Genomic DNA, 461,373 nt, shown 5'->3' with positions numbered 1-461,373 from the left:
TCGGTTGGACAAACTGTTGTACACAGGCCGCAGAAGCAGCATTTGGCCATGTCGATGTTGAACTTCTCGGCATAAATTCTTCTGGGCGTTCCATCGCTAGTTTTCCCTATTTCTTCAACCGCTCTAAGAGGAATAATATCTATACAGTCTACAGGGCAAACTTTTGCGCATTTATCACAGACAATACAATCGTCAATTTCGTTGTGCAACTTGTAGCGGCCATGGTCCGGAACTGGTAGTTTTTCTTTAGGATATTGAACCGTAAAAATGGCGTTCTGCTTTTCAAAGTAATTATCAGCTTCAGGCACAATAGCTGTTCTTTGAGTACGCGCATCTTTCATGTGCTTGGCAGTTACCTTCAAGCCCGTTTTTAGCGTATCTACAGCAGTCCGTATGTTTCTCCAATAGCCCTTCATATCATCAGCAGCCTCCATACTGCGCTCAACAAAACTAAAAGAATTGAAGCAGGAGTAAGGTACTTCCAACTCAAGTTCATCAGTTGGTCTAGCCTTAGCCTTGGGTATGTCCATCTCACCCACATTTGCACTGCCACCAAAAACAAGGCTTTAGAAATCATCCAGAAAGCTCCCCAAAGGTGACCTGCCAAAGTCCCAGGCTCACCGCTGGTCCATTCTGCCAGTTTTACTGAACCGATATTTGGCAAAAAAGAATTCCAGCCACCTAAGAACAAGATTACGGCTAAGAAAGAAACCAGCAGCATCATACCATATTCCGAAAGCATGATTAACGCCCACCTAAAGCCCGAATATTCTGTATGAAAACCACCTACAAGCTCCGATTCGGCCTCTGGTATGTCGAAAGGAGCTCTGTTACTTTCAGCCAAAGAAGAGATAAAGAAGATGACAAAACCGATAAGCATCAGTGGCGACCTCAGTATGTTCCAAGTAAGAATGCCGCCTACATTTGTGGTTTCAATGCCAAGTGCTTTAATGCCAAAAAGATAATTCTCAGCTTCGGGATTAATCTGATTCCACCAAATACTCTGTTGATAAGTAATTTCTTGAAGATTGAGCGTTTGCGAAATCATAACCACACAAACCACCATTAAGCCAAGCGGTATTTCGTATGAAATAATTTGAGCCACAGAACGCATGGCACCCCAAAGGGCATACTTGCTATTACTCCCCCAACCGGCCATAAGAATACCCACCACATCTAACGACACGATGGCTAACAAGTAGAAAATTCCAATTTGTGCTGATGAACCCGCGAAGTCTGAAGTGAGCGGCAACACAGCAAAACCAGCAAAGACAGCCAAAAAGATAATTACAGGCGCTGGCTTAAAGAGTTTTTTATCAGCCTTAAAAGGAACAATATCTTCTTTCTGGATGAGTTTGAGTAAGTCGGCTACAGTCTGAAGCAGACCGTAATAACCAGTTTCCATCGGACCGTATCTATCCTGAATGAAAGCAGAGATTTTACGTTCGGCATAAACGGCAAAAACCGTGTAGATCAGTAGAAAATTAAGGAAAAATAGGAATGCGTACACGCTATAATTCTGCCCTTGGTTAATGCAAATAAAACACTTAATTCTCGGATGTGATAATCTATATCCTACCGAATTACTAGGTTATTAATTATCTCACCCCAAATTTAGTTCAGACACGCTAATTGAACCTACTCCCAGAGAATATGTTTTTCCAACGGCACTTTTCTTCCAAAGAAGAGCTCAGCTGCTTTTTCAAAGGAAGGCGTAATATCGGAAACTAAGAATTCATGGTCTTTAGAAAGCTTTTCAGCTGCAAGGCCTTCTGTCTCTAAATAGGCTTCTAGAGCTTTAGCAACAATTACCGAAGAATCTATTACTTCTATTGCTCCTCCGTAAAACTTATCAATTGCATCTTTTATGAGCGGATAATGAGTACACCCCAAAATAAGGGTATCAATACCTTCTAAAACAGAATCACTGAGATATTGCTCAATGATGGCTTCAGAGATGTTATTGTTATGAAAGCCTTCTTCAATCATTGGAACCAATAATGGAGTAGCCAAGGCAGAAAACTTGATAGAGGGATCTTTAAGCTTAAGTTGATATTCATAAACGCCAGAGCCCACCGTTTGCTTAGTACCAATTAGCCCTACATGTTTTCCTGCATATTTTTCAGCCACATAATTCACTACAGGATCTATTACGTTTAGCACTTTAGCCTTTGATCCTACATAGGCCTTTACTAACTCATAGGCTGCCGCAGAAGCAGAATTACATGCTATCAGTATAAGCTTGGCATTCTTCTGAAGTAGAACATCACAGATTTTAACCGAATAGGCCTGAATGGTTGCAGCAGACTTATCTCCGTACGGCAAATGAGCGGAGTCTCCAAAATACACTAACTGCTCATTCTTTAGCAAACGATAAACAGCATTAGCTACGGTCAATCCACCTAAACCACTATCGAAAATACCTATAGGATTATCATTCTTCATTGGTTGCTAAGATAACGCGAGTTTATCAGAACAGTATTTAAGGATTACAAAAAAGGGCAAACAAAACCCACCGCCAGATTGCACAATGACGGTGGGCTGTAAACTTAATTGATTGCTTAATCTATAATCAGTTCATGTCTTTTCTTTCGTTCAAAATTTATTCAATCAAGTAGCTTGATGGGAATCTTGGGCATTGACTCCACATCAATTGCTACCTGTTAAAACCCGAATACAGATTACTAGCAAAAAATGGAAGCGAACAAACACCTCTGCTAGGGTGGTTTAACTTTTGGTAAACACAATTCCTATCCATTCAAAGGCAGAGCCCATGAACTTCATTTAAAAAATATGTATTCAGGATTAAATGACTGCCTTGGTAATAGTGCCCAGCAGCCTGCCATTACTCACAAAGTATAGCTGAGTATTAAAAAATCTGAACCCGATAAAAAATAGATCAAGGGAGGCAAAATGCCTTTTTTAGCTCTTATAAATCCTCTGGAATAATGACCAAGAGCATCATCAAATGCTCTCAATAGTAGGAATGATTACACCTCGCGCGGAGGTTCAGTAGGAACATCTAGCTTTAGAGTAGAGTAAAAATGATTGCTTTCGATTGCTTTAGTGGCCTCTACCAAGCCAGAAAAGGGTCTTTCACCCAAGATTGATTTATTGAAATTGAATTCTTTAGAAATAACTTTTGCTTGCAGCTTACCCACAGCATCTAAGGGTGAGTCTGCTTCTGTGGTTGAGATCCATTCATTAATTACCGACTCTAAAAATATCTTGTAGTTATCGGCAACTACTTTCATCTCCAAAGTATCGTTTCTGTAGCGCTGCTCTAATACCCTATAGAACTTACCTCCTTCTTCATAAGAAGTATTTACCACTTTGAACTCTTGATCATCTGGCATGTAAGGCACAGAGATAGGCACCTTAATCAGTTCAATATTACTTTCATCGAATGATTCGGCATAGATTTTCTCAGACCACTTGTTATCAATATGCTTGCCCACCCAATAGTCTGCCGCAAAGTATCCGAACTGATACATTGCCAAACAAAGAAGGAGCAATATGGCCGAGAGTTTCTTCAAGAGAAATGTTAATAATCACTAAATCTAAAGAAAACTGTTTAACTAAAAAACATTATCCCGGCTAATGATTCGTAGATTTCGAATATGCTATTATCACCAGTTTTCTCGGAGAAATTGAAAAGCCCTCAACAGAAAAGCACTTTACTTATCTGGAAAATTGTTTTAGATAGCGAACGGTTTCTGAACCAAGAGGCAATAAAAAAAGCCTCTGAAAATTCAGAGGCTTTTAGGAGATGTGATCTGGCTGGGGCTCGAACCCAGGACCCTCTCCTTAAAAGGGAGATGCTCTACCAACTGAGCTACCAGATCAAGAATTTTTTTTGTGTGATTAAGGTCGTTTTCCTTAATTGCGAGTGCAAAGGTAAGACCTTAGAAACAAAATGCAAAACAGAGCTTTCAAATTTCTACATTTAATATTCATCGGAATCATTTTTATTTCTCAAACCGCTGTTTCACAGTCGGTTACAAATGAAATAAAAGAAGCAGATTCTTTATTCTCCGCGAGAAGATATACTCAATCGCTCAGAATTTACGAGAAAATCTACACCGAATCACAAGAAGCAACGCCCGCAATGCTGCTAAAAATGGCTTACAGCAATGAGGCAATGGGCAATCTTGGAAAAACTTTTCTCTATCTGAACGACTATTATCGCTTAACTGCAGATGAAGACGTGCTAAAAAAAATGGAGCAACTCGCCACGGTAAATGGTTTAGAGGGCTACAACATGTCTCAGTTTGAGCAGGCTAAAAAGATTGTAGAAGACTATAAGCTTCAGATTTTAGGAGTGCTATTCGCGCTATGTATTCTGATACTCGGAATGATGTTCAGGAAAATCAGGAAGCACAACATCAAATCACCTAGCCTGGCCATTAGCCTTGTGATTGTACTAGCCTTAGTATTCTATGTCACCAACCTGAACGCTAATAAGACAAGGGCTTTGGTTATGCAGAGTAACGCCTACCTAATGACTGGCCCTTCGGCTGCCGCAGAACTCATTGAAGTGGTTGGACAAGGCCATAAAGTAGAGGTAATAGGGAAGAAAGACATTTGGTACGAAATCAAATGGAGAGGTCAGAGAGCTTATATCAGGGAGAATAACCTGAGGGAACTACTCTAGCGATCTACTTCGCCCAGCACTATATCAATTGAGCCAATTACCGCTATAAGGTCTGCTATTTGACCACCTTTAGCGAGCTCATTGATGATGGAAAGGTTGACAAAGCTGGCTCCTCGAGCTTTGCAGCGGAAAGGAATATCCGATCTTCCGTCTGCTCTAAAGTAGAATCCAGTTTCACCCTTAGGGTTTTCTGCCCTTACATATAAATCTTGAGCTTTAGGACGAATCTTTTTCGGCACCATAGCATGAGGGTCAAAATCACGATCTCGTTTATGCTCTTTAGTCAGCTTTTCTAGTGACTGCTCAATGATTCTGATGGATTCATAGCACTCTTGTACGCGAACCCAAGTCCTGTCCCAACAATCACCTAACTGTCCCATCTGACCCTTCCCTACAGGGATTTCGAAGTCTATTTCTGGGTAAACCGAATAGGCATCAACTTTTCTCAAGTCATATTTTAGGCCAGAGCCTCTGAGCATCGGGCCAGTAATGCCATAATTAATGGCCAAATCTACTGGCAACACACCCACATTGGCCGTTCTATTGACGAATATGGCATTATCGATAACTACATTTTCTAGCTCTTTAAGCTTAGGTTTTAAGTACTGAACAAATTCCAAGCACCTTTCTTCAAAGCCTACAGGCAGATCGTAAAACAGACCTCCTACCCAAATGTAATTGTAAAGCATTCTGGCACCAGAAACCCATTCAAGCAGCCTGAGAATGTGCTCACGATCGCGCATCATCCAGAAGAAGGCAGTTACCGCCCCAATATCCATTCCGTAGCTACCAAGTGCAACAAAGTGAGAGGCCAACCTATTCAACTCAGCCACAACCACACGAATGTACTCTACGCGCTTCGGAATATCTTTATCAATACCCAGCATGCGCTCTACTCCCATAGCGAAGGAGTGTTCGTTATTCATGGCAGCCAGATAGTCCATTCTATCCGTAAATGGTAAAGTTTGATTGTAAGGCAGGTTCTCCGCATGCTTTTCAAAGCATCTATGCAAATAGCCAAGGTGAGGCACAACCTCTACAATCTGCTCTCCAGAAGTAACTACCTCCAAGCGTAGCACTCCGTGGGTAGAAGGGTGCTGCGGACCAATATTCACAATCATCTCATCATGCTTCAGGTCTTCCTGACGGAATTTCTGAGGCGCTGATCTATTCAGATTCTCGTTATCGAATATGTATTGAACTTGATTGGCCACTAATATTTTACTTTCATTCCACGGTAATAGATCTGCTCCTCGTAGTCTTTTCGCAAAGGGAAGCCTTCCCAATCTGCAGGCATTAGAATTCTTCTTAAATCTGGGTGATTGTTGAAATGAATGCCGTACATATCATACACCTCGCGCTCTTGCCACTCGGCAGTTTTCCAGAGCTCTACCAGTGAACCTACCACAGGCTTCTCTCTATCTAGCATTACTTTGATCATTAAATGTAGATCATTCGGAATGGAATAGAGGTTATAAATCACCTCCATGGTTCCAGCCTCTGGACCATTATCTAGGCCAGTAATGCAAGAAAGCATATCGAAATAAAGTTGGTCGTTCGCATGAAGAAAGCCCATTACTTCTACCAAGCTCTCTGCAGGAACTACAATTCCTTGAGGAGTAGCATTTTCAACCACTTCAAATGCTTTCTCCGGGAAGTTTTCTTCCAGCAATATTTTAATTTCTTCAGCTTTCACTTTCTGCCAATAGTTTTTCAACCGCTTTGGGGGCTACAATAGACTCACTTCGAATTTTGTCTTGAAGCTTAATAAGACCACCAATTAAAGCCTCAGGCCTCGGAGGGCAGCCTGGTACGTAAACATCTACTGGAATGATTCGGTCTACTCCTTTTACCACATGGTAACCATGCTCCCAGTAAGGGCCTCCACAATTGGAGCAAGAACCCATTGAAATAACATATCGCGGTTCGGCCATTTGCTCATAAAGCCTGCGAACACGATCGGCCATTTTAAAGGTAACCGTTCCTGCCACAATCATTACATCAGACTGTCTAGGACTTGCCCTAGGAATAACTCCGAATCTATCTAGGTCGTAGGGTGTAGATTGGGCACTCATAAACTCAATAGCACAGCATGCCGTCCCGAAACCCATCGGCCACATTGAAGAAAGCCTAGCCCAATTAATTAGGTCTTCTAACTTGGAGATGATTATTCCTCCTTGTCCGAGTTGCTGATCGAGTAACCCCATTAATCCATGTATTTTTTGTATGCCTCTGTAGGTATTTTAGACACAAAGTCTGAAGGTTTTTGCTGAGGCTTTACCCAGTCCAAATAACCTTTTCTCCAAGCATAAACCAACCCTAAGGCCAGTATAAAAATGAAGATGAACATTTCTGCCAAGGCAAACCATGCCCATTGCCAATCGGTTCCTTCAATCATTTGCTTATCGCCAAATATTATGGCCCACGGAAAAAGGTATATTATCTCCACTTCGAACAAGAGGAAAATTAGGGCTACTATATAAAACCGCAAGTTAAACTGACCCCAGGCTGAGCCAACTGTATCTTCTCCAGATTCATAAGTAGTTAACTTCTCATAGTTCGGTCGGTTTGGCCGAACAAGTTTTGCTACGAATAACATAACCGTTCCGAAGACCAAGGCCCCTAAAATAAAAATGAGAATGGTACCGAATTCGGAAAGATTGCTTTCGATCATACTTAAAAGTTCAGCGGATCATGATGCTGAAAATGGCCGTTCATCTTAATCTTCTCCTTGGCTCTTTCCATTTCACTAACCAACGGCAAAGCCCTTTTGAGATGATTGATCATATAGGACTGTCTTTGAGACTCCCTAACCATCTGAAGCATGTCATACTCCTGCTCCAAAGATAAGCCTAATTTATGTGCTAACTCAAACGAATTCTCAACGAGATTTACATCAAAAGCACTTTCCATCTTTAAAACCTCAATCAATCGCTTAGCTAGCGCGCGTAGTTCCTGCCATTGTTCGGGGTTCTGATCATGAATATTCTCAATTGGCTCAACCTCTCCCCCAGCATAAAGCTTGGACTCTAACTTCTCTTGGAAGGAGAAAATTTGCACAGCATTGGTACATCTGGTAATAACATCCATCTCACCAGTAGGGTAGCGCTTCACCAACTTCTCAACCTTCATTTCGCTACCGAAATCTCTAATCATTTCATTGAACAGAGGGATAACAAAAGTTTGGTCTGACTCTAGACACTCGTTGATAAGCTGCTTATACCTTGGCTCGAAAATATGCAAGTTGACTTGCTCTCCGGGAAAGGCAACCAGCTTTAGCGGAAAAAAAGGAACAACTCTTTTAGCCATGAAAAAACACTTTATTAAAAAAGCCCCTGAACGGGGCTTTTGTTTACATGTTTTTCACAATTTCTTCTCCGAATTCGGAGCACTTGAGGAGCGTTGCTCCATCCATCAGTCGTTCAAAATCGTAAGTAACTCTTTTAGAGGCGATAGCCTTTTCCAGTCCTGAATAAATAAGGTCTGCAGCTTCCTGCCAGCCGAAATATTCTAGCATCATAGCACCAGAAAGAATTACTGAACCAGGGTTCACCTTGTCTTGACCAGCATACTTTGGTGCAGTACCGTGAGTTGCTTCAAAAATTGCAGTACCTGTTTTGTAGTTGATGTTTGCACCAGGAGCAATTCCGATACCTCCAACCATAGCGGCTAAAGCATCAGAAACATAGTCTCCATTAAGGTTCAAGGTAGCAATTACTGAATACTCAGCAGGTCTAAGTAGAATTTGCTGAAGGAAAGCATCGGCAATTACATCTTTGATAATCACTCTGTGACCATCCTTTTCGATCACTTGCCAAGGTCCTCCCTCATAATCTTGAGCACCATATTGGTCTTTAGCCAATTCATAACCCCAAGATTTAAAGGCACCTTCAGTGAACTTCATGATGTTACCTTTATGAACAAGGGTAACTGAATCTCTTTTTTGGTCGAAAGCGTAATCAATAGCTCCTTTAACCAATCTATGAGTTCCTTCTTCAGATACCGGCTTAATTCCGTAGCCAGCTGAATCTGGGAATCTTACTTTTTTGAATCTAGTTGGGAAGTTCTCTTTCAACAAGTTCGCAAACTTAGCAGCATCTTCTGTTCCTTTTTCGAACTCAATACCTGCGTAGATATCTTCAGTATTCTCTCTGAAAATAACCATATCACAAAGACCTGGCTCTTTTACCGGAGAAGGAGTTCCTTGGAACCATCTAACAGGGCGCACACAAGCATAAAGATCTAGCTCTTGACGAAGTGCTACGTTGAGTGATCTGATTCCGCCTCCAACTGGAGTTGTAAGAGGCCCCTTAATTCCCACCAAGTACTCTCTAAAAGCTTCTAATGTAGCAGCAGGCATCCACTCACCTGTTTCATTAAAAGCTTTCTCGCCTGCTAAAACTTCTTTCCACTGAATGGATTTAGCTCCATTATAAGCCTTAGCTACGGCACTATCCAATACGTTTTTTGCAGCAGGCCAAATGTCTACACCCGTACCATCTCCTTCAATGAAAGGAACCGTAGGGTTATCAGGAACATTCAGCACACCGTTATTGATGGTTATCTTTTGTTCACTCATGATTAAGCTTTAGAATTTTTTTAATTAAAAATTTAGGATGCGCAATGTAATAAAATATGTCTTTTTTAAGATTACTAGTAGCTTTCCTTTTCGTTAGGAAAGTCGCCAGATTTAACATCTTTTACGTAATTGGCAACGGCTTCATTTACAATATCTCCCACTTGAGCATATTGCCTCAAAAACCTTGGTTTGAATTCTGCGGTGATTCCCAACATATCGTGCATTACTAACACCTGACCATCTGTATGCGGCCCTGCACCAATACCTATAGTTGGAATTTTGATTTGTTCTGAAACTCGTTTGGCTAACTCTGCTGGTATTTTTTCTAACACAATACCAAAACAGCCACACTCTTCTAGCAACTTAGCGTCAGAAATGAGCTTTTCTGCCTCTTCTTCTTCTTTAGCACGCACCGCATACGTACCAAATTTATAGATAGACTGTGGCGTAAGTCCCAAATGCCCCATTACAGGCACACCAGCACTGAGCACTCTGGTAATAGACTCTTTTATTTCAGCACCACCTTCCATCTTTACCGCGTGCGCACCAGACTCTTTCATTATTCTAATGGCAGAGCGCAATGCTTCTGAAGAATTACCTTGATAGGAACCGAAAGGAATATCTACCACCACAAAAGATCTGTCGACAGCTCTAATCACCGAGCTGGCATGGTAAATCATTTGGTCTAAAGTGATGGGGAGGGTAGTCTCATGGCCAGCCATTACATTTGAAGCCGAGTCTCCCACCAAAATAATATCCACTCCAGCACCATCTATCAATTTGGCCATAGAATAATCATAAGCAGTAAGCATAGAGATTTTCTCTCCTCGCTCTTTCATGCCTTGAATTTGGTGTGTGGTTATCTTCTTTATTTCTGATTTATGAATGGACATGCCTATAAAATTAAAGGGGTAAATATAATCATTTACCCCTTTGTGATATGTTTTGAATCGATGTTCTACTTTTCGTTATAAACGTGGACATCTCTTTGCGGAAAAGGGAAAGAGATACCTTCTTTATCGAACTCCAATTTCACTTTTTCTATCATATCGAAGTTCACATTCCAGAGTTCAGAAGTGTCTGTCCAGGCTCTTACCTGAATATCTACACTACTATCTCCAAGGTTAGTAACACGAACAAATGGAGCAGGATCTTTGTGAATACGCTCATCTGCAGCTAGCAAGTCTTGAATAATCTTTTTTGCCTTTTCAAAGTCATCAGCGTAGTCAATTCCGAACACCTTATCCCATCTCCTTTTTTCTTCATGAGAGAAGTTGGTGATATTAGAATTTGCAACAGAACCATTTGGAAGGTAGATAATCTTATTATCTGTGGTTCTAAGTATTGTATTGATGATAGTAACTGAATGAACAGTACCAGACTCTCCATTTACCTCAACAAAATCGCCTGCTTTAAATGGCTTAAGCGTAAGAATAAGCATTCCTCCTGCAAAATTGGATAAAGAACCCTGTAGCGCTAAACCAAGTGCTAAAGACAAACCACCTAGCACAGCAACCAAACCTGTTGTATCAGCACCGAATCGTTCAATTACGGCAATAAGTAAAACAGTAATTAGTCCAATTCTAGCAACACCAACCAAGGTTGGGATTAGAGTAGGATCTACATTTCTTTTGGTTAAAATCTTTCTGAGAGTAGAAACCAATCTTTTGATAACCCATAGACCAACTATGAGTATAACGAAGGTTAAAAGTAGGTTTAAGGCGAAAGCAATTATTGCTGCGCTATGCTCATTCCAGAGTTCTTGTAAATCAAAGTCCATCTTATATGTTTTAGTTTAAGAAAAATTAGTACAAATAGGCGCCAAACTCCTCCTCTGTCAACTTCACATGGATATGTTCTTCTATAGTTGTTCCCAACTCGAACCCTTTATAGTCTACAGCTACAGGAAAACGCTTATGAGTTCTGTTAACTAGCACGGCCGTCTGAATGTTCCGAACTGGCATTTTCAAGAAAGGATCGAAAGCATAAATCATGGTTCTACCCGAGTTCAACACATCATCTACCACAATTAGGGTGAAGTCTTGAACATCGGGTTCTGCAGAATAGCTTACAATGGGCTGACGTTTAGCATCTTTATCGATGTCTATTCGAATAAGCTCAACTGGTATCTCAGAAATGGCATTCATTTCTTTTTGAATCAGCTGCGCAATTTTCTCTCCATTGTTGGCTATACCTGCTAAATAGATTTTTTCTGCATCGTGGTTATTCTCATAAACCTCGTAGGCCATTCTTCGAATGATCTGCTCGATCTGAGACTTCTCCAAGATGCGCTTCTGATTTGTAGACATAAATGCTATTCTGGAATTGGCATTACCTTGCTATCCTTAAAGGTAGAGAGGATGACCATTGACTGCAAGTTGTCTACCACAGAAATATCACTCACTTTTTCTAGCATTAACTGCTGATAAGAGGCAATATCTTTGGCTATTACTTTCAATACAAAGTCGCCAGAACCTGTAACGTGATGACACTCAATAACCTCTTCGATTTTATTGATAGCCTCCATGAAAATCTCAATATTGGACTTGTTATGTCCTTTTAAAGTGGCATATACAAAAGTGCTCACCCCCATACCAATTTTGTCGGTATCTAGCTTGGCATGGTAGCTTTTAATTATTCCTGAATTTTCTAGCTTCTTCACCCTTTCTAAGGTAGGAGCTGGCGAAAGGCCAATTTCTTTCGAAAGCTGAGCATTCGTGATTTTAGCATTCGACTGTAAAATGTCGAGTATCTTTCGGTCGATTTTATCTAGTTTCAGATTCACGATTTATATAATTAGATGCAAAATATAATTCGGTACAAATGTATAAATATCGAAGAATATTTTATACACTTCAAGAGATATTCGTCTCGCAGAATTATGTCCGTTTTTTTATTTCCTTCTTTAAGTCTCTGGCTTTCTCGTTGAGACTCTCCCTTCGCTTGGTGTTGTCGCGAATGATATCTATGCGGTCCATCGCGCTCTCATATTGACCAGATTCAACCTCATATTCGGCCAAATAATACTGAGAATACAAATAGTACCCAGAGTCTTCCTCATCTACCAGACTCTCTGTAAAGTTGATGACATTTTGAAAATGAGTAGCGGCAACATCATCGTGCTTTTTCATTTTGTTGAGATGCCCCAAGTAAAAACTTGCGTATCGTCCACTAATTTCTTCATACCCCGTTTGTCCTTGCTCTATTCTGTTTAGAATTTCGGTAGACTCAGCTGCGGCTTTGTCGTACTGACCAACGGTATAAAGCATTCTGGCATAAAACCGATGAAAGTAGGCGTTGTCCGGATATTTTTGATGAACGTATTCACCAAGTCTTAGCGCATCAAAGGTTTCATTAGTTTCAAAGGCCTTTATGCGCATTAGAAAATAAGTAGCCTCAATTCTCGTATAGAAGGCACTTTTAGCCACTTCATTGAGTTGCTTTAGGCCAAGTTCCTTATCTCCTTTAGGAAAAAATAACAGCACAGGCCTTAACATAGGATAGGTTTCTCTGATCCAAATGGAGTAGTAATTAAAGAGGGCATCTCCAAAAAGAATCTCTGGGCTAAAGCTCTTATTACCCTGGGTTATTTCAAGGTACTTCAAGGCATTTTTGCCGGCACTAGCTGCCCTCATCCAGTTTTTCTTTTCTGAGTGATAGCGACCAACAAAACCGTGTGCTCCTGCCAAAAAGAAAGCTGCCTCTATGTTAGATTCATCTGCATCGTAAATAGCCTCTGCCTTGGTAATGGTAGTATCCATGTAGGCCAGAAATTCATCGCCTAAAGGTGACTCTTTATCCAAATTGGGCATCATTTGCCACCAGGTACTTATCCCGAACAGGAAGTATGGTAGCGGATGATCTGGGTAGTTGTACTTCATCCAATTAAACTCTACCTCTGCTTTGTGAAACTTGAAGTTGTACATATTGTCTACAGCATCTGTAATCTGAAGCTGCAGAGCCATATTCAACAACAAATATTGTGTAGAATCAGAAGATTGTTGAACAGTAGATGCCCGAGACACGCCTCCGCTCAGCAAACACAAAATCAGAAAAGACCTTAACGCTAAATTCTTCATACTCAATATTCAGGCAATATTACTGCCGCTTATTCCAATAGCCATACACTGACACAAATTTCTTATTGGCTTCGTCCTTAAATCGTACTTTTACTGCAAATAGTTTCGAATGCCAAGAGAATACAGCAAACTAGAATTACAGGTTAGAGAATTAACCAACTTCAACAGAGTCCTGTTTTTCATTGTGGTTTGTGCCATTTACTTTGTGCTGGTATACGTGCAGCAGACCTTTATAGTAAACGAGATTGCTGCATTTAAATTTTTAGAAGGGCCACAAGCGCTCATCTTTCGAATTATAGCAGGCTTTAAGTTACTATCAATCCCTATTGTATATGGCCTGAAGTTTACTATTGTAGGTTTTATTCTTTGGGTGGGCTGTTTTATGTGGGGCTACAATGTGCCTTATAAAAAGTGCTGGACAATAGCTATGATTGCTGAAGTGGTGTTCTTTGTGCCTACATTAATCAAGATTTTCTGGTTTATGTTTGTACAAACCGACCCTAATTATTGGGAGTACACGGCCTTTTACCCTCTCTCTTACATGAATTTCTTCGATTATAATGAAGTGCGAGAAAAGTACTGGTATGTGAACCAACAACTCAATGTTTTTGAAATCGTCTATTGGGTAGTACTGACTTATGGGGTAGATTTTGCCGCTCGTAAGAAAAAGTCTGTAGCCAATGCCATAGTGGCCACCTCTTATATTCCTCTGTTTTTACTATGGCTATGGTTCTACATTGGTGTTTACGAATAGTACTCTAGGGTTTTGGATTAATAATTTTTAACCGTTGCCCTATCATATTTTTACTATTTTCACGCCTCAAATAGCTTTTAAATGACAGATTTTAAGAAGACTAATAACCTTGTGGGTTGGGGTGTATTTTTGGTTTCCCTAATTACCTACGTGCTCACCGTTGAGCGAACCGCTAGTTTCTGGGACTGTGGAGAATTTATTGCCATAGCTTACAAACTAGAGGTGTCTCACCCTCCGGGAGCTCCCCTCTTTATGCTCATAGGTAGACTTTTCTCTTTTCTGTCTTTTGGTGATGTAACTAGAGTGGCTTACTGGGTTAATATGGCCAGTGTGCTTTCTTCCGCCTTCACTATTCTGTTCTTGTATTGGACCATAGTGATGCTAGGTAGAAAGATAATTTCTGCAAAAATAGGTAAAGAGACTCCAACTCAGAAGTTGCTTTTATTGGGCTCTGGTGCTATTGGAGCCTTAGCTTTTTCATTCACAGACTCATTCTGGTTCTCTGCTGTAGAGGGCGAAGTCTATGCCATGTCTTCTTTCTTTACCGCAGTGGTATTCTGGGCTATTCTAAAGTGGGAATTGGTAGACGATGAAAGTAGAGCTAATAAATGGCTGCTTTTCATTGCTTATATGATCGGACTTTCAACCGGAGTTCACCTGCAAGTTTTAGTTACGCTTCCGGCCTTAGGTCTAGTATATTACTTTAAGAAATACAAGAAGCCTACTTGGACTGGCGGTATTTTGGCTTTAGCGTTTAGCTTATTTCTTGTACTCTTCATCAACTCTTTTATTATTCCAGGGCTACCGAGTATTGCTGGTAAATTTGAGATCACCTTTGTAAATGCGTTTGGACTTCCTTTTGGTTCTGGTGCATTGTTCTTAACCATCATTGTTATTGCGCTCATCATATTTGGGCTCAGATATACTGTTAAGAAGGAAATGGTGAACCTGAACACACTGATTCTCTCTATGGCGTTTGTGCTCATTGGCTATACTTGTTACGCTGTAATTTTAGTTCGTTCGAGAGCAGATCCGCCAATTGACCAAAACAACCCTGAAGACGTAATGACCTTTGTGTCTTACCTAAAGCGGGAGCAATATGGAAGCCGTCCGTTAGTTCATGGTCAGTATTTTAATGCGCCAATCACAGACTACGTTGAAGGTGCTCCTGTATACTACAAGGCAGAAGACGGATACAAGATCTCTGACTACAAAATGGATTATGAATATGACCCAGCTTACACCACTCTCTTACCTAGAATGTGGAGTTCTGCCCCTGGTCATGACAGAAAATATATGGAGGTAACTGGAGTTACTCCAGGTGAAATTCCAAGCTTTGGAGACAATCTGAGGTTTATGTTTAGACATCAGATTGGACATATGTACTTGAGGTACTTCATGTTCAATTTTGCTGGAAGAGAGAGTGATATTCAAGATGCAGATTGGCTCAGCCCTGTTTCTAGTAATAAAGGCGTTCCTGAAACTATCATCAATAACAAGGGTAGAAATCAATATTATATGATTCCGCTCATCCTTGGCCTAGTGGGCTTCTTCTTCCAATTCAACAGAGACCCTAAAGGTTTTTCGGCAACACTAATGCTTTTTATATTAACTGGTGTAGCCTTAGTAGTTTACCTGAACTCTCCACCAATTGAACCAAGAGAACGAGACTATATTTACGCAGGCTCATATTACGCTTTTGCCATTTGGATTGGGCTATCTATGCTGGCCATAGGTGGCGCACTAGCCAAGCGAGGAAAAGCACTGGCAATAGGCACTTTAGCCCTCGGGGCTATTGCACCAATAATTTTAGCTGCTGAAAACTGGGACGATCACGATAGATCTAACAGATACTTCTCAGTAGACTCAGCGAGAAACTTCTTAGCCTCAGTGGCACCAAATGCCATTCTGTTCACTGGTGGAGATAATGACACCTTCCCGCTTTGGTACATTCAGGAGGTTGAAGGATTCCGAACCGATGTTCGTGTAGTAGTATTGAGCTACTATGCCACTGACTGGTACATTGAGCAGACAGCAACCAAGATGAATGAATCGGAGGCATTCCCTTACTCTTTGACTATAGATAACTATAGACAGGGAACCAACGATGTACTTTATGTAAACGAACTACCGCAGTTTGCTGGCCAAGCCATAGACCTAAAAGAATACATAGATGTGGTTAGAAGAGATGTTCCTCAATTCAAGAGAACTTTTGCTTCTGGAGCCGAAGTGATGCTAATACCTGCAGAAACTTTGACTATGCCTATAGATACAGCTGCGGTTTTAGAAAAAGGACTCGTTCCTGAAAGCCTAGAACCTTATCTGGTAGATAGAATGTACTTCGACTTTAAAAGAAATTCTCAAGGAGAAGTTGCCTCTAGAACTGTAGATAAAGGCCAAATGATGTTGTTCGACCTGATTGCTCAAAACAACTGGGAGAGACCTATTTACTTCAACTATACTTCTGTGAACGCATTGAATTGGGAAGCAGAGCCTTATTTGGTACAAGAAGGTATGGCTTATAGACTTTTACCAGTTCAAAAGCCTCAAAACATGAGAGACTTGGTAAACACGGACCTCATGTACGATAACTTGATGAACAAAATGCAGTTCAGAGGTTTGGACGATCCTAGTGCCAACCTCAATGAAGACTACAGAGGTTTTGTTCAGAATCATAGATCAATGATTACCACTTTAGCTGAGGGCTTGATCATAGAAGGCGATTCTGCCAGAGCTAAAGAAGTCCTTGACTTTGGTATGGAGAAAATGCCTGTTGAAGCTGTACCATACGATGTATCTACTGTAGGTTTTGTAGAAGGATACTTCAAAATTGGTGAAGACGAAACAGCTCTGAAAATGGCTATGGAAATGGCCGAACAGTTCAATTCAGAGCTTACCTACTTGCAAAATAAAATGAGATACAACGACTTTAGTTTTAGGTCTAAATCTCAAGGTTTGAGATACATCCAATTACTATTAGAAGAGTTTGGTAAAACCGATGAAGCCACAAAAGTTGGAGACATGCTACAAGAGCAACAAGTACGTATGCAAATTGACAGAAGTACATTTTAATAGATAAGAATCAAAAAAAGGGTCTCTAGCTTGGCTGGAGACCCTTTTTTTATGTCTTTCAAACAACCCACCCTATTCGGAAGGTTCAGAAATACCATCTAGCTCGGTTTTCCAATATATAGCTGCATAACACTCAGAATGTAGCTGCTTATCGAAATTGAAGTTTTCAAAAATCATTGTGGCAGCATTCAGTGGTTCTACTCCATTTTCTAGCATTACCTGCTCAATTCTGAACCAAGCTTTGTGCAACACCTCTTCGGCTTTAGCCACTCCCAAATCTTGAACTAGCTTTTCGTAACAATCCTTCATAAGGTGAAAGGTTATTCTCGACTCAAAAGAGCTATATCCTTGGCCTTCACTTGGCTCCATTACTAAAAAACTCATGTGTGTATGATTTCTTTAACTAGTCTTTATTTAGCCCCATGGCCTCTAAACCTTTTTGAAAGATTAACCTTGCATAGTCTGATGAGGTTTTAGGCATAAGGCCTTCATTAACCAATCGCCTATTTTCACTCTTAACAAACTCTTCCATTGATTCTCGCTGGCTTTCATAAAGCTTAAGAACGAGCGGTTTACCGAGTTTTGTCTTCTCGCTTACTTCTTGATTTGCCATACCTGGGTGTTATCATAGAAATGTCTGTGGTGCTCATTTACCAGATGACAAGTTTTCTATGCCAATTTTGTATCATTGTATTCGTGTATTCAAACGATAAAGTTATAGATAATTATCTATGTTTTCAACCGTATTATAGATTTTTTTCTAAGTAAATTTCAATGTCAATCATAGTCAGAAGACTCAACGATTTCATAAAGTTTAAGAATCTATCGATCAGGAAATTTGAAATGGAAGTCGGTATGTCTAATGGCTCGTTGAGCAAAGCCATCAAAAATGACACTGATATTCAAACTAAGTTTCTAGAAAATATATTCGAGAAATATCCAGAAATAAACCCCAGTTGGCTCTTAACTGGTTCTGGACACATGACCGTTACATTAGATACTTTGAATGAACCAGAGGAAGTCTATTTCAAACCCGATAAAAATGAACGGCTATCAGAGATACTGTCCCTTCCGAGTAAAACCGAAGAAGAGCACATTCTGAAAACAGAGGTATTAAAACTCAGAGAAAATCTAGAACGAGCGCGGAATGCAAACGATGAAAAGTTGCTCAAAGCTTTGAAAAAACTCTTAGCGAAACAAAACTTGCAATAGGCTATTTCTCAAGAATTAGGAATAAATCTAGGGCAGCATCTCCATCTTCCATCATAACATAGTCGTTATGTGTAATCTCAGCCACTAGACCCGAATCCGAAGTATTGAGCTTGTTCCTATTAACTCTATTCAAGATGTCATACGGTATTCTAAGCAAAGGTGCTGGCAGTCTATATTGAAGGTTGAAAATATCGAAACGCGTAATTCTTCTCACCGACTCTTTATTCTGCTCGTAATACTTCATCACCTTCTCATTTCCTCCTACACCCTTCATGGTAACCTTCGGAAAAATCTGAGAAGCCAGCTGAGTAAGTTGTTCTGCTGTATATTCTCTTACATGCCAAGGGTTTCGAGTAAGAGTTTTTTTAATGTTCGGAGTAGTTAGCACCGCTATACCTCCGGGCTTCAGCACGCGATAAATTTCTTTTAAGAACGATTTGTCATCTTTTATATGCTCAATTACCTGAAAGCTCACTACAGAATCGAAGCTATTATCCTCAAGTGTTTGGAAAGGAGGAAATACTGCCTGTTGAAAATCTACCTTAGGGTGTTTCTCCTTTAACCTATCTATGACTTCCTGAATTTTATCTAGCGCTAAATAGCTTTGGGCCAGAGGACTCAAAAGCTCAACCCCTCTACCTTCTCCACAACCGAGCTCTAGCAAATCGCCCTTAACATAAGGTTTAGCCAAATAATAGGCCTGTAATAATCGTTGATGAATGGGATTATCTGAAGGAATACTGTCTGATGCTATTTCGGTAGTATAGGTAGCCATGTTGAAACTTTGGCCAAAATTAGGGGAATCTCTCGAATTCACTCAAATTTGTTCCTCAGAAGCTCATTTCTCTTAAATTTGAATAAGCTTAATTATGAAATTTTTCATCTCTTGTCTTTTATGTATTTGTAGCCTAGGTGCCTTTGCTCAGCAGCGCATGAGCTCTGGAGAGTTGAGCTATCTATATAATCAAGAGCATGAATTTTTAGTTAGACACCAAATAGCAGCCAAAGACAATCAGTATAAAGTATATTTTAATTTCATGCTGAATAATGGCAATGTTAGAATATCTGACTACCAATTAAGCTATGATTTACGCAGCAGCTACATAGATGAAAAAAGCCCTGGTAGCAGCGTAAGAATAGACACCTCTCAGGTAGTAGATGTAGATTTTAGACAATACACCTACGAGCTAGACTTCGAAAAAGGGGAGAATGACAATCTATTGGTGATAGATATTTATAATGGTGTTAAAGATGAACACTACTACTATGATATCCCGTTGGTAAATGGCGAACTTAAACCAACTCCTTTTCTAATATTCGAAAAAGAGAAAAACATACCCTTCTTCGCTAAATATATAAATAGAAACCACCCAATTCGCTTAATGAATCCTTTTGGCGATTCATTGAACTACGAAATCACTGGAGTTGAGAACAACAGAGCAGTGGCATTCCCACCGTTTTATGAAAACGAAACAAATGAGCCTAGCATTAATCCACTAGACACTCTATACGGAACTAATGAATGCGAAGTCTTTGAGTTCTACAACGAAGGGTACTATACAATAAAAGCCTCCAGCCATCCCGAGTTGCATTATAAAATTCTGGTTACCGATGAATACTTCCCATATTTTGGAGATTACTCAGCGCTCGTTCAGCCATTGATTTATGTAAGCACAACAGATGAATACAAAGAATTGAGAAGACCTGATGACACCAGGAAAGCATTCGAAGAATTCGTTAGCAACACACTCTCTAGCAATGAAAGGGTAGCCAAAGACTTTGTAAAGTACTACTATAGAAGAATCCGAAAGTCTGCCCGACTTTTTACTGAAGATAGAGCTGGCTGGAAAACCGATAGAGGCATGGTTTATCAGATTTTTGGTAACCCAATTCAGGTATTCAGAAATGAGAATACCGAGCTTTGGGTTTTCCCTTCAGAAGAAGGCGGAAGAATTCGTTTTATCTTTGACATCATCCAAGAGGATGGTATAACTAAATACAAACTCATTAGAGGAAAGCGCTACAAAGAGACATGGATGTATGCCGTATCTCAATGGCGAACTGGGAGAATTATTGAATGAAGCCAAATCAATCAGCTGATTTTATCTATGGCACAAGAGCCGTAATTGAGTCTATTGAAGCAGGAAAGGAAGTAGATAAAATTTTACTTCAGAAAGATCTTAAAAACGAACTCATCCTAGAGTTAATGAGTTTAGCCAAAGCTCATTCTGTTCCGGTACAAAAAGTACCTGTAGAAAAACTGAATCGGTTAACTAAAAAGAATCATCAAGGTGTGGTTGCCTACCTTTCATCGGTAGTGTATGCCTCACTAGACAATGTTATATCCGAAGCGTACAGCAAAGGTGAAACACCCCTTTTAATTATTCTAGATAGAGTAACAGATGTGAGAAACATTGGCGCAATTGCTAGAACAGCTGAGTGTGCTGGTGCTCATGCTATAGTTGTGCCAAGTAGAGGCACTGCTCAACTGGGGGCTGATGCTATGAAGACCTCAGCCGGAGCACTCAACCATATTGCTGTTTGTCGGGTTGAAAATCTGAAAACAACTATTAAAGAGATTCAGGCCAACGGTATTTCAGTCATTGCGTGTTCAGAAAAAGCCGATAAACTAGTATATGAGGCTGACCTAACAGCACCTACCGCAATAATGATGGGTTCAGAAGAAGATGGAATATCTCCTGAATATATGAAACTAGCTGATGGTCATGTAAAACTACCCATCAATGGGCAAATTGAGTCACTAAATGTATCGGTTGCCAGTGGAGTTATAATCTATGAAGTTCTAAGACAAAGAGGTTAGGAGCTTAGCCAAACTGAGCTCCCTTTTCTTTGGCATCACTTAAGAATTCTCTGAACTTTTTCTCAGCGTCCTTCTTACAAATAAGGATTACGTTATCTGATTGAGTGATTAAGTAGCCGTCTAAGTCTTGAGCTACAATTAATGTTTCTTTAGGCCCTTTTACATAGCAATTCTTAGAATCGTAAAGCAAGGCAGTCGCATCAACTACATTATTGTTTTTATCCTTGTCTTTTGTCTCGTGAAGCGAATCCCAGCTACCGAGGTCCGACCAGTCAAACTCTCCCTTGACCATGTAAACATCTTCGGCTTTTTCCATTAAGCCATAGTCTATCGATATACTTTTACACTGAGCATATGCCTCATCTATGAAAGATTGCTCATCAGAAGTATAATACTTGTCATTACCTTCTTCAAAAATGACAGCAACATCTTTCAGGTATCTATGAAAGGCTTTGGTGATGGTGTCTATAGACCATATAAAAATGCCTGCATTCCATACAAAGTCGCCACTCTCTATAAATTTCTGGGCCAGTTCAAGCTCAGGCTTTTCTGTAAAGGTCTTTACCTTTTTCACTTTTTCCTGAGGACTAGAATGGTACTGAATGTATCCATAGCCAGTCTCAGGTCTGCTTGGCACAATACCTAAGGTAATCAACTTCTGACTTCCCTTTGCAGCATCTATTGCAGTAGTCAGATTTTGCTCGAAAATGTTATCCTTGAAAACTACATGGTCAGATGGTGCAACAATCATTACACCCTCAGGATCTCTTTGTTTTATCTTAAAAGCAGGGTATGCGACTGCTGCTGCAGTATTTCTTCCTATAGGCTCAAGTAGAATCTGGTCATCACTCAGCTCCGGAAGTTGCTCTTTTACCAAGTCATAATAGCTCTTATTGGTAATAACATAAATATTTGAGCTAGGGCAAATATTTAAAAACCTATCATAGGTCATTTGGATTAAAGACCTTCCGGTTCCTAAAACATCTAAAAACTGCTTAGGTTTATTTGCACGACTATAAGGCCAGAACCTGCTTCCGATTCCGCCTGCCATGATTACTACATAGTTTTGTGTCATTTCTATACTATTCCCTCATTTAGAAGATCACTGATATGCAGAAAACCAACTACCTTATTTTGCTGGTCTACTACAATTAACTGGTTGATGTCATATTGACGCATCATGTTGAGCGCTCTTAAGGCATACTCTCCTGTATTAATAGTTTTAGGGTTGCTGGTCATCACTTCTCCTATGGTTAACGAAGAAAAGTCATCATGATTTTCCAGCATTCTGCGAAGGTCGCCATCCGTAAAAATTCCGACCAATTCATTTTGAGCATTTACCACTGCGGCTGCTCCCAATCTCTTCTTTGAAATTACTAAAATACTGGCTTTAACCAAGTCTGTTTCTTGAACAACGGGCAATTCATTCTTTGGATAGATATCATCTACCTTTAAGTATAGTTGCTTGCCAAGCGATCCTCCAGGATGATATTTGGCGAAATCCTCAGAAGTAAACCCTCTAGCCAATAGTAAACTCACCGCCAGAGCATCTCCAACGGCCATGTGAACCGTGGTACTTGTGGTTGGTGCCAAGTTGTTTGGATCTGCCTCTTCCGATATTATTGCTCTTATGCAACGGTCGGAGTGTTTCGCTACAAAACAATCTTCATTGCTTACTAAGCCAATAACTTTTGCTCCCGTTCTCTTTAATAAAGGAATAAGCACCTTTATTTCTTCAGTGTTGCCACTTTTAGAGATACACATAACCATGTCTTCTTCTCTAATCATGCCCATATCGCCATGAATGGCATCGGCAGCATGCATAAACATGGCGGGAGTACCTGTAGAATTTAGGGTAGCTACAATTTTATTGGCAATGATGGCGCTCTTCCCCACTCCTGTAATAACTAACCTACCTTTCATGGAAAGAATGTCATTGACAACCGCCTCAAATTCATCGTCAATGTAGTCTGCAACTTTTTTAATGGCCTCTGCCTCTTTGTAAAGAGTTTCTTTGGCTATTGTTTGAATATTTTTGCTTAAATTCAATTGAAACGCAGGTTAAATTTGTGCGACAAATATAAGTAATGGTCTCATTCCAAATGGGTTTAGACAGATTAATATGGTAAGTGTCGAAGTCTTAAGGTCGAAACTCAAAGAAGTTTTCGGCTACGATCAGTTCAGGGGAAATCAGGAAAAAATAATTCTAAACTTATTAGCAAGGAAAAACACCTTTGTGATTATGCCCACAGGTGCGGGTAAATCTATGTGTTACCAGATGCCAGCTATTGTGCAAGAGGGAACGGCCATTGTCATCTCTCCGCTGATAGCTCTGATGAAAAATCAGGTGGATCAGATGAATGCTGTAGGTGTAAATGCTAGATTCCTAAATTCCACCCTTTCAAAATCAGAAATTAATAGAATTAAAAAAGCCACCTTAGCGGGTGAGCTCAAGCTACTTTACATAGCTCCAGAATCATTGACCAAAGAAGAAAACGTTGACTTTCTAAGGCAAGCCAACATCTCTTTTGCAGCCATCGATGAAGCGCATTGTATTTCGGAATGGGGTCATGATTTCAGGCCAGAATACCGAAGAATCAAGTCTATCATCAATCATTTAGGTGATATTCCAATTATTGCGCTTACTGCAACAGCTACTCCAAAAGTTCAGCTAGATATTCAGAGAAACCTTCAGATGGAAGACGCAGACTTATTCAAGTCTTCTTTCAACAGAGAAAACCTCTATTATGAGGTTCGACCTAAAAAGGGAATCAAGAAACAGCTCATTAAGTTTATTCGAGAGAATCAAGGCAAATCGGGCGTTATCTACTGCTTGAGCAGAAAAAAGGTAGAAGAAATTGCCCAGTTCCTTCAAGTGAATGGCTTTAAAGCAGCACCTTATCACGCAGGATTCGATCCTGCCGTGAGAATGAAAAATCAAGACGATTTCTTGAATGAAGAAGTAGATGTGATTGTGGCAACCATCGCATTCGGAATGGGAATTGACAAACCAGATGTTCGATTCGTAATCCATTACGATGTGCCAAAGTCTTTAGAAGGCTACTATCAAGAAACTGGTAGAGCAGGTCGAGATGGGCTTGAAGGTCAGTGCGTCATGTTCTACAGCTACAATGATATTCTGAAGCTAGAAAAGTTCAATAAAGACAAGCCTGTAACCGAAAAGGAGAATGCAAAAATTCTTCTGGAGGAAATGAGTTCTTATGCCGAATCGGCTGTATGCAGAAGAAAGCAGCTGCTCCACTATTTTGGAGAGGAGTATGACGACACTGCCTGCAAGAAATCTGGCATGTGCGACAATTGTCGATATGAACGAGAAAAGTACGATGGACAGGAGTATGTAAAAACCGTTGTTCAGGCAGTAGAACAAACCGGTCAAAGGTTTGGCATTGGTCACTTGGTCAGTGTAATTCGAGGCTCTAGCAATCAATATGTAAAAAGTTATGGGCACGATAAGTTGCCTGTGTATGGTGTGGGAAAATCTGAGGATGAAAGTCTTTGGAAGTCTATAGTTCGTCAAACCTTACTTAACGAATTTGTTGAAAAAGACATTGAGAACATTGGCACACTGAAACTCAGTAAAAAAGGCCTCAACTTCTTAGAGAAACCTTATTACGTAGAATTTACCAAAGATTTAGACTATAGCGATGTAGACCAAACCGAAGAAGAAAGCAACGAAACACCGGCATCTCCAAATGCAGGCAATTCATTCGATAAAGTGCTTTTCGACTTACTAAAAGCCGAAAGAAAGAAAATAGCAAAGGAGAAAGACCTCCCTCCCTATGTAATTATTCAGGATCCATCTCTACAAGAAATGGCAACCACCTACCCTACCACCGATGAAGCATTGGCCAATGTCAATGGTATTGGAATGGGTAAGGTTCAAAAGTTTGGTCAGTCCTTCCTTAAGATCATCAAGCAATATGTTAAGGATAATGAGATTGACATTGAAGACGTAGTAGTTATCAAATCTTCTGGAAATAAATCCAAGAACAAGATTTACATTATCCAACAGGTGGATAGAAAGATCGACTTAGAAGAGGTTGCCGAACAGAAAGGATGGAGTATGTCTACTCTTATTGATGAAATGGAGATAATCTGTTTCGCAGGCACTAGGCTGAATCTAGACTATTACTTAGAGTCATTTATAGACGAAGATCTACAGGCAGACATTATAGACTACTTCTTAGATGCAGAATCGGACAGTATTGCGGACGCTTTAGATGAATTTGATGGTGAAGACATCACTGAAGACGATATGCGACTTATGCGTATTAAATTCCTTTCGGAGCATGCAAATTAATGTAAATAGCAAACTGCATTCTCTCTGATTAATTACCTTTGTTGCCTTTACAAAAAGCTGTATTCATGAGAATTCTTGTTTTAGGAAGTGGCGGTAGAGAACACGCCTTCAGTTGGAAAATTGCTCAAAGCCCTAAGTGTGAAGCCCTTTTCGTTGCTCCCGGTAATGCCGGAACAGCAGAGGTTGGTACAAACATCGATTTGAACGTAAATGACTTTGATGGCATTGGCAACTTTGTAAAACAAGAGAATATAGACTTAGTAGTTGTTGGCCCAGAAGACCCATTGGTAAAAGGCATTGCCGATTACTTTAAAAATGACTCTGAGCTTGCTAATGTTGGCTTAGTGGGTCCCTCTAAAGAAGGCGCTCAACTAGAGGGTAGTAAAGATTTCTCTAAGCAGTTTATGGAAAGGCATAATGTGCCAACTGCTCGTTCCAAAACCTTCACCAAAGAGAATTTGGAAGAAGGCTTAAATTACGTTTCTAGCCATCCGCTCCCTGTAGTACTTAAAGCCGATGGCCTTGCTGCAGGTAAAGGAGTAATTATAGCCGAAACACATGAGCACGCTAGAGAAACGCTCAAAGAAATGTTAGTTGACGCTAAGTTTGGTGATGCTTCTAGCAGAGTGGTGATTGAGCAATATCTTGATGGAATTGAGCTTTCAGTCTTCGTCTTGACTGATGGAGAAAATTACAAGATTCTACCTGAAGCCAAAGATTACAAAAGAATTGGCGAGCAAGACACTGGTCTTAACACTGGTGGTATGGGAGCTGTAACTCCTATTCCTTTTGCTAATGAAGAGTTTCTCTCTAAGGTGGAAGAAAGAGTGGTAAAACCAACCGTAAATGGACTAAAATCTGAAAACATAGACTACAAAGGCTTCATTTTCATTGGGCTGATGAATGTTGGTGGCGATCCATATGTGATTGAATATAATGTGAGAATGGGCGACCCTGAAACTCAGGTAGTGCTCCCAAAAATCAAGTCGGACTTGGTAGATTTACTTGAGGCGACTGCTAAAGGAACCCTTGGCGATATCGATTACACTACTCACCCTGAAGCTTTCACTACTGTGGTGATGGTTTCTGGTGGTTACCCAGGAAGCTACCCGAAAGGACTAGCCATTTCGGGAATTGATACTGTAGATACCGCTACCGTTTTTCATGCCGGCACCAAGTTAGACGATAGCAATACCGTACTCACCAACGGTGGTAGAGTGTTGGCCATTACTGGAAAAGCTGATTCGGTGGAAAAAGCACTGGAAAATGCTTATAATGGTGTCAACAAAATTTCTTGGCAAGACGAATATCACAGAAAGGATATTGGCCAAGACATTCTAAGATTAATCAATAATTAAGGTCTAAAGCCGTTAGGCAATACATATATGAGTTGTAGTTGTGGAACAAGTGTGGAAGGAAAAACAGCAGGTTGTAATAACAATGGTGGCTGTTCCACTGGCGGCTGCAATAAACTCAACACCTTCGATTGGCTCTCTAACATGCACGAGCCAGCTCAGGAAAAATTCAACATTGTTGAAGTTCGTTTCAAGAATGGCCGCAAAGAGTTTTTCAAAAATGAAAACCACCTAGAACTAGTTACAGGTGAAGCTGTAATTGTAGACGTTCCTGGCGGACACCATTTAGGGCATGTTTCTCTTCAAGGCGAATTGGTTCGCTTACAGATGAAGAAAAAGGGTGTTGAAAATAATGACGATATCAAGCAAATCTATAGAAAGGCTACTCTTAAAGATCTAGAGAAATTCGATCAGGTAAGGAAGAGAGAAATGCCTGCTCTATATAGAACTCGAAATATTATTCTTGAACAGAAGCTCAACATGAAACTCACCGATATTGAGTTTCAAGCGGATAATACCAAGGCTACTTTCTACTACTCGGCCGATGACCGTGTAGACTTTAGAGAACTAATCAAGGTATTGGCTTCCGAGTTTAAGATTCGAGTAGAAATGAGGCAGATCAGCCTTAGGCAAGAAGCCAGTCGTTTAGGTGGAATAGGCTCTTGTGGAAGAGAACTTTGCTGCTCTACTTGGTTGACTGATTTCAAAAGTGTTTCTACCTCTGCTGCCAGATATCAGAATCTTAGTCTTAATCCCAGCAAGCTTTCCGGCCAATGTGGAAGGCTGAAATGCTGCTTGAACTACGAGCTAGACACATACATGGAAGCTCTGGAAGATATTCCGGAGGTAACCAAGATTAAGACTAGCAACGGAGAAGCCAGACTTCAAAAGACTGATATCTTCCGAAAAATCATGTGGTTTAACTATGGTGATGAAAACACATGGCATCCAATCCCTGCTAACCGAGTAAAAGAAATTATTGAGCTGAATAAGAAAGGAGAAACTCCTGATACACTTACTGAAGACAAATTAGAGTTAGCTCCTGCGGAGACCTCAATTAATAGCGACTTAGAGCGAATGGATGAGCGCTTTAAGAAGAAAGACGCTAGAAAGAAAGGCAATAAACGCAGAAAAGGAAAAGGTACTGGACAAGGACAAGATGCTCAGCAAAAGCAGCAGGGTCAACCCCAACAACGTAAAAGGAAACCTAACCCACAGCAAAAACAGGGACAAGCCAAAGGAGCACAACCTAAAGCTGAAAATAAAGGACAAGGGCCAAATCAGGGGCAAGCCAAAAGCCAAAACAAGCGAAGAAAGAATCGCAACTTCAAAAAGAAGAACAATCCGAATAATGACAAAAGCGCATAAGATTCTATTCCTCTTTTTATTGGCCGTTGTTTGGTCTTGTGACTCGGAGCGAGTTTTTGAAGACGATCAGAGTTTAGAGAATCACTCTTGGCATATGGATAATATGCCTCAATTCACTTTTGAGATTGACGACACAAATGGGAAAAACATCTATTTCAAAATGAGGAATGATCTGGAGTACCCTTTTCAGAACATCTATCTCACCTACTACTTGTTAGATGAAGCAGGCGAAGAAATAGCCAGCGAATTAGTCAATATTGAGCTCTTCGATGAAATAACCGGAAAGCCACAAGGTAAGGGAAACAGTATCTATCAAAGTTCAGAAGCTATTCTCACCAACTACTCATTCCCTAAAGCAGGAGAATACACCTTGAAGTTCGCTCAATATATGCGAAGTGAATCCCTAGCCGGAGTTCATTCTGTGGGGGTAAGAATAGAAGAAGGCCTTTAGCCCATGGTTTAAAAGACGGGCTTAGCCATCGTTGGTGTTGTCACCAACGAGTTGAAAATGCGATCACCCCTCCACCAACTCAATAAATCGACTGATTTTGTCTTTAACATTCGCACCGTTTTGCCAGTAATCTCGGGAATGCATTAAGCGATACGGCCATGATTTAGCACTGAGTTGGGCAGGCCTATAAACAAATGTCTCCTTCACCGAAGTACTGATGTAGAATGAGTTATCATCCGTGAAAATCAGACCCAAATATTTATTCCTTCGCATTAGAGCAATATCCGCATAAACAGAATCTGACTTCATTTTTACTGGTAACTCAGACTCTAACGCCATCAACTTATTCTTTAAATACCACTCTTGTTCAAAGCCTTTGTCAATCATTAGGGTGATATCCATTTCTTTATCAGAAACTTGCTTGGCATATTTCAAATAAGCTTTAAGTAGCTTCGGCCCCTCATTTTTAGTATCCTCCACTTTCAGCTGACTTGGAGAAATAGAAGTAATTACAATTACTTTCTGCCTAGCTCTACTAATCGCTACGTTCAACCTATTCTCTCCACCAGCCTGATTCAGACTACCAAACTGCACATTGAATTTGCCTTTGGCATCGGGTGCATAAGCCGTAGTGAAAATGATTACATCGCGTTCATCGCCCTGAACATTTTCAATATTCTTGACGAAGAGATTGGCTTCGCCCATAATCCCTTCCTCTTCCAGCAAATCAATAACCAAGCCTTGTTGAACTGCATTAAACGTGACTACACCCAAGCTGTACTCCGTTCGCTTTCTCAGATATGATTTAACTACTTCAACTACTTGCTGCGCTTCCACCAAATTGCTTTGCTTCTCCCACTCGCCCTTCACCTTAATGTACTCAATAGAAGGTTCCGTGCCATTTGCTACTTCAAAATGAGGTAGCATGCTCAGTTTATTCTGGTAGAAATGTTGATTCGAAAACTGAATCAACTCCTGAGATTGGCTTCTATAATGTCCTCTTAAATGGACTTGCATCAAGAAGTTTCTACTCAACTCTAGAAGCGATTCCACCTCCATGGCCATATCTTCAGATTCATCTTCCCAACGCACCCGATATAGATCATTAGGTCTTAACTGCTGATCGTCACCGGCAATTACCACTTGCTTTCCACGGTAGATTGCAGGCAATCCTTTTTCTGCAAAACACTGGCTGGCTTCATCGAAAATTACCAGATCGAAAACTGGCTCCATTGGGAATATAGCCGAAACGGATTCAGGAGATGCCAACCAACAAGGCACAATGTTGAAGAGCTCTTGATAGAAGTGGTTAATGACTCTGCGAATAGGCCAAATTCTCCTCTTCTTGGTTACCTGATGAAGTAAATCGCGATAAGTAACCATGTTATTAAGTCGATTGAACTCAACTCCTTCGTAGGTTCGTTCCTTTGCCTTTTGTAAGAGAATCTGATTACTGGCCTCGGCCTTTAGCTCTACCGCCTCTTGCAACTCAGAAATTAGCTTGTCGAATTTCAAGGTCGAAACAGCTCTGAGAATTGGGTTCTTACTCTCAATATGATCGATCCAAGCAAGTCTTAAGCTATTATCGAAAATCCTTAGGACTTCCTTCTTATTCTCTAAATGAAGATCTACTAACCGATCTACAATAGCTAGTTCATGTTCAGAGAATGATTCTCTAAGTTTATCCAACTCACAAAGCGTTTCAAAATCTCGTTTAATGGATTTCCGAAGCGATTTTAAAAAGTCTTCATCCTGTAAGAGCCTGTCAATCTGTGGCGGCTCAATATATTTATTCCATTTCTTGCGCTTGCCAGGCAAAGACTCAAGTGCTTCTCTAAGCTCCTTAATTTTCGACCTAAACTCTTTAGCAGAAAGCTTATTCAGTTTGAAATATTCATTGAAGTTGGCGAATGAATTGAACCTCAACTTTCCATTGATCGCCATTTCCAAGTTATCAATCCACTGATTGATTTCTTCTTGAGAAAGCGTTTTCGGAACCGAATCAATCCAGCCCACACTTTTCAGCTTGGTGAGTTGGTGTTGAAGATTTAATCGGTTATCAATTCGTTCGGTAAGCACCTGCAACGCGGCCTTATCATCGCGCAAACCATTGGCCACTAAGATTCTCGCAAGCCTTAACTTTTCCTTAGAAAACCTCCATTTGAAAGACTTCCAAGCCGATGCCTTAGCATCAGACCTTTGTTTTAATATTTGCTGAACTTCACCAATCTCATCTGCCGGAATAGTCTGTTCTACTCCATTTCCCTCGAAGCACTTATTCAACAGGTTTCGTGTATTCTTCAACCAAAGCAATTCCGTTTGAGCATTCGGAAAAGCAGTCATTGGCTTAAACAGCTTATAGATCTCTTCGTTCTTCAGGTAAGAATTGATCTCCTTGAGTCTTTCCAAACTCTCACTAATGGTTCGGCAAGCATCATAATCAACTTCCTCTCCTATGATGGTAGAAACCTCCTTCGCCAGGGCCTTCGCTTCCTTAGGAATCTCTTCAAGGTAAACCAGAATCTGTTGAAGATCACTCGCTTTAAAGCCAGCAAAACTCACCCTATCCGACCATGGATGTTCGTCAGAATCGAGCTCATTGGCATAATCAAAGTACAAGTCGAGCTTATTCAGAAACTTGTCGAGCTGTTTAAAATGGAAGTTCGAATACTCCTGAACCATGGAGATGCTGGCTTCCTCTGGACTGGAAGTCAGGTAAAGCTCCTTCACCGAAAGACCACACTCAGACTCATCGAACAATGCCGACTTATATTCTTCCAGCTGATCAGCATTTTCCTCGATTGTCAGACTAGCCTGCCTAAATTGCCTATCGAGTTGAAGCGCATCCAGGTTATTATTACTCCGTTTGTACTCTTGCAGCCTGTCAATCTGCCGAGCAATTTTGTCGTAAATCTCCTTTCGATCTGACTTAAAATCATGAACTAATGCAGCAAATTCATGAATATCATTCTGCTTTAGCCGATTATAGACTACGTCCAATGCCGCTCGTTTTTGACTGACCACCAACACCTTCTTGCCTCTAGCGATAAAGTCAGCAGCCAGATTACAAATAAGCTGAGATTTTCCTGTTCCTGGAGGTCCCTGAACCACAATTGAATTACCCTTCTTAACGGCCTTCAGGGCATTTTCTTGATAAGCATCCAAGGGGAAAGGCGTGTAGGTTTCGTCTTCCTTAACAGAATGCAGAAAAAAGGATTCCGGATCGAAGTCATTGGAATCAGCAACCTGAGTACTTAGAATTCTGTCTTCAAAAAAACTATCTAAAGAATCATATTGACTCTCTTCTAGCATAAAATCATAGTCAGGAACTAAATAAGAATCGGCCTGAGGGAAAAGCCCGAGAACAGCCTGCATTTTAAGCCCTAACTCACCGACATCGTAATTCTGAAGTAACTGATCTTTCACCAAATTGGCGAAAGGTTCTAGCTGTTCAGCATAAAACTCTCGGCTAAATGGAATATCTATACTGCTGCCTGAAATCTGTTCGTAAAGCTGATTTTTGAAAGTAGTAGCATGCCTGTCGTAGTCATCAAAACTATGTTCTACCAACTCTTCTTCTAGCTTAATTTCATTGTAATGACTGAAAGCCAACAACAAACTTTTGTTGAAACTGATATTAACATCCTTCTTTAGGCTCAATGTCCAATGCTCCTTTTCAAGCTGAAGCTCTACCGGAAAGAAGCAAAGTGGGGCACGAAGGATTGTTCCATCATTGAATTTACCTTCTACAAATGGCCAGCCTACATACATATCTCTTGCACCAGATTCCTCAAAGAGAAATTTCTCTCTACGATTGAGCTTCTTCAGTCGGCCAGCTATTTTGTTGGAAAGCTCATCTCTGGCGTCAGACTGAGGCACCAGCTTCACCTGATTCTTCTTGGTGATCAGCTGCTCCATAATTTGCCAGGAAGGCGCTCCATTGACATGGTCGAGATCGTGCAGGTCGATAAACTGCTCTACATTCAGCTTCAGCAATAACAACGACCTGTTGTTCCCAGAAAGGTTAGTGAGTCTTTTAAGGTACGATTGGAGGATTTCCTTCATTGGTGCTGTTAATGGAGTTACAGACTTATCCGAAAATAGGGAATTATCGGTGATTAGTTAATCAGTTAATCAGTTAATCAGTTAATCAGTTAATCGGAAAACGGAAAGAGGTTGGTCTATCCTAATTTCTTACTATTTAAATAATAGGAATAATATCCCCCTATGATCTGAGCTGTCTTGTGAATATCTGGCCCAACCCCTGTTAAAAACACCTGTTTCTTTTCACCATACTTATCAATTGCAGTTAACCTGTAATCCATGCTGTGTTTAGTTGGAACCTCTTCGATATACATATTGACAACATATTTGAAAGATATATAAGTATTCTTAGATTCAATACCCATATGATTGATAATGACCTTAGGTCTTTTGTCTAGTAAGGGAAGTGCAATGAATCCGCAAATACCCAGCATAATTAGCCCTAGCCAGACCAAATCAATTAAAACCACATTATGCCCCAGAATAAATTTCGCCAAAAAGAAAACCACGGCAAATAAATACATTGCACCTATGACCTTTACTCCATTAAGTATGTACTTCTTTGAATTATACAGTCTTATCTGTTTAGGTTTAGAATCTACTGAAAGGTCTACTGGGATTTCTATATACTTAACTCCGTTAATTTTATCCCAAAAATTTCTATCTCTTCCCTCTAGCATTGATTCATTGCTACACCAATTGACTCTTGACAGAGATCCAGCTTTCTAATTGAGGCTCATTCAACTCTAAAGAGGCCAATCTATCCTTTAAAACCTCCTTTTCCTCATAAGTGAGATGTACCGAATGACTTCCTTTGAGAATAGTGTGAACTATTTGCAGCGTGCTTTGATCTGCATCTTCCAATAACAGCTTAATTTTTTCCTGAATTTCTGCTCTAGACATATTGTGGTACTTTCTACTAAGATAGTGATTAGTCTTCGGTGAATCAGTTAAACGGAAAACAGAAATCAGTGATCAATGTCTTACTGATTTCTGATCAACTGTTCAACTGTTTACTTCTCACCAAAAGGCGAATCCGGTTCTTTGGCGAAGACGTTAAAAACAATCTTATCCATTCTGCCCGGCATCCACTTATTGAGGAAAACAGCGAGCTTTCCTTGAGAGGTAAAGACGATGTCTCTTTTTCTTTTCTGAATGGCTCTGATGATACCATTTGCTACTTCTTCAGCAGTCATCATTTTGCCTTCATCTCGGGGAGATTCACCCTGAGAGGTGCCGTCTGCCGTAAGGGCTGCATTGCGGATATTGGTTCCAGTAAAGCCTGGGCAAGCGACTAAAACATGAACCCCTCTGTGCATTACTTCGGTGCGAAGCGATTCAAAGAAGCCGTTCATAGCATATTTAGAAGCCGTGTAGGCAGTTCTGGCCGGAGTACCGCGATAACCATTGATAGACGAAATACCGACTATCGAACCTTTAGATTTGAGAATATGAGGTAAGGCATATTTGGTGGCGTAAAGTGTTCCGTAGAAGTTAATATCCATCACCTTTTTGAAGACATCGAGTTCAATTTCTTCTAGCAATGCCCTCATACTGATTCCCGCATTGTTGATGAGGATATCCAAACCTCCGAATTCTTTGACAGTTTCATCGATTAAGAACTTGTTGTCAGCCTCGCTGGCAACATCCAGTTTCAGGCAAAGATTAGGTGCATTCAGCTGATCAAGTTCCTCAGCTACTTCATTCAACCTAGCTTCATTGCGCCCCGTGATTACGACCTTACTTCCCATTTTTGCAAACGAAACTGCTAAGGCCTTTCCAATTCCCGATGATCCACCTGTGATGATGACTACTTTGTCTTTCATGATTTGTAGTTGAATTACAAAGATATTGTCAATCTTTAGACTCGGGCAATTTATGCCGCAGTTGTTATTCTATTATGAGGTTGAAATATCTGACTTGCTTCCTTTTTATTCTTCTTGCTCAGGAGGCATTTGGGCAAATCATTATTAGAGGAAGGGTCATAGCATCCGATGATGGATTGCCACTACCCCATGTTGCCGTATTTAGTGATTCCATAAAAAATGGCACCTTAACTAACATACATGGTGAGTTTGATATACAAATGGAATTAGGTGACATTCTGATATTTGACTTTATTGGATTTGAAAGGCAAAAAATCCAAATAAAGGAGAATAAGTTCTACGAAGTAATTCTAGTACCCGATTGCATTATAGATCATTTTGACAATAAACTACTCCATTTCGGCAGTGGACTTGATCTGGCCAATGATCAGTTCGGTCTCTCAATGGACTATACGAGCCGATTTCAATTACCTATTGATCTCAAAGCATCAGCGTCATATTACTGGAATAGTCAAAGCAGTAACCTTAATACAAATCTTTCCATTCTAGACATAGTCCATAGCTGTGAGTTTGAATTAGAGGCGAATTTCAGATACCAGGCGGTAGACATAGACAATTATAAATTTCAAAATTCGACTGCTTCAATTGAACCGAGGTTTGATCTTTGGGCTCCAAGTATTGGCTTTGGAATTAATCAGTTTCAAAATGAGGGTTCACTTTCAAGCAACGCAGGCATACTAGTTGGTCTGAAGAGAGAAATTTTCATAGGAAGAAAATATATTCCAATAAGCCTATCTACAACCTTCTGGCAGAATAAGCCTGAAGTCAATATTTCGGCCGAGTACTATTTCTTCAGAAATATCAGATTTAAAGTCGGTTATCAAGGGTATGGCGACTTCAATTCAATAATAGGATCGCTTGGTATTAATATAAGAACTTGGACAAAAGCCTTTTAACCCTCAGCAGCTTTATACTTATTGAAGTTGTCTATGGCAACGAAGTAATCTGGATCTTCAACTACATTGACATCGCAAATGCTTTCGGCTTTCTTGATCATTCGGATACAGTCTTGGCTCAAATGCCTTAGGTGAAGGTTCTTACCCTCTTTCTGATACTTTTCAGCTAGTTTATTGATGGCTTCAATAGCCGACTGATCCATAATTCTGGATTCCTTAAAGTCTATGATAACCTCATTTGGATCTTCCTTCACCTCGAACTTTGAGTTGAAGAGACTTACCGAGCCGAAGAATAGTGGCCCATAGATTTCGTAATGCTTAATACCGTGCTCATCGATAGATTTTCTAGCTCTAATTCTAAGTGCATTTTCCCACGCGAAAACCAATGCAGAAACAATCACTCCAGCAAAAACAGCGATAGCTAAATCGAAGAGAACTGTCAAGCCTGTTACCAAAACAATCACAATGACATCCGACTTCGGTACTTTATTGACAATCTTGAAGGTACTCCAAGCGAAAGTGCCAATAACCACCATAAACATCACCCCTACCAAAGCAGCGATTGGAACCATCTCTATATATTCGGACCCGAAAAGGATAAACGCCAAAAGCGCAACAGCAGCCACCACTCCAGAAAGTCGGCCTCTACCTCCAGATTTCACATTAATGATACTCTGACCGATCATGGCGCAGCCTCCCATTCCACCAAAGAATCCGTTGGTTAGGTTAGCCAAACCCTGAGCAATACATTCTCTGTTACCGTTTCCGCGAGTTTCGGTCAGCTCGTCCAATAGGTTTAAGGTCATTAGAGACTCAATCAAACCAATAGCCGCTAGAATTAGTGCATATGGAAATATGAACTGAAGTGTTTCCCAGTTCAAGGAAATTAAAGGAACATTAAAAGTTGGTAATCCTGCTTTGATACCATCTCCCCCACCATCTTGAATAAAGCTTTTTACGGTTGCGGTTTCAACACCACCAAAAATTACAATGGCAGAAACCACCAAAATAGCCACTAGAGCAGCCGGAATACCTTTATTGATTCTCGGTAGCACAACCATGATGGCCATGGTGAGCAAGACCAAACCTAGCATAATCAATAGAGAGCTACCTGTAAGCCATTCGCCACCAGATTTGAACATGCCCAACTGAGACATGAAAATGACAATGGCCAAACCGTTCACAAAGCCCATCATTACTGGGTGAGGCACCATTCTGATAAATTTTCCGAGCTTAAAGACACCAGCCGACATTTGAATGATACCCGTAAGAATTAGCGTAGCGAAAAGGAATTGCAATCCTTGCCCTTCTCCCATGGCTTCTCCTTCGGCCACCAGGCTCACCATTACTACAGCCAAAGCTCCTGTAGCTCCAGAAATCATTCCTGGGCGACCACCGAAAACTGCTGTGATTAAGCCCATCATAAAGGCTCCGTAAAGACCGATGATTGGAGAAATACCTGCCACAAAGGCGAAAGCAACTGCCTCAGGCACAAGCGCTAACGCAACAGTAAGTCCTGAGAAAATATCGCTCTTCGCACTTACTCTATTCTTATCAATGATTGAAAATGCCTCTCTGAATGTCATGCCTCTGAATTTGAACCTGCAAAGGTATGGCTTCTTGTGGGAATCACAGCCCTGAGTGTAAAGACTTTGTGAAAACGATGTCACGTCTAGGTCGTGAGCAGGAAGAAGAAAGTCTGGAGCTGACTTGAAACCAAGCAATTACTTCTTTCCTTTTTAAGCGGAGATGAATACGGCTTGTTATCTTTGCACACATGAGTAAAGGGAGAGGAAATAACAAGTTTGTTAAACGTGGAGAAATACTTGAAATTTTGATCAAGGATTATGCTTTTGGTGGAAAAGGCATAGGTAAAATTCAAAACGAACATGGTGAATTTGTGATTTTCGTACCTAATACTCTGCCGAGCCAAAAAGTAAAAGCTCAAGTTCAAAAGGCGAGCAAAACATTTGCTGAGTGTAAGTTACTAGAGGTTCTGGAATCATCTCCCGATGAAACTGAAGTGCCATACCAAGAAATACCAGGCGCACCATATATAAAATTACCGGTAGATCTTCAACACAAATACAAGAAACAAAGTACGCTTGAACTCTTTAGGAGAATTGGTAAGGTTGAAAGCATAGAATCTTACTTCGATGAATTCGTAAGCTCACCAAGCAACTTTCATTATCGTAACAAAATGGAGTATGCATTCTCCGCCATTGGATATGATCATGAGAAAAAAACCGATGTAGACGAGTTTACATTGGGGTTCAAAAAAAGAGGAACTTGGTGGTGTGGAGATGACCTCAAGAAAGACTCTGGTTTGTTCGATGAAGCTTTAGAGAACAACCTGAAGTTCATAAAAGAGTATTGTCAAAAAACTGGCCTGAGCCCGTGGCACGGCCCAAAAAAGGAAGGGTTTTTCCGTTTCCTTGTGGTTAGGAAATCATTCAAGACCAATCAACTGCTATTCAACCTGGTTACTACTTCAACTGAATTAGAGCGTTTCGACTTAAAGCAATTTGCCGAATTCTTGGTTTCCCTTTTTGGCGATAGAGTTGCAGGCCTTTTACACACTACAAACGATGAGGTTGCTGACAGAACCATAGCCACAACGGGTGAAATAAAGTTGGTTTATGGAGAAGATAAAATTGTGGAAGAACTGCTCGGGCTAAACTTCGAGATTAGTATGAAGAGCTTTTTCCAGACAAATCCTCAGTCGGCCGAAAAGCTCTACTCAAAGGTTCTAGAATACGCTCTTGAACGCAAGGACACTATCGATGGCCATATTGTACTCGATCTTTTTTGCGGCACAGGCACCATTGGCCAAATTCTCGCCTCCAAAAGCGATAATGCGCAAATAGTTGGAGTCGACATTGTTGAGTCTGCTATTAAGGATGCCCGAGAAAATGCCAGCAGAAATAACATAAGCGGTCTTAAATTCCATGCTTCTGATGTTGGGAAATTCCTAAAAGAGCATCCAGAATATCAGAATAAGATTGGCACTGTAATCCTAGACCCTGCAAGGGCTGGAGTTGCTCCAAAAACCTTGAAGAAGATTATTGATCTTGGTGCCAAAAGAATGGTTTATGTTTCGTGTAACCCAGCTACTCAAGCCAGAGATATTGAGCAATTAGCAATTGCTGGCTACGCACTACAAAAATTCAGCTTAGTAGATCAATTTCCTCACACCAGCCATGTGGAGAGTGTGATGTTGTTGGAGAAACAAGCCTAAAACAATACCGTTAAATGCTTTTTTGCACCACAGGGTAATTACTTGATTCACATTTCACCGAACTCATCATCACTCAGCTTAGTTAATAGACAAACCATTATTAATTATGAATCAACTTACTTTTAGAAACGGAGATAAAATAGATGCAATTGGTCTTGGCACATGGAAATCTGAGCCAGGAGATGTTTATAAAGCTGTTAGGGAAGCCATTAAAATAGGTTATAGACACATTGATTGCGCATGGATATATCAAAATGAAGCTGAAATTGGACAAGCATTTAAGGATGCCTTTGCCGATGGTGATGTAAAAAGAGAGGAGCTCTTTATTACTTCTAAGCTGTGGAATACCTTCCATCACCCAGACGATGTGGAGAGCAATATTCAAGAAACCCTAAAGAATCTTCAGCTAGACTATTTAGACTTATACTTGATGCACTGGCCAGTGGCTATGAAAAAAGGAGTTGGATTTCCTGAAAGTGCCGATGACTTTGTAAGCTTGGAGGAAATTCCTCTCATTGACACTTGGCAGGCCATGGAACAGCTAAAAGCCAAAGGGCTAACCAAACACATTGGTGTGTCTAACTTCAACATACCCAAAATTCAAGGGCTAATAGATGCAGGTGGCTCTGTTCCAGAAATGAATCAAGTAGAATCTCACCCTTTACTCGCTCAAAAAGAGCTCTTGGAGTTCTGTAAAAAGCATGAGATTCTGTATACCGCCTACTCGCCACTTGGCTCACGAGATAGACAAGGCCAGTCTGGCAATGAACCAGATATGTTTGAACTTGCTGTGGTAAAGGCTATTGCTGAAAATCACGATGTACACCCAGCACAGATCTTAATTAAATGGGCCGAGGGAAGAGGCACTATTGTAATTCCTAAATCAGTTAATCCAAAAAGACTTAAGGCCAATCTAGAATCTGCGAATATTCCGTTGAGCGAGCTAGAAATGATGGAATTGAATAAACTGGACAAAGGCTACCGCTTCATTGACGGATCTTTCTGGGAAAAAGAAGGTGGCCCGTACACTGTTGATAGTCTATGGAATGATTAATTGACACTTCATGGCACGAGGTTTGGCTTTCATTAAGCATTAAAAAAACCTTTTTAGTCATGAAAACATTTAGCAAAAAGCTTTTTTCCGCTTTAATAGCTTGCTTGATAGTATTTTCAAGCTGCTCTGAAGATAATGGGGAGTCTAATCCAACAGCTCCCCAACTTCCTCCCCAACAATCTATGTCTGCCAATATGGGAGGTTTTCCGTCAAATGGAGAAGGTTCTATGGCCAACAGTGGTGAAGCAAGAACTCACTTCAATTTTGCCGCAGGTAATGTATTATTCTGGCAAACGCTTCTTAATGTACAGCTAGCCATACCAGTTGCTGCATTTCAAGAGGCATTCAATCATTCATTTGAATATCTTAACTCTGATGGTATATGGAAATCAGAATATGATGTTTCTGTAGCTAATAAGAGCATAACAGCCACACTTTATGCTGACAGATCTGGAAACCAGATAGAGTGGGAAATGTACCTTTCCTTACCTGGAGAGTTCGACAACTTCCTTTGGTTTAGCGGAGAATCAAACCTAGATAATTCTGGAGGAACTTGGGTGTTGTACAGAAGCCCTTCTGAACCTAGAGCCGCCTTACAAATAGATTGGCAGAAGGAAAACGATGCTGTTATCAGGTCAACTTATACATTGATAGATACTCAGGCTGATAAGTCGGGAAGCTTCATAGAATATGGATTGAGTTCTGAAGCAGCCTTTACTCATTATTATGAGGTATCAGTAAAGAGCGAGAGCTCGGAAGACTATGAAGCATTAATTTACTATAACCAAGAAACTAGAATCGGTAGCGTTACTTCGGTTTCTTACTTTGGAGACAATGGCAAAAGGTGCTGGAATAGCAGCTTTGAAAATACCGATTGCCAAAACTAACCTTCCCTTACTACCTTAAAACAAGAACCCCTGACTAGACAAGTCTAGTCAGGGGTTGGTAATCAAAAATCTATAATTCTTTTAACTATATTTTCTTGACATTCACGGCATTAACGCCTCTTCTGCCTTCTTCAGTTTCGAACTCAACTTTGTCGTTCTTGTCGATGGCATCTACTGTACCAGACACGTGAACGAAGACATCTTTTCCAGTTTCATCGTCAACGATAAAGCCAAAGCCTTTGTCTTCGTTGAAGAATTTTACGGTACCTGTTTTCATTGTAACTTGTAATAAATAAATTAATTAATGGGTCAAAGCTAGTAATTAGTTTGACTCTGCCTACAAAATGTTGATGAAAAGACTGTTAATTGTTCGTCATGCCAAGTCAAGCTGGGACTTTCCGCATCTGTCTGATTTTGAGCGCCCTTTGAATAACAGAGGCAAAAGAGATGTGCCAGACATGGCCAGAAGGTTCTGGGAAACAGCCATAGAACCGCAACAGCTCATTTCTTCTCCTGCCACTAGGGCTTTAACCACGGCTCATGGTTTTGCCGATCAACTAGGTATAAAGCAGGAAAATGTAATTGAAGATGAAAGGTATTATCATGCTTCTAGTAGAGAGCTACAGTCATTAATTCATCAGGTAAATGATGATTTAGATTGCATCATGATTTTTGGGCACAACCCAGGATTAACCGATTTAATTAATGATTTAAGTGGTTTTGAACTAGATAATTTACCCACGTGTGCTATTTGCGGAATAGATTTCCCTGTAGACTCTTGGAGTAAAGCAAGCCCTAGAACTGGGAAGAAATTTTATTATGATTTTCCTAAATCTAAAAAGAAATAAAGAGGAAAGATGAAAGTACAGCAAACGCACAACCCTTTAAAATCAGTTAACCTTACTTTTCCAATCTTAGCATTCGGTTTAATAGCTGGTTTTTGTGCATTTAAAATTATTACTGGACATCAACACATGGAAAGTTGGAGGTTGATTTGTTTCGCAATCGGAGGATCGATCTTATTTGCCTCTTCAGTCTTTCTAATTTTCTTTCAGATAAAACATCTAAGAAAAAAGACCGCCAACTCTTATAAGAACTGGCGGCCTTAAACTTACTGTGTCTTCGGTCTTCAGACTTCAGTTACAAAATAAACTCGCTCAAGTCCTTATTCTGCACTAGACCATTCAACCTTTCCTGAACCATTTCTTTGGTCACTACTACCTTAGCATTAGGTGGAATTTGTTCTGGAATATCAAAGAGGATGTCATTCAACAGCCTACTCATTACCGTGTGAAGTCTTCTGGCACCAATATTTTCAACCTCCTCATTAATATGGAAGGCAATTCTAGCAATCTCTTGTAGGGCTTCATCTGTATATTCTAAGCTCACGTCTTCCGAGCCAATCAAAGCCATGTACTGCTTGGTAAGTGCATTCTTAGGCTCCTTCAAAATCTGATAAAAATGCTCTTGAGTTAAACTATTCAATTCAACTCTGATCGGGAATCTACCTTGAAGTTCAGGTATAAGGTCAGAAGGCTTTGCTACATGAAAAGCCCCAGCAGCAATAAAGAGAATGTGATCTGTATTGATTACCCCATACTTGGTATTCACTGCACTGCCCTCAACAATTGGAAGTAAATCTCTCTGCACACCTTCTCGGCTTACGTCAGGCCCACTGCCTCCACCTTTTTTGGAAGATCCAGCGATTTTATCAACCTCATCGATAAATATCATTCCAGTGTTTTCAGCCTTCTTAATGGCTTCATCCTTCACCTCATCCATATCGATAAGCTTGGAGCTCTCTTCCTCTAAGAGAAGCTTCTTGGCCTCTTCAATGGTCACCTTACGCTTCTTGCTGCGCTTTGGCAACATATTCTGAAGCATGTCTTGTAGGTTAATCATGGAAGCTTCGTCCATGCCTCCACCAACCATACCCAGACCATTGGCCTGCGGTGCCTGAATTGAAATTTCTATTTTTCGATCATCAATTTCACCAGAACGAATCTTTTCTCTGAACCGCTCTCTAGTTCTTTCATTCAGTTCAGCATCGGTCATTTTCTCTGCCTCTTCAATCTCACCATTAGGCTGAGTCACTGAAGGACGAGAATTTCTTACTGGCGGAATAAGTGCATCGAGAATAATGTCTTCAACAGCTTGTTCAGCCTTTACCTTAACCTCTGCCTTTTTGGTTTGCTTAACCAGTTTCACCGACTGCTCAACCAGGTCACGAACCATGCTTTCCACATCTCTACCCACGTAGCCTACTTCGGTAAACTTAGAGGCTTCCACTTTGGTAAAAGGAGCATCCGCAATTTTGGCTAATCGTCTGGCAATTTCTGTTTTACCAACCCCAGTAGCACCAATCATCAGTATGTTATTCGGAACAATTTCGCGCTGCATATCGCTTTTCACGTGCATTCTTCTCCACCTATTCCTTAGCGCAATGGCCACATTTTTTTTAGCCTCATTTTGGCCAATAATATATTTATCAAGCTCCGCCACAATTTGACGAGGCGTTAGAAATTTCTGATCAATCATTTGTTTTCTTTTTAATTAATCCGTTCAAATCCATATTGATTTGAAGTGTATTGCTGCCACCTGCAGCATGATAAAGTGCCCTACTAAAGGCGAATTCGAACCTTTTGGTTCGGAACATAAAGCCAAAGGAAAAACCAGCCCCTCCATTAACTCCATTTTGATTCTTTAGCTCTTGCCTTATTAAATGGTTGTAGCCAAAGCGCGCCTGAAAATTGGGTGAAAGCAACAACTCTGCCCCAAACACCAGCCTTCTGAATAACTCTTCGGAAAAGCCCGGTTCGTTGTCTTCATCGCCCAGTATAGTATTACTGGAAGCATCATAATAAACTACGCCTGCGCGGTTTAAGTTGCGCGCTGCCAAAGAAAACCTAAACGGCATAAACTCTGGTTTATAGCTTAGCCCCAATTGAACATCTAGCGGCAATTGACTATTGTTCCCATCTAGATAATCAGACATCAAAAAGCCCAAATTTCTTACCAAGAACCCAACCGTAAAGTCTCTTTCAGGGTGCTTGAAGGTTCCACCCAAATCTAATAGCAACGCACTAGCTTGATAAGAAGCGAGATCAGAGGCGGCTACTTTTAAATTAACCCCTACAGAAAAGGGGCCGAATTGCTGTGAGTTCCCAATTGAAACCACATATTCATGGACTTTAAAATCACCATTTAAAAAGCCGTCTTCATCGTAGCTTTCTACTTCTCCATAATTGAGGTAGCCAACGTTTAAAGACCAAGTTCCATAATTTTCGAAGGTTCTAACATAACTCACAGAAGTGTTGGCTATATCAGAAAAGTATCCCAAACGGGAAACCACCAACCTATTATGCATCTCCTTATCTAGAAAGGCAGGGTTATAAATGGCTTGGGCGGCATCTTCCCATCCAGAAGTAAGGTTAACACCCCCCAAAGCAGACAATCTAGCATTAGAAGGTAAATTGAGATATTCAAAGGCACGTGTTCCTCCCAACTGAGCCATTGCCCATTGAGGAGCAATAGAAAGTAAAGCTAAAAGAAGGAACAGGCGTTTATTCATATCGATTGATTAACGCAAAATACGCCTTTCTCAGTCTTCTAATACAAATTGCATTGGTTTAGTAACTTTCTGATCTAGCAAAGCTATTTCTAGCACCTCTTCGGCTTTTTCTACAAAATGAAAGCTAAGCCCTGCAATGTACTGCTCACCAATTTCATCAATGTCTTTTTGATTTCTCTCAGAAAGAATGATTTCCTTGACTCCAGCCCTTTTTGCTGCCAAAATCTTTTCTTTTACTCCACCAACCGGAAGCACATTTCCTTTCAGAGTAATCTCACCGGTCATAGCAATTTTATTTTTCACCTTTCTTTGGGTGAACAAAGAAGCCAATGCAGTAAGCATGGTAATACCCGCACTTGGACCATCTTTAGGCACTGCTCCGGCAGGAATGTGAACGTGTAAGTCGTACTTCTCAAAAACGCGGTAATCAATACCCAAATCTTCAGCATTAGATTTAAGGTAAGAAATGGCCGCCATGGCCGACTCCTTCATCACATCTCCCAATTGCCCTGAAAGAATAAGTTTGCCTTTTCCTCTGCTCAAGCTAGATTCAATAAATAAAATCTCACCCCCAACAGCAGTCCAAGCTAAGCCCGTAACCACTCCGGCAGACTTATTATCTTGATAAATTTCCTTATCAAAACGCTTCCCTCCGAGTACCTTTTCTATAAACTCAGGGGTAGCCTTCTTAGGATATTCTTCTTCCATTGCCACAGATTTGGCCACGGAGCGAACTACTGAGCCAACCACTCGTTCCAAACTTCTCACACCACTTTCGCGCGTGTAGCCTTCAATAAGGAACTGAAGGGATTTTTTATCGAAGTTGAAATCTTTGGCCTTTAAGCCGTGTTCCTTCTTCTGCTTAGGAATTAAGTGCCTTTTGGCAATTTCCATCTTCTCTTCAATGGTATAACCACTCACTTCAATAATCTCCATCCTATCTCTCAAAGCAGGCTGAATGGTATCTAATGAATTAGCAGTAGCAATGAAAAGCACCTTTGATAGGTCGTATTCTACCTCGAGGTAGTTATCTACAAACTCTGCATTCTGCTCAGGATCCAATACTTCTAGCAATGCAGAAGAAGGATCTCCTCTAAAGTTTGAATTGACCTTATCTATTTCGTCTAATACAAAAACAGGGTTGCTGTATTTTGATTTCTTGATGTTCTGGATCACCTTACCCGGCATTGCACCTACGTAAGTTTTTCTGTGACCACGAATCTCAGCTTCATCATGAACGCCACCAAGTGACATCCTGACATATTGTCTACCTAGTGCTTTGGCAATTGATCTACCCAAGGAGGTTTTTCCAACACCTGGAGGGCCATACAAACAAAGAATTGGCCCTTTCAAATCGTTCTTCAATTTAAGAACTGCTAGGTATTCCAAAATACGATCTTTCACCTTCTCCAGACCGAAGTGATCGTTATCCAACACCTTCTTAGCCTTCTTCAGGTCAAGGTCATCTTCAGAATATTCTTGCCATGGCAAATCAACCATCATCTCAGCATAATTCATGGCAATTGGGTACTCCGCTGCCATGTGATTCATGCGTAGAATTTTGTCTAATTCTTTGTTAAAGTGCTTACCTATTTTTTCTGGCCAAACCTTCTTTTTACCTCTTTCTCTTAGGGCTTCAACTTCACGCTCAGGACCATCTTCGCCCAACTCGTTTTGAAGCACTTTCATTTGCTGGCGCAAGAAGTAATCGCGCTGTTGCTGATCTATATCGGAATGTACCTTATTCTGAATTTCACTCTTTAATTCCAGCATTTGCATTTCCTTCATCAGGTATTGCAAAAGCTTAGTAGCACGTTCTATTCCGTCATTAATTTCCAGTAAAACCTGCTTCTCCTTAGCCTCAGCATTGATATTTGAAGAAAGAAAGTGCACCAAGAAACTTGGCTTCTCTATGTTTTCTAGGGCTACCTGAGCCTCTTTCGGAATTTCAGGGTTAAGCGCCATTATCCTATTGGCCGAATCTCTTATGGACTGAATGATAGCCTTTACCTCCTTACTCTGGCGCTTAGGAAAGTTCTCATTAAGATACTCTACCTTTGCTTTGAGAACTGGGCTTTCAGATACTAACTCTTTTACCTCAAAACGTTGCTTACCCTGCACGATGATGGTTGTATTACCATCGGGCAGAACCAACATTTTCACCACTTTGGCAACCGTCCCTACGCTAAAGAGGTCAGTACTTTTTGGGTCATCTACCTTAGGATTCTTTTGAGTAAGAATACCTATTATTTTATCGCCCTTATAGGCTTGTTTAACTACTCTTATAGATTTTTGACGACCAACAGTAATTGGTATCAAAACACCTGGAAACAGTACAGTATTTCTAACGGCAAGAATTGGTAATTCATCAGGCAAGTTCATGCCTTCTGTAGATTCATCCTCATCTGGGGCTATCATTTGAATTAGCTCCTCTCCGTCTTCCGTCATTTCAGCAGCAAGAATGTTTCCTATCATTTGTCGGTCTATCTTCATAATCAGATGTCAACATGACACGTTGTGTCATAGAATTAAAGGGCATACCCAAATTGCAAGCGCTATGCCAAAGCAGCTTTTGGCAGTATACAGCCTTTTGATTGTTCTAAAATGCTACGTATCTTACATATAAATACTTTCGCCAACACTCGACTAAGGTTCCATTATGATTAAACGAGGTTCTATTCTTGTACTCGTTTTATTCTGCTTTACCCCTTTAGCAGTTAATGGGCAATTCTTCGGTAAAAAAAAGAAGCGCAAAACAGAAAAGGTTGAGCTTAGCTCAGACTCCGTAAGCATTGACATCACCAATCTAGTTTTCAAAAACATCAATGGCGACCCAGTATACTATGATAAAAAGCTTCAATCGAAAATTGAAGAGTTAGATAAAGCCCAGAAATGGGAAGAACTCTACCCACTACTCACTGAATACGTGTCTAACTTCGGCACACAGAATTTTGCCCATCAAACTTATTATCTCTGGCGGCTGGCCAAACTCACAGAAATTTTCGGGTCTCCAGCACAAGCTAAACCGCTCTATGCTCTTGTACTAAAGCACCACAGAAAAGGCTTGAACATTTCTGAAGTACTCGCTAGATACGACTCGCTAGACGGAAACAAAAAACAATATTTTGTGCCACTAGACTATTATTACGACTTAGTTGAATTTAGAAGGCAAGTTGACACGTTGATTCCACCAAGGGGAGTTTTAACTACCATGGGACCTATGGTCAATTCAGACCATGAAGATTATGCTCCTATGGTGTCTAAAGGAGACTCTTTGCTAATTTTCACTTCAAAGCGGAACAGTGTTAATACGGGCATTAACAAATACATTAACGAAGACATTTTCATTACCAGCCTACAGAATAACAATTGGGGAAAGGCCGAAATGTTCGAGCGTATTAACTCCAGATACAATGAAGGATCTGGCTATCTAACCAGAAGTGGAACTGAGTTATTCTTCTCTAGATGCGAATCTCCCGAAGGCTTTGGCAATTGCGATCTTTACTATTCGCAGCTTCAAGGAGATACTCTTTGGACCGAACCTGAAAACCTCGGAGAAACAGTAAACTCTGATGGCTGGGATTCTCACCCTACGCTGAATGTTACTGAAGACACACTCTATTTCTCTTCAGACAGGAGAGGTGGTTTTGGGCTAGCAGACATTTACTACTCGGTAAAAAGAGGAAAGGGAAAATGGAGCAAAGCCATGAATTTAGGCCCAATTGTAAATACAAGACTTAATGAGGTAAGTCCGTTTTTCCATCCACAGCACAATGTGCTCTATTTTAGCTCGAATGGTCACTTATTAAACTTCGGTGATTACGACATATATAAAAGCTACAAAATTGAAGGCGCTTGGTCCGAGCCTGTCAATATTGGACCGCTTGTGAATGGAAAGGGCACTGAGTTTTACTTCTCCATAGATAACAAATCTGAATACATTTATTATGCTCGGTCTGAAGAGGAGAGCATGAAAAATCTAGATCTATATTCTTTTCCACTGCCAATGGAAGGACAGCCCTTGGCCACCACTCGGTTTACTGGAAAAATACAGACCCTAACGGGTAAAATTCCTCAAAATGCGGTGGTATCCATTATAGATTTAGATGAAGGAGTGGAAGTAGCACCCAAGTTTGCCAGAGAAGACGGCACCTTCGAATTCGACCTTATCAATAATAGAAATTACCTACTCATTGTTCAGGGTGATGATATTTTCAGACTGGAAAAGCTATTCTTTCTAGATGGAGATATGGAATATACCGGAATTGTTGAAAGAGTGGCCAGCACCATTGAGTTTGCCTCATTAGAATTTAAAAACGGAAGTGCTGAAATTCTTCCAGAAATGCACACTGACCTTCAGAAGGTGATTGACTTTCTAATAGATCACCCAACTTTTAATCTAAACATTTCTGGCCATACAGATTCTAGCGGTAATGCACTGCTCAACCTGAAGCTTTCTCAGCAGCGAGCAGATGCTATCAAGCGCTACATTTCAAATACTGGAAATATTGAAGAAAGCAGAATCTTTGCGATTGGTTACGGAAGTGAAAAACCGATTGTGAAGGAAGAAAAAACCGATGAAGACCGTAAACTAAATAGGCGAGTCGAGTTTGAAATATACCGCGACCCGCCTAAAAAAGAAGATTTGAGTTCTACTGGGAATTATTGATTTATATTCCGAATAGCTTTAAAATATCGTTTCCGAAAACAAAGACCATTAAGCCTAAGAGTATTACCATACCTACTTTCTGAGCACCTTCTAAGAATTTATCAGACGGAGCATTACCAGAAATCATTTCATATAGTAAGAACACTACGTGGCCACCATCTAGCGCTGGAATTGGCAGCAAGTTCATAAAGGCCAGAATCATTGAAATAAAACCTGTTGTATACCAGAACTGGTTCCAGTCCCAGGTTTTAGGGAACATGTTTACAATACCGATTGGCCCGCTCAATGAACGCGGATTTACATCTCCACCAAACATTCTACCTAAGGCTTTCGCGTTCAAAATCACCGCGTTAAATGCTTTGCTAGTTCCTCTAGGTATGGCTTCACCTATAGTGTAATCATCTCTTTGATAAGGGTTGGTCAAAACAAAACCAATCTGACCTCTCTCATCTACAGGCAAATCATATTCAAATGATTGTCCATTTCTCAAAATTTCAAAAGTAGCTGTCTCCCCAACAAGTGCTTCTAACTTCACTCTTAGGTCACTCAAGAAAAGAACTTCTTCTCCATTCACACCCACAATCCTATCTCCTTTTTCTAAAGGAATATCAAACCCATCTTGTAAGCCTTCCACTTCAATAGCCCTTCTAGGCTCAATGAAGTTCAGCTCAAATGTTTCATCATTCAGCTTGTTGATAAAACCATCTGGCACAGGAAGATCAAATACTTCTCCATTTCTTTCTACAGTCCAGTAAGCATTGGATGCCAAAAGCGTTTCACCACTCCAGATATCAGAAACTCTGTCGTAATCTTCGCCATTAACTTTCAAGATTTTGTCTCCCGTTTCAAAGCCAGCTTCTTGAGCTATCTCTCCTGCAATAATGCCCTCTTGCTTGGTTAGATCTGCTGGCAAGTAGGTTTCGCCCAAATTATAGGTAAGAATAATAAAGGCAATTACACCTGCAATTACATTCACTATAATTCCGCCTAGCATTACAATAAGTCTTTGCCAAGCTGGCTTAGAGCGAAACTCCCACGGCTGTGGTGGCTGAGCCATTTGCTCTTTATCCATAGACTCATCAATCATTCCTGAGATTTTCACAAAACCTCCTAAAGGAATGGCACCAAGTCCGTATTCTGTTTCACCTTTCTTAAATGAGAAGAGGGTTGGCGGGAAACCAATGAAAAACTTCTCCACCTTCATTCCAAACATTTTGGCTGTGAGCATATGCCCGCCTTCATGTATCCCTACTAATATTGATAGTGCCAGCAATAGCTGAGCTACTTGAACTATGGTTTCCATTAAATATTAAATGCTTTTGCTAATTCTCTAGTTTGTTTGTCCGAGAGGACGTAATCATCATACGAAGGCTTTTCAATAAAAGATACCTTTTGCATGCATTCTGCAATCAAGTCAGACATTTCCAAAAAGCCAATTTCGTCATTTAAAAACTTCTCAACTGCTACCTCATTGGCGGCATTGAGAATACAAGGCATATTACCACCTTTATTCATGGCATCGAATGCCAACTGTAAATTTCTGAAGGTTTTAGTATCTGACTGCTCAAAGGTTAACTCAGGATAATCTAAAAAGTTGAACCTTGGAAAATCAGACTTCAACCTCTCAGGATAACCCAAGGCGTATTGAATTGGCAGCTTCATATCTGGCAAACCCATCTGAGCCTTCATGCTTCCATCTTCAAACTGCACCAATGAGTGAATTATAGATTGTGGATGCACAATCACCTCAATCTGATCATGCCTCAGGCCGAAAAGCCACTTGGCTTCAATCACCTCAAGACCTTTGTTCATTAAGCTTGCTGAATCGATAGTGATCTTAGCTCCCATTTCCCAGTTAGGGTGTTTGAGTGCTTGAGCCTTAGTAACATTAGCCAATTCCTCTCTGGTCTTCCCTCTAAAAGGGCCACCAGATGCAGTAAGGATAATTTTTTCAATCGGGTTATGAAATTCGCCCACTAGGCACTGAAATATTGCCGAGTGCTCAGAGTCTACTGGGTAAATATTCACCGCTTTCTGTTGTGCTAAGCGAGTAATTAAATCACCCGCCACCACCAAAGTCTCTTTGTTGGCTAAGGCAATGTGCTTACCAGCTTCAATAGCAGCAATAGTAGGCTTTAGCCCAGCATAACCCACCAAGGCAGTTAGTACCATGTGTACCGACTCCATCTGAACTACAGAACAGAGTGCTTTGGCACCAGCATATACCTTTATATCTAAAGAGTCGAGGGCATTGAAAACTTTATCATAAAGGTCATCATTACCAATAACAACCACATTAGGCTTAAAAGCCTGCGCTTGTTGAATCAGTAAATCCGCATTATTTCCAGCCGTCAGTACTTCAACTTCAAACTTATCTCTATGAGCGCTAATTACCTCTAGGGCTTGTGTACCAATGGAGCCAGTTGAACCCAATATGGCGATGTGTTTTTTCTCTGAAGTCAAGGAGAAGAATTTTATCTTATAGTTTTATGCTGCCTTCATTTGGTCTAAAGACTTTAGCAGCCCTGCAAATTTAGACCTTTTTCAAAGTGTACCAAACCTGATTGAAAACCAGCAAACACCAACCCTTATCTGATGGTTATTCCTTTAACCTTAATTAACAGCAACCTGAAATCCTTACAGTGACGGGTGCGTATTTTTGATTGTTATGGCATAAAAAACTTACAAAATGTCAGCTTCATTGGCCTTGTATGTTTTTTGTGAATTGAAGCGAGAGAAAGGAAAAAACATTATGAAAAATAACTTCAAAATTATTCTGATTGCCTTCCTAAGTGGTTTAGGAGGAGCATTTCTGTATCAACAGATTATACAGACCAATGAAGTAACAGAAGTAATTCGTGAGGTTCCCACTTACCAACAGGTAAGTAATAACACTATGGATTACGAGCCCAGATACTCAGATAGGGCTGCACTTCCGGTAGACTTCAGAAGCGCGGCAGAAAAGAGTGTACACAGTGTGGTATATATTAAAAATCTTCAGCGCGGAAGAAGAAGCACTTCATTCATGGACTTCTTCTACGGAAGAGAGTCTACATCTAGTGAGGTAGCAGTAGGTAGTGGCTCGGGAGTCATCTATTCCGAAGACGGATACATAATTACCAACAACCATGTTATTAAAGGAGCTGATGAAATTGAGGTTCAGCATGAAAAAAGAACCTACAGAGCCGTTTTAGTTGGAACCGACCCTGATATGGACATTGCTGTTCTAAAAATTGACGCTAAAAATCTTCCTGCTGTAGACATTGCTAGAAGTAGTTCAGTAAAAGTGGGTGATTGGGTTTTAGCAGTGGGTAATCCATTCAACCTAACCTCTACTGTCACCGCAGGTATTGTAAGTGCACTAGGTGGCGATGCTAATGCAGTGCGAGAAAACTTCCCAATTGAGCAATACATTCAAACTGATGCTGCCATTAACCCAGGTAACTCTGGTGGTGCTTTAGTAGATATTAATGGAGACTTGATTGGCATCAACACTTCTATTATTTCTAGAACTGGGTCTTACGCTGGTTATGGGTTTGCAGTACCATCAGACATTGTGGTAAAGATTGTTGAGGACCTAAAAAAGTATAAGGTGGTTCAGAAAGCCTTTACTGGTGCCGAAGTGCTAGATATTGATGAAGACTTAGCAGACAGAGTAGGCACAAGAAACTTAAAAGGTGTGCTGATCGAAAATATTAGAAGAGACGGTGCTGCCGATGATGCAGGCTTAAGATCTGGAGATATTATTAGAAAAGTGGACAACAAGACTGTTGGCAGCAAATCTAGCTTTGAAGAGGTTATCTCTGCTAAGTCACCTGGAGATAAAGTTGCTGTTCAGTACGAAAGAAGCGGAAAGCTGTATGAGACTGACATGGTGCTTGAAAATGTATATGGCGACACTGAAATTCTTGGTGCAGACGCTCTATCTAAAGAAGATTTCTACTTCTCTAATTATTTGGGAGCAGAATTAAGAAGGCTTACCACCTCAGAGAAAGAAAGTTTACGAGCCAGAACGGGGGTTGTAGTTTCAAAGATTGATAAAGAAAAAGGCTTTATGAGAAGATTAGACCTTAATGAGGGGGATGTAATTCTTGCCATCAATAGAAGAGGCGCACAAGACCCTGAAGCCGTAGCCAAGTATATTCAAAACTACTATGGCAGAATCTACTTCGAGATAATCGACAACAGTGGAAATCAGAGAACATTGACTTATAGGTTTCAATAAGTCATAGCAATCAAAAAAACCCTGATCATAAATTATGGTCAGGCTTTTTTATATGGTTAAGAATCTACCCTTCGACAATTATATTCTTAAACTCCTTTCTATAGGCCGAGGGGCTTTTGCCAGTAAACTCCTTAAAGGATTTATTAAAGTGAGAGAAGTTATTAAAACCACTCTCAAAACTAACTTCAGTGATTTGTAGAGAGGTTTCGGCTAGGAGTTTTGAGGCATGAACCACCCTATATTCATTCACGAATTTGGTAAAGGTCTTTCTAGAAATCTTCTTGAAGTATCTACAGAAGGCAGGAACCGTCATGTTTACTTCTTCAGCAATTTCATCGAGTGAAATATGTTCTTTATAGTGCTTTCTCACATAACCATAAACTTCATTCATTCTGTCATTATCCTTTGCATCTACCGTCATGGCCACACCATCTGCATTGAGCACCGTATATTCTTTCGAAAGATAAAGCTCCTGAAGGATGTTAATAAGTCCCATTAGTCTACCAAACTGATCTTTATGAGCAAGATCCTCAATCTTTTTCCCTACCTCTTCTTTGGTGCCACCATGAAAAGCCAATCCCTTTTTAGAAAGCTCCAAGAGCTTTTTTATGCCATTCATTTCAGGTATTTCAAAGAATGTATCTCCTAAAAAGTCTTGCCTGAATTGAACAACCGTTTCAGAGCTATTCCCTGTAAGTCTATCAGTAAAACCGTAGTGAGGTAGGTTCGCACCCATTAACACCAAGTCACCATCATTGAAGTAAGACATGTGCCTACCAATATGACGCTTTCCTGTTCCTCCCTTCACATAGATAAGTTCAACCTCTGGATGAAAATGCCAGTTGGCCAAAGTATTCTCACAAGACTGATTATACTGCCGAACCAAAAAGCTACTCCCAAAAGCTGGGTTAATCTGTTCTAAAGATGGTTTGTTTGGCATAGACGTACTCGTTTCCTAAATAACTATACAAAATTACTCAATAGCCCTTCAAGCAATATATGCTAATTTAACTCTTTTATGTGCTAAAATCACAATACCCTGATTTCAAAACATTCATTAGGTTAATTTAGAACATAAACACACCAATCTGGCAGTAGTCTAGCCCAGCTCAGCGCTATACCTTTGTAATCGTAATTGGTTTAAAACTGAAAACAATTAGCAAAATGAAGACAATAAATAAAGTAATGTTGACAATTGTAATGGTTATGATTTCAACAATTGCCATAGCTAATGAGAGACCAACTGTTAAGGTAAAGAGTGTAGAAGCGAAAACCATAGCAGTATTGGCTACTGGTTATGGAGAGGTAAAAACAGATATCACGCTTAAAAGCGGAAACGGTAGAGTTTTCTATAGAGAAACTGTAAAAGGTGGTGAAAACTATGCTAAAAGACTAGATATGTCGGAAATGCCGAACGGTGAATACACCTTAGAAATAGAGAACAAAAATTCTTTCACGGCCATTCCAGTAAAGCTAGAGCTAAACACTGCAGTAGTTAATTCTAAAGATGAAGTCACTATTGTAAAACCAACCCTTAATGTTGTAGGAGATAAGCTCAACGTAGCTTTTGCTGACCAAAACACTGAAGAAGTTTGGGTTTCAATCTTTGACAACAACTCAAACAGGTTGGCATATGAAAAAGTATCTACCGAAAACAGGAAAAGATTCGACCTTTCTAGATTAGAAAAGGGCGACTATACAGTTCTCATGTTTACAAAAGGGAAGAAATTCATACAATCAGTATCTCTAGAGAAATAATCGAAGAGATTTTTAAAACGAAGAAGGGGCTCAAGAGCCCCTTTTTTTGTCTTAAACCATTTTCATTTTCATCTTCTTCTTGAGTTCCTCAATGGCCTGGCCAAACTTCTGGTCTATGTCCATCATGTCACTCACCGATTGCACAGCATGAATGACTGTACTGTGGTCCCTGCCTCCAAAGTGGTAACCAATAGATTTTAATGAATGATTGGTGTATTCTTTACAAAGATACATGGCCACCTGACGGGCAATTACAATTTCCTTCTTACGGGTCTTATCCTTTAGGTCTTCAACACTAATCTGGAAGTACTCTCCTACCGTTTTCTGAATGTAATCTACGCCAACTTCAGACTCAATATCATGAACAATATTCTTAAGCGTCTGCTTGGCCAACTCTAAATTAATGTCTGTCTTATTCAGTGTGGCATGTGCAATTAAGGAAATTAACACACCTTCTAGCTCACGAACATTGGTATCTACGGAATAAGCCAAATACTCAACTACATCATCCGGAATATAGATTCCGTCCGACTGCATTTTACGCATGATGATAGCCATTCTTGTTTCGAAGTCTGGCATCTGAAGATCGGCCGTCAGTCCCCACTTAAATCTAGAAAGCAATCTGTCTTGCAGTCCTTTCAAATCTCTAGGAGCTCTGTCGGAAGACATGATGATTTGCTTGCCGTTCTGGTGTAAGTGATTGAAGATATGGAAGAACATCTCCTGTGTTTTTTCCTTTCCAGAAAAGAACTGCACATCATCAATAATCAAAGTATCTACCTGAAGGTAATAATTGGTAAAACTTTGAATGCTGTTATTCTTAATAGCATCAGTGAATTGCGTGGTGAACTTCTCTGAAGAAACATATAAAACGAAGTTTCCAGAAGTAGCCTCACTTACCTTATTTCCTATGGCTTGCACCAAGTGGGTTTTTCCCAAACCAACACCACCGTATATCATCAATGGGTTAAAGGAAGTTATACCCGGCTTTTCTGCCACAGCAATACCAGCCGATCGAGCTAGCCTGTTGCAGTCTCCTTCTATATAATTGTCAAAACTGTAGTTTGGGTTAAGATTGGAATATCTTGAGTTTTTATCCAAAGAAGGCATTTCGAATGGATTTACCACCTCTTGCTTACCATTGGCATTATCCCAACTATTGTTTTTATGCTGTCTCTGGTTTGGTAGAGTCACTGAGTATGCCTGATTCTGCATACTTCCACTATCCACAATAACCGAATACTCTAGTTTACCCCCAGGTCCTAATTGATTTTGTATACACTGCCTCAACAAGTGCACATAATGCTCTTCTAAGTATTCATAGAAAAACTGACTTGGAACCTGAATAGTGAGGGTTTCTTGGTTTAAACTCAATGGTCTTATAGGCTCAAACCATGTCCTAAAGCTCTGATCGCCAACCTGTCCTCGAATAAAATCGAGGCAATCATCCCATACCGAAGTTTCGCTTTTTACCATCAACAATTCAAACTTATGACCCTCATTTTCTTTTGAAGGGGAACAAAATTGAAAAAAAACAGACAGAATGGAAAGCTGATTAGAGCTTTGGGCGGAAAATAGTTTTCCCCACTAATCCACATGTTATCCACATTCCGTTTTGTTAATAACTGACACTGAGATAGTCATCGTACAATTCCTATCCACAAAATCACCCATCAGAAAATTTTAGTCCGCTAGCTTAAAAAACGTATTTTCGCACAAGTAAAGTGTGATATATGAGTAGTGGATTATTTCAAGAATTTGAAAAACAAACTGCTGAAGATTGGACGGAAAAACTTCGAGGCGACCTACGCGGGCAACCAGTAGAGTCGTTATTGTGGAAAACCCAAGGAATCTCTGGCAGGCCTTTTTATACGGCAGAAAACCTTGACTTCGAACCATTTAATTACAGCCGCTTCAGTGATGAGCCCACCCTTTTTGGCGATCGCTATTGGGTCAATTATCAACCAATTGTGGTTGAAGATGACAAAGCAGCGAACCAAAAGGCTTTGGGTGCATTAGAAAATGGCGCAACCGGAATAGTCTTTCAGCTTTCTGCAGCACCAGACTGGAGCTTACTGCTAAAAGATATCCAGCCTGCTTACTGCAGTCTGTCTTTTGTTTTGTCAGAAGCAATTCAAACAGCAGATTTCATAACCTCTTACGATCAATATTTAAGTAAGGCAGATGTAGATATAGAGAAGGTATCAGGCTTCATTTCAACAGCTCATTCTACGTTGGCCTCCATAGGGAAGCTCAAGTCTTTAGAGGTTGCCGTTGTTAAAGAAGAAAACGCAGCCCTGTCACTAGCGCTAACTTTAGCTGAACTTATTGAAAAGGTAGATCAGCTAACCAGCAATGGGGCTCAGGTAGAAGATTGTGTCAGCAACACTTTTTTTAGACAGACAATTTCAAACGATTTCTTTATAGAAATTGCCAAACACAGAGCTCTGAGAAAGCTTGCCGAATCGATTATTTCAGCCTACGGAATTAATGAACCATCGGTACAAATCATTAGCCAAGCTGGCCCTTGGACCGCAGAAATTGACGACCCACATAGTTTTATGCTACATGCTACTACCCAAGCCATGTCGGCCATAATAGGAGGAACAGACGGGTTGATCGTTCAGCCATTCTATAACATCTTCCCAGAAAAGCATTCTCTGGCAGAAAGAATAGCCAGAAATATCTCTTCCATTCTGAGCGAAGAGTCTTACCTCAATAAAATGGTAGATCCTGCCGCTGGCTCTTATTATATAGAAGAGCTAACTCACACTTTATATAATGATGCACTGACTCTTCTACAAAAAATTGAAGACAATGGCGGATTGAGCAAAACGGATGTAGAACAGTTGAAAAGTGAAGCCCAATGAGACCGGATTTAAATAACATTAAGCCAACCCAACAATCTGCTAAATCTACTGAAGTGTGGAAGTCTGCCGAAGGAATTGACATTCCTTCGAGCTTAGAAGGCATTGAACTCAAGTCCATTGAACACCTTGGCTTTGGAGCAGGGGTTCCGCCCTATTTGAGAGGGCCATATAGCTCCATGTATACCGTTAGACCTTGGACAATCCGCCAGTATGCTGGTTTTTCTACAGCTGAAGAATCAAACGCATTCTACCGAAGAAACCTCGCTGCTGGACAGAAAGGACTTTCTGTAGCCTTCGATTTAGCCACTCACCGTGGTTACGATTCAGACCATCAAAGGGTAGTGGGCGATGTAGGAAAAGCCGGTGTAGCCATCGACTCCATTTTAGATATGGAAGTCCTTTTCGACCAAATTCCACTAGATAAGATGTCTGTTTCCATGACCATGAATGGTGCGGTAATTCCGATTATGGCATTCTACATTGTGGCTGCCGAAGAACAAGGCGTGAGTAAAGACAAACTTTCAGGCACCATTCAGAATGATATTTTGAAGGAGTTTATGGTGAGGAATACCTACATCTACCCTCCCCTGCCTTCTATGAGAATTATTGGAGATATTTTCGAATACACCTCCAAGAACATGCCTAAATTCAACTCTATCAGCATTTCTGGCTATCACATGCAAGAAGCTGGAGCAACTGCAGATTTAGAGTTGGCTTATACTTTGGCTGATGGTCTTGAGTATTTGAGAACAGGTATTGAAGCAGGCTTAGATGTAGACGACTTCGCTCCAAGACTTTCATTTTTCTGGGCTGTTGGCATGAATCACTTCATGGAAATAGCCAAAATGAGAGCAGGCCGATTGCTTTGGGCAAAAATTGTGAAGCAATTCAACCCAAAAAATTCTAAGTCTATGGCTTTGAGAACGCATAGCCAAACTTCTGGCTGGTCGCTAACGGAGCAAGACCCTTTCAATAACGTAGCCAGAACTTGTGTGGAAGCCTTAGCCGCAGCCATGGGCCATACGCAATCGCTACACACCAATGCGTTAGATGAAGCCATTGCTTTACCAACAGATTTCTCCGCAAGAATTGCTAGAAACACCCAAATCTACTTGCAGAAGGAAACTGGAATTACAAGAGTAATTGACCCTTGGGGCGGCTCTTACCATGTTGAATATTTGACAGATCAGCTAGTGAAGAAAGCTTGGGCACTGATTGAAGAAGTAGAAGAAATGGGCGGAATGGCCAAAGCCATTGAGCAAGGTCTTCCAAAGATGAGAATTGAAGAGGCTGCCGCTAGAAAGCAAGCTAGAATTGATTCGGGAAAAGACACCATTGTGGGCGTAAACAAATATGCGGTAGATGAGAAAACCGATATTGAACTACTTGAAGTAGACAATACTGCTGTTCTAAAATCTCAAATTGCTCGCCTTGAGAAATTGAGAAAAGAACGCAACTCTGATGAGGTAGAAGCCGCACTTTCAGCCATTACCCAATGTGCGGAGACAGGTGAAGGCAACTTATTAGAGTTAGCAGTAGAAGCCGCCAGAAAAAGAGCTTCGCTTGGAGAAATCTCTATGGCCATGGAAAAAGTATTCGGCCGACATAAAGCTGTAACACAAACCATTTCGGGCGTATATTCGAGTGAAGTGAAAGAAAACGAAGACTTTATTAAGGCCAGAGACTTGGCAGATAAGTTTGCTGAATTAGACGGCAGAAGACCAAGAATCATGGTGGCCAAAATGGGGCAGGACGGGCACGATAGAGGTGCCAAAGTAATTGCTACCAGCTTTGCCGACATGGGCTTTGATGTAGACATAGGGCCACTTTTTCAAACTCCTGCCGAAGCAGCCATGCAAGCTGCTGAGAACGATGTGCATATTATAGGCGCCTCTAGTTTGGCCGCAGGCCATAAGACTTTAGTTCCTCAGCTAATTGAAGAACTCAAGAAAATAGGCAGAGAAGATATTATGGTAATTGCTGGTGGAGTAATTCCTCCGAATGACTATGACTTCCTTTTTGAATCTGGTGTTTCGTTTGTTTTCGGTCCGGGAACTGTCATTGCTAAAGCGGCTCAGGAAATTCTTGAGAAACTAATTGAGGAATGAGCCGAATAATTGATAAGCTAGCCTGGATAGAAATAGTTGACGGAAAGATTTTGGTAGCTCGCTCCATTGGCAAGAATGTATTTTACATTCCTGGAGGTAAGCGAGAACCAGGAGAGAATGATGATGAAGCGCTGTTGAGGGAGATAGATGAGGAACTTTCTGTAGCGCTTCTTCCAGCTTCTTTAGAGCACTTCGGAACTTTCGAAGCGCAAGCTCACGGTCAACCTCTTGGCGTTCAAGTGCAAATGACTTGCTATTGGGCCAAATACACAGGAACTATAAAGCCTGCGGCCGAAATTGAAGAAGTAAGATGGCTCAATTATAAAGACAAACCATTGGTCTCTTTTGTAGACAGAATTATCTTTGATGAGCTTCAGAAGAAGGGGCTCTTGAGCTAAATATTGACGCTTCCATTTTCAAGTATCACAAATAAAGGATTTCTTTGTTGCTAGCATCGGAATTTGGGTTTTATGCAGATATCAGAAGTCAAAAAAAAGGATCAGGAAAAAGCATTTCTAGACGTAGCTAGGGCGCTATACAAAAACGATCCAGAGTGGGTTTGTCCACTGGATTCCGATATTGACGCAGTTTTCGATCCTTCCAAAAACACTTTCTACCAACACGGTGAAGCCACTCGCTGGATTCTTAAAAACGATCAAGGCTCAGTTATTGGCAGAATAGCCGCCTTCATCAATGAAAAGAAGGCCAATTATGGCGACAAGAGAATTGGAGGTATAGGCTTTTTTGAGTGCATTGATGATTCAGCAGCAGCCAACTTAATGTTCGATACGGCCGTTGAGTGGCTAAAAGAAAGAAAAGTAACTACCGTTGATGGCCCTATTAACTTTGGCGAGAACGATCAGTACTGGGGACTTTTGGTAGAAGGTTTTACTCAACCATCTTACGGAATGGCTTATAACCATCCTTATTACCAAAAGATGTTTGAAGACTATGGCTTTTACGTAAAGATGGAGCAAATAACCAATGAGTTTAACCTTGAAAAAGGTTTAAGCCCTAGGTTTGTAAAAATTGCAGAATACGTAATCAAACGTAGACCAAACCTGACCACAAAGCCATTCGATCCGTCTAAAATCGATCAGTTTGCTGAAGATTTTATGGACATCTATAATTCGGCTTGGGCAGAGTTCGAAAACTTCACGCCTATCAAGAAGGATTACGTGATAGAGACATTCAGAAAAATTAAGCCAATTGTTGACCCTGGTGTTATTCAATTCGCTTATGTGAACGATGAACCTGCCGCCTTCGTGATGTGTCTTCCTGATGTGAATCAAATCTTCAAGAAATTCAATGGCAAACTTAACCTTTGGAATAAGCTTCGTTTCCTGTACCTGAAAAAAACGAATTTCATTACTCGCGTTAGAGTGGTAGTAATGGGCAGTAAGCCAAAATTCCAGAATATGGGGCTGGAGTCTGTGTTGACCTATCGTGCTTTTCAGCATACCATTAACAACACCAACGTAAAAGACATTGAACTTTCATGGGTGGGAGATTTTAACGATAAAATGCTGGCCATTCACAAAGGCTTAGGTGCCGAACCATCTAAGAAGCATATTACCTATAGGTTGGAATTGAACTAACTACTAGCGATTCCTTAGTCCCTTTAGGGACAGAATATTGGTAAAATCTCCTAGCAAACTCTTTCGTTTGTGCCTTTAGGTACAAAACATCCTTTTCTTCTGTACCTAAAGGCTCAGCTATGAACTGATGTAAAGACTAACTACCTACCTACATTTAGTCCCTAACGGGACGAAAATACCTGAACTAAGACTCTCGAGAAGGCAAACTAAACAACCATTTGTTGAGCCTTACCCCAAAGATTTCGAGTAAAACAAATACAGCGAGAATACCATATTCAATCATTACTACATCAATCCGATCTTGATATTCTCCGCCAGAGTAGTTGATATATGTTAGGAAGATAAGGTAAGACCAGAGAAACGGAAAACGCACGTTTGAAAATACACTGACTGCCAATAAAGGAATAGCATACCACGGGTGCACTGTGGTAGCAAACAGCAAGTACAGCAGCCAAACCCACACCATTTGCCTTGGCCAATCACCACTCTTTTTAGCGGCCAAAGAGTAGATCATGATGCTTACGAAGGTAGCTGCCATCATCCATTTTCCTGACTGTTCAATGATGTTATGGCCGAAGGCTTCGAACCCATACCACCTAGCCAAATAATAGAAGCTGCCATTAAACTCAAACTTCTGGAAGTAAAGCGACATGCTTTCCCAAATGGCCCAAGCATGAGCAGTGTTAATCATCGGCAGAAAAGTAACAGCCAACGTAGCAACTACAATCAGGCCGTAAATCAGTGTTTGCTTGAAACCAATCTTTCTAATCAGCAAAGGCAGAGCAATTAATGGAATGAACTTAGTGGCTACGGAAAGCCCGAAAAACACAGCCGACCAATTCAGTTTCTTTTGTTCAAAATACCACACAGCCTGTAGTAAGAAGAAAATGACAATAGCTTCGAAGTGCAGATTTCCAGTCAACTCTAAAATCACCAGCGGATTCAAAGCATAGATTAATCCGTACTTCTGCGGAAGTCCATAATGAGTCAGGAGCTTTTGAATCAGGCGAATATTACCTAGTTCAAACAGCAGCAAGATGATGCGAATCACAACAGTCGACCAAATAATTGAATTGGGCGAAAACAGAGCTCCGATAAAGAAAATCACCTGATTAAGCGGTGGGTAAACGCTGAAGTACTCCTTAGAGTTGAGTTTAGCAAAAAGCGCTTGGTCAACCCCTTCTATGTTTTGGTCTAAAAAGTAAGCAGGTAAGTGTTTATAAGGATCTTCCAGCGAAGTAAGCAACCTGCCATCCCACACAAAGCGGAAAATATCATCAGAAAGCTTAGGCACAGAGGCAATCAGCAATACCCGAAGCAGCATGCCCCAGTAATAGGCTAGCTCTTCCTCACCATTATCTAGTTTTTTGCAGATGACAACAATAGCTGCGAAGAAAAGTGTGTAGGCCGAAATGAGTTGAACCGTGGATTCCCTTGGAACAAAGTAGCCAATGTAAATGGTAAGTGCTGCGCTGAGAATGAAGGCCGTATTCAGCCAATAGTTTTGCTTAGGCATGGCGAGTGTGTTGTACCGAATAGTAGAACACAAGCAAGAAACCTAAACTCAACAAAATATGAAAGGGCAGCAGAGCAAAATCATTGAAGTAAAATGCAAGCCCTAAACCAGCAAAGAAATAGAGACTCAACAAGCCTTCAATTACTGTTAAAGGATTGATTTTTTTGCTGAAGTAAATATTCCCTTTCCAGCTATCTTTCTTGTCTTTGATGTTGAACTTCGGGGTTCTGACAAAGGGGCTCTTTTTACCCATTAGCCCTTCAAAAACCGCTAGCGCATTATGGACAGATAAGCCCAAGAAAACTGAAAGTAGCATAAACATTTGCGGAGCAAACGTCTTTAAATTCTGCCAAAAACTGAGTTCATCATCTTTGAAACCATTCCAATAAAAGATGACTAAGAAGACATAGCCCATCAAAAACATCATGGAAATGTTCATGAGCCATTCCCAGCTATCAGACTGATTTCTAATAAATAAAACGGGGACGCTTAACAGAGCGGTGATAACTATACAGATGAAAACTGCCGAATTGAGCAAGTGGAAAGTAGCATGAAATTTAGTACCCAAAGGCAGCGGTGCCTTCAACACTTTTGGCAAGAGCTTTCTACTGGTTTCGGCAGCTCCTTTTGTCCAGCGATATTGTTGTGATTTGATAGCCCCCATAGCCGCAGGCAATTCTGCAGGTGCCACAATTTCTGGGGTGTAGAAGATTTTCCAGCCATTAAGCTGAGCGCGGTAACTTAAGTCAAGGTCTTCAGTAAGTGTATCGGCCTTCCAACCGCCAGCATCTGCAATACAGGTTTTTCTCCAAATGCCTGCGGTACCATTAAAGTTGAGAAAGTGCCCCCCTTGCGCTCTACCATTTTGCTCCACTCTGAAATGCGTATTCAAACCAAAAGCTTGGAGCTTAGTGAGCATTGAATACTTTTCGTTAATGTGCCCCCAACGGGTCTGAACCACCCCAATTTTTTCATCACTATCAAAGTGTGGAACGCTCCCTTTCAAGAAATCTGGCTGAGGCACAAAGTCAGCATCAAAAATAGCTAAGAACTCCCCTTTAGCAATGCTTGTTCCGTACTGAAGCGCACCTGCCTTAAAGCCTTTTCTATCTTCCCTTCTTACATGTTGAATGTCTAGTCCCTTCTGTTTCCACTCATTTACTTTAGCCGCAACGAGCTCAACAGTTTCATCATTAGAGTCATCAAGTACCTGAATTTCGAGTTTATCTTCTGGCCACTCGAGTTTGGCCACCGCATCGATTAATCGTTCAACTACATACAGTTCGTTATAAATGGGCAACTGAACCGTAACAATAGGATATCTATAATCTTCTGTAACCTTGGCAGGTTGTTTAATTAAGCCCTTTCTAGATGCTTTTCGGTACTGATACACCAAAGAAAGTTGCGAAATACTGTAAAGAAAAATGAACAGTAGCGCACCTGTGTAGCAAGTAAGAATTAGTAGTTCTAGCCAGTACATTATAGATACTTAAAAATGGTGTATAAAATTTTATATCCGGCCATAACCGTGCCCTTCACTGTTCCAGACACTTTGCTAACCCCAATTCTTCGCTTATAGTTTACAGCTACTTCGGTACACTTGAGTTTATGCTTGGCAGCCTTAAGCTGCATCTCTACAGTCCAGCCGTAATCTCGATCTACCATCCCGATCTCCATCAGCTTGTCATACTTGATAGCTCGAAAAGGCCCTAAGTCTGTAAACTTGACACCGTAAAACCATTTAAGCAAAGTAGTAGCCAGCCAGTTACCGAATACTTGGGGAACAGTCATGGAGCCTGATTCTCTCCTGCCTAAAGCTCTGGAACCAATTACTAAGTCGAAATCTCTTTCAATAATGGGACTCACCACTTCTGGCAACTGTTGTGGATAGTCAGAATAATCGCCATCTAAAAACACCACTATATCTGTAGTAGGAAGCTCTTTGGTTATGTATTCTATCCCTTTGAGACAAGCATTACCATAACCAGGAGTCATTTCGGTAAGCACCGTTGCCCCTGCTTGTTGAGCAACCTCCACTGTATTATCTGTTGAAGCATTGTTCACCACAATCACCTCTTCCACCCATTCTGAAGGAATATCCTTCACAACATGAGCTACCGACCTTTCTTCATTAAAAGCGGGGATAATTACTCTGATTTCTGGTTTCTCTCTCTTCAAAACAAAGCGCAAAGCTAAAAAATATAGTCTTGTAGAAAGCTAAAGAGTTGAAGCTAAGTTCCATCTTTAAATGATTGCTTGATTTGATGTCGGCTGAAGAACATTTCGTCAAATCGGATTGTAGTGAGTTCTACCCTTTTCCGCTCCCCTCCCAAAACCTCGGTAAAGAGGGGCAACAATTGCTGTAAGAATCAGACAAAATTGTTCTTTCCTGCACTTAGAACCGTGCTCCTCCTACGGGGGAAGAGACGAGATGGGGGCTTTCAAGTAGATTTCAGACATTTAGATGATTTACAAAAGAACAGTCTTAAGCCCCCTATAAGAGCCAATTCTCCCAACCTCTTCCGGTGCCCCGAGACTTCGGGGCGGAACGCCAAGGAGGAGTATCCGTGCAAACATCGTTTGGCAGAGTTTCATAGATGTGCCACTTGCTAGGAAGTTACTCTTTAAAGGGGATGTGACCGGAGTCCGGAGGATTCAAAAACCCAAGGCGTCATTCCGGAATTTTTCTTCTCAACTTGATTTGTGAGAAGAAAAATATCCGGAATCTTATTAATTGAAGAATTTAGATACCGGATAAAATTGTCCCTGTCTTAAATTAGGGACAATTTTTCCGGCATGACGTTACTGATTCTATTCTACCAATTGAACCGAATTTCAAACTAATGAGTTTAATACATGTACATACATAGAAATAAAAGAAAGGATTCAAAATGAAAACTGTAGTACATAAATCTGATAGTCGCGGTTATGCCAACCACGGATGGTTGAAAAGCCGTCACACCTTTAGTTTTGCTAACTATCATAACCCTGAGCGCGTTCACTTTGGCGCATTAAGGGTATTAAATGATGATGAGGTGGCCGAAGGAATGGGCTTTGGCACTCACCCACATGAGAACATGGAAATTGTGTCTATTCCGCTACAAGGAGATTTAGAGCACAAAGACAGCACGGGAAGACATAAAGTGATTCGTCAAGGCGATGTACAAATCATGTCGGCAGGTTCTGGAATTAGCCACTCGGAGTACAATCATAACAAAGACGAAGAGGTGCACTTTCTCCAAATTTGGGTTTTCCCGAAAGAGAAGAATATTGAGCCGAGATATGAGCAAAAAACTTACGAAGTAGAAGACCGAATGAACAAGTTTCAGACGGTAGTATCTCCAGAAGGGGGCGATGCTTTGTGGATCAATCAAGATGCTTTTTTCAGTCTGGCCAATCTAGATGCTGGAACCAAACTGAACTATGATGTTAAAAAGCCAGGGAACGGAGTCTATTTCTTTGTACTCAATGGCGATATGGAAGTAGCTGGTGAAGCCCTAACCACTCGCGATGCGGTAGGTGTTTCTGAAACAGAGAGCTTTGAAGTGAAAGCCAAGTCTTATGCTGAAGTACTAGCTATTGAGGTACCAATGGAGTTCTAAGCCTCTGTCTTTTTAATAGTAAGGCCCTCAGTCCTTTATGGGCTAAGGGCCTTTTATTGCCCCAATCTTTGACAAACTTTTATTAAGAGTGTTTGAATAAGCTTTGGTCTTTGTTGCTGTCTCGAACTTAAGTTTGTCAAAGGTAATCTGTGAAATGGTATGGAGACTTGAGTTTACATGGACATTTTTTAGGTTACAAGTCTACTTTTCCGTTTGACCTTCGGTACTGACGGAAAGCCACATCAGTACCGCAGGTCAGATGGAAGGCCTAGCAACATACCGTGAAATTAAAACAAGCCCCAACCGCCTCCTTGGAGTTAGTAAATCTTGCTTTGAAATCACCCTTTTTTAAGAGGAAATGACCGCAGAACAGAGGGGTATTTTAACTATCATTGCAGCATGAGAACTGACTATAACCTTCGTGAAATTACTCTTCAAGCTTTTGAGGAATTTTTAATGGTCGATGACAAAGATGCTGCGGTGAAACCAGCTCCGAATAAATGGTCGGCAAAGGAGATTTTAGGTCACCTGATTGACTCTGCCTCAAACAATCATGGCCGCTTTGTCCGTGCTCAGTTCTCAGACGACTTAATCGTAACTCCATACGCTCAAAATGACTGGGTTGAAGCTGCTGATTATCAGAATATGGATTGGCAAGACCTACTCATTACCTGGAGGCAAATGAACATTCTGGTTTCTAACATCATGTACAATACTACTCCTGAAGTTAGGGATAAGCAACGTACGGAGCATAACCTCCACAAAACCGCTATGGAACCTATTGCCGAGGGAGAGCCTACCACTTTAGGCCATTTTATGGAAGATTATGTGTTTCACCTGAAACATCATTTGGGGCAGATTAGAACTTTGATAAGTATTGAGTATTGAGTATTGAGTATTGAGTATTAAGTATAAAATGAAAAAACCACTCATTTCAATCATCCTTCTCATTTTTCTTACTGCTTGTTGCACCGAAAAAGAAAAAACAGAACTTTCAGAACTAGCAATCTCAGCTGGTATTGAAGAATTTTTCATCAAAGACTCCAAGAACGTTGAATTTGCAATCGTTGATGAAGGAAAACACAATATCATAATTGCAAAAGACAATCTTGGTTGGGATAATATTTCTGTTGATGTCAGAGAAGGAATCGAGCATCTAATATCATCTCCACAATGGCTATCAATACAGGAAAATAAAATGACACAAGGGGTTCTGTTGACTAATGAAGTCAGTGATCAGACAATTGGCTTAATTAGCATTACTAAGTCTTATGAATTACCAAATGGAGATGGTCTGATCTATTTCGATTTGCTGTGTGGCAATGACTGTGGAGGAGGAAGTTTTTATCTATTCAAAAAGGAGTCCAATAAATGGATACTTAAAAACTCATATCCTGTTTGGGGTGGTTTTTGGTTTGAATAAAACCCTATCTCAAGACTCAAGACACAATACTTTTTACTATTTAGCTATTTCAATACTTTCGTTGCCCACTATAATAGCTGGAGCTTCAGTTCTGTTTTCATCAGGGCCATTTTCCAGCTTCAATACGCCTCTTGGACATACGGCCGAGCAAATGCCACAACCCACACAAGAAGCACGAACTATATTCTGACCTCTCTGGGCATACCAACGCACATCAATACCTTGCTCGCAATAGGTTGAACAGTTTCCGCAAGAGATGCATTGCCCTCCATTGGTAGTAATTCGAAATTTCGACTTGAATCGTTGAATAATACCCATGTAGCCAGCCATTGGGCAACCAAACCTACACCATACTCTAGAACCTAACATTGGGTAGAAGCCAACACCAATTACTCCCGAAAAAGTAGCACCAATGAGAAATCCGTATGGCTTCTGAAAATTGTTATAAATGTTTAATCCAAAGACTTCACCTGTATTCAAGAAATAGCCATAAATAGTAGCGGCTGTCATCACAAAAACAAAAATCATAACACTGTGAATTAACCACCTTTCCAATTTCCAGGCACTGAGCTTTTTAGAGGACAAATGTCGGAAAGGATCACCCGCAGTTTCGGCCAAACCTCCGCAACCGCAAACCCAAGAACAGTACCAACGCTTACCCAAATAGTAGGTAAGAATTGGCGTAAAGACCAAAAACATAGCAATGCCTATAATCAGATATAAAATACCTACAGGTTGATAGGCCTCTTCTTGCATGGCATCTAAGTGCCAGTCATAAAAGTAGTCATAGTCTAAGGGCCACGTGTTTTTGATGTCTGTATCGTAATAGCCAAGGTATTCACCTTGGGCATTAGTAGCATCATTGTAATTAAGTCCGGCCAGTATTTCTGGAATTAGGTAGGCCAAAAACAGTTGTGCGGCAATAACCACTAAGGTTCTCTTGATCTGATAACTATTGCCTCTGTATTTAAGTAAAAATTTTATTCCCAGAGACAGAATAGCTAATGTGTACAGGGTTCCATACATAAACCATTGCGAAGCTGGTTTGCCTTTGAAAAATTGACTCAGTGGATCGAATAGAGCAACAAACCCTTCATTAGCGCCACTCTCTTTATATCCCAAATATTCAGGAAACCAATATAAGAGCACATAGAAAGCTGTAAGAATTACACCTACTGTCCAGCCAATTACTCCTCTGCTGGTCAAGCTTTTAAACATCACCCCATTGTTCTTGATACCTTCCGGCTCGTTCTTATAGAGCCTCCACGAGTAAATAGTAGTTCCTATAATAATTCCGCCTAGCGCCACGGCTAAACCAAGCGCTTTTGGAATAGGCACATTGCCCCATGCTAGAAAAAAGGTGAGTAATCCTAGCCCTGCTAAAGCTAATCCTGCCTTCTGAATGGCATCTGTTTTATCAGGGTGCGGATTGGATATTGATAAACTTGGGTCTGCTTGAGACATATTGTTTGCTTTATGAGACAAAATCTAAAATTCGTTGCCAGCTCTTTTTCTTCAGCTTTAGCTGTGTTCCGTTTTCGGAATTAAACTGATTGATAATTTCTTGCTCGTGCTGTTTATAAAACTCTGGGTTGAAGTTGGCATCACGCAGGTGTTCTAGCACATACTCAACTGACCTCTCTTCTTTGAACCACTTATCGAAGGCATGGTGTCTGAGTCGGAAGCCAAAGTTATTCACCCCAGTAAGCTTGCCTGAGTCTGACTTCCAGCGAAGCCTAAGACAAATTTTACCAGACTCATGTTCCCAATAAAAATCAGATTCATCGTCTTTCTTTTCAGGCCAAACCCAACCGTATGTTTGATATTCAATATCAAAGAACTTAGCAGAGTTAAACCAATTCCCGGGCTTGTATGCGGTTTGTTTGCCAGCCAATGTTCGGCCTAAAACTTCTCCCATCATTCGTCCTGTATACCAGACCTGCTCTATTGGTTTTCGTTCACCATTCGGTTCACGGAACTCAGCACAATCTCCAGCGGCATATACATTTTCTATATTGGTTCGAAGAAATTCATCGACCAAAACTCCTCGGTTCACCTCTATTTCTGAGTTCTTGATAAAACCTACATTCGGAGAAACGCCAGCGGTTAAGCCTACAAACTGACAGACTATAGTCTCACCACTTTTTGTTTTCACCGCCTTAACTCTACCTTGTTCATCGGCTACAATTTCATCTAGCTCTGTGCTTAACCTTAAATCTACATGGTGCTCCAATGCATGCCGGTTAATCATTTCTGATTCTTCCTTAGGCAACACATTACTCCAGAAGCTTTTTTCACGAACCAAAAACGTAACCGGAATATTTCGCGACAGCAGCATTTCAGCCATTTCAATGCCTATAAGTCCACCACCAACTATCACTGCCCGCTGAATATCTTTGGTATTGGCTTCCATCAGCTCCAAATCCTGATAGCTATATAGCCCCTGAACACCTTTAGAGTCTTGACCAGGCCAGCCAAACTTATTGGGCTTAGAACCTGTAGCAATCACTAGCTTATCGTAGTTCAAAGATGAACCATCCTGAAATTGTAGCTCATTTTTAGCGGTATCAACTGCAGAAACATAGGCTCTTTTCAGTTCGATTCTGTTTTTCTCCCAAAACCAGTCTTCATAAGGCTTGGTATGCTCATATTTCATGTGCCCCATGTAAATGTACATTAGGGCTGTTCTGGAGAAGAAATGGTCGGTTTCGGCAGAAATCACGGTTATCCGATCGTCACTCAGTTTTCTGAGGTGCCGGGCAGTGGTTATTCCTGCAATTCCATTTCCGATTATCACTACGTGTTGCATACAGAGGTTATTACACTAAATAAATCGAAACAGGTTTTGTTTCATTGTCACTTCAATGACCTGTTCTTTAAAATGATTCCAATTGCGTTAACTCTTGAAGAATTTATCGGCTACGATGCAACCTTCGGGAGCAACTCCTATCTTTAGTTCAGAATTTAAGTTTAAAATGATGAAAAAATTAATGGAAAGACGTTTGATGGGCATATTAATGATTGCAGGTCTATTGACCTTCGGTCAGCTTGCTTTCGGCCAAAGTAGAGAGAAACGTGATGTAAGCAACTTCAGCGCACTTTCTGTAAGCAGTGCCTTTAAGGTAGAAATTAGTGTTGGAAGTACTGAGTCTTTAGAAATAGAGGCTGAAGACAGATATATGGACGACATTATTACTGAAGTAAGAGGTGGCACTTTGGTGATCAGAATTAGAGACTCTCGCGATACCAAAAGAATGAGAGACAGCCCAAAGGCCTACTTAACCGTTAAATCTTTAGACAGAATAAATGCTAGTGGCGCTGTTGTTCTAAATACCAGAGACGCCCTTAAGGGAAAAAAGTTAGATCTAGAAATATCTGGCGCTACGGTAATAAACTTAGAAATGGAAGTTGAAGAACTTTATCTCGAATCTTCCGGTGCGTGCGTAATCAGCTTAGAAGGTATTGCCAAAGAGCAGGTAGTAAAAACATCTGGTGCTACTACATACCGAGCTTACGATTTAGAGTCTGTTAATGCAGACATTAGAGTAAGTGGTGCAGGATCTGCTAACGTATATGTAACCGGAAAACTAGATGTACACGCCAGTGGCGCTTCAAGCATCAGGTATAGAGGTGGAGCTTCAGTAAATGCAGACACATCTGGAGCTTCTAGTGTTAGAAAAGGAGAATAAAGGTTTTGGGGCAAGACCCAAACTTTAAATATCGATTAAACCCCGGCCGAATTGGTTGGGGTTTATTTTTGTGCCTTAGTGCGGATATCCAGACCAATGTCAGGCTTAAATTTAGGCGAACATATGACCTTCCCACCTGACTTTCGATACTGATGGATTTCCGTCAGTACTGAAGATCAGACGGAAATCAAGGCTGAAAAGCCAAGAGACAATCAAAAAGCATTTATCACATCATGTGCAGCATTCAAAGCTGGGGTTTTACCAGACTGAACTTCTTGAAGCTTTTCTTGATAGCGCTGTTGAACTTCAGGCTTTTTGAAGAAAGATATTTTCAACAACTCGTTCAAGTTTTCTTTGAACCAACTCACTTGCTGATTAGCTCTATTTTTATCGAAAAAGCCATTCCCTACCACTTGAGTCTGAAACTTCGTGAGCATTTCAAAAACTTCTTCCAAACCAGATTTATCTAATGCCGAACAAGTTTTCACTTGAGGAATCCAACCGCTAGGATTTGCAGGAAAAAGATGCAGTGCGTTCTGATATTCAACTTTAGCCCGTTTCGCTTGCTTCAGATTATCTCCATCGGCTTTATTGATAACTACAGAATCGGCCATTTCCATAATGCCCTTTTTTATGCCCTGAAGCTCATCTCCTGCACCTGCCAACATCAGCAGCAAGAAGAAATCTACCATGCCATGCACATGGGTTTCCGATTGCCCTACTCCCACCGTTTCAATAATAATAAAGTCGAAACCCGCAGCTTCGCAAAGCAGCATCACTTCTCTAGTTTTTCCGCTTACACCTCCCAAAGTAGAACCAGATGCAGAAGGCCGAATAAAGGCATTCGGATTTCGCGCCAGCTCTTCCATTCGCGTCTTATCACCCAAAATACTTCCCTTGGTTCGCTGAGAACTAGGATCTATAGTAAGCACAGCCAATTTCTTTCCCTTTTCCGTCAAAAGCGTTCCGAAAGACTCTATAAAGGTACTCTTTCCAACGCCTGGTACACCTGTAATTCCTAGACGGAATGACTTACCTGTATCTGATAAAATGGCCTGAAGTAAGTCTTCGGCCTGCTTCTGGTCTTCTTCTCTATTACTTTCAATCAGGGTAATTGCACGACTCAAAATCACTCTATTTCCTGAGCGGATACCTTCTACCAATTCTTCTGTGCTGAGCTTCCTTCTTTTCATATTGCTGTTGCTCGAAAATAGTGATTTATTCACCAGCTATCGAAATTTCACCGCTCTTGTCTATTATGTTCTAATCCGCACTTTGGCTAATTTGCGTATGTGTCTAAAAAAAGAGTGTTTTTGATAGCTACTGGTCTCACCCTTCTGTTTATAGCCTTTGGAGTATATGTCTTCCGTAATGGAGTTTATAGCTTTTGGGATTCAGATGTAAAACGCATCGACACCCAAGAAGCACAGCAAATGCTTCAGAAAAAAAGCTATGTGTTAATTGATGCTAGGGCTCAAGATGAGTTTGCTGTTAGTCACCTGAAAGGCTCAATACTTTATGAAGAAAGCTTGGTTGATAAGCTCAATAAAAATGAACCTATTTTAATTTACTGCACTATTGGTGTAAGAAGTAATAGGATAGCCAAGCAACTGAGCGATATGGGATTTGAGGTCTATGATATGCAAGAAGGCATTCTAGGATGGGCCAACAATGAGCTGCCCGTAATAGACTCTGCAGGCAATACTACTAAGAACATTCACACCTATAACAAAAGCTTTGCCCCCTTGTTGAAAAAGGGCACTGCTGTTTACTAAATGAAAAAGAAGTTACTCATCATATTCGTAAAAAATCCGAAGCTAGGAAGAGCCAAAACACGATTGGCTGCAACTGTTGGAGAAGAGTCTGCTTTAGCGATATACAAGCGTTTATTAGAAAAGACTAGAGATGCCACGGAACCGCTGCCTTTCGACAAAGTAGTTTGTTACGATCAGTTTGTAGATAGGGAAGACTTATGGCCCAATAAGGGCTTCGAGAAGAATGTTCAGGTGGAAGGTCATCTGGGTGAAAAAATGGAAGATGCTTTTAACCGTGCTTTTGAAGAAGGCTATCAGCAAGTCTGCATCATTGGTAGCGATTGCTACGATCTGACCACGGAAATTATCATGACAGCCTTCCATACTCTAGATAAAACAGATGCTGTTATTGGACCATCTGAAGATGGTGGTTATTACTTGCTCGGGCTTTCCCAACCATGTAAAGAACCTTTTCATAACAAAGAATGGAGTACCGAATCTGTTTGTTCAGAAACTGAGAAGGATTTTGAGAGACTCGGCATGAGTCATGAAAAAATAGTTACACTCAACGACATAGACACCGAAGCAGACCTTGGTGAGTGGGCCGATGATTTAATATTATCTTAGCGCATGGTTACAATAAAAAGCTTACACATATACCCCATTAAGTCATTAGGGGGTATTGAACTTGTTCAGTCGAAAGTTGAAAGAAGAGGCCTTCAGTATGACAGAAGGTGGATGCTTGTTGACGAGAATGGTCGATTTGTAAGCCAAAGAGAAAACCCGAAACTCGCTCTACTACAACCTTCTATGAAGGACAATCTAATTTTTGTTGAAGACAGAAGCGGCACCTTAAGTACCTTGGGTTTTGAGGTGTCTGAACCCAGTTCCTCTCCCATGAAAGTAACCATTTGGGACGATGAGTGCGAAGCAAAACCTTTGGATATGAAAGTGAACCAATGGTTTTCGGAGTTTCTTGGCAAAACCGTTCAACTGGTTTACATGCATGACGATAGCCAGCGCATTGCAGATCAGCGATACGCTCCAGCTAAGGATGATGTAGTCAGTTTTGCAGACGGATATCCAATTTTGGCTATTAGTCAAGAGTCTCTAGACTTATTGAATAGTAAGCTAGAAACGGAGATTCCTATGGATCGTTTTCGGCCAAATCTAGTACTGCAAGGTCTTGAAGCGCATGAAGAAGATGCTTTAGCTCAAATTGAGATTGGTGCGCTAAAGTTATTCGGTGTAAAACCATGCGCCCGCTGCGTAATGACAACCATAAACCAGCAAACAGCAGAAAAAGGAACTGAACCGCTTAAAACTCTAGCCAGCTATAGAAAAACTGGAAACAAGATACTTTTCGGTGAGAACTTTATACCAGAAACTGATGGCTGGCTAAAAGTGGGAGACGACATTAATATTAGAAAACGGAAAAAGGCGCTAGTTTAGCCCCATGAATCCATCGGTTTCTAAAAACACCCAGTTGCTAAAGCAAATGGCCAAAAACCATGGCTTCGATTTTTGTGGTATTTCCAAAGCAGAATTCCTGGAAGAGGAAGCTCCTCGCCTAGAAAGCTGGCTTAAAAAGGGTGCTCATGGAAAAATGAGCTATATGGAAAACCACTTCGACAAACGCCTAGACCCTACCAAACTAGTACCAGGAGCAAAATCTGTGGTTTCACTTCTGTACAATTACTATCCTGAAATCGACCTAGCCGAAACGCACCCAAATCAGAGCAAAATAGCCAAATATGCCTACGGCAAAGACTACCACTTTGTAATAAAAGACAAACTCAAAACGCTGCTTTTAGACTTACAGAAAGAAATAGGTGAGATTGAAGGGAGAGTTTTTGTGGACTCTGCACCCGTAATGGAAAGACAATGGGCCGAGAAATCTGGATTGGGGTGGACGGGCAAAAACACACTACTTATAACCAAAAATCAGGGCAGCTTCTTCTTTTTAGCCGAGCTTATTATTGATTTAGAATTAGAGGCCGATGGCCCTATAAAAGATTATTGTGGAACATGCACACGTTGCGTAGATGCTTGCCCAACTGATGCCATAACACCTTATGAGGTAGATGCTAGTAAGTGCATTTCTTACCTCACCATAGAATTAAAAGAAGGAATACCTGAGGAGTTTAAAGGAAAGATGGAAAACTGGGCTTTTGGTTGCGACATTTGCCAAGATGTTTGCCCTTGGAATCGATTCTCAAAACCGCATCAAGAAGAGGCTTTTTTACCGCCCAAAGAACTTTTAGAGCTCCTTAACAATAATTGGCAAGATTTAACAGAAGAGGTTTTTGGCAAAGCATTTCGTAAATCGGCAGTAAAAAGAACCAAGCTTAAAGGCCTAGAACGCAACCTAGAATTCCTCAAAAACATTTAAGCCCATCGGTTAGGATGGGCTGGGTCTTTTTTAAAAATTATTGTGCTAATACGAACTGTTTTTCGATTATTGGGCCGTATACATGCCCAAACCTGGCATTACACCAGTTTTTCAGCTCTTGTAACTCATCTTTAATGAGTGACTTAATCGCTTTTCTCAACTCTTTTTCGAAAAGGCGGCCATCAAAGCTTACCTTGGCGAGAATAGTCTTGAAATACTCCAGCATGTTAAGAACGTTTTAGGGTTATGAATCTACTTTTTGTTTAGGTCGTACCTACCCATACGTAGGATAAATAATTCAGGTTATATGCTTTCAAAAATGAGTTTATCTTTGAAGACCTATTTCCTGAAAGGGAAACGAATATAAGAAAAAATTATGAGAAATTTTGGCGTTTTTTTATCTGTTCTTGCCTCAATCTTCTGCCTTTCCAGAGCTGCATTTGCTCAGGAAATTTCGGTACAACTTGGGCCAAACGAAGTAGGTATGAATGAGTTCTTTACCATTACTGTTACCGTAAATAATGCAGCAATTAAGAACTACACTGATTTTCCTAATATCGATGGATTTGCAAAGCGAGGTACTTCTTCTTCGAGCAAAACAAATATTGTAAATGGTGAGATATCATCTTCGCAAAGCATTACTCAGCGCTATATGCCGCTGGAAGAAGGCACCTATACACTAGAGCCTTTTTCGCTTGAAGTAAATGGCACAGAAGTGAGCTCTCAAGGCAAAACTATTAAGGTTACGCCTCCTGTAGAAAGAAGACAGAACAACAGGCGCAGGTACGATCCGTTCGATGACTTGTTCGGCAGAAACAGGAATAACACAGAGTCTGAGTTTATGGATGTTAAGGAAGACGCCTTTCTGGCCCTAACTACCGACAAAGATGAAGTTTATGTGGGCGAAGGCTTTACAACAACCTTTGCTTTCTATGTGGCAGATGCCAATAGAGCGCCTCTACAGTTCCATGAGGCTGGCAAGCAGCTTTCCACTATTCTAAAAGATCTTAGACCTGAAAACTGCTGGGAAGAAAACTTCAGCATTGAGAATATTTATGGTGAAAGGGTTGAACTTAATGGCAAAAATTACACTCGCTACAAAATTTACCAGGCCACTTATTACCCACTCAACCTAGAGCCTGTCGTGTTTCCTTCGGTTCCCTTCGAAATGATTAAATACAGAGTGGCTAAATCGCCCTCATTCTTTGGTAGAGACAGACAAGAAGACTTTAAAACCTTCAACACTCGAGAAAAAACTGTAAAGGTTAAAGCCCTGCCTCCACACCCGTTGAAAGACAAAGTAGCTGTTGGTCAGTTTGAGCTTGATGAAAAAATTAGCACCAACTCGGTAGAAACTGGAGAGAGCTTTTCTTATGAGTTTAATATTTATGGCGAAGGAAATATTTCTGGTATTCCTGACCCAAGCATACCAGACACAAAAGAGATGGATATTTACCCTCCTAACGTGGCACAAGACATTAACAGGGGCGCAGGCAGGGTTACAGGCTCTAAAAGATATAGCTACTTCGGTATTCCAAACGAGCCAGGAGAGTATGACCTAAAAGATTATTTCAGCTGGATATTCTTTAATCCTGAAACAGAAAACTACGACACATTAAAGTCTGAAGTGAAGCTGATGGTTACAGGGGAAAGCAAAGAGAATGTATCAATTTCTTCAACAGATTTAGGCTCTTTCTATGACAACATAGATATTGCATCGAACGAATTACAAAGTCTGGATAAAAGCAATGCTACCCAGATAATTGCCAATCTGTTAATTGCTGCTCTTTTAGGAGCCGCAGCGTTTATGTTTATAAGAAAATAATGGGGAGTTCTTTCGGTAATATTTTCAAGATTCATACTTACGGTGAATCGCACGGAGTAGCTTTAGGAGTAGTCATAGATGGTTGCCCAGCCGGCCTAGCAATAGATGAGTGTTTTATTCAATCTGAACTGGACAGGAGAAAGCCAGGCCAATCCAAAATCACTACTCAACGGAAAGAAGCAGATGAGTTTGAAATTGTTTCAGGTGTTTTTGAAGGCAAATCTACAGGCACACCTATTAGCATTATCATCAGAAATGGAGACCAGCGCAGTAAAGACTACTCTCACATAGCCGATAAGTTCAGGCCATCTCACGCTGACTATACTTTTCAGGCCAAATATGGCATTAGAGATTATAGAGGCGGAGGGCGTTCTTCAGCCAGAGAAACAGTTGCTCGTGTAGCAGCAGGAGCCATTGCCAAACTATTGTTAAAACACTATGGTATCTCTTGTGATGCTTATGTTTCTCAAGTTGGGTCATTAAAATTAGAGAAGTCGTATACAGAATTAGACCTCTCTGAGGCCGAAAACAATATTGTTAGATGCCCCGACTCTAGTTTGGCAGAGCAGATGATTGCCCTGATTGATGAAACCAGAAAGAACAGAGACACCATTGGTGGAATAATTACCGGAGTAATTAAAGGCACTCCAGCAGGCCTTGGCGAACCAGTTTTCGATAAACTTCATGCAGAGTTAGGCAAAGCCATGCTCAGTATTAATGCAGTTAAGGGCTTTGAATATGGAAGTGGTTTTGAAGGAGTTAAGTTAAATGGCTCTGACCATAACGATGCTTTTTATAAGGAAGAAGAGCAGATTAAGACCAAAACCAACCTTTCTGGTGGTATTCAGGGTGGCATTAGCAATGGAGAAGACATTTATTTTAATGTAGCTTTCAAACCTGTGGCTACCATTATGCAAGATCAGGAAAGCATTAATGAAGCTGGCGAAAAGGTGACAGTCTCCGGAAAAGGTCGTCACGATCCTTGTGTGGTTCCTCGAGCAGTGCCCATCGTAGAAGCTATGTCAGCTTTGGTTATTGCCGATTATTTGCTAATTAGCAGGTCAAATCGACTTTAATAACCCTCTTTCCTATTCATGAAGAAGCTTCCTTTGCACATTAAAATCATGTTAGGCCTAGTAGCCGGTGTGATCTGGGCATTTGTCTCTAGTTATTTAGGCTGGAATCAATTTACAATAGACTGGATAGACCCTTTCGGACAAATCTTTATCCGAATGCTAAAATACATAGCGGTTCCTCTAGTACTATTTTCCATTATTGGTGGAGTTTCTAGCCTTAAAGACATGTCGCAATTAGGCAGAATGGGAGGTAAAACGCTTGGCTTCTATATGGTAACTACGGTTACCGCTGTGGGGCTTGGCTTACTCTTAGTAAATGTACTTCAGCCAGGTAAATTTATTGATGAAGAGCAGCGCATAAAAAACAGACTACAATACGAAAGATGGGTACAAGCTACTGATGGTGTTGAGATTCTAGATGGTAAAAACCTTCTGAACGACCCAAAATATAATACTATAGATGCTGGTGAATTAGAACTTGATGAGGCCACCAAAGCTGACCTTGATGCCAAAATGCAGGTTGCCGAAAAGAATAAGGGTGCTGGTCCGCTTCAATTTATAGTTGATATGGTTCCAGAGAACATTGTTCTTTCCTTATCCAATCAGCAGCTCATGCTTCAGGTCATATTCTTCGCTATATTCTTCGGCATTACTATGGCCATGATACCTGATGAAAAAGTTAAAGGCCTTGCCGACTTTGTAAATGGCACCAATGAGGTATTCCTCAAAATGGTGGATTTGGTAATGAAAGCAGCTCCTTTCTTTGTATTTGCCCTTTTAGCCGGTATCATAGCAAAAATGGCAGACACACCTGCTGAGGTAATTGAGGTTTTCAAAGGACTTGCCAGTTATTCAGGCACACTTGTTCTGGGTTTACTCTTCTTAATATTTGTGTTCTACCCAGTAATTATCAAGCTATTCACTAACATTAATTACAGAGCCTTCTTTAAGAAAATGGGTCCTGCTCAGTTAATGGCGTTTTCAACCAGCTCTAGTGCTGCAACGCTTCCTGTAACTATGGAGTGCGTTGAAGAAAACATGGGTGTTTCTAAAAAAGTAGCCAGCTTTGTTTTACCTGTTGGAGCTACCGTAAATATGGACGGCACCAGCCTTTATCAAGCAGTAGCGGTTGTATTCTTAGCACAAATGCACATGGTAGAACTCACTGCAATTCAACAATTAACTATTGTGCTTACCGCCACTTTGGCGTCTATAGGTTCGGCTGCTGTACCAAGTGCAGGCTTAATTATGATGATTCTTGTACTTCAGTCTGTGGGGCTTAACCCTGCTTGGGTTGCTATTCTTTTCCCTGTAGATAGGCCATTAGATATGCTTAGAACAGTGGTAAATGTAACAGGCGATGCATCTGTTTCTACCATTGTGGCTAAAACAGAAGGAGAATTACAAGATGCCTAAGAACTAATCTTGTACCTTTGCGGTTAATACAGCGCAAAAGAGAATAGTTATGAGACCTGTTAATATTTACATGGAGGCCAATCCGAACCCAAACTCAATGAAGTTTGTGGTTAATTTTATGCTACTACAAGACGGTGTTAGTTTTGATTACCCTAATGTAGAAGCAGCCGATCAGTCTCCCCTAGCTCAGGAATTATTTAAACTACCTTATGTTGATCGTGTTTTTTACATGAGCAACTTCATTACCGTAACAAAGAAGGAAGAGGTAGAATGGCAAGAAATTCAGGATGAGGTTAAGTCGGTAATCAAACCTTATTTAGAAAATGAGAAGCCTTTACTTCTTGAAGAACTAGATAAAGATCCACTATTTGACGAAAACGATTCTGAAGTAGTGAAGAAGATTAAAGGGATTTTGGACGAATACATCAGGCCAGCTGTTGAGCAAGATGGTGGAGCCATAGGTTTCTCCTCTTTCAATGAAGGCATTGTAACCGTTAGTCTCCAAGGTTCATGTAGTGGCTGCCCAGCGTCTACAGTAACTCTAAAAAATGGAATTGAAAACCTGCTGAAACAGATGCTTCCTAATGATGTAAAGGAAGTAGTGGCAGAGGAAGGCTAAGAATTTTTAGCCCATAAAGAAAAAAATCCCTGATCTGAAGATCAGGGATTTTTTTTGACCCTTAAGCTGCCCTAGTTATTCAACTTCTTGCTAGCGAAGAATGAAGCAATAAAACCTGCGCCAATCGTAAGGAAAATACTTACAAAATAAGGCAATGGATCTCCTGAATGCCTAGACCATCCCCATTCATGAACTAGACTAGATAGGGCAAACCCGAGAATTATGCCTGTGCCAATAGATATGAATACGATACCCAGTACTACGGTAAAAAAGTAATTCTTCTTTTTGGGCTCCGTTTGAAAGAGCTTGGCATCTGCCCCTTTTTCAATAAGCATCATTCTTTCTTTATGTCTAGTGTGATAATAGTAGTAAACAAGACCAACTGTTCCTCCTATTGAGAACACAAAGAATAAAGCAGTAACTAAACCTCCGTCCATGATTTTTCAATTTTAAGTTCTACAAGCTTTGATGTCGAACAGTAGAATCAGGTTACACCCATTTTAAAAATTAGCCAAAAAAATTCTTCAGCCCGGTAACTATTAAAAAATGTAACTTGAACTGTAACCTAAAATATTAGCCTGTAGTCAAACCAGAAAAATGAAAGGCCACAATGAACGGTATGCAATGGAATTGATTATCGCTAAAGTAAAACAAGGCGATATGGTTGCATTCAATGCCCTAATTGATGAGTACAAAGCCATGGCTTTTACACTGGCGCTCAAGCTGATGAAAAACAGGGAAGATGCGGAAGAAGTAGCGCAAGATGCCTTTGTTAAGGCTTACAAAAACATTGGTCAGTTTGAAGGAAAATCTAAGTTCTCAACCTGGCTTTATACCATAGTGTACAATACTGCATTGACCAGACTGCGTAAAAAACAGCTCGATATACAAGATATTGATAGTCATTCTGTGGAATCTTCATCGGCCTTTTCTGAATCGGGAATGGAGTGGAGAAACCTACAAAGAGACGAAAGGAGCAGTTATATTAAACAAGCTTTAGAGCAACTCGTAGAAGAAGATCAGGTGGTTATTACCTTGTTCTACCTCAACGAAAACTCCTTAGCAGAGATCTGCGAGATTACTAATTGGGAATTATCTAACGTAAAAGTTAGATTGCACAGAGCTAGAAAAAGGCTTTTGATTGAACTTGAGAAATTGTTGGAAACGGAAGTGCGATCGTTGTTATGAGCAAATTTGAGCTATCAGATAAAGAATTAAAACAGCTACTTCAGAACGAAGGGTTGGAAGAGCCTTCTATGAGCTTCAACCGCATGATTCTGGAAAAGGCTCAAGCTTTTGAACAAACTCGTTCTATCAAAACACCGTTAGCCTTGAAAATCGCTTTTGGTGTCTTAATGCTCATTCCGCTTATTCTGATTTTCGTTGGAGGTGGAGTTGATCTAGGCTTAGTAGAGACCATAAAAGAACAACAAATAAGCATCCCATCGCCTAGCTTAGACTTTCAAGTGAATAGCTACTATTTCTACTTTTTAGCACTTACAGTTGGAGTGATTTGGCTCTCTGTTTTCTTTAACAAAGTGCTTTCTAACCAGAAGTAACACTCGGTTAAAAAGGGTTAATCATTTTCTTTCGGGTACACTTCTTTTCAATTTTAGTTGTCTAAACTAAAATGCGCTTAGTACTTACCCTTTTCTTACTCATTACTTGCTGCTTTTCGGCCATTGGCCAAGAAGAACTTTTGCGCGGAAAAATTGTAGACGCCAAGACTGGCTTTGCTGTACCTTATGCTAGCGTATTGCTATCCAATAAGTCTCAAGGCATGGGAGCTTCAGGAGAAGGTAAGTTTAGGTTCGAAGTAGAAAACGGAGATACATTGCAGATTTCATCCATTGGTTATGAAACGCTTCAGCTACTAATAGACCGTGACAAACTAGACTTTGATAAGGAAAATGTGTTCGAGTTGAAGCCAGCCGTTTATGAATTAGACAGCATTGAAATCATTCAACTTTCAGACAACTTCTACCTCAAAAGACCCAAACTAGACACACTAGAGTTAGGCATTTACAGGCCAAGAATTATTAGAGACTGGAACCAAATGCAAACAATTCCTTTTGCTCATGAAGGTCAAATGGGAATCACAATTTCTGGCTTTCTGAACTCTTTTGACAAGAAGATTCAGCAAGAAAAAATCATCAACGAATTTAAAAAGTCTAAAGAGTTCAAAAAGCAACGGCAAGCTGAACGCGAAAAGTACTTCAACAAAGAACTAGTAAAGCGGGTGACCCGAATAGATGATCGTGTGATCGATGAATTTATGGAGTACTGCAACTTCCTCGATGGGCAGATTATCGGCAAAACTGAGTATCAAGTCACTTTGCTTATTCTCAAGAAGTATAAAGAATTTTTAGTTCGCTAGAGCATTGGTTTAAGGTATTCCCAAACTGTTTCGGCCACTATTTCATGCCCTTTTTGGTTCGGATGGATGCCGTCTGAAAGGTTCAGTTTTGGGTCTCCTCCAACACCTTCTAATAGAAACGGAATCAGTTTGGTGTTCATCTCTTTTGCCACATCTGGAAACAGCGACTTGAATTTAGAAGTGTACTCTTGCCCCAAGTTTGGCGGAATTTGCATGCCCGCCAGAATAATCTCGGCCTTAGGGTTCGCCTTTCTCACTTTCTCTATCATGGCCTTTAGGTTCTTCTCAGATTCCTCCATGCTCAAACCTCTAAGACCATCATTCCCTCCCAACTCCAGTACAAACACATCTGGCTTCGACCTTAAAATCCAGTCGATTCTGTTTAATCCTCCGGCAGTAGTTTCTCCACTAAGCCCAGCATTGATGACCTGATAATCTAGGTCTGCCTCCTCGATTTTCTTTTGGATCAGGGCAGGAAAAGCACTTTCAATCGGAATCCCATAACCAGCGGTTATGCTATCGCCAAAAAAGACAATCCTTTTGGGTTGATCTTGAGACATCGGAAAGAGATTAAACAAACTAAAGAGGGCAATGAAAGCGAGTCTAAACATTTCGAGCGTAAATTTCTTTATACATTCAGAACCAGTGAACTTATTTTTGGTTCTTGCGTCTTTTGAATATAAATCATCAATTCAATTTATATGCCTAATATTCTGGAGGTTTCTCAACTTTCTAAAACCTACCAAAGCGGAACCAAAGCATTAACGGTACTTTCTGATATTAGTTTTTCCATAGAACCTGGAGACAAACTGAGTATTGTTGGCTCTTCAGGTAGTGGAAAAACTACGTTGCTTGGCCTTTGTGCAGGTTTAGACAGAGCCTCTTCTGGTAGTGTTATTTTGAATGGCACCAAGTTGGATTCGCTCAATGAAGATGAAAGAGCCAGAGTTAGAAACCTGCATGTGGGCTTCGTATTCCAAAATTTCCAACTTCTTCCAACACTTACAGCCCTTGAAAATATTATGGTTCCTATGGAATTGAGAGGCGAAAAAGGCATTAAAGACCGAGCTATGGATTTGCTAGCGAGAGTAGGTTTGGCCGAAAGACACGACCACTACCCTACTCAACTTTCAGGTGGTGAGCAACAAAGAATTTCAATTGCGAGAGCCTTTTCAAACAGACCAAAAATCCTATTTGCCGATGAGCCAACTGGTAACCTAGATGAAGAAACCTCGGTGAAAATTGAGTCCCTACTCTTCGACCTGAACAGAGAATTGGGAACTACACTTGTGCTAGTTACCCATGATAATGAACTGGCCAAGAAAACCGACCGAGTGATTCAGCTTAAAGGAGGAAGAATCATTAGCAACAGCTTAAACCAAGCTCTAGAAGTCTAATGGATAGTCAGTCGAAAACAGATTGGAAATGGCTATTCAAAATGGCCTGGCGAGATAGTCGTAGAAGCAAATCGAGACTCTTCCTCTTTATTTCGTCTATCATCATTGGCATTGCAGCCTTGGTGGCCATTAATTCCTTCAGCGATAATTTGAAGGATGATATTAACAGTCAGGCGAAAGAACTGCTCGGTGCCGATTTAGAATTAGGCAGCAATGACTCTACCTTCAATTATGGCTTAGTAGACACATTGGCTCACGAAGTTTCTTACGAAAACAGCTTTGCCTCCATGGTTTTCTTCCCGAAGAATCAGGAAAGCCGATTGGTTGATGTAAGAGCTTTGGAAGGTGACTTCCCTTACTACGGAAAAATAGAAACAGAGCCTGCCAATGCTGAGGCTACCTTCAGAGATGGTGAGAGAAAGGCTCTGGTAGACCAAAGCGTGATGATTCAATTTGATGTGGAAGTTGGAGATTCCATCCGCATTGGCTTGGTCAATTTCAAAATTGAGGGTTCATTAATTTCTTCTCCATCACAATCACTGGGCGCTACCTTAGTAGCTCCTGCCGTCTACATTCCTTTAAAATATTTAGACGATACCGAACTGATTCAAAAAGGCAGCAGGGTATACTACAGAAGATTTTACAAATTTACCGACCCACCAGAAGGCTTTGATATTGAAGCTCAAATCCGTGAAGACAGTGACACCCTCCGCATTCAAGACATTAGTAGCGAAACCATAGAAGAGAGAAAGGAAGAAACTGGAGAGACCTTCGATGATCTAGCTGATTTCCTTAACCTAGTAGCCTTTGTTGCGCTCCTTTTGGGTTGTGTTGGTGTGGCCAGTGCGGTTCACATCTATATCAAAGACAAAATTCGCTCGGTTGCCATACTTAGGTGTTTAGGTGCTTCTGGAAAAGATACCTTCCTCATTTACCTGATTCAAATTGGTGCTGCAGGTTTTATTGGATCGTTTTTAGGTGCACTTGCGGGAACCTTCATTCAGACCATTCTGCCTAAAGTATTTGGCGAATTTCTTCCTGTCGAAGTAAACATTGCGCTTTCGTGGCCATCTATATTAGGCGGTTTGCTCACTGGAATTTTTGTTTCAATTCTTTTCGCGCTAGCACCTTTAGTGAGTGTACGAAAAGCTTCGCCATTAATTACCTTAAGAGGAATTGAAGCGGACAATAATGCTTTGAAAGATAAGCTCAAATGGCTTATCTACGTAGGGATACTGTTGTTTGTAATCGTCTTCGCTTTCATCCAAATTGGCAGTTTAGGAGACAGTGTTGTATTTACGCTTTTCATTGCTTTCTCATTCGGCTTTTTGGCATTAGTGGCCCGATTCAGCATGTGGCTGGTGAAAAGATTTTTCCCGGCTAGTTGGAGCTACATTTGGCGCCAAAGTCTAGCTAACCTATACCGACCAAACAACCAAACTTCGGTGCTCATTGCCTCTATCGGTTTGGGAACAGCGCTGATCACTACGCTCTACTTTATTCAGGCTCTATTAATTAGTCAGGTAGAAATAACTACGGATAATGACCGTCCTAATCTGATGGTGTTCGACATTCAAAGTCATCAGGTAGAAGAGTTGGCTGAACTGACTAAGTCTTATGATCTACCAGTACTTCAGCAAGTCCCTGTAGTCACCATGAGGATTGAATCTATTAACGGGCTGACTTTGGAGGACGTTGTAAGTGATACCACAGAAGACAACAGAAGGCGCAGCAGCCCTTACAGAAGAGAATGGCGAGTGACCTATCGTGATAGCTTAATTGAATCTGAAAAGATAGTACGTGGAGAAATTACAAAACCCAATAACATAGATGAACTGCCTCAAGTGAGTTTAGAAGATGAATATGCCAAAAGAAATAAGATCGAAATTGGCGACACCATTGTCTGGAACGTTCAAGGGGTGCCAATTAGCACTACACTAGGCAGCACCAGAGAAATAGATTGGGAGAGAGTTCAAACCAATTTCTTAGGGCTATTTCCGAGTGGAGTATTGGAACAAGCTCCACAATTTCATGTACTGATTACACGTGTAAAAGATGTTGAAGAAGGCGCTCTCTTCCAGCGAGAAGTAGTGAAGAATTACCCGAATGTATCCGTAATTGATGTTGGGCTCATTCTAAATACCTTAGACAACATTCTGAGCAAAATCTCCTTTGTCATCAGATTCATGGCGCTATTTAGCATACTTACAGGACTCTTGGTTTTAGTGAGTTCAGTCATCCTCTCCAAATTTCAGCGTATAAAAGAGAGTGTATTATTGAGAACCATGGGCGCGAGCAAGAGACAAATCTTCAGCATAAACAGCCTTGAGTATTTCTTTTTAGGTAGTCTGGCATCCTTATCAGGGATTATACTATCGTTGTTAGCAAGCTGGGGCTTAGCCTACTTTACCTTCAACTCCACCTTTGTTCCTGATCTATTGCCAATTGTTCTGGTCTATATTTCTATTACTAGCATCACCATTCTTATAGGTTTAGCCAACAGCAGAGGTATAGTAAGCAAGCCACCCTTGGAAGTTCTAAGAAGCGAAATTCAATAGCCATTTCTTTAACATAGAGAAGTAATTTTAACTTGATGAAGGCCACATTTGGCTTTGGTACAATTTTCGTACTTTCGATTCCAAATTCAGAAATCATGAAAGCTGTATTGACACTATTATTCGGAATTATCATGCTTCTACCTCAAGAGGTAGACAAGGGTGATGTAATAGGCAACTGGGAAGGAAAAATTGAGGCTCCAGGCGTAGATTTGAAAATCGTATTCCATATCACCTATCTTAATAAAGAGCTTGGCGCCACTATGGACAGCCCAAGCCAAGATGCTTTCGGGCTCAAGATGGACGAAGTAAAATACACCGAACAAGGCTTAGAAATGACCATCAAACAATATAATGGCACATTTAAAGGCAAAGCCAAGGATGGCAAAATTATTGGAAAGTGGACTCAAGGAGGTCAAACCTTCGATCTAAACTTAACAAGAATAAAAAGAACAGGAACGAGTTAAGCCCTGCTTATAAAAGCATTATTGTTAAAGGTTGACGAAATCAATATCTTGAATACGTCAACCTTTAATTTTATGAAGAAACTCACCTTACGCCTTTGCTTCTTGGCTTTGGCACTCGTCTCATTCCACCTCTCCTATTCCCAAATAGAGAAAGCCCCTCCCAGAGCAGAGGGAGAAGGACCTTTTCAAAAACTAATTATTCGTGGCGTAACTCTCATTAATGGGAATGGTGCACCTCCCACAGGCCCTGTAGATATTGTGGTAGAGCAAAACATTATTAAGGGTATTTATAACGTAGGATACCCCGGTTTACCTATAGAAGAAAGAAGTAGACCAAAAGCCAGTGCAGGCGATAAGGTTTTAGATGCTGAGGGCATGTACCTCTTACCTGGTTTTATAGATATGCATGGCCATATTGGCGGTACGGGGCAAGGCACGCCTTCAGAATATGTATTCAAACTATGGTTAGGCCATGGAATTACTACCATCCGTGATCCTTCGGCTGGCAACGGACTAGATTGGGTGCTCGAACACAAAGAAAAGAGTAAGAAAAACGAAATTACAGCTCCTAGAATTTTTGCCTATACCGGTTTTGGACAAGGCGCAAAAGAACCCATTTCAACCCCAGAACAAGCCAGGGAATGGGTAAGACAGAACAAGGCTAATGGAGCTGATGGCATTAAATTCTTTGGTGCCGCGCCAGACATTATGCAGGCTGCATTAGAAGAAAATAAGAAATTGGGGCTACGGTCAGCTATGCACCATGCACAAATGGACGTGGTAAGATGGAACGTATTAAATTCTGCCAGAGCAGGGCTCACTTCAATGGAACATTGGTATGGTTTGCCTGAGGCAATGTTTACCGATAGAAAAATTCAGGATTACAGCGTAGATTATAATTACAGAAACGAACAAGATAGGTTTGGTGAGGCTGGTAAGCTTTGGAAGCAAGCGGCACCTCCTTACTCGGAAAAATGGAATGAGGTAATGAATGAGCTCATCAGTCTAGATTTTACCTTAGATCCAACTTTTAATATTTACGATGCTAACCGCGACCTCATGCGCGCTTATGCGGCCGAGTGGCACAACCAATATACGCTACCGAGTCTTTGGAATTTCTACCGACCGAGCAGAAGGTCGCACGGTTCTTATTGGTTTTCTTGGGGAACCGAGCAAGAAGTGGCCTGGAAAGAAAACTATAGGCTGTGGATGACCTTTGTAAACGAATACAAAAACCGTGGTGGCCGAGTAACAGCCGGTTCGGATTCTGGTTTTATCTATCAACTCTATGGCTTTGGGTTTATTCGTGAGTTAGAATTGCTTCGCGAAGCAGGTTTCCATCCGCTAGAAGTAATAATGTCTGCCACACTCAATGGTGCTGAAGCGCTTGGAGCAGATGACATGTTAGGCTCGGTTGAGATTGGAAAATATGCTGACTTTGTAATCCTTGAAGAAAACCCCTTAGCGAACTTAAAAATGCTTTATGGAACCGGATTCATAAAACTGAATGAAGCCAACGAAGTAGAACGAGCAGGTGGAGTAGTCTACACCATAAAGGATGGAATTATTTATGATGCCAAAAAACTATTAGAAGATGTGAGAAGAATGGTGGAAGAGAAGAAAGACGGTTTAAGATTAAAACTAACGAATAAGTAAATGCATAAATCAACATTAAAAGCCCTTGCACTCTCTTTGATCATTTGCCTTACTGCGTGCAGCAATGAGCCAAAAGAAACTCATTATGAGCTGAAAGAATTTCAGACTATTTCTCTTTTAGGAGACAGCCTGAAAATACCTCAAAGATCTGAAGCCGCATTAAAAGCACTCAATGATAACCTGGAACAGGCTAAAACAAACTTTGAAGCAGATCCGTCAGAAATGAACACTATCTGGTTGGGGCGTAGATACGCCTATCTATCCGATTACCAGAAGGCTGTTGAGGTCTTTACTGATGGCCTCCAGAAATTCCCCGAGTCTTATAAGCTTTACCGCCATAGAGGGCACAGATACATTAGCCTAAGAGAGTTTGACAAAGCCGTTGCCGACTATAAAAAGGCCTATGAATTGATGCCAAAAGGAGTGGTAGAAATTGAACCAGATGGAGCACCGAATAAGCTTAACATCCCGCTTTCAAATACACAGTTCAACATACTCTATCATTATGGTTTAGCGCATTACTTGAAAGGAGAGTTTGAGCAAGCCGAAGAAATATACAAAGAGCTTCTAAACAACTATTGCGATAATCTGGACCTCTTTGTTGCTACAACTGATTGGCTTTATATGACACTGATGAGACAGGAGAAAAAGGAAGAAGCTGAGAAGTTACTCAACAATATTCTTACTGAAATGAAAGTACTAGAAACTGCTAAAGAACTTACGGAAGTAGCAAATGCGATTATGCTCGATAAGATTCTCGACTACAAAACAGAAATAGTAGAAAACGATAGCTATTACAAAAGGCTATTAATGTACAAAGGTGAGTTGGCTGTAGAGGAGCTTTTTGAAACCGATAATGATGATGTAGCTCTAAGTTTAGCTACCCAAGGCTATGGTGTGGCCAATTGGTATTTATACAACGGTGATTCAGACAAAGCCAAGGAGATCCTTGAAAAGGTATTAGATGGAACTAGTTGGGCTGCCTTTGGATACATTGCCGCAGAAGCGGATATGAAGAGGTTGCAGTGAAGTTTCCATAAAGCATGGTAGCTACTATTTGCACGTTATTCCCGCTTTTTGAAGAGGGGGCTAGGGGCGATTAGCAATAAAAAAGAATGTCTGAATCTATAATAGATTCGTCATTCCCAGCTTGACTGGGAATCTCAAAAGAGACTCAGAGTATATTTTGAGATTCCCGCATACGCGGGAATGACGGTTAACCTAGGAATGATGGTTAATTCGTGAATGACACAGTTAACTAAAACAAAAAAGGCGGTTTTTCAACCGCCTTTCTTTTATCCTTTTTTCTTAGTGGCCTGAATCTGATCGGCCAATAGTCTGATACTTTCTTTGAGGTAAGGATCTTTCAAGTCGTCTAATGAGCGATCTTTTACCTTATTCGCCTCTAGCTCTGATAGTGAAGCACCAACCTTTACTCTAGCTGCTCTTCGCTGCTCTAAGTCTTCTTGCTCCTTCTTTCTTACATCATAGTTCAAAGAAACTTCTTTTCTGGCTCTGGACTTTTTCAGTTCATTAATGTCAAACTGAAGGTCTAATAACAACTGATCCGTCTTCATTCTTTGATTATGAAGCTTCTTCAATGAAGTAAGCATTTGATCATCTACATAGTTGAGTGGCTTGAAATTAGTTGCGTCAATTTTATCCCAAGGCAAGGCACTCGGCTGAGAACTCTCTCCAAATTCTTCAGCGCTATAAACTGAAGGGAATTCAATATCTGGAGACACCCCTTTATGCTGGGTGCTACTTCCTGTTACTCGGTAAAATTTGGCTATGGTATATTTCATTAGCCCTAATTCTTCACCTGTAGACTGTCTTAAAAACTCATTGAGCCCTCTAACTTGCTGAACTGTTCCTTTTCCGTAACTCTGTTCGCCAACAATAACTCCTCTTTTATAATCTTGGATGGCACCAGCAAAAATTTCAGAGGCAGAAGCCGAAAATCTATTAATCATCACATTCAACGGTCCATCATAGAACATTTCAGTGCTTTCGGAGTCCATTACATCTTTTCTATTTTGCGGGTACTTCACCTGTACCACAGGCCCTCCAGGAATAAACAGACCTGACATATTGATGGCTTCATATAGGGCACCACCGCCATTATTTCTAAGGTCTAGCATAACACCATCTACACCTTGAGCCTCTAAGTCTTTAATGAGCTTTTTTACGTCATTGGTTGTGCTAGCATAATCATCTGGTTTGGTTTCCATTTCCTCTGCATTGAGGTAAAAGTCTGGCACAGTGATTACACCTAAAGTATACTTCTGACCATTCTCGGTCATCTGAATTACTTCGCTCACAGGTTTAGCATCATCTAGGTTAATTTTGTCTCTTACTAAGGTTACAATTTTGGTTTCAGCACCAGCGCTTGCTCCAGCAGGTAAAAGCTCTAGTCTAACCAAAGTCCCTTTAGGCCCTCTGATCTGGCCAGCAACCTCGTCAGATCTCCAACCAATAGTGTTGATCATTTCGCCATCGGCTCCTTGAGCAATTCCCACAACTCTATCGTCCTTGTTAACTTCACCACTTTTGAAAGCCGGGCCGCCAGGTCGTAGCTCAACTATTTTTGTATAATCATTGTCTTGTTGAAGCGTAGCACCAATTCCCTCCAAAGATTTTTTGCTGTTCATTTCAAAATCTTCAGCATTTAACGGGGTAAAGTAATTGGTATGCGGGTCGAAAGCTTCAGTCAATGAGTTCATGAAAATTTCAAAAACATCATTGCTGTTGTATTTCTCTACATTACTCTGAAATCTCTCATAGCGAGTAGTAAGTACCTCCTTTATCTTTTCGTCTGTAGAACCACTGAGTTTTAGGCTTAATGCTTGGCTCTTCAAAACCTTTCTCCAAAGTTCGTCTAGCTCATCTTCAGACTTCGCATAAGGCTCGTCCTCTCTATCTATCATGAAGGACTCATTCTTCTGAAAGTTGAACTTATCACCTGCATGAGCTAAGGCATAATCTAGCCTGGACTCAATTCGGTTTTTGTATATGTTGAATATGTAAAAAGCAGGAACTAGATTTCCTCGCTTCAGGTCTTCGTCTAAAGTGAATCTGTATTTCTCAAAAGACTTAATATCACTCTCTAAAAAGTAGTTTTTATTACCATCCAAAGACTCAATGAAATTATCGAAAATGACTGAAGAAAGAGAGTCATTTAGGTCAATGTCGCGGTAGTGCACAAAATCGAGAATCTGAGTTATGATTCTCGCCTCTTTCATGTGCGATTCTGTTGGTTGTAAATATTGGGTACTATCTCTCTCTGCCCAAGCAGCCTGAACGGCTAATATCATTAGGGCAAACATCATCAGCTTTCTCATCATCTTCATTTCAACGCGGTTATCTATCAAACGTTTTCCAAAGGCGGGTATTCAATGTATGAATTTCAATCGAATTCTCACGGCCTATTTTTAAAAGGGGTACAATTATAATACCATCCGCTGCACTACTAGTTTCAACGGACGGTTTATAAGATGTTAAAATTTGCAAACTATTCGTATCTGAGCGATTTAGACGGGTTTATAGAAGCAGCCCTCACCGACTGATAAGTGACGGTGCTTAGTGCAATAAATAGTGCTACTATTGCCGAAATGACAAACCATGTCCAATTAATATCTACTCGATACTCATAATCGCTCAACCACTGACTCATTAAATAATAAGCCACAGGAATGGCCAGTACTATAGCCACAACAATGAGTTGAGAGAATTGCTTAGATAACAATAACACAATGCCGCCCACACTTGCTCCTAGCACTTTTCTTACACCAATTTCTTTGGTTTTCTGTTCCGCAGTAAAGGCAGAAAGACCGAATAACCCTAGACAAGCTATGAAAATGGCTAACCATGTGAAGCTGAAAACCAACTTGCCAAAGCGTTCATCTGAAGCAAATTGTTGACCGAATTCTTCATTAAAGAATCTATATTCTAGCGGACTGTTAGGAAAAACTTCATCCCAAGAAGACTGCAGAAAAGATATGGTTTCACTGGTATTACTAGCATTAAACTTTACTGCCAAGTTTCCTCCTCCGGTTGGGTTAAAGAACATGGCCAATGGTTCAATCTTATGGCGCATATTGGCAAAATGAAAATCTTTCACCACCCCAATAACTGTTTGCTCTTGTTGGCCGAAAGTCAGTTTTTTACCCACTGGTTCATCCCAAGTAAGCTCTTTAGCCATGGCCTCATTAATTAAAACTGCCTGCTGCTGATCTGTTTGCATGTCTATATTGAACCCTCTTCCATCAACAACTTCCATATCCATCAAATCCATAAACTTCTCATCGAAATTGAGCACCGAAACAATCCATGTATCTTCTTGAGAAGCTCCTTCTGGAACCATGCCTCTTCGGCCAAAAGTTCTCCCAGGCATACCTCCAGTTCTGGCCGTACTTAGAATATCAGGACTCTGCTCTAGTTTATTGATTAGCACGGGTAGCGACTGCTGCAAGCTAGGATGACCAACATTTAATGTGACCACTTGCTCTGGGTCGAAACCTTTATCAATATTTCTCTGATGCTGAAGCTGATCGTAAACGATAGCCGTTCCAATAATCATGATGATTGAAATGGTGAACTGGAAAATCACCAATGACTTACGGAGGACCACCCCTTTAGAACTGGTCTTGAAAGATCCTCTAAGAATAGCAATAGGGTTGAAACTAGAGAGTAACAAGGCAGGGTAGCTTCCCGAAAAAATGCCCAACAGTAAGACAAAAAGCAAAGCTCCGCCTAACCATTGAGGGTTACTTAAAAAGAATAAAGCTAAGTTCTGTTCTATTGGTAGATTTACTAAACCTCCGGTCAGGCTTACCAAAACCAGCGCGATTAGAAAAGACACCACACAAAGTACTACAGATTCAATCATAAACTGATTGATGAGTTGTGCTCTAAACGCTCCAAAAACCTTCCTTACCCCAACTTCTTGTGCTCTGTTGGCCGATCTGGCAGTAGACAAATTCATGAAATTGAAGGAGGCAATAAGGATCACAAACAGCCCAACAGCCGCTAAGGTGTAGACATAGCTGATGTCTGTTTTATTCAGATTGTAATTCTCGAATAATATTCCGCTAGATTTTAGATGTACATCTGCCAAAGGCTGAAGAGTTACCTTGAAGTTTTCTCCAACATCGTTGGCTCGAATCAATTCCTCCATCTTAGTTTCCACATTCTCTTCAGAAGTAAGGTTGGCCAATTCAACATAAGTCACCATGCTGATACTCTGCCAAGAGCGTAGAAATTGCGCAAAGCCAGAGGTAGTATCTGACTGCTGCATAGAGACAACCACATCGAAATTAAGGTGAGAGTTTTGAGGCACATCTTCCATAATGCCTACTACTTCCAAACCCGACTGATTTCCGATGTCTATGCGCTTTCCAATGGCTGGTTCGCCAGCAAATGTCTTTTCGGCCATTGCTTGAGACATCACTACCGTATTGGGTTCAGTTAAAGCCTTTTCAGTATCACCATCAATCAAATTAAAGTCGAACATGGAAAACAACGTTGGCTCTGCATAGGCAAAATGCTCTGTGTAGAACCCTTGCTGCTCATAGTTGATCAGCTGTCGGCCCTGGGGAATCATTCTTACCCGTTGAACCACCTCTGGAAAGTCGTTATCCATGGCTTCACCCAAAGCTGGAAGGGTAATTCCTACCAAATTACTACTCACTCCAAGTGCTTCATCTATGGTAAGTACCCTGAAAATGTTATCGGCTTTGGAATGAAACTTATCATAACCCATTTCATTCTGAACGAATAGAAAAATAATGATGCAGCAGGCCATTCCTATGGAAAGACCTACAATATTGATTACTGAGGTACCTCTACTTTTCAGGAGGCTTCTTAATGCTATTTTGATATAATTTTTAAACATGACCTTTGTTGTGATGAGTTTGACAAATACACGTTGTCAGTGGTGCTAGTCTGTAGAACCACTTACTTATTTTTGGTTGGTTGAAATAGTAACCTTTGCTAGCTCTAGAGCCCTACTCAATGCCTCATTGGCACGTATCTTAATATGTGGCTCTACACCTATACCTTCCCAATTGGTTTCGGTTACAGGATTGATGGCTCTTCCCTGAGGCACATTTACATAAAAGCCTTGGTTGATAACCATGGGGCCACCAGGATGTGCACCACCACCAGTAGTTTCTCCAATTATTGTTGCTCTTTCTAAGTTTTTGAGATCGTAGGTAAATTCTTCGGCAGCAGAAAAGGTATAGTTACTGGTAAGTACAAAAACAGGTATATCTTCTTTGGTTTTACTCACTAACGATGGATCAGTCCATGTTTCTGAATAGCGATCTGAAGGCCTCCAATAAAAAGTATTGAGGTGAGTAGGCTTATCGAAAAGGTAACTGCATATAAACCGAATCATTGAAGGCGATCCTCCTCCATTTTTCCTCAGGTCGAAAATAATAGCATCAGCTTCAATTAGCTTATCCATGGCAGGCACAGCAACTTCTTCGGCATACCGAATTTCCATAAACCCTCTCAGATCTAGATAACCGATATTTCCATCTAGAATTTCTACGCTTTCAAAACCGTAATTGGCCGGAGGTTTTCGACCACCGTTAGGATCAGAATTCTGAATAGCGCTTACTCTTTTTTCATCAAAATCGACTCTAATATGTTTGTCGTTAATAACAGATCTCAAATCGGCCTGAAGTTCAGCGGCCAACTCCTTTTTGGTGCTTATTTGATCGTACTGTCCTTCTTTCAATTTGGCTTGGAGGAGTTCTTTCATGGCCTTGCCTTTATCGGGGTAGACGTAATTTCTATCCATAACTTGGGCAAGCTTGCTTACTACTTTGGCTTTGTCGAAGTCCTGACCAAAGACTACTAGGCTACAAAGCAGCAGCAATGTTGTGAATTGAGTTTTCATAGCATTCTAATTACGTAAGTGCTTACATAAAATGCAATAACTAGTCTATCTCATTAACAGACATTTACATAAAAAGCAGGATTAACAAGGTGAAGGCTTCACGCAAAAACAAACTTTTTCCATGCTAAGCGACCTCGAAACATCTACCCAGCTAAATCAAGTAGAGAAATATAATAGGGCTTGCTGATCTCTCGGTAAACTCAGGATGAAAAACAGGCGCCCGCTCGTTTTTCTATGTTGAGCGATCCCGATTTTTGTCGGGAGAAACATCTGCCCTGTTCAATCCTAATAGAAGTCACCTCTGTGAAAAGGATCAATAGGTGGCCATTCCATTAGCTCTGAATTTAGAAATTTCCAGTCTGGGTTAGTTTCATTGATCAAGGCTTCTTTTTTAGATCTTCTCCACCCCTTAAACTGGTTTTCTCTATCTATAGAATTCAATACATAGGGTGTCTCTTCATAGTAAAGAAGATTGTAGCAGTAATACCTACCAGCAAAGGTCTCAGGTTTACCTCGATTTAGATAGTGTTCAGTAATTCTCTGTAATAAATCATCAGTTCTACCAACGTAGAGAACAGATCTGTTAGGGTTTGTTGTGATATAAGTATAGAAAGTCTTATTCATTGTGTGTATTGCGAATCAAATCTATCAAAATTTTGAATTTGGCAGTTCCCTCGGTAAACTCGGGATGGGAAAACAGGCAATAGCTCATTTTTCTATGTTGAGCGGAGTCGAAACATCTGCCCAGTTAACTCAAGAGGAAAAAGTCTCTAGTTTGGCACATACCTCAATCTTGACCGGATGGGAAACAGGCGCCCGCTCGTTTTTCCATGTTGAGCAGAGTCTCAAGTTGTCAGTAGAAGGCTCTGGCTAAGTTCATTTATATCTTAATCACAGCCTTTCTTTTATTGATTTCTTGTCTAAGGCGTTTTCAACAGCCTCCAAACTCGCTAGAATATTCTTTGACTCCTTGAGTAATTGATCGTTGGCCTCTTTAATCTTCACCCAAAGTGGCTCCATATCTGCCGCCAACTGAAGCCCCTTCTTTGAAAGCTTAAGTAGTCTCTTTCGTTGATCTAGCTTATCTTTTCGTTCAACCACCAATCCTTTTTTAACCAACACGTTAGCTACCTGATTAACAGCAGGGTGCGACTGCTGCAACATGCTAGACAGCTCCATAACTGCAAGCTCGTTCCCATCTTTCAGCGAATAGAAAACTGCAAACCATCGTGGTTCAAAATCAAAGTCGGACTCTTTGTATATCTGAGCTACATCCTTAGCCAAACGGTCACTCAGGTTTTTAAGTCGCGTGGCAAGCGCTAGACTGCCCAGTTCATTAATGATGTTTCTTTCCAACTACTTCTTCTTTTTAGGGGCAATAAATGGCACCTTTTCAACCCTGAGATACTCCATCAGCTCTTCAAGCTTTCTGTTCACATCATTGGCCTTAGCCATTGCTACTTTGGCCTCAGAAATAACATCAGCAGCACGTTTCTTTTGCCCGTTGGTAACGGGAGGTTGAATACCATCTATGGTACCATAAATATGTAGCAACTGTGCTTCAACCTTATTAGGGAAATTGATTACATCTTGAAATGTCTTTTGATTCGGTTGAATCAGCTTTTCTTCCAAACTGTCTATTTCAGCGATAAGCGCATCGGCCAATTCATGCACCTTTGCATACTCATTTTCATCTACTCTAGATTTCAAATCTGTTACTTGACTCCTTACAGAACGGATATCTGAGGCCATCTCTTGCAGTTCATCAATCTGAGCCCGTAAAGAGGATAGCAACCTTTGCTGCTCAGCATACTGAGCTTGAGTAGCCTCCCAACGAGGGTCTGGCAATACTTCTACCTGCTTGGTTATTGTCTGACTACCGTAAGTAGCCTCTACAGTATATTGACCTGGTGCAACTCGATGCCCTCCAGCACCTAAACCCATAAACACGCCTTCAACACCTTCAGGGTTGGTCATTGAAAGGTTCCAGTTTAGGCGGTTCATCCCTGATTTCTTTCTCAGCTTTTCCTGATTCTTGTCTGCCGAGCTAGAGAAATGCCTTACCACATTACCTTTAGCATCTTTAAAGTCAATGGTTAAATCGACTGAATCGACATTCTCTTTGAGGTAATACATTATGGAAAAGCCAGGATACGGGTTTTGCCCCATACTTGTGCTTCCGGTTCTGAAGGCATTGTCTCTGATGGCATTCTCTGGCTCAAAGACATAGAAGTCTGAATCTTTAGCCTTTGCCAGCTCATACAGCGGATTCAGATCGTCCATTACCCAAAATGCTCTACCCTGAGTCGCTACAATCATGTCATTATCTTTGATCATCAAGTCGGTAATTGGCACTATTGGTAAGTTCTGCTGAAACTTGTTCCACATTAACCCGCCATCGAAAGAAACATACAGCCCAGTTTCCGTTCCTGCATAAAGCAAGTCTTTCTGATTAGGGTCTTCACGAACAACGCGCACATGAGCATCAGCATCTATTCCACTCACCAACCTATTCCAAGTCTGGCCATAATCGGTAGACTTGAAAATATGTGGCGTAAAATCGTTGTACTTGTAACGGTTATAAGCCACATAGACCGTTCCTGGCGTATGAGGAGAAACTTCAATTTGGTTGACCATTCCCTCTTCAACATTTGGCATAGAAATATTAGACCAGCTCGCTCCACCGTCTTTGGTTATGTGAAGTAGGCCATCATCGGCACCAGTATAAATTACATCAGGTGTATGCGGGGATTCCGCTACATAATAGATTGCATGATAGATTTCACCACCCGCTCCTTCGTTAGTAATTGGACCACCTCCCCAACTGATGTGAGTAGAATCATTTTTAGTTAAATCTGGGCTAATTTCTTCCCAAGTAATTCCTCTATTAGAAGTTTTTAAGAGCTTATTTCCTGCATGATAAATCACTGAAGGATCATGCTTTGAAGCCACAATCGGAGCATTCCAATTGAATCGATATTTTACATCGGCCGGATTAGTACCAAGGCCCTGGAAAGGATAAGCCATTACATCTTTCGTCTGCTTAGTCTTGGCATTCCACTCATCGATAATACCCTGATAGCAGCCTGAATACACATATTTTGGATCGTCTGGATCGAAAGCCGAATAGGCACTCTCGCAACCTCCTACGGGAAAGAAATCTTCGTTGGAAATACCTCCACCATCTACTCGCGAAGCAATGGAAACGGAGCTATTATCTTGCTGGCCGCCATAAATTCTGTAAGGGAACTGATTGTCTACATTTACTCTGTAAAATTGAGCTGTGGGTTGATTACTCTGAGTAGACCAATTCCTACCTCCATCGATAGAAACATTTGCCCCACCATCATTGGCATTGATCATATATTCAGGGTGAAGCGGGTTTACCCAAATCTGATGATTGTCGCCATGAGGCGTATTGAGGTTCACAAAGGTTTTACCGTTGTCCGTAGATTGCACCAAAGGGGCATTCATAACAAAGACAGATTCATCATCGGTAGGGTGCGCTTGAATGTGCATATAGTACCAAGACCTAGCACGCAGTAACCTATCGGGATTGATTAATCTCCAGTTTTTACCGCCATTATCGGATCTGTAAAGTCCTCCATTATCAGCCTCTATAATTGCCCATACCTTGTTCGGGTTAGCTCTGGAAACCGAAACACCTATTTTACCCATTACGCCTTTCGGCAAACCTTCGGTCAGCTTATTCCAGGAAACTCCACCATCCATTGATTTCCAAATACCACTGCCTGGTCCTCCACTCTGTACTTTCCATGGAAACCTTCTATGATCCCAATAAGCTGCATAGACGATTCTTGGGTTGGTCATATCCATGCTCAAATCACTTACGCCTGAGTTTTCATCTATATAATGAACCTTCGTCCATGATTCACCACCATCTTCCGACCTGTAAATTCCCCTGTCTTCAGTAGCAGCATAGGGGCTTCCTTGAGCACCAACAATGAGTACCTCTGGATTACGTGGATCTACCACAATTTTGGAGATTTGGCGTGTTTTCTCCAGCCCCATGTGTTTCCAAGTCTTACCAGCATCGGTCGATTTATACACACCATCACCATGAGAGGTCATTACCCCACGGACAGGTGCTTCGCCCATGCCCACATAGACCACATTGGGATCTGATTCAGACACAGCAATAGCTCCCACAGAAGCCGTTTTCATAAATCCATCAGATACGTTGTACCAACTTTCTCCCGCATTATCTGTCTTCCACACTCCACCTGTAGCTCCCATGTAGTAGGTCATAGGGTCTTGAACCACCCCAGCTACCGCAGTGGCTCGGCCTCCTCTGAAAGGGCCAACCAGCCGAAACTCCATGGCATTGAACAGTGATGACTCATAGCTGATGCCGGTATTAGATTGTTTTCGGTTTCTGCGCTGAGAGAAAGATTCAACAGATAAAAGTGCTAAGCAAAGCAGCGTTACGCACAATAGGCGGATGGTTCTCATGGTGAGCTATTTAAGGTTGAATCAGTAAGATAAGCAGGTAATCTGTTATTTACCAAAGCCAATTTGATGACCGTATTTGTATATTGGGAAGTATACAGTAGAGCAATACATTTTTACTTTCGTTAAAGTCTATGAAAGTTATGGTTGCTCTTGAGGTATTTCACCCTAACCCTAAAGGGGAACGGTTGCCCAAATAACAGTCCCTTTAGTGAATAAAAAGGGTGAAATTTAAAAAATTCATAGCCTTTAACTTTATTAAATTTTGAACACATATTACTCTTAACTGCAGCCCTTCCCTTATGAAATCAAAGATCGTTACCCTAGCCCTACTAGCACTGTTCTGTTTCTCTTGTGAAATGGAAGTCGATGACCATCAGGAAACAAGCAAAGAAGTAACCCGATTCGACAGGGAAGATTCATCTATTCTGAAGGGCGTAAAGGTGCCTGCCGGAGCTGATATGTATTTTGCCAGCGGCATTGTGGCCTATCCTAAAGATGCCAGCAAGCCAGCTGGAGACCGAGAGCGTTTTGGCGACACCTATGAGCAAAGCGTAAGCGCCCTAAAACGTATTGAAGAATATTTGGGCGAAGAAGGCCTGAGCCTTAAAGATGTGGTAGCCATGAAAGTATATGTAGCTCCCGACCCGCTGAATGACAACAAACCAGACTTTGATGGCTGGTTCAAGGCCTATGCTGAATTCTTCAATAATGAAGGGAACCCTAATAAAGTAGCCCGCTCAACCATTGGCGTATATACTTTGGTAAATCCAGATATGTTAGTGGAAGTTGAGGTGAGGGCGGTTTATCCTTAAAGGTTTATAAGAAAGTGACAAAGCCAATTAGCCTACTAACATATAAGATAGTGACATTGCCCTATATTCAACAAATTGACGTTAATGAGAGTATTGATTGGGCAATCGAAATGATTGAGTTGGGTTATGAAAGCCTAACATTATATATGCTTTCAAGCTTCAGTAAACCAGCGAATTACTTCGAAATAATTAAATATGTAACAGAAACTGTTGACGAGCTAGGGCTGACACTTAAGGATGGGGAAGAAGCAATATTAAGTTACGCTGGTTATTATGTCTATCAAATTGCTAAAGGACATAAAGTCAGAGAGAACTTAACAGAGATTTACACATTTTGTCAGAGCAGAAATTATGAAGGTTTAATTTATGACTTCCACCTTCTCCATTGGGCTTGGGATCAACTTGATTACGAGGATAGTAAATTCAATCATTACTGGAGTGGAGCAACAAGAGCGAATATTGAAACAATCGTAATTGAAGAGTCAAAAAAATGGCTTAAAAAAAATGAAATGCATTTTGCTCAATCAATCACTTAGCTTTTCATCCAGAAATCATTTCTCCGTGCAAAAAAAGACCAACATTACGTTACAAACTAAAACCCTATTTTAGCAAGCCTAATCTCTAATTGAGGTCGAAGTCAAAACAAATATTATGAAAAAACTACTGCTTACTACTTTACTAATCTCCTGTCTCACCAGTTTCCTTATTTCTCAAACATACAACGAATACGAGGTGTCTTTCGACAATCGTGTTCACCATGAGGCAAACATCAAAGTCACTTTTAGCAACCTCGAAAACAAGGTGCTGGAAGTACGCATGAGTCGCAGCTCTCCTGGCCGATATGCCGTGCATGAGTTCGCTAAAAACGTGTATTCTGTGAAAGCAACTGACGGAAAGGGTAAAGAATTGGCGGTTACCAGATCGAACCCTCATCAGTGGGATATTGCCGGCCATGACGGCACCGTAGTTTTTGAATATACCTTGTTCGCTAATCGTGCGGGAGGAACCTATTCTGGAATTGACGAAACTCACGCTCACCTGAACATTCCTGCTACCTACGTTTGGGCAAGAAATTATGACCATCGCCCAGTAAAAGTCAAGTACAATTTACCAGCCGGTTCAAACTGGAAAGTAGCTACTCAAATGAAGGATTTGGGCAACGACACCTTCTATACTCCTAACACTTACTACTTTATGGATAGCCCAACGGAAATTGCCGACTTCCATTTAAGAGAAAGAATGGTAGATGGCCAGAATATTCGTTTAGCACTTCACACCTCCGCCACCGATTCGGAAGTAGATGCTTATTTCGAAGAGTTAATTGGCATTGTAGAACAACAGGCTGCTGTTTTCGGTGAACTTCCAGATTTCGATTTTGGTGAATACACATTCCTTTCTTGTTACGTACCAAATGCCAGCGGTGATGGTATGGAGCACAGAAATTCAACCTATGTTGTTTCTGGTAAACCAAACGACCGACCATTGGGCAGCACTTCAATGGGTACTATTTCTCACGAGTTTTTCCATGCTTGGAATGTGGAGAGAATCCGTCCTGCTTCTTTGGAGCCATTTAGCTTTGAAGATGCTAATATGAGTGGCGAGCTTTGGTTTGCCGAAGGTTTCACCAGCTATTACACCAACTTGATCAGAGCCCGCTCTGGTAGCATTACAGCCGAGCAATACGTAAACGGATTGGGTGGTGCTGTTAGCTATGTAATCAATGCTCCGGGCAGAAAATACTTCAACCCAATTGAGATGAGTTACCGCGCTCCGTTTGTAGATGCCGCCAGCTCAATCGACCCAGACAACAACTCAAACATCTTCATCTCTTACTACACTTATGGTTCAGTGCTTGGTTTGGCGCTAGATATGTCACTCCGCACTATGGACAATGGCAAAAACCTAGACGACTTTATGAAGCATGTTTGGAAAACTCAGGGTAAGCCAGAAATTCCTTACTCTGTGCGTGACCTTCAGGCCAGATTAGCTGAATATGCTGGGGAAAGCTTTGCGAATGAATTCTTCAGCAAACATATCTTCAAAAGTGAGATACCAGATTATGAGCGCTTATTCAAGAAAATGGGCGTAGTTTTCCAAAACCCAAATGCAGGAGCTCCTACCTTAAATGCTTTTGTTAGGGTAAGAGAAGGAGTCGGACAACTAGCACAAAATGCCATTGTTGGTACTCCGCTTTATGAAGCAGGTATTGAGAAGGAAGATAAAATCTTAAGCATTAACGGAACAGCGCTTTCAACTTTTCAAGGTAGAAGTGTGGATGAACTGATTGCCGACAAAAAACCAGGCGATGTCATTGAAGTTGAAATCGATCGATGGGGCACGAAAATGACCAAGAAAGTGACTATCGCTGAAACTCAAAATATGCGTTCTAGCTGGGATGCCAATGCGAATGCTGCCGCTCAAAAAAGAAGAGAAGAGTGGTTAAAGGCGAAGTAGTGGGTATGAGTACATAGACTTTAGTAATTAGTACATAGATATTAGACAAAGAGCTCTGGAGTGATTCAGGGCTTTTTTGTTACTCAAATAATCTCCGCAGATTTTGCGGAGATTGGGAGAACTATTCTCCGCATAAAATGAAAGCCGCTCGACTTCGCTTAACTTCCATTGTATAAGTAAGGAATCATTATGATGTTTTTCATGCTGAGCGAAGCCGAAGCATCAGCCAAGAATACTACTTGGCCGATCCCTCGGTTACACTCGGGATGAAAAATGGTTGAATAATTCATTAAAGCAAAAAGGCTCCGAAGAGCCTAAAAAGTCGTCTGACCACTTCGAGTGGTCTGACGATTAACCTATACTAGTAACTAATTCCCCTCCTTTTTTCAAGGTGGGGCTAGGGGTGGTTACAATTCCTCCACCTTCTCAGACCCCTTCCAATCCTTCCCCTTAAAAGGGGAAGGCCACAGCATGCGAGTTACTTACCTAAGTAATCATCACTTTTGGTAGAATCGGCCGGAGCTTCAACGTTCACAAACTCAATCTCCTGATCAGGGCTGAGCTCAACGCTTACCACAGAATCCTTGGTGATTTTATCTGCCAGAATCTGCTTACTCAGCTCGTTCAGCACTTTTCGCTGAATCACTCGCTTCAATGGTCTGGCTCCAAACTGCGGATCCCAACCAAGTTCTCCGAGGTAATCGAGCACCTCATCTGTTGCTTCAATCTCAACTCCGTTTTCATGCAGCTGCTTTTGAATGAGTCCGAACTGAATTCTTACAATCTGACGGATGTTCTCCTTATTCAATGGCATGAACATGATGGTCTCATCAATTCTGTTCAGGAACTCTGGTCTCACTGATTTCTTCAGTAAGTCGAACACTTGAAGCTTAGTCTCATCGATTACCTCCAGCACATTGTCTTCATTGATCTTCTCAAAATTGTCCTGAATCAAACCAGAACCAATATTGGTAGTCATGATGATGATGGTGTTCTTAAAGTTCGCCACGCGACCTTTGTTGTCAGTCAACCTTCCATCGTCAAGCACCTGCAAGAGAATATTGAAAGCATCAGGATGCGCCTTTTCAATCTCATCCAAAAGAATGACTGAGTAAGGCTTTCTTCGAACTGCTTCAGTCAACTGACCACCTTCATCGTAACCGACATAGCCCGGAGGCGCTCCAATCAATCGAGATACCGCATGACGCTCCTGATACTCTGACATATCGATTCGCACCATGTTGTTCTCATCGTTGAAGAGATACTCTGCAAGAGCTTTGGCCAGCTCTGTTTTACCTACACCGGTTGTTCCTAGGAAGATGAATGAGCCAATCGGACGTTTTGGGTCTTGCAAACCAGCACGGCTTCTTCTCACCGCATCAGATAAGGCTGCAATGGCTTCTTTCTGCCCAGCTACTCGTTTACTCAATTCTTCTTCGAGATGAAGCAATTTGTCACGCTCCGACTGAAGCATTTTAGAAACCGGAATGCCCGTCCACTTGGCTACTACTTCAGCAATATCCTCCGAGTCAACCTCCTCTTTCAGCAAGGATTTCTCTCCTTGCATCTCCTTCATTTTCTGCTTGTACTGCTCCAGTTGCTGCTCAGCTTCTGTTATTTTTCCGTAACGAATTTCTGCCACTCTCCCGAAATCGCCTTCACGTTCGGCTTTCTCTGCTTCAGATTTATATCTATCGATATTCTCTTTTTCAGCTCGAATACCAACAATTACTTCCTTTTCATTCTCCCACTTGGCTTTAAGATCATCACGCTTCTCAGAGAGGTCAGCAATTTCCTTGGAGAGTACAGACTCTTTGTCTTTGTTTTTCTCTCTACGGATGGCCTCACGCTCAATCTCCAATTGCATGATTTTACGGTTTAGCTCATCCAACTCTTCAGGTAGAGAATCGATCTCAATCCTCAACTTAGAAGCTGCTTCATCCATTAAATCGATCGCCTTATCAGGTAAGAAACGATCTGAAATGTATCTGCTGGAAAGCTCAACGGCAGCGATAACCGCATCGTCCTGAATTCTCACCCCATGGTGAACTTCATACTTCTCTTTAATACCACGAAGGATCGAAATGGCATCTTCTTGATTCGGCTCATCTACAATCACCGACTGGAATCTACGCTCAAGCGCCTTATCCTTCTCTATGTATTTCTGATATTCCTTTAAAGTAGTCGCACCGATGGCATGCAACTCACCTCTGGCTAGGGCAGGTTTCAGCAAGTTGGCTGCATCCATAGCTCCTTCTCCACCACCGCCTGCACCAATCAAGGTGTGAATTTCATCGATAAAGAGAATGATCTCTCCGTCAGAATCTTGCACCTCTTTGATCACGGCTTTCAGCCTTTCTTCGAATTCACCTTTATACTTGGCGCCTGCTACTAGCAGACCCATATCTAGCGAAATCAAAGTCTTACTTTTCAGATTTTCAGGAACGTCACCATCTACAATTCGCTGAGCCATTCCTTCCACTATAGCTGTTTTACCGACACCTGGTTCACCCAAAAGAATTGGGTTGTTTTTGGTTCTCCTCGAAAGAATTTGAAGTACCCTTCGAATCTCTTCATCTCGACCAATTACTGGGTCAATTTTTCCAGACTTAGCCAGCTCGTTCAAGTTTTTAGAATAACGATTGAGAGACTGGTATTTTGACTCGGCATTTTGATCAGTGACCGAACTTCCTCCTCTCAACTCTTTAATGGCTGTAATCAGTTGCTTTTCGGCAAAACCAAGCTCTTTGAGTAGGCCACCTACTTTTTCCTTTCCTTTTAACAAACCTAGAATGATGTGCTCAACCGCTACGAATTCATCTCCAAATTCTTTAAGATAATCCATAGACCTGGTCAAGGCTGCGTGTGCATCGTTCGATAGGTAAGGCTGCTGACCACTGACCTTCGGATAGCTATTCACTATCTCATCTAGGCGAATGTCTAGCTGCCCTTTGTTTACTCCCAATTTCTTCAATAAGAATGAAATTACATTCTCATCGATGAGCAGAATGGCCTTCAACAAATGGCCTGGTTCAATAGCCTGCTGTTGGTTTCCGCTGGCTATCTCGGCCGCCTTCTGAATGGCTTCCTGCGACTTGATTGTATATTTCTTAAAATCCATTGTTTTATGTTTTCTCCTTTGAGGCATTTCTGCCGCAGAGCATTAATCAAAACATAATCCAACTCTATTTTTCGGAAATTATGGCTGCATTTTCATGGATTGAACCACGTATTCGGCCATTTTGTCCTAGATTGCAACAAAAATTTATATGGCCAGAATTAAGTTAGACCTACCAGAACAGTTCATTTTTGAAACTTCCATCAAAGTTAGGATTGGAGATATAAACTATGGAGGTCACTTAGGAAACGATGCGGTGCTAAGCCTTATGCATGAAGCCAGGTTTCGCTTTTTCAATTCACTTGGTTACAAAGACGAAATCAGCATTGATGGTGTCGGCACTATTCAAGCCGATACAGCCATTGTTTACAAAGGAGAAGCTTTTCATGGCGATGAAATCTCCATTAAAATTGCGATTCAGGATATCTCAAGAAAGAGTTTTGATGTCTTCTACTTGCTAAGCTGTGGTGGAAAAGAAATTGCTAGGGCTAAAACGGGAATTGTTATGTTCGACTACGGCCAAGGTAAGGTCTGCAGCATCCCTGAAAACTTCCTAACAAAGATTCAAAACTAGAGTGCTACCTTTGCAGCATGGAGGCACAGGTAAAGAAGCAGGATATTAGAAAATTGAGTCTGGAAGAAATTCAGGACTTTTTTGTTTCCATTGGCGACAAAGCATTTCGCGCCAAGCAAGTTTATGAATGGCTATGGAAGAAATCGGCTAAAGATTTCGACCAAATGACCAATATTTCTCTGCAAACCCGTGAGCTTCTGAAAGAGCATTTCGCTATCAATCACATTAAGGTAGATGAGATGCAACGGAGCTCTGACGGTACCATCAAAAATGCGGTAAAACTGCACGATGGAATGATAGTGGAGTCAGTACTCATTCCGACAGAATCTAGAATTACTGCGTGTATCTCTTCTCAGGTAGGTTGTAGCCTCGATTGTAATTTCTGCGCGACTGCACGTCTTAAGCGCATGAGAAACCTTAATGCCGATGAAATTTACGATCAGGTAGTAGCCATTAAAGACGAAGGAGAACTTTACTTTGACCGCCCATTGACCAACATTGTATATATGGGAATGGGAGAACCTCTGTTGAACTACAAAAACGTTCTCGAATCGATTGATAAAATCACTTCTCCCGATGGTCTAGGTATGTCTCCAAAGCGTATTACGCTCTCTACAGTGGGTATTCCTAAAATGATTAAGCAACTGGCTGATGATGAAGTGAAATTCAACTTAGCGGTTTCGCTTCACTCGGCTATTGATGAAACCAGAAGCAAAATGATGCCTATCAATGATAAAAGTAATTTGGCTGAGTTGGCTGAGTCACTTCAATATTGGCATCGAAAAACTGGCAGAAAAATCACTTTTGAATACGTGGTGTGGAAAAACATCAATGACGATGAAAGACATGCCAAGGCTCTAGCTAAATACTGTGGAAAAGTGGCTTCTAAGGTGAACATCATTGAATATAACCCCATTGATGATGGCGAATACCAACAAGCTGACCCTAAAAGTCTAGATATGTATCAACGTATTTTGGAGGCTAAAGGAATTATAGTAAACGTTCGTAGAAGCCGAGGTAAAGATATTGATGCCGCTTGCGGGCAGTTAGCGAATAAAAGCTGACCACCCCTAGCCCCTCCTTGAAAAAAGGAGGGGAATTAGTTTAGATGAATCTTTAAGGCTTAGTCCTCCAATTGGTAAGGGGAGGTTATCGAAGACTACAGACTGGAATTTGCCTCTCCGTTTTCCAATTAACTATTCAACTGATAACTGACCAAAAGGGTCAATCTTTGCTGGCGTTAAAAAGCTTCTGCTTTTCTTCTTTGCTTAATGCATCGTAGCCTTTTTCTGAGATCTTATCTAGAATAGCATCTATTTCATCTTGAGAGCTTTTTGATTTAGCCTCTGCTTTGGCTTTTGCCTTGGATGAAGATCTTCCAGAAGTAGTTTTAGCCTTTTTATAGCTTACCTTAATCTTGGGTTGCGGCTTGAATAGGCTTTTCACCCAAGTGATAATGCTTACAATTGGTTTACTCCAGTCGCTTCCTCGCTGTAATTGCTTAATACTCAAGTAGCCAACCAATGCACCACCTAGGTGAGCAATTTCGCCCCCAGCATTTGAGCCAGTACTCTGAATAAAGGAGATAAATACCGTTACAGCTGCAATGTACTTGAGCTTCACGGGACCTAAAAAGATTAAATTAATCGCAAAGTTTGGTTGAAAAGTAGCTGCACCAACCACTATAGCCACTACTCCACCAGAAGCACCTAGCAGATAAGAACCCATTACCTGATTCTCAAAATATGGCATTACGTTGTAGGCCAAAAGATAGAGCAACCCTCCACCAATCACACCCCACACATAAAGCCCTAAAAGCTTATTCTGACCTAGATACTCAGAGATAATTCTTCCAAACCAATACATATACAACATATTGAAAAGTATGTGGAAGAAGCCCTTGTGGAAGAAACCATAAGTAATCAAAGTCCACGGCTGAGTGAGCAAGGTGCTTAGGTTCGAAGGCAACATGAGGTAATTGCCAATAGCATCGAAAGTTGCTCCCTGACCTGCAAAAGTGAAGAACACATTGATTACAGCAAAGGCAAGAAAAATCACCACATTCACTATGATGATTTGATTTAACACATTGCCTGTTTTAAAGGCCAGTTTAAAATCGTCTAAAATACTGTTCATTCTAGTAGAAATTATTCCGCTGCTTTTTCCAAACCCTAACTAAGAAGAAGGCAATAATTGCACCTCCAATATGTGCCAAGTGAGCAACATTATCGCCTGGAGCACGCTGTAATTCGGCAAAAACCTCGTACAAAATATAGACTGTTACCAGATACTTCGCCTTGATTGGAAAAGGAATAAAGAGTAAGAAAAGTTCTGTATTGGGGAAGAATAGAGCGAATGCTGCTAGAATGCCAAAGACAGCACCAGAGGCACCAACCATGTTATAATTTCCCTGAATATCATAAAGCCTTTGCGCCAAACTTACTGAATCTCTTTTAAGCTCCGCAGAGTTAGGGTTTCGAGAATACTGATCTACAAACTCATAAATCTGAGGGTTTAGATTCGAGCCGTGATCTATTAAAAGCCTATTAAAATCATCAGGATTAGGGTCTTGAACGTAAGCTTCAACATCTCGCTGAACAGCACTCACCTCTACATAATTTACGGCAGTATAGAAGAGTCCTGCTCCTACTCCCGTCACCATATAAAGAATCAAAAACTTCTTAGGTCCTAAGAACTGTTCTAACAGTGGACCAAAAATGAAGAGGGCAAACATGTTTCCGAATATGTGCATAATGCTTGTTGTACTATGCAGGAACATGTAGGTAACAAACTGATATGGCTTAAACTCAGGAGCCGAAACGTAATATAGGCCGAAGTAATCGCCTAAATCTATTTTAAAAAATCCCTGGAGCAGAGCTATACCAACATTGATAATCAATAGGTTCTTTACCAGAGGTGTAAGTCTTCCAAACATATAGGTTAGTTAAAAAACTGGTCTACTTTATCTAATTCTAGAATGAAGGTAGTCTTTTTACCTTCAGGAGAATAATTCGGGCTTTTGCAGGCAAACAGCTGATCTATAATTGAGCTCATTTCTTGAGCACTCAAACTTGTCCCTACCTTCAATGCCGAACGCTTGGCAATTGCTCTAGCAATATTCTCGTCATTTGATATACTCAATTCCGACTGATTAAGTTTAAACTGTTCGATAAAGCCCTCAAAAAGAGCCTTTTCATTAACAGATTTAAGATCGGCTGGCACTCCATTAATTACGATGGAGTTATCACCAAAGTCGGAAAACTCAAAGCCAATGGCATTTAGCTCTTCACGAATATCATGGATAAGACTGAAGTCTGCAGAATTAAGTTTCAGGCTTTGCGGAAATAACGCTTGCTGAGAAGCTCCGCTTCTTCTGGAAATCTGGTTCAAGAATTTCTCGTACAGAATACGCTCATGAGCCGCTTGTTGGGCTATTAGCATCAGCCCAGACTTCACATGGGTAGCAATGTATTTCTTATGAATCTGGAAATAAGAAGCATCTGGCTTTTGACTGACCTTCTCTTCAGAAACATTTGCCGCACTACCTAGCGTAATGGTACTTTGCGCTTCTGGGTGAATTTCCATTTGCCTATTCGACTCTTCTTGCTGAGAAATCTCTGTCTTCAACCCTTCATAAAGCTTCTCCCAATGACTTGTATCTTGTTTTCTTTCAAAAGTCTTGAACTGAGAATAATCTCTATCTGCGGCAGATGTACTTTTTACTGGTTCGGGTTTGGGTGCAAAGTTGGCGAAGTTCACATCTTGACTAAAGTCTATTGCCGGTGCTATATTGTGAGTTCCTAAGGCTTGCCTTACGGCTGCTCTAATTACAGCATAGACGGTTCTTTCGTCATCGAACTTAATTTCCGTTTTAGTCGGATGAACGTTGATATCAATATGCCTTGGATCTATCTCAATGAACAAGGTATAGAACGGAAAACTACCCTCGGGAAGTAGGTTCTCAAAAGCGGTCATCACCGCATGGTTTAGGTAGTTGCTCTTGATGAATCGGTTGTTCACGAAGAAAAACTGCTCTCCACGAGTCTTCTTTGCAAACTCCGGCTTACCTACATAACCATAAACCTTCATCAGGTCGGTTTCTTCTTCACAAGCCGCCATTTGGTCTTGGTATTTCTTCCCAAAAATACCGACAACCCGTTTGCTCAACTTACCTGACGACAGCTGGTACATCTCCAAATCGTTCTGGTATAGAGACATGGCTACTTCAGGATTCGCTAGCGCTACTCGCTGAAATTCATCAACGATATGACGCATTTCAACCGCGTTCGACTTTAAAAAATTTCTTCGGGCCGGAACGTTAAAGAATAAATTCTTTACGCAGGTTGAAGTACCTACAGGAGTAGAAACGGGTTCTTGCTTTTTTACTTCCGAAGCCTCAATCTGAATAAGAACACCCAATTCATCTTCTTCTCTCCTCGATTTTAACTCTACCTGAGCCACCGCAGCAATAGATGCCATGGCCTCTCCACGGAAACCCATGGTTTTAATAGCGAAAAGGTCTTCAGCAGAACTAATTTTAGAAGTGGCATGGCGCTCAAAGCACATTCTGGCATCGATATGCGACATACCTTTGCCGTTGTCTACCACCTGAATCAATGCTTTTCCAGACTCTTTAATGATGAGCTTTACATCGGTAGAGCCCGCATCGATTGAGTTTTCGAGCAATTCTTTAACAACAGAAGCAGGCCGCTGAACAACCTCACCGGCAGCAATCTGATTCGCAATGTTATCAGGAAGTAATTTTATTATATCGGACATCTAAAATTGGTCGTCACTTTCTTAAGCGCTTCCAAAGATAGAATGGAATGGCTAGCAAGACCAGATAAAATATTTCTTTACCTACGTACAAGTAGCCGCCAATCATAAAAATAAGGATGACCATAATGATTAGACGCAACACAATTGTCTGATCCACACCATTTCCCGTGGCATGTTTCATGTTTTTGCGGAAAGAACCTTCAATTCTAGAGCGATAACCAGGATCTACAGTTTTAGCATCAGACATACCCATTTCTGCCTTAATTCGGGAAGTACGATTTTCTATGTCTTCCTTCACCGGATCGTAATATCTCGGCTCAATGTGAAATCTCTGATATCTAGCTTTTTTGAATAGTCCTGGTAAATTCATTATATCAATACTGCCTATTTGGCGTTCTGTTAATACGTAAATTTATAGTTTATTTGCTCTTACTAAAAGCCTAACGCCCTGATGTTCAAAAAAGTTACCTTATTCACTACTTTCTTAGTTATACTAACCAGCTCGCTCTCAGCCCAAAAATTCTATCATAAAATAGATACCGTGGCTCAAAAGCAATGGGCCGATAGTGTATTTAATGCGTTAACGCCTGAGGAAAGATTGGGACAACTTTTCATGGTAGCTGCTTACTCTAACAAGGACCAAAAGCATATAAATGAAATTAAAGAGCTCGTTAGCAACTATCATATTGGAGGGCTCATCTTCTTTCAGGGCGGACCTTACAGGCAGGCAAAGCTCAACAATGAATATCAGGCACTTGCAAAAGTACCTTTGGCCGTAGCAATGGACGCTGAATGGGGCATTGGTATGCGTCTAGACAGCGTTTATGACTTTCCCAAGCAAATGACTCTCGGGGCTATTCAGGATAAAAAATGGATTTACGAAATGGGGAAAGAGGTGGCCAACCAATTCCACGCGCTAAATATGCATATCAATTTCGCCCCTGTGGTAGATGTTAATGTAAACCCAAATAACCCAGTAATCGGATATCGTTCTTTCGGAGAAGACAAAGTGGAAGTAGCTCTAAGAGGAAGTGCCTACATGAAAGGCCTGCAAGACCATGGCATTATGGCCAATGCCAAGCACTTCCCTGGCCATGGAGACACTGGAGTAGACTCGCATTATGACCTCCCAGTAATTAAACATTCTAAAAGTAGAATGACTGAAACCGAACTCTACCCTTTCAAAGAACTCATGCACGATAGCCTTATGAGTGTAATGGTGGCTCATTTGCAAGTACCTGCCTTCGATAGTGCCAAAAATACACCTACCACCCTGTCTAAAAATGTGGTCACTGACCTTCTAAAAGGTGAACTTGGCTTTGAAGGCTTAGCTTTTACCGATGCCATGAATATGCAAGGAGTGGCCAAATATTACGAACCTGGAGAGGCAGATGTAAAGGCGCTACAAGCAGGAAATGACATTATCCTTTTTCCTTTAGATGTGCCGAAGGCCATGAAGCAAATTGAGAAGGCACTCAAGAAAGGAACACTTACTCAAGAAATGCTAGATGAGAGAGTGCTGAAAGTTTTGAAAGCGAAATATTGGTTTGGACTGAACGAATATGGGCCAATAGAAACAGCCAATCTAACTAAGAGAATCAATAATGACTATGCGAAATACCTTAACCGAATTCTCTACCAAAAAGCCATAACGGTTGTTGATAACACCGACTTATTGATCCCTACCATTCAGTTGGAAGACACCAAATTTGCTTCCTTGAGTTTAGGAGGAAATGACAACCAAGTCTTTGAAAACATGCTGAGCAAGTATGCCAAGTTCGATCACCTAAAGATAGACTCACTAAACGAAGCAAGCCTAGAAAAGGCAGCCCAGTTCGATAAGGTGGTTATATCTGTTCATGGCATAACTAACTCGCCAAGAAAACAGCATGGAGTTAAAACCGAAGAAGTTGAGTGGATTAAAAAGCTCCAGCAAAAAACGCAGGTGATTGTTGTGGTAATGGGCAATGCTTATTCACTCAAATATTTCGAAGGGATTAAGAATATTATTTGCACTTACGAAGACAACGAAATTACTCAAGAGGTAACTCCACAAATCATTTTTGGTGCTTTAAAGGCTGAAGGTAGGCTTCCTATTACTGCAGGAAAAAGCTTCAAAGCAGGTATGGGAATTGAGACCCTAACCACGAACCGACTTAGCTACGGAATGCCAATAGAGGCAGGAATGAGTATAGATTCTTTGAGAAAAATTGACCAGATTATTGAAGATGCTATTAAAGAGAAGGCTACTCCTGGTGCTCAATTTTTAGTAGCCAGAAAAGGCAAGGTGATATATCAGAAGAACTATGGTCACCAAACCTACCAAGAGGAAAAACCAATTACTGACCAAACCATTTACGACATAGCTTCAGTAACTAAAGTGGCTGCAACCACGCAAATATTAATGAAGCTTTATGACGAAAAGAAAGTAGACATTAACAAACCCATTGGCTACTACCTGGAAGAACTGAGAGGTACTAATAAGGAAAACCTTCTTTTAAGAGATATCCTTACGCATCAAGCTGGCTTAAAACCTTACATTCCTTTTTGGGAGAAAACCGTGACTAAAGGTGAATTAAACACCGACTATTTTAATGATGCTCCCGGCCCAAACCATAATTACAGAATTCAAGAAAAAAACCTTCCCGTTGCTTTGGCAGATTCGGTATGGAAATGGACCATCACTTCTGATCTTCGGGCTATGCCAAGAGGCAAAAAGAAGTACGACTACCTCTATTCTGATCTCGGTTACGAAATTATTTTCCACCTCATTGAAAGCATAATTGAAGAGCCAATTGAGACCTACCTCAATAAAGAATTTTACCAGCCACTAGGCATGAGTCGAACCATGTATTTGCCTAATGAAAAGGGTTATTACTCAGAAGTGGCTCCTACAGAAGTAGATGCTTATTTCAGAAATACCATTGTATGCGGAACGGTTCACGATCAAAACGCCACATTAATGGGCGGAGTAGCTGGCCATGCGGGTCTGTTTAGCAACGCCAATGATTTAGCAATTCTCCTTCAGATGAATATGCAAATGGGTCAGTATGCCGACAAAAAGTACCTAAATGCTTGGACCATACCAATTTTCACAACTCCACAGAGCATGGAAAACCGAAGAGGCTTGGGCTGGGATAAACCGATTGCCGGAACAGAAGACGGCCCAACAAGTAAGTATGCCTCGGCTAGCACATTTGGCCATACGGGCTTTACAGGCGCATCTGTATGGGCAGACCCGGCAGAAGAGCTTGTTTTTGTTTTCCTCTGTAACAGAACTTATCCAGATAGTGAAAACTTTAAGCTGATAGAAGAGAACGTAAGAACCAGAATTCAAGACATGGTCTATCAGTCAATCTTGGAACCTTAGCAGGAGTTTCTGAGTTTAACCTCCAACATGACTTTTAATTAATGAAAATAGGTATTGTTTGTTACCCTACGTTTGGGGGAAGTGGTGTGGTAGCCACAGAATTGGGAAAAGGATTAGCAAAAAATGGACATGAAGTACATTTTATCACTTACTCTCAACCCACTAGGTTAGACTTTTTTAATGAGAACCTATTTTACCACGAAGTAAACATTCGTTCTTACCCGCTATTTAAATATCCACCTTATGAGTTGGCTTTAGCCAGTAAAATGGTAGATGTGGCCAAGAATGAAAAGCTAGACTTACTGCACGTGCATTATGCCATTCCTCATGCTTCGGCAGCGGTTTTGGCAAAGCAAATTTTAAAGACAGAAGGCATTCAAATTCCAGTAGTAACTACACTCCATGGAACTGATATTACTTTAGTTGGAAAAGACCCTTCATACGAACCAGTGGTTACCTTCAGCATAAACCAATCTGATGGCGTTACGGCTGTTTCTGAAGACCTTAAAAACGATACTTATAAGCACTTTAATATCACCCGTGAAATTAAGGTAATTCCTAACTTCATAGATTTAGAGAAGTTTCAGCGCCAGCGCAAAGACCATTTCAAAATGGCCATTTGCCCCAACGGTGAAAAGCTCATTGTGCACACTTCTAACTTCAGAAAAGTAAAGCGTGTGGACGATGTAGTTAGAATCTTCAAGAAAATCTCTGAGACCATTCCTGCCAGATTACTTCTTGTAGGCGATGGCCCCGAAAGAGGCCATATTGAAGGTCTTTGCAGAGAGTTAGGTATTTATGACGAAGTTAGATTCTTAGGGAAATTAGAGGCGGTGGAAGAAGTACTTTCTGTTGCCGATTTATTCCTAATGCCTTCAGAAAAAGAAAGCTTTGGTTTGGCAGCTTTGGAAGCTATGGCCTGCCAAGTTCCGGTAATTTCGTCTAACGCTGGGGGAATTCCTGAGCTTAACGTAGATGGAGTAACTGGCTTCACAGCAGATATTGGTGATGTAGAAACCATGACGGAAAAAGCACTCTTCATTCTAAGCGAAGAAAACCTCGATAACTTTAAGCGAAACGCCCTAGAGAGAGCAAAAGAGTTTGATATAGACAAAGTACTTCCGCTTTATGAAGCGCATTACAATCAGGTTCTAGAGTCTGTTTTAGAAGCACATTAATGCAGGTAAGTATAATTGGTTGTGGTTGGTTGGGGCTTCCTTTAGCTAAAAGCCTAATTCAAAAAGGCCATGAAGTAATCGGTAGTACCACATCTGCCGATAAGCTTAAACGGCTAAAAGAAGCAGGAATCACACCTGTTCAATTCAAGCTAGAACCCATGCCAGTGGGCGAAGATTTCAACCTATTGTTTGAATCAGAATTGGTGATTATTAATATTCCTCCTGCCCGAAAGAAAAACCCACCACACTTTTATGCTGAACAGATTAAGTACCTGAAGTATCAGCTGCAAAACTCAAAGGTCAAGAAAGTCATTTTCATCAGCTCCACCTCCTTCTACCCTAATACCAATAACACCGTAGACGTAAACACCAATTACGATTTTGCCAACGGATCATCCAAAGCTGTTGTAAAAGGAGAGGAACAGATATCGGCTATTTCTCAAGAGCTTATTATTCTCCGCTGTGGAGGACTAATGGGTGATGATAGAATTCCTGGAAAATGGTTTGCGGGCAGAGAGACTCAAGGAGCAGACACACCCGTTAATTATGTGCATAGAGACGATATTATTGCCACAATTGACGGCCTCATTGAAGGTTGGCCGAAAGCACAAAAAGTCTTCAACCTAGTTTCAGATGATCATCCGACTAGGAAAGAAGTACACGAAAAAATGGCTGAGAAATACGGGTTTGAACTACCCAAATGGGTGGAACCTTCAACTATTCAGTCAAAAGTAGTAGAAAGTAGCTTTAAGGAATCTGGATTAAAGTCTCCTCTAAATTTTTAGGCTGCATCTATCAATTCTAAGAAGCCTTCGCCTCTCTTCAACTGCTGATACGCTTTAATTTGATTGAGCCTTTTCTTAACCTGCTCATAGTGTTCAAACTCTTGAAGCGCTTTTTGAAATCCTTGTTGGTATACTTCCGGTGAAAGTACCGCCTTCTTTGTTGTTGTCGGAATCATGGTTTGTTAAACTAGAATAACTTCTATTAAGTTTTACCTAGCCGCTCAACGAAACAAGACTAAAAAAAGGTTCACTATCATTAAAATAAATATTTAGGCTACTGTAGAAACCACTTCATACAATAGCCTAAACAAACTAGTGCCAAGCACCTAAGATTATACCAACAATGGTATAAGCAATGATGTGGTAAAAGGAATCGATAAGCATTAAGGAAGCAGACTTTCTGGCAAAAAGATAGTTCATACAGGTAGAAGGTAGTATAAAGAAAATACCCGTCATTAGACCATACATAGCGCCCATTGTAGCATCCATAGGGTTTTCGGGGTCGGTGCCAAAGCCAAAGAAAAAGATGGCCATACCTACAGAAATGATTAGAGCAAAAACGAAAGCCGACCCAAAGAGTTTGCCCATGTTGGCGTTCTTCATTTCATCATCCGACAAGCCAACACCTTTTTGCCAAGCCTTTCCAAAAACAGGGCCGTACCAGATGGCTCCAAGAGCAAAAAATGCCACAGCAGCAACGAGCACTGCAATCCAATTAATAGCAGAAAAATCCATAGTTATTTGATTTGGTTAAAATCAGTCTACCTTTTTAATCTGTACACCAGAATAAAAATCATCTTCTTGGCCATCTGTATCCCAATCGAGATATCCTTCAAAAAGCCCCTTTCCCTCTTGCCATTGAAATAAATAACCTGTTATTTGCCCCTGCTCAGTAAAGTATAACGAATCCTTTTTGAGCTCCCACTTTCCGGATGTCTTCTGCAAAACCGAACCATCTAAATTATAGTAGATAGATTCGAAAGTTCCATCGGGCTTGTATGTGGTATTAATTGGTTTAATCTGAAGAATTTCTTCCCACTTACCTGCTGGTACAGAAAAGACAGAGTCTATTTGTCCGTCTAGCGCATCAATATCTACCCGAACAGATTCATTGTACCATTCTCCTAGCAAATATTCTTCATTATTTTTTGTCGAGCATGATGCTATACTAAGCACCAATAGAAATATGAGTGTTGACCTTTGACCCATTACTAAAGTTTTAGTGAAAGATAAGAATTAATACCGATTATACCGTATTTACTCCGTTAACATTTCAATTAGGTCTTCTACCTCAGATATAAGCCGAACATTCTTCGGAAAATCTAGCTCATCCATAAAGTATGGGTTGCCGCTGATTAGTATTTTTTTCTCTTCGAACTTTTCAGACAACTCATAAACGTATGCTTGGGTGTCGATTTTAGAAGCTGGTGCTTTTACAAAGGTCAGAAGTACATCTGGTTTGGTAATTTCAGTTACCTGTTTTAAATCTCTGAAGGGAATATCTGCACCAAGGTAAATACACTGGCGACCTCTATTTTTAAGTAAATAGGTAAAGAGAAGAATGAGTAGATCGCTGAACTCTGATTTAGGTAGAAAAAGCAAGTACTTTTCGCCTGTCTTTTTTCTATCTATCAATCCATCTATGGCTACTATCACCTTCTGGCGAATGAGCTGATAGATAAAGTGCTCCTGAGCAGTTGACACCTCTCCTACTCTCCACATTACCCCAATGCGCTTAAGAAAAGGGTAAATTATCTTAGTAATTGTTTCTTCAAAATTGCGTTGCAGTAAGCTACCGCTAATAATTTTTTCAAACCTTTGCTCGTCTAGCTCAAGCATAGCAAGAACAAGCTCATTTACCGCTACACTCAGATGATTATCCTCTTTGGTTTGAAGGCCTTTCTCCGCTACCTCTTTTAGGTTTTTGTTGAACTCCTCATCAGACATTGAGCAGATATGAGATATTCGGAAGCCATTTTCAACCAACAGGGTAACATTGAGCAAATACTTCAACTGACTTTCATCGTAATAGCGAATGTTGGTCTCAGTTCTTTTGGGTGTAAGCAGTTGATACCTCTGCTCCCAAATACGTATAGTATGAGCCTTTATTCCCGAAAACTTTTCTAGATCTTTGATTGAGTATTTTACCAAGGTGCCTCACTTTACTTCGAAAGGTAATAAAAATAGACTCCTTTTGCACTGCCTGGCAGCAGCAACCCTTGCTAATTAGAATCGAGCGTAAAAGTAACCTTGAGCTTTAAAAAGTCTTCTTGGGCTTCTCCGGAATATGTGGCTGGCTTCCAGTTTTTATATTGCTTAATTACTCTAATGGCTTCTTCGTCAAAATATCTACCTAATGACTTACTTATTTTAAAGTCTTCTGTCTCTCCTTTTCTATTCACTTTAAAACGAACCTCAACGAAACCCTCAATGGAGTCGTCTAGTAATTCTTTTGGATACTCTAGTTCGCGATCTACAAACTGCAAAAAAGCTTCAGTAGAAGGTAATGGACTGGCTCTAACTAACAAATCTTCATAATGCAAAGGAGATGACGTGAATTCATCGTTTACTTGATCTAGTTGTTCAACCTGCCCCTTAATCTCAGCCCTATCTAAGCTATCTATATGAATTTGACTGTTTTTTTCTAGTTGCTGTTCTATTTTAGTGTCTTCATTCACTGGTTCCTTGACCACCGGAAACGGATTAACACCAAGCACCCCAAAACAAAGCGCACTTCCACTAACTAATATACCTACCGAAACCAACACCAGAGACTTTGTTGTCACTCCACCCTTTAAAGCCGATGAACTTATACCAAACTCGCTAAAGCTCTTAGATGCTTCCAGAGCTTCATTAAAATTCTTTGCTGATTCTATACGCTCAGCAGAGGGAGTCTCAGATTTTCTTACAAACCTATAACTCATCTCACAGTACGTTTAAAATGTTTTTTCATCCTCTTCAATACTCTATAAGTTCTGGTCTTAGCATTACCTTCTGTGATGTCTAAAATGTATGCTATTTCTGCAAAACTTTTCCCCTCAAAAAAACGTAACTCTACCAATTCCAATTCTCTTGGCTTTAGTTTACCCAAAGCTTCGGGAAGTAAGGCCAGCCATAATTCCTTATCACTTTCTTCCAACTCTACCTCAAAAGCTAGGTCATGAGTAGCATATTTTTCCAAACTCACGGTTCTACTCTTCTTTTGAGCTCGGAAATAATCATAACAACAATTAATAGCAACTCTAGTGAGCCAAGCAGAAAACGGATAACCCTTATATTTAAACTTTTCAATATTCACTAAAGCCTTTCCAAAAGACTCTGAAGTTATTTCGGCTGCTAATTCAAAATCTTGTACTCTATTAAAGACTGTCCTGAATACTTGTTCGAAATACTTCTCATACAAAGGCTCAAAGAACCTTTTTTCTTGCTTAGATTTCTCTATCAGTTCAATTTCTGTTAAAGCACTATACTCTTTTTTGGCTAAAGTTTCGATGTTAGAGATTATTAAGTTATTGAATCATTAACGCCTTCAGAGGTAAAAGAAACAACTTACACCATAACACATTAAAAAAATGGGTTCAGCAATTAACACCAAGTTAAACCAATTTTATCACTGTCGCGTTGTGTAGGTGCTCATGAAAGGATACCGCTTCTCTAAATTCATTCCGCAAAAAGCGCAAGGCGAATCGGCCTTCGACAATCTATTGAACATTTTTCTTCAGCTGGTTAGTATTACTGGTGGAGATGTTTCTGAGGCATTAGCTTGGCTTACCAACCTAGACAATCAGTATAATCTAACTGATGGCCAATATGGAATTGGCGACTTTATAGATGATTTGAAAGAGAAAGGCTACATCTCAGAAGAGAACCAAGAAGGTAAATTTGATGTGACAGGAAAAACAGGTCAGCAGATTAGAAAATCAGCCCTTGAAGAGATTTTCGGTAAGCTGAAAAAGTCAGGAAAAGGCCAACACAAAACCAACTTCTCAGGAACTGGTGATGAAATGGGCACCGACAGAAGACCCTTTGAGTTTGGCGATTCGCTTCAGCAAATTGCCATGACGGACTCCATCAGGAATGCTCAAATCAACAATGGTTTCGGAGATTTCATGATGACAGAAAACGATCTGGAAGTACAGGAAACGGAATTCAAAACGCAGACCTCCACGGTACTGATGATTGATATTTCTCACTCCATGATTCTGTATGGTGAAGACCGAATTACTCCAGCCAAAAAAACGGCTATGGCCTTGGCAGAATTAATCACCACGAAGTACCCGAAGGATACGCTAGACGTGATTGTTTTCGGTAATGATGCTTGGCAAATAGACATTAAAGACCTGCCATACCTTCAGGTTGGCCCTTACCATACCAATACCATAGCCGGACTAGAGCTAGCCATGGATATTTTAAGGCGAAGAAAGAATGCGAACAAGCAGATTTTCATGATTACCGATGGTAAACCAACTTGTATGAAGGTGGGTATCAAATACTACAAAAATGCCTTCGGCTTAGACCCAAAGATTCTCAATAAGACACTCAATTTGGCAACTCAATGCCGAAGACTTCATATTCCAGTAACTACTTTTATGATTGCATCAGACCCATACCTGAAACAGTTTGTACAAGAGTTTACCAAAACCAACAACGGCAACGCCTATTACAGTAGCCTGAAGGGCCTTGGCCACCTAATATTCGAAGATTATAAACGAAATCGCAGAAAGAACTTCTAAGATGAAATACGACCAATTGACCTCCGATCAATTATTAAAAATAAAGACCCTTGGCGAACTGAAAGCCGCGGGTTACGAAAGCAAATCAGTTAAGCAAGAACTGAGAGACAACCTAATTACCAAGCTCAAAGCTAAAGAGCCTACTTTCGAAGGTATTTGGGGCTATGAAGACACTGTAATACCAGATATTCAACGGGCAATTTTGTCTATGCACAATATGAACCTTCTAGGTTTGAGAGGGCAGGCAAAAACAAGGATTGCCAGACAGATGACGGCCTTGCTAGATGAATACATTCCCTTCATTAAAGGCTCAGAATTGAATGATGACCCTTTGCAGCCATTGAGTCGATTTGGCCACGATCAGGTTTCTGAGCATGGAGACAACACTGAAATTACCTGGCTTCACAGATCGGAAAGGTATGCAGAGAAACTGGCTACACCAGATGTATCTATTGCCGACCTTATTGGCGATGTTGATCCAATCAAAGCAGCATCTCTCAAGTTGCCTTATTCCGATGAAAGAGTGATTCATTACGGGTTAGTGCCAAGGTCTCACAGATCTATTTTCGTGATTAATGAATTGCCAGATTTACAGGCGAGAATTCAGGTAGCGCTTTTCAACATTCTTCAAGAAGGGGATATTCAGATTCGTGGTTTCAAATTGCGCTTGCCATTAGATATTCAGTTTGTGTTCACCGCTAACCCTGAAGACTATACGAACAGAGGAAGTATTGTAACTCCGTTAAAAGATAGAATCGATAGCCAGATAATTACACACTATCCAAAAACGCGCGAAATCAGTAAGCAAATTACCGTTCAAGAAGCGAAAATTAAGGGGCCTCAAAAAGAGCTAGTTGTTGTGAATGAGCTCGCTCAAGACCTGATTGAACAAGTAGCTATTGAAGCAAGAGATAGCGAATATGTGGATGAGAAAAGTGGTGTTTCGGCACGATTGACTATTTCAGCCTATGAAAACTTGGTTAGTGCTGCTGAAAGAAGAGCCTTGGTCAATGGCGAATCTCAAACCTATGTTCGAGTTTCCGATTTCATCGGGGTGATTCCGGCCATTACTGGAAAAGTTGAGTTGGTTTATGAAGGTGAACAAGAAGGTGCTGGCATTGTAGCCCACAATTTGGTCGGAAAAGCAGTACGCACGCTTTTCACAGACTACTTCCCTAAGCCAGACGACAAAGACAAAAACAAAGAGCAGAAGGAAAATCCATACAAAACCATTATTGAATGGTTCGGTGAAGGATTCACCTTAGATCTGATCAACGATCTGACTAACGAGCAGTATGAACAGGCGCTCAATGCAGTTCCAGGTTTGGCAGATTTGATAGAGTCACATCACAAAAAGGCCAGTAAGCACGAAAAGCTATTTTTAATGGAGTTTATGCTTCATGGTTTGGCCGAGTACAGCAAGCTTAGTAAATCCCCATTAGATACTGGTACTCGCTTCAAAGACCTTCTCAGCAGCATGTTCTCTATGCCTGACTTTGGAGAGTTTGAAGATGAGGACGAAGATGACGATCAGTAATATTTAGCAGTAATTCAATTGACTTGGTATGACTTTAAGAGACTTGCAAAAGTTGACAGCACAAGGTGAGTCTGCCACGCTTGAGTTCAAAAAGAAAGCCAATCATCCTGAAAAAATAGTGAAGGAACTGGTGGCCTTTGCCAATACAAAGGGTGGCAGCTTGCTACTTGGGGTAGATGATAATGGAAACCTTTCTGGTACAAGAGATATTGAGGGCGAGGCATTCATTCTAGAAAAAGCTATCCAAGAATTGATTCGCCCTAAAATCAATTACTCTGTTGAGTATTTTCACCTTACTGAAAAAAAAGGAATTGCAATTTTCAGAGTACAAGAGAGTTACAAAAAACCTCATTTTGTAAGAGAGCACGCCAATACCAGAAAGGGTACAGCCTACGTTCGGTTTAAAGACGAGAGTATTCAGGCTAGCCGAGAAGTGAGGGAAATTATTCAAAGAAGACTAAAGAATAAAGACATTCAGTTCACATACGGTGAAAAAGAAAAAGTGGCTGTAAGCCATTTAGATTTGCATGAAAAAATTACAGTCTCTGAATTTTCTCAGATAGCGAAAACGCCCAAATTTATTGCCTCAAAAACACTTATTAGATTGGTTTTGGCAAACATTTTGGACGTAGTTCCGAATCCAAAAGGAGACTATTTTATACTTAAAGAAGAATCATATGAAAACTAAAATTAGCCTACTACTTGGCTTTATATTATTACTAGGAATCAATCAGGCAGAAGCTCAAAGAAAAAGGAAGAAAGAGAAGTACGATAAGGCTGCTGCTGCGGAAACCATTGTAGAATTTAAGAAAGTAGATTCAGGCATTGCAGAGTTCTTTGAACACGCATATGGCTATGCTGTATTTCCTTCTATTGGTAAAGGAGCTATAGGAATTGGTGGCGCTGCTGGTAAGGGTGTGGTTTACAAAGATGGTGCTATGACAGGTGGGGTAAATATGACCCAAATCTCAGTAGGATTCCAATTTGGTGGACAAGCATACAGCGAAGTCATTTTCTTTGAAAATGCGGGTGCCTACCAACGATTTATTGAGAACGAATTTCAGTTTGCTGCTCAAGCCTCAGCTGTAGCATTAAAGTCTGGAGTTTCGGCCAATGCTAAATACTCTAATGGCGTAGCGGTATTCACCATGGCCAAAGGAGGTTTGATGTACGAAGCCTCAGTTGGAGGACAAAGATTCAAGTTTATCCCGCCAAGCGAGATGAAATAGTACCATCAGTCGTCAGACCACTTGGAGTGGTCAGACGACTAAATACTAGATATAACAAAAGCCACCTTTTCGGGTGGCTTTTCAGATAGAAAACACTTGTTATTCTTACTAGACTATAGAATTCCCAAGTTTCTTAATACGTAACGGCAGTTCCACTTGCTGTAACCATCAGCATGCTACCGTTGTGACCAATTGTTTCATAATCCAAATCAATGCCCACTACAGCATTCGCGCCCATGTTCCGAGCGTTATACTCAAGCTCCTTGAGTGCGTTGTCTTTTGCTTCGCGAAGCACTCTTTCATAAGTGCCCGAACGACCACCAACTAAGTCGGTAATACTTGCGAAGATGTCTTTGAAAAGGTTGGCACCAATGATTGCCTCACCAGTTACCACGCCATGATAAGTGTTGATGGTATGTCCATCGATAGTGTTAGTTGTTGATAGTAGCATATTTCAATTTTGAATTTAAATGTGCTCGACCTTTGAGCTACTCTTAGTTATTCGTGAAGCACCCAATTAGAGTTTGGTGCTGCGGATAAGCGGAAGATAGCTCGGTGCGATCGGCCAATTCAAAATCTTCAAACTCGAAACCTGGGGCTACAGTGCACCCTACTAGAATGTAATCCCCATCTACTACCTCTGCCGCAAACCAAGTGTCTTTAGGAATGACCACCTGCAGCCTTTGGTCACGCTCTAAGTCTGAGCCAATCAAATGCTCGGAATGCGCTCCTTGCTTATCGATGAAATGAATTTTAGCAACTCCTCCAGTATGAAAGTGCCAAATTTCGTCTGAATTGAGCCTGTGAAAATTAGAAACACTTTCGGTGGTTAGCAGAAAGTAAATGGACGTTCCGAAAACTCTGGGAGACTTGTAACGGTCGGGAAGTTTAGACTCATGCAATCTATCTTTAGATCGATAGGTTTCAGCATAAAAACCTCCTTCAGGGTGCTGCTGAAGGTTAAGTTTCTCTATCCAATACTGGGCGTTTTTCATAATACTAATTGTAGAAGAAGTGCGAAAGATGCTAAATGTAATGAAGGTATACTACGCTAAAATCTCGATAAAACAATGACAACTACCTTCGAGATAATTAAGATATAGCTTCAGACATCAGCTCCAATATCTTGAGCTGATTTCTAGCTCTAACTAAATTTTCACCTTCAAAAGTGACCTTGTAATAGACATCACCATTGAGATAATCTGTTAGAAAACGAACCGCTGTAATGTATGTCATACATAGGCCACCGAGAGGAAGTGTTTCAATTTCCACAGGGGTTAAGGCATGAGAGCATTCCTTTAAATACGAATTCAAAATAGTCTCGAACCGCTCGTTGTCAAATGCCAGCCCGCGAAGGTTTGAATCGTTTTCGGGAATATTGAAAAGCATAGACCTTAGCATATCGCCCATATCGAACATAGCATACCCTGGCCCAACTGTATCAAGGTCTACCACCTTTAAAAATTGGCCAGTTGGCTGCGCTAGCAAGCAGTTGGCGGCTTTAGTATCATTATGACACACCCTATGAGGCAAACCTGCCTCCACCAAATTATTGAAACGATCTGCCACCCATTGAAAGGATAAAGCAGCCTCAATTTCTGACGAAACTTTGCTTTTCCTACCAGCTTTATCTTTCCTCAAAGCTTCCTCAAACTGGATCAAACGATGTGTCAGGTCAAGGAACTTTGGAATAGCTTCTTCATAATCACTCAGGTTTTCAGCAGAAAAAGAGGCGGTAAACCTCCCATAGCCTTTGGCTATTTGTTCTAACTCATTCAGGTCGAGTTTTTCTGGAGCATAACTATCGGCTACAAATTCCTGCAACCTCCAAAAGTTTTCACCATCGAACTGATGATACTTTCCGTTTTTTCCTAAAACATGCTGAGCGAACAATTCAGGAGCTATGTCAAGAATTCTTCTTAGGTTATTTTCAACAACTTCTGGCTTAGGAAACACTGCGGTATTTAGGCGCTGTAGCAAATACTTCTGAGCTTCTGCCATTACAACGAAAGAATCATTAATATGCCCTAAACCGAAAGGAGCTACCGAATCGATAGCTCCTTTAATATTGTATAACTCAAGTGCTTTGGCAGCAACAAGCATTATTTTACCTCTTGCGGATATTTACCATCGGCAATCATCTGATTGATTCCGGCAACCACATGCTCTTTATCTTCTTTGTAAGTTACTCCTAACCATGATGCAGAAGTAGGAATTACTTTAACAACAGCCTTACCTTCTTCCATCAGGTTACCCACTTCAACAGGAATGAAACATTCTGCTTTTGGATCTTCATTATTATCCTTTACAAAATCCACAAACTTCTCCTCAAGCAAAGGCAAAATTGAAGGTGGGAATGCAAAGAAGTTCATAGAAACATAAGTCTCTGGGCTCAGCTCAACAGGCTGATCGTTCTCCATGTATGAGATAACACCATCATTCTTACCGATAGAAAGTGTCTCTTTAATGCCAACCAAGTGCATGTTCTCATCAACCTGGCAAACACCTCTGTTTACTGTTCCATGATCGGATAGTGTGTTCTCTAGTCTATATCCCATAATGAGGTACTCATTCTCCTTCATCATATTGATAGCCTTCACCACCTCTTCGAAAGACTCCTGACCGTAGTAATCATCGGCATTAATCACCACAAATGGCTCATTAATTAAATGTTTAGCGGCTAAAACGGCATGCGTAGTACCCCAAGGCTTTTTACGATTAGGCTCATATGGTGCAGTGTGCTCAGTGTATTCGTTTTGGTAAGCAAACTCCATTTTGATTTTGCCTTTGAAACGCTCGGCATAATGGTTTTCGAATGCTTCTTTTATATCAGTTCGGATGATAAAAACCACTTTGGTAAATCCGGCATTGATTGCATCGTGGATGGAATAATCCATAATGATTTCACCATTTGGGCCAATTCCGTCAAGTTGCTTATTGCCTCCGTAACGGCTACCCATTCCTGCTGCTAATACCACTAGTGTCAAATCCATAATATCCTCTTAAATTTTTCTATTATTGTTGGTTCGAAAATGAACAAAAACTTCAGACAAATCAATTTAACTTTTCATTAAGTATGAATATTTCTTCGCTCGATTGGATCATCATTCTCCTATTCTTCACTGTTTTTTTAATTATCGGTCTGATTGTTTCGAAAAAAGCGGGTTCATCTTCTAAAGAATTCTTCCTCTCAGGGAGAAATATGCCTTGGTGGCTACTGGGAGTATCTATGGTAGCCACTACCTTTTCTGCTGATACCCCCAACTTAGTAACAGATATTGTCCGCCAAAATGGAGTTGCTGGTAACTGGGTTTGGTGGGCATTTTTGATTACCGGTATGTTAACCGTTTTTGTTTATGCCAAGCTGTGGAGAAAGTCCGGAGTTTTAACTGATTTAGAGTTCTACGAAAAGAGATATTCAGGCAAAGAAGCAGCTTTTCTGAGAGGCTTTAGAGCCATTTACTTAGGCGTATTCTTCAACATTATGATAATGGCCTCGGTCTCATTAGCCGCCATTAAAATTGGTGAAGTGATGTTCGGATTAGAACCATGGAAAACCGTGGTTTACGCCTCCATAATTACTGTGGCCTATAGTTCCCTCGGTGGCTTAAGAGGTGTTATACTGACTGACTTCCTTCAGTTTTTAGTAGCTATGGTAGGTTCCGTGGCTGCGGCTATTTACATCATCAATTTACCAGAAGTTGGTGGTCTTGATGCCCTCTTAACCAGACCTGAAGTTGCTTCAAAATTAGACTTAATTCCAAGTATCGATAATAGAGAATTGTTTATCACCCTATTGATTATCCCTATTGCTGTGCAATGGTGGAGTGTTTGGTATCCGGGTGCTGAGCCTGGAGGCGGAGGATACATTGCCCAAAGAATGCTCTCTTCTAAAAATGAGAAGCATGCGGTTTCGGCAACCTTCCTTTTCAACATCACTCATTATGCACTAAGACCTTGGCCATGGATTTTGATCGCTTTGGCATCCTTGGTGGTTTACCCTGACTTGGCTTCTATTAAAGAGGCGTTTCCAGGAATAAGCGAAAGCAAAATAGGTCACGATTTGGGCTACTCTGCCATGTTATTGACGCTGCCTAAGGGCCTTCTCGGAATTGTGATTGCCTCATTGATTGCAGCCTATATGTCTACTATTTCCACTCACCTCAACTGGGGTTCTTCTTACGTAGCATTCGACTTTTATCAAAGATTCATTAAGCCAGAAGCTACTGAGAAAGAATTGGTGAACGTAGGTAGAATCTCCACAGTGATTCTCATGGTATTTGCAGGCCTGTTTGCCTTGGTGCTCACCAGTGCATATGATGCCTTCCAGATTCTGCTTTCTATTGGTGCAGGTACTGGTTCTATCTTCATTTTGCGTTGGTTCTGGTGGAGAATTAATGCTTATTCTGAAATCGCAGGTATGGTGGTTTCATTCATTCTGGCACTGCTTTTCAAGTTCGGACCAGAAAGCCTCACCTCCATTTCTAGTGAATACCAACTATTACTAAGTGTTGGAGTAACCACGGCTGTTTGGGTGCTAGTTACTTTAATGACCAAACCGACCGACTATAAAACACTGGTTTCATTCTTCAACCTTGTAAAACCTTATGGTAAGGGATGGAATGGCTTGAGAAAGCAAGCACAGGCAAAAGGTGAAAAACTGGAGCCAGGCATTGGCCGATTCAGCGTTGACTTGCTGGCGATGTTTGCAGGTACTGTGCTTATTTACGCTTTGCTCTTCGCTACTGGAATGTTCGTCTATGGTAACATAGAGTATGGATTAATCTGGTTAGCGATTGTTTTGATAAGTACCATTACTCTAGTTAAGGCTTGGAAAAAGTTGACCTTCTGACCTCCTCGCTTCGCGCGTCCTCCTAGTTTAGGAGGACTAGATAAGTTTGAAGTCTACGTTCCTTATTCACGACTCTTGGATAGAGTAAAACAGCTCCATGCCTAAGGGTATTGTCACTGATTTTAGTAATTTGATTCTTATCACACACGGCAAATGAGAATCAATAATCTGAATTATCTTAAGGAAAGAAGAAGGGAGCTTCGGAATAATCCAACTAAGTACGAGGAGTTGCTTTGGAAGCGGTTGGCGAACAAGAAACTTAATGGCATAAAGTTCAGGAGACAACACAGCCTCAATCACTATATCGTAGATTTTTATTGCGCTACTTTTAAACTCATTATCGAAGTAGATGGTGAAATTCATAATAAGCCTGAAAACTATGATAATGACCAAATAAGAGATCGGGAGTTGGCTGAACTTGGCTATAACACCATCAGATTCACCAATAGACAAGTTGAATTCGAAATTGAAAATGTAATCGAGGTAATTCAAAATTACATCGCGTCACGAGTCTAGCCTCCTCCTTGGCAAGGAGGAGGTTGGTGGAGGTCAAATTAATTCTGTGTTAATAATCTCCCTCACTCTCTTTTGCCCCGAATATTTACTAATTTAAAACAACGTTCTATTCATTATTGAACCCCAATTAGTAGTATGCCGAGAGCGAAGAAGACTGACCGGAAGATTTTTGTACTAGACACCTCCGTTATCCTTTACGAACACATTGCACTGATGAATTTTGAGGAGCATGATATTGGCCTCCCAATCACTGTGCTCGAAGAATTAGACACTTTCAAGAAGGGCAACGATACCAAAAACTTTGAAGCTAGAGAGTTCACCCGCTTGCTAGATAAGCTGGCAAAGGATAAGTCTCTGCAAGACTGGATTCCACTTAATGGGAAAACGCGTGGAAGCTTTAAAGTGGTGATGGAGGCCGGAAGTGGTGAAAGTCAGCACGATGCCAATGAGGTTTTTGGTGAAAGAAAAAACGACCACCGAATTCTTAATGCCGCACTTAGGTTGAAAGAGGAAAACCCGGGTAGAAACGTAATCTTGGTTTCTAAAGACATTAACCTTCGGTTGAAGGCGAAATCGATGGGGCTACCTGCCGAAGACTACGAAACCGGAAAAATTAAGAATGTAGACTCTCTTCGCAAAGGAAAGATTGAAATTGAGAAGATTGATTCAGACCTCATCAACCACCTTTATGAAGATGGCACCTTGGCGCCAAAAGATGTTCTGAAGAGAAAGAAGGCTCAGCCGAATCAATACTTCATTCTTAAGAGCGATAGAAACTCCGTACTTGCATACTACAACTCGATTGACGATACCATTGAAAAAGTGGACAAGCGTCCTGTTTCTGGGGTGAAACCAAAGAATGCTGAACAAACTTTCGCTATTCATGCCATCATGAATCCTGAGGTTAAGTTAGTGACCATTCAAGGGGTTGCAGGTACTGGAAAAACGCTCCTTACCCTTGCCGGAGCTTTGGAACAACGCAGAGAATTCAAGCAGATTTATTTGGCTCGACCGATCGTGCCATTGAGCAATAAAGACATTGGTTACCTACCTGGCGATATCAAATCCAAGTTGAACCCTTATATGGAGCCACTTTGGGACAACCTGAAGTTTATCCAAAACCAGTACAAGGAGACCGACAAGGAGTTTAAAGCCATCACCGAAATGGTGAATAAGGAAAAGCTGTTGATCACTCCTCTGGCTTATATTAGAGGTAGAAGTTTGTCCAACATCTTCTTTATTGTGGACGAGGCTCAAAACCTCACTCCGCATGAAATTAAAACCATCATTACCAGAGCTGGAGAAAACACCAAGATTGTCTTTACAGGAGATATCCATCAGATTGATACACCTTATTTAGATTCTCAGTCTAACGGCCTTTCTTACCTGATAGACCGAGTGAAAGACCATCCGCTTTACGCGCATATCACACTAGAAAAAGGTGAGAGATCTGAGCTAGCTAATTTGGCGAATGAGTTGTTGTAAAAGGGGGTTGATTTTAGCAATCACCTCTCCATCAGTATCTTCAGCACTACTTGTTCCGAAGTATCTAAATGTTGATACTTCTTGGCATTGGAAATTCTCGGCATTTTGAATTCTGGTTGAGCAACAACTTCCAACACTTTTGGGTGGATATAATAGTCTCTGCAAATACTAACTGTGTTGCCCAGCTTTTTGGCTACTCGCTGAACCAAGGCTGTTTCAATCTTTCTTCTAGGGTTCTCTTCAACATCCTTTTTTGCGTCTTCTAGGTAATCGATGGAAAGGCGACTGCCTCCCCATGTTCTGAAAACCTTAGCTGTAAAATCACCTTCGGATAGTTCCTTGATGTATTCGTTCACATCGCTAGAATCTATTGTTTGAGACTTACCATCCTCATCAATGTAGCGAAACACTTCGTATCCTGGCAGGTCAGAAGTTTCTCGAATCAGTTTAGCCAAGGTTGGGTTAGAGACCGATACATTTCTATACTTTCCACTCTTGGCCTTGTAAGTAAGGCTAAGGCTTTTGCCATTATCATTCAAATGCTTGCGCCTAAGTGTGGTGAGCCCATAGGTTTCATTATTCCTTTTATAGTTTAGGTTACCGATTCGGAGATAATACTCATCTAACATTTTCACTGTTAATGCCAGAACACGCTCTTTTGGCCAACCTCTTTTACGCAAATCAGCAGCTACTCTTTCCCTAATTATTGGGAGCCTTTCAGCAAATAATGGAAGCTGAGAAAACTTATTCTGCTGCCTATACTCACTCCACTTAGGGTGATAAATATATTGCTTCCTGCCTTTCAGGTCGTAACCAACGGCCTGAACATGCCCTTTAGCATTCTTACAAATCCACACATCTTCCCAAATAGGTGGAATTACCAGTTCATCGATCCGCTTTAAAATGGCTTTATCTCTAACCGGCTTTCCTTGCAAGTCCAAGTATTCAAAGCCATCGTTAGTCTTCTCTCTTTTGAAACCTTCTTGGTCAAAAGAAGACACATAGACGAGCTCTTTTGGTATATCTGCTTTCTGCATATTTATTGATGACATATAGCTTAACTAGCCAGTCTTGGTTTCGTTCGAAAACTGTACACTTTTCACTCACATGGCGTACGTTTTTAGTACACTTTATTTCGTTCAAAATCGTACAACAAATTTTAAACATCTGAATTACTGATACTTACACGTATTGGCACAAGGCTTGAATAATTATTGGCACATTCAAAAACGAAACAACAACATTAAACAATACGGTCATGAATAGCCCAAAGGTCAAAGCTCGAAACAACTCAAGAAGAAGAATCAAAAACTTAAGTACTGCAATTGCCATAATGTTAGCGATGGTCACGCTTTTTCAGGCAAGTGCTAAAAACAACCCTGATTCAGAAAGAAGAATCTCTGCGATGGAAGCCAAAGAATTGGCCGAAATTGAAGCCTACTTTATGGATAAAGATGAGATGAGTCTTGAAGAGGCTATTCTGTTCGAAATTGAAGAAGAAGTAATTGAGGAAGTAAAAGTGTTCGATAGCCAAGGTGAACTAGTGGCATCTGGCACCCCTTCTACAGACTCTTCATTAAGAAGTTTAGTGAATCAGGCAGATTACCTTACCAGTTTTGGTAACAACAAATATTACCGCTTAGCGGAATAAAATCAACAGTTTTAGTTAGGGTTAATTTTGGTTAGAGCCGGTTTCTGTAAAAGGAATCGGCTTTTTTATTCGGCAACATCAAACAAATTATGTGAAGGCCAATTCTTAATCTGCTTAATCGCCTCTCTAATTGCCCAACGACTAGTGCTCGGAAAGCTCCCCCTTCTGGGCGTAGTATTAGACACAACCACCCATGAATAGCCCTTTTCATCTCTAGTCAACAAAGCCGAGGTTCCACTTAAAGTTCCAGTTCTCCACCAATGCTCTCCTCTTACACTTCTCCAGCCAAGTGGCTGATTTATACCTCCAACACCACCTGTCATTTTCTTTATCAGGTCTGCACTAAGAATATCTTTGTAGCGCTTAGAATAACCATCTACCATTACTAAAACGCGCATTAAATCTACAGAATTGGCCACCCAGCCTCCGGCCGGCCCTAGCATAGTTACATCGTCTGCACCGTAAGGTTTATAAGCCATTTTGCCAGACCCGGTAAAAGACAGCTGTTGATTATCTACACTATAGTCGTAGTATTTCACCTCATTTCTCAATCTGTCTTTCTCAAAATTGCCAGCAATGGCCATGTTCTTTACTCCATTAGGCGCCAGAATATGATCTATAACCCACTCTTCGTAATCATCGCCCGTAACTTTTTCAATTACACTACCCAAAAGACAATAGCCGAAGTTCGAATAATCGAAGCGCGTTCCTGGTCGATAAGGCAAATGTCTGGTAAGGACAAATTTCACTACATCATCGAACTCTATTGGGTAGCTCACCTTATCCATTTTATGGATCTTATGCGGAATAAACATAGGATCTCCATAAGTGATCAAACTCCAACCAGCTGTATGATTGAGTAAATGCTTCACTTTAATCTGATAAATGTTTCTATTAGAAACCTTGTCGTACGGCTTACCCTTCAGTATTCCTCTTTCACCAAAAACATAATCGTCTAGCGTAATTTTGCCTTCGTCTACCAACTTGAGCACTGCAATGGCAGTAATAAGCTTTGAAACAGAGCCAATTCTGAATCTGTGATATGGTTCAACTTTTACTTTACCTTCTTTATCTGCATAGCCAAAGCCTTTTGCATAAACCAACTTCTCGTCTTTTACTAAAGCCACTGTTGCCCCTTCCAATCGAAGGTTACGTATTACTCTATTCATCATAGAGTCTAGCGGTTTTAGGCTAGGCAAGTCTGAATGCTTGTTAGTAAGCTGGACACCCTTAGGCAAATGTGCCTCTTCCGTAGCTGGTGAGTGAAATTTATCACCTGCAGAGAAGGAGGTGAACAATAAGAAAGTGATTAAAAGGAAGGCTGACCTCAGCCAGTTTTTATAGTACATATACTGTTTCGACCTTTTCGAAAGCTACAATTATAAGAAATTAATAACGAAAAAAAGGCCGCAGTTCTTGCGGCCTTTCTCACATTGTATTGGTCTACTTTTTATTTGTCTGAATCGTTCAAAGACCAGTCGTAATCCATATTGTCTACATCGGCATTTGAGCTGATTTTAACTTTTGAATACTTGTTTAAAAACTCAATGAGTGTTTGCCCATTAGTGAAGTCGCCTTTGAACCAACTGAAGATTTGAGAAATCTCTACCTGGTTTTTAGAAATTTTATTGCGGACCTCATCATTGATGAATTCTTTGGCTTGCTCGTCTAATTGAGCATCTAGCTTTTCGGCTATGAATGCTTCGTTTCTTAAAGGCGGGCAAGAGAATGAGGCGCAATTCACTGCAAAATGTATTCTTGGTTCATCGAACTCTTTTCGGATAATTTTGTGCTCTATTCTGTCTAAACTAAAGTCTTCGCCCCCTATTTTAAACCATTTTTTCGTCCAAACGGTGTTTACCGTAGGAATGGCCAAACCCGGATTCAGATCTTTTATACTTTCTACAGGGTAGTTCTCTACAATCAGTTTTACCGTAAAAGCATTGTACGCGTTGATCCAATAAGCCAGTTTTTCATCATCAGACCAGCTTTCTTGAGGTGGGTTGGCAGATAACTCGGAGGTATAGGCATTCAGCATATCCTTATCGTTAATCATACCTTTATAGTCTACAAAACCTTTGCTATCTACGTGCTTTTGAAGCAAATCTGTCCATTTAGAATGGTCTGGTTTACCCGCGTCTACATTAGCAAAAGTGGTATTTCCGCTAGAGCAGGAGAACAAAACAGTTAGAATAACTAAGAGTAAATATTTATATGATTTCATGTTTTCGCTTTAACAACTAACCTATATACGCACTACTTGTTAAAACAGACTATTTAGGGATCGAATAAATGACATCTACAAGACCAACTAAGGCATAATAATTTTAAACTCTATTTATATACTCTACCTGAGGTTGACCAAACTTTACACTCACCATACTGACTCCACCAAAGGATTGGCCTATGCCAAATAGCTTTTGAGGTGGAACGCCCAATACTTCACCCAAAATGCATCGGATTGGACCAGCATGAGCACAAATAGCTACTTGCTGATACTTTTGACTGGTTAGGTTTTCCCAAAAGTTCAGCGTTCTTGAAAGTAAATCTATGAGCGACTCGCCTTCTGGAGGGCGAACATGAACAAAGTCATCCATCCACTTATTCAGCTCTTTTGAATTGATGCCAGACCATTCTTTCATTTCCCAAAGGCCAAAATTCACTTCTTTCAGTTCTTCAGCAAACAGAATGTCTTCAGATAAATGATGGGCAAGTTGAGAGCACCTCTTTAGTGGACTAGAATAAATGGCATCGAATGAGCTTGGCAATAGCCTTTTTACTTGAGCAAACTCTTCTCTGTAGCTTTCAGCCAAATCCAAATCTGTTTGTCCGTAGCATACACCTTTAGCTACTTTAGGTTTGGTATGTCTGATTAAATAAACTTCCACAATATGAGTAGAGTAAGATAAAAGACTACTTCTGTAATCTGTTGAGTTGCACCAAGGCAGTCTCCAGTATAACCATCAATCCATTTCTGAAAATAGCGACCAAGCCTCCACTTGACCACATAAAGCGGAATAACACACAGAAATACTATGGGGGTTTGAAAAAGCAAGAGAGGCAAAAGGCCAAAAAAAGCAGCCGTAAGAAGCTCAGACCAAGACATTTTTTTACCGACAGGTTTTACCTTAGAAGTAGCATCGTCTCGAGAATATTCATGGGTGAAAATAAATGTAGCGGTAATAAAACGGCTGATACTATGACCTGAGATTATTGTGGCTGCCATAAGTAACAAGCCATTTTCAAAAACCTGAGTGAGTCTGAAAATCAAAGTGAACTTGAGAGCAAATAGCAGAAGAAGGCCTATCAGTCCGTAGGCTCCCACTCTACTATCTTTCATTATGTCCAATATCTTTTGCTTGGTCCAGCCTCCGCCAAAACCATCACATACATCTGCGAAACCATCCTCATGAAAAGCCCCAGTAATCCAAACGCTTGCTATCATAGAAAAGACAACAGCCAAGGCTGGTTCATTGAGCCATAAGCAAAGTGAAAAAAAGGCAAAAGCAAAGCTTCCTATTATCCAACCCATTAAGGGGAAAAAGCGGGTGGCTTTATTAATGTAGTCTGGTGAATGATCTACCCATTTTGGACACGGTATTCTTGTGTAGAACATTAGTGCTGTAAAGAAAATACGTACTTGTTCTCTCATTTACTTGTTACTTACTCCGGCTGATTCGAAGCTAGCCATGTCGTTCAAAAAATTGGCTGCCGATTGAATTATGGGGAAAGCTACAGCACAGCCAGTGCCCTCTCCTAAGCGCATTCCTAAATCTAAAATTGGTTCTGCATTTAAGTAGTCAAGTAGAAGCGTGTGTCCTTTTTCTTGACTCTTGTGACAAAATATGGCGTAATCTCTCACTTCTCTATTAAACTGAGACGCCATCAAAAATGCTGAGGTAGCTATAAACCCGTCTACCATAATTGTCATTTTCAGTTCGGCAGCTTTAAGCATTGCTCCGCACATCATAGCGATTTCAAAGCCTCCAAAAGTGCTTAGCACGTCCATTGGGTTCGCTTTCTTACCATGAAAATCTAAAGCCACCTCAAGAACAGTTCTCTTTCGCTCCAAACCATTATTGTCTAAGCCTGTGCCAGCCCCAATACAGTCTCTTAATGGAATATTTGTAAGCAAATGCATGAGCATAGAAGCAGAAGAAGTGTTGCCAATGCCCATTTCTCCAAAACCGATAATGTTGCAAGCGTCTTCAAAAGCCTCTTCTACCAAATTGCCCCCCTCATTGAGGGCCGCTATACACTGCGCTTGAGTCATAGCAGGCTCACTAACAAAAGACTTAGTACCGAAATCAATCTTTGCATCAATCAGACCATCCGCTCCCGCAAAGTTGTAATTCACTCCGGCATCTATCACCTTCAATTGGATATTATGCTGGCGAGCAAATACATTAATGGCTGCTCCCCCATTCAGAAAATTCATCACCATTTGATAGGTGACCTCTTGAGGGTACGCACTTACGCCAGCCTTGGCAACTCCGTGGTCGGCAGCAAAAACTAAAATCTGCGGATTACGCAACTCAGGGTTCAAGCTTTGTTGAATAAGTCCAAGCTGTAGCGCTATGTGCTCAAGCTGGCCGAGCGCACCAATTGGCTTAGTCTTTAGATCTATCTTTTGCTGAAGTTCTCCTTCAATCTCCCGATTTATAGGGGCAATGTTCCAGTTCATATCAAATCTTGAAACCAGTATGTAACCGTTTCACCTGTTTCTTTAGAGAGTTTATATTCTTTGCCTACAACCTCACCACGTTCAAACCGAATTGGCTTTTTAAAGATTGGCCCTTCGAAAACAAAGCTGTGGAATTCTCCATTTTCTCCACAGGGATCTACGTTTTCTGGCAAATCATTCAGAAAGCTCTCATCAATAATTCTACCTACAAAAGACTGGTCTAGCTTGCTTCCGTCTACTGAGACCACAATGGTTTTAAAGCCTAGGCTAATGAATTCATTGACCAACTCTTTTGTGTTTCTCTGCCAAAGGGGAAAATCTCCCTTCAAGCCTACTTGCGCTAGTTTTTGTTCTCGGTATTGCTTTAAGTCTTCAAGAAAAATATCTCCAAAAATGGAGGTTGATATGCCAGCATCTAAAAACCCTTGCATTTTATCAGCCATCAGCTGATCATATTCATCCATAGATATCTCTCCCGGAAGCGAAAGCAAACTCAAGGGTATGCCAATGCTTTCTGCCTGTTTTTGCAACAGGCTGAGCCTTACTCCATGCATTGAAATTCTATTGGTCTCTGAATTTACCGAAGTGAGTAAATGTTTTACTTCAAACTGTGAGTTTCTTAAGGTGTGGTAAAGCGCCAGCGCACTGTCTTTGCCTCCACTCCAATTGAACAATGCTAATTCTGCCATTATTTGAGTTTCATGGGAATGCCGGAAACCATTAACCAAGCTTGGTCTGATTTTTCAGCAATAAATTGATTCATCCACCCTTGTAAGTCAGTAAACTTTCTGCCAATCTCGGTATGGGCGTGTGTACCCATTCCAATCTCATTACTGATAAATATAAAATCGGAATTTTGTGTGGTCAGCCCATCAAATTCGCTTTTTGCTAACTGTAAGCTTTGGTCTACATCGTTCTTAGTGTCTACAAAAAAGTTAGTAAGCCAAAGGGTGACACAATCTACCAGCACTACTCTTTGATTGAATACTAGCTTACCTATGTGCTTTTCTTCTTCAATGTTTGTCCAGCGCTCATCTCTGTCCGCCTTATGTCTGTCTATGCGCTTTTCATATTCACCATCCCAATGGCGAGAAGTTGCCAGATAAACTGGGTTATCAGAGAGGCTTAGAGCTAGTTTTTGCCCAAAGCTAGATTTCCCTGACCGCTGCCCTCCTGTGATGTAGTAAATCATAAGCTAAGAAATAGCGATAGGTTTCTTATTCTCATCGATAGCGACAAAAGTAAATTCACCAGAAATGGCTTCTTCTCGAACATCAGAATACATCTCTTCTATGTAAATTTTGACTTTTACCTTTAGACTGGTGTTGCCCAAGTAGGTCACTTTTCCTACCAGTTCTATAATTGTTCCGGCAGGTATTGGCCTGTTAAAATCTATTCTATCACTATTTACTGTAACCATGCGCATTCTGCTAAACCGAGTAGCGGTAATAAAAGCTACTTCGTCCATCAGCTGCATGGCAGTACCTCCAAAAAGTGTGTCGTAGTGGTTGGTTGTATTCGGAAAAACAGCTTTAAAAATTCTGGTTTCCGATTTTTCAATTCGTTCTTTTAGATTCACGTAACTTCTTTTTCAATTGCTAAAAAATGGGTGGTGCGTAATGCTGCGTTCTTAAGTGGAAGAATTGAGATTTTGCATTTGTAAGGATTGCCACATTTACGGTAATTAATGAGGGTGGCACAGGCATCTCTTTCTTCATGAATACCCGTTCTTAATCTTCTTTTTGCTAATTCGGAAGTTTTAGGGCCTTGTAGAAACCCAGGTCTTCTGCCCACTGACTCTTCTGCCGAATAACCTGTCATTCTTTCGAATCCGCCATTTACCCACTCAATTACTTGGTTGAAGTTTGTAAGCACCAGTGCGTCATAATCTTTACTTACAATTCTATCTAAATCTAATGACCAACAATATTCTTGATTCAGTGCCTCCAATTGTTCTAAGTCATTTCTATAAATTTTCCTCTGATTTCTCATTCGTAAATCTGTTGAAATGACATCCCAAGAATGTAGGTACTTATGTAGCATATTATTTTGGTTCGGTTAGAAAATTCAAAAAAGCATACGTGTTGTGCACACTATAATCAGAGAATCTAACTGTTGAAGGAAATTGTTGTAGTGGTCCGTTTACTACAAAAGTATGATACTCGCCATTTTCGCCACAAGGGTCTATCCCTAGCTCTTCAAACTCCGTTAACAGCTCTCTAGTAATGATTTTTCCAATTATAGCATCGGCCAATTCTTTTCTACAAGACACAATTAAACACTGCATTCCTGCATCTATCATGGCCTCTACCAGAGTTCGCCTATTCTCCTGCCAAATGGGCAAAACTGCTTTTACATCTGCTGCGGCAGATACTTTTTCTTCCCACGCTCTATGTGACTCTATGTCGATATCGCCAAAAACGGTGTGACTAAAAGCATACTTCGCCTTTAGCTCCTTAAGTTTTTCAATGTAGTTCGCTTCGTAATTGGCCCACGTAGTTTGAATAAACTCTATGGGCAAACCTACCGACTCGGCTTGTTGCTGAAGCAGCTCTTTTGGAATACCATGAGACCGAGATCTTTCACCAAATTCATTGAGCGTATTTAGCAGTACAGCAGGCTTTAACCCCTGCTGCAATGCCCGATAAAAAGCAAAATAGCTGTCTTTACCTCCACTCCAAGAGCAGAGAAAAAGAGGGCTAATATTTACCTTTCTGCTTTCCAAACTAGAACTTAGCTGTTAACCCTACAGTGAAATTGATTGGTCTTGTGGTGTATCCGTAAACTCCCACAAAGTCTTCGTCCAATAAATTTCTGATTGAGCCAGAGAAAATTAAATCACCATTGAATAAAGCATGAGAAACGTTAAAGTCTACCATGTTGTAGCCCTCTAACTCTACTAAGAAAGGATCTGAGAAAATGGCTGCCTCTCTGTCGCCAAAGTAATTGTAAGTAACTCCAAGCTGGGTATTACTTGCAATTGTATACTGACCACCCAAACCGTATTTCTGATTCGGAATTCTGTAGAATTGACTAGGGTCGCCAAAGTTGTAATCTGCAAAATGAGCTGTAAGATTCAAGTCGTTAGTTACGCTCCAAGTAAGATCTACCTCCAAGCCTTCAATATTTCTTTCTCCTTCTACATTGTCATATCCGCCACCAACGTAATTACCTTGTCCATCAAATATGGAAACAAAGTCTATTGCGTTTTCTTCCTTTCTATCAAAGTATTCGGCATTCAGGGTAAGCTTATCAGACAGGTAAAGAGAAACCCCAAACTCTAAAGATTCGGTAGATTCTGCCTCCAAATCTGGGTTTCCATAAAATTCAGCAAATAATTGATAAAGGCTTGGCGCCACAAAAGCAGTAGAGTAGCTACCAAAAAGCTTCAGCTGGGCATCTTCACCTAACTGAAAAAGGTAAGATGGGTTGAACATGTAGACGAAATTGGAACCATACTCACTGTTGTTGTTCAATCGCACACCTGCATTTAAGGTAAGGGCATCGGTTACATCGGCCGAAACATTTAAATAAGGATCGAAATTCGACTGATTAGGCTGCTCATCTCCACTCTGAAATTTGTAAGACTGGAACTGAACACCTAAAATGGTTTTGATATTGCCATTAAAGACTTTCTGGTTGTTTAAATCGGCCTGAAAGTTCTTGCCTTTGGCAGTTGAAGGGAATGCAGAAACGAACTCTCTTCTTATCTGGTTGAAATTAGTGTTTAAGCTAAGTTTACCGCCATTGTAGTTCCATTCAGGGCTTAAACCTACACTTACTTGGTGAATTAAGAATTCGTTGTCGCCATCTGAGAAAGCACTATTGTCATAATCTGCCTTTAGGTCTTCATAAGACAAATTTGCACCAAGTTTAAAGGCTTCAGAAAACTTATAGTTCAGCTTGGTTCTACCTGTATATCTAAAGAAACCATCGTTGCCGAACTCTAGCGTTGGGTCATTGTCTTGCGCGGCAGAAATACCATCACTTATAGATACAGATGCTCCAGCCAAATAGCTCAACTTGCCTGTTCTGCCTTGAACATCGGCATTGGTGTTCATGGTTTGGAACGAACCTACATCTTGAGACAAGGTAACCTGAGGCTCGTCTGTAGCAGCCTCTTTCAATTTAATATTGATTACACCAGAAGCGGCATTTGTACCATATAATGTGCTTGCTCCTCCCTTAAGCACTTCTATATATTCTATGGCATTGGCGTTTAAAAGCCTCAGATCATAATCATTAGAAATGGCAGAAGCATCGTTAATTGGAAGACCATCGATAAGTACGAGTGTATGTCTGTTTCTACCTCCACGAATGCTGTAGTCCAAGTTGGTTCCTGGAGTTCCGAATGCACCGTCTACATTAATGCCTGGTAGGGTGTTTAAAAGATCGGCAACAGTTCTGCCAGGCAATTTTGCAATCTGATCTTGGGTGATTTTATAAATCACCTTTCCCGATTTCTCAATAGGAGTTTCAAATCGGTTGCCAGTTACCACAACCTCACCGAGGTCTTTGGCTTTTTCTTCTTGGGCAAAAGTTGCCCCACCGAAGGCTGCCAATGTAATGCTTAGAGCTAGTGCTCTATTCCATCTCATTTTCATAAGTATTGAGTTTTGTAAGTAGTTCTTCTATAGTTGTTATTTCTAATTGATTGTTGAGAATCCACTTTCGCGTTGAGCCATCATTAAGTACCTCTATAGTAACTTGAGGCAAATGCTCTACTGGCTGAAACCCTGCTCTCCTCAAAGCACTTTCAGTCCAATGGGCGCTTAGTGAACTCCCTTTAATCAATACTTTTAAGCCATTATTATTTATTGCCTTTTCGAACCTCCCCAAGCTGTAGTTGAAGGAAAGACCTTCTTTGGTAAACGCCTTTTCCAACCTTCCATCCAACACCAAATCTTCTGGTGCCCCTTGACTGATTGATTGATTCGCTACCAGCCAAAGCTTATCTGCATTGGCTATGGCTGTGTCTATATCGTGGGTAGAAATTAGAATGGCTCTATGGCCTGACGAAACCAATTCTCGGAGCAGGTGGAAGATTTCAATTCTATTGGGTGAATCTAAATGGGCTGTTGGTTCATCTAAAATGATAAGGTCGGTTTGTTGAGCAAGAGCTCTAGCAATCATCACCTTTTGTTTTTCGCCATCGCTCAATTCACCAATATGTCTATTGGCAAACTGCATAGTACCAGTAATTTCTAAGGCCCACTGAATTACATCTTTATCTTCGCCAGTAAGGCTACCCATCCAGGTGGTGTAAGGAAAACGGCCGAGAGAAACCAATCCGTAAACCGTCAGGTTGCCAGGAGTAACTCTGTCAGTAAGCACCAAACTCAACTGCTTAGCAAGAGTTTTTGGAGATACTTCTCTGAGGCTTTTCCCTTGAAGAGTAACCATGCCTAACAGTGGCTTCTGAATACCTGCAAGCGTTCGGATTAGTGTGGATTTTCCGCTTCCGTTAGGCCCAAGTAAACAGGTAAGTTGGCCTTTATTAAGGTTCAAATTCAGTGAACTCAAAACAGTTCGGTCTTTATAACCAACTGAAAGATTTGCGGTATGTAGAATCTTGTCAGGCATGGTTAAAAACTCGATTTTAGATTTCTACGCTTTACAATTATCCATATTACTATGGGTGAGCCAATCATGGCTGTAATAGCGTTCACCGGTAGTACTGTTGTGCTTCCTGGTACCTGAGAAATAATATCACAGAACAACATTAGAATTGCCCCAACCAACACACAGCTTGGAATTAGAAGTCGGTGATCTGAGGTATTCAAAAAGCTTCTGGTTAAGTGCGGCACTGCAATGCCTACAAAACCGATGGGACCACAGAAACCTGTAATGGCTCCAGCCAGAATGCTTGTTACCAGAATAATGAGCATTCGAGACCGCCTGATGTTCAGCCCCATACTTTGGGCATAGTCTTCGCCCAGAAGCAGTGCATTTAATGTCTTAGAAAGCAAGAAGGTGGCTACAATTCCGAGGCCTACTATGAGTCCAAGCACACCTAACTGATGATTAGTTACACCTCCAAGGCTTCCGAATGTCCAAAGAATGTATTCTTGAATTTGCTCTGGGTCAGAGAAGTACTGCCAAATACTAACCACGGCAATAGTGATATTGGCCACCATAATTCCTACAATGAGCATTACCACATTGTCTCTAATACGATAAGAGATTGCCAAAATGATTAGAAGTACTAAGAATGCTCCAACCGAAGATGCTAGCACAATTAGCCAACTTCCGCCTATTCCTAATGAACGAATGGCAAAAGCAGTAGTAGCGCTGCCAGCAGCCAACATAATAGCTGCCACACCCAAACTTGCCCCGGCCGTAATTCCCAATACAGAAGGGCCTGCCAAGGGATTTCTAAAAAGCGTTTGCATTTGTAAGCCACCAATTGAAAGTGCTGCACCCACCAAAACCGCAGTCACGGTTCGAGGCAAACGAATCTTTAGAATAATGTTTTGCCAGGCTGTATTCTCTACATCTTGACCGAGTAATATTTTTGCAACCTCATCTACAGGTATTGTAACTGAGCCCAAACCCAAATTGAGCAAAAACAATCCTAGCACTACCAAAAAAAGTAGTACAAAGGCCTTTACACTAAGACTTGTAGATGGAGTATTCACGAAAAAAGTTTAAGGGGTTTACTTCAACCTGGCGTAATACACCAACTCATGATCTGGCAATAGTTCGGGATGAAATATGCGAACTACATCTTTGAGAATGATATGCGGGTTTACAATGCCCGACTCATAGTAATCATTACCTCCGCCTTCTGTATAGCGGCCATAAATGTTGTAGATGTTCTTGTCTTGATAAGACTTAAAGTCTTTAAATCTACTATCTCTCTGAAGAATCTCTTCAAGGGTTTTTGCACTACCTGGCACCATCCAATAGTCAGATTTTAGACCATATTCATAAACAGTTTCAAAATCCAATTTCAAGCTACCTGTAGAAGTATCGTCACTCCATGGATATTGAACTTTAGCTGTTTTAAGTACATGGTAGCCAAAGCTTTTACCGCCAGAAACAAACCAAGCGTCACCCTGAACCATACCAGTAATAGTCATTGGCCCTTCGGTTTCCTTTTGCTCAACCAATTGTAGCACTTCATTATACTCTTGCTCAATTTCGGCAAAGGCCTCATTTACCTCCTTCTCCCTATTCAGCAATAGGGCTATCATTTTCACCCATTCGGCTCTTCCAAGTAAATCGAGCTCTTGCCAGTCAGCGTTCAGCAATACTGGAATACCCGCATTTTCTAATTCTTGATAACTATCATTTTGAGAGTTGGGATAACCAACCCCCATTAACACTTCTATTTCTGAAGCTAAAACTAATTCCGTATTCAATGTGCCAGCAGGGGCCAACTCTGTAATTTTTTGCTGGTTCACTAGGGCTCGAACCTCATCACTAGAAATGTAACTTGCCGTTTCCACTCCTTTCAAATGATCTAAAGCATCTAACATTTGAAACATACCCAAATGTGTTGTAGAAAGTGAGCCTACCTTTTCAACCGGAATTTGAATAGTTCGTGTAGCTTCAAAACCATCTGGGTTTGGCGTACCCCTTTGAACTAGCGCAAAGCTAACAGTGTCTACAAAATCATTATAGTGCCTTAACAGCTGAAGCTCCTTCCAATGATTATGGTATACCACATCAAAACCAATGGCATGATCTATAGAAACACGATCTGGAAAGTAATTCCGATTTGGATCGAAAGTAGAAGTATCTTCCGATGCTGAATTTGATGACGAACAGCCGACTAAAATAGTCAGGGCTAAAGACCACAGCAAAGCAATTCCGGCTTTACGGCAGCTGATTTTTACATTCTGCTTTTTCATACTAGTGGCTTTTCCTCAGAAAGCGGTTTAGTGAACGATTGCAATGGCAGGTCTTCTGACTTTCCCTGTCGATCTGAGCCTTCCCGACCAATTCCGAATTATCGGAAATAAGGCAGTGGCAAAATTCAGTCGACATAAAAATGGGATTACAGCAGCTGGGACTGTTCAGGACTTTCACCCGATTCCCTTTTAATCCCCGACAGCGTTGTCGGGAAACCCTTGCGGTAGGGCAAAGGTAGAGAAATAAATTTTAGATTTGGAAATGCAACGATTCTTGACGCTCTCAATATTGATTATTTGCCTTATTCCAACCCTTTCTTTTGGCCAAAAAGTGGTAGAACGCTATGAAAACGGACAAAAAAAGTATCAGGGAAGAACCAAAGACAATGTGAATATTGGTACCCACACCTATTGGCATGAGAAGGGAGAAAAGTGCAAAGAAGAAAAATACAATGACTTGGGAGCACTTTTACGACTCAGAGAGTGGGATGAATCTGGTGAACTAACGAAAGACGAAAGACCAGAAGAAGCATTAGAAATTTTGAGAAGAGAGCAGTTCCAAAATATGCGATGGATTGCCAAAGATGGTATTAGCTTTCACAAGTTAAGAGGCAAAAACGATCTTCAGCAAAAGACAGATCACCAAAGATTAGTAATTCACTATGCTACCTACCTAGAAAATGGCAAAGAGATAGATAATACGTTCAGGAAGAAAGTACCATTACCTGTAGATATGATGGCCAGATCTCTCATTGAAGGCTTTATTCGCGGGCTTAGTTACTTTGAGCTCAAAGATAACGGGTACATAAAAGTTCCTTATGACTTGGCTTATGGTAAAGACGGTGCTACGGGAGTACCGGGCTACTCAACCATATATTTTCACGTCTTAGTTCTTCGAGCCGAGTAACTCTTTAACCAACAATTCTACTTGGTTTTTTAATGCGGGTAGCGCATCTACAGGCTCAGTAAAGTCAATATCATGAACTTGCCAGTATTCAATACTATTGGCAAATTCAGGATAGTCTTTCTCCATCATTGGCCTATGCTCCTCCTCATCCATAGCAATCACTCTCACGCCTGTCTCTAAGTGCCTCTGTTCTATTTGCTCAGGAAATTTCATTTTACCCAAAGGCAAACCTTCGCTTTCTAAGTAATGCAAAGTATGTGGGGAAACCATCCCTTCATTGCTCTTCATATAAGCTAGAAGGCCTTTGGAATCTGCAAGAGGCAACTTGCCTTCTGTGAGCAGGTTGAAGTAAATCTCACAGAATCGGCTTCGGTAATAATTACCCGTGCAAACAAACATCACAGAAGGCAATTGAAAGTTTAAGTCTGACGAAAGCCAATGGCTTAGGACTGCTAAGCTTTGTGAATCTATAATCTTCCCTTCTTTAATGAACTCCTTTACTTGTGGCTTGCTCAGCCATTCTATTTCATGTTCAGGAACACTAGTTTGCTCTAATACTTCCGCATAAAATACTGAGATCATCTCATTGGAGTAACCCACAGAAGGTTTTATACTTTGAAAGTGAAATGTATAACCTAATTCATAGCCAGTCTCTTCCCAAAACTCTCTTCTTGCGGCCTGTTCATGAGTTTCTCCAAGGTCACACACACCTCCTGGCACTTCATAAGTTTTGAATGGGAAACCGGGTCTTTCTAGATAAACCAGTAAAACCTTATCTTCTTTTATTCCTAGTACCGTACCTGAACCAGGGTGATCTATAATATGATGAAAATCTGAGCGAGCGATAAGTTTTGTCATGGAATGAAGCAAACTTTTAAGTGTCTAAAGAGTTGATTTCGTATACAACAAAGACGATTATAAGATGAAATACATAACTATATACCTTTTTAGCTTAATAACATCCAATAACATTGCGTTAAGCTTTTTGCCCCAGGGCTCACTCATTAAGCCTGATGACCCAGATGAAACCGACTTCCTTTCTAGTAACCCAAACCTTATTTGGGGCATTCTTATAGGTGTTTTCTTAATTACTTTTATTGGCTATCTCATTTACTCTTCTAAAAAGAAGAAAGAAAGAGAAGACAACAAATAACTGGCAGTCAGTTGGTAATGTAAATTCTAGCTTCTGAAAAGAGGTCATATACTGCAATAGTTGAGCTATGGCCTCCTGCTTCGCCCCAAAGGGGGTATTTGGCAATCTGACTTCGATTCTCTACATACTCAGGGTGATAGTCGGCCTCAAGGTCGTCCCAAACCACTAGCATGTATTCATAGCTCATTTTGCTCTCTCTCCCGGCTTCTAACCAAGTTTCGAACAAGTCTTCACTAAGTGATTTAGGATATTCTTTGCTATCGAACATAAATTGATTTAGAGTAAAAGCTAAGGGCTCAAAAGTAAGAAAAGCCGAATGAATAAATTAAAAATAAACCCCGAAAGAGGATTTCGGGGTTATACACTTACACGCTAACTCATAAAGCTCTACTGAGCCTAACTGTATGAGGTTAATTGCTACAAGATCTTGTTAATCAGATAAATACTCAATACCCGATTGTGGGTATTCTCAGTTGAAAAGTAGTCTCGCTAGTTATTTTTAATAACTTATTGAATTACTGTAAAACAAAGTGACAAACTTAACGAAACAAATTAAGGTAGTCTTTGAAGAGATACGCTCTACCTCGTTGCCCCCCTGTGAATTCATTAAGTATTTCTAGCTCTTCCAAATCACTTATAAGCTTATAACAGGATGGCATTGAGATACCTGTTATCTCTTTGACAATCTCAGCATTGAGATATGGCTTCTTATACAGATAATTCAGTACCTTTTGGCCGTTAGCCGCCCTACTTCCGAGTGACTGAACTTTTGCCTCTGCAGTTTTCTGTAGTTTTAATACCTGATCAAAAGTATCTATTCCATTCTTGGCTGTCTCAATTACTCCAACCAAGAAGAATTTCATCCATTGAGTTATATCATTGGTATCCCTCACTACTGTAAGGTTATCATAGTACAACTTCCTGTTTTTCTCAAAAAAGTCAGATAAATATAGAATTGGCCTTTTTAGTATTCCTCTACTTACCAAGTATAGTGGTATCATTAGCCTCCCCACCCTTCCATTACCATCGAGAAATGGGTGAATGGTTTCAAACTGATAGTGAACTAAGCCTATCTTCATTAATTCTGGAAAGTAAACTTCTTCATTATGGAGAAAACTCTCTATATCTCCCATGAACTCTGGAACCGTCTGGTGAGTAGGGGGAATGAAAGTAGCATCATTAATACTAGCTCCTCCAATCCAATTTTGGCTGGTCCTAAACTCCCCAGGAAGCTTTTGTTCACCCCTTACCCCTTGTAAAAGAATTTTATGAGTATTTCTTATTAACCTAGACGAAAATGGCAAATTATCCAATTCGGCTATAGCCCAATTCATTGCTTCTGAATAGTTTTGGACTTCCTCCCAATCATCACGTTTATCCAGCGGAACATCCTCTTTTTCTAAAAGAGCTTCTTCAATATTAGTCTGTGTACCTTCAATTTTGCTACTCTGAGTGGCCTCTTTTAGTACATGCATGCTTATAAACAAGTCTATATTGGGGACATACTCAGAATACATATCTAAGCGCCCTAATTGCCGATCAGCTTTACTTAAAAGACTAACAAGCTCCATGTCTTCAATCTGCCATTCTCTATTAATCGGATTGGGTTGGAAGCTCTTATAATAGCCTTGATTTACATATGTACCAGCTTTGAATTCCTTCATTAAGTAAACTTAAATAAAAACATCCTTATTTAAGATTTTCGGCAAAAACTTAAATAAGCCCTGGCACTAATTAAAATTCTTCCGACTTTCTTAAATACGCCCTTAATTTCCTCCATACAGAATCATCGCAAACGTTCGGGCGAACGTAGCAGATAGCGTTCATCTTAACCCCAAACAATGGCTAAAGCAAAAACACTGTTTAGGAGTGGAATGATTGAAACACGAAAAGTAGCCCCGCTAGGAATCGAACCTAGATCTAAAGTTTAGGAAACTTCTATTCTATCCATTGAACTACGGGGCCATGCTTGTTTGCTACACACTATCCTACCGATGCCTCGGGAGATGTTTAAAACCAAAAAAACGATTCAGTTTTTAGCAATCAAGACTAATAATGGGAATCATTTAAATAGTTTGGAAAGATAGTAAAGTGACGCTTTTTCACCTTTTCCATCAACACTTCTTTAAACTCCTCCATATTGGTTTTGTTAGTAGCTGAGATAAATACTGAAGAGTCCTCCCCCTTTCCGATGTAAGTATTTTTCAGTTCATCTAAAGTAGGTGGCGGATTGTTCATTTCTTCGCGCACTTCCTCATCTACAATCTTCAATTGATCTATCTTATTGAAAACTAAGATCGTTGGCTTATCGGTAGCACCAATATCAATCAAAGTCTGATTAACCGTGGCCATCTGATCTTCAAAGTTAGGATGCGAAACATCAACAACATGTAAAAGAATATCAGACTCCAAAACTTCTGCCAGCGTAGACTTAAACGACTCAATTAGGTGAGTAGGTAGCTTTCTAATAAAGCCAACAGTATCTGAGAGCAAGAACGGTATTTGGTCTAGCACCACTTTTCTGACAGTAGAATCTACCGTTGCAAACAGCTTGTCTTCTGCTAAAACATCGGCCTTTGTAAGTAATCGCATCAAAGTAGACTTCCCAACGTTAGTATATCCAACTAAAGCCACCCTAACTATTGTACCTCTAGACTTACGCTGAACCGCATTTTGCTTTTCAATCTTCTCTAGCTTACCTTTTAAAACAGTGATCTGATTCCTAATGGCTCTTCTATCTGTTTCAATTTCTTTTTCACCAGCTCCACCACGAGTTCCAGTACCTCCACGCTGACGTTCAAGGTGCGTCCACATGCGTGTAAGCCTCGGAAGCAGATAAGCTGATCTGGCCAATTCTACCTGAGTTTTAGCCTGAGCTGTTTGAGCACGCTTCAAGAAAATATCTAGTATCAATAAACTTCGGTCGTAAATCTTAACCTTCAGTTCCTTTTCAAGATTTCTAAGTTGAGAAGGAGAAAGGTCATCATCAAAAATGATTACCTCAATTTCTTCTGCCTTAATATAGGTTTGAATCTCCTCAAGCTTTCCTTTTCCTACAAAAGAACGAACATCTGGCTTGTCCATCTTTTGAGTGAAAGACTTTACCACATTCAACCCCATGGTTTCAGCCAAGAAAGCCAATTCATCCAAATACTCAACCACCGTGTCTTCTGGTTGCTCACGGTTAACCAGAGCCACTAGTACGGCTCTGTCATCTTCTTTCGGTGTTGTTTCGAATCCTCCCATAAATAGCTAGCAAGTTACCATTTATCGCATCATTTGTAAAACAGGTCTTATAATTAGGTCATTTATCGAAGATTTACTGATGTTTAAAAAATTGGAAATAGCTTTGCTGCTATTCAATCGAGAATGAACATATTTGAAACTACAAGGCTATGAAGGTAATAGAGACAGGATTTGATGGCTTATATGAATTGGAGCCAAAAGTTTTTGGAGACCAAAGAGGATATTTTTTTGAATCTTACCGAAGAGAGCTTTATCAGGAACTCGGTATTCAAGAAGATTTCGTTCAAGACAATGAGTCATTCTCTGTAAAGGGAACCTTAAGAGGACTGCATTATCAGCAGACACCACACGCTCAGGCTAAGCTAGTAAGAGTAGTTAAAGGCAAGGTCTTAGATATAGCATTAGACATTCGCAAAGATTCTCCTACCTTTGGCAAACACCACACTGTGTTACTAGAGGCCGAAAGGCATAATATGTTCTTAGTGCCTGCCGGTTTTGCCCATGGCTTTGTAGCCTTAGAAGACTCCGTGTTTTTCTACAAATGCTCAAACTATTACAACAAAGAATCTGAAGGTGGAATTCTCTGGAACGATCCTGCTCTAAATATTGATTGGGGAATAGAGAATCCAATAGTTTCTGAAAAGGATCAGGTTTTACCTACCTTTGCCTCTTATAAAGAGAAACCCGCATTTTGAGCATCTTTTCTTTCTTTAAAGGAAATAAAAATTCAGCCCCAGATATAGGATATCTCCAAACAGATATCCATTCTCACCTCATTCCTAATATCGATGATGGTATTCAATCTATTGAAGAGGGCATCTCTATTCTTAGGGAAATGGAATCTTTGGGTTATACTAAGGTTATTACATCACCTCACACCATGTGGGGCACCTATGATAACACTGCAGAAACCATTCTCTCTGGGTTAAAGCAAATGCAGGAAGCCATTTTAGAAGAAGGCATCAACATAGAATTACAAGCTGCAAGTGAATATTATTTAGACGAACACTTTATGCAGCGTATTCACTCAGACGAAGAACTACTTACGTTCGGTCAAAACCACATTTTGGTTGAAACAGGTTTTATCAATGAACCGCCTGAATTAAAAGAAGCAAGTTTCCACCTAACTATGAAGGGGTATAAAATGGTTTATGCTCACCCTGAGAGGTATCTTTACCTGCTGGAAAAACCTTCGCTAATTGAGGAACTTTTAGACCGTAATATCATTTTTCAACTTAATGCGGTTTCATTAACAGGTTGCTATTCAAAACCTGTTCAGAAATTAGCGGAGAAATTGATAGATATGAAGGCTATTAAGCTGGTTGGTACAGATTGCCATAACATGGGACATATTAACCTGCTTAAAGAAGCAACGACAACTAAGTATTGGAAAAAGCTTTTAGATCTGGAGCTGTTGAATAATCAGTTATAGTAGAATGAAAGTATTTGTTACCGGAGCTACCGGTTTGCTAGGAAGTTTCATATGTAGAGAGCTTCTTGACAGAAATCATCAAGTTAAGGCTGTTAAAAGAAACTCTAGCAAAATGGATTTGTTAGAGGGTATTGCCGACCAAATAGAATGGGTTATTGGCGATATGAACGACACCGCTTTTTTAGAAGAAGCCTTAGTTGGAATAGATGCTGTAATTCATGGCGCTGCCATTATCTCATTTGATAAGAGATATGTGAATAAAATGTATGAAACCAATGTTCTAGGTACGGCAGACTTGGTAAACACCTGTCTTAAACTCGGAATAAAAGACTTTATACACATCAGCTCGGTAGCAGCCATTGGCAGAAAGGCTGGTCAGAAAAAGATTACAGAAAAAGACCGATGGGAAGACTCCAAATACGACTCCATCTATGCTAACTCAAAACATGCTCAAGAGCTTGAAGTATGGAGAGGCGCTCAAGAGGGGTTAAAAGTCAAAATACTGAATCCATCGGTTGTTCTTGGCCCAGGAATTTGGGGACAAGGGGGTAGTACCTCAGTATTTGAGTATGCTTATAAGGAAAGAAGCTTCCATCCAGAAGGAAACACCAACTTTGTAGACGTGCGAGACGTAGCAGAAATAGCTGTAAAGCTGATGGAATCGGACATTAAGGGAGAGCGCTTTATAGTAAGTGCTGGCTCTTTACCATACAAGCAGTTCTTCCAAACCTTGGCCAACGCATTTGGAAAAAAGGCGCCAACAAAAACAGTTCAGCCTTGGATGCTTAAACTTGTAGTTGCTTTAGAATTTCTCCGATCTAGAATAACCGGCAAAGAGGCACTTATCACTGCAGATACGGCTATTTTGAGTCGCACTAAATTTAACTTTGCCAATGATAAGGTAAGAAAGGCACTAAATTTCGAATTTCGCAGTTTAGAAGAGTCGGCCAATTGGACAGCAGCAGAGTTAAAAAACCGTTACAACCTGTAAATCAACTGATTGAAAATATCTAACATGTATTCAATTAATTTTTACTAAAACCAAGTGGTTTTAATGTTGGCTAATTCGTATTTTAAGAAAACCGATTGACGTAATGCAGGAAGACTATCCGAGTAGAGAAGAAGAACGTGGGTTGATCAGTAAGTTTGAAGAGCTTCTCAAAAACAAAGGTTTTCATTTCTTCGACCTAGAAGAATACGAAACTATTATTCATTACTATCTAGACCGTTTACAGTTTGGCAAAGGGCTTAAGGCCTGTAGAATGGCGCTCGACCAATACCCATTTAGCTTAGAGATCAGCATATTGACCTCTCAATGTTTGGTGGGAAAAGAAAAGTATGACGAAGCACTAAAGGTGATAGAAGAGGCAGAGAACCTTCACCCTAACGACCCTGAGTTATTGACAGTAAAGGGTAATATATTCTCAATTTTAGGCGAGTTTGAAAAGGCTGTTGAAATTTTACTCACCACACTAGAAGGAGCCGAAGACAAAGCTGAGGTTTATTATAACATCGGCCTCACTTATCAAACTAATGGCAAGTATGATACTGCCATAGATTACTATAAGCAAGCTATAGAAACAGACATCAACCACGAGTCGGCCCTGTATGAGTTGGCTTACTGTTTAGATGTTACCGGAAAACTAGAAGATAGTGTTTCCTATTATAAAGAATTCATAGACCGAGATCCTTATTCGACCTACGCATGGTACAATCTCGGAATAGTCTACAACAAGCTAGAAAAGTATGAAGACGCTGTAAAGGCCTATGACTTTGCGCTTGTCATTGACGATACATTCTCTTCAGCTTGGTTCAACCTAGGTAATTCTTACATGAATCTTGAGAAATATCAAGATGCTTTAGAAGCTTATAAAAACACCTTAACTAATGAAGGGCCTTCTTCTGAGGTCTACTGCTGTATTGGAGCTGCTTATGAAAAGATGGAGCAGTATGAGTATGGCATAAAATACTACAGAAAAGCTTCTAAAATAGACCAATTCTATGAAGATGCATGGTATGGTATAGGTTGCTGCCTTTCGGCTCAAGAAAAGTACTATGAGGCCATCCATTTCTTGAACAAGGCGCTTAAACTAGACCCTGAAAATACCAACTATTGGATGGCCATTGCCACCGCAGAATATAACATTGACAATATAGTTTCGGCCATTGAGGCATACCAAGAAGCAGCCATTTTAGAACCTACTAATAACGAAATTTGGCTCGATTGGTCATTTATTTTTTATGAGCAAGGCGAAATGAAAAAGGCCATAGAGCTCGCTGAGAGAGCTTTAGAGGAGATTCCAGACGATGCTGAGCTCATGTATAGGATGGTTGTATACCAAATCACGGCAGGACATTACCGCGAAGCCTTTACATATCTAGAAAATGCCTTAATTTTGGATTTTGAAAAACACGAAGTTCTCTTCGAATTTTTCCCTAAACTGGAAACGCAAAAAGCGTTATTCAAGATTATAGACCAATACAGAAGTAAGAATTAAATGCATTACTTTTTAACCGATGTGCCCGAAAGGACACAAAAGCCAAGAGACAAAGGATTTACTATGGCCATGGACAAAGGCCTTAGTGTTAGACAGGCAGAAGATTTCGTCAACGTTTGTGGCGAATATGTAGATATTGTAAAACTTGGCTGGGCCACTTCTTATGTGACCCCAAATTTAGATGCCAAACTGAATGTTTACAGAGAGGCGGGTATTCCTTTTTATTTCGGAGGAACACTCTTTGAAGCCTTTATAGTAAGAGATCAGTTTGATGATTACCGCAAGGTGCTAGACAAATATGAAATGCCATTTGCAGAAGTTTCTGATGGCTCAATAGAACTAGACCACGACAAAAAGTGCGAATACATTACCAAGCTTTCTGAACAGGTGACCGTACTTTCAGAAGTAGGCTCAAAAGACGCAGAAAAGATCATCCCTCCTTATAAGTGGATTGAGCTAATGCAAAAAGAGCTAGACGCTGGCGCCTGGAAGGTAATTGGTGAGGCACGTGAAAGTGGAAACGTTGGCTTATTCCGTTCTACTGGCGAAGTTCGTTCAGGACTGGTTCAAGAAATTCTAACTAAAATTCCTTTTGAGAAAATCATTTGGGAAGCTCCACAAAAAGCTCAACAAGTGTATTTCATTAAGCTAATGGGCTCTAATGTAAACCTTGGAAACATTGCTCCTGAAGAAGTAATTCCATTGGAAACACTTAGACTAGGCTTAAGAGGAGATACTTTCGATCACTTCCTAGGTCAGAAAGGATAATAACATGCGTAAGTTTATCGATTACTTTTTGCTCTACCTCAAAGGTATTGCCATGGGCAGTGCCGATGTTGTCCCTGGTGTTTCTGGAGGAACAATAGCCTTTATAACAGGCATATACGAGCAATTGCTGAATAGCATCAAAAGTGTCGATGCACAAGCGTTAAATTATCTGAGAAGGTTTGAATTTAAAGCCCTTTGGGAACACGTTAATGGAACATTTCTGCTAGTTCTTCTAGCAGGAATTGCCACTAGCGTAGTAACACTGGCTAAGGTAATTACGCACTTATTGGGCGAGTATCCAATTCCGGTGTGGTCTTTCTTCTTTGGGCTCATTGTCATTTCTGCCCTTATAATCTTAAGAGAAATAAAGAAGTGGAGTTTTGGGGTTATTATAGCTATTGTATTAGGAATAACAGCAGCTTACTTCATTACCTCATTAACACCAGCAGAAACACCAGACGCGAGCTGGTTTCTTTTCATAGCAGGTGCTGTAGCTATTTGTGCTATGATTCTACCCGGTATTTCTGGTGCATTTATTTTGCTTATGTTCGGTAAGTACGAGTATGTACTTACTGCAATTAAAGAGCTTAAAATTGCCGATATACTAATTTTTGGAGCGGGTTGCGTGGTTGGCCTTCTTAGCTTTGCAAGGGTCGTAAGCTGGTTATTCAATAAATATCATAATCTAACAGTTGGAGTATTATCAGGTTTCATGATTGGTTCGCTTTACAAGGTATGGCCATGGAAAAAGGCAGTGGAGACTTATGTAGATAGACATGGAGAAATTAAACCCCTTCACGAAGTGAACGTAATGCCAAATGAATACCTTGCCCAAACTGGTATTGAACCACAGTTTATTGAAGCACTTGGCTTCGCTGCAGGAGGCTTTCTACTTGTATTAGCAATAGATAGATTGGCAGCATACTTAAAACCAGAAAATTAACATGAAGCGATTTGGATTGATTGGCTACCCATTGGGTCATTCTTTCTCCAAAAAGTATTTCACTGAAAAATTTGAGAAAGAAGGGATTGAAGATTGCGAATACGAGCTTTATCCTCTAGAGGCTATCGATGAACTTCCAAACCTAATTAAATCTGAAAAGGGTTTAGTTGGCTTGAATGTTACCATTCCTTATAAAGAACAAGTCATTAAATTTCTGGATGAAGTTGACCCAAAAGCGGAAAGCATTGGGGCGGTTAACACTATAAAAGTTCAAGGCAAAAAACTTAAAGGATACAATACGGACTACCTTGGGTTTAAAGAATCTTTGGTGAAGTTTGTTGGGTCGAACCCAATGCCTGAAAAGGCACTTATTCTCGGGACTGGGGGAGCATCCAAAGCAGTAAAAGCTGCACTAGATGATCTTGGTATCGATTACCAATTCGTTTCGCGCAATCCTTCAGAAGGTGAATTGAGTTACGGAGCTCTCAATACTCATGACTCAATACTCAATACAGCGAAGCTAATCATCAACACCACTCCACTCGGTACAGCACCCAACACAGAAGCTTTGCCAGACCTGCCCTATCATCAACTTACGGAGCAGCATTACCTTTACGACTTGGTTTATAACCCACTAACTACTGCTTTTATACAGAAAGGAATTGAAGCCAGATGCTGGGTAAAGAACGGGTTAGAAATGCTCCACGGACAGGCTGAAGCCGCTTGGGAGATTTGGAATGGCTAGACTTGTATAGCTGTTTTTTTGGCATAATTATTTCTATATTCTGCTCATCTAAAAAACACACATATGAAAAAGCTATTGATTTCCGCCTGTTTATTGCTGTTTATTCTTACTGCTTCACAAGCCCAACATACATTTGAGCTAAATGTAAATTACGGTGTTGCCGGAAACTTTCAATTGGATTATGAACAGCCACAAAGCGAAGTTCCAGGCGGTTTCGTCTCCTTTTATAACAAGAACTTTTTGGGATCTATTGGCGGCATAGAATTTCAATGGAATATAAAAGATAGTAAGGCATCAATTGGCGTAAGTTATGATCGCGAATCGCACATTGGCGAAAAAAACTACAGCCAGTTAATAGGTAATGACACCTACCTTAAAATTATCGATTTCAAACTCCGTCACATCAACGAGATGTACAGCGTTTTTTATAAAAGAAGACTAAGTGAAAAACTACTATTAACTGGCGGTGCCTTTTTTGTTAACCCAAAAATGCAAGAGATTGAATACTTCACAAATGCCTTTATAAACAATACACAAACAATTGCCACACTCGTTTCCATACAAGAAAGAAATGGATCTAACTCAAACTTGGTGGATGCTGGATTCTTTATTGGGGCAGAATATTACTTTTATAAATCAGGCAATTTTCAGCTTGGCATTCAATCTCGTTTATTTCACACGACAAGTTTGGGGGAATTCGAATCTATTACGCTGACTCCAAAACTTAGATATACTTTCTAACAGTATATTCAAAGCAGAAAATATATCCTGCTTTTTATTTCCACAGTTAATAAACTCAAAGTTGATAATTGATGTTAGTTTTAATCTATGGACTTCAAAATCACTTCTGAGTTTGAGCCAACGGGTGATCAGCCCAAGGCTATTGAAAACCTAAAGGCTTCGATTGATGCGGGCGAACCGTATCAGGTATTGCTGGGTGCAACTGGTTCTGGTAAAACCTTTACCGTTGCCAACGTAATTCAACAGACTCAGCGCCCTACCCTGATTTTGAGCCATAACAAAACCTTGGCTGCTCAGCTTTATGGAGAGTTCAAACAGTTCTTTCCAGAAAATGCAGTAGAGTATTTCATCTCCTATTACGATTACTATCAGCCGGAAGCGTTTATCCCGAATAGCAACCTCTATATAGAGAAGGACCTTTCTATCAATGATGAGATTGAAAAGTTGAGATTGAGCGCCACCTCCTCTCTACTTACAGGAAGAAGAGATGTTATTGTGATTGCTTCTGTTTCCTGCATCTATGGTATTGGTAATCCAGATGAATTTGGAAAGAATGTAGTTCGTCTTCAAGTAGGTGATATTGTTCCGAGAAACCAGCTGTTGTTTGCCTTGGTAGACATTCTTTACAGCAGAACCGAAGCAGAATTTAAGCGGGGAACTTTTAGAGTTAAAGGTGATACCGTAGATATATTCATCGCATATGGAGACTTTGCTTATCGCATTTACTTCTGGGGAGATGAAATTGAAGCCATTCAGCAGATTGATCCTTCTACTGGAAAGAAAATCTCCGATGAAAAGATTATCACCATTTTCCCTGCCAACCTATTTGTAACCGGGAAAGATGTATTGCACACCGCCATCAAAGAGATTCAGGACGATCTGGTTCAGAGACTAGAGCAATACGAACAGGAAAGACGCTTCTTAGAAGCAAAACGATTGAAAGAGCGTACCGAATTCGATCTGGAAATGATGCGAGAACTGGGCTATTGTTCTGGAGTGGAGAACTACTCTCGCTACTTCGACAGGCGTCAAAAAGGGCAAAGACCTTTCTGCTTACTCGATTATTTTCCCGAAGACTACCTTTTGGTAATTGACGAAAGTCACGTTACAGTTCCACAAGTTAGAGCCATGTGGGGCGGTGATAGATCTAGAAAAGAAAATCTAGTAGAATACGGATTCAGGCTTCCTTCGGCACTAGATAATAGACCACTGAAGTTTGACGAATTCGAGGCACTAAGCAATCAGATCATATATGTTTCCGCAACGCCTGGAGATTATGAGCTAAGTAAAACGGAGGGTGAAGTGGTTGAGCAAATCATTCGACCTACCGGCCTTCTCGATCCAATTATTGACGTTCGCCCTAGCGCTAATCAGATCGATGATCTATTAGAAGAGATTGACGACAGAGTAAAGAAAGAAGAACGCGTTTTAGTAACCACTTTAACCAAAAGAATGGCCGAAGAGCTCACCAAGTATTTGGAAAGAGCCAATGTGAAAGTGCGTTATATTCACTCTGAAGTGAATCCACTAGACAGGGTTGAGATTTTACGAGAGTTAAGGCTGGGTGTCTTCGATGTACTTGTGGGAGTCAACTTACTTCGTGAAGGGCTAGACTTACCTGAAGTTTCACTAGTTGCGATTTTGGATGCCGATAAAGAAGGTTTCTTGAGAAATCAGCGTTCCTTAATTCAGACCATAGGACGGGCAGCCAGAAACGAAAATGGCCGTGTAATTATGTATGCGGATACAGTGACCAGATCGATGCAGGAGTCTATTGATGAAACCAATCGTAGACGAAGCATCCAAATGGCCTATAACGAGAAGCACGGAATTGTGCCTCGAACGGTTCGTAAATCTAAGGAGGCCATTATAAGCCAAACCAGTGTGGCCGACTCTAAAAAGAACAAGAAGAACTACTATGCCGAACCAGAAGAGCATTCTGTAGCGGCCGACCCAGTAGTAGCATACATGAGTAAGCCTGGCCTAGATAAGATGATCCAGAAAACGCAAAAGGCGATGGAAAAAGCAGCCAAAGAGCTAGATTTTATTGAGGCGGCCAGATTGAGAGACGAGTTGAATGAATTGAAGAGCTTATTGGAGAGCAAAAAATGATAAGGTTAATAAGCACACTCTTTGTATTCTTCCTATTCATACCCTCTGTTTACTGCCAAAGTTTTTGTCCAGATTATTCAGCAAAAGATGCTGAAGAGATCAAGAGAGAGTTAGGCCTTTTTGAACTTGAATTAATAAGCAACGGCTATTTAAAAGGAACAAAACCCAGTTACTTTATCGATTTCTATAAGGAATATGCCCCTACTGGTTTTGAAACGCTTCGAAGACAGGATAGACCTTACTTGGAAGAACATGTAACAAAACTAGTGCTCGGTCAATGTCAATACAAGATTGAAAGTGAGGAAGACCAGCAAAAATTGAAAGCATATTCGGACCGAATTAAAAACGAGTTTCCACCCATAGAGGGCGATATCTCTCCAAATAAAATCGCAACTGAGATCTCTAGACTCTTGAAAGTGCAAGACTTGAAAAAAGAGGTTATTAAAAGGTCTTACCTATTGAGCCTTTATGCCATTATTTGGTCGGAGGAAATGGAGTTAACTCTTTTGCCTCTACTTGAAGAAAGTGAGAATCCTCAAACTGAATTCTCAACTAAACTCATGATCAATGAAAAGGACGAATTCTTTGTAGACAATATTAAATCCGACTCAAGCTATTTAATCAATTATCTGATAGAGAAAATTGAAACTCATGGCAATGAACTAACAATCATATTAGAGGCAAACAGAAAGACTTCTTACAGCGCTTTTATAGAGGGCCTAGACCTTATAAATGCCGCTTTTAAAGATCGATTCAATGAATTAAGTAAAACAATCTACAACAAAGAGTTTGACGATTTATCCGAAGCCGAGCAAGCCGAATTAAAGGACAGCTTGAAGAAAAATGTAACAATAAAGAGCCCTAATAACTGATAGCTGTAAAGTTGAATCTTTCAGTATTCTAAACTCAAAAAATATTTCTCTTTAAACATGTGACCTTTCGAAACTCAAGCGTCAAATGCCTGAATTTTGAATTAAACATGAAGAATTACCTAATTATCTCTTTCGTAGCCATCATACTAATGGGCTGCAGCCAAGAGAAGCAAATGTTGGAAGCTGAAAATGCGACCTTAATAACCAAGCTAGACAGCGTTTCTGCTGAATTGGAGAGCACTCAAAAAGCCTCGGTTACCCTTATGAGTGCTATGAGTCTGATGGACTCTATCAACTTAAGTAGACAAATGATGAAGGTTACCTTGGAAAGCTCAGATCAACACGCTGACTTTTTAGCGCAGATGACAGATTTGAAGGCTTATGTTGAACAAACCGGCTTACAGATTAGTAAGCTAGAAAAAACAGTTAAGGAATCTAGAACAGCCCAAAGCGCTTATGCTCAAACCATAAAGACACTTAAGTCTGACCTTGAGAGCAGAAAAGCTGAAATTGCTTCTATGGAGACACAGCTAAAATCTGTTGAGGACAATAATCAAAAACTAGTTGTAATCAATAAATTGCAGTCTGAAACAATCAGCAGTCAAGACGCAGAAATTGCTGCCAAACTACTAGAGCTTGAAATGCTGAATCAGCAGATAACTGACTTAAGAGTAAACTTTAAGTTAAGTGAGGCCGATGCTTACTACACACAGGGCGAGGCTTACGCCTTGGCTGCACAAAGAACTAAGTTAGCTCCAGCAAAAAAGAAGACCAGTTATCAACAAGCCTTGACTGCTTATCAAAAGGCCTTGGATTTAGGTAAGGCAGAAGCCCAGCCAAAAATTGAGGCCATACAGGCTAGACTGAAATAGGTTTAGCCTTAAACTCTTTACAACGTCATTCTAGCAAGGTTGCTTTTTGCAACACGGGGTAATTGGACACACCAATCTCCCACTTGTTCAGAATGACGTTTTGTTTTACACCATTTTTCAATCGTTTTACTTCAAAATAGTTCTGATAAGGGTCATTTCACACCCAGTTTGATTTATATTTCATGTTTATAAGACAGAAACACTATTTTTTTCACCCCCATAAATCAAACTGACAAGAAATGAGTAAAAAATGGATTCCAAGTTTTGCCCTGCTAATAATAGTTGCACTAGTCTCTCTATTAGACACTAGCTCTTTAAATGGCTTAAATGACCCTAACATTAGCGGAGCAGACACAGCATGGATGTTAGCGGCTACAGGCTTGGTACTCTTGATGACTCCTGGCCTCTCTTTTTTCTATGGCGGTATGGTTAGCAGAAAAAATGTGATTTCTACCATGCTTCAAAGCTTCATCTGTATGGGGGTTATTACCTTAGTTTGGGTCTGTTTTGGGTTTAGCCTAGCTTTTGGAGACTCTATTGGTGGTTTTGTTGGTGATCCGCGAACTTTTGCCTTTTTCAAAGGAGTTGGTGCGGCTACTCAAGCGGAATTGGCTCCCACCATTCCATTTGTTCTATTTGCACTCTTTCAGATGAAGTTTGCTATTATTACTCCAGCCTTAATTACTGGTAGCTTTGCAGAGCGAGTAAGGTTCTCTAGCTTCTTATTCTTTATCATACTTTTCAGCATATTTATCTATAGCCCTTTGGCTCACATGACATGGCACCCCGAAGGATTCCTTAGAAAGTGGGGAGTATTAGACTTTGCAGGAGGAACGGTAGTTCACATGTCGGCCGGATTTGCAGCTATTGCAGCAGCTATAATTTTGGGTAAGCGAAAAACACACGGTACAGCTCACAAGCCATATAACGTACCATTTGTTTTACTCGGCACTGGGCTTCTTTGGTTCGGCTGGTTTGGTTTTAATGCAGGCTCCGCTCTAGGAGCTAATGGTGCCGCGGCAATGGCTTTTGCCACAACAACCGTAGCCTCTGCCGCAGCCATGCTAGCCTGGGTACTCTATGATGCATTTATGGGGCGAAAAATATCAGGAATGGGTGCATCTATTGGTGCTGTAGTCGGGCTAGTGGCCATAACTCCAGCCGCGGGCTTTGTAACTATAGGTCAAAGTGTGTTTATAGGTGTAGCCGCAGCCATTGTATCTAATATTGTAGTTTACTATAAAAACAAAACAGGCATAGATGACACCTTAGATGTTTTTCCTTGCCACGGAGTGGGTGGAATAGTAGGAATGATTCTTACAGGAGTATTTGCGCAAGAGGTTGGTCTTATCTATGGAGATACCAGCACATTCTTAAAACACTTGGCAGCCGTTTTCTTGGTGGGGGGCTTTACTTTTGGTCTATCATATCTATTCTTTAAACTAACCAATATGATAATACCAATGAGAGTAAATGATAGAGCGGAAGAATACGGTTTGGACATTACTCAACATGCAGAGAGTTTATCAAAAAGCACTACTCCAGAACAGATATCTGAAATGATAAAGGCTTCTAACTAGCAGAAATAACAACTATACTACTAACTATTTGTAGACCCCGCTATCGAAGTCTCGATAACGGGGTTTTTCATTCTTTATTGCTTGGTGCAGATTTTCAATCTGACGATTTCATTCTCGATATGAAGAATTGCGATATTCTATTTTATTATTTTTTTTACTATAAATATAACTTTGATTATCAAATAATTGATTTTTAGCCAATTTTCACAAGTGGCAAGGTCTTGGGCACTTAAGAAGGCAAAAACCAAAATTTGAAAATCATGAAAAAGATAATACTACTTACATTACTGCTAACCTGCACATCGTTAGTCATGGGTCAAACCAGCTGGGATAGGGTTAGGTATGAAGTTGGTGCAACCAACATGGGACTTGAACTAAGATATAATGACGGACTGTACAACTTCAGTGACGTTGAAAACTTTGGAGTAAAAGTGGGCGCTCATTATTACATTAATCCAAGTTTAAACACTTCTTTAACCTATTCAAGAGGTAAACTTAAGCACGAAAATGAATTTAGAGGAACAGTACAAGACGCGGTACTAAGATTAACCTACAAGTTCAATAACGGATATATAATGAAAGAAGATGCGGTATTTGCTCCGTTCTTATCTTCTGGATTTGGTGTAACTCACCTACAAGACCAAGAATTCTTCTTTTCAGAATTTGAAGGTTCTCACGCCATGGTACCATTTGTAGCTGGTTTCAATTTAAGAGTAAATGATAAAACCGACATTCTTACTCAAGCTGCATTCAACAACTCGATAGACGATACTTATAACTACATACAATATAATGTTGGTGTAAAATTCTCTCTTAAAAGAGACAAAGACTCAGATGGTGACGGTGTAATTGACAGAAAAGATCAGTGTCCTGACGTTGCTGGACCTTCTACTAACAACGGATGTCCTTTAGACGATGACGATAATGACGGTGTTCCTAACCTATATGATGCTTGTCCTACTGTACCTGGTACAATTGACGGATGTCCTGATGCTGACGGTGACCAAGTGCCAGATAAGTATGATGCTTGCCCTATGACTGCTGGTTCTCCTGAAACAGGTGGATGCCCAGATGCTGACGGTGACGGTGTAATTGATTCACAAGACCCATGTCCTGAAACTTACGGAACAATGAACGGATGTACTATGGAGCAGTTCAACAATATGTCTCCTGACTCTGAAGGATCAGTAAAAGTGAAACTTTTAGAAGCTGCTGAAAACATTCTTTTCGAATTAGATAAGTCTACTTTGACTGAAGGATCTTACGAACCATTGAATGACATTGTGAAAGTGTTGAAAGCTAACCCAGAAATTAAATTAGATATTAATGGTCATGCTGATAGCACTGGATCTGCAGAGTATAACCTAGCCTTATCAAGAGAAAGAGCTAACACTGTGAAGCAATACTTCATTAAGCAAGGTATTTCTGCCAATAGATTGATGTCAGAAGGTTATGGAGAGAGAGCTCCAAGAACTGACAACACTACATCAGGTGAAAGAGCCTTAAACAGAAGAGTTGATATTGACTTCGTAATCTCGAATAAATAATATAAATCTGGATTAGACTACTGAAAGTCCGCAGTTTACTGCGGGCTTTTTTTGTGATTTCAAACCTTACTTCTCAAACAAGTCTGCACACTCCACCTACAAGAAAAAAGTACCTTTTTAAATAAACACAATTCTCTTTCACACATAAAATAAATATGTTTACCCTCAAATTAATTACAATAAATACTCTTGAGGCATTCTCCATTGTTAGGCAAAACTCTCCTTGCGAAACACTTTCGCCAAATGGTATTGTTAACAATACTTTTCCTAACGTCTCCGCACTTTTCTTATAGTCAAGGAAAACCAGTCATTGTTAATGAGGTCATCAATAGCTGTATAGGCAATATCTCTATTGGAATAACCGATGGTGATGCTCCTTACACTTTTACTTGGACAGATAAAAATGGCATTATACTAACCACCAGTACTGATGATCCAAATGGGGCATCATCAATAGACAACCTATCTCCAGGAGATTATACTGTCGTTGTAACTGATAAAGATGGTGAAACTGATTCGAAAACTTGGAGAATCACAGACCCTCCTGGTCTGACAAATACATATAACCTAATAGATGTTGCTTGTTGGGGAGATAAAACCGGGAGAATTGATGTAAACATGACCAATGGTGTATTTCCTTTCACTTGGGAAATTAATGGTACTAATTATTCTAATTCAGGAGTTTCTACTCAAAAAAACTTTGAAGTAACCACCCTCGCTGCAGATAATTATATTCTAGATATTACCGATTTTTTTGGATGTACAGGACAAATCAACTTTACTATCTCCGAACCCCCTACTCCTGTATCTATCAATGTACTAAGTGAAAACGACCCATTATGTAATGGTGATAGCACTGGAAATATCTCTGTTCAAGCTGTCGGTGGTACGGTAGGAGCCATAGGCTATACTTATTCTTGGTCATTAAGAAATTCCCCAGGAACTGAAATTGCCAACACACCCCAATTAAACAATGTACCCGCTGGGCGCTACAGAGTAAGAGTGACAGATGAAAACGGGTGCAGTACATTTCAAGATTTTACCCTAGAAAACCCCGATCAATTAGTTATTACCAATTCTTCCATCGTAAATGCAAGCTGCCTGGGTTCTTCCGATGGTTCTATAGATGTAACCGTAGAAGGAGGAACAGGAATACTATCTTATAGTTGGGATAGTGGAGAAAATACAGAAGATATCTCCAACCTAAGTGCTGGAGCCTACACCCTCACTGTCACCGACCAAAACGGTTGTACGATTCAAGAAACCTATACAATAACAGAGCCTAGTGCTATTGTAGCCGTAGAAACTATCTCGAACATTAACTGTAGAGGAGAAAACTCCGGAAGAATTAACCTATCCGTAACTGGGGGAAGTGGTGGTTATTCGTATAGCTGGACAGATGGCCCAACGAGTCAAAACCGTACCAATCTAGTTGCTGGCAGCTATGAAGTAACCATTACGGATGCCGCAGGTTGTGACATATCTGCCATATATAACATCACAGAACCCAATGATGGGCTCAACAATGATGGATTTGTACAAAACAGCCCAACGTGTTTTGGAGGAAATGATGGCTCTCTTTCTATAAATGTTTCCGGGGGAGTTTCTCCATACACATACCAATGGAGCAACAATGAAACTACCCAAGCTATTTCTAACCTTATATCTGGTGATTATCAGGTAATAATTACTGATGCCAACGGCTGCACCATTACCGCAAATGTAACATTAGCCGACCCTGTAGCTATCTCCGCCAGCCCTACAAAGACACTCCCTTCATGCCCTGGAAATTCTGACGGAAGCATAAGCATTGCCCCAGTTAATGGTGATGGCCCATACAATTTTTTATGGGATAGTGGCGAAACAACTGCAACCATAGAAAATCTTTCTGCTGGAACATACAGTGTTACAATCACTGATTCTAAAGGGTGCCAAATAGTAGAAAGTATTGAGTTGGAAGACCCCGCTGCTATTGATGGAAATGCAACAGTTAATAATGTTAGCTGTAACGGAGAAAGTGATGGATCAATACAGCTTAATACAACAGGAGGCACTGGAAGCTATACGTATTTATGGATCTCTGGAGAAACAACGGACAACATAATAAACCTTTCACCAGGCAATTATGAGGTGACAATAACAGACACCAATGGCTGTACTTTTTCAAAAAGCTATACAATCACCGAACCTGATATTCTGGAGCTGAACTATACCAAAACTGATGTTCTTTGCTTTGGAGAAGCAACAGGATATGTGGATATAAATATAAAGGGAGGGACAACTCCTTATAGCTTTGCATGGGATAACGGAATCACTACCGAAGATCTAACAAATATTACCGCTGGTAACTATACTGTAGATGTAACAGACGCCAATGGCTGTACAATTTCTCAAACCATCCAAATTGAACAACCCAATGCCCCTATTGCTGTTACTGAAAACATAGTAAATATCTCTTGCAATGGAGATAATACTGGCTCGATCGCTTTAGAAGTATCTGGTGGAAGAGGCCCGTATGATTACAGTTGGAGCAATGGAAGTACAAACAGAGACATAAATCAATTAACATCAGGAGATTACGAGGTCACTATCACCGATGCAAATGGGTGTTCACTAGTTGAGACGTATACTATTTCGGCTCCAAATTCATTAACTATTACCCCCAACATTACAAATAACTCATGTTTTGGGGAAAGTAATGGAGCAATTGATCTCAACATAAGCGGAGGCACTGGACCTTACACAATCAATTGGGCCAATGGAGAATCAACAGAAGATTTAGCAAACCTTGTTTCAGGCACCTATAGTGTCACGGTAAGTGATGCCAATGGATGCAGCATAAATTCAGATTTCACCATTACAGAGCCAACTGAACTTACTATTGTAGGCACAGCTAGTGGTGTTAGTTGCTTTGGCAATAGAGATGGTGAAATTCAAATAGAGGTGTCTGGTGGCGTGGCGCCATACACCTATCAATGGTCAAATGGCAGCACCAATAAAGACTTGACTAACTTGGATGGTGGGGATTATATCTTGACTGTGACGGATGCCAACGGCTGTCAAACAGTGGAAACTATTACAGTACCAGCACCCACTGAACAATTATCGGCAATAGGAACTACAACAGATGTTGCCTGTAGTGGAGGAAGTAGTGGAGAAGTGATTCTCAACGTTACTGGGGGCACGGAGCCATATAGTTATGTATGGAGTAACAACAGCAGGTTAAAAGACCTAAAGAATGTTCCTCCTGGAGATTATGATGTAACTATAACAGACGCTAACAATTGTACTTTTTCAGCATCATTCAATTTATCTGAATCCACTCCCCTCTCGGCCTCCATAACCCCAAATGAACCTACTTGTTTTGGAGACTCCAACGGAAGCATACTTCTGGATGTCACCGGAGGAACAGCCCCTTACACTTACGTCTGGAGCAATGGAAGTACAAGCAAAGATCAATTCAACCTAAGTAGTGTTCAATATACAGTAACCATTAGAGATGCCAACAATTGCACATTGACCCAATCTATAGATCTAGCTGGCAATAGAGGACTAGATGTCTCAATAAACAAAACAGATATTGACTGCAAGGGACAGTCGTCTGGAGCGGTTTCGCTTGATGTATTTGGAGGATCTAGCAACTTCAGTTACTTATGGAATAACGGAGCAACCACCAGAACCATTAGCGGACTCTCTGCGGGAGTCTATGAGTGCACAATTACTGACAATGAAGGGTGCGACAACACCGTAACCGTGGTAATAGCTGAACCTTCACAAAACTTGGGTGCTGAAATTGAATACACTGATAAGCTTACTTGCTTTAATGGTAACGATGGTCTGGCAAGTGTAACTCCTAGTGGTGGCACCGCACCATACAACTACCTTTGGAGTACTGGTGAAAGAAGCCAGAGCATCAACAACCTTGTTGCAGGAAACCACAATGTAATTGTCACCGATGCAAATGGCTGTACCTATCAAGAGAATTTTACCATCACAGAACCAGATTCGCCAATCACCATAACCTCAACAGGGAAGCTAATGCTAGACTGCCAAGGAGATATGGACGGAACTATTAATACAACCATATCTGGAGGAGAAGGTCCTTATAACATACTATGGAGCAACGGGGCTTCGAGCAGCAACCTAACCAATCTAAGTGCAGGAGACTATATTCTTCGGGTTACCGACAACAGAGGTTGTGTTCATGAAGAGTTAATCACGATCAATGAACCTGAGACTCTAGAGGTGGTTAGTTTCAATGTTAATGACACTCAGTGCTATGATGACAGAACAGGCTCAATAGAGATTGAAGTTGCAGGAGGAACCGAACCTTATACTTATTTATGGAGTAATGGCTCAACCTCCAAGAACTTAATAGGTGTGGGAGCTGGCAATTATAACGTACTCATAACCGACAACCACGGCTGCACCCACGAGAAACACTTTCAATTAGGCAGCGCCCCAATTTTCGAGTTGAACCCTACCCTATCTCCAATAAGTTGCACTGGCGCAAATGATGCGTCCATATCCCTTAACATAACAGGAGGCTCAGCTCCTTATAGCATTAACTGGAATAATGGTGACGTTAATGAAGCAATTAATGGACTCAGCCCTGGTCTCTATGAAGTAGACATAGTCGATTCCAATGGATGTAGTTTAAACCAAACTTTCAATATTGTTGAACCCTTACCTCTTACTGTCGATGCCACTGTTGAAAATGCCAATGCATGTGATAATCCAGAAAGTGGATCAATTGCTTTAATTGTTTCAGGAGGCACAAAACCATATGAATACGAATGGTCGAATGGGATGACCTCACCTACCCTAACAAATATAACTGCAGGTCAATATGTTGTAACAGTAACGGATAGTTTTGAGTGCTCCTTTCAAAAAGTCTTCACCATAACACAACCACCTCCCTTAAGTATTGAATTGACTCCAGAATTAATTATAGATTGTGAAGCGCAGTCAGCTAGCGCAAAGATTGAAGCTAAGGTTAAAGGAGGGTTTGGCAATTACGAATACTATTGGAATAGAGGCAACAGTAGTACCTCAACTGTAGAAACAACAAGCAATGGTAGACTATCACTACTTATCACAGATGAACGTGGATGCCAAAGACAGGAAGAGATAGATATTGAACTACCCGGGTTCGGAAAAGCCGATTTCTCTTTTACCTCTGAATCACTAGAAAAGTATGATTCACTAGCAATAAATGACCCCATCTTCTTCAATGACAACTCAGGTGACAATATTGTAGAATGGGCATGGGATTTCGGAGATGAATTCAACTCTAACGAGAGAAACCCTCAACACACCTATGTATCACCAAATAATTACTCCATAAGACTAACAACAAAAGATAAAGCTGGTTGCATTACCGAAGCAATTAGGAATATAGAAATCCTCCAGGGCTACAGGCTTATGATTCCTAATGCTTTTCGCCCTGATGATGATGGCCTAAATGACTTCTTTAAGCCAAAATTTGTCGGTTTCAGAGAAATCAGTTTTCAGATTTTTAATAAATGGGGCGAGTTGATTTATAGTACTTCTGATCTACTAACAAACGGCTGGGATGGAACTATAAATGGAAGGCCTGCGCCCAACGGCAATTATGCCTATACCTTTTCGGGTATAACCTTTAACGGAGTATCAGAAAATAGAACAGGGGTCTTGGGATTGTTACGATGAAGAAAATACTAAATAAAGTAATTCGACCTACATTTGTTATCAGGAGTATTCTAATAACCACCTGTATGGCTGGCCTTTTTTCAACTCTTAAAGCTCAAGACCCTCATTTTTCTCAGTTCTATTCAGCCCCCATCTATATAAACCCAGCACTAGCAGGACAAAATGGGAAAGGCAGTTTGAACCTTAATTCCAGACAACAATGGACAAACCTTAATAGCACCTTATTTTCAAACTCATTATCTGCCGATCACTTTTTACCTAAGTACAATAGTAGTATAGGAGTAATACTCAATTATCATCAAGAAGACTTATTAAATTTAATCTCATTTGACATTGGAACAGTTTATTCCTACAGTTTAAAGATTAATGAAACTCTCAATTTCAGAGCAGGCCTCCAAGCGTCATACTTTGTAAGGGATGCAAACTTTAGCAATCTTATTTTTGGTGATCAACTAGATATAACTACAGGAACAACCAACCCTAACTCTCAAGAAAACTTAGAAGGGATCGATAAAAAGATAGGGAATGTTAGCTTTTCCACAGGTGGTATGCTTTATAGAAAGAAGCACAGACGTAGAAATAGGAACATTGGAGCTAATCAAGGTGATTGGTGGGTAGGCACTGCTTTTCACCATATAAATGAACCAAATCAGTCAATAATAGAAAATGGAAATGACGATTTAAGTCTAAAAATGGCTATTCAGACAGGGATAGTTTTATCATCGAAGAAAGGTCCTAGCGATGCCAGAACTACAGCTTCAGATTATTTAGAAAGGTCATGGACTTTCATTGCCAATTGGAAAAAACAAAGAAACTTTTCGCAACTAGACTTAGGCCTACAATATTTCTGGGAGCCAATCCTGCTTGGAATTAATTATAGAGGAATGCCCACAAAGAATTTAGAAGGCATTACCAATCAAGAGTCACTAATCTTAATTGTAGGAGTAGACTTATCCTTAAACACAACAGTGGGGTTTAGTCATGACTTTCCAATATCAAAATTAAGTGGAGAATCTGGCGGATCGAGTGAAATTTCTCTAAGCTTGGCTTTCAGCCTTTCATCAAAGCCCAGTAGAAAACGAGTTAAAACAGAAAGGGTATGTGCTAAAAGATAAAAAACCCCAACCTATTCGGCAGGGGTTTCAACTCTTATTTAAGCGGGGAAATTACTTCCCGTTAGCGTAACGCTTACTTACTTCTTCCCAGTTAATAACATTGAAGAAAGCTTCAATATAATCAGGTCTTCTATTTTGATAGTTCAGGTAATATGCGTGCTCCCAAACATCTAAACCAAGAATTGGGTGACCACCACAACCTACATTTGGCATTAGGGTGTTATCTTGGTTAGCAGAAGAACAAACCTCTACTTTTCCTCCTGGGTGAACACAAAGCCATGCCCAACCAGAACCAAACCTAGTAGCAGCTGCCTTAGAGAAAGCATCTTTGAAACCATCGAATGAACCATAAGCTTCATTGATAGCATCGGCTAATTCTCCTGAAGGAGCCCCACCACCATTTGGCGACATAATAGACCAGAATAAAGAGTGGTTATAGAACCCACCACCATTGTTTCTTACTGCGCCATTATCGCTGTGGTTTGCCAATAAATCTTCAATACTCTTACCTCCCATTTCTGTACCGGCAATAGCATCATTCAACTTACTGGTGTAACCTGCGTGGTGCTTACTATGATGTATCTCCATTGTTCTTGCGTCTATGTGCGGCTCTAGCGCATCATAGGCATAAGGTAATTTTGGTAATTCGAATGCCATTTTTTCTCTGATTTTATGATTATACAAAAATTAGACTTTTATCTAAGCCTAGCAAAAAACTGCCTCAACAGTTCTTCGCTTTGGCTTTTTAACAAGCCATGGTCTGTTTCTGTTCGTGGATGTAAGATTTTTTTAGGATGAAGCGAAAAGCCTCTTTTTGGGTCTTCCGCAGCATACACCAATCTACCTAACTGAGCCCAAAATAAAGCTCCTGCGCACATCACACATGGTTCTAAGGTAACATATAAAGTACACTCATTCAGGTATTTTCCGCCAATGGCATCGAAGGCCGCTGTAATAGCCAACATTTCTGCATGAGCTGTCACATCAGTGAGTTGCTCAGTCATATTATGCGACTTGGCAATTATTGTATTTTCCACAACCACTACCGCACCCACAGGAACCTCCCCCTTTTCATAGGCTATTTCTGCCTGTTTGAGGGCTTGTTTCATATAGTGTTCGTCTGAATGAATACTGAGACTCATAGAATTTGTTTTCAGTTCAATATTAAGCCCAATTGCTAAAACTATTACTAAATTTGCCACTCATTTTTAAGACAAGAGTATGCTGAGATCACACAACTGCGGAGAGCTTAGAGAAGATCATGTAGGACAAGAGGTGACCCTTTCCGGTTGGGTTCAAAAAATTCGCGACAAAGGAGGCCTTATGTGGGTAGACTTAAGAGATCGTTATGGAATTACTCAGCTCACCTTTGAAGAAGGTAGAACCAAAGCAGAAGCCATTGAAACTGCGCGAAAGCTAGGCCGAGAATTTGTTATTCAGGTAAAAGGCAAAGTGGTTGAACGCTATGCGAAAAATGACAAAATCCCTACTGGTTCTATCGAAATAGATGTTGAAGAACTCACCATTCTAAATGCCGCCAAAACCCCTCCTTTTGTAATTGAAGACGAGACAGATGGGGGTGAAGACTTAAGAATGAAGTACCGCTACCTCGACCTAAGAAGAGGTACTGTAAGAAGAAAGTTAGAATTAAGGAGTCAGTTGGCTATTGCTGTCAGAAATTATCTTTCAAACCAGCAATTTGTCGAAGTTGAAACGCCTGTCTTAATCAAATCTACTCCAGAAGGGGCAAGAGACTTTGTAGTTCCTTCTAGAATTAACCCAGGAGAGTTTTATGCTCTTCCTCAGTCGCCACAGACCTTTAAGCAGCTGCTCATGGTTTCTGGCTTCGATAGGTACTTCCAAATTGTGAAGTGTTTCAGAGATGAAGACTTAAGAGCAGACCGTCAGCCAGAATTCACACAGATTGACTGTGAAATGTCTTTTGTTGATAGAGACGATGTGCTTGACACTTTCGAAGGAATGACTCGTCATTTGTTCAGCTCTATTAAAGAGGTAGAGTTAGGCCAATTCCCAAGAATGAGCTATGCAGATGCCATGAGCAAATATGGTAGCGACAAGCCAGATGTTCGTTTCGGAATGGAATTCGTTGAGTTGAACGATCTAGCCCAAAACAAAGGCTTCAACGTTTTCGATCAGGCAGAATTAGTTGTCGGAATTTGTGCGAAAGGCTGTGCTGAATACACCAGAAAGCAACTCGATGCACTGACCGATTTTGTTAAACGTCCGCAAATTGGCGCCAAAGGTTTGGTATATGTGAAATGCAATGCAGATGGAACATTCAAATCTTCTGTAGACAAGTTCTATACTCAGGAAAACTTAGCAGAATGGGCTCAAAAAGCTGGAGCAGAAGCTGGTGACTTAATGCTTGTGCTTTCAGGCAACACCAATTCTACCAGAAAGCAAATGAATGAGCTTCGTTTGCATATGGGTTCTGAACTTGGCCTAAGAAACCCAAATGAATTTAAGCCTCTGTGGGTAGTTGACTTCCCGTTATTGGAGTGGGACGAAGAAACCGAAAGGTTCCACGCTATGCATCACCCTTTCACTTCTCCGTTAAAAGAAGACATCAAGAAACTAGATACTGACCCAGGAAGTGTAAGAGCCAACGCTTACGACTTAGTTATTAATGGTGTTGAAATTGGAGGTGGTTCTATCAGAATTCATGATAAGGCTACTCAGCAATTAATGTTCAAACACCTAGGTTTTAGCGATGAAGAAGCAAAAGCTCAGTTTGGCTTCTTAATGGATGCCTTTGAGTTTGGAGCACCTCCACATGGCGGTATTGCCTTCGGCTTCGATAGACTTTGCGCTATGTTTGGTGGTTCAGAAACAATTAGAGACTACATTGCCTTCCCGAAAAACACTTCTGGCAGAGATGTAATGATAGACTCACCTTCTGAAGTTGCCGATGAGCAATTAGTTGAGCTAGGCTTGCGTTTACGCTAAGAACTTTACAAATATTAACCGAAAGGTTTAATTTGTAACTTCGGCCGAACATGTCAAAAAGCTTTAAACTTACACCGAAGTTCTACATGAGACTCAGTATGGTACTGGCCATACTGCTATGGCTCATTGTATCGCTTATTGATGTGCTCCAACTACTAGCTCTCAAAAGTGGAGTAGACCTTGGCATTACTAGAGAAGTCCCTATTCTTTTAATGGACTTCTTCTTTGTTTTTGTGGTTATATACTACAGAATACGCATTCGTGAAGAAGATGGAAGTAATTTCGTAGACCTACTGTGGCGGGTATTCGCTACAGGTCTAGTTACCACCATTATCTCTCTATTCTTTAAACTATTCTATTCCAGTATTGGAGATTCAGCATTAGGGCAAAATGAGTTTCTCAGAATCTTTACCCTTGGAGTTAACCAAGCTATTATCTCCATCTTCCTGATTTCAACATTTACCATTTGGAAGAAACTCATCTTATATCAGAAGTCTCGAAGACTCATAGTCTATTGGAATACCTTTGAGTGGCTAGTAATTGCCTCAATCTTTTTTAACCTAACAGGCTATACCCTTCAAGGCAGTCTCGTATTCGAAATTGTTTTTGCAGTAATGACCTTAATGGCCATTACGCTTTCCGGAAATCTTAAATGGGTTGCCTACCTCAACTTTAAACAAAAGTGGAAGTCTATTCTACTTATCATACTCATTACCATTTACGTATTTTACTTCTTTGCAGAATTGTACGTTACTCCAGAAGAGGCTGCCACTTTCTTTAGTCCTATAGATAGCCTTTTCACTATAATTCTCTTCACTTTCCTACTCTTCTATAGTGTATTCTCACTTTTGGTGATTCTCTTTAACCTACCTACCTCATCCGTTTTCGAAAGAAAGATGGAAGAAGCCATCAACTTTCAACGGCTTAGCCAGTCTATTCAGACAGGAGAAAGTGAAGAACAAATTTTCGACATTCTCCTTACTTCTTCCATGAATGCGGTATATGCCGATGCTGGCTGGATTGAAGTCAACAAAGATGAAAACAGCACACAATTCATCAACAAAAACATCAGTAGAGAGAGCATTAATAAAATCAAAGAGCAGATTTTCAGCAGTAAGAGTCGCACGGTTATGAAAAACCCTTTGAGCAGCTCTAACTCAGAAACTGATAGAGTTTTAGTAACCCTTAAGCGCTCCAATTTCAAATCAGTATTTGTTGTGCCGCTAACCGTGCAGAACAAGGTAAGCGGCTTCATGTACTTGCTCAATGAGGTAAGTGACGGCTTCAATAAAGAGATGATCAACATCATCAACACCTTTGCCAGCCAAGCAAGTGTTTCTATTGAGAACTTTAAGCTGATGGGTGAAGCCATTTCAAATGAGCGATATAAAGAGGAACTAGACATTGCCAAAAGAGTGCAGCGCGCGTTATTGCCCGATGCGCTAGATCATGACGATAGCTTCAGCATACATGCCTTTACCATAGCAGCAGCAGAAGTTGGTGGAGATTATTATGACACCTTTAAACTGAGCGACCACAGGTTTGCTATTGTAATTGGCGATGTTTCAGGAAAAGGCACCTCGGCTGCTTTCCACATGAGCCAAATGAAGGGAATCTTTCAGTCTTTGGCTCAAATGGACTTAAGCTCCGATGAATTTTTATTTAGAGCCAACAAGGCTTTGAGTCAATGTTTGGAAAGAACTTCTTTTATTACTCTCACCTACTTTATTCTAGACACCAAGAGCAAGAAACTAGAGTTTGCCAGAGCAGGTCATTGCCCTACGTTGTATTACGATAATAGTAATAAAACTGCAGAGTACTTTCAAAACAAAGGGCTTGGATTGGGTATTCTGAGAAATGACAGCTTTAAGAAATTCATTCATGTGAATGAATTAGAGTTCGATAAAGACGACATTCTAGTGCTTTATACCGATGGTATTTCTGAAGCTAGTAATGCTGAAGGAGAAGAGTTTGGGTTCGATAGAATGAAATCTCTATTAGAAAAAAATGCTCATTACGACCCTGTGATGATCCAGAAAATATTTATAAGCAAGCTCTATGAGTTTTGCGGAACAAAAGATTTGAACGATGACTACACCATGGTGGTGATCAAGTTTAACTGAATTACGTAAGTAAAAGAGAGATGATTGAGATTAAAAAAGAGCAGCACAACAATTACCTGCAACTATCCGTAGAAGGAGAAGCAGATGCGAGCTCGGCAATAAACCTAGACAAAGCAATTAGAGACGCATTTGATGAAGGTCACCAAACCATATTAATCGACTGCACCAATCTTAACTATATATCTTCAGCAGGGCTTGGCGTATTCATGTCCTACATAGAAGAGATATCATCCAACTCAATCAACTTTATACTTTTTGGGCTATCCGATAAAGTTTTGAAAGTATTCGGAATCTTAGGGTTAGACCAACTACTAACAATAAAAGAAAATAAAGAAGAAGCTCTACAGGCATTCAATGGCATATAGTTTCGACATACCGAGCAGTAAAAACAAGCTTAGGCTCATGCGTAAGTTCGTCACCGAAGTGTTGAATTCTCACGACATTCCGGAGATTGAAACCAACATGATGGTCTTGGCCGTAGATGAAATTTGTGCGAATATTATCATTCACGGTTTACAGTCTAACCCTTTAGAAAGCGTTAGGTTAGACATCAGCTTTTCTTCAGAAGGAGTTTACTTTGAGATTGTAGATCGTGGTGATGGGTTCGACATAATCAACTATGACGAACCTAACATTGAGGACCTCATTAAAAAGAAGAATAAAGGCGGCATTGGAATTATGCTAGTAAAGAAAATCATGGATAATATTGAACTAAAAACCTCTCCTGAGGGAAATACTTTAAGGTTGTTCAAAAAAATTGATGCATAACAGTAATGAAAACTTCAGTTTTCGGAGCCATACTTTTAGTCTCCTTTTTATCGCTAGCCAACTTTTCTAGTGCTCAGGTAGTAGCTACAATAGATGGTGAAGCAATTGGTCAAGATGAGTTCCTTTATGCTTTTAAAAAGAACAGAAAAGAAAATGAACCCATCAACAGAGACTCACTTGAAGCCTACCTTAATCAATTCATTAATTTCAAGCTTAAAGTAAGAACAGCACGTGCATTAGGCTTAGACACGTCTTTGGTATTTCAGAATGAATTGGAGGGTTATATATCTCAAATAAGAAAGCCGTATTTGGAAGATGACAGTGCTGAAGAAACTCTGTTAAGAGAGATTTACGCTCGCATGCAGAGCGATATGAATGCATCTCACATTCTACTCAAGCTAGACGCAACGGCTTCTCCTAGCGACACTCTAAAGGCTTATAGTTTTTTAGATAGCCTTAAACAAACCATAGGCTCCAAACAAGAATTTGAAGAAATGGCCAGAAGATTCTCTCAAGACGGTAGTGCAAGGAATGGAGGGAATTTAGGTTGGTTCACAGCTATGCACATGGTGGCTCCTTTTGAAGAAGGAGCATACAAAACTGCACCAGGCAGAGTTTCTGATATTGTCAGATCTAGCTTTGGCTACCATCTTATATTCGTTAATGATAAACGCCCAAATAGAGGTAAAATAAAGACCTCCCACATCTTCTTCACTAAACAAAGAGGGCGAGAGGAAGCATTTCAGCGTGCTCAAACGGTCTATGACTCACTTAAAAACGGTGGTGACTGGAGCACTATGGTTAGCCAATTTTCTGATGATAATGGAACAAAACACAATGATGGATCTTTGCCTTGGGCAGGTATAAAGCAGCTTCCAGATGACTTTCTAGACATTGCCCACGCAATAGATACAGTGGGAGAATATACCAGACCTAAAGAAACTCAATTTGGTTGGCACATTGTAAAACTAGAGGGTTTACAGCCCTTAGAGCCCTATGAAATAAAGAAAACTGAAATTGCTCAACTCCTTAAACGGATGGGAAGAAATAATCTGGCAGAAGAGGCTTTGCTCAAAAAACTCAAGGAGGAAAACAACTTCAGCCAAGATGCAGAAAGTCTTAACAGTATTATTGATGAAATAAGTCAAGCCAGCAAAAGTACAGCCTATGAAAGTGAGCTAAAAGAGAGGGTAATCTTCACTCACGGGCAAAACCAAGTGAAAACAAGGGCCTTTTTAGAATCTCTTCCTGGATTCAACATAAAGTACACCAGGCCTCAGCTTATAGAATTCTATCGAAAGTTCGAGAAAGACTACGTTATAGCTTACGAAGATTCTATTGCACCAGAGAAATACCCAGAGTTCGGATTTCTTATGAATGAGTATGAAGAAGGACTTCTTCTTTTTGAGGTAATGCAAAGAAAAGTATGGGATAAAGCTGCCCAAGATAGTCTCGGCCTTCAATCATATTATCAGAATCATCTCAATCGGTATGTCGAGGGTGAAAGAGTAGAATGTCTGTGCACAAATAACAAATCGGAACAACTCAGAAGTGAACTTTCTGAACTATTCATTCCTTTAGATTCTTTACCGCGGGCCAAATCATACATTTCAAAAGAAATGGGAGATTCTAAAACTGAGGAGTTAAATTTTGCTAAAAGAACTCTATTGGTAAGTGATTTAGCTAATTTTGAAATGGGAAAATCTCAGATAGGAAAGTGGTTTGAACCATCAAGTTTAAATGCTTACTGTTTGGTGCAAAATATTTTACCCGAAGGGCCACAGCAGCTCAATGAGATAAAAGGAATTGTTATGTCAGACTATCAGGAAGAATTAGATAGCCAATGGATAGAAGAACTAAGAGATTCCGCCAAAATTAAAATAAATAAGAAGGTACTTAAGGCCATCAGCAATCGTTGAAAAAATTCTTTTACATATGCATCGCTGTATCGACTCTCCTGAGTTCGTGCGACTACTTTGTGAGTGACTCTAGCCAGAGTACTGGCAACAGTGAAACGCTGGTAGCGAGCGTTGGTAATTCGTACCTTTTTGAAGCTGATGTGGCCAACCTTATTGAGCCCGGCATGTCTGCAGAAGATAGCGCATCCATTACAACTCAATATGTACGTAACTGGATTAAAAAAGAGCTTTTGGTAAAGGAGGCCACAAGTAATGTTCGAATAGATCAATCAGAAATAGAAAGAAAAGTAGCTGATTATCGTTACACACTTCTTTCTTATGAATATCAAAAGCTAAGAATTCAGCAGTTACTGGACACGGCCGTTACAGAAGAAGAGATATTCGAATACTACTCCAACAACCAGGACAATTTCGCCTTGAGGCAAAATATTTTTAGGGGTAGGTTTTTAAAAGTGAATCAACAAGCCCCCAAAAAGACTGATATTAGACGCTGGATTAAATCTTCTCGCCCACAAGATTTAAACGCTCTAAAAGACTATGCTTTTCAGTTTGCCAACAACTATTCTCTAGAAGACTCTACTTGGATAAAGTTTGATGACATAACGAAGAATTCACCTTTCTCCACCATAACCAACAAGATTCAATTCCTAAAAACCACCCGCTACACTGAAGAAACAGATTCTCTATATCTTTACCTCCTCAAAATTGATGACTACAAAATTTCGGAAGAAATCTCTCCGTTGGAGTTTGTAAGAGAAGATATCAGAAACATAATTCTGAATAAGCGAAAAGTAGAGTTGGCAAAGAGCCTTGAAAATGAAGTTTTTCAAAACGCAAAAGAAAATGAAGATTACAAGATATATCGCTAGTGCGGCAGTTATGCTCCTTATGTTTTCTAACGTAAGAGCACAAGAAGGTGAAGTAGTAGATAAAATTATTGCTAAGGTAGATGACAAAATCATCTTAAAGAGCGATTTAGAATCGTCTTATCTCCAATTTTTGAGTAGCCCAGCTGCTGTTCAGTTCGATGGTGATGCTAGATGTTTATTACTCAAGGACATGGTAGAAAGTAAGGTAATGCATGCCATGTCAGAGATAGATTCGATAATTGTTGACCCATCTAGAGTTGACTACGAGATGCAAGGTAGAGCTCAAAATATAATGCAGCGCTATGGTTCTGAAGAAGCCATTCGTCAGGCCTATGGAAAATCGCTAGACCAAATAATGGAAGAGTTGCGCCCTGATATTCAAGAACAACTTCAAATTCAGCAACAGGAACAAAGCATTCTAGCCGATGTTTCAGTGACTCCAAACGAGATAAGAAAACTATATACAAGTATTCCCAAAGACAGTTTACCTCTCTATTCTACAGAATATGAAATAGGTATGATAATTAAGAACCCAGAGGTAGATGATTCTGTAATAGATGAACTTAAGGATAAACTGAGAGGAATCAGAGAAAGGATTATTAATGGTGAGAGTTTCGAAATTATGGCAACACTTAACTCCGATGGCCCTACTAGTGCAAATGGCGGAAACCTTGGTTTCAACCAAAGAGGCACTATGGATCCGGCTTTTGAAGCTGCTACCCTTTCTCTTAAACCAGGGGAAATTTCAATGCCTTTTGAATCTTCTTTTGGTGTTCACATCTCTCAGCTTATAGAAAAAAGAGGAAACGAGTATAACAGTCGCCACATCATACTTATACCTAAGCCAACCCAAGATGATGTTCAGGAAGCCGTTAATTATTTAGATAGCCTTAGAGAGGAAATTATTGCTGAAAAAATATCCTTTGAGCAAGCAGCTAAAGAATACTCAGACGATGAACGCACTAAATCTAACGGTGGTTTTATGTCTGGCCAATTCGGCTCTTTGAGAGTACCAGCTAGCGAGCTTGATCCAGAGCTTTACTTCGAAATAGATAAAATGAAGGAAGGTGAAATTTCAAAAGCCTCTACCATACAAGTAGGTGCTGAAGATGAGTTGGCCAGAATAATTTATTATAGAAAAAAGGTTGCTCCTCACAGAGCCAACCTTACCGAAGATTACGAAAAATTGAAGGCGGCTACCATTCAAATGAAAAAAGACCGAAAACGACAAGAATACCTTCAAGACAAAATGAAAGAAGTCTATATTGAGATAGCTCCGGAATATAACCGTTGCGGTATCATCAATAACCAATAAGTATGAGCAACCCTTCAGATGTGGCCCTTGCCGATAAGTTCTTCGAAGACTTTAAGAGACTCAAGGCAGAAATTTCAAAAGTAATTATTGGACAAGAAGAAACGGTGAACCTTCTTCTTACCTCAATCTTTTGTCAGGGGCACAGTCTTTTGGTAGGAGTTCCAGGCTTGGCGAAAACACTTCTCATTCAGACTATTTCATCGGCCTTAGATTTAAGTTTTAAGAGAATTCAGTTTACTCCTGACTTAATGCCGTCTGATATCTTAGGTGCTGAAACAATAGATAAGGATCGTAACTTCAAGTTTATTCAAGGCCCAATCTTTGCCAATATAATTTTGGCAGATGAGATCAATAGAACTCCTCCCAAAACGCAAGCTGCTCTTTTAGAGGCTATGCAAGAATACTCGGTAACTGTGGCGGGGCAACATTTCCCTCTTGAAAGACCTTTCTTTGTATTGGCTACCCAAAACCCGATTGAACAAGAGGGAACTTACCCACTTCCTGAGGCTCAACTCGACCGTTTTTTATTCAACATAACACTTACATATCCATCTTTTCAGTCTGAAGTAGATATAGTTAAAAACACTACAAGTGACAGGTCTAAAACAGTTAACCATGTATTAGGAGCAAAAGAGGTGATAGAGTATCAACACTTGGTGAGAAAAGTGCCAATTGCCGATAATGTTGTTGAGTATGCTGTAGACTTAGTTCACAAGACAAGATTTGAGAGCGATAGAGCTCCTCAAATAACTAAAGATTATATAGAATGGGGCGCAGGGCCACGAGCATCTCAAAGTTTGGTTGTTGCAGCTAAGTGTAATGCATTGATCAATGGAAAATACTCTCCAGATATTGAAGATGTTCAGGCGGTGGCTAAACCTATTTTAAGGCATAGAATTGTAAGGAACTTTAAAGCTGAAGCAGAGGGCTTAACTATAGATAAGTTGATAAACAACCTACTTTAGTCATATTCATAAAAGCCCCTTGCCGATTTTCTTCCATGATGACCTGCATCTACTTTTTGCTGCTGAATACGTGATGGTCTAAACTTGGAGTCTTGATGAAACGCATTAAACATAGACTCTGTAACCGAATAGTTGGTATCTACACCGATTAAGTCCATAAGCCTAAATGGCCCCATTTTGAACCCACTAGATTCAACGAGTCTGTCGATGCCATTAACGTCAGAAACACCTTCTTCTAAAACCTTAAGCCCTTCTACATAAAAATGCCTAGCCACTCTATTCACGATAAACCCAGGAGCATCTTGGGCATGAACAGGAACTTTACCTAGCTTTTTAGCTAAGTCATATACAGTTTGAGCAACTACCTTATCTGTTGCTGCACCACTAATAACTTCAACTAGCTTCATTATATGAGCTGGGTTAAAAAAGTGCATCCCTACAAAGTTTTGTGGGCGCTTAAGGCCAGCTGCAATTCTTGTAATTGGTATTGAAGAGGTATTCGAAGCAAGAATTGTATGCTCAGAATTAATAGCTTCTAGCTTCTGAAAAAGAGATTGTTTAATCTCTAGCTTTTCTACTATTGCCTCAATAATGAGGTCAGCCACTAATAAATCTTCAGAAGAAACCGTTGTTAGTCTTGCAAGTGTATCATTTTTAAGCTGCTCACTTACCTTTCCCCTCTCTATTCCTTTATCTAAATTCCTTTCCACCGATACCAAAGCTTTGGCCAACATGTCAGAATTGAGGTCATAAAGAATCACATCTAAGCCTGCCATGGCACAAACCTGAGCAATTCCTTGCCCCATAGTACCTGCACCAACAACTGCTACTTTTTTAATACTGCTTAGTTTGCTCATAAGCTATTGAATTGCTTTAGGAATCTAACATCGTTTTCTGTAAAGAGCCTTAAATCCTTAATACCATACCGTAACATGGTAATTCTTTCAATTCCCATTCCGAAGGCAAAGCCGGAATACTCTTTTGAGTCAATACCACAATTTTCAAGAACATTAGGATCTACCATACCAGAGCCTCCAATTTCAACCCACCCCGTATGCTTACAAATATTACAACCGTCTCCATGGCATATTTGGCAGGAGATATCGATTTCGGCACTTGGCTCAGTAAAAGGGAAATAACTTGGCCTAAACCTGATTTGCGTATCTCTATCGAACATCTCTTTCACAAAGTGATAGAGCGTTTGCTTCAGATCAGCAAACGAAACTCCTTTATCTATATAAAGCCCCTCCATTTGGTGAAAAACACAATGAGCTCTTGCCGATATAGCCTCGTTTCTAAAAACCCTTCCAGGTGAAAGCGTTCTGATAGGAGGCTTTTCATTTTCCATTACACGAATTTGAACACTAGACGTATGCGTTCTTAAAGCTATATCAGGATTCTTCTCAATAAAGAAGGTATCTTGCATTTCTCTAGCAGGGTGATTCTCTGGAAAGTTTAAGGCTGTAAAATTATGCCAATCATCTTCTATTTCTGGCCCATTAGAAACGTTAAAGCCTATCCGTTCAAATATCTGAATAAATCGGTTTCGAGTAGCTGTTAAGGGGTGTATAGACCCAAACTCCGTAGATATCGGAGGTAATGTTAAATCAGGATGTTTTTCATCTCCGCCAGATTGACTACTCAAACTATCGATCAAAGACTGAAACTTATCTTTTGCTTGGTTCTTTAAGTCATTTACTGCTTGTCCAAAAGCCTTCTTTTCTTCATTCGGAACATTTTTCATTTCAGAAAAAAGATCGGCTATCACATTTTTTCGGCCAATAAACCTTAATCTATATGCTTCTAGTTGCTCTTGTGACTCTGCAACAAAAGAATCAATCTCTTGTGAAAGCTCCTTTACTTTGTTATTCATGAACTCTTCTTTCCTGATTTTTACACAAAAATAACAGGAGTTAATAATTAACTGGGTTTGAAAAGCTATTTTTGACCATGCACAACAATATTCTAGTTACTGGTGGAGCTGGATACATAGGTTCTCATGTGATTGTGAAACTGCATGAAGTAGGATACAACCCTATTATCCTTGACAACTTCTCTAATTCAGCGAAATCCGTTTTAACAGGTCTTAAAAATATTACTGGGAAAGATTTCACCTGTTACGAAGGAGATATTCTTGATGAAGAATTACTTGGGAGAATATTCAGTGAAAATAAAATTGATGGAGTAATTCATTTCGCTGCAAAAAAAGCGGTAGGTGAATCGGTAGAAAAACCACTTTACTATTACAAAAACAACGTATCTGGTCTCATCACGGTTTTAGAAAGCATGATTGAGCATGATTGTCAAAACTTAGTATTCTCGTCTTCTTGCACAGTATACGGTCAACCAGATGAACTACCAGTAACAGAAAAATCACCAAAAAAACCTGCTAACAGCCCTTATGGCAACACCAAGCAAATTGGCGAAGAAACCATAGAAGATGTTGTTGTTAGCGGCAGTAAAATCAAGTCCATTGCTCTGCGTTACTTCAACCCTATAGGAGCCCACCCTTCTGCAGAAATTGGTGAGTTACCACTTGGCGTACCTAACAATTTGGTACCATTCATAACCCAAACAGCTGCTGGGGTAAGAGAGAAATTAACTGTTTTCGGCAGTGACTACAATACTCCTGACGGCACATGTATTCGTGACTACATTCATGTAATGGATTTGGCGGAAGCCCATGTACAAGCAATAAAAGCACTTGAATCCGTCAATGAAGTTTCGCACTTCGATGTGATCAATATAGGTACAGGAAGAGGAAATACAGTTTTAGAAGTCATCAATGCTTTTGAAAAGGTGACTAACAAGAAACTTAAGTATGAAATTGGACCTAGAAGGCCTGGAGACGTAGAAAAAGTATACGCACAAGTCGATAAGTCTACTGCAGTATTAGACTGGAAAACAAAACATTCACTTGAAGATTCCATGCGCGATGCATGGAACTGGCAACAAAAAATCTCGAATTAAACAGAGAATTATCACCGTTAATCGAAAGAAGATTGCTTTTAATCGAAGCTCAAACTTCTAATTTTGGAGAGAAATTAATTTTATTGAAAAGTTAAGCTATGAAAATAACAATTGTAGGAACTGGCTATGTAGGTTTAGTAACTGGTACATGCTTTTCTGAAGTGGGAATTAATGTAACCTGTATAGACATTGACCAAAAGAAAATTGAAGGTCTTAAAAATGGTGTTATGCCTATTTATGAACCAGGCCTTGAACCTATGGTTAAAAGTAACCTAGAAAAAGGCAGACTACATTTTTCAACAAGCTTAAAAGACAACCTGAAAGATTCGGAAGCAGTATTCATTGCTGTTGGAACACCTCCAGGTGAAGATGGAAGTGCTGACCTAAAATATGTTCTTGCCGTAGCAAGAGAAGTTGGGCAGCACATGGAAGACTACATGGTTGTGGTTACTAAGAGTACCGTTCCTGTAGGCACTGCAAAAAAAGTTAAAGCTGCAGTACAAGAAGAACTAGATAATAGAGGGGCAAATATTGATTTCGATGTAGCATCTAATCCTGAGTTCTTAAAAGAAGGAGCTGCCATTCAAGACTTCCTAAAGCCAGATAGAATTGTGGTAGGCGTTGAATCGGAAAAGGCACGAAAAATCATGGAAAAGCTGTATAAGCCTTTCTTACTCAATGGCCACCCAACTATTTTCATGGATGTTCCTTCAGCTGAAATGACAAAGTACGCAGCTAACTCTATGTTGGCTACTAAAATCAGCTTCATGAATGATGTTGCCAACCTTTGCGAAATCATGGGAGCAGATGTAAACATGGTTAGGAAAGGTATCGGAAGTGATTCAAGGATAGGCACTAAGTTCATCTACCCAGGGGTTGGTTATGGAGGATCTTGCTTCCCTAAAGATGTAAAAGCGCTTATTAAAACTGCTGATGAGAATGGTTACAAAATGCGTGTTCTGACAGCAGTAGAAGAAGTAAATGAGGCTCAAAAATCAGTAATGGTTGCCAAAGTCAAAAAACACTTTGGAGAAGACCTTTCAGGAATGACCTTCGGAATCTGGGGACTTTCGTTCAAGCCAAAAACTGACGACATGAGAGAAGCTCCTTCAATTGTAATAATCAATCAATTAATGGAGGCTGGAGCAAAAGTAAAAGCTTTTGACCCTGTTGCTATGGAAGAAGCTCATAGAGACTTAGGAGACTCCATTACTTATGCCAAAGATGAATATGACGCGATAGTAGACACCGATGCGCTTCTTCTGGTTACGGAATGGCCTGAGTTCAGAATACCTAACTTTAACGTAGTTAGCAAGCTTTTGAAAAACAAGGTGATTTTTGATGGAAGAAATATTTATGACAGAGAAGAGCTAAGAAGCTTAGGGTATACTTATTACGGTATCGGACTACAATAAACAAAACAAGCAATGAAAAGAGTATTAGTTACTGGAGCGGCTGGATTTTTAGGATCTCATTTATGCGATAGATTTATAAAAGAAGGCTTCTATGTTATCGGTATGGACAACCTCATTACTGGTAATATGGAAAATATAGAACATCTAATGGCGTTAGAAAATTTTGAATTCTACCATCATGATGTCTCTAACTATGTACATGTCCCTGGTAATCTAGACTATATTCTTCATTTTGCTTCACCCGCTAGCCCGATAGACTATTTAAAAATCCCTATACAAACATTAAAAGTGGGTTCACTCGGAACCCACAATCTTCTAGGTTTAGCTAGGGCTAAAAGTGCCAGAATGCTTATCGCGTCTACCTCAGAAGTTTACGGAGACCCATTAATTCATCCGCAAACAGAAGAGTACTATGGTAATGTAAATCCGGTTGGACCTAGAGGTGTTTACGATGAGGCAAAAAGGTTTCAGGAAGCTATTACAATGGCTTATCATACTTTCCATGGCCTAGAAACTAGAATAGTAAGAATATTTAACACATATGGCCCTAGAATGAGACTGAATGATGGTAGAGTGTTACCAGCATTTATCGGTCAGGCTTTGAGGGGTGAAGATTTAACAGTGTTTGGAGACGGAAGCCAAACAAGGTCTTTCTGCTATGTTGATGATCAAGTAGAAGGAATCTATAGGTTGCTGATGTCTGACTATCCTCACCCCGTGAATATTGGAAACCCTGATGAAATTACCATATCTCAATTTGCAGAGGAGATTATAAAACTGACCGGAACTGATCAAAAGGTAATTTATAAGCCTCTACCGAAAGATGACCCGATGCAAAGACAGCCAAATATCACCAAAGCCAAGGAGATACTCGGATGGGAACCAAAAGTAGATAGAAAGGAAGGTTTGAAAATCACTTATGATTACTTCAAATCTCTCCCAGAAGAGAAACTATACAAGAAAGAGCATAAAGACTTCTCTAAATACAACAAGTAGTTAGTAGGCCTTTTCTTGTCCTTTTGCTATTCCAAAAATTGTTAGAAAGATAATTTTTAGGTCTAGAAAAAATGACCAATTCTGAAGGTAAAAGCGGTCTAGCTTAACCCTTGAGCTCATCTGGAAAAAGTCTGTGACTTCTCCTCTATACCCCATAGCTTGAGCCAGCCCAGTTACACCTGGCTTAGATTCGTGTCTCTTAGCAAACTTCTGTACAGAATTCTTATACTGATCATTTAGTGATATTGGATGAGGTCTGGGGCCAACTACAGACATTTGACCAAGGAATACATTTAGAAATTGAGGAAACTCATCTAAAGAGGTTTTTCTAAGGAAGGCCCCAAATCTAGTAACCCTTGGGTCGTGCTTTGTAGCCCATTGAGTATCTGAGTCCCGATTAAGAATCATCGTTCTAAATTTCAAACACAAGAAATGCTCCCCCTCTTGCCCTTCCCTCCACTGCTTGAAAAAAACAGGGCCTTTGCTTTCAAGTTTAATGATTAAAGCAAACAATGGATACATCCATGACAAAACGAATAAAATAACGACAAGTGAGAAAGATAAATCAAACGCCCTTTTGGCTAACCTATTGCCCCAACTGTCTAAAGGCAATCTATTAATATCTATTACAGAAATAGAGTCATACCTTCTTAGAACAAAAGTCTTTAATACGTCCGTTTTTATCTCTGGCAGCAACTTTACTTTCTTGGCATTCTCATCTGCCGCTCTAACTATTCTATTCTTTAATTCTCTGGGTAAATAATCACTGAGATAGATGAAATCGTAATTCTTGAACCCATCATCTATTAAAACATCAAGCTCACCTAGCACTGGGTATTTATGTTTTTTATTTTGGCCATTGTTCTCTGAATAAATGCCTTCACATCTAATCCCATAGTGCGGCTTTCTCTTAAACAAGTCGTATAAATTGAAACCTAATTTATCATATCCAATAATAGCAGCATACCGAATATTCCCTCCAAAAGCTCTATACCTATCGAGAACTAAGTGAACAAAAACTCTGTAGATCGTAAGCCAGACAAAAAGAAACAATACAAGGGCCATCATAAAATGGCGATTAATCTCTTCCTCTCCGGCCACAAAAATCCACAAAAGGGAAATCAGAGAAACGAAAATAAAAACACTCGTGAACGCCTTTTTGAAAGTATTATAGTAGCTCACTGCTCTTCCTATCTTGTAATCCTTATTGAAATAAGAAAAGACAGGCCAAGAGCATATATAAATCAGAAAAGCATATGAATAAGGTTTTTCTAGATCTACTGATCCAAATGCAACAAAAAGAGAAACAAAGAATATTGTTGCCAGAATAATAAGCTCTCCCAGAATAAAGAGATAAGGAAAGTATCTATTAAAACGCTTTTTCACGTGTGCTTTTATGAATGTTTGCAATTACAAAATTAAACGATTCAATCCTTCTAATCCTGTTAATTCTTTACAAAAGAATAACTAAATGAAATTTCTGCTCCTGTATTTGTATATAATTCTCCTGAATCAAAGGCCAACATGATGTTTAAATCAATTGGTTGATTTCTAAAAGGCTTATTAAACTTGATATCCAAAAGTGAATAATACTGCCTTTTCCCATTTCGGAAAACGTAATCATAGTTTGGATCAAGAGCCACTCCCCCCCAGTTGAACCTCCCCTGATAAAGCCCTGCATATGTTCCGAAATTCTTGGAAGACACCAATTGCAACCTATATTCAAGCACCCCGGACAACTCTCCTTTTACTCCCAAAGTCAGAGCAACTATTCTGTTATTTGAAAAAAGAGCGTTGTAACTAGGGTATGGTTCTAAGAAATTTTGAGTCCAGTCATAAGTTAAGAACAGAGCATTTCCCATAGACATTCCATGATATGAGTAGCCAGATCTATAAAGATAATTATTGTGATAATCATCTCTGCCACCAAATTCTCTTCCGAAATTAGAAGCCTCGTCTGGAAAATGAGGAGCAGGATCGGGCAACCCTGGGCCTGACTGCCTTTTGCTTTTTGTAAATTCAACCATTACCTCTTTTATCAACTTACTCTCATTGGGCAGCAACCACTGAAATGCTAAAAGGTAGTTCTTTAGACTGATCATTTGCATACTACCTTGATCCTCAAAAGGCGATTGGTAATCCAAATTCAGTCTATGATCTCCAAGATTTTTCTCAAAACCAATCTCAATCATCCCTAAATGATTTCCAACAGCATTTGACTCACCAGCAGTCCCCCCAAGTTCATTGGGAATACCTTGACCAAAGAAGACCTTCATAAAATCATCAAAACCGCTTGGCTGTTGGTTTCCCATAGGATCAGTTCCACCATATTGAGCAAAATGTATTAAGCCAGAAGAAACCTTTAAGCCAATTTCACGCTCTAAATTAATCCTAACAAAAACATCTTTGCTATGCATTCTTGCTCGTGAGATGTATCTGTCTGTCTCTAGCCATCGCTGTCCAATATGCGCTTTAAATTGAACGTAGCCATAAGTAAAAGGAACATCAAAATAGTTATTCATTCCTAACTCAATCATTGGAACTGGGCGAGCATTTCTCCCTAAACCGTAACTAACAACCCCTATATCAGAAGCCAATCCTCCTAGCTGTTCTTTATATGCACCTAATCTCAGATAAAGAATATCATAGTTGGCTGCTGCATAGTAACTAGAGAATATCTCATTTCTAAAGGAGAATCCCGATTCAAAATTCCAATTATCATTTAAGCTATAAGAATAGGCCAGCTCTCCTGCCGAGAATACAGTTTGTTCATCACCAATTTCTCCCCATCGATTATGCACTAAAAAAAATGGTGCGAATTCATCCGAGTACGCCATTGCTCCTAGAGTAGCTGAAAAAGACAGGCTATCACGATTAATATTGTCTTGAGCAATGCTTTGAATTACAATTGTTAACAGAAAACTGAGAGCAAGAAATAGTTTTTTCATTAGGAAATGGAAGTTCCAGTAAAGAAACAAAACTAAACTTATACATTATTATTTTAGAATGGGGTAGGGCAAAATTACAATTACATTAGAATCTTACTTCTACATATAAAAAAGACCTATTGCTTCTAATTTTAATGTTAAGTTTAAGTCGTCTTTGTACATAATGTTTCTCATGTCAAAACACATTAAATTTTATCCGCTCATTTTCCTTATACTTTCAGCACATGGTTGTAGTCAGAGACTAATTGATGAGCAAGTAATTTTCTGGGATGATTATGAGCAAAACAGTAGACCTATCATTGGTACTGACAGTAGCTTCTATATTTTCCATAATTCCGCAGAAAGATATTTTGAATTTAACGATTCAAGGAACCTTGGTCGTTTCGAGCGTGGGGGTATTACCTTAAACTTAGGCGGCATACCAGAGCATGACTACATTAGAGTAAGCTTCGATTTGTACATTCATGATAAATGGGAAGGTGATGGGGAACGAGGTAATGGAGAGGATGTCTTTATTATGAATATTGATAGTTCCACTCTTTATTTTTCCTCAATTATCAACACCAAGTGTCAGAGCCAAGATTGTGAAGCGATTCAAAGTTTTCCGGATATTATAAATATTCGTCATAACCCAGAGAACGCGGAAGTTAAAGATGCTTCTTTACCAGGTGTTTGTCACTTTAAAGGGGAACGAGGAGGCAGTAAGCTTATTGAAATTGCTAGGCAATATCCCCATGGATCAAGCGATTTACGTTTGAACATTGCTGCAGACATTAAAGATGCTGGACCAGATTTATGCTTAAAGAGCTGGTCAATAGATAATCTCAAAGTAACTATTGTTGAACTACCCGAGATATAATCCAAATGCCCCGAATAATACTGTCTCTTTTTCTTTGGTTATTTTCCCTTAAGACAATTTTTGCTCAAGGACAGCTTGCAATAGGCTCTGCTGGAATTGAAGACTTTTATAGAAGACAACAAGTTCTCGGGAGGTTTGACAGCACGGTTTCTTTTATGATTAGACCTATTAGTAATAATATTTTTAAGTCTAACAATCCATACTCGTTTAATGATTCAACTAGTAAAAAGAGCAAACTTATTGTTTTACCTCTAATCTCCCAGTCAATATACACTCACAAACAACCTTACAGCTGGAATGATGGGACATTTTTACCAGTAAGTGGTTATCAACAACTTGTTTCTGGAGGGATTGCTGCTAAGTTTGGACCTTTGAATATTCAGATAAACCCAGAATTCCACTTTGCTCAAAATCTAGAATATGAAGGTTTTCCGTTAGATGGAGGCACCACTTTATGGAGCATCTATTATGGACGACAGCTTAATTATATAGACACACCTGAATCCTTCGGCAACGAGCCAATTCATAAACTTAAATGGGGTCAGAGCTCAGTCAAGTTAGAGTTGGGGCCTGTTTCTGCGGGGTGGTCAAATCAAAACATCTACTGGGGTCCTGGAAAAAAGAATGCCTTGGTCATGTCCAATAACGCTACTGGCTTTCAACACCTTACACTGAATACAAACAAAGCTATAAAAACACCAATAGGCCATTTTGAGGCTCAAGTGATAGCAGGAAAACTTGAGGGGTCTGGTTATGATCCTCCAAGAGCCAACATGGTTGTTAATGGGCAGTTTATTTACAGGCCGAGAAGCGATGACTGGAGATACTTATCCGGTATCGCAATGACCTATCAACCTAAATGGATACCAAGGCTATCACTCGGTTTTACCCGGGTAGTTCAGCAGTATAGCGAAACAGCAAAAGAGAATAATGACTATTTGCCAGCATTTTCTAACCTTTTCAGAGATAATGACAAGTTTGATGATATCGTGAGAGATCAGCTAGCATCTCTATTTTTCAGGTACTTCTGGACATCTACTAAAAGTGAATTTTATTTTGAGTTCTCACGAAACGATACTTCAATAGATTTTAGAGACTTTTTCTTAGAACCTGGCCACGCAGCTGCTTACCTCGTGGGTTTTAGTAAACTCTTTAACTTCAAAGGTAGCAATAAGGAATTCATTGAATTTGACTTGGAGTGGACAATTTTACAACAAGGGTCTGGTAGAATAATTCGGGACGCCAGTACTTTTTACATACATAGCAGAGTGAGGCATGGCTACACTCACAAAGGAGAAATATTAGGTGCTGGCATTGGTCCAAGTGCTAATGCTCAAACAATAAACGTTAACTGGGTCTCTAAGATGAATAAGATTGGGATTCAGCTAGAACGGTATGTTCATAACAATGACTTGTACATAGACCTTTTTAAGCACATAGGTAATTACAGGAGACATTGGATTGATATCAGCGCATTTGCAACAGGTTCATGGCAATTTGATGATCTTATAATAGGAGGAAAATTTGGTGTAATTAAATCCCTAAACTACCAATACCAATATTATACCACTCCCTCTTTTCAAGTTGGCTTTGTTGACAAATATAACTTCACGGCTAGTTTTGATCTCATATATTTGTTCTAATGTCTATAAAGAAAAATTATGGATTTAATCTCCTTAATTCTCTCTTAAACATCGTCTTTCCGATTGTCACTTTCCCTTATGCTGCCAGAATACTTTCTCCGGAAGGTATTGGTGAAGCTCAATTCATTTTTTCATTTGCTCAGTATTTTGCAATTCTCGCTGCGTTTGGCATACCAATATACGGGGTTAAAGCAATAGCGGAGGTCAAACACAACAAGGAGCTCTTATCCAAAGTCACAACAGAGTTGCTGGTGATATTATCAATGTTAGTTGCTGTTGTTCTTGGTGTCTATAGCTTGGTTATTATCAATATCCCAGATCTAAACGCAAATTGGCCAGCACATGCAATTGCCGGTTCCATAATTTTTCTGACTGTATTTAATGTAGATTGGTTTTTCAGCGGAACTGAGCAATTCAAAATATTAGCACTAAGATCTGCTTTTGTCAAGGGGTTAAGTTTGATAATACTTTTCACGTTCGTCAAAACCCAGCAAGATACTTTAGAGTATTTATTCTTTTTGGTATTTCTTTATATAGGAAATTACTTCCTAAATTTTCTCTTTCTTTTCAGAAGCATCAAAATTTTTTCATTCGCCAAAATTGAAGTGAGTCGTCACTTTAAACCATTACTCCCAATCTTTGCAATGATTGTGGCAACTACAATCTACACCACTTTAGATACTGTCATGCTAGGGTTTCTGAATGATGAAAAAGAAGTTGGGTTTTACACCTCTGCCGTAAAGCTAGCAAAAGTAAGTATTCCAGTTCTGACTAGTATGGGCGTGGTTATGATTCCAAGAGCAACTAAGTATGCTCAAGAGAAAAACATGGCTGGACAACTATCACTATACGGAAAGTCATTTTCGTTTTTGGTTTTATTAGCCATACCAATGTCATTTGGGATTTTCCTACTAAACAAGGAAGCTATTCTGATTTTCTCAGGCCCACTATTCCTTAAGGCGGTCTCCGATGTCAGAATTTTAGCATTTCTTCCATTGCTCATAGGACTAGGGCACCTAATTTCTTTTCAGATTTTAATCCCACACAATAAAAATCGAAGTATATTTTATTCAACCCTGATTGGGATGTTTGTATTTCTGATACTCTCAATCATGTTAATTCCCTCTATGGGCAGCACTGGAGCAGCCATTGCCAACACAGCAACCGAACTTATCGTCACTATAGGCTATTGTATTTTTGTGCCTAGTCATATTCTTAAAGCATTACCATGGAAGGCCATTTACAAAGCCTTAGTAAGTGTTGTTTTATTCATTCCTATAGTTTTCTCTTTACAGGAACTTCTAAAAGGAAACCCTATTTTAATTTTTTCTCTTTCGATAATAACCTGTGGGACATCTTACTTTCTAATACAACACCTATTATTCAAAGAGGAGCTCATAAAAGAAATTATGATCACAATGAAGAAAAAAATTTATGGGAGCTAGCGTCAGCGTAGTCATGATTACTTTCAATGGTGATCTATTCTTCCAACAACAGCTTAATAGCATCCTTTGCCAAAAGTATCTAAAGGAAGTACATATCTATGATGACAATTCATCGAGCGATTTTAAAAGAATATTACGAGAAGCCGCAAATGCTCATGGAATTATCACTTTACATGAGAATAAAGGAAATCTTGGGGTTATCAGAAATATTAAAAAAGGACTTCAGGAGAACTATTCGGCTGATTATATAGCTCTTGCAGACCAGGATGATGTATGGTTAGAAGATAAATTAGAGCTCTGTCTGAAAGAGATGTTAGAATTAGAAAAAGGGGATAATGATATACCCACCCTCATATATCATGATATGAAGATCATCGATGAAAATGATCAATTACTACAGGGAACTTTTTGGCAGAACAGAAGACAGGATATTTATGAACATAGTTTTCAAACAAACCTCATCGTTAATCTGGTTACTGGTTCCGCATCTTTGATGAACAAAGAGCTTACAAAATACGCCAAAGACATTCCTGAAAATCTGGAAATTTATCATGATGCCTGGCTAGGAATGGTTGCTTATACCATGGGTCGGGTAAAGAGCATTAAAAAACCTTTGAGTGCCCATAGAAGTCATGAGAAAAGCCTGACATTTAATCAGAAAAGGAGTAATAGTTTACTCAAAAGGGTACGTAATAACGTCATGCAGTTATCTGGCAAAGAAGAACCTCTTAAACATCAGTTTCAGTTTATTGAGTGCTTTCTGGAGACGTATGAATCGAGACTGGAAACTACCTATAGGCTAAATCTACAAGAATTTCTTTCTCTAAAAGGCAAAGGTTACCTGACCCAGAAAAAACATATCTGGGAGGCTCAGAACAAGTCACTGTTCTCTTAATTTTTGCAGATTTCTTGAAATACCTGAATATACTGATCGGTTATACAATCCCAATTGTACTTATCGGTTATTCCTTCCCTCGATATATCTTTCATTCCTAAAACAAGATCTTTCTCATTATCGATATCATTAATCAGTGAGCAGACACTTTCTTCGTCTTTATCAAAAAATTGACCATACTTCCCATTTTGAAGTACTTCTCTATTAAAAGCTGTATCAAGGGCAATAATGGCCGAACCAAAACTCAAGGCTTCTAGCATTGTAGGGTTTGTCCCTCCAAATTCATGCCCATGCATATACACATAAGCATTGTGAAATAGTTCTGCAACTGCATCCCTGTTCGTCACAAGGCCTGTAAAAACTAAACGATCATCTATCTCAGCCAATTTTTTGAGATTAGCCGAATAGTCATCTTTATATGGGACATCACCAACTATCACCAATTTTCTTTTAGTCCTACTTTTTCGAAACCCTTCAATCATAATACCCCAATTATTATCGGGAATAAACCGACCAACAATTAAGTAGTATTCATGTGCTGTTAGCCCCCATTCATTAATTAGGCCTGGTTGAGTCGAGTATTTTATATTTCCCCCGTAGGCAATAACCTCAGAATCTCTACCAAAAAGATCTAGGTAAATTCTACGCATTTCATCTGCATCATTTATAATAGTATCGTACCATTTGGTGGCTTGTCTAGAGGCCCACTTAAAGTATGCTGCCCCAAGGCCCTTCCATTTTGGCCTTAACCACTCCAAACCATCTACGTTTATGGCTGTCGGTTTGCCGAAAAGTCTACTTATCATTCCAAAAGGGCCGTTGGCAGAATTAACTGCAAAAATCACATCAGCTTTCGAAAAGGAAGCATGAATCATTGAAAGAGAAGAATGCACCAGTTGACTCAAGGCTTTGGTCTCAATAGTGGGTATATAAACTAGTTTGACACCATTTACCTTCTTAGGGCGCTTACTGAAAAGATTCCGATGACAATACACTACTACTTCAACATCCTTTTTAACCAACCGCTCTACAAGTTCCTTAATAAAGGTTTCATACCCACTATAAACATAAGGGTAACCTCTTGTTCCTATAATCGCTACACGCATCTATATGGCATTTATCAATTTTATAATTTCTTGCTCGTGCCTCTTGAGTGAAAAGATGTTCTTAACCCTAAGTTCGCCAGCTTTTCCCATTTTTTCTCGCAAACCAGTATCGATAATAAGAGAGTCAATTTTGTTAGCCGCTTCAATAGCATTATTCCATGGTATCAAAAATCCTGTTTCTCCTTCCTTAAGCATTTCAGGAGCACCGCCATGATTGGTAGCTATAACAGGCTTTCCACTAGACATTGCTTCAATAATTGTTGTTGGCAATGGATCTGGTTGAATAGATGGTAAGATGAAAATATCCAGATCGTACAAAATACGTGTAATATCTTCACGATAGCCTAGGTCAATAACATCCTCTTCCAGTTGATGAAAATTAATTCTAGTCCTTATTTCGTCATATAAATATTCATAACCCGGAAACGCATCACCAACCATTATAAACTTTAGATTAGAATGTCTTGACTTAAGCTGGGCAGCAATATTAAGAAAATAGGTTTGTCCTTTCCAAAAATGAACTCGGGCCACCATACCAATGAGAATTGTATCGCTCTTAATATTGAATTCCTTTTTCAACCAACTTGTCCCATCGTAAGCTTCTAAGTCAAAGCCATTGTAGACCCTCACTATATTAATCCTCTCATTGACCTTTAACCAATGGTCTTTAACTGCATCTGAAACGGCTATAACGACATCAGAATATTTGGATAACAGATGGCCATAAAACTTTAAAAGCCACTTAGGCCCAGGAGTAATCTCATGAACATGCCAAAGATGCCTTAATCGAGTTCTCTTAGCAAAGATAGCCCCAGTCAGAATTCCTGTTGTATTGGTATAAATCAACTCTATTTTATGTTCATCGGCTACCCTTTTTAGAGCCTTTAGCGACTTTCGGTAAACATAAAAACGATTGAGAATACCTCTCAGATTAAAATACTCTCTTCTTACTGTAGCTAAAGGTATGATGTTTACTGAGCACCCTAGATCTCTTAATATATCACACAAAGGCCCTTCACGAGACATGCAGATTACTACATTATGGCCATTCTTTATGAGAATCTTAATATCCTCCAATGCTACCTTACCCGCACCATACAAATCAGGAGAACTATGTAAGAATAGAATGTTCATGTATTTAAATGATTTGGTTGCAAATTCAATTTTTCTATTAGGCAGTTAAATACAAACTCAGGTCTTATTTGGTTTATCTGACAAAATGTATAAGTCAAACCACCTATCCTTTCAAAATCGATTTTTTCATCTGCATAAATAGCTGTTTGGCCAGGGTTTAAGCTATATACTGGGTTTGTAGGGCCATATAAAATGATAGAGGGAATACTGAAGGCTCCTGCAGCTTGTTCACCAAAAGAGTTAACTCCTAAAAAAAAAGAAGAGTATTTAATCAGTAAAAATGATTCTTCCAAACTAGTTCTTCCACGAAGATCAATAACTCCCGAAAGTAAAGGATCTAGTTCTAGTCCTAGGTGGTATATTTGATAGCCAAGGTTGCTGATTCTAGAAATTAACTGCTGCCAATTTTCAGTTGACCAGTTCTTCTCTGAATTCCAGTGACTAGCATAGGGCTGAATAACAATATACTTTTTATTGCTGACCATGTTTTCCAAAAATCGAGCATGCCTCTTCTCATCAATATGAATAGAAAGCTGAAACTGATTATCATGAGATTTATAACCAATAAACTCGCTTATAATGTGGGGTATGGATCTATCCGTTTTTCTCCATATCCAAAAATCGTAATGTTCATACATCAGCCAGATTACTGGAAAGTCTGTCCATGAAAGTTTATGAGTCGTATGGTAGGTGTCATCAAAAACCTCTTTATAGTTCGTTACTATCGAAATATCGGTTTCAGGGTGTTCATTTCTAAATTGGCTTAGGGCATATGTACTCATAATCACATCGCCTATTCCATACCTTCTAACAAATGTTACTTTACGCTGACTTATATACTTAAAATACCATAGAGAAGCTATACTAATAATTCGCTGTACATTTATTGCCAATGCACTCTTGAAGCTATACTTCCAATTTGTCCTCATCTCATCCTCTCTACTCTATATTGACATTACCTATACTTGAGTTTCTGATAGCCTATAACTATTGGATAACCTCTCTTTGGTTACATTGGAATAGTTTTGATAAAGAGTTTCACTACTTCCCACTAACCACCAAGAAAATAAGGCAACAAATAAATATATTTCAACATTAGAAGTAAATAATGGCAATAATAAACCAAACTTTACGCTCGATGCAATAAAAGCAACTCTTTTCTCGAATAGGCTACTTGAGCCCCTGAAGGTTACCCAACCATTTCTAATACTGTAGAACAACATTGCTAAGTATAATATAAGACCTAAAAAGCCTAGCTGTACTCCAAAAATCAAATACTGATTCTCCCCCCCTACTTGAAGATCTGAATCAACGCCTCCTGCATTACCACTAGTGGCTAGACCAATACCCATAGGGTTAGCCAACATACTTTCCCAAGCTTCTAGCCATTCTAATACGTGGGCTACACTTGATGCGTTTTGAAATAGAATTGTATCCTGAACAAAATATCTAAGATCATCTGGAGCAATAAAAACAATGTATACACCCATTAAAGCAGCAATTATACCAAATGCTACAATCAGTTTATAAACTCTAAGCAAAAATGCCATGTATACCAGCATAATGAAGAATGAAACGAAAGTGGCTCTCGAATATGCAAGCAAGACACATAAAATCACCACCCCGAGTAGTATTAGATAATTTATTTTATTAGCCCTACTTTTTGATGAAACCAGATATACTATTACGATCGAAAAACTGATCAGCATAGAAGCTGCAAATTCTAATGGATTTGCAAAAAAGGACCCATATCTTGGTTGTCCTCCCTGAGCCTGAAAAGTATATCTTAAATCAAACAATCCTTCAGGCTCAATTTGTAGTATGTCTGAACCATATTTAACAAAGCCAATTTGAGAGTGAAAATGAGTTGCGGTTACTTTCTCAAGTATCACAAGAAAAAATGCAGCAACAGTCACATGAAGAACTAATTTGAAAGTTGAATGCCATTCTTGGGGCGAAAATGGTATCTGTCTTCCAAGAAAGTATGCAATGCCAAGCAAAAGAAGGTTTTTAAAATAGTTTGCCTTATTCACAAATGATGCCTCTCCAATAGGCAAAACCATAAAAACAAAACACATTGTTAAAAATGCAATAAACACCTTATCAAGGGTCGTAAGGCAAAAAGACCAATTAATAAGGCTAGCCTTTCTCCCAATTAGCCAAACAGCCAAAGCATATATGAATACAAGTTCTTTTGAGTATTTGATAAACTGTGTAAGGGGCACAATCTCCAAAAAAGCATAAGTAAAAGAGATGAAGACAGTGTATATGGGTAAAAACGAAATTAGATAAACAAGTACATACCAGAATTTACCTTGACTAATTGCATTAAGCACAAAGCCTAGATAACATAAATAGAATATTACGAACAATATGGCAATAAGCGTGGCCATCAAAAAAACAAATGCCTTTTATGGTACCTAAAAAATAAACTCATATAAGCTGATCAGCCGTTGTTAAAATCTATTTCTTTATAGGGGCTAAAACCATCTTTGACCCCTCTCAATGTGAATCTAAATTTCTTCCAACGGCCTCGCAACAGGTAATAAACTAAGAATCCTGATATTTTATAAATCTGATAGATAAAAGCTGTTGGCCAATATGGTAGAGGTAAATTCTTCCTTAAAAAATAGAGATGGTTTCTAATATTAATATACTGGCGAAAAGGCGAACGAAACCCCTCCTTACCTTTTACTCTACTAACTGCCGTAGCACTTTCAAAATGGTATATTCTGGATTGTGGAACATATTTCAGCTTGTACCCCTTTGTCCTGCATCTAAGCGACCAGTCCGAATCCTCGAAAAGGATAAAAAAATTATCATCAAGGTAGCCTATTTCGGAAATCATTCTTGCCGGAAAGACCATTGCACAACCTGTAATCCAGTCCACCTCCATTTGAACATCAAAGGAGGGGTTGTCTTTGGCTCCTGAACCAATTGTTTTTGTTAAGCCTAACCATTTATTAAACTTGCCACCTGCATTCCAAATAGTATCTGGCGGATCCATGGTATAAATCTTAGGTTGCACAGCCCCAGTGCCCTCATCAAAACCATTAATTAATGGTTCGAGAAATCCTGGCTCTACTATCGTGTCATTATTAAGCATCATTAAATAATCATAACCATGCTCAAATGCATACTTCAACCCTATATTATTCCCCCCAGTAAAACCGTAGTTCTTATCATTCTCAATTAGCTTTATGCCCGCAATCTCTCTCAGTTTCTCAACCTCAGAATTTTCACTTCCATTGTCCACTAAAACAACTTCTGCATTATTATAGGTAATATCTCTAAGAGACTCAATACATTTAATTGTGTGATTAAATCCATTCCAGTTCAACAAGACGATAGCTACGGAAGCCTCTTTTTTGCTCATCAATTCCAAATACTAAGGTTCAAGTCAAATTTTGTGGCCAATTCTTGATTAAATGGGACAAAGAACTTTTTTAGTCTAGATATATCATCTTGAAAGTCTAGATCTTCTGTTGTGGGGGCATGTTGAAGCTTGATATAGAGACTCTTTATAGAACTTTTAAATGGAACTCTATAACCAGCCATTGAAAAAGCCTTGTTTAGAATATAATGAATAGACTTATTCCTTACAGAAATCGATTGGTTAACCTTTTCCGATCCCTCTTTCAATCTCTCAGCTTTAATTCCGAGAAATTCACAAATTTCTTTAAGTGTTAATTCATGGTTTCTATTCATTTCTTCAAAGAGAATCACCATCATATTTTCTTTACCAACAGCCCTTTCCCAAAGACTCAAATATGAAATATAGCATGAATACCTAAGCTCATGAGTTAGTGAAAAAGCTGCCTTTTCGTTTTTACAGGAATCGATTATTACCCTATGATTAGGCTCAAGAAGACTATCAACATATTCAGAAAAAGATAATCTATTGACAGCTGCTAGGTTGTTTGACGTATATTGAAATGAGGAAAGAATCCTAGATGCAGGCTCCCTTAATATAAACAAGACCTTAGGCTTCTTAGGCATGTCATTAAACTGACTCAGTAACTCCTGCTGATAAATGGTTTGAGAGGTTCCGTCTAAATGCAAGCAACCTTCATGAAGAGGCTTATAAAAGTCTAAGTATTCCCTCCTAAATATTCCTCTAGTAGTTTGTCTATATGGGTTTCCCTTATCTATAAAGAAAAATGGCTCTTTGGGATGACACCCCTGAATTTGTGAATGAGCAGCTAATAAATCAAAGAGATAAGTTGTCCCAGACTTTGCGGCTCCTGCCAAAAACACATCAGGGTAGTATTGTTGATTCCAAAGAATCATTAGACAGTTGTTTTAGATGACTCTTTAGAGTTCTTCCAAAAATCATAGATCCCATTTTCCAACTCATATTCAGACCATCGGAAACGATCTCTTTGCGGTTGTTTCTGTGCCCAATCCCACATAATAGAAAGACCAGAACGCAAATCAGTTTTATCCTCAAACCCTAAGACCTTCACAGACTTTCTCCAAGTAGGATGGGCATGCTTAACCTCATGCCTTTGCTCCTGAAAGAGAACTTCTCCTCCTTCCATCACTTCCCTCAGAATCTCACTTGCTTCCAGAATCGAGTATTCTATTGCAGACCCAAGGTTTACAATCTGTTTACTTGCCTGAGGAGACACCCCAGCTTGCCATAATGGAGAAAGGCAATCATCAATAAAACTGAAAGCTCTTTTTTGCTTACCATCTCCAAATATTGTAAGTGGTTGGTTATTCAAGTGTTGATACATCCAGATACCCAAAACGTTTCTGTAAGTATCCCAGATATTTTGCTTTATTCCATAAACATTATGAGGACGAATAATGCACCAATCCAAACCATGTTGCTCACCTGCAATTTGAATATCCATTTCGCAAGCATATTTGGCCACTCCATATGGATCAATAGGTGAAGGCTGATCAGATTCATCGAAAGGGGGATTCCCAGCACCATAAACAGCCATTGAGCTAGTGAAAACTAGGCGTTCTACATTTTGGCGAATACTCTCATTAATAATATTGGCTGTAGCCAATAAGTTATTTTGATAGTTGAACTTTCTAATAAATGGAGAAAGCCCTTCAGCCGCATAAGCTGCAAAGTGATATACCAATTTTGGTTGATGCCTTTCGAAAATTAACCTTATTTCTGCAGAGGCACAATCAGTGTTATAAAATGTTATTCGGGAATCTATATTCTCGATGTAGCCTCCACTTAAATTATCTATTCCAACTACCTCATACCCTGGAAAATTAGAAAGTAACCAGTCTGCCATTCTACTTCCTATTAACCCAGCAACACCTGTTATAACTATGCTCTCATTCATTCTTTATACTTAAACTACAAATATGTACTTGATTCAAGGCTTAGCAATAGAAAATCAGTTTTTTCTTAAGCGATCCCTTTCTAACTCAACAACGCATTAAAATGATAATATAACTTATTCAATAAGCACCAACCGAAACGTAATCCCTTCCTTTTTCCGTTTACAGTTATAAGAAGAGTAAATATGTAATTCAACAATGATATTGAAGCTTACAACGAGTGGTTTACTTAAATCTCCAATATTGCTCTATCGACAACCTCCTTGATCAAGAAGTACAAGGTCATTAGACATAAACCCACAAAACCACCAATTACAAGTGCCTTGAAAAGGCTCCATTGATTATCGGGCAATGGTAAAATTGGTTTATCAATAACCTGAATTAACGGCATTTGATTTCTATGGGCAACTTTTGCCAATTCCAACTGCTTTACTACCTCTTGATAAATTGAACTATTCGCCTGCACATCAATCATTGCTTTCTGATAAGGTACTTGAGATGTTTTATATAGCGGGTTAGGATTAGGCATGGTTTCATCAATTCTGGCAAGGTTCAGTAGGGACTCATCTAAAACCCTTTTTATACTATCAGCTTGATTCTGAAGTATACGAAGGTTGGCCAGGCTTTTTTTAGTCTTGGTTTCCAAATAAAACTCATTGACATTTCTAACATGGGTTTCTGTGAATAGTTTTGCCAAAAACTCATCCTCATGCCTAAAGCCTATTTCAAGAATTGTAGTTTTTCGATTTGGTTTATCTATAAAGAGAAATTTCTCTTTAACTAATTTTATGGATTCCAGTAGTAGACTATCCTGCTTTCTAGTGAAAGACTCTCGATCCGTATTAAACCTCGCTAACTCAACTCCCTCATCTAACCATTTATTTGTAAGTTTATTAGACTCAGCGAACCTATTGATCAAAAGTACTTTCTCTCTATCAATAATGATTGGACTCAACAAAGTCTTCTCTAACATTCGATTTGATCGATAAAGTTCTTGAATATTATCGATCTGAAACAGGATTCCTCCTTCTGCAATGCCACCGACATTAATGCCAGCTAAAGAAGCTATAGAACCTAAATCTCCTAGTCCACCAGAACTATCATTGTCTAGAACAAACGTAGCTTTTGCTGTAAAAACTTTAGGCTTCAGATAATTGTAACCAACTACTAATAGCAGAACTACCACAGTACCGAGTCCAATTTTCAGCCACTTAGACAAAATAAAGAGAACCCAATACCTGAGCCTTTGGATCAAATAGCCCAAAGAAATTTTCCCCTCTCCTATATAATTGTCCTGAGAATCCATCTTAATTATTCTGACTGATTTGACTAATAACTAAAGCCAATGTCGCTAGACCACTGGTAATTCCTATTACATCTTGTAGCCTTATTGGAATCTTTAAAGGTTTGGTAGGTACAATGACTTCTGCTCCCGGAGCAGCCTTTGGATAAAACTTCATAAAAAGTAAGCTCTTGGTTCTTGCTACTTCCCCATTCGCATAAACCACATAGGTCCCCTTCTTCTTAGCTCGATAGTCAAAGCCTCCTGCATTGTTGATGTAATACTTTAGAGATTTACCTTCAACAAACCTGCTTGTTGTTGGGTAAAGTAGCTTTCCTCTCAACCTTACTGTTTCGGACCTCTTAGGAATAACTAAAACGTCACCCTCTTCTAAAAGCAAATCAGATACAGAGCCAGGCCTATTTATTATTGATGGCAAATCTATGCCTATAGCTTCTGCTTGTTTCAACTGAATATTAGATGTCAACGCGTTTCTTTCGATTACCTCCTTAATTCGCTCTCTTTTAGCGAAGCTAGAAAGGCTCTGGTTGCTTTCCCTTCTTTTTTCTAGCTCTTGAATATCATCTTCTATTCGAGATATCATAGCCAACTCAGCTTCTGTTAATAGGTTCGGGTTATTTTCAAATTTCTCTTGTAACCTTATGAGGTCATCAATCTGCTTTTCAATGTCGGTAGGCTCCTCGTAAAACTCTGTTTTCCGAATTAAGGTAGCCCCTTCCACAAAAGCGAATTCAGTGATACCTCCCGCCCTATTAAGAATATCTGAAATTCTTTCGCCTTGATTCTTAATGGCATAAAGCCCTGGTGAACTAACCTGCCCTTCAACGGTCACTAACTGCTGTCTTCTGAAGTTTTGGCTTCTCCTAAATAAAACTTGATCGTACGGCTCTAACTCAAAACCACTTTCTCCTTCAATTTCTCCTTTCATATCGATTGGGAAAACATAGGTTTCAGATAGGCCAAGCCCGCCATTTTCTTCAGTAGATATTCTTCTAGAAATTTCAACATTACCTCCATATGCCGATGTAACTGTACCACCTACCTGCAACAAAACATCATCTAAGGTTAATCCTTTAGAGAAGCTAAACACTCCTGGGCTATTGACCTCCCCAAGAACCTCTACGAACGCTTCTTCTCGCAGCTCATTTCTCGAAAATACGGTTACAACATCTTCCTTTTGTAGATTAAAGGTTGTGGCATTCTTTAGGCTGATCGAAATAGATTCAGTAGTGAAATCTTCCCCAGTTCTAGTAATTAATATACGGTCTTGAAAAGCATCTGGCTTTAGGCCTTCAGCCTTGTTCAAAAGCCCTTGTAGGGTCAGTCCCTGACCAATTGAATAATCTCCAGGTCTAAAAACTGCACCCTTAACAATTACCCTATTTGTGAAGCGATCTAGCGCATATGACACCATAAATTCATCGCCAGTCTTAATTCCAAAAACCTCGAACTGGTCTGAATGGATATCGACCACTAACCGCTGACCATCATTAACCCGATATAACTTAATTGATTTTGTGTATGCGTTCTCAGCAAAACCGCCCGAGTATTTCATCAGATCCGCAACAGTTTCTTCAGCCTTTAGCTCAAACTTACCAGCAATCTTAGTGGCTCCTTTGAGTGTAACCCTGTTAGTATATGGTTGAACAAGTATTACGTCTCCATTTTCAATTCTCTTATCACCTATTGAATATCCATTTTGAAGAAACTCGTAGACATCTATAGTGGAAAGAAGTTCTCCATTCCTGAAGTGCTTGATCTCTCTTAGGGTACCATTTTCATTAACTCCCCCTGCTGCATAAAGCGCATTGAAAACCGTATTTAAGGCACTTAGATTGTATGTCCCTGGGAGTTCGACTTGGCCAATTACGTTTACGTTTACACTTCGAACTTGACCCAAAGAGAGTGAGACAAACGTATTGGGGTTAGTTCCATTAATACCATCATAATAACCTGCCAATCGAGATTTTACTTTTCCTCTAGCCTCGTCAATAGATAATCCACTAATGACTACAGGTCCAATATTTTCTAACAAAATAGTGCCATCAGGACTTATAGTACCCTGATAATAGCTCTCCGATGCTCCGTATACATCAATATAAACTTCATCTCCCGCTCCTAGTATGTATTCCTTCGGAGTTGGGGTATTTTGAGTGGTTTGAAAGGTAAGAAATGAGCTTTTCCTAAAAATATCTAAACCATAAATTTCAGATTTTTCCTTTGCAACTAAAACTTCCAAAGAATCGGTATAAGCTGATCTCAACCTGCTAGAAGTAGATGGACTTGTTCTAGACTTTGCTAAACGAGAAGATTCTACATTATTAATTCTCTCAGTTAATAAGGAAAGCTCATTTGTGCTCATCCCTTGTGATCTGGCTAAAGAGATAAGGTCAGTCTGGGAATAGCCCATAGCATTAGCCTGCTTCACATAAGCTTCAATCTGCTGATCAGAAAGACTCGATATGTTTATAGAAGAAAAGTCTGGAAGACTTTGACCGCTTAGGCTTGAGATGGTTATACTAAAGAAAAATAGTAGGAAGTAGGTAAAAAGGTGTGATCTCATTCTTGCTTTAAAACTTCAACGCAAGATAAGATATTAAAACAAACCTAGTAGAAATGTACTAGCAGAAATGACTATCCTGCATTTTTAGAAATGGAAACCACTTTAGCTTCATCTCTTGAAGCTCGGTTTCTTTCACGAAGTTCTTCTTTTCGCTTATCTATGGCCGCTCTAAAAATAAGATCTAGAATGGTCCCTAAAGCAATGACCGTTATAAGAATAGATGGAATTACGACTGAATCAGAGAATTCCTTTAGTACTAGAGCAAGTAAAACAAATATTACATTAACTGTAACTAGAATACCCGTTGCTTGCGCATGATTACACCCAAGCCGAAGAAGTATATGATGCACATGTGTTCTATCCGGGTGCATTGGAGATTTACCTTTCAAGACTCTTTTAACGAAAACTCTGAATGTATCCGCTAATGGCAATATGAGAATAGCAACTGCGGTACCTATGGAGCCTCCGAAAGCAAATTGTTGACCTACTATTGAATAGTTAAAGTCTATAAACTTTATAGTTAAAATGGAGAGGAAAAAGCCTATAAAAAGTGAGCCTGTATCTCCCATGAATATCTTAGAGGGTGCCCAATTATAATTAAGAAATGCTAGTAATGCCCCAGTTAAGGATAGGGACACTAATGCGAATCCCTCTTCCCCATTCAAAAAGAAAAAGAGACCAAAAAACAATGTTGCAATTATCCCAACAGACCCAGAAAGTCCATCAATACCATCAATCAAATTGTAGGCATTGGTAATTACTATAATTGTAAAAAGACTAAGCAAGTAACTTACTGCAAGGGGTATATCGCTTAACCCAAACAAGTTGTAAAGGGAAGTAAAGCGAATGTCACAAACAGCTATTATAATCATAGCCGCAGCGACTTGTCCTATCAGCTTTTGATAAGCTCTAAGATTTATCAAATCATCCCTAAAACCAATAATAAACATTATGGAAACCGCACTGAGCACATACTTGACATCTCTTAACACCTCAAAAGGAGCCCAAATCAAAATTGATATCGCAAACCCAATAAATATAGGCAACCCTCCCATAGCTGGTGTTTTGGCTGTATGAATCTTCCTTCCACCTGGATCATCTAAAAAATTCCTTCGCTTGAAAAATTTAATAAAGACAGGAAATACCAAGAATGTCAAGAGGAAAGATGTACCTGCTATGAGGAGGGTTCGTTCCATACTTTAATTGCAAAACTATGAATTAAACAGCAGAAAAAGGAGGGACCTCTAGTTGAAGATTTATAATTACTGGATAAAACAGTATTTAACTATCTCGAGTACTTTTTAACTCCATTAATAAAGTAGCAAACAAAACAGTAACAAGAATAGATAAAATTTAATCTCTCAACCTTTCTATAAATCTTCCATTGATATTTACTAGCAACAAACTTATTTCTAGAAACAGAACCCTCCCTAATCATATAAGTAGCTAATGGAACTTTGTATCCGTATGCATAGTCTGTAATTTTTAATAACTTCAACCAAAGTCCATAGTCCTGTCTTTTATCTATGATAGGCATATATTGTTTACCAAGCTTTTCGACATCATAAAGTGCAGTTAAACAAGATATTGGACATGTTTTCAATAGTGACTTATAATTTACCTTATTAGGAACGATAAAATCGCTTATATAGTGGTTATCTCTCTCAGAGAATCGTTTGTACGAAGCAAAAACGAAGGAATAATTGTTCTCTTTAATAAAAGATAGCATTGATTTTAAAAAGTCCACATTCCAAATATCATCGCTATCTAGAAAAGTAATATATCTACCCTTAGCTTCCTGAATTGATTTGTTTCTGGCTACGGCAGGGCCAGCATTTTCAGCAAGCTTAAACACTTTTATTCTGTCATCACTCTCAGACAAATCCGTTAGCAAATCCATGGTGTTATCGCGTGAACAATCATCAGTTATTAGCAATTCCCAATTTTCATATTTCTGGTTCAACACACTTTGCACTGTGTTCTTAACGTATTTTGCAGAATTGTATGAAGGCATAATAATGGATACTAACCCTTGTTCTTCCCTATCCATTATTTAGACTTTTATAAATTTCCATCGTATCTAATGATATACCCGACCAATTATATTTTTCTTTCATTAACTCAAGTGAATTAGAAATCATGACCTTTCTTTTTTCTGAATCTTGAGAGACCCCTAAAATAGCCGTAGATAACTCGCTGGAATTTCCATATTGAACAAACTCACAACTCTCTGAAAATTCCGATTTAAAAGTTGGCAAATCGGTTAAAATAGCAGCTTTGCCTGCACTTAATCCCGTTATTACTGCACCAGAAGTCGTAATTGCCCTGTAGGGGAAAATCAATAATGAAGCCCCCTTTATATACTTTTTCAACTCAGAAACATCTGCGTAAATGTTTTTATACTCTACGTTCATATCATCATGAATATGACTTAAAACAACCTCTTCATAAGAGTCTGGGCATTTTCCTATTATTTTTAAACGTAAGTTTGGATTTACTCGATTAACCTCTTTCCAAGCGCTGAGTAAAAAGTCAACCCCCTTGTAGGGTCGAATTAACCCAAAGAAAAGAGCGTAACTAAACTCATTGTTTTCTTCCGAATATTCTTCAGGATTAAAGAGAAGGCTGCCATGCCGAACAACTTCAATATTCGATTCAGCTATACTGTAATCATTTATTAACTCACATCTAATGTTTTCGCTATGCACTATTATTTTGTCCATAACATTATAAAGCTTCTTAAACCTCGATTTGAAAGTCAGATTTGAATCATGAGGAAGCACATTATGAATGGTTAGTACCAATTTATGCCCCCTTTTTTTTAGTCTCTTTAAGATGAACAACTCTAGCGATGTTTTATCAAATAACGGAAGCCATTGAAAGTGTAGAGTTGTTAAATGCTTCGATTTAAGAATTGACCTATAGAAGAATAAGTGATTTAAAAGAAGATTAATAAATTTAAAGTGTTTAAAAAGCAGCCCCTTCTTTTGAGGGAAATATTTCACGTAGCCCCACATATTAGATTTAAAAGTGGAGTCTACATACTCAGCTGAAGACCCATTTTCCTTAAGTGCTTTATGTAGCTCTTTGTTATAAGCAGGAGATCTTTCAGCTAAATCAATGATGTATATCTTTCTTTTCACTTGAACTTCCCTTTATTGTCTGTTGTGAAAATCGTACTGTAAGGAGTCAATGCTGACTTCTTTTCATTTCTTGTCGTCAATGAAATGTATGACAGGTTAAAAACTAATAAAATGAGACAGGCTGAAATAGATACTAATCTTTGAGGTTTAAAGGCCTTAACAACCAATGGCATAAGAGGAACAATAGATATCGAAAAATACTCGAACACCCTTATACCTGCATGGCCAAAAGAACCAAAAAGATTATAAAATAGAATTCCTAACGAAAATATTCCTACAAAAAAATGTACCTTCTCATTTAGCCTGTTCTGCAAAAATAAAAGGCCTAGTGCAACTCCATTCATTAGAAATCTTATTAGGTTACCACCGGTACCTTTAACACCTTCAGGGCTTAAATATGAGCTACTAAAACCAGAAATATCCAATAACATTAAAGTAATCTGACGACCAAATACAAATGTCAAAGCAACAAAAAAGGTAAAAACCCATGGCTTTATTTTAACGAAACACATCGGGATTAAAAGTATGGTTACAAAAGAACCAGAATGAATTAATCCAGAGATACAAACAATTATTATATAAGTCAGAAACTTCCTATTTATTAAAAAACTAATAGCGTAAAATATTATTGCTATAGCTAAATGTTGCCTGATTAAACTGAACGAGTCAATGAAGAATAAAGGGAACAGTGCGTATATAAAAAGTCCTATATGCAAGCTATCTGGCATCAAACGTTTTAACCCTTGAAATACGAAATAGACAGTTAAAAAACTGTAAATGAAAAATATGAGATAAGGCAGCTTGAACAGCCATACGGTAAAAACAATTATTTTACTTAAAAACTCAAACCTTAAGAACTCCCATAAAAAATCACCTTGTTGTGAAGCTACTTCATAGTAAACAGGATAGTCGAACCCTACATCATAACGAATAGCAGATATTATTGCTAAAAATATCGCAAAGGCTTGTGAGAACGCTTTTTTTCCATTGTCTAAAGAATCAGCGATTATCAAAAACAATACACTAATTAATGATAAGATTAAATAAAATATCATTTATAAAGTCCCTTGATTGTACCTGGGTTTTCTATATCTCTCAAAACTAAAGCGTGAGCCGCTAATTTTGAATTTGAGCAAATCTTTGACACTGAAAGTACCGTGACATTACAACCAAAATACACATTGTCTCCAATAACAGTTTCCACCTCTTTGACCTCATCTGAACCAATCGTTACGCCATGAAAAATGGTTACATTATCCCCTATTGAAGTGTTTTTTTTAATAATTATGTTATAGGGTTACTTATTTAGGCAGCAAAAGACTGCAAACCAAATACTTACAATTTAATCAAATTTAGAGCTACCCCCCTAAAAACAATTACTGGTTGCTTTAAAAGAGGGTTCATCTTTTTTGCTCTGCGATTTAAGTAAGTAACCCTATTATGTTATATGGATGAGGCACTCTTAGCCCTGACCCAATATTAACAGAAGAAGGCACTTCGGAGTTAAAAGCTATCGAAAAAAGAGAATTCCAGATCTTAAAAAGTAATCTAATCAATGAATATAATATGCCTTTTGGCCAGTTATACGTGTTACCCCTGACAATAAATAAAAATAGTCTTTGATTGAATCTTTTATTAACTCTAAAATCTGATTTAAGAATTTGAAGTAGCCCCATCAAAAATAATGTTATTGTAAATGTTAAAGACCTTTTTGGGCAACCGCTCAGCTTCAATGAAGAGCTTACCTTGCTCAGAAATTAATTCTCTGAGATTCTTATGGGTCAATAGCTTTATTAACTCTTGAGAAAAATCCTCTCCTGAAAAAAGCATACCTGTTTGACCATGATAGATATTTTCAACTATTCCTGGGATACGCGAGCCAATGCATGGTACTCCAACTGCCATAGCTTCTAGTAAAACGTTTGGCATACCCTCACTGTAGGAGGGCAAAACAAAAACTGTGGATGAAGAATAAAAATTTAGCAAACTTTCTTTCTCTAGTTTATCAAGAATAGTTATCCAATCACATGTTGCAAAATCATAAAATCTATCCAGCTCATCATAATAGGGCTTATCAGTAATTGGACCGATTATGGTCAGTTTTAGATTAGTCACGCCTACTTTTGCATTTCTACAAGAACTGAGCAAACGCTTTAATCCCTTTCTCGGGTTAAATTCTCCAACAAACAACACATTTGCTTCTTGAGGGCTTCTAGCTTTATTTATAAAAAATTCATCAACAGGATTAGGAATAAACTCAATATTAATTTCATTGCCCAACAACGTTTGTGCCTCTGTTTTAGATGCCTCACTTAGAACGATTATATTATGAAACCTTTTCGCTAACCATTTTCTCAAGGTAGAAGATCTAGAGTAAAAGCTTTTCAACTCATTGGCACAGACCCTACCAGTAAATGTTGAATTAGTTAATATAGAAACGCCTGCAATCAATAAGGAAAACAAATAAAGGTTGGGACAGAATACGGCTGAAACTTTTCTCCTATTGGCAAGAATAAAAAAACATGCATATAAGCTGAACCATAAACTTCTAATCCTATTGTTTTTTATAAAATCAAAAGGAATTATAGCATGAGGGATATCACTTTTCAATTCTGACCTAAAAGTTAGAACTACAACATTCTGGTCTTCTAAGTAAGGGATCATCCTACGGGTAAACTTAGCCCACCCTGCGTAGGTCTCTTCGAAAAATAAAGTCGGAATTAAAATCACTTAGCCTCTCGTAATTTCAATTTGTATAAAAGGACATACCCTAACTTTCCCAACATCAAGAAATAGCTTTCATAATTGACAAATAGATAGATTAATAGTTCTCTATTAGTTTTAGAGGCTAACGTTTCAAGTGATTTTTCTCTATTATTTGAACTTCTATTTATAAACTCATCTGAGACCTTCTTCTTTACAGCAAGAATATAGGCTGCCATGGCAATAAGTTTTTGTCGAGTGAAGTTCAGGAAAATTGATTTACATAATAAAAAAAATACCTCGCCATGAGTCGAGTTTCTTTTCGGCATTTCAACACCTCTTGGAAAAGCTTTAATAGCTCTATGACTCCCAAAATTAAACGCTTGTTCATCACTAGGATCCGGACAGTGTAAAATATACTTTGAAGAGGGTCTTGAGACTATCTCACTTTTTAGAACTGAGCTTGAGATTAACGTCCTATCGGTATATAGATTATCAGTATTTGCAGTCCATCTGACTCGATTACTATAAGCATTAACACCACTTATGTAATCTTCCAAGAAATAGTCCCATATATGAAAATGTAGCCAATCTAACTCTATATCATTTTCAAACTTTCCTTTAAGCCAATCAATAAACTGATCATCTGTTATGAACATGTCTGCATCTAGCTTCAGGAAAATGTCAAAATCATTTCTATTCTTATAGAAGGTCGAATAAAGCAAGTCATGTGCCTCATTCTTAGGCAAGTTATTGATTACAAAGTAGTCATCATTATCGGCCAAGTACCTTTGAAGCTGTTCTTTCAAAAAGTAGAACTGAGGCTCATCTACTCTAAGAATACCTACTAATAACTTCAAATTATCTTTCGCTTTGAATTTGCCTCAATTCATTAAATAAAGGCTCAGAAAAAACCGAAAAGGCTATAATTACCGACACAAACAAAAGAAAAACGATTTCAGCCAAAATAAATCTCTTGGTTATGCTTTGAGTGGCCTTATTAGGTATAGTGATTTCTTTAATTACGTAGAAGAAAGGCTTATCCTGTTCCATTTTAATCTTAGCCTGTTCCAAATCTGTAGCTAATTTTTGATAAACAGCACTAACAATAGAAAAGTCTGTTTGGAGATTCCTCAAACCTGACTGTCCTCTACTTGTTACCAGGTTAGCATTCATATCTTCATACTCTGCCAACTTTGCTTGAGCCATCAAATATTCACTTTTCTTTTTCTCAAAAAGACCTTTAATGAACTCGTAATCTCGCATAGCTTTTGCAGACTCGAATTCAGTTAGCTTATTTTTTAAAACTTCTAATAACGCCAAGGTCATTTGACTAGAAATCTCAGGATAATCTGACTCAAAACCAGCAGTCACTAATCGACTTCTTGAATCGATAGAAATAAATGCTTCAGATCTCATTCTATTGATAACCCCTTCATCTACTTTGGAAATAAAATTGACCTTATCCTCTTTCAGTTGATTGGCTTCATCATCTGTATTCTCCATCTCAGTATTTTCACCTGATTTAAATAATCTGATGATTTTTGAAGGTAATCCGAGAGAATACTCTCGGATTACTTCAACATAACTTGGCTTATAATATTCTAGAACATATTGCTTGTAGGTTAAAGAGTCATTACTGATATCACTTATCATTAATTTCTTATTGATCAACCTCAACTGAACTTCATGATTCTCTAGTAAATCTGGATATAGAGTAGAACTAATTCCAACAGAGTTTGAAGCCCCGCCTAAATTTAATCCAGCTGCGTTAGCCAAAGGTCCAAAACCTGCTAAATCTACACTAGAAGGCTGGTTATTAGTTTGAGGAAGAACAATTACATCAGATAGGTATTTCTTTGGGTAAAAGTAAACTAACAGGAGTATGACAAAATTGAGGGCAATCAACACCTTCCAGTTTCTCTTAATTCGGATGTAGAACCCATGTAGTAGTCTAATTATGTTTATGTCTTTAGCCATTTTTTAGAAAGAAAAATTCAACAGAACAAGAAAATATACAATTACCGAAATGAGTGATTGCAACTAACTAGATTAAACCTGAGATACGGTACTGATAACAAAAACTGTTTATACTTTTAACATTAATATTTAAGATTCTCAATTCAGATCTATACGTTTTTTTAGTCATTCTGTAAATACGAATTTAAACTACAAGAATTAATTTTTTTCAAATTAAATAAATCTTCATTCTCAATGATTTTTTCGATAGACCATTCCCACCATGCCATTGATTCCAATATGTCAATTGTCTCTCTATCAAACCTAAACTTTAAAACTTTAGCCGGTGTTCCTGCAGCAATAGCATAGGCAGGAATATCACCCACAACGACTGAGTTAGCAGCGATAATAGCTCCGTTCCCTATCTTCGCACCACTCAGGATAACGCATTGTGCCCCAATCCAAACATCATTACCAATGATAATTTCGCCTTTACTATGAATATCTAGACTTTTACTTTTACCGAAAATATTCTTATTAATTAAGTACGTTGATATTCCTGTGTAGTTATGATTAAACTCCTGGATATTAACATTCCTCGCAATGCTTGTAAAAGCTCCTATCCTAACAGAATTTATATAACAATGAATATCTGTATTCGGGCCATTAATTGCTGAATATCTACCGATTGTTACTTTTTTGGATTCAGAGTGTATTTGAACCCCTCCAGCTATTTTTACATTTTCTGATATCTCTATATTACCGAATAATTTACAACCAGATATTTTAGCAGAATTTGATATTTTTAAACGATCAGTAACTTGAATCACATTTCTTTTTGAAATAAATTCAAATATTTTAGTTAATAACCTCATTCAACTTCGAATTTTTCCCAACCGATTTTAAAATCTCGAAACCAAAAGAATAATTTTGGCCTTTGAACTATTAAATCACAAGCTCTAGAATCTAAAAAGTATGTTGGAATATTGAATTCTGCCGCTTCCAATGCAGTCCCAGAAAAGCAAGTAAAATGTACTGAAGTATTTTTTAGTATCTCCGGTAGTGGAAATTCATTTCCCTTATCTAGAAAAAAAGATTCATCATTCGTTATATGATTGATTAGTAACTCCTTAACAAAAGCATAGTCTAATAACGTTTGACGTGGATGAAATCTTATCCACCAGAAAACACCATCTCCAGCCGTTTTTGCCATAAAATTTAAAAAATCTGAAGGTATAGGTGTTTCCAATGGCTGTAGGCTCAATAAATATAACGAATTGGGTATAGCCATTTTTGAATTCTTATTCTTCCAATATTTAATCCAATCATTACCATAAACAACTGATCTGTGATATTCAGGATTTAAAGTAAAATCATTAATTGTTTTGGCAGACGATTCATCCCAAGTCCAAAATTCATTTGGCATTAAGTAATTATGATTCTTGAAAATGTATTTCCATTTACCGTAAGCTCCGTGTGTTGAAGTTTGTGGACCGTGTTGCAAATCTACTTTTTTAACCCCTATACGTGATGCCGCTAAAAAAGCTCCAAATACAGGATTACTATAATAGCACAATGCCACTACCTCCTGAGCCCTTGATTTCTTTAATAAGAAAGTAAATAAATTTTCCCATTTACCTATCGTCCTCAATGAAGTGAGAATAGTAGATTCAAAGTTTAAAAAAGGACAACCAAATCTCTTCGAAACAACATCTAGCAGACATCTTAACTTAAAAAGTTCAGCTTCCTTTATAGAATATTTATTATAACCTGAGAAAAAAGACCAAATTGGTAAAACCTCAAAGAGCTCAATTGTTTTAGAATAATAGTTTACATCCCTTTTTCCTGCATATTCTAGAAGTAAGCCATTCTTCGTTAATTCTGGATCAAAAAACCTATTAAAGCTACTGCCCTCATGATCTACTCTATGTGAATTAGCCCCGAGTAGTAACCTTTCATTTTTCTTTATAAAAAAACATTCAGCTATAGACCTCAGCCTTGAAGGTATTGATACAATTTTTTCAAAAATGGTACTTTTCCTTTCATCCTTAGAGGTGGACAAATTTTCTAAATTTTTAATTAATTGGGAGTATAGCTGTACACGAATTAATGGCCATAAGTCAATTTTACCAAGAATAGGGTGATTGATAAATACGGAAACATAATTTGCATTCAAAAAATCTATAATCTTTTCCCTATCCATACTCATTTTTAAGGCTTTTGGATTTGATATAAAAAAAAGAAATACATAAAAGAACAAATAGACTTATAACTAACTTAAATTCAACCTTCAAATCTCGGGCATAAAATACTCCAATAGTCAATAAGCATGTAACTAGAAACATGAAAATGGGATAGTAGTTAACAACCAACAACTCTCTAACAGTTCTAACAAAATAAAAACCATATCCCATCAGCATATAACTGATGAAAGTAGTTATTGCAGCCACTTCAAAACCAAAAATTGGAATTAATAACAGATTCAAAAACACATTAAAAGCACCGGCTGTAAATGTTAGTCTAGGCATCCAAGTCGTCTTCTCTTCAAACATCAGGCGTGCACTAGCTCCAAGGTACATAGGTCTGTAAGCATAACTCATAACTAAAACTATACCTACATCATATGTCTCAGCCAATTGATCATTATTGATTAAAAACATGAAAATCTCTTTTAACCATAATGCCAAACCAGCAGTTAGCAAGAGCATCAATTTTTGAGACGTTACAATTAAATTTCTCGCTTTGATATAATCGTTTTGTTTATAAAAATTATTTAGTAAAGGCCCTATAGCTAACCCCAAGGCATTTCCTAAACTGCTGACTACTCTAGCAACGGTATAAGCCACATTATATTTACCAATTGAAGGTGTCCCAACTCCCAAATTATCCATGACTACTTTATCAGAGCTTTCTAATAAAAAGCCTGAATAATAGTGTGGAACAAGTGGAAGGCTAATTCGTAAAGAATTTAGGATTGTTCCCTTTTTATAATTAAAAATTGGTGTCAGTTGGTGAGTAATTAGTACTGGAAAAAGATAAGAGAGGTTCAATAAAATACTAACTATACAAGTAGACCAAATCCAACCCATATAGCCCATTTTTAAAATGGCTATAAAATATAAATTAAGGAATACCGTAATTAAACCTGAACAAATAGTACGAATTGCGATTTGAATAGGTTCTTGTCTTAATTGGTAAAAATTAAACCCTATCAAATTTACTGGTCCAAATAAAACTAGAGGGAAAACTGAAAGACAAATGATTTTGAATTCATTTTGTCTAGCTTCAGGAGGTATAATGAAATAGAGTATAACTGCTGATAAAAAAGCAAATACAATGGACCATTGAATAAGGAATCCATAAACTTGTCTCCATAGCCATTTAAATTGACTTGGAGATTTAAAATAGGAATTAACTAAAACAACACGCAATCCAATAGTTGACAATACCGATAAAGCTGTTTGATATGCAGTTATAGTACCAAAAACACCATAATCTAATTCAGTAAGGTATTTTGTAATAATCGGGAGAATAAATATTGAGGCGATTTTGGAAACATGAGGAGATATTCCGTATAAAACAGTATGAGAAAGAAGCTTCTTAAGCATTAATTCAATATATAATGCAGTAATAACATATTATTTTAATGATTTATATAATATTTATAAAAATAAAATAATAAAAATCTATTAAATCAGATTTTTAACTCAGAACAATATAAATCAAGAATAAAGTCAATATACAAGTATACCCTTCTAACCCTTAGAAATTAATAATTCCGAAAATTTCCAATCTAAGATGTCATCGATGTCTACTGATGATTCTTTATCCATCTCAAAACCCGTAACTCTTTCAAACTGATGAATATCCCTTTCTTTCAATGAGTTAACATTTATGACATAGACCGCGCCATTATACTCCCACACGGTTGGCAGGTCTTGTCTTCGGGTTACATTTGAGTCTTTGGATTTCCTTAAGTATCCATGTTCATTTTCTTCAAACAGCACAAAATAGGGGTTGGACTTGGTCTTCTTGACAGAAACTACCATGTCCAAATCTGCATGGTACTTTTCAAGGGCCTCTTTAATGTGAACGGCCTGGCGAAAAGGGGAGGTAGGTTGCAACATGATCACTATATCAGGCTTCATACCATTGTTTTCTGCCCAACCAATGGCATGAAGCAGGGCCTCTCTAGAGGTAGACTGATCAGTGGCCAGTTCTGCCGGCCTGGTAAATGGTACTTTTAATCCCAACTCTTCGACAATATCCTTTATTTCCGAATCATCAGTAGAAACTAAAACTTGTTCTTCCTCAAACAGCTCTAGTGCTACATCTATGGTGTATTGAATTAAGGGTTTGCCCCCGAGTAGTTTTATGTTTTTCCTTTTCAACCCTTTGGATCCTCCTCGGGCAGGAATTACTACTAAAGCTTCATTCAAATTAATCACTGTTTTATTAACCTTAGTTTTTATGGTAACTTTAATAGCATTCTCTTTAAGATATTGTTAATAAAGAGAATAATATAGGTCAGCTCAAATCGAATTCACATGTAAGTAATTTAGAAATCGATTTTTTCTTAATAAGGAGTTGACAATCAATGAGATTAGAAAAAAGCCACGGATATCTTTTAACCTATTGAGCAAAAGGCTATTTAATCTCATACCTGTCTTAACTCATGTTCCATCATTATTCCCACTAACTCTTCAAACTTCACTTTGGGCTCCCAGTTAAGGAGTTTTTTTGCTTTAGTACCATCGCCAATCAATAAATCAACTTCTGTTGGCCTGAAGTACCAAGGATCTATGGCTACAATCACCTTACCCGTCTTGCGGTCTACTCCTTTTTCATCTACACCTTCGCCTTCCCAATCCAACTCAATTCCGGCATGACCAAAAGCGAGCTCTACAAATTCTCTGACAGAGTGGGTCTCGCCTGTGGCAATCACAAAATCGTCACCTTCGTGATGCTGAAGAATATGCCACATAGACTCTACGTACTCCTTAGCGTATCCCCAATCGCGTTTTGCATCTAAGTTGCCCAGATAGAGTTTTTCTCTCTCACCTTTTTTAATTTGCGATGCAGCCATTGCAATTTTTTTTGTTACAAAGCTGTTTCCTCTCCTAGGCGATTCATGGTTGAATAAAATGCCATTCGAGGCGAACATACCGTAAGCCTCCCGATAATTAACTGTTAACCAGTAAGCGTAAATTTTGGCCACACCATATGGACTTCTTGGATAAAAGGGTGTTTCTTCGTTCTGAGGGACGGCCTGCACCTTACCATAAAGTTCACTAGTTGAAGCCTGATATACTCTAGTTTTTTCGGTTAGCCCAGAAATACGAATAGCTTCGAGCACCCTCATTGTTCCAAGTCCATCAGCATTCGCAGTATACTCAGGAATTTCAAAGCTGACCCTTACATGACTTTGAGCCGCTAGATTGTATATTTCGTCTGGTTCAATTTGCTGAATTAAACGAGTAACATTCATTGAATCTGTGATGTCGCCATAGTGAACCTTGAAGTTAGATTTTTTATGTGGATCTTTATAAAGATGATCAATTCTCAACTTTTGTTCTAGACTAGCTCTGCGCACGAGTCCATGGACTTCATAACCTTTGTTTAAAAGAAACTCTGCCAGATATGATCCATCTTGACCGGTGATACCAGTGATTAATGCTCTTTTCATTTATTAACTACTTAAAAAGTCAATTACGCATTGACTTATATAATCGATTTCTTCATTTGTCAATTGAGGATAACTTGGTATGCTCACCCCCCTTTTAGAAATATCTTTTGACTGCTCGAAATTACCCGTTTCAAAGTAGGGTAAATCATCCATTGAGGTGAAAAATGGCCTAGTTTCAATTCCTTTACGTGACATGAAGTCTTCTAGACCTGACCTAGATACTCCATGAGGAAGACAAAATGAAACTAACCAGTATGAAGGATTTACGTGCTCTTTGGGCACTTGAAATTGAACATATTGACTCAAATTAGTATGATATCTTTTGTAGACTTCACGCTTTCTTTCGAGAATGGCATCCAATTTTTCTAATTGAGCCAATCCAATCGCAGCTTGAATGTTGGTCATCCGATAATTGTATCCCAACACATCATGATAATAGCGTTGGGTAGTTGAATTACCTTGATTTTTTAATTGTCGTGCTTTCTCTGCAAAGTCATCATCATCGGTAAGAAGGGCTCCACCTTCACCAGTGGTGATAGTCTTATTACCAAAAAAAGAGAAGGTAGATAATTCACCAAATGCACCCGAGTTCTGACCCAAATACTCCGCACCAATAGACTCCGCAGAATCAGCAATGATTCGAATATCGTACTTCTGTGCAATTTCTCTCAAGGCCCTGTAGTTAGCTGGATAACCATAAATATCAACAGCAATTATAGCTTTGGTATTTGAAGTAATTTGGTCTTCGATCTTGCTTACATCTATGTTCCAATCATCTTGAGTAATATCTACAAAAATGGGCTTAGCTCCACAATAGGCAACGGCATTCGCTGTCGCTACATAGGAAAAAACCGGCATGATAACCTCACTTTCTCCATCTAGGCCTAATAAAAGACATGCAATATGAAGTGGATGAGTACCATTATGCATACTTATGGCATGTTTGACACCTGCTATCTGGCACAGTTTTTCCTCAAACAGGTCAACATATTCTCCACGCGAAGATATCCATGAAGAGTCTAAGCAATTATTAACTAATTCCTTCTCCCGACTTCCTATGGAAGGCTGATAAATTGGATACTTTATCATTGCAATTGATCAATCAAATCGTAAGTTCTTTTTAAATCTTCTAAGCCAGAATAAACTTCTAATGTAACTGTTTTGCCTCTTAACTGAGACGTCTTAAGAATTTCATACATTTCTGAATCCTGGCTCACACCCTGATTGGAATCGGATAAACCATCATTATCACTTACGTGTACATAGTCTGTTTCTTTCACCAACCTGGAGGCCTCGTCTTCAAATGAATACCCCAAGGATTGGCAAGAAACCTTTAAATGAGCAAAGTCAAGTAATATCTTTAACTGAGGAATTCTTTCCTTGAGCTCAAAATATTCATCAGCACAGGTCAACATAAATGGATTCTCCCCATACTCATCGAAGTTAGCCTTGGAGACAACATTGTTCTCTATGTAAAGATCACCTATACCTTTAGAATATAAATTTGTAACGGTGCTTACAAATCGTTCAAAGGACTCTTTGCGGTCGTAAAGCACCCTTTTGGTGATAACCTTTCCCAACTCATCTGCTTCGATAGGAATGTAAAAACCTGCATGAACAGCATACTTTCCTAGGTTTAACTCTTCCGACAGTTTCAAAGAAGATTGAACATGAGACAATGAACGCTGAAATGTCTTCTCGTTAAGGGATGCCATATTTAGGACAAAATCCTTTTCAACCGGAGGAGAATAATTGTGAAGCTGCAAACTTACATCGCTTTGTTCAACTATATTCTTGATCTCTGAAATATTGGAACCTGAAAACTGGAGACCACCTGTGAGTTCTACAGAACGAAATCCTAATCGTTTCAATTCAAGAACATTTTTTTTAAGGTTTCTCTCCCTAATACAGGCTGATGATACAAAAATTGACAACTGTTAGCCCCCTCCTTTTATAATTCTATAACTTCATCCCGTTGAAAAGACCTCTTTGCTCTTCTACCAACTATTTGATCTACATATAAAGCTGGAATACCTTCTCCTCCAGTTCTTTTTGTATTTACGTGTTCTAAAGTCAAAATTTCTCCTTTTTGAATATCCATTGCTGCTACTATTGACTTTTGAAGTGAGGCTCTCGTGCCTAACTCACTGATTGTCGGAAACTTAATTGGGCTTCCAATAAATTTTTCAGCCTTTCTAACTTCATTAACAAACAGGGTAAGTTCATCGGGCTCAAGAGAGGCCACATGGTCAGGCCCAGGTAGATTCTTGTCGAGAGTAAAGTGTTTTTCAATAACTTTCACACCATACATTAGAGAATAAGGTGAAGCTCCTACTCCCTCTGTGTGATCACTAAATCCAGTTATAATTTCAAACTCATGATTAAATGACCTCAACACTTCAAGGTTCACTTCTTGAGGTGGAGTAGGGTAATTCGAAGTACAATGTAACAAAATAATATTCTTATTTATCTTCGAAATCTCCTCCAAAACATACCTGATTTCAGACATATAAGTCATACCTGTAGAAAGCAGCATTGGTTTGCCCTTTCTAGCAATCTTCTTTAGAAACATAAGATTTGTTGTATCTGTGGATGCTACTTTGTAAGCATCCAAATCACAGATATCCAGTGCATCTAGACTAACCTGATCAAAGGGCGTGGTGAGAAAAGTTATATTTTTGGAATCTGCATACAGCTTTAGCTCTAACATCTTTTCTGCTGACACCTCAAGTTGTTTCAACATTTCAAATTGAGACCCCTCCTTTTCTAAATTAATCTTTTGATAAGTGGCCATACCAACGTTGGATAAGATGAGTTCCTTTGCTATAAAAGACTGGAACTTGATTGCATCTGCACCGCAATTTATTGCAACATCAATCATTTCTTTGGCCATTGATAAATCACCATTGTGATTAACACCAGCCTCAGCTATGACAAAACATGGATTTTCTCCTCCAATTTGTTTATTACCTACCTCTATTATCTTACTAAACTTCATACTTTAATTAGTTAGACAGCCGATCTACTACCAAAGCAAGCGTAGCCACCGAACCAGCGGCCGCAATTATTGCTTGAAAATTAACAGGCTCCCTGTCCGGCCTTCTACTCACAAAAATCGTTGACCCAGGTTCGACTTTTGGGTAAAACTTAAAGAATAAAAATCTTCTCGTTTGTTTACTTCTGCCATTAGGATATTGTACATAGCTTCTTCCCTTCTTAGCTACAGCAGTAAAACCACCTGCATCATTGATATAATTTTTAAAGTCATAATCCTCATCGTACCTCACATTCAATGGAGATATGACTTCTCCAGCAATTCTTACTGTTTCCAGTTTAGGCGGAATGGAAATAACATCCCCCTCTTTTACAATATAGTCGTACTTGGAACCCGGTGCGTCTAAAATTTTCACCAAATCTAATACAGTAGGTTCCTCCTCTTTAATTTCTATATCTCGAATTAAAGAGTCTTGTTCTTGAATGTCCAAAATGTTTTCCTTTCTAACTCGAGAGCCTACCACATCTGCCTCATTATTTGGAGCAATCTTATTTTGTATCTTGTTCAACCGTTCAATCAACCTTGTTTGACTTATGTTTTTTAAAGCAGATTCATCGCTTAACAATTTTGACCTTAGTTGCTGTAAGTATTCTTGTGAAATTTGATCGTTTGTCTTTGATGATGAGAATTCCGTTTTTCTTACCAGAATAGCTCCTTCAGGGTAAGCATAGGTAGTCAAGCCTTGGGCTCTTTTCAATATATCAGAAATTCTTTCGTCCTTTCTACTAATAGAATAAGTTCCAGGAGCGATTACTTCTCCCTCAACTGTTACCTGTTGCTGAATAGTATAACCAGGTGTTTTCCGTATATAGATTTGATCAAAAGGCTGAAGCATAATATTTCTATCTTCAGCAGACAAAGAGAGTGACTTATCAACCTGAACAGTAATTATCTCAGCCATTGTATTTAATGAAGGGCTAGTATTTCTTCTAGAGATTTCAACCATAGCTCCAGATGCTCCCTCTGTCAAACCTCCAGCTAAAATTATGAGGTCTTGAACAGTCATTCGTCTAAAGAAAGGATACACTCCTCCTTCTAAAACCTCTCCTGAAATCTGTACAATATATTCCTCTCTTAAAGAGTAAATGGAACTAATACTCACTATATCCTCTCTTACCAAAAGAACATCTTCAATAGTACCATTCATTAGTTGCCCTAAATCTATAGGAATCACATCTTGAGAAAAGTCCTCATTCATTCTATAGATTGTAGCACGATTCATAAATACATCGCCTCTTAAGCCATCTGCTTTCTCAATCAATTTCCTCAATGTCAAACCAGGAGTTAATTCATACTCCCCCTCTCTGTAAACGGCTCCATCTATTTGAACTCTATTTCTATATCGGTCAAGTATTGGTGTGATTTGAAAAATATCACCATCCTTCGGTTCAAACTCATTAAACTCAGATGCATTAACATCTATTACTTCCCTTTCCTTAAGTCCATTTCTTCTAGCAGTAACCAAAGCTTTATATGCAGTATTAGTAAACCCTCCAGCGTAAGCTAGTAATTGCTCAAAAGTTTCACCGTCCAGAACTTCATAGTATCCAGGACGCTTAACCTCACCTTCCAATTCAACTCTCGATTCGAAAGGACGAACTATTACAACATCACCGCTTTTGATTCTCAAGTTATTATCTTGAAAGCCATTGATAAGAAAGTCATAGAGGTCAATAGTAGCTTTGAGCTTCCCATCTCTCACTAGCTGTATATTTCTAAAAGTACCTTGTTCATTCGGCCCTCCTGCAGCATAAAGAGAGGTAAAAACGGTGGACAAAGAAGATAGAGAGTAATTCCCCGGCTGGTTAACCTCTCCAACCACGGAAACATTAACAGTTCTAACATTGCCTAAACTAATCTGATAGAAAATGGACGGATTTTCTCCCTTTAAACCATTATAAATCTGGCTTAATCTATCGATGATTTTCTTTTCAGCATCTTTAATGGACAATCCATTTACATAAATAGGACTTAAATTATCTGGTCTGATAGTGCCTTCCGGTGAAACTTCAAGTCTATTATAAATTTGAGTAGCTCCCCATAAATCAACTACAATAATATCTCCAGCACCCAAAGTATAATCTTCAGGGGTAGGTATATTCAAGTTAGGTGCAAAATTGAGGTTTTCTCTTTGGAAAAGATCATAACCAAAAATCTTCTTCTGCTCCTCAGTTAAGTCCTCTTCCGGAATTTCATATGGGTCCTTGCCAAAGATATCAGAGCCTGTTTGTAGAGAGCCTTGTCTTCCGCTTGTGAGATTTTGACCAGTTTGGGACTCCGTACCTTGTTGGGACATTTGGAGCCTTAGCTGCTCCACTCTTCGTCTAAGTTTAGCGATTTGGGACTCAGACACTCCTTGCTGTCTAGCAATAGCCTCCATTTGTTGTTCAGTATACCCGCTACTTTCTGCTTGCTTCATGTATCTGAGAATCTCCTCATCGGACATCTCATCTACATTAATGGTTTTTAAATCCTGCCCCATGAAGGTTTGTCCATGCGAGTCGTTCAGATTAACTATTAATAACAAAAAGCAGATTAGGTGTAGTGCTCTTTTGAAAGTAGTTATTAACATAAATATCTATTAATCTGCAAGAATAAGCATTTTATATCTCTTGAACTTTTAAAACAGATATTTCTGCTTGTAAAGAATAATTCAAGGATAAAATATTGAGGATCACCCTATTTCCTTTCCTTTTAATTAGTTCGCCTCTTTCTCCTCTTAAAGGACCATCAGAAATCTCTAATTCCTGCCCATATTTAAGGTTTATGTTTTCAGCTTTTGCTTCAGGGTAATCTTCTAAGAACTCTCTTATTGCCTCAATCTCGTAACTTCTAATTACAACTGGTTTTTTAAGCCAAAACACGGAAGAGGCTACACCTTGGTCTCGAAGTATTTCTTGTCTTTCTAATTCATCAACATTCGCAAAAATGTACGAATTAAAAACAGGTTCTTTAACCTTCTTCTTCCGGTCCGACCATTGCTTAATAACAGTTCTTGTTGGACAATATATATCGAAACCTTGCTCCGAAAGTCTCTCAGCCACCTTTTTCTCATTACGTGGCTTAGTATAAAATGCTGTCCAATATCTTGAATCCGACTTACTCATTCCACAGCAACAGATACTTCTCCGACTCAAAATCTAAAGACTTAGCTTCTTCCTCGGTATAATTTAAATATTGGATTTTCTTATCGATCAAATCTTCAACTTTATCTACCAAGTGTGTTAAATAAACTCTATCGGGATTTCCAACAAAAACGAGGCTAATCACATTGGATTGTTTACCACAAGCTAAATCACCTGTTAAATAAACTGATCTTAAATCTCCTAACTTCTCTATGACTTCCTCTATAATAGAGCTAAGCCCAGTTTGCTTAAGTAATATGCTTCGAACCTCATTAAAAAGAGAAAAGCCCGTATTGGCCTTGTAGTACTTCTTGTTTCCCACCAGCTCACTTTCTACCATTCCTGCCTCCTCAAAACGAGAAAGCTCAAGCCTCACTGAGTTGGTACTTTCCTCGAACTCATCAGCTAAACCACGGAGATAAGACTTGCTCTCCGGGTTTAAGAAGAGCCTCAATAAAAGTTTAATTCTGGTTTTGGAAGAAATAAGAGCTTCTAACATTTAGCTATTTACAGCTTCGCCCGGTCGGTCACATTATGAGACCTAGCAATGAGTAGTAAATCTACTCATTCTTAAATAATCACAAAAAATAAGAGGAATATTTTTGCTCAGAAATAACTGATTAATTAAGCGGCTGGAATGATCCTAAAACTATCCTTGAAAACCATGTACCTTATCTACAATGAACTTAAGCTGTTCATCACTCATTTCTGTGTGGATAGGCAATGAAATGACTCTGGAACATAAATCCTCAGTGTTTGGCATGTCGCCTGTTTGGTACCCGAAATATGAATATGCCTTTTGCAAGTGGTTCGGAACAGGATAATAAATCATTGATGGAATTTCGAAAGAGGCTAAATAATCAACTAATCCATTTCTATCAATTCCATCAGACAACTTTAAAGTGTACTGATGATAAACGTGAGTACTGAATTGAGACTCATGGGGAGGAGTTATCCATCCAGCATTTGAAAAAGAGTCTGAGTAGCCATCAGCAACCTTATATCGTGCCGAATTGTACTCATCTAAATATTTGAGCTTTACGTTCAAAATGGCAGCCTGAATACTATCCAAACGCGAGTTAACCCCGATGGAATCATGATAGTATCTTTTACTTTGACCGTGATTAACAATCATTCGAAGTTTGGCAGCTAATTCATCGTCATTGGTCATGATAGCACCACCATCACCATAAGCGCCAAGATTCTTTGAAGGAAAGAAAGAAGTTGCCCCAGCATCGCCAATTGTACCCGCCTTTGCTTTCTCTCCATCAGAAAACGTATATTCTGCACCGATAGCTTGTGCAGTATCTTCAAAAACCTTTAGGTCATGAGTCTTTGCTACACTCATTAACCGCTCCATGTCAACACACTGTCCGTAAAGATGCACCGGTACAATTGCCACTGAATTTTCTGAAACCTTAGATTCCAAATCTTCAATATCGATATTGAACGTGTCAGGATAAACCTCCACAAAGACCGGTTTAAAACCAAGAAGGGCAATAACCTCTACCGTGGCTACATAAGTATAAGATGGAACAAGTATTTCTGACCCTTTTGGAAAATCATAGGCCATCATAATGATTTGAAGCGCATCGGTTCCATTGGCACATGGAATGACATGCTTAACATCTAAGTATTTCTCTAAAGAGGTCTGAAAATTATGAACTGCAGGCCCATTAATAAATGCTGCAGACTCAAGAATGTTATTAACCTCTTCTTTTACTTCGTCCTTAATTTTGGCGTATTGACCCACAAGGTCAACCATTCTAATTTCTTTCATGTTGATGCGTTGATTTGTTTAATTGTTGATTTGCGAGTTTCTTAAACTATTCAGTTTGTTCGTTACCCCTTCAATCTGAGATCTTGTTTCAGAATATTCTTGATCGTTTACAAATTCAAGGTCGAGAGATAAGATCAACTGATTTAAAAGCTCTAAAGCAGAACCATAAGACATTGTTGTAAAATGAGATTTGTCCTTCATTGTTCTTCTGGCTGTTCCTTCTGCCAAATTTGAAGCAATGGATATAGCACATCGTCTCATTTGAGAAACTAGGCCGAACCTCTCATCATCAGGATAGTTTTTTGTGAGTAAATAAACTGATTTAACCAGTGTGCGAGCATTTTGCCAAACTTCCAGCTTTTCAAAAGAATAGGTGTAGTTCATAGTTCTTACGTTTATACGTTGATTTGCAGATTACCCGAGTAATCGTTGAGGTGTTTATATGTTTAGGAAATACTGAACAAATCCACGAATAAACAGCTAAACGGAGTAAAAACTTCTGTACCACTTCACAAACTCTCCAACACCGAACTCCAAGCTGGTTTCAGGCTTATAGCCTAAATTATCAATCAAATCTTGAACATCGGCATAAGTTGCTGCAACATCACCCGCCTGCATAGGCATAAAGTTTTTCTTGGCTTCTATCCCCAAGCACTTCTCAATGGTAGAAACAAAGTCCATCAACTTAACTGGCGAATTATTCCCAATATTATAAACAGTATAAGGGGCCTTGGCGGTACCTGGATCTGGATTTTTACCGCTCCATTCTTTATTTCCTTTAGGGGGATTATCATTTACTCTAATCACTCCCTCCACGATATCATCAACATAGGTGAAGTCTCTCGACATTTCTCCATTGTTAAAAATATTGATTGGCTTGCCTTCTAGAATTGCTTTGGTAAATAAGAACAAAGCCATATCTGGCCTTCCCCACGACCCGTAAACTGTAAAGAACCTAAGCCCTGTGGTAGGGAGGTTAAATAAATGACTATAAGTATGAGCCATTAACTCATTGCTCTTTTTGCTAGCAGCATACAAACTGATCGGATGATCTACATTATGATGAATGGAGAAAGGCATTGTTTCATTCAACCCATAAACAGATGAACTACTAGCGTATGATAGGTGTCCTACTTTATTGTGTCTGGAGGCCTCTAAAACATTGACGAAACCAACAATATTACTATCAATATATGCTTGAGGGTTTTCTAAACTATATCTTACTCCAGCTTGGGCGGCCAAATTGATAACCCTATCGAATTGCTCTGAAGCAAAAAGTTTATTTAGGTTCTCAGCATCTTCTAACTTTAACTGAATGAATCGATAAGCAGGGTATTTGGAACTTTGGACTAATTTGCCGTAATGAACATCTTTAATGTCAATTCCAGTCTGATCCAATCGACCATGTTTCACACGGATATCGTAATAATCGTTGATGGAATCTAAACCAATTACCTGATCTCCTCTTTCTAAAAGCCTTTTAGCCAGATGGAATCCTATAAAACCTGCGGTACCAGTAATTAATATTTTTGCCATTACAATCTTGAGGTTACTTTTTCTCTTGGAAGAAACGATTTAACGTCATAAATAATTGAGTCTCCTGGAAGGTCATCAATAAATTGACCGCCAAACTCTTTGTGAGACACCGCCAAGACAACCCCCTCATATTCAGTATCAGACAGAACATCTTTTGATACTAAGTCAAGTCCATATTCATGCTTCACTTCGTTTGGATTTGCCCATGGATCAAAAACATCGACACAAACATCAAAGTCCTGTAACTCCTTAATGATATCAATAACTCTCGAGTTTCTAATATCAGGGCAGTTTTCTTTAAAGGTAATTCCCAGCACAAGTACCTTAGATTTATTGACAACCGATCCGTTTTTCATCAATAGTTTAACCATTGCACTGGCCACATAAGGTCCTATCGAATTATTTAATCTTCTTCCTGCTAACAAAATCTGTGGGTAATATCCAACCTTTTGAGCCTTTTGAGCTAAGTAATAAGGATCTACTCCTATGCAGTGTCCTCCTACCAAACCTGGTCTAAATGGCAAGAAATTCCATTTGGTACCAGCAGCTTCTAAGACATCTACGGTATCAATACCCATTTTATTGAAAATCATTGCCAATTCATTCACAAAGGCAATATTGATATCTCGCTGGGAGTTTTCAATTACTTTGGCAGCTTCTGCTACTTTGATTGATGCTGCTTTGTAAGTTCCTGCTGTAATAACTGATTTATACAGTTGATCGACCTTTTCTGCAATTTCTGGATTTGAACCAGATGTTACCTTAAGGATTTTCGTAACGGTGTGCTCCTTATCTCCAGGATTGATTCTTTCCGGTGAATAACCGCAATAGAAGTCCTCATTATACGCTAGGCCAGAAATTCTCTCCAATACCGGGACGCAATCTTCTTCCGTTGCTCCAGGATATACCGTTGACTCATATATAACAATATCTCCCTTCTTAAGAACCCTTCCGATAGTTTCAGAAGCCTTAATGAGTGGAGTTAAGTCAGGATTATAATCATCATCAATTGGGGTAGGGACTGTTACTATGTAAATATTACAACCCTTAACATCATCTAAAAGATTGGTGTTGTACAGCCCTTTAGAATCACCTTTAGCGCTTAAAACAGTCTTTAACAAGTTATCTTCAACCTCTAAGGTATGGTCATGACCACCATTCAATTCTTTAATTCTGGCTTCATTGATGTCGAAACCTACTACTGGGTACTTCTCTGCAAAAGCTACAGCAAGCGGTAGACCCACGTATCCTAATCCTATTATCGCGATTTTGTCACTCATGATTAATAAACCCTAAAGTATGGGTTGAGTAAGTTGTGTTTGTTATAAATTAATTCAACACCATGGGGAGTTTCTACCCTACCACCCAAAGAAGAAATAATTGCATGAGCAGCAGCGGTATCCCACTCCATGGTAGGAGCAAATCTAGGATAAATATCTGCTTTACCTTCGGCAATCATCATGAATTTTAGGGAACTCCCCATTGATACAATCTCTGGGGAATGTAAAGTATTTAGAAAATCTTCTGTCTCTTGATTCAGGTGAGACCTTGATGCTACTACCTTTAACTCTTTACTTTTGCTATCAAACGCTCTAATGGGATTCAATTTGTCCTCCACTCCATTAGTTGTTTTAAAGCCACCTTTTTTAAGAGTTCCATAGTACTGAATACCCAAAACTGGAGCTTCTACTACTCCAAGAATTGGTTTTTGGTTCTCAACAAGTGCAATGTTTACAGTAAACTCTCCATTGCGCTTGATGAACTCCTTGGTTCCATCTAAAGGATCTACTATCCAAAGCTGTTCCCAGTTTTTCCTTTCCTTGTAAGCAGTATGTTTACCCTCCTCGCTCAAAATTGGGATACCGGTTTGTTCAAGGTAAGAGCAAATGACTTCATGCCCTTTTCTATCTGCTTTCGTCAAAGGAGAAGAATCGGACTTCATGTCTACCCCGAAGTCTTCAGATTCATATATTTTCAGTATTTCCTTACTGGCATGGCTCGAAGCTTCTCGAGCTATTGCTAACAATTCTTCTAAGGAATACCCCATTACACAATCATTCCTGCAGCTACAGTTTCATTGGTAGATTCATCTACCAAAATTAGGGCGCCAGTAGATCGGTTTTTACGATAGCTGTCATTCATAATTGGCTTCGTAGTTCGCAAGGAAACCTTGATAATATCGTTAATCGAAATCTTATCATATGATTGCTCCTTGTGAAGGGTATTGATATCTAGCTTGTAATGAATATCTTTAACCATAGCTTTTACTTCATTGGAAGTATGGATAAGCGTGTGCTTAGATCTTACCTGAGGACCTTGTGGTGAGAACCAGCAAAGCATCACATCTACATCTTGAGAAACATTTGGCTGATTACCTGTCTTCACAATCATATCACCTCTTCCAAGGTCAATATCATCTTCAAGAGTCATTGCAACACTCATTGGAGCAAAAGCCTCCTCAATTTCTTCCTCCATTAAGTGAATCTGCTTCACTTTAGAAGTAAACCCTGAAGGCAAAACAGTTATTTCATCTCCCTTTTTGAAAATCCCACCAGCAATTCTACCAGCATAACCTCGATAGTCATGATACTCATCGCTCTTTGGTCTCAATACTGTCTGAACTGGAAATCTTCCATCAATGTGATTATAATCGCTTGCTATGTGAATGTTCTCGAGCGTATTCAATAAGGTAGCCCCTTCATACCAGGGCATATTTTCTGACCTGTTCACCACGTTATCACCATTAAGCGCACTAATAGGGATAAACCTGATATCCTTAACATCTAGCTTTGCTGCAAAATCTTTGTAATCGGACTTAATCTTCTCGAAAGCCTCTTCGCTATGATCCACCAAATCCATTTTATTCACACAAACAATAATGTGCGGAATTTGAAGCAATGATGCGATAAAACTATGTCTGCAAGTTTGCTCTACAATACCTTTTCGAGCATCAATTAGTATCAATGCTAAATTGGCTGTAGAAGCACCGGTGACCATATTTCTGGTGTACTGAATATGGCCAGGAGTATCGGCAATGATGAACTTTCTTTTAGGCGTTGCAAAATATCTGTAAGCTACATCAATCGTAATTCCTTGCTCACGCTCGTCCTTAAGGCCATCTGTCAACAATGCAAGGTCCGTATGACTGAGACCTCTTCTCTTACTGGAGGTTGCTACATGTTCAAGTTGATCCTCAAAAATTGATTTACTGTCGAATAGTAACCTACCAATTAGTGTGCTTTTCCCATCATCTACGCTTCCTGCAGTCGTGAAACGTAGTAGTTCCATATCTAAGTAAGATTTTTCCATTAGAAATAACCCTCCTTTTTTCTGTCTTCCATTGAGGTTTCAGAGCGTTTATCATCTGCTCTGTTGCCACGCTCTGTTTGGCGCGCAGCAGCCACTTCACCTATTATCTTCTCAATTGTATCAGCACCCGATTCAACACCACCCGTGATAGTAATGTCGCCCAAGGTTCTAAAACGAACTTGTTTGTTAATAACTTCTTCACCTTCTCTTAGTTGAATGAATTCAGACATTGGAAGCCAGGAGTTATTTCTCCAAATCACATCTCTTTGATGTGCAATATAAAGAGATGGTATATCGATGTTTTCGGCCAAAATATATTGCCAAACATCCATTTCTGTCCAGTTAGAAATAGGGAAAACTCTAAAATGCTCTCCGAAACTCTTTTTCCCGTTATACAGGTTCCAGAGCTCAGGGCGCTGATTTTTCGGATCCCATTGTCCAAAGTCGTCTCTATGCGAAAAGAAACGCTCTTTAGCTCTGGCCTTCTCTTCATCCCGTCTGGCGCCCCCCATTAAGGCATCGAACTGATGTTCTTCAATAGCATCTAGCAAAGTTGTAATCTGAAGCCAGTTTCTTGAGGCATCTTTTCCCGTTTCTTCTTTCACTCGACCTTTATCGATTGAATCTTGAACGGATGGTGCAATCAACTCTGCCCCCAACTTTTCAGCCAAATTATTTCGGAATTCGATCGTTTCAGGAAAGTTATGACCCGTGTCGATATGAACTAGAGGGAACGGAATTTTTGCCGGCCAAAAAGCCTTCCTAGCCAAATGGGTTACTACTATTGAATCCTTACCTCCAGAAAATAAAATTCCGGGTTTTTCGAACTGGGCAAACACCTCGCGGATCACATAGATCGCTTCAGCCTCTAGCTCTTTAAGGTGTGTCAAGTTATACTTAGACATTTTGTCTTATTGAGATTTTTGGTTCTACTATACTTAACAATTTGTGCAATGAATCTTTTGGATCCTCTTCTGCCGACTTTATAATAACATCAGGTTTTTGCGGAACTTCAAATGGAGAGGTTATGCCAGTAAAGTTCCTTATTTTTCCCTCCCTAGCTTTTTTGTATAGCCCTTTCACATCTCGTGCCTCACAAACTTCAAGAGGGCAATCAACAAAGACCTCAATAAAGTTGTCGGACCCCACTAAATTTCTTACTGCTTCTCTATCTTTCTCAAAAGGAGATACAAACGAATTCAGAACAATCACTCCAGAATCTAAGAACAACCTTGCTACCTCTCCAATTCTTCTAATATTTTCCACTCTATCTTCTTCAGTGAATGCCAAATCATTGCACAAGCCCTGTCTTATATTATCTCCATCTAATGCATAAGTCTTATAGCCAGACTCGTGTAGCTCTACTTCAAGCAGATTAGACAACGTTGATTTTCCACTTCCGGAAAGACCTGTAAACCACACTAACAAAGGCCTTTGATTAAGAAGGTTTTGTCTCTTCGTTCTATCAACCTTAAAGTTCTGGCGAATAATATTTTCAGAAACCGATTCGGCCCTTTTTAATCTATTTCTTCTTTCTTTTCTTCTATCTAGGCCAAAATTAACTTTATACCAGACCCTTTCATGCAGATAGTACAAAACCATCTTAGTCACTACCTCTGCGGCTCCAATTTTAAGTCCAGTTATTGGGCTACCTGAAATTATCCAGGCCAATATCATAGTGTCAATTGTCCCAACAATTCTCCATGTAACCGTCTTTGCTAGGTGTCGAACTCTACTATCAGCCATATTCAGGTTTTAAATTACAAACCTAATTAATAAATATCTGAGCCATAAGAACTAGTAGCCTGAATAAATCTACCTATATTGCCCACCATTTTTGTAGACTATTTGAATTTGCAAACATAATATATATTTGCACTCACCAAGAAAAATGAATCAGATTTTAAGTCTCATATCTAAAGAATTTCGCTCCGAATGGCGACAGAAGTATGCTCTTAACGGTATGCTACTGTATTTAGCCTCAACCATATTTGTGTGCTACATGAGCTTCAATGTAAAAGTAGGAGCCATTCAAGGATTAACTTGGAATGCTCTTTTCTGGATCATCATACTTTTTGCAGGAGTCAATTCGGTTGCTAAGAGCTTTATTCAGGAAGCGAATGGTAGACTACTTTACTATTACACCCTTGCCAAGCCAGAACAGATCATCATCTCTAAGATTATCTACTACTCATTATTGATGATAGGTTTAACATTGGTTGGATACTTCTTTTACAGCGTTGTAATGGGTAACCCTATTGAAGATAAACCAATGTTTCTCCTAACAGTAATTCTTGCATCAACTGGTCTCGCATCTGCCCTGACTATGCTTTCTGGAATAGCCTCAAAAGCTCCAAATAGTAGCACACTCATTGCTGTGCTTAGTTTTCCGGTAATGATACCAATGCTGCTTGTCATCATCAAATGTTCTAGAAACGCATTAGACGGGATAGATCGCTCTCAGTATTTAGATCAGATTGGCACACTGGTAGGCATAAATGCCATTATTATTGCGGTTTCCTACCTGTTATTCCCCTATCTTTGGCGCTCATAAGTCAAAGGTAGTTGACCATGAAGAAAAGGTGGTGGAAAATCCTCTGTGTAGTGCTCCTCGTTTATGTTATACTCGGTGCACTTTTGTTTGAAGTTCCCAGACTTGCAATCCTAAACGAAACTATCCGAAATCTGCATTTCCATGTGACTATGTGGTTCGGCATGATCATTCTTCTAACTGTTTCGGTTGTTTATGCCATTAAGTATCTACGATCTAACAAAATTGAGCACGATCATTATTCCGTAGAATTTGCCAATGCTGGTGTGCTATTCGGAATCTTAGGAATAACTACAGGAGCCATTTGGGCAAATTTCACTTGGGGTGAACCATGGAGTGGCGATCCAAAACAAAATAGCTCAGCCATTGCTCTGCTCATCTATTTAGCATATCTGGTATTAAGAAATTCGCTAGAAGATCAGCAACAAAAAGCACGAGTAAGTGCCATATACAACGTATTTGCGTTTGCTGCGTTAATCCCTCTATTATTCATTTTACCAAGGATGACGGACAGTTCGCTTCATCCTGGAAATGGTGGAAATCCAGGCTTTAATGCCTATGACTTAGACAGCAGACTAAGAATGATATTCTACCCCGCAATAATTGGCTGGGCACTCTTGGGCACATGGCTAGTTTCACTTCGTGTACGCATCAGAAAAATTAAAACGGCCTTAGAAGATTAAATCGATGAAAAAGTATCTAATCATATTTCTTTTGTTCTTGTCTTTGAGTGCTTTTGCTCAAGATGGAGCCTACTCTATTACGGACAAAGACTACGGCAATACTTCTGTTGAAATGGCCGATAGTATGCGTTCTAATGGAAAGATTTACGTAGTAGTTGCTGTAGTAATGACCGTCTTTATCGGACTTATTGGTTACACTATAGTTGTAGACCGCAAAATCTCCAAAATCGAAAGGGAGGTTTTCACCGAAAAGGTTAATTCTTAGAGGTTTGTGTTGTAATTTTACCCATAATTAGAAATTGAGGAGGAGATGAAAAAGTCAAGTATAATTGGTCTAGTTGTTATTGCCATTGCTGTAGCAATTATCATTTCAACATCGAGTAGCGCAAGTTCTTATGCCAACTTCGATGAAGCCTATGCTCTGGCTACAAAAGGGAGTGACGAATCGATTCACGTAGTGGGTGAATTGAAGAAAAATGCGCTTGGAGAAGTGGTTGGCTTACAACCAAGCCAAGACATGCTTTCTGTTGAGTTTGTTCTAGTTGATGAAAACAATAAAGAACAAAAGGTTTATTTAAATCAACCTATGCCTACAGACTTATTGAAGTCGGATAAGGTAGTGGTTATTGGAGGATACAAAAGCGACAGATTTGTTGCAGATAAGGTTCTTCTAAAATGCCCTTCGAAATACGAAGAGACCTCTCTTTAATTTGCTGAAACTTAATTCCTAGCTCTTGATCTTAGCTACTACTGTTCACACCGCTTTTGGTAATATCGGTCATTTACTGGTTATCATTTCGTTTGTTGCTTCTATAGTAGCTGCTTTTGCCTATGGTAAAGCTGCTTCTACAGACAATCTTAGCGATAACTCATGGCTGAAGTTTGGTCGTTATTCCTTCTGGATTCACGGAACCGCTGTTCTGGGCACAGCAGTTACACTATTCCTGATCATATATAATAACTACTTCGAGTACCATTATGCTTGGTCTCATGCCTCTAAAGACCTACCTGTTCATTACATGATTGCTTGTTTTTGGGAAGGACAAGAGGGGAGTTTTTTGATTTGGTCTGTTTGGAATGCTCTTTTAGGTTTCGTTCTTATTAAAACCAATAAGAAATGGGAGGCTCCAGTAATGACAGTATTTGCCGCTGTTCAGGCTTTCTTAGCCTCCATGATCTTAGGTGTGGTAATCGGAGACTTCAAATTAGGTTCATCGCCATTCTTACTGTTGAGAGATGTTGTTAGTGACCCTGTTTTCCTAATCAACCCGAACTTCATTCCAGAAGATGGAACTGGTTTAAATCCACTACTTCAGAACTATTGGATGGTGATTCACCCGCCAATGACTTTCTTGGGCTTCGCCTTAACCCTTATTCCTTTCTCTTTCTGTATTGCTGGCCTTTGGAGAAGAGACTTTAAAGATTGGATCCGCCCAGCCTTGCCATGGACAATCTTCGGTGGAGTAATCTTAGGAACTGCCATTATTATGGGGGCCTATTGGGCCTATGAAACCCTCAACTTTGGCGGATACTGGAATTGGGACCCTGTAGAAAATGCAGTCTACATTCCTTGGTTAATATTGATTGCCAGTATGCACACCATGATCATTTTCAAAAAGAATGACACCGCCCTCAAGACATCTATAGTACTAGTTATTTCCACTTTCATATTGATTTTATATGCAACCTTCCTGACCAGAAGTGGAATTCTTGGAGATACTTCCGTACACTCATTCACAGATCTCGGCTTATCAGGACAGTTATTGATTTACCTTTTCTTCTTCATAATTGCATCGATATTTATTGCCGCAAGAGTTTGGAAAGAACTACCTACGTCCGAACAAGAGGCAACGGCATATTCTAGAGAGTTTTGGATATTCATAGGAGCATTGGTGCTTTGTCTGATGTCTTTTCAGGTATTGATTCCGACCTCATTCCCAGTTATCAATAAAATAGTTGAACTATTTGGAGGCTATTCAAGCTTGGCTCCACCAACAAATCAGGTCGAGTTCTACTCTAAATGGCAGGTTTGGTTCGGTATAGGCATTGCATTACTTTCCGGAACAGGGCAATTCTTCTTCTGGAAGAAAATGGACAAAGACAAGCTGAAAAACGCCATTACCTTCCCTATTCTTATTTCTTTGATGCTCTCTGCCTTAGTGTTTGTGCTAGAAGACATTTATAACCCAGTTTATATTGTCGTGTTGGTTGCCGGAATGTATTCTGTGGTTTCCAACTTTAAAATAATGATAGACTTGGTAAAGTCGGGAAGCTACAAGCTTACTGGCGGGTCAATTGCTCATATTGGTATTGCCATGATGCTCGTTGGAATCATGTTCTCAGAAGGTTATTCACAGGTGATTTCAAAAAACACCACCATAATTAGTAGAGAATTTACAGAAGAACAGAATTCAGATAATGTGGTTCTTTTTCTGAATGACCCGAAACCTATGGCTGGCTACTCTCTTCTTTATAAAAGCGAAGGAATGAAAGCCGAAGGAATTCCTGGTTACGTCAAAAAATCTCACCTTGACGATACGGAAGACCCTCACTATAAAATCACTAGAGTCAATATTTCTTCTGAAGGCAAACAATACGCAGAAGCCGGAGATACATTGTATTTCAGAGTGCCAGAAAACACCTATCACGAAATTGAATACACTTCTTTAAGCTCAGGCAAAAAGTTCACCCTTTACCCTAGAATTCAACAGAATGAGAATATGGGTGGAAGAGTACAGTCTCCGTCAATTAAGAAATACTGGAATAGGGATGTTTATACATTCGTTCAGCTAGAAGCCGATTTTGATGATGAATTTACCGAATGGAGTGAGAAGGAAATTATCAAAGTAATGCCTGGCGAAAGATTCTTTATCAATGATTACGTGGCCAATTTCAAAGGCTTGGAAAGAATTCCGAGTGTAAACTTTGTGGATGTTGGACCAAACGATGCTGCAGTTCAGGCAAATATTGAGGTGCTAATTGAAGACAACCAAAAGCTATTGTTGGAACCTAAGTTTGTGATAAAGGACAATAACTTGGCAAGACCAGCTGAATTGAATCAGGAAATTGCTTCAAGAATTACATTAGAAAACATTAACCCCGAAGATGGTTCGGTTGAATTAGGAATTGAAACTACCCAAAAGGATTGGATCATTCTTCAAGCCATTGAAAAGCCACAAATCAACATTCTGTGGATTGGTACAATCATCATGATTTTCGGGTTCATTGTAGCCACTAGAAGACGCTACATTGAATTCATGAAAATGCGTGACAAAGGGTTGGCATAATAATATTGTTTTCAAGTTTCTTTAACCCCTCCAGATAACAGTCGGGACTAAAGGGTGTGAAACTTGAAAAGCTCTTTGTTCCCTTTAGGGTTAAACAAGGAGATTCAAGCCTAAATAATAGCATTTCATCTTCCTTTCAATTTTCCCTATTTTGAATGATTCAAATAGGGATTCATGAGCAACAGAAGATCATTTTTTAGGAAGTCGTTCCTCACCGCAGGAACTTTATCATTATCCTCATTTTTTCAGAAGTCTTTGGCTGAAGATATCTCGGATGCACTTCTGCACTTAAATACTTTATCACCAGAAGATGCTGCTCAAGACGAAGAGCTTTGGAAAAGGATTCAGCAAGCCTATACCACATCAAGCTCAATCATTAATCTGAATAATGGTGGAGTGAGCCCACAACCTAAGGTAGTTCAAGATGCTGCCAATCGTTTTTATACCTATTGCAACGAGGCTCCTTCCTATTATATGTGGCGAATTCTTGACCAGGGAAGAGAACCTCTTCGGGCGAAACTGGCTCACCTGGCCGGAACTGAAGCTGATGAATTGGCCATTAACAGAAATACCACAGAAGCGATTAATACGGTCATTTTTGGGTTGAACCTGAAAGCTGGCGATGAAGTAATTCTCACTAAATATGACTACCCAAATATGATGAACGCCTGGAAACAGCGCGAACAAAGAGATGGAATAGTGTTGAAGTGGCTGGACTTCGAAATCCCTATTGAAAGTGATGAAGAGGTGATTCGAAAATACAGAGAGGCAATTACTTCAAAAACCAAAGTGTTGCACATCACTCATATCATCAACTGGACTGGGCACATTATGCCGGTTAAAGGCCTCTGCGACTTAGCCAGAGAGAATAACCTTTATTCTATTGTCGATGGTGCCCACTCCTTCGCCCATCTCGACTTCAAAATCAGTGATCTTGGTTGCGATTTCTTTGGAACTAGCCTTCACAAATGGCTTTGCGCACCCTTCGGAACCGGACTTCTATACATAAACAAGAACAAGATCAAAGACGTATGGCCACTACTAGGAGCACCAGAAGGACAAGAAGATAATATCCGCAAGTTTGAAAATATTGGAACCCGCTCTTTCGCCATAGAACAAGCTATTGGTTCAGCCATAGACTTTCATCAGGCCATCGGGTCGGCTCGAAAAGAGGCACGCCTCAAATATCTCAAACAGTATTGGGTAGATCAGGTAAAAGATGTGGACAAAGTGAGATTCTACACCTCCACCAAACCACAGTTTAGTGGGGCTCTTTTCAATTTTGGAATCGATGGTCAAGATGCAGGCCCAGTACACAACTCTCTTTTCAACACACATAAAGTACATACCAGCCCAGTGAAATACGAGAAGGTCAACGGGCCAAGAGTTACACCTCATGTTTACACTACCAAATATGATTTAGATAGACTGGTTGAGGCAATCCTTGTAGCAGCGAAGGCATAGATTAGATAACCCACGGTTTAAACCGTGGGTTAAAAATAGATAACTTAGCCCCGTGACTCATCGAATAGCAATTTTAGGAACTGGAAATGTAGCCTGGCACCTAGCTAGAGCCTTAGAAAATGCTGGGCACATCATCGCTCATATCTACAATCGCGATGCCCAGAAAGCCAAGCAATTCGGTTTAGACTACTTCAATGCATCTACCGGAAGCTCTCTGAACCTCTCTGAAATCAACGCTGATATCTTCATTCTTGCGATATCTGATGACTCGATAGAAGAAGTTGCTTCAAGCTTAAGCCTACCTGAAAATGCTATACTCTGTCACACTTCAGGCTCGAAACCTTTGAAGGTTCTTGGCTATGCTCCCACTGAAAATATTGGGGTTTTCTACCCACTTCAGACATTTAGTAAAGGAAAGAAAGTCGATTTTGAAAACATTCCGATTTGTATTGAGGCCGAGAATCGATTTATCTTAGACGCACTCCGAGCGCTTGGCGACTCCATCAGCTCTAAAACTCAAGAGATTTCTAGTCAGCAAAGGAAAGCTATTCATTTGGCGGCTGTATTTGCCTGCAACTTCACCAACCACATGTTCACCGTGGCTCAGAGTATTTTGCAAAATCAGGAAATGGACTTTGAGCTTCTAAAACCTCTAATTGTTGAGACACTTAATAAGTCTTTCGAGATTGGCCCAGAGAGAGCACAAACTGGCCCTGCTATTCGTGAAGACCTCAAAACACTCGATTTGCAGTTCGATTCGTTGAAAAGCGATCCCGAATTGGCTGAAATTTATCGACTTATCTCACAACATATTATCGATTACTACGCCAACTGAAATATCTTTGCTGCGTAAACAAGCGCAATGCAAGTCGCTAAGATTCTACGACCGTCATTCATTTACAACTACCTGAAGCTCATAAGAGCTATCAACCTATTTATGGTTGGGCTCACACAGTATGTTACTGCCCTATTTTTATTAAGCACAAACGGAGATTGGTCTGAAATTCTAAGAGACACTAACTTCTTCCTGATGGTTTCTGCAACTGTTATGATTACCAGTGCCGGTTACCTAATCAACGATTATTACGATATAAAAATAGACTTCGTCAACAAACCCGACCGGGTTGTGGTAGGCAAAGAGCTTCGAAGGCGATGGGTAATTCTCGGGCATACAGCTCTAAACATTACAGCAATTGCCATTGGCTTCTACATTTCTATACCAATCGGTATAATAATGTTCGGAGCCGCATTTATGCTTTGGCTATATTCCAACCAACTCAAAAGACTCGCCTTTATTGGCAATTTCGTAGTGGCTATTCTTACGGGCACAACTCTGATATTAGTGGCCGAGTACTTTCATGAAAGAGCTTACATCATAGCTTGCTATGCTATTTTCGCTGCGTACATTACGTTAGTCAGAGAAATTATTAAGGATACTGAAGACATGAAAGGCGATGCTCGGTTCGGTTGTAAAACCATCCCGATTGTTATGGGGGTAGCCAAAACTAAGTGGGTCATTTATGCAATTATGGTCGCCTTTGAAATTACAGTGGTCATCCTACTTTGGAACATGTCAGTGCTCTTACCAGTTATTCTCGGAATTACTTTGCTACTTTTGGGCTTCGGTGTTCAACGTGCAGACACCGTGAAACAATTTCATAACCTCAGCACCTATTGCAAAATAATTATGTTGCTTGGAGTGCTCAGCATGATCTGGATATGACCAAAAAACGACTCTCAATTTTTGCTTCAGGCAGCGGTTCCAATGCCGAAAAGTTTTTCGAACACTTTAAAAATCATCCGCAGATTGAGATTGTCTCTGTTTTCACCAATAACAAGTCTGCAGGAGTGATAGAAAGAGCTGATCGTTTTGGAATTCAGCATCATGTTTACAATCGAACTTATTGGGAAACGGGTGAGCAAATCATCAAAATTCTGAAGGAGGAAGAAGTCGACTTTATTGTGCTGGCGGGCTTTATGCTACTCATTCCTGAAAAGCTAGTTAAGGAATTCAGTGATAAAATCTTCAATATCCACCCTGCTCTTCTACCTAAGTTCGGAGGTCAGGGAATGTACGGTTCGAATGTACACAAGGCAGTAAAAGCGGCTGGAGAAACGGAGTCTGGTTTGACTATCCACTTCGTGAATGAGCATTACGATGAGGGCAAAATCATTTTTCAGGAAAAGTGTCAGCTAGAACCGACAGATTCAGCCGAAGATATTGCGACTAAAGTACTCAAGCTAGAACACAAAAATTATCCGAAAGTGGTTGAGCAAGAAGTTCTCAAATCCATATAAAATCCCTAGTTTTGCGACTTATTAAATCCCCCTCGGACATGTCGCAGGTAAAAATCCAATCCGCTTTAATTTCAGTATTCTACAAAGACAATCTTGCTCCAATCATTGAGCTTTTAAAAGCCAATGGAGTAACCATTTACTCAACCGGTGGAACTCAAAAATTCATCGAAGAACAAGGAGCAGAAGTGGTTCCAGTAGAAGACCTAACAAGCTACCCATCTATTTTTGGTGGAAGAGTAAAAACCCTTCACCCTAAAGTTTTTGGTGGAATTTTGCACAGACGCGACAATGATGGTGACCTTGGTCAGGCCAAGGAATTCGAAATTCCTTCAATCGACTTGGTGATTGTAGATCTTTATCCGTTCGAAGAAACTGTAGCTTCAGGAGCTCCTGAGCAAGATATCATTGAAAAAATCGATATCGGAGGAATCTCTCTAATCAGAGCAGCAGCTAAGAATTTCAAAGATGTACTTATCGTTTCTTCTCGTGAGCAGTACAGCGCAGTTGAATTATTACTAAAAGAGAAAAACGGTTCAACTGACCTTGCCGATAGAAGGAAGTTTGCTGCTGAGGCATTCGACATTTCTTCTCACTACGACTCTGCAATCTTCAACTACTTCAATGAAGAAGAAGGATTGACGAAGTTCAAAGTAAGTGAGAGACAAGGCAAGCAATTGAGATATGGCGAAAACCCACACCAAGAAGGTCACTTCTATGGTCCAATGGATGAGCTTTTCGACCAACTGAACGGAAAAGAACTTTCATATAACAATTTGGTAGATATTGATGCTGCGGTTTGTTTGATCGAGGAATTCGATGCTTCCGAAAATGCATTCGCTATTTTGAAGCATACTAATGCTTGCGGAGTAGCGATTGGTTCAGACGTGAAAGACGCTTATTTAAAAGCTTTCGCTGCTGATACGGTGAGTGCTTTTGGAGGAGTTTTAGTTTCGAATCAAGCCATTAACATGGCCGCTGCAGAAGAGTTAAATAAGCTTTTCTTCGAAGTGCTAATCGCTCCAAGTTTCGATGCTGATGCGCTAGAATTGTTGAAGGGGAAAAAGAACAGAATTTTACTCGTTAAAAAGCAAAATTTATCGGCCAAGAAGCAATATAAAAGCTTATTGAACGGTGTAATTGTGCAGGATAGAGATTTGGTGACCGACCAAGCTGCGGATTTCAAAACCGTAACTAAAAAAGAGGTGACTGATGCTCAGAAGAGAGCCTTGGTTTTTGCCTCTAAGGTTTGTAAGCACACCAAGTCTAATACTATTATTCTGGCCACCGAAAATCAAATGTTAGCCAGTGGAGTTGGACAAACTTCAAGGGTTGATGCTTTGAAGCAGGCCATTGAAAAAGCCAAATCTTTCAACTTTGAGTTGAAGGGAGCGGTAATGGCTTCAGATGCTTTCTTCCCTTTCCCAGACTGTGTAGAAATTGCACATGGTGAGGGAATCGAAGCAGTAATTCAACCAGGAGGCTCTATTAAGGATGAGCTTTCTATTAACTACTGCGATGAAAATGACATGGCTATGGTATTTACCGGCACCAGACATTTTAAACACTAATTTTGATTAGGCTGGCTTTTTACGAATCATTACATTAGTCAAATTATTTAAACGACAAGGAGACCGACTCAAATGGGTTTTTTCGATTTTCTAACCAGCGATATAGCCATTGACCTTGGAACGGCCAATACGCTGATTATTCATAGAGACAAAATTGTGGTAGACGAGCCGTCTATCATTGCTATAGATAAGAATTCTAACAAGGTTTTGGCCATTGGTAAAGAGGCCATGAACATGCACGAAAAAACGCATGATAACATCAAAACTATCAGGCCACTGAAGGATGGTGTAATTGCGGATTTCGAAGCTGCCGAAATGATGATCAAAGGGATGATCAAAATGATCGACCTGAAGAAAAGAAGCTTTATGCCTTCTTCTCATAGAATGGTTATCTGTATTCCTTCTGGCATTACTGAAGTTGAAAAACGTGCCGTTCGTGACTCAGCAGAGCATGCCAACGCCAAAGAAGTTTACATGATTTATGAGCCAATTGCTGCGGCTATTGGTACTGGAATTAAGATCGATGAGCCAGTTGGTTCAATGATCGTTGATATTGGGGGTGGTACTACTGAGATTGCCGTAATCGCTTTGAGCGGTATTGTGTGTGATCAGTCTATCCGTGTTGCAGGTGATACCTTCACCAAAGATATTCTCGATTACATGAGAAGACAGCACAACCTCCTAATTGGTGAGCGTTCTGCTGAAAAAGTAAAAATAGCCATTGGTTCGGCACTCACTGAGCTAGAAGATGCTCCTGAAGATTACGAAATCAGAGGTCGTGACTTGATGACTGGAATTCCAAAGGTGATCAAGATCTCTTACTCAGAAATTGCCTTCGCACTAGACAAATCGGTTTCTAAAATCGAGGAGGCCGTGTTGAAAGCCTTGGAGATTTCACCGCCAGAACTTTCTGCCGACATCTATGACAGAGGTATTTACCTTACAGGTGGTGGTGCTATGTTGAAAGGTCTTGATAAGCGTTTGGCTCTGAAAACCAAGTTACCTATTCACATTGCAGACGATCCGTTAAGAGCAGTTGTTAGAGGTACAGGTGAAGCCTTGAAAAACATCAATTCATACAGAGCAGTGTTAATGACATAATCTGAATGAATGGGTCAGCTACTTTCATTCCTATATCGATTTAGGGCATTCTTTACCTTCTTGCTCCTTGAGTTCTTTTGTATTTGGCTCATTGTTCGACATAATGATTATCAGCGAAGTAGTTTCACTAAAACCACTGCGGGTGTAGTTGGATCTGTAAATCAGACAACCGCTAATATTACCGAATACTTTAGCCTTAAGAAGGTCAATGAAGAACTAGCTCAAGAAAACGCTAGATTAAAATCTCTTTTGCTTTCAAATAGGGCTATACCTTTCGATAGCTTAACCCAACTATCAATAGCCAGTGACTCTACTGATAGCTTAAGTTATGAGCTAATTCCGGCAGAGATTGTTAGAAATAGCATCAGAAATGCTAATAACTTCTTCATGATTAACAAGGGTTCTAACGATGGTATAGAACCTGGCATGGGGGTAATTAACTCTTTGGGTGTGGTAGGAAAGATTAGAGATGTAAGAGGAGATTTTGCTCAAGGAATATCATTACTGAATACTAGAAACCCAATCTCTGCTAAGCATAAAATAACGGAAAGAATGGGTACGGTACTGTGGGAAGGTGTAAACCCGCAAGTAGCTAAACTGCTTTACCTTACCCCAGATGTTAGAATTGAAGTGGGCGACACAATTGTAACTTCTAGTTTCAACTCTATTTTCCCTAAAGAAATAATGATAGGTACTGTAAGGAGCAGTGAACCTGATAAAAACAATACCTATCTCAATATAGAAATAGATTTAAGCGTGGAATTCGGAAGCCTATCTTTTGTATATGTGATCAAAAACAATGAGAAGCCCGAACTAGACTCTCTAATTAACTCAAACCCGCAACTATTCTAATGAGCAAACACATCGTTTTTCTGGTTATCAGCTTTGTGCTCCTAATGAGTCTTCAAGTTCTGGTATTCAGAAACTTTGTATTTCTACAGGTTGGTTTTCCCTTTATTTACCTACTCTTTTTATTGAGCTTTCCGGTAGACTCTGGCTTTACCACAGCAATGGTCTTTGGGCTTATTTGTGCCATAATTGTAGACCTGTTCTATCAAACATTGGGAATTCACGCTTCTGCAGCGGTATTCATCATGTTTATTAGACCTACCTGGATGAAAATTGTGGTTCCGAGAAGTGGCTATGAAAGTAATGAGCTTTCTACCATTGGTAGCTACGGTATTTCATGGTTTTTAGGCTATGCAGCTCCACTCATTTTTGCCTATTGTTGCATTGTATTTTTTGTTGAAGCCGGATCTGCACAATTCTTCTGGCACACTATAACAAAAGCATTGGTTTCCAGCGTTATAACATTGGTATTTGTGGTCTTTACGCAGTATCTTTTTTATCCAAAATCTAACTGATACATGCTTGAAAATAGAAGATACATAATTCAGGGTCTTTTTATTCTGATTGGAGTAGTATTCTTGGTTAAACTGTTCGCTCTTCAAGTGGTAGATAAAACCTATCAGATGAAAGCTGAACGCAATATTGTACACACAATTGTTGAGTACCCTTTTCGTGGGTTAATGTACGATAGAAATGAAAAGCTGATAGTCTATAACGAGCCTATTTATGATATAATGGTAGTGCCCAGAGATGTGCATGTTGCTGACACTGCCGAGTTTTGCAGGCTTTTCGATATTACCAAAGAAGATTTTCTAGCCAACATGAAGAAGGCGAGAGCCTACTCTCCTGTTAAACCTTCGGCTTTTCTCAAAAAACTCTCTCATCAGAAGTATGCTGAAATTCAGGATAATCTTTATCAATTCAACGGCTTTTATGCCAACCCAAGAACCGTAAGAAGATATACTAAGCCAATATTGGCTAATGAGGTAGGTTATATAGGCGAAGTAAGCCCGCGCGATTTGGAATTAGACACTACCAATTACTACAAATCTGGAGACTATAAAGGACTTACTGGTTTAGAACAGTACTATGAAAAAGAACTACGTGGAGAGCGTGGTGTAAGCCGAAAGGTTGTTAATGTAAATGGCATAGAAAAAGGCAACTTCAAAAACGGTGAACTCGATACGGCTTCAACCCCAGGCAAGAACCTTATAACTACCATTGACTTAGAGCTTCAAGCCTATGCTGAAAAACTAATGGCTGGTAGCCGAGGCAGTGTAGTAGCTATAGATCCAAAAACAGGCGAGATTTTGGTAATGGTCTCGGCACCTTCATACGATCCAAACTTGCTTTCTGGTAAGAACTTTGGAAAGTACTTTCAGCAGATAAAGAACGATACTACCGCCCCTCTATTTAACAGAGCAATTCAGGCCAAATATCCTCCAGGGTCAATATTCAAGACTGTTCAAGCCCTTATTGCTTTAGATGAGGGTGTTATAGATGCTTATGAGCCTATAAAGGTTACATTAGGCAGGTTAGGAGACCATGCCCCTGCTGGTATGTATGATGTTGCTAGAGGTATAGAACACTCCTCTAACAACTACTTCTGGGAAGTAATGCGCAGAACAGTTAATCAGGGAGTTGGCAACAGCATATTCACTGACACTCCAATTGGTCTAGAAAAATGGACAGCTGCTGTTAAACGATTTGGTTTTGGTTCTCCATTAGGGATAGACATCAAAGGAGAGGTTGGAGGAACTGTACCCGATGTAAACATGTATAATCGGATGCATGGCGAAAGAAGGTGGGCTTACCCAACTATCTACTCCCTTTCAATTGGCCAAGGAGAACTGGAAGTTACACCACTTCAAGTGGCTAACCTAGCCGCCATAATTGCTAATAAAGGCTATTATATTACCCCACACCTAGTTAAGGCTATTGAAGAGAATGGCGTACAGAAGCCTCTTCAATTTGAAAAACATTATACTGGCAAAGGAGATGAATACTATCCCGCTATAATTGACGGTATGGTGCGCGCGGTTAAAAGAACTGCAGGCAGAGCTCTGATACCAGATATCCCAATAGCGGGTAAAACTGGAACAGCAGAAAACGGCAAAAAAGATGAAACATTAGATCACTCTGTATTTATGGCATTTGCACCTGCAGATGATCCTAAAATTGCCATAGCGGTATATACTGAAAATGCAGGCTGGGGCGGAGGAGCTTCGGGCGTTACCGCTAGTTTAATTATTGAGAAATACTTGAGAGGCTACATCAAAGAAACCTGGGCCAAAAGAGAAGATTACATCCTGAATAAAAAGTACCTAATAGGGTTACAGCAAGAGAATTGAGAAGAGAGGGCGGATTTTTTACTGACTTAGACTGGCTCGTAGTCTTTATATACTTTATACTAGTTGCGCTGGGCTGGTTCAACATATTTGCTTCCGTATATGACCCCGTAGCCAACCAGAGCATTCTTGATATGACCCTGAATAGTGGTAGACAACTCATTTTTATTGGAGTTGCCTTGGTTCCTATTCTGGTCATACTTCTTTTAGATTTTAGGATATATGAGTCTTTTGCTCCCCTTTTCTATGGACTAATGATACTCTTGCTGGCCGGGGTATTGATTTTCGGTAAAGAGGTAAACGGTGCTAAGGCCTGGTTCGAGGTTGGAGCATTTCGCTTTCAACCTGCTGAGTTTACTAAAATGGCCACGGCCCTAATACTAGCTAGGTTTGTATCTGGCACAGGAGTAAAACTTACCGACCTAAGTTCACAACTTAAAGCATTGCTAATTATTGGGCTCCCCATTGGCCTAATTATGCTACAACCAGACTTCGGTTCCGTTATCATTTTTTCTTCTCTGATCATACCTATGTACAGAGAGGGCTTTCCCTCTATCTACCTAATCTTAGCCCTTATTGTTAGTGTATTGTTTGTACTCACCTTGTTAGTACCACAGAACTATATATTGATTGGAATTGGAGCGGTTACTGTGATTGCGGCCACCATGCAACTAAAAAAGCCCAAAAGGATTATTCCAATCGCTCTTATAGCCATAGGTGTAACTGGGTTTGTGTTGGCTACGGACTTTCTACTCAATGAGGTTGTGGCCGAGTATCAAAGAAAGCGTGTAGAAGCCATATTCAGACCAGAATTGGTCGATCCAATGAATGAAGGATGGAACCTAGAGCAATCCAAAATTGCCATTGGATCTGGGGGTTTTACTGGCAAAGGCTTTTTAGAAGGTACCCAAACCAAGTTTGGTTACGTACCAGAACAAAGTACAGACTTTATCTTCTCTACCTTAGCCGAAGAGCATGGATGGTTAGGTAGTGCGGTGGTGATTATTCTTTTTATCACCCTAGTAATGCGTTTAGTATTTATTGCTGAGAGGCAGAAGTCTAAGTTTGCTAGGTTCTACGGCTATTCTGTTGCCGCCATAATATTTTTCCATTTCACCATTAACATTGCCATGACTATTGGTCTTTTTCCAGTAGTTGGTATTCCATTGCCCTTCTTTAGTTATGGAGGCTCATCACTTTGGTCGTTTACTATTATGCTCTTCGTTTTACTGAAGATTGACATGCATAGAGCACAGGTGCTTTCAAGACACTAGGAAAATGTCTAAATCCAAGAGGCAAATATTAACAGATTTTGAAATTGAGAAAATTCTAGGGAAGCCGATTAAATTTGATTTCAAGTCAAAAACTACCCTGGGGAGCACCTCATTCTTTTTGAAGAAACTTGAAAGCCCTACAGAAAACACAAAACTTAAAGAGAACTCTAAATGCTCATTTCAAAAATATGAACACGGAATTCTACTAAAAGCATATTTATCCAGCAGCATAGAAAACATTCCTATAAGATTCGATTCCATAGCAAAACTTATAGTCATTAAAGGAAATGAAACCGTCAATCCAAGTTGGTATTCTCCTATGTCATGGCTATTAAAACTAGGATTTCCCCTCAGGAAAGCGCGCTACTTTAGACTGCATCTTTCTGAATACCACATTGATCAAATGACACTCATTATCCAAAGTGAAGAATTCCTACTAGAAATGATTGCCAGTGGCTATATGTTCGAAAGCCAACTTAAATTCTTTCAATCGACTATTCCAACAGAAAACCTATCCATAGTCTATAGCTAGGAACTCAATTCTTACCAACTGAAACTACCCTACACAAACCTACGCTCTAACACTCCCATAAACGCCTCTACCTCCTCACTATCCATATCCCAGCCATCGTTGAAAGTATTGGCCTTGTTGAGTGCATCTTGTAAGTCTTGTGCTTGATCTATGGCAGCAAAGGCCTGTTTCATTCTAGCATTGTCACCATTGAATAGGTTATTCTGAAACATGAATTTCTCGTTTAAAGTCAGACTAGACTCAATAGATTTATTCACCTTGCGCTGAAGTCTTTCTGCCAAGGTTTGCCCTTTAGGTGCACCTTCGAATTTATCGTTTAAAGTGGCTGAATGCTTTTCTTCTTTAGGTTGAACCTCCTCCCTAATTGGAGTGGGCGCAGGTGCCTCTGCCCGCTTTTCTTCCAGCACTGGTTCTGGAGCAGGCTCTGGCTTAGGTAGTTCCTTCACCTCAAAGAGCTCCTCCAATAAGCTTGATGAATTGAGTTTTTCCAAAAATACTTTCGGATCAATCTCTTCGCGTTGAACATGAGCTAGCCCATCAAAAGCCTGAAGTATGCTTGCCTTGGTATCGAAATCACCAATCTGTTCTACCAGCTGTTTAAACAACTCTCTGTTATTCTTAATGTATTTAAACTGCAGCTTGAAATCTTGAGGCTTAGCAGACCTATCCAAAACCGCTTCCAGATACGCTCTTGGTTCAAAAGCTATTAAAATGGTATCCGATACCGCTTGGCTTAGTATGGGTTGTAAGTGATGCCTATCAATACTAATGTGGTTAGAAAGTACATTCATAAAGTTTTTCAGTGCCTCTTGAACCTTCTCATGCTTAAAGTCAAAATACGGGCTTTCAAGCCTTTCCACTTCCTTTCTCCATTGGTTAAAAAGTGATCTGATGATAAACGAATTCACTTGTCGTGAATTGGTCAATGAAATCAGATGTTCGCCATCTATTTTTATATAATTTTGAAAGGTTTTATCACAAATGGTTTCGCCAATTTTCTGGCTTACTGTAGGTATTTGAGACTGTTTTAGTTGATAAAGCATGTATGGCAGTTTTTCAAAGTTAAATTAAGCATAATGCCCAAAATCCTGATCCGAAATTTGAATAATACACTCATTGATGTTCCATCTAGTAACGATTCAATTCTTAAGATTATTCAAGACAATCAGATAGACTGGATGTTTGCTTGTGGAGCCAAAGGAAGATGCACCACCTGTAAACTGGTGATTCATAAAGGACTAGAACAGTTTGGAGAGCCAAGTGAGAATGAGCAAAAGTTCCTCGATTTAGGTAGATTAAAGGAAAATGAGCGATTGGCCTGTCAAAACACGCTTCAAGATGATATCGAAGTTAGTGTAGCCGATACCAATAAGTTTCCACATATAACCTATACTGATTAGTATGTTTCTTGAACCACAAAGTAACATTCCTGGCGAACACACCACAGGCAGCATTGAGGTAATCTGTGGCTGTATGTTTTCAGGTAAAACCGAAGAGCTAATCAGGAGGCTGAGACGAGCCACTATTGCTAAGCAAAAAGTGGAAATTTTTAAGCCTGCAGTAGATACGCGTTATGACGATGAAGATGTGGTGTCTCATAATAAGACAGCTATCAGATCTACGCCCGTTCAGTTTGCGTCAGATATTCTACTATTAGCCGGAGATAGCGATGTAATTGGAGTAGATGAGGCGCAATTCTTTGACGAAGAGGTGGTAGACGTATGTAGAAAACTGGCCAATAATGGAAAACGTGTAATTGTTGCTGGCTTAGACATGGACGCCAACGGAAAACCTTTCGGCCCAATGCCTTACCTGCTTGCTATCGCTGAGTTTGTGACCAAACTACACGCCATTTGTGCTGTAAGTGGTTCTTTAGCTTCGTTCTCTTTCAAGTTAACCGATAGTGAAAAAACGGTTGAATTGGGTGAACAAGACATCTATCAGGCGAGGAACAGAAAATACTTTTACGAGGGCCAAAGAGAGAAAGAAAAGCAGAAAAAAGCGAGTGAGAAAAAGTAGCTTCTTTACACTTTGGGTAATTCTCATTTTGTGCTTTCAGCATGTTAAAGCACAAAACACACCCGTTCTCGGTTGGCGATCGAACTTTAGTTATACTGACGTAAAAAGCATTGTAAAAGGCAATTCAAGCCTGTACGCTGCTACAGAAAATACCATTTTTGCCATAGACAGAGCAGAAGGTAGCTTGAGCAAACTCACAAAAATCAATGACCTAAATGACGTGAGTGTGGGCGCATTAGGCCTGATGCCTGACGGTGAAACACTCATTATTGGCTATCAAAATGGTAATATAGACTTTGTTTCAGACTCAGAAATTAAAAACCTGAGCACCGTTAAAGACTTCGAAACTACCCAATCCAAACAGTTTAGATCTATCACTAATAATAGCCGTGACATCTACTTTGCAGGAGACCTTGGTGTAGTTGTCTACAATATTGACCGAGATGAAATTACTGAGGCATATCAAAACCTTGGCCAAGAAGGAAAGCCTCTTTCCATCAATCAGGTGCTGATATATAATGATAGCATTTTTGCTGCTACGGCCGATGGTCTTTTGGCTGCTAGTTTAGCTTCTAACATCAATCGACAAGACTTTAATAATTGGGAAAGAAGCTTACCTGGCTTAGCCTTCTCGAATATTATACAAACTAATTTTGGCTTTTTCGCAGCAAGTGATAGTGACCTTTTCAAACGCGAAAATGGGAACTGGATATTTTATCAGAACCTTTCTTCACCCATAACACACTTGGAAAGTTTAGGCAACGAAGTTCTAGTGAGTTCGGAAACGCAAGTACTGAACCTGACTGAATCATCTCTAGAAAGTATCTACAACACTGAAGGAGATGGAACAAGAATCAATCATGTCTTAAATGATGGTTCATTTATATGGGTTGCTACAGATGGTTTGTCTCTGCAACGACTTATTAAAGGTGCTTCAGAAACTGGAATCTACACTTTGGATGGTCCAACATCCGACCTTTCCTACAATGCTGAATTATTTGGCAGCAAAATCTATTTAAACACATCAACCTTCTCAGATTTAAATGAAGAAAACAGCTTCAGTTTATATAACCACGAAGACAGAAATTGGCTGAACATCAAACCTTCTACAACAGGTGAACCGATTGGTCAGATCATCGACTTAGTTCAATTGAACGATGAAATCTACCTTGCTTCCTACGATCAAGGGCTTTTCAAGACCAATCTGGCAGGGAATTCAGAGGCTCTTATCTCTTCAAATTCAGGGCCTGTCTCAATCAATAGCAGCTATAATCTATCATCTATTACGACAGACGAAGAAGGACTGATTTGGGCTAGCTTCTACGATAGAGAAAGTAATGTGTTTTCCTTCGACCCAAGCAACAACAGCTGGGAAAATCAAAGCCCTAGTCATCCTTTTGCCAGATACACAACCGATATTTTCATTGGCCCAAACGGAGATAAATGGCTTTCGGTTGATCCCAATGAGGGTGGTGGAATTGTTGTTTACAACGAAACCTCCAACCGCGAGAGATACTTAAACTTGAATGGTGGACAAGGTGGGCTTCCTAGCAATGTAGTCACAGATATTGAGCTAGACCAAGACTTTTTTGTCTGGGTAGCTACAAGCCAAGGCATAGCCTTTTTCACTAACCCGTATGGCATACTTGAAGGCGGCTCATTGACAGCATCGGTACCAATTTTTGAAAATCGACTACTACTGAGAAACGAATACATAACGGACATTGGAATAGATCCAGCCAACAGAAAGTGGTTCGGTACAAAAAGTAATGGCATTTGGCTTTTTTCTGAAACCGGTGAAGAACTGATCTATCATTTCACCATCAACAATAGTCCTCTACCATCAAATAATATTCTTTCTCTTGCCATAGAACCTGTTTCTGGTGAAGTATTGATTACCACAGACAAAGGAGCCATCAGCTTTAGAAGTGATGCCACAATTGGTACAGATGAGCACCAAAACGTGAAAGTCTACCCTAACCCAGTAGCACCAAGCTATACTGGCCAAATTGTAATTGAAGGCTTAGTGAATAATGCTCAGCTTAAAATCACAGATGTTTCTGGCAAACTAGTGAAAGAGGTGAGAGCCAATGGCAGCACTGCCATCTGGAACGGAAGAGACTTGAATAACGCAAGAGTAAAATCAGGAGTTTATCTGGTTTTCAGTGCTAGCCAAGATGGGCTCGAAACATATGTAGCGAAAATTGTTATCATCTAATGCTGCATCATACTCAAGGCATCGTTTTAGGTACCATTAAATACAGTGAGACCTCAATTATTGCTAGAATTTTCACGCGAAAATTCGGCATGCAGTCATACATTGTCAATGGAGTTCGCAGTAAAAAAGCCAAAGGTAAGACTGCTTTGTATCAACCTCTTTCGCTGCTAGATATGGTGGTTTATCATAAGCCAGAGAAAGATATTCAGCGAATTTCAGAAGCTAAGTTCTCAGTAAGCTACGCGTCTATTCCCTTCGACCCAACTAAAAGAGCCATTGGTATTTTCTTGATGGAAGTGTTTAGCAAAGTCTTACGGAATGAGTCTGAAAACGAACCACTTTACCAGTTTATAGAGCAATCTTTCATCTATTTCGATCATCAGGAAGAACGTTTCAACAACTTCCACCTACAGCTCTTACTCAAGTCTACTAATTTCTTAGGCTTTGGCCCTGAGAATGGTAAAGACCTGATTTATCAACTAGAAGAAGCCGGTTTTCATTATAGTTTGGTAGAAAATGAATTGGCTTTATTAGACCGATTAATGAATGAAAACATTGGAGCCAATATTTCAATCCCGAATACTTTCAGACGCGATGTATTGGATCATATCATTAAGTTTTATCGAACACACACAGATACACTGAAGGAAATCAAATCCTTAGAAGTATTGAAAACAGTTATGACTAGCTGATTTCAACGTTTATTGCTTATTTTAGACTTCAAACGATAATTACATGAGCTCAATACTTTATGACGAAGTGCCATCTTTAGATTTGGCGCATTTCACGAAAGGAACTCCCGAGCAAAAGGCGGCTTTTGTGCAAGCCTTGGGAGACGCTTATAACAACATTGGTTTTGTGGCCATTAAAAACCACGGCTTAACTGATGAAATGACCGAAAAGCTATATGCTACCATTCAGAAATTCTTTGCCTTACCAGATGAGGTAAAGCAGAAGTATGAAGTGCCTGAGCTTGCCGGTCAACGAGGATATATCGGTAAAGGAAAAGAGCACGCTAAAGGTAGAAGCACTGGCGACTTGAAGGAATTCTACCATGTAGGCCAACATGTAACGGACAACGATCCAATCAAGGAGCAATATCCAGACAATATCTGGCCAGATGAACTTCCTGAAATGGAAGCAATTGGGCTGGAAGTTTATAAAACACTAGAAGCTGCGGGAATAAAAATGCTTCAGGCTATAGCCCTTTATTTAGGACTAGATGAGCATTACTTCGATAGCAAAGTCCATAATGGCAACAGTATTTTAAGGCCAATTCATTACTTCCCAATAGAAAATCCTGATGAAGTTCCGGCAGATGCGGTAAGAGCGGCTGAACATGGCGACATTAACTTGATTACTTTGTTAATGGGAGCTAGTGCCGATGGTCTTCAGGTATTGAGAAATGATGGAGAGTGGATTCCGATTACCGCTTTACCTGAGCAATTAGTGGTGAATGTTGGAGATATGCTTTCCAGACATACCAATAACAAACTTAAGTCTACAATTCACAGAGTGGTTAACCCTCCTAAGGAGAAAATGGGTACCAGCCGCTTTTCAATTCCATTCTTTATGCACCCGCGCTCAGAAATGGACTTGACCTGTCTAGAGAACTGTATAGATGAAGATCATCCGAAGCTTTACAATGACATTACGGCAGGTGAGTTTTTGGAAGAGCGTCTTCGTGAAATAGGTCTTCGAAAGAAATAGAAATTGGGAGCGGTTAAGCGCATCCGGTATTTCATCTTTTTAAAAGATGTATTCATACTGGCCATCAGTGCATTTGGTGGCCCTCAAGCTCATTTGGCCATGCTTTTAAACATTATGGTTAAAAAGCGTGGCTACATTTCTGAAGAAGAATTGATGGAGCTTTATGCGCTTTGTCAGATACTACCAGGCCCCACTTCTACACAAACAATTACAGCCATTGGCTTCCGAATTGGCAAGGCCAATCTAGCCTACCTCACTCTCTTGGTATGGATGCTCCCTGCCGTAGCCATAATGACTACAGCAGCCATTTTGGTTGATAATTATCAGACCAAAAACTTCAGCCTGGAGTTCACCAAATTTATTCAGCCCATGGCTGTAGGGTTCATCAGTTATGGAGCTTACATCATAGCCTCCAAGATGGTGACTACCAAAACTGCAGGGGCGCTTATGGCACTTTCTGCTATTGTCACTTACTTTATTTCTAAGCCTGCTGCACTTCCTATTGTACTCGTATTTGCTGGCTGTTTAACTGCCTTCAAGTACAAAAAGCAAGAAATTGAGGTAAAGGAGAAGGTCAAAATCAAATGGGGGAATTTTACACTCTGGGGACTTGTACTCATTGCGGCTGCGCTCCTTGGTGCTTTCACTCAAGACAGAATAGTTCTACTCTTCGAAAACTTCTATCGTAACGGTAGTTTAATTTTTGGTGGTGGACAGGTACTCATTCCTTTCCTCAATAAGGAGTTTGTAGAGTTTAAAGGATACTTAAGCTCTGAGGAATTTTTGTCAGGTTTAGCCATGGTACAAGCTGTACCTGGCCCTACGTTTTCTGTTAGCTCATTTGTAGGTGCACTATCTGTAAGAGATTTAGGGCTTGGTGCTCAAATACTCGGTGGCTTCATAGCCGCTTGCGGCATATTTCTTCCAGGAACATTTCTAATCTTCTTTGTAATTCGATTTTGGGATAGCCTGAAGAAATATCGGGTGGTAAGAGCATCTTTAGAAGGCATTCATGCTGCTAGTGCTGGCATGGTGGCCTCTGCAGCCTTCTTGCTTTTTGAGCCAATAGATAATTCTGTGCTCAACGTGACGGTAGTAATAGGTACTTTCTTACTTCTTACTTACACCAAAATACCACCTCCACTAATTATTCTAGCTGGTTTAGCCGCAGGGTTCTTAATCTAAGTACTCAATTAATATGCTTCCCTCACCAATATGAATCTTAGCGTTTTGATGAAACACTAAAGGAATATTCTTGGCTTCATGCCCTGCAGGAAAACCAAAAGCAATTGGACACTCTAAATCATCAAAATAAGACAGAATCAGCTCATTCAAGCTTCTTGTAAAGTAACCGTTAGAGTCTTTCACATTAGTGAAATCACCAACCAAAACCCCTTTGAGGTTTTCAAATTTACCAACCCTCTTTAGCTTATTGAGCATTCGATCTACTGCATAAAAGTCTTCTCCAACTTCTTCAAGAAAGAGCACCTTTCCATCAGTATCTATCTCGTTTTTCGCTCCAATTGACTCGCAGATCAAATACAAATTACCCCCAGTAATTTGACCTTCAACCTGGCCTTGTTTTGTCAAATCATTGGCCGATAAAGATGCACTGAAGCTCCGTTCTCCAAACAGCAGTTGCCTAAGTTGTTCATCTGACTCATCATCATTTCCGATGGTATAAGCCATGGGCCCATGAACTGACGGAACGCCCATTCTGCCGGTCTGTAGAAGAAAACTAGTTAAATCACTGAACCCAATCGTCCATATAGGATTAGCCCGAAATGTAGAAAAGTCTACCTGATCCAAAATGTTTGTTGTTCCATAGCCACCTCGAGCAAATATGACGGCTTTAACTTCAGAACTGTCTAATGCCTCTTGTAAATCGGAAAGCCTATGCTCATTGCTTGCAGCCCAGTATTCATCAGAACCCATCACATGAGTTCCCAGCACTACTTCCAGACCCCAACTTTCAATAATTGAAATAGCACCCTCTATAGACTTTTCAAGTCTTTTGGCAGTAGCAACTATAGCAACCTTATCACCTGTTTTAAGCGGATTTAACATAGGCCTAAAATAAAAAAACCCCTTCGCAAGAAGAGGTTTCAAACAATATCTAAATATGATTATTAATTATTTCCGTTGCCAGTAGTTGGAGCAGCACTCTCTTCTGGAGCTTGTTCAGGCATAGGTACACCTAGCTTTTTAAACACAAGTTCTGTTACGTTTAAAGACTCATCAGAAGCTAGAACAATACCTGCTGAGGCTCCTGCTTTAGAGTTAATAATCATTGCATATCCGTTCTCTTTTCTAACAGCCTCAATAGCGTCTTGAACCTTATTGTAAATAGGGTTGATTTTTTCAGCCTGCTTTACACCATAAGCTTGTTCTGCCTGAGCAGAAAACTTTTGAAGTTGATCCTGAAGAGTAAGAAATTCATTTTCTTTTTCTTGTAATACAACCTGATTAGCATTTGGCTGCTGAGCCATTTGCTGAAGCTGTTGATACTTCGTTTCTAGATCTTTTTGCTTGGCTTGGATTTGGGCCTGTAACTGACCGTAATAAGTTTCCAAATCGGAGTTTATACTCTCCATTTCAGGCATGTTAAACACGATATACTCTAGGAATGTATATCCAATTTTTGTTCCCTGAGCCTTTACTGCCGTAGTCATTAGGACTAAGACCACCATCACTAAAAATTTACGCTTCATCTTTACTTATTTAATGTTTTAGTTTCCTTTTTGTTGAGCTTTCATTTCTTCTAAAATAAACTCTGTATAATCATGGACTGGATTGCTAAATATCATCCCAATAGACTCTGCTTTATCGAATATGTAATCCAAGCCATGCTTTTTAGCTATCACCTCTACTGCCAAATTTACTTTGGTCCTCAAAGGGGTTAGCAACTCCTCTACCTTTTTGTAGTAGAGCCCGTCAAAACCAAAAAGCTCAGTGTTTTTATTTAAAGCCTCTTGATTTTTGGCCTCAATCGCCTCTTTCCTTTCTTCTATCATTGCTGGCGTAAGCAAAACCTCGTTTGCTCTTAACTCAGCTCTCATTTTCTCTAGCTCATCATACAAACTCCGTACCTCTTTATCATAGGTCTTCGCCAGAGCTTCTAATTCTTTGGTTTTTTCAGCGTATTCAGGAAGTTGATTTAAGACATATTCAGAATCGAAATGCCCTATTTTTTGCCCATAGCCGTTGCCTTGAGCCAGCGCAAAATTAGAGATTATCACCAATAATGCTACCGTAGTTAATAATTTGTACATGGCCTATCTAATTTGTTGTCCGATAGTGAAATGCACCTGCGAACCACCAACTACAGCCGGACTCAAAGAATCATCAGAATCAAAACCATAAGCCCAATCAATTCCTAATAATCCAAACGCTGGTAAGAATACTCTAGCACCTACACCTGCCGATCTAAATAGGTCTCTTGGAGAGTACTCACTAAAGTCTATCCAAGCATTTCCTGCTTCTCCGAAGGCCAACAAATAAATAGTAGAAGTTGGAGCCTTAGAAACTGGATACCTCAGTTCTGCAGTAAACTTGTTGTAAATAATACCTCCTCTAAATCCGGTTACGGGGTCAACAGGGTCAATCACGTTATCTTCATACCCTCTTAACGCAATTATATCCTGTCCAATTATAAAGTTATTTGCACCATTTAATCCGTTACCACCCAACAAGAACCTCTCAAAAGGTCCAGAATCTGTTCTGCTTGAGTAAGTACCAATGAAACCTAAATGAGCTCTAGCATTGAATACAAACTTAGGTCCTAAAGGAAGGAACATGGAGTAGTCTAACATCCACTTATGATATTCTACTCTTTTATATCTTTCGCTTTCGGTCATTTCAGGATTGTAATCATCTGGGCTAATGACAGACCACGGTGGAGTAGCATTAATCGAGAAGGTAAATTGAGAACCGTAAGATGGATAAGTAGGCTGATCTATATTACTTCTAGAAATGGTAGTATTGAACGTTAAGCTGTGAGACCTTCCACTTGTGAAGCCAAGCGTATTTCCAAAATTAGAAACCTCATATAACTGATACCTGATACTATTCTGAACCTGAAAATAATCATCTGGCCAAGTCAATCTTCTTCCTAATCCAACAGAGAACCCTGTTGCCTTTAAGAAACCTAGAACCTCATTATCGTTGAAAAAATCAATACTTCTGTTTACTGTTCTATTAAGGCTAACTGTGAAATTATTAGGTTTTCTTCCGCCTAACCAAGGCTCAGAGAACACCATGCTATAATTTCTGAATCTTCTACCATTAGATTGAACCTGCAAGGAAAGTTTTTGCCCGTCACCACTAGGGTAAGGCCTCCATTTATCCCAATCACCAATATTTTTAACTGAGAAGTTGTTGAGTGACAGACCAACGGTTCCCACAAAGCCAAATGGTCCACCAAAACCACCGGACAATTGAATCTGATCTGATGACTTTTCTACTAAAGTAAATATGATGTCAACCGTTCCTTCTTGAATATTAGGAATTGGTTGAGGATTTATTTGCTCCGGATCGAAGTATCCTAATTGACCTAACTCACGAATAGTTCTAATTAAGTCTCTTCTACTATACTTCTGGCCTGGCAGCGTTCTAATTTCGCGAAGAACTACGTGATCAGATGTTCTATCATTACCCTTCAGAATAATTCTCTTAATAGTAGCCTGCTCACCTTCATACATTCTCATCTCAAGGTCGATGGAATCATTCTCAGCTCTAACTTCTACAACCTCTAGGCTAAAGAATAGGTAACCATCATCTTGGTAAAGAGACATTATATCATCTCCATTTTCGTTATCGAACTGAGTTCTCTGCTCAATTTTTTGACGGTTGTATACATCACCTTTTTCAATCCCCAATTTTTCAGTCAAGAATTCATCCGTATACTTAAAGTTACCAACCCAGTCAATATCTCTTATATAATACCTGCTTCCTTCATCTACCTTAATGTCTAGGTTAATGAAGTCATCGTTTAACTTAGTAACACTGTCACTAACCACTTCCGCATCTCTATAACCTTTAGAGTTATAAAAGTTGATCAGAGAGTTCTTGTCTTCCTTATACTGAGCCTCTATAAACTTGGAGCTCTTTAAAAAATTGAGCTTAACATTGTCATTAATAAACTCCTTGAAGTCGCGGTTAGACACCTCATAAGTACTATCGAAGTAATCGCCAATTGTATTAGGTCTAGTGTTGAAAACCTGTTCGAATAAGCGGTTTATGAGCCAAAAACGAGGTTTTTCCTTGGTGTTCTTTAAAGCTTTCTTTAACCTACCATCATCAAAGGCTTCGTTGCCATCAAACTCAATCTTATTGATTTTGACTTTACCCTTTGTATCAACTATAAAGTTTAATCCAACTCCATCTGTTAGAAGGCTATCTGCATTTTGCTCCGTTTTTACTGCAACATTCAAAAAACCTTTTTCGATGTAGTATTTCTTAATTACCAACTCAGAGTTTTTTATCAAGGCCGAACTAGCCACCTTACCCTTTACATTCAGCTGCTCTTCTAACTCCGAGGCTTGACCAGAGCCAACACCTGATACTCTGTATCTTAGAATTCTTGGGCGCTCCGTAATTCTTACCTCAATAAAGGCTCTGTCTCCTTCAGTTTTTGTTAACCAAAATTGTACGTCTGCAATGATTCCCTGATTCCACAATTTTTTAATAGCATCAGAAACTTGGCGGCCTGGAATAGCAATTCTATCGCCCACTTTTATTCCTGCAAAAGAGGTCAAAGCTCTTTCGTCCAATACATTTAGCCCAGTGAACTTAATGTCTGCTACCTCAAAAACTTTAGGGTTTGAATAATCGATTTGAACACCTTCGCCAGCATTTACCCCATATCTCACTTGAGCCATAGCACTGCCAAAGGCAAGCATAAGGAGGCATATAGCTACTATTACTTTTCTCATTCCCGAACTCACTTCTTTATCTGCTCGCTAGTTTTTCCAAATCTTCTTTCTCTTTCTTGGTATGAGATTATGGCCTCATACAAGTGCTCTTTTCTGAAATCAGGCCAGAGCGTATCCGTTATAAAGAACTCGGTGTAAGCCATCTGCCAAAGCAAAAAGTTACTAATTCTCTGTTCTCCACTTGTTCTTATTAACAACTCAGGATCTGGAGTTCCTGAGGTAACCAAATACTTATCTATTGTACTTTGTGTTATGTCTTCAGCTTCTAGCTTACCTTCCTTCACCTCCTCGGCTATGCGCTTAGTGGCTTGGGTGATGTCCCATTTTCCACTGTAGCTCAAAGCTAGCACTAAGGTCATGCGGCTGTTTCCACTTGTTTTTGCAATGGCTTCTGACAGCTGTTTCTGACACTTTGGTGGCAAGCTGGCTTTATCTCCAATGGTATCTAATCTGATATCATTGTCCATTAAGGTCTTGATTTCACTGCTCAGTGTTGAAACTAAAAGCTCCATTAAAGCAGTTACCTCTAGTTTAGGTCTGTTCCAATTTTCTGTGGAGAAGGCGTAAAGAGTTAAGTACTCAACGCCCAATTCGGCACATCCTTCTGTAACATCGCGAACAGCTTTGATGGCATTTTTATGCCCAAATACTCGGGCAGCACCTTTTTTCTTGGCCCAGCGGCCATTACCATCCATGATTACTGCTATGTGCTTAGGAAGACTTTCCTGCCTGATATTTTCCTTCATCTACACACTTCTCGAAAATGCGAGTGCGAAGGTACAAAAATGAACCAGCTTTTTAAATGCTAATGTTCTCTTTGTCAACTAGATTAGAAGAAGGGCTTCCAACAGACAATTTTATAGAAAGTATAACTCAAGGAAATGGAGGTATTGAACATCCAATCGTCATCGTTCGGATTACCACCTCTATAGTTCTTAATATTTGGGCTATTGGCCGAAACGTTATCTATTAAGTCGGAGTTGGTTTTTATGGCAGAAGTTGAAATTCCCAAGACCCATCTTCTGTCGAGCCTTAACTTCACTCCTACTCCAACAGGTATTCTGAAATTCATTCCAGTATTATAGTTGTTGAAGTCTTGGTCTTGCCCTTCCATGCGATACAAACCTGCACCAAAAAACACATAAGGACTCCAAAACTGTTGAAGCTTATCATTTCTATAGTTCAAAAAATGATACTCCAACAAAAGGTCTGTCATCAGAAAACTCCCATCAAAAGAGGCTGCTCTATTAGCTGAAAACACGTCAAAAGCTTCATCATCGACACCTTTAATTTTACCAATACCGGCAGAGATTCTATAGCTCACACCATCATTGATATGCCTTCTGATGAAAAACTGTCCGCCAAGGGCATTATTGCTGAAATCGTATTTGCGCACAACATCTCCAACGTAGTTATTGGCGCCTATTTCAATACCTATCTCTGACATTTGAGCTTTCGCACTGAGCGAAGCAAGCCCAAAGCATAGAAACAGCAAGAACTTCTTAAAAGACAGAATATCCGTACGATATGAGCGCAAGCTAGACAAAGAGAGTTTTATGTTTAGGAGTGGTTGAGTTAAATATTGTTAAGTCAATTTCGGGCATCTAAGCCCCAATTAAGCTTCTGTCGCAGAGTGTCAAAATACCGTGTCTCTGGGAATCGAACGAGCTTTGCTTCGAATTCTTCTCTCTTAACGGAAATTTCTACCGAATCGTCTACACTCTGAGATCGAGAGTCTAAAGAAACCATAAACTGACTACTTCTTCCCTCAATTTCAAAGGTAATCTCACTTCTATCTGAAAGAATGATTGGCCTAACATTAAGATTATGAGGACAGACTGGAGTAATAATAAAATTCTTTAGGCTCGGATGAATAAGAGGCCCTCCGCAGCTAAGAGAATAGCCTGTAGACCCTGTAGGGGTAGAAACTATAAGGCCATCGGCCCAATAAGAATTTAGGTAGTCACCATCTACATAGGTGTGAACCACAATCATGGATGAGGTTTCCTTTTTAACAATGGTGAGTTCATTTAACCCAAAGTTAAATGGCTCAAATAGGCCTCTATTGGAGTCTACATGAATTAAAGACCTATTTTCTATATCGTAGGTGCCCGCCACTAACTTATTTAAGGCTGACTGTATATCGTTTCTAGGAATTGTTGCCAAAAAACCCAATCTACCGAGATTAATACCAACAATTGGCGTTTCTGCATCATTAGTATAAGTAATGGTATCTAGTATTGTACCATCTCCTCCTAAACTTAAAACAAAATCATAATCGGAGAGATCTTCTCCTCTTCTAAACGATTTTAATCCATGAGTACTGAACTCTCTTTCATTTAAGTCTTTTTTATACTCCTCTGAAATACTTAGGTGAATGCCATCTTGCTGAAGATGTTCTATAATGTCGGAAATACAGCCTTGAGCTTCAGGCCCTGTGCTTTTTCCGTGTATGGCTATTTTCATGGATTACATTAGATATTGAGGTACTTCATAAGCAGATCATACCTTTCTCTGTCATTGGTTTTTGTTTCTTCTTCTTGAAACCTACCAATAATTCTGTAGCCAAACCTTTCTAAAGACGCGGCTATGTGTGATACCTCTGTTTGATTGATTTTCAACGTAACTCTGAGCATAGAGTTATCGGATATGTCTCTATTGACTGTTACACTTAGTACTCTGGCATTTTCTCCTTCCACCAAGCGTGAAATTTCTGCCAAAGAATAATCTCTGTAACTCACTAAGAGCACTAAAATTGCCCCCTGATCTTGGACAGCAGTAGAGTCTGCAATGGCCTTAATTGTATCTTCAATACCAACTACTCCTAAAAAACCTCCTTCAGCCGAAAGCACCGCCACCATTTGAGAATCGCAATCAGATGCCATTCTTATGATGTCATAAAAATGTTGGTGTTCTGTAACCATACACCCCAAATCTTCTAGCTCATAATCTCTAACTAGCTTTTTAGGGTCGTTATCGTCAAGAATAATGTCTTCTGAAATGAAGCCTAGAAATTTTCCCTTCTCAATAACTGGCAACTGATTTGTTCGCAGCTCTTCCATCCAAATAATGGCTTTTTCGCCATCGTCTGTTGGTTTCAAAGGGGGAATCATGTGATTTACTAAGTTTGCTGCTACCATATCGGTTATCTCAACACTGTTAAGTGGCCGAAAGTTCTACTTTTTCCACTAGGGCAGTTCAAACAATATTATAAAAACTAGCCCAATTTCTAAGCATTTCTATTCCGTATTCTGTCAGAACTGCCTCAGGGTGAAACTGAATGCCGCTCAACATTAGGGCTTCAGACTCCATTGCCATTATTTCTTTCTCGACTGTTTTAGCCGTTGTCTTGAAACCTTCTGGTAGATCTTTCAAAACCAAAGAATGATAACGAACTACATTGAATTTTTCTGGCAAGCCGTTAAAAACGATGCTTTCCTCTGTACGAATGGTAGAAAGCTTACCATGCATAGGCCTGATTGCTTTTGTCAACCTAGCGCCTTGCAGCATACCTAAAGCCTGATGACCAAGACAAATCCCTAAAATGGGAGTCTTTCCAAGAAAACTCTTTGCAATTTTTAAAAGCTGGCCCGCAGTTTCTGGCGTTTCTGGACCGGGCGAAAGAACAACTCCAGAATATTCCTTCTCAAAGAATTTATCAAAGGGCTGGTCATTTCTCAGCACATCTACCTCAACATTCAATTGTTGGAAATAGTCTACTAAGTTGTAAGTAAACGAATCGTAATTATCTACTAGGAGGATCAAGCTGGAGAGAGTAATTCTTTGATAGAATCGAGCATTTCTTGGGCAAATGGAAGCACCACATCAAGGCTAGCAATAAGCTTTGGCCCAAGTTCAGTTAGGAACGGATAAAGTACCAATTCCTCTTCCTGACCAGGTAGCTCAATTCCAAAATTGTTGACTAGCCAAAGCAAAATACTCACTCCAATAGCCCACTTAACTAAGCCAAGAATAGCTCCAGCAAACTTATCGAAACCACCAAGAAGCGTTAAATCAATCATCTTCTTGAGTAGTTTGCCCAACATGTTCACCAGTATAATTATGGCCAGAAATATGACCAAAAAAGAAATGAAGGGTAAAAGCTGATCAAAATCCTCAAAATATTCGGACAAATAAACCATGCCCGTTTCCATCAGCTTAAACCCGCCAATAATAGCTAGCACAAAAGCTAAGACACCAAAAATCTCAAGCAAAAGTCCTTTCCTGAAGCCCAACACAGCTCCAAAGACCAAAGGAATAAGTAAGATGATGTCTAGGGTTTTCAATTACTTAGTAAGCAAAGTTTTTACCATGGTAGAGATAGCTTTTCCATCGGCTTTACCAGCTAATGCTTTTGTAGAAGCACCCATTACTTTACCCATGTCTTGAGGGCCAGTGGCTCCTACTTCTGCAATAATTTTTTGCAACTCAGATTTTAATTCTTCTTCAGAAAGCTGCTTCGGAAGGTAACGCTCAATTACTTCAGCTTCGTCCATTTCAACCTTATATAGGTCTTCTCTTCCTTGTTCTTTATAAATAGCAGCAGAATCTTTTCTCTGCTTTACAGCTTTGGCCAACAGTTTCATTTCGGCATCAGAAGATACTTCTCCTCCACTACCTTTGTCTGTTTCTGCCAAAAGAATCATTGATTTTATAGATCGAAGTGCTTTTAACTCTTCCTTATTTTTAGCCAACATGGCTTTCTTGATATCTGAGTCAATTTGCTGTTTTAGGCTCATGATGAAATATTATTCAGAGATTTGAAATCATTAACTTGCGCACAAAGTTATGCAATAAAGCCAATTTGAATGACTAGACTAAGTGTGAACATCAATAAGGTAGCTACTATTAGAAATGCAAGAGGAGGAAACAACCCGAATGTAGTGCAGGTAGCCAAAGATGCGGAGAGATTTGGGGCGCAGGGAATTACCATTCACCCAAGGCCAGATGAAAGACACATTACTACTAAAGATGTCTATGATCTGAAGGATGTGGTTACCACTGAATTCAACATTGAGGGTTTTCCAGACGATAGATTTCTAAAAATTTTGGACGAAGTAAAGCCAAACCAAGCCACACTGGTTCCAGACCCTCCCCACGTTTTAACCTCTAATGCAGGTTGGGATACCATTAACCGAGCAGATGAATTAAAGCCCATCATTGAGCAGATAAAAGCTATGGGCATAAGGGTTTCTATTTTTGTGGAGCCTGAGATAGAAATTATTGAAGGTGCGCATGCTTTAGGTACAGACAGAATTGAACTCTACACGGAGATGTATGCTACAGGTTTCAAACAGAACCCTGAAGAAGCCATAGCTAAATATGCCTCCGCTGCTGCTAAAGCACATGAATTTGGTATTGGCATCAATGCAGGTCACGATTTAGACCTAGACAACCTGAACTACTTAGTAAAAACAATTCCACATATAGATGAAGTATCCATTGGACACGCACTCATTTGCGATGCGCTGTACTATGGACTAGAAAACACCATTCAACTTTATTTGAGAGCACTCAAAGTATGACATTACTGAATCATAAAATTCTTGGAGAGGGGGAGCCTCTTGTCATTCTTCATGGGCTTTTCGGCTCACTAGACAACTGGATGACCCTAGGTAAAAAATGGGCCGAGGATCGTCAGGTTATTCTGGTAGATCAGCGAAATCATGGCAATTCTTTTCATGCCGATGAATTCAACTACCAGTTAATGGCTCAAGACTTGCAAAAGCTGCTTAGCCACCTCAAAATCACCAAGGCTACAATTTTAGGCCACTCAATGGGAGGTAAAACTGCGATGCAATTTGCTATACAGTACCCAGAAAAAGTTGAGAGGCTTATCATTGCTGACATTGGACCAAAGTTTTATCCTGTCCATCACCAGACAATTCTTAAAGGATTCTACTCTGTGCCGGTAAATGAAATAAAGTCTAGAAACGAAGCGGACGATATTTTATCGAAACAAATCACCGAGTTTGGAATTAGACAGTTCTTGTTGAAAAACTTGGCTCGAGATAAAAACGGCTTCAGCTGGAAAATGAACTTAGATGTAATTGCCAAGAACATTGAAGAAGTAGGTAAAGCACTCAATCAAAATGCGACTTTCGATAAGCCAACCCTTTTTGTGAGAGGTGGTAATTCGGACTACATTACGAATGATGATGCCAACATGATTCATTCCATCTTCACCGATTCTAAGCTAGAAACAATAGATGGTGCTGGTCACTGGTTGCATGCCGAAAAGCCAGATGAATTCTTCGAATTGATTAACTCATTTCTCAACTAAGATGGAAAAAGGAGTCGTATACCTCATACCCAATGTAATTTCTGCTGAAACTCAAGAAGCTGTAATTCCGGCACATGTAAGAAGTGCTATTTTAGAGACTGACATCTTTTACGTTGAAGACTTAAGAACTGCAAGAAGGTATGTGAGTAGCCTTAAGCTTGGCTTGACAATCGAAGAACTAGACTTTAGAATTCTCGATAAGAAAACCTCTTTTGAAGACTGCTTCGAAATTGCTCAAATAGCTCTGGAGGGGAAAAACCTTGGAGTTATTTCTGAAAGTGGTTGCCCAGGTGTTGCTGATCCTGGAGCCAGACTAGTCCATATGGCTCAGCAATTGGGCATAAAATGTAAGCCACTTGTTGGCCCATCTTCGATTCTAATGGCTTTAATGGCTTCTGGATTCAATGGTCAATCTTTTGCTTTTCATGGTTACTTGCCAATAGATAGGAAAGAACGCCAACAGAAGATCAGACAATTAGAAAAAGAATCAAAAGAAAAAGATCAGACTCAGATTTTCATGGACACGCCATATAGGAACGAAGCCTTACTATTAGATATAATCAAAGTGGCTCGAGCCGATTCATTCCTATGTGTGGCCAGAGATATTACTGGTGAAAAGGAACTAATAAGAACCAAATCGGTTGCTAAATGGACCGCCAAAGAAATAGACCTGAAGAAGATACCAACCATCTTTTTGCTTTATGCCAACTAGAGTTCTCTAATTTCCTTTTACAGTTCTAACTATAAACCTATTTTTGCAGCCTTAAATAATAAATTATGCCATATCTATTTACCTCAGAATCAGTGTCTGAAGGACACCCAGATAAAGTAGCCGATCAGATTTCTGATGCGCTAATCGATAACTTTTTGGCCTTCGACCCTGACTCAAAAGTTGCTTGTGAAACCTTGGTTACTACCGGACAAGTGGTTTTAGCAGGCGAGGTAAAGTCTAACACCTACCTAGACGTTCAGAGAATTGCCAGAGAAATGATTGAGAAAATTGGCTACACGAAAGCCGAATATCAATTCGACAGCAAATCTTGTGGTGTACTTTCTGCCATTCACGAGCAGTCTGAAGATATCAACCGTGGAGTTGACAGAGCTTCTAAAGAAGAGCAAGGCGCAGGTGACCAAGGGATGATGTTTGGTTATGCAACTAACGAAACTGAAAACTACATGCCTTTGGCATTAGACCTTTCTCATAAAATTCTTCAGGTGTTAGCCGATTTAAGAAGAGAAGGAAAAGAAATAACCTACTTGAGACCAGACGCAAAATCTCAGGTAACTATTGAATATTCTGATGACAACGTTCCCACAAGAATCGATGCGATTGTAGTTTCTACACAGCACGATGATTTTGATGAGGAAAATACGATGCTGGCTAAAATTAAGTCTGACATCATAAATATCTTAATTCCACGTGTAAAAGCATTACTGCCAGATCATATTCAGAAGCTATTCAATGATGACATCAAGTATCACATTAACCCAACAGGTAAATTCGTAATTGGTGGTCCTCATGGCGATACTGGTTTAACAGGTCGTAAAATTATTGTAGATACCTACGGTGGAAAAGGCGCTCACGGTGGTGGTGCATTCTCAGGAAAAGACCCATCGAAAGTTGACCGTTCTGCGGCTTATGCCACCAGACATATTGCAAAAAATTTAGTAGCCGCTGGCGTTGCCGATGAGGTTCTAGTACAGGTTTCTTACGCAATTGGTGTAGTTGAACCAATGGGTATTTACATCAACACCTATGGCACTTCTAAAGTAGGAATGAACGATGGCGAAATAGCTAAGAAGGTTTCTGAAGTATTCGACATGAGACCTTACGCCATTGAGACTCGACTAAACCTAAGAACACCTATTTATTCTGAAACTGCGGCTTATGGCCACATGGGTAGAAAGAATGAAGTAGTGAAAAAGACATTCATCAATGCTAGTAACCAACCAAAGGAGTTTGAAGTAGAGCTCTTTACCTGGGAAAAGCTAGACTACGTAGATAAAGTAAAAGAGGCTTTTGGTCTCTAAACAAAAAAAGCCCTGAAATTCAGGGCTTTTTTTTATGGATATGTTTACGAGTTAATGCGCGAGCATTTTCTCTTTGTGCTTCTTAATTTGTCTTCTTAGGGCTTCGGTACAGTGGTCTGTAGCCGCTTCAAACGAACCATTGGTTTTGGTGGCAAACAACTGCTCACCTGGTATATTCAGTTTAATCTCAACTGTCTTATTCTCAATACCCTCATTATTCAATCTGAGAATTACTTCTGCATCGATAGTCCTATCATAAAAAGTATCTAGCTTATCGAGTTTCTTCTGGATAAAATCGATCAACTTAGCATCTGCATCGAAGTGGAGTGATTGAACTTGTACTTTCATCTTTCTATTATTTAAAGGGTTAAACTTATGCCTTTGGATGAGCCTGATCGAAAACCGACTTGAGCTTCTCCAAAGAGTTATGTGTATAAACTTGCGTGGCCGCCAAACTGCTATGTCCTAATAAATCTTTCACCGCATTCAAATCGGCTCCTTTATCTAAAAGGTGGGTTGCAAAAGTATGGCGCAACGCATGAGGGCTCTTCTTATCCAATGACGGCACCTGATTGAGGTACTTTCTAACTATTCGGTAGATCATCATCGGGTATGCCTGCCCTCCATTCTTATTAACGATCAAATATGAATTCTGATCGTGTGAAAAGACATGATTTTTCTCAGCAATTAGATTTTTTAACAACTCATTCAAACGCTTAGAAACAGGGATTATGCGCTCTTTATTGCGTTTTCCTAGTACCTTAATGGTTGACTCTGAGGACTTAAAGTCGGAAACCTTGAGTCCTAAAAGCTCCGAAAGTCGAATGCCTGTTCCATAAAGTAATTCTAGAATAATTTGTTCTGTTTTCCCCTCAAAGGAATCTTCAAAAACAAGTCTATCTAAAAAAGTAGAAAATTCTTCTTCATTAGCGAAGCCAGGCAACTCCTTTTTCACCTTTAAAGACTTAATCTTCTGTGTAGGGTCCTTGGTTATAGACTCTCGCTTGAGCAGGAATTTATAGAACGACCTCAGTGAGGCAATCTTTCTATTGACCGTTCGTGCCGAAGTGCCTTCGTCCATTAAGGATAAAACCCAAGAACGAATCATTAGCTGCGTGGCCTCAGATAAACTTGAAATGTTGAATTGCTGCTGAGCGTATTGCTCAAATTGATTTAAGTCGTTTTGGTACGACTTAACGGTGTGTTGGCTGTACCGTTTTTCGAATGATATGTATCTAAGAAAGGAATCTATCATGCTAGTACTGCGTCTTTACACACAGTACTAACATAATAATTTATAACTACTAAAGAAATGGATTAGTAGTTTTCTTTGGCGTACATCTTTTGCTTGTATGCAGCCTTGATTTTCTCTGTTCTGCGAGTAACGGAAGGCTTCTCAAATTGAGTTCTAGATCTCAATTCTCTAAGTACTCCGGTTCTTTCGAATTTCTTCTTGAAACGCTTAAGCGCTTTGTCGATTGATTCGTTTTCTTTTACGTTAATTACGATCATAACTTAATAACACCTCCTCTCATTCGGGCTGCAAAGGTATACAATTAAACCCGAATGCAATGTTAGTCATTAAAATTATTTCAATAACGATCTGGAAATCACCAGTTTTTGTATCTCTGAAGTACCTTCTCCAATAGTGCAAAGCTTAGAGTCTCTGTAATACTTCTCTACAGGGTAGTCTTTAGTATAGCCATAACCTCCAAAAATTTGAACAGCCTCATTTGAGAAGGAAACAGCACACTCAGAGGCAAAATACTTAGCCATGGCAGACTCTTTTGTCATTGGCTTACCATCGTTTTTCAACTGTGCCGCTCTGTAAGTCAACAATTTAGCAGCCTCAAGCTCTGTAGCCATATCTGCCAATTTGAATGAAATACCTTGGAAGTTGAAAATCGGCTGGTTGAACTGATGTCTTTCTTGAGAGTAAGCCAAAGCCGCTTCAAAGGCTCCTTCTGCAATACCCAAACTCAAAGCAGCAATTGAAATTCTTCCTCCATCTAGAACCTTCATTGCCTGAATAAATCCTTCACCAACATTTCCTAAAAGGTTCTCTTCAGGAATACGACAGTCTTCAAATATCATTTCGGCAGTCTCTGAAGTTCTCATTCCGAGTTTATCTTCCTTTTTACCTGCTTCAAATCCTTTTGTTCCTCTTTCAACCACAAAAGCGGTCATACCATGAGAATCACCTACTTCACCAGTTCTGGCAATTACTACAGCAATATCTCCAGACTTGCCATGGGTAATCCAGTTTTTGGTTCCGTTCAACACCCACTCATTACCGTCTTTTTTGGCAACAGTCTTCATGTTTCCAGCATCAGAACCAGTGTTTGGCTCGGTTAAGCCCCAAGCACCAATCCACTCTGCTGTAGCTAGCTTCGGCAACCACTTTTTTTTCTGATCTTCATTACCAAAAAGAAGAATATGGCCTGTGCAAAGAGAATTGTGCGCAGCCACTGAAAGGCCTATTCCTGGATCTATTTTAGCGATTTCAGACACCACAGTGATGTACTCATCATAAGTAAAGCCTGATCCTCCATATTCTTGAGGAACCAAAACCCCCATGAGACCGAGCTCACCGAACTTTTTGAAAATATGAACTGGGAACTCTTGCTTATCGTCCCATTCATTTCTGAAAGGAGCTATTTCCTTCTCCCCAAAGTCTTTAATCATATCAGCGATCATGCGCTGATTTTCATTCAACTCAAATTCCATATCTATTATAGTTTGTGGAAATTTATCAATTTCATTTCGCCAAACAAACGATCGTTAGGCAAAATAGTTTAACGTTATTTTTCTGCCATTCGCCTTTCCATAAGCTGGCATTCAACTAAATTGCCTTTAAGGATTCTATATAGACCGTACTTTTAAGTAAAAAAAACAACCATGAAAAAGCTATTGATAACAGGAGGCGCAGGATTTATCGGAAGTCATGTGGTTAGACTGTTCGTTAATAAATATTCAGACTACCACATTTACAATCTAGATGCGCTGACTTATGCAGGCAACTTAGAAACACTGAAAGATGTTGAAGAAGCTCCTAACTATACTTTTGTTAAAGGAGACATTGTAGACGCCTCTTTTATCGATGAGCTTTTCGATACACACCAGTTCGATGGCGTTGTTCACCTAGCAGCTGAGTCTCATGTAGACAGATCTATCTCCGACCCTTTGGCTTTCGTTAGAACCAATGTAATAGGCACTGTCAATCTGCTAAACTCAGCGAAAAGAATTTGGGCAGATAATTTCGATAGAAAGCGGTTCTACCACATTTCTACTGACGAAGTATATGGCTCTTTAGGGGAAACAGGCTTCTTTTTAGAGTCTACCTCCTATGATCCTCAATCGCCATATTCAGCCTCAAAGGCAAGTTCAGATCATTTTGTGAGAGCTTATGCCAATACTTACAAACTTCCTGTAGTAATCTCCAACTGCTCCAATAACTACGGACCGAATCAGTTTCCTGAAAAGCTACTTCCTCTTTGTATTCATAACATCAAGAATAATAAGCCTCTGCCAATTTATGGAAAGGGTGATAACATTAGAGACTGGCTGTACGTGGTAGACCACGCAAGGGCCATTGATGATATTTACCACAAAGGCCAAGCAGGAGAAACCTACAACATTGGTGGGTTTAATGAGTGGAAGAATTTAGACATTGTAGAACTGCTTTGCGATGTAATGGACAAGAAGTTGGGCAGAGAAGTAGGAGAATCTAGAAAGCTAATCACATTTGTAAAAGATAGAGCGGGGCACGATAAGAGATATGCCATTGATGCTTCAAAGATTAAAGATGAATTAGGCTGGGAACCTTCGCTTCAGTTTGAAGAAGGTCTTGAAAAAACCGTAGATTGGTACTTATCCAACCAAGAGTGGCTGGATCATGTAACTTCAGGTGATTACAAGAACTACTACAAAAAACAATATCAGCAATGAAAGGAATTATTCTAGCAGGAGGTTCGGGCACTAGGCTTTATCCTTTGACGTACGCAGTAAGCAAGCAGCTTATGCCAGTGTACGATAAGCCAATGATCTATTATCCGCTATCTATACTAATGCTCTCTGGAATTAGAGAAATATTGATCATTTCTACCCCGCATGACTTGCCGAATTTTCAAAAACTATTGGGAGATGGCAGCCAAATTGGCTGTTCATTCAGTTATGCTGAACAACCAAAGCCAGAAGGATTAGCACAGGCCTTTACCATTGGAGCCGATTTTATAGGCAACGATAAGGTAGCCCTCATTTTAGGTGACAACATATTCTATGGCTCAGGTTTGCCCAAGCTATTGAAAGAAAATGCGGATCCAGATGGCGGTATAGTTTACGCCTACAGGGTAAACGACCCAGAAAGATATGGTGTGGTTGAGTTTGATGATGAGATGAACGCCATCTCTATAGAAGAGAAGCCAGAAAACCCTAAATCTAACTGGGCTGTTCCTGGAATCTACTTCTACGATAACCAAGTGGTGGAAATAGCTAAAAACCTTAAGCCAAGCCCAAGAGGTGAATTAGAAATCACGGATGTGAACCGAAAGTACTTAGAAATGGGCAAGCTGAAGGTGAGCACTATGGATAGAGGTACGGCCTGGCTAGACACCGGAACCATAGACTCCCTAATGCAAGCAGGGCAGTTCGTTCAGATTCTGGAGAAAAGACAAGGCATTAAGATTTCTTGTATCGAAGAAATAGCCTACCGAATGGGTTACATCACCGCAGAAAAACTACAAGAGATTGCCAAACCTCTAGAAAAATCTGGCTACGGTGAATACCTGTTGAACCTACTTAAAGGTTAATTACTCATTATAAAGAACAGTAAGAACAACATGTGCAACGGCAGATAAGGTCTCCTTACTAATGATGGACATGTTGTCTTTTTCAGTATGGTGATAGTCACCAAACCCATTTAATTCAGGACGATAGTCAAGAATATCAATCATTGGTATTCTAGCAATTTCGTTAACAAAAACGTGGTCGTCAATAATGCCAGAAAAGCCTATTTGCTTCACAAAGTATTGTTCATACCCGAGTTGGTGAGCCACGTCCCAAGTTTGCTCCAAGGTTCTGCTGGCGTATTGTTTCGAAGCTCCATCGTAGTAAAAGGTTGCTCCTTCAGCACCCACCATATCTAAAAGTATACCATAGTAAGCACTATAATTTGCTTGGTGCTTGTTCTTACTCCAATACTGAGAGCCTAAGCAGTACCAGCTTTGCTTACCAAATTCCTCAGGGTCAACGCCCATACCATTTACTTCATGCTCCCCCCAGTCTTCTCCATCAAAAAGGATCATATCTACACCAACAGAGGGTGGGTTTGGCCCGCTCATGATTCTCGCAATTTCTAAAAGAACAGAAACACCACTGGCCCCATCATTCGCCCCGTCAATTTCTACCATATTGTTATCCGAATCTTTATCTCCGAAAGGTCGAGTGTCCCAATGAGCTGCTAGCAATATTCTCTTTTTACTTTCTGGGTTAAACGAAGCCACTATATTCTTTAGCTCTACCTCTGTTCCATCATAAACCCTATCAGTAAATTCTTGAACGGTCACCTTTGCCCCATAGGCTTCAAACTTATCTACAAACCAGTTTGCCGCCTCTCGGTGTGCCTCTGTGTTAGGCACTCTAGGGCCAAAGTCTACTTGTTTTTGCGTAAACATGTAGAGCGAATCGGCATTGGGTTTTGGAGCCTCTTTAAGCACTGTTTGCTTGCTAGAAGAACGAGAGCTACCCTCCTGACTTCCACAAGAAAGGGTGGCAAAAGTCAATGACGCCAGAAGAAACAAGAATAAATTTTTCATAAATCTGCTTTGAAGCCTAAAAATAGAGGCATTTCTTATAAACTACGAATGAATCAGCTTTTTGATTTGAAATAAAAATCTACTACTTTTGCACCACTTAATGGTTATTTTCCAGAGGGGACACAAAGTCCCCTCTTTCTTTATTACCAATGAAAGAGTTAACAGAATCGATAAAAGAGTTAGCAGAAACACATTTAGAGGATGATTCATTCTTCATTGTCGATGTGATTTCAAAGGGAATAAGCGGAAAAACTAAGATTCTGGTATTGCTAGATAATGATGAAGGAGTAAACATAGATGACTGTGCTACCCTTAGCAGAAAACTGGCTGAAGATATTGAGTTAGAAGATCTCATAGATGTAGCTTATGTTCTTGAGGTTTCATCTCCTGGGCTAGATCACCCACTCTCTTCTGTTAGGCAATACAAAAAGAATGTAGGCAGACGGTTAAAGGTTAAGCTTACTTCTGGCGCTATGCTAGAAGGGGCACTCAATGCCGTAAACGAGGAGGCCATAACATTGGCCGCTGAGCGTAAAGAAAACAAAAAGAAATTGATTGAAGAGAAAGAAGTTCCTTTCTCCGAAATTGAAAAAGCTAATGTGTTAGTGTCATTTAAGTAAATAAAATGGACAGTGGAATTTTAATTGAGTCGTTTGCAGATTTTGCAAAGCAGAAAAACGTAGACAGACCTACCATGATCAGAATTCTGGAAGATGTTTTCAGAACGATGATCAGAAAGAAATTCGAAGTAGATGATAATTTCGACATTGTCATCAATGCCGATAGAGGTGACCTTGAAATCTGGAGGTTCAGAGAAATTGTAGACGATAACTCTGAAGACATCTGGGACTACGATAAAATTAGCTTGACTGACGCCAGAAAAATTGAACCAGATTTTGAAATCGGTGAAGAAGTGGCAGAAGAAATCAAATTAGAAGATTTCGGAAGAAGAGCTGTTATGACTGCTCGTCAGACACTAATCCAAAGAATTAAAGACCTTGAGAAAGACATCCTTTACCAAAAGTACAAAGATTTGGTTGGGGAAATTATTTCTGCTGAGGTATACCAAATACTAGGAAGAGAAGTGCTTTTAATAGATGGTGAGGGCAATGAGCTGTCACTACCTAAATTCGAGCAAATCTCTAAAGACAGATTTAGAAAAGGAGACAATGTTCGCGCCATTGTGGACAGAGTTGAAATGATTAACGGAAACCCCAAAATCATCCTTTCTAGAACATCAGGAGAATTCTTAGAAAGACTTTTCGAAAGCGAAGTTCCAGAAGTATTCGATGGTCTAATTACCATCAAAAAAGTGGTTCGTGAGCCAGGTGAAAGGGCTAAAGTTGCTGTTGAATCTTATGACGATAGAATTGATCCGGTAGGTGCCTGCGTGGGGATGAAAGGATCTAGAATTCATTCAATTGTTCGAGAGCTACAAAACGAAAACATCGATGTTATCAATTTTACAGATAACATGGAGCTATATATTTCCAGAGCTCTTAGCCCTGCGAAAATCTCTAGCATGAAAATACTAACTGATGAAGGAAGAGTCTCAGTTTACCTAAAACCAGATCAGGTTTCTCTTGCTATTGGTAAGGGAGGCCAGAACATTAAACTAGCCTCAAAACTAGTTGGCCTTGAAATAGATGTATTCAGAGAGTTGAATGAATACGAAGAGGAAGATGTAGATTTGGATGAATTTGCAGATGAAATCGATAGCTGGATTATCGATGAATTGAAAAGAATTGGTTTGGATACTGCCAAGAGTGTTCTAGCCCTAGCTCAAGAAGATATTGTGAGAAGAACTGAGCTAGAAGAAGAAACAATAAAGTATCTGTTTGAAATTTTAAAGAAAGAGTTCGAACAATAATAGAGTTTTATATAACCTTAAAAAGAGGGATATTTGAGTATGTCAGAAGAAAAAATGATGAGGCTCAGCCAGGTGGCGAGGAAATTGAACGTAGGTAGAAATACCATCGTAGATTTTCTTTCGGCAAAAGGCTTTTCCGTAGATAGTAGCCCCAACGCCAAAATATCATCAGAACAGTATGATATGTTGGCCAAGGAGTTTGCTGCGTCTGCCCATGAAAAGGAAGAAGCCTCTCATCTAACCATTGGAACCAAGCATGTAGAAGACATGGTCATTGATTCTAGTGGTGTGACTACAGAGCCTAAAAAAGAACCGGCTAAAAAAGAAGAGCCTAAACCTGCTCCAACTCCTCCCCCTACTCCTGAAGAAAATAAGGTAGAGGAGAAAAAACCAGAGCCAGAGGTTAAGCCAGAAGCCGAAAAGCCTAAAGAAGCTCCAAAAGAAGAGCCTAAAAAAGAACCAGCTAAGAAAGAGGAGCCTGCTCCTGAAGCTGAATCTAAACCTGAGGCTGCCCCTAAAGCCAAAGAGGTAGAGCAGAAAAAAGAAGAGGAAAAACCAGAAGAAGAAAAGAAAACTGGCCTCAGAGTGCTCGGAAAAATAGACCTCAATAAAGGCAAGAAGAAAGAAGAAAAGCCTAAACAACAACCTAAGAAGGAAGAGAAAAAAGCTGAAGCTCCTAAGAAAGAAGAGCCAGCCAAACCAGCCGAGCCAGAGAAATATCAGGCAAAAGCAGACTCTCTTCGTGGTCTTAAGGTTCTTGGTAAGATTGAGCTCCCTACTGAAAAGCCTAAGAAGTCTAAAGACGATGACAAGGACAAAAAAGGTGGAGATCAGAGAGGTAAAAGACCAAGAAAGCGTATTCAACAGACCAAAGTTGAAAGAGCTAACAAAGGTTCTAATGATAACCGCAGAGGCGGAAACCAAAACAGAGGCAGAAGACCTGCTCCTAAGGAAGAGCTTACTGATAAGGAAATTCAGGAGCAAATTAAGGAGACACTTGCTCGCCTAAGTGGTGGTAGTAAAGGAGGCGGTAAAAACCGTTCCAAATACAGAAAAGAAAAGAGAAGTGCCGCTGCAGAGGCTGCAGAGGAAGAAATGTTGAGACAACAAGAGGAAAGCAAAATCCTCAAGGTTACAGAGTTCATCTCTGCTAGCGATTTAGCAAGCTTAATGAACGTTTCTGTAAACGAAGTAATCTCAACTTGTATGTCTTTAGGTATGTTCGTCTCTATTAACCAGAGACTAGATGCTGAAGCCATCACTATTATCTCTGATGAATTCGGATACGATGTTCAATTCACATCGGCAGATGATGAGGTAGACGTTGTCGAAGAAGAAGATAAAGAGGAAGATCTTCAAGAAAGAGCTCCTATTGTAACCATCATGGGTCACGTTGACCACGGTAAAACATCCTTGCTAGATTACATTAGGGAAGCCAATGTAACAGCTGGTGAGGCTGGTGGAATTACCCAGCACATTGGTGCTTATGATGTAGAAACTAAAGACGGTAAGAGAATTGCCTTCCTTGATACTCCTGGTCACGAAGCCTTTACAGCCATGCGTGCAAGGGGTGCCAAAATTACTGACGTTGCCATTATTGTGGTAGCAGCTGATGATAACGTGATGCCTCAAACAAAAGAGGCAATCAATCACGCTCAGGTAGCTGAAGTGCCAATTGTAATTGCCATAAACAAGGTAGATAAGCCAACTGCTAACCCTGATAAGATTAGGGAAGAGTTAGCTAACCTGAACATTCTTGTAGAAGATTGGGGTGGTAAATACCAGTGTCAGGAAGTTTCTGCAAAAACAGGACAAGGAATTGAAGAGCTTCTAGAAAAAGTATTACTCGAGGCCGAACTACTTGAGCTTAAAGCTAACCCAGATAAATCTGGTGTTGGTACTGTGGTAGAAGCATCGTTAGATAAAGGTAGAGGTTACCTAGCAACCCTTATGGTTCAATCGGGAACTATGAAAGTGGGAGATGTAGTACTTGCTGGATCGCATTACGGTAAGGTAAAGGCTATGTTCGACCATAGAGGTAACAGATTAAAAGTTGTTGGTCCTTCAACTCCTGTTCAGATGCTTGGTTTAGACGGAGCACCACAGGCAGGTGATCGATTCAATGTGATGGAATCTGAACGTGAGGCTCGAGAAATTGCTAACAAACGAGAGCAAATTCTTAGAGAGCAAAGCGTTAGAACTAAGAAACACATTACACTTGATGAAATTGGTAGACGACTTGCCGTTGGTAACTTCAAAGAGCTTAACGTTATTGTTAAAGGTGACGTGGATGGTTCAGTTGAAGCATTAAGTGACTCACTACTTAAACTATCTACTGAGGAGGTTCAAGTGAACATTATCCACAAAGCAGTAGGTCAAATTTCCGAGTCTGATGTACTCTTGGCTACAGCTTCTGATGCGGTAATTCTTGGTTTCCAAGTAAGACCATCGGGCGGAGCTAGACGACTAGCCGAGAACGAGGAAATTGAAATTAGACTATATTCTATCATCTACGATGCCATTAATGAAATCAAGGATGCGATGGAAGGTCTACTTGAGCCTACAGAGAAAGAGGTTATTACTGGTAACATTGAGGTTCGTGAAACCTTCAAAATCTCTAAAGTGGGAACAGTTGCTGGTTGTTATGTAACTGAAGGCTTTGTGAAGAGACAAAACCAAATCCGTTTAATTAGAGATGGTATTGTAGTTTACACAGGAGACATTGGCCAATTGAAGCGTTTCAAAGACGATGTTAACGAAGTTAAATCTGGCTACGAATGTGGTCTGAGCATTAAGAACTTCAATGATATTAAAGTTGGAGACGTTATAGAAGGCTTCGAAATTCAAGAAGTGAAAAGAACGCTTTAAGACTTACTTTAAAGTATTAAAGACTCATAATGAAAGCGATTGGACTTATATTCAATCGCTTTTTCATTTTGAGCCGTAGTCCAAATAATTGCTCTTCTTATACTCATAGTTTGGGTCGAGCGGATGAAAAAAGATGGCACTTCCCTTTTTGTTCTCCTGGATGATCTCATAGATCAAGTCATTATCTACCAAAACAGGGTCGAAACGCAGCTTATACAATGGTTTTAGCTCAAAGGTGTTCTTTAGGGGTAGCAACTCATACAATTCATAGCTGTACTCCTTCTCCATTTTTCTAGCCTTGCGCTTATTCAATCCCTCAGGAATTTGAGTAATGTCTATTCGTTTTACGGCATAATGTTTCTTCAACTTAAAATCGAATAGATACTTCCAGCCTTCTATTCTTGCCTTTTTCAATGGAAACTGAAATTCTCTCGTCAGCTTAGGCTCCCCTGAAATATCTATAGAGAATATCTTACCAGCCTTTCGTTCATAGAATGTATAAGTATCTTGGTCTAAAGAGGCACTCAACCGGCCATAGATAGGATAGGTCATACGACTTAAACAACTCTTACTTTTATTAAATAATGATTGAATCAGGCCTTTATCATAAGCCCTTCCTTTATACTCTTCATACATTTCCATATTAAACATGTAAAGTGTATCTAGCTCATCAAAACCATATTTATAAGTCGGTGAAGAAAGAGAGCCTAAGGCTTCCAGTTTATTTCCATCAACATAATGATAACTAACACAATCACGGCTTTGGTCATACTTACTGCCAATTATGTAACCTCCTACTATGAAATTAGGCTCAATCATCTCATTATGAAAGGATACGTAACTTACGAAAGCAGATCGTATCTGGATTTTGTGCTCATCTAAAATATAGCTACCATATTCGCTCAAACCGCGAATACTAAAAGTTGAATCACTGGTTAGTAAAAAGTAATCGTTTCCCTCTACTTGAAGTGTATCGGTTACTACATTTTGTTCATTGAGTAAATAAACAAAACGTCTATTCTGTCTCTTTTCATCAGAAAAATGAAGCAGCTTCTGATCCTTCAGGATGTAAAGCTTTTCAAAAACCAAGTTCTCATTAGCGTAAACTAGGTTCCTAGGCAATTCTTGAGCAGCGCTGGATAAGGCAAGCAGGCCTAAAACAAGACTATAAATGATTTTTAGGTGCATCATTCTAAAGAAGTTTGTTCTAACAGAGTGTTTGCATAATTAGTTAAGTCTAATGTAAACTTAATGATGGTCGAGGCCTGCACAATTAGCAAACTGGGGTCACTAATATTCGTTCTATACAACATCAACGTGTTATTTCAATTTTATACTGAAGGTTGAACCTCTAAGAGAAAGATATCAATAGAAAGCAGCAGATTAACGCCACATTCTCAACATCATTCAAAAAGGTAAAATCCTACATTTATTCATTTGACCTTTCCCTTAGTCCCAATTGATAATACAGCGACAGGTCTTCATTAGCAGGCTCGAAAGGGTTCTTCAACCAAAGCTTTCCATTTGCAGTAAAAGCAATAGCTGGCAGTACCTTTTTACTAGGTATTTGAAAGTGGCCAATAGGTTTTAAGCCTAAATCGAAAATATCCACACTCCATTCACCCAACCATCTCGGATTCAATAAGCCATTATCACCAGCAACCTGCTGTTTATGCTTCATTAGTCTATAAATAACTTCATTTTCACTATCATGTATTAAAAAAATATATGCTGCTACATTATTCAACCAATCTTGTTCTTGTTGAAAATCGACATTTGAAGGGAGGCTTTCTGGAGAACCCGACCAATGATCAGAGTGGTAATTAACTACATAAAGTAAATCCCCAGTTTGATTGTTGTAAACCTGAATATCTGGACTTGTACTAAAATATACGTAAGATATATCATCAATGACTAATAAGCTCGGGTCATTGTAGAGAGAAAAGTTCACACCTTTTTTAAAGTGATCAGGGTAAACACCGTAAATGGACTTAAACTCATTATCTTCAATTGAGTAACTAGCGAAAGCCTTGTAATCATAATTATCATTTCGAGCATCTACCCACCGATAAGTATAGAGTTGTAGGGTTTTGTTTTTGGCGTTATAATATGGACCATTCATCAATCCTTGATCGGCATAAACATCATATTCTGTAAATCCGTCTGGTAGAGGGACGTTAGAGAATTCATATTTATTGATCTTTCTAGCTCGATTATTGAACAAATGAATGGCATTTTCATCAATACTTAGTATAAAAATACTATCGGCATTATGGTAGAAAAAGCCATCTATCATACCCTTAATTCCATCAGGTCCGTTTAACGCAAATTGAATTTGCTTTTCTGAAACTTTCGTAGTCAGATTGATAACATCTAAGGCGTGATCTCTGGAATTAATTCCTATCAAGAATGTAGTGTCATCTTTTTCAACTATTTGATAATCAGCATAATCACCTAGCACAAAATCACGAAGATTTAACGTATCTGCTGATACAAAATCTAAAGTCAAACTATCCAGCGGTGTAATTGTGCGAATCCAACCTGCATCAATTCTTGATTGATTCTGATTGGTGCAACTGATTATCAGTAGCAGTGAAACAAAATTCACAACCTTCATACTAAATAAGTTTATTCAACTAATCTGTCCGCAGCTACACTCAATCCCAAAACCCCACCCAAAAGGGAATATAAGCCTTAGCTGAGCAGTGAATTCTTTGATCGCATTCGCTCTCGTTTTCCTTTTACTACAATTCGAAGTACCATCATAATATACTTAACATCAAAAGGATACTCCGTCTGACAAATTATTCTAAGTACAATCCTTTTCTAGATCAAGACATTTAGAATCAATACTGGTTGGATTAGCTCTTATAGTTCGTGTTGTGTTAATCTAGCTAGTGTTGTCTAATGCTCGTGTGCACAAATCCGGATAAACTTCAGAAACGCCTGCCCGGACTCAAATTATACTTTTAATTAGAAAAATTAATCTTTTAAAGTCAAAAGGAAGGAGTGAATATTTTCATCATCAACTACACAAGGCATTTTTTTGATATGTGCAGGACTAATGTAGATCTTGAATGGCATGTACTTTAATGAGGACGAACGACAACAGAAAGGACGCAAGAATTTCGCTTCTAAAAATAAAACAACCCCTGATTTCTACCGAAGTCAGGGTTTTTTATTACCCCTTCTTTTTCCAGTTCAGCTTCTTAATAAGGCTATGAACCTTAGACTCTAGCTCCTTTAGTTCTTCTGGGGCTCCATCATAGTCAATGATTTTCTTATTTACCTCTTCATGGTTGAAGGTAATGGTAGTAGTTGGTAGGTCGGTCTTATTAGACTTGTATTCATTCTCAAAATCATCGAATTGAGACCCCTTAAAATCATTGACCAATGCCTTCAGTTCTTCTTTAGGTAGCTTTGCTTCGAAAGTACCTTCCATCTCAACAAACTGCCTAGCATTCAATAAAACCGAACCATCAGAGAATATTGAAATGTCATAATCAGGGCAAGTACCAAAGCAGGCTGTTTTATTCATGTAAATAACTGGCTCGCTCTCCGAAATGGTTTTAGCAGACTTACAACCGAGTATAAAAACTAGAAGAATCATTGAAAACTTTTTCATATTGAGTCTATTTACATGTTAACTTAACCAAAAATAGTTCTTATTCTAGGAGAACTGCGTTAGTTTAAAATAAACAATAAGCTATATCATGTACAGTTTGTACAAGTATGCTTAGAATAATTAATGTTGGCTTGCCGAGTCTAACCTTGAATTAAAGCTTATGAAAAAACTACTACTAACTATCACTTGCCTAATCTTGGTTAAGGTGGCAATTGCCCAAAAAATGGAGCGCTTAGATGCCAAGCCAGATATTATCTGTTATGCTGGTGACCATAGTACCTTCACCAAAATTCTCAGGAGAAACGATGCTCCGTATGCAAGCCCATCACCTTTTGGAGCCAATATGTTTAATTCAATAGCCCAAACTGGCGCCACCATTGAAGTAACTTATAATGGTTTTAGTGAGGAAGCTCAAGCGGCATTTCAACAAGCCATAGATATTTGGTCTGAGCTTATTTCTTCAGATGTAGTTATTAGAGTTGAAGCAACCTGGCAAGATATGGACGAAGGAGTTCTGGGAGGGGCAATTTGGAATACTGCCTACAGAAATTTTGAAGGAGCAAAAGAGCTTAATGTTTGGTACCCTGTGGCTATTGCCGAGAAAATGGCTGGGCAAGAATTAAACTCTCCTGATGAACCCGATATAGTTGCTACTTTTAACAAGGATGCACCGTGGTATTTAGGACTAGACGGGAACCCTAATAATGGAGAGTTTGACTTGGTTACCGTTGTTCTACATGAATTGGGCCATGGTTTAGGTTTTGTAGATAGCTTTGATGTTAATGATGAGGGCAATGGAAGCACCAACTTTCCACAACCGTTTATTTACGATTTAAGTGTTGAAAACACTGACGGTGATAACCTGACAGACCTGATTGGGAACCCGCAGGAGCTAGGAACAGAACTAACAAGTAATTCCCTTTTTTTCAATGCTCCCACAGCTGTTACCAATAGTGGTTCCAGACCAAGACTTTATGCTCCAACAAGCTATAATGCTGGTTCAAGCATAGCTCACCTAAATGAATCCACGTATCCTTCTGGCAACTCCAACTCATTAATGACCCCTCAAATAGCTCCAAATGAAGTTATTCATGATCCGGGGCAACTCACTATGGATATGTTTGGTGATATGGGTTGGGAATTCACCTATATCGATCACACTAATAGGCCTAATACAGAAGATATTCAAGCAGATAGTTATACCATAACCGCTTCAATAAGATCCGACATTGGGTATAAACCAGAAAGTATAAAGCTCTATTATAGCTTAGACGGTTTTACATCTGATAGTAATGTTTTGCCAATGACTACCACGGCAAACGCAGATGAGTTCACTGCTGAGATTCCCTCGGAAAAGGTAGAAGACCAAGTTTACACATACTATTTTGAAGTAGAGGATGTGAAAAACAGAGTCTTTACTTACCCTAGCCTACTTGTTACAGATAGGTTCTTTAGCTTTAGCTCAAGCCCAGACCAAACAGCACCTGTAATCACTCACAACCAACCGAATTTCATTCGACTCACAGACCCTAAAATCACCATAGACGCGGTAATTACTGACTTTCTACCAGTAAACGCAGAATTGGAGTTTTTTGTAAATGATGGAAATCCGCAAACAATCAGTTTTGAGTTGGTCGATAATGCAACAAGTTTATACCGGGCAGAAATAGTTACCTCCAACCTCTCTCTTATGGAGGGAGATATCGTTAGCTATAAAATTACGGCAACCGACCAATCTGCAGATCAAAATAGCTCTGTTTTCCCTACGTCAGACTATATTGAGCTCAACGTTGTTTCTACAGCCGATCCTGCTAATTATTACTTCAATGATTTTAACGACATCTCTGCATCAGCAATGGACTTCTTTAATAGCAATAATTTCAGGATTAAAGAAGAGGCAGGTTTTGATAATGGAGCTATTCACTCAGACCACCCTTATTTAGATGGAACAGGCACCAACTCGGAAAGTAATTACACTCTAGAATTGAAAATTCCCATAATTGTCAGTGAAGGGGAAGCACTAATGACTTTTGACGAGGTTGTTCTAATAGAACCAGGAGATGCCAACTCTACCTTCGGGAGTAATGATTTCTACGATTATGTTATCGTTGAGGCTTCAAAAAATGGTGGTGTAGACTGGGTGCCACTATTAGATGGTTATGATTCTCGAGTACAAGGAAGCTGGTTATCTACATACAATAGTGCCATCACAGATAATAACTCAACTGCTGCTGGTACTCAAGCGATGTATCGTCAAAGAGAAATTAACTTATTGAGCAATGGTGAAATTATTGCTGGAGATGAGGTTCTAATTAGATTCAGGTTGTTTGCAGATGAGGTAGCTCATGGCTGGGGATGGGCTATAGATAACCTTAATATTCAATTAGACTTGGAATCTCCTGATATAACCCATAACCATATAGATTTCCTAACCTCTTTAAATGACTTCACTATTTCGGCCGATGTTACAGACAACATTGAAGTAGACAGTGTTGGAGTAAACATCCTAGTAAATGGAGTGGACCAAGGGAATATTCCAATGGCTCAAACTATAGGTACTAATTATGAAGCCTTAATAAACGTTGGGAATTTAAGCATTGGCGATGTGATAGAGTACAGAATTGGAGCCTTCGACACAAAAACTCCAGAAGCTAATGCCACTTTCTTACCAAGTGAGGATAGTTATTTTAAAGTCCCTATAATTGAGTTTGGTACGCCTCAAGAATCTTATTCGAACAATTTTGACTCCCCTTCGGACGACTTTGTAGGGAATTTCTTCACTATAGAAACACCAAGTGGTTTTGAGAATGGAGCAATTCATAGCGCTCATCCATATCCATTAGCCTTCGGGGCTAACGCTAGAAGTGAGTTTACTTACACCCTCAAGACTCCTATAGTTGTAAGTTCGACCAAACCATTTGTCACCTATAATGAAGTCCTACTCGTTCAGTCCAATTCAGATTTTGCAGCAGTTGAAGGCTCGAAAGATGGAGGCGCAACTTGGTTCGAAATAGAAAGCTATGATACCAATGATGAACAGGCTTTATGGGGTACGGTTTTTAGTGCTGGTGGTGAGGGTTCTCCTTCACAATTCAAAACAAGGTCAATCAGACTGAGTGAAAATCAGCAACTTTCTGCTGGTGATGAATTTTTGCTGAGATTCAAGCTTGTAAGAAGAAGCCTAGTTCAGGGCTGGGGTTGGGCCATAGATGATCTAGAAATTCAAACTGGCGTTATACAAGGCCTAGATGATGAAATAGCAGTTGAGTTTACACAAGTATATCCGAACCCAATTAATAATGGACAGCTAAATATTCAGTTTAATAATCCTTCAACCAGAACTATAGACTATTCCATTGTCTCAACAGACGGCCAGACCAGATTGGTGGGAACTAACTTAGAGCTAGACAGTGAGCAAAAAGCAAGCATAGATGTTTCAGCTCTCCCTTCTGGTTTATTTGTTTTAAAGCTAGTAAACGGAGAAAGTTCGCAAGTATATAAAGTCTTGAAGCAAGACTAAGTTTTAAATATTTAAGAGATAACTTGAACCCTGATTTCAACTGAAGTCAGGGTTTTTTTTATGACACTTTTTCTAGTACTTACTTTACTTGGCCTTTTAGGAATAATGATTGGGCTAGTTAGACCATTCCGCGTGCTTTGGTGGATGGAAACGAAGAATCGGCTTAAGGTGCTTGGCTATTGGGGTATTCCCACGCTAATCTGTTGGCTGCTATACCTTTTCACATAACAACACTTTCTTACTATCTACATCTGTAGTAGCAAAGATGTATTGATCGCCTCCCTCCTTCAACCCAGTCTTCTTTCTAATCTCCTTGACAGACATCGGATAATTACGAACCGTGATATTCGCTTGATCTGACTTCAGTTGCTTCTTAAGTCTTTTCTTATTGAAAGATAACTGGTCAATTACCCTAAACGCCCTACCCGGAAAATCATCAACCACCTCTTCACTTGTGTATAAATGGCTGTTGACATCGAGCTTTTTCAGGTTGAATTGATTGGCTAAAGACTTAAATGCTCCCGCTTTTAGAATGGCAGCATTAGGCTCATAAAGAAATGTTGTAACTGGTGAAAGTTGAGCTATAACACTCTCCTCCTCGCTATACCGAAACTCAAATGAATCCGCTTGCTCACCAATCAGGTTGATAGCCTTAATCAATGGGGTTTGATTTGGGTCAGCACCAAGCAAAAATAACAGCTCCTTCACCTCATTTTTGACAGCCACCACATGCACCTCCTCAACAAACTCAAGGTCATCAATCGCCTTTTTGATGTCGAGCATTGGAGAGACCTTGATCAGAACCTTATTAGACTTTCGCTTTAGTTCTGGAAGAAGCTCAATAACATTGGGAGAGTAATGCTCTAGAAAAACCACTTTTCTAGACTCATCATCGCGTCTGGCTGGATCTAAATATATCAAGTCAACAGACTCCATTTGTTGAAGATAATCTTCAGCCGATCCTAGAAAAGTAACTATGTTCGATCCTAATTGCTGGTAATTGTGACTTACCACCTTATGCAATTCTGGGTTCATCTCCACATGGGTGGCTTTTTCGAACTTCGTTGCTAAATAGTAGGTATCAACTCCAAACCCTCCAGTCAAATCGACCATTGTCTTTCCCGAAACCAAACTGGCTTTATAATTAGCCGTTTCGCTAGAAGAGCATTGCTCCATAGAAATAGATGCTGGCCAAATTAGCCCGCTTTTCGCAAACCAATCAGGCAACTTATGCTGAGCTTTCTTCTTTGCCGAAATCTGTTCAACAATAGCTTTCATGAGCCAATCAGGAAACTGACTGGCCTTGAGCATTAAATCTGCAGGCTGATCATTTAAATGATCATCAATAAATTTTTGGATTTCCGGTTGGAGAAGCTGCTCGATCAAGCCTCAGTCATTTGCTTTTGCAAATACTCAACTATTTGAACCGCATTGGTCGCGGCCCCTTTTCTAAGGTTATCGGCTACAATCCACATGTTCAAAGTATTGGGTTGGCTCTCATCTCTTCTCAACCTTCCCACAAACACTTCATCCTTTTTATGCGCTGTCAATGGCATCGGATAAACATTGTTCTTCGGGTCATCTTGAAGAATTACACCAGGCATTTCACTCAACAATTGCTTCACTTCTTCCATGTCGAAGTCTTCTTTAAACTCCACATTCACCGCCTCTGAGTGACCTCCCATAGTTGGGATTCTCACGGTGGTAGAAGTAATACCAATTGAATAGTCATTGAATATTTTCTTGGTTTCGTTGATCATCTTCATCTCCTCTTTAGTGTATCCATTATCTGTGAACACATCTATATGAGGAAGCACATTCATATCAATTTTATGAGCGTAACACATAGGTCCATCTACACCATTTCGCTCATTCATCATTTGGTCAACTGCAGCTTTACCTGAACCAGTAACCGATTGATAAGTAGAAACCACAATTCTCTTTATGCCATATCGCTTTCTCAATGGCTCAAGAGCCACTACCATTTGAATGGTTGAGCAGTTTGGATTAGCAATGATTTTATCTTCAGAAGTAATTTCAGATGCATTGATTTCTGGTACAATCAATTTGTGATCTGGACTCATTCTCCAAGCAGAGGAGTTGTCAACTACTGTTGTTCCAACCTCTGCAAATTTTGGTGCCCACTCTAAAGAAGTACCTCCACCAGCCGAAAATATGGCGAAATCAGGAGCTTGAGCAACGGCATCTTCCATAGTGATTACAGTGTACTCCTTACCCTTAAATGTCTTCTTCGACCCAGCAGATCTGGCAGAAGCCACTAAAAGTAGCTCATCGAATTCAACATTTCTTTCTTCCAGAACCTCGAGGATCTCTCCACCTACAAGGCCAGTAGCACCTACAACTGCAATCTTCATGATATCAATTAATTAACTAACTTCGCTTAAAGCTGAAAAACGCACCAAATTTACTACATTAGTATACCTGAGCACAATAAATGAGGAATACTTTTCTCCTGATATTTTTTCTCTGCACGCAGTATCTCGCAGGCCAAGTCAATAGCTTTCCTTATACCCAAGGATTCGAAGCAGCATTTACCACAGGAAACAACGTGGAGTTCATTACCAATTGGACTGCCAATGAAGTGGCAACCACCAACAGAATTTATCAAGGCACGGACGCCAGAACGGGCTCATCATCCATTAATATAATTCCAATTTCTTCCTTCTCTGGCGAAATACTTATATCACTTGACTTAACAGGGATTAATAATCCTAAGCTCACATTCTACGCCTATTCCAAACAAAATGGCAGTGGTACTTCTACTAGGCCAGTGTTGGTAAGTTTTGCTACTTCAATTGATGGTGGCAATAACTTTCTGGATAATGTAGCGATTGGAGATGAAACAACTTTCCCAAACAACAGCACAACTTCCTACACCCAGTATGAATATGAGCTTCCTTCAGATGCAAGTGGTGAGTCAAATGTTATCGTAAAGCTTACGGCTGCAAGAGGTGATGGAAGTGGGTCTGCAGCAGAACTAGTAATGGACGACTTTTCAATTGAAGAACAAGTTCTTCCTTTGGCTTTGAATTCTGTTGTTGCCAATAATGCCAACACTGTGGTTGTTACGTTCAATCAAGATGTAGATCAGGTATCAGCTGAAACCACAAACAATTATGCTATCGACAATGGAATTACCATTTCATCTGCCAATAGAACTGCCAGCAATGAGGTAACGCTCACCACCTCCACCATGCCGAATAATAACTACCAGCTTACGGTGAATGGTGTTAGCAATACAGGCAGTACAAGCTCTGCGGTAAACCTTCAAGAAAGCTTCAACTATATAGAACCACTGTCCATTGAGGGCATAACGGTTCAAAACAAGAATACCCTATTGGTTGATTTCAATTTGAACCTCGAAGAAGTGGCAGCAGAAACTGTTGGAAACTACTCCGTTGATAACGCTATCGGAAACCCGACTACTGCAACCCGCAGTGTTACAAACAATGATCAGGTTACGCTAACCTTTGCTTCTGACTTTGGTGACAACTCATTTGAGTTAACCGTGAATAATGTCACTGATGAGTCGACCTTGACTTCAGCTGTAAATCTCACAGATAACTTCAGTTACCTCCCTTTATCGCTTGAAAATGTAACTGTCACATCTGCCACCACAATTGAATTAGATTTCAATCAGGATTTAGAAACCACTTCCGCAGAAAATGAATCTAACTATACCATCAATTTTGGCCGGGGAAACCCGTCATCTGCAGTACAAAGCGGAGTTGACGCTTCAATTGTTACTCTAACCGTTGGCCAAGCTTTCGTGAATAACACCTATGAAATAAGCATCAACAATGTTTCGAACACCAGCGACAACGCTATAGCTTCAAACCTCACTGCTGATGCACGATTTGAGCAAGCCACTTCTCCCAGACAGATAGTAATCAACGAACTTTTGGCAGACCCTTCGGGTAGCAATGAACCAAATCCGCTGGTGCTACCAAACGGAAGTTCTGAAGAGTTTGTGGAGCTTTTCAATACTACTTCCGAAGCAATCGACTTAACGGGTTTTGAGCTTTCAGGCGGAACAATTGGTGATTTTGTACTGAACGGAGGATCATACGTAATTCTAACCTCAGCCTCAAATGTGGCTACTTATCAGTCTTTTGGTGATGTGGTGGCTGTCTCATCTTGGAACAGCCTGACTAATGGAGGGGAGCAACTGGTTTTGTTTGATAACTTAGGCAACCAAGTAGATAGTTTAACCTATGACCTCACTTGGTATCAAGATGAAGACAAAGCTGATGGTGGTTGGACGCTTGAGCAAATCAACCCTGAATTGGTTTGTAGTGACAATAATAACTGGATAGCTTCTTCAAACGCGCAAGGCGGTACACCAGGAACACAAAACTCGGTGTATGACAACTCTCCAGATATTATCGGACCGAATATTACGGCTGTCAATATCAATACAGATTCCGAAATCATTGTGGTGTTCGATGAGATCATTGATGAAGGAAGCCTTGCAGGAGCCAACTTTAGCCTGAGCAATGGAGTAAGCGTCACTAATTCCAACCTGAACCTCCCTTACGGAAGAAGCATCACTTTGACGCTGAACCCTGCAATGACTTCAGGGACTATCTACACTTTAACCATAACTGGACTGACAGACTGTGCCGGTAATAGTATAGATAACAACTCAATAGACTTCTTATTTGATGATGAGGCTCCTGTTTTACAAAGGCTGGTTTATAAAACTCCAGACCACATCGATCTAATTTTTGATGAAGAAGTGCAGGAAACACTGGCAGAAACTGAAAGCAACTTCAGCATTAACTCAGGAATTGGAAACCCAGATAGAGCCACCTTAAATTCTGAGGTTCGAAACCGAATTACACTTGAGCTAGCCAGTGAACTTACTGAAGGTTCAGTCTACAGTCTAACATATCAGAACCTGACTGACACGCTTGGAAACACCATTGCATTGAGTACTGAAAACTTCGGTTTTCAAAATCAGCTAGATACTATCATTGTCATTTCTAGTCAATTGCTCGACATCTATTTCGATGAAGATTTAGACGAAACTAGTGCTGAAATAGTAGCTAACTATGTAGCGGATGATGGATTAGGCAACCCAGTTACTGCAGCAGTTGATGGTTCGAATGCCAAATTAGTTCACTTGGTCTTTGGTTCAGAATTCCCTGAAAATTCAACTATAGAAATTCAGTTTGAAAACATTCAGGATGCCTCTCTAAACTATCTTCAGGCATTAAATACCGACTTCACTTATGATACAGATGACCCAGATGTGGATTCTGTCGTAGTTGTGGATGAAAACACACTTCGCATTTATTTCGATGAAATCTTGGATGAGACTAGTGCCGAAGCCATCAACAACTACACGGCAAATAACTCAATAGGCACTCCAGCTCAGGCAATTCTTCAGGCAGATAAAACCTCGGTCATCCTTAATTTTTCAGTCAACTTTGAACAGGAAGTGGAAAACAGACTAACACTTACTGCCATTGAAGACCTTTCTGGCAATGCTATTTCCGCCAATAGAAACTATGACTTCACTTACGATAGACTTCCACCAAGGCTAGTGGGAGTTGAACTTCTAAGCCCAACCGTTTTAGCAGTGCAATTCTCAGAAGAGGTGGTTCAAGAAATTGCAGAAAACGTAAACAACTACTCTGTAAACAATGGAATTGGCAGACCTCTTCAGGCAGTTAGAACGGAAAAAAACACCCACATTGTTGAACTCACTTTTACCGATCTAGGCAACTTCGCTGTCAATACGCTTACGATAAGCAACGTAACTGACCTCTTTGAAAACGACCTGATTGTTAACCTAACCGCAACATTCTCTAGCCAACTTCCCGAGTTTGGAAGGTTCATTGTTACCTCTGACACTAGTCTCCAAATTCAATTCACTAAAGAATTGACTCAGGCTTCGGCAGAAGAAATTGAGAATTATGGCTTTGATAGTGGAGTTGGCCCTTTCAGCCTAGCTCAAAGTCAGGCCGATCAATCTATTGTAAACATTCTACTCACTGTGAGGCTAACTGAAGGTGAAAATTACCGAATGGTGGTTGACAACTTGGAAGACCTAGATGGTAACATTCTCGAACCGGTAACCTATGATTTCACGTACAGCGATCTTATCAATCAAATCACTCTAATAAATGCCAATACCCTTGAAATTGATTTTGAAGTGGAATTGGATGAAATGCTTGCTGAAACCACAGCAAACTATGAGTTAGACAGAGCAATTGGCAACCCACTTACAGCAGTTTTAAATGGCACAGACCCAAGCCTCGTAACTCTGTTCTTTGACCAAGCTTTGACTGAATCTGAAACTTATGAGCTTGTTGTAGCTAACCTGCTTGATATATATGGAGATGTTGTTCCTAGAAGCCGCAATACCATCGATTATGATGTAACTGCCCCTACCATTACCGCTGTAAATTCTACTTACAACAATGAAATTGAAGTAGTCTTCAATGAACCTTTAGACAGGGCAACGGCAACTAGTTTAAATCATTATAACTTAAACAATGGTGCAGGTCAGCCATCAGCGATTGAGCTTTCTACAGATGCCACAACCGCCACACTGGTTTTCAGCAGTAGTCTATTTGATGCGACCAATTACACCCTCACGGTTGACCGGGTTGAAGACCTACAAGGGAAAGCAATTAATGCAGCAACCTTCGATTTCACTTTTGAAAGTCCTGTTGTCCCAAGCTTTAGAGATTTAGTAATCAATGAGGTTTACTTCGATAACGAACTAAATGCGGGTATTCCAAACTATGAGTTCATCGAAATTTATAATCAAAGCTCAGATGCTATTGAGCTGAGAGACTTTGCCATCACTGACAAAAGAGATACGGCTTACTTAACAAGTTTCGTCTTACAGGCCAATGCCTATATCACACTTTCCAATCAAGGTGGTCGATTTGAGTTCAAAGACTATGGAAATGCCATGGGCTTAAGCAATTTCCCTTCTCTCTCTAATACTGGTGAAACACTTATTCTACTAGATAGAAATCAAAACACATTAGACTCCCTTCTGTATAGTAAGGCCCACTACAATGATGAAACCAAGCAGAATGGAGGTTTCACCATAGAGCTGATAAACCCTGATAAACCCTGTTTTGATGTAACTAATTATGCGGCCTCCACGAATGCAGATGGGGGAACTCCAGGAACTCAAAACTCAGTGTACAATACTTCTCCCGATGTCACTGCGCCACTCTTATCTTCCATAGAAGTAATTTCAAATTCACAGCTCAGACTTCTGTTTTCTGAGGCCATAGATGTTTCCACTTTACTCATAGCAAACTTCACTACTTCAGGAACTGAGACGGTAAGTGCTGTCACTGTTAATGATGCTTTCGGAACCGACATCACACTTACACTTTCTTCTGAGTTTGCTTTAGGTACAATTCAGACGCTAACCGTTTCGAATGTGGCAGATTGTTCTGGCAACATGCTGAATACTACAACCAACTTTGTTTCAGGTGCCATTCCTGAAGCCAACGAGCTGTTGATTACGGAAATAATGGCCTCTCCAGCGCCTAGCAATGGCTTACCAGAAAGAGAATATGTTGAGATCTACAATAACTCTTCAGAAATTCTATCGCTCAATGGATTAAAGCTCACTGATAACAATTCTACCACTACCCTAAGTGAATATGATTTAGCTCCTGGTGAATATCTAATTCTGGCTTCCAGTTCGGCAGCTGCATCATTACAAGCATATGGAAATGTACTAGTGGTTAACGCCTTCCCGACCTTGTCTTCTGATGATATTGTTACGCTGAGCACGCCTTCAAACACCATTATCTTCTCCGTAGACTTTGATAATTCGTTCTTCCAAGATGATGCGAAAGACAATGGAGGTTACAGCATTGAAATGATCAACCTTAATCCAGGTTGTTATGACAATTCTAACTGGACAGCCTCGAACGATAGTGATGGTGGAACTCCAGGAGCTCAAAACTCAGTCTATGATGATAGCGCTGACACAACAGCTCCTCAACTGCCTTCTTTGGCTGTGAATACCCAAATGCAGTTGGAAGTTACTTTTAACGAGTCAATGGCCTTGGGAACACTGATTCCGGCCAACTTCAGCCTAAGCAGTGGGCTAACCATTTCTTCAGTCGATATTCAAGATAACTTCGGCACATCTCTCCTTCTCAATCTAGATTCAGATTTTGCGAAAGGTATTTTGCACTCTGTCACCCTTTCTAATATCACTGACTGTTCTGGCAATCTATTACCAGACACAACGCTTGAATTCTCTTTAGGAGATACCCCACAAGCCAATGAGATCTTGATCACGGAAATTATGGCTTCGCCAGCTCCAAGCAATGGCTTACCAGAAAGAGAGTACTTCGAAATCTATAATAACTCAAATGAGATTTTGGACATGAGTCAGTTGGTGATCAAAGATGGAAACGCAGCATTTCCTTTACCTTCATTTAACTTATCTCCTGAAGAGTACCTAATCGTTACCACAACTAATGGAGTTTCTGAACTGAGTGCGTATGGCAATGCAGTAGGCGTTAATTCATTCCCAACTTTAACCATTACCGACACGGTAACTCTAGAGAATGCAGATGACGAGTTAGTATTTGAGGTAGCCTACGACCGCTCATTCTACAATGACGAGACTAAAGATGATGGTGGATTTAGCATTGAAATGATCAACCTGAGTCCTGCTTGTTATGATGATGCGAACTGGACAGCAACAACAAGCTCCGTTGGTGGAACACCTGGAGCTCAAAACTCCGTTTTCGATAATTCTCCAGACCTAGCAGCCCCCTCCATTCAAAACTTCACAGTGATTTCAAGTACGGTATTAGAAATAGAGTTTAGTGAATCTATGAATGTTGCCACTTTAGTCGCCAATAACTTCTCATTTAGTGGCTCCTTGTCTATCAGCTCTATCACACAAACGGCAGCTTTCGGTAAAAAAATCAGGATTACGCTGAGTAACGCTTTTACTAGTGGAGAACTTTATAACCTAACCATCCGCAACCTGAGTGATTGTGCAGGAAATACTCTGCCTGAAGAAACACTTGAGTTTTCGAGAGGAGCAACTCCATCGCCTGGTGAATTGGTGATTACCGAAATTATGGCGGCTCCTACCCCTGCTCAAGGCTTACCAGAAGTAGAATACCTGGAAGTTTTAAACGTGTCTTCTCAAATTCTAGACTTAAATGGAGTAATTCTGGCAGATGCTACAACTTCAACTGTGTTGACAAGCTTTGTTATAGAGCCTGGAGAGTATGTAATTCTTGCGCCATCTTCAACAGCCAATCAGCTGAGTAGCTTCGGTAAGGTTTTACCTGTAAATAACTGGCCAAGCTTAAACAACAGCGGAGACCGATCCGCTCTATTCACCCCTAATTCGTTAGAAATTCACTCCGTCAACTATACAGACGAATGGTACCGAAGCGATTTAAGAGCTAATGGCGGCTATTCTTTAGAAATAATCGATCCTGATTATCCGTGTTTAGAAGCTTCAAACTGGATTGCCTCAGATAATGCAGATGGTGGAACCCCAGGTACAATCAATTCAGCCGATGGAGACAACCCAGACCTAAGTGGACCTGCAGTTTTACAAGCCATTGCAGTTACCGATGCTATTATAGAGCTTAGCTTCAATGAAAGACTAGAACCTTCCACCGTAGGTGTAAACAATTTCTCTGCAGATAATGGACTTACGTTTATTTCGGCTCAGTTAGACGAAACCAAAAGGAAGGTTACTTTGGTAACTGCTTCAGATTTAGTGCAAAACACGCTGTATACTATTACTGTTAACAACCTAACCGACTGCACTGGTAACCTGATACAGTCTTCTGGAAAATCCGCCATATTGATCATTGCTGGTACAGCAGAGGCAAAAGACATCATAGTCAACGAGATATTATTTAACCCAGTAAGTGGGGGCGATAGATTTGTAGAGTTCTACAATAGTTCTTCTAAATATATCAACCTGAAAGGATGGAAAATTGCTGGCCAAACAAATACTCGAGTAATAACAGAAGATAACCTGTTCATTCACCCCAATAGTTATTTCGTTATCACCAACGATGCCGCTAATATTAAAACCCAATATCCTTCTGCCGTTGAATCAGCATTTATAGAAATTAGTTCTATGCCAAGCTTGCCTTCAGACGAAGGAACGGTATTTATCTACAATCTGAGTAATTTAGAAATAGACAAGTTCGAATACAGTGAAGATTATCACTCCTCACTTTTAGACGATACTGACGGTGTTTCTTTAGAACGTATACTATTTAGCGGAGAGTCAAATGATAGCAATAATTGGTTTTCTGCTTCTTCTACAGAAGGGGGAGCTACACCGGGTTATGCCAACTCACAGTCGAGAGATCCAGATAGTCAACCTGGAGCTATAAGAATAGACCCTGCTACTTTTGCTCCTGATGCAGCAGGTGCTGCCAACTTCACTACGGTTAACTATTCTTTTGATGATCCGGGAAATACCCTAAACATAAGAATAGTTGATGCTGAAGGTAGAGTAGTAAAACGGGTTACTCAAAATAGTATAGTAGGGACAGATGGCTTCTTCACTTGGGATGGTTCTACAGAAGATGGAGGAAAAGCTAAAGTGGGTTACTATATGATTATTATGGAAGTGATCTCTTCAGAGGGTCGAATAAGCTACATTCGAGAAAAAGTGGCCATTGCATCTCGCTTTTAGTCTTACGCAGTTTACATATAAATAAATGTTAGCTTAATGTTATGGATATTATAACATTGTTAACTATATTCCTGTAATTCAACTAAGAGACCACCTAAGATTTAACTAGATGAACTGTTTAATCAATCAGACTATTGACCGCTACGCAAGAAGTGGTAGGAAACTAGAGGTAATTGCCCGTTATATTCGGCTCAAATACCATGTAAACATTGAGTCTTCTGCGTTAACAAAACGTTTAGAACTGCTCAATACAAATTACTAAAACATAAAGGCTCTTAACGAGCCTTTTTTATTTACATCAAATTTTGCCAACTCTGGTAAAATCAGAATATTTCAGAATAATATTTCGCCTTCATTAACATGAAAAAGGGTGTTATTTCGTTTTCAAAAAACTTCATTATTCTTTGTATTTGAGCAAGGTGGCTTTATTTTAGCGCAAATTTTTCAAGACTAACCTATAACACAAACATATGAGCCAAAGTGAAAAAACGAGATATTCGGAAAGTGAGTTGAATGAATTTGAAGCGCTCATTTTAGAGAAGATTGAAAAGGCAAAAAACGAACTAACTGAGCTTAAAAAGAGCCTTACCAAAGGCGGTGACTCAGGAGATGATATTACTAACCACACTACTAAAGTGCTTGAAGATGGTGCCGACACGCTTGAGAAGGAAAACTTAAACCAGCTTGCCGCCCGTCAACAGAAATTCATCAACAACCTAGAAAATGCTCTAGTGCGTATTAAAAATGGCACCTATGGTATCTGTGTAGATACCGGCAAACTTATTTCTAAAGAAAGGCTTAAGGCTGTGCCACACACCATGCACTCTATTGAGGCCAAGCTGTCGCAAAGAAATTAGTGGACTTTTTAGGCAACCATATTGAAGCCTTAATTTTCTGCGCGCCTAAAGCCATCAAAATAGAAGACATTCAATCCTGCCTCTCAGAAATGTTTGAGGCAGAGATTCCTTTGGAAGATATTGAAAAGGGCTTAGCAGGCATTCAAGAAAAGTATAGTGCCGATGAATTTCCCTTTGAAGTAGTGAAAAGCGGGGGCGGTTATCAGTTTCTGACTAAACCAGCCTATCAGGCAAGTATTGGCATATTGTTAAAGCAGCAATCAAAGAGAAGGCTCTCTGCTTCTGCCATGGAAACTCTTTCCATCATTGCTTACAAGCAACCAGTTACCAAATCTGAAATTGAACAAATAAGAGGTGTTAACTGCGATTACACCGTCCAAAAACTTTTAGAGAAAGAACTAGTGGAAATCAAGGGCAAATCTGAGGCTATTGGCAGGCCCATGCTCTACGGTACTTCCGAAAAATTCATGGACTACTTCGGCATAAACGATCTCAAAGAACTGCCAACACCAAAAGACTTTACCACAGCCGAAAATGAAATTGGCGATAGTGAGCCAGAAGATCAACCTACTATCGAAGAAGAATAGCTAACTTGCCCAAAAAATACAGTAGTGATACTGCAAACTATGGGTAAAAGACCGTTCAAACCAAGAGGCCACTCTGGCCAAACAAAGAAAAATCAGACTCCAGATTACCAAGCACCTAAAGCTTCTCAAAAGGATACATTCCCTATGAGGCTCAATAAGTACATTGCCAACTCTGGCGTATGCTCAAGAAGAGAAGCAGATAAGCTTATTGAGAAAGGAGAAATACGAGTAAATGGAGAAGTAGTCACCGAAATGGGCCATCAGGTGCAGGCAAGTGATGTTGTCAAATATCAAGGCAAAACCCTTAAGCCAGAAAAGCTAGTGTATGTTCTGCTCAACAAGCCTAAAGGGTTCATTACCACTACCTCCGACCCCGATGGAAGGAAAACGGTGATGGACTTGGTAAAAAATGCCTGCGATGAGCAAATATTCCCCGTTGGCAGGCTAGACAGAGCCACTACAGGCTTACTATTATTCACTAACGATGGCGATGTAGCTAAAAAGCTTACGCACCCTTCAAGCAATGTGAAAAAGATTTATCAGGTAACGCTAGATAAGCCTCTCACCAAGAATGACTCTATGACCATTATGGAAGGCTTTGAATTAGAAGATGGGCCTGTGCAAATCGATGACATGGCATTTATTGGTTCAGACAATACAACCATTGGCATAGAAATTCATATTGGCAGAAACAGAATTGTGAGAAGAATTTTCGAGCACTTCGGTTATACAGTAGAAAAACTAGACCGAACTGTATTTGCCAACCTTACCAAAAGAGACCTTCCAAGAGGTAAATGGAGGTTTTTATCAGAAAAAGAAGTTAGAGGCCTGAAATAAAAAATAGTATGCATGCATACTATTTTTTATTACCTTTCTTATATTCGCATACATGTGCAAACGATTTCAACAACCCCAAATAAAAAAGCCTCACGAGGAGGCTTCTTGGTGTGGTGCTGAGTGGATTCGAACCACCGACTCACGGATTTTCAGTCCGATGCTCTACCAACTGAGCTACAGCACCTGAATTGGGAGCACAAAAGTATACAAAAAGTTAAACCGTGCAAAACATTTTCGATAAATTCAGAATTCGTTTATAATCGCCCCTTAAGAACCTTAAAGATGCAATACTTGCCACAACTCGCATTCGTAATAATTCTAGCGGTAGCTTCATGGCTCCTCTACAAGCGAATAACTCAGATTAGAAAGAATATTTTCCTTGGAAAAAGTGAAGACCGAAACGACAATAAGCCTGAACGCTGGAAGACCATGTGGCTTGTAGCCTTCGGTCAGAAAAAGATGTTCAAGAGAATAATTCCGGCCTTTCTTCACTTATTGATCTATGTTGGTTTCTTAGTAATCAACTTAGAAGTACTAGAGTTTGTAATTGACGGTTTGGCAGGCACTCACAGAATCTTCGCTCCTATATTGGGAGATTTCTACACAGTGCTGATCAACGTGTTTGAGTTCCTAACCGTTGGCGTACTCTTTTCCTGCGTAGTATTCCTTATCAGAAGAAACGTTTTAAAAGTTAAGCGATTCCATGCTGCTGAAATGAAGAAATGGCCAACACTAGATGCCAACCTTATTCTAGTGATTGAAATAGTACTTATGTGCGCTATTCTTACCATGAATGCTACAGACATGCTCATTCAAGGAAACGATGAGCACTATGCACAAACTGGTAAGTTTTTCTTCAGTTCATTCCTTACTCCCTTGTTTGAAGGCATGAGCACTTCAACGCTTATCGCTATTGAAAGATCAGCTTGGTGGTTTCACATTGTAGGTATTTTGGCCTTTGCGGTTTATGTAACTTACTCTAAGCACTTACATATCGGAATGGCTTTCCCTAATACATGGTACTCTAACCTCAAAGCAAAAGGCCACATGGAGAATATGCCAGTAGTGACTAACGAGGTAAAAATGATGCTTGGTATGCCTGTTGAAGGAGCTGAAAACCCTCCTGCAGAAGTAGGTAGGTTTGGAGCAAAAGATGTAAACGACTTAAGCTGGGTAAACATTATGAACGCCTACTCTTGTACAGAGTGTGGCCGATGTACCTCTGAGTGCCCAGCTAACCAAACAGGCAAAAAGCTTTCTCCTAGAAAAATAATGATGGATACGAGAGATCGTGCCGAAGAAGTAGGAGCGAGCATTGCCAAAGGCGGAAAAGGACTAGAAGATGGAAAATCTCTTTTGGGTGATTACATTACCAAAGAAGAAATTAATGCCTGTACAAGCTGTAATGCTTGTGTAGAAGCATGCCCAGTAAACATAGATCCGCTTTCAATCATTTTACAAATGAGAAGATACACGGCCATGGAAGAGTCTAGCTCTCCTGCCAGCTGGAATAGCATGTTCCAAAACGTGGAGACTAATTTTGCCCCTTGGAAATTTGCTCCTACCGATAGATTTAAGTGGGCTGATGAATTAAAAAACGCAGAAAAGTAAGAAGATGAGTACTATGAATACAAGTGTTCCGACTATGGCCGAAATGGCCGCAAAAGGCGAAAGCCCAGAAGTTCTTTTTTGGGTAGGCTGTGCGGGTTCTTTCGATGACAGATATAAAAAGGTAACTATTGCCTTCATTAAAATTCTTGAAAAAGTAGGCATCTCTTATGCTGTTTTGGGCGAAGAAGAAACCTGCACTGGCGACCCTGCAAGAAGAGCTGGAAACGAATTCCTTTTTCAAATGCAGGCAATGGCCAACATTCAGGTGCTCGATGGCTACGGTGTGAAGAAGATTGTAACGGCTTGTCCACACTGCTTCAACACGCTTAAGAATGAATATCCAGACCTAGGTGGAAACTATGAGGTTATTCACCACTCTACCTTTCTTCAACAATTGATTAATGAAGGCAAAGTGAAAATGAAAGGTGGTGGCGAGTTCAAAGGCAAGAAAATTACTTATCACGACTCATGCTACTTAGGTAGAGCCAATAACATTTATGAAGCCCCTAGAGAAGTACTTCAGGCTTTAGATGCTGAGTTAGTTGAAATGAAAAGGTGCCGCACCAAGGGTCTTTGCTGTGGTGCAGGTGGCGCACAAATGTTCAAAGATGCTGAACCAGGTAATAAGGAAGTAAACATTGAGCGTACTGAAGATGCATTAGCTACAGGTGCTAATATTATTGCGGCAGCCTGCCCTTTCTGTATGACCATGATGCGCGATGGTGTGAAAAATAAAGAGAAAGAAGATTCTGTAGAAGTAATGGACTTGGCAGAATTAATTGCAAAGAACGAAGGGCTTTAAGCCTGAGTTAAATGGAAATAAGGCTGTTTCAATTGCTATTATTGTCGTCATTCCCAGCTTGACTGGGAATCTCCCCCATATATCGGAACGGAGTCTAGAATAACATTAGCTTTTGAGGCAGCCTTATTCTTTTACAAAGTCATAAATACTCCCAGCGAATAACCTGGACTGGCCAACACCCTCTTGGCCGAAAGAGCCCCTCCGATTGAAGCTGAAATGCCTAGGTTTTCCTTGATGAAGTAATTCACTTCAGGGGTGAAACTTAGATATTCAATATTATTGGAGAATATTCCATTGGAAGGCGTCTCAAAGTCGCTCCCATTATTCAATGAGTTCACACTGTAGAACTTAATGCCTCCACTCCACTTTTTGCCAAACTTATGGCCAATCTCCAACCCCCACCTGAATTCATCGCTGAAGTTATTGCTACGGTTGTTATAGCCTACCAGAGTATTAATCCAGCCTTTTCCATCATTAATACCTCTACTGGCTTCAAGAGCAATCATAGTGTTGAACTCGCCATCACCAGTTTGCAGGACTCCTGTTTCACCTCCTTGATCGTTTCCAAAAGGCAATCCGAAAGTTAGCGTGGCACTCACAACAATTGGCTTGTTGGTTATCAGCCCATATTTGAATGAAATATCTGTGTCACCAAAAGAGTTTACGGCATCTCCCTGAGCCAATACATTGCCATTTCTATCTACTTGCTCGTTTAGCGTTGCCCTAGAAAAGAACGGCACATAGGCGATTACTCCGAACCGGTCGGTGATTCCATATTCTCCATACAGACTAGTAATGTAAATACCTGCAGTTGCTATGTCTATTACGTCTCCACTGGGAGCAAAATATCCATTAGACCTGATGAAGTACTCGCTAAGCTTGAAATAGCCTTTTCCTTTGGGAATAGGCCAGCCACCACCAGCCCAGGTCATCTGCGTAGTTAGTAGCAATAGAATTATGATTGTAGATTTCTTCATGGTCTTAATTGTCAAATCGTCCTCGGCCAAATAGCACTCCAAATGGCTTACACCAAACCAAAACGTAATCGTAAGTATTCAAACCAGCATTAGCCAAGCTGATTGGGTACACTTGCTCTCCACGGCTAGCTTGAATAGCACCTACTTCCAACGCACCTGTAACGCTATTTGGACTGTTAGACAGGAAAATGAATAAACCCAGACCTGTACTTGCCTGAAAATTAGACTCGAAAGTGAGTAGCAATTGTCCGTTCTCTTCTGAAAGATTAAAGTCTCCATTCACCGAGTAATTATTCGCCCCCATGAAACTGCCAGTTCTTGCTGTCATTTCCACGGTTTGATCACTAGCGGATATGGTAACCATATCTTCTGCACCTAAATACTCTGCAGTAATTGTAGCTTCACCCAACATATGAGCCTCTGCTAAACCTTCGGCACTAATGGAAATGACACCCTCATTGCTAGAAGACCAATTAACGGTAGCCATCTCTTCTTCACCCATATTATTAAAGTAATCGGCCATGAACTGATAAGACTCTCCTACTGCCAGACTAGTAAGCCTAGTGTCTATGGCCAGCCTCTCATCTACTAGCTCCACATCTACTACATCTGTACCTATACAGCTTGAAATAGATAAAAGCATGAACCCCAAAAGGCCATGCTTTATCCTTGTATTTTCAAAACTTTTCATAGTCTCTAGTTTCTAGAAGCCGTGCCTGTTGGTACTCCAGCACTATTGAAAGAAAAGCTATGAGTAGCCGGAGCCGTGGCGGCATCTGTAGGTACTACTGCCGTTAGTGGCTTCAAGAGAAAAGGCGCCTCAGTATTATCGGGCACTGGTTCTACTGAAATAACAACAGTTCTACCCCTTACATCTAGTGGAAATGTCTCGCCTGCAGGGGCGTTGTTGAAAAAGTCTTCTCCAGGAATTGGCGGACCTACATTGTTTTCGGTACCACTGTAAACATTACTATCATCTTGTGTGTCAAACTCGGTAAATGTTCCTGTAGATATAGGCCCAGCGTCTCCAATAACCCAACCTTCATAGGCCCAACCCACGGGTAAGGTAGGCAGATTAAGCCCTGCCGTAGGCGGTGCCCCTGGAGTTCCAAACCAAACCCCGTTCTCATCATTGCCATTATTACCGTTCGTTTCGTCTGTTGGTGTTCTCAAAAAGAGCATCCCACTAGCATTATCAAAACTACCAAGGGCTGGAGCAACTCCGGTAGACAAGTTGGCTGAAGTTGCGCTAAAATCTCCCGCGAGTAATTTCTGGTCGGAAGGAGCTGGGTCATTATCTGGCACAGGTTCAACAGTAAGAACAAACTTTGTAGCTGCTGCCAGATCTTCAGCGTTTACATTAAAGCTGGTTTCTGACATCTCTCCACTAGCATTTACGGTAAATACTCCAGTGCTTACAGGTGCACCATCCACAATTACCCAGCCTTCATAAGCTGCACTACTTCCTAAATCTTCTAACCCTTGAATAGAGAGCGTTAGGTTAGAGCTAGCCGAAGCATCATCATCATTACAGCCCACCACCAAAAGCAGCAGGGCAGGCAAGAAATAAAATAAGGTCTTTTTCATCAGAGTTTTGTTTTGTTGATATTTGATTGGAGTAGTCTAACGGAGCTAATGGAATTATCGTCCAATTGAATTGGTTACAAATGACAACCGAACGACATTTGGAGAGTTATTTCAACAGAACACCCTAATTATGAGAGCAATATTTGACGAATTGAGTGATAAATCGCGCATCTGGATTTTTCAATCTAGCCAATCATTAATTGGAAAAGCTGAACAAATAACGCAGGAAGCTGACGCTTTTTTACAGCAATGGGCCGCCCATGGTTCTCAGCTAAAAGCCTCTTGTCATGTGGCTTATAATCACTTTCTCATTATAGCCATTGATGAAGATTTTAATATGGCTAGTGGTTGTTCCATAGACAGCATGACACGTTTTGTACAAGAGTTAGCTAAAAAACATGATGTTGAATTATTCGACAGAACCAAGCTGGCCTTCAACAAGGAAGGTGAAATAGTGTTAGTAGAAATGAATAAGATGAAAACACTGGTAGCGGAAGGCTTCTTTACTAGTGAAACACTCTTCTTCAATAATAATATTCAGACCAAGGCTCAACTCAATTCTGAATGGCTCGTAAAGCCAGAGGAAAGTTGGTTAAATAGATACTTTGCTGTGGCAAAAAGCGTATAATAAGAAGGCTTTCAAAAAAATTGGCATAATTTACAATCCATGAGGAAAAACGGTTTTGTCTTAATGCTCATTAGCTTATGGCTTATCAGTGCCTGTAGCTCCAAGCAGAACTTTTTAGGCGTTCAAGAAGAACCAAAGAATGTCAACAGACCATCTAACCCTTCTCTTGGGGCACCACAAAATGCGGCAGACGTGCTCTCGAAAGAAATTGAGGAAACTACCCCAAAAGAACTGAAGGCATATGCCGAAGACCAGAACTACACTCAGGCTATTCAAGAGTTTAAAGAACTACTGGCCGAAAACCCTAATTCCCCTGAAATAAACTACTACACGGCCGAATCTTACAGAAAACTGGGAGACCTTAGGTCTTCAGCCCCTTATTATGAAAAAGCCTTAGCCGCTGGGTACAACAGTGAAGAACTAGAGTTGAATTACGCCAAAGCCCTTAAAGCAGAAGAAAAATACAATGAAGCCAAAGAAGTGCTTAGCAATTACCTAGGCATGGCATCGCTAGAAATTTATAAGGAAAGAGCAGAACGGGAACTGGCTAATCTGGAAAAGCTAGATAGTATTAGCCTAAATGTGAGAAACCTTGACTTAAAGCCGCTAGAAAGCATCAATTCTGAACAGTCTGAATACAGCCCATTCTTCTTCAACAACAAATTATACTTCGTTAGCACACGAGAAGAAACCACGTTCGACAGATACGATGTGCCCTTCAGCGACATATATAGTGTAGATTTGAACGGATTAGAGCCAGATGAAAACTCTATTACCAAGCTTCCTGAGCTTTTCAATACTGCCAATGTAAATGAAGGCTCAATTGCCTTTTCTCCAGATGGTAATACAGTTGTTTTCGCCAAAGGAAACCCTGAAGGCAAAAAGGCCAGAAGGAGTGTAGACCTTTATTTTGCTACCAAACGCAATGGAGAATGGTCTATCCCTCAAATAATGCCAATCAATAATCCATCGGCTTGGGATACCTCTCCCACTTTTAACCAAGCGGGAATTACTATCTATTTTGCTTCCGACAGGCCAGGTGGTTACGGAGGTTCAGATATTTACAGAGCTACCTTAAATGAAAGAGGGCGCTGGGCAGATGTAACCAACATGGGGCCTCAAATCAATACAGCAGAAGATGAGGTTTTTCCTTACGTTTCGCCAGATAACAAGCTTTATTTTGCATCAAACGGTCACGCAGGTTTTGGAATGCTAGATCTATTTGAAGCGGTAAACAGCGGTGGAGTAGTTACTGTCAAAAACCTTGGTCCTTCGTTCAATTCAAGTTCCGATGATTTTGGCTTGGTCTATAGCGACTTTCCCTTTGAGGGCTTCTTTAGCTCTAACCGACCTGGAGGCTCGGGCGGAGATGACCTCTATTCGTTTATAGACAACTCAGCAGATCTCAAAAAAATCACCTATACCTTAAAAGGAACAACTTATAAAATTGAAGAAGACAGTTCGCAAACCATACTTGGTGAAGTAAGGGTAAAGCTGCTCGACTCCAATGAGCAACTAGTCGATGATGTATTGAGCAGTAGAGGAGGCTCATATAGTTTCCCTATAGAACCAGAAAAAGATTATTTCCTCATTGCTGAAAAGCAAGATTTCTTCACTACCAGAAAAATATTCTCAACTATTGGAGAAGGCATTCCACAGGAAGACTTAGTAGAAAGGTTTACCGAAAAAGTTTTCACTGAAGACATGGCTTTGGAGCCAATTATTTTAGAAAAAGCCATTGTAGTACCCAATATCTATTACGATTTAGATAAAGCTGAAATTAGACCAGATGCGGCAGTTGAGCTAGACAAGTTGGTTCAGTTATTAAAAGATAATCCGAACATTAGCATAGAACTGAGCTCACACACAGATGCTCGGGCTCCAGACGATTATAACCTCAATCTTTCTCAAAGAAGGGCTCAGGCAGCTGTAGACTACATAGCTTCTCAGGGCATTGAAAGAGACAGGCTTATTGCCAAAGGCTATGGAGAGACACAATTGATTAATGGTTGTACCAACGAACGAGTAGACGAATGCTCTGAAGAACAACATCAGCAAAACAGAAGAACCGAATTCAAGGTTACAGAATATAACAAGAACTAATACCAAGTTCTGAAGTAATCAACCCTAGAAAGCCTTCCTTTAAGAAGGCTTTCTTATTTTTGCCGAATAATCATTTCAATATGAGCGATCGGTATATGCAAAGAGGCGTTTCTGCCTCAAAAGAAGATGTTCACAATGCAATCAAAAACTTAGATAAAGGCATTTTCCCTAATGCATTTTGTAAAGTTGTTCCAGACTTAATTGCTGGCGACCCTGAGTTTTGCAACATTATGCATGCCGATGGTGCTGGCACAAAGTCCTCTTTGGCCTATTTATATTGGAAAGAAACTGGAGACCTCAGTGTTTGGAAGGGCATAGCACAAGATGCCATTATTATGAATATTGATGACCTTCTTTGTGTTGGAGCTACTCAGAATATTCTGCTTTCATCTACCATTGGTAGAAATAAAAACCTGATTCCAGGAGAGGTTATTTCTGCTATTATCAATGGTACAGAAGAGGTTCTTCAAATGCTGAGAGATAATGGAGTGAACATTATCAGCACTGGTGGAGAAACTGCAGATGTTGGTGATTTAGTTAGAACCATTATTGTAGATAGTACAGTAACTGCCCGCATGAAGCGAGAAGAGGTTATAACCAATGAAAAAATTAAGCCTGGCCAGGTAATAGTTGGTTTAGCTTCTTATGGCCAAGCTTCATATGAAGATGAATACAATGGAGGCATGGGTTCAAACGGATTAACCTCTGCAAGGCACGATGTTTTCCATCACTCCATTGCAGAGAAATACCCTGAAAGTTTCGACCCGTCTGTTCCGAAAGACTTGGTATACTCCGGAAGTAAAAAACTTACCGATTCTGTTGAAGGTTCTCCACTCGATGCAGGAAAATTAGTACTCTCCCCTACTCGTACTTATGCCCCAATTATTGTTGAAATACTCAAGCAGTTCCGCAATCAAATTGGAGGTATGATTCACTGCAGTGGTGGTGCCCAAACCAAAGTACTTCACTTCGTAAATGATGTTCACATTGTAAAAGATAATCTATTTGATATCCCTCCACTTTTCAAGTTGATTCAACAAGAGAGCGGTACAGATTGGAAAGAAATGTATAAAGTTTTCAACATGGGCCACAGAATGGAAATCTACATTGACGAAAAGTACGCTAACGACATTATTTCCATTAGTAAAAGTTTCAATGTAGATGCAAAAATCATAGGAAGGGTAGAAAAATTAGAAGAAACCAAGCTCACGATTGAATCTTCGGTTGGTAAGCATCTATATTAACAAGTAGAAAATAGTCTAAAACGCGATTACTTGTATTTAAACACCTTGTTTAGCATCTTTGAGTGCCTCAGCTAATAAGAATTTTTTAGTTGACCACCTAAACAATTAACAGTGCTACTCGAAGTGTCCAGGAAGTACCTAGTACTACTATGTACAATTGTCTCATTCCTGCTTCTAGAAAATACCGCTTTGGGGCAAACCCCTATAGCTTCGGCTACCTTCAATAATGTTAGTGCGGGCCTTACAACTACAAGTTATGTAGCTACTTCTCCATCAGATGCCAGTGGGGGAATTTCATCTAATACCAGCTACACTGTTAACTACGGACAAACCCGAAACCAATTCATAACCAGCTATACTTTAGGCGCTACTGTTTATGACAATTTCGTTTTACCTGATACCCTAATTATTCAAAGAATAGATGCTGGCCGACAGTTAATCATCTTCTATGAATATGGCAGTACGGATACAGGGCCTAATCCCGATGAAATTAATATTCAACCAGAACAGCAAGATAATGAAGAGGCCTTATACATAAGCGGGCTTTCTAATGCTGGTTATGACAATATTTTGGTGAATGATGCCACCAACTTTGCCAATGTGGAGCGAGTAGATGTTATCTACTTTTCTGGAGTTGTAACGTCTACGCCTGCCAATGCAGTATTTCCAATTGTTGAACGGGGCGGAAATGACGACATACGAGTAGCCGCCATTAAAAGCTTAGACGCTAGTGGCAATCCTGATGAATATTACCCGACAGTTGTCAGAATTAGAGACAACGATGGCGACTGGGGTAGCCTTGGTCAAAATCATACTTCTATTGTTATGAGGCGGCAAGATGCTACTTCAAACCCATTACCTCAGACAATTTTGGGCAGCCAGGTTTTAAATGGAACCGCTGTTAACTTTACAGAATTTGGGGTAGCCGCAGACGAGATAGTTTATGGATATTCCATTTTTGCCGATGATGTAACCGCCACGGGTAGTGACTTGGTAGACTTTTCGGACGACTCTAACTATCCAAGAAATACAGGCTCAGGGTCTGGCCTAGACTTGATTGCTGGAATATCTACTGCAGTTGCTAGTGATGACAATCTCAGAAAAGCAACCGGCCCTGGTGGCTACAAAGCCTCCTTAAATACATGGCTTAAAGCAAATGTTGGAGTTACTACCGCCACAGACAATAGTACTGTTACCGATTGGCAAGATCAGTTTCTTGGCGACCATGATGCTACAACCTTAACAACATCCCCAAGATACAGAGACGGCTCAGCCAGCGCCTTAGAAGATATTAATTTCAACCCGACTATAGACTTTCTTTCAGCTACCGAAACGGGCTTGCAAATTGCGAATAATTCAGATTTTAACACTGCCACCTCTTACTCGAAAAAAAGTATCAATATCGCCTTCAGAACTGGAGACGATGTAAATACTAAGCAGCAAATCTATGAGCAAGGTGGTGCTACTAGAGGGCTAAATGTTTATGTAAGAAATGGTAACGTATATGTTGGTGCTTGGAATGAAGCTTCCGATGGAGCTGGCTCTCCTTGGACTTTCAATGCCATTTCCTCTAGTGTTTCAACCGACACCGAATATATCATTTCTGTAGAGCTAGATGGAAATAGCAGTTCTACAGGTCAAATGAGGGCATACCTCAACGGCTTATCAATTGGCACCATCTCTAACGTAGGTTTACTCTACACACACAACGACAATATTGGAATTGGTGATGCCGCTGGCAGCTCACTTTATGACGATGGAACCGCAATTGCAGCCTCATTTTATGGCAGTATTCCTGAAATCATTTACTGTAATGAACCCGCTGGTTTTAGTAGCAGTCAACGAAACAGAATCGAAAGCTACTTGGCTATCAAATATGGCATAACACTCAACCAAAGTACTCCAGTAAACTATGTAAACTCCGCAGGCGTTACCATTTTCAACACCACCATTAGTGCTGCCTCTGGTGGCTTCTTAGAGTACAATAATGACATTGCCGGAATAGGTAGAGACGATGATTCTGAGTTTATTCAACTTTCATCTCAAAGCGAAAATAATGGCAGCATCGTTCAGGTAGATAGAAACAGCTCAATTGGTACTGACGACACATGGTTAATTTGGGGCAATGACGCAGGTAGTTTAACTCCAAGCAGAGTAGCCACAAAACCAGATGTGATTAACGAAAGGCTAGAAAGAGTATGGCGTGTGGCCGAAGAAAACTCCACGGGCGTTACGGATATCTCTTTCGACCTAACGGGGCTCGGATTAGGGACTAACCCAGACGACTTTTCTTTGTTGGTTGCCGGAGCCTCATCTGGAGCAGACTTTTCTAGTGCCACTGTTCTTACTAGTGGAACTTTTAATGGAGATGTTATAACCTTCCAAGACGTGAACCTCTCCGATTTACAATACTTTACCCTAGGAACTCAGTTCTTTATTTGTACCCCTGGAAACGTTCAAGATGGGCTATCACTATGGCTCAAGGCCGATGCTGAAACCTACAACACTGGTACCACAAGCGCTACCGATGGACAAACCGTAGAAACTTGGGGAGACCAAAGTAGAAACGATTACGATGCAGTTGAAGATGTGAACAGAAACCCTACTTGGGTAGAAAACTCTTTGAACTTTAACCCAGGCTTAAATTGGAATGCTGGTACCAACGAGATTGGCTTTAACCTAGGCGCTAATTACATTTTCGCCCCAGCAGCAACAGGCGGAGCACACATATTTGCAACTGTTGAACCAGAAGCCACACTTACCGGAGGTGATAGAAATAACAAATGGGTAGTCAATTTTGGAAACAACAACAACAGCGCCTACGGTGTCGCTGCTTATGGAGATAGAGGTAACATAGTGGCCGATGGTAAAAATAACTTCAACATCTCTCCTACTTCTAGTGCTTTTGTTATTGAAGGAGACATAAACACCAACTCGGGCACAGCAGATACTAAAACTTACTTAGTTGATGGATATCAAGCAAACTCTTCCACAGGAGTAGATATTGATATTGACGACTCTGGGATTGGTGAAGCAACAACTCATGGAAGTAACCAAGGACCTGTATCTATTGGCCGACAATCAGAAACAAACGGCATTGACAACAACACTGGCAGAAGGTTCTTTGGCGACATGCAAGAAGTGATTATCTACAATGAAGACATCACTCCAATAGACGCTCAGAAGATTAGGAGCTACCTAGCCATTAAGTATGGAACTACACTTACCAATGACAATGATGCCGATGCCACAACCAACGAAACCATCTCGGGTGCCATTCAAGAAGGTGATTACGTAGCATCGGATGGTAGCACTATCACTTTTGATTATAGTGATGACACAGGATTTACCAACAACATAGCCGGAATAGGCAGAGATGATGACACTTGCCTGGAGCAAAAACAATCGAGATCTAGCAACGCAGGTACTATTTTAACCATTGGCTTGGGAGAAATAGCTTCTACCAATGCCGCAAACTCCAACTCTTTTGAAGATGATTTAGACTTCTTCACTTGGGGAACTGATGGAGCTAGCACAGACAACGCAACCAGAACTACAAACGGAACACCGGGAACAGTTACTGAAAGAATGCTTAGAATTTGGAGGGCTCAAGATACTGGCGATGTAGGTTCAACAGACATTTCCTTTGACCTTACTGGCTTGGGGTATAGCACTAATGCTGCCGATTTTCAGCTCATTGTAGCTAATGGAGGTGATAACACATCACTCGAAAATGGTAGCACCTTCACTGGAGCAACCTTTGATGGTAGCACGCTCACCTTTAGCGATATCGATCTTGCCGATGGGCAATACTTTACCCTTGGAGTAGCAAGAGATTTATGTGCCCCAGGGGGAGTTACTCCTAGCATGGTGCTATGGTTGAGACCTGATTTAGGCACCTCAACCACCACCGATGCGACTGCACTAAACACTTGGACAGATCAATCAACTGCTGGCAATGATGCAACTCAAGATGGCAATGCCCCACAATTCCGAAACAATACTACCGACAATATCAACTTCCAACCTACAGTAGCTTTTGATGGCACAGACGATAGACTTTCTTTGGGCGATTTAAGTGAAATTAAGTCCACAAGTGGAACAGGAAGATACAGCATGTTCGCCATTGGCTTACGAAATGATGGGACTACTAACTATGCTTTAGGCTCTACTGGAGGTACCACTAATCAAGATTTACATTTCGGCTATAGAAGCAGCACGGTAGCTACAATTGCACACTGGGGTAACGATATGGATGTTACAGTAAACGCTTTCGATAGCCCAAGCTCTCCATATTTACTTTTCGCAGATTATGATGGAACTGGCAGAACCATTGAAGAACTGCGTTCAGATGATTTCAATAGAAACACAGACGCCAACACTACCGATCTTTCAGGAACGCAAACCAACTACATCGGAGACTTAGCCAGCGTAGGTAACTACAACGGAGCAATTAGCGAAGTATTAGTATACAATAGCTCGCTTACCGATTTAGAAAAGCTTAGAATCTACTCCTACTTTTCTATCAAATACGGATTGACCCTGCCTCAAGATAACGATGGAGATGCTACCACTAACGAAACTATTTCTGGTGTAGTAGCCGAAGGAGATTTAGTAGACTCTGATGGAAATATCATTTGGGATGAGTCTAACGGAAATGCAACTTATCATAACGGAATGGCAGGAATAGGTAGAGATGATGCCGCTTGTCTCAACCAAAAGCAAAGTACGAGTTCAACAGACGGAAGCATCTTGACTATAGGGCTAGGCTCTGTGGAAACTGACAATGCTTCAAACTCAGATATTCACGGCAATCAAGAATTTCTCATTTGGGGGCACGATGACGCTACAACAGCACAAGCAACTGCAGAAACAGTAGATGTGCCAGTTACTATATCTGAGAGAATGGAAAGAGTTTGGCGTGTGGAAGACACCGGTAATGTTGGAGAAACCGAAATTCAATTCGATTTAGCAGGGCTTGGTTATGGAACCAATGCGGAAGACTTTAGATTAATGGTGGCTTCTAGTGGTTCTGGCGGTACAATGGCTGGAGCTACACTAATAGATGGCGCAACCTTCAATGGCACAACACTCAGCTTCTCTGGAATAGACTTAGCTGATGGCGAATACTTTACCTTAGGCGTAGTTGCCCAATGTGGTCCTGGCGGAGTGAACACAAACTTAGCACTTTGGCTAAAAGGAAATGAAGAGGTTTTCTCGGATGCAGGTACAACATTGGCCACCGATGGTGATGACGCCTCACAGTGGAATGATCAGACTACATTTGGTAGAAATGCCTCAGAAACTAATGGCGGAGGTGGTGCAATTGTTGAACCAGTTTACAATACCGATGTAATAAACTATAACCCAGCACTCTTCATCTCTGACCAAAACACCACTAACAATTCTTATTTTAGAACAGGAGCCTCCACAAATACGGTCGATGGTAATATGTCTTTAGTTGCAGTGTTTACTACCACTCAACTTCAAGGTACTAACAACCAGATTGACAATACCCCATCATTGATTGGTGCGGAAGACAACACCGCTTCAGACGACTATGGCTTAGGCGTTTACAGAGGAGAAGTGGTATTCAATGCAGCCAATACCAATACTTTCACTGCAAGGAGTAATACCACCTATAATAACGGGGAGCCATACATTGCTACAGGAACTAGAGTGCAAGCCGCTTCTGGAGCAGTAGAACTTTATGTAAACTCATTGAACGTGGGTAGTGGAACTTCGGACAACGTTGCGCTAGATGAACCAGACCGATGGGCTATTGGTAATCAAAAAGACTATGACAATGAAGCACAATTTCAGGGCAACATAGCTGAAGTAATTGTTTTCTCTGAAGTACTAACCAACCAAGAATTAGCTCAGGTTGAAACCTACCTTGCACTGAAATATGGCATTACCAGAACTAATGACAATGATAATGACGCTACCACCAATGAGCTCATTACAGGAGCCATTAGAGAGGGCGACTATGTTGCCGCAGACGGTGGTATTATTTGGGATTATTCAGCCAGAGGAGCTACCTACTTCAACGATATAGCTGGAATCGGAAGAGACGACCTATCTTGCCTTAACCAAACGCACTCAAAAAGCGAAAACAATGATGCCATTGTAGACATTAGCATAGATTCTTTTCTAAATGACGACTCTTTCTTGATTTGGGGTAATGATGACGCAGCTATTGAAGCACCGAATAATAGCGAAAGACCAAGTGGAATTAACAGTAGGTTAAACAGAGAATGGCAAGCCCAAGAAACAGGTACTGTTGGAGAAGTATCTGTAACCTTTAACCTTGATGATATTACAGGCACTCCATTGGGGGACAATAATTTAACCTTAGTTAGGCTAATGGTCGATGAAGACGGAGACTTTTCAGATGCCAATACCTTAATATCTCCTACTTCAATAGATGCAGTAAACAATACTGTAACTTTCACCCATAATTTTACTGGAGCCACAGGCTTTTACTTCACCCTTGGTTCTGAAGAAGTAGATGCCCTACCCATTGAATTACTAAGCTTTGAAGCAAGGCACCTAAATGGAGAAGTTGTTCTCACTTGGGTTACAAGTTCTGAAATAAACAATGCTACGTTCAGTATTGAAAGAAGTGTTGGAGGAACTGACTTTACTGAAATTGGAGAGTTAAATGGCTCGGGTACAACTAACGAAACACAGCGATATTCATTTACTGACGCAGAAGTAACTTCAGGAAAATACTATTACCGAATCAAACAAACAGACTTCAGCGGTTCGGCTAGTTACTCTCATATTCAAGGAGTTGCAGTGGAAAAATCTAACCAATTTGACGTTAACATTTACCCTAACCCCAACACAACAGGTATTTTAAACTATGAGATTTCAGTTCCTGTCGAGCTTAACCAACAAATAGTGCTTATGTTAATAGACAGAGAAGGACGCTTAGTAATTCAAAAAAATCTCGCTTCTGAAATGAAGAGTACATTGAATCTAGACGGTATTTCTTCTGGAGTTTACTTTTTACGCTTAGCCTCAGGTAATTACAGCACAACTAAGAAACTAATTATTCAATAAGGGATTTACCTAATTGTTATCATTTAGCGAAAAGCCAAAAAATATATTTCCACCTGTGGATATATATTTAATTTTCTTCATCTTTACGTCCCTTTCACACAAACAACTGCAGTTCACCACAAATAATCTGCAGTTCATATCAATCTAAGAATTCAGTCTTTTTATTGAAATTTTAAAAACTGGTTAGTAACCATAGCGGCTAACTGCCTATAAACCTATGGTTTAACGTGAACAAAAAAATGGCTTCCAAGCTATTAACATATATACTTTCGCAAGTGGTAAAAAGAGAATTTACTGCTGTTCTGGTGGTAATACTAATTGCATCTAATGGGCTCTTAGCGCAAACCCCAATAAGTACCATTAATGTTACTGGGGCAGCAGGCACTTCAACAACTTACATCACAACAGCTCCAAGTGATGCTATCAACGACCTGACCCCCGGAGCAGCATACAATGTAAACAATGGTCAGGGAACCAATAGGAATATTACCGTTGATAATTTCATTGTATCTGGTGTAACGTTCGATAATTTCTTAACCCCAGATACTGTGGCAATTAGGCGTACTGATGGAAGCCGTTTTATAAATATTTGGTATGAACTAATCGATGATCCGCTAGTAACAAGTGGAAGCTTGAACTTAGGGCCAGATGCAGTAAGCGATGCTGATGCCGTTTATCTTACCAGAAACTTAAATGCCGGTTACGATAACATTCTTGTAAATTCTGATGATGAAGGATTAGGGGCAATTCAAGCTCAAACTGAACGTGTGGACATTATTTGGAAAACAGGAATTGTAACTTGCGCACCAGAGAATGCCATTTTTCCAGTTATTGACAGAGGAGGAAACGATGAGGTAAAAGTTGCCGCCATTACTTCACTAAATGCCGATGGTGAACCAGATGCCTTTTCAGACCTAGTGCTGATTCAAGATAGTGATTGGCCTGGAACAGGTCAATCTTTCGATAACTTCCTTATTCTAAGACGGCAGGTTGTAGGTGAAGATCCACTACCCATAGCCAATATAGGAACTTATGTTCCTGGTCAGGGTGCACAAACAGTTCAAGGAGTCTCAGTTTCATTCGATGACCTAGGCATTGCCTCCAATGAGGTGGTTTATGGCTACTCAATATTTGCCTCAGATGTAGACGCATCTCTTCACGACCTTACTGATATCACTACATTTCCCAATACCACTTTAGCAAGCAACAGTGGCTTAGACTTAGTTGCTGGAATCACAGCTGCAGTGTCTTCAGATGATTGCCTAACTCCTGCCGTGGGCCCTGGAGGTTATAAATCTGCCTTGGCCACTTGGCTAAAGGCCAATGGGGTAGATCGTAATGGTACCAATGAGGTTACTTCTTCTGCCTCTCAAGGTGCCAGTGTTACAGACTGGCAAGACCACTGGGTTGGCAACAATGACTTTAGTACCGACCAAGGTACACCCACTTACAACCTCACTTCATCTTTAGTAAACTTTAACCCTTCGGTAGAATTTGCAAGTGCTTCATTAGCTATGACATCAGATCCCGATGAAGACTTTAATGATGCATCATTCTACACCAAAAAAGGAATCAATGTACTAATCAGAACACCTGCAACACTAAGCGGAAAGCAGGTCATTTTTGAACAAGGAGATGGGACTAGAGGAATAAACATACATACTAATGGCTCTACTCTCCATGTAACAGCATGGAACCAAGCTTCTGATGGAGGCGGTGTTGGCTCACCTTGGAACACAGGTGCACCAGTTAATACTATTTCTGTATCTGGTCTAGCTACGGAAACAGAGTATATCATTTCATTCGAACTAGATGGAAACAGTACAACCACCGGTACTGCTAGGGCCTATTTGAATGGTGAACAATTCGGTACACTTTCTAATGTTGGCCTACTTTACGATCACTCAGGAGGAGATGTTACCCTTGGGTCATCAGATGCTACGGAAAGCCTTGAATACAATGATGGAGAAAGTTCTGGTAGTGCCTTCTCATTTGAGGGTGAAATTCCAGAGTTTATCTACTGCAATGAACCAGGGTCATTTCCTTTGACCCAAAGACGAAGAATAGAAAGCTACTTGGCAATAAAGTACGGCATTACTTTAGACCAAAGCCCATCCCCTATCAACTACCTAAATTCTGACGGAGCAGTTATTTTCAATACCACTCTGAACACTGCTGCTGGCGGGTACTTAACTTACAATAATGATATTGCCGGAATTGGCAGAGATGATGCCTCAGAACTTTCTCAACTCAAGTCTAAAAGTGAGAATAATGGCACCATTGTTACTATGGAAAGAGATACTGATTTCCCTCAGGACAATACATTTTTAATTTGGGGAAATGATGCCGCCAATTTTGAAGACAACACAACAAGTAATCTGCCTACTAATATTGGCAGAAGAGTAGATCGTGTATGGCGAGTAGCTGAAACTGGTAGTGCAGGCCTAGTAGATGTGAGCTTCGATCTAACTGGCACTACATTTACGGGAAGTAACTATAGCCTACTTATTGCCGGAAATTCTTCAGCTGGCAACTTCTCAGGAGCACAGATTATAACTGGTGGAGTAGTAAGTGGAAATACCTTAACCTTCAGCGATGTAGACTTTAGTAATGGCCAATTTTTTAGCCTTGGAACTACATTTAATACAAACTGCGGCCCTGGGGGTATAACAAGTATAGGAGGTTTGAGCTTATGGCTAAAAGCTGATCTAGGACCAAGTGGAAATACTGACAATACTAAAATCTCTTCTTGGGTTAATCTTGCAGGCACTGGAAACGATGCATCACAAAGCAACTCTACTTTTCAACCCAAATTTAGATCTAACTATATCAACTTCAATCCTACAATAGAATTTGATGAAGGAAATAAAACCATGATTGGCAATTCGGGATTCTTCACACAAGGCTACTACCTTGTAGTAACGCCTGAATTCGATATTGAGGATGAAACAGACCCTCAATCCCCTATTGGTTACGGCTTAAACAACAGAGGAGGAGCATTTTATCTTGGTGATGGCTTAACTGCATTAGGGCAATCAGCAGACCAAGGCAACCTAATATCTCACTACATATTCGGTGGAGGTTTTACATATCAGCAATACGTAGATGATTCAAAAGTATTGAAGGCTGACAGTACTTATATAATGGGCGTGGCAAGTGATGGAGATGCTAACACAATAGACATTTTGCTTAATGGTGAAATTCTAAACACCTCCAGATACCAAAACTCATATTTAGATCCAACACCTACAGCAGAGGGGTATGCACTAGGAGCAAATCAAGATCTAAACCAGGGCCTTTATGGAAAAATAGCCGAGATTATTAGTTTCTCTGATGTTCTGACTCCGTTAGAAGAGGTTAAAGTTCAAAGTTACTTATCCATTAAGTATGGAATAACAATAAGCACAAACAGAGATGGAGACGCTACTTCTGGAGAAACAGTAAGTGGAAGTATTTCGGAAGGAGACTTGGTGGCATCAGACGATGGTATAATCTGGACTTATTCTACCAATTCTGACTATCACAATAATGTAGCGGGTATAGGAAGAGATGACGATTCATGTTTTGAACAAAAGCAATCTAAAAGTGTCAACTCGAGCAGTATCATTACAATGGGTATAGGAGCCATTGCTACGAGTAATGCTACCAATGCCAATAGCTTTAGTGTCGATGATTCATTCCTCATTTGGGGTTCAGATGGATCAGACCCAAATAGTGCAGCAATTACTACCCAACTTCCAGGAACAGTTACCGAACGTATGGATCCTATTTGGAGAGTACAAGAAACAGGAACCGTAGAAGATGTGGCTGTCTCATTCGACTTATCTGGTTTGACCAACTATTCAAGCCGAGTTGCTTCAGATTATCAGCTAATCATAGCTTCTTCTGGAGAAACCATGCCAGACTTATCTGCGGCATCTACCTATTCAGGGGGAACTTTCAATGGTGATGTACTCACATTCAGCAATGTAGATTTTTCAGATGGAGATTATTTCACCTTAGGCACAGCCAGAAGTTCTTGCTCCCCGGGTGGTGTCAGTGCCAACCTTGAGCTTTGGCTTAGAGGAGATGAAGGGACTAGTGAAACGGTAGATGGAGACACTGTTTCCAGTTGGTTAGATCAAAGTGGCAATGGATTCAATGCGAGTGCAACAGGTTTAGGAGGAGCCAATTTGGTTTACCCTACTTATGAAATAGACGAAATGAATTTTAATCCTGCTATCAGATTCTACGATCCTAACTCCACCAATGCAGTATTCATGGAAACCTCAGGATCTCATAGTGTAACTGGAGATATGTCTGTGGTAGTGGCATACAAGTCGGGTCAGTTTCAAGGAAGCAGTAATGACTTTTACAACTCACCGGTGTTTATTAGTACAGGGTCCAATTCTGTAAATACTGACTATGGTCTCGGCATGTACAATGGTAGATTGCACGTTAATGCTGACAACAACAATAGCTTTAATGCCCAATCTGGTACCTCTCCATTATACAATACTTTAGAACCGATTATAGCCACTTTCACCAGAGAGCAAGCTGCCTCAGGAGCCATTGAGCTATATGCTAATTCTGCAAGTGTGGGAAGCGGTACATCTTCAAACACAAGCCTTAATGCAGCATCAACATGGGGGCTAGGTAATCACTCTGGTGCAAATGGCGCAACGCAAGTTCCTGCTCAGCTTAGTGCCAGAATAGGTGAAGTTATAGTATTTAGCGGTGAGCTCACCAGTACGCAAAAGCAGCAAGTAGAATCTTACCTAGCTATTAAATATGGAATAACCAGAACTGTTTCAGGCTTAAGTGCTTCTGAACAAGATTACTTGGCCTCAGATGGTACAACCCAATTCTTCGACTGGGATGAAAATACAACCTATAGAAACGATATTGCTGGTGTGGGTAGAGATGATGGAAGCTGTTTAACTCAGACAAAATCTAAGAGCGAAAATAACGATGCTATTGTTACCATGTCTGTGAACTCATTTAATTCGGATAAATCATTCATGATGTGGGCCAATGACAATGCTGCCATGGAAGATGCCAGTAATAGAGAGTACAATAAGGCTCAAGTAAAAAGTAGGTTAAACAGAGAGTGGAGAATTCAAGAGACAGGTACCGTTTCCTCAGCTACAATTACTTTCGATCTGGCAAACATAACGGGGCCATCTGGTATTGGTACCAATAACTTAAATCAGGTAGTTTTAATGGTAGATGCCGATGGAGACTTTACTAGCGGTGTAACTCTAGTTGAACCACTATCTATAGATGCCGTCAATAAAAAAGTGACTTTTAGTAGAAACTTTACTGATGGTCAGTTCTTTACCCTTGGGTCTAAAGAAGAAGGTGCCCTGCCTATAGAGCTTCTAGCCTTCTCAGCAACACCACTTCAAAGCCAAGTGCATTTGAGCTGGACAACTGCTTCGGAAGATAATAATGCTTATTTCTATATTGAGAGAAGCTCCAATGGAGAGTCTTTCGAAACTATTGGAGACCTTGATGGCGCAGGAAATAGCTCTTCAATTCTAAAATATAGATTCATAGATAGGCAGCCTTTTACAGGAAGAAGCTACTACCGTCTAAAGCAAGTGGACTATAATGGAAACCACACCTATTCGCCTATAGAAGGAGTGTTAATCAAGTCCCAAATTGAACACCGCTTGAGCTTACGACCTAACCCTGTTTCCAAGAATGGAACCTTGAGTATAGATTATTTGATTCCGGCTGAAGTGGGGTCTGGAGCTCTAATCATCTATGATTTGAAAGGAAGAATGATGCTAAAGGAAACGATTAACAGTGATGAATCAGTCTTTACAACAACCTTGAATGAATTCTCTGAAGGTATCTACTTGGTAGTAATTGAATCTGCAAACGGAACAAAACTCACTAAGCGCCTCGTGATAAGTCAATAATTCTAAACAAGTCTACTTTTCCCGAATATGAATGCCCTTTCCCATATAGGGAAAATATTTTCTTGTTGACATATAGTTTTTTGCCATAAATCCTGCAATTTTGCGCCTACGACCACAACCTATCGATTTGGCATGGAATTGCATGTAGCACCACCGCAGTTCAGCCATGCAACTGCTTAACCAGATTAATAATTAAGTAGACTCCCTTTAAGGGGCTAATTGAGGGCAACTATATGGCACATTCATGTGCTCACCTAAGTACTGGCACTAACTACCGAAGAAGACTCGCTTTTTTCATCGCGGTCATTTTATTTCCAATTTTTTCTGAAGCTCAAACTGTAATAAGCAATATTACCGTCAACAGCTCTGCAGCTACATCGTCTACAGTAAATGTTACTGCACCATCAGATGCGAGTAATTCCATAACACCTTCAAGCCCATACGATATTCTGTATGGCCAAGGAAATGACATAGCTGTTGCCTCATACACTGTCTCTTCAACGACTTTCGACAGGTTTCTTCGTCCAGACACGCTTGTTCTCAACAGGAGACTTGCTAGTGATCGACTAGTGAATATTTGGTATACGCTTAACTCCATAAATACAGCGACAGACCCAGACCAACTATTAATCAATCCAACTCCCACAGAAGATGCCGATGCTATTTACCAAACCGGAACACTGAATGCTGGGTACGACAACATTCTAGTGAACGATGATGACTTAGCTGGTGGTAGCATTCAAGTTGAGACTGAGAGAGTTGATGTAATATGGTATCAAGGAATACAGACGTCAACGCCAAATAACGCTGTTTTTCCAGTAATTGAGAGGGGCGGAAATGATAATATTGCTATTGCCGCTATTACTAGTCTAAATGCTGATGGTACTCCTGCTTCTTATGGAACTTTAGTTGGTATTCCAGAGAACTTTTGGCCCGGAACGGGGCAAAGCTTCAACAACTATTTGATTTTAAGGAGAGAAACTGCAGGCGTTGAACCTATTCCCTTACTTAATATTGGAACGTTAGTAGGGCAGTCTGCACAGACTGTTCAAGGAGTGGCGGTATCATTTACTGAATTAGGAGTTTCGGCAAATCAAAGCATCTATGGCTATTCTTTATTCTCTGCAGATGTATGTAATGGCTTTGTAACGGATACTAATGATATATTATCAACCGGTTCACAGACCGTAAAATCAGGCATTGACCTAACTGATATCTCTACCTTCCCAAGTGACACTAAATCTGACGACTCTGGGCTCGACCTAGTTGCTGGTGTTTCGGCTGCAGTTGCAAGCGATGATAACCTAGTTGAGACTAAGGGACCAGGCGGCTATAAAGCTGCCCTAGCAACATGGCTTAAAGCCAATGAAAGTGACGATGTTACTACCTCTACAGAAGGTAGCAACGTTACCGACTGGCAAGATCATTGGCTAGGAAATCATGACTTTACAACCGATGGTACCGCACCAATTTATCGCAGTAGCACATCATCTATAAACTTTAACCCTACCGTAGACTTTACTACCACCGATAGAGGCCTTACAACAGGAAACAACTCAGACTTCAACACAGATGTCTATGAGAAAAAGTCTATCAATTTTGCCCTAAGAACTAACACTACAGATGTTAGCACTAGGCAAGTAATTTATGAGCAAGGAGGAGCCACTAGAGGTCTTAACTTCTACATAGAGTCTGGTGTTCTGCATGTACATGCTTGGAACCGACAGGCATCAGATGGTTCTGACTCACCGTGGAACGATACAGACCAAACTATTAGCACATCAATATCTGCTAATACAGAATACATTCTAACTTTTGAACTAAACGGTAACTCAAGTAAAACTGGTACTTTCACCGCCTACTTAAACGGTCAAAGCTTTGGCTCAATTTCTAATGTTGGACAACTTTATGCTCATACCGGAGATATAACCCTTGGTAGATCTGGAGGCAACAATAGGTTTGCAAACGGAACAGACACTAATAGCAATTCATTCAGAGGAGAAATCTCAGAGTTGATTTATTGTAACGAACCTGGTCAAATATTAGCCTCTCAAAGAAACCGTATTGAAAGTTACTTAGCTATTAAGTACGGCATTACACTGAACCAAAACACTCCAATTAATTACTTCAATTCTGATGGAGCCATAATTTTCAACACTACTCAAAATGCTAGTTTAGGGGGATTCCTTGAATACAATAATGACATTGCTGGAATAGGTAGAGACGATGCTTCTGAGCTAGATCAACCCGCTTCTAGAAGTGAAAATAATGGTAGCGTTGTAACCATAGACAGAGGAGCAACCATAAGTACTGATGACACTTGGCTAATTTGGGGTAATGATGGAGGAGCATTAACCGAAAGCAGTGTGCTTACCAAGCCAGATACCATTCAGAACAGATTAACAAGGGTATGGAGAGTTGCTGAGGAAAATGAAGTGCTTACCACTTCAGTTTCTTTTGATCTTACTGGTTTAGGTCTTAGCTCAAATGCAGCGGACTTCTCACTCCTTATTGCCGGAAATACAACTGATGCAGACTTCTCCAATGCAACTGTGCTATCAGGCGGAACCTTCAATGGAAATACAATAACATTTACCGGGGTTAACCTAGATGATGGTGAGTACTTTACCTTAGGGACTAAGTTTTTCAGATGTTCACCTGGAGGGGTTGAATCTAACTTGGCTTTATGGCTAAAAGCGGATGCTGGAACAAATACTACAACCGAAGGAGGCTTAGTAACCTCCTGGGAAGACCAAAGTGAAAATGGTAATGATGCGACTGGAGCAGGCACTTCTCCAAACTATACTGCCAACAATATTAATTTTAACCCTGCTATTGAGTTTGATGGAATAGATGAGGTTTTAACCTCAACAAGTGGTTTTCACTCCGCTACATACTATTTAGTAGTCAACCCAGATGACAATTTCACTAGTGCATCAACCTATCAAGTGCCTTTAGGGTTTGACGATGGAACAGCATCTCCAACTAACAGCATTGGTGGTTTTGCTATAGGTGGAATATATGGAGGAGTTGATGATGTACTCTCTCACACTGTGGGTAATGGTACTGTCGGTTATGGGTTGAGAGAAAATAACAATAGTAAAACCATTAGCTCAGGCATACCATTAGTGTTTACGGTAAGGGAAAATGCTGGAGCAACGGCTGCAGATATTAGACAAGATGGCCTTGTTGTAAGCAACAGCGTATCTGGGAGCGGCTACCTTTCAGTTAGCGATGAAGAGTACTCACTCGGTAGGTTTGAAACTCCTAACGCCTTCAATTTCACTGGTTTTTACGATGGTAAAATTGGAGAGTTAATCTCTTACTCCACAAGACCTTCAGATGCGGAGAACGATAGAATTGAGTCCTATCTGGCTATAAAATATGGTATAACGCTCGACCAAACAACTGGAAGAGATTACGTAAGAGGTGATGGAACAACTACTTGGAGTGCTACTACTAACGCTACCTATAACAATGATATAGCTGGAATTGGAAGAGATGATCTTTCATGTCTCGAGCAAAAGCAGTCTAGAAGCCAAAATGCCAATAGCATAGTCACCATGGGGCTTGGAGGAATTGAAGTCTCTAACAATGCCAATACCAACAGCTTTGCTGACGATGGAGACTTTTTGATTTGGGGTAATGATGGAGACTTTGCCGACCAAGCAAATGCTAACACCGTAGATGTTCCGGGAGTAGTTACCGAAAGAATGGAGAGAATTTGGAAGGTGCAAGACACTGGTAACACAGGAGCTACCACCATTCAATTCGATATTACAGGACTAGGCTATAGTACCAACTTAAGTGATTTCAACCTAATTGTTTCAAATTCTTCTACCATGGCTTCTGGTACAATTATTCCTGCAGCCTCTTTAGAAGATGGGGTTTTAACCTTCACCAACGTAGACCTTACTGACGGTCAATTCTTTACCATTGGAACAGCAAGAACAGATTGCGGCCCTGGTGGAGTAACTACAAACCTTGCTTTGTGGTTAAAGGCAAATGAGGGAACTAGCACTACAACAGATGGTGCATCAATCACTACTTGGAGTGATAGAGCCGGAGCTAATGATGCAATAGGTTCAGGAGGTACAGAGCCTAACTATGTAGAAAACTCTTTAAACTATAATCCTTCAGTAAACTTCGACCAAAACAACACAGAGCAAATGGTTGGCGCAGCAGGCTTCCACACCAGAGCTTATTACATGGTTGTTAACCCAGATAGTACTCAAAACAGTTCAAGCACTAATGAAGTACTTATTGGTTTCGATGAACCTGCAGGGGCAACCAATGATTTTGGCGGTCTTATCTTGGGTTCGGCTACAAGTGCGTTTTCAGGTGAGGTCATTACTCATGCAATTGGAGGCTCAGGAACACGATGGAGACGAGGAATAACACAGACCACCTTTGGTACAGTTAATGCTAACGAGTCATATTTAATGGCTGTGAGAGATAACGCTGGAGGAACAAGCTCAGAAATGCATGTGAATGGTCGCCAGCTTGCGGATCTTAATAGCGGCACGTTCCTTACATCGAGTGATGTAGACTACGAGCTTGGTAGTTTTGTTGCTACAAATGCCTTTGATGTTAATGGACACTACGATGGCCAAATAGCTGAAGTTATTTCATTCTCAACACGCCCTACAGACGCAGAGCACAACAGGGTTCAATCTTACCTTTCTATTAAATATGGAATGACATTGAACAACATTGGCGGTGGCACCGCAGGTGACTACACAAGAGCTGATGGTACAATTATATGGGATGCTTCAGATTACGCAACCTATCATAACGATGTGGCTGGAATTGGGCGAGACGATGACGCTTGCTTCAGTCAAAAGCAGTCTACTAGTGTTAATTCTGATGATATTTTGGCAATAGGTCTACAAGAGATAGCAAATACAAACGCGGAAAACTCTAATAGCTTTGACGATTCAGGAGACTATCTCATGTGGGGTAATGATAATGGTGCTACAGCACAAGCAAGTGCAGAAACTTCTGATGTGCCAAATGCCATAGCTGAAAGAATGACAAGAGTGTGGCGTGTTAATGATACTGGAGAAGTAGGTAATACCGAACTGCAGTTTGATTTAACCAGCCTAGGATACAGCGGTAACGAAGAAGATTTCTCTCTTTTAGTAAGCAACTCCTCTACAATGGCCGATGCCACAGTAATAACTGGCGGCACGCTCAACGGCAATATTCTCTCCTTCTCAGGTATAGATTTAGCCGATGGCCAATTCTTCACTATCGGTACAGCTTATAAAACCTGTGGTCCTGGTGGTGTAAACACAAATATTGCTTTATGGCTCAAGGGTAATGCGGAGGCTTATTCAGACGCTGGTTTCACCTTGGCTAATGACAATGACAACATTCTGCAATGGAATGATCAGAGCTCTCCGCAGATTAATGCTTCGCTCGAAACTTTAGATGGCGCTTTACCTATTGAACCTACTTATCAGACTAATGAGATCAACTTTAACCCAGTAGCTAGGTTCACCGACCCTAACTCATCTAACGCCTCTTATTTGAGAACAACGTCTAATTCGGTGACAGGGAACTTTACACTTTTCTCAGTATTTAAAACAGGTCAATCTCAAGGAACTGATGAGGATGCATTAAACTCACCTGTTTTGATTAGCTCTAGAAATGCTGGCTCTGCCGACTGGTCAATGGGTATGCAAGGAGGAACCATCTGGTTAGAAGCCGATTCAGATAACGGTTTCGAAGCACAGACAACTGGAACCTATAATGATAATAATGTACACTTTGTTAGCTCTGTAAAAAATGGAACTGCATTAAACCTATATGTAGATTCAGAGTCTGTAGGAAGTGGAACTGGAAGCGCCACCCTTGGAAGCGCTACTGGATTTGGAATAGGAAATCACTTTAATGAAGATCTTCAAGCTCAATTTGCTGGCGACATTGCTGAAACTTTAGTTTTCTCATCAGCACTTAATTCTGACGAAAGAAGCAGAGTAGAATCATACATGGCCATCAAATATGGATTGACAAGAAATGGCTCTGATGACGGCAGTACCGGAAGTATTGACGAAAGAGACTATAGAGCTGGTGACGGTGGTGTAATCTGGGATTATGATGGACAAGGAACAACCTATTACAATGACATTTTTGGAATTGGTAGAGATGATTTGTCTTGCTTGGAGCAAACTACATCTAGAAGCGAAAATAGTGATGCCTTAGTTACCTTTAGCCTTCCTAGTGGTTTTGGTACTGATGATAGTTTCATTGTATCTGGTAATGACAACGCAGCTATTGAGAATCCAAACAATCGAGAGTTCAATAGTTCACAGGTTAAGAGTAGGCTAAATAGAGAATGGAAGGTTCAGGAAACTGGTACAGTAGGTAGTATTCAGGTTACTTTCGATCTAGATGATATCTCTGGCCCTCTTGGAGTAGGCACCAACAACTTGAGTCAACTCAGATTAATGGTAGACAACGATGGGGACTTTACATCGGGAACAACCTTGATATCTCCAACCTCATTTAATGGAACAAACAATACCGTAACCTTTACAGTAGACTTTAGTAATGGTCAATATTATACTCTTGGTTCGGAAGAAATTGCGGCCCTACCGGTACAGTTGATATCCTTTACCGTAAATGCTTCGGAAAGCGGAACAGTTCAATTGAGATGGGCTACAGCTTCTGAAGACAACAACTCTTTCTTTACTGTGGAACGCAGTCAAGATGGTCAAAACTTTAGACCTATAGGCACAATAAATGGAGCCGGAAATTCTGAGGGAGTGCAAACTTATCAATTTGCAGATATCGATCCGTTCCAAGGCTATAGCTACTATAGACTTAAGCAGACCGACTTTAATGGTGGCTTCGAGTATACTGAAATAAGGTCTGTATTTGTTAATACTACTTTCAATATAGATTTCACTCTATATCCTAATCCAGTTAATATAGGTACTCCGGTAAATATCAAGTACAAGGTAGATCAGAATAAAGAAGTGAAAATTAGGGTCTTTGATATGAAAGGAACCCAGCTTTATCAAAAAGAAGAACTACTATCATTACGAGGTGAAACTATTACTATACCAACCTCCGGTCTAAATAGAGGCCTGAATCTGATTAAAATCACTGACTCTCAAAACAAGACTTTCACCCTGAAACTTGTAGTACATTGATTAGCACGTAATACAAAATCAATATAAAAAGCCTCAGAATAATATTCTGAGGCTTTTTATATATTCAGATGAAATAACATACCCAACCTTCATTGATAGAAACTTTATATAATCATTTCTTTCAAATACACTTTTTTGCATTTCACACCAAAAAGTAAGAAATAGTCATATAATCCTAAAACTAATTCGGCATTATTAGGTATATTATACTATACCTACAAAAATACCATTATAAATACTTCCGACCTTTATTCAGGCTTAATACTTATACAAAGCACATTTCTGAATGTAGTTAGAACATTAATTGTTCCTTATGCAGCATTTAAGAAAGTATTTGTGTACAGTACTCGCTCTTTTATTAATCGAGTCATGGGATAATTATGCTTATTCCCAAACAGCTATTTCATCTTATACAGTATCTGTAGTAAATCCACCTAATAGCACTTACAGCGCTACGGCACCTAGTGATGCAAGTAATGACATCAACTCAGGACAAACTTACGATGTAAGCTATGGTAGAGGTGATGACTACAATCTTGTGAGCTACACTATAGCTGGAAGAACTTACGCCAACTCCCTAGAACCAGACACCTTGGTTTTAAGAAGAACAGATGGCGGAAGGTTTGTCAATATCTGGTATACGCTCATCGATATAGACGTTCCACTACTATTTGGTACTACAGAGCTTATAATGGATGGACAAGAGGTAGAAGATGCTGATGCCTTGTATCAAACAGGAAGTCTAATCAGTGGCTATGACAATATTCTAGTAAATGTAGACAACCAAGCTTCTGGAAGTATTCAAGCACAAATAGAAAGAGTAGATGCTATTTGGAGAACTGGAATAGTTACATGCGAACCTGACAGCGCTGTTTTTCCGGTAATAGAAAGAGGTGGCAATGACAGTATAAAAATTGCCGCAATTACCGCTCTAGACAACAACGGTAATCCTTCGGCATATAGCAGCATGGTAGACATTGTAGACTCCGACTGGCCACAATCGGGTATCTATTATGACGACTACTTGATTTTAAGAAGGCAAACCGTGGGCGAAAACCCTTTGCCTCTATTGAATACTGGGGTTATTGCTGGCCAACCAGGCCAAGTAATACAAGGAGTGGCAGTTTCATTTACAGAATTAGGTATCTCTGCCGGGCAAATAATCTATGGATACTCTCTATTTGCCTATGATACTAATGATACCGATCATGACCTTACTGACATTTCAACCTTCCCTACAACTACCTCTGCGGCAGCTTCAGGTCTAGATTTAGTCGCAGGTGTTTCCGCTGCTGTATCGGCAGATGATTGCTTGACTCCAGCAATTGGTCCTGGCGGATACAAAGCCGCTCTTTCAACTTGGCTAAAAGCCAATGAAACAGCAGACGTTACAACTTCTACAGAAGGTTCCACCATCACCGATTGGCAAGATCACTGGATAGGCAATCATGATTTTACAACCAGTGTAACCTCTCCTATTTACAGAAGCTCCACTTCTAACATCAACTTCAATCAGACAGCCGACTTTACAAGTACAGATAGAGGATTAACCACTTCCAATAACTCAGACTTCAACAATAATGGAAGTAGTTATGAGAATAAGGGCATATCCTTAGTATTTAGAACAGACAGTGATGTTACCACAAGGCAAGTACTTTATGAGCAGGGAGATGATAACCGAGGCATTAATATTTATATAAGAAATGGATCACTTTTCACACATGCTTGGAACAGAACAAGTGATGGCACAGGGGCTCCATGGAATACTGGAGACAACACTTCTAGTATCTCTATTACTGGCGATACTGAGTACGTACTCACTTTTGAGCTTGAAGGAAACTCCTCTATATCTGGTAGCTTTAGGGCCTACCTCAATGGTCAGATAATCGGAACTGTTCCAAATATTGGGTTATTGTTTTCCCATACAGGAGATATCAACTTAGGAAGATCTGGAGCAGCCCAAAGGTACGATGATGGCTCAAATTCAAATGCCAACTCCTTTAGAGGTGAAATTCCTGAGTTCATATACTGCAATGAGCCCGGAAGCTTTACTGCTTCTACCAGAAACAAAATTGAGAGCTACCTAGCTCTTAAGTATGGCGTAACATTAAATCAAGGTACCCCGATAAATTATGTCAATTCATCAGGAGAAATCATATTCAATACTACTCTCAATGCCAGTTTAGGAGGATACTTGGAGTACAATAATGATATAGCGGGTATTGGAAGAGATGATAACTCAGAATTCGAACAGCAGAAATCTAGAAGCGAAAACAATGGTTCTGTAATCACCATAGATAATGGGGCTAGCTTCAATGCAAACGACACTTGGTTGATTTGGGGAAATGACGGTGGCAACGCTGATGACCTTAGTCAGGCATCAGATGTGCCATCGATCATTAACAATAGAGTGGATAGAGTTTGGAGGGTCTCTGAGAATGGCAGTGTTGGCACGGTTGATATTTCATTCGACCTTAACGAAGTTACCTTTAGCGGTAGCCCAACTAGTTCAGATTATAGCCTCTTAATTGCGGCTAACAATTCGGCAGGTAACTTCTCAAATGCACAAATAATAACGGGAGGTGTAGTCAACGGGTCAACGCTTACTTTTTTCGATGTTGACTTAGATGATGCGGAATACTTTACGCTTGGCACAGGATACATAGATTGTGGGCCAGGTGGAGTAAGTACCAACCTTGCCCTATGGTTGAAGGCAGATTTAGGACCTAATTCTACCTCAGGAGAAGTAACGTCTTGGGAAGACCTAGCCTCTGGCAACAATGCAACAGGAAGCTCAGGCACCGTTCCATCGTATCTTTCTAACAGCATCAACTTTAATCCAGCCCTAGATTTTGACGGTGTCGATAACGTATTAACCTCAGCAGACGGGTTCTACACCCATGCCTATTACTTGGTGCTCACACCAGACGATACCTATACTAGCGCCACAACGCGACAAGTTCCACTAGGCTAGGATGACTCTTCAGTGACAACAACCAGTAGCATAGGCGGCTTTTATTTAGGTGGAATTTTCAGTGGATCGGATGATGTTCTTGGGCACCTGGTAGGAAATGGAGCGAATAGTTATGCTCAATTAAGAGTAGATAATACCAAGACTATACCTGCCAATATTCCACAACTCTTTGAAACTCGTGAAAACGCAGGAGCTACTGCTTCTGGTATTTTCCAGAATGGCATACAAGTAGATAATGCAACAAGTGGAAGTGGGTATTTGGCCGTCTCAAACGAAGAATACGCCATTGGAAGATTTGAAACACCAAATGACTTCTCTTTTACCAATTTCTTTGACGGAAAACTAGCTGAAATCATTTCCTTCTCAAGCAGGCCAACTGATGCTGAGAAAAACAGAATCCAATCTTACCTAGCCATTAAGTACGGAATTACGATAGATCAAACCTCTCCGCAAGACTATGTAAACTCAGCAGGAACAACCGTTTGGAACGCAACCACCAATTCTGGCTATGCCAATGATATTGCGGGAATTGGAAGGGACGATGACTCATGCCTTTCTCAAAAACAATCTAAAAGTTCCAATTCAGGGAGCATTGTAACAATCGGAAATGAGGGCATATTTTCTAGTAATGTCACCAACCCAAATTCATTCGATTCAGACAACACCTTCCTGATCTGGGGTAATGATGGAGACAACCCTGCCCAAGCCAATGCTAATACGGTAGATGTTCCTGGAACGGTAACAGAACGAATGGAAACCATTTGGAGAGTAGATAAAACGGGAACTATAGAGAATAACTCCATTTCTTTTGACTTATCTGGGTTGGGCTATTCCTCTTCGGCTACAGATTTTCAACTAATAATATCAGGTTCGCCTACAATGGCTTCGGGCTCAACCATTACAGGTGGAACGTTTAACGGTAATGTATTAACCTTCAATAACATAGAGTTTTCTGATGGCGACTACTTTACCTTAGGAACGGCCAGAGAAACCTGTGGACCTGGAGGAGTAACCACAGATTTAGCCTTATGGCTCAAAGCCAATGAAGGAACCAATACCACTACAGATGACAGCAACATTTCTTCTTGGGCAGACCAAAGTGTGAATAATAGAAATGGTACAGAATTAGATCTTGGAGGGGTAAATCCTGTAGAGCCAACATATCAGACTTCAGAAATCAACTTCAACCCAGCTATTCAGTTCTCTGACCCGAACTCAACTAATGCGTCCTATATTGAAACGACTAACGGCAACAACGTAAGTGGCGATTTTACCATTATTACCGTCTTTGAGTCTGGTCAACTTGGTGGTGATACTGGTGATTTTGAAAATGCCCCAGTGCTATTGGGTGCAGGCACCTCTGGTACAGATTTAGATTACGGACTTGGTATTGCAGAGGGTAGAATACATTTAAATGCTGCGAATAACGATGACCTTACGGTTAGAAGTACTGCAGGCACAACCTACATAGATTTTGAACCATACATTGCTACAGCTACTCGTGTACGGTCTACTGGAGCACTCGCCCTATATATCAACTCTGCCAGTAATGCTACTGGTACGGGAAGCACAAGCACCTTCTCCAATCCTTCTGGTTTTGGTATCGGGAATAATCCTAGCCCGACTGTTGGCTCTCAGTTTGCCGGCAGAATCGCTGAATCTATAGTCTTTTCAGATGACCTTACTACTGCAGAAAGACAAAGAGTAGAATCTTATCTAGCTCTAAAATATGGAATAACCAGAGGAGGCAGTTCAGCATACTTAGCATCTGATGGCGGTACTATATGGAGCTACACTTCAGATGCTTCATACAACAGTGATATTGCCGGAATTGGACGCGATGACAACAGCTGTTTATCACAACTGAAATCTAAGAGTGAAAACAATGACGCAATTGTTACCATGGAAGTAGCTTCTTTCAACACAGACGATTCGTTTTTAATATGGGCAAATGATAATGCACCAATGGAAGATCCTGATAACAGGGAGTATAATAGTAGTCAGGTAAACAGTAGACTGAACAGAGAGTGGCATGTTCAGGAAACCGGAACAATAGGAAGTGTAACCCTAACATTTGATGTATCAGATATTTCTGGGCCTTCTGGTGCTGGGTCAAATAATCTAAACTTGCTGAGATTAATGGTTGATGGAGACGGTGACTTTTCTTCCGGTGTCACTCTTTATTCACCGTCTTCCATCAATTCATCAGAAAAAACAGTGTCCTTCACCGTTAATTTCAGCACTGGCCAATACTTTACCTTAGGGTCTGAAGAAATTGGAGCCCTGCCTATTGAGTTACTCGCATTTAATGCAGCATTCAACTCTGAACTAAACTCAGTTATGATTCAATGGAAAACCATTAATGAAGAGTCTAATACCATGTTTGAAGTTCAACGAAGTAATGATGGGCAAGCCTTTAGCACACTTCATGTAATGCCAGGAAAAGAACTTCCAAGCGAAGTGGCTTATAGACACATAGATGATAACCCAGAGGAAGGAAGAAGCTACTATCGCCTAAAAACTACCGATAGAAGTAATAATGATAGCTTCTCTAGAATTGTGGCCGTAGATGTAGCATCAGGTAATCATGAAAATGGAGCAATTTATCCGAACCCCGTAAGGCGTGGTTCTAAAGCTCAGATAAGGTTAGTTTCGCACGAGTTCAATGATCAAATTAGAATTGAGGTCATTAGTCCAGATGGTGTTGTTCTATACACGGAAGACAAACGGCTAAACCAAATGAATGCTAACCTAGAAATACCTACTGATAAATTAAGAACGGGTATCAATTTGGTGAGGGTAAAATGCTCTCAAGTAACTAAAACTTATAGGTTGCTTATTAGGGATTAGGTTTCAGCAAGCTTGAGAAAACAAGGCCATTGTTAAAAGAAGCTCGTTGAACTGGACTAAACAAAGCCTGCAATGCCTGAGGTATGTCTTGTAATTTAGGAGCCTGAAGCCGAGTGGTAAGCCTGAAAAAAATGATCATCAAGGAAACTAAAAGCTTGTTCTTCCTATTAGATGATGGTTTAAAATCAGTTACTAAAAGTGTTCCGTTTTGAGACAGCAAGCCTGCTAGTTTTCGAATGGCCATGCTCAAAAAATGTTCATTAAAGCAATCCAAAAAGAAATTACATATAATGAAATCATATTCTCCATGATGCTGAAAAAAATCCATTTCTAGAAATCTCACAGTTTCAAGCTTTCCAGCATTTTCCCGAGCTTCCAATATCATCTTAGCCGAGAGCTCTACGTAGTCTATGCATTTAACGTGCAGAAAAGCAGGATGCTTAAGGATTCTTCCAGTTCCCCCTCCAACAATTAATACCCTGTCAGAACTCTTCATTTCGCCCAAATAATGCATTTGAGCTTTCAGCAATTTTTCTCCGAATATTAGCTTAGCCAGCGCATCATAAAAAGGTGCTACTAAATCATACTGATTCTCTTTCATACTAATGGCGCAATACCTGGTAGAAAGAAAATTCCATCGCTCAATATTCTATAGAGCTGATATTTTCGAAAATATTGAGGCCTAATCACCAGTATTAAAAGGGTGGAAACCATCAATATTAGAATTGGATAGGCCGCAGACAGATTGGTGAGATAGCCAAAATACTGAATTAGCAGAGTGCATAAAACCAATAGAAATAGAAGTAATCGCTTAACCCTTAATTCTCCAAGCCTTGTCACCACGGAGCTTTGATTATCACTTTTGTCTAGCTCTACTTCATAAGAAGGAATTATCAATAGGTTAGCATAGGCTAGAATCCAGAAAATTAGTAACAAGACCACCCATTCAGCCTCAACAGTTTCGGCCAAACTGAGCGGAGCGGTGGCAATGCCAGCAACATACACAGTTGCCGCGAATAGCTCCTTGCTTATGGCTCTCTTAGCCTGCATTAAATAGACAAAATATAAGCCACTTAGACCTACAAGGACTAAACCTAAGTAGATAGTCTCTTTTGGTAAATACTTTAAATTGTAAAGACCTAAGGCAAAAACTATTAGCGCAACTGAAGAAACCTCCTTGAAATATCTCTGATGAAATGCATGCCTTGGGTTATTCGCTCTTCCCTTGGTCTTATAAGCATCCCTTAAATGATCAAAGGTGTAGATTAACCAAATAGCAATGGTCAAGCCTATCATGATGTAGGCAGAAACTTCAACATTCATAACCCTAGCCAAAAAGAGTGATGATATCACTGCCCCAATGGTAATATCAAGGCTTAGGTTTTGTATGAAATGAATAATTCTTAGCATAAAAAAACCCTGACTCAGAAATGAATCAGGGTTCAATTTATAATAAAATGTTGTTATCCTAGCTAGCAGAGGCCAAGGCTTCAGCACCACCAACAATCTCAAGGATTTCTTTAGTAATTGCCGCCTGACGTGTTCTGTTATAAGTCAATTTCAATTCTTTCAATAGTTCAGCAGCGTTGTCCGTTGCCTTACCCATGGCTGTCATTCTAGCACCATGCTCGGAAGCATTAGATTCTAGAACAGCTTTGTAGAATTGAATTTTCAACGATTTAGGAATCAATTCTTCAACAATAAAGTCTTTAGATGGCTCATAGATGTAATCGATGCCTGTGTTCACAGTCTCTTCTTGTTCAATTTCTACTATAGGTAGGAATTGCTCTGTTTGAACTATCTGAGTGGCAACGTTTTTAAATTCGTTGTACACCAAGTAAACTTTATCGTATTTTCCTTCAGCATAAGAGTTCATGGCATATTCTGCTGCCTCTCTTACGTTGTCGAAAGTTAAGTCACCGAAAACTTCGTAGAAGTCGTTCACCATAGGGTAACTCTTCTTTCTGAAGTTGTCATAAGACTTCTTACCAATTGGAAGAACCTCAACTTCTTTGCCTTGCAATTCATCAGACTCGATTAATCTTCTGCAAGCCTTAACCACATTTGAGTTGAAGGCACCACACAGACCCCTGTCTGAACTTACTGGTACAATTAGCACTCTTTTCACTTCTCTTTCTTCTGAGTAAGTGTTCATGCCTTCTTCATTATTTCCTGAAGAAACATTGGCCAAAAGTGCCGCCAGTTTTTCTGAATATGGTCTAAGCTGAACAATTCTATCTTGAGCTCTTCTCAGCTTGGCTGCCGCCACCATTTTCATGGCTTTGGTAATCTGCTGTGTAGAGCTTACCGACTGAATTCGTTCTTTAACTTCCTTTAAACTTGCCATAATCTATGGTTATGGGTTACCCCAAAAATCAAATTAATATTTAGCAGAAACTTCCTTAGCAACTTGCTTGATAGACTCAATAGCGCTGTCATCTAATTTTCCAGCTTTCAATAAGTCTAGAGCAGCTCTGTGGCTGTTTCTAAGTACCATTAAGAATTCTTTCTCGAACTCTCTTACTTTCTCTACAGGTACCTTGTCAATTAAGCCCTTAGTAGAAGCGTAAATAATAGCTACTTGCTCTTCTACAGGTACTGGAGAGTACTGTCCTTGCTTAAGGATTTCTTGGTTTCTTCTACCTCTATCAATAGTCAACTGAGTTGCAGCATCAAGGTCTGAACCGAACTTAGCAAATGCCTCTAGTTCACGGAACTGAGCCTGGTCTAGCTTCAACGTACCAGATACCTTCTTCATTGACTTGATCTGAGCTGAACCTCCTACACGAGATACTGAGATACCTACGTTAATAGCAGGTCTCACACCTGAGTTGAAAAGGTTAGTTTCCAAGAAGATCTGACCATCAGTAATTGAAATTACGTTGGTAGGAATATAAGCAGAAACGTCACCAGCTTGAGTTTCGATAATTGGAAGTGCTGTTAATGAGCCACCACCTTTAACTTTTCCTTTCAAAGAATCAGGAAGGTCGTTCATATCTGCAGCAATGCTGTCATTAGCATTTACTTTTGCAGCTCTTTCCAAAAGTCTTGAGTGAAGGTAGAATACATCACCAGGGTAAGCCTCACGTCCTGGAGGTCTTCTCAATAGAAGAGATACCTCACGGTAAGCTACAGCTTGCTTAGAAAGGTCATCATAAACCACTAGGGCCGGACGTCCTGTATCTCTGAAGTACTCACCAATAGCAGCACCAGTAAATGGAGCAAAGAACTGCATTGGAGCAGGATCTGCAGCAGAGGCAGAAACTACAACAGTATAGTCCATAGCACCACCTTTTTCTAGAGCAGCTACTACACCAGCAACGGTAGAAGCCTTCTGGCCTACAGCAACGTAGATACAGAATACAGGCTCACCTGCTTCGTAGAATTCTCTTTGGTTAATAATTGTATCGATTACAACGGCAGTCTTACCTGTCTGACGGTCACCAATAACAAGCTCTCTTTGACCACGACCAATTGGAATCATTGAGTCAATAGCCTTGATACCTGTTTGAAGTGGCTCGTTTACTGGCTGACGGTAGATTACACCTGGTGCTTTACGCTCCAAAGGCATCTCGAAAGTTTCACCAGCAATAGGACCTTTACCATCGATAGGCTCACCCAAAGTGTTAACCACACGGCCAACCATACCTTCGCCTGCCTTAATAGAGGCAATTCTACCGGTACGCTTTACAGTGTCACCTTCTTTGATTTCTGCTGAGTCACCAAGCAATACAGCACCTACATTGTCTTCTTCAAGGTTCAATACTAACGCATTCAAACCATTGTCGAATTCCAACAATTCACCTGACTGTGCTTTAGACAGTCCGTAGATTCTGGCAACACCATCACCCACTTGTAATACGGTACCTACTTCTTCTAATTCGGCTTCCGATTTGAAGTTTGAGAGTTGCTCTCTTAAGATTGCTGAAACCTCATCTGGTCTTACATCTGCCATTTTATAATCGTATTAAGTGTTATCTAATTTCTTTAAAATACCTTTTCGCAATGATTCTTAGTGAACTCAACACGAAGTGCCTTCAATTTCGAGCTAACGGAATCGTCAATTTGTCTATCTCCAATTTTCAAGATAAACCCTCCAATTAAAGCTTCATTAACCTTTTCGGTAAGCTCTACTTTTCTTGAAGTAATTTTTTCTACCACCGACTCGAACTCTTTTCTTAGAGCGTCTGTCAATGGGAAGGTAGTTGTAACAGTTGCCTCCTCTATGCCCTTATGAGCATTGTATTGGTGGTGAAACTCTTCTGCCACAGCCACCAAATAAGCCTCTCTTTGTTTCTTGGTAAGAATAGTAAAGAACGACATGGTCAATTCACTTACCTTACCTTCAAACACCTTCTTCAATACGGCCAACTTTTTATCGTGCGTAATGATTGGGCTTTTCAGCATCATCACTAAATCGCGGCTTTCTTCAGCAGTTTCAGAAAGAAGCTGCATGTCTTTATTCACCTCTTCTAAAGTACCTTTTTCAACCGAAAGGTCTAGAAGTGATTTAGCGTATCTGGAAGCAATTCTATATTCAGACATTCGTCCGGATTTAGTTTAAGTTCAAATCTTTTACATACTCATCAACCAAAGCTTCTTGAGCCTTCTTATCGCTCAATTGCTTTCTGATGACTTTCTCAGTAATATCTAAAGAAAGAGCAGCTACCTGAGTTTTTACTTCTGCCAAAGCAGCTCTCTTCTCATTCTCGATAGTTGCTTTAGCATCTTCAAGCATTTTAGCTGTGATTTTGCTAGTCTCTTCTTTTGCCTCCTCTTTAATAGAGTTAGCAGTTGCCATTGCCTCTTTTAAGATAGCGTCTCTTTCAGATCTTGCTTCAGCCAAAAGCTTCTCGTTATCGGCCTGAAGTGCCTGCATGTCTTTCTTAGCTTGCTCTGCAGCTAAAAGCGCACTTTCAATAGTTTGCTCACGCTCCTTTAACCCACTAAGAATAGGTTTCCATGCAAACTTACCTAAAACGATAAGTAGAATAATGAAAGCTACTGTTTGTAGTATAAATAAACCGGTATCTGGAATTAATAAGTCCATTCTGTTAGTGTTTTAATAGAACAACTCTAGACCTGCCTAATGCAATGGCCTAAAGTTGTTCAAATGGTTTTTTAAAGTGCCTCTACAATTTTGCCGTTAGATGCAATCAAGAAACATGCAACAACACCGAAAAGAGCAATTACCTCAATAAGAGCGGCAATGATCAACATACCAGACTGCAATTTACCAGCAGCTTCTGGCTGACGAGCCATACCTTCCATAGCGGCAGCACCAATTTTTCCGATACCTAAAGCTGCACCAATTGCAACTAGGCCAGCGCCAATAGCAGCTCCTAAAAGAGCGATACCAGCAGATAATAAAATAGCTAACATAAGTTTGTTATTATAAATGAAACAATGGTTCTAATTAATGGTGGCCGTCATCTACCGCCTGACCGATGTACATCGATGAGAACAGGGTAAATACATACGCTTGAATAACGGCTACTAATATTTCAATAAGCGAGATAACAACAGAGAACAATGTTCCTGCAATTCCTACCGCCATATTGTTTAGAATGAAACCTAAACCTACAATTGAAAGCACTACAATGTGACCTGCTGTAATTGAAGCAAACAAACGTAGAGTTAAAGAAATAGGCTTAGTGAAAATACCAATTACTTCTACAATCAAGATTACAGGTCTTACAGGAAGTGGCACACCAGGAGTCCACAAAATGTGAGTCCAGTAAGCCTTCTTACCATTAAACTGAGTAATGAAGAAAGTAAATAGTGCCAAACACATGGTTACTGCAATGTTACCTGTAAGGTTAGCCGCACCAGGAGTAAGACCTAATAAGTTATTGAATAGAATAAAGAAGAACAGCGTAAGAAGGTATGGCATAAAACGCTCATACTTATGCTCACCAATGTTCACTTTAGCAATATCGTCTCTAATGAAAACAATTACAGGCTCAAAGAGTGACTGCATACCTTTAGGCGCTCCAAGTCCTTTCTTATATCGTTTTGCAATAGTTAGGAATACGGCAAACAAAAGAACCATACTAATGATTAATGAAGCCACATTCTTGGTAATAGAAATATCTAGGAATCCTGCTTGAGTCATACCAGGATGGTCATCGCCATGAGCATCTTCTTCTGCATGTGTTGCTTCTTCTCCATGAGAATCTTCTTCTTGATGCTCATTTTCTGAAACTTCTTCTCCGTGAGAATCGTTACTGTGCGATGTAGATGGAACGTAATCTTCAGTTAATTTGAAAAGCTTACCATGATCGATGTAGTAGCCACCATGAGGAATTGGGTTATGGTGCTCATCTTGGAAATCTGATGACATGAACACTTTTAAACCGTCTTCATGGTCATAGATAATGACTGGTAGAGGAATAGTTACATGGGTATGACCGAGCGTAATAATATGCCACTGGTAATCATCTTTGATGTGGTGCATAATGAAGTCGGTGCCACCACCCTCTTCTTTAGCCTCGTCACCGCCAGATGCTGCCCATAAATTTGAAGAACTTGCCAGACCAAAAACAGCTACTAAAGCGCTAGTGATCAATAAATTGAGAATGTTAGTTCTGCTTTTTTTCATCATTAGTTTTCACCCTCTCCCGAAATCGCGCGCAAGTTAGAGAGAATGGCATATATTTCAAACACTAAGTAAAATAAATAGAGTACAAAGAAATTGGCTACCCAAAGTCTCTTATCTTCTAAACCCAAGAAAATTACGGATCCGAGAAAAATCATACTTAAAACCATTCTCAAAACCGTTAATCCAATAAATATATTTGGCCTAATCTGAGGATCTAAAGAAGTGAATGCCCAGTAAGATACTAGCACCACTATTAAACCCAACACAGCCGAAAAGATCATGATTGTCCAAATTCCCTCATGAAGCAACTGAATATCCATTTGCTGCAAACTGAAAACGATTGCGCATAGGATCAAGCTAAATATCAGAGATTCAATAATTTGGCGCCCCAAACTTTTCATGGCCGCAAAGGTAGGTCTATTTTGGCTCAATGTTCTAAGTTTTTGACTTTAAAGTTTCCCTGAATTTAAAGAAACACCCAACACTATATTAAAGAGTAAAAAAGGAAGATTGACTCACCAATAAGGAGCTTGTTTGTTAAGAGGCAAACCACTATGGGCTGAAAGCACCATAGTTCCAGAAGCAACTGAAAGTCGCTTTGAATGGCCGACTAAGAAAATGTACGTCCCGAAAGTTTCGGGATTAGATTTACGATTGACGTCAATTAAACCCCGAGCATTATCAGGGCGTAAATCGTAAATTCCAGGATGCTTTTAAGAAGCTAAAGCCAAATGCACTAAAGTGCATAGTTTTAACTCCTTTTGTGACCAATAAAAAATGGTATAACAAAAGAGCTACTCCTTTGGTAGCGATCTGTAAAGCTGATAGATGCCTCCACCAGCACCAATTAAAACCATAATGATTACGAAGAGTGAATTACCTCCATTCCACCATTGATCCATCTTGTAACCTAACCAACCGCACAAGCCAATAGTGATGAACAGCTGTAAGCCCAGCTGAGAATATTTGAGATAGTTATTAGGCTCTTTTAATGGCCTTTTCTGCGACACGGCTCTGAGGAGTTATAATTTCAATTTCTTTAGCCAGATGGCCCATCTTACAACCACCGTTAAAAGTTGCACCTGGTTCTACCACCAATTGATTAGTTAAGATATCTCCGTTGATTACAGCACTTGGCTTAAGAATAAGCATTTCGGAGATTTCTATGTTTCCACGAACCTTGCCTGCAACTTCTGCTGTTCTGGCTACTACGCTGCCATCTACGTAAGCCTCTGCCCCTAAAACAAACTTGGCTTTTGCCTTAACGTTACCATAGATTTTTCCTTCTATGCGAACATTGCCTTCAGATTCTAGGCTGCCTTCTAACACTGTTTCTTTGCCAATGATGTTACTTGATTGACTCAGGTCTTCAGTTGATTTTTTGTCTTCTTTAGAAAACATGGTTGGTCTCTATTTAGTTGATTCTAATTGGTCTTAAAAGGTAATGAATTCTTGTGGGTTTACAGGCGAACCATTAAACCATAATTCAATATGCAAATGCGGACCACTGGTCAACTCTCCCGTATTTCCAATAATTGCTATAATATCTCCGGCAGAAATTACATCTCCCACAGCCTTCATCACTGCCGAATTATGCTTGTAAATAGAAATAAGGTTTTCTCTATGTTGAACCGCAATAATGTTTCCGTCATCTTGCGTCCAGCCAGTAAAAACGACCGTTCCATCTGCAATAGATTTAACTGGCTCATCTTTTTTAGATACTATATCTATACCAAAATGTCCCTCTTGTGGATCGAAAGTTGCGACTACAAAACCTGTTAGAGGAGGAAAAAAGTAGGTATTTCTTAACTCTAGGTTATCCATGCTAGAACTCAGCAAGAAGTCTCCTCCACTACCACTTTCAAATTCAGATTTAAATATGCTATCTGTCTTAGCTATTTGGTCATAGTCGGTTTCTTCTTGACTACTCGCCTCAGCGCTCTCAGGTATCTCATTGGTAGTAACATCGCCCTGAAGTACCTTCTTTATGCTTTGTATAAACTGATCTCTGCTTTCTAATTCAAAAGAAAGCGAATCGAGCTCAAAAGTAAGTTCTACCAATTCCTGACGGGTCTGTCTTTCGGCATACCTCGGGTCGAACCATTGGTCTAAAATGGTATTTACCAAATAAAAGCTGAGTGCGAATACCACCAAAAAGCCTAGAAAAGCAAAGAAAATAATCTTGGCGTAAGTAAATTTATAGGTGGCCTTTTCAGAAAAGTTCTCCTCATTCTGAATGATAAGTATATGACGGGCATTAAGCCAGTTAGAAAGCGTCTTCTTAAATCTAGCCACTTATACAAAGGTCAAGGTTGGCAAAAATATTCATTAATACTCAAGAGCCTGAGCAATATTGTATTAATTGCTCATTAATTTCGTTGCTCTAACGAAGTTTTCACCTTTTTGGATAAACAGACTCTACATATCGTCAGAACAATTTTTGCCGCGTTCATTCTAATTTCTGTAGGATGCGCCTCAAAAGGCTATCAGAACCTTAACGCTAGATATAACGGATACTTTTATGCCGACTTATATTTAACGGAAACCTACCAAGCCTTTGAGCAACAGTATGAGTATAACTTCGATGAAATTCTCAAGATCTTTCCTCAAGTAGATTCTTCTATAGTAAGCAGTAATAAGGAAAAGCTAGATGATGCTTTTAAAAAATCTAGTCAGAATATTGAGTGGTGGGAAGGCAGCGACTGGGTAGATGATAGTTACCTGATTATTGGAAAAATCCGATACCTGCGTGCGCAATGGCAGTTTGCCATTGAAACCTTCCAGTACATCAATCAAAACAGCAAGGATGATCAGGTTAGGCAGAAAGCGCTCATTGCCCTAATGAGAACTTATATGGACATGGGTAATAACGACCAAGCCTTGCAGGTTTCTCAGTTTCTAGAAGAAGAGTCGCTCACTGAAGAAAATGCTGTTGATTATCTTCTCACTTTGGCATATTTCTATCAGAGGCAAGACAACTACAGCAGAGTAAAAGAATTGTTAGAGCAAGCACAACCAGCACTAACAGATAAAAACTATAAAATCAGAGTAAACTTTATTTTAGGACAACTTGCTCAAGAGGCCGGTGAGTTTAGAAATGCCTATCTGTTCTATGATAATGCTCAAAAGGGTAATCCTCCTTATGAGATTATGTTTCATGCCAAGCTAAATAAGCTAGCCGTTTCTGGTTTTGCTAACCCTAATTATGTTGATGAGGCCTACAAAGCCTTTGAGAAGATGCTCTCTGATGGTAAGAATACAGAGTATATGGATAACATATTCTATACTATGGGCTTGCTAGAGCAAAACCGTGAAAACTTGCCTCAAGCTATTGAGCACTTCAAATCTGCTGCTCAGGTAGAACAGCCCAACCAAAGACAGCAAGGATTGGCCTATTTAAGGTTGGCAGAAATCTACTATGACGATTTAAAGAGGTTCAATTTGGCCAGTGCCTATTATGATAGTGCAGTTCAGAAGCTGCCGAAAGACATTGAGAACTTTGAGGATATTTCAAAGAGACAGACCGTTCTGAAAGACTTTGTTACTCAGCTCAACATTATTGAAACCAATGATAGCCTTCTTACACTATCTGCTATGAGCAGAGTACAACTAGAAGTTTATCTGGGAAGGTATATTGATGCTAAAGAAGCCAAGGAAAAAGAAAGAAAAGCTAAAGAGCAGCCTAGTAATCGCGGAATCAATAGGGTGGATAATTCAAATTATCAGACACCCGATGGCAGCGGGTCTTGGTACTTCTATAATCAACAAGCCATTAGCCAAGGGCAACTTGAGTTTCAGCGTATTTGGGGCAATAGGCCGTTGGAAAATAATTGGAGAAGATCTTTAAAACAGAACATTGGTATTGGCCCAGCCACTACCGTAGCAGAAGAAGAATTTGACGATCCTAATAAAGGGGCAGCTCAGCCAGACTTAAAGAGTAGTAGAGATACTGAGGTTGAAAAGCTAATGGCTACCATTCCATTTGAAGAAGATGCGAAAGAGAAAGCCCGATTAGAAATACAAGACGCATATTTTAAGCTAGGGAGCATTTATAGGTTCGGTCTGGAGCAAAACAGACAATCCATCGATAGTTATGAAACCCTACTACAGAAGTACCCACAAACTAGCCACAGAATAGATGCTCTTTATGCTCTATACACCTTGTATGAACCAATTGATGCCAGTAAATCTCAACAGTATAGGCAAATGATCATTGATGAGTTTCCTGAAACCATTATGGCCAAAACACTCATTAACCCTAATTACCTGCAAGAAAAGGCTGCCAGAAACAGAGCATTACAGTTACAATATGCTGAAGCGTATGAAGCGTATGAAGCTGGTAATTACTTATTGGCCGACCAAAGGCTACGGTCAGCACTTTCTTCTTTTGAAGATGTAGACTTTTTACCTACGGTAGAATTATTGGCTGCTATACTCAAGGCCAAAACAGAAAGCATTGTTTCTTATGAGCAAGCCTTGAACGATTTTATTGAGAAATACCCAGAAGCTCCACAGACATCTTACGCCAAAAGCTTGTTAGCCGCTGTAGCCCCAACAAAGAACCAGCGCTTGGGTAACCTTAAAGATGCGTTCAGCGAAGATTTCCAGCAAATTCATTTAGTGGCCTTCACTTTTAATCAGGCAAATTTTGAAGCAGACTCTCTAAGAAAACAAATAGATGAGTTCAATGCGGAAAACTTTAAAACAAAACTGTTTTCTGGCTTTGTAAGCTTCAACCCTCAAGAGCAAATTGGAGTAATATACATCAACAGCTTTAAGGTAAAGTCGGCAGCTGAGAGCTACAGAGAATTAATGGAAAAGGAACTGAAAAGAATTGGGCTGCAAGCCGATTCAAATTTTCATAATTTTGCCATATCGCAAGATAACTTCACACTGTTGTTCCAAAACAAAGCGTTAGATCAATACCTGGAGTTCCACAAGAAATTTTACAAAGAATGACCGCTACAGAGAAGCTAAATAAAAGAAGGCCAATACTTAAGAAAATCACCATAGCCTTATGGGTTGTTTTTGCCTTATGCATCATTGGCTTTCCCACTTATATTTGGGCGGTTAGTAATAACCTCAACAATTGGTTTGGTAACCTGCCAAGCTACAGTCAGCTAGAAAACCCTGACCAAAATCTAACTTCTCTACTTTTTACAGCCGATGGTGTACAATTAGGTTCTGGTTACTACAGAAATAATAGAAACCCTGTTACTTACGATCAACTTGGCGATAATCTCGTTCATGCTCTATTAGCAGCAGAAGACATTCGTTTTAACTCTCACTCTGGAATAGACTTAGAAAGTATGTTCCGTGTAGCTTTTGGGGTAATTACTTTCAGTCCTAAAGGCGGTGGATCTACCATTAGCCAACAGTTAGCAAAAAACCTGTTTAACACCCGGGTTATTAAGGCAGAAGACAAAGGCAAATTAGAAGGCGTAAACGGATTCTTAGATCAGCTTATTTACAAAACTAAAGAGTGGATTCTCTCTGTAAGACTGGAAAGATCTTACACCAAAGAAGAGATTATGGCTATGTATTACAATACCGTAGAATTTGGAAACAATGCCTACGGAATTAAGTCTGCAGCCAAAACATACTTCAACAAATTGCCTCATGAATTATCGGTTCAGGAGGCCGCGGTACTAGCGGGCATGCAAAAAGGTGTTACTACTTACAGACCAGATATCAACCCAGAAAACTCAATGCGCAGAAGAAATACTGTAATGAGTCAGATGGTGAAATATGATTTTCTAGACAAACGAGCTTATGATACTCTAAAGGTTCAAGAAATCAATTTGGAAGAATTCCGTCAGCAAGATCATAATACAGGCCTTGCCCAATACTTCCGTGCAGAGGCTAGTAAAGACTTGCTTGAACTTTGCCGAAACTTAGGATATGACTTATACGGTGACGGCCTCAAAATATACACTACGCTAGACTCTCGAATGCAGGCCTATGCAGAAGATGCTATGGACAGCTCTATGCGGTCACTGCAAGCTTTATTCGACCAAAAACTCGCTAAAGAAGGTAGAGATTTGTGGATAGATAGCAAGGGTAGAGAAATTGAGAATTTCTTCGAAGAGAGTGTAATCCCTAGGTCACAGGCCTATAGAAGCTTGGTAAGAAAGTACGGGAGCAAGTCAGATTCTGTTGACTACTATATGAACAAACCTAAAAAGCTGAAAGTCTTCTCTTGGGGTGGAGATATTGACACAGTAATGAGCTCGATTGATTCCATTCGATACTACAAGCAGTTTTTACAGTCAGGATTCTTGGCTACTCAACCTAGCACTGGTGCAATTAAAGCATGGGTTGGAGGAGTAAACTTTCAGCATTTCAAATATGACCACGTTCGTTATGGTAAAAGACAGCCAGGCTCATTATTTAAGCCATTCGTCTATGCCACAGCTGTAGAGCAAGGATACTCACCATGCTATACTTTCAGAGACGAGGCCGTTGCCATAAGAACAGGTAACGGATCTGAAGTCTGGGACCCTTCCAATGCAGATGGTGTTTTTTCAGGAGAAGAGATGACCATGAAACTAGCCATGGCAAAATCTGTAAATTCTATTACTGCCAGAGTAATGGATATAGTTAAGCCAGATAAGGTGGTAGATATGGCAAAACGTCTGGGTGTAAATAGTCCTATTAAACCTCTTTACGCCATGTCTTTAGGAACGGAAGACGTATCCTTATTCGAAATCTTAGGTGCTTATGGAACATTCGCCAATAAAGGAACACACATAGAACCATATTATATTTCCAGAATAGAAGACAAGTATGGTAACGAGATATATAGACATGTACCGAGAAAGAGCAAGGCAATTAATGAAGATGTAGCTTACGTAATGCTTAACATGATGCAAGAAACGGTGAGAAACGGTTCTGGTATTAGACTTTGGGCACCTAAGTACTACAACCTTACTGACTATAATCAAACTGAATTCTCAATTGGTGCGAAAACAGGAACCACCCAAAACGCTTCAGATGGATGGTTTGTAGCAGTTACCAACGATATTGTTGCTGGCGCCTGGGTAGGAGGAGATGACCGTGCAATTCACTTTACTCATTGGCCTGATGGGCAAGGAGCAAGAACTGCAATGCCAATTGTAGCCCTCTTCTTACAAGATATCTACGCTGACTCTACCCTTAATCTTCAAAAGACAGTATTCCAAAGACCACCCAACCTGAGCATGGAAATAGATTGTCAGAAGTTTGTAGATGTACTTACCCCTACGGATACCACCATTTATGACGATGATATTTACTAATTTCGGCCTATGGAGGTCACCCGATTCGATCCTAAGGATGTATTGAATCTTCCCGATAACCCGGGAGTTTACCGTTTTTTCAATGAAGAAGACGTGCTCATTTATGTGGGTAAAGCCAAGAGCCTGAAAAAACGTGTTTCTAGTTACTTCAATAAACAAAGTGGAGTAAATAGAAAAACCAGAAGGTTAGTATCGGAAATCAAGGCCATAGAAGTTACGTTGGTTAACAATGAATTCGATGCGCTGCTGTTAGAGAACAATCTCATTAAGCAGAATCAGCCTCGGTATAACATTCTACTAAAAGACGATAAGACCTACCCGTACATATGTGTTTCCAACGAACGGTTTCCACGCATTTACAGTACCCGAAAGTTCATTCCGTCTAACGGTACTTACTTTGGCCCATTTGCCTCTGTAAAAGCCATGAATAATATTCTCAGGCTTATCAACTCTTTGTTCACTTTAAGAACTTGCCGATTCGACCTGAGCGAAGAAAACATTAGCAAAGGCAAATTTAAGGTATGTCTGGAGTACCATATTGGCAATTGCAAAGGCCCTTGCGAGGCACTTCAATCAGAAGCCGATTACCTAGATGATGTAAATCAAGCCATCCACATACTGAAGGGAAATCTCTCAATCCCGAAGCAGTTCTTCAAAGAACAAATGACATCAGCTGCTCAAAAGCTTGAATTTGAAAAAGCCCAGCAATACAAAGACAAACTTGAGTCTGTAGATAGGTTCCAATCTAAGTCTATAGTTGTGAGCCCGAACATTGCTGACATGGATGTATTCACCATTGTTTCAGACGAAAAGTGGGCCTTTGTAAACTACCTGAGGATCAAGAACGGAACTATCAATCTCTCTCAAACCAGTGAGATAAAGAAAAGACTCAATGAGTCAGATGAAGAGATCTTGAGTCTCATGATTATAGATTTAAAAGACAAGTTCCAGAGCACTGCTAAGGAGGTACTCACAAATAGAGAGCTAGCGCTTCACACAGAAAACTTTAAGCTGCTGCTACCACAACGAGGCGATAAAAAGAAGTTGATAGACCTATCGTTAAAGAATGCTCTATTCGCTAAAAAGGAGAAATATACTTCTCTCGAAAATGTAAAGGATAAAGGCAATAGAGTACTTAAGCAGCTACAGGCAGACTTATCGCTTAAAGAACTACCTGTTCATATAGAGTGCTTCGATAACTCTAACATACAAGGCACAAACCCAGTGGCCAGTATGGTCTGCTTTAAAATGGGCAGACCTTCTAAAAAAGATTATCGCCATTACAAGATTAAAACTGTGGTTGGCCCAGACGATTTTGGCTCCATGAAAGAGGTAGTAGGAAGGCGATATAAAAGACTGCTCGATGAAAATGAGCCGCTACCTAAGCTAATTGTTATTGATGGTGGAAAAGGCCAGTTAAATGCGGCTTGCGAGGCGCTCAAAGAGCTCAATATCTATGGAGAGATTCCAATCATTGGTATTGCAAAACGCCTTGAAGAGCTCTACTTCCCAGAAGATTCCTTCCCGATCCATATAGATAAGAAGTCGGAATCACTCAGACTTATTCAAAAACTAAGAGATGAGGCGCATAGGTTTGCTATTACATTCCATAGAGATCTTCGCAGTAAGAATAGCTTTAACTTTGAACTGGAAGAAGTGAAAGGTTTGGGCAAGGCCACAGTAGATAAATTGCTTCGAAAATACCGAACCATGAGTAAGATTGAGCAAGCCCCACATGAAGAAATAGAATCGCTGATAGGCAAATCAAAAGCAGCAATTGTCACCAATTATATCAAACAAAAAAAGGAAGCCAAATAGCTTCCTTCTTCTTTATCTTCAAACCAAGGGTTAGTATTCCCAAAGGTTATGCATTTTCTCTAATAGCTCCATACGCTTTCTCATGGCCTGTTCAATGATGCTATAATCATAGTCAGACTTACCGTAAAGGGTCTGAATATTGCTATCGTCAGAGTTCTGGAACTTAGTAATGTATGCACTGAACAACCTTAAGTCGAACGCATGGGCAAAATTGATATTTCTATCGCGAGGGTTCTTTGGGTTATACCAGTAAGCAGTATTCTTATTACTTTCGGAATAAACCTGCTCAATGTAGTTCACCAATTCCTCATACTTAATTCTCACAATCTCTCTTTCTGTTCCTGCTACCGAAGCCTTAGGAGGTGCAACCAAGGTTATGGATACAATATCCCACTTGGCGAGCGATTGATTTCTATCGAAGATCATATCCTCCTCAATCAACAATACATCTAAATCTCCTTTATTAGCCGGATCTAGTGGTCTAGCAGCAGAAGCAGCCTGGTACTCCACATCAATAATAGAGTCTAATCTTGCATCTGAATACTCTGCAAACCTACCACCATCTCTAGTCTTCAACTCAGCTCTATCCTGCCCTCTCAAGGCTTCGTCATAGTTACCCTGAGCGGTAGACATATTTTTGAGGTTATTTCTGAAGTCTGTTTCAGATAATATATCCTCTTCTGAAAAACCAGCAGCGCCAGTTTCAAAAGTTGCATAAGGAGTTATACCTACTTGTTGATCTAAAGCCTGACTTTTAGCATCGTAATAGGCCTCAATTCCATTTAAGATTACCTCAGAAATTCTAGACTCTTTAGCATTCCAAGCAGAATTCAACTTTTCGTTGAAGTTCATTTTGGACCAAAGTCTAATACTCCACATCACATCTTCATCTCTGATTGGACGAACAGAGAATTCGTTGTTGAGCTTGCGAGCACTATTAAGCCCGGCAACTCTAGTGGTACTTTCAATAGACTGCAAGAATTTTGCAGGATCGGTACCTGCTCCTTGCTCATCTTGTGCCTTAACTAAAGTCACGAATAATAGTGCCAATAAAATTGCCGAAACTCTTTTCATCTTAGTTAATATTTAAAGTCATATCTCCTGTAAACTTGATAGGAATTCTATCGTTCTTGTAGTTCAACCTTACGATCTCCTCAACATAAACGACAATTCTATCACCGGATTGCATCTGACTGATTAATGGTCCTAAATCCACACGTGAAGTTGGACTAGATATTTCAATTGTTCTTTTAGTTTGTTTTCCTCTTGCTAGAGTTACCTGCCCCTTACTCACCAAGAATTGAGAATCGTTCGGGAATCTTTCAGCAAAGTCAGGATCAGAAGGAAGGAACAAAGTCAAATTCGTTGGCTTTTCATCCAAACCATTTTTAGCATTATACGGCTGACCGTTTGGTCTAACATCTAATCTAGGTAATGGAACTGGCTTAGCCTGAAACTCTCTAGTACCAATTGGTAAACCCGCACTAGAAACCGCAATGCTCACCTCTCTTTGAGAAGGATCTACAATAATCTGCCCTTTTTGAGAACCTGTAGTAAATGTTCCACCAGAAACTCTAAACTGAGGTTGATAAGCTGGCCCTAAAGCAGGGACATTGATATTCAGGTTATTGGCGCAACCTAGGTATAGCACCTCAACAGATTGAGATCTAACATCGATTACAGGTCGAGCTACTTGATACTCATGAGTTGTCGTTCTAGTAATAGTTCCACCATTACCATCTTCAGCTGTAATCTCCACTTCGAAAGATTGAGTGGCTAAGCCATTAGCATCATACTCATTTGCCTGAGCACTTGTTGTAAAGTTGATAATTCCTCTACCATTAACCACATCTATTTCAACCCCATTTCGCTTGATGGTTGGCTGCAAAGATGAGTTACCGAGAGTCAAAAACGCCTGAGCATTAAAGTCCAAACCAGCAGTTACCAAGTTAGACTCTGAAAGAATTGTTGCTTGAGCATAGTCAATACCTGCAAATCTTCCTTCTAGCATATCTTCAGCCTTTATCTCAGTAGAAGCAGTTCCTGAGTTAGAATTACTTCTTGGTGTATTGCTTGGTTTAGCAGAAGCATTGTCTGATGGAGTTTGCGCTGGAGAAGAGCTTGGAGTATCTGCAGTTACAGGGTCAACATCGCTCAGGTTGGGAATATCTCCCGGCTTAGTAGTTACCGCAGTACCTACCAACCCTCTTAGTTTGTTCAAAGCTTCAGACTCTTTGCTATAGATTTGATTCTTGTAGAAAGTCAACTGTGCTAAAACAGATGCTAAAGGCGCTTTATAAAAGTTGAAGTGAGCGTAATCATCTTTCAATGCCTCTTTATTGTTTTCATAGAACTTAATGTCTTCCGCCTTTATAGCGATAGACTTAAGCCACTCATCACTCATTCCGCCTTTACCCAAAAGGTTAATGGCGCCATTCACCTTACCGGTATAGTCATCGAGACGAGTTTTTAACTCATCGGCATTACCCAATTCTACTAAGTACCTGCTTGGTTCTTCATACTTCTTCAATGTAGATCTCTCGTACACTTTAGAAGTATCTCCACCAGCTGAAGCTTTTCCTAACTCCAGTTTTAGGTTATCTATGTAATTAGCCAATTCGGTTGTGTAAGAACGAATTTCTTCAGCTACTTTTTCAACCGCTTGGTCTCCTTCTTTGTCTCCTTGGTTTTCTACATCGTTTTGAATGCTTTCTAAAACAGTAGCATTGTAGTCTACCATAGACTCGTTGGCTACTTGTAGCCCATTCTCAATAAGAACGAACTTTTCAAGTACCGTATCTTTAATCTGCAAGGCTAGAAGAGCAGTTAGCACGAGATACATCATGCCAATCATCTTCTGCCGTGGATTTTCCTTAGCTCCTGCCATAATAGATCAGGTTTAGTTGTTCGTTTGTTTCATGGCAGATAGCATAGCACCATACACTTTGTTCAATGAGGTGATGTTGCTATTCAATTGAGCCATTTGAGATTGGAATTCCTCGGTAGCTTTAGCAGTATTCATAGCTCCCTTAATCATGGTTTCCATGTTAGTCAAATAGCCTTTCATGTATTTTGCTACAGACTCAGTGTCTGTTAATTCAGCCTTGTAAGCTCCACTTAAAGCCTGAAGTTGAGTAGCAGCTTCTTTTAACTGAACCTGATATTGCTCAGTAGCTGTTTTCAATTGAGCTTGGTTATTACCAGAACCCTTAACAGAGCTTGCAACTTCTGCAAATGCAGCGGCAGCCTGAGAAGTAGATTGATCAATTTTAGAAAGAGAAGTAGCAGCCGTTTTTGCGCTTTTAGCATACTCATCGGTAGCTACTGCTGCATTGGTCATATTGGCTAGAGACTTGGCATTCTGAGCCAAGTTATCCATACCTTGTTTAAGGTTTTGAAGACCATCTTTGCTGATAGCCGCTTGCTTCAACATTTTTTCCAAGGTTACATCGTCTTTTGGAGAAGCCGCACTTGGAGCGCCATCCTTTACAGTGGCATGATATAATTCTTTAGTATAGTCAGTTGCCTTAGGTTCAAATGCACTGAAAGCAAAGATTAGAGCTTCAGTACCAAGACCTAGAATAAGCATTTCAGTTGCACCAGCCCATCCGTTCAATTTGAACATAGCACCTACAATTACAACTGCGGCACCTAGACCGTAGATTTTCGGCATGATGTTGCCGTAGAAGTTTTGGGTAAATTTACTAGCCATCTTTATTTATTTGTTGGGTTGAAGATCAATGTTAGTGTTTGATATTGATTCTATTATTGTCCTAGATAATCCATAGCACATCTGAATCCTATAGAAGCAGAGGCCACATCTCTATATTCAAAAGTTCTAGTTCCTGTTTGTAAATAGTAGGAAATATCATTCCATGCTCCTCCTCTTACTACCTTCTTACCGAAGTGAGGACTTCTGCTTTCTTCTAGAGAATCGTAAGTGAACATTGGGTTAAGATCCCATACTAAAGGATTGTAAACCGGAGAGAAATCATCTCTTACCCATTCTGCCACATTACCTGCCATGTTATATAGGTTAAATGGATTTGGAAGGAATGAGTTTACCGGAGCGGTATAAGGATAACCATCATCGGCATAAGCACCTCTACCAGGTTTAAAGTTGGCCAAGAAACAACCATCTCTATTTCTAATGTAAGGCCCACCCCATGGGTATTTTACAATTTCTTTACCTCCTCTGGCAGCATATTCCCACTCAGCTTCTGTTGGAAGTCTAAAGTTAGGGTAGCGGCTTTCAATTGGAGATGTATCTACGAATGTACTTGCTTCAGGTCCTGAGGCTGCTCCACCCTGAGGACCAGTAGCGCCTAATGGCCCACCAATAGCTCCTGCCGGATCAGCTTGATTCTTATTCTTTCCGAAAGAGAAAAGACCTCCTCCGCCTTCGTTCTTCGCTTGCTGACCATTGTTCAGGAAAATGGTTCTCCAAGCAGAAAATTTCTCTGCAGCATCCCAGCTAACACCCACTACAGGGTAATCATCAAAGGCAGAGTGCTCAAAATAATATTGAGTCATTCTATCTCCGTAGTGATAAGTAAATTCCTGATCCCAGACGTTAGGGTTAGGAACTACCGATGCCAAAAGCTCTCTTGTGTAGTATCTATCACCTTTTTCTGCCAAGTCGGCAATGTGATAAAGGAATTGACGGTATTCGTTATTGGTAATTTCTTCAGCGTCCATGAAGAACGAACTCACCGTGATTTGTCTATTAAAGTTGATTTGAGAGGCAGCCACATCTTCATCTGCTTGCCCCATGTAGAAAGTTCCTCCAGGAATTTGAACCATTCCATAAGGTAGTTCTTGATACCAACCTTCTCTATCGAGTACACCCAGAAGTTGGCCTTCATCGATCAGTGCTTGTTCTTTTCCACCTCCTCCAAGGAAGCCTTCGAACATGCTACATCCCGAACTCAAGAACAACAAAGCCATTAACGTCAGACCCAGTACAGACTTCTTCATTGTTTTAGTTTTTAGTCTATTTGCCCAACCACATATCCCTCATTTGGCAAATAAAGCGCGAAAATTAATATTTTATTGTTAGTAATCCATCCGAGGATAGAAAATTATACAAACCTTAATCTTAAGTAAACTTTTGTTTAGTAACGGTATCTCGGAGTCCTTATGATGTTCCTTCCAAGATTTATTCCGTTGCTTCTTGTTGGGAATTTGTAAATGAGCATAACCTCTTGAGAAGTGGGCTCTTTACTGTCCCTGTCAGCTAGAACTACATCTAGTGCATAAGCCAACGCCAAACTACGATCTTTTAGTATACTGTAACCAATCATAACCGAAGCCGATTCGGATTGGCGATAGGATAATCCTCCCCAAAGTTGGTCGTTGTATCTTCCAACAACGCTCAAGTCCCAAGAGTAGGAGTTAAACCCTACAGATTTCAACAATAAAGTCGGTGTGATCGTAACTTCAGGGCTTACTGCATAATCGTAGCCTGCTGTTAAATAGTAGTGTCGAATTAATTGATTGGCAATTTGATCTTGACCGAAGTCAAATTCTGGTTGAAGTAAGTGATTTGTACTGAAACCACCAAAAAAATTTCCTTTTCTGTAAAGTATCCCTACTCCTACATCTGGACGTATCTGAGATTCTTTTCCGCTGAGGTTAGCCAAGTCATCGCTAGGGTCTACTAAAACGAGTTCGTCAAAATCTAAACCACTAGAAAACATACCCGCTGTAATTCCAATGCTTATAGAAGCATCACCAGGAATAGGAATGTAGTAAGAGCCAGAGAATTTAAGCTCTAAGTTATTTGAAGGCCCTAGGTTGTCATTCATCAGATGAACGCCTAATCCTCCATTCCACCACTTAGATAAACTGCTGTAGCTAATGAATTGGGTGGTTGGTGCACCACCCTGGTTTATAGTACCATCATAACCAAACCATTGAGAACGGTGAATGGCAGTTAGTGTATTTGCATTGGACAACCCAGTAAAGGCAGCATTGTAGTACATGGGGTTAAACATGTACTGTGTAAACTGTGCATCTTGCTGAGCCCTCAATCCAAAGGCTGAAAAAAGAAAGAAAAAGGCTAGGCCAATGGCTCTTGACATATTCAGGTAACGCGAATTTTAGACGTTTTATTTAAACAGTCCCTCAATAATACAAGAAAACTAGCTTTTGCCCTTAGGTGTTGCCAGAATTAAAGATTATTTGCCTTTTTTATGTAAAGCTCCAATGCTCCTGTCATTGAAGGCGCGTTTGGTTGAGGCGCTTCAATGTCTATTTCAAGGCTAGCTTCTTTGGCAGCTTGAGCTGTTGTAGGCCCAAAAACGGCTATTCTTGTATCATTTTGCTTAAACTCTGGAAAGTTAACAAAGAGTGAGTTAATTCCACTTGGGCTATAGAATGCCAAAATATCATAAGTCACATCGTCAAGATCGGACAAATCACTAGCCACAGTTTCATAAATAACTGCTTCTGAAAAATTGTATCCGTTCTTTTCCAAATAATTAGGAATGTCTTCTTTACGAATATTTGAACAAGGGAATAGATACTTTTCGTTCTTGTGCTTTTTCAGAATCTCAATAAGATCTTGAGCGGTTTTAGAACCTGTAAATATCTTTCTCTTTCTAACTACAATATACTTCTGTAGATAGTACGCGGTCTGTTCAGAAATACAGAAGTATTTCATATCGGCCGGCACCTCAATTTTGAGGTCTTTACAAATGGCAAAGAAGTGATCTACTGCATTACGGCTAGTGAAAATGATAGCCGTATGCTTAAGAATATCAATTTTTTGCTTTCTGAATTCCTTAGCCGCAATCGGGTCAACCTGAATAAAAGGCCTGAAATCAATCTTGATTCCATACTTTTTGGCTAACGAATAATAAGGTGACTTTGGATCAGATGGCTTTGGTTGTGAAACGAGGATACTCTTAACTGGTTTTAGCCTCTCCTCAGACGTGCTATTGGACATATTCTTCCCTGCTTTTTATCCTTTGGCTTTGATTAGGTTATCAGTTTAAGGCCGATTAAAGTAGGCATTAATTCTGTGGTGCAAAGGTAAGAAAATATATATAAGTTGCTACACGCTCCTAAACTTCGAATCTTAAAGAATAAGTTTATCAACCTGAACACTAGGTAAATAACCAATACTACGGCCAAAATCTCTAATGCCACCATCGGAAAGTTAAACCGTACATAGATTGAAATGCTCAAAATAGCATACAACAGGATAGAAAAGCTGTGATTGAAAGACTGGAACTCTTGAAAATGCCTTGTTTCTTCAGCGGGAATATTAAACAACCAGCCAAAGATTCTGACGAATAAAAATTTGAGAAACATTACAAACTGAATGGCTACGCCAAGTATGAGCCATACGGCAATTCCCCAAGGTAATGTTGTAATTTCTAGCCAAGGCAAGGCAGTCCTCAATTCAGAATGGAAGAAATAGATACAGAGAATTCCGAAACTAAAACTAAGCGATAGTACTCCGGTAAAATAGAAGCTTTCGGTACTAAACAGCCTAATACCTGAGCCAAAATCTTCTCTATATCGGAAGTTCAGGAATTTGTCGAAGCTGTAAATCGAAGAGAACAGTTTAGGGTAAATTATTCTAGAAACCGCAAAAACAATAAAGAGCAGCATGGCTATGGCCATGGCAATATTTCTGAATAACTCGTTTTCTGCTAATACCTCTTGCATTAAAACCTTGTGGTGAACCCAAAGTGAATTTTAGACTGGTTAAAGTTAATAGCTCCAGTTGAATTTGAGGTTCCTAATGCGTAAACAAAATTGAAAATACCTGTATTTGTAGCAAAGCTTATCCCAGTACCTAAGCCCAAGGCTAAATCTGCTTGTTTATTCTCCTGCCTTACAAATCGTTCTTCTACATAGCCCAAGTCTGTAAAAAGTAACAGATAGGAAGTTTCATCTAAATAAAATCTAGACTCCAGATTTGAATAGACAAACGTTGTGGCAAAGTAGCTTGCTTCATCAAACCCTCTGATACTCCTTAAACCACCAATTCTGTAAGCATCGTTTTGGAACAAATTATCACTGCTCAGCAAGCCTCCATGCAATGAAGTATACATAGTTGTTTTTGAGCTAAGTGGAAAATAATAATCAAAACCCAGATCGTATTGGTACTGAAGTGTTTGCATATCTACCTGGGCGTAAAGCTCGTTGGGCAATTCTGCATTAGGTCTAATGGTCTTGTTTCCAACAGAACCAGCTAACTCAAATAGTAGTCCCGATTTTGGTAGAATAACATCATCCAAATTGTTGAAGCTATAGCGGAGTCCATACCTTGTTAATCGGAAATCAAGAATATCAGGAAGTTCAGTGCTTCCCTGATATTGAGAGGTAGCTATTAAATCTGTAGCTGTAAACTTAGTGATGAGCCCTAAATTAGAAGAAGCGCCTAAATTCAGATTAAGGTCGAAACCCAAAATTCGCCTGTTAAACGTACTATCCTGTTTAAGGAAATTGAAATCGCTTTGAAGAGAGAGTGAACTGCCGAACAAGTTTGGGTGATCATATTCTAGCGCGAGTGTCTGCGTTTCTTCACGTAGCCTGCGCCAGTGAATACCTATATGTTTACCCGAGGCAAATGGATTATATAATTCTAGATCGAACTGACCTGTGAGCAAAAGGCCACTTTCCCTACCGCTGTTTGGCAAAAGGCCTATAATGCCATCAATGGTGTTCACCTTTCTTTTTTCTACCTCTAGCACCACTCGGCCTTCACTATTTTGAAAGGTAAGTAAGGGCGACTTGCTAAGCCTTAGGTAAGGTAATTTTCGGAGTTTCGGTACAATGGCATCAACCAAACGTTGATCATATATTTTACCAAGTTCAATTCCCAAATAAGCCTCGGCAAACTTAGACTTCAATACATTCGACTGAACCACCTGAACGGAATCAAAAGTTATTGGCGGACCAAAGTCTACATTCAGCGCAGCAGAAAAACCATCGCCTTCAATTTGAAGGGAGTCAAACTTAATTGAAGCGAAAGGGTAGCCATGTCTTTCCGCAAACTTCAAAACGTTAGCTTCTAATTTTTCGATTTCTGTTATCCTAAATGGCTTGTTACTGAAGTTGCTCTGTTTAAAGTTAAGCCTTCGCCAAAGCTCATCATCTAGGTTTCCTGCTCGCAGATTAATCCATTCAAATTGAGGGCCTACAAGTATATATAGCTTCATCTCAGAATTTTCGAGCTGAGCCTTATTCAATTCGGCAAGTAAAAAACCTTCTCTATGAAGGCCAGAGACTAAGTTCTGCCCTACTGAAATACCAGACAATGAATCGGCTACTCTCCTCGTGTACTTATAAGACCGAAGAATTTGGTCAGAATTATCTATTGAGACCACCTCCAAATTGAGTAATTGTTGGGCCTGAGAGACCTTGCCTCCAAGAAAAAGTGATAGGAATAGTGCCAGTAAAGCAAGGCGGTGTAAAGGCATAGCTTATATTTAAGCGAAATTAAGAAAACTTTGGCCGGACTTTATCTGCATATCCCCTTCTGTAAGAAAGCTTGTCATTATTGTGACTTCCATTTTACTCAATCTTTGAAGCAAATTGATGAAATGGTAGACGCCATTTGCAAGGAGCTGACCATGCAAAGCGAGTTTTTAGGAAGAGATTCTGTTTACACTATTTATTTCGGTGGTGGCACGCCTTCTCTACTAGAAGGCCATCATCTTAAAAAGATAATGAAGGTTATTCAGTATGAGTATGACCTTGCCACCAATGTAGAAGTAACCTTAGAAGCAAACCCTGACGATTTAACGCCTGAGAAGCTACAAACCTTTTACCGTCATGGCATTAATCGGCTAAGTATAGGGATTCAGAGCTTTAATGATGAGAACCTAAAATGGATGAACCGGCAACACTCTGGCCAAGAGGCCATAGATGCAATGCATAATGCCAGACAAGCTGGTTTCGAAAACATTAGTATAGATCTAATTTATGCTATTCCGTATGAAGACCATTCTGTGTGGAAGTCTGATTTGAAGCAGGCCATAAGGCTTGGGGCCGAACACATTTCTTCTTATTGCCTAACCATTGAACCGAAAACGGCTTTCGGAAAGTGGGTAGAAAAAGGGCATATGCCAGAAATTGATGAAGACTTTGCAGCAGAGCAGTTCGAAATCTTGTTAGACACCATGAATAAGTATGGCTATGATCAGTACGAGATTTCAAACTTTGCTCAACCTGGTTATGAGTCTAAGCACAATAGCAGCTATTGGAAAGACGAAAAGTACCTAGGCATTGGTCCCTCGGCTCATTCTTATAATGGCAGATTCAGAAAAGCCAATGTAGCGAACAATGCCAAATACCTTAAGGGCGTAAGTGAAAATCAGATACCTTTTGAGGTGATTACCTTAAGCAAAGAAGATCAGGTAAATGAGTACATTCTCACCTCATTAAGAACAAAATGGGGATGCAGCTTAGACTTACTTAAGCAGAAGTACGGGGTAGATTTGTTGATGCAACACAGAGACTATCTGAATAAAATATCTCTTCAAGACTTGATATATGAAGAAGACGAACACTTGATATTAACCAATGCTGGCAAACTTTTAGCCGATAAACTAGCCTCTGATTTATTCATTTATACTGAAGACTAAATTGGGGAGCACCTGATGCGCTGGGTATTTTCTTCTTTCAGGCAATTAATCATTAATTTCCACATTGAGATAAAGCGCATTGGCTAAAGCAGTAATTTTGTATACTAAATCTGAAAAGTAGTGCTATGAGGAAGAACGATAAGAGTAGAAAGGGACAACCTGAAACCTTAGGCAATGCCATTCAGGATATGCTCAAGTCTTTTCGTATAGAAGACAAATTCAACGAGGCCAGCCTGATCAATTCATGGGAAAAAATTATGGGTGCTCCAATAGCCAAGCGTACCACCAAAGTGTACATTCATGATAAAAAGCTATTCGTTCACATATCGTCAGCTCCTTTAAAGCATGAACTCAGCATGTCTCGAGACAAAATTTTAGTACTTATTGCAAGAGAGCTCGGGTCTAGCATAGTAAACGAGGTGGTAATTAAATGAGAAGGGCTACCTTCTAACGAATTAGAACAGCAGCCCTCTCGACTTCAACCTTAACTAATTTTTCTTTATTTCTTGCTGCAATTCGGCCTTAGTGCTTTGTGGCATCTTTACAGTCTTAATCATATTCTGGTCACTCACGAATTTGTTCAATGCTTCTACTATAGCTTCTTTAGTGATAGCTTCAGCCCTCTCATTCCCTTTCATAATTAACTCCATATCTGAGCCCGATTTAATGTAAGTAGCCATCATACTCTGCCAGTAACTATTCTGCTTAATTTGCTCCTCAAAATTCTGCTTTCTAGCATTCACTACCTTGTCTAAATCTTCTTGAGAAAAGTTTCCTTTCTTTAAGTTTTCAAGCTCAGCCATGGCAGCTGCCACCAACTTATCCACGTTCTCCGGTTTACAAGGAAATGAGATATTGAAGGTGAAGTTTTCATTCGGATATTCTGACATTGCGGCACTCGCACCAGCTCCATAAACACCACCCATTTCCTCTCTGAGCGTTTCTATCATTTTATTGGATAAAATGTTAGCTGCTGCATTTAATAAACCATTGTTCTCCATTGAATATTGATAATCACCACTAAATGTTATGTTTACTTGACTTTTATCATCTACACCAATATAGATGTTCTCCTCAATCTGACCTTTGGTTATCGTCAGTCCGACATCTTTATAAGTTTCCTCAACTCCAGTAGATGGCAGGGCCGCTAGGTAGTTCTTTAGGTATTCCTTGAAGGAGTCAATTTCAACATTACCCACAAAAACAAAATTGAAATCGCCAGCATTGGCAAACCGCTCCTTATATATACGGATGGCCTCATTCATGTCTATCTTCTCTAAATTTTCTGGAGAGGGAAACTGAGCCCTTGGATGATTGTCATACATGATTTGTTGGCGCTGAATGGAATATTGAACGTCTGGGCTAGCTGAGAAATTGGCATATTGATTTTTAGTTCTACCCAACCAACTGTTAAATGCGCTTTCATCGACCCGCACATCTGTGAATCTCAGATAAACTTGTTGAAAGAGCGTTTCTAGATCCTTAACGCTAGAAAAACCTGAGATGCCCTCTTCATAGGTACTAATATAAGGTTGAACTGAGGCCGTTTTTCCTGTCATGAATTTACTCAAGTCAATTAGGCTAAACTCTCCAAGCCCCATTTGGGTAACCACTTGTGCAGCGTTTGCAGCAGACCAATACTCATCGTTTGAGTAGAGAGAGGTTCCCCCAAAACTGAAACCCGTCATTCTTACTTCATCGTTTTTAAAATCGGTTGGCTTTATGTAAACATTTACACCATTGCTCAAAGCTAAATGCGTAATGCCAGTTACAGGATCTGTAGATTCGCTAGCAATTTTACCCGGTTTCGGCATCTGAGTCATTAAAGCTGTAGCTATAGACTCCTCGGCATAAGGTTCAATGGTCTCATCATTTTTAACCTTATCTAGCACAGCAATCATTTCATCTGCCGAAGGTATGGCGTCAGCCACATCGGCTTTAGCTCTTACTTCTATGGTGCGGTTATCTTCTCCCCACCATTTCTTAAGCAGGGCATTAACTTCTTGCAAATTGATTGAAGGAATTACCTTTTCGCCCAACGCTTTGGTTTGCTCTGCGCTTAATAGTGGGCCGCCTTGCAGAAAATGGCCTAAATAAGAATTTACCAGAGCCCAAGACTCTCGCTTATCTGCTTCCTTAACGAATCTCTCCAAAGAGTTTGTGAATGAGGCCTTAGCTCTTTCGAGCTCACCTGCAGTAAAACCGTACCTCCTAACTTTTTCATTTTCGCGAACTGCCGCCACAATTCCCTCCATAAACATATCGTCCTTTACATTAATGGAAATAGTGTAATCGTTCTTTCCTTTCCCTAATGCAGAACCATAACCACTGAAACTAAATTGAAACGGTGGGTTTTCTGACTGAACTAGCTCTCTCAACCGCTGATTCATCATTTGAGAGAAAATGCTATTCATTAACTGATCTCTAAAAGACTGTAGATCGTTTTCAACCTCGTTTTTGCCTGGTTGAATAAAATTGATATTAACTGAATTGGAGGTAGCTTCATCGTCTGCTGCCACAGCAACTCTTGTACCCTCAAAATCTGCTGGGCTATAGTAAATACGCTCTCTTGGATTAGTTCTGGCAGGAATTTTACCGAAGTTCTCTTTAACCATTTCTTCCATCTCAGCTAAATCGAAATCTCCTACAGCTATCAAAGCCATCAAATCTGGGCGATACCAATCTCTATAAAACCGCTTAGCAGCATCATATTCAAAGTTTTCAAGTATATCTGCCTCACCTATTGGTAAGCGCTCTGCGTAGCGAGAGCCTGCTAAAGTAATAGGCCAGATTTTTTGCCTCATTCTTTCTGAAGCACCAAGCCTAAGGCGCCACTCTTCCATTACAACACCTCGCTCCTTATCAATCTCCTCATTTTCAAAAGTGGCTTGGTGTGCCCAGTCGCTCAAAACAAGCATGGCATTCTCCACATTTTCGGGCTTATCTGAAGGAATGGGTAGCATATAAACGGTTTCATCAAAGCTGGTATATGCATTTAGATCGCCACCAAACTCAAGCCCCATCTTTTGAAGAAAGTCTACCAGCTCGTTCTTCTCAAAGTTTTTGGTACCGTTAAAGAGCATGTGCTCAGTAAAGTGAGCTAAGCCCAATTGGTCTTCATCTTCTACAATTGAACCCGCTTTAACCGCTAACCTAAACTCTATACGATTTTCAGGCTTAGGATTAGAGCGTAAATAATAAGTGAAACCATTATCGAGCTTGCCAATTTTAACATCAGGGTCAAGCGGAAGCTCTTGAAAGGCGAATGTCTGAAGGGGTAGATATACCCAAGCTACCATCAATAGGGCAGCGAGTTTTTGACTTAAATTTTTCATTGAAACAGTGTTTACTAACTAGTGAGTTAGTTAATATACACTATATTCATTAAACATGAAAAAATTTGACTTTAATTAACAATCAAGAGAAAACTATTCTTTAAAGTCTTCTAGTAGTTTCTTTAAGAACTTTGCCTCGTTGAGATTAGACAAGCGCTGAACAAGCTCAATCCTCTGCGCAACAAAAATGGCAACCGCCAAAAATAGGAATAGTAAGAACTCAGTATTTGCTTCTGCAAAAAAGAGCACATAAAGAATAATGGTAGAAAGCAAGAACAAGAGAAAGCCGTTAGTTTTGATGTAATATGTAAGTTCTCGTTTCTTCTCTTTCGACTTAAACTTATTGCTTAAAACGTCTTCTTTCTTCAAAACCAATCTATAGTATGGAGAAAGTGACTTCCACTTTAACTCATTTATTCTCTCTTCTATCTTCATTTGTGTCTTCATCACTATGCTAATAAAACGCAAACTAACATTACTTGTTATTAACATTCAAGTAATATTTGATTAACATTGAAATAATTGAGTAAACTTTACTTTACTTTATGATAATTTATAAACGATTTCTGCCTAATAAGGATGGTTAATACTCCTATAAAAATTGCCACATCGGCCAAGTTAAAGATTGGCAAAAGGGCAACTTTATCACCGCCTATAAGCGGCAACCAATGCGGTAGATTACCTTCCCATAAGTCTAGGTAAATCATATCTATTACCTGTCCATGGAACCATGGGGTTACACTGCTATAAGGTGCATTGTCTAACCACTGTCCATAGAAAATACTATCTACCAAATTGCCAACAGCTCCTCCAATAATAAGCGCTATGCACCAAGCTAGTGCCTGAGAGTAATTCTTCTTAACCAAAAAAGTTAACATGTAAGCCAGCGCACCTATTGCTAATAGCCTAAAAAGTGTTAGGAATAACTTGCCATAGTCTGAGCCAAAACTCATACCGAAAGCCATTCCTTTATTCAAAATGTAGTGGAGCTTAAACCAGTCGCCCAGCAGAGTGATTTCTCCTGCTGGGCCCATGGCCATATTGAAATGAACAAGCAGTTTAACTGCCTGATCGATAATTACGATGATTAGTGTAAGAAGAAAGAACTTCCGATACCGCAAAATGAGACTATCTTGCCTGAATCTCTACCGCTAAGGTTCTCTCATCAATTTCCACTTCTTGTGGCGCATTCAGGCTATCTGTCAGTTCTAGTGACAAGGCCTGCGTTTCTGTACAAATGTATTCTCTATTGGCTTCAACTGACTTTTCTACAAAGTCATCACCTCTATTAATTCTAATATCAATTTTGTCTTGAACCTCTAGCCCCATGTCTTTTCTCATGTTTTGCACACGATTCACCAAGTCTCTGGCCAAGCCTTCCATTTGAAGCTCATCGGTAAGTGTAATATCTAGGGCAACAGTGGTTTTTCCTTCAGAGGCCACAGACCAACCTGGAATATCCTGACTGCTAATCTCAACATCCTCTAGTACGAGAGAAACCCTTTCTCCATCTAAATCTAGCTCAAACGTACCTTGAGATTCAATAGCAGCAATTTCGTCTTTCCCCCAAGAGTTAATGGCAGCAGCTACAAGCTTCACTTTCGGTCCAAACTTCTGACCAATAGAGCGGAAGTTAGGCTTTACGCTTTTCACAAGAATGCCGCTTTCATCGTCAAGAAACTCAACAGACTTCACGTTAACTTCAGACTTAATCAGCTCTTGAACATGCTCAACATTATGTCTTGTGGCCTTGTCTAGCACAGGGATCATAATTCTGCTCAACGGTTGACGTACTTTCAGCTTTTCTTTCTTTCTCAACGAGTGAGTAAGCGAAGAAATGGTTTGAGCCAACCTCATTTGAGCCTCTAATTCCAAATTAATACAGCCATCGTCTGCAACTGGGAAATCGGTAAGGTGGATAGATTCTTGAGCATCTAATCCACTAACAGCATTCAAATCCTGATACAGCTTCTCCATATAGAAAGGAGCAACCGGTGCGCCTAACTTAGCAATGGTGATTAAGCATGTATAAAGCGTTTGATAAGCAGCTTTTTTATCTTCATTGTACTCGCCCTTCCAGAAACGTTTCCTATTCAAACGAACATACCAGTTACTTAATTCATCAGTAACAAAATCCATGATGGCTCTTGAAGCCCTCGTTGGCTCATAAGCATCATAAGAAGCGTCAACCTCTTTAATTAGAGAGTTCAGTCTAGAAAGAATCCAGCGATCACTCTCAGGTCTCTTATCCAATGCAATTGGAGCATCTTCAAACCTAAAACCATCTAAATTGGCGTATAGCGCGAAGAAGTTATAGGTATTATGAAGTGTACCGAAGAACCTTCTCTGTACTTCACCAACTCCTTCAATATTAAATTTCAGGTTATCCCAAGGGTTAGCGTTGGAAATCATATACCAACGTGTGGCATCTGGCCCATACTGACCTATGGTTTTGAACGGATCTACCGCATTGCCTAATCGCTTAGACATTTTGTTTCCATTCTTGTCTAGCACGAGTCCGTTGGCAATTACATTCTTGAATGCCACATTCTCATGAAGCATCACTGCCAAAGCATGCAGCGTAAAGAACCAACCACGGGTTTGGTCTACTCCTTCAGCAATAAAATCTGCAGGGAAGTTCTTTTCGAAGATATCGCCATTCTTGAATGGGTAGTGCCACTGCGCATACGGCATAGCGCCAGAGTCGAACCAAACGTCAATTAAGTCTGGCTCACGGAACATCTTCTGGCCAGAATCACTGGTCAAGATAATGTCGTCTACGTAAGGCCTGTGCAAATCGAAATCATCTCCAATCTGCTCACTCATAAAGCCAGCGTCTATAGACTTCTGAACTTCCTCTTTCAACTCCGCAATTGAGCCAATACACTTTTGCTCAGATTTATCTTCAGAAACCCAAATTGGTAGCGGAGTTCCCCAGTAACGCGAACGGCTAAGGTTCCAGTCTACTAGGTTTTCTAACCAGTTACCAAATCGGCCTTCACCAGTAGAGGCAGGTTTCCAATTAATGGTTTTATTCAGCTCAACCAGTTTGTCTTTATACTCTGTGGTTTTGATAAACCAAGAATCTAACGGATAGTATAGAATTGGCTTATCTGTTCTCCAACAGTGGGGGTAGCTGTGTTCGTATTTTTCTACCTTGAAAGCCCTGTTCTCTTCCTTCAGCTTGATCGAAATCTGTACGTCAAGCGATTTTTCAGGACGCTCTTCTTCAGAATAGTATTCATTCTTAACGTACATGCCAGCAAAGTCCGTGATCTCATCCACGTATTTACCTTGCTTGTTTACAATCGGCACATCCTTGCCTTCTTCATCCTTTACAAAGATGCCAGGCATGTTATTCTGTACGGAAACACGGTAATCGTCTGCACCGAAAGTGCGAGAGATGTGTACAATTCCGGTACCGTCTTCGGTAGTTACAAAATCCCCTACCACTACAGTAAAAGCAGGTTTAGCCGCCTTCACGTACGGCAACAATTGCTCGTAATCTGTTCCAGCTAGGTCTTTGCCTTTGTATTCTTCTACAATCTCAAACGGAATCAGTTTGTCGCCAGCTTTGTAATCTTCTAGCTTAAGATCTTTCGCCTTTTGATTGAAATATGCGTTTACCCGATCCTTCGCTAATATGACATTAATTGGCTCGAAGGTATACTGGTTGAAGGTTTTCACCTTAACATAGGTAATGCCTGCACCAACAGCCAAACCATTGTTGGCAGCCAAAGTCCAAGGAGTGGTTGTCCAAGCTAGGAAATAGTCGTTTTCGCTACCTTCTTTCTTGAACATGGCCGTGATAGTCGTATCCTTCACGTCCTGATAAGTTCCTGGTTGGTTCAACTCGTGAGAGCTTAAACCAGTACCTGCCGCAGGAGAATACGGCTGAATGGTGTAACCTTTATAGAGAAGGTTCTTATCATAAAGACGCTTCAGTAAGCTCCAAAGCGTTTCAATATAGTCTTTTTCAAAAGTGATGTACGGATTGTCAAGGTCTACCCAGTATCCCATTTTCTCAGTCAGATCATCCCACTGATCTTTGAAACGCATTACCGTTTCTCGACACTTTTGGTTGTATTCTTCTACCGATACCTTTTTACCGATATCGTCTTTTTTAATGCCTAATTCTTTTTCGACCTGAAGCTCTACAGGAAGGCCGTGAGTATCCCAACCGCCTTTTCTCTTAACCTGAAAGCCTTTTTGAGTCTTATATCGACAGAAAATATCTTTCACCGTACGCGCCATAACGTGGTGAATACCGGGAGTTCCGTTGGCAGAAGGAGGCCCTTCAAAGAATGTAAATGAAGGATTTCCCTCCTTTTCACTTACAGATTTCTCGAAGATGTTATTCGCCTTCCAAAACTCAAGTATGTCTTCGCCTACCTTGGCGAATTCCGGCTGCTTATATTCTGTGTACTTCTTCACACCTACTCCTTTTTCAGTTTGAATTATTCTTTGTCCGTTGTTCCTACGAATGGATCGTTCTCTTTGATCAATAAATTCTGTGTGTCTATTTCTTCATCTTCATCCTCTATATAGAACTCGTAGTGCTCAATAAGTGGATGGAAATTCTGATTTCTTTTACCGCTATCGAAAACCATTAGCAATGCTGGGAGCAAAGTAAGGTTGGTAAGCATGGCAAAGAAAAGTGTTAACGAGGTTAAAAGGCCAAGTGCTACGGTTCCTCCAAAATCTGAGAAAACGAAGATTACAAAGCCAAAAAACAGAATTACAGAGGTATAGAGCATGCTAGACCCTGTTTCTTTAATACTATTGCTTATAGCAATAGGCACAAAAAACTTCTTAGCAAAAAGCTCTTGCCTGTATTTAGCCAAAAAGTGGATGGAATCATCTACAGAAATACCAAATGCAATGCTAAAGATGAGTGCCGTACTCGGTTTAAGAGGAATACCAAAGTAGCCCATTATTCCGGCTGTCATAATTAGTGGAATAAAGTTCGGTATAAGCGAAATGATGATCATTCTTACGTTGGCAAATAGAATGGCCATAATTACTGCTATGATGGCAAATGCCAACAGCAAACTAAAACGCAGGTTTTCTATTAAGAACTTATTACCCTTTACAAATAGTAAGGTAGATCCTGTCACTGCTGTTTCTACCTCATCATCGTCAAACACTTTCTTTATCTCTGGCTCAATTACATTATTGATAATAGAGTCCATTTTGATAGACCCCATATCTGCAATTTTTAGAGAAACCCTCATAACTTGCCCCGTACTGTCTACAAAAGAATTGAGGAAGTTGGCATTGTCTCCCTGATTACTCAGATATGACAGAATAACGTTTCTATCGCTAGGGCTTGGCAGGCCATAAAACCGTTCGTTTCCATTATAAAATGCTTGACGAACAGCTTTGGCAAAAGATACTATAGAGATAGGAGAAGATACATTTTCCAGCGGCTCTAATGCTGTTTCTAGCCTATCTACACTTCTTAAATTTCTGGCGTTTAAGGTAGACTTAGGCTTTCCAAAATCAATAATGATCTCTAGCGGCATTACACCACTAAAATTGTCTTCAAAGAAGTACAAATCTTGCTTTAGTGTAGACTTCTCTGGAATATCGTCTACCATGTAAGCCACAGAGTACAGTTTGGTAACCCCAATTATAGCTACAGTAATGATAACCGCAGTTGCCGCAAAAACTCTGTATCGATGTCGGTGCACCAACAGGTCTAGCAGCATTAAGAACTTCCCTACAATCTTGAACTCTAAATGTTTGAGCTGACTACCTTTTGGAGGAGGTAAATAGCTGAGTATACCAGGAATTAAGATAATGCTTACTATAAAAGTAGCCAGTATGTTAATACCTGCTACCATACCAAACTCCTTCAGTATCTTAATATCTGTTGTAAGCAATACAAGAAAACCAATGGCCGTGGTAAAGTTGGTAATAAAGGTTACCAAGCCAATTTTTCGAACCGTTCGGCTGAGGGCTTTTACTTTGTTGTTGTGTTTAACAAACTCTTGGTGGTACTTATTAATAAGGTATACCGCATTCGGAATTCCTATTACCACTATGATTGAAGGTATAAGGCCTGTGAGCACATTGATTTTATAGTTGAAGATGCCTACAAAACCCATCACCCATACCACAACCACACTAATTACTATCAGTGGCACTACTACAGAAACCCAAGACCTGAAGAACAGGAATAAAATGAGTGCAGTAATGGCTAGAGACAATACAATGAAAAGCCTTAGCTCATTACTAGTTTTGGCTTGCATTACCGTTCTCACGAATGGCATTCCGGAATAATGCAGCTCAATTCCTGTTTCGGCAGTAAATTGCTCTCCCATTTCCTGAATATCTGCCACCAAATAATTTCGGTTTACAGAGTTTAGCACTTCACGCTCCATATTAATTAGGATAAGCGTTGCACCATTTTCAGGATTGAGTAACTGACCAGTATAAAACTTGAGAGATAGTGCCTTATCTAACAGCGAGTCTAGTTCATTCTGACTCTCTGGATAATTTGGCATTAAAGGCTCTAGATCAAAGCTTCTATTTTCTGTGTTTTTAACTACGTTCTGCAGACTAGCTAAAGAGATTACATTAGTAACGCCTTCTGATTCAGCGATTTTCTCTCCCAGCCTTTTGTAGGCATTAAAGTTTTCTAGCTCATACAATGAACTATCCTTAGTACCTAGCACTAAGATGTTTCCATCTTCACCGAATTTCTCCTTAAATTCTTGAAAATAGATATAGGTTTCATCTGTATCCGGAACAGCAGTGTTGAAATTAAAGGCGAGCTGAATATCTCTTGCCATAAAGCCCATAAAGGCTGTAACTAGGGCTACAGAGACAATCAGTATGAACCTGTATTTCAGAACAATATGAGGAAGTTTAGACCACATTTTTAAACAAGACCACAAAGGTAGTATTTTCCCTTTGGAAACATATTTAGAAACAGGGTTATTCGAGCAGTTCTAACTAGGCTCTGCCTGGTAGAGAAATTCCTGTAATCTTGCGGTATAAGTTCATGGCGCTAGAATCAGTGAGGCCAGAAATAAAATCTAGTAAAGACCTAATCTTCTGGTAAAGGTCTTCGGTAGTTCCTATTTCGGTTTTCACATCTTCTGGTAGCAAACGATAATTGATTTTATCATGACGGCTGGGCTGCTCACTAATTACCGATGGCACAAAGGCTTTGAGCAAACCATCTATAACCGTAAAGCCAGCTGCCTCAATTTCCAGAACCGTTCTGCACCTGTAGATTTTTTCAACCGAAACTTTTTTAATCTCTTCTAGATAGTCTTTTGCACTAATTACATCGGTTAAAGAATAATCAAAGTCGCCCTCTAAAATTCCCGATTCATTATCTAAGAAGAGCGCTACACTTTGCTCTATTAGCTCATTAATTGCCAAAGCCCTCAGAATAGAAATCTGCTCATTCTTACTCTTTATATTATTAAGCTTCTTTTTATCGAATCGGTCACCTATTACTCCGGCATATAATTCTACAGTATCATCATGCGCCACTAGGCCAAGGTTGCAGCCATCTTCCAAATCTATAACGTGATAACAAATATCGTCTGCCGCCTCTACCAAGAATGCTAATGGATGCCTTACCCATTGGTGATTAGATAATGCTTTTAGGTTAAGGGTCGAAGCCATCTGAGAGAACACCTCTTGTTCTGAAGCATAGAATCCGTACTTCTTTTGGCTTCTTCTAGGCTTGAATGAATCTGCTACCTTAGAAGGTCTCGGATATTTAGTAAAAGCAGCTAAAGTAGGCTCAGTTAACCTTAATCCTTGATAGCCCGACTTATTCAGTAACCTATAACCTTGAGCATTGCCTTCAAACTTCACAAGATCGTTCCATTGCTGTTCCGTGAAGCGGCTTTCTAATAAAGAGCTATTGGTAATAAAATACTCCGATATGGCCTCTTCTCCTGAATGGCCAAAAGCTGGGTTGCCTATATCATGAGCTAAAGAAGCAGAAGCTACTATCACACCGAAATCATGCGCATTCAGATGGTTCTTAAGCCCTGCCGATCTTTCTAACACTTGCTCTCCAACCAAGCGACCTAAAGATCGGCCTACACTGCTTACCTCCAAACTATGCGTCAAACGATTGTGGACAAAATCCTGTTCTGGCAAAGGATGTACCTGAGTTTTATCTTGTAGCTTTCTGAAAGGATGAGAGAAAATTATTCTGTCATAATCACGATCAAAAGAGGTTCTGGCTTTACCAGCAGTTTGATTCTTCGATACGTTCAGTAAGTCTGGCCAATTCATGTAGGCAAATATGGCTTCTTCTTTTTAATGCTCGTCAAAAAATCAGTAAACGAGACATTCATTCTGTTCAAAACCGTGCAAACACATACTTTACTGCAATCCTTTGCAAAAACTGGGGTGTTTTTTAACCTAAATTTTACCCTAATACAGAAAAGACCGACAAGCAGAGCAAAACTATTGATAAAACCACCACAGGTAAGTTATTGAAGCCACAGCAGATATAAAGCATATGTTAAATTTTGCAAACGTTTGCGTTAATTTTAACTTTAGTAGTCTAGATAATGCGCTTAAGGAATTGTACTTTAAGCATTCGATTGCACTTTTTAGGCCACTCGATGGCCAAATCAAGTAAACTTAAAAATGATTGTATGAAAAAGTTTTTACTACTCCTTCTCGTTCTGTCAGTAGGTTTCCAAGGGGCGCTGATGGCACAAACGAGGACAGTTACCGGTAAGGTAACAGGGGCGGATGACGGTATCGGAATCCCCCGAGCGAACATTACAGTAAAGGGTACCACGCGCGGTGTACCTAGTGACTTAGATGGTAACTTTACCATTGAAGTAGCTGCAAATGAAACCCTAGTTTTCTCCTTTGTAGGATACATCTCAAAAGAGGTACTAGTGGGAAATCAAACTACCATAAACGTTGCACTTGAGCCAGACTATGCTGAGCTAGAAGAAGTAGTTGTGGTAGGTTACGGATCTCAAGAGAAAAAAGAGATTACAAGTTCTGTGGTAGCCCTAGATGCCAAGGAGTTTAACAAGGGTAATGTAAACGACCCAGCCCAACTACTCCAAGGTAAAGTTCCAGGCCTAAGTATCTATAATAAAGGAAGTGACCCTAACAGCGGAGCAACTATCCGTTTGAGAGGTATCTCTACAGTAGGTGCCAACGTACAACCACTAGTTGTTATTGATGGTGTTATTGGTGCTTCTTTAGATAACGTTGACCCTAATGACATTGAGTCTGTTAACGTATTGAAAGATGGATCTGCCGCTGCAATCTACGGTTCTCGTGGATCTGCCGGTGTTATTCTTGTAACTACTAAATCTGGAGAAAGAGGCGGTAAAGGCCTTTCTGCTTCATATAATGGTTACGCTGCCGTAGACGATGTGTTCAGATTTCAATCTGTAATGACTCCTGATGAGTACATTGCTGCTGGTGGTAACGATCTAGGCTCAAGAACTATTTGGCAAGAAGAAGTAACCAGAACTGCTGTATCTCACGTGCACAACATCGCTATCTCAGGTGGCTCAGAGAACACTACATTCAGACTTTCTACTAACTTCAGAAATATTCAAGGTGTATTGAAAAAGTCTGGTTTCGACCAAATTAATGCTCGTGCTAATGTTGATCATTATGCCCTTAATGACAAGCTTAACATCAAGTTCAACTTGTCTATGACCAACAGAGAGCAAGACTTCTCCTTTAATGAAGCGCTACGTTATGCGGCCTTATTTAACCCAACCGCTCCTATTTATACAGATGCTTCTCAATCTGAGTTCTTCCAAGCTATCTTGTTCGACAACTTCAACCCTGTTGCTATTATCGAGCAAAACACCAACATCGGTCAAAGAAAGAACTTGAACTTCAATACTCAAGTGAGCTATGATCTTACAGATAACTTAACGTGGTCTGCTAATTACGCTCAGCAGTACTCTACCTCTACCAATGGTGCTTTCTACCCTTCAAACTCACTATTTAGAGGTTTCAACAGAATTGGTTTAGCTAACAGAAGAACAGACGAGAGCAAATTCACTCTTTTCGAAACTTACGGTACGTTTGTTAAAGATTTTGACAACTCAAGCCTTACAGTTTCTGCTGGTTACTCTTTCCAAGAAGAGCAATTCACAGGATTTGGTTTAGAAGCGGGTAACTTCCCTTCTGATGATATTGGATTTAACATTATCAGCGCATCTGGTAACATTGTTGGTGACCTAGCCAATGCTAGCATTTTCAGCTATGAGTCTCCAGAGAACAGAATTCTTGCCTTCTTCGGTAGAGTAAACTTCAACTTAAATAATGGCATATTCTTCAATGCTTCTGTTAGAAGAGAAGGATCTACCAAGCTTGGTGCCGATAACCAATGGGGTACTTTCCCTGCTGTGGGTGTAGGTGCAGACTTATTGCAATATGTAGACCTAGCTGCTTTCAGCCAACTAAAGATTAGAGCTGGATACGGTGTTACAGGTTCACTTCCAGGACCTTCTGGTCTTGCTCAAGACTTATACTCTTACGCTACTACAGGTGGTGGAACAGTAAGTTTTGTTAGAGCTGGAAATCCTGACCTTAAGTGGGAAGAAAAAGCGGAAATCAACCTTGGTTTAGACTTCGGCCTTTTGGGTGGCAAGCTAAACGGTAGCTTAGATGTATATACCAGAGATATTAATGACTTCATTCTAGAGAGAACTGTAGACCCTGCTGTTTACGGAACTAACCTTAGATATGAAAATGCTGGTAAGTTGAATACAAAAGGTATTGAGCTAGCTCTAAACCATACAGGATTTGGTTCAGGCGGTTTCAACTGGTCTCCAGGTATTGTGCTTTCTTCTTACAAAACCACTCTTGAAGAGTTTGTGATTGACGAAAACATGATTGCTAACCTTGGAGCTCCTGGCCAAAACGAAACTAACCTAGTTAGAATTGCAGTTGGCGAGCAGATTGGTCAAATCTGGGGACCTGTATTCTCAGGAAATGTAGATGCAGAAGGAAGACCAATTATGGTAGACCTTAACGATGACGGTCAACTTCTTACAGAGCAAGGTAGTGCTCTTGCTGCAGATGGTGACTTCCAAGAAATTGGTAATGGTATTCCTGATGTAGAACTTGGATGGACTAACCAGTTAACTTATGGCAATTGGGATATGAACTTGTTCTTTAGAGCAGCATTCGGTCACAGCCTTGTAAATACTTTTAGAGCATTCTATGAGCCAATTGATCCGGGAGCAATTAACTCTTACAACAGAACTAAGACAGATCTTCAAATTGAAGACTTAACTGTAGCTCAATTCAGTTCATTGTATGTAGAAAAAGCTGACTTCTTCAGACTAGATAATGCTACTGTAGGTTACAATTTCGATATGGCTAATAACGATATGTTCAGCAACTTGAGACTTTACTTGAGTGTTCAAAACGCATTCGTTATCACTAATTACACAGGTGTAGATCCTGATCCAGTACTACAAGATAGAGGTGCTGTAGACAATGGTGGTGCTCCTGGCAATCCAAATGTATTGGCACCTGGTATTGACAGAAGATATAACTACTTCACGTCAAGAACATTCACATTCGGCCTAAACATTGGTTTCTAATCACTGAAAACGAAGAAGAAAATGAAATATACTATAAGAATATTAGCTCTGGCATTGACCCTATTTACCGTAGGTTCATGTACAGATCTTGAAGAAGAGATCAAAGATGGCTTCACAGAAGACTTTGATCCTAACAACCCAGGCGTTGGTCAAAGTGGCTCTGGTAGCTCTGACGGACTTAACGCTGCATTCTCTAGACTTTTGAACGGCTCTGCTGCGCATAACAGCTACTTCTCTATTCAGGAAGTTTCTACCGATGAAGCGGTTATTACTCAAAAAGGTGGTGACTGGTTTGATGGAGGTATCTGGCTGAACATGCACAGACATGAGTGGGGTTCTACCCACCCTGCCTTGAATAACTTTTGGAATGACGCCTATGGCGGAATCAATGAGTGTAACAGGCTGCTAGATGCTGGCGGACTTTCTAACGATAAGATAGCTCAGTTAAGAGTAGTTAGAGCTTACTTCTATTGGAGATTGATGGACTCTTTTGGTCGCGTAAAAATAGTTACCCAGCCAGGACAAGATGCACCGCAGTCTTCAAGAATTGAAGTTTTCAACTTCATTGAATCTGAGCTTTTAGCTGCAATTCCTGACCTTCCTACTGGTAAGCAAGCATATGCTAGAATCAGTAACTTAGGTGCGCATGCTTTCCTTTCTAGACTTTATCTTAACTCTGAGGTTTACACAGGTATCCCTAGATATGCCGAAGCAATTGCTTCTGCAGATGTAGTAATCAACTCTGGTATTTATAGCCTTACCGATAACTATGCGGATGTATTCTCTCCAGATAATGAAGATGATCCTGAGCACATTTGGATTCTTCCTTTCGATGAAGTTACAGCTGGTGGAATGAACTTTGCGCAAATGACGCTTCACTACCCTAGCCAGTTAACTTACAGATTGGCAGAGCAGCCATGGAATGGATACTCTACACTAGAAGAGTTTTACAATTCTTATGACAATGCCGATGAGAGAAAAGCTAACAACTTTGTGGTTGGCCCTCAATTCGATGTTAACGGCCAGCCTATTCTAGACCTAGCTTTTGACCCTGCAGATCAAGACGGAGCTCCTGTAAACTATACTCCTGAAATCAATCAGTTAGCGCCAAGTGGAAGCCGTCAGGCAGGTGCAAGAATGAGTAAGTTCAGCTTTAAGCAAAAGCAAAGATCTAACATGGATAACGATTACATCCTGTTTAGATATGGTGAAGTGCTTATGAACAAAGCAGAAGCAACTGCAAGACTTACTGGTAACTGGAATAACCCTACTACTTTACTTTTAATGAACCAAATTAGAGAAAGAGCTGGCGTAGCGCCTTATGACGGTACTAACATGCTAGATGACTCTGAATTCTTGGCTGAAAGAGGTAGAGAAATGTTCCAAGAGTCTCTAAGAAGAGTCGACCTAATCAGATTTGATAGATGGGGTGACGCTTGGTGGGAAAAGTCTCAGCATAATGATGACTACAGAAAACTATTCCCTATTCCAAACACTCAGATATTATCTGCTGAGGGTACTTTAACTCAGAACCCAGGATATAATTAGAATTTGAATATTATTAATTAAAATGGGTTGTCGATTACGGCAACCCATTTTTGTATGAAAAAGCTAGTATTACCATTTTTTGTATTGACTCTGGTACTATCGTGCACCGGAGAAAAGAATCAGACGCTTTTTGAGAAAGTTGAAGCAAAAGAAAGCGGAATAGACTTTCGTAATCAGCTAGACTACACTGAAGAATTAAACCCATATACCTACCGCAACTTTTTTAATGGCGGTGGAGTGGCCTTAGGAGATATTAATAATGATGGCCTGCTAGATATTTTCTTCTCTGGCAACATGGTTGAAAACAAGCTATACCTAAACAAAGGCAACTGGCAGTTTAAAGATATTACCCAAGAGTCTGGCACTGGCGGAAGTAAGTTCTGGGCTACAGGAGCCACCTTTGTAGATATTAATGCAGACGGTTGGCTAGACTTATACGTTTGCATCTCTGGCCCTCCGAGCGATGAGCTAGGAAGGAAAAACCAGCTATTCATCAACCAAAAAGATGGAACTTTTAAAGAGTCTGCTGAGCAATTCGGTTTAGACTTTAAAGGATTGGCAGTGCACGCTGCATTTTTTGACTATGACAAAGATGGAGATCTAGATTGTTACCTTCTTACCAATTCATTTAGAGGAGTTGGCATTGGACAAGATATAGTTGAAAATCAAAGAGAGATTCCGAGTGCCGATAATGCTGGGAATAAACTACTTAGAAACGATGATGGTAAATTCGTTGATGTAACCAGTCAAGCCGGTATTTATAACAGTGACATTGGCTTTGGTCTAGGTATTACCCTCTCAGATTACAACCAAGATAGCTGGCCAGACATCTTCGTATCGAACGATTTCTTTGAAAAAGACTACCTGTACATAAATAATCAGGACGGCACCTTCTCAGAGCGATCAGAAGATTATTTTGAGAGTCTTAGCATGGGTTCTATGGGAGCAGACGCCAGCGATTTGAATAATGATGGGCTGCCCGAAATAATGGTTACCGAAATGTTGCCAGCTACCTTGCCTAGAAGAAAAACAAAGGCCACTTACGAATCTTGGGACAAGTATAGCCTCAATACATCTAAAGGTTACTATCATCAATATCCTCGCAACGTATTACAAAGAAACTTAGGCAACGGTCAGTTTTTGGAAATCGGCCGTTTAGCGGGTGTTTCTGCAACCGAATGGAGCTGGGGAACCCTAATTTTCGACACAAATAACGATGGCTTAAATGACATTTTCGTGTCTAACGGAATTTATAAAGACCTATTAGACCGAGACTATCTGAATTACATGGCCAATGAAGCGCGAATTCGGTCAATGATTCAAAACGATGAAGACGTTATTACCAGCTTAATCGATGTAATGCCATCTAAACCAGTGGTTAATGCACTATTTAAAAATGAAGGAGCATTCCAGTTTGAAAACATAAGTCAATCAGCCGGGTTACAAGACGAGAGTTTTAGTAACGGAAGTGCTTATGGAGATTTGGATAATGATGGAGACCTAGATTTAGTGGTTAACAATGTAAACATGCCTGCATTTGTTTATAGAAACAATACAGATACCACAGCCAACCGTTCATTACAAATTGAGCTTCAAGCCAACTCGAACCAAAACACCAAAGCCATTGGTACTTTTGTTCAGGCTTGGGCAAATGATCAGCATTATTCGGCTTACAATTTTCCATCAAGGGGATTTCAAAGTTCCGTTGACCCAAAAATACACTTAGGAGTAGGTTCTTTGAATACTTTAGATTCCATTAGAATCACTTGGCCAAACGGTTCAAAAACAACTTTGGAAAACATCAGAACCAATCAGCTTTTAACACTTGTTCAGCCAGAAAAGCCTCAACAAGCCTTAGAAGCTACCAAAACAACTCAGCAAACCTTAATCCAAGCTTCAAATCAGTTACAGTACAAGCATGAAGAAAACCTTTTTGTAGACTTTGATAGAGAGAGGCTTCTGCTCGAAATGTTTCAGAATGAAGGGCCTGCTTTGGCCATATCAGACATTAATGGAGATGGCATAAACGACATGTTCATAGGCGGCTCAAAAGATATTGCAGGAACCCTGTTTTTGAGTAAAAATGGTGAATTGAAGCCAGTGAAAAGTGCCGCTTTAGAGGCAGACAGAATATCTGAAGATGTATCGGCTGTGTTTTTCGATGCAGATGGAGACGGTAACCAAGACCTTTATGTAAGCAGTGGCGGAAGGGCATTTAGCCGAAGCTCATCTGCCTTAATGGATAGGCTCTATATTAATGATGGCAAGGGCCAGCTAATCAAGTCCCAATCAGCACTCCCATTCACAAACTATTACAGCAATAGTACGGTTTCCGCGGGCGACTTTGACAACGATGGCGATACCGACCTGTTCATTGGCGAGCGATTCGATGCCTTTACCTATGGCGAATCGGGCAGGGCTTTCATTTTTCAGAACGATGGTACTGGTGAGTTTACCGATGTCACCGACAAGGTAGCCCCAGAGCTAATGGAAATTGGAATGGTTACCTCCTCATCTTGGGTAGATATAGACGGTGACGGAGACTTAGACTTAGTAATTAGTGGAGACTGGATGGCCCTTCAGCTTTTTGAAAATAACAACGGCAGACTGCAGAAGCAGGAGGCTTTTCCAAACCTCAACGGTTGGTGGCATACCTTACACCTTTCAGATGTCGACAATGATGGAGACTTAGACATTATCGCTGGTAATCACGGTGAAAACACATTTCTGAAACCTGGCACCAGAATGTATGTGAGTGACTTCGACCAAAACGGCACCAAAGAACAAATCTATTGCGAGAAGATTGACGGCAAGTACTACCCAATAGTAGATAAAGATGAGCTCATAAAGCAGATTCCCTCACTTAAGAAACAGTTGGTTTACTTTGAAGATTATGCCAATAAAAGCATAGATGAACTCTTTAGCCCTGAGGTTTTGTCAAAAGCCAGAGTCTTTGAAATGAACGAAAGGCGCAGTGGTATTTTCTACAACCAAAAAGGTCAGTTCAATTTTAAGCCTCTCCCAAAAGAAGCACAATACTCTCCTATTTACGCTGTTCACTCCGAAGATTTAAACGGTGATGGATTTCAAGATTTAATATTAGGTGGAAACCAATACTTGGTTAAACCACAATTTGGCCGATACGATGCCCTTAAGGGTTTAATTTTATTTGGCAGCCAGACAGGATTCAGCAGTGATAAATTGGAATTTTTAAATATTGATGGCCAAATTAGGCATATCAAGAAAACGACTATAGAAGGAAAAGAAAAGTATCTTTTTGTTATTAATAATGGCCCTTTGTTAACCTATGAGAAGAAGGATTAGTGCGAAAATATTGTTGGCTTTAGGCATGTTGGTAACGGTCTATTCCTGCCATCAGTCAGACTATGCCAAATTGGAGAAAGCCGAACTGGCTAAAGGAGTAAAGTATGACTCCTTATTCCATGGCATTCAGTTTGGTCAAAGTAAAAAGGTATTCTATGACATTTGTTGGGAAAAGAACAGGCAAGGTCTCTTTACAGCCGGTAACCTCAAGAATTATGTAAACTATACCCTCAATGGAGATAGCTCACAAATCAAGGATATAGAGATGTTTTTCTACCCTGAATTCGATAGTGAGGAAACCATAATTGGGATGGACTTAGAATACAAATACAAGGCATGGGCACCTTGGAATGAAGACTTAACATCGGCAAAACTGCTTCCCATACTTAAAGACACCCTAATGAATTGGTATGGAGGAAACCAGTTTATGCAAATAGAAGGAGATGAAAGCTCTGACCCAATTTGGGTAAAAGTAGATGGCAACCGAAGAATTGCCATTAAAGCCAAAGACGAAGAACGATTACAGGTGAAAATGGTCGACCTAACGGCTGATAAATAATTTTTTGATATGAAGCTAAGAAAGACGATTCCGGGTCTATTTATTGTGTTATTGCTGGCCAGTTGCGCAAGCGAAAAACCCAAAGACACTCTTTTTACAGAAATGTCTCCTGAGAAAACAGGGTTCAATTTTGAAAACAAATTGGCCTATGACAGCGCCTTTAACATTTATACCTACCGCAACTTCTACAATGGTGGTGGTGTGTCTATTGGAGACATCAATAATGATGGGCTGCCCGATATATACATGACAGCCAATCAATTGCCTAACAAGCTTTTTTTAAACAAGGGCAACTTCCAATTTGAAGACATCTCCCAGTCAGCTGGTATTTCGGGCAATAGAGCATGGTCTACAGGTGTAACCATGGTAGACATCAATGCAGATGGCTTGTTAGACATCTATGTTTGCAACTCTGGCGATGTTCAAGGAGACAATAAGCAAAATGAACTCTTCATTAATCAGGGAGATCTGACCTTTGTTGAATCTGCCGAAGCATACGGTTTAGCCGACCCTGGCTATACAACACATGCTTCCTTCTTCGACTTCGATAAAGATGGAGATCTGGACGTCTATATTCTCAATAACTCTTACCAAGCCATAGGCAGCTTTGATCTAAGAAGAAACGAACGCCCTAAACGCGATGTTCTAGGCGGAGATAAGCTCATGGAAAATAGAGATGGCAAGTTCTATGACATAAGCGAACAAGCTGGAGTATATGGTTCGGTTATTGGTTTTGGCTTGGGCGTTACGGTAGGCGATGTAAATGGAGACTCTTGGGATGACATTTACGTATCGAACGACTTCTTCGAAAGAGACTACCTTTACTTAAATCAGGCCAATGGTACCTTCAAAGAAGTACTAACGGAAAAAATGAATTCCATCAGTGGGGCATCTATGGGAGCCGATATGGCCGACATTAACAACGATGGGAATAATGACCTCTTCGTAACTGAAATGCTCCCAAATGACTATAAGCGTTTAAAATCAGTCACAACCTTCGAAGATTGGAATCGCTACCAATACGGTCTAAATAACGGGTATTATCACCAGTTTACCCGAAACACCTTTCAAATTAACAACGGCAACAGTTTCTCTGAAATGAGCAGAATGGCTGGAGTAGAAGCCACCGACTGGAGCTGGGGCGCATTAATTTTCGATATGGATAATGACGGTTATAAAGACCTCTTTGTAGCTAACGGAATTTATCAGGACCTGACAGATCAAGACTATCTGCAATACGCCTCAAGCGAAGAAATTATGACCGCCATGGTTACTAAAAATGGCGTAGATTATAAAAGCCTCATAGATATAATTCCTTCTAACCCATTAAAGAACTTCGCTTACAAAAATCAGAATGGTGTAACCTTTCAAGATGTAACTGAAGACTATGGCTTAGCAAAACCTAGCTTTTCTAATGGTGCTGCCTATGGTGATTTAGACAACGATGGCGACTTAGACCTAGTAGTGAACAATGTAAACATGCCTTCATTTCTCTACAGAAATAATTCTGAGATGAAAACTAACCAGAACTATATAGCCCTTGAGCTTAAAGGAGAAGGACAAAATACAATGGGCATTGGTGCCAAAATATGGGTTACCTCAAATGAAACTACCCATTATATTGAGCAGCAGCCTACACGAGGTTTTCAGTCTAGCATAGATCCTCGTCCGTTTATTGGGCTCAATTCTGCAGAAAACGTAGCTGTTAAGGTAGTTTGGCCCTCTGGTAAAATCACTGAAATGAAAGATGTAGAACCAAATCAAAGGCTAACACTGTCTGAGGCTGAAGCGGCTAAACTTAATTTAAGCATCAATAGTAACTCTGCTAAAGCTACCTTCAGCCAAGAAGCCCTTTCCATTGACTATAAACACGAAGAAAACAGCTTTGTAGACTTTGATGTAGACCGTTCACTTTTTCTTATGAAAAGTACACAAGGGCCTAAAATGTCACAAGGAGATATCAATGGAGACGGATACTTAGACATTTGGATAGGTGGCAGTAAAGAAGAAGCCGCCACACTACTGATGGGATCATCGGCAGGTTTTAAAAGCAGAAAATCGGTAGCATTTGAAGAAGATGCCATATCTGAAGATATTCAGAGCGTATTTTTTGATGCTGACAACGATGGAGACTTAGATTTATATGTCTGCAGTGGTAGCATCGAGTATTCATCAAGTTCTTCAGCATTTCAAGACCGTTTATACTTTAACGATGGTAACGGAAACTTTACAAAATCTGCTCAACTACTTCCTAGCCAAAGCCGCTATGTGAGTTCATCTACAGTGGCAGCCGCTGATTTTGATGGCGATGGCGATATAGACCTGTTTGTTGGTGAAGGTAGCAAACCTATGCAGCAGGGGATTCCTGGAGATGGCTTCTTATTAGCAAATGATGGCAAGGGCAAGTTTACCGATGTTACAGAAAAGTATGCTGCTGAATTAAAATCACTCGGAATGATTACCAGTAGCACATTTACAGATGTGAATGGAGACGGCAAGCCAGATCTAGTGATTGTTGGCGAGTACTTAGGCGTTGAAATCTTCCTGAATGAGCAAGGGACTTTTAGCAAGCAAACCCCAGAGAATTTGGCTGCACTAACTGGCTGGTGGAATACCATCCACGCAGTAGATATAGATAAAGACGGAGATATGGACTTCGTTGTCGGAAACCATGGCCTCAATAGTCGCTTTAAAGCTTCCTCTACTGAGCCAATATCCTTATTTGTAAAAGACTTTGATAACAACGGAACCTTAGACCCTATTCTTTCAAAATACATGACGGATGGAAAAGCTTACCCTTATGGGCTAAGACACAACTTAATAGATCAGATCAAAGGCCTTAAAAAAGTGTTGCCAGATTACACCTCTTTTAAAGATATGAGCATAAGAGACATTTTCAATACTCAGCAAATGGATGGTGTCTTAGAAATAAAAGCATCCGAAATGGCCTCTGTACTTATTCTTAACAATGGCAATATGCAGTTTCAAGTAAGTGAATTGCCAAGTCAAGCTCAGGTTAGCCCAATATATGCGATAGCCTCCGGAGATTTTGATAAGGATGGAGATATAGATCTTCTGTTAGGAGGTAACCTCTACGCTGTTAAGCCAGAGGTAGGTCGCTACGATGCCAGTTATGGAACCTACCTCAAGAATGATGGCAACGGAACGTTTATGGTTGCAAAACCAGAAGAAGGCTTCTTTGTTCAAGGCGAAATCAGAGACTTTGCCGTGTTCGATAACTATGTAATTGTTGCAAGAAACAACGATGAGTTGGTAAAGCTGAATTACTGATCAGACATCCGTTTCAACACAAAAGCAAAATTGCAATGAGGAATCACCGGCTAAAAACTCAGAAGAAAATAAGCTCTATTTGGTGGAAGTTAGTCTGTCTAGCCATATTGGTTTCTGCTTGCGCGAGCAAAAAGGAGCCAAATGGACTCTTTCAAAGAATTAGTGCAGCAGATTCTGGGATCGACTTTCGGAACGAATTAACCGAAACGGATGATTTTAATATTATTGAATACCTCTACTATTACAATGGTGGAGGGGTTGCAGCAGGAGACATCAACAATGACGGCCTGATAGACCTCTACTTTACTGCTAATCAAGGCCCAAATAAACTCTATCTCAACAAAGGCAACTTAACTTTTGAAGATGTCACTACCCGTGCTGGAATTCAGGAAATAGGAACATGGTCTACAGGTGCTGTTATGGCCGATATTAATGCCGATGGCTTCCTTGATATATACCTTTGCCAAGTTGGAGATTATAAAGAAGCCAAAGGCAGAAACCAACTGTTCATTAATAATCAAGACGGCACATTTACAGAAAAAGCGGAAGCCTATGGTTTAGACTTTGTTGGCTTTTCTACCCACGCTGGCTTTTTTGATTATGATAATGATGGAGACTTAGACATGTATCTCCTCAACCATTCCATTAAGAACCCTGAAGTTTTTGTTCCAATTAATGAGAGAACTAAAAGTTTTGAAGGGGGCGATAAAATCTTTCAAAATCAGCTAGCTCAAGGTGAAGCTCGCTTTATCGATGTTACCGAAGAAACAGGCATTTACTCTAGCGCACTCGGCTTCGGGTTAGGGTTGGCCCTCAGTGATATTAATAAAGATGGGTGGACCGATATCTACGTTTCTAACGATTTTGCCGAAAACGACTACCTCTACATTAATCAACAAGATGGTACCTTCAAAGAGGAGCTTGAATCCCGAATTCAACATACAAGCCGCTACTCAATGGGGAATTTTGTGGCAGATATTAATAATGACGCTGAATTAGATATTTTCACTACCGACATGTTACCTGGTGACCCTGAAATATGGAAAAAATCAGTAGGAGAAGACAAAGTAGAGGTTTACCGCATCAAAGAGCAATTTGGTTACGGCCACCAGTATGTGAGAAACACCATGCAACTGAATTTGGGCAATGACATGTTCTCAGACATTAGCCTTTTCTCAAATAACTTCGCCACTGACTGGAGTTGGTCACCTCTAATATTCGATATGGATAATGATGGGCTACAAGATATTCACATTACTAATGGAATATATAAGCGCCCAAATGACCTAGACTTCGTGAATTACATGAATAGTAATCCAGGAGCCATGGAAGACAACGAGCTGGAGCGCGCCAGAATCAACTCGTTACCAACGCTTAAAATACCCAACTATGCTGGCCTAAATCAAGGCAACGGAAAGTTTACAACATCACCGCAACAAATGGACTTAGGCTTTGAAGAACCTAGTTATTCCAACGGATCTGTCTATGCCGATTTAGATAATGATGGAGACTTAGATTTAGTTATTAACAACTTAGAGCAAGAAGCCTTTATTTATGAAAACACCTACAGTGGAACAAATTCATACCTCAAAATTCAGTTTAAGGGATCAAAAAACAATCCGTTTGGAATAGGTGCAAAAGTGATAGTAAGCTCCAGTGATGTTACTTACTACAGAGAAAACCAAAACTCTAGAGGTTTTCAATCTAGTGTTGCGCCAGAAGTGCATTTCGGACTAGGGACAAACTCTCAATCAGTATCGTTAAAAGTAATCTGGCCTGATGGCAAAACAGAGAATATAAATAATCAGCCAGTAAATCAAACCATTACCTTAGACTATTCAAAAGCTCAACTTTCCGAAGCAAGCAAAATAACAGATGAAGAAGTCAGTTTGGTTAGCCCTGTAGACTGGTCAGTTGCATACCAACATCGTGAAGACCCCTTCGATGATCATTTGAGAGAGTACTTGCTTCCAAGAAAATTCAGTCACGAAGGGCCAGCATTAGCAGTAGGTGATGTAAATGGAGACGACCTAGACGATATATATTTTGGCGGTGCTAAAGATCAGGTAGGAGAATTGTGGATTCAATCCGAAAATGGAAAGTTTGAAAGACAATTAGGGTTGGTTTTTGAGCAACTCAAGCGTGCAGAAGATGTGGCCGCCCACTTTTTCGATGCTGATGGTGATGCCGACTTAGACCTCTACATTGCCAGCGGAGGTAATGAACTACAAGCAGGTATGCTCTTCAACTTCGATAGGCTCTACTTAAATGATGGAAAAGGCAACTTCCAGTTTTCCCCTGGCAGCCTAACTCAAGTTGGTTCTATTGGTAAAACTGTGGCCATCGCTGACTTTAATGGAGACTCTTTTCCCGATGTATTTGTTGGCTCCAATATTGAGCCCGGCTCATATGGTAATAATCCTCAGCAAATACTCTTAATCAACAACGGTAGAGGTTTCTACCAAAACCAGACTCAAGCCAGAATTCAGAACGCTCAAAACCTTGGAATGATCAATGCCGCAAAGGCTATTGATTTTGATTCTGATGGCGATATGGATTTGCTTTTGGCTGGTGAGTGGACAGGTATTCAACTTTTAGAAAATGATGGAAAGGGAATTTTCAACCGTGTAGATAATTCTATGGCCAACCTAAAGGGTTGGTGGTACAGCTTAGAAATTACCGACCTGAATAATGATGGTTTGCCAGATATTGTAGGTGGCAATCTAGGTCTTAACTCAAAGCTAAAAGCTTCTAAAAAAGAACCTGTAACACTTTACTTGGGCGATTTAGATCAAAATGATCAGACAGACCCGATCATCTTCCACTATCAGGAAGGGAAGGAAACTCCCTTTGCCTCTAGAGATGACCTTATTAAACAGGTTTCAAAAATAAAGAAGTTGCACAGCAACTATGAGGAGTATTCTCAGGGCTCTGGACCTGAAGAAATATTGGGTGAAGACTTTCAGAACATCCCAAATAAAAAGGCCACGGAGTTTAAGTCTCATGCTTTCATTAACCAAGGCAATGGGGAGTTTAGCGCAATACCGCTACCCGAGGTAGCACAACTAAGCCCTATAATGGCCATTGTTACCAATGACTTCAACCAAGATGGTAATGAAGACCTTTTACTATTTGGAAATAATTATGGCTACAGAACTGATTTTGGACGTGCTGACGCCAAGCCAATTACATTACTCTTAGGTAATGGTGATGGTACTTTCAATCCAACAAAAGACCATTTGCTAAACACTAATGAGACTTGGGGCGAATACCGAAATGCATCAAAAATATCTATTGCAGGTGAAGATTATGTGCTCGCAATAAAGAACAATTCAGGCCCTACCCTGCTTAAACTCAAATCTAACCAGTAGCACATTTCCCCTCTAACTCTTTGAGTTTTTGTTAGATATTGATAAATATTCGATTTCAACCCTTCTAACTAATGCTAAAAAGAACAATTGTTTTGCTGCTTGCCATTTCTTTGGCTATCAGCTGTAAGCCCACTCAATACGGTTTTCGAACCAAAGACATAAAATCTGCCCAGCGACTATATGGATTAGAATTCGACAAGACCGGTATTGACACTATGTATCATTACCTGGGCAGAAATAAGAGGGGTTACGAAAACCTGAGAGAGTACCAGGTAGATAACGAAACCTTTCCTGCCCTCACCTTTAACCCACACCCTGCTGGTTTTGAAATGCCCACTGGCCAGCAACAAATTTTGCAGCCAGAAGTATCTGACAACATCATGTTGCCTGCAACTGATGAAGAAATTGCCTTTCTAAGTATTCCCGAACTGGCCTCACTTATTAAAGCACGAAAGATTACTTCTGAGCGGCTTACCAACATTTATTTAGAGAGAATTGAAAAGCACGATGGTCAGCTACAGTCAGTAATTACTGTAACCAAAGAGTTGGCGCTTAAACAGGCCCGTAAAGCCGATAAGGAAATAGCTGCTGGCAATTATAAAGGCATTTTGCACGGCATACCTTATGGTGTAAAAGACTTAATGGCGGTCGAAGGTTATCCCACTACTTGGGGAGCAGAACCTTACAAAGATCAAATGATTGACCACACTGCTACTGTAGTGAATAAGTTAACCGAACAAGGTGCCGTATTGATTGCCAAACTTGTTTCTGGTTCTTTAGCTCGTGGAGATGTTTGGTTTGGCGGCAAAACCAAAAACCCTTGGGATCTTTCACAAGGAGCCAGTGGGTCTTCTGCGGGTTCAGGTTCGGCCACCTCTGCAGGACTTGTGGCATTTTCTCTCGGAACAGAAACCTTAGGATCTATTACCTCACCAGCCACAAGAAATGGCGTTACTGGCCTGAGACCAACCTACGGGAGAATCAGCCGACACGGAGTGATGAGCCTAAGCTGGTCTATGGACAAGGTTGGCCCCATTTGTCGCTCGGCAGAAGACTGTGAAATAGTTCTGGCGGCTATCTACGGAAAGGATCCGCTAGACCCCACTACCAATAATGTGCCCTTCACCCCTGCCAATGGCAAGGTTTCGAATCTAAAAATCGCCAAGTTAGAATCGGATATCCTTTCCGACAGTAAAACCCAAAGAGGAAAAAACGTTATAGCTGCTGTAGCGCTTTTAGAGAAAGAGCTCAACTCTAGCTTCGATACGCTTTCTCTTCCAAAAAATTACCCCTTCAGAGTATTCGATGTAATTCTAAGGGCTGAAGCAGGAGCCTTTTTTGAAGAGCTAGTGAGAAGCGGAGCTGTAGATGATATGGTAGAACAAACCTCCGGCAGTAGAGCCAACTCGCTTCGTCAAGCACGCTTTATTCCGGCAGTAGAATACCTTCAGGCTAACCGTGAACGCAGAAGGCTGATCGAAGAAATACATCAGCTGTTCAAAAATTACGATGTGATTATTGCGCCTTCAGCAAGAAGTAGTCAACTCCAAATCACAAACCTTACTGGTCACCCTGTAATTTCTATCCCTACTGGCTTTGATGAAAAAGGAAGACCTACTAGCCTAACATTAATTGGTAATTTGTACGAAGAAGACAAAATTCTACAGTTAGCTAAGTACTATCAGTCACTAACTGAGTTTGACGAAAAGCATCCACCACTATTCTATACAATCGCAAAATAACTCAGAATGCTGCTTGTATTATTCTAAGTATAACCCAAGGAAGAGATGGCTTATATTTTATGCTTTTCGCTTGATCAAATGCTTGATAGTCATAACATTTGTAATCCTAAAGAAAGGAGATTGTGATGAAGAAGATTTTTTTAACTGTAACGTTGGCTATGCTGTTTGCCATCTCTGCTTGCGATAGTGGAGTAAAAGAACTTGAGATCGAATCTGATGTTTACCATGAGACCATGGATAAGCTATCTGAAATTATTGTCCATGACATTTTTTCTCCACCTGTTGCGAGTAGAATCTATGCTTACCCAAGCATCGCTATGTATGAAGTACTCGCCAAAAATGATGCTGGTTATCAGTCGTTGGCAGGCCAGTTGACAGAGCTGTCAGAAATTCCTGACCCGAAAGAAGAAGTTTCGTACGATTTAGCTGCTCTTCAGGCATTCATAAAAATTGGGACGGCTCTAATTTTCTCGGAAGCAGATATGGACGCCTATCGAGATGAGCTTTATGAAGAATTGGGCAAAGGTGTAAATAGCGACTTTTTTGAAGCCTCCGTGGCTTATGGTGATGAAGTGGCGGCTCACATTCTTCAGTGGGCTGATGGCGATATGTATAAGCAAACACGTACTTACCCTAAATTCACTGTTACCAATGACCCTACGCGTTGGCAGCCAACACCTCCTGGTTATTTTGAAGCGATTGAGCCGCACTGGACACAAATTCGTCCTTTCGCTATAGACTCTGCAAGCCAGTTTACTCCCGAAAGGCCAACAGCCTTCGATATGGACAAGAATAGCACTTTCTATAAAGAAGTGATGGAAGTTTACGAAACGGCAGTAAATCTTACCCAAGAGCAAAAAGAGATTGCCTCTTTCTGGGATTGCAATCCATATGTAATGAATGTAACTGGCCACGTAATGGCAGCCACTAAGAAAATTACTCCTGGTGGGCACTGGATTGGTATTGTAAAAATTGCTTGTCGAAAAGCAGAAACCAACCCAATGCAAACAGCAGAAGCTTATGCACTTACCTCTGTGGCTTTGGCCGATGGCTTTATTAGTTGCTGGAATGAGAAGTTCCGTTCTAACCTGATTAGGCCTGAAACTGTAATTAATAAATACATAGATGAAGAGTGGTTGCCATTGTTACAAACTCCTCCCTTCCCTGAATATACGAGTGGCCACTCAGTTATATCTAATGCCGCAGCCGTAGCACTAACTTCAATCTTTGGCGATAACTTCTCTTTCAGAGACGATACAGAAGAAAAGTATGGCCTAAGCGTGAGAGATTTCGATTCGTTTATAGATGCTTCTGAAGAAGCTGCTATTAGCCGTCTATACGGAGGAATCCACTATATGCCGGCTATCGAAAACGGTGTAACTCAAGGAAGAAAGTTAGGAAACTTCGTGGTAGACAAGCTTGAACTCCGAAACGAAGCATTAAGCCAAAACGAGGAATAATAAGATATCAATCACCACAACAATACGGCCGCGCTCTTTTGAGTCCGGCTTTTTTATTCTTCAACAGGAACAATCTTAACCTTTAGGAAGGTACGGTAGTCCCTCTCATCTTCATACCTACGATCTTTCCATATAAAGTCCTTTTTAGTACTAAGCCTATTAACACCAGTAGGGCCTGTTTCATATTTAAGTTCGCCTAAAAACCCCTCTTCATTGAAAACGAGGTAATTTGCGTCCATATATTTCTGAGCAGCCTCTCTATATTCTTCAGATTCCCAATACCTCGGGTACTTATTTCGAAGCTCTCGATTAATTGACTCAGGTATAATTTTCAAACTGTGGAGTAGAATGTAATCTTTTGTAGAATACACGTTAGAATTAATTCTAAATCTATCAGGGTTTCCAGAATCTCCATAAGACTTAACCTCATAGTCTGGTTGAAATTCCTTCGGAATCACAATGCTATTCAGTAACTCATCACCTTCTGCATTCCAGATGTAAAGCATACTATCAACTGAGTGGATCTGAGCAAATTTACTTCCGAAGTAATTGGTCATATATGGCCATCCATGATCTACATAACCTTTCAGGTTTCGATAGGTACTTGATTCGGGTTTACTCATTATTGAATAACCAGATTCGCTTTCTACATCTATGGCATATACCATTTCAATAGAGTCATAATAATCCATACTTGGATAGCTCGGCCCCTGAGGAGCAGTAATAAAGGCAACGAACTTATCATCTCCTTGATACTCATAATCAAATAACATCCGTGGGTTGTAGTCTAGCATCCATAGACCATTTGTTTCCACGGGGTACGGAAAACGCTTTACTCTCTTGCCTTCTTTATCCAACAGGTGGAAATAATAAGTGCCATAGCATATCAAATAATCATTACCATAGAACGTCCATCCAAAATCATAGTCACCTACATAGTTAGGCCCTTCAATATGTGGGTTGAACTGGCTCAATAACTCTCCCTCTTCATTAATGATTAGAACTTCATTTGAGGTTTTATCGAGAAGCAAAAGCTCCTCGGCTTCCTCATTGTAGTCTAATAAGTCAAGTTCTGAAAGCCATTCAAACACAACGGAATCAGCTACTATGGCCTTATAGTTTCTAGTTTGAGGCACACCTATTTCTTCTTTCGAGGTAGAACAAGACCCCGCGAACAGAATCGCCAAAACAATGAATATGATTAATGTGTGCTTGTTTTTCATGTGGTTTTTAGTTTTAGAAAGTACTGTGTGTGAATCTGTGTAAGATTTTGTTACGAAACGCTTATTTTAAGGTAAGAATTATAAAATGATGACAAAACTCTGGGGAATAGACCTTGGTGGAACTAAGATTGAAGCGGCAGTACTTAAGTCGAAAGATGACCCAACACCTCTTGTTCGAAAGCGAATAGAAACAGAAGCGGCTAAAGGGTATGAACATGTTTTAAGTAACATAAAAAAGCTTATCGATCTGGTAGCCGAAGAAGTTGGGGAGCATCCTTCAATTATAGGTATTGGAACGCCTGGGGCTATTGATCCTCCAACTGGGCTTCTGAAAAACTCCAATTCTCAGGCTATCAACAAAAAACCCTTTAAAAAAGACTTAGAAGCACTTTTGGGCATTCCTACACTCATGGCTAACGATGCCAATTGCTTTGCTTTAGCTGAAGCTAAAATGGGTATTGTTCCTGAAGTTGACCCTGAAGCCCAAGTAGTGTTTGGTGTAATTATGGGTACCGGTTGTGGCGGTGGAATAGTGGTGAACGGAAAGGTTTTGAATGGTAAACAAGGTATTGGTGGAGAATGGGGACATAACTTTTTAGATGCTTCTGGTGGGCCATGCTATTGCGGAAAAACTGGCTGTACCGAAACGGTAATTTCAGGAACTGGCTTAGAAAACTACTACGAACAACTGACCGGAACGCGCAAACGACTCAAAGACATATTGCCAGCAGCAAGAAGTGGAGAAGACGAAAACGCACTAAAAACGCTAGACAGATTAGTTCACTTTTTCGGCTTGGGCATTTCTACTATTATTAATGTGCTAGACCCAGATGTAATTGTCTTAGGTGGTGGTGTGGGCAACGTAGATGAGCTATACACCCGAGGGGTAGAAGAAGCCGAAAAGTACACCTTCAACCCCAGGTTAGAAACTAAAATAGTCAGGCCTAAACTCGGTGATAGTGCCGGTGTTTTTGGTGCCGCATTTTTGTGTGAGTGATAATTGAAATCATTGTAAAAACTGATAGGATCCTTCGTACCTCAGGATGACTGCTACAATACTCTTTCAATAAAAGGAACGTCACTGCCTAATTCTGATAATCGACAGAAGATTGTTTTAACCTAAAAGCCTATCGGATAAGTCATTCCGAGTGAGCGAGGAATCTTATCTATCATAGTAAATCAAACCCATTTCAATTAAAATGTCCCTGGATCAGGAGGCCATTTGGTAATTTGATCATTGAGAAAAAGCCATTTTGGATTGTATGAATTAATCAGGTCAACCTTCTTTTGTCTTGACCAACCCTTTATCTCCTTTTCTCTCTCAATACCCCCAATATTATTATGGTGGTATTCAAAGTAGATGAGATAATAACAATAGTATCTTCCAGCGAAGGTTCTTTTTTCTCCTCGATTTTGATAGTGTTGAATGAGTCGTTTTTCTAGATCATTAGTAACACCGACATAAAGTACCTTTTTCGAAGTATTAGTTAAAATATAAACATGAAGGCCTGCCATAAGTGTGGATTTATTGTTTTCAAGATAATAACTATGGGCTAATTGATAAGATCCTTCGTACCTCAGGATGACTGTTACCATGCTCTTTTGCTGAAGGGAATATCACTGCTTAATTCTGACAACCGACAGAAGATTGTTTTAACCTAAAAACCTCTCGGATAAGTCATTACGAGTAAGCGAGGAATCTTATTAAGCATTAAAGACTTACTTAGAGTGATATAGCCTTCAAGCCTCAGTATGACACTGTCACAAGAGTCGATTGTATAGTAATCATAAATGAAAAAACCTTCGACAGAATGGTCAAAGGTTTTTTCAAATTTTAGAGTAAAAAATCTTGGATTACCTAGTCCCTATCCTTACTATCAATTTTAGCACCCTCTGGCTTGGTGGTAGCGTTTTTCACATGCCGCTCTAACCAAGTATCCATCTCCCAAAGCATATGGAGAATAGACTCTTTTGCTGCATATCCATGACTTTCTTCTGGTAACATGACTAACCTAGCAGTTCCCCCATGGCCTTTCACAGCATTGTAAAAACGAATACTCTGAATAGGGAAAGTCCCTGAGTTATTATCTGCCTCACCATGAATAAGTAAAAGTGGCTCATTCACCTTATCCGCATGCATAAATGGCGACATGTAGTTATACAAATCTGGATCTTCCCAATAGCTTCTCTCTTCTCGCTGAAAACCGAATGGAGTAAGGGTTCTGTTATATGCTCCACTTCTGGCAATTCCTGCAGCAAACAAGTCTGAATGCGCCAATAAATTGGCGGTCATAAACGCACCATAGCTATGGCCTCCTACACCTACACGGTTTCTGTCGCCAACACCTAGTTCTGCCACAGCATCAATGGCCGCTTCAGCATTCATCACCAATTGCTCGCGGAAAGAGTCGTTTGGTTCTTTATCGCCTTCACCAATAATTGGGAATTCAGTATTAGCCATCACCGCATAACCTCTCAACACCCAGAACAATGGAGAGCCTGAGCTTACCCTTGTGAACGAATAAGGCGTTCCTCTTACCTGAGCAGCGGTTGCAATAGATTTGTATTCTCTTGGATATGCCCACATAAGCACTGGAAGCGGACCGTCTTTGGCCTTATCGTACCCTGCTGGGGTATAAAGTACAGCGGTTAAGTCTACCCCATCAGCCCTTTTGTATTTGATAATTTCCTTATTCACTTCCATCATTTCTGGTTGTGGATGAGGGAAATCCGTAATAGCCGTAAGTGTACCTTTCTTTAAGTCTCTGATGAAATAGTTCTGAGGCTCAGTTTCAGACTCACGGATAGTCATGATTTTGTCCGCCTTCTCAGTGATGATATCGATTGGTCTTTCGTAGTATGGAGCTTCAGACCTGAAAAGGATGTCTTGCTTTTTCGTTTTAAGGTTGAACCTACTCAAGAATGGTCTATCTCCTTCAGGAGAACCACCTACACTGCTCATGAATACCTCATCTTTATCGAATTTCAGAACGTATCTGCCATACTCATTTTTAATGGTCATTGGGTTACCCGGATCATTGTATCTGTCAGTAGTAGCTCTTTCAATGATCACATTTCCTGCTTGGCCAGGTTTGGTAGGGTCTATAATTGTGGCCTTCTCCATGCGGTTTGCCCACCACTGCTCGTTCAACCAAGCTCTTTTTTCATCTCCCCAAACTATACCACCATAACGTAGCGATGTTGTTGCCAGCTTAGTTGGCTGACCTTCAAAAGGTGCTGCCTGCATGTAAACGATATCGCGCTCATTAGTCTCCATGGCAGGGTCTCCACCATCATTCGCTTCTGCCCAGTACAATGTAGCTGGTGCATCGGCTCTCCAACTCACACTTCTCATTCCTAAGCGAGTGGCATCAAACCCTTTAGGACGAACCTCATCTAAAGCAATTTGAGCTAATACCTTCTTGTTGTTACCATTGGCACTCCATACCTCATAATTGAAAGGAAATCTGGAAGCAGGAACCAGGTAAGAAAAAGGCTTCTGAATTGTTTGTACCAGAATATATTCACCATTTGGTGACACATCGAATCCTTTGATAATTGCAGGTTGACCTATCTTTTTGGCATTCCCGTTCAGGTCTACATTTCTAAGTTGAACCGTAGTGTAATACTCGAAAAGTTGCTCATCATAAGCATTTTCAAGAAGGTCTTGATAAGTTCTAGAAGCAGCCTCAGCTCCTGCAGTTTCCTGAATTACTGGCCCTTTTGGTGCTCTTGGCTTAACAGGCGCATTACCTCTACCGTCTTTTACCGTACTTACTAAAAGTGACTGGCCATCAGGCATCCACTCAAAAGCAGATACATAAGCATTATTAATAATGGCTTCTGTTAGCTTTTTGGCCGATTTACTTTCTAGGTTAACCACCCAAAGTTCAATACCATCTTCTACTGTATTGGTAAAAGCAATCTTCTTTTCGTCATTAGACCAAGAAACATTACTGATGGCAGGCTTAGCCGGCATGTTAGAGAACTCAAAAGTCTCACCTGTTTTAATATTCTTCAAACTCAACCCAGTCATTGGGTTTTGTCTACTTCTACCATTTGTTGCGGGATTAATTCTAGTACCTCCAATACGCAATTCTGGGGCAGCAATATCCTCAATGCTCGGGTAACCTGGTCGCTCCATTAAAAGCATCCATTCTGCTTTAGAATCTATTCTTACCGCAGGAGTACTTGGTGCATCAATAAGTTTCGCGATAGCCTCTGGAGGCCGCTGATAGCCCTCTTGGGCAAAAATTGGTTGGCTGGTGTAGAACAAAATCGCTAGCACTGCTAACAGAAAAAGTCCATAGTTTCTTCTTTTCCGCATGGTTATAAGGTTTAGTGACTTTGAATTTACACCTAAAGACAAAAAGTACAATGCTGGCTGTTTCAGGAACTCATATTATGATTTAAACGGTTGAGAAAGGAAGTTAAGAAGCAGCTTCTCAAACTGGCTTCTCACCGAAAGAATAACGAAATTAAGTTCAAACCATCTTCAACAATATGGCCAGAGTACTGATTCTTTTTGCGCATCCGAAATTTGAACGGTCAAGGATAAATAAAGCCTTAATATCAAGTATAGATCAGACTTCTGATGTTACTATTCATGATTTGTATGAAAAGTACCCAGACTTTAACATAGATATAGACAAAGAAAAAAAGTTACTAGAAGAACACGATGTTGTGGTGTGGCACCATCCGTTTTATTGGTATAGCTGCCCTCCACTGCTTAAGCAATGGATAGATCTAGTCTTGGAGTACAACTGGGCATATGGGCCAAAAGGAAATGCACTTTTAGGTAAAAGAGCCATAAGCGTAATAACTACAGGTGGAAAAGAAGAAGTCTATTGCAGAGAGGGCAAAAACAACTATTCCATTAATGAATTTCTAAGACCATTTGAGCAAACCGCTACACTTTGTGGCATGTTTTATTTGCCTCCCTTTACTGTTACAGGGACTTATACGCTTACTGATGATGAGGTGGAAAATTATGCGCAGCAATACAAGGCAGCCATTAAATTATTATGTGAAGAAGAAGACTTTCACGCATTGAATCAGGCTGATTTTCTCAACAACATTCCTCAACTCAAAACGGCTATATCATGAGTGGAAACGTACTATTCGAGGCTATTGTATTTCTTCTGGGGGCTATCATTTGTGTGCCCATCGCTAAGCGCTTTGGGCTCAGTTCTGTGCTTGGGTACTTGCTTGCAGGTATTCTCATTGGCCCTTATGTAATAGGTTTTGTTGGCTCAGAAGGAGAAGACATTCTTCACTTTGCTGAGTTTGGGGTGGTTATTATGCTGTTTTTGATTGGACTAGAAATAGAGCCTAAAAACTTCTGGCGAATGAGAAAAAGCATTGTCGGAATGGGTGGAGGTCAAGTAATTGTTACTACTCTCCTTTCATTTGGACTTTTTCAGTTGGTAGGTTTTGGGTGGAACGTTTCTATCATTTTTGCTATGGCAGTGGCGCTATCTTCTACTGCCATTGTACTGCAAACCGTGAAAGAAAAAGGCATGATGGAAACACCAAGTGGTGCTGCCTCTTTCTCCATTCTGCTTTTTCAAGATATTATTGTTATTCCAATGCTGGCCATAATCCCGCTTTTAGCCAGCGAAAACTCACATACTGCTACAGGTGACGGACACAGTGAAGGACTGAAAGGATATTTGCTAGAAGGCTTGCCTATCGGTTTACAAGCCTTAACTATTGTGCTTTCTGTAGTTTCCGTGGTGTTAGCTGGTAGGTATTTGTTCGTCCCTATGCTTAGGCTAGTTGCACAAACCAAGGTAAGAGAGCTGCTAGTAGCATGTGGGTTGCTGATAGTCTTGGGGCTAGCATTAGCTATGGAATTGGTTGGTTTAAGCCCAGCCCTAGGTGCATTTTTAGGCGGAGTTGTACTGGCCACAAGTGAATTTAAGCATGAATTAGAAAGCAACTTAGAACCATTTAAGGGCCTACTGCTTGGGCTATTCTTTATTGCGGTTGGTGCCTCCATCAACTTTGTAGTGCTGAGCGAAAACCCGCTAATGATAAGCGGCCTTGTGGTGGGTATCATCCTGATGAAAGCCATAATCATTTATGTAGTAGCATACATATTCAAATTAAAGATGGACCAAAGACTCTTACTAGGAGTTGGTTTGGCTCAGGTAGGTGAATTTGCCTTTGTAATTCTATCATTCGCTTTTCAGCTCAATATTTTAGACCGAGAACATTTAGACATTATGCTGGTGGTAACTGCCCTTTCCATGACGCTGACACCCTTTTTAAATGTGCTCAATGAAAGGCTTGTTTTACCAAGAGTGGGTACTAAAAAGTCTGAGGCCAGATCAATGGATCATATTGCCAAATCGCACCGAACCATTTTAGTTGGCTTCGGACATTTCGGAAGTACGGTTGGCAGGTTTCTTCGGTCTCATGGAATTGAAGCCACCATTCTAGACCAAGACTCTTCACGAGTAGACATTCTTCGTAAAATGGGTTTCGAGGTATATTATGGTGACGCTACCAGAAAAGAGCTTCTTGAGTCTGCTGGAATTGCGGAGGCTGACACCCTCATCTGTGCCATAGACAATCCAGACGTAACCATGGATTTGGTGAAGTTGGTGCAAAAAAACTACCCTAATGTTCGGCTTATGGTAAGAGCCAAAAGCAGAATTGACGCTTATGAGCTTCTAAACATGGGCATTGAGAACGTTTACAGAGAAACCCTAGATACTTCTGTAAAATTGGCAACCGATGTGCTCAGCCATATGGGCTTTAGAAAGTATAGCCTGTTTAGGCAAGGCCAAAATTTTATAAAATATGACGAAGACAGTCTGAAGCGTCTTTCCGAGAAACCTTCCAATAGCGAAGAGTACATTTTTAAAGCGAAGGAAGAAATTGAGCAACAAGAAAGACTTCTGGAGGAAGACCTCAAGCGAGGTTTGGTAGAAGAAGACCACCATTGGGATAGCGAGCAAATCAGACTTTCTCAGAAGTAAGCCCTTACTAATGAGCTCCATCAGGTTTATTACGAAATAATTCGTAGATAAATTCCTATTACGAAAATCTTCGTATATAATTGAAGTACGAAACAAATCGTACTATGATTAAACCTACCGAAAGTGAGCTGGAAATCCTGAACATTCTATGGAATGAGGGGCCTTCGAACGTAAGAACCGTCAACAACATCATCAATCAGCAAAAAGAAGTTGGCTACACAACTACTTTAAAGTTGTTGCAGATAATGACACAAAAAGGCTTGGTAGAAAGAGATGAAAGCGCTCGAACTCATATCTATTCTGCCAAAGTAAAGGCAGAAGATATTCAGGGAGAAATGCTGGATAAATTGCTCAATACGGCCTTTGGTGGTTCTGCCAGCAAACTGGTGCTAAGCGCACTAGGCTCAGGAAAAACCTCCGCTAAAGAGCTAGAAGAAATAAAAGCACTCATTCAGAAATTGGAAAACGATGGACACCAGTAATCACATACTAGAAGCGCTAGGCCTCAGCTTAGTACATTCACTTTGGCAGGGAGCTTTACTGCTTTTCTTAGTGCTCTTAGCCTTGGTGACGCTCCGCAACAAAAGAGCGAAAGTCAGGTATAACATTACCTTGGCGGGAATTGCCTTACTTCCTATCATTCTAGCCTTCAACCTATACTTCTTCTGGCCAAATGCTTATGTGGAAAACTCTGTACCAGCCCAACTACTTACCGAAAGCAACTCATTTGACTTACCCACAGATTTTCAACCTATTAGCCTTAATCAGGAAAGTAACACCACCATGCTATGGCTAAAGAAAAATGCTTCAACCATAGCCTTCATTTGGTTTGTGGGTGTGGGGCTATTCTTTCTTAAGATTATCGGTTCTTTCATCTGGATGAAAAGGCTTGTTAATAACTCTGGTTTTTTGGAGGCTGAAGGCCTAAATGAGCTGTTGAATAAGGTTAAACACACTTTAAGTATCCGAACAAAAGTCCAGCTGAGGTCTAGTCATTGGATCAAAAGCCCCATCATTTTAGGAGTCATCCGACCTACCATTTTCTTTCCTATTGGCTTAATCGAAGGGCTTTCTGTAGAGGAGGTAGAAGCCATTCTATACCATGAACTGGCTCATTTAAAACGAAACGACTTTGTTATCAACATCATTATCAACGTATTACAGATAGTATTTTTCTATCACCCTGCTTATTGGTGGATGAAAAGCCAGCTTGACAATGAGCGTGAATATGCCACCGATGAGTTGGCACTCAAATACTCAGAAAAGAAGCTCCCTATGATCAAAGCCTTGGCTAAAGTTCAAGCTTTCAGCATGAACCAACCTGGCCTTGCCTTTGCGGGAAACTCAAAAAATCAGGTCCTTAAACGCATTAACATTATGATGAATTCAAAACAACAACCCAATTGGCTCAGTGCCACCTTTACCATCGCCATACTGCTGGTCGCATTTGGCCTAATGAGTGTGCAGGATACCCAGTCGAAAACCAAAAATGCAGAAGAAAACCTACCTGCTTCCATGCTCTTAGGTTTAGATTCGGCCACTCATTCTGAAACTATTCAGCCGAGTATCAGTAACCCTGAATTTGATAGTGCTCCTCTGCCACAAGACAATGATAGCGTGGCAGTATCTAAAGCTATTTTGGAAATGGTCAATAAACCAAAAGCCTTCATCTTCGAATTTGATGAGAACGGAGAACTGCTACAAATTACAAAAGATGGAAAGGAGCTAAAAAGCTCTGAGCTCATTAACTATAAGCAAGCCTACACCAAACTAGTGAGCCTTGGGCTTACAAAACCAAAAACATCCTCAAATTCCTATGAAGAGCAAGTCCGAAATGAATTGAGACAGAGAGAAGCTATCCTTCAAGAAGAGAGGAATAGAGTAGAAAAACGACTAGAACAGATTCAAAACTTAGAAAACAATCGAGATAAGGTTCAACAAGAAAGAGTCAATGTATATCAAGAAAGGTTAGATAAACTCACCAAAGACATAATAGAGACAAAGAAAGTACTAGAAAATAATGCTGAAATAGATGCAGAACTAGAAAAGCGTTACTCGAAAGAAAGAAACAGTACAACCAGTGGCACATATAGCTTGATGCAATTCCCTGGTGGAGCTGAAAATCGAGATCTCTTCAGGTCAATAAATATTAAATATAGTCTGAATGGCTCAGAACCTTTATTGGTGATTGATAATATAGTCATACCAGGTAAAAAGCTAACAGACCTTTCTGACTCCTTGATACTCAAAATTCGAAAAGTAGAATTCTACACAGGAAATAGAATGAAAGAGGTAATTGCCTTTGATAAGTTCAACGACTATCGAGAAGTAATAAGAATTACCAACCAAGACCCTGAGATAAACAAGCCAACTGACAAAGCCCAATTTATTCTAGACGAAAATTTCGAACCAAAGCAAATACTTGTCAATGGAATAGAACTTACTGGCAACGAAAAAGAAAGGGCATTAAACGAATATAGAAGGCATAGGGAGTTGGAGTTTCTTAACAGAGAAAGCCAAAAACTGAACACGTTGATTCAGCTTTATGAAAACCAAGGAATGAATGATTTAGAAATTAAAGGTCAGTTTTTGGATGCCTTGAATAGAAAAGATCTTCTTACCGACAGAATATCAAATACTTATCAGTTCATTGGAGAAAATACAGGCATTCCGAAGATTAATTATGCCTCAATCGGTATTCAATATAAAATGGACTCCCTCTCCATCAACAATATTTTGGGTAACCCCAATCAAAGTGTGTTTTACCTCAATAAATCCAATAGGGAAGACATTTTAAACCATACTCTAACCACCCTTGAAAGAACTAAAGTGGCAATAGAGTTAAATGGAAAACTCAAAAAGGATTGGAGTTTAGAAGACATTAAGTCAAAATTAAACATTCAAAAGATCGGTAAGCTGACCATTGTTAAAGGAAAAACCATGTATAACTACCATTCAAAGCGAAAACTTGGTAATGCTTCTTCCTTACTTATAGTCGAAACTGAAAAATAGTTTAAGCCGCCCAGTGCGGCTTTTTTTATGTTCATCTGCCAAACATTCGAGGCCATTCCCTACTTTTAAGTCTATGGCTAAAGTATTAATTACAGGAGGGACTGGTCTAGTTGGCTCAAGACTTATTCCACTACTTAAATCTAAAGGGCATGAAGTGGTTGTACTCAGCAGGTCTAAAGATGCTTCTAAACCATACCCCATTTTTGAATGGGACTATAAGAAGGAATACATTGAAAGTGGTGCGTTTAATGGAGTAGAGGCTGTCATTCACCTTGCTGGTGCGGGAGTGGCAGACAAAAGGTGGACAGCAGAACGCAAGGAAGAAATATACAATAGCCGTACTAAGACCTCTTTTTTACTCTATAACACGCTAAAAAACATAGATAACAAAGTTAAAACCTTTATTTCTGCCTCTGCCATTGGCTATTATGGACTAGATACTGGAACCACCAACCTAAAAGAAACAGCGCCTGTTGGGCACGATTTTCTAGCCCACGTAGTAGATGCTTGGGAAACTTCAACTAGCAAGGTAACAGACCTTGATATTCGCTTGGTACAACTCCGAATTGGCGTGGTCTTTAGCAAAGAAGGAGGCGCTTTAGTAGAACTACTCAAGCCACCGGTAGCCGCTCCTTTAGGCAACGGAAAACAATATATGAGCTGGATTCATATAGACGATCTTTGCAAGATGTTCCTTTACGCATTAGAGAACGATCAAATGGTAGGCACTTACAATGCTGTAGGACCAAAACCTGCCACCAACCGAGAAGTTACAGAAGCAGCTGCTAAAGCTTTCGACAAAAAATATGTTCCAATTCCAGTACCTGGTCTTGCACTAAAGGTAGTTCTAGGCGAAATGGCCAAAATGGTTGTGGGAGGAAATAGAGTAAGTAGTGAAAAGATTATGGAAGCTGGTTTTGAGTATGATCACCCTAAACTAGAGCCAGCACTAAAACACCTCAAATCCATGTAATTAGAGATCAAAGCAGTAAGTTCATTAAAACTTAAAGGAACTTTGATATGGTGCATCCGTTTAGAAAAAGGTTTTCACCTATGTTTAACTCAAACAGAATAATATGAACAACGAAGATAAAATCAAGCAGGCATTTAGAGACAGAGATTGGAACGAAATTAAGACCCACGACTCTTGGGTAATTTTTAAAGTAATGGCCGAAATGGTTGAAGGCTTTGAAAAGCTCGCTAAAATTGGCCCTTGTGTATCTATCTTCGGTTCTGCCAGAACTAAGCCCGGCACTGAATATTATCAAATGGCAGAAGATATTGCAGCCAAGTTGGTCAGACACGGTTACGGAGTTATTACTGGTGGTGGACCAGGCATTATGGAAGCCGGAAACAAAGGCGCCAGAAGTGAAAACGGAAAATCCGTTGGGCTAAACATTGAGCTACCGCATGAGCAAGGCAATAACATTTACATAGACCCAGATAAACTCATTACGTTCGATTATTTCTTTGTGCGCAAAGTTATGTTTGTTAAGTACTCTCAAGGCTTTGTGGTTATGCCGGGTGGGTTTGGAACATTAGATGAGCTTTTTGAAGCCATTACGTTAATTCAAACTAACAAAATTGGGCGCTTCCCAATTGTTTTGGTTGGTGAAGCATTCTGGTCTGGGCTTATAGATTGGGTAAAAGGCACTATGTTGAAATTCGGAAATATTAGTAATACCGATTTAGATCTGATAAGCATAGTAGAAACCCCAACAGATGCGGTAAGAGTAATCGATGAGTTCTATTCTAAATACTTGCTTTCTCCGAATTTCTAATGACAAAACATATACTGTTCGATTGTGACGGAGTTCTGATCGACACTGAAATTGTAGCTGCAGAAGTAGTAACCAACTGGCTTATTTCTGAAGGCGTAGATATTAACATTGAAACCTTTATAGCCGATTATACAGGTAAAACTTTCACAGACATTTTAGAAATCTTGAAGGCTAAACAGCTGCTAGCAGCTAGCACAGCAACTCGCGAGGCAGTGGCTTTCATGGATGAGGAGATAAGGCGAAACATGCGTCCTATTGTTGGCGTCAAAGAAATGCTATCTGGCGTTCCCGTTACTGCAAGTATGGTTTCCAATAGTGCCGAAGACTACGTGTTAGAGGCCATAGAATTATTAGAAGCCAATCATATATTCCAGAAAAGAGTGTTTTCTGCCGAAATGGTACCTAAGGGAAAACCTGACCCTGCAGTTTATCTGTTGGCTTTAGAAAAATTGAACCTTAACAAAGAAGAGGTTTTGGTTATAGAAGACAGTGTTGCTGGAGTAACCGCCTCTACGGCTGCTGGCTTAAAAACGGTAGGTTTTTTAGGTGGAACTCATGTAAGAAACGGACATGGAGAAAAGCTGAAACAGCTAGGTGCTTTAGACTTAGTGAGAAGCCATAAGGAACTCACAGAATATCTTTCTGGAATCTAGAACCTACCAAACTTTAGAATTATACCGTAGTTAACACCCTCTAGTGCAGAGGCTTTGATAATATCCTGGTTGTTATCTCGGTTCAGGAAGTCTGAACCAGATATACTTCTATAGCTAAAGCCTGCTCCAATTTTCAAGAACTTCGCCACATTAACCTCTAACTCAGCTCCAACTTCTATCATAAAAAAGGCTTCAGAATTTTCAGGATCTATAGGCGCAAATGGGTCTTCCGACTCAACATAATTATAACCACCTGCCCCTAGAGTAAGCGGTAAATTTATGTGAATAACACTCTTTGGGAACAGTACATATTCTATAGCTAAACCACCATAACCGCCTTCTACTCTGATATCTTTTTGCAAAGTTTCGCTGTAGAAACTTTTAGATAATAAGGCGTTTGCATTAAAGCCAACTCCAGTTCTGATAGATGGATAATACATAATCCGCCCACCAATTAAAAAGGCATCCAAATTATCTAGTGGAGCGAAACCGGTATAAAGACCCAGACCCATCCTGAATTTCCTATCATCGGTAGCCCTTTTCTCTTTCTTCTCGCGCTTCGTGTTTTTTCTGTTCTCACTGGCAATTTCGTCCCAAATAGAGGGTTGTGGTGCCTCTTCCTTAAACTTCGGTAGCAAGAGTGAATAGTCTAAGGCTAAGGGATTAGCTTGGTAAGCATAGGGCTCATAAGGCCGCATGTTCCACCTAGGAATAAAAGTACTTGTTTGTGCAAGTAGAGATGATGTAGGAGCTCTAACCTGTGAGCCAAATGAATCTACACTATCGTCCACCGTGGGGTTTGCCAAAGAGTCTAAGCTTGCTTGCTTTTCCTGTTGATTCATCTGCTGAGTGGGAACAGGCTCGCTTTTCTCAATAATGGCTGCTTTTTGAACAGTGGAACTTGAACTAACTACAATGGAGGGTGATACGCTTGGTTGAGTTCTAATGGTGTCTAAAACCTCTTGCTGCGAATCAGGTTTTGGGGTGATTTTCTTTCTCAACAAAACCTGACCATTCATTTCATGCATTTCAACTGACTGACCCAAAAACAACTCAGTGACCACTGAAGCTAATGCAGTATTATGTCTATTGATACTAACTCGCTTTTTTACATCAAAAACTTCTGGTGAATAAACAAATGACAGCGATTCGGTTTCTAGAGATTTCAGAATCTCTTCAATAGATGTATTGCTAAAACTAACCGTCACCTGAGTTTGAAGCAAAGACTGTCTTTGGCCAAAAGCTAATGCCTGACAGAGAATGAGCATAAAACAAATGACTACAGCTTTCATCTTCAATTAGGTACTACAAAAGTAAGTATTTGAGCCTGTAAAACACTGAAAGTGAAATTACAGGCTCGTTAACAAATGGTCAGTTTTAGCTTAAGTTTTTAAAATTTTCCAAATTTCAGAGTGAGTGCTGTGCTGAATCCTGTAAGTGCATCTCGGTCTAAGATTCTATTGCCAGAGTCTATATAAGTCATTTCCATATCTGATGTAACTCTATATTTCACTCCTACGCCAAAGCGTACAAAAGGCAGGAGGTTGAACTCTACATCTACCCCAGGTTCTACCACAAAAAAGGCATGTGAATCTTCCGACTCGTAAAACTCAAAGTCGCGATTAGAACGAACGTAGCTAACGCCTCCAGCTCCAATAGTAACAGGAAAACTCAAGTGGATTGGACTTTTCGGCATGGCAATAAACTCTAACATTAATCCGCCATAGCCACCTGTGGTAATGTATCTAGAACCAAGTGTGGCATCATCAATTCTTTCGGTCATGAAGCCAGTTCCTGAAAGTCCGATTCCAAACTGATGATTAATGAGCCAAGCACCTTGACCTCCAATAGTAAGAGCATCGGCCCCTCCTATCTGAGTATACCCTACATGCACTCCCCCATAGCCTCCGTTCGAACGAATTCCTCCGTTATTAAACAGCGTTCTCATAGGTTCGTCTTCTTGGGCTTGCAGGTTAATCGCTGCGAAAAACACTGCCACCATCAAAATGGCTTTGAATAATTTGTTGTTCATGATATTTCGAGTTGTAAGTTCTTAGTTGCAAGAGCCGCCACTGACCAAAATGGTCTCTTGCTGTTTATTAAATGATGTATTAAAAAGTATTTCTAAAGTGTTTAATATGCTATCCAAATCTTCCTGATCGTATCGAGCCGTCAATGTACAGCTAGCAAATGCTGCATTTTCCATTTCGAATCGAACATTATATGCATTGCCTATATCTTGAAAGACATCGCTCATTTTGGCGTTTTCAAAAACCAAAGTGCCTGTTTGCCATGCCTGAAAGTTTCTATTTGTGTTCTCAGTTTTTTCCAACAGCCCATTCGGGCCCAATGCTACACGCTGACCAGGCGTAAGCACCACTTTCTCGTTTGGAGTAGAAAAACTAACCTTTCCCTCCACCAAAACCAGTTCAAAACCAGTATGGGAAGTAGCTGTTTTTAAGTTGAATGAGGTTCCCAAAACCACGGTTTCAGTATCGTCAGCATTAATAATAAATGGCTTCTGCGGATTACTCACCACATCAAAAAATGCCTCTCCTTCAAACGTAACCCTTCTTTCGTCTTCAAATTCTTCTGGGTATTTGAGGGTAGCACCTTTTTTGAGAGTTACTACAGAACCATCTGGCAGCGTAAAATCAGACTGCTCTTGTGCTGTAATGCTCAATTGCTCAGGCGGACTGTAGAGTAAGCTTTTCGCTAAAAAGCTAGCCGAAACTATGAATACCACCGCAGCGGCAATTCGCCAGAATATTTTAGAATTACCAGCCTTCTGCTGATTCACTTTAGACTGAACTCCTTGCCAGTTTTGGTCTAAGTCTATGCTGTCTAATAGTGAAAACGACTCTGCATTGGACCAAAGCGACTTGAGCTGTTCAATGTATTTCGCATTTTCTTCCGAATCGGCCATCCATGCTTCCATAGCCTCTCTTTCCTCGGCTGTGGCCGTATCTGAAAGGAACTTCAGCATCAATTCATTCGATATGTCGTTCGGGTTTTTCATTGCTTTTCATGGATATGACGAGTGAATCAAAATTCACACGTACGGGTAAGTAAATTTTTTTTTCGAGTCAGCTAATCCAAAAGGAAACCGCCAACAATACCGCCTTCAAATACGGATAAATATCTTCTCTCAGTCGCTTTAGTGCTTTACTGATTTGTGTTTCTACGGTGCGTTTAGAAATATTCAGCTCATCGGCAATCTCTTGATTCTTTTTGCCTTCGAACCGATTCATCTTGAAAATAAGCTGGCATTGTTCCGGCAGTTGCTTAATGCTGTAGTAAATTTTTTCTTGTAATTCAGACTGAAGCATAAGCTCTTCACTATTGAGCCCCTCCACATCAGTATCGGCCTTAATTTCCACATGATGTTTTTCGCGTGTCTTAGTAGATCGGATAAGATCGATACATCTATTCCGCACAGATTGATACAAGAAAGCTTTTAGCGAACTATGGAATTGTAAGCGATCTCTCTGCTCATAGAGCTTTACAAAAACATCTTGAACCAGATCTTCAGCCGCCTCTTTGTCCAAAGAAAACTTGGTAGCAAAAAGTACCAACACCTTAAAATACAGCTCAAAAGTTTCTTGAAAAGCGGTTTCATCTCCCCTAGAGAGGCGCTGTTGTAGTGCTACATCTTGCTGGTTAGACATGCTGCAAAGTAGAAGAAAATTGCTGAATGAATATTGGAAAACTTATAGCGATTCATTTACTTTGAATCTCAAAGTACTTTTGATATGTCAGATAAATACATTCAGGATATAGCGGAGATTCGCCAGATGATGGAGAAGTCTTCACGCTTTATTTCTCTCAGTGGCCTTTCTGGAGTAATGGCAGGAATTTATGCGCTCATTGGTGCCTACGTTGCCTGGAAGTTGGCCTATACTAGCGAAACGCTGGTTTACGACCAACTAATTGTGAGAGATGTGAGAGGAAACCTGACTTGGTTGATGCTAGATGCCGCGGCAGTTCTCTTGTTAGCCATTATTACGGGTGTATACCTGACAAGACAAAAAGCCAAAAAACAGGGAGTCAAAACTTGGGATAAAACAGCTCAGCGACTATTAATTAATCTTTTGATTCCACTTGCAACAGGAGGAATATTAGTCGTTATCTTTTATTACCAAGGCCTTATTGGCCTTATTGCTCCCACTACTTTGATCTTTTATGGCCTCGGTTTAATTAATGCTAGCTATTATACTTATCGCGATGTGAGATTTCTTGGTATTTCTGAAGTAGTTTTGGGCTTGGTTGCTTCGGCCGTTATTGGCTATGGCTTACTAATTTGGGCCATAGGCTTCGGTGTACTGCACATCATTTACGGAGCCATGATGTACTTTAAATACGAGAAATAAGTGGATATCCACAATCTGAATAAAGCTTTTGAAAGCAGGGTCCGGCTAGGGATCATGTCGGCATTGATGGCCAATGAATCGTTGGACTTTAACAGACTTAAGGAGCTGTTGAACCTGACCGATGGCAATTTGGCTAGCCACTTAAAAGCTTTGGAGAAAGAAGAGTATATCGAAGTGTCTAAAACCTTCGTTGGAAGAAAACCAAACACACAATATATGGTCACAAAAACAGGAAAACAGTCATTCAAAGCACATATAGACGCCTTGGAACAATTGATAAAGAACACACAGTAAAAAAATTTACGCTTATACTTTGTAACTCAAAGTACTTTTAAAACAACAAAATGGAAAACAACACAAACAGTACAGTATTTGATAAGATCAACTACTCCATCAAAAATTCGGTCAGTATAAAATTACTCTCAATCGGCTTTCTTATAGCTATCCTACTCATTCCTAATAGCATGATTAAATCGTTGATATCGGAGAGAGAATTCAGGCAAGAAGAGGCTATTCGAGAGATTTCCAGCAGTTGGGCTTCACCTCAACAAATCACTGGTCCAATTCTTACCATTCCTTTCGAGGCTATTCTAGTGTTAGACGATGGTAAGGAGATCAGCACCATCAAATACGCTCACTTTTTGCCGGAAAAGCTTAAGGTGGTGGGTGACATCAACCCAAAGTCGAGAAAAAGAGGAATATATGAAGTAGCACTGTATGAAACCCAACTTCAACTTGAAGGGACATTTTCTCAGCCAGATTTCAGCAAGCTCATTAAGGAAGACGATATTATTTTATGGGATATGGCCACCATAAGCATTGGCATTCCAGACATGCGAGGCATACAGAACAAGATCGAAATTCAGATCAATGATAAACCGTATTTGATGGAGTCTGGCATTCCAAAGAAGTTTGCTCTTCAACTTGCTCACGCAAATGAAAACCAATACTCAACATCGAGAAGAGCCGAATATCAAAGTGGCGTTTCAGCAAATATTGATTGGTCAGAAGAACTTAAGTCTGCCAGCTTTTCAACCCAACTCAGTCTTCATGGTACTCAATCGCTGAAGTTCAACCCAATTGGAAAAAGTACCATAGCTAAGCTCAATTCCCCTTGGCCTCACCCGAGTTTTGAAGGTCAGTTTTTACCGGATAACCATGAAGTAACCGAAAGCGGATTCAGTGCAGAATGGTCTATTTTCGACCTAAATAGAAATTACCCTCAGCAATGGGTGGGCAGTGAACATAGAATTGCAGATTCTGAGTTTGGTGTTAAGCTTTTTCAACCAGTAGATAACTATCAGCAAAACACTCGTTCGGCCAAATATGCAGTGCTGATTCTCTTCCTCACCTTTATCACGTTTTTCTTTATTGAAATTCTTAACAAAAAGAGAATTCACCCAATCCATTACATATTGGTCGGGCTCACACTAACCATATTCTATACCCTACTTTTATCTATTTCAGAACACCTCAATTTTAGTGCGGCCTACTGGATTTCATCCCTGGTAATCATTGCCATGATTTCGCTGTACTCCATGTCTATTCTGAAGAGCAAAAAGCTAGCAGGTATTTTATTCATGTTCTTCAGCATCATTTACACCTTTGTATTCGTTGTGCTGAAATTAGAAGATTACGCGTTGCTTTTCGGGAGCGTTGGCCTACTAATTGTACTAGGCATATGCATGTATCTTTCAAGAAATATAGATTGGTATAATATTAAAGCTAAAGGAGGGTTGAACCATGCAGCAACAGAAGCTTAAGTTTCTACTAAAATTTAGCTTAGTGTTAGTAAGAATCTATTGTTGGTTTAGGCAGAAAAAGAACCTAGAGAGGCTATTAGCCGCCTTTCTATTAGTCCCTGCCATACTTCTACTTATCCCTAGCTATACATTTAAACTCACCCTGTTACAGTCTTTTTTGTTTCAGGCAATGTTAGTGTATGGAGCGCTGAGTGTTTTCTGGATCGTAAAGCACCATTACCGATTAGCGGGTGTCAATTTTGTAATCTACTTTCTCCTTCTGGTAAAAATCAGTGGGCCAATCAGCAAGACTTATAGAATAGATCAGGGGGAAGAATCACTCAAAGTACTTCAATTCAACGTACTTTCTATTAATGATAAGTATGACGAAACCATCAATAGCGTATTGAATCTAGACCCAGATTTTGTCTCCTTTCAAGAGGTTAGTCATCAATGGGCAGAATCTCTTGTTGGTGGCCTTAGTGCTGACTATCCATTTTACAAAGTTGTTGAACACGAAAACCAAGGCCAAGGCATTGCGGTGTTCAGCAAATATCCTTTCCAAGAGGTTGAAGAAGTTCATTTAGATGAAACAGCCAACATTACGGGTAAAATCTTGGTGGGAAATGAAGCCGTTAACTTCTTGGCTTTGCACACCAAGTCACCAACAACCAGAAGTAAGTGGAACAACAGAAATCAGCACCTCAAGTGGGCAGAAGAATACGTCAATAATCAACCTGGGGAATTTTTAGTCTTAGGCGACTTTAACACCGTGCCTTGGGACAATAGAATGCTACATTTTCAGTCTTCTACAAAGCTCACGGATAGCCGTAAAAAGCTGACTCCAACCTACCCGACTTGGAATCCATTTATTGCGCAAATTCCGATAGACTACATCCTCCACTCCAAAGGAATTGGCTGCGACTCACTCGATGCAGTTAGAATCACTTCTGACCACAAAGCGATTATGGGTAGTTTCTTAGTGGCGGGGAAATAAAACCTTGAGCAATCACCACAACCAACCTTTGAAAAACTTGAAATTCTTAGGAATGGCTCAAGTCGAAAAAATGATGAGCCTCTGGGTTAAGGTTTGTCAAAGGTTAATACCGAGTGACAGTCCAACTACTTTCCCATCCTGAGCTTGCCGAAGGATCAGCCCAACAGAAAGGATCATCCAAAACTCTGAAAACAACTAATCATCAGCGTCCTCTAAGAGAGACACTGATGGTGATGTAGAAGAACCTTTGACAAACTTATATCTCCAAAACCTCCACAGCAATTGACTTTAAAGCAATAGCTTACTCAAGTTTGTCAAAGGTAGACACTGCACCTTCCCATCCTGAGCTTGCCGAAGGATCTGCCCAATAAAAAGTATGCCCCAATGAGCTAAGAACAAATAATCATCAGTGTCCTCACGAGAGACACTGATGGTGATGCTGAAGAACCTTTGACAAACTTATATCTCCAAAACCTCCACAGCAATTGACTTTAAAGCAATAGCTTACTCAAGTTTGTCAAAGGTAGAGCACTGCACCTTTCCATCCTGAGCTTGCCGAAGGATCTGCCCATTTTCCTAATTGCCCATTTCCCCAATTCACCAGTTTCCCTAATTAACCAAAACCCGAAACTTTAATCATTCACCCTCAGTTGTATTTGCGTTGTGAAATCCTGACCTTTGTCGATTCTGCGTTTGCAGCCAGATCTGATGGAAAAATTCAAAGAAAATGTGAATATAGAACCTGCTCCTGTAGATATTTCAGGGCATGAAAACATTGAAGTTTTTGGGGCTCGTGAGCACAATCTTAAAAACATCGATGTTACCATTCCTAGAAACAAACTGGTAGTCATCACCGGTATTTCAGGTTCAGGAAAATCATCATTGGCTTTCGATACCATCTATGCTGAAGGGCAGCGCAGGTACATGGAGAGTTTCTCGGCTTACGCCCGCTCTTTTATTGGCGATATGGAGCGTCCCGATGTAGACAAAATTAACGGCCTCAGCCCGGTAATTTCCATTGAGCAAAAAACTACCTCCAGAAACCCAAGGTCTACTGTCGGTACACTAACCGAGATTTACGATTTCCTCAGACTCTTGTACGCACGAGCAGGAATTGCCTACTCCTACCTGAGTGGCAAACCAATGATTCGCCAATCGGAAGATCAGATTATAGATCACCTGATTAAGAATTTCGAAGGGAAGAAACTCATCATTCTAGCCCCTGTGGTGAAAGGTAGAAAAGGGCATTACCGCGAACTCTTTGTGCAGATTCGTAAAATGGGCTTTACTAAGGTTCGAGTAGATGGAGTAGTGATGGAAATGGTGCCTAAAATGCAGGTAGACCGTTACAAAACTCACGACATTGAAATCGTAATCGATCGGATTATTGCAGATCCAAACGATAGATTCCGAATTGCTCAAAGTATTAAAACTGCAATGAATCACGGTAATGGGGTAATGATGGTTCGTGATGAAGACAACCAAATTCACCATTTCTCTAAGTTTTTGATGGACCCAGAAACTGGTCTTTCATACGATGAACCTGCTCCGAATAACTTCTCTTTCAACTCGCCATACGGTGCTTGCCAGACCTGTAACGGACTCGGTCAAATTGAAGAAATAAGCAAAGAGAGTGTAATTCCAGATCCGAATTTGAGCATAAGCAGAGGAGGTATTGCCCCTCTTGGAGATTATCGTGACATCTGGATTTTCAAGAAACTAGAAGCGATTCTAAAAAAGAACAAGGCCAATTTAACTACTCCTATCAAGGACTTACCAGATGGAGTTTTAGACACTCTTCTCTATGGAGATGATGTTCCCGTGGCTGTCAGTTCAAAGAAATACCCAGGAACCAGCTGGAACACCAAGTTCGAAGGAATCATCAAATTCCTAGAGAAGCAGATGGAAGAAGGAACGGAGAAAACTCGCCAGTGGATTTCCGACTTCATGACCGTAAAAACTTGCCCTACCTGTGATGGAGCAAGGTTGAAAAAAGAATCACTTCACTTCTTAATTGCCGATACCAACATTTCTCAACTAGCAGAAATGGATATTGAGAGTTTGTCTCAATGGTTCGTTGGCTTGGAAGAAAGGCTAACTGACAAACAGAATCAGATTGCCCCTGAAGTTCTGAAGGAAATTAGAAAACGAATTGGCTTTTTGCTAGATGTTGGCCTCGATTACCTCACTCTAAACAGACCTTTGAGGACGCTTTCTGGTGGAGAAGCACAAAGAATTAGGTTGGCTACTCAAATTGGTACGCAGCTAGTGGGAGTGCTTTATATTATGGATGAGCCAAGTATTGGCCTGCATCAGAGAGATAATGTGAAGCTGATAAGTGCCCTGAAAAACCTGCGAGATATTGGTAATACCATCATCGTGGTAGAGCACGATAAAGATATGATGCTCGCTTCAGACTTTATCGTAGATATTGGACCGGGAGCAGGTAGACACGGTGGAAATATTGTAGCTGCCAGCGAGCCAAAAACTTTCCTCGAAGAAGGAAGCACCACAGCTCAATACCTGAAAGGAGAAAAGCAGATTGAGATTCCGAAAGAAAGAAGAAAAGGTTCTGGAAATAGCTTAACCTTGAAAGGTGCAAGCGGTAACAACCTGAAGAATGTAACACTCGAAATTCCTTTGGGTAAAATGGTGTGCATTACGGGAGTTTCAGGAAGTGGAAAGTCTACTTTGATTCACGACACCCTTTTCCCTATTCTAAACCACCATTTCTTTAGGTCTAGAAAAGCGCCATTGGCTTACAATGAAATCGATGGGCTGAAGGAAATAGATAAGGTGATTGAAGTTGATCAGTCACCAATTGGACGTACACCAAGATCGAACCCGGCTACATACACTGGTGTATTCTCAGATATCAGAACCTTATTCACCGAGTTGCCAGAAGCAAAAATTAGAGGCTATAAAGCCGGCCGATTCTCCTTCAACGTGAAAGGTGGCCGCTGCGAAACCTGTGAAGGGGCTGGAATGAAGCTCATTGAAATGGACTTTTTGCCGAACGTTCATGTGCCTTGCGAAACCTGTAAGGGAAAGCGTTACAATCGCGAAACACTTGAGGTTCGATTCAAAGGAAAGTCTATCTCAGACGTACTAGATATGACGGTGGAGCAAGCCGTTGAATTCTTTGAAAATCAGCCAAAGATTGTTAGGAAAATCAAGACCTTGAATGATGTTGGCTTAGGCTATATTTCACTTGGTCAGCATGCCACTACCCTTTCTGGTGGAGAAGCCCAAAGGGTAAAACTGGCTACTGAGCTTTCTAAGAAAGATACGGGTAAAACACTCTATATTCTGGATGAGCCTACTACCGGCCTCCACTTTCAGGATATTCAGCATTTGTTAGACGTACTGAATCGCTTAGTCGACAAAGGCAATTCTGTTCTGATCATTGAGCACAACCTAGATGTCATCAAAGTAGCCGACCATATTATAGATCTTGGCCCTGAAGGTGGTGACAAAGGCGGTCAGATTGTGGCACAAGGAACTCCAGAAGAAGTGGCTAAAAGCAAGAAAAGCTATACTGCTAAGTTTTTGAAAGATGAGCTGACCTCCCCTAACCCCTCCTAAATCAGGAGGAAAATTTTAGTGCAATCCGCATCTCCTTTTCCATTCTGAGCGAAGCCGAAGAATCTGCCAACCAAAGTCGTTTGGCAGATCTCTCCACTACGGTCGGGATGGGAAAGAACCCAAGCCACTTTTCTTTATGAGTTTGGCGAAGAATGAGGGGAGTATTAATAACCGCAAAGGGCGCGGAGTTCGCAGAGCACTCGTAAACCAACTGACTCGTCCTAAAAAAAGTTTACAGGTTTAACGTTTAGTACTGTAATAGATTTACAGTTGTTTGATTGTCCTGATCTGGGTTTACAATATCAGGCTTTTTCTTGTAATAGTTCTTCCATATTCTCTTAGGGTTTAGACTTTGATTGTGTACTAGTTCTGGAGTCAACATACCTAAGCTCATGTGTGGCCTTTCTTCATTATATAGCTTTACTATTTCTTTGAGTAAAGCGCTGGCTTCCGTGAGGTTATCTACCTCATAATTATCGAGATATTCACTTTTTATAATACCATTGATTCTTTCGGCTATTGCATTTTCAAGCGGATCTCCATGCTCTGTCATACTTATGTTGATCTGGTTGTCCTGCAATAGCTTTACATATTCTTTACAACAATATTGTATTCCTCTGTCTGAGTGATGGGTGAGCGGTAAATAGCTGTCTGGCTCTTTCTTTAAGCCAGAGACAGCCATTTTGAGCGCTTTCACTGATTCTACTGCCTCAAGGGTATCAGACATCCTATATCCGACAATCTTCTTTGAGTAAGCATCGGTTACAAAAGATATATAGTAGTTTTTACCTTTTGACTTCCAGTAGGTTATGTCACTCACCCATACTTGGTTCTTTCTGTCAATACACTGGTCTTTTATCAGGTTCGGGTACTTCCTCAACCAATGAGATGATTGTGTGGTATAGACCCTGCTACGTCTCTTTTTAACCAACAGATGGTTTCTGCCCAACAGCTCATAAAGTGCGTCTCTGCCCATCTTAATCTGGTGTTCTAGCATAAATGGCTCTAATAATTCATACAGCTTACCTCCCATACGTCTGTGGGTCTTCCTTATCTGATGTACTTGCTGTACTATCAGGTGCTCTTCAATGCTCTTTTCTTCTCTTACCCATAAATGCTGATAATAGGCCTGGCGGTTAACACCAAGTAATCGACACAATCATATCAAGCTTACCGCATGGTAGGTGTCTTTCATCTCATGGATCACTTGGAATCTGACTTTTTTCAATCTCAATCTTGAACTTCTTCTCTGCTATTGCAATCATTCGCTGGTAGGCTTCCAACTTAAGCTGAGCGTCTTCTAGTTCTTTCTTGAGTGCCTTGAGCTGGGCAGAATCTGATTTCTCGTTCGCTGACAATGTAATGGCGCTATGTGGCTTTATTCGATTATCTGCAATATAGCCGAAATCTCGGAGCCAGTTGACGATGGCTGACTTTCCTCCAATACCGTATCTGTATTGCAACTCTACTTTGGTTACACCTCCCTTTTGATACTCTCGGCATACCTTATGCTTAAAACTTGTCTCATACCTTTTGTTCATTTTTACACTTATTTGTGTAAACCTATTTTAGGACAAGACAAACGTGCTAGTCCTTGGTGTCCTCACCAAGACAACCGCTCAGTGAATCGGTGGGGACACCGATTCTGGCTAAAAACTATACTGCTTACCTTTGAAAGACGAGCTGACCACCCCTACCCCCCCTAAAACAGGAGGGGAATTTTAGTGCAATCCGAGTCTCCTTTTACATTCTGAGCGAAGCCGAAGAATCAACCAGACAGAGTCGTTTGGCAGATCCCTCCCTACGTTAGGGATGAGAAAACAGAAATAGTTATCTTTTCCAAGTAAACCGCAACAGACCTTGCCCAAGTTTGAATCAAGTCTTTATGAACCTCCCTTTTGGAAGAAACCGTCAAGGAGCACTTTAGGGCTAATGATTTTTATACTTGTGGGTGCCATAGGCTATTTAATCGCCACTTTTCAGGGGCATCAAGTTAACGCGCTTGTGGCAATTGGCGGATTGGGTGCAATAGGAAGCTTGTACTTCGATATCGGAGAAAAGCCCATACTGGGTGATTACATTGGGGAAATTGTCTTAACAGAAAAGGACATCACTCTTAACGGAGAAAAAATTAATATTTTAGAGGTAAACGGTCTGAACATCTCATTTAATACTTATCAGAATCAAAAGATATTTCATCGGTATGGCTATTATTTTCTATCAGGCACAGAAAATAAAATTAGCGTGAAAACTGGTGGTAAAGAATATAACTATAATTTTCTAATATATAATCGAAATCATATCTCTGACATATTAAGCGTTCTTCACTTTTACTATAAAGAAGGGCTATTTGTTAATGAGAACCCAGGAAATCGAACCTACCTTGGAAAAGACCTCTCTTATGAAGAGATTCAGGATTTCAAGGCCAAATATAAACTAGAGGGAACTGGCTATCGAAAACTACATTAGTCGGATAGGCTAAATAATTTTGAATAAGACAAAAAAATAGTGCTGCCGCATACGCGAACAGCACCATCTTCAACCAAAACATTAAAATCAACACTTTAATCTAACACCTCATCGTCAGGCTCGATTGCCCGACTTCAATCATCGATTTTAATTGCCTTTTTCTGTCTCTATAACGGAAGGCCCAATGGCCTATTATAGTGTTCTAGCTATTATTTGTCTTTTTAACACTTTTTGACTCTTCAATGTTCCATCAAATTTGTTTCATTTTAAGAACCCAAAATGAAAGGCTCATGTTATAACCACAAACCACTAATATGAGCCCATTCGACCATCTCCATCTGGAGATTCCAACCTCTGATAAACCTAGACTGGTTATTATTGGAGGTGGTTTTGCTGGCATCCAACTGGTAAAATCCCTCAAAAACTCTAATTATCAAATCGTCCTTTTAGACAGGCATAACTACCATACCTTTCAGCCGTTGCTGTATCAGGTAGCTACCGCTGGTTTAGAGCCAGACTCTATTGCGGGAGCGTTGCGCCAGCTTTTTGAAAAACACAAAGACTTCTACTTTAGAATGGCGCGCGTTACAGGAATTGATCCAGAGAAGAAGTGTATCAAAACCTTAGTGGGCGAACTGAGCTATGATCTCTTAGTAATAGCTAATGGGTCTAAAACCAACTATTTCGGAGATCAGCAAATGTACGATCGTACTTTTCCGATGAAACAGGTGCCACAGGCGCTTAACCTCAGAAGTCATTTGCTTCAGAACTTCGAACAAACAGTTTTAGCTAAAGATGATGAAGAAAAAGACCGCCTTACAAACTTTGTGATTGTAGGCGGTGGCCCAACGGGAGTTGAAGTAGCCGGAGCATTAGGAGAGCTAAAGAAGCATGTTCTACCTAAAGACTATCCCGATATTAACTTCGATATAATGAAGCTCCATTTAGTAGATGCTGGTCCGCGTTTATTGGCTGGAATGTCGGAAAAATCTAGTCAAAAAGCCGAAAAGTATTTGAAAGAATTCGACATCGATGTGAGGGTAAAGACCATGCTCAAGTCTTACGATGGAAGAGATGTAGTGCTTAGCGATGGCACCCAAATTCCAGCCAAAACGGTAATCTGGGCGGCTGGGGTAACTGGTAACATTGTTGACGGACTTCCGAAAGAAAGCCTGAAAGGAGGAAGAATAGCCGTGGACAGCTTCAATAAAGTGGAAGGTGTTAAAGACATTTATGCGCTTGGCGATATTGCGGGAATGTACAGTGAAGCTTTTCCTAAAGGTCACCCTATGGTAGCTCCGGTAGCCATTCAGCAGGCCACCAATTTGGCTAAAAACCTAAAGCGAAAAAGTCAGGCTGACTGGAAGCCTTTCCAGTATAAAGACAAAGGCTCAATGGCCACAGTAGGTAGAAATAAGGCGGTAGTAGATTTACCTAAATTCCATTTTGGGGGCCTTTTTGCCTGGATGGTATGGATGTTTGTTCACCTGATGTCTATAGTTGGTTTCCGAAACAGACTGGTTATACTAACCAACTGGATATGGAATTACATGACTTATGACCGTGGCACCAGATTAATCATCAGAACATTTTTAAGGAATAAGAACTATAAACCAGGAGATACTCTCTGATTTCCAACCATATTAGCTCTTAACCTCTTGTATTATTGCTTTTCTACGAAAGGCTAAGTTTGCTTATTTTTCAATTTCGAAAATGAGAAAGAGAAGACTTTACTGGATTTTGCAATTAGTAGGTTGGGGGTTGTACTTCTCGGCTAACTTCATTTCTCAAGGCTTCGACCCTCAAAGCTTAGGCGAGCAAGTGGTAAGAAACCAGCGCATTGAGCTTACCATTCATTCCATTTTCTTTTTCCTCCTTTCTCATTACTTCATTAGGGGCATTACCATAAAAAGAGGGTGGCTACAAATCAACATTACCAAGGTTATTCCAAGAATACTGGGCGTAATTCTACTAGCTTCCATCATAGGGAACATTCTTTCCTTTAGCCTATACTTTGTTGTGGGCACCAGAACTCCGAGCGATCAGAGTTTGCAAACCGAAATTCCATTGCTATTTGGTTCTTCTTTTGTGCTCTTTGTTTTGTGGTCTACAGTGTATTTTCTCTACCATTATTTAGAGAGTAACAATCGCTCGTTAAAGTATGAGGCCGCCATGAACGAAATGCACCTCAACCAACTTAAGGCTCAATTGAATCCTCACTTTATCTTTAACGCACTCAATAGCATGAGGGCTTTGGTAGATGAAGAACCTACTAAGGCTAAAATAGCCATTACACAGCTTTCTAACATTCTTAGAAACTCGCTGATTACGGATAAAAAACGAGTGGTAAACTTCAGAAATGAGCTAAATACAGTAAAAGATTACTTGGCGTTAGAGGGCATTCGTTTTGAAGAACGATTGAAGATAAAGTATAAAATAGACCCACGGTCTGACCATTTTGATATACCACCTATGATGATGCAAACGTTAGTTGAAAACGCCATTAAACATGGAGTTTCTAACCTAATGGAAGGTGGCCTCATTGAAATACAGTCGAATGTAACCGATTCTATGCTCACCATTAAGATCAGAAACAGTGGTCAGCTGAGCGGAATCAAGAAAAAACCAACCAATAGAACGGGTGTTGGGTTAATAAATACGAAGGAAAGGCTTAAATTAATCTATGGCGACACCGCCACGTTTAATATTTATAACGAAAATGATAAGTTTGTTGTGACTGAAGTGAAAATACCTCAGCGCATATAATTAATAATCTATGAGAGCACTAATAGTAGACGATGAGAGATTGGCTCGTAAAGAGCTAACCAACCTTTTGCAGGAGTTTCAAGAGATTGAAATTGTGGGAGAAGCGGTGAATGCTGAGGATGCGGAAGAAAAAATAAACAGTCTGAAGCCAGACTTGTTATTCTTAGACATTCAAATGCCTGGTAAAACTGGTTTTGAACTATTGGAGTCTCTAGATTCTGTGCCTGATGTAGTATTTACAACAGCTTATGATGAGTATGCGCTGAAAGCCTTCGACTATAACGCAATGGATTATTTGCTAAAGCCGATTGAGCCAGACAGACTTAAAGAAACTGTGAGTAAGTTAATTGCTCGTCAGTCTAAAAAAGAAGAAGAAAAAACAGAAACTGAGCCTTCTAAACTAGGTCCTAGCGACCGAGTATTTGTTAAAGATGGAGATAAGTGCTGGTTTGTTAAGTTGGAAAACATCCGCTTATTCGAGTCAGACGGAAATTATATCAAAATTTACTTCGATAATTTTAAGCCAATGATTCATAAATCATTGAATGCATTAGATGAGAAGTTAGACGACAGATCTTTTTTCCGTGCCAGCCGTAAGCATATTATAAATCTTACTTGGGTAGAAAGTATTGAGTCTTGGTTTAACGGAGGCTTAATGGTTGTACTCAGAGGTGGAGACAAAGTGGAAGTAAGCCGTAGGCAAGCTGCCCGATTTAAAGAAATGATGAGTTTATAACTCGTTAAAGAAAACCTCGCGCTCGCGAGGTTATTGTGTGTGTTTATTGGCCCTGACGTTACGCGTCAGGGTTTTTTTGTGGTCAACTCTTTTAATGAAGCTGTAGCCTAAAAGCAACAACTTTCAATAACCCTACCAACCTAAAATTGATTAAACCATAAAAAACCACTTGTAAATACCAATTTTTATAAAGTACTTCTGTGCCTGTTCTGAAAGACACACCTGAAAGACCTCACGTTTATTGGAACAAAAAAAGCGACCCGTAGAGGCCGCTTTAAATGTTTTCACAACGGAATAATCCTTATTGTGACTAGTTTTCAAATTGTATTTCAATCTAAAAAGAACTTTTTAAATATAAAATAGCACATCATGAAAAAGATTTTAGGGCTTGATCTGGGAACCAATAGTATTGGGTGGGCGCTTATTGAACAAGACTTTGAAAGTAAAGCAGGGAAAATTAGTGGGGCGGGTAGTAGAATTATACCTATGTCCCAAGACATATTGGGAACATTTGAAACAGGCCAGTCATATTCTCAAACCGCTGACCGCACACATTACAGGTCAATAAGAAGGTTATATCAGCGAACTAAGCTAAGAAGAGAGAGACTTCATCGAAGCCTTAATGTACTGGGATTTTTACCTGAACACTACAAAAACGAGATTGACTTTGAACAAAGGAAAGGTCAATTCTACCCTAATAAAGAGCCCAAAATAGCCTATTACCCAGAACAAGTAGCCAGTAAAGTCAAATACCAATTTCTATTTAAGAGCTCTTTCTTAGAAATGGTCGAGGACTTTAAAAGGAGAGGCTATAATGGAGCAATACCTTATGATTGGACCATCTACTATTTGAGAAAGAAAGCTCTAGAAAAGAAAATAGAAAAGGAAGAATTAGCTTGGTTACTATTAAACTTCAATCAAAAAAGAGGGTACTATCAATTAAGAGGGGAAGAGGAAGATACTAACTCCAATAAGAAAGAAGAATTCTATGAATTAAAGGTAAGCAGTGTTGAACAAACTCATGACACCTCACCATCAGGCACTTGGTATAATGTTCACCTTCAAAATGGCTGGGTTTACAGACGGAAAAGCAAAGATTCTCTAAAAGACTGGGAAGGTTTAAACAAAAAGTTCATCGTCACAACTCACCTGAATGCAGATGGTAGTGAAAAATTGGATAAAGATGGAAATGTATCTCGGAGCTTTCGCGCTCCAAAAGAAGATGATTGGGGGCTTGTGAAAAAGCGCACAGAGTCTGTTTTAGAAAAATCTGGGCTTCATGTTGGTGAATTTATTTATGAAAGCTTATTAGAAAACCCCGAACAGAAAATTAGAGGTAGCCTTATAAAGACAATTGAAAGGAAATATTACAAAAAGGAACTTGAGGCTATTCTTGATAAACAAACATCCTTTCATAGAGAGCTTAGGAATGATGCGTTATATAAAGAGGCTACTCTAGAACTATACCCTAAAAATTCAGCTCACAGATCAAACATCAAGCAACGAGGCTTCAAGTATTTATTCATAGAGGATATCATTTTTTACCAAAGACCTCTTAAAAGCCAAAAACACCTAATTGCTCATTGCCAATACGAAAAACGAACCTATAAAAACAATGGTGGAGAAACCATTGAAGTTTCACTACAGGGAGCACCAAAGTCCCATCCTAGTTTTCAAGAATTTCGTATTTGGCAATTCATTTCTAATCTCCGGTTTTATGACAAAGAAGAAATCGTTGAAGGACAAGAAGTTAGTATTACCGAAAAGCTATTGAAATCAGATTCTGATTTTGCTGAACTTTATCATTGGTTATCTCACCAGAGAGAGGTTGACCAAAATAAAACACTAAAATACTTCACACAGAAAAAGCTCATTCCAAAGCAAAAGAAGGATAATCCAACAATCCGATGGAACTTTCCCGAAGATAAAAAATATGAAATGGGTGAGTTTAAAGCTCAATTATTATCAAGACTAGAAAAAGTACGCAACTGCCAACCCGATAAATTTTTAACCCAAAAGAATGAGCTTGACCTATGGCATATAATTTACTCAGTTACCGATAAGACCGAATTTGAAAAAGCACTTGTAACATTTGCGGAAAAAAGAGAGCTTGATTCAGAGTCGTTTGTTGAAAACTTCAAAAAATTTCCTCCATTTAAAAACGATTATGCCTCGTACTCATTAAAGGCAATCAAAAAGATTCTACCCCTTATGAGAAGAGGTAAATACTGGAAAGCAGAAAACCTAGGACCTCAAACCTTACAGAGAATTGAAAAAATCGTTAATGGCGAGGCAGATGATAAAATTAGCATTCGCGCGAGAAAATTGGCGTTGCACCTAAACGACACCAAAAGTTTTCAAGGGCTACCCACTTCTTTAGCCTGCTATGTGGCTTATAATAGACATTCTGAAAATGAGGAAAATCAGAAGTGGCAGACTCCTTCTGACATTGACAAATACTTAAAAGATTTCAAACAGCATAGTTTAAGAAACCCCATTGTAGAACAGCTTATTACAGAAGCCCTGAGAGTGGTAAGAGATATTTGGAAACATTATGGGCAAGGGCAAAAAGATTTTTTTGATGAAATCCATGTAGAGCTTGGTAGAGAAATGAAAAACCCTGCCATTAAGCGTAAAAAACTTTCTCAAAAGATTCAAGAAAACGAAAACACCAATTACAGAATTAAAGAAGTTCTAAGGAACCTAAAGGAGAACAATATAGATGCTAAACCCTACTCTCCAAGCCACCAAGAGATACTTAAAATTTATGAAGAAGGGGTTTACCAATCGATAGAAAATGTCGAAGATGAGATAGAGAAAATCCGCAAAAATAATACACCCAGTTCTAAAGATATAAATAGGTATAGGCTTTGGCTAGAACAAGGCTATATATCTCCTTATACAGGTGAAGTTATTCCATTAAGTCAACTTTTCTCGAATCAGTATGAAATAGAACATATTATCCCAAGGTCAAGGTTTTTCGATGATTCCTTAGCCAACAAGGTAATTTGTGAAAGTAGTGTAAATGCCCTTAAGGATAACAAAACAGCACTCGAGTTTATAACTAACCATGGGAATGAAAAAGTAGAATTTGCTGGAAAAACAGTAGAAATATTAAGCTCAGATAAGTATACGGAACATTGTAAAAGGTATTTCAAGCGGAACCGAACAAAGCTGAAAAACCTATTAAGTTATGATGTGCCAGAAGGGTTTATCAATAGACAGTTAAACGATAGTAGATTTATCAGTAAGTATGTGAGAAACCTTCTTAGCAATATTGTTCGGGAAGAAGAGGAGCGAGAAGCCATTTCTAAACACATACTAACCATACCAGGGTCAATCACCAGTCAGTTAAAGCAAGATTGGGGGCTTAATGAAAAATGGAATGAGGTTGTTACTCATAGGTTTGAAAGACTGAATAATTTAACGGGCACAACAGACTTTGGCTTTTGGGACAATAAAATCAACGCATTTAGAATAACTGTTCCGAAAGAACTCAGCAAAGGGTTCAACAAAAAAAGAATAGACCATAGGCACCACACATTGGATGCATTAGTTATTGCAGCATGTACCAAGGATCATGTAAACTACATTACCTCTCTTAACACAGAAAGAAATAACCACAGCCTAGTATCCAAACTAAGAAACACTAAAAAAGTGCTGATCAATGGTAAAGAAAGGAGAATAGCCAAGGCCTATAAGCTTCCTTGGTCTTCTTTTCCTCTTGATGCCAAGCATCAATTAGAAACTACTGTCATTAGTTTTAAACAAAACTTGAGGGTTATTAACAAGAGTTCTAACAAAACTTGGCAATGGAGAAATGTTAATGGAGAACAAAAGAAAAAGCTTATACCACAAACCAAAGGAGATAGTTGGGCCATAAGAAAATCCATGCATAAAGCCACGGTTTCAGCCAAAGTTGAAAGTGTTGGAAAGGGTAAAATCAAAACTACCAACCGAACCCCGCTCGGTGAGATCAAGGGCGAAAAACATGTTGAAAAAATTTATGATGCAAGGATACGTGAGGTAATCATTCCAAACCATCTAAATAAGTACTTAGATGAAAAAGGTAAGCCTAATTATGAAGCTGCATTTAGCCAGTCGGGAATAAAGCAACTCAATGAGAATATAGAAGTACTCAATGAGGGCAAACCACACGCCCCCATATACAAAGTCCCTTTGTTTGAAGTTGGTAGTAAGTTCCCTGTTTCTGAGGATGCAAAATCGCCTAAAAACCAAAAGTATGTTGAGGCAGATAAAGGCACCAACCTGTTTTTTGCCGTATATTGGAACGAAGAAAAGCAAAAAAGAAATTTTGAGACTGTACCACTCCACCAAGTAATTGTACATCAAAAACAGGTTGCCTCTTTGCCTACTGAACAACGAACCTCAGTACCGATTAAGCCGGAACTAGGTCTCTTCCTGTTTTCTCTTTCTCCAAATGACCTAGTTTACGTACCTACAGAAGAAGAGATAGAAAACCCACATTTAGTAGACCTTAAAAACCTTTCTAAAGATCAAACCAACCGTATCTATAAAATGGTAAGCTCAACAGGCAATGAGTGTCATTTCATTCCACATCATATTTCGAGGCTTATTATGAAATATAATGCTAAGCAAAAAGTCGGTGAATTTGGAAGTCTGAATAAGGCAGAGAAAGCTATAACGGGTGAAACAATTAAAGAGAAATGTTTAAAAATTCAGATAAACTCTCTAGGTAAGCTTAAAACTGAAAGAATCGCATAATTAGAGGACAACTTTAAGCTTTCCAAGGGTGTTTAAAAGAGCCTCTAAAGCCATAAAACAGAAGCACACATGCAAACAGAAAAGTTATATCATATTTATAACCATGCCAATGGTAGCGAAAACCTTTTTCGGGAGACAGAGAATTACCTTTACTTCTTACGGCAGTGGGACAAATACATTAGCCCAATAGCCGAAACCTTAGCTTACTGTTTAATGCCCAACCATTTTCATTGTTTGGTGCTAATAAAAAAACAAGAGGAGATTGAAGCAACTTTTGGAAAGTTCGAAACTTTCCAAAAGCTAGAGTACCTCTTGAGCAAACAGTTTGCTAATTTTTTCAGTAGCTACACACAAGCTTATAATAAAAGATACAATCGAAAAGGAAGCCTTTTCGCACCTAACTTCAAAAAGAAGGAAATTACCTCTAATGATTACATCACCAAGGTAATTGCCTACATACACACCAATCCAATCCACCACAGGTTTACCCAAGATTTAAGAAAGTGGAGCTTTACCAGCTATTCGAGCATGCTCTCTACTAACTCTACAAAATTAGCTCGGACAATGGTACTCGATTGGTTTGGTGGTAAGAAGCCATTCGAGGACTTTCACCAAGCTTATATAAACACGATTCCCGGTGAAGAAATGAATATTTAAAAAATAAGCTTTTCAAAAGCTTAGAGCTGTTGGAAAGTTCAAACGAATAAGCCTATGATAAAACGTACACTCTTATTTGGTAACCCGGCCCACCTTTCTACAAGAAAAGAGCAACTAGTAGTTAAGTACCCTGATGATGATCAAAAGAAAACCATGCCCATTGAAGATATTGGCGTAGTGCTTTTGGAGCATCCACAAATTACCATTACACACACGCTAATTAGCAAGCTCTTGGGTAACCAAGTTGCTATAATTACCTGCGATGCTCAACATTTGCCTCAAGGTTTAATGCTTAACCTGAATACCCATCATAAGCAGGTAGCTCAAATGCGACACCAGCTTTCGGCAACTCAAGTATTAAAGGATAGGCTATGGAAACAAACAATTCAAGCTAAAATAAAGAATCAGGCAGCACTGCTAAAAATGAATAACATTGCTGCTGAAAATATGGAGAGATGGGCCAGCAAGGTACAGAATGGCGACCCTGAAAACTTTGAAGGTCGCGCAGCAGCCTATTATTGGAAATGTCTATTTACTGATCTTATTCAAAACTTTAAAAGAGGGCGATATGAAGGTGAACCTAACAACTTACTCAATTATGGTTATGCCATTCTAAGGGGAGCCATAGCTAGGTCTTTAATGATTTCTGGGCTACTACCGACCATGGGTTATCACCATAGCAATCAATACAATAGTTATTGTTTAGCCGATGATCTAATGGAACCTTACCGTCCATTTGTAGACCAATTAGTTTTAGAATTGATAAGAACAGAAGATAGCTATACCGAACTGACACCGTCACTAAAACAAGACTTACTTAAGGTTCCAGTTCTCGATGTAATTATAAACAATCAATCCAGCCCGCTAATGTTAGCCGCTCAACAAAGCGCAGCTAGCTTAGCCAAGTGCTATAGTAAAGAAGAAAAAGCACTTAAACTTCCTAGCTTTTGAGTTTTGACAGGTTCAATCAATACAGAGTTATGTGGGTAATGGTATTCTTCGATTTACCAACCGAAACCAAAACAGATACAAAGAACTATCGCAAGTTTGTAGATGTACTGGAGAAAGATGGCTTCACTCGCTTTCAGTTTTCCATTTTTTTGCGTCACTGCCCAAGCATGGAAAATGCCAAAGTCCACATTAAGCGTATAAAACAAAACTTACCGCCTAAAGGGCATGTAGGAATCATGCATATTACCGACAAGCAATTCGGTATGATGGAGGTATATTTTTCTACCAAAAAAGAAGAAGTACCTCAACCAATTCAACAGTTAGAGTTGTTCTAGGATTCTGTTGGCTTACACTCCATTAGCTTCTGGAAAGCTTGAAACTTTCCAAAAGATCCAAAAAAACCCTGATTATCGTTAAAAACAACCAGGGTTTTACAGCCGTAATCAACAGGTTTTCAATTGTTTACGACAAGACATCTTCTTCTAAGATACAATTTGAAAGCTAGTCACAACACGGAACTAGTTTGAATCTGGCTTTCGATGCTTCTTCTAAGATACAATTTGAAAGCTAGTCACAACTACTGCTACAAAATCCATTTTATAGTCCTTCTTCTTCTAAGATACAATTTGAAAGCTAGTCACAACCATGGTTATGGAATTTGCAGTCTTCAACACTTCTTCTAAGATACAATTTGAAAGCTAGTCACAACATGAAGAGGTTCATAACCTTCTGAAAGATGCTTCTTCTAAGATACAATTTGAAAGCTAGTCACAACAGTTTACACCATATTGAATAGCTACGTCTTCTTCTTCTAAGATACAATTTGAAAGCTAGTCACAACTCTCAAACTGCTCTTTAATCCTTGCTGTTACTTCTTCTAAGATACAATTTGAAAGCTAGTCACAACGGCAAGTTGGGCAGGTCTATAATGCGCTCACTTCTTCTAAGATACAATTTGAAAGCTAGTCACAACGGAAGACTACTCAGGCCTGAAGACTGAAATCTTCTTCTAAGATACAATTTGAAAGCTAGTCACAACCATTATGAATTGAACCCTGTTCTATTATATCTTCTTCTAAGATACAATTTGAAAGCTAGTCACAACAGACAAAGTGGTTGAAGTCAATAAAGACGACTTCTTCTAAGATACAATTTGAAAGCTAGTCACAACGTGAGAAGCATATATGTGTGCTGATCGTTCCTTCTTCTAAGATACAATTTGAAAGCTAGTCACAACACTAAATGATGAAACCCAAGTAAACAGTTACTTCTTCTAAGATACAATTTGAAAGCTAGTCACAACCATTGCTGAAGTTGGTACACTCTAGCGAGGCTTCCTCTAAGATACAGTTTGAAAGACATTAACACTCCAACTATGACATTACTTTTAAAATTGAATCAGAGAATCAAATGAAACACATATCCATCTACTCTGTTCATATCTATATGCAAATGTGACTTTTTAGTCTTTGTGCGTCTAATCTTGATATTGATTTTATCTGGCTGCTTAAAACATTTTATGCCCAATACGCTGTCAAATTTATATATTGACCTTAAATGAAAGCTTTACTCTTTGCTATAGCCATACTTTGGCAATCCGTACTTTCTCCACTTAGCACAGATTCTACTGTGGTTCAACAAGAGGTACACCCCTTAATAGAAAAAGGAGGTGTTCCGGTAGATGCAGATTCAACCATATTCTTATTTAACGGTATTGGCCCTTACTCTTTAAATCAGCGAGTACAAAAGTTGAGAACTGAGTTAGAAAACCTAAAAAGCAATCAGCAAGATTTAAGAGAGTTTACTGTAAAGTATGAGGACCTTGTAAATGACATTATAGTACAAGAAAAAATTATACTAAGCATTAACGATGCTGATGCCAAAGCTTTAGGTCTAAGTCGCAGAGGAGCCACAGAATACTACTTAGAGCTAATTGAAAACTCTCTAAAGATTGAAGAGCCTGCATTCAGCAACATTCTCTTCGTAAATATAGCCATTGCCATACTGATTATAGTTGCGTTTATTTTTGGGCTTAAGTACTATAATAAGCTGTTCAGGCTCATCAGCATAAAAATACAGGCACAAAAAGGAGTAAAATTTAAAGGCTTCAGTGTAAAAGGTTACGAGCTTCTTACCCAGGAGAAACAAGTAGCTATTGCTACTTGGGGTCTTACTATTGTAAAATATGCCCTACTCCTGTTTTTGATTTACTTATTACTTCCCGCCATTTTTGGCTTATTCCCTTGGACAAGGGGCATTGCACAAAAACTAATAGGCTATGTGGTGCATCCGCTTACCAACTTGGGTATTAACATCCTCAACTACATACCTAACCTCTTATTCATTGTTGTAATTGTTATCATTCTAAGGTACTTCTTAAGAATGCTAGCCTTCTTTACAGAAGAGATTTCTAAAGGTAGGTTGGTAATTAATGGGTTTTATTCCGAGTGGGCAAAACCTACTTTTAACATAGTAAGAGGCATTATTATTGCGCTAGGCTTTGTAGGCATTTGGCCTCTTTTACCAATGTCTGACTCTAAGATATTTCAAGGAGTATCAACCTTTTTTGGTCTACTAGTTGCCCTTGGTGGTGCAGGAGCATTCTCCAATATTATTGCCGGCTTAGTAATCACTTACATGCGTTCGTTCAAAATTGGTGATAGGGTAAAAATTGGTGAAGTAATTGGCGATGTAAAAGAAAAGGCCCTATTAAACACCAAGGTCAAAACCATCAAGAATGAGATTATTACCATCCCTAACTCTCAAATGCTGAATAGCCATACTATTAACTATACTACAGCAAATGATGAGCAAGGACTTATTTTACACACTACTGTAACCATCGGTTATGATGTGCCATGGCGCCAAGTACAAGAATTGTTGGTAAATGCAGCACTGGCCACAGAACATGTAAAAAAGAAACCACTTCCTTTTGTACTACAAACGAGTCTTGACGATTTTTACGTGAGTTATCAGCTGAACGCTAGGACGAGAGAAATTCAAAAAATGGCCGTTATCTATTCTGAACTGCATAAAAACATTCAGGATAAATTTAATGAAGCTGGAGTAGAAATTATGTCGCCACATTATGGTGCGCATAGAGACGGAAACCAAAGCACTATTCCGCAGAAGTATCTGCCAGAAGACTATGAGGTGCCTTGGTTTAGAATTAAAAACAAAGAATGACGCTTAGAAAAAAGCTGTACATAATCATCTTCGGTACCGATACCCCAGCAGGGAAAGCTTTTGATGTTGCCCTACTTGTGGCCATACTTATTAGTGTACTTGCGGTAATGCTAGAAAGTGTACCTAGCCTAAACAACCGGTTTGGATATGTTTTCAAATATGCTGAATGGATATTCACTGTAGTATTCAGCCTTGAGTACCTCACTAGAATTTACGTAACTGACCACCGTAAAAAGTACATCTTTAGCTTCTACGGTCTAATTGACCTGCTTTCACTTTTACCTACCTATTTGAGCTTCATTTTTACAGGCACTCAATACCTATTAATCATTAGAGCATTGAGATTATTAAGAGTTTTCAGAATTCTGAAGCTTGGTAGGTTTGTTGGTGAAGGAGAGCAATTAGGAAGGGCATTAAAGGCCAGTAGGCATAAAATCACAGTCTTTATGGGTACTGTAGTTATGCTGGTGATTCTACTGGGTACCGTTATGTATTTGGTAGAAGGCAGAGACAATGGTTTTACCAGTATTCCACTGAGTATCTATTGGGCAATAGTTACGCTCACTACTGTGGGCTATGGAGATATTGCTCCGCAAACCATTTTGGGTCAGAGCATCGCCTCATTTGTGATGATTCTTGGTTACGCAATTATTGCTGTGCCAACGGGTATTGTCACTGTTGAGCTTCAAAAAGATAGAGAGAACCAGAAAAACAAAGCTTGCAAAAGCTGTAACTCAAAAGGCCATGACACTGAGGCCTTATATTGCAAATTTTGTGGTGAGAAGTTACCCGAGTGAAAAAAGAAGTTAAGCTAGATATTTATACTCCAGAAGAAGAATTGGCCAATGCTATAACTCATGGTATAGGCATTCTCGGAGCATTGGTAGCTTTTATTTACGTTTTACTTCAGCCAATTGAAAACACTGCTGTGTTTTGGAGTACTTCCGTTTTCTGCGCTACCGCATTCATTCTCTATTCTTCCTCTACCCTGTACCACAGTGTAAAATCTAAATCGAAGAAATTTCTTTTTAAGAAATTAGATCACATATCTATCTACCTGCTTATTGCAGGTACTTTTACCCCCTTCTGTTGGGGTGTTTTAGGAAACACATCGTTAGGAATTAATCTACTAATTGCCGTCTGGGCCATTGTCATTGCAGGTATTGTTTTCAAAATATTCCTTACGGGAAAGCTTGAGTTCATCTCACTGGCATCTTACCTCGGTATGGGCTGGTTAGGCTTTCTTATGTTCGATGAAATTGCCGAAATCCTTTCTCAAGAAGTAGTGAATATGATGCTTTACGGTGGAGTCTCCTATACCGTTGGTGTGGCATTCTACCTAATGCGTAAACTAAAATACCATCATGCTATTTGGCACCTGTTTGTTTTAGGTGGAACTGGCTTCCATATGTATGCCGTGCTAAAGTATGTGGTGGCTTAACTACTCATACTGAACATAATTCTCCCACTTCTCCATTACCGCTGTAAAGTCCTCTGGCAATTCTGAGTTGAACTGTATAAACTTCTTAGTTTTAGGATGAATAAAGCCCAATGACTTCGCATGAAGTGCCTGGCGAGGCATCAACTTAAAAGCATTTTCAACAAATGACTTGTACTTCGAAAACTGAGTTCCCTTCAATACCTGATTTCCACCATAGGTAGCATCATTGAACAAAGGATGCCCCAAATGCTTCATGTGTGCACGAATCTGATGAGTTCTACCAGTTTCCAGATTACACTGAATAAGCGATATGTATCGAAGGTCTTTCAAAAGCTTATAGTGAGTTATAGCGTTGCGCCCTCTTGAGCCATCTTCGATAGCCACAGTTACTCTTCTATCTTTTTCACTTCTGCCTAAATGGACATCTACAGTACCCATCTCCTCTTTCGGTACACCCCAAACTAAGGCGTAGTAGGTTCTTTCAATGCTGTGATCGAAGAATTGCTTGGCCAGACTACTCATGGCCTTTTCGGTTTTGGCAATTACCAGAAGGCCAGAAGTATCTTTATCTATTCTGTGTACCAAGCCTGGTCTACCATCATTTCCGGGCATGGTTGGCAACTGCTGAAAATGGTAAGTCAGCGCATTCACTAATGTCCCTGTCCAGTTATTGTAGGCAGGATGCACCACCATTCCAGCCTCTTTATTGACAACTAAAATGTGGTCATCTTCAAAGACAATGTTGAGTGGAATATTCTCAGGAACAACATCTGTATCGCGTGGTGGCTCCGGAAGCTCAACAATAATTTCATCGCCAGGGTGCACCTTATAGTTAGGCTTTACCTCACTACCATTTACTTTCACAAAGCCATCTTTTATGCCCTGCTGAACCTTATTTCTGGTAACGTTAGGCAACCTATCCATCAAGAATTTATCGATTCTATACGGTTCCTGCCCTGGGTCGCACACCAAACGGTGATGCTCAAATAACTCGTCCTGCTCTTCCATTAGTTTGCAAATTTAGATCAATAATTGGGATTTGTCGAAAGGCGTAACTCAACCTAACTTGCACCATGGATTTTTCGCAGATCAATGAACAGCTTCCAATCGAAAGGTTTCAGCACCCTGTTGCCACGGAAAACCAAATTGACCTGCGTATTTTAAGGCTTGACAAAACTCACGGAGAAATTTCTGGCAATAAATGGTTCAAGCTCAAATACAATTTACTTGAAGCCAGAAATCGAGGCATCAACAAACTCCTCACTTTCGGTGGAGCCTATTCCAATCATATTTATGCTGTGGCTGCTGCGGCTAAGCTATTCGACTTTCAAAGCATTGGCATTATTCGGGGTGAAGAGCACATTCCGCTAAACCCTACATTACAGTTTGCAACAGATGCTGGAATGCAATTGCACTATGTGGATAGGGAGAGCTATCGCAAAAAAACAGAAGAGCACTTCATAAATCAATTAAAAGCGGAGTTCGGTGAATTCTATCTCATACCTGAAGGTGGAACTAACAGATTGGCTATTCAAGGGGCCGCTGAAATTCCTAGCCTAATACCTGAACCTTACGATTATTATTGCCTTGCTGTCGGTACAGGAGGAACTATTGCAGGGCTTATTTCAGGAATGAAAGGGCAAGTAAACATCATTGGGTTCAGCTCTTTGAAAGGGTCTTTTTTACAAGATGAAGTAGCCAACTTACTTCAAAGCTTCGGGCATGAAAGCCTTCACAACTGGTCAATCCAAACCGAATATCATTTTGGTGGATATGCCAAGACCAAACCCAACTTAATAGATTTTATTAAGGCATTGGAAGAGCAGTTTGAGCTGAAGCTAGAGCCCATTTACACAGGAAAAATGCTTTATGGTATACTAGATATGATTGAAAAGGGACAGTTCGAAAAAGGAAGTAAAATTCTTGCCATCCATACTGGGGGCTTGCAAGGAAGGACAGGTTTCGGCCTTTAGCTCATTAAATCTTCAAACACTTCTTTAAGTTTCGCGAAAGGTTTAACCGTTACATTTCTCCCTTTCAAGTCTAATCCTTTAGTGTTGAATTTAGAAATATAGATTTCTGTGAACCCTAGTTTTTCGGCTTCAGCTATTCTGCTTTCAATACGATTGACAGCCCTAATTTCTCCACCTAATCCGACCTCTGCTGCAAAAGCCACTTTATCTGAGATAGAAATATCATGATACGCACTCACCAGAGATGCACAAACGGCTAAATCTAGTGCTGGTTCATCAATTCTGATTCCTCCTGCCACATTCAGAAATACATCTTGGGCTCCAAACCGCAAACCTCCACGCTTTTCTAGTACTGCCAAAAGCATGTTTAATCGCTTGGCATCAAAGCCTGTTGAACTTCTCTGTGGCGTGCCGTAAGTTGCAGAACTCACCAACGACTGAATTTCTATCAGTAGGGGCCTGTTCCCTTCAATGGTTGCACCAATCGCAATTCCTGTTAGGTCATCTGCCTTTTGAGAAATCAGAATTTCTGATGGGTTCGATACCTGGCGAAGACCTTCAGTTTGCATTTCGTAAATACCCAATTCAGAGGTAGATCCAAACCTGTTCTTCACCGTTCTCAAAATTCGATATGACAAATGGCGGTCGCCTTCGAATTGCAAGACCGTATCTACCATATGCTCCAATACCTTCGGGCCAGCAATGCTTCCTTCTTTGGTAATATGACCAATGAGGAAAACAGGAGTTTGTGTCTCCTTAGCGAACTTCATTAGCTCACCTGTACACTCCCTAACTTGAGAAACAGAACCTGCAGCACTTTCTATTCTTTCTGTGTGTAAAGTCTGGATAGAATCAACTATTAGTAAATCAGGCTTTACATTTTTTATTTGGGAGAAGATGTTTTGTGTATTAGTCTCTGAAAGTACAAAGCATTGATCGGTCTGAATTCCGATTCTTTCAGCACGCATTTTTATCTGCTGCTGACTTTCCTCTCCACTAACATATAGCACTTTTTTCTTTCTAGCAGCTAAGGCCAACTGAAGCATTAATGTAGACTTTCCAATGCCTGGTTCACCTCCAATTAGTACAAGCGAACCCGCAACAATGCCTCCTCCAAGTACTCTGTTTAACTCCTTATCGTAAGTGACTAATCGTTCTTCAGAGCTATTCTCTACTTCACGAATATTGATAGGTTTTGGCCTAACCGATGGACCTGATTCTTCGCGCCAGCTATCTTCTTCTTTCTTGCCTTTAGAAACCACCTCTTCAGTGTAGGTATTCCACTCGTTACAGGATGGACATTTACCGATCCACTTGGCGGAAGTAGCACCACAATTTTGGCAGATAAATACTGATTTGGTTTTGGCCATAAGGCAAATTAGCTAAGTAATTCCGATATATCTTCTGTGGTTAACTTCTTAATGAAGCTTTCTTCTGTGGTAATCAAGTCATTGGCCAACTTGAGCTTGTTCTTCTGAAGTGCTAAAATCTTCTCTTCCACCGTATTGCGTGTAATGAACTTATACGTGAAAACAGTATTAACCTGACCAATTCTATGTGCTCTGTCTACGGCTTGTTCTTCAATGGCTGGGTTCCACCATGGATCTAGCAAGAACACATAGTCTGCCTTGGTGAGATTCAATCCCAAACCACCCGCTTTCAAGGAAATAAGGAAGACTTTTATGTCTTCATTATTCTGGAATTTCTCTACCTGACCTTGTCGGTCTTTTGTAGAACCATCGAGGTAAGTGAAGTCTACTTTTCGATCTTCCAAAAACTCTTTTACAATGGAAAGATGCTTCACAAACTGACTGAATACTAGAATCTTGTGGCCTTCACTAATGGCCGATTCAATCATGTAGGTGATATCTTCCAACTTACCCGAACCCCCTTCAAAATCTGGTTCAACCATTTTAGGGTGATTGGCAATTTGCCTCAACTTGGTTAAGCCCTGCAATAACAGCAGCTGCGATTTTTTGATACCGCTTTTCTCTATGGTATCAAGAATTTGGTTCCTGTAGTGCGATTTTACCTCCTCATATTTCTCCTCTTGCTCTGGAGTCATTTGGCTGTACTTCACACTCTCGAACTTCTCAGGAAGATCTCTTGCCACTTGCGATTTTTGCCTTCTCAGAATAAATGGCTTGATAATGACATTGAGCTTTCTGGTTTTATCAATGTCTCCACGTTTTTCAATTGGCTGCTGAAACTCGTTCTTAAAATATTTAGCTGCACCTAACAAGCCTGGGTTAATGAAGCTCATTTGTGACCACAGGTCGAAGGTGCTGTTTTCCAGCGGAGTACCCGTAAGAATAAGGCGATGCCTGGACTTAAGCTCGGTTACGCACTTAGCGATTAGTGAGTCTGGGTTTTTAATGGCCTGAGACTCGTCTAGTATCACATAATTGAAATAGTAAGAAGATAAAATATCTATGTCTATTCGTGTGATACCATAGGAAGTAACGACTAAATCATAATTAGCGAATTGTTCTGCGTTTTTATCACGGTTGGTTCCAGTGTAGACCAAAACCCTAAGATTTGGTGTAAACTTAGAGGCCTCAATCTGCCAATTGTAGATCAAGGAGGTTGGCATGACTAACAAAGAGGCCTGACCAGAAGCGTGCTCTGTTTGAGCCTGCAAAAGTGCCAGAGTTTGTACGGTTTTACCCAAACCCATATCGTCTGCCAAACAGCCACCGAAATTGTATTCAGATAGAAAACGCATCCAGTTGTAACCAGCTTTCTGATAAGGCCTTAAGGTGCCATTAAAGGCAGCCGGCATTTCGTAGTCTTCTATTTCTTCAAACTCCTGAAGTTTTTGCAGCTTCCTATCCATAGTGACCTGCGCTAAACTTCCGCTTTGAAGGTCCTGAATAAGGGAAAGGTGATGCTTTCTTAGTTTCAGAGTAGACTGATCGTCTGTTTCTTCCATAAACGCGAAAAGCTCTGCATAGTCTTTAATCCATGCCTCTGGAATAACCGCTATTTCTCCATTAGGTAGTTTAACCTCGCGTTTATGTTTGTTGATAAGTTTTCTTAGCTCTTGGAAAGTGATTTCAAATTCACCGAATCGAACAGTAGCCTTAATATCGAACCAATCGATACCTTCTTCCACCTTAATCTCGATCTTAGACTCTCCAACAAAGTATTTTTTCCTCTCTGTATCAGTTTGCTGAACCTCTATTCCGAAGTCATGTAAAAAATCAGCGTTTTCATTTAACCAGTTGAAAGCCGTTGCTCTTGGCAAAGTGGCTCTTCCATTCTGAAACTTTAAGCCTCTTTTACTAAGCTCCTGCACCATTTCAACCTCAACATTTGCATTCCTATTCACCTTATGGAAAATATAGGAGCCATTGCTTTTTTCTAGCTTAACAGAGGCTAGAGGCTGTTTTTCGTAGTTAAATTGATACGGGCCGTATTTAAACGCCAGCTTAAAGAGAATCTTAGAATCATCATCTTCGGACTGGGTACTCTGCCCGTTATTATCAAAGAGTGTTCCATTAGTTGTTTGCACAAGCTCAGAGAAATTAATAACCGGTTGAGTTGGGTATTTCTCTGCATTTATTTCGAACCCCTTGGCATAGACATCGAAGCTAGCCACCAATTGAGTCACAAACTTCTGGTAGTAAGTTTCTTCTACCTTCTGCGGAATAACAATAAACTTCTTATTGAGGAAGGGCTTTAGCTTATTGCCATCTACATTTTTCTCAAAGCTTATGAGTTTATCTTTTACAATAAGCCAAGCAGGTTCAAGACAAACCAAATATGAGTTATTGTATTGCCATTCTAGCTTTTCGCCTTGCAGCTTAATGGTGGGAAAGTAATGAGTATTATCATCGTTTCTCCTAAAATGGAAAAGTACCGTTGCCTTTTCTTCTACCCAATGAATTTGCTTCCAGGCAGGCTCTCCATCTCGACCCATCTCAAAGATCATTTTTCCCTTCAGTAGGTCGAGAATTTTGGCTCTTCTCGTCTCTAAATACAGTTCAATAGACTCTTGAAGAACCTTATCTCCGCGCTCTTTATCATAAACCTTAAAGAAGAACTCGTCTGGTTTTACCTTCTTCTTGTAGAACTTGAGCACAACAGAATCTTGCTGCATCTCATCCATCAGTTTGATGAGCTTATAATCGTTCTCATCACAACCAGACTCGAACTCTCTGGCGTTTTTCGATGAAATGTTTTGATGCTGTAAAGTAAGTCGACCTTTCTCATCTAATTGAACCACAAATGATTCAAAGAGATACCCAAGGTATTCGTGTTGATAAAGGGAGTAGATTAACTGAAAGGGTTGAGCTGTAGATACCTTCATTTTTGCATTGACCGACTCGCAAATTAAGCCTTTTAGTCCATTCTCAAAAAGAGAAAAATGATGTATTGCGAATTAATCGAGAAACTCGATAGGATTAACCTTGGAGGCCAAAAGAGCTGGCCTATATGAGGTAACAATAGTGATAAGCGTAATGCTGACGGCCACTAGCGCAACATCTGTCCAAACTATCTTTACAGGGTAAGCCTGAACCACTGCATTTGCCATGCCCAAACCAACCAAGCCGTAGCGGTCTTGCAAGTAGCAAAGTAAAAGGCCTAACACCATTCCAAAGAAGGCACCAATAAAGGCAATGAGAATTCCTTGTTTTAAGAAGATCTGCCTGACCATTTTCGTAGGTGCGCCAATGGCATAGAGTACAGACATATCTCTCCTTTTTTCTATTGCTAACATTGAAAGAGAGAAGAAAATGTTGAATGAAGCAATGAGGGTGATGAAACTTAACGCAAGATATGTGAAGAGCTTTTCTACCTTAACCGCATTCATAATCTCACTGTGCTGTTGGTCGCTATTGAGAATGGCAAACTTATCTCCTACAATACCTTCTAAAGCCTCTTCAATCTTATCGGCATTAGCATCTGAAGTAAAGTAAACTTCTAAAGCAGTGTAACGATTCTTATAGTCTAATACCTCACTGGCTGCTTCAAACGAAGTTAAAAGAAGCTTTTCGTTAAGCACTTCATCAATATTTACCTGGGCAGCAGGTCTAAGTCTAACTCTTCTCACCGAATTGGTACTTGGCAATGCTCCGGGCCTCAAATTTTTAGGGTAAATAAGTTCGATCTCATAAGCTCCAGTTTCTATCAGAGCCCCTAACTCGTAGTACAACCCTGCGCCAAGAATAGCACTGTTTCTACCTTTATCATCTCTAACTTCAAGGTTGCCACGAACCAAAAATGTATCTAGCTTATTGGTTTCAATGAACGATTGCTCTACACCTCTTAACTGCACCACCGCTTGCTGATCTCGGTGAATGGCCACAGCATTGTCTTCGATTATTCTTGAATAAGATTGTATTCCTTGAACCTGCTGAATCTGGCCTAATTGCTCATCTGTTAAAGAAAACGACTTTCCTTCTAGAGGTACAATCTTGAAATCAGCATCATATGTGCTATAAACCCCTCTGAGAACTTCTCCTAATCCGTTGAAAACTGACAGCACTACGATAAGCGCCATAGTACCTATTGCCACCCCAAACATGGAAATCCAAGAAAGCACTTGAATGAAGTTTTTCTTTTTAGTGGTAGTAAAGTACCGCTTAGCTATAAACGTGGAGACATTCAATCTTCTTCGTCCGTTGGGTCTAGATCAGGAATATCCAATGAATCAATGAGTGAGTCTAGCTTTGAGGCTTGTTCTGCAGTGCTGTCTAAGAAGAAAGCTATTTCAGGAACAATTCTTACCTCTTTGCCTATAGCTCTTCCTAAAGCTCCACGCACCTTAGACTTATTCTCTTCAATAAAACTCACAACCTCATCGGAATGAAGAACTGGAAATACACTCACAAAGATTTTAGCAAACCCGAGATCAGGGCTCATTTCAACATCTGTTATGGTAACCAACTTACCCGAGAACTGTGCTGAAAATTGAAGATGGAAGATTTTGCTAACCTCCTCTTTAATTAGTTTTGAAAATTTTTGCTGTCTTTTTGTAGCCATTGCACAAATATCTGATTTATTGATTGATTTTCCTTCCTTTGCATTTTATACCTTAGCTCGTAGTTAAATTAAGACCATTGCTTAGTTATTTTCGACAAAATGACCCCTTTAGAATATTCGGACTGATTGTCTTATTGTTTCTAACACGGCTCTTCTTTTTTCTGGCTATAGGTACAGAAGCGACTTTCGATCAAATTAAGCTTAATGGTATAGAAACCTACTTTAACGAGGGTGCTGGCCCTCTGTTTCAACTTCTCTCGGCAGGTCTTTCTTTTATACTCAGCAACGCTTATCTCAATGCATCTTTTGCAGCATTGATTATTTTGTGGAATGCTACCTTGTTGAACGCTCTCCTCATAAGAAACTCGGCTTTTGAGGATAACTCTTTTATTCCTTCAGCACTGTACGTTATTCTTATCTCTTTTAATTCAGACAACTTCTTTCTGACTTCCCAACTTTTAGGCACAAGCTTTCTGCTGATTGCCTTCTTATTCTTGCATCAACATTTGAGGTTCAGAAACAGTGACGAAAAAATTCTAAGCATAGGGAGCACTTTGGCTTTAGCCAGTCTATTTCATATTCCTTATATCTGGCTTCTTGTCCTTATTCTCATCCTATTCCTATTCTATTCTGGAACGGTTGGCAGGAGGTATTTACTACTGGTTTGGGGTCTTGCTATGGTCTTGCTACTAGCCTGGCTACCTTTCCTTTATCTAGAAAAAGGTTCTGACTTCTGGGTTCTGTTTTACAAAGGTCTTTCAACCTTTCAGTTTAATAGTACATGGCTTATAAACATAGGTATAGCATTAGCTCTTCCTTTGCTAATAAGCCTGAAAACTAGTGCTAGCAATTTAGCTGGAATGGGAATGACAAACCTACAAATTACGGTGAAGCGAGTTTTTACTTGGATAGGCCTGTTCGGAATATTACATGTGCTCTTTCTTTCTGGAAATTCAGCAAGCAGCACAAACCTGTTGATTGTGTCTTTAAGTTACTTTTTAACAGAACACTTACTGAATACAAAGAAAAAGTGGATGGCTGAACTAACTTTCAGCCTAGTTATCCTACTTATATTCGTAATGCTTTATGTAGGGCCGCTTTACTGACAAGCGATCTTTCCTACTCTTCTTTGGTGTCTACCTCCTTCAAAATCAGTATTCAAGAAAGTATCAACAATTTCAGAAGCCAAATCGAAATCAATAAATCTGGAAGGTATACAAACTATATTAGCATTGTTATGCTGGCGAGCCAATGCCGCCAATTCTGTATTCCATACTAATGCACCTCTAATATCCTGATGTTTGTTCACGGTCATACAAACTCCATTACCACTACCGCAAATAGCAATACCTAATTCAAGGTCACCCTTTTCAACAGCTGTAGCCATTGGGTGCACATAGTCCGGATAATCAGTAGAAGCGTCTGAGTCTGGACCAAAGTCAGTCACATCGAACCCTTTACTTGATAGAATTTTCTTAAGCTCTTCTTTGTATTCGAAACCTGCATGGTCTCCTCCAATTCCTATTTTTCTCATGATTCGTATAGTTCTTTGTCCCTTCTCTTATTTACTCTCTTAGATATGATGATGCTTATTTCATATAGCCCAGATAAAGGCAATGCAATAAGTATTTGACTGAAAACATCGGGCGGTGTTATAACGGCAGAAACCACTAGAATAACTACAATAGCGTGCCTTCTAAATCGCTTCATTAGTTCTGGAGTTACAATACCCGCTTTTGAGAGCATGTAAGAAGCTACTGGCAATTGAAACATTAAACCACAAGCTAAAGCCAAGGTAGAAACTGTACCAAGAATATTAGAAACGTCTGGGATGTTCCGAATTTGATCACTTAGTTGATAGTTGTATAGAAAGTTTATACTTAGTGGAGTTACAATGAAGTAGCCGAATGATACTCCCATGAGAAAAAGGAGAGTTACTACTGCAACAACACCTCTAGAGGCCTTCTTTTCATTAGATCTTAAGCCTGGCTTCACAAATCTCCAGATTTCCCAAAAAGTATAAGGAAAGGCTAAAACTAAGCCTGCCACAAAAGAAGATTTAATATGAACCAAGAACTGACCTTGTAAGGTTCTATTTTGAACCTCAATTCGCATATCATCTATACACAAGGCAGATGAACCAATTAAATCTCCTATTTCACAAAGCTTTCGGTACGTCCAAAAGTCTGAATTAGTTGGCCCCATCACGAGAACATCCCAGAAGAAGTCTTTCGCGATAAAAGCCAGTACAGTGAATACCACAATGGCGAGAACTGATCGCACTAGGTGCCATCTTAGCTCTTCCAGATGATCCAGAAAGCCCATTTCCTTCTCATCTTCATCAAAAAGTTGATCTAGTGCCAATTATGCTTTGAATAAAGGATAGGTACCCATCCAATCGTTAACTTCTTTCCTTACTGAGGCAAGGCTTGCTTCATTTTCAGGAGCAGCCAGTACCTTATCTATTAAGTCTACTATTCTCTCCATATCTGATTCAACAAAGCCTCTAGTGGTTATAGCTGCTGTGCCAATTCTCATTCCAGAGGTAACAAAAGGTGACTTATCATCGAATGGCACCATATTCTTGTTAATAGTGATATCTGCTTGACCAAGCGCTGCTTCAGCCAATTTTCCACTCAATCCCTTAGACCTAAGGTCTATCAACATCAGGTGATTATCTGTTCCTCCAGATATTAGATCATATCCTTTCCTTACAAAAGATTCGGCCATTACCTGAGCATTCTTTTTCACCTGAATAATGTAAGACATATAGTCATCACTCAAAGCTTCTCCAAAAGCTACAGCCTTCGCTGCAATAACGTGCTCTAGTGGGCCGCCTTGAGTTCCAGGGAAAACACCACCATCTAATAATTGAGACATCATCTTTACCTGACCTTTTGGAGTAGAATGACCCCAAGGGTTTTCAAAATCCTCTCCCATCATAATTAAACCTCCTCTAGGTCCACGGAGGGTTTTATGAGTGGTGGTGGTTACAATATGACAATGCTCAAGCGGATCATTCAAAAGACCACGAGCAATTAATCCTGAAGGATGAGAAATATCAGCCAACAGAATAGCTCCAACAGAATCTGCTATTTCACGAAGCCTCACATAATCCCAGTCTCTACTATATGCCGAGGCTCCACAGATAATCATCTGAGGTTTTTCCTTTTTAGCAGTTTCTTCTACCTTGTTCCAATCGATAAGGCCTGTCTCTTTTTCTACACCATAGAAGAATGGTTGATAGAGTTTTCCAGAAAAGTTTACTGTTGATCCGTGGGTTAAATGCCCTCCGTGAGATAGGTCGAAACCTAAGATTTTATCGCCTGGGTTCAAACAGGCTAACATAACAGCAGCATTGGCCTGAGCTCCAGAGTGTGGTTGGACATTAGCCCAAACCGCTCCGAACAACTCCTTAATTCTATCTATGGCAATGTTTTCTACTTCATCTACAACTTCACAACCGCCATAATATCTTTTACCCGGTAAGCCTTCAGCATACTTATTTGTGAGCACTGAACCCATTGCATGCATTACATCATCAGAAACAAAATTCTCAGAAGCAATAAGCTCGATACCTTTTGTTTGTCTTTCCTTTTCTTTGCTGATTAAATCAAAGATTAAACTGTCTTTGGCCATTTTTAGATGTTTGTGCCAAAAATAGCTGATGGCTATTGAATTAACAATTGATAGAAAGCAAGTTATTGAACAGAACTAGGCTTGCTTGTATTTCTGTTGCTTTAAACTTAGCACTTCGAAGATAGAACCTATCACTTGGGCTTGAGTAAATGGTTTTCCGATGTAACCATCAAGCTTATGATTCTTGATGCCCTCCATTACCTCATCGTAAGAAAAGGTAGTATAAGCCATAATAGGAATTGGGGATGAGTGAAACTTCTCGGTTTCGCGAATTAGGTCTGTAGCCTTAAATCCATCTATAACAGGCATATGTAAATCCATCAGAATTAAATCAATCTTCTCCTGATTATAGACTTTCAGCCCTTCTTTAGCAGAAATTGCTCGAAAACAAGTGGCTCCGAATTTTGAAAGCGTTTTTTCAGCTACAATAAGGTTAATGGGACTATCGTCTACGATAAGAACATTTTGCTCAGCTAAAATCGAGGCAGACTTAGACTTCTTCAGTTGTTGAGCTCCTCCATCAGTCTCTTCGAGAGACTGAATTTTGTTATCAATTAAGTAGTACGATCGCATTCCCATAACTTCACCCTTGTATCAATTAGTGATTGGAAAAAGCAATTGTCACCCATTTCCAACAAATTATTTTTAACTTTCTCCCGAGATATAATCATACCCAGATTTGTTATTCTCATTAGTAGTAATTTTCTATAAAAACCTATGCCTGAAAAAAATTTGAAAAAATTTCACTCTCCTTTGGGTGACATTTCAACTTTAAAATCACTAAAGAGAAGAGAGCATGAGTGAAAACTCGTTGATCTTGCGGCTTAAAGCTGGTGATAAGGAAGCCCTAGAGGAAATTTATCGGAAGTTTCGACCAAGTTTCATCAAATGGATTACTTACTCACATAAATGTAGTTACGAGCAGGCAATTGACATTTTTCAATACGCCATTCTCTCCTTCTATGAAAACGTTCTAGAAGATGTAATCGAGGAAATGAATGACGCTGGAATAAAAACTTATTTGTATTCCATTGGCAAAAACAAGCTGTTATCCGACTCTAGAAGAGACTCTAAACTTTCTTTTAACGAAGAATATGAAGATCATCTTCTTCTAGAAGAGCTTGATGAGACCCAACAAGATTCCGATTCAAAAATTAATCAGATAAAAAGCGTTATTGAAAACCTCCAAAACCCGTGTGCTGATATTTTAAGACTGTTCTACTTTAACAATCTTTCTAACGATGAGATCGCTGAAATACTAGGTTACAAGAATGGGAACACGGTGAAAAACTTGAAGTACAAGTGCATTCAAAGAATTAAGAGACTGTTACAATAAAGACATGAGTGATTTTGAATTGATTGAAGAATATCTATCCGGAAAGCTTTCTCCGGAAGAGAAACGTAAGTTTAGAAGTAGGCTTCTGAACGATCCTGCATTCAATCAAGAATTTCAGGAATTAAAAGAAATTCGTCTTCAAGTAAGGCAAAGCGCTCGCAACGACATTAAATCCTTTTTCGATGGAATTGAGACCTCTATCGAAAAAGGTAAAACAACCAAAGATCAGACTGTTATGAAAAAAGTAATTTCAATTGCTGCTAGCCTTGTGCTAATAGCTGCCATTAGCTACATTGGGCTAAGAGACTTTAATAGCCCTCCGTCAAATCAAGAGCTTTTTAATCAACACTTTACTTCTTACAATAGCCTTACAGGCCAAGTAAGGGGTACTGCTGAAGAAAATTTATCTTTAGAAGATAAAGCATTCATGGCTTTTGACGCAAAAGACTTTTATGCATCAGAGGAAATGTTAACCTCTTTAGTAGCTGCTGAACCAAGTGCTATGAACTATTTCTACTTAGGAGCTAGTCAACTTGAACTCGGAAAAGCAGAAGAAGCCATCAAAAACTTAAATACCGTAATCAACAACTATTCTGGATTTAAAGCACAATCTGAATGGTATCTTGCTTTAGCTCACTTGAAAAATAATGATGAAGACGCTACGATAGGTTCTTTAGCCAATGTTATTACTAGAGAATCTGAGTATAAAGAGAAAGCAAAATCTCTTCTAGAAGAAATGGGATACACTCTCAATACAGATGATATGGATAGTGGTCCTGTAATTATTGTTGTAAGAAAGCCTCCAGGGAACCCTGACGCTCAAGATGATGCACCTGATGGCTCTAGCAATTTTGATGAGGATACCCGTGGTCGTAGATTATTCCAGTATGGAATAGTTTCAGATATGGCTGGTGAAAAAAGTTACAGCTTTATGACAGATCAGCCTATCGATAACTTAGGAGAAGGTGATTTAGCACTATTTGTAGTTGTCGAAAGAAAATTCAGAAGGTTCAGAGGAAGATCTGGAGATGGACTTGATGGAAGAGCTTTTATCCTAGATAAGTATTAAGATACTCTCTAATCACACACATGCACGCGAGAAAAGGAGTCCTATTGGATTCCTTTTCTTTTTTTATACCAAAAGATCATGATAATCAGAATTGAAGCACTAGCCATTAATAAAATAGCCAAGCCTAAATTCCTCTTTAAAAAACTCTCCTCAAACTCTATATTCTGACCAAGGTGAATAAAACTAGCCCAATAATAAGGGTGACTTAAATATGAATCGCCTTCTTTAATGTAATCTAATTTCACTTGACGGAGCGATGAATTCAAATCTAATCCATTGTTTAAAAAATTATTATAGAAGTCAACCATTTGTGAAGAGGTAGTTCTATCATTAACCTCCCAAAGGCTCATTACAATATTAGGTACACCCACAATAGCAAACCCTCTTGCAATACTAAATGTCCCTTCTCCTGATTCAATTTGACCCTTGCCGCTTTCACAAGCACTGAGAACAGCTAATTGAGCTCTTATATTTGCTAAGTAGAGTTGGTTAGTGTTTAAAACACTGTCTTTACCATTAAAAATTAGACTAGATTGAAACCTATTTGAGCTATCCGCTTTTCCGTGTACTGCCAAATGAATTATGTCATAGTCTTTGGCATCGGACAGAAATCTTTCTCTAGAGCCTTCAGCTCCTAAATAATAGTCTCCGTCAAAACTAGCGTCTAAGAACTGAATCTCCCTTTCTGTCCCTGGCAGAGATGATAAGCTTGACGAGCCGGAGTTTGTGTTCAAAGACTCACTAAAGCCCATACCCAATATTTTGGATTCCTTTTTAATAGAAGATCTTTCACTTTCTTTTCTATTAGAAGAAATCAGATATCGAATATTGAAGGACTTGATCAGATAGTCAAAGTCCCAATAAGTTTTGCCCTCACCATTGTCTTGCAAAAATGCCTCAAACGGTACTCTTGTAAGGAATTCATCAGGAACTATTATCAACTCATTGACAGACCCAGACATTTTCTCGAGTGTAGGCTCTAATAAACGCTTATACAGGTTATATGCATATTTCCGGTAGTCAGTTAAGTCTGTTTCGAAACGCTCATAATCGGGTGGGGTTGATACAATCTCTAAAAAACCTTCTAAACTCTCTTCCAGCAGTTGATCATTGGATGTTTTATCGAAAAATATATCTCCTTCATTATTCAAGCCAAAGGCAAATACATTCTTTTGACCATAGAAATACTCAATTAAAATAGACCTATCCTTTATATCTGGAGCGATAATAGCCGCTGACTTTTCTGAACCATTCAATTCAAAATTTTCTGAAATACTATCTCGCAAAGACTCTGTTTGAGTTTCAAGGTTTATTATTTGATCGCTTAATCTCAATACTGAGTCACCAGTAACTGAGTTATCTAAAGCATTATAGAGCTGCACCTTAAGGTTTTCTAGCCTAGCCGAGCTTTTATAATATTCTTCTTTTAACCCAAGGGGAATATCAGAGCTTGTAAACTCCTTGTAGTCTTTTTCTTGTTCTAAAAAAAGGTTGGACTTACTTCTTTGAGCATACTCAAAGGCTCTTCTGGCATATTTGTTCTCCCCTGTGAGTCGATATAACTTAAAACAAGCCTCTATACCCGTCTCATACATATCTTTAAAGAACTGACTCAAAAAGAGTTTCCCATCAGACTTATATAGATCCTCTCTATTTGCTCTTATTTTCTCATCAGTTTTATCGACATACTCAATTACCGACTCAAGTGATCTTTGTTGATTTTGACCACCATTATTTAATATGGCACTAGACTTCTTTTTTAGTAAAGTCAGCGACTCTAAAGAAAAACGTGAAATGCTATCTGTTTTGGGAAACTCCAATATAGGATCAGTATATTTCAACTCTGTATTCCTAAGGGCACTATCATAACTAATAAGGGCGTCTTCCCATTGACCCTCCTGTACATAAAAGTCTCCGATATATCGATAGCAATTGATTAATGCTGTGCTAGGGAATTCTACAATTCCCTTCATTTCATCTAAAGACTTGCGATAATTCTCAAGGGCTAATTCTCTTTTTTCAAGTCTATAGAGATTAATTCCTACATTTAAATAGGCAGTCGCTCGCGCTATTTTATGGTTTCTCTGTGACTGCTCATCAAAAGAAGAAACTTTTACGTTCAAAAACTCCTGAAAATAAGAGAGAGCCCTTTCATGATCTCCAATCTCCTCATGAATTAGACCCGCTAGAGAGATCATAGTTAGATAAGAACGTGGATTAATTCTACTTTCATTAGATTGGAGGTATTCCTCAACAATTTGAAGTGATTTCAAAAATTGATCTTTATTAAACAGAGCTAAAGCAAGATCGAAGTACACTTCTGCGTATCTATCCTTATTTTTAATTTTCGATCTATTCTGATTAAAAAACTTATAATTGCTAATAGCGTAAGCTAAGGCAATTTCATATTCTCCCTTTTGAGTATAGATATCTGGATAGTCTTCTAATAAATATATAAGCCTCTGTGGGTTTGGATCCTTCTTTTGCTCTTCACTCTCCCAATCAAAGCGGATATCTATATATTTCTGTACGGTATCAATACTCTTGTTGGAATACAGGTAACCATAAAACTTGTACTCTAACAAGTCTCTATACTTTGAACTATCATAAGATTCAGACTTCTGGTAAAGAATCTGAGCAGAATCTAAATAGTCAGTAGCCCTATAAAAATCTGAACCCACATGAGCCACTTGACCATATGATAAGTATGTTTTGAACCATAGAAAGTTTTCGATTGGTATTTCATTTCTAAGCAACACCGAGGCCTGATCCAGACTATTGAAAGCTGTATCCACTGGATAGATTATTCTTTCTATATCAGCTTTTTCTATTAGTGCATTAATAGCCAACTCATAATTACCAGCATCTTTAGCAGAATTATAAATGGAATTGTACTCCTCGATTGTAGCCAAATAATTTGTTATCGCCTCGTCTGTGCGCCCCTTGCCAATTGCAGATTTAGCCTTATTGTGAAAATCTATCGCCTTAGAAAAAGGAGACGTGTCTCTGATGTATTTCGCTTTTCTATTTCCAAAATCTTGAGACCTTATGGAAAGACATAAGACCATTAACGAGCAAAAAGTTATTGCCCTGATTATACATGCCTTATTAACTTGATAAGTAAACATTATTTTTGTGTTGAGGCGAACTACTTTAATATAATAACAAAGACTGCAGCGAACAAGAACTCACGTAATCCGCCTAACAAACGAGCAAAATTATTGGTTTCTAGCACATGAAGTTTACCGTAAAGACAAAAGTAGGTCAATCATTTATAAATGTGAAAAACGGTTTTAACGATGACCTCTTAAGCAGGCTCAGTCCACCTTTTCCAAAAGTCACTCTAAAAAGGTATGATGGTTCCAAACCGGGAGATATTGTAAGCTTAGAACTAAATTTTTTTCTCTTTAAACAGACATGGACAAGTAAAATAGTTGCTGAATCCGAAATAGAGGGAGAATACTACTTTATTGATGAAGGAGTGAAATTACCTCATGGCCTCGTCTTCTGGAGACACAAACACCTAATCAAACAATTGAGTAACGGTACGGAAATCCAAGATATAGTAGAATTCAAGAGCTACAATGACATCTTAACCTTTATGATATATCCATTTATACTTTCACAGTTTATTTACAGGAAGCCTTTATACAAAAGGATATTCGGCAAAAACTAAGGGTGAACATATATCGTATGTGTTCTTAATACAGTCAAATCAAAGAACTCATGAAAGGAAAATTACTTACTCTGGCTCTGGCAGTCCTCTGTTTTCAGGCCGTTGCTCAAAACCCTCTTGGGTTCTCATTATCTGATGGCAAAGGTTATGTAGAATTAAGCTTTCGAGAAGAAAGTAACTTAATAGTAGTTCCCATTGTACTTAATGGTAAAGGGCCATTCAACTTCATTCTAGACACTGGTTCGGAATCAGGTTTGGTCTTTGATCGGTGGGTTATAGGAGAGAATAACTTGGTTAACGCACGCGAAATTCCCGTCTATGCTTCGAACGGTAACAAGGTTACAGACTTGCTAGTAGCAAGCGACCTTAATATAAAGATGACAGGTGTAGAGGCGTCACAACAAACCATGCTCGTACTTAAAGAAAACAATTTGGACATTAAGGGTATGCTAGGCATTGATGCCCATGGTATTCTTGGGTCAGAGTTATTCAACAGATTTGTTGTTGAAATAGATTATGAAGAAGAAAGAATAAGGCTTTATGACCATAGTAAATTTAAAGCTCCGAAAGGCTATAAAAAGGTAAAGATCGATGTTAAGGGTTTTAGGCCTTACATAATCACAGAAATAAAGCAGAAAGGTCAAAAGAAGATAAAAGCCAGCTTATTAATTGATACTGGAGCCAGCAGCGCTATATTCTTGGATGAACAAAGGCATGATGAAATTGTCCTCCCAAGAAAAACAATAGAACACACGTTGGGTAGCAGTATTACGGGTAGCCTAGAAGGAAAAATTGGAAGAGTCCAAAAGGTTAACATAGGCGGAAAATTTACGTTCAGAAAAGTGCTAACCTCATTTCCACAGGATTGGAAGATACAGAAAAACTTGACGGATGATGATGGCTCCATAATAAGGTATGGAACTATTGGCTCGGATGTTTTATCAAAGTTCAACATTATATACGACTATGCTAATGAAGTCGCTTACTTTAAGAAAGAGAAAAATTATAGAGAAGAGTTCAAGTTCAATAGAGCTGGTTTCACTTTTGTAGCACAAGGTAAAGAGCTAAATGAGTATGTTGTAAGCTCTATAATACCTAACTCACCAGCTGAAGAAGTCTCTTTAGAAACAGGAGACGAAATAATTGCAATTTCGGGAAAGCCTGTTTTCTTCTTTTCGATGTCTGAGATGAATGGTCTCTTGCGAGGAGATCCCGGCTCAACCTTAGAGCTAATAATTAAGAGAAACGGGAACCTGTACAGAAAAAGTATTCGATTAAGAAGAATGATTTAATATAAAAGGGCTACTCAAATGAGCAGCCCTTTGTACTTTAATGCAATCTCCAAATTACTTCGGATCTAATATGTCATTTACCCTTACAAGAGCATCTTCCAAATGGATTTTGCTCATTCTATCTGATGTTCTTGAAATGGCAGATCTGATAGATGACTGAAGTGCTTTGAGTTCGGCTCTTGCAATTGGTCTAATATCAGACTGAGAAGCATCAATACTATTGCCAAACCTAGAGTTTGATTCATCTTCTGTCAATAATTCACCAAGTCTTTCAATATGTGCTCTTTGTAAGTTTCGTCTATATGTATCAATAGCCTTACCCACTCTCAACTCTGACCAAATACCATTTCTGATGTCAGCAGTTAATTCTAAGATGCTATAAGCTTCAGAGCCATTCAGAGTAGAGTTCTCTATTACTCTACCAAGTTTACCCCACCCTAATAAATCATTAAGGGTAGAAGCTTGTAAAGATCTCATGCTTTCAACCGCACCATAATCTTGAAGTCTACCAATAATTTCGTTGTCCAACATCCACATTGGTGTGTTAAACAATTCATCATTTAAGAACTTAACAGCTTCTTTTTGCTTAGCCTTTGGAGCGTGAGTATAAACTAGACCATCCTGATCGGCAGTTTTGTAATCTTCTTTCACACCACCAACATATCTTCTTACATGACCCATGTATCTGTTGAACTGAGAGCGAACCTCACCATACATTTCTTCAAGTTCAGTATAGTCAGAGCCCTGAACGTAGGTCCAATCACGAACATTAGAAACAATTCTCTTAAGGTTAGCAATACCATAAGCACTAGCCTTCATGGCATCATCTCCTAAATCTTCACTTTGAGCAGTATAGTCATTAGAGTTACCTTGACGCCCGAATCTGTAAAGAGGATCTCCTTTCTTATCTTCAATCCATTTTCTCAATGTAGGAAGTTCAGCTTCTGGAGAGTTTGCATCCAAAATAGGTCTATAACCCCATGCAATTGAATACTTATCGTACTCTCCAATCTCTGGCATAAGTGCCACACCTTTATCTTCTGGCTGAGCCACATAGTTGAATCTGGCATAGTCCATGATAGATGGTGCTGTACCCATTCTTTGCGTAAATTCAGCAGACCTCAAAGAGTCTACAGGATATGCATTACTAGAACCGAAGTTGTGAGGAAGACCAAGTGTGTGACCTACCTCATGAGAAGAAACGAATCTGATCAAACGACCCATTACTTCATCATCAAACTCTGGAGATTGTGCTCTTGGGTTGATAGCCGCAGTCTGAACGAAGAACCATCTTCTCAAAAGAGTCATTACATTGTGATACCAGTTAATGTCTGACTCAAGAATTTCACCCGAACGAGGATCAGAAACGTGAGGACCATTAGCATTTGGAATTGGAGAGGCTAAGTATCTTACGGTAGAGTATCTTACATCTTCCGGACTCCAATCTGGATCTTCCTCTTTAGACGGTGCTTCTTTAGCAATGATAGCATCTTTGAAACCAGCGGCCTCAAAAGCTACTTGCCAATCTTCTACTCCTTGCTTAATGTATTTTACCCATTTGTCTGGGGTAGCTCTATCGATATAATAAACAATCTGCTTCTTAGGCACAACAAGCTCTCCTCTTCTGAACTTGTCCATATCTTCTTCCTTAACCTCAAGTCTCCATCTGTCTAAGTATCTTACTGTCTTAGACTGTTGAACATCTAGGCCATAGTCTGTAGTACCTCTAGCAAACCAACCTACTCTTCTATCGAAAAGTCTTCTTTGCATAGGCACTTTAGGTAGAAGAATCATTGAGTTACTCATTTCAACAGTAATTGACTCATCTGCACTAGAAGAAGGAGAATTACCTGCGAAATAAGTTTTTACATGTCTTAGTTCAATATTCTCTGGGTAAGCACTTACTCTAGTGATATAAGAACGATCGTTATCCAATCTTGTCACTCTGTAAGCACTTCTGTAGTAACCAGGAAGACCCATAGTTTTATTATCGCTAGACATCAATGAAGTAGCGTCTATTACACTACCTGCTGAATCTTTAGCGATAGCTTTGATCGGGAATGAAGCTAATATTGGTGCGAAGTTAGAGTTCTCTACAGCCTCTGCAATTGGCAAAGAATCTGCAGCGGTTACTTGAGTAGAGATAATTCTAAGCAAAATCTTATCACCCTCTTTCTGCCATCTAAGCATTTGAGTGTTAGTTTTACCTCCACCAAAACCAATGCCTGATGCAGTTTTTGCAATTCTGGTAACCATTAGCATGTCTCTATTCAACAAGCTATCAGAAATTTCAAAGTAGTACTTATCGTCTAGCTTATGTACATTGAATAAACCTTCATCAGTTTCGGCATCTTTGGTGATTACCTTACTGAAAGGCTGAATTCCTCCTTTTTTCTCAGGGGCTTTTTGAGTCTGAGTAGCAGCTTTTTTAGCAGCTTCTTCCTCTTGCTTTTTTCTTTCTCTTCTGCTCTGAGCATCTGCATTGGATAACCCAATCATCATCAGCACTAGAAGGATCAGGCTGGTTAAGCCCTTTCTAGTAATTTTCATTGATTTCATATTACAGTTATTTGTCTATTTGAATTGTCGATAGGATTTCAAACTTAATCCAAAAAGTACTATAAATTTTTCGTTTTATTTAAGTGGTTGAAAAAGCATTCTGTTCGTGAAAGAAATAATTGTAGTAGGTGGTGGGTTAGCAGGCTTAATTTCATCGATAGAGCTAGCCCAATCTGGTTATTTAGTTACCCTATTTGAAAAGAAAAAATACCCTTTTCACAGAGTATGTGGAGAATATATTTCTAATGAAGTAGCTCCATACTTTTCTGCCAACCAATTATTGCCAGATCTAGAATTACCTCAAATTCAGCAATTTGAGCTCTCATCAATAAGAGGAAAGTCATTACAAATGCCCTTAGACCTAGGTGGCTTTGGTCTAAGCCGCTTTGCACTAGACCAGCACTTAGTTAATAAGGCATCTGCACTAGGGGTTCAAGTACATGAGCAAACCACCATTCTTAGTTGTGTTTTCTCGGGTGGAAAGTTTCTCATAGAAACGTCAATCGGAAGACAATTTGAGTCTGACTTGGTGATTGGTGCGTATGGAAAAAATTCAATTCTAGATAAAAAGCTTAGCAGGGAATTCACTTCAAAAAGGTCACCTTTTCTCGGAGTGAAATATCATGTAAAAACAGATGCTCCAAAAAACACGGTAAGCCTCCACAACTTTGAAGGAGGTTATTGCGGCTTCAGCGCCATTGAAGATGGAAAGTACAACCTCTGTTACCTTGGTTCTAGGAGTGTTCTGAAGAAGTACGGAAGCATTGCTGAAATGGAAGAAAATGTGCTTTGTAAAAATCCTCAGCTTAGGCACTTATTCAAAAACTCAGACTTCCTTTTCGATAAGCCAGAAGTAATTAATGAGTTCAGCTTTGCTCCAAAAAAGCTTATTGAAAATCACATTCTAATGGCTGGCGATGCTGCAGGGCTCATCACCCCACTTTGCGGTAACGGTATGGCCATGGCCATTCATAGTGGAAAAATCTTGGCCGATTTAATCAAAGTTTACTGGGCTGGAGATTCGCTGAAAAGAACAGAACTAGAAAATGCCTACCTCAACGAATGGAACTCCCTGTTCAAAAAAAGACTCTGGGTAGGAAGACAAACTCAAAAACTGTTCGGCACAAAATTTAGCTCAGAATTGGCTGTTGGCTTAGTTCAGTCTGTTCGGCCTTTGGCCAAAAGAATAATGAAGAATACACACGGAGAGCCTTTTCAGTAAGCACCTGCCACATTCAATATTCCCGAGGAGTTGAGAAAGAAATAGAGGAAGAACCCCCCCAAACAAGTAGCGCTGATAAAATTCAAGCGCATGGTGTTTTTGAAGTCGGCAGCCGTTGCACTCTTTCTCACTTGTAAATACCACCAGCCGAAAAACAATAGAACTGGCGATAAGGCCAGCAAAAAGTGAAGTCCGTATTTCAATTCGTGATAACTAGCAAAATACCAAACGTATGAGGCTGAAGCAATTGCAAAGCAAATGGCCGTGAAGTGAAATGTTCCCAAAACTCCGAGCTTAATAGAGAGGGTGATATCACCTCTTTTGGAATCTTCTTCATGTTGGTAAACCTGTGTCATTGGGTAAGAGCCCCAAAGAATTGCGGAAGCCAAAAAGCCTGGTATCAATATGTGAGGTTTAAAAATGCTGGTAAAACTGAAATCATTCAAGCCAATATAGACTAACCAAACCACCCAAGCACCTTGAAAGAAGCCAGCGATTAGCCAGCTCAGTAGCGGATACTTTTTCAGTCGTACCGAAGGGTGACTGTATGCACGAGAAACCAAAACATAGACCAAAAGCATAGCGGCCAAGGTCCAGTTTCTTTGAAAGAAATAAAGCGCCAGAAAAAGGCCTATGGTATCGAAGGCCTGAGCAATAAAAAACACATTCTTATCTACCTTGGGCGGATTCTTAAGTCCTCCAATGCTTCCCTCGTCTTTATCGAAGTAGCTATTGAATGCATTGCTAGCTGGGTAAACAAACAAGTGCAGTATAACAAATAGCCAAAGTAGACCAGACTCGTTTAGGTTGGGACTCAACGAGATGGCAAACAAGAAAATTGGCAGTAGAAAATAAGAGAAAGGAATGCGTAAGTGAAGCCAGGTTGCCTTTTTGAACATATTCAGATTTTGTCTGAACAATTTAGCACAAAACGACTATTATAGAATGTGAGTAGTAATATAATCTCCATTGGCCTGGCCAATCCTAAACACTGCATTGAGCAACACAACGTTTTCGAATTTATGGGTCAAGCTCATGGTTTGGAAGGTTCGGCACTTACCAGACTTAAAGCACTTTATCGAGCGTCTGGCATTAAAAAGAGATATTCCGTAATCAACGATTACCAGTCGGCAGATCAATCTCAGTGGACTTTCTACCCTACAAATAAAGCGTTGGAGCCCTTCCCAACAACTGATGATAGAGCTAAACTTTATAGAAAAGAAGCTCAGAGTTTATCAGCGCAAGCGGCTAAAAATGCTTTCAACCATGCCAATCTTTCATTCCAAGATATTACTCATCTTATCACCATTAGTTGCACGGGTATGTATGCTCCAGGTTTAGACATAGACCTAATCCATCAGCTGGGGCTCAAGACTTCTGTAGAACGGACTTGCGTAAACTTTATGGGTTGTTATGCAGCTTTTACTGGCATTAAGCTGGGCGACCAAATTTGCAGAGCTAACCCAAAGGCCAAAGTGCTCATTGTGGCTACCGAACTTTGTACCATCCATTTTCAAAAAGGAGCAGATGATGATAATCTCTTGGCCAATGCCATTTTTGGTGACGGTTCTGCGGCAGTAATCATGTCGGCAGAAAAGACCGACTCAAAGAATAACTTAGTGCTTAGTCCGACAGGGTTCCTAAATGAAATATACCCTGAGGGCTCTTCCGAAATGGCCTGGAACATTGGCAACTTTGGTTTCGAGATGAAATTGAGTGCTTACGTACCATCACTCATTGAAAAAGGAATTGGCGAGTTAGTAAATAGGCTTAAAAGCCAATCAGCTACAGAGACCATCAATCACTTTGCATTTCACCCAGGAGGGAAACGAATCTTGGAAGTAATTGAGTCGGAACTTGAGCTGAGTAAAGAAGCCGATTGGGCAGGTAGAACCGTTTTAGAGAATTATGGTAACATGTCTTCACCCACTATTTTATTCGTAATAAAACAGCTATGGGATAGCCTTACGACCGAAAATAGAAACGAAAGCATTCTCTCCCTCGCCTTTGGGCCTGGCCTAACCATGGAATCAATGCTTCTCAGGGTTTGCTGATTGCTTAAACTGCCGATTGTAGAGTAAAAACTTCCCTAGGTTAGGGTTTGCATTGAGTAACCTATTCTGTTTACGCCTAAAAAATTGATGACTAGCCGACTGCGAACTTTTGGAATAAGTAATCTTTTGAGGAAACATTGGTTGCCCGTAAGCATCTAAAAAGATTTCCCTTTTCAGACTATCATCAGGCCCTAAAACAATAAATGGCGATGAATAATATAACGCATGTTTATTGATTGCATTTTCAATTGAATCTACTTCCGCTTGAGTTGGCAAAAACAATTCTCTGTTGAAAGGATAGTAGGCTAAGGGATTCTTATACTCAGAAACCACCTTTAGAATAAACGCCTGTGCCTCTTTCTGTTGATTGTTTTGAGCTTCAGCGGCAGACACCCCCAAAGTGAAAAACACAAAACATATCAACAATCGCTTCATTATAGCATCAATTTAATCATTATGTTTAATCAATAGAATGAGCGGAAAGTTTAAAAATAGAACCTACGAAGAAGAATTAATGGACGACCTAGCGGCTAGCGGTCCCGTTATTTCTCAAACCTTGAAAGAGTTAGAAACCATTAACAAATGGCTGGGAGGAAACTTTGTAACCATAGACGGCATTGTAAAGCTCATTAGAAGGCGAAACCCTGAAAAGCTGGTTATTGCCGACTTAGGCTGCGGTGGTGGAGACATTCTCAAACTCGTAGCACATTGGGCTTCCAAAAAGAACCTCAATGTGGAATTAGTGGGCTTTGACGCCAACCCTCA

379 protein-coding genes, 3 tRNA genes, 1 CRISPR repeat array and 1 riboswitch (2 of these 384 only partly in view) are annotated in these 461,373 nt (G+C 40.0%); of the genes, 182 read left to right on the top strand and 200 right to left on the bottom strand.

The window, feature by feature from the left end; translation table 11 throughout:
• From T7867_RS08395 to T7867_RS08375, 5 genes are all read right to left on the bottom strand, one after another.
• On the bottom strand, positions 1 to 530 hold the 5' end (the start) of the coding sequence (locus T7867_RS08395; RefSeq protein WP_221405969.1) for a 4Fe-4S dicluster domain-containing protein. 793 nt of this gene lie to the left of the window's left edge; the window shows 530 of its 1,323 coding nt (coding positions 1-530); its start codon is at positions 528 to 530; its stop codon lies off the left edge, out of view.
• Positions 413 to 1,510 carry a complex I subunit 1/NuoH family protein gene (locus T7867_RS08390; RefSeq protein ID WP_273275957.1) on the bottom strand — a complete coding sequence of 366 codons (1,098 nt, stop codon included), beginning with the start codon at positions 1,508 to 1,510 and terminating at the stop codon, positions 413 to 415. Before T7867_RS08390 ends, T7867_RS08395 begins: the two co-directional genes overlap by 118 nt.
• 128 nt (positions 1,511 to 1,638) lie before the next feature.
• Positions 1,639 to 2,445, bottom strand: coding sequence for a glutamate racemase (gene murI / locus T7867_RS08385; RefSeq protein ID WP_068218033.1), 807 nt, complete (start codon positions 2,443 to 2,445; stop codon positions 1,639 to 1,641).
• A gap of 545 nt (positions 2,446 to 2,990) precedes the next feature.
• Positions 2,991 to 3,536: a hypothetical protein gene (locus T7867_RS08380; protein WP_273275954.1), complete on the bottom strand. Its 546-nt coding sequence runs from the start codon at positions 3,534 to 3,536 to the stop codon at positions 2,991 to 2,993.
• A gap of 236 nt (positions 3,537 to 3,772) precedes the next feature.
• Positions 3,773 to 3,845, bottom strand: a tRNA-Lys gene (locus T7867_RS08375).
• 71 nt (positions 3,846 to 3,916) lie between these two features.
• Between T7867_RS08375 and T7867_RS08370 the strand changes: the two genes are divergently transcribed.
• Positions 3,917 to 4,654 carry an SH3 domain-containing protein gene (locus T7867_RS08370; RefSeq protein ID WP_068218028.1) on the top strand — a complete coding sequence of 246 codons (738 nt, stop codon included), beginning with the start codon at positions 3,917 to 3,919 and terminating at the stop codon, positions 4,652 to 4,654.
• Here T7867_RS08370 and T7867_RS08365 read toward each other — a convergent pair.
• The 11 genes from T7867_RS08365 to T7867_RS08315 all read right to left on the bottom strand — a co-directional run bounded on the left by T7867_RS08365 (position 4,651) and on the right by T7867_RS08315 (position 13,312).
• On the bottom strand, positions 4,651 to 5,829 hold the full coding sequence (locus T7867_RS08365) for an NADH-quinone oxidoreductase subunit D (protein WP_456115151.1): 1,179 nt from the start codon (positions 5,827 to 5,829) through the stop codon (positions 4,651 to 4,653). The two genes, T7867_RS08370 and T7867_RS08365, sit on opposite strands and share 4 nt — an antisense overlap.
• A gap of 38 nt (positions 5,830 to 5,867) precedes the next feature.
• On the bottom strand, positions 5,868 to 6,350 hold the full coding sequence (locus tag T7867_RS08360) for an NADH-quinone oxidoreductase subunit C (protein WP_273275949.1): 483 nt from the start codon (positions 6,348 to 6,350) through the stop codon (positions 5,868 to 5,870).
• Positions 6,340 to 6,861, bottom strand: coding sequence for an NADH-quinone oxidoreductase subunit B (locus tag T7867_RS08355; protein WP_273275947.1), 522 nt, complete (start codon positions 6,859 to 6,861; stop codon positions 6,340 to 6,342). The genes T7867_RS08360 and T7867_RS08355 overlap by 11 nt, the downstream gene beginning before the upstream one ends.
• The gene (locus tag T7867_RS08350; RefSeq protein ID WP_322300077.1) at positions 6,861 to 7,328 is read right to left on the bottom strand and encodes an NADH-quinone oxidoreductase subunit A; all 468 of its coding nucleotides are present in this window, start codon (positions 7,326 to 7,328) and stop codon (positions 6,861 to 6,863) included. The genes T7867_RS08355 and T7867_RS08350 overlap by 1 nt, the downstream gene beginning before the upstream one ends.
• A 2-nt stretch (positions 7,329 to 7,330) precedes the next feature.
• The gene (locus T7867_RS08345; RefSeq protein WP_322300076.1) at positions 7,331 to 7,963 is read right to left on the bottom strand and encodes an LON peptidase substrate-binding domain-containing protein; all 633 of its coding nucleotides are present in this window, start codon (positions 7,961 to 7,963) and stop codon (positions 7,331 to 7,333) included.
• A gap of 43 nt (positions 7,964 to 8,006) precedes the next feature.
• Positions 8,007 to 9,233 carry an NADP-dependent isocitrate dehydrogenase gene (gene icd / locus T7867_RS08340; RefSeq protein WP_068218006.1) on the bottom strand — a complete coding sequence of 409 codons (1,227 nt, stop codon included), beginning with the start codon at positions 9,231 to 9,233 and terminating at the stop codon, positions 8,007 to 8,009.
• A gap of 74 nt (positions 9,234 to 9,307) precedes the next feature.
• A complete protein-coding gene (gene panB / locus T7867_RS08335) occupies positions 9,308 to 10,126 on the bottom strand; it encodes a 3-methyl-2-oxobutanoate hydroxymethyltransferase (protein ID WP_068218003.1) in 819 nt (272 codons plus the stop codon).
• 65 nt (positions 10,127 to 10,191) lie between these two features.
• Positions 10,192 to 11,013 (bottom strand): mechanosensitive ion channel family protein, encoded by an 822-nt coding sequence (locus T7867_RS08330; protein WP_273275941.1) that lies wholly within the window; start codon positions 11,011 to 11,013, stop codon positions 10,192 to 10,194.
• A 25-nt stretch (positions 11,014 to 11,038) separates the two neighbouring features.
• Complete coding sequence (locus T7867_RS08325; RefSeq protein ID WP_068217996.1) at positions 11,039 to 11,542, bottom strand: phosphoribosyltransferase family protein; 504 nt, start codon at positions 11,540 to 11,542, stop codon at positions 11,039 to 11,041.
• A gap of 5 nt (positions 11,543 to 11,547) precedes the next feature.
• Positions 11,548 to 12,018 carry an Lrp/AsnC family transcriptional regulator gene (locus T7867_RS08320; RefSeq protein WP_084375592.1) on the bottom strand — a complete coding sequence of 157 codons (471 nt, stop codon included), beginning with the start codon at positions 12,016 to 12,018 and terminating at the stop codon, positions 11,548 to 11,550.
• Positions 12,019 to 12,112: 94 nt separating this feature from the next.
• Positions 12,113 to 13,312 (bottom strand): tol-pal system protein YbgF, encoded by a 1,200-nt coding sequence (locus T7867_RS08315; RefSeq protein ID WP_322300075.1) that lies wholly within the window; start codon positions 13,310 to 13,312, stop codon positions 12,113 to 12,115.
• Between the two features lie 109 nt (positions 13,313 to 13,421).
• Here T7867_RS08315 and T7867_RS08310 point away from each other — a divergent pair, with 109 nt between their 5' ends.
• Positions 13,422 to 14,066 (top strand): hypothetical protein, encoded by a 645-nt coding sequence (locus T7867_RS08310; RefSeq protein ID WP_322300074.1) that lies wholly within the window; start codon positions 13,422 to 13,424, stop codon positions 14,064 to 14,066.
• A gap of 81 nt (positions 14,067 to 14,147) precedes the next feature.
• Positions 14,148 to 17,138: a glycosyltransferase family 117 protein gene (locus tag T7867_RS08305; RefSeq protein ID WP_322300073.1), complete on the top strand. Its 2,991-nt coding sequence runs from the start codon at positions 14,148 to 14,150 to the stop codon at positions 17,136 to 17,138.
• A 72-nt stretch (positions 17,139 to 17,210) separates the two neighbouring features.
• On the opposite strand, the gene T7867_RS08300 is transcribed toward T7867_RS08305, so the two are convergent.
• Together T7867_RS08300 and T7867_RS08295 are read right to left on the bottom strand one after the other, a co-directional pair.
• Positions 17,211 to 17,522, bottom strand: coding sequence for a hypothetical protein (locus tag T7867_RS08300; protein WP_157717544.1), 312 nt, complete (start codon positions 17,520 to 17,522; stop codon positions 17,211 to 17,213).
• Between the two features lie 19 nt (positions 17,523 to 17,541).
• Positions 17,542 to 17,751 carry a hypothetical protein gene (locus T7867_RS08295; protein WP_068217979.1) on the bottom strand — a complete coding sequence of 70 codons (210 nt, stop codon included), beginning with the start codon at positions 17,749 to 17,751 and terminating at the stop codon, positions 17,542 to 17,544.
• A gap of 161 nt (positions 17,752 to 17,912) precedes the next feature.
• On the opposite strand from T7867_RS08295, the gene T7867_RS08290 reads away from it, so the two are divergent.
• Positions 17,913 to 18,350: a helix-turn-helix domain-containing protein gene (locus T7867_RS08290; RefSeq protein ID WP_068217976.1), complete on the top strand. Its 438-nt coding sequence runs from the start codon at positions 17,913 to 17,915 to the stop codon at positions 18,348 to 18,350.
• A gap of 1 nt (position 18,351) precedes the next feature.
• On the opposite strand, the gene T7867_RS08285 is transcribed toward T7867_RS08290, so the two are convergent.
• Complete coding sequence (locus T7867_RS08285) at positions 18,352 to 19,125, bottom strand: class I SAM-dependent methyltransferase (RefSeq protein WP_068217973.1); 774 nt, start codon at positions 19,123 to 19,125, stop codon at positions 18,352 to 18,354.
• A gap of 94 nt (positions 19,126 to 19,219) precedes the next feature.
• Here T7867_RS08285 and T7867_RS08280 point away from each other — a divergent pair, with 94 nt between their 5' ends.
• Together T7867_RS08280 and rlmB are read left to right on the top strand one after the other, a co-directional pair.
• Positions 19,220 to 20,431: a GWxTD domain-containing protein gene (locus T7867_RS08280; RefSeq protein WP_084375590.1), complete on the top strand. Its 1,212-nt coding sequence runs from the start codon at positions 19,220 to 19,222 to the stop codon at positions 20,429 to 20,431.
• Positions 20,428 to 21,171 (top strand): 23S rRNA (guanosine(2251)-2'-O)-methyltransferase RlmB, encoded by a 744-nt coding sequence (rlmB, locus tag T7867_RS08275; protein ID WP_068217968.1) that lies wholly within the window; start codon positions 20,428 to 20,430, stop codon positions 21,169 to 21,171. Before T7867_RS08280 ends, rlmB begins: the two co-directional genes overlap by 4 nt.
• 4 nt (positions 21,172 to 21,175) lie before the next feature.
• On the opposite strand, the gene T7867_RS08270 is transcribed toward rlmB, so the two are convergent.
• Both T7867_RS08270 and T7867_RS08265 read right to left on the bottom strand, forming a co-directional pair.
• Positions 21,176 to 22,246 (bottom strand): mannose-1-phosphate guanylyltransferase, encoded by a 1,071-nt coding sequence (locus tag T7867_RS08270; RefSeq protein WP_068217965.1) that lies wholly within the window; start codon positions 22,244 to 22,246, stop codon positions 21,176 to 21,178.
• Positions 22,247 to 22,248: 2 nt separating this feature from the next.
• Positions 22,249 to 23,220 carry a KpsF/GutQ family sugar-phosphate isomerase gene (locus T7867_RS08265; RefSeq protein WP_068217962.1) on the bottom strand — a complete coding sequence of 324 codons (972 nt, stop codon included), beginning with the start codon at positions 23,218 to 23,220 and terminating at the stop codon, positions 22,249 to 22,251.
• 73 nt (positions 23,221 to 23,293) lie between these two features.
• Here T7867_RS08265 and recQ point away from each other — a divergent pair, with 73 nt between their 5' ends.
• The 4 genes from recQ to T7867_RS08245 all read left to right on the top strand — a co-directional run bounded on the left by recQ (position 23,294) and on the right by T7867_RS08245 (position 28,666).
• Positions 23,294 to 25,492 (top strand): DNA helicase RecQ, encoded by a 2,199-nt coding sequence (gene recQ, locus T7867_RS08260; RefSeq protein ID WP_068217960.1) that lies wholly within the window; start codon positions 23,294 to 23,296, stop codon positions 25,490 to 25,492.
• Positions 25,493 to 25,557: 65 nt separating this feature from the next.
• Positions 25,558 to 26,850 carry a phosphoribosylamine--glycine ligase gene (purD, locus tag T7867_RS08255; RefSeq protein ID WP_068217957.1) on the top strand — a complete coding sequence of 431 codons (1,293 nt, stop codon included), beginning with the start codon at positions 25,558 to 25,560 and terminating at the stop codon, positions 26,848 to 26,850.
• A 27-nt stretch (positions 26,851 to 26,877) separates the two neighbouring features.
• A complete protein-coding gene (locus T7867_RS08250; protein ID WP_068217954.1) occupies positions 26,878 to 28,215 on the top strand; it encodes a PSP1 domain-containing protein in 1,338 nt (445 codons plus the stop codon).
• Positions 28,199 to 28,666 (top strand): gliding motility lipoprotein GldH, encoded by a 468-nt coding sequence (locus tag T7867_RS08245; RefSeq protein ID WP_068217952.1) that lies wholly within the window; start codon positions 28,199 to 28,201, stop codon positions 28,664 to 28,666. Before T7867_RS08250 ends, T7867_RS08245 begins: the two co-directional genes overlap by 17 nt.
• A gap of 63 nt (positions 28,667 to 28,729) precedes the next feature.
• Here the strand turns inward: T7867_RS08245 and T7867_RS08240 are convergent, their stop codons facing one another.
• The 4 genes from T7867_RS08240 to T7867_RS08225 all read right to left on the bottom strand — a co-directional run bounded on the left by T7867_RS08240 (position 28,730) and on the right by T7867_RS08225 (position 34,536).
• Positions 28,730 to 32,731, bottom strand: coding sequence for an AAA domain-containing protein (locus T7867_RS08240; RefSeq protein WP_068217938.1), 4,002 nt, complete (start codon positions 32,729 to 32,731; stop codon positions 28,730 to 28,732).
• 116 nt (positions 32,732 to 32,847) lie between these two features.
• Complete coding sequence (locus T7867_RS08235; RefSeq protein WP_068217936.1) at positions 32,848 to 33,390, bottom strand: hypothetical protein; 543 nt, start codon at positions 33,388 to 33,390, stop codon at positions 32,848 to 32,850.
• A 10-nt stretch (positions 33,391 to 33,400) separates the two neighbouring features.
• A complete protein-coding gene (locus T7867_RS08230) occupies positions 33,401 to 33,613 on the bottom strand; it encodes a hypothetical protein (RefSeq protein WP_068217932.1) in 213 nt (70 codons plus the stop codon).
• Positions 33,614 to 33,723: 110 nt separating this feature from the next.
• Complete coding sequence (locus T7867_RS08225; protein WP_068217929.1) at positions 33,724 to 34,536, bottom strand: SDR family oxidoreductase; 813 nt, start codon at positions 34,534 to 34,536, stop codon at positions 33,724 to 33,726.
• 74 nt (positions 34,537 to 34,610) lie between these two features.
• Between T7867_RS08225 and T7867_RS08220 the strand changes: the two genes are divergently transcribed.
• A complete protein-coding gene (locus T7867_RS08220; RefSeq protein ID WP_068217925.1) occupies positions 34,611 to 35,492 on the top strand; it encodes a carboxypeptidase-like regulatory domain-containing protein in 882 nt (293 codons plus the stop codon).
• Here T7867_RS08220 and T7867_RS08215 read toward each other — a convergent pair.
• On the bottom strand, positions 35,489 to 37,078 hold the full coding sequence (locus T7867_RS08215; RefSeq protein WP_068217922.1) for a SulP family inorganic anion transporter: 1,590 nt from the start codon (positions 37,076 to 37,078) through the stop codon (positions 35,489 to 35,491). The genes T7867_RS08220 and T7867_RS08215 overlap by 4 nt on opposite strands.
• A 191-nt stretch (positions 37,079 to 37,269) precedes the next feature.
• Between T7867_RS08215 and rlmD the strand changes: the two genes are divergently transcribed.
• The 3 genes from rlmD (at position 37,270) to T7867_RS08200 (ending at position 40,671) form a co-directional block, all read left to right on the top strand.
• Positions 37,270 to 38,730 (top strand): 23S rRNA (uracil(1939)-C(5))-methyltransferase RlmD, encoded by a 1,461-nt coding sequence (gene rlmD, locus T7867_RS08210; protein WP_068217919.1) that lies wholly within the window; start codon positions 37,270 to 37,272, stop codon positions 38,728 to 38,730.
• A 106-nt stretch (positions 38,731 to 38,836) separates the two neighbouring features.
• Positions 38,837 to 39,784 carry an aldo/keto reductase gene (locus T7867_RS08205; RefSeq protein WP_068217915.1) on the top strand — a complete coding sequence of 316 codons (948 nt, stop codon included), beginning with the start codon at positions 38,837 to 38,839 and terminating at the stop codon, positions 39,782 to 39,784.
• Between the two features lie 59 nt (positions 39,785 to 39,843).
• Positions 39,844 to 40,671 carry a hypothetical protein gene (locus tag T7867_RS08200; RefSeq protein ID WP_322300072.1) on the top strand — a complete coding sequence of 276 codons (828 nt, stop codon included), beginning with the start codon at positions 39,844 to 39,846 and terminating at the stop codon, positions 40,669 to 40,671.
• Positions 40,672 to 40,756: 85 nt separating this feature from the next.
• On the opposite strand, the gene T7867_RS08195 is transcribed toward T7867_RS08200, so the two are convergent.
• Positions 40,757 to 40,948, bottom strand: coding sequence for a cold-shock protein (locus T7867_RS08195; RefSeq protein ID WP_068217908.1), 192 nt, complete (start codon positions 40,946 to 40,948; stop codon positions 40,757 to 40,759).
• A gap of 73 nt (positions 40,949 to 41,021) precedes the next feature.
• Between T7867_RS08195 and T7867_RS08190 the strand changes: the two genes are divergently transcribed.
• Entirely contained in the window at positions 41,022 to 41,519 is a 498-nt protein-coding gene (locus T7867_RS08190; protein ID WP_273514287.1) for a SixA phosphatase family protein, read from the top strand.
• 292 nt (positions 41,520 to 41,811) lie between these two features.
• Here T7867_RS08190 and hslU read toward each other — a convergent pair whose 3' ends face one another.
• From hslU to lon, 3 genes are read right to left on the bottom strand one after another with little or no spacing between them, the layout of a single operon-like run.
• Complete coding sequence (gene hslU, locus T7867_RS08185) at positions 41,812 to 43,209, bottom strand: ATP-dependent protease ATPase subunit HslU (protein ID WP_068217900.1); 1,398 nt, start codon at positions 43,207 to 43,209, stop codon at positions 41,812 to 41,814.
• On the bottom strand, positions 43,202 to 44,242 hold the full coding sequence (porQ, locus tag T7867_RS08180; RefSeq protein WP_273514288.1) for a type IX secretion system protein PorQ: 1,041 nt from the start codon (positions 44,240 to 44,242) through the stop codon (positions 43,202 to 43,204). The genes hslU and porQ overlap by 8 nt, the downstream gene beginning before the upstream one ends.
• A 30-nt stretch (positions 44,243 to 44,272) precedes the next feature.
• Positions 44,273 to 46,735 carry an endopeptidase La gene (gene lon / locus T7867_RS08175; RefSeq protein WP_245660214.1) on the bottom strand — a complete coding sequence of 821 codons (2,463 nt, stop codon included), beginning with the start codon at positions 46,733 to 46,735 and terminating at the stop codon, positions 44,273 to 44,275.
• Between the two features lie 166 nt (positions 46,736 to 46,901).
• Here lon and T7867_RS08170 point away from each other — a divergent pair, with 166 nt between their 5' ends.
• Positions 46,902 to 48,911 carry an OmpA family protein gene (locus T7867_RS08170; protein WP_322300071.1) on the top strand — a complete coding sequence of 670 codons (2,010 nt, stop codon included), beginning with the start codon at positions 46,902 to 46,904 and terminating at the stop codon, positions 48,909 to 48,911.
• 1 nt (position 48,912) lies between these two features.
• On the opposite strand, the gene rseP is transcribed toward T7867_RS08170, so the two are convergent.
• Both rseP and T7867_RS08160 read right to left on the bottom strand, forming a co-directional pair.
• The gene (gene rseP / locus T7867_RS08165; RefSeq protein ID WP_322300070.1) at positions 48,913 to 50,214 is read right to left on the bottom strand and encodes an RIP metalloprotease RseP; all 1,302 of its coding nucleotides are present in this window, start codon (positions 50,212 to 50,214) and stop codon (positions 48,913 to 48,915) included.
• On the bottom strand, positions 50,214 to 51,374 hold the full coding sequence (locus T7867_RS08160; protein ID WP_068217880.1) for a 1-deoxy-D-xylulose-5-phosphate reductoisomerase: 1,161 nt from the start codon (positions 51,372 to 51,374) through the stop codon (positions 50,214 to 50,216). The genes rseP and T7867_RS08160 overlap by 1 nt, the downstream gene beginning before the upstream one ends.
• Positions 51,375 to 51,600: 226 nt before the next feature.
• Between T7867_RS08160 and T7867_RS08155 the strand changes: the two genes are divergently transcribed.
• Entirely contained in the window at positions 51,601 to 53,136 is a 1,536-nt protein-coding gene (locus T7867_RS08155; protein ID WP_068217876.1) for a S1C family serine protease, read from the top strand.
• A 64-nt stretch (positions 53,137 to 53,200) separates the two neighbouring features.
• Here T7867_RS08155 and T7867_RS08150 read toward each other — a convergent pair whose 3' ends face one another.
• Positions 53,201 to 54,076, bottom strand: a complete 876-nt coding sequence (locus T7867_RS08150) for an AraC family transcriptional regulator (RefSeq protein WP_068217873.1) — start codon at positions 54,074 to 54,076, stop codon at positions 53,201 to 53,203.
• Positions 54,077 to 54,300: 224 nt separating this feature from the next.
• Here T7867_RS08150 and T7867_RS08145 point away from each other — a divergent pair, with 224 nt between their 5' ends.
• Positions 54,301 to 54,894, top strand: a complete 594-nt coding sequence (locus T7867_RS08145; protein ID WP_068217870.1) for a hypothetical protein — start codon at positions 54,301 to 54,303, stop codon at positions 54,892 to 54,894.
• 51 nt (positions 54,895 to 54,945) lie between these two features.
• On the opposite strand, the gene dnaA is transcribed toward T7867_RS08145, so the two are convergent.
• Positions 54,946 to 56,370: a chromosomal replication initiator protein DnaA gene (gene dnaA / locus T7867_RS08140; RefSeq protein WP_068217867.1), complete on the bottom strand. Its 1,425-nt coding sequence runs from the start codon at positions 56,368 to 56,370 to the stop codon at positions 54,946 to 54,948.
• Positions 56,371 to 56,627: 257 nt separating this feature from the next.
• On the opposite strand from dnaA, the gene T7867_RS08135 reads away from it, so the two are divergent.
• From T7867_RS08135 to T7867_RS08120, 4 genes are all read left to right on the top strand, one after another.
• Complete coding sequence (locus tag T7867_RS08135) at positions 56,628 to 57,764, top strand: methylmalonyl-CoA mutase family protein (protein ID WP_322300069.1); 1,137 nt, start codon at positions 56,628 to 56,630, stop codon at positions 57,762 to 57,764.
• Positions 57,761 to 59,872, top strand: a complete 2,112-nt coding sequence (scpA, locus tag T7867_RS08130; RefSeq protein ID WP_322300068.1) for a methylmalonyl-CoA mutase — start codon at positions 57,761 to 57,763, stop codon at positions 59,870 to 59,872. Before T7867_RS08135 ends, scpA begins: the two co-directional genes overlap by 4 nt.
• Positions 59,869 to 60,270 (top strand): NUDIX hydrolase, encoded by a 402-nt coding sequence (locus tag T7867_RS08125; RefSeq protein WP_288340790.1) that lies wholly within the window; start codon positions 59,869 to 59,871, stop codon positions 60,268 to 60,270. The genes scpA and T7867_RS08125 overlap by 4 nt, the downstream gene beginning before the upstream one ends.
• A 72-nt stretch (positions 60,271 to 60,342) precedes the next feature.
• Complete coding sequence (locus T7867_RS08120; RefSeq protein ID WP_322300067.1) at positions 60,343 to 61,470, top strand: hypothetical protein; 1,128 nt, start codon at positions 60,343 to 60,345, stop codon at positions 61,468 to 61,470.
• A 184-nt stretch (positions 61,471 to 61,654) separates the two neighbouring features.
• Here the strand turns inward: T7867_RS08120 and T7867_RS08115 are convergent, their stop codons facing one another.
• From T7867_RS08115 to T7867_RS08105, 3 genes are read right to left on the bottom strand one after another with little or no spacing between them, the layout of a single operon-like run.
• Positions 61,655 to 62,986 (bottom strand): hypothetical protein, encoded by a 1,332-nt coding sequence (locus T7867_RS08115; protein WP_322300066.1) that lies wholly within the window; start codon positions 62,984 to 62,986, stop codon positions 61,655 to 61,657.
• Positions 62,979 to 64,466 carry a cellulose synthase family protein gene (locus T7867_RS08110; protein ID WP_322300065.1) on the bottom strand — a complete coding sequence of 496 codons (1,488 nt, stop codon included), beginning with the start codon at positions 64,464 to 64,466 and terminating at the stop codon, positions 62,979 to 62,981. The genes T7867_RS08115 and T7867_RS08110 overlap by 8 nt, the downstream gene beginning before the upstream one ends.
• On the bottom strand, positions 64,466 to 65,164 hold the full coding sequence (locus T7867_RS08105; protein ID WP_322300064.1) for a glycosyltransferase family 2 protein: 699 nt from the start codon (positions 65,162 to 65,164) through the stop codon (positions 64,466 to 64,468). Before T7867_RS08105 ends, T7867_RS08110 begins: the two co-directional genes overlap by 1 nt.
• Positions 65,165 to 65,877: 713 nt before the next feature.
• On the opposite strand from T7867_RS08105, the gene T7867_RS08100 reads away from it, so the two are divergent.
• The 3 genes from T7867_RS08100 (at position 65,878) to T7867_RS08090 (ending at position 68,011) form a co-directional block, all read left to right on the top strand.
• On the top strand, positions 65,878 to 66,588 hold the full coding sequence (locus T7867_RS08100; RefSeq protein ID WP_322300063.1) for a pirin family protein: 711 nt from the start codon (positions 65,878 to 65,880) through the stop codon (positions 66,586 to 66,588).
• A 399-nt stretch (positions 66,589 to 66,987) separates the two neighbouring features.
• Positions 66,988 to 67,476, top strand: a complete 489-nt coding sequence (locus T7867_RS08095; protein ID WP_322300062.1) for a DinB family protein — start codon at positions 66,988 to 66,990, stop codon at positions 67,474 to 67,476.
• 28 nt (positions 67,477 to 67,504) lie between these two features.
• Positions 67,505 to 68,011, top strand: coding sequence for a hypothetical protein (locus T7867_RS08090; RefSeq protein ID WP_322300061.1), 507 nt, complete (start codon positions 67,505 to 67,507; stop codon positions 68,009 to 68,011).
• A gap of 36 nt (positions 68,012 to 68,047) precedes the next feature.
• Here T7867_RS08090 and T7867_RS08085 read toward each other — a convergent pair whose 3' ends face one another.
• A complete protein-coding gene (locus T7867_RS08085; protein WP_322300060.1) occupies positions 68,048 to 69,475 on the bottom strand; it encodes a 4Fe-4S binding protein in 1,428 nt (475 codons plus the stop codon).
• 10 nt (positions 69,476 to 69,485) lie between these two features.
• Positions 69,486 to 70,820, bottom strand: coding sequence for an NAD(P)/FAD-dependent oxidoreductase (locus tag T7867_RS08080; protein WP_322300059.1), 1,335 nt, complete (start codon positions 70,818 to 70,820; stop codon positions 69,486 to 69,488).
• Between the two features lie 166 nt (positions 70,821 to 70,986).
• On the opposite strand from T7867_RS08080, the gene T7867_RS08075 reads away from it, so the two are divergent.
• The gene (locus T7867_RS08075; RefSeq protein WP_288340780.1) at positions 70,987 to 71,700 is read left to right on the top strand and encodes a head GIN domain-containing protein; all 714 of its coding nucleotides are present in this window, start codon (positions 70,987 to 70,989) and stop codon (positions 71,698 to 71,700) included.
• Positions 71,701 to 71,912: 212 nt separating this feature from the next.
• On the opposite strand, the gene meaB is transcribed toward T7867_RS08075, so the two are convergent.
• A complete protein-coding gene (gene meaB / locus T7867_RS08070) occupies positions 71,913 to 72,893 on the bottom strand; it encodes a methylmalonyl Co-A mutase-associated GTPase MeaB (protein ID WP_322300058.1) in 981 nt (326 codons plus the stop codon).
• Positions 72,894 to 72,992: 99 nt separating this feature from the next.
• On the opposite strand from meaB, the gene T7867_RS08065 reads away from it, so the two are divergent.
• From T7867_RS08065 to queG, 4 genes are read left to right on the top strand one after another with little or no spacing between them, the layout of a single operon-like run.
• A complete protein-coding gene (locus T7867_RS08065) occupies positions 72,993 to 73,475 on the top strand; it encodes a rhodanese-like domain-containing protein (protein ID WP_322300057.1) in 483 nt (160 codons plus the stop codon).
• Positions 73,476 to 74,081 (top strand): TIGR04282 family arsenosugar biosynthesis glycosyltransferase, encoded by a 606-nt coding sequence (locus T7867_RS08060; protein WP_322300056.1) that lies wholly within the window; start codon positions 73,476 to 73,478, stop codon positions 74,079 to 74,081.
• Between the two features lie 3 nt (positions 74,082 to 74,084).
• Entirely contained in the window at positions 74,085 to 74,906 is an 822-nt protein-coding gene (locus T7867_RS08055; protein WP_322300055.1) for an MOSC domain-containing protein, read from the top strand.
• 4 nt (positions 74,907 to 74,910) lie between these two features.
• The gene (gene queG / locus T7867_RS08050) at positions 74,911 to 75,846 is read left to right on the top strand and encodes a tRNA epoxyqueuosine(34) reductase QueG (protein WP_322300054.1); all 936 of its coding nucleotides are present in this window, start codon (positions 74,911 to 74,913) and stop codon (positions 75,844 to 75,846) included.
• 37 nt (positions 75,847 to 75,883) lie between these two features.
• On the opposite strand, the gene T7867_RS08045 is transcribed toward queG, so the two are convergent.
• Complete coding sequence (locus T7867_RS08045; protein WP_322300053.1) at positions 75,884 to 76,072, bottom strand: hypothetical protein; 189 nt, start codon at positions 76,070 to 76,072, stop codon at positions 75,884 to 75,886.
• A gap of 150 nt (positions 76,073 to 76,222) precedes the next feature.
• Between T7867_RS08045 and T7867_RS08040 the strand changes: the two genes are divergently transcribed.
• Genes T7867_RS08040 through T7867_RS08025 form a run of 4 tightly spaced genes read left to right on the top strand, consistent with a single transcriptional unit; the run spans position 76,223 to position 80,782 of the window.
• Positions 76,223 to 77,671, top strand: a complete 1,449-nt coding sequence (locus tag T7867_RS08040; RefSeq protein ID WP_288340775.1) for a BatD family protein — start codon at positions 76,223 to 76,225, stop codon at positions 77,669 to 77,671.
• Entirely contained in the window at positions 77,671 to 78,747 is a 1,077-nt protein-coding gene (aroC, locus tag T7867_RS08035; RefSeq protein WP_322300052.1) for a chorismate synthase, read from the top strand. The genes T7867_RS08040 and aroC overlap by 1 nt, the downstream gene beginning before the upstream one ends.
• Before the next feature lie 18 nt (positions 78,748 to 78,765).
• On the top strand, positions 78,766 to 80,163 hold the full coding sequence (locus T7867_RS08030) for a dicarboxylate/amino acid:cation symporter (RefSeq protein WP_068217793.1): 1,398 nt from the start codon (positions 78,766 to 78,768) through the stop codon (positions 80,161 to 80,163).
• A gap of 49 nt (positions 80,164 to 80,212) precedes the next feature.
• Positions 80,213 to 80,782, top strand: coding sequence for a NifU family protein (locus T7867_RS08025; RefSeq protein WP_068217790.1), 570 nt, complete (start codon positions 80,213 to 80,215; stop codon positions 80,780 to 80,782).
• A 71-nt stretch (positions 80,783 to 80,853) separates the two neighbouring features.
• On the opposite strand, the gene T7867_RS08020 is transcribed toward T7867_RS08025, so the two are convergent.
• Complete coding sequence (locus T7867_RS08020; protein WP_068217787.1) at positions 80,854 to 81,219, bottom strand: DUF6249 domain-containing protein; 366 nt, start codon at positions 81,217 to 81,219, stop codon at positions 80,854 to 80,856.
• Between the two features lie 160 nt (positions 81,220 to 81,379).
• Between T7867_RS08020 and T7867_RS08015 the strand changes: the two genes are divergently transcribed.
• The 3 genes from T7867_RS08015 (at position 81,380) to T7867_RS08005 (ending at position 83,159) form a co-directional block, all read left to right on the top strand.
• The gene (locus T7867_RS08015) at positions 81,380 to 81,970 is read left to right on the top strand and encodes an RNA polymerase sigma factor (protein WP_068217783.1); all 591 of its coding nucleotides are present in this window, start codon (positions 81,380 to 81,382) and stop codon (positions 81,968 to 81,970) included.
• Positions 81,967 to 82,341: a hypothetical protein gene (locus T7867_RS08010; protein WP_068217780.1), complete on the top strand. Its 375-nt coding sequence runs from the start codon at positions 81,967 to 81,969 to the stop codon at positions 82,339 to 82,341. The genes T7867_RS08015 and T7867_RS08010 overlap by 4 nt, the downstream gene beginning before the upstream one ends.
• A 71-nt stretch (positions 82,342 to 82,412) precedes the next feature.
• Positions 82,413 to 83,159 (top strand): carboxypeptidase-like regulatory domain-containing protein, encoded by a 747-nt coding sequence (locus T7867_RS08005; RefSeq protein WP_068217777.1) that lies wholly within the window; start codon positions 82,413 to 82,415, stop codon positions 83,157 to 83,159.
• On the opposite strand, the gene T7867_RS08000 is transcribed toward T7867_RS08005, so the two are convergent.
• Positions 83,156 to 83,719, bottom strand: a complete 564-nt coding sequence (locus T7867_RS08000) for an arylesterase (protein ID WP_245660213.1) — start codon at positions 83,717 to 83,719, stop codon at positions 83,156 to 83,158. The two genes, T7867_RS08005 and T7867_RS08000, sit on opposite strands and share 4 nt — an antisense overlap.
• 141 nt (positions 83,720 to 83,860) lie before the next feature.
• On the opposite strand from T7867_RS08000, the gene T7867_RS07995 reads away from it, so the two are divergent.
• The 5 genes from T7867_RS07995 to T7867_RS07975 all read left to right on the top strand — a co-directional run bounded on the left by T7867_RS07995 (position 83,861) and on the right by T7867_RS07975 (position 90,263).
• Complete coding sequence (locus T7867_RS07995; RefSeq protein ID WP_068217769.1) at positions 83,861 to 84,556, top strand: ABC transporter ATP-binding protein; 696 nt, start codon at positions 83,861 to 83,863, stop codon at positions 84,554 to 84,556.
• The gene (locus tag T7867_RS07990) at positions 84,556 to 87,114 is read left to right on the top strand and encodes an ABC transporter permease (protein WP_068217766.1); all 2,559 of its coding nucleotides are present in this window, start codon (positions 84,556 to 84,558) and stop codon (positions 87,112 to 87,114) included. Before T7867_RS07995 ends, T7867_RS07990 begins: the two co-directional genes overlap by 1 nt.
• Positions 87,115 to 87,209: 95 nt before the next feature.
• Positions 87,210 to 87,578, top strand: a complete 369-nt coding sequence (locus T7867_RS07985; protein WP_157717542.1) for a hypothetical protein — start codon at positions 87,210 to 87,212, stop codon at positions 87,576 to 87,578.
• Positions 87,579 to 87,650: 72 nt separating this feature from the next.
• Positions 87,651 to 89,234 carry an amidohydrolase family protein gene (locus T7867_RS07980; protein WP_068217760.1) on the top strand — a complete coding sequence of 528 codons (1,584 nt, stop codon included), beginning with the start codon at positions 87,651 to 87,653 and terminating at the stop codon, positions 89,232 to 89,234.
• The gene (locus T7867_RS07975) at positions 89,235 to 90,263 is read left to right on the top strand and encodes a tetratricopeptide repeat protein (protein WP_068217757.1); all 1,029 of its coding nucleotides are present in this window, start codon (positions 89,235 to 89,237) and stop codon (positions 90,261 to 90,263) included.
• A gap of 266 nt (positions 90,264 to 90,529) precedes the next feature.
• Here the strand turns inward: T7867_RS07975 and T7867_RS07970 are convergent, their stop codons facing one another.
• From T7867_RS07970 to T7867_RS07945, 6 genes are all read right to left on the bottom strand, one after another.
• On the bottom strand, positions 90,530 to 92,605 hold the full coding sequence (locus T7867_RS07970; protein ID WP_322300051.1) for a carboxy terminal-processing peptidase: 2,076 nt from the start codon (positions 92,603 to 92,605) through the stop codon (positions 90,530 to 90,532).
• A 140-nt stretch (positions 92,606 to 92,745) separates the two neighbouring features.
• A complete protein-coding gene (locus T7867_RS07965; RefSeq protein ID WP_322300050.1) occupies positions 92,746 to 95,127 on the bottom strand; it encodes an ABC transporter permease in 2,382 nt (793 codons plus the stop codon).
• Between the two features lie 66 nt (positions 95,128 to 95,193).
• On the bottom strand, positions 95,194 to 96,138 hold the full coding sequence (locus T7867_RS07960) for a S41 family peptidase (RefSeq protein ID WP_322300049.1): 945 nt from the start codon (positions 96,136 to 96,138) through the stop codon (positions 95,194 to 95,196).
• Positions 96,139 to 96,423: 285 nt separating this feature from the next.
• Positions 96,424 to 96,762, bottom strand: coding sequence for a GIY-YIG nuclease family protein (locus T7867_RS07955; RefSeq protein ID WP_322300048.1), 339 nt, complete (start codon positions 96,760 to 96,762; stop codon positions 96,424 to 96,426).
• Positions 96,763 to 97,029: 267 nt separating this feature from the next.
• Positions 97,030 to 97,494: a MarR family winged helix-turn-helix transcriptional regulator gene (locus T7867_RS07950; RefSeq protein ID WP_322300047.1), complete on the bottom strand. Its 465-nt coding sequence runs from the start codon at positions 97,492 to 97,494 to the stop codon at positions 97,030 to 97,032.
• The gene (locus T7867_RS07945; protein ID WP_322300046.1) at positions 97,495 to 100,611 is read right to left on the bottom strand and encodes a VPS10 domain-containing protein; all 3,117 of its coding nucleotides are present in this window, start codon (positions 100,609 to 100,611) and stop codon (positions 97,495 to 97,497) included.
• A 299-nt stretch (positions 100,612 to 100,910) separates the two neighbouring features.
• On the opposite strand from T7867_RS07945, the gene T7867_RS07940 reads away from it, so the two are divergent.
• The 3 genes from T7867_RS07940 to T7867_RS07930 all read left to right on the top strand — a co-directional run bounded on the left by T7867_RS07940 (position 100,911) and on the right by T7867_RS07930 (position 103,877).
• Positions 100,911 to 101,423, top strand: coding sequence for a RidA family protein (locus T7867_RS07940; protein ID WP_068217738.1), 513 nt, complete (start codon positions 100,911 to 100,913; stop codon positions 101,421 to 101,423).
• Positions 101,424 to 101,473: 50 nt separating this feature from the next.
• On the top strand, positions 101,474 to 101,959 hold the full coding sequence (locus T7867_RS07935) for a hypothetical protein (RefSeq protein ID WP_185101208.1): 486 nt from the start codon (positions 101,474 to 101,476) through the stop codon (positions 101,957 to 101,959).
• A gap of 115 nt (positions 101,960 to 102,074) precedes the next feature.
• Complete coding sequence (locus T7867_RS07930) at positions 102,075 to 103,877, top strand: M61 family metallopeptidase (protein WP_322300045.1); 1,803 nt, start codon at positions 102,075 to 102,077, stop codon at positions 103,875 to 103,877.
• A gap of 478 nt (positions 103,878 to 104,355) precedes the next feature.
• On the opposite strand, the gene clpB is transcribed toward T7867_RS07930, so the two are convergent.
• Positions 104,356 to 106,998, bottom strand: a complete 2,643-nt coding sequence (clpB, locus tag T7867_RS07925; RefSeq protein WP_068218510.1) for an ATP-dependent chaperone ClpB — start codon at positions 106,996 to 106,998, stop codon at positions 104,356 to 104,358.
• A 148-nt stretch (positions 106,999 to 107,146) separates the two neighbouring features.
• Here clpB and T7867_RS07920 point away from each other — a divergent pair, with 148 nt between their 5' ends.
• On the top strand, positions 107,147 to 107,569 hold the full coding sequence (locus tag T7867_RS07920) for an acyl-CoA thioesterase (protein WP_068217729.1): 423 nt from the start codon (positions 107,147 to 107,149) through the stop codon (positions 107,567 to 107,569).
• 17 nt (positions 107,570 to 107,586) lie between these two features.
• Positions 107,587 to 108,633 (top strand): 23S rRNA (adenine(2503)-C(2))-methyltransferase RlmN, encoded by a 1,047-nt coding sequence (rlmN, locus tag T7867_RS07915; protein ID WP_068217726.1) that lies wholly within the window; start codon positions 107,587 to 107,589, stop codon positions 108,631 to 108,633.
• Between the two features lie 160 nt (positions 108,634 to 108,793).
• Here the strand turns inward: rlmN and T7867_RS07910 are convergent, their stop codons facing one another.
• Genes T7867_RS07910 through T7867_RS07895 form a run of 4 tightly spaced genes read right to left on the bottom strand, consistent with a single transcriptional unit; the run spans position 108,794 to position 112,718 of the window.
• Positions 108,794 to 109,705: a rhomboid family intramembrane serine protease gene (locus T7867_RS07910; protein ID WP_068217723.1), complete on the bottom strand. Its 912-nt coding sequence runs from the start codon at positions 109,703 to 109,705 to the stop codon at positions 108,794 to 108,796.
• A gap of 1 nt (position 109,706) precedes the next feature.
• Entirely contained in the window at positions 109,707 to 110,504 is a 798-nt protein-coding gene (locus tag T7867_RS07905) for a rhomboid family intramembrane serine protease (RefSeq protein WP_273272601.1), read from the bottom strand.
• 5 nt (positions 110,505 to 110,509) lie between these two features.
• Complete coding sequence (mutL, locus tag T7867_RS07900; RefSeq protein WP_322300044.1) at positions 110,510 to 112,348, bottom strand: DNA mismatch repair endonuclease MutL; 1,839 nt, start codon at positions 112,346 to 112,348, stop codon at positions 110,510 to 110,512.
• Positions 112,349 to 112,361: 13 nt separating this feature from the next.
• Positions 112,362 to 112,718 (bottom strand): hypothetical protein, encoded by a 357-nt coding sequence (locus T7867_RS07895; RefSeq protein ID WP_068217713.1) that lies wholly within the window; start codon positions 112,716 to 112,718, stop codon positions 112,362 to 112,364.
• Positions 112,719 to 112,799: 81 nt separating this feature from the next.
• Here T7867_RS07895 and T7867_RS07890 point away from each other — a divergent pair, with 81 nt between their 5' ends.
• Genes T7867_RS07890 through T7867_RS07880 form a run of 3 tightly spaced genes read left to right on the top strand, consistent with a single transcriptional unit; the run spans position 112,800 to position 117,681 of the window.
• Positions 112,800 to 115,718: a glycoside hydrolase family 3 N-terminal domain-containing protein gene (locus T7867_RS07890; RefSeq protein WP_322300043.1), complete on the top strand. Its 2,919-nt coding sequence runs from the start codon at positions 112,800 to 112,802 to the stop codon at positions 115,716 to 115,718.
• A 41-nt stretch (positions 115,719 to 115,759) separates the two neighbouring features.
• The gene (gene bshA, locus T7867_RS07885; RefSeq protein WP_068217708.1) at positions 115,760 to 116,896 is read left to right on the top strand and encodes an N-acetyl-alpha-D-glucosaminyl L-malate synthase BshA; all 1,137 of its coding nucleotides are present in this window, start codon (positions 115,760 to 115,762) and stop codon (positions 116,894 to 116,896) included.
• Positions 116,896 to 117,681, top strand: a complete 786-nt coding sequence (locus T7867_RS07880; protein ID WP_322300042.1) for an NAD(P)-binding domain-containing protein — start codon at positions 116,896 to 116,898, stop codon at positions 117,679 to 117,681. Before bshA ends, T7867_RS07880 begins: the two co-directional genes overlap by 1 nt.
• Here the strand turns inward: T7867_RS07880 and T7867_RS07875 are convergent.
• The 6 genes from T7867_RS07875 to T7867_RS07850 form a co-directional block, all read right to left on the bottom strand.
• Positions 117,678 to 117,857 (bottom strand): hypothetical protein, encoded by a 180-nt coding sequence (locus tag T7867_RS07875; protein WP_068217702.1) that lies wholly within the window; start codon positions 117,855 to 117,857, stop codon positions 117,678 to 117,680. The two genes, T7867_RS07880 and T7867_RS07875, sit on opposite strands and share 4 nt — an antisense overlap.
• Positions 117,858 to 117,993: 136 nt before the next feature.
• Complete coding sequence (locus tag T7867_RS07870; RefSeq protein ID WP_068217698.1) at positions 117,994 to 118,416, bottom strand: DUF1761 domain-containing protein; 423 nt, start codon at positions 118,414 to 118,416, stop codon at positions 117,994 to 117,996.
• A 21-nt stretch (positions 118,417 to 118,437) separates the two neighbouring features.
• Complete coding sequence (locus tag T7867_RS07865; RefSeq protein WP_322300041.1) at positions 118,438 to 118,890, bottom strand: hypothetical protein; 453 nt, start codon at positions 118,888 to 118,890, stop codon at positions 118,438 to 118,440.
• A gap of 48 nt (positions 118,891 to 118,938) precedes the next feature.
• Positions 118,939 to 119,832 carry a MerR family transcriptional regulator gene (locus T7867_RS07860; RefSeq protein WP_273514308.1) on the bottom strand — a complete coding sequence of 298 codons (894 nt, stop codon included), beginning with the start codon at positions 119,830 to 119,832 and terminating at the stop codon, positions 118,939 to 118,941.
• A gap of 71 nt (positions 119,833 to 119,903) precedes the next feature.
• Positions 119,904 to 120,605 carry an energy transducer TonB gene (locus T7867_RS07855; protein ID WP_322300040.1) on the bottom strand — a complete coding sequence of 234 codons (702 nt, stop codon included), beginning with the start codon at positions 120,603 to 120,605 and terminating at the stop codon, positions 119,904 to 119,906.
• Positions 120,602 to 121,084, bottom strand: a complete 483-nt coding sequence (locus T7867_RS07850; RefSeq protein ID WP_068217687.1) for an RNA polymerase sigma factor — start codon at positions 121,082 to 121,084, stop codon at positions 120,602 to 120,604. Before T7867_RS07850 ends, T7867_RS07855 begins: the two co-directional genes overlap by 4 nt.
• Positions 121,085 to 121,316: 232 nt before the next feature.
• On the opposite strand from T7867_RS07850, the gene T7867_RS07845 reads away from it, so the two are divergent.
• The 4 genes from T7867_RS07845 to T7867_RS07830 are packed head-to-tail and all read left to right on the top strand — an operon-like array spanning position 121,317 to position 125,180.
• Complete coding sequence (locus tag T7867_RS07845; RefSeq protein WP_068217683.1) at positions 121,317 to 122,414, top strand: vWA domain-containing protein; 1,098 nt, start codon at positions 121,317 to 121,319, stop codon at positions 122,412 to 122,414.
• A 1-nt stretch (position 122,415) separates the two neighbouring features.
• On the top strand, positions 122,416 to 123,951 hold the full coding sequence (locus tag T7867_RS07840) for a P-loop NTPase family protein (protein ID WP_322300039.1): 1,536 nt from the start codon (positions 122,416 to 122,418) through the stop codon (positions 123,949 to 123,951).
• 28 nt (positions 123,952 to 123,979) lie between these two features.
• A complete protein-coding gene (locus tag T7867_RS07835; protein WP_322300038.1) occupies positions 123,980 to 124,639 on the top strand; it encodes an AlbA family DNA-binding domain-containing protein in 660 nt (219 codons plus the stop codon).
• Positions 124,629 to 125,180, top strand: coding sequence for a lipid-binding SYLF domain-containing protein (locus tag T7867_RS07830; RefSeq protein ID WP_068217673.1), 552 nt, complete (start codon positions 124,629 to 124,631; stop codon positions 125,178 to 125,180). The genes T7867_RS07835 and T7867_RS07830 overlap by 11 nt, the downstream gene beginning before the upstream one ends.
• 133 nt (positions 125,181 to 125,313) lie before the next feature.
• On the opposite strand, the gene T7867_RS07825 is transcribed toward T7867_RS07830, so the two are convergent.
• The 4 genes from T7867_RS07825 to T7867_RS07810 form a co-directional block, all read right to left on the bottom strand.
• The gene (locus T7867_RS07825; RefSeq protein ID WP_068217669.1) at positions 125,314 to 125,631 is read right to left on the bottom strand and encodes a heavy metal-binding domain-containing protein; all 318 of its coding nucleotides are present in this window, start codon (positions 125,629 to 125,631) and stop codon (positions 125,314 to 125,316) included.
• 43 nt (positions 125,632 to 125,674) lie between these two features.
• Positions 125,675 to 126,175, bottom strand: a complete 501-nt coding sequence (locus T7867_RS07820) for a cupin domain-containing protein (RefSeq protein WP_322300037.1) — start codon at positions 126,173 to 126,175, stop codon at positions 125,675 to 125,677.
• A 97-nt stretch (positions 126,176 to 126,272) separates the two neighbouring features.
• Positions 126,273 to 127,283 (bottom strand): phosphotransferase enzyme family protein, encoded by a 1,011-nt coding sequence (locus T7867_RS07815; RefSeq protein ID WP_322300036.1) that lies wholly within the window; start codon positions 127,281 to 127,283, stop codon positions 126,273 to 126,275.
• Positions 127,283 to 128,173 (bottom strand): nucleotidyltransferase family protein, encoded by an 891-nt coding sequence (locus T7867_RS07810; RefSeq protein WP_068217661.1) that lies wholly within the window; start codon positions 128,171 to 128,173, stop codon positions 127,283 to 127,285. Before T7867_RS07810 ends, T7867_RS07815 begins: the two co-directional genes overlap by 1 nt.
• Positions 128,174 to 128,256: 83 nt before the next feature.
• Between T7867_RS07810 and T7867_RS07805 the strand changes: the two genes are divergently transcribed.
• The 3 genes from T7867_RS07805 to T7867_RS07795 all read left to right on the top strand — a co-directional run bounded on the left by T7867_RS07805 (position 128,257) and on the right by T7867_RS07795 (position 132,033).
• Positions 128,257 to 130,032, top strand: coding sequence for a sodium:solute symporter family protein (locus T7867_RS07805; protein ID WP_068217658.1), 1,776 nt, complete (start codon positions 128,257 to 128,259; stop codon positions 130,030 to 130,032).
• Positions 130,033 to 130,185: 153 nt separating this feature from the next.
• Complete coding sequence (locus T7867_RS07800; RefSeq protein WP_068217653.1) at positions 130,186 to 130,548, top strand: endonuclease domain-containing protein; 363 nt, start codon at positions 130,186 to 130,188, stop codon at positions 130,546 to 130,548.
• A gap of 135 nt (positions 130,549 to 130,683) precedes the next feature.
• On the top strand, positions 130,684 to 132,033 hold the full coding sequence (locus T7867_RS07795; RefSeq protein ID WP_068217650.1) for a PhoH family protein: 1,350 nt from the start codon (positions 130,684 to 130,686) through the stop codon (positions 132,031 to 132,033).
• A 20-nt stretch (positions 132,034 to 132,053) separates the two neighbouring features.
• On the opposite strand, the gene T7867_RS07790 is transcribed toward T7867_RS07795, so the two are convergent.
• The gene (locus T7867_RS07790) at positions 132,054 to 133,085 is read right to left on the bottom strand and encodes a DNA topoisomerase IB (protein WP_322300035.1); all 1,032 of its coding nucleotides are present in this window, start codon (positions 133,083 to 133,085) and stop codon (positions 132,054 to 132,056) included.
• Positions 133,086 to 133,291: 206 nt separating this feature from the next.
• Between T7867_RS07790 and T7867_RS07785 the strand changes: the two genes are divergently transcribed.
• Positions 133,292 to 133,684, top strand: a complete 393-nt coding sequence (locus T7867_RS07785) for a hypothetical protein (protein WP_068217647.1) — start codon at positions 133,292 to 133,294, stop codon at positions 133,682 to 133,684.
• A gap of 65 nt (positions 133,685 to 133,749) precedes the next feature.
• Here T7867_RS07785 and T7867_RS07780 read toward each other — a convergent pair whose 3' ends face one another.
• The 14 genes from T7867_RS07780 to T7867_RS07715 form a co-directional block, all read right to left on the bottom strand.
• A complete protein-coding gene (locus T7867_RS07780) occupies positions 133,750 to 135,033 on the bottom strand; it encodes a serine hydrolase domain-containing protein (protein ID WP_068217644.1) in 1,284 nt (427 codons plus the stop codon).
• 101 nt (positions 135,034 to 135,134) lie between these two features.
• Positions 135,135 to 135,908 carry a DUF547 domain-containing protein gene (locus tag T7867_RS07775; RefSeq protein ID WP_068217641.1) on the bottom strand — a complete coding sequence of 258 codons (774 nt, stop codon included), beginning with the start codon at positions 135,906 to 135,908 and terminating at the stop codon, positions 135,135 to 135,137.
• A gap of 103 nt (positions 135,909 to 136,011) precedes the next feature.
• Entirely contained in the window at positions 136,012 to 136,572 is a 561-nt protein-coding gene (gene cobC, locus T7867_RS07770) for an alpha-ribazole phosphatase (RefSeq protein WP_068217637.1), read from the bottom strand.
• Complete coding sequence (locus T7867_RS07765; protein WP_068217634.1) at positions 136,557 to 137,336, bottom strand: adenosylcobinamide-GDP ribazoletransferase; 780 nt, start codon at positions 137,334 to 137,336, stop codon at positions 136,557 to 136,559. Before T7867_RS07765 ends, cobC begins: the two co-directional genes overlap by 16 nt.
• Positions 137,337 to 138,368: a nicotinate-nucleotide--dimethylbenzimidazole phosphoribosyltransferase gene (gene cobT, locus T7867_RS07760; RefSeq protein ID WP_068217631.1), complete on the bottom strand. Its 1,032-nt coding sequence runs from the start codon at positions 138,366 to 138,368 to the stop codon at positions 137,337 to 137,339.
• Positions 138,365 to 139,057, bottom strand: a complete 693-nt coding sequence (locus T7867_RS07755) for a Dph6-related ATP pyrophosphatase (RefSeq protein ID WP_068217628.1) — start codon at positions 139,055 to 139,057, stop codon at positions 138,365 to 138,367. The genes cobT and T7867_RS07755 overlap by 4 nt, the downstream gene beginning before the upstream one ends.
• A complete protein-coding gene (locus T7867_RS07750; RefSeq protein ID WP_068217626.1) occupies positions 139,057 to 139,560 on the bottom strand; it encodes a bifunctional adenosylcobinamide kinase/adenosylcobinamide-phosphate guanylyltransferase in 504 nt (167 codons plus the stop codon). Before T7867_RS07750 ends, T7867_RS07755 begins: the two co-directional genes overlap by 1 nt.
• A gap of 3 nt (positions 139,561 to 139,563) precedes the next feature.
• A complete protein-coding gene (locus T7867_RS07745; protein ID WP_068217623.1) occupies positions 139,564 to 139,947 on the bottom strand; it encodes an acyl-CoA thioesterase in 384 nt (127 codons plus the stop codon).
• Positions 139,944 to 140,411, bottom strand: a complete 468-nt coding sequence (locus T7867_RS07740) for a PAS domain-containing protein (RefSeq protein WP_068217619.1) — start codon at positions 140,409 to 140,411, stop codon at positions 139,944 to 139,946. Before T7867_RS07740 ends, T7867_RS07745 begins: the two co-directional genes overlap by 4 nt.
• 1 nt (position 140,412) lies before the next feature.
• Positions 140,413 to 141,093 carry a Dph6-related ATP pyrophosphatase gene (locus T7867_RS07735; protein WP_068217616.1) on the bottom strand — a complete coding sequence of 227 codons (681 nt, stop codon included), beginning with the start codon at positions 141,091 to 141,093 and terminating at the stop codon, positions 140,413 to 140,415.
• A gap of 1 nt (position 141,094) precedes the next feature.
• Positions 141,095 to 142,966 (bottom strand): TonB-dependent receptor plug domain-containing protein, encoded by a 1,872-nt coding sequence (locus tag T7867_RS07730; protein WP_185101206.1) that lies wholly within the window; start codon positions 142,964 to 142,966, stop codon positions 141,095 to 141,097.
• Entirely contained in the window at positions 142,953 to 143,951 is a 999-nt protein-coding gene (locus T7867_RS07725) for an ABC transporter ATP-binding protein (protein ID WP_322300034.1), read from the bottom strand. Before T7867_RS07725 ends, T7867_RS07730 begins: the two co-directional genes overlap by 14 nt.
• Positions 143,952 to 143,953: 2 nt before the next feature.
• Entirely contained in the window at positions 143,954 to 145,006 is a 1,053-nt protein-coding gene (locus T7867_RS07720; protein ID WP_068217606.1) for a FecCD family ABC transporter permease, read from the bottom strand.
• Positions 145,007 to 145,024: 18 nt separating this feature from the next.
• Positions 145,025 to 146,224 carry an ABC transporter substrate-binding protein gene (locus tag T7867_RS07715; RefSeq protein ID WP_068217603.1) on the bottom strand — a complete coding sequence of 400 codons (1,200 nt, stop codon included), beginning with the start codon at positions 146,222 to 146,224 and terminating at the stop codon, positions 145,025 to 145,027.
• 28 nt (positions 146,225 to 146,252) lie between these two features.
• Positions 146,253 to 146,460, bottom strand: a riboswitch (cobalamin riboswitch).
• Between the two features lie 26 nt (positions 146,461 to 146,486).
• Between T7867_RS07715 and T7867_RS07710 the strand changes: the two genes are divergently transcribed.
• Positions 146,487 to 147,131 carry an FKBP-type peptidyl-prolyl cis-trans isomerase gene (locus T7867_RS07710; RefSeq protein ID WP_084375584.1) on the top strand — a complete coding sequence of 215 codons (645 nt, stop codon included), beginning with the start codon at positions 146,487 to 146,489 and terminating at the stop codon, positions 147,129 to 147,131.
• On the opposite strand, the gene T7867_RS07705 is transcribed toward T7867_RS07710, so the two are convergent.
• On the bottom strand, positions 147,111 to 147,989 hold the full coding sequence (locus T7867_RS07705) for an NUDIX domain-containing protein (RefSeq protein WP_068217596.1): 879 nt from the start codon (positions 147,987 to 147,989) through the stop codon (positions 147,111 to 147,113). The two genes, T7867_RS07710 and T7867_RS07705, sit on opposite strands and share 21 nt — an antisense overlap.
• A gap of 64 nt (positions 147,990 to 148,053) precedes the next feature.
• Between T7867_RS07705 and T7867_RS07700 the strand changes: the two genes are divergently transcribed.
• Positions 148,054 to 148,284 (top strand): hypothetical protein, encoded by a 231-nt coding sequence (locus tag T7867_RS07700; protein ID WP_068217593.1) that lies wholly within the window; start codon positions 148,054 to 148,056, stop codon positions 148,282 to 148,284.
• A 7-nt stretch (positions 148,285 to 148,291) separates the two neighbouring features.
• Here the strand turns inward: T7867_RS07700 and T7867_RS07695 are convergent, their stop codons facing one another.
• The 4 genes from T7867_RS07695 to hflX form a co-directional block, all read right to left on the bottom strand.
• Positions 148,292 to 148,552 (bottom strand): hypothetical protein, encoded by a 261-nt coding sequence (locus tag T7867_RS07695; protein ID WP_068217590.1) that lies wholly within the window; start codon positions 148,550 to 148,552, stop codon positions 148,292 to 148,294.
• Positions 148,553 to 148,823: 271 nt separating this feature from the next.
• A complete protein-coding gene (locus tag T7867_RS07690) occupies positions 148,824 to 149,948 on the bottom strand; it encodes a Fic family protein (protein WP_068217588.1) in 1,125 nt (374 codons plus the stop codon).
• A gap of 229 nt (positions 149,949 to 150,177) precedes the next feature.
• Positions 150,178 to 150,249: transfer RNA gene (locus T7867_RS07685), tRNA-Arg, on the bottom strand.
• A gap of 84 nt (positions 150,250 to 150,333) precedes the next feature.
• A complete protein-coding gene (gene hflX, locus T7867_RS07680) occupies positions 150,334 to 151,530 on the bottom strand; it encodes a GTPase HflX (protein WP_068217584.1) in 1,197 nt (398 codons plus the stop codon).
• Between the two features lie 149 nt (positions 151,531 to 151,679).
• Between hflX and rfbC the strand changes: the two genes are divergently transcribed.
• The 15 genes from rfbC to T7867_RS07605 all read left to right on the top strand — a co-directional run bounded on the left by rfbC (position 151,680) and on the right by T7867_RS07605 (position 172,446).
• Complete coding sequence (gene rfbC / locus T7867_RS07675) at positions 151,680 to 152,225, top strand: dTDP-4-dehydrorhamnose 3,5-epimerase (RefSeq protein WP_068217581.1); 546 nt, start codon at positions 151,680 to 151,682, stop codon at positions 152,223 to 152,225.
• Entirely contained in the window at positions 152,222 to 152,962 is a 741-nt protein-coding gene (locus tag T7867_RS07670) for a tyrosine-protein phosphatase (RefSeq protein WP_089082266.1), read from the top strand. Before rfbC ends, T7867_RS07670 begins: the two co-directional genes overlap by 4 nt.
• A gap of 4 nt (positions 152,963 to 152,966) precedes the next feature.
• Positions 152,967 to 153,953, top strand: a complete 987-nt coding sequence (locus T7867_RS07665; RefSeq protein ID WP_068217575.1) for an SDR family NAD(P)-dependent oxidoreductase — start codon at positions 152,967 to 152,969, stop codon at positions 153,951 to 153,953.
• A 103-nt stretch (positions 153,954 to 154,056) separates the two neighbouring features.
• Positions 154,057 to 155,460, top strand: coding sequence for a tetratricopeptide repeat protein (locus T7867_RS07660; RefSeq protein ID WP_068217572.1), 1,404 nt, complete (start codon positions 154,057 to 154,059; stop codon positions 155,458 to 155,460).
• On the top strand, positions 155,461 to 156,228 hold the full coding sequence (locus tag T7867_RS07655; protein WP_068217569.1) for a phosphosulfolactate synthase: 768 nt from the start codon (positions 155,461 to 155,463) through the stop codon (positions 156,226 to 156,228). It begins immediately after the preceding gene.
• 4 nt (positions 156,229 to 156,232) lie between these two features.
• Positions 156,233 to 157,171, top strand: coding sequence for a DUF368 domain-containing protein (locus tag T7867_RS07650; RefSeq protein WP_288340716.1), 939 nt, complete (start codon positions 156,233 to 156,235; stop codon positions 157,169 to 157,171).
• Between the two features lies 1 nt (position 157,172).
• Positions 157,173 to 157,916, top strand: a complete 744-nt coding sequence (locus T7867_RS07645) for a shikimate dehydrogenase family protein (protein ID WP_322300033.1) — start codon at positions 157,173 to 157,175, stop codon at positions 157,914 to 157,916.
• 63 nt (positions 157,917 to 157,979) lie between these two features.
• On the top strand, positions 157,980 to 158,657 hold the full coding sequence (locus T7867_RS07640) for a hypothetical protein (RefSeq protein ID WP_322300032.1): 678 nt from the start codon (positions 157,980 to 157,982) through the stop codon (positions 158,655 to 158,657).
• 87 nt (positions 158,658 to 158,744) lie between these two features.
• Positions 158,745 to 160,769, top strand: coding sequence for an excinuclease ABC subunit UvrB (gene uvrB / locus T7867_RS07635; RefSeq protein WP_322300031.1), 2,025 nt, complete (start codon positions 158,745 to 158,747; stop codon positions 160,767 to 160,769).
• Positions 160,766 to 161,641 (top strand): hypothetical protein, encoded by an 876-nt coding sequence (locus T7867_RS07630; RefSeq protein WP_068217555.1) that lies wholly within the window; start codon positions 160,766 to 160,768, stop codon positions 161,639 to 161,641. The genes uvrB and T7867_RS07630 overlap by 4 nt, the downstream gene beginning before the upstream one ends.
• A gap of 107 nt (positions 161,642 to 161,748) precedes the next feature.
• Positions 161,749 to 162,513 carry a hypothetical protein gene (locus T7867_RS07625; RefSeq protein ID WP_068217552.1) on the top strand — a complete coding sequence of 255 codons (765 nt, stop codon included), beginning with the start codon at positions 161,749 to 161,751 and terminating at the stop codon, positions 162,511 to 162,513.
• 239 nt (positions 162,514 to 162,752) lie between these two features.
• The gene (locus T7867_RS07620) at positions 162,753 to 164,093 is read left to right on the top strand and encodes an ammonium transporter (RefSeq protein ID WP_322300030.1); all 1,341 of its coding nucleotides are present in this window, start codon (positions 162,753 to 162,755) and stop codon (positions 164,091 to 164,093) included.
• Between the two features lie 260 nt (positions 164,094 to 164,353).
• The gene (locus T7867_RS07615) at positions 164,354 to 165,640 is read left to right on the top strand and encodes an OmpA family protein (protein ID WP_084375583.1); all 1,287 of its coding nucleotides are present in this window, start codon (positions 164,354 to 164,356) and stop codon (positions 165,638 to 165,640) included.
• Between the two features lie 243 nt (positions 165,641 to 165,883).
• A complete protein-coding gene (locus T7867_RS07610; protein ID WP_322300029.1) occupies positions 165,884 to 171,331 on the top strand; it encodes a T9SS type B sorting domain-containing protein in 5,448 nt (1,815 codons plus the stop codon).
• Entirely contained in the window at positions 171,328 to 172,446 is a 1,119-nt protein-coding gene (locus T7867_RS07605; RefSeq protein ID WP_322300028.1) for a PorP/SprF family type IX secretion system membrane protein, read from the top strand. The genes T7867_RS07610 and T7867_RS07605 overlap by 4 nt, the downstream gene beginning before the upstream one ends.
• A 51-nt stretch (positions 172,447 to 172,497) precedes the next feature.
• Here the strand turns inward: T7867_RS07605 and T7867_RS07600 are convergent, their stop codons facing one another.
• Both T7867_RS07600 and T7867_RS07595 read right to left on the bottom strand, forming a co-directional pair.
• A complete protein-coding gene (locus tag T7867_RS07600; protein ID WP_322300027.1) occupies positions 172,498 to 173,103 on the bottom strand; it encodes a superoxide dismutase in 606 nt (201 codons plus the stop codon).
• A 38-nt stretch (positions 173,104 to 173,141) separates the two neighbouring features.
• The gene (locus tag T7867_RS07595; protein ID WP_322300026.1) at positions 173,142 to 173,588 is read right to left on the bottom strand and encodes a nucleoside deaminase; all 447 of its coding nucleotides are present in this window, start codon (positions 173,586 to 173,588) and stop codon (positions 173,142 to 173,144) included.
• A 79-nt stretch (positions 173,589 to 173,667) separates the two neighbouring features.
• Between T7867_RS07595 and aspS the strand changes: the two genes are divergently transcribed.
• Genes aspS through T7867_RS07555 form a run of 8 tightly spaced genes read left to right on the top strand, consistent with a single transcriptional unit; the run spans position 173,668 to position 183,372 of the window.
• Positions 173,668 to 175,413, top strand: a complete 1,746-nt coding sequence (gene aspS, locus T7867_RS07590) for an aspartate--tRNA ligase (protein ID WP_322300025.1) — start codon at positions 173,668 to 173,670, stop codon at positions 175,411 to 175,413.
• 50 nt (positions 175,414 to 175,463) lie between these two features.
• The gene (locus T7867_RS07585; RefSeq protein WP_322300024.1) at positions 175,464 to 177,536 is read left to right on the top strand and encodes a GAF domain-containing SpoIIE family protein phosphatase; all 2,073 of its coding nucleotides are present in this window, start codon (positions 175,464 to 175,466) and stop codon (positions 177,534 to 177,536) included.
• 20 nt (positions 177,537 to 177,556) lie between these two features.
• A complete protein-coding gene (locus tag T7867_RS07580; protein ID WP_068218501.1) occupies positions 177,557 to 177,901 on the top strand; it encodes an STAS domain-containing protein in 345 nt (114 codons plus the stop codon).
• Positions 177,891 to 178,304 (top strand): ATP-binding protein, encoded by a 414-nt coding sequence (locus T7867_RS07575; RefSeq protein WP_273514330.1) that lies wholly within the window; start codon positions 177,891 to 177,893, stop codon positions 178,302 to 178,304. Before T7867_RS07580 ends, T7867_RS07575 begins: the two co-directional genes overlap by 11 nt.
• A 5-nt stretch (positions 178,305 to 178,309) precedes the next feature.
• Entirely contained in the window at positions 178,310 to 180,223 is a 1,914-nt protein-coding gene (locus tag T7867_RS07570) for a foldase protein PrsA (RefSeq protein WP_273514331.1), read from the top strand.
• A gap of 59 nt (positions 180,224 to 180,282) precedes the next feature.
• Positions 180,283 to 181,092, top strand: coding sequence for a peptidyl-prolyl cis-trans isomerase (locus T7867_RS07565; protein WP_322300023.1), 810 nt, complete (start codon positions 180,283 to 180,285; stop codon positions 181,090 to 181,092).
• Entirely contained in the window at positions 181,067 to 182,407 is a 1,341-nt protein-coding gene (locus T7867_RS07560) for a peptidylprolyl isomerase (RefSeq protein ID WP_185101204.1), read from the top strand. The genes T7867_RS07565 and T7867_RS07560 overlap by 26 nt, the downstream gene beginning before the upstream one ends.
• Before the next feature lie 2 nt (positions 182,408 to 182,409).
• The gene (locus T7867_RS07555; protein ID WP_273514333.1) at positions 182,410 to 183,372 is read left to right on the top strand and encodes an AAA family ATPase; all 963 of its coding nucleotides are present in this window, start codon (positions 182,410 to 182,412) and stop codon (positions 183,370 to 183,372) included.
• On the opposite strand, the gene T7867_RS07550 is transcribed toward T7867_RS07555, so the two are convergent.
• Complete coding sequence (locus T7867_RS07550) at positions 183,369 to 184,229, bottom strand: 3-hydroxyacyl-CoA dehydrogenase NAD-binding domain-containing protein (protein ID WP_322300022.1); 861 nt, start codon at positions 184,227 to 184,229, stop codon at positions 183,369 to 183,371. The genes T7867_RS07555 and T7867_RS07550 overlap by 4 nt on opposite strands.
• Positions 184,226 to 185,245, bottom strand: coding sequence for a phenylalanine--tRNA ligase subunit alpha (gene pheS / locus T7867_RS07545; RefSeq protein WP_068217507.1), 1,020 nt, complete (start codon positions 185,243 to 185,245; stop codon positions 184,226 to 184,228). The genes T7867_RS07550 and pheS overlap by 4 nt, the downstream gene beginning before the upstream one ends.
• Positions 185,246 to 185,322: 77 nt before the next feature.
• On the opposite strand from pheS, the gene galE reads away from it, so the two are divergent.
• From galE to T7867_RS07530, 3 genes are all read left to right on the top strand, one after another.
• On the top strand, positions 185,323 to 186,342 hold the full coding sequence (gene galE / locus T7867_RS07540) for a UDP-glucose 4-epimerase GalE (RefSeq protein ID WP_068217504.1): 1,020 nt from the start codon (positions 185,323 to 185,325) through the stop codon (positions 186,340 to 186,342).
• Between the two features lie 98 nt (positions 186,343 to 186,440).
• Complete coding sequence (locus T7867_RS07535) at positions 186,441 to 187,757, top strand: UDP-glucose dehydrogenase family protein (protein ID WP_068217501.1); 1,317 nt, start codon at positions 186,441 to 186,443, stop codon at positions 187,755 to 187,757.
• Between the two features lie 12 nt (positions 187,758 to 187,769).
• Complete coding sequence (locus T7867_RS07530; RefSeq protein ID WP_068217498.1) at positions 187,770 to 188,753, top strand: UDP-glucuronic acid decarboxylase family protein; 984 nt, start codon at positions 187,770 to 187,772, stop codon at positions 188,751 to 188,753.
• Here the strand turns inward: T7867_RS07530 and T7867_RS07525 are convergent, their stop codons facing one another.
• Together T7867_RS07525 and T7867_RS07520 are read right to left on the bottom strand one after the other, a co-directional pair.
• Complete coding sequence (locus T7867_RS07525) at positions 188,754 to 190,163, bottom strand: exopolysaccharide biosynthesis polyprenyl glycosylphosphotransferase (RefSeq protein WP_084375580.1); 1,410 nt, start codon at positions 190,161 to 190,163, stop codon at positions 188,754 to 188,756.
• Between the two features lie 35 nt (positions 190,164 to 190,198).
• Positions 190,199 to 191,701, bottom strand: a complete 1,503-nt coding sequence (locus tag T7867_RS07520) for a capsule assembly Wzi family protein (RefSeq protein ID WP_068217491.1) — start codon at positions 191,699 to 191,701, stop codon at positions 190,199 to 190,201.
• A gap of 172 nt (positions 191,702 to 191,873) precedes the next feature.
• On the opposite strand from T7867_RS07520, the gene T7867_RS07515 reads away from it, so the two are divergent.
• From T7867_RS07515 to T7867_RS07500, 4 genes are all read left to right on the top strand, one after another.
• Positions 191,874 to 192,560 carry a hypothetical protein gene (locus T7867_RS07515; RefSeq protein ID WP_157717540.1) on the top strand — a complete coding sequence of 229 codons (687 nt, stop codon included), beginning with the start codon at positions 191,874 to 191,876 and terminating at the stop codon, positions 192,558 to 192,560.
• A gap of 155 nt (positions 192,561 to 192,715) precedes the next feature.
• Entirely contained in the window at positions 192,716 to 194,203 is a 1,488-nt protein-coding gene (locus T7867_RS07510; RefSeq protein ID WP_157717539.1) for a capsule assembly Wzi family protein, read from the top strand.
• Complete coding sequence (locus tag T7867_RS07505) at positions 194,203 to 195,648, top strand: flippase (RefSeq protein ID WP_068217482.1); 1,446 nt, start codon at positions 194,203 to 194,205, stop codon at positions 195,646 to 195,648. Before T7867_RS07510 ends, T7867_RS07505 begins: the two co-directional genes overlap by 1 nt.
• Positions 195,638 to 196,543, top strand: coding sequence for a glycosyltransferase (locus T7867_RS07500; RefSeq protein WP_084375579.1), 906 nt, complete (start codon positions 195,638 to 195,640; stop codon positions 196,541 to 196,543). The genes T7867_RS07505 and T7867_RS07500 overlap by 11 nt, the downstream gene beginning before the upstream one ends.
• On the opposite strand, the gene T7867_RS07495 is transcribed toward T7867_RS07500, so the two are convergent.
• The 36 genes from T7867_RS07495 to cysC all read right to left on the bottom strand — a co-directional run bounded on the left by T7867_RS07495 (position 196,540) and on the right by cysC (position 236,001).
• On the bottom strand, positions 196,540 to 197,649 hold the full coding sequence (locus tag T7867_RS07495; RefSeq protein ID WP_068217476.1) for a DUF1972 domain-containing protein: 1,110 nt from the start codon (positions 197,647 to 197,649) through the stop codon (positions 196,540 to 196,542). The genes T7867_RS07500 and T7867_RS07495 overlap by 4 nt on opposite strands.
• Positions 197,650 to 198,783 (bottom strand): glycosyltransferase family 4 protein, encoded by a 1,134-nt coding sequence (locus T7867_RS07490; RefSeq protein ID WP_068217473.1) that lies wholly within the window; start codon positions 198,781 to 198,783, stop codon positions 197,650 to 197,652.
• Positions 198,780 to 199,712, bottom strand: a complete 933-nt coding sequence (locus tag T7867_RS07485) for a glycosyltransferase family 9 protein (RefSeq protein ID WP_084375578.1) — start codon at positions 199,710 to 199,712, stop codon at positions 198,780 to 198,782. The genes T7867_RS07490 and T7867_RS07485 overlap by 4 nt, the downstream gene beginning before the upstream one ends.
• Before the next feature lie 30 nt (positions 199,713 to 199,742).
• Positions 199,743 to 201,119, bottom strand: coding sequence for an O-antigen ligase family protein (locus tag T7867_RS07480; protein ID WP_157717538.1), 1,377 nt, complete (start codon positions 201,117 to 201,119; stop codon positions 199,743 to 199,745).
• 110 nt (positions 201,120 to 201,229) lie between these two features.
• The gene (locus T7867_RS07475) at positions 201,230 to 202,159 is read right to left on the bottom strand and encodes a glycosyltransferase family 2 protein (RefSeq protein ID WP_068217465.1); all 930 of its coding nucleotides are present in this window, start codon (positions 202,157 to 202,159) and stop codon (positions 201,230 to 201,232) included.
• Complete coding sequence (locus T7867_RS07470) at positions 202,159 to 203,073, bottom strand: sulfotransferase family protein (protein WP_068217462.1); 915 nt, start codon at positions 203,071 to 203,073, stop codon at positions 202,159 to 202,161. The genes T7867_RS07475 and T7867_RS07470 overlap by 1 nt, the downstream gene beginning before the upstream one ends.
• Positions 203,073 to 204,095, bottom strand: a complete 1,023-nt coding sequence (locus T7867_RS07465) for an NAD-dependent epimerase/dehydratase family protein (RefSeq protein ID WP_068217460.1) — start codon at positions 204,093 to 204,095, stop codon at positions 203,073 to 203,075. The genes T7867_RS07470 and T7867_RS07465 overlap by 1 nt, the downstream gene beginning before the upstream one ends.
• Positions 204,096 to 204,322: 227 nt before the next feature.
• Positions 204,323 to 205,399 (bottom strand): GumC domain-containing protein, encoded by a 1,077-nt coding sequence (locus T7867_RS07460; RefSeq protein ID WP_068217457.1) that lies wholly within the window; start codon positions 205,397 to 205,399, stop codon positions 204,323 to 204,325.
• A gap of 1 nt (position 205,400) precedes the next feature.
• The gene (locus tag T7867_RS07455) at positions 205,401 to 207,959 is read right to left on the bottom strand and encodes a polysaccharide biosynthesis/export family protein (RefSeq protein WP_068217454.1); all 2,559 of its coding nucleotides are present in this window, start codon (positions 207,957 to 207,959) and stop codon (positions 205,401 to 205,403) included.
• Between the two features lie 71 nt (positions 207,960 to 208,030).
• Positions 208,031 to 209,155, bottom strand: coding sequence for a glycosyltransferase family 4 protein (locus tag T7867_RS07450; protein WP_068217451.1), 1,125 nt, complete (start codon positions 209,153 to 209,155; stop codon positions 208,031 to 208,033).
• A gap of 89 nt (positions 209,156 to 209,244) precedes the next feature.
• Positions 209,245 to 210,009: a glycosyltransferase family 2 protein gene (locus T7867_RS07445; RefSeq protein WP_068217448.1), complete on the bottom strand. Its 765-nt coding sequence runs from the start codon at positions 210,007 to 210,009 to the stop codon at positions 209,245 to 209,247.
• A complete protein-coding gene (locus T7867_RS07440; protein ID WP_068217445.1) occupies positions 210,002 to 211,102 on the bottom strand; it encodes a glycosyltransferase in 1,101 nt (366 codons plus the stop codon). The genes T7867_RS07445 and T7867_RS07440 overlap by 8 nt, the downstream gene beginning before the upstream one ends.
• A complete protein-coding gene (locus T7867_RS07435; RefSeq protein WP_068217442.1) occupies positions 211,099 to 212,157 on the bottom strand; it encodes an EpsG family protein in 1,059 nt (352 codons plus the stop codon). The genes T7867_RS07440 and T7867_RS07435 overlap by 4 nt, the downstream gene beginning before the upstream one ends.
• Positions 212,154 to 212,306 (bottom strand): LbetaH domain-containing protein, encoded by a 153-nt coding sequence (locus T7867_RS19665; RefSeq protein WP_157717537.1) that lies wholly within the window; start codon positions 212,304 to 212,306, stop codon positions 212,154 to 212,156. Before T7867_RS19665 ends, T7867_RS07435 begins: the two co-directional genes overlap by 4 nt.
• Positions 212,307 to 212,755: 449 nt before the next feature.
• On the bottom strand, positions 212,756 to 213,712 hold the full coding sequence (locus T7867_RS07430; RefSeq protein ID WP_157717536.1) for a glycosyltransferase family 4 protein: 957 nt from the start codon (positions 213,710 to 213,712) through the stop codon (positions 212,756 to 212,758).
• A gap of 116 nt (positions 213,713 to 213,828) precedes the next feature.
• Positions 213,829 to 214,665: a hypothetical protein gene (locus tag T7867_RS07425; protein WP_068217436.1), complete on the bottom strand. Its 837-nt coding sequence runs from the start codon at positions 214,663 to 214,665 to the stop codon at positions 213,829 to 213,831.
• A gap of 1 nt (position 214,666) precedes the next feature.
• A complete protein-coding gene (locus tag T7867_RS07420) occupies positions 214,667 to 215,785 on the bottom strand; it encodes a hypothetical protein (protein WP_068217433.1) in 1,119 nt (372 codons plus the stop codon).
• Between the two features lie 161 nt (positions 215,786 to 215,946).
• On the bottom strand, positions 215,947 to 216,639 hold the full coding sequence (locus tag T7867_RS07415; RefSeq protein WP_068217430.1) for a CatB-related O-acetyltransferase: 693 nt from the start codon (positions 216,637 to 216,639) through the stop codon (positions 215,947 to 215,949).
• On the bottom strand, positions 216,636 to 217,967 hold the full coding sequence (locus T7867_RS07410) for a hypothetical protein (protein ID WP_157717535.1): 1,332 nt from the start codon (positions 217,965 to 217,967) through the stop codon (positions 216,636 to 216,638). Before T7867_RS07410 ends, T7867_RS07415 begins: the two co-directional genes overlap by 4 nt.
• A complete protein-coding gene (locus T7867_RS07405; protein WP_068217424.1) occupies positions 217,960 to 219,372 on the bottom strand; it encodes a lipopolysaccharide biosynthesis protein in 1,413 nt (470 codons plus the stop codon). Before T7867_RS07405 ends, T7867_RS07410 begins: the two co-directional genes overlap by 8 nt.
• Before the next feature lie 147 nt (positions 219,373 to 219,519).
• Positions 219,520 to 220,203 (bottom strand): acylneuraminate cytidylyltransferase family protein, encoded by a 684-nt coding sequence (locus T7867_RS07400; protein ID WP_068218498.1) that lies wholly within the window; start codon positions 220,201 to 220,203, stop codon positions 219,520 to 219,522.
• A gap of 218 nt (positions 220,204 to 220,421) precedes the next feature.
• Positions 220,422 to 221,450, bottom strand: a complete 1,029-nt coding sequence (gene gmd / locus T7867_RS07395; protein ID WP_068217421.1) for a GDP-mannose 4,6-dehydratase — start codon at positions 221,448 to 221,450, stop codon at positions 220,422 to 220,424.
• Between the two features lie 3 nt (positions 221,451 to 221,453).
• Complete coding sequence (locus T7867_RS07390) at positions 221,454 to 222,539, bottom strand: DegT/DnrJ/EryC1/StrS family aminotransferase (RefSeq protein ID WP_068217418.1); 1,086 nt, start codon at positions 222,537 to 222,539, stop codon at positions 221,454 to 221,456.
• A complete protein-coding gene (locus T7867_RS07385; RefSeq protein WP_157717534.1) occupies positions 222,536 to 223,321 on the bottom strand; it encodes a TIM barrel protein in 786 nt (261 codons plus the stop codon). Before T7867_RS07385 ends, T7867_RS07390 begins: the two co-directional genes overlap by 4 nt.
• Before the next feature lie 80 nt (positions 223,322 to 223,401).
• Positions 223,402 to 224,448, bottom strand: coding sequence for an N-acetylneuraminate synthase family protein (locus tag T7867_RS07380; protein WP_068217412.1), 1,047 nt, complete (start codon positions 224,446 to 224,448; stop codon positions 223,402 to 223,404).
• Between the two features lie 7 nt (positions 224,449 to 224,455).
• Entirely contained in the window at positions 224,456 to 227,077 is a 2,622-nt protein-coding gene (locus T7867_RS07375; protein ID WP_068217409.1) for an SLBB domain-containing protein, read from the bottom strand.
• 31 nt (positions 227,078 to 227,108) lie between these two features.
• Positions 227,109 to 227,612: a UpxY family transcription antiterminator gene (locus T7867_RS07370; RefSeq protein WP_068217406.1), complete on the bottom strand. Its 504-nt coding sequence runs from the start codon at positions 227,610 to 227,612 to the stop codon at positions 227,109 to 227,111.
• Positions 227,605 to 228,129 (bottom strand): winged helix-turn-helix domain-containing protein, encoded by a 525-nt coding sequence (locus tag T7867_RS07365; protein ID WP_068217403.1) that lies wholly within the window; start codon positions 228,127 to 228,129, stop codon positions 227,605 to 227,607. Before T7867_RS07365 ends, T7867_RS07370 begins: the two co-directional genes overlap by 8 nt.
• A 150-nt stretch (positions 228,130 to 228,279) precedes the next feature.
• Positions 228,280 to 229,410, bottom strand: a complete 1,131-nt coding sequence (locus tag T7867_RS07360) for a DegT/DnrJ/EryC1/StrS family aminotransferase (RefSeq protein WP_068217400.1) — start codon at positions 229,408 to 229,410, stop codon at positions 228,280 to 228,282.
• An 18-nt stretch (positions 229,411 to 229,428) separates the two neighbouring features.
• Positions 229,429 to 229,794, bottom strand: coding sequence for a four helix bundle protein (locus tag T7867_RS07355; protein WP_068217397.1), 366 nt, complete (start codon positions 229,792 to 229,794; stop codon positions 229,429 to 229,431).
• A 96-nt stretch (positions 229,795 to 229,890) separates the two neighbouring features.
• Positions 229,891 to 230,946, bottom strand: a complete 1,056-nt coding sequence (locus T7867_RS07350; protein ID WP_068217394.1) for an NAD-dependent epimerase — start codon at positions 230,944 to 230,946, stop codon at positions 229,891 to 229,893.
• Positions 230,946 to 232,226: a nucleotide sugar dehydrogenase gene (locus T7867_RS07345; protein WP_068217391.1), complete on the bottom strand. Its 1,281-nt coding sequence runs from the start codon at positions 232,224 to 232,226 to the stop codon at positions 230,946 to 230,948. Before T7867_RS07345 ends, T7867_RS07350 begins: the two co-directional genes overlap by 1 nt.
• Before the next feature lie 2 nt (positions 232,227 to 232,228).
• Positions 232,229 to 232,993, bottom strand: coding sequence for a 3'(2'),5'-bisphosphate nucleotidase CysQ (gene cysQ / locus T7867_RS07340; protein ID WP_068217388.1), 765 nt, complete (start codon positions 232,991 to 232,993; stop codon positions 232,229 to 232,231).
• Positions 232,993 to 234,255 (bottom strand): sulfate adenylyltransferase subunit 1, encoded by a 1,263-nt coding sequence (locus tag T7867_RS07335; protein WP_068217385.1) that lies wholly within the window; start codon positions 234,253 to 234,255, stop codon positions 232,993 to 232,995. Before T7867_RS07335 ends, cysQ begins: the two co-directional genes overlap by 1 nt.
• Positions 234,255 to 235,160: a sulfate adenylyltransferase subunit CysD gene (gene cysD / locus T7867_RS07330; protein WP_068217382.1), complete on the bottom strand. Its 906-nt coding sequence runs from the start codon at positions 235,158 to 235,160 to the stop codon at positions 234,255 to 234,257. The genes T7867_RS07335 and cysD overlap by 1 nt, the downstream gene beginning before the upstream one ends.
• A complete protein-coding gene (gene cysC / locus T7867_RS07325; RefSeq protein ID WP_084375576.1) occupies positions 235,153 to 236,001 on the bottom strand; it encodes an adenylyl-sulfate kinase in 849 nt (282 codons plus the stop codon). Before cysC ends, cysD begins: the two co-directional genes overlap by 8 nt.
• A gap of 145 nt (positions 236,002 to 236,146) precedes the next feature.
• On the opposite strand from cysC, the gene T7867_RS07320 reads away from it, so the two are divergent.
• The 16 genes from T7867_RS07320 to T7867_RS07245 all read left to right on the top strand — a co-directional run bounded on the left by T7867_RS07320 (position 236,147) and on the right by T7867_RS07245 (position 252,210).
• Positions 236,147 to 236,809, top strand: coding sequence for a heme exporter protein CcmB (locus T7867_RS07320; protein ID WP_185101202.1), 663 nt, complete (start codon positions 236,147 to 236,149; stop codon positions 236,807 to 236,809).
• A 17-nt stretch (positions 236,810 to 236,826) separates the two neighbouring features.
• A complete protein-coding gene (gene ccsA, locus T7867_RS07315; RefSeq protein ID WP_068217379.1) occupies positions 236,827 to 237,489 on the top strand; it encodes a cytochrome c biogenesis protein CcsA in 663 nt (220 codons plus the stop codon).
• Positions 237,490 to 237,493: 4 nt separating this feature from the next.
• Entirely contained in the window at positions 237,494 to 237,754 is a 261-nt protein-coding gene (locus T7867_RS07310) for a CcmD family protein (RefSeq protein WP_068217376.1), read from the top strand.
• 45 nt (positions 237,755 to 237,799) lie between these two features.
• Complete coding sequence (locus T7867_RS07305; protein ID WP_068217374.1) at positions 237,800 to 238,198, top strand: cytochrome c maturation protein CcmE domain-containing protein; 399 nt, start codon at positions 237,800 to 237,802, stop codon at positions 238,196 to 238,198.
• A 25-nt stretch (positions 238,199 to 238,223) separates the two neighbouring features.
• Complete coding sequence (gene ccsA / locus T7867_RS07300; protein WP_245660209.1) at positions 238,224 to 240,776, top strand: cytochrome c biogenesis protein CcsA; 2,553 nt, start codon at positions 238,224 to 238,226, stop codon at positions 240,774 to 240,776.
• A 174-nt stretch (positions 240,777 to 240,950) separates the two neighbouring features.
• The gene (locus tag T7867_RS07295) at positions 240,951 to 242,240 is read left to right on the top strand and encodes an aminotransferase class V-fold PLP-dependent enzyme (RefSeq protein ID WP_068217371.1); all 1,290 of its coding nucleotides are present in this window, start codon (positions 240,951 to 240,953) and stop codon (positions 242,238 to 242,240) included.
• A gap of 52 nt (positions 242,241 to 242,292) precedes the next feature.
• Positions 242,293 to 243,075, top strand: a complete 783-nt coding sequence (locus tag T7867_RS07290; protein ID WP_068217368.1) for a Rossmann-like and DUF2520 domain-containing protein — start codon at positions 242,293 to 242,295, stop codon at positions 243,073 to 243,075.
• 27 nt (positions 243,076 to 243,102) lie between these two features.
• Entirely contained in the window at positions 243,103 to 243,963 is an 861-nt protein-coding gene (locus T7867_RS07285) for a geranylgeranylglycerol-phosphate geranylgeranyltransferase (protein ID WP_068217365.1), read from the top strand.
• Complete coding sequence (gene purN / locus T7867_RS07280; protein ID WP_068217362.1) at positions 243,960 to 244,538, top strand: phosphoribosylglycinamide formyltransferase; 579 nt, start codon at positions 243,960 to 243,962, stop codon at positions 244,536 to 244,538. Before T7867_RS07285 ends, purN begins: the two co-directional genes overlap by 4 nt.
• Positions 244,539 to 244,576: 38 nt before the next feature.
• Entirely contained in the window at positions 244,577 to 246,106 is a 1,530-nt protein-coding gene (purH, locus tag T7867_RS07275) for a bifunctional phosphoribosylaminoimidazolecarboxamide formyltransferase/IMP cyclohydrolase (RefSeq protein ID WP_068217360.1), read from the top strand.
• A gap of 72 nt (positions 246,107 to 246,178) precedes the next feature.
• Positions 246,179 to 247,207 (top strand): rod shape-determining protein, encoded by a 1,029-nt coding sequence (locus T7867_RS07270; protein WP_068217357.1) that lies wholly within the window; start codon positions 246,179 to 246,181, stop codon positions 247,205 to 247,207.
• Positions 247,208 to 247,216: 9 nt separating this feature from the next.
• On the top strand, positions 247,217 to 248,059 hold the full coding sequence (gene mreC / locus T7867_RS07265) for a rod shape-determining protein MreC (protein ID WP_068217354.1): 843 nt from the start codon (positions 247,217 to 247,219) through the stop codon (positions 248,057 to 248,059).
• Complete coding sequence (locus T7867_RS07260) at positions 248,059 to 248,571, top strand: Rod shape-determining protein MreD (RefSeq protein WP_157717533.1); 513 nt, start codon at positions 248,059 to 248,061, stop codon at positions 248,569 to 248,571. Before mreC ends, T7867_RS07260 begins: the two co-directional genes overlap by 1 nt.
• A gap of 3 nt (positions 248,572 to 248,574) precedes the next feature.
• The gene (mrdA, locus tag T7867_RS07255) at positions 248,575 to 250,407 is read left to right on the top strand and encodes a penicillin-binding protein 2 (protein WP_068217347.1); all 1,833 of its coding nucleotides are present in this window, start codon (positions 248,575 to 248,577) and stop codon (positions 250,405 to 250,407) included.
• Positions 250,404 to 251,678 carry a rod shape-determining protein RodA gene (gene rodA / locus T7867_RS07250; RefSeq protein ID WP_068217344.1) on the top strand — a complete coding sequence of 425 codons (1,275 nt, stop codon included), beginning with the start codon at positions 250,404 to 250,406 and terminating at the stop codon, positions 251,676 to 251,678. The genes mrdA and rodA overlap by 4 nt, the downstream gene beginning before the upstream one ends.
• 4 nt (positions 251,679 to 251,682) lie before the next feature.
• The gene (locus T7867_RS07245; protein WP_068217341.1) at positions 251,683 to 252,210 is read left to right on the top strand and encodes a hypothetical protein; all 528 of its coding nucleotides are present in this window, start codon (positions 251,683 to 251,685) and stop codon (positions 252,208 to 252,210) included.
• A 29-nt stretch (positions 252,211 to 252,239) separates the two neighbouring features.
• Here the strand turns inward: T7867_RS07245 and T7867_RS07240 are convergent, their stop codons facing one another.
• Complete coding sequence (locus T7867_RS07240; RefSeq protein WP_068217338.1) at positions 252,240 to 253,253, bottom strand: hypothetical protein; 1,014 nt, start codon at positions 253,251 to 253,253, stop codon at positions 252,240 to 252,242.
• Between the two features lie 33 nt (positions 253,254 to 253,286).
• On the opposite strand from T7867_RS07240, the gene T7867_RS07235 reads away from it, so the two are divergent.
• From T7867_RS07235 to chrA, 6 genes are read left to right on the top strand one after another with little or no spacing between them, the layout of a single operon-like run.
• A complete protein-coding gene (locus T7867_RS07235) occupies positions 253,287 to 253,610 on the top strand; it encodes a 2Fe-2S iron-sulfur cluster-binding protein (RefSeq protein WP_068217335.1) in 324 nt (107 codons plus the stop codon).
• Between the two features lies 1 nt (position 253,611).
• Positions 253,612 to 254,229 carry a thymidine kinase gene (locus T7867_RS07230; protein WP_068217332.1) on the top strand — a complete coding sequence of 206 codons (618 nt, stop codon included), beginning with the start codon at positions 253,612 to 253,614 and terminating at the stop codon, positions 254,227 to 254,229.
• The gene (porZ, locus tag T7867_RS07225) at positions 254,216 to 256,447 is read left to right on the top strand and encodes a type IX secretion system anionic LPS delivery protein PorZ (protein WP_157717532.1); all 2,232 of its coding nucleotides are present in this window, start codon (positions 254,216 to 254,218) and stop codon (positions 256,445 to 256,447) included. Before T7867_RS07230 ends, porZ begins: the two co-directional genes overlap by 14 nt.
• Entirely contained in the window at positions 256,447 to 257,139 is a 693-nt protein-coding gene (recO, locus tag T7867_RS07220) for a DNA repair protein RecO (protein WP_068217326.1), read from the top strand. Before porZ ends, recO begins: the two co-directional genes overlap by 1 nt.
• A gap of 43 nt (positions 257,140 to 257,182) precedes the next feature.
• Complete coding sequence (locus tag T7867_RS07215) at positions 257,183 to 258,157, top strand: isopenicillin N synthase family dioxygenase (RefSeq protein ID WP_068217324.1); 975 nt, start codon at positions 257,183 to 257,185, stop codon at positions 258,155 to 258,157.
• A gap of 3 nt (positions 258,158 to 258,160) precedes the next feature.
• Entirely contained in the window at positions 258,161 to 259,342 is a 1,182-nt protein-coding gene (gene chrA, locus T7867_RS07210; protein ID WP_068217319.1) for a chromate efflux transporter, read from the top strand.
• Here chrA and T7867_RS07205 read toward each other — a convergent pair.
• The 11 genes from T7867_RS07205 to T7867_RS07155 all read right to left on the bottom strand — a co-directional run bounded on the left by T7867_RS07205 (position 259,334) and on the right by T7867_RS07155 (position 268,829).
• The gene (locus tag T7867_RS07205) at positions 259,334 to 260,224 is read right to left on the bottom strand and encodes a S66 peptidase family protein (protein WP_068217316.1); all 891 of its coding nucleotides are present in this window, start codon (positions 260,222 to 260,224) and stop codon (positions 259,334 to 259,336) included. The two genes, chrA and T7867_RS07205, sit on opposite strands and share 9 nt — an antisense overlap.
• A 62-nt stretch (positions 260,225 to 260,286) precedes the next feature.
• Positions 260,287 to 260,868 carry an OmpH family outer membrane protein gene (locus T7867_RS07200; RefSeq protein WP_084375575.1) on the bottom strand — a complete coding sequence of 194 codons (582 nt, stop codon included), beginning with the start codon at positions 260,866 to 260,868 and terminating at the stop codon, positions 260,287 to 260,289.
• 18 nt (positions 260,869 to 260,886) lie between these two features.
• Entirely contained in the window at positions 260,887 to 261,429 is a 543-nt protein-coding gene (locus T7867_RS07195; RefSeq protein ID WP_068217310.1) for an OmpH family outer membrane protein, read from the bottom strand.
• Between the two features lie 3 nt (positions 261,430 to 261,432).
• On the bottom strand, positions 261,433 to 264,090 hold the full coding sequence (locus T7867_RS07190; RefSeq protein ID WP_068218486.1) for a BamA/OMP85 family outer membrane protein: 2,658 nt from the start codon (positions 264,088 to 264,090) through the stop codon (positions 261,433 to 261,435).
• 8 nt (positions 264,091 to 264,098) lie between these two features.
• Positions 264,099 to 264,836, bottom strand: a complete 738-nt coding sequence (locus T7867_RS07185; RefSeq protein ID WP_322300021.1) for an isoprenyl transferase — start codon at positions 264,834 to 264,836, stop codon at positions 264,099 to 264,101.
• Positions 264,837 to 264,919: 83 nt separating this feature from the next.
• On the bottom strand, positions 264,920 to 265,585 hold the full coding sequence (porG, locus tag T7867_RS07180; protein ID WP_273514984.1) for a type IX secretion system protein PorG: 666 nt from the start codon (positions 265,583 to 265,585) through the stop codon (positions 264,920 to 264,922).
• A 95-nt stretch (positions 265,586 to 265,680) separates the two neighbouring features.
• Positions 265,681 to 266,556 carry an NAD kinase gene (locus tag T7867_RS07175; protein ID WP_068217302.1) on the bottom strand — a complete coding sequence of 292 codons (876 nt, stop codon included), beginning with the start codon at positions 266,554 to 266,556 and terminating at the stop codon, positions 265,681 to 265,683.
• Between the two features lie 8 nt (positions 266,557 to 266,564).
• On the bottom strand, positions 266,565 to 267,230 hold the full coding sequence (locus T7867_RS07170) for a CBS domain-containing protein (protein WP_068217299.1): 666 nt from the start codon (positions 267,228 to 267,230) through the stop codon (positions 266,565 to 266,567).
• Between the two features lie 58 nt (positions 267,231 to 267,288).
• Complete coding sequence (locus tag T7867_RS07165; RefSeq protein ID WP_068217297.1) at positions 267,289 to 267,855, bottom strand: anthranilate synthase component II; 567 nt, start codon at positions 267,853 to 267,855, stop codon at positions 267,289 to 267,291.
• Positions 267,852 to 268,376, bottom strand: a complete 525-nt coding sequence (locus tag T7867_RS07160) for a CvpA family protein (RefSeq protein ID WP_068217294.1) — start codon at positions 268,374 to 268,376, stop codon at positions 267,852 to 267,854. Before T7867_RS07160 ends, T7867_RS07165 begins: the two co-directional genes overlap by 4 nt.
• Positions 268,377 to 268,829 carry a GatB/YqeY domain-containing protein gene (locus tag T7867_RS07155; protein ID WP_068217292.1) on the bottom strand — a complete coding sequence of 151 codons (453 nt, stop codon included), beginning with the start codon at positions 268,827 to 268,829 and terminating at the stop codon, positions 268,377 to 268,379.
• Positions 268,830 to 268,898: 69 nt separating this feature from the next.
• Here T7867_RS07155 and T7867_RS07150 point away from each other — a divergent pair, with 69 nt between their 5' ends.
• From T7867_RS07150 to metK, 4 genes are all read left to right on the top strand, one after another.
• A complete protein-coding gene (locus tag T7867_RS07150) occupies positions 268,899 to 269,615 on the top strand; it encodes a pyridoxine 5'-phosphate synthase (RefSeq protein WP_288340584.1) in 717 nt (238 codons plus the stop codon).
• Entirely contained in the window at positions 269,612 to 270,373 is a 762-nt protein-coding gene (locus tag T7867_RS07145; protein ID WP_288340582.1) for an alpha/beta fold hydrolase, read from the top strand. Before T7867_RS07150 ends, T7867_RS07145 begins: the two co-directional genes overlap by 4 nt.
• A 1-nt stretch (position 270,374) precedes the next feature.
• Positions 270,375 to 271,085 carry an SAM-dependent methyltransferase gene (locus T7867_RS07140; protein ID WP_068217282.1) on the top strand — a complete coding sequence of 237 codons (711 nt, stop codon included), beginning with the start codon at positions 270,375 to 270,377 and terminating at the stop codon, positions 271,083 to 271,085.
• Positions 271,086 to 271,150: 65 nt separating this feature from the next.
• Positions 271,151 to 272,404, top strand: a complete 1,254-nt coding sequence (metK, locus tag T7867_RS07135; protein ID WP_068217279.1) for a methionine adenosyltransferase — start codon at positions 271,151 to 271,153, stop codon at positions 272,402 to 272,404.
• Between the two features lie 51 nt (positions 272,405 to 272,455).
• Here metK and hpf read toward each other — a convergent pair whose 3' ends face one another.
• The 4 genes from hpf to T7867_RS07115 all read right to left on the bottom strand — a co-directional run bounded on the left by hpf (position 272,456) and on the right by T7867_RS07115 (position 275,131).
• Positions 272,456 to 272,752, bottom strand: coding sequence for a ribosome hibernation-promoting factor, HPF/YfiA family (gene hpf / locus T7867_RS07130; protein WP_068217276.1), 297 nt, complete (start codon positions 272,750 to 272,752; stop codon positions 272,456 to 272,458).
• A gap of 25 nt (positions 272,753 to 272,777) precedes the next feature.
• A complete protein-coding gene (locus T7867_RS07125; RefSeq protein ID WP_068217274.1) occupies positions 272,778 to 273,659 on the bottom strand; it encodes a tyrosine-type recombinase/integrase in 882 nt (293 codons plus the stop codon).
• A 62-nt stretch (positions 273,660 to 273,721) separates the two neighbouring features.
• Positions 273,722 to 273,916 (bottom strand): 30S ribosomal protein S21, encoded by a 195-nt coding sequence (gene rpsU, locus T7867_RS07120; RefSeq protein ID WP_068217272.1) that lies wholly within the window; start codon positions 273,914 to 273,916, stop codon positions 273,722 to 273,724.
• A 75-nt stretch (positions 273,917 to 273,991) separates the two neighbouring features.
• The gene (locus tag T7867_RS07115; protein WP_068217270.1) at positions 273,992 to 275,131 is read right to left on the bottom strand and encodes an acyl-CoA dehydrogenase; all 1,140 of its coding nucleotides are present in this window, start codon (positions 275,129 to 275,131) and stop codon (positions 273,992 to 273,994) included.
• Between the two features lie 171 nt (positions 275,132 to 275,302).
• Here T7867_RS07115 and rfbB point away from each other — a divergent pair, with 171 nt between their 5' ends.
• Entirely contained in the window at positions 275,303 to 276,352 is a 1,050-nt protein-coding gene (gene rfbB / locus T7867_RS07110; RefSeq protein WP_068217267.1) for a dTDP-glucose 4,6-dehydratase, read from the top strand.
• A complete protein-coding gene (gene rfbA / locus T7867_RS07105) occupies positions 276,349 to 277,212 on the top strand; it encodes a glucose-1-phosphate thymidylyltransferase RfbA (protein WP_068217265.1) in 864 nt (287 codons plus the stop codon). Before rfbB ends, rfbA begins: the two co-directional genes overlap by 4 nt.
• Here rfbA and T7867_RS07100 read toward each other — a convergent pair whose 3' ends face one another.
• Entirely contained in the window at positions 277,213 to 278,217 is a 1,005-nt protein-coding gene (locus tag T7867_RS07100) for a M28 family peptidase (protein ID WP_068217261.1), read from the bottom strand.
• 149 nt (positions 278,218 to 278,366) lie between these two features.
• Between T7867_RS07100 and T7867_RS07095 the strand changes: the two genes are divergently transcribed.
• Genes T7867_RS07095 through infB form a run of 3 tightly spaced genes read left to right on the top strand, consistent with a single transcriptional unit; the run spans position 278,367 to position 282,955 of the window.
• Positions 278,367 to 278,837: a ribosome maturation factor RimP gene (locus tag T7867_RS07095; RefSeq protein WP_068217258.1), complete on the top strand. Its 471-nt coding sequence runs from the start codon at positions 278,367 to 278,369 to the stop codon at positions 278,835 to 278,837.
• 5 nt (positions 278,838 to 278,842) lie between these two features.
• Entirely contained in the window at positions 278,843 to 280,087 is a 1,245-nt protein-coding gene (nusA, locus tag T7867_RS07090) for a transcription termination factor NusA (protein WP_068217255.1), read from the top strand.
• A 39-nt stretch (positions 280,088 to 280,126) separates the two neighbouring features.
• Positions 280,127 to 282,955: a translation initiation factor IF-2 gene (infB, locus tag T7867_RS07085; protein ID WP_068217253.1), complete on the top strand. Its 2,829-nt coding sequence runs from the start codon at positions 280,127 to 280,129 to the stop codon at positions 282,953 to 282,955.
• 63 nt (positions 282,956 to 283,018) lie between these two features.
• Here the strand turns inward: infB and T7867_RS07080 are convergent, their stop codons facing one another.
• The 3 genes from T7867_RS07080 to T7867_RS07070 form a co-directional block, all read right to left on the bottom strand.
• Positions 283,019 to 284,146: a hypothetical protein gene (locus T7867_RS07080; protein WP_157717530.1), complete on the bottom strand. Its 1,128-nt coding sequence runs from the start codon at positions 284,144 to 284,146 to the stop codon at positions 283,019 to 283,021.
• A 238-nt stretch (positions 284,147 to 284,384) separates the two neighbouring features.
• Positions 284,385 to 285,572, bottom strand: a complete 1,188-nt coding sequence (locus T7867_RS07075; RefSeq protein ID WP_068217249.1) for a DUF4221 family protein — start codon at positions 285,570 to 285,572, stop codon at positions 284,385 to 284,387.
• 564 nt (positions 285,573 to 286,136) lie between these two features.
• Positions 286,137 to 286,580 carry a DUF6438 domain-containing protein gene (locus T7867_RS07070; RefSeq protein ID WP_068217245.1) on the bottom strand — a complete coding sequence of 148 codons (444 nt, stop codon included), beginning with the start codon at positions 286,578 to 286,580 and terminating at the stop codon, positions 286,137 to 286,139.
• A gap of 160 nt (positions 286,581 to 286,740) precedes the next feature.
• Here T7867_RS07070 and T7867_RS07065 point away from each other — a divergent pair, with 160 nt between their 5' ends.
• Positions 286,741 to 290,100, top strand: coding sequence for a T9SS type A sorting domain-containing protein (locus T7867_RS07065; RefSeq protein ID WP_068217242.1), 3,360 nt, complete (start codon positions 286,741 to 286,743; stop codon positions 290,098 to 290,100).
• 210 nt (positions 290,101 to 290,310) lie between these two features.
• Here T7867_RS07065 and T7867_RS07060 read toward each other — a convergent pair whose 3' ends face one another.
• Both T7867_RS07060 and T7867_RS07055 read right to left on the bottom strand, forming a co-directional pair.
• Positions 290,311 to 291,486, bottom strand: a complete 1,176-nt coding sequence (locus T7867_RS07060) for a class I SAM-dependent methyltransferase (RefSeq protein ID WP_068217239.1) — start codon at positions 291,484 to 291,486, stop codon at positions 290,311 to 290,313.
• Complete coding sequence (locus T7867_RS07055) at positions 291,483 to 292,475, bottom strand: aspartate-semialdehyde dehydrogenase (RefSeq protein WP_068217235.1); 993 nt, start codon at positions 292,473 to 292,475, stop codon at positions 291,483 to 291,485. Before T7867_RS07055 ends, T7867_RS07060 begins: the two co-directional genes overlap by 4 nt.
• An 80-nt stretch (positions 292,476 to 292,555) precedes the next feature.
• Here T7867_RS07055 and T7867_RS07050 point away from each other — a divergent pair, with 80 nt between their 5' ends.
• The 4 genes from T7867_RS07050 to T7867_RS07035 all read left to right on the top strand — a co-directional run bounded on the left by T7867_RS07050 (position 292,556) and on the right by T7867_RS07035 (position 303,080).
• A complete protein-coding gene (locus tag T7867_RS07050) occupies positions 292,556 to 300,799 on the top strand; it encodes a lamin tail domain-containing protein (RefSeq protein WP_068217233.1) in 8,244 nt (2,747 codons plus the stop codon).
• 470 nt (positions 300,800 to 301,269) lie between these two features.
• On the top strand, positions 301,270 to 301,656 hold the full coding sequence (locus T7867_RS07045; RefSeq protein ID WP_068217231.1) for a TraR/DksA family transcriptional regulator: 387 nt from the start codon (positions 301,270 to 301,272) through the stop codon (positions 301,654 to 301,656).
• The gene (gene scpB, locus T7867_RS07040; protein ID WP_068217228.1) at positions 301,656 to 302,243 is read left to right on the top strand and encodes an SMC-Scp complex subunit ScpB; all 588 of its coding nucleotides are present in this window, start codon (positions 301,656 to 301,658) and stop codon (positions 302,241 to 302,243) included. Before T7867_RS07045 ends, scpB begins: the two co-directional genes overlap by 1 nt.
• 39 nt (positions 302,244 to 302,282) lie before the next feature.
• Positions 302,283 to 303,080 (top strand): pseudouridine synthase, encoded by a 798-nt coding sequence (locus tag T7867_RS07035; protein WP_068217220.1) that lies wholly within the window; start codon positions 302,283 to 302,285, stop codon positions 303,078 to 303,080.
• A 111-nt stretch (positions 303,081 to 303,191) separates the two neighbouring features.
• On the opposite strand, the gene T7867_RS07030 is transcribed toward T7867_RS07035, so the two are convergent.
• A tRNA-Phe gene (locus T7867_RS07030) sits at positions 303,192 to 303,264 on the bottom strand.
• A gap of 98 nt (positions 303,265 to 303,362) precedes the next feature.
• Between T7867_RS07030 and T7867_RS07025 the strand changes: the two genes are divergently transcribed.
• Complete coding sequence (locus T7867_RS07025) at positions 303,363 to 304,691, top strand: 4Fe-4S dicluster domain-containing protein (protein WP_068217217.1); 1,329 nt, start codon at positions 303,363 to 303,365, stop codon at positions 304,689 to 304,691.
• Between the two features lie 13 nt (positions 304,692 to 304,704).
• Complete coding sequence (locus T7867_RS07020; protein ID WP_407691169.1) at positions 304,705 to 305,493, top strand: (Fe-S)-binding protein; 789 nt, start codon at positions 304,705 to 304,707, stop codon at positions 305,491 to 305,493.
• 131 nt (positions 305,494 to 305,624) lie between these two features.
• Here T7867_RS07020 and T7867_RS07015 read toward each other — a convergent pair whose 3' ends face one another.
• From T7867_RS07015 to T7867_RS07005, 3 genes are read right to left on the bottom strand one after another with little or no spacing between them, the layout of a single operon-like run.
• Positions 305,625 to 306,470: a hypothetical protein gene (locus T7867_RS07015; RefSeq protein ID WP_322300019.1), complete on the bottom strand. Its 846-nt coding sequence runs from the start codon at positions 306,468 to 306,470 to the stop codon at positions 305,625 to 305,627.
• A 4-nt stretch (positions 306,471 to 306,474) separates the two neighbouring features.
• Entirely contained in the window at positions 306,475 to 307,161 is a 687-nt protein-coding gene (locus tag T7867_RS07010) for a DM13 domain-containing protein (protein ID WP_322300018.1), read from the bottom strand.
• 5 nt (positions 307,162 to 307,166) lie between these two features.
• Positions 307,167 to 308,057, bottom strand: a complete 891-nt coding sequence (locus T7867_RS07005) for an anti-sigma factor (protein WP_322300017.1) — start codon at positions 308,055 to 308,057, stop codon at positions 307,167 to 307,169.
• 130 nt (positions 308,058 to 308,187) lie between these two features.
• On the opposite strand from T7867_RS07005, the gene T7867_RS07000 reads away from it, so the two are divergent.
• The 8 genes from T7867_RS07000 (at position 308,188) to T7867_RS06965 (ending at position 337,990) form a co-directional block, all read left to right on the top strand.
• On the top strand, positions 308,188 to 308,685 hold the full coding sequence (locus T7867_RS07000) for a hypothetical protein (RefSeq protein WP_322300016.1): 498 nt from the start codon (positions 308,188 to 308,190) through the stop codon (positions 308,683 to 308,685).
• 39 nt (positions 308,686 to 308,724) lie between these two features.
• On the top strand, positions 308,725 to 310,788 hold the full coding sequence (locus T7867_RS06995; RefSeq protein ID WP_322300015.1) for an OmpA family protein: 2,064 nt from the start codon (positions 308,725 to 308,727) through the stop codon (positions 310,786 to 310,788).
• Between the two features lie 80 nt (positions 310,789 to 310,868).
• Complete coding sequence (locus T7867_RS06990) at positions 310,869 to 312,032, top strand: AIR synthase related protein (RefSeq protein ID WP_322300014.1); 1,164 nt, start codon at positions 310,869 to 310,871, stop codon at positions 312,030 to 312,032.
• Between the two features lie 111 nt (positions 312,033 to 312,143).
• Entirely contained in the window at positions 312,144 to 319,100 is a 6,957-nt protein-coding gene (locus tag T7867_RS06985) for a T9SS type A sorting domain-containing protein (RefSeq protein ID WP_322300013.1), read from the top strand.
• Between the two features lie 239 nt (positions 319,101 to 319,339).
• Positions 319,340 to 325,006, top strand: a complete 5,667-nt coding sequence (locus tag T7867_RS06980) for a T9SS type A sorting domain-containing protein (protein WP_322300012.1) — start codon at positions 319,340 to 319,342, stop codon at positions 325,004 to 325,006.
• Between the two features lie 233 nt (positions 325,007 to 325,239).
• Positions 325,240 to 332,166 carry a LamG-like jellyroll fold domain-containing protein gene (locus T7867_RS06975; protein WP_322300011.1) on the top strand — a complete coding sequence of 2,309 codons (6,927 nt, stop codon included), beginning with the start codon at positions 325,240 to 325,242 and terminating at the stop codon, positions 332,164 to 332,166.
• Positions 332,167 to 332,479: 313 nt separating this feature from the next.
• Positions 332,480 to 335,140 carry a hypothetical protein gene (locus T7867_RS06970; protein ID WP_322300010.1) on the top strand — a complete coding sequence of 887 codons (2,661 nt, stop codon included), beginning with the start codon at positions 332,480 to 332,482 and terminating at the stop codon, positions 335,138 to 335,140.
• Between the two features lie 12 nt (positions 335,141 to 335,152).
• Positions 335,153 to 337,990 carry a hypothetical protein gene (locus tag T7867_RS06965; protein ID WP_322300009.1) on the top strand — a complete coding sequence of 946 codons (2,838 nt, stop codon included), beginning with the start codon at positions 335,153 to 335,155 and terminating at the stop codon, positions 337,988 to 337,990.
• Here T7867_RS06965 and T7867_RS06960 read toward each other — a convergent pair.
• The 12 genes from T7867_RS06960 to T7867_RS06905 form a co-directional block, all read right to left on the bottom strand.
• Positions 337,980 to 338,591: a class I SAM-dependent methyltransferase gene (locus tag T7867_RS06960; protein WP_322300008.1), complete on the bottom strand. Its 612-nt coding sequence runs from the start codon at positions 338,589 to 338,591 to the stop codon at positions 337,980 to 337,982. The two genes, T7867_RS06965 and T7867_RS06960, sit on opposite strands and share 11 nt — an antisense overlap.
• A complete protein-coding gene (locus T7867_RS06955) occupies positions 338,588 to 339,400 on the bottom strand; it encodes a hypothetical protein (protein WP_322300007.1) in 813 nt (270 codons plus the stop codon). The genes T7867_RS06960 and T7867_RS06955 overlap by 4 nt, the downstream gene beginning before the upstream one ends.
• Positions 339,401 to 339,458: 58 nt before the next feature.
• Positions 339,459 to 340,337, bottom strand: a complete 879-nt coding sequence (atpG, locus tag T7867_RS06950; RefSeq protein WP_322300006.1) for an ATP synthase F1 subunit gamma — start codon at positions 340,335 to 340,337, stop codon at positions 339,459 to 339,461.
• 33 nt (positions 340,338 to 340,370) lie between these two features.
• On the bottom strand, positions 340,371 to 341,945 hold the full coding sequence (gene atpA / locus T7867_RS06945) for a F0F1 ATP synthase subunit alpha (RefSeq protein ID WP_273514390.1): 1,575 nt from the start codon (positions 341,943 to 341,945) through the stop codon (positions 340,371 to 340,373).
• A 32-nt stretch (positions 341,946 to 341,977) separates the two neighbouring features.
• Entirely contained in the window at positions 341,978 to 342,535 is a 558-nt protein-coding gene (atpH, locus tag T7867_RS06940) for an ATP synthase F1 subunit delta (protein ID WP_322300005.1), read from the bottom strand.
• Between the two features lie 10 nt (positions 342,536 to 342,545).
• Complete coding sequence (locus T7867_RS06935) at positions 342,546 to 343,040, bottom strand: F0F1 ATP synthase subunit B (RefSeq protein ID WP_273514391.1); 495 nt, start codon at positions 343,038 to 343,040, stop codon at positions 342,546 to 342,548.
• Between the two features lie 71 nt (positions 343,041 to 343,111).
• Positions 343,112 to 343,372: an ATP synthase F0 subunit C gene (gene atpE, locus T7867_RS06930; RefSeq protein ID WP_288340540.1), complete on the bottom strand. Its 261-nt coding sequence runs from the start codon at positions 343,370 to 343,372 to the stop codon at positions 343,112 to 343,114.
• Positions 343,373 to 343,406: 34 nt separating this feature from the next.
• On the bottom strand, positions 343,407 to 344,594 hold the full coding sequence (gene atpB / locus T7867_RS06925; RefSeq protein ID WP_322300004.1) for a F0F1 ATP synthase subunit A: 1,188 nt from the start codon (positions 344,592 to 344,594) through the stop codon (positions 343,407 to 343,409).
• A complete protein-coding gene (locus T7867_RS06920; protein WP_273273408.1) occupies positions 344,594 to 344,911 on the bottom strand; it encodes a hypothetical protein in 318 nt (105 codons plus the stop codon). The genes atpB and T7867_RS06920 overlap by 1 nt, the downstream gene beginning before the upstream one ends.
• A 474-nt stretch (positions 344,912 to 345,385) precedes the next feature.
• The gene (locus T7867_RS06915; RefSeq protein ID WP_068217179.1) at positions 345,386 to 345,601 is read right to left on the bottom strand and encodes an AtpZ/AtpI family protein; all 216 of its coding nucleotides are present in this window, start codon (positions 345,599 to 345,601) and stop codon (positions 345,386 to 345,388) included.
• Positions 345,570 to 345,992, bottom strand: coding sequence for a bactofilin family protein (locus T7867_RS06910; protein WP_068217177.1), 423 nt, complete (start codon positions 345,990 to 345,992; stop codon positions 345,570 to 345,572). Before T7867_RS06910 ends, T7867_RS06915 begins: the two co-directional genes overlap by 32 nt.
• A 33-nt stretch (positions 345,993 to 346,025) precedes the next feature.
• Positions 346,026 to 346,886 carry a M23 family metallopeptidase gene (locus T7867_RS06905; protein ID WP_322300003.1) on the bottom strand — a complete coding sequence of 287 codons (861 nt, stop codon included), beginning with the start codon at positions 346,884 to 346,886 and terminating at the stop codon, positions 346,026 to 346,028.
• A gap of 108 nt (positions 346,887 to 346,994) precedes the next feature.
• Here T7867_RS06905 and porW point away from each other — a divergent pair, with 108 nt between their 5' ends.
• Genes porW through uvrC form a run of 3 tightly spaced genes read left to right on the top strand, consistent with a single transcriptional unit; the run spans position 346,995 to position 353,686 of the window.
• A complete protein-coding gene (porW, locus tag T7867_RS06900; RefSeq protein WP_322300002.1) occupies positions 346,995 to 349,550 on the top strand; it encodes a type IX secretion system periplasmic lipoprotein PorW/SprE in 2,556 nt (851 codons plus the stop codon).
• Complete coding sequence (locus tag T7867_RS06895) at positions 349,547 to 351,868, top strand: transglycosylase domain-containing protein (RefSeq protein WP_322300001.1); 2,322 nt, start codon at positions 349,547 to 349,549, stop codon at positions 351,866 to 351,868. The genes porW and T7867_RS06895 overlap by 4 nt, the downstream gene beginning before the upstream one ends.
• Positions 351,869 to 351,877: 9 nt before the next feature.
• Positions 351,878 to 353,686 (top strand): excinuclease ABC subunit UvrC, encoded by a 1,809-nt coding sequence (gene uvrC, locus T7867_RS06890; RefSeq protein ID WP_322300000.1) that lies wholly within the window; start codon positions 351,878 to 351,880, stop codon positions 353,684 to 353,686.
• A 30-nt stretch (positions 353,687 to 353,716) separates the two neighbouring features.
• On the opposite strand, the gene T7867_RS06885 is transcribed toward uvrC, so the two are convergent.
• The 8 genes from T7867_RS06885 to T7867_RS06850 all read right to left on the bottom strand — a co-directional run bounded on the left by T7867_RS06885 (position 353,717) and on the right by T7867_RS06850 (position 363,123).
• Positions 353,717 to 354,760: a hypothetical protein gene (locus tag T7867_RS06885; RefSeq protein ID WP_322299999.1), complete on the bottom strand. Its 1,044-nt coding sequence runs from the start codon at positions 354,758 to 354,760 to the stop codon at positions 353,717 to 353,719.
• A gap of 1 nt (position 354,761) precedes the next feature.
• A complete protein-coding gene (gene porM, locus T7867_RS06880; RefSeq protein ID WP_322299998.1) occupies positions 354,762 to 356,573 on the bottom strand; it encodes a type IX secretion system motor protein PorM/GldM in 1,812 nt (603 codons plus the stop codon).
• A gap of 12 nt (positions 356,574 to 356,585) precedes the next feature.
• A complete protein-coding gene (porL, locus tag T7867_RS06875; RefSeq protein ID WP_068217165.1) occupies positions 356,586 to 357,398 on the bottom strand; it encodes a type IX secretion system motor protein PorL/GldL in 813 nt (270 codons plus the stop codon).
• A 53-nt stretch (positions 357,399 to 357,451) separates the two neighbouring features.
• The gene (locus tag T7867_RS06870; RefSeq protein WP_068217164.1) at positions 357,452 to 358,663 is read right to left on the bottom strand and encodes an SUMF1/EgtB/PvdO family nonheme iron enzyme; all 1,212 of its coding nucleotides are present in this window, start codon (positions 358,661 to 358,663) and stop codon (positions 357,452 to 357,454) included.
• A gap of 137 nt (positions 358,664 to 358,800) precedes the next feature.
• Positions 358,801 to 359,769 (bottom strand): PorP/SprF family type IX secretion system membrane protein, encoded by a 969-nt coding sequence (locus T7867_RS06865; RefSeq protein WP_273277232.1) that lies wholly within the window; start codon positions 359,767 to 359,769, stop codon positions 358,801 to 358,803.
• Positions 359,770 to 359,858: 89 nt separating this feature from the next.
• Positions 359,859 to 360,635, bottom strand: coding sequence for a uroporphyrinogen-III synthase (locus T7867_RS06860; protein ID WP_068217161.1), 777 nt, complete (start codon positions 360,633 to 360,635; stop codon positions 359,859 to 359,861).
• A gap of 32 nt (positions 360,636 to 360,667) precedes the next feature.
• Complete coding sequence (locus T7867_RS06855) at positions 360,668 to 361,363, bottom strand: DUF4271 domain-containing protein (RefSeq protein WP_322299997.1); 696 nt, start codon at positions 361,361 to 361,363, stop codon at positions 360,668 to 360,670.
• Positions 361,363 to 363,123 (bottom strand): ShlB/FhaC/HecB family hemolysin secretion/activation protein, encoded by a 1,761-nt coding sequence (locus tag T7867_RS06850; RefSeq protein ID WP_322299996.1) that lies wholly within the window; start codon positions 363,121 to 363,123, stop codon positions 361,363 to 361,365. Before T7867_RS06850 ends, T7867_RS06855 begins: the two co-directional genes overlap by 1 nt.
• 30 nt (positions 363,124 to 363,153) lie before the next feature.
• On the opposite strand from T7867_RS06850, the gene hemW reads away from it, so the two are divergent.
• Positions 363,154 to 364,290, top strand: a complete 1,137-nt coding sequence (gene hemW / locus T7867_RS06845) for a radical SAM family heme chaperone HemW (RefSeq protein WP_322299995.1) — start codon at positions 363,154 to 363,156, stop codon at positions 364,288 to 364,290.
• A gap of 125 nt (positions 364,291 to 364,415) precedes the next feature.
• The gene (locus T7867_RS06840; RefSeq protein ID WP_068217152.1) at positions 364,416 to 364,724 is read left to right on the top strand and encodes a DUF721 domain-containing protein; all 309 of its coding nucleotides are present in this window, start codon (positions 364,416 to 364,418) and stop codon (positions 364,722 to 364,724) included.
• A 54-nt stretch (positions 364,725 to 364,778) separates the two neighbouring features.
• On the opposite strand, the gene T7867_RS06835 is transcribed toward T7867_RS06840, so the two are convergent.
• The 6 genes from T7867_RS06835 to dgt all read right to left on the bottom strand — a co-directional run bounded on the left by T7867_RS06835 (position 364,779) and on the right by dgt (position 375,893).
• A complete protein-coding gene (locus tag T7867_RS06835) occupies positions 364,779 to 367,625 on the bottom strand; it encodes a M16 family metallopeptidase (protein WP_322299994.1) in 2,847 nt (948 codons plus the stop codon).
• A gap of 93 nt (positions 367,626 to 367,718) precedes the next feature.
• Positions 367,719 to 368,117, bottom strand: coding sequence for a hypothetical protein (locus T7867_RS06830; RefSeq protein WP_157717529.1), 399 nt, complete (start codon positions 368,115 to 368,117; stop codon positions 367,719 to 367,721).
• 41 nt (positions 368,118 to 368,158) lie between these two features.
• Positions 368,159 to 368,746, bottom strand: coding sequence for a lipoprotein signal peptidase (locus T7867_RS06825; RefSeq protein WP_322299993.1), 588 nt, complete (start codon positions 368,744 to 368,746; stop codon positions 368,159 to 368,161).
• A 7-nt stretch (positions 368,747 to 368,753) separates the two neighbouring features.
• Positions 368,754 to 372,059 carry an isoleucine--tRNA ligase gene (gene ileS, locus T7867_RS06820; RefSeq protein WP_322299992.1) on the bottom strand — a complete coding sequence of 1,102 codons (3,306 nt, stop codon included), beginning with the start codon at positions 372,057 to 372,059 and terminating at the stop codon, positions 368,754 to 368,756.
• A 23-nt stretch (positions 372,060 to 372,082) separates the two neighbouring features.
• Entirely contained in the window at positions 372,083 to 374,509 is a 2,427-nt protein-coding gene (locus tag T7867_RS06815) for an efflux RND transporter permease subunit (protein WP_322299991.1), read from the bottom strand.
• A gap of 76 nt (positions 374,510 to 374,585) precedes the next feature.
• Complete coding sequence (gene dgt / locus T7867_RS06810) at positions 374,586 to 375,893, bottom strand: dGTP triphosphohydrolase (protein WP_068217144.1); 1,308 nt, start codon at positions 375,891 to 375,893, stop codon at positions 374,586 to 374,588.
• A 368-nt stretch (positions 375,894 to 376,261) separates the two neighbouring features.
• Here dgt and T7867_RS06805 point away from each other — a divergent pair, with 368 nt between their 5' ends.
• From T7867_RS06805 to T7867_RS06770, 8 genes are all read left to right on the top strand, one after another.
• On the top strand, positions 376,262 to 379,204 hold the full coding sequence (locus T7867_RS06805; protein WP_068218477.1) for a SusC/RagA family TonB-linked outer membrane protein: 2,943 nt from the start codon (positions 376,262 to 376,264) through the stop codon (positions 379,202 to 379,204).
• A gap of 21 nt (positions 379,205 to 379,225) precedes the next feature.
• Positions 379,226 to 380,752, top strand: coding sequence for a RagB/SusD family nutrient uptake outer membrane protein (locus T7867_RS06800; protein WP_068217142.1), 1,527 nt, complete (start codon positions 379,226 to 379,228; stop codon positions 380,750 to 380,752).
• 54 nt (positions 380,753 to 380,806) lie between these two features.
• Positions 380,807 to 384,076 carry a VCBS repeat-containing protein gene (locus T7867_RS06795; protein ID WP_068217141.1) on the top strand — a complete coding sequence of 1,090 codons (3,270 nt, stop codon included), beginning with the start codon at positions 380,807 to 380,809 and terminating at the stop codon, positions 384,074 to 384,076.
• Positions 384,060 to 384,635 carry a hypothetical protein gene (locus T7867_RS06790; RefSeq protein ID WP_068217139.1) on the top strand — a complete coding sequence of 192 codons (576 nt, stop codon included), beginning with the start codon at positions 384,060 to 384,062 and terminating at the stop codon, positions 384,633 to 384,635. Before T7867_RS06795 ends, T7867_RS06790 begins: the two co-directional genes overlap by 17 nt.
• Before the next feature lie 9 nt (positions 384,636 to 384,644).
• Positions 384,645 to 387,926, top strand: coding sequence for a VCBS repeat-containing protein (locus T7867_RS06785; RefSeq protein WP_068217137.1), 3,282 nt, complete (start codon positions 384,645 to 384,647; stop codon positions 387,924 to 387,926).
• Positions 387,927 to 387,961: 35 nt separating this feature from the next.
• Positions 387,962 to 391,297 carry a VCBS repeat-containing protein gene (locus T7867_RS06780; protein WP_089082265.1) on the top strand — a complete coding sequence of 1,112 codons (3,336 nt, stop codon included), beginning with the start codon at positions 387,962 to 387,964 and terminating at the stop codon, positions 391,295 to 391,297.
• 71 nt (positions 391,298 to 391,368) lie between these two features.
• Complete coding sequence (locus T7867_RS06775) at positions 391,369 to 393,039, top strand: amidase (RefSeq protein ID WP_068217134.1); 1,671 nt, start codon at positions 391,369 to 391,371, stop codon at positions 393,037 to 393,039.
• Between the two features lie 125 nt (positions 393,040 to 393,164).
• Positions 393,165 to 394,499, top strand: coding sequence for a vanadium-dependent haloperoxidase (locus tag T7867_RS06770; protein ID WP_068217132.1), 1,335 nt, complete (start codon positions 393,165 to 393,167; stop codon positions 394,497 to 394,499).
• Between the two features lie 53 nt (positions 394,500 to 394,552).
• On the opposite strand, the gene T7867_RS06765 is transcribed toward T7867_RS06770, so the two are convergent.
• Positions 394,553 to 395,722 (bottom strand): hypothetical protein, encoded by a 1,170-nt coding sequence (locus tag T7867_RS06765; RefSeq protein WP_068217130.1) that lies wholly within the window; start codon positions 395,720 to 395,722, stop codon positions 394,553 to 394,555.
• A gap of 88 nt (positions 395,723 to 395,810) precedes the next feature.
• On the opposite strand from T7867_RS06765, the gene T7867_RS06760 reads away from it, so the two are divergent.
• The gene (locus tag T7867_RS06760; RefSeq protein ID WP_221405973.1) at positions 395,811 to 396,719 is read left to right on the top strand and encodes an ROK family protein; all 909 of its coding nucleotides are present in this window, start codon (positions 395,811 to 395,813) and stop codon (positions 396,717 to 396,719) included.
• 197 nt (positions 396,720 to 396,916) lie between these two features.
• On the opposite strand, the gene T7867_RS06755 is transcribed toward T7867_RS06760, so the two are convergent.
• Together T7867_RS06755 and T7867_RS06750 are read right to left on the bottom strand one after the other, a co-directional pair.
• Entirely contained in the window at positions 396,917 to 397,318 is a 402-nt protein-coding gene (locus T7867_RS06755; protein ID WP_317038745.1) for a GIY-YIG nuclease family protein, read from the bottom strand.
• Positions 397,319 to 397,580: 262 nt separating this feature from the next.
• The gene (locus T7867_RS06750) at positions 397,581 to 400,049 is read right to left on the bottom strand and encodes a S9 family peptidase (RefSeq protein WP_273514403.1); all 2,469 of its coding nucleotides are present in this window, start codon (positions 400,047 to 400,049) and stop codon (positions 397,581 to 397,583) included.
• Between the two features lie 176 nt (positions 400,050 to 400,225).
• Between T7867_RS06750 and kefF the strand changes: the two genes are divergently transcribed.
• The 7 genes from kefF (at position 400,226) to T7867_RS06715 (ending at position 408,154) form a co-directional block, all read left to right on the top strand.
• Complete coding sequence (gene kefF / locus T7867_RS06745) at positions 400,226 to 400,828, top strand: glutathione-regulated potassium-efflux system oxidoreductase KefF (RefSeq protein ID WP_068217122.1); 603 nt, start codon at positions 400,226 to 400,228, stop codon at positions 400,826 to 400,828.
• Complete coding sequence (locus T7867_RS06740) at positions 400,825 to 402,708, top strand: monovalent cation:proton antiporter-2 (CPA2) family protein (protein ID WP_068217120.1); 1,884 nt, start codon at positions 400,825 to 400,827, stop codon at positions 402,706 to 402,708. Before kefF ends, T7867_RS06740 begins: the two co-directional genes overlap by 4 nt.
• A 104-nt stretch (positions 402,709 to 402,812) precedes the next feature.
• Positions 402,813 to 403,190, top strand: a complete 378-nt coding sequence (locus T7867_RS06735) for a BlaI/MecI/CopY family transcriptional regulator (RefSeq protein ID WP_068217118.1) — start codon at positions 402,813 to 402,815, stop codon at positions 403,188 to 403,190.
• Complete coding sequence (locus T7867_RS06730; RefSeq protein ID WP_322299990.1) at positions 403,177 to 405,720, top strand: M56 family metallopeptidase; 2,544 nt, start codon at positions 403,177 to 403,179, stop codon at positions 405,718 to 405,720. The genes T7867_RS06735 and T7867_RS06730 overlap by 14 nt, the downstream gene beginning before the upstream one ends.
• A 73-nt stretch (positions 405,721 to 405,793) precedes the next feature.
• On the top strand, positions 405,794 to 406,693 hold the full coding sequence (locus T7867_RS06725; protein WP_068217114.1) for a TIGR01777 family oxidoreductase: 900 nt from the start codon (positions 405,794 to 405,796) through the stop codon (positions 406,691 to 406,693).
• A gap of 103 nt (positions 406,694 to 406,796) precedes the next feature.
• Positions 406,797 to 407,501, top strand: coding sequence for an LOG family protein (locus T7867_RS06720; protein WP_068217112.1), 705 nt, complete (start codon positions 406,797 to 406,799; stop codon positions 407,499 to 407,501).
• Positions 407,501 to 408,154: an HAD family hydrolase gene (locus tag T7867_RS06715; protein WP_068217110.1), complete on the top strand. Its 654-nt coding sequence runs from the start codon at positions 407,501 to 407,503 to the stop codon at positions 408,152 to 408,154. The genes T7867_RS06720 and T7867_RS06715 overlap by 1 nt, the downstream gene beginning before the upstream one ends.
• Here the strand turns inward: T7867_RS06715 and T7867_RS06710 are convergent.
• From T7867_RS06710 to T7867_RS06695, 4 genes are all read right to left on the bottom strand, one after another.
• Positions 408,151 to 409,446 (bottom strand): STN domain-containing protein, encoded by a 1,296-nt coding sequence (locus T7867_RS06710; RefSeq protein WP_068217108.1) that lies wholly within the window; start codon positions 409,444 to 409,446, stop codon positions 408,151 to 408,153. The genes T7867_RS06715 and T7867_RS06710 overlap by 4 nt on opposite strands.
• 98 nt (positions 409,447 to 409,544) lie before the next feature.
• Positions 409,545 to 410,186, bottom strand: a complete 642-nt coding sequence (locus T7867_RS06705) for a hypothetical protein (RefSeq protein ID WP_068217106.1) — start codon at positions 410,184 to 410,186, stop codon at positions 409,545 to 409,547.
• 21 nt (positions 410,187 to 410,207) lie between these two features.
• Positions 410,208 to 411,173: a FecR family protein gene (locus tag T7867_RS06700; RefSeq protein WP_068217104.1), complete on the bottom strand. Its 966-nt coding sequence runs from the start codon at positions 411,171 to 411,173 to the stop codon at positions 410,208 to 410,210.
• 67 nt (positions 411,174 to 411,240) lie between these two features.
• Complete coding sequence (locus tag T7867_RS06695) at positions 411,241 to 411,822, bottom strand: RNA polymerase sigma-70 factor (RefSeq protein ID WP_068217101.1); 582 nt, start codon at positions 411,820 to 411,822, stop codon at positions 411,241 to 411,243.
• A gap of 84 nt (positions 411,823 to 411,906) precedes the next feature.
• Here T7867_RS06695 and T7867_RS06690 point away from each other — a divergent pair, with 84 nt between their 5' ends.
• The 5 genes from T7867_RS06690 to uvrA all read left to right on the top strand — a co-directional run bounded on the left by T7867_RS06690 (position 411,907) and on the right by uvrA (position 418,848).
• On the top strand, positions 411,907 to 412,524 hold the full coding sequence (locus T7867_RS06690) for a hypothetical protein (RefSeq protein ID WP_068217100.1): 618 nt from the start codon (positions 411,907 to 411,909) through the stop codon (positions 412,522 to 412,524).
• Entirely contained in the window at positions 412,525 to 412,818 is a 294-nt protein-coding gene (locus T7867_RS06685; RefSeq protein ID WP_262501394.1) for a winged helix-turn-helix domain-containing protein, read from the top strand.
• Positions 412,819 to 412,868: 50 nt separating this feature from the next.
• Positions 412,869 to 414,287 carry a cell envelope integrity protein CreD gene (gene creD / locus T7867_RS06680; RefSeq protein ID WP_068217096.1) on the top strand — a complete coding sequence of 473 codons (1,419 nt, stop codon included), beginning with the start codon at positions 412,869 to 412,871 and terminating at the stop codon, positions 414,285 to 414,287.
• Entirely contained in the window at positions 414,268 to 415,263 is a 996-nt protein-coding gene (locus tag T7867_RS06675; protein ID WP_068217094.1) for an endonuclease/exonuclease/phosphatase family protein, read from the top strand. Before creD ends, T7867_RS06675 begins: the two co-directional genes overlap by 20 nt.
• A gap of 708 nt (positions 415,264 to 415,971) precedes the next feature.
• Complete coding sequence (uvrA, locus tag T7867_RS06670) at positions 415,972 to 418,848, top strand: excinuclease ABC subunit UvrA (protein WP_322299989.1); 2,877 nt, start codon at positions 415,972 to 415,974, stop codon at positions 418,846 to 418,848.
• A 247-nt stretch (positions 418,849 to 419,095) separates the two neighbouring features.
• Here uvrA and T7867_RS06665 read toward each other — a convergent pair whose 3' ends face one another.
• Both T7867_RS06665 and T7867_RS06660 read right to left on the bottom strand, forming a co-directional pair.
• The gene (locus T7867_RS06665; RefSeq protein WP_068217090.1) at positions 419,096 to 420,007 is read right to left on the bottom strand and encodes an IS3 family transposase; all 912 of its coding nucleotides are present in this window, start codon (positions 420,005 to 420,007) and stop codon (positions 419,096 to 419,098) included.
• 37 nt (positions 420,008 to 420,044) lie between these two features.
• Positions 420,045 to 420,389 carry a hypothetical protein gene (locus tag T7867_RS06660; RefSeq protein WP_068217088.1) on the bottom strand — a complete coding sequence of 115 codons (345 nt, stop codon included), beginning with the start codon at positions 420,387 to 420,389 and terminating at the stop codon, positions 420,045 to 420,047.
• A gap of 391 nt (positions 420,390 to 420,780) precedes the next feature.
• Between T7867_RS06660 and T7867_RS06655 the strand changes: the two genes are divergently transcribed.
• From T7867_RS06655 to trhA, 11 genes are all read left to right on the top strand, one after another.
• Positions 420,781 to 421,317 (top strand): hypothetical protein, encoded by a 537-nt coding sequence (locus T7867_RS06655; protein ID WP_068217086.1) that lies wholly within the window; start codon positions 420,781 to 420,783, stop codon positions 421,315 to 421,317.
• Positions 421,318 to 421,631: 314 nt separating this feature from the next.
• Positions 421,632 to 422,948, top strand: coding sequence for an NAD(P)/FAD-dependent oxidoreductase (locus T7867_RS06650; protein WP_068217084.1), 1,317 nt, complete (start codon positions 421,632 to 421,634; stop codon positions 422,946 to 422,948).
• Between the two features lie 82 nt (positions 422,949 to 423,030).
• A complete protein-coding gene (locus T7867_RS06645; RefSeq protein WP_068217081.1) occupies positions 423,031 to 424,083 on the top strand; it encodes a sensor histidine kinase in 1,053 nt (350 codons plus the stop codon).
• A 10-nt stretch (positions 424,084 to 424,093) separates the two neighbouring features.
• On the top strand, positions 424,094 to 424,819 hold the full coding sequence (locus T7867_RS06640; protein ID WP_068217079.1) for a LytR/AlgR family response regulator transcription factor: 726 nt from the start codon (positions 424,094 to 424,096) through the stop codon (positions 424,817 to 424,819).
• Between the two features lie 369 nt (positions 424,820 to 425,188).
• Positions 425,189 to 429,565: a type II CRISPR RNA-guided endonuclease Cas9 gene (cas9, locus tag T7867_RS06635; protein WP_068217077.1), complete on the top strand. Its 4,377-nt coding sequence runs from the start codon at positions 425,189 to 425,191 to the stop codon at positions 429,563 to 429,565.
• A gap of 69 nt (positions 429,566 to 429,634) precedes the next feature.
• Positions 429,635 to 430,222: a transposase gene (locus T7867_RS06630; protein ID WP_068217074.1), complete on the top strand. Its 588-nt coding sequence runs from the start codon at positions 429,635 to 429,637 to the stop codon at positions 430,220 to 430,222.
• Between the two features lie 54 nt (positions 430,223 to 430,276).
• On the top strand, positions 430,277 to 431,173 hold the full coding sequence (gene cas1 / locus T7867_RS06625; protein WP_068217072.1) for a type II CRISPR-associated endonuclease Cas1: 897 nt from the start codon (positions 430,277 to 430,279) through the stop codon (positions 431,171 to 431,173).
• On the top strand, positions 431,170 to 431,508 hold the full coding sequence (gene cas2, locus T7867_RS06620) for a CRISPR-associated endonuclease Cas2 (protein ID WP_068217070.1): 339 nt from the start codon (positions 431,170 to 431,172) through the stop codon (positions 431,506 to 431,508). Before cas1 ends, cas2 begins: the two co-directional genes overlap by 4 nt.
• A gap of 141 nt (positions 431,509 to 431,649) precedes the next feature.
• Positions 431,650 to 432,476: direct repeats of the CRISPR family, unit length 36 nt; unit sequence CTTCTTCTAAGATACAATTTGAAAGCTAGTCACAAC.
• A 254-nt stretch (positions 432,477 to 432,730) separates the two neighbouring features.
• Positions 432,731 to 434,359 carry a mechanosensitive ion channel family protein gene (locus T7867_RS06615; protein ID WP_322299988.1) on the top strand — a complete coding sequence of 543 codons (1,629 nt, stop codon included), beginning with the start codon at positions 432,731 to 432,733 and terminating at the stop codon, positions 434,357 to 434,359.
• Positions 434,356 to 435,156: an ion transporter gene (locus T7867_RS06610; RefSeq protein WP_273276119.1), complete on the top strand. Its 801-nt coding sequence runs from the start codon at positions 434,356 to 434,358 to the stop codon at positions 435,154 to 435,156. Before T7867_RS06615 ends, T7867_RS06610 begins: the two co-directional genes overlap by 4 nt.
• Complete coding sequence (trhA, locus tag T7867_RS06605; protein WP_273514415.1) at positions 435,153 to 435,800, top strand: PAQR family membrane homeostasis protein TrhA; 648 nt, start codon at positions 435,153 to 435,155, stop codon at positions 435,798 to 435,800. Before T7867_RS06610 ends, trhA begins: the two co-directional genes overlap by 4 nt.
• Here trhA and T7867_RS06600 read toward each other — a convergent pair whose 3' ends face one another.
• Positions 435,801 to 436,808: an RluA family pseudouridine synthase gene (locus T7867_RS06600; protein ID WP_273514416.1), complete on the bottom strand. Its 1,008-nt coding sequence runs from the start codon at positions 436,806 to 436,808 to the stop codon at positions 435,801 to 435,803.
• 65 nt (positions 436,809 to 436,873) lie between these two features.
• On the opposite strand from T7867_RS06600, the gene T7867_RS06595 reads away from it, so the two are divergent.
• Positions 436,874 to 437,773, top strand: coding sequence for a 1-aminocyclopropane-1-carboxylate deaminase/D-cysteine desulfhydrase (locus tag T7867_RS06595; RefSeq protein WP_322299987.1), 900 nt, complete (start codon positions 436,874 to 436,876; stop codon positions 437,771 to 437,773).
• Here T7867_RS06595 and radA read toward each other — a convergent pair.
• The 4 genes from radA to rbfA form a co-directional block, all read right to left on the bottom strand.
• Positions 437,770 to 439,143 (bottom strand): DNA repair protein RadA, encoded by a 1,374-nt coding sequence (gene radA / locus T7867_RS06590; protein ID WP_322299986.1) that lies wholly within the window; start codon positions 439,141 to 439,143, stop codon positions 437,770 to 437,772. The two genes, T7867_RS06595 and radA, sit on opposite strands and share 4 nt — an antisense overlap.
• Positions 439,144 to 439,151: 8 nt before the next feature.
• The gene (locus T7867_RS06585) at positions 439,152 to 442,085 is read right to left on the bottom strand and encodes a DEAD/DEAH box helicase (RefSeq protein WP_273514419.1); all 2,934 of its coding nucleotides are present in this window, start codon (positions 442,083 to 442,085) and stop codon (positions 439,152 to 439,154) included.
• A gap of 72 nt (positions 442,086 to 442,157) precedes the next feature.
• Entirely contained in the window at positions 442,158 to 443,387 is a 1,230-nt protein-coding gene (locus T7867_RS06580; protein WP_273276107.1) for an ABC transporter permease, read from the bottom strand.
• The gene (rbfA, locus tag T7867_RS06575) at positions 443,384 to 443,761 is read right to left on the bottom strand and encodes a 30S ribosome-binding factor RbfA (protein WP_068217047.1); all 378 of its coding nucleotides are present in this window, start codon (positions 443,759 to 443,761) and stop codon (positions 443,384 to 443,386) included. Before rbfA ends, T7867_RS06580 begins: the two co-directional genes overlap by 4 nt.
• Before the next feature lie 77 nt (positions 443,762 to 443,838).
• Between rbfA and T7867_RS06570 the strand changes: the two genes are divergently transcribed.
• Entirely contained in the window at positions 443,839 to 444,867 is a 1,029-nt protein-coding gene (locus tag T7867_RS06570) for a DUF6427 family protein (RefSeq protein ID WP_273514420.1), read from the top strand.
• On the opposite strand, the gene rpiB is transcribed toward T7867_RS06570, so the two are convergent.
• The 4 genes from rpiB to T7867_RS06550 form a co-directional block, all read right to left on the bottom strand.
• On the bottom strand, positions 444,861 to 445,298 hold the full coding sequence (gene rpiB / locus T7867_RS06565) for a ribose 5-phosphate isomerase B (RefSeq protein ID WP_068217043.1): 438 nt from the start codon (positions 445,296 to 445,298) through the stop codon (positions 444,861 to 444,863). The genes T7867_RS06570 and rpiB overlap by 7 nt on opposite strands.
• Entirely contained in the window at positions 445,292 to 446,125 is an 834-nt protein-coding gene (gene tatC, locus T7867_RS06560; protein ID WP_273514421.1) for a twin-arginine translocase subunit TatC, read from the bottom strand. Before tatC ends, rpiB begins: the two co-directional genes overlap by 7 nt.
• Positions 446,126 to 447,400 (bottom strand): serine hydroxymethyltransferase, encoded by a 1,275-nt coding sequence (glyA, locus tag T7867_RS06555; protein WP_322299985.1) that lies wholly within the window; start codon positions 447,398 to 447,400, stop codon positions 446,126 to 446,128. It abuts the gene before it with no gap.
• A gap of 75 nt (positions 447,401 to 447,475) precedes the next feature.
• Positions 447,476 to 447,973 (bottom strand): response regulator, encoded by a 498-nt coding sequence (locus T7867_RS06550; protein ID WP_157717527.1) that lies wholly within the window; start codon positions 447,971 to 447,973, stop codon positions 447,476 to 447,478.
• A 223-nt stretch (positions 447,974 to 448,196) separates the two neighbouring features.
• Here T7867_RS06550 and T7867_RS06545 point away from each other — a divergent pair, with 223 nt between their 5' ends.
• Both T7867_RS06545 and T7867_RS06540 read left to right on the top strand, forming a co-directional pair.
• Positions 448,197 to 448,736 (top strand): RNA polymerase sigma factor, encoded by a 540-nt coding sequence (locus tag T7867_RS06545; RefSeq protein WP_288340456.1) that lies wholly within the window; start codon positions 448,197 to 448,199, stop codon positions 448,734 to 448,736.
• A 4-nt stretch (positions 448,737 to 448,740) separates the two neighbouring features.
• Positions 448,741 to 449,805, top strand: a complete 1,065-nt coding sequence (locus tag T7867_RS06540) for a tetratricopeptide repeat protein (protein WP_322299984.1) — start codon at positions 448,741 to 448,743, stop codon at positions 449,803 to 449,805.
• A gap of 41 nt (positions 449,806 to 449,846) precedes the next feature.
• Here T7867_RS06540 and T7867_RS06535 read toward each other — a convergent pair whose 3' ends face one another.
• Positions 449,847 to 452,933 (bottom strand): CHAT domain-containing protein, encoded by a 3,087-nt coding sequence (locus tag T7867_RS06535; protein ID WP_322299983.1) that lies wholly within the window; start codon positions 452,931 to 452,933, stop codon positions 449,847 to 449,849.
• Between the two features lie 107 nt (positions 452,934 to 453,040).
• Between T7867_RS06535 and T7867_RS06530 the strand changes: the two genes are divergently transcribed.
• Positions 453,041 to 453,481, top strand: a complete 441-nt coding sequence (locus tag T7867_RS06530) for an SRPBCC family protein (protein ID WP_322299982.1) — start codon at positions 453,041 to 453,043, stop codon at positions 453,479 to 453,481.
• A gap of 50 nt (positions 453,482 to 453,531) precedes the next feature.
• Positions 453,532 to 454,773, top strand: a complete 1,242-nt coding sequence (locus T7867_RS06525) for an aspartyl protease family protein (RefSeq protein ID WP_322299981.1) — start codon at positions 453,532 to 453,534, stop codon at positions 454,771 to 454,773.
• Between the two features lie 54 nt (positions 454,774 to 454,827).
• Here T7867_RS06525 and T7867_RS06520 read toward each other — a convergent pair whose 3' ends face one another.
• Positions 454,828 to 457,323, bottom strand: coding sequence for a zinc-dependent metalloprotease (locus T7867_RS06520; RefSeq protein WP_322299980.1), 2,496 nt, complete (start codon positions 457,321 to 457,323; stop codon positions 454,828 to 454,830).
• Positions 457,324 to 457,438: 115 nt separating this feature from the next.
• Here T7867_RS06520 and T7867_RS06515 point away from each other — a divergent pair, with 115 nt between their 5' ends.
• Entirely contained in the window at positions 457,439 to 458,554 is a 1,116-nt protein-coding gene (locus T7867_RS06515) for an NAD(P)/FAD-dependent oxidoreductase (protein ID WP_068217024.1), read from the top strand.
• Here T7867_RS06515 and T7867_RS06510 read toward each other — a convergent pair.
• Positions 458,548 to 459,453: a UbiA family prenyltransferase gene (locus T7867_RS06510; protein ID WP_068217021.1), complete on the bottom strand. Its 906-nt coding sequence runs from the start codon at positions 459,451 to 459,453 to the stop codon at positions 458,548 to 458,550. The genes T7867_RS06515 and T7867_RS06510 overlap by 7 nt on opposite strands.
• Positions 459,454 to 459,501: 48 nt before the next feature.
• Here T7867_RS06510 and T7867_RS06505 point away from each other — a divergent pair, with 48 nt between their 5' ends.
• Complete coding sequence (locus tag T7867_RS06505; protein WP_068217020.1) at positions 459,502 to 460,608, top strand: type III polyketide synthase; 1,107 nt, start codon at positions 459,502 to 459,504, stop codon at positions 460,606 to 460,608.
• Here the strand turns inward: T7867_RS06505 and T7867_RS06500 are convergent.
• On the bottom strand, positions 460,585 to 461,043 hold the full coding sequence (locus T7867_RS06500; protein WP_157717526.1) for a hypothetical protein: 459 nt from the start codon (positions 461,041 to 461,043) through the stop codon (positions 460,585 to 460,587). The genes T7867_RS06505 and T7867_RS06500 overlap by 24 nt on opposite strands.
• Positions 461,044 to 461,080: 37 nt before the next feature.
• Between T7867_RS06500 and T7867_RS06495 the strand changes: the two genes are divergently transcribed.
• Positions 461,081 to 461,373: the beginning of a methyltransferase domain-containing protein gene (locus tag T7867_RS06495; RefSeq protein ID WP_068217015.1), read on the top strand. The gene runs 409 nt beyond the window's last position; only the first 293 of its 702 coding nucleotides appear in the window; it begins with the start codon at positions 461,081 to 461,083; its stop codon lies beyond the right edge, outside the window.

It is taken from the genome of Roseivirga spongicola, assembly GCF_034376045.1.
GTDB lineage: Bacteria > Bacteroidota > Bacteroidia > Cytophagales > Cyclobacteriaceae > Roseivirga > Roseivirga spongicola.
The sequence above is the reverse complement of the archived record's forward strand: the minus strand, read 5'-3'. Positions and strand labels throughout refer to the sequence as shown.

Bases quoted from the DNA above. Each gene is read 5' to 3' on its own strand.
- murI (WP_068218033.1), bottom strand. From the start codon at position 2,445: ATGAAGAATGATAATCCTATAGGTATTTTCGATAGTGGTTTAGGTGGA.
- T7867_RS08370 (WP_068218028.1), top strand. From the start codon at position 3,917: ATGCAAAACAGAGCTTTCAAATTTCTACATTTAATATTCATCGGAATC.
- T7867_RS08355 (WP_273275947.1), bottom strand. From the start codon at position 6,861: ATGGGGTTACTCGATCAGCAACTCGGACAAGGAGGAATAATCATCTCC.
- T7867_RS08350 (WP_322300077.1), bottom strand. From the start codon at position 7,328: ATGATCGAAAGCAATCTTTCCGAATTCGGTACCATTCTCATTTTTATT.
- T7867_RS08345 (WP_322300076.1), bottom strand. From the start codon at position 7,963: ATGGCTAAAAGAGTTGTTCCTTTTTTTCCGCTAAAGCTGGTTGCCTTT.
- icd (WP_068218006.1), bottom strand. From the start codon at position 9,233: ATGAGTGAACAAAAGATAACCATCAATAACGGTGTGCTGAATGTTCCT.
- panB (WP_068218003.1), bottom strand. From the start codon at position 10,126: ATGTCCATTCATAAATCAGAAATAAAGAAGATAACCACACACCAAATT.
- T7867_RS08330 (WP_273275941.1), bottom strand. From the start codon at position 11,013: ATGGACTTTGATTTACAAGAACTCTGGAATGAGCATAGCGCAGCAATA.
- T7867_RS08325 (WP_068217996.1), bottom strand. From the start codon at position 11,542: ATGTCTACAAATCAGAAGCGCATCTTGGAGAAGTCTCAGATCGAGCAG.
- T7867_RS08315 (WP_322300075.1), bottom strand. From the start codon at position 13,312: ATGAAGAATTTAGCGTTAAGGTCTTTTCTGATTTTGTGTTTGCTGAGC.
- T7867_RS08310 (WP_322300074.1), top strand. From the start codon at position 13,422: ATGCCAAGAGAATACAGCAAACTAGAATTACAGGTTAGAGAATTAACC.
- T7867_RS08305 (WP_322300073.1), top strand. From the start codon at position 14,148: ATGACAGATTTTAAGAAGACTAATAACCTTGTGGGTTGGGGTGTATTT.
- T7867_RS08300 (WP_157717544.1), bottom strand. From the start codon at position 17,522: ATGAGTTTTTTAGTAATGGAGCCAAGTGAAGGCCAAGGATATAGCTCT.
- T7867_RS08295 (WP_068217979.1), bottom strand. From the start codon at position 17,751: ATGGCAAATCAAGAAGTAAGCGAGAAGACAAAACTCGGTAAACCGCTC.
- T7867_RS08290 (WP_068217976.1), top strand. From the start codon at position 17,913: ATGTCAATCATAGTCAGAAGACTCAACGATTTCATAAAGTTTAAGAAT.
- T7867_RS08285 (WP_068217973.1), bottom strand. From the start codon at position 19,125: ATGGCTACCTATACTACCGAAATAGCATCAGACAGTATTCCTTCAGAT.
- T7867_RS08280 (WP_084375590.1), top strand. From the start codon at position 19,220: ATGAAATTTTTCATCTCTTGTCTTTTATGTATTTGTAGCCTAGGTGCC.
- rlmB (WP_068217968.1), top strand. From the start codon at position 20,428: ATGAAGCCAAATCAATCAGCTGATTTTATCTATGGCACAAGAGCCGTA.
- T7867_RS08270 (WP_068217965.1), bottom strand. From the start codon at position 22,246: ATGACACAAAACTATGTAGTAATCATGGCAGGCGGAATCGGAAGCAGG.
- recQ (WP_068217960.1), top strand. From the start codon at position 23,294: ATGGTAAGTGTCGAAGTCTTAAGGTCGAAACTCAAAGAAGTTTTCGGC.
- purD (WP_068217957.1), top strand. From the start codon at position 25,558: ATGAGAATTCTTGTTTTAGGAAGTGGCGGTAGAGAACACGCCTTCAGT.
- T7867_RS08250 (WP_068217954.1), top strand. From the start codon at position 26,878: ATGAGTTGTAGTTGTGGAACAAGTGTGGAAGGAAAAACAGCAGGTTGT.
- T7867_RS08245 (WP_068217952.1), top strand. From the start codon at position 28,199: ATGACAAAAGCGCATAAGATTCTATTCCTCTTTTTATTGGCCGTTGTT.
- T7867_RS08240 (WP_068217938.1), bottom strand. From the start codon at position 32,731: ATGAAGGAAATCCTCCAATCGTACCTTAAAAGACTCACTAACCTTTCT.
- T7867_RS08235 (WP_068217936.1), bottom strand. From the start codon at position 33,390: ATGCTAGAGGGAAGAGATAGAAATTTTTGGGATAAAATTAACGGAGTT.
- T7867_RS08230 (WP_068217932.1), bottom strand. From the start codon at position 33,613: ATGTCTAGAGCAGAAATTCAGGAAAAAATTAAGCTGTTATTGGAAGAT.
- T7867_RS08225 (WP_068217929.1), bottom strand. From the start codon at position 34,536: ATGAAAGACAAAGTAGTCATCATCACAGGTGGATCATCGGGAATTGGA.
- T7867_RS08220 (WP_068217925.1), top strand. From the start codon at position 34,611: ATGAGGTTGAAATATCTGACTTGCTTCCTTTTTATTCTTCTTGCTCAG.
- T7867_RS08215 (WP_068217922.1), bottom strand. From the start codon at position 37,078: ATGACATTCAGAGAGGCATTTTCAATCATTGATAAGAATAGAGTAAGT.
- rlmD (WP_068217919.1), top strand. From the start codon at position 37,270: ATGAGTAAAGGGAGAGGAAATAACAAGTTTGTTAAACGTGGAGAAATA.
- T7867_RS08205 (WP_068217915.1), top strand. From the start codon at position 38,837: ATGAATCAACTTACTTTTAGAAACGGAGATAAAATAGATGCAATTGGT.
- T7867_RS08200 (WP_322300072.1), top strand. From the start codon at position 39,844: ATGAAAACATTTAGCAAAAAGCTTTTTTCCGCTTTAATAGCTTGCTTG.
- T7867_RS08195 (WP_068217908.1), bottom strand. From the start codon at position 40,948: ATGAAAACAGGTACCGTAAAATTCTTCAACGAAGACAAAGGCTTTGGC.
- T7867_RS08190 (WP_273514287.1), top strand. From the start codon at position 41,022: ATGAAAAGACTGTTAATTGTTCGTCATGCCAAGTCAAGCTGGGACTTT.
- hslU (WP_068217900.1), bottom strand. From the start codon at position 43,209: ATGATTGATCAGAAATTTCTAACGCCTCGTCAAATTGTGGCGGAGCTT.
- porQ (WP_273514288.1), bottom strand. From the start codon at position 44,242: ATGAATAAACGCCTGTTCCTTCTTTTAGCTTTACTTTCTATTGCTCCT.
- lon (WP_245660214.1), bottom strand. From the start codon at position 46,735: ATGAAGATAGACCGACAAATGATAGGAAACATTCTTGCTGCTGAAATG.
- T7867_RS08170 (WP_322300071.1), top strand. From the start codon at position 46,902: ATGATTAAACGAGGTTCTATTCTTGTACTCGTTTTATTCTGCTTTACC.
- rseP (WP_322300070.1), bottom strand. From the start codon at position 50,214: ATGGAAACCATAGTTCAAGTAGCTCAGCTATTGCTGGCACTATCAATA.
- T7867_RS08155 (WP_068217876.1), top strand. From the start codon at position 51,601: ATGTCAGCTTCATTGGCCTTGTATGTTTTTTGTGAATTGAAGCGAGAG.
- T7867_RS08150 (WP_068217873.1), bottom strand. From the start codon at position 54,076: ATGCCAAACAAACCATCTTTAGAACAGATTAACCCAGCTTTTGGGAGT.
- T7867_RS08145 (WP_068217870.1), top strand. From the start codon at position 54,301: ATGAAGACAATAAATAAAGTAATGTTGACAATTGTAATGGTTATGATT.
- dnaA (WP_068217867.1), bottom strand. From the start codon at position 56,370: ATGGTAAAAAGCGAAACTTCGGTATGGGATGATTGCCTCGATTTTATT.
- T7867_RS08135 (WP_322300069.1), top strand. From the start codon at position 56,628: ATGAGTAGTGGATTATTTCAAGAATTTGAAAAACAAACTGCTGAAGAT.
- scpA (WP_322300068.1), top strand. From the start codon at position 57,761: ATGAGACCGGATTTAAATAACATTAAGCCAACCCAACAATCTGCTAAA.
- T7867_RS08125 (WP_288340790.1), top strand. From the start codon at position 59,869: ATGAGCCGAATAATTGATAAGCTAGCCTGGATAGAAATAGTTGACGGA.
- T7867_RS08120 (WP_322300067.1), top strand. From the start codon at position 60,343: ATGCAGATATCAGAAGTCAAAAAAAAGGATCAGGAAAAAGCATTTCTA.
- T7867_RS08115 (WP_322300066.1), bottom strand. From the start codon at position 62,986: ATGCCTAAGCAAAACTATTGGCTGAATACGGCCTTCATTCTCAGCGCA.
- T7867_RS08110 (WP_322300065.1), bottom strand. From the start codon at position 64,466: ATGTACTGGCTAGAACTACTAATTCTTACTTGCTACACAGGTGCGCTA.
- T7867_RS08100 (WP_322300063.1), top strand. From the start codon at position 65,878: ATGAAAACTGTAGTACATAAATCTGATAGTCGCGGTTATGCCAACCAC.
- T7867_RS08095 (WP_322300062.1), top strand. From the start codon at position 66,988: ATGAGAACTGACTATAACCTTCGTGAAATTACTCTTCAAGCTTTTGAG.
- T7867_RS08090 (WP_322300061.1), top strand. From the start codon at position 67,505: ATGAAAAAACCACTCATTTCAATCATCCTTCTCATTTTTCTTACTGCT.
- T7867_RS08085 (WP_322300060.1), bottom strand. From the start codon at position 69,475: ATGTCTCAAGCAGACCCAAGTTTATCAATATCCAATCCGCACCCTGAT.
- T7867_RS08080 (WP_322300059.1), bottom strand. From the start codon at position 70,820: ATGCAACACGTAGTGATAATCGGAAATGGAATTGCAGGAATAACCACT.
- T7867_RS08075 (WP_288340780.1), top strand. From the start codon at position 70,987: ATGATGAAAAAATTAATGGAAAGACGTTTGATGGGCATATTAATGATT.
- meaB (WP_322300058.1), bottom strand. From the start codon at position 72,893: ATGAAAAGAAGGAAGCTCAGCACAGAAGAATTGGTAGAAGGTATCCGC.
- T7867_RS08060 (WP_322300056.1), top strand. From the start codon at position 73,476: ATGAAAAAGAAGTTACTCATCATATTCGTAAAAAATCCGAAGCTAGGA.
- T7867_RS08055 (WP_322300055.1), top strand. From the start codon at position 74,085: ATGGTTACAATAAAAAGCTTACACATATACCCCATTAAGTCATTAGGG.
- queG (WP_322300054.1), top strand. From the start codon at position 74,911: ATGAATCCATCGGTTTCTAAAAACACCCAGTTGCTAAAGCAAATGGCC.
- T7867_RS08045 (WP_322300053.1), bottom strand. From the start codon at position 76,072: ATGCTGGAGTATTTCAAGACTATTCTCGCCAAGGTAAGCTTTGATGGC.
- T7867_RS08040 (WP_288340775.1), top strand. From the start codon at position 76,223: ATGAGAAATTTTGGCGTTTTTTTATCTGTTCTTGCCTCAATCTTCTGC.
- aroC (WP_322300052.1), top strand. From the start codon at position 77,671: ATGGGGAGTTCTTTCGGTAATATTTTCAAGATTCATACTTACGGTGAA.
- T7867_RS08030 (WP_068217793.1), top strand. From the start codon at position 78,766: ATGAAGAAGCTTCCTTTGCACATTAAAATCATGTTAGGCCTAGTAGCC.
- T7867_RS08025 (WP_068217790.1), top strand. From the start codon at position 80,213: ATGAGACCTGTTAATATTTACATGGAGGCCAATCCGAACCCAAACTCA.
- T7867_RS08020 (WP_068217787.1), bottom strand. From the start codon at position 81,219: ATGGACGGAGGTTTAGTTACTGCTTTATTCTTTGTGTTCTCAATAGGA.
- T7867_RS08015 (WP_068217783.1), top strand. From the start codon at position 81,380: ATGAAAGGCCACAATGAACGGTATGCAATGGAATTGATTATCGCTAAA.
- T7867_RS08010 (WP_068217780.1), top strand. From the start codon at position 81,967: ATGAGCAAATTTGAGCTATCAGATAAAGAATTAAAACAGCTACTTCAG.
- T7867_RS08005 (WP_068217777.1), top strand. From the start codon at position 82,413: ATGCGCTTAGTACTTACCCTTTTCTTACTCATTACTTGCTGCTTTTCG.
- T7867_RS08000 (WP_245660213.1), bottom strand. From the start codon at position 83,719: ATGTCTCAAGATCAACCCAAAAGGATTGTCTTTTTTGGCGATAGCATA.
- T7867_RS07995 (WP_068217769.1), top strand. From the start codon at position 83,861: ATGCCTAATATTCTGGAGGTTTCTCAACTTTCTAAAACCTACCAAAGC.
- T7867_RS07990 (WP_068217766.1), top strand. From the start codon at position 84,556: ATGGATAGTCAGTCGAAAACAGATTGGAAATGGCTATTCAAAATGGCC.
- T7867_RS07985 (WP_157717542.1), top strand. From the start codon at position 87,210: ATGAAAGCTGTATTGACACTATTATTCGGAATTATCATGCTTCTACCT.
- T7867_RS07980 (WP_068217760.1), top strand. From the start codon at position 87,651: ATGAAGAAACTCACCTTACGCCTTTGCTTCTTGGCTTTGGCACTCGTC.
- T7867_RS07975 (WP_068217757.1), top strand. From the start codon at position 89,235: ATGCATAAATCAACATTAAAAGCCCTTGCACTCTCTTTGATCATTTGC.
- T7867_RS07965 (WP_322300050.1), bottom strand. From the start codon at position 95,127: ATGTTTAAAAATTATATCAAAATAGCATTAAGAAGCCTCCTGAAAAGT.
- T7867_RS07960 (WP_322300049.1), bottom strand. From the start codon at position 96,138: ATGAAAACTCAATTCACAACATTGCTGCTGCTTTGTAGCCTAGTAGTC.
- T7867_RS07955 (WP_322300048.1), bottom strand. From the start codon at position 96,762: ATGAATAAGACTTTCTATACTTATATCACAACAAACCCTAACAGATCT.
- T7867_RS07945 (WP_322300046.1), bottom strand. From the start codon at position 100,611: ATGAGAACCATCCGCCTATTGTGCGTAACGCTGCTTTGCTTAGCACTT.
- T7867_RS07940 (WP_068217738.1), top strand. From the start codon at position 100,911: ATGAAATCAAAGATCGTTACCCTAGCCCTACTAGCACTGTTCTGTTTC.
- T7867_RS07930 (WP_322300045.1), top strand. From the start codon at position 102,075: ATGAAAAAACTACTGCTTACTACTTTACTAATCTCCTGTCTCACCAGT.
- clpB (WP_068218510.1), bottom strand. From the start codon at position 106,998: ATGGATTTTAAGAAATATACAATCAAGTCGCAGGAAGCCATTCAGAAG.
- T7867_RS07920 (WP_068217729.1), top strand. From the start codon at position 107,147: ATGGCCAGAATTAAGTTAGACCTACCAGAACAGTTCATTTTTGAAACT.
- rlmN (WP_068217726.1), top strand. From the start codon at position 107,587: ATGGAGGCACAGGTAAAGAAGCAGGATATTAGAAAATTGAGTCTGGAA.
- T7867_RS07910 (WP_068217723.1), bottom strand. From the start codon at position 109,705: ATGAACAGTATTTTAGACGATTTTAAACTGGCCTTTAAAACAGGCAAT.
- T7867_RS07905 (WP_273272601.1), bottom strand. From the start codon at position 110,504: ATGTTTGGAAGACTTACACCTCTGGTAAAGAACCTATTGATTATCAAT.
- mutL (WP_322300044.1), bottom strand. From the start codon at position 112,348: ATGTCCGATATAATAAAATTACTTCCTGATAACATTGCGAATCAGATT.
- T7867_RS07895 (WP_068217713.1), bottom strand. From the start codon at position 112,718: ATGAATTTACCAGGACTATTCAAAAAAGCTAGATATCAGAGATTTCAC.
- T7867_RS07890 (WP_322300043.1), top strand. From the start codon at position 112,800: ATGTTCAAAAAAGTTACCTTATTCACTACTTTCTTAGTTATACTAACC.
- bshA (WP_068217708.1), top strand. From the start codon at position 115,760: ATGAAAATAGGTATTGTTTGTTACCCTACGTTTGGGGGAAGTGGTGTG.
- T7867_RS07880 (WP_322300042.1), top strand. From the start codon at position 116,896: ATGCAGGTAAGTATAATTGGTTGTGGTTGGTTGGGGCTTCCTTTAGCT.
- T7867_RS07875 (WP_068217702.1), bottom strand. From the start codon at position 117,857: ATGATTCCGACAACAACAAAGAAGGCGGTACTTTCACCGGAAGTATAC.
- T7867_RS07870 (WP_068217698.1), bottom strand. From the start codon at position 118,416: ATGGATTTTTCTGCTATTAATTGGATTGCAGTGCTCGTTGCTGCTGTG.
- T7867_RS07865 (WP_322300041.1), bottom strand. From the start codon at position 118,890: ATGGGTCAAAGGTCAACACTCATATTTCTATTGGTGCTTAGTATAGCA.
- T7867_RS07855 (WP_322300040.1), bottom strand. From the start codon at position 120,605: ATGAGTTATAGGTTTGTAAGAAAATCTGAGACTCCCTCTGCTGAGCGT.
- T7867_RS07845 (WP_068217683.1), top strand. From the start codon at position 121,317: ATGAAAGGATACCGCTTCTCTAAATTCATTCCGCAAAAAGCGCAAGGC.
- T7867_RS07840 (WP_322300039.1), top strand. From the start codon at position 122,416: ATGAAATACGACCAATTGACCTCCGATCAATTATTAAAAATAAAGACC.
- T7867_RS07835 (WP_322300038.1), top strand. From the start codon at position 123,980: ATGACTTTAAGAGACTTGCAAAAGTTGACAGCACAAGGTGAGTCTGCC.
- T7867_RS07830 (WP_068217673.1), top strand. From the start codon at position 124,629: ATGAAAACTAAAATTAGCCTACTACTTGGCTTTATATTATTACTAGGA.
- T7867_RS07825 (WP_068217669.1), bottom strand. From the start codon at position 125,631: ATGCTACTATCAACAACTAACACTATCGATGGACATACCATCAACACT.
- T7867_RS07820 (WP_322300037.1), bottom strand. From the start codon at position 126,175: ATGAAAAACGCCCAGTATTGGATAGAGAAACTTAACCTTCAGCAGCAC.
- T7867_RS07815 (WP_322300036.1), bottom strand. From the start codon at position 127,283: ATGCTTGTTGCTGCCAAAGCACTTGAGTTATACAATATTAAAGGAGCT.
- T7867_RS07810 (WP_068217661.1), bottom strand. From the start codon at position 128,173: ATGGATTTGACACTAGTGGTATTAGCAGCAGGAATGGGTAGCCGTTAC.
- T7867_RS07805 (WP_068217658.1), top strand. From the start codon at position 128,257: ATGAATATTTCTTCGCTCGATTGGATCATCATTCTCCTATTCTTCACT.
- T7867_RS07800 (WP_068217653.1), top strand. From the start codon at position 130,186: ATGAGAATCAATAATCTGAATTATCTTAAGGAAAGAAGAAGGGAGCTT.
- T7867_RS07795 (WP_068217650.1), top strand. From the start codon at position 130,684: ATGCCGAGAGCGAAGAAGACTGACCGGAAGATTTTTGTACTAGACACC.
- T7867_RS07790 (WP_322300035.1), bottom strand. From the start codon at position 133,085: ATGTCATCAATAAATATGCAGAAAGCAGATATACCAAAAGAGCTCGTC.
- T7867_RS07785 (WP_068217647.1), top strand. From the start codon at position 133,292: ATGAATAGCCCAAAGGTCAAAGCTCGAAACAACTCAAGAAGAAGAATC.
- T7867_RS07780 (WP_068217644.1), bottom strand. From the start codon at position 135,033: ATGTACTATAAAAACTGGCTGAGGTCAGCCTTCCTTTTAATCACTTTC.
- T7867_RS07775 (WP_068217641.1), bottom strand. From the start codon at position 135,908: ATGAAATCATATAAATATTTACTCTTAGTTATTCTAACTGTTTTGTTC.
- T7867_RS07765 (WP_068217634.1), bottom strand. From the start codon at position 137,336: ATGAGAGAACAAGTACGTATTTTCTTTACAGCACTAATGTTCTACACA.
- cobT (WP_068217631.1), bottom strand. From the start codon at position 138,368: ATGAACTGGAACATTGCCCCTATAAATCGGGAGATTGAAGGAGAACTT.
- T7867_RS07755 (WP_068217628.1), bottom strand. From the start codon at position 139,057: ATGGCAGAATTAGCATTGTTCAATTGGAGTGGAGGCAAAGACAGTGCG.
- T7867_RS07750 (WP_068217626.1), bottom strand. From the start codon at position 139,560: ATGATTTACTACATCACAGGAGGGCAGCGGTCAGGGAAATCTAGCTTT.
- T7867_RS07740 (WP_068217619.1), bottom strand. From the start codon at position 140,411: ATGCTACATAAGTACCTACATTCTTGGGATGTCATTTCAACAGATTTA.
- T7867_RS07730 (WP_185101206.1), bottom strand. From the start codon at position 142,966: ATGAGATGGAATAGAGCACTAGCTCTAAGCATTACATTGGCAGCCTTC.
- T7867_RS07725 (WP_322300034.1), bottom strand. From the start codon at position 143,951: ATGCCTGACAAGATTCTACATACCGCAAATCTTTCAGTTGGTTATAAA.
- T7867_RS07715 (WP_068217603.1), bottom strand. From the start codon at position 146,224: ATGAAAAAGCAGAATGTAAAAATCAGCTGCCGTAAAGCCGGAATTGCT.
- T7867_RS07710 (WP_084375584.1), top strand. From the start codon at position 146,487: ATGCAACGATTCTTGACGCTCTCAATATTGATTATTTGCCTTATTCCA.
- T7867_RS07705 (WP_068217596.1), bottom strand. From the start codon at position 147,989: ATGACAAAACTTATCGCTCGCTCAGATTTTCATCATATTATAGATCAC.
- T7867_RS07700 (WP_068217593.1), top strand. From the start codon at position 148,054: ATGAAATACATAACTATATACCTTTTTAGCTTAATAACATCCAATAAC.
- T7867_RS07695 (WP_068217590.1), bottom strand. From the start codon at position 148,552: ATGTTCGATAGCAAAGAATATCCTAAATCACTTAGTGAAGACTTGTTC.
- T7867_RS07690 (WP_068217588.1), bottom strand. From the start codon at position 149,948: ATGAAGGAATTCAAAGCTGGTACATATGTAAATCAAGGCTATTATAAG.
- hflX (WP_068217584.1), bottom strand. From the start codon at position 151,530: ATGGGAGGATTCGAAACAACACCGAAAGAAGATGACAGAGCCGTACTA.
- rfbC (WP_068217581.1), top strand. From the start codon at position 151,680: ATGAAGGTAATAGAGACAGGATTTGATGGCTTATATGAATTGGAGCCA.
- T7867_RS07665 (WP_068217575.1), top strand. From the start codon at position 152,967: ATGAAAGTATTTGTTACCGGAGCTACCGGTTTGCTAGGAAGTTTCATA.
- T7867_RS07660 (WP_068217572.1), top strand. From the start codon at position 154,057: ATGCAGGAAGACTATCCGAGTAGAGAAGAAGAACGTGGGTTGATCAGT.
- T7867_RS07655 (WP_068217569.1), top strand. From the start codon at position 155,461: ATGCATTACTTTTTAACCGATGTGCCCGAAAGGACACAAAAGCCAAGA.
- T7867_RS07650 (WP_288340716.1), top strand. From the start codon at position 156,233: ATGCGTAAGTTTATCGATTACTTTTTGCTCTACCTCAAAGGTATTGCC.
- T7867_RS07645 (WP_322300033.1), top strand. From the start codon at position 157,173: ATGAAGCGATTTGGATTGATTGGCTACCCATTGGGTCATTCTTTCTCC.
- T7867_RS07640 (WP_322300032.1), top strand. From the start codon at position 157,980: ATGAAAAAGCTATTGATTTCCGCCTGTTTATTGCTGTTTATTCTTACT.
- uvrB (WP_322300031.1), top strand. From the start codon at position 158,745: ATGGACTTCAAAATCACTTCTGAGTTTGAGCCAACGGGTGATCAGCCC.
- T7867_RS07630 (WP_068217555.1), top strand. From the start codon at position 160,766: ATGATAAGGTTAATAAGCACACTCTTTGTATTCTTCCTATTCATACCC.
- T7867_RS07625 (WP_068217552.1), top strand. From the start codon at position 161,749: ATGAAGAATTACCTAATTATCTCTTTCGTAGCCATCATACTAATGGGC.
- T7867_RS07620 (WP_322300030.1), top strand. From the start codon at position 162,753: ATGAGTAAAAAATGGATTCCAAGTTTTGCCCTGCTAATAATAGTTGCA.
- T7867_RS07615 (WP_084375583.1), top strand. From the start codon at position 164,354: ATGAAAAAGATAATACTACTTACATTACTGCTAACCTGCACATCGTTA.
- T7867_RS07610 (WP_322300029.1), top strand. From the start codon at position 165,884: ATGGTATTGTTAACAATACTTTTCCTAACGTCTCCGCACTTTTCTTAT.
- T7867_RS07605 (WP_322300028.1), top strand. From the start codon at position 171,328: ATGAAGAAAATACTAAATAAAGTAATTCGACCTACATTTGTTATCAGG.
- T7867_RS07600 (WP_322300027.1), bottom strand. From the start codon at position 173,103: ATGGCATTCGAATTACCAAAATTACCTTATGCCTATGATGCGCTAGAG.
- T7867_RS07595 (WP_322300026.1), bottom strand. From the start codon at position 173,588: ATGAGTCTCAGTATTCATTCAGACGAACACTATATGAAACAAGCCCTC.
- aspS (WP_322300025.1), top strand. From the start codon at position 173,668: ATGCTGAGATCACACAACTGCGGAGAGCTTAGAGAAGATCATGTAGGA.
- T7867_RS07585 (WP_322300024.1), top strand. From the start codon at position 175,464: ATGTCAAAAAGCTTTAAACTTACACCGAAGTTCTACATGAGACTCAGT.
- T7867_RS07580 (WP_068218501.1), top strand. From the start codon at position 177,557: ATGATTGAGATTAAAAAAGAGCAGCACAACAATTACCTGCAACTATCC.
- T7867_RS07575 (WP_273514330.1), top strand. From the start codon at position 177,891: ATGGCATATAGTTTCGACATACCGAGCAGTAAAAACAAGCTTAGGCTC.
- T7867_RS07570 (WP_273514331.1), top strand. From the start codon at position 178,310: ATGAAAACTTCAGTTTTCGGAGCCATACTTTTAGTCTCCTTTTTATCG.
- T7867_RS07560 (WP_185101204.1), top strand. From the start codon at position 181,067: ATGAAGATTACAAGATATATCGCTAGTGCGGCAGTTATGCTCCTTATG.
- T7867_RS07555 (WP_273514333.1), top strand. From the start codon at position 182,410: ATGAGCAACCCTTCAGATGTGGCCCTTGCCGATAAGTTCTTCGAAGAC.
- T7867_RS07550 (WP_322300022.1), bottom strand. From the start codon at position 184,229: ATGAGCAAACTAAGCAGTATTAAAAAAGTAGCAGTTGTTGGTGCAGGT.
- pheS (WP_068217507.1), bottom strand. From the start codon at position 185,245: ATGAATAACAAAGTAAAGGAGCTTTCACAAGAGATTGATTCTTTTGTT.
- galE (WP_068217504.1), top strand. From the start codon at position 185,323: ATGCACAACAATATTCTAGTTACTGGTGGAGCTGGATACATAGGTTCT.
- T7867_RS07535 (WP_068217501.1), top strand. From the start codon at position 186,441: ATGAAAATAACAATTGTAGGAACTGGCTATGTAGGTTTAGTAACTGGT.
- T7867_RS07530 (WP_068217498.1), top strand. From the start codon at position 187,770: ATGAAAAGAGTATTAGTTACTGGAGCGGCTGGATTTTTAGGATCTCAT.
- T7867_RS07520 (WP_068217491.1), bottom strand. From the start codon at position 191,701: ATGAAAAAACTATTTCTTGCTCTCAGTTTTCTGTTAACAATTGTAATT.
- T7867_RS07515 (WP_157717540.1), top strand. From the start codon at position 191,874: ATGTCAAAACACATTAAATTTTATCCGCTCATTTTCCTTATACTTTCA.
- T7867_RS07510 (WP_157717539.1), top strand. From the start codon at position 192,716: ATGATTAGACCTATTAGTAATAATATTTTTAAGTCTAACAATCCATAC.
- T7867_RS07505 (WP_068217482.1), top strand. From the start codon at position 194,203: ATGTCTATAAAGAAAAATTATGGATTTAATCTCCTTAATTCTCTCTTA.
- T7867_RS07500 (WP_084375579.1), top strand. From the start codon at position 195,638: ATGGGAGCTAGCGTCAGCGTAGTCATGATTACTTTCAATGGTGATCTA.
- T7867_RS07495 (WP_068217476.1), bottom strand. From the start codon at position 197,649: ATGCGTGTAGCGATTATAGGAACAAGAGGTTACCCTTATGTTTATAGT.
- T7867_RS07490 (WP_068217473.1), bottom strand. From the start codon at position 198,783: ATGAACATTCTATTCTTACATAGTTCTCCTGATTTGTATGGTGCGGGT.
- T7867_RS07485 (WP_084375578.1), bottom strand. From the start codon at position 199,712: ATGAGGACAAATTGGAAGTATAGCTTCAAGAGTGCATTGGCAATAAAT.
- T7867_RS07475 (WP_068217465.1), bottom strand. From the start codon at position 202,159: ATGAGCAAAAAAGAGGCTTCCGTAGCTATCGTCTTGTTGAACTGGAAT.
- T7867_RS07470 (WP_068217462.1), bottom strand. From the start codon at position 203,073: ATGATTCTTTGGAATCAACAATACTACCCTGATGTGTTTTTGGCAGGA.
- T7867_RS07465 (WP_068217460.1), bottom strand. From the start codon at position 204,095: ATGAATGAGAGCATAGTTATAACAGGTGTTGCTGGGTTAATAGGAAGT.
- T7867_RS07460 (WP_068217457.1), bottom strand. From the start codon at position 205,399: ATGGATTCTCAGGACAATTATATAGGAGAGGGGAAAATTTCTTTGGGC.
- T7867_RS07455 (WP_068217454.1), bottom strand. From the start codon at position 207,959: ATGAGATCACACCTTTTTACCTACTTCCTACTATTTTTCTTTAGTATA.
- T7867_RS07450 (WP_068217451.1), bottom strand. From the start codon at position 209,155: ATGGAACGAACCCTCCTCATAGCAGGTACATCTTTCCTCTTGACATTC.
- T7867_RS07445 (WP_068217448.1), bottom strand. From the start codon at position 210,009: ATGGATAGGGAAGAACAAGGGTTAGTATCCATTATTATGCCTTCATAC.
- T7867_RS07435 (WP_068217442.1), bottom strand. From the start codon at position 212,157: ATGATATTTTATTTAATCTTATCATTAATTAGTGTATTGTTTTTGATA.
- T7867_RS07420 (WP_068217433.1), bottom strand. From the start codon at position 215,785: ATGGCTAAAGACATAAACATAATTAGACTACTACATGGGTTCTACATC.
- T7867_RS07415 (WP_068217430.1), bottom strand. From the start codon at position 216,639: ATGAGGTTATTAACTAAAATATTTGAATTTATTTCAAAAAGAAATGTG.
- T7867_RS07410 (WP_157717535.1), bottom strand. From the start codon at position 217,967: ATGGATAGGGAAAAGATTATAGATTTTTTGAATGCAAATTATGTTTCC.
- T7867_RS07405 (WP_068217424.1), bottom strand. From the start codon at position 219,372: ATGCTTAAGAAGCTTCTTTCTCATACTGTTTTATACGGAATATCTCCT.
- gmd (WP_068217421.1), bottom strand. From the start codon at position 221,450: ATGAAAAGAGCATTAATCACTGGTATCACCGGTCAAGATGGATCATAT.
- T7867_RS07390 (WP_068217418.1), bottom strand. From the start codon at position 222,539: ATGATAAAGTATCCAATTTATCAGCCTTCCATAGGAAGTCGGGAGAAG.
- T7867_RS07380 (WP_068217412.1), bottom strand. From the start codon at position 224,448: ATGAAGTTTAGTAAGATAATAGAGGTAGGTAATAAACAAATTGGAGGA.
- T7867_RS07375 (WP_068217409.1), bottom strand. From the start codon at position 227,077: ATGTTAATAACTACTTTCAAAAGAGCACTACACCTAATCTGCTTTTTG.
- T7867_RS07370 (WP_068217406.1), bottom strand. From the start codon at position 227,612: ATGAGTAAGTCGGATTCAAGATATTGGACAGCATTTTATACTAAGCCA.
- T7867_RS07365 (WP_068217403.1), bottom strand. From the start codon at position 228,129: ATGTTAGAAGCTCTTATTTCTTCCAAAACCAGAATTAAACTTTTATTG.
- T7867_RS07360 (WP_068217400.1), bottom strand. From the start codon at position 229,410: ATGAAAGAAATTAGAATGGTTGACCTTGTGGGTCAATACGCCAAAATT.
- T7867_RS07355 (WP_068217397.1), bottom strand. From the start codon at position 229,794: ATGAACTACACCTATTCTTTTGAAAAGCTGGAAGTTTGGCAAAATGCT.
- T7867_RS07350 (WP_068217394.1), bottom strand. From the start codon at position 230,946: ATGGCAAAAATATTAATTACTGGTACCGCAGGTTTTATAGGATTCCAT.
- T7867_RS07345 (WP_068217391.1), bottom strand. From the start codon at position 232,226: ATGAGTGACAAAATCGCGATAATAGGATTAGGATACGTGGGTCTACCG.
- cysQ (WP_068217388.1), bottom strand. From the start codon at position 232,993: ATGGGGTATTCCTTAGAAGAATTGTTAGCAATAGCTCGAGAAGCTTCG.
- T7867_RS07335 (WP_068217385.1), bottom strand. From the start codon at position 234,255: ATGGAAAAATCTTACTTAGATATGGAACTACTACGTTTCACGACTGCA.
- cysD (WP_068217382.1), bottom strand. From the start codon at position 235,160: ATGTCTAAGTATAACTTGACACACCTTAAAGAGCTAGAGGCTGAAGCG.
- cysC (WP_084375576.1), bottom strand. From the start codon at position 236,001: ATGGCTGATAGTAGAGTTCGACACCTAGCAAAGACGGTTACATGGAGA.
- T7867_RS07320 (WP_185101202.1), top strand. From the start codon at position 236,147: ATGAATCAGATTTTAAGTCTCATATCTAAAGAATTTCGCTCCGAATGG.
- ccsA (WP_068217379.1), top strand. From the start codon at position 236,827: ATGAAGAAAAGGTGGTGGAAAATCCTCTGTGTAGTGCTCCTCGTTTAT.
- T7867_RS07310 (WP_068217376.1), top strand. From the start codon at position 237,494: ATGAAAAAGTATCTAATCATATTTCTTTTGTTCTTGTCTTTGAGTGCT.
- T7867_RS07305 (WP_068217374.1), top strand. From the start codon at position 237,800: ATGAAAAAGTCAAGTATAATTGGTCTAGTTGTTATTGCCATTGCTGTA.
- T7867_RS07295 (WP_068217371.1), top strand. From the start codon at position 240,951: ATGAGCAACAGAAGATCATTTTTTAGGAAGTCGTTCCTCACCGCAGGA.
- T7867_RS07285 (WP_068217365.1), top strand. From the start codon at position 243,103: ATGCAAGTCGCTAAGATTCTACGACCGTCATTCATTTACAACTACCTG.
- purN (WP_068217362.1), top strand. From the start codon at position 243,960: ATGACCAAAAAACGACTCTCAATTTTTGCTTCAGGCAGCGGTTCCAAT.
- purH (WP_068217360.1), top strand. From the start codon at position 244,577: ATGTCGCAGGTAAAAATCCAATCCGCTTTAATTTCAGTATTCTACAAA.
- T7867_RS07270 (WP_068217357.1), top strand. From the start codon at position 246,179: ATGGGTTTTTTCGATTTTCTAACCAGCGATATAGCCATTGACCTTGGA.
- mreC (WP_068217354.1), top strand. From the start codon at position 247,217: ATGGGTCAGCTACTTTCATTCCTATATCGATTTAGGGCATTCTTTACC.
- T7867_RS07260 (WP_157717533.1), top strand. From the start codon at position 248,059: ATGAGCAAACACATCGTTTTTCTGGTTATCAGCTTTGTGCTCCTAATG.
- mrdA (WP_068217347.1), top strand. From the start codon at position 248,575: ATGCTTGAAAATAGAAGATACATAATTCAGGGTCTTTTTATTCTGATT.
- T7867_RS07245 (WP_068217341.1), top strand. From the start codon at position 251,683: ATGTCTAAATCCAAGAGGCAAATATTAACAGATTTTGAAATTGAGAAA.
- T7867_RS07240 (WP_068217338.1), bottom strand. From the start codon at position 253,253: ATGCTTTATCAACTAAAACAGTCTCAAATACCTACAGTAAGCCAGAAA.
- T7867_RS07235 (WP_068217335.1), top strand. From the start codon at position 253,287: ATGCCCAAAATCCTGATCCGAAATTTGAATAATACACTCATTGATGTT.
- T7867_RS07230 (WP_068217332.1), top strand. From the start codon at position 253,612: ATGTTTCTTGAACCACAAAGTAACATTCCTGGCGAACACACCACAGGC.
- recO (WP_068217326.1), top strand. From the start codon at position 256,447: ATGCTGCATCATACTCAAGGCATCGTTTTAGGTACCATTAAATACAGT.
- T7867_RS07215 (WP_068217324.1), top strand. From the start codon at position 257,183: ATGAGCTCAATACTTTATGACGAAGTGCCATCTTTAGATTTGGCGCAT.
- T7867_RS07205 (WP_068217316.1), bottom strand. From the start codon at position 260,224: ATGTTAAATCCGCTTAAAACAGGTGATAAGGTTGCTATAGTTGCTACT.
- T7867_RS07200 (WP_084375575.1), bottom strand. From the start codon at position 260,868: ATGAAGCGTAAATTTTTAGTGATGGTGGTCTTAGTCCTAATGACTACG.
- T7867_RS07195 (WP_068217310.1), bottom strand. From the start codon at position 261,429: ATGTACAAATTATTAACTACGGTAGCATTATTGGTGATAATCTCTAAT.
- T7867_RS07190 (WP_068218486.1), bottom strand. From the start codon at position 264,090: ATGAGAAAAGTAATAGTAGCTATATGCCTCCTTATGCTTGCCTTTGGC.
- T7867_RS07185 (WP_322300021.1), bottom strand. From the start codon at position 264,836: ATGAAGGAAAATATCAGGCAGGAAAGTCTTCCTAAGCACATAGCAGTA.
- T7867_RS07175 (WP_068217302.1), bottom strand. From the start codon at position 266,556: ATGAAAATAGCCATACACGGAAAAAGCACAGGGCCTGAAGCTCAAGGC.
- T7867_RS07170 (WP_068217299.1), bottom strand. From the start codon at position 267,230: ATGGTAGCAGCAAACTTAGTAAATCACATGATTCCCCCTTTGAAACCA.
- T7867_RS07155 (WP_068217292.1), bottom strand. From the start codon at position 268,829: ATGAGCCTAAAACAGCAAATTGACTCAGATATCAAGAAAGCCATGTTG.
- T7867_RS07150 (WP_288340584.1), top strand. From the start codon at position 268,899: ATGACTAGACTAAGTGTGAACATCAATAAGGTAGCTACTATTAGAAAT.
- T7867_RS07145 (WP_288340582.1), top strand. From the start codon at position 269,612: ATGACATTACTGAATCATAAAATTCTTGGAGAGGGGGAGCCTCTTGTC.
- T7867_RS07140 (WP_068217282.1), top strand. From the start codon at position 270,375: ATGGAAAAAGGAGTCGTATACCTCATACCCAATGTAATTTCTGCTGAA.
- metK (WP_068217279.1), top strand. From the start codon at position 271,151: ATGCCATATCTATTTACCTCAGAATCAGTGTCTGAAGGACACCCAGAT.
- hpf (WP_068217276.1), bottom strand. From the start codon at position 272,752: ATGAAAGTACAAGTTCAATCACTCCACTTCGATGCAGATGCTAAGTTG.
- T7867_RS07125 (WP_068217274.1), bottom strand. From the start codon at position 273,659: ATGATAGATTCCTTTCTTAGATACATATCATTCGAAAAACGGTACAGC.
- rpsU (WP_068217272.1), bottom strand. From the start codon at position 273,916: ATGATCGTAATTAACGTAAAAGAAAACGAATCAATCGACAAAGCGCTT.
- T7867_RS07115 (WP_068217270.1), bottom strand. From the start codon at position 275,131: ATGGAATTTGAGTTGAATGAAAATCAGCGCATGATCGCTGATATGATT.
- rfbB (WP_068217267.1), top strand. From the start codon at position 275,303: ATGAAAAAGCTATTGATAACAGGAGGCGCAGGATTTATCGGAAGTCAT.
- rfbA (WP_068217265.1), top strand. From the start codon at position 276,349: ATGAAAGGAATTATTCTAGCAGGAGGTTCGGGCACTAGGCTTTATCCT.
- T7867_RS07100 (WP_068217261.1), bottom strand. From the start codon at position 278,217: ATGAAAAATTTATTCTTGTTTCTTCTGGCGTCATTGACTTTTGCCACC.
- T7867_RS07095 (WP_068217258.1), top strand. From the start codon at position 278,367: ATGAAAGAGTTAACAGAATCGATAAAAGAGTTAGCAGAAACACATTTA.
- nusA (WP_068217255.1), top strand. From the start codon at position 278,843: ATGGACAGTGGAATTTTAATTGAGTCGTTTGCAGATTTTGCAAAGCAG.
- infB (WP_068217253.1), top strand. From the start codon at position 280,127: ATGTCAGAAGAAAAAATGATGAGGCTCAGCCAGGTGGCGAGGAAATTG.
- T7867_RS07080 (WP_157717530.1), bottom strand. From the start codon at position 284,146: ATGATGCACCTAAAAATCATTTATAGTCTTGTTTTAGGCCTGCTTGCC.
- T7867_RS07075 (WP_068217249.1), bottom strand. From the start codon at position 285,572: ATGAAGGTTGTGAATTTTGTTTCACTGCTACTGATAATCAGTTGCACC.
- T7867_RS07070 (WP_068217245.1), bottom strand. From the start codon at position 286,580: ATGAAAAAGTTTTCAATGATTCTTCTAGTTTTTATACTCGGTTGTAAG.
- T7867_RS07065 (WP_068217242.1), top strand. From the start codon at position 286,741: ATGAAAAAACTACTACTAACTATCACTTGCCTAATCTTGGTTAAGGTG.
- T7867_RS07055 (WP_068217235.1), bottom strand. From the start codon at position 292,475: ATGAAGATTGCAGTTGTAGGTGCTACTGGCCTTGTAGGTGGAGAGATC.
- T7867_RS07050 (WP_068217233.1), top strand. From the start codon at position 292,556: ATGAGGAATACTTTTCTCCTGATATTTTTTCTCTGCACGCAGTATCTC.
- T7867_RS07045 (WP_068217231.1), top strand. From the start codon at position 301,270: ATGAGCCAAAGTGAAAAAACGAGATATTCGGAAAGTGAGTTGAATGAA.
- T7867_RS07035 (WP_068217220.1), top strand. From the start codon at position 302,283: ATGGGTAAAAGACCGTTCAAACCAAGAGGCCACTCTGGCCAAACAAAG.
- T7867_RS07025 (WP_068217217.1), top strand. From the start codon at position 303,363: ATGCAATACTTGCCACAACTCGCATTCGTAATAATTCTAGCGGTAGCT.
- T7867_RS07020 (WP_407691169.1), top strand. From the start codon at position 304,705: ATGAATACAAGTGTTCCGACTATGGCCGAAATGGCCGCAAAAGGCGAA.
- T7867_RS07015 (WP_322300019.1), bottom strand. From the start codon at position 306,470: ATGAAGAAATCTACAATCATAATTCTATTGCTACTAACTACGCAGATG.
- T7867_RS07010 (WP_322300018.1), bottom strand. From the start codon at position 307,161: ATGAAAAGTTTTGAAAATACAAGGATAAAGCATGGCCTTTTGGGGTTC.
- T7867_RS07005 (WP_322300017.1), bottom strand. From the start codon at position 308,057: ATGAAAAAGACCTTATTTTATTTCTTGCCTGCCCTGCTGCTTTTGGTG.
- T7867_RS07000 (WP_322300016.1), top strand. From the start codon at position 308,188: ATGAGAGCAATATTTGACGAATTGAGTGATAAATCGCGCATCTGGATT.
- T7867_RS06995 (WP_322300015.1), top strand. From the start codon at position 308,725: ATGAGGAAAAACGGTTTTGTCTTAATGCTCATTAGCTTATGGCTTATC.
- T7867_RS06990 (WP_322300014.1), top strand. From the start codon at position 310,869: ATGAGCGATCGGTATATGCAAAGAGGCGTTTCTGCCTCAAAAGAAGAT.
- T7867_RS06980 (WP_322300012.1), top strand. From the start codon at position 319,340: ATGGCTTCCAAGCTATTAACATATATACTTTCGCAAGTGGTAAAAAGA.
- T7867_RS06975 (WP_322300011.1), top strand. From the start codon at position 325,240: ATGGCACATTCATGTGCTCACCTAAGTACTGGCACTAACTACCGAAGA.
- T7867_RS06970 (WP_322300010.1), top strand. From the start codon at position 332,480: ATGCAGCATTTAAGAAAGTATTTGTGTACAGTACTCGCTCTTTTATTA.
- T7867_RS06960 (WP_322300008.1), bottom strand. From the start codon at position 338,591: ATGAAAGAGAATCAGTATGATTTAGTAGCACCTTTTTATGATGCGCTG.
- T7867_RS06955 (WP_322300007.1), bottom strand. From the start codon at position 339,400: ATGCTAAGAATTATTCATTTCATACAAAACCTAAGCCTTGATATTACC.
- atpG (WP_322300006.1), bottom strand. From the start codon at position 340,337: ATGGCAAGTTTAAAGGAAGTTAAAGAACGAATTCAGTCGGTAAGCTCT.
- atpA (WP_273514390.1), bottom strand. From the start codon at position 341,945: ATGGCAGATGTAAGACCAGATGAGGTTTCAGCAATCTTAAGAGAGCAA.
- atpH (WP_322300005.1), bottom strand. From the start codon at position 342,535: ATGTCTGAATATAGAATTGCTTCCAGATACGCTAAATCACTTCTAGAC.
- T7867_RS06935 (WP_273514391.1), bottom strand. From the start codon at position 343,040: ATGGACTTATTAATTCCAGATACCGGTTTATTTATACTACAAACAGTA.
- atpE (WP_288340540.1), bottom strand. From the start codon at position 343,372: ATGTTAGCTATTTTATTATCTGCTGGTATCGCTCTTTTAGGAGCTGCT.
- atpB (WP_322300004.1), bottom strand. From the start codon at position 344,594: ATGATGAAAAAAAGCAGAACTAACATTCTCAATTTATTGATCACTAGC.
- T7867_RS06920 (WP_273273408.1), bottom strand. From the start codon at position 344,911: ATGGATATTCAGTTGCTTCATGAGGGAATTTGGACAATCATGATCTTT.
- T7867_RS06910 (WP_068217177.1), bottom strand. From the start codon at position 345,992: ATGTTTTCTAAAGAAGACAAAAAATCAACTGAAGACCTGAGTCAATCA.
- T7867_RS06895 (WP_322300001.1), top strand. From the start codon at position 349,547: ATGACCGCTACAGAGAAGCTAAATAAAAGAAGGCCAATACTTAAGAAA.
- uvrC (WP_322300000.1), top strand. From the start codon at position 351,878: ATGGAGGTCACCCGATTCGATCCTAAGGATGTATTGAATCTTCCCGAT.
- T7867_RS06885 (WP_322299999.1), bottom strand. From the start codon at position 354,760: ATGAAAAGAGTTTCGGCAATTTTATTGGCACTATTATTCGTGACTTTA.
- porM (WP_322299998.1), bottom strand. From the start codon at position 356,573: ATGGCAGGAGCTAAGGAAAATCCACGGCAGAAGATGATTGGCATGATG.
- porL (WP_068217165.1), bottom strand. From the start codon at position 357,398: ATGGCTAGTAAATTTACCCAAAACTTCTACGGCAACATCATGCCGAAA.
- T7867_RS06870 (WP_068217164.1), bottom strand. From the start codon at position 358,663: ATGAAGAAGTCTGTACTGGGTCTGACGTTAATGGCTTTGTTGTTCTTG.
- T7867_RS06865 (WP_273277232.1), bottom strand. From the start codon at position 359,769: ATGTCAAGAGCCATTGGCCTAGCCTTTTTCTTTCTTTTTTCAGCCTTT.
- T7867_RS06860 (WP_068217161.1), bottom strand. From the start codon at position 360,635: ATGTCCAATAGCACGTCTGAGGAGAGGCTAAAACCAGTTAAGAGTATC.
- T7867_RS06855 (WP_322299997.1), bottom strand. From the start codon at position 361,363: ATGCAAGAGGTATTAGCAGAAAACGAGTTATTCAGAAATATTGCCATG.
- T7867_RS06850 (WP_322299996.1), bottom strand. From the start codon at position 363,123: ATGCCTTTACACCGCCTTGCTTTACTGGCACTATTCCTATCACTTTTT.
- T7867_RS06840 (WP_068217152.1), top strand. From the start codon at position 364,416: ATGAGGAAGAACGATAAGAGTAGAAAGGGACAACCTGAAACCTTAGGC.
- T7867_RS06835 (WP_322299994.1), bottom strand. From the start codon at position 367,625: ATGAAAAATTTAAGTCAAAAACTCGCTGCCCTATTGATGGTAGCTTGG.
- T7867_RS06830 (WP_157717529.1), bottom strand. From the start codon at position 368,117: ATGTTAATAACAAGTAATGTTAGTTTGCGTTTTATTAGCATAGTGATG.
- T7867_RS06815 (WP_322299991.1), bottom strand. From the start codon at position 374,509: ATGTGGTCTAAACTTCCTCATATTGTTCTGAAATACAGGTTCATACTG.
- dgt (WP_068217144.1), bottom strand. From the start codon at position 375,893: ATGAATTGGCCAGACTTACTGAACGTATCGAAGAATCAAACTGCTGGT.
- T7867_RS06805 (WP_068218477.1), top strand. From the start codon at position 376,262: ATGAAAAAGTTTTTACTACTCCTTCTCGTTCTGTCAGTAGGTTTCCAA.
- T7867_RS06800 (WP_068217142.1), top strand. From the start codon at position 379,226: ATGAAATATACTATAAGAATATTAGCTCTGGCATTGACCCTATTTACC.
- T7867_RS06795 (WP_068217141.1), top strand. From the start codon at position 380,807: ATGAAAAAGCTAGTATTACCATTTTTTGTATTGACTCTGGTACTATCG.
- T7867_RS06790 (WP_068217139.1), top strand. From the start codon at position 384,060: ATGAGAAGAAGGATTAGTGCGAAAATATTGTTGGCTTTAGGCATGTTG.
- T7867_RS06785 (WP_068217137.1), top strand. From the start codon at position 384,645: ATGAAGCTAAGAAAGACGATTCCGGGTCTATTTATTGTGTTATTGCTG.
- T7867_RS06780 (WP_089082265.1), top strand. From the start codon at position 387,962: ATGAGGAATCACCGGCTAAAAACTCAGAAGAAAATAAGCTCTATTTGG.
- T7867_RS06775 (WP_068217134.1), top strand. From the start codon at position 391,369: ATGCTAAAAAGAACAATTGTTTTGCTGCTTGCCATTTCTTTGGCTATC.
- T7867_RS06770 (WP_068217132.1), top strand. From the start codon at position 393,165: ATGAAGAAGATTTTTTTAACTGTAACGTTGGCTATGCTGTTTGCCATC.
- T7867_RS06765 (WP_068217130.1), bottom strand. From the start codon at position 395,722: ATGAAAAACAAGCACACATTAATCATATTCATTGTTTTGGCGATTCTG.
- T7867_RS06760 (WP_221405973.1), top strand. From the start codon at position 395,811: ATGACAAAACTCTGGGGAATAGACCTTGGTGGAACTAAGATTGAAGCG.
- T7867_RS06755 (WP_317038745.1), bottom strand. From the start codon at position 397,318: ATGGTAACAGTCATCCTGAGGTACGAAGGATCTTATCAATTAGCCCAT.
- T7867_RS06750 (WP_273514403.1), bottom strand. From the start codon at position 400,049: ATGCGGAAAAGAAGAAACTATGGACTTTTTCTGTTAGCAGTGCTAGCG.
- kefF (WP_068217122.1), top strand. From the start codon at position 400,226: ATGGCCAGAGTACTGATTCTTTTTGCGCATCCGAAATTTGAACGGTCA.
- T7867_RS06740 (WP_068217120.1), top strand. From the start codon at position 400,825: ATGAGTGGAAACGTACTATTCGAGGCTATTGTATTTCTTCTGGGGGCT.
- T7867_RS06735 (WP_068217118.1), top strand. From the start codon at position 402,813: ATGATTAAACCTACCGAAAGTGAGCTGGAAATCCTGAACATTCTATGG.
- T7867_RS06730 (WP_322299990.1), top strand. From the start codon at position 403,177: ATGGACACCAGTAATCACATACTAGAAGCGCTAGGCCTCAGCTTAGTA.
- T7867_RS06725 (WP_068217114.1), top strand. From the start codon at position 405,794: ATGGCTAAAGTATTAATTACAGGAGGGACTGGTCTAGTTGGCTCAAGA.
- T7867_RS06720 (WP_068217112.1), top strand. From the start codon at position 406,797: ATGAACAACGAAGATAAAATCAAGCAGGCATTTAGAGACAGAGATTGG.
- T7867_RS06715 (WP_068217110.1), top strand. From the start codon at position 407,501: ATGACAAAACATATACTGTTCGATTGTGACGGAGTTCTGATCGACACT.
- T7867_RS06710 (WP_068217108.1), bottom strand. From the start codon at position 409,446: ATGAAAGCTGTAGTCATTTGTTTTATGCTCATTCTCTGTCAGGCATTA.
- T7867_RS06705 (WP_068217106.1), bottom strand. From the start codon at position 410,186: ATGAACAACAAATTATTCAAAGCCATTTTGATGGTGGCAGTGTTTTTC.
- T7867_RS06700 (WP_068217104.1), bottom strand. From the start codon at position 411,173: ATGAAAAACCCGAACGACATATCGAATGAATTGATGCTGAAGTTCCTT.
- T7867_RS06695 (WP_068217101.1), bottom strand. From the start codon at position 411,822: ATGTCTAACCAGCAAGATGTAGCACTACAACAGCGCCTCTCTAGGGGA.
- T7867_RS06690 (WP_068217100.1), top strand. From the start codon at position 411,907: ATGTCAGATAAATACATTCAGGATATAGCGGAGATTCGCCAGATGATG.
- creD (WP_068217096.1), top strand. From the start codon at position 412,869: ATGGAAAACAACACAAACAGTACAGTATTTGATAAGATCAACTACTCC.
- T7867_RS06675 (WP_068217094.1), top strand. From the start codon at position 414,268: ATGCAGCAACAGAAGCTTAAGTTTCTACTAAAATTTAGCTTAGTGTTA.
- uvrA (WP_322299989.1), top strand. From the start codon at position 415,972: ATGGAAAAATTCAAAGAAAATGTGAATATAGAACCTGCTCCTGTAGAT.
- T7867_RS06660 (WP_068217088.1), bottom strand. From the start codon at position 420,389: ATGAACAAAAGGTATGAGACAAGTTTTAAGCATAAGGTATGCCGAGAG.
- T7867_RS06655 (WP_068217086.1), top strand. From the start codon at position 420,781: ATGATTTTTATACTTGTGGGTGCCATAGGCTATTTAATCGCCACTTTT.
- T7867_RS06650 (WP_068217084.1), top strand. From the start codon at position 421,632: ATGAGCCCATTCGACCATCTCCATCTGGAGATTCCAACCTCTGATAAA.
- T7867_RS06645 (WP_068217081.1), top strand. From the start codon at position 423,031: ATGAGAAAGAGAAGACTTTACTGGATTTTGCAATTAGTAGGTTGGGGG.
- T7867_RS06640 (WP_068217079.1), top strand. From the start codon at position 424,094: ATGAGAGCACTAATAGTAGACGATGAGAGATTGGCTCGTAAAGAGCTA.
- cas9 (WP_068217077.1), top strand. From the start codon at position 425,189: ATGAAAAAGATTTTAGGGCTTGATCTGGGAACCAATAGTATTGGGTGG.
- T7867_RS06630 (WP_068217074.1), top strand. From the start codon at position 429,635: ATGCAAACAGAAAAGTTATATCATATTTATAACCATGCCAATGGTAGC.
- cas1 (WP_068217072.1), top strand. From the start codon at position 430,277: ATGATAAAACGTACACTCTTATTTGGTAACCCGGCCCACCTTTCTACA.
- T7867_RS06615 (WP_322299988.1), top strand. From the start codon at position 432,731: ATGAAAGCTTTACTCTTTGCTATAGCCATACTTTGGCAATCCGTACTT.
- T7867_RS06610 (WP_273276119.1), top strand. From the start codon at position 434,356: ATGACGCTTAGAAAAAAGCTGTACATAATCATCTTCGGTACCGATACC.
- T7867_RS06600 (WP_273514416.1), bottom strand. From the start codon at position 436,808: ATGGAAGAGCAGGACGAGTTATTTGAGCATCACCGTTTGGTGTGCGAC.
- T7867_RS06595 (WP_322299987.1), top strand. From the start codon at position 436,874: ATGGATTTTTCGCAGATCAATGAACAGCTTCCAATCGAAAGGTTTCAG.
- radA (WP_322299986.1), bottom strand. From the start codon at position 439,143: ATGGCCAAAACCAAATCAGTATTTATCTGCCAAAATTGTGGTGCTACT.
- T7867_RS06585 (WP_273514419.1), bottom strand. From the start codon at position 442,085: ATGAAGGTATCTACAGCTCAACCCTTTCAGTTAATCTACTCCCTTTAT.
- rbfA (WP_068217047.1), bottom strand. From the start codon at position 443,761: ATGGCTACAAAAAGACAGCAAAAATTTTCAAAACTAATTAAAGAGGAG.
- glyA (WP_322299985.1), bottom strand. From the start codon at position 447,400: ATGGCCAAAGACAGTTTAATCTTTGATTTAATCAGCAAAGAAAAGGAA.
- T7867_RS06550 (WP_157717527.1), bottom strand. From the start codon at position 447,973: ATGCGATCGTACTACTTAATTGATAACAAAATTCAGTCTCTCGAAGAG.
- T7867_RS06545 (WP_288340456.1), top strand. From the start codon at position 448,197: ATGAGTGAAAACTCGTTGATCTTGCGGCTTAAAGCTGGTGATAAGGAA.
- T7867_RS06540 (WP_322299984.1), top strand. From the start codon at position 448,741: ATGAGTGATTTTGAATTGATTGAAGAATATCTATCCGGAAAGCTTTCT.
- T7867_RS06535 (WP_322299983.1), bottom strand. From the start codon at position 452,933: ATGTTTACTTATCAAGTTAATAAGGCATGTATAATCAGGGCAATAACT.
- T7867_RS06530 (WP_322299982.1), top strand. From the start codon at position 453,041: ATGAAGTTTACCGTAAAGACAAAAGTAGGTCAATCATTTATAAATGTG.
- T7867_RS06525 (WP_322299981.1), top strand. From the start codon at position 453,532: ATGAAAGGAAAATTACTTACTCTGGCTCTGGCAGTCCTCTGTTTTCAG.
- T7867_RS06520 (WP_322299980.1), bottom strand. From the start codon at position 457,323: ATGAAAATTACTAGAAAGGGCTTAACCAGCCTGATCCTTCTAGTGCTG.
- T7867_RS06510 (WP_068217021.1), bottom strand. From the start codon at position 459,453: ATGTTCAAAAAGGCAACCTGGCTTCACTTACGCATTCCTTTCTCTTAT.
- T7867_RS06500 (WP_157717526.1), bottom strand. From the start codon at position 461,043: ATGAAGCGATTGTTGATATGTTTTGTGTTTTTCACTTTGGGGGTGTCT.